The sequence below is a fragment of the Streptomyces justiciae genome, from assembly GCF_015163075.1.
In the GTDB taxonomy this organism is placed as follows: Bacteria; Actinomycetota; Actinomycetes; order Streptomycetales; family Streptomycetaceae; genus Streptomyces; species Streptomyces justiciae.
On the sequence record NZ_JADDXU010000004.1, the window covers coordinates 112,872 to 568,471 of the forward strand.

Sequence of the window (455,600 nt, forward strand, 5' to 3'; positions counted from 1 at the left end):
ATCATGACCAAGGGCGGTCCCGCCGACTCGTCCACCACCTTCGCCACCTGGTCGTACCAGCTCGGCTTCGGCAACCTGGTGCCCGCCTTCGGCCCGGGCGCGGCCGTCGGCAACCTGCTCGTGGTCGCCGCGCTGGTCTTCGGCCTGATCTACGTCCGGGTGCAGAGAAAGCAGGCGCTGTCATGAGGACACGATGGAAGACGGCCGTCGGGGTGCTGCTGACCGGGATCATGCTCTTCCCGGTCTACTGGATGGTCAACGTGTCCTTCACCCGCGACCAGGACATGCGCAAGAGCCCACCCGACCTGTTCCCCGTCCACGGCACCCTGGCCGGCTACCGCACCGTCCTCGACGAGCAGTTGCCCTACCTCGGCACCAGCCTCGTCGTCGGCCTCGGTACAGTCCTGTTGACCGTGGCCCTGGCCGCACCCGCCGGCTACGCCCTGGCCAAGCTGCGCCCCCGCGGCGGCGGTGTCCTCAGCTTCCTGCTGCTGGCCGCCCAGATGATCCCCGGGATCATCATGGCGATGGGCTTCTACGCCATCTACCTCCAGCTCGACCTGCTCCAGTCCGTCCCCGGCCTGATCGTCGCCGACTCCACGCTGGCCGTGCCCTTCGCGGTGCTCATCTTCACCGCGTTCATGTCCGGCATCCCCGGCGAACTCCTCCAGGCCGCCCGGACCGACGGCGCCGGACCGCTGCGCACCTTCTGGTCCGTGGTGCTGCCGATGAGCCGCAACGCCGTCGTCACGGTGTCGCTGTTCGCGTTCCTGTGGTCCTGGTCCGACTTCGTCCTCGCCAGCACCCTCGTCAACGGCGGCGCCCACGAGCCGATCACGCTCGGCATCTACCACTACATCGGCAACAACAACCAGGAGTGGAACGCCATCATGGCCACCGCCGTCGTGGCCTCGCTGCCCGCCGCGGTCATCCTCGTCCTCGCCCAGCGCTATGTCGCCGCCGGCGTCACCGCCGGTGCCGTCAAGGACTGAAGCGCTCTCCGCAGACCCTTGCCGATGACACCCTTGCTGAAGAAACGAGTAGCCCCTTCATGACCGTCGCCCGAACCGGCCCGGCCTTCTCCCTCTCCGACATCCCGTTCAGCACCTACGGATCGTGGTTCGACGTCTCGCCCGTGGTGGCGGAGAAGACGTACGCCGACGACCTCCATCTCGTCTCGCACCAGAACGGCATGCACGCCGTCCTGCGCCTCGTCCCCTTCTCCGAGGGCGAGCGGGCGGAGACCGACCGGCAGGCGACACCGGGACTGCTCACCTGGACCGGGGAGGCCGGCCGCGTCGATCTCGCCTACGAGTCGCCGGACACCGTACGGCTGCGGGGAAGCGGCCTGGACATCGGGGTGTTCGCCGCGGCGCAGGCCCTGACACCCTTCAGCGGCACGTACTTCTTCCACGACCCGGCGGCGGACGCGCACGTGTTCACGTCGTACGAGACCGGACGCCGCTACCGCGTCACCCTGCTGTCCGGCACGATCGCCGCCACGCCCGGGGACCAGACCCTGGGCAGTGCCGACCGAGGCCTCACGGTGACCGCGGAGACGAGTGGTGGCTGGGAGATCGCGATCGAGGAACTCGACACCGCCCGCCCGCCGTACGCTTCCTCGGCCGCCTTCGACGAGGTCGTGGAGTCCGCGCGAGGTGCCTTCGCCGACTTCGTCGACGCCGTGGCTCCCTGGCGCTCGGCCGACACCCCGGCCGCCGAACTCGCCGCGTACGTCGTCTGGTCGGCCACCGTCCGCCCGGCAGGGCTGGTCACCCGGCCCGGTGTGCTGATGTCCAAGCACTGGATGGACAAGGTCTGGAGCTGGGACCACTGCTTCAACGCCCTCGCCCTGGCGCCGGGCTGCCCCGAGCTGGGCCTCGACCAGTTCCAGCTGCCCTTCGACCACCAGGACGCCAGTGGCGCCCTGCCCGACTCGGTCACCCACTCCGAGGTGCTCCACAACTTCGTCAAGCCGCCCATCCACGGCTGGGCCTTCGGCCATCTGCGCCGCCGGTTGCCGACGCCGCCGAGCCGGGCGGAACTGGCCGAGGTGTACGGGCGGTTGGAGCGCTGGACCCACTTCTGGCTCACCGCCCGCCGCGCCCCCGGCGCCGAACTGCCCTACTACCAGCACGGCAACGACAGCGGCTGGGACAACGCCACCACCTTCGACCCCGAGCGGGTGGTCGTCACCGCGGACCTGGCCGCCTTCATGATCCTCCAGATGCACGAACTGGCGTCACTGGCAGGAGAGTTGGACAAGCAGGACGACGCACGCCGGTGGACCCGGGCGGCCGAGGAGATGCAGGCCACGCTCCTCGACCAGCTCTGGAACGGCGACCGCTTCGTCGCCCGGGGCGTCGCCACAGGGGACACCTGGAGCACCTCCAGCCTTCTCGACCTGATGCCCATCGTGCTGGGCGAGCATCTGCCCGCCGAGGTCGGCAGCACGCTGGCCGACCACCTCAAGGCCCACCTCACGCCGTACGGCCTGGCCACCGAACTGACCACCTCCCCGCACTACCTCGCCGACGGCTACTGGCGCGGCCCCATCTGGGCTCCGGCCACCGTCCTCATCGAGGACGGCCTGCGCCGGGGCGGCCACCAGCGGCTCGCCGACGACATCAGCGCCCGCTTCCGGACCCTCTGCGAGACGCACGGCTTCGCCGAGAACTTCGACGCCGTCACCGGAACGGGCCTCCGCGACCGCGCCTACACCTGGACCGCCGCCAGTTATCTCCTGCTGGCCGAGGCGCACGCACACCGAGAAGGCCGCTGACGGGGGGGGGAGCGGGCGGCGCCCGGTCGGTCCCTGAGGGTGATCGGCCCTCGGGGACGCCCGGAAAAGAAGGTGTCCACCGCCGGGTGCCGTTGCTACGCTCATCGTCATGATCACGCCTTCGACTCAGTACCGGATGATGCCCCCGCACTGGGGCTGCTGAGCACGGACGCGTACCGAATCCGAGGCCCCGGGAAGGGGCCTCGACGTGTGTGCGGACCAGGTCCCGGTACCGGCGGGAGGACCGATGACCACACCACGCCACTACATCACCACGACCATCCCGTACGTCAACGCCCGCCCGCACCTGGGCTTCGCCCTGGAACTGGTCCAGGCGGACACCCTCGCCAGGCATCGCCGTCAACGCGGCGACGAGGTCCGCCTGTTGAGCGGCACGGACGACAACTCGCTGAAGAACGTGCTGGCCGCGGAGGCGGAGGGCGTGGACGTGCAGACCCTGGTGGACCGCAACGCCGACGCGTTCGCCGCCCTGCGCGACCCGCTCGCCCTGTCCCTGGACGACTTCATCCGCACCAGCAGCGACCCTCGGCATCGTGCGGGGGTGGAACGCCTGTGGCGCCGGTGCGCGGAGGCCGGTGACCTCTACCGGAAGGCGTACGAGGGGCTGTACTGCGTCGGCTGCGAGCAGTTCTACACCCCGGACGAACTGCTCGACGGCCGATGCGCCGAACACGGCACCGCACCGCAGCGGGTCGCCGAGGAGAACTGGTTCTTCAGACTCTCCCGCCACACCGACCGGCTCCGCGAACTGATCACCAGCGGCGCGCTCCGCATCGAGCCCGCCGCCCGCCGCAACGAGGTCCTCGCCCTCATCGACGGCGGACTGCACGACTTCTCCGTCTCCCGCTCCCACACCCGCGCCCGCGGCTGGGGCATCCCCGTGCCCGACGACCCCGACCAGGTCGTCTACGTGTGGTGGGACGCCCTCGGCAACTACGTCACCAGCCTCGGCTACGGCACCGACGACCCCGCCTACGAGCGGTGGTGGGCCGCCGGCGACCGCCGCGTCCATCTCGTCGGCAAAGGCGTCGTACGCTTCCACGCCGTGTACTGGCCGGCCATGCTGCTGTCGGCGGGCCTGCCGCTGCCGACCGACATCCTCGTCCACGACTACCTGACCGTCGGCGGGCAGAAGATCAGCAAGTCCGGGAACGGGACCACCGTGGACCCCGTCGCCCTGACCGCCGCGTACGGCACGGACGCGGTGCGGTGGTGGCTGCTGCGGGACGTCCCCCGGGTCGGGGACGCCGACTTCACCGTCGAGCGGCTGCTCGCCCGCGCCGACGCCGACTTCGCCGGGGGACTGGGCAACCTGGTCCACCGGATCGTGACGATGGTCCACCGGTACCGCGCGGGGACCGTACCGGCGCTCGGCGCCGACCGGTTCGCGGTGACGCCGCTGCTCGACGTGTGCCGGGCGGCGCCCGGGCGGATCGACGTGGCACTCGGCGACTTCGACTTCCGGCGGGCCGTCGACGCCGCCTGGGACATCGTGGAAGAGGCCAACCGCTGCATCGACGCCACCCGCCCCTGGGAACTGGCCCGGGCCGAGCGCCAAGGCAACGCCGACGCGGCCGAACGCCTCGACGCGGTCCTCGCCGCGCTGGTCACGGCATGCCGGGTGCTGGGCGAGGAACTACGGCCCTTCGTCCCGGGCGCGGCGGAGCCCATCGTCCGTCAGGTGACCCCGGTCGGCCGCGCTCTCCCGGAGGCGGCACCGCTCTTCGGCCGCCTCCAGGAACAGCACTGACGTCACCAGCGGGGCAGCTTCAACTCGTACGTCGGGTCGAAGCGCCGCATGTATCCGGTGTCGTCGCGGGTGCGGACACCGGAGTCGAGGTACAGGCGGTGCAGCCGGTCCAGGGCGTCGAGGTCCAGCTCGACGCCCAGTCCGGGCCCCGTGGGCACCTTCACCTCGCCGTCCCGCAGTTCAAGGATGCCGGGGCGGACGACGTCGTCGGCGGAGTTCCACGGGTAGTGCGTGTCGCAGGAGTGGTCCAAGTTGGGGATGGCCGCGGCGACATGGGTCATCGCGGCCAGGCTGATGCCCAGATGGGAGTTGGAGTGCATGGACAGGGCGATGCCGAACGCCTCGCAGACGGCCGCCAGTTCGCGGGTGCGGCGCAGGCCGCCCCAGTAGTGGTGGTCGGTGAGCAGGACCTGGATCGCGTTCTGCTCGATCGCCGGCTTCAGATGCTCCCAGGCGATCACGCACATGTTGGTCGCCAGCGGGAGCGGGGAGTCCGCCGCCACCGCGGCCATGCCCTCGATGCCCTTGGCCGGGTCCTCCAAGTACTCCAGCACGCCGTCCAGTTCACGGGCGACGTACTTCGAGGTCTCGACCGTCCAGGCCGTGTTGGGGTCCAGGCGTAGGGGGTGGCCGGGGAACGCCTTAGCCAGGGCCTTGATGGCGGCGATCTCCTCGTCGGGCGGGAAGACACCGCCCTTGAGCTTGAACGAGCGGAAGCCGTACCGCTGTTGCATCAGCCGGGCCTGCTGGACGATCCCGGCCGGGTCCAGAGCCTCGCCCCAGTCGTCGCCGATCGCGACCCGGCCGTCGAGGGCCGGGTGCTCGGCCCACTTGTAGAAGAGGTACGCCGCGAACGGCACCGCGTCCCGGACGGCTCCGCCCAGCAGGTCGCTGACCGGGCGGCCGAGCAGCTTGCCCTGTGCGTCCAGGCAGGCCACCTCCACCGCCGAGGTGGTCCAGCCCCGCTCGTGGGAGCTCGGCACGGTGGGGAGCAGGTCCGCGTCGATCGCCGCCGCGACGGCCGTCGTGTCGAAGACGTCCATGCCCGGGACGACCTTCGCGGCGGCCTGAAGTCGTTCCAGGCGGGCGGTGCCGCCCGGGGACTCGCCGAGGCCCACCGTGCCGTCTTCCAGGACGAGTTGGAGGATGATCCGCAGCGCGAGGGGCTCGTGGACACCGTTGGAGTTGAGCAGCGGCGGGTCGCGGAAGGCGATCGGGGTGACGATCAGTTCCCTGATCCGGGTGGGGTTCATGAGCGGACCAACTCCAGGCCGTGGTCGATGAGTTTCGAGAGACGGGCGACGTGCTCGGGGGTGGGGTCGACGAGCGGGGCCCGTACGCCGCCGACGTCCAGGCCGCGCAGCGTGACACCGGCCTTGACCAGCGCCACGGCGTATCCGGGTACCTCGTCGCGGAGTTCGACGAGCGGGGCGTAGAACTCGTCGAGGAGGGTGGTGACCAGGGTGTCGTCCCCGTCGGCGAGCGCGCCGTGGAATGCCAGGGCGATCTCGGGGGCGAACGCGAACACCGCCGACGAGTACAGGTCGACGCCGATGCCCTGGTAGGCGGGCGCGGTCATCTCCGCCGTGGGCAGGCCGTTGAAGAACCGGAAGTCCGCGCCGTCCGGCAGGGCACGGACCGCCCGGACGATGCGGTGCATCCGCTCGATGTCACCGAGGCCGTCCTTGAGGCCGACGACCTTCGGGAGGGACGCGATCTCGGCGGCCGTCTCCTCCGTCAGACGGGCGGTGCCGCGCTGGTAGAAGATCACCGGCAGTTCGGTGGCGGCGGTGACCTCCTCGACGTACCGCACCAGGCCCTGCTGAGGTGCTGTGACCAGGTAGGGCGGCAGCAGCAGGATGCCGTCGGCGCCCGCGCGGGCCACGCGTTCGGCCTGGTCGCGGGCGACCGGCGGCGGGCCGCCCGCCGCGGCCAGGACGGGCACCCGGCCCGCGGTCACCTCGACCGCGACTCTTGTCGCCCGCTCCAGCTCGTCGGACGTCAGCGCGTGGAACTCGCCGGTGCCGCAGGCGACGAACACGCCGCCCGCGCCCGCCGAGACACCCGCCTCGATGTGCCGGCCGAGCCGTTCCTCGTCCAGTGAACCGTCCGCGGCGAACGGGGTCACCGGGAAGAACAGCACTCCTTGGAACTTCATGTCTCCCTCGTAACTACGGTGTGCTCAGCCCTTGGTGGCCCCGGCGGCGATGCCGGTGACCAGCGAGCGCTGGAGGAGCAGATAGACGATCAGGCTGGGGATCAGGGCGATGACCGCACCGGCCAGCACCACCCCGGAGCCGACCTCGGGGTCGGTGCGCAGGATGGACAGGGCGACGGTGACCGTGTAGTCGGTGGGGTCCTTGGCGGCGATCAGCGGCAGCAGGTACTGGTCCCAGATCATGATGAAGCCGAGCACGCCGGCCACGCCGAGCGCGGGCTTGCACAGGGGCAGGACGACCTGCCACAGCATGCGCAGCTCGCCCACGCCGTCGAGACGGGCCGCCTCTTCGATCTCGGTGGGGATGTCCCGCATGAACTCGGTCAGCATCATCACCGAGAAACCCCAGGCGCCCAGCGGCAGGATGACGCCCCACACCGTGCCCTTGAGATCCAGGTGGACGACCGGGACGTCACCGAGGACCAGGGACAGCGGGATGGCGATGACCTCCTCGGGGAGCATCAGCGTCATCATGAACAGCATCATGATCAGCGCCCGGCCGCGGAACCGGTGCCGGGCCAGCGCGTACGCGGCCAGCGTGCAGACCACGAGCTGGAGCAGCAGACCGCCGCCGGCTATGACGAGCGAGTTGCCGAGGTAGTCCCAGATGCCGCGCTCGCCCGCCACCTTGAAGTTCGTGAGCGTGCTGTCGTGCGGCAGGAACGACAGCGAGGAGCCGCTGGGGTTCGCGGTGAAGGCGCCCGAGAAGATCGTCAGGAAGGGCGCGGCGAAGATGCCGAGGGCGAGCAGACAGAGCAGGACGCGCAGGGCCCAGGCGAACCCGGGCCGGTCGCTCCAGCCAAGGGCGGTGTCGAAGCGGGCCGGGGTGGTCCGCTGTCGTCCGGTGCTCCGTCCGGCCGGGGTGTCAGGGGCCGCCGGCCGGGCGGAGTCGATGACGGGGGCGCTCATCGCGCTTCTCCCCTCTTGCGGAGGTGGTTGATGGTGACGGTGAGCAGCAGCGTCACGCAGAGCAGCACGACGGAGGCCGCGGAGGCGCCGCCGATGTCGTTGCGGGTGAAGCCCAGGGTGTAGGCGCGGGTCATCCAGACGTCCGTCGACCCGGCGGGGCCGCCGCCGGTGAGGACGTAGACCTCGGTGAAGACGCGCAGCCCGCGGATCGTGGCAAGGGTCAGGACGATCATCAGTGCCGGGCGGATCGCCGGCAGCGTGACGTACCGCAGGCGCTGCCACAGCGAGACGCCGTCCATCGCGGCGGCCTCGTACAGCGAGCGGTCCACGCCCGCGAGTCCGGCGAGGATGATCACCATGTTGTACGGGGCCCAGATCCAGATGCCCATGGCCATCGTCGACCAGAGTGCGAGATTCGGGTTGTCGAGGAACTGGACCGGGCCGAGTCCGAGCAGGTGCAGGCCGCTGTTGAGGAGGCCGTCGGAGGTCGGGTAGTACATCAGCCGCCACAGCTCGCCGACCACCGCGGTCGCGGTGACGGCCGGCAGGAAGACCGCGGTGCGGAGGAGCTTCAGGGAGCGGGCCTGGCCCTCCAGCAGCAGGGCGAGCACGAAGCCGAGCAGGATCGCGCCGACCGACTGGCCGATGCCCAGGACCAGGGTGTGGCCGATGGCGTCCTGGAAGCGGTGGTCGGTCAGGACCCGGGTGTAGTTGTCCAGGCCGATCCACTTGTCGCCGAGGAAGGGCCGTACGTCGAAGAAGCTGAGCCAGACGCCCTTGGCCATCGGCCAGAACTTGAAGACGAGGGCGAGCAGCAGTCCGGGGGCCAGGAACAGCCACGGGACCACGGCCCGCCTGGTCAAGGCCCTGCGTGCCGCGGGCGGGGTCACGGTAGCGGTCATTTCAGCAGGTCCTGGTCCTTGAGGTCACCGGCGAGGGTCTCGTTGAGCTCCTTGAGCTGGGAGCGGACGTCACCGCCGCAGTAGGTGAAGATCGAGTTGAGGGCGTCGGCGGTGTCCTGCTTGATCGGCGCGAAGTCGGGGGCGTTCGGGAACTGCTGCGAGGCGTCCTCGTAGGCCTTCTGCACGACGCTCCAGCGGGCGTCGTCGCGGACCTTCGCCGCGTCCAGCGTGGAGTTCACCGGGATGCGCACGACGGGCTGGTTCTTGCCCGTCATCGCGAGTTTCTGGCCCTCCGGCGAGATCAGGAACGCGGCGAGGGCCCGCTCCTGCTTCGTCTTGCCGGTCCTGGCGCCGAAGTAGATGTTCTCGCCGTCGGCCAGCACGTCACCGCTCGCGGGTCCGGCCGGGGCCGGGATCACCTCGTACTTGTCCTTGCCGAGGGTCTGGTCGAAGGTGGCGATGTTGTACGGGCCGGTCAGGTACATCCCGGCGTTGCCGTCCTGGAAGTTGGTGGCCGTCGAGGTGACGGCGGTCAGGGCGCCGGGCTGTGTGACAGCGTTGTCACCGCAGAAGAGGTTGTTCTTCATCCAGGTCACGGTGGTGACCGCGGCAGACGAGTCCATCGTCGGCTTGTAGGTGCCCTTGCCGTCCGGCTCGACGATCCGCGCGCCGCCCTGCCAGAGGAAGCTGGCGCCCCACCAGGCGGCGTAGCCGTTCTGGGCGCTGCCGGGGACGACCATGCCGTAGGTGTCGGCCTTGCCGTCGCCGTCCGGGTCGCGGGTGGCGAAGGCCTTGGCGACGCTCAGCATCTCCTGCCAGGTGGTGGGTGTCTTGAGGCCCAGCTTCTTGAGCCAGTCCGTGCGGATCATCAGGGTCTGGGCTTGGCGGGAGTACGGGATGCCGTAGTGCTTGCCGTCGACGCCGACGGTGGAGGACCAGGTCTTGGCGGTGAGCTGGTCGCCGCCCGTGATGGTGGCCGGGTCGATCGGCTTGAGCAGCCCCTGGCTCTGGTAACTGCCCATCAGCGCCGTGTCGTTGATCATCACGTCCGGCAGGTCCTTGGTGGACGCGCGGCTCTGGAGCTGCTGGTCGAAGTTGATGACCGGCTGGTAGTCGATCTTGATGCCGGTCTTCTTGGTGAAGGCGGCGAAGACACGCTCGTAGGTGGCGGCGGGGTCCGGGTTGCTCCGGGTCCACACCTCCAGCGTGTTCGGATCGCCGCTGCCTGCGCTGTCGGACCCCGCTCCGCAGGCGGCGGTTCCGAACCCGAGCGCCGTGACGGCGAGCACGGCGGCCAGGCGGCGACTTCGTCGGCGATCGCCCATGAACTGTCTCCGTTCATATCCGTGAACTGGCTTCACGAATCTAAATGATCGCCCAAGCTACGAATCGTTTCGTTCGCATGTCAAGACATGGGCCGGAGATTTCACCGGGGTCACAATTTCGCCGTGGGGCCCCGGCGCGGGCTACCGTTTCCGCACCCCCTCACCCGGCAGTTCGGACGGTTCGGCAGTGCAGGCAGATCTCTCCCCGGTCATCGCGGCGACCGCCCAGTGGCTGCTGCGCGCCTATCCCGCCTCCGGCGGTGCGCTGGCCGCCGCGCTGTGCGAGGTCCAGGCGCGACAGGCCGTGACCGTGGCGGCATGGCTGCGCTACCCGACGGCGATGGACGCCGGGCTGGTCGAGATGGCCGGGCCGGGCGGTTCGGCGCGGCTCGACGGGCTCGCCGGCGGGGGCTCCGACGAGGACGGGGACGCCTGGCGCACCTGGGTGGACGAGGTCGTCGCGAGCTGGGCCGCGTGTCTGCTCACCGACCCGGAGCTGGCCCGCCTCGCCGCGGCCGCGGTGGGGGAGGGCGAGCATCTGACCGGGACGCCGGTGGAGTTCCGGCGGCTGCTCGCACCGGACGAACGCGACCAGGGGGCGGCGGCACTTCTCCGCCATCCCGACCTGGTCGCGCCCGTGGCCGAACTGCATCGCGCACGGCTCCTGGACGCCCTCGACCGACGAGAGCCACGGGAGCCGCTGGTCGCCTGAGGGCGGTTCGCGCGGCCCTTGGACCGCCCCGCACCGCCCGGCCGCGCGTGGCTTGGGGTCGGTTCGCGCGGCGCCTGGACCGCGCCTCACGTCGCCCGGGCCGCGCGTCGCGTCCGGACGGCTCGCGCGGGCCCTGGGCCGGCTCGCACCGCCGCGGTCACGCGTCGCGTCACGACTGCTTGCGCGGGCCTTGGGCCGCGTCACGCCGCCCGGCCGCGTGTGGCGTCCGGACGGCTCGCGCGGCCCGTGGACGGCCTCGCACCGCCGCGGTCACGCGTCGCGTCACGACTGCTTGCGCGGGCCCTGGGCCGGCTCGCACCGCCGCGGTCACGCGTCGCGTCACGACTGCTTGCGCGGGCTTTGGTCGCCTCGCGCCGCCCGGCCGCGCGTGGCTTGGGGTCGGTTCGCGCGGCGCCGGGACCGCCTCACGTCGTCCGGGCCGCGCGTCGCGTCCGGACGGCTCGCGCGGCCCCTGGGCGGCCTCGCCCCGCCCGGCCGCGCTTCGCGTCACGATGGCTTGCGCGGGCCCTGGGCCGCCTCGCGCGGTGCTTGGACCGCCTCACGTCGCCCGGGCCGCGCGTCGCGTCACGACGGCTTGCCCGGCCCCTGGGCCGCCTCGCACCGCCCCGGCCGCGCGTCGCCTGAGGACGGTCCCGGTCAGTGCGTCGCCTGAAGCCGGTCCCGGTCCAGTCAGTCCTCCTTGCCTCGGCCCGTCAGTGCGTCGCGCATCCGGTCCACCAGGCCCATGCCCGGTGCGAGCAGCTTGTTCGCCGGCGGCTCGCTCGGCGCGGACGGGTGCGGACGGGTCGGCGCCACCTTCTTGGCCATGCGGATCTTCTCGCCCAGCTCGTCCAGCCGCTCCGGCGGACAGACCGCGCGGAGCTGGGGGAACAGGTTCTCCTCCTCGTCGGCGATGTGCGCGCGCACCTCGGCCATCAGCTCGCCGACGATCCGGTCGAACTCCGGGTCCCCGGCCTCACAGGACTCCAGGTCCTTCATGAGCTGCTCGGCCTTCGCGTGGTCCTCGATCTCCCGGTCGGCGAGGGTGTTCCCGTTCGCCAGGTGCTCCCGCACGGCGGGATACAGGTAGGCCTCCTCGGCGACCGAGTGCCGGACCAGCTCGATGGTGGCCTGGTCGGCATGGACCTTGCGGTCCTTGTCGCCGGAGGGCAGCGCCTCGATGCGACCGAAGAACTCCTCGACCTCACGGTGATCGGCGACCAGCTCGTCGATCACGTTTCCGCCGTGCCCCATGCTCTCCACCTCCGACCGGATCAGGCGACTCCGGGAGGGAAGCCGCCGCGGGCCCCGAGTGCCCCGGCCGCCCGAGGGGTAACGCGGCCGGGCGGCCCGGTCACGATCAGGCCCGGCCGCTCATCGCCGCAGGCTCCGCAGGCCGACGACGAGATCGCGGGGCAGACCGTGGGTGTCGTGGAGGTAGCGGTAGTCCTCCTCGGTCAACCGTCCTTGGTACTGCGGGCGGGAGAGGACGCGGTGGCCCCGGTCGAGGAGCCTGCCGAAGCGGCCCTCTTCCTCCAGGAGGACGCCGAGGACCGGGTCGGTGCCGCCGGGCAGCCGGAAGTGGTCCAGGGTGTGCTCGACCAGTTCGCGCGGCAGGTCGGACAGGGTGCGGCCGCGGTCCTGCTGCCACAGGGTGGTGAGGAGGCGGCGGACCAGGCGGCGCAGGACGTAGCCGCGCCCGCTGGTGGAGGGCCGTACGCCGTCACCGATGACCACGACACCCGAGCGCAGATGGTCACAGACCAGGCGGAACGACGGCTCGTCCAGGTCCCACAGACGCGGGAGCAGCCGCCTCCAGGGTTCGAACAGATCGGTGTCGTAGACCGAGTCGCGGCCTTGGAGGACGGTCAGCAGGCGCTCCAGACCCATGCCCGTGTCGATGTTCTGCTGCGACAGCGGGGAGAGGCTGCCGTCCTCGTGGCGGCGGTAGCGCATGCCGACGTGGTTCCAGACCTCCACCCAGCGCGGATCGGTGGTCGGGGTGCCCTCGGGCGGGGTGTCGTCGCCGCCCGTCCAGACGAAGATCTCCGAGTCGGGGCCGCACGGGCCGACGGGACCGTTGGACCACCAGTTGTCCTCCACCGTCGACTCCACCGGTACCCCCAACTCCTCCCAGGTGCACAGCGATTCGGTGTCCGGTCCGACCTGGTCGTCGCCACCGAAGACGGTGACGTACAGATGGCGCTGCGGGATGCCGAAGCCGTCGCGGAGCAGTTCGTGGCCCCAGCGCAGGCTCCGCGAGTGGTCGTAGTCGCCGAGCGACCACGAGCCGAGCATCTCGAACACCGTCAGATGGGTGGGGTCGCCGACCTCCTCCAGGTCGGTGGTGCGCAGACAGCGCTGCACGTTCACCAGCCGCCGTCCCTGGGGATGCGGGCGGCCCTCCAGATACGGGGTGAGCGGATGCATGCCGGACGTGGTGAACAGCACCGGGTCCGAGGGCGGCGGGAGCAGGGTGCCGCCGGTGATCAGGTGGTGGCCGCGCTCGACGTAGAAGTCGGTGAAGGTGCGCAGGGTGCGGTCGGTGTCCATGACGGTCTTCCTTCGGGGCCAGGGCACCGGAAAGGACCGTGAGAACAGCGAGGGGTGTACGCGCACTGCACCGGCGGTCCGTTTCCGGCCGCCGGGGGAGAGGTGACGTGAGGTCAGGCGGTGGCAGCCGGGGAGCTGGTCGCTCGCGCGGCTGCGCCGTGGGTGTGCTGGGTGACCTCCATGGCTCAACGGTAGCGATCAGTGCCCGGAACGTCTTCTGGATTTCCGGGGGTGATCAGCCCCGACTCGTAGGCGAGGACGACCGCCTGGACACGGTCGCGCAGCTCCAGCTTCGACAGGATGCGGCCGATGTGCGTCTTCACCGTGGTGGGGCTGAGGAAGAGGCGTTCCGCGAGCTCGGCGTTGCTCAGTCCCGTCGCGAGCAGCCGGAGCACCTCCACTTCGCGCGGGGTCAGCGCGGAGAGGTCGCGGTGCGGGGAGGCGGTCGGGCGGGGCTCCTCGCGCTGGGCGAAGCGCTCGATCAGCCGGCGGGTGATCGCCGGGGCGAGCAGCGCGTCGCCGGACTGCACGAGGCGCACGGCGGCGACCAGGTGCTCGGGGGTGACGTCCTTGAGCAGGAAGCCGGAGGCGCCCGCGGTGAGCGCCGCGTACACATAGTGGTCGAGGTCGTACGTGGTCAGGATGATGACGCGGGTGCCCTCGGCCGAGTCGTCGGCGAGGATGCGCCGGGTGGCCTCGATGCCGTCCATGCCGGGCATCCGGATGTCCATCAGCACGACGTCGGGGCGGGTGCGCCGGACCGCGGCGACCGCCTCGGCACCGTCGGCGGCCTCCGCCGTCACCTCGATGCCGTCCGCGGCGAGGATCATCCCGAAGCCGGTGCGTACGAGGGCCTGGTCGTCGGCGATGACGGCGCGCAGCGCGGGCCCGCTCATACGGTCCGCCACGGCACGAGGGCTCTGACGCGGTAGCCGCCGGCGAGCGTCGGACCGGCGGTCAACTCACCGCCGTAGACGGCGAGTCGCTCGCGCAGCCCGATCAGGCCGCGCCCGTTGCCGTCCGCCGGCGCGGCGTCGCGGACGGCGCCGGTGTCGACCACCTCGATCTCCAGCCGGTCGTCGCGGTAGCCGATCGTGACGGACGCCTCGGCGCCCGGCGCGTGCTTGATCGTGTTGGTCAGCGCCTCCTGCACCACGCGGTACGCCGTCAAGTCGACGCCGGGCGGCAGCGGTTCGGGCGGCAGCGACACCGCGACGCCGACCGGCGTACCGGCGGCCCGCACCCGGACGATCAGCGCGTCCAGCTGCGCGAGCCCCGGCTGCGGCTCCAGCGCCTCGGGCTGCTCCGGGTCCGGAGCCGCCAACAGCCCCATGACATGCCGTAGTTCGGCCATCGCCGCCCTGCCGCCCGCCTCCACCGCCAGCAACGCCTCCTTCGACCGCTCCGGTGCCGCGTCCATCACCTTGCGGGCCGCCCCCGCCTGGATGACCATCACGCTCACATTGTGGGTCACGACGTCGTGCAACTCGGCGGCTATCCGGGCCCGTTCCTCCTCGACCGCCCGGCGCATCGCCTCCTCCTGCTCGCGCTCCAGGCGGGCGAACCGCTCCCGGCCCGCCGCCACCTGCCGTTGCCACACCCGGGCGAGCCCCGCCAGCACCCCGGCGATCAGCAGGACCACCGCGGGACTCGACCACCCCGGCAGGACCGGTTCGGTGTTCCGGAACGCCAGCCCGGAGAGCACGGCCGCGACGAACAGCCCGGCCAGCGCCCCCACCCGGTGCCTGCTGTACATGGCGGCGCTGTACGCGCCGACGACACAGGTCAGCACGTTGATCCAGGAGGCGTCGTCCCCGATGGCCAGGGCCGCGCCCATCACCACGGCGAACACCACGAACGGATACCGCCGCCGGACCGCCAGCGGCAGCGCGGACAGCACGACCAGGGCGAAGGGCGGGGCGGCGGGCTCCTCCACCACCATCCACCGGCCCGGTTCCGGCGGCCGGGGCGGGATCGGCGCGCCGGGGTCGACCGGCGCCACGTTCATCGGCCCGTCGCCCGGGTAGCGTGCCGCGACGAACAGCGCGACGGCGGTCAGCAGCACGGCCAGCACCGCGTCCGCCCACACGGCACGCCGCGACAACGGCTCACGCCTGGGCTCCGGCCGCAGCGTGTCCCGCAGCTGCCGCCGCCACCCGCGCCGGTCGTCCGTACGCCGTGGGCGCAGGTCCTCCGTCTCCATCCGCACATTGTGCGGCCCGCCCCCGCGCACCCGCGTCCGTCTCGGAGGCCGGCGAACCGTCCCCGAGGCGTACTCCGCAGGGATGACCCCGGGCCCGGATCGTCCGCGCGAAGGGCCGCAAGTCGGTGCCCCGGCCGACGCGCCGCGCCGGCGCCCGCCCCTACCTTCGCTGGGCCGGTGCACAGCAAGAGCCCACTCCACTCACAAGGACGGACGACTCCCATGACTCAAGTGATCGAACTGTCGGGCGTGGCCAAGCGCTACGACAGTTCCGGCGCACCCGCGCTCGGACCGATCGACCTCGGTGTCGCCCAGGGCGAGGCCCTCGCCGTCACCGGCCCCTCCGGCAGCGGCAAGTCCACGCTGCTGAACCTCGTCGCGGGCCTGGACAAGCCGACCGGCGGTACGGTGACCGTCGCCGGTGAGCGCGTCGACAGCCTGAGCGAGCACGCGTCGGCACGGTTCCGCCGCGAACGGATCGGCATGGTCTTCCAGTTCTTCAACCTGCTCGACGACCTCACCGTCGCCGACAACATCCAGCTGCCCGCCCAACTGACCGGCACCGCACGCCGCAAGGCCGCCGCCCGGGCCGGCGAGCTCATGGAGCTGCTGGGCATCCAGAAGCACGCCCGCGCCTACCCGGGCCGGTTGTCCGGCGGTGAGCGGCAACGGGTCGCGGTGGCAAGGGCGTTGGTGAACCGGCCCGCCCTCCTCCTCGCCGACGAACCGACCGGCGCCCTCGACAGCGCCTCGGGCCACGACGTACGGGAACTGCTGGTGGACCTGCACCGGGGCGGCCAGACCATCGTGCTGGTCACCCACGACCCGGCCCTCGCCGAGGCGGTCGCGAGCCGCACGATCCACCTGGTCGACGGCCACCTCGCCCTCGACACCCAGGCGGAGGCGGTCCGATGAGCGCGCCGATCCTCGCCCCCGGCACCCTGCCAGAGGCGCCGATGTGCGCCCTGCGCCTCGCCTCCGACACCCGGACGGAGGCCGTGCGATGAGCGCGCTCAGCCGTGTCGTGCGGTCCGGGGTGGGGCGGCGTCGGGTGCAGACCGTCGTCATCGCCCTCGCCACCATGATGGCCGTGGCCTCGGCCGTCGTCGCCGGATCGCTGATGGTCGCCTCCAACGCGCCCTTCGACCACGCCTTCGCCGCGCAGAACGGGGCGCACCTCGTCGCGCAGTTCGACCCGGCCAAGGCGAGCACGGCCCAACTCAAGGCCACCGGACGGCTCGACGGGGTCACCGGCAGCGCGGGACCGTACCCCGTGACGACGATCCGGCCGGTGGACGAGGGCGGCGGCCACCTGCCGCCGGTGACCCTGGTGGGACGGTCCGAACCGAACACCGACGTCGACCGGCTGAACCTGAAGTCGGGGCGATGGCCCACGAAGGCCGGCGAAGTCGTGCTCTCCAGCGAGTTCGAGGGCCCCGCTCTCCGCCTCGGCGCCACGCTCAACACCTCGGACGCCGCGGACAGCACGGCCCTCACGGTCGTGGGCTTCGCTCACTCGGTCGGCGAGACCGCCGACGCCTGGACGACCCCCGCACAGGTCACCGCGCTCGCCTCCGACACCACCCGCGTCACCAGCCAGATGCTCTACCGCTTCGACTCGGCGGACACCAAGGGACAGATCGCCGCCGACCGCCTCAAGCTCACCGCCGCCCTGCCCTCCGGCGCGCTGATGGGCACCGAGTCCTGGCTGGACACCAAGCGGGCCGCCGACCAGAGCGCGGCGCCGACCATCCCCTTCCTCATGGCGTTCGGCGTCCTCGGCATCGTCATGTCGGTCATCATCGTCGGCAGCGTCATCAGCGGCGCCGTCGGCACCAGCCTGCGCAGGATCGGCATCCTCAAGGCCCTTGGCTTCACCCCGCGTGAGGTCGTCCGCGCGTACGTCGCCCAGGCGCTGGTCCCCGCCGGAGCCGGGATCGCGCTGGGCGTCGTACTGGGAAATCTGATGGCCATGCCGCTCCTGGAGGACACCGAGACGGTCTACGGCACCGCGTCGCTGTCGGTGGCCTGGTGGGTGGACGTCCTGGTGGCCGGGGCCGCGCTGTTCGTCGTCGCGGTCGCCGCGCTGGTGCCCGCGCTGCGGGCCGGGCGGCTGTCGACCGTGGAGGCCATCGCGGTCGGCCGGGCGCCGCGCACCGGGCGCGGGCAGTGGGCCCATCGGGCGGCGGGACGGCTGCCGTTGCCGCGCGCGGTGACGTACGGCCTCGCCGGTCCGTTCGCGCATCCGGTGCGTACCCTCGCGATGCTGCTGGCGGTCGCCTTCGGCACGGTCGCGGCGACCTTCGCGCTCGGGCTGACCGCGTCCCTCAACGCGGTCGGGTCGGCCCAGGACCCGGAGGACCGCGCCCCGGTCACGGTCTTCACCGGCCAGGCCCGCTCCGGACCAGGCGGGGGCGAGACCGCCACGGCCGATCCCACGCAGGTGGCCGCGGCCATCGCGCAGCAGTCCGGCACCGACACCTACTACGGCAGGACCCAGACGGACGGCACCGCGGTCGGCGTCTCGGGAGCCGTGCAGGCCGTGCTCTACGACGGTGATCTGCGCTCCGCCGCCTACGAGATGATCTCCGGGCACTGGATCACCGGACCCGGTCAGGTCGTGGTCTCCACCCACTTCCTGAACACCACCGAGACCGAGGTCGGCGACACGCTGCGGGTGACGGTCGGCAAACGGACGCGGACCCTGACGATCGTCGGCGAGGCCTTCGACACCTCCGACGACGGGCTCCGCTTCCACGCGAGCCTCGCCGACTTCCCCGAGGTCGAGCCGCAGATGTTCCTCGTGGAGCTCAAGTCGGGCGTCCAGGCCACCCAGTACGCCACGAAGCTCGACGTGACGGTGAACGCCCTCGGCGGTGAGGCCATGGCCAACTCCGCGTCGCGGCAGGACAACCTGATCCTCGTCCTCGACGCGATGGCGGCGCTGCTCACCCTGATGCTGGTCTCCGTCGCCGGCCTCGGCGTGCTCAACTCCGTCGTCCTCGACACCCGGGAGCGCGTCCACGACCTGGGCGTGTGCAAGGCGCTCGGCATGTCGCCGCGGCAGACGGTGAGCCTCGTGCTCGCCTCGGTGGCCGGGATCGGTGTGGTCGGCGGGCTGATCGGGGTGCCCGTCGGGTTCGCCCTGCACGGCTATGTCCTGCCGAAGATGGCGGAGACCGCCGACACCGGACTGCCGAAGGTCGTCCTCGACGTGTACGACACCCCGGAACTGCTCCTGCTCGGCTGCGCCGGCATCCTCATCGCCGCGCTCGGCGCGCTGCTCCCGGCGAGCTGGGCGGCGAAGGCCCGCACCGCGACGGCACTGCGCACGGAGTAGCCGAACAGACGCCTCATCAGCACATTTTCATTACGGCACCTCCACAAGGACGGTTCGACAGGTGATGATTGATCACGCAACAGAACCATCCCTGGGGGGACCATGAGTTACGACAGCACGCCGCCGCCCATGCCTGGCTACACGCCGCCGCCCGGGCCCGGCTACTACCCGCCGCAGCCGCCTCAGGCGCCGAAGAAGACCACCACGGTCCTCATCGCCGCCGGCGCGGCGGTGGTCGCCGCCGTCCTCGCCGCCGTCGTCACCGCGAGCGTGACCGGCGACGGCGAGGCCGAGGCGGCGCCGACCGTCACCGTCACCAAGACGGCACCGGCCGAGGGCGGCGACACCGCCGCCGACGACTCCGCCACCGACGCGGCGGACTCCGACGCACCGGCCGAGGACTCCGGCGACGACTCCTACGGGTTCGACGACACCATCGCCTACGACAACGACGTCGAGATCAGCCTCACCAAGATCACTCGGGCGGTCTCCAGCGAGTACGCGTCCCCGGAGAAGACCCCGTACGCCAAGTTCAGCATCAAGATCGTCAACAAGTCGGACAAGAAGATCGACGCCTCGATGATGACGGTGAACTGCGCCTACGGCGACGAGGGCAAGGAAGGGGAGTCCATCTACGACGACGGGCTCGACGGTCTGCCCGACACCAGCATCCTGGCCGGCCGCTCCCTCTCCGTGCCGTGGGGCTGCGAACTGCCCAAGGGCGAGTCCTTCCTCCAGATCGAGGTGGCGCCCGACTACGAGTCGGAGACGGCGATCTTCACCGGCAAGGTGAAGTAGCCCGCGCGGCAGCCGTCGCGTTTGCGCCGGGTGCCCGGCCGACGGCAGGGTGCGGGGTGTGCCTACCTTGCTGATCGTGCATCACACCCCCTCGCCCAACTGCCAGGCGCTGCTGGAAGCCGTCGTCTCCGGGGCCACGGACCCGGAGATCGAGAACGTCCAGGTCGTGCGGCGGGCCGCGCTCGCGGCCACCGCCTCGGACGTGCTCGCCGCCGACGGCTTCCTGCTGGGCACACCGGCGAACCTCGGCTACATGTCCGGGGCCCTCAAGCACTTCTTCGACCAGGTCTACTACCCGTGCCTGGACGAGACACGGGGGCGGCCGTTCGGCTACTACGTCCACGGCGGCAGTGACGTGACTGGCGCGGTACGCGGCATCGAATCCATCACCACGGGCCTCGGCTGGCGCCGGGCGGCGGACGCCGTGACGGTGACCGGAACGCCGGAGAAGCCCGACGTGCAGGCCTGCTGGGAGCTGGGCGCGACACTCGCGGCCGGACTGATGGAGTGACGCTCTGTCGGGCGTGGCGCTGACGCGCCCGCCCTGGCCTGTCGTCCCTCCGGAGGACGAATCGGGCCGTGCCTACTGCGGGCTCAGTAGGCCGTACAGCCTGCAGCGGGACGACGACGCGGCGCGTCCTGCCCGGTGAGCCTGAGGCGGTGTGCATCACCGCCCGCGCCGCGTCGGCGCCGTACCGGAAGGCATGACCTCCGATGAGAACTCGTCTTGGCATCGGGCTGGCGACGGCCCTCTCGTGCGCCGCCCTCGTCACCGTGGTCGGGGTCGCCCGGGACGGCGACGGAAGCGCGGCCGCCTCCCTGAGCGGCCCGCCGCGCGGCCCGTACGTCGCCCTGGGCGACTCGTACACGGCCGGACCGGACATACCCGGCCGGCGCGCGAAACCCGCGGGCTGTGACCGCTCCGACCGGAACTACCCGGCGCTCGTCGCCGCCGAACTCGGCCTGGAGCGCGCCGAGTTCCGCGACATGAGCTGTAGTGGGGCCACGACCGGCGACCTGTTCAAGGCCCAGGACACGGACAGCGGGACCAACCCGGCCCAGCTGTCGGCCGTGTCCGCCGGGACCCGTCTGGTCACCGTCGGCATCGGCGGCAACGACATCGGCTTCGGCGAGCTCATCACCGGCTGCGTCAAGGCCGGCGTCCGCTACCGACTGGAGAGCCGCATCGGGGACCTGGCACCCGACCGGGCGCCGTGCCGCGCACAGCACACCTCCGGTGACACCGACGAGATCGGGACGAGGATCGCGGCGACGGGCGGACGCGTGGCCGACGTGCTGGCCGACATCCGGCGCCGGGCGCCCGAGGCCCGCATCTACCTGGTCGGCTATCCGACGATCCTGCCCGCCCGAGGCGCCGACTGCGGACGGGCGATGGGGCTCGCCCCCGGCGACGTCACCTTCCTGCGGCAGAAGGAACAGCAGCTCAACGCGATGCTGCGCAGCACCGCGGCTGACGCCGGGGCCGGGTACGTCGACACCTACGCGCCCTCCGACGGCCGCGACGCCTGCGCGGAGGCCGACGTGCGCTGGGTCGAGCCGCTGATCCCGGCCGCCCCCGCGGCCCCGGTGCACCCCAACGAGCGCGGTGAGCGCGGGATGGCCCAGGCCGTGCTGAGGGCGTTCCGCGCGGGTGGCTGACCCGCGGGTCGTGCTACCGGGGCAGGAGATCGCGGCCCGGTCACGTACTGCGGTTTCAGTAGCCGGTCCTGCGAAAGCAGCAGGCGGCATTGCCCGCAGCGGCACGACGACTCGGGGACCCCTGCCGGGACAGGCTGGGGCACCTGATCGAGAACGGATGTGGAGTTCCCCGACGTGGCTGCTTTTCTCTATCGACTGGGCCGACTGGCCTTCCGGCGGCGCGGATACGTCGCCCTGATGTGGGTGGCCGTCTTGGCCGCCGTCGGACTCGGCGCCCTCCGGGCTCCGGGAACCTCCGACGAGGAGTTCTCGATGCCGGGCATCGAGTCCCAGAAGGCGTACGACCTGATGCAGGAGCGCTTCCCCGGCGCGGCCGCCGACGGCGCCACCGCCCGCGTGGTCTTCGTCGCCCCGGACGGACAGAAGGTCACCGCCACCGAGAACAAGAAGGCCGTCGAGGAGACCGTGGCCGCCCTCGGCACCGGCTCCCAGGTGGCCGGTGTCGCCGACCCGTACAGGACCAAGGCCGTGAGCAAGGACGGGTCCACGGCCTACGCCACCGTCACGTACAAGGTGAAGTCCGCCGACGTCACCGACGCGAGCCGTACGGCGGTGCAGAAGGCGGCGAAGCAGGCGCGCGACGCCGGGCTGACCGTCGAGACCGGCGGTTCGGCCATGGACAGCGGCGGGGGCGCCGGCGGTATGGCCGAGGTCATCGGCATCGCCGTCGCGGCCGTCGTCCTGCTGGTCACCTTCGGCTCACTGGCCGCCGCCGGACTGCCGCTGCTCACCGCGCTCATCGGCGTCGCCTTCACCATGCTCGCCATCACGCTGATGGGCAGCGCCCTCGGCCTGTCCACCAGCACCGGCACGCTGGCGATGATGCTGGGCCTGGCCGTCGGCATCGACTACGCCCTCTTCGTCGTCTCCCGCTACCGCGAGGAGCGCGCCCAGGGCCACACGCCGGAGGAGGCGACCGGATTGGCCGTCGGCACCGCCGGTTCGGCCGTCGTCTTCGCCGGTCTCACCGTGGTCATCGCCCTCGCCGGACTGACCGTCGTCGGCATCCCCATGCTCACCAAGATGGGCCTCACCGCGGCCGGCGCGGTCGTCGTCGCCGTCGTCGTGGCGCTGACCGCGGTCCCCGCGCTGCTGGGGTTCTGGCCGAACACGGTGCTGGCACGGCGGCTCCGCAAGCGGGGCGTCGACAAGAGCACCGGCGACAACGGCGGCACCCGCTGGGCCAGGTTCGTCCTGCGCCGGCCCCTGCCGGTGCTGCTCCTGGGCGTGGTGGGGCTCGGCGCGCTGGCCCTGCCCATGACCGGCCTCCAGCTGGGCATGCCCGGCGACGAGGCCAAGTCCACCTCCACCACCGAACGCCGTGCCTACGACGACCTCGCCGAGGGCTTCGGCCCCGGGTTCAACGGCCCGCTCACCGTCGTTGTGGACGCCAACGGTGCCGTGGACCCGAAGGCGGACGTGGCGGCGATCAACCAGAAGATCGCCCGCACCGACGGCATCGTCTCCGTCACCCAGCCCCGCTTCAACGAGGCGGGCGACACGGCGGTGTTCACCGCCACGCCGTCCACCAGCCCCACCGACGAGCGGACCAAGGACCTCGTCAAGACCATCCGTGCCGAGCGCACCGAGAACTTCGAGGTCACGGGCACCACGGCCCTGAACATCGACATCTCCGACAAGGTGCAGGCCGCGCTCGTCCCGTACCTCATCACCATCGTGGGGCTGGCCGTCATCCTGCTCCTCGTGGTCTTCCGGTCCGTGCTCGTCCCCCTCAAGGCCGCCCTCGGCTTCCTGCTCTCGGTGCTCGCCGCGCTCGGCGCCGTCGTCGTGGTCTTCCAGGAGGGGCACGGCGCGAGCGTCTTCGGGGTGGAGCAGACCGGGCCGATCATGAGCCTGATGCCGATCTTCCTCGTGGGCATCGTCTTCGGCCTGGCCATGGACTACGAGGTGTTCCTCGTCTCCCGGATGCGGGAGGCGTACGTCCACGGCGAGGCCGCCCGGCAGTCGGTCGTCTCCGGGTTCCGGCACAGTGCCCGGGTGGTCGTGGCCGCCGCGCTGATCATGATCGCGGTGTTCGCCGGGTTCATCGGGGAGAGCGACTCCATGATCAAGATGATCGGGTTCGGACTCGCCTCGGCCGTCCTCCTCGACGCCTTCGTGGTGCGGATGGCGATCGTGCCCGCGGTCCTCGCCCTGCTGGGCGACCGTGCCTGGTGGCTGCCGAAGTGGCTGGACCGGCTGCTGCCCCGGGTCGACATCGAGGGCGAGGCCCTCACCCGCCGGCCGGCCGGGGCCGCGGAGCCCGACCCGACGCCGGACGAGCCCGCCCAGGTACGTGTCTGACCGGCGCCGCCCCGGTCGCCGGGCCGCCCGCGGTGAGATTCCGTGGGCGGCCCGGCGTGCGGTTCCGCGGGGCGCCCGTTGCGCACCGCTGCCCACGGGTCGGCCACCATGGACCCAGGCCCTTGATCCGGAGACACCGATGACCACCCGCTCGGAGCGCCGCAGGGCGCGCCCCCACGTCATGGACGTCCTCACCGTCCTGGCGCTGCTCGGCTGCGCGACCTTCGGCGCCTCGCTGAGCATCCCCGGCACGAGCCGGCCGAGCAGCGACACGCCCGCGGTCGTCCTCGCGGCCGTCTCCTGCCTCGCCCTGCTCACCGCACGCGACCACCCGCGCTCGGTCGTCCTGGTCGTCGCGGCCTGCACGATCGCCACCCTCACCCAGGGCTATCTGCCCACGCCCCTGACGCTGGCCCCGCTGATGATGGCCCTGTACTGGGTGGCCGCCCGCACCGACGCGACGAGCAGACGCGTGCTCGGCGTGGGGACCATGGTCCTGGTCGTGGCCACCGCCCTGATCGACCGGCCCACGACCGACATGCTGCTGCTGCGCAGCGTGGGTCCCGTCCTCTGGCTGCTGCTGCCGATGGTGGGCGGCCGCAACGCCCGACTGCGCAGCGCCTACCTGGAGTCCGTGCAGGCACGGGCCGTGCACGCCGAGCGCACCCGGGAGGAGGAGGCCCGGCTGCGGGTCGCCGAGGAACGGATGCGGATCGCCCGCGAGCTCCACGACGTCGTCGCCCATCACATGGCCGTCGCCAACGCCCAGGCCGGCACCGCCCGCCACCTCGCCCCCACCCAGCCCGAACAGGCGCAGAAGATCCTCGACGAGCTGACGGCGACCACCTCCTCCGCGCTCCTCGAACTCCGCGCGACGGTGGGCGTGCTGCGCCAGGCCGACGACGCCGACTCCCTCGACCCCGCCCCCGGCCTGCACCGGCTCCCCGAGCTGATCGCCGTCTGCGAGTCCGCGGGCCTCACCGTGACGGTGACCACCGAGGGCGAGCCCCGGCCGCTGTCACCGGGCGTCGACCTGACGGCGTACCGGATCATCCAGGAGGCCCTGACCAACGCCACCAAACACGCCTCCGACCACGAGGCCCGTGTCCGGCTCGCCTACTCCGACTCGCGCCTGCTGATCACGGTCGCCAACGAGGGCGCCGCCACCGCCCCCGCGCTCCCGGGCGGCGGCTTCGGACTGATGGGCATGCGCGAGCGCGCCCACTCGGTCGGCGGCCACCTGCGGGCCGGACCGCGCCCCGAGGGCGGTTTCGAGGTCACCACCGCCCTGCCCCTGCACTCCCAAGTCACCGACGAACACGAGGCGACCCCGTGAGCATCCGCGTCCTGCTCGCCGACGACCAGGCCCTGCTGCGGGGCACGTTCCGGCTGCTGATCGACTCCTGCGAGGACATGGAGGTGGTCGGCGAGGCCGCCGACGGCAAGGAGGCGCTGGAACTCGCCCGCGCCCACCGCCCCGACCTGGTCCTCATGGACATCCGCATGCCCGGCACGGACGGCCTCGCGGCCACCGCCGCCATCTGCGAGGACCCCGACCTGGCCGGCACCCGCGTCCTCGTGCTGACCATGTTCGAGACCGAGGAGTACGTCGCCCAGGCCCTGCGCGTGGGGGCCAGCGGGTTCCTCGGCAAGTACGTCACCACCGACGTCCTCCTCGCGGGCATCCGCACCGTCTCCTCTGGAGAGGCGCTGCTCTCACCCGGAGCCACCCGCGCCCTCATCACCCGTTTCCTCAGCGCACCGGCCCCGGGCACCCTGCTGACCCCGCCGGAGCGCCTGAGCGACCTCACCCCGCGCGAACGGGAGATCACCGTCCTCGCCGCCGAGGGCCGGTCCAACGAGGAGATCGCGGCCCACCTCGTCCTCAGCGTGCTCACCGTCCGCACCCACGTCCAGCGCGCCATGACCAAGCTCGGCGCCCGCGACCGAGCCCAACTCGTCGTCATCGCCTACCAGACCGGGCTGGTACGCCCCACCTCCGGTCCTCGCTGAGGCCGGGGCCCTTCGGAGTGCGTCTCCTGCTGGCATGCTGACCGCATGGCTGATCACCCACGGCACGACTCCGTACGGCACAGCTACGACACCGTGGCCGAGGAGTACACGACCCGGCTCCACGCCGAGCTCGAAGGCAAGCCCCTGGACCGGGCGTTGCTCACCGCACTCCTCGAACAGACCGAACCGGGGGCGGTGATCGGTGACTTGGGCTGCGGTCCCGGGCATGTGGCGGCCTGGCTGGCGGAGAAGGGCGCGCGCACGGTCGGGATCGATCTGTCCGCGGGCATGGTCGAGGCGGGCCGCAGCCGCTTCCCGGAGGTCGAGTTCCGCCAGGGCGATCTGCTGGAACTCCCGGCGAAGGACGGCGAGTTCGGCTCACTGGTCGCCCTCTACACCGTCATCCATCTCGAACCCGGCGAACTGCGCCGCGCCTTCGAGGAGATGGAACGGGTCCTGCGCCCCCAGGGCCTGCTCCTCCTCTCCTTCCACGTCGGCGAGGAGGTCCGGCACCTGGACGAATGGTGGGGTCACTCCGTCGACGTCGACTTCCGTTTCCTCGACCCCGCGCACCTCACCGACCTGCTCGAATCGGTCGGCTTCACGGTGGAGATGAAGCTGGAGCGCACCCACTACGCCCACGAGGCGGAGACCCGCCGCGCCTACGCGCTGGCCCGCCGCACCTGACATGTCACGACCGGCTGGTAGAACCCCGTCGCCTCCGGGGCGTGCCACACGACGTCGGCGTAGCCCGCCTCGGCGAGCAGTCGGGTCAGCTGTGGCCGGGACAGCGCCCAGGAGGTGGCGACGCGCCGCCGGGTCGTCCAGCCGTCCGCGGCGGGGATCAGCTGGAAGTGCTCCAGGTCGTAGCGCTCGCCGTCCTCGTGCCAGTGCCAGAGCTGAAAGGTGATCACCCGGCCGTCCGGTGTCTCCCTGACCTGCGGCGGTGTCGAGGTGGGCCGCGTCCGGCGGAGTTCGTCGTAGTCCCGGATCGTGAGCACCAGCAGCCCGCCGTCCCGCAGTACACGCCGCATGTCGCTCAGCGCCGCCGCGACGTCCTGCGCGGAGAGCAGGTGCGCGAGCGAGTTGTCGGCGCAGACGACGACGTCGAAGACGGACGGAGCGAACGGCAGCCGGCGCATGTCCGCGGCGGCCGTCGGGAGGCCGATGCCCCGGGCCGCCGCCTCGGCCGTGGCGCGCGCTGCCGCGCGGGGACTGAGGTCGCTGCCGACGACGTCGTAGCCGGCCCCGGCCAGCCCGATCGCCTGGGTGCCGATCCCGCAGGCGCAGTCCAGGACGCGGTGCGGGCCCGCGCCCAGACGGCGCCGGACGAGGGTGTCGAGGACGGCGGCCTGGCGGGCCGTGCTCGCGTCCCAGTCCGCGAACATCAGGTGGTAGTCGGAGGCCAGGTCGTCGTAGAAGTCCCGGGTCGAGGACATGCGCACACCTTTCGACGCCGTGCTCAGGTCAGCACCGCCTCCCAAGTATCGACGGCGAAGTGGAGTTTCATCCCGTTACGTCCGTACAGCTCGGGCGCGCCCGTCGCGTTGGCCGTGTCCACCCCCAGCCCCACGGTGTTCCGCCCCCGCGCGGCGAACGCGGCGAAGGCCTGCCGCAGCAGCAGCCCGCCCAGCCCCTGCCCCCGGGCCTCCCTGAGCACCCCCACGCTCCGGATCCACCCCATGGCCGCGCGGTCGTCCCGCGCGATGAGGAACCCGACGTCGCCCAGCTCCTCGGTGTCGAGGAGCCATACCAGCGACCAGTCCAGGCGCTCGGCGTCGATGTCGTGCAGCCACTGCTCGTAGGCGCGTGGCTGGAAGTCGAAGTGCTCCGCGAAGGTGGACTGGTAGAGCTGATGGGCGCGTTGACGGTCCGCCTCGGTGACGCAGGGACGGATGCGCACGCCTTCGGGCGGCTCCGGGGCGCGGTCCAGGTCCCGGTCGAGCGGGCGTTCCAGCACGTGGTAGCGGCGTACGACGTACCAGCCCCGTGCCTCGATCAGTGAAGTGTCCAGCGTCGGCCGGGTGTTGAGATGCAGATGGACGACGGCCTTCGCGGCGCCGTTCGCCCGGGCCCGCTCGACGGCCCTGCGGTGGAGGGCGTCCAGGATCTGTTCGCCGGCCGCCTGATGGTCGGGGAGGACGTAGTGGTCGACGTCGATCCGCTCGTTCCCGGAGTCGTCCCACAGCAGCCCGTACGCCACCAGCCGCTCCCCGTCGAAGACCAGCCAGGAGTCACGCTCCAGGTCGACCTCCGGACGCCTGAGGTCGGCCTCGACCTCGGGGAGGTCGGTCTCGCGCCGGCCGATCTCGATCTCGTCGACGGCGTTGAGCAGCTCGGTGATCGCGGGCGCGTCGGCGAGCCGCGCGGGGCGCAGGAGGTAAGGCATGAGGGCCAGGGTCCAGGGAGGCGGAGGGCGGCTGCAACGGGTTTTCGGCGGACGGTTTGCCCGTGAGGAGGCCATCGTGCGAGCCTCGTACGTCATCTCTCCGGAAGGACCCCCTCGTGACACTCGGCATGGTTCTGGGCGACGTCTCCTCGCGCGCTTCGACGCGGGAGCCGTAACCCTTCCTGCCCCGATCTCCGAACCCGTGCCGCAGCACGGGCCGTCGGTGCTGCTCCTCGTCGAAGTGCTCTTCGTGCCCCTGCACGTTCGATCACGAGGAGTACCTCCGTGTCCACGATCCACTGGACCGAAGACCGCACCGCCCGATCCGCCCGCTGGCACTCCGAGAGCGCCGCGCCCCCGCCGCGCCGGGTCGTCGTCGTCGCCGACGACCGCATGAACGCGGCCACCGCCCACCGACTCGCCCGCGAGGGAACGGCGTTGCTGTGGCGGGGCGACTTCCCCAACGCACGCCAACTGCTGAACGCGCTGCGCCGCCGCGCCGACCGGCGACCGCCCCGCCCGGGGAACACTCCGGCGGAGTCCTTCCACCTCCACCGGCAGGCCCGCGGCCTCCGGGCCCGTCTGCTGGGCAGGCTGGTCGTGTTGCTGGAGGACGACCAGACCCTGGACCTGCGCCGCGCTCCCGACGTGCGTCAGGCGTGCTTCGAGGCGTACGGGCGGCCGAACGGCCGCACCGCGGTCGCCCTGACGGAACTGCTGGGCGTCCTCGGCGCGCGGCAGTGGCGGGAGCGGGGCGTCGAGGTACCGGCCCTCGGCGCCCGTATCCACCCGCACTACGGCGTCTTCTCCCCGGTCAGGGGCGAGTACGTCGACCTCGTGGCGCGAGCACCCCTGCCCGTGTCCCCGGCCTGTCGTACCGCGTTCGACCTCGGCACCGGCACGGGCGTGCTCGCCGCCGTCCTCGCCCAGCGCGGTGTCGGCCAGGTCGTGGCCACCGACATCGCTCCGCGCGCCCTGGCCTGCGCCCGCGACACCGTGCGGCGGCTGGGGCTCGGCGGACGGGTGGAGGTCGTGGGGCCGGCCCTGTTCCCCGAAGGCCGCGCCGACCTCGTCGTGTGCAACCCGCCCTGGCTCCCGGCCCGGCCGACGTCCGCCGTCGAGCAGGGCGTGTACGACCCGGACGGCGAGATGCTCCGCGGCTTTCTGCACGGCCTGGCGGACCATCTCGTCCCGGGCGGTGAGGGATGGCTGATCCTCTCCGACCTCGCCGAGCACCTCGGACTGCGCAGCCGTAGTGAGTTGCTGACCGGCATCGAGGCGGCGGGGCTGCGCGTGGTGGACAGGCTCGACATCCGGCCACGGCATCCACGGGCGAGGGACACCACGGACCCGCTCCATGCCGCCCGAGCCGCGGAGGTCACCTCGCTGTGGCGCCTGGCCCCGCGATGAGCGTCAACCCACCCGGCCGCCCACGCCGGAGCGCCCTTCGGGCACGGCCGTCAGACTGACCGCCACCTCTTCGCGCACCGGCTCACCGAGTACGTCGACCACGGCGTCCGTGATCGCGGCGATCAACCGGGCCGGCGCGTCCGGCACGTCCGGGTGCCGGTAGGCCGCCTCGCGCAGGCTCAGCCTGACGTCCGGGGCGGCCCGCTCGGTCGGCACACCACCGACGCCCCGCCGGTGGGGCGGGATGCCGATGAGGTCCACGGCGACCATGTGGCGGAACGGCTCGCCGTAGACCGTTCCGACCGCGTCCGCGAGCCCTCGGATCAGGCCCTCCTCGGTCTTGCCGTCGAGGGCGCTCTCGCTGATGTGCACGGTGAAGTGAGGCATGGTGGAATCTCCGTTCGGGCCCGTGGTGGCGGGCGGTTCGGTGTTTGGCTGAGATGCCTTTGAAAGCAAAGCAGCTTTGATGTCAAAGGTAAATGGCGAGGAGTGTGTGATGGCCGGATCCGTGCGGCGCGAGGCCGAGACGGATGGTGTGGACACCGCGGTGCGTGAGCTGCTGCTGCTCATGCCGCGCATGGTCGGCCGGGTGAAGCGCATCCCCGTGCCCGAGGCGCTGGAGTCGCTGTCGCTGGCGCCCCGTCATCTCTCCTTGCTGGCCTGCCTGTTGTTCGACGGTCCGCTGACCGTGAACGACCTCGCCGCCCGTCTGGAGGTGGCGCCCACCACGGTCAGCCTGATGGTCGGCGACCTGAGCGGCAAGGGCGTCCTCGACCGCCGCGAGGACCCCGCCGACCGGCGGCGCCGCATCGTGGCCATCGCCCCCAACCAGCACGAGGCCATCGCCGCCTGGCTCGCCCCCGGCGCCCAGGCCTGGCGCCGCGTGCTCACCCCGCTGGAACCGGAACAGCGCCGCCTGTTCGTCGACACCCTGCTCGCCTACGAGGCGGCGGTCGCCGAGGAGCGCGAGCGCTGAGTCGCCTGCGCCACGGCGGCGGTTGTCGGCGTGTCGGGCGCAAATCACCCTGTAACGTCGCGAATCCAGGCCTGCTCGCGCTCGGGGGAATCCCATGGACTACTACGACCTCGGCACCCACAGCCGCACCGTGACCACCTCGTCGCCCGAGGCTCAACTGTGGTTCGACCGCGGGCTGGTGTGGACGTACGCCTTCCATCACGAGGAGGCCGTCGCGTGCTTCCGCGCCGCCGCCGAGGCCGATCCCGACTGCGCCATGGCCTACTGGGGCATCGCGTACGCACTCGGACCCAACTACAACAAGCCGTGGGAGTTCTTCGACGGCGACGACCTCGCCCGTACCGTCGAGCGCACCCACGCCGCGGTCGAACGGGCCCACGAGAAGGCCCGGGCCGCCGCCACCCCCGTCGAACGGGCCCTGATCGAGGCGCTGCGCGCCCGCTATCCGCAGGCGAAGCCCGTGCCGGACTGCTCGGTGTGGAACGAGCCGTACGCCGACAGCATGCGCGCCGTCCATGAACTCGCCCCCGACGACGCCGACATCGCCACGCTGTACGCCGACGCCCTGATGAACCTCACCCCTTGGCAGCTGTGGAACCTCAGGACCGGCGAACCGGCGGAGGGCGCCCGTACCTTGGAGGCCAAGGCGGTCCTCGACCGGGTGCTCGCCTCGGACGCCGGTGGGCGGCATCCCGGCGTGCTGCACCTGTACATCCACCTCATGGAGATGTCCCCGACGCCCGAGACGGCCCTGCCCGTCGCCGACCGGCTGCACGGCCTGGTCCCCGACGCCGGACACCTCCAGCACATGCCGTCCCACCTGGACGTGCTGTGCGGCGACTACCGCCGGGTCGTCTCGGACAACAGCGCCGCCATCCGCGCCGACGAGAAGTACCACGCCCGGGCCGGCGCGATGAACTTCTACACCCTCTACCGCTCGCACAACTACCACTTCAAGATCTACGGCGCGATGTTCCTCGGCCAGTCCCGCATCGCCCTGGAGACCGCCGCCGAGCTGGAGGCGTCGATCCCGGAGGACCTGCTGCGCGTGCAGAGCCCGCCCATGGCCGACTGGCTGGAGGCCTTCCTCGCCATGCGGGTCCACGCGCTGATCCGCTTCGGCCGCTGGGCCGACATCCTCCAACTGTCGCTGCCCGCCGACCCGGAGCTGTACAGCGTGACGACCGCCATGCTCCACTACGCCCGCGGAGTCGCCCTGTCCGCCCTCGGTCGCGTCCCCGAGGCCGAGGATGAACGCGCCCTGTTCCACGAGGCGGTGGCCCGGGTCCAGGAGACCCGCATGCTGTTCAACAACACCTGCGCCGACATCCTCGCCATCGCCTCCGCGATGCTCGACGGCGAACTCGCCTACCGCAAGGGCGACTTCGACGCCGCCTTCGCCGCGCTGGAGCGGTCGATCGCGCTCGACGACAACCTGCCCTACGACGAGCCGTGGGGCTGGATGCAGCCCACCCGGCACGCCTACGGCGCCCTGCTCCTGGAACAGGGCCGGGTCGCGGAGGCGGAGGCGGTCTACCGCGCCGACCTCGGTCTCGACGACACCCTGCCGCGCGCGGTCCAGCATCCCGGCAACGTCTGGGCGCTGCACGGCTTCCACGAGTGCCTGGTCCGGCTCGGCAAGGTCGGGGAGGCGCGGATCGTCGCCCAGCAACTGAAGATCGCGGTCGCGCTGGCGGACGTACCGATCGAGGCGTCGTGCTTCTGCCGGCTCGACGCGGTGTCGGGAGGCGGGGGAGGGGGCGGGTGCTGCGGGTGAGTCGACGCGGTCCCTGCATCAACCTGCCCGCGGCAGTGGGTCTTTGTTCATTCCCTTGACGTGTACCTGGCGCCATCGCTTTTATGGGAGCGCTCCCATATCGCTCTCCTCCCATGCCTGAGTTTCTTGGCGCTCACTCCCAGGAGTCGCAGTGAGAAGAACAAGAAGCACGACAAGAAAGAGCACGACGAAAGAGAGCCTCTTCACCCGGCTGGCGGCAGCCCTCCTCGGGCTCGTCCTGCTCGGCGCCCTCTGGCCGGCCGCCGCGTACGCCCAGGCCGAGCCGCCGGGCACCCAGGCCACCGGGCTGCACATCAGCAACGGCCGGCTGCTCGAGGGCAACGGCAACGATTTCGTGATGCGCGGCGTCAACCACGCCCACACCTGGTACCCGAACGAGACGCAGTCGCTGTCCGACATCAAGGCCCTCGGCGCCAACGCCGTCCGTGTCGTTCTGGCGGACGGTCACCGCTGGACGGCCAACAGTGCGGCGGACGTTGCCAACGTTGTCAGTCAGTGCAAGGCCAACCGGCTGATCTGCGTCCTGGAGGTGCACGACACCACGGGATACGGCGAGGACGCCGCGGCCGGCACCCTCGACCAGGCCGCCGACTACTGGATCGGCCTCAAGGACGTCCTGGCGGGCCAGGAGAACTACATCATCATCAACATCGGCAACGAGCCCTGGGGCAACACCAACCCCGAGGGCTGGACCGACCCGACCATCGCCGCGATCAAGAAGCTGCGCAACGCCGGCTTCGAGCACACGATCATGGTGGACGCGCCCAACTGGGGCCAGGACTGGCAGCAGGTCATGCGCACCAACGCCCAGAGCGTCTACAACGCCGACACCACCGGCAACCTGATCTTCTCGATCCACATGTACAGCGTCTTCGACACCGCGGCGGAGATCACCGACTACCTCAACGCCTTCGTCAACGCCAAACTCCCCATCCTCATCGGTGAGTTCGGTGGCCCCGCCGACCAGTGGGGCGATCCGGACGAGGACACCATGATGGCCACCGCCGAGCAGCTCGACCTCGGGTACCTGGCCTGGTCGTGGAGCGGCAACACCGACCCGATCCTCGACCTCGCGATCGACTTCGACCCCAACCAGCTCAGTTCCTGGGGCCAGCGCATCTTCAACGGCACCAACGGCATCGCCCAGACCGCCAAGGAAGCCACCATTTACGGCGGTGGCGGGTCCGGCGACACCCAGGCGCCCACGACCCCCGGCACCCCGAGCGCCTCCGCCGTGACGGCCACCTCCGCGGCCCTCACCTGGACCGCGTCCACCGACAACGTCGGCGTCGCCGGCTACGACGTCGTCCGGATCAGCGGCGGCACCGAGACCAAGGTCGCCGCCTCCACCACCAACTCCGTGACGGTGACCGGGCTTTCGGCCGAGACGGCGTACACCTTCGCCGTCTACGCCCGAGACGCGGCGGGCAACCGCTCGGCCCGCTCGGCGACGGTGAACGTCACGACCGGCAAGGCCCCGGTGCTCAACTGCTCGGTCGGCTACCGGATCGTGGGGGAGTGGCCGGGCGGATTCCAGGGCGAGATCACCATCCGCAACACCGGGACCACCGCCATCAACGGCTGGACGCTCGGCTTCTCCTTCGCCAACGGCCAGACGATCTCCAACATGTGGGGCGGCACCCCGACCCAGAGCGGTGCCGACGTGAGCGTCGCCCCGGCGTCCTACACGTCGAGCATCGCCGCCGCCGGTTCGGTGACCGTCGGCTTCATCGGCGCCAAGGGCACGACCAACGCGGCACCGACCGCGTTCACACTGAACGGCAGCACGTGCGCGACCAGTTGAGACCCGCGCCCTGCTGAGGGCCGGGTCCCGTGGCCGACCGGCGGTGTCTTCACGCCGGTCGGCCACGGCCTGACTCATAGCGGCACCTGCCTCAGTGGGCGGTGAAGCCGCCGTCGAGGGGGAGTCCCCAGGCGGCCGATGGGCTGCTCCTTGGTGATCCCGGCCATGGCCTCGGCCTGGTTCTGGACCATGTCGGCGACCATCGGGGTTTCGATGACGCCGGGGCACACGGCGTTGATGCGGATGCTGCGGGGCGCGTACTCGACGGCGGTGCTGCGGGTCAGGCCGATGACGCCGTGCTCGGGCGGCCCGACGATCCCGCCCAGGGACGAGCAGTTGACGATGGCGCCGCTGCCCTGCTTCCGCACGGCGTTGACCCGGTCGAAGCCCTCGGCCGTCTCGTCGGACGGATCTAACTGGATGCCCGCGTTGTTGAAGGCCATGCCCAGACGGCCGTACTCCGCCACCGCGCTCTGCACCGCCGCCTCCACGCCGCCCGCGGAGATGCGACCGTCGTGGGTGTCGCTGCGGCCTGGCGCGACTCGAAGCTCGTCGGCCGTGGCGATGCGGTCCAGTTCGTCGATGTTCCAGGTGCTCATGGCGGGGGGGGGCTTTGACCGTGCTGGGTACCGCGGAGCGTCAATATCGAGGAAACAGCAGGTCACGAGCGTGTGCCAGGTACTGTCGTGTCAGGTGCTGACAGGCCCCCCGGGCGCGGCGTGGTGCCCTTGGACCGACCGGCCACGCCGCCCTGGCCATCGACGAAAGGGCTCCGAGCGGACATGCGTCGATACGTGCTCACCGGCACTCCGGGTGCCGGGAAGACCTCCATCCTGCGTGGCCTGGCCGAGCTCGGTCACCCGGTCGTGGAGGAGGCGGCGACCGCCGTCATCGCCCAGGCCCAGGCCCGGGGCGAGGACGAGCCGTGGACGCGGGCGTCCTTCCTCGACGACATCGTCGAGATGCAGCGCCGGCGGCAGTTGGCGGCCCCCGTCAGCGGCCCGGTCCAGGTGTACGACCGGTCACCGATCTGCACCCACGCCCTCGCCCGCCATCTGGGCCGGCCGATCCCACCGGCGCTCACCGCGGAGATCGAGCGGATCACGAGCGAGCGCGTCTACGAGCCGGAGGTGTTCTTCGTCCGCAACCTGGGCTTCTGCGAACCCACCAGCGCCCGCCGCATCAGCTTCGAGGAGTCGCTGGAGTTCGAGAAGGTCCACGAGGAGAGCTACCGCGCCTTCGGCTATCGGCTCGTCGGCATCCCCGCCGCCGACCTCGCGGACCGTGTCGCCGCGGTCGGTGCGGTGATCTCCGGGCTCGGAGCTGCGGAGGGTGCACCCGGTGTCCGTACGATGGACCGCCCGTGACGTGCGTGGCGGCGGAGCGGAAAGGGAGACAGGGAGTGACGGATCATCGGCGTCCCCGGCGGCGGGGGCAGGGCGAGCTGGAGGTGCAGGTCCTGTCGGCCCTGCGGGCGGCGGACGGACCGGCGACCGCGGGCTGGGTGCAGGAGCGTCTCGGCGGGGACCTGGCCTATACGACGGTGATCACGATCCTGACCAGGCTGCTGGCCAAGGGGGCGGTGACCCGGGAGCGCGCGGGCCGCTCCTTCGTCTGGACGCCAGTGTCGGACGAGGCGGGCCTCGCCGCACACCGGATGCGCAGGCTCCTCGACGGCGAGACCGACCGTGAGGCGGTGCTGGCCAGCTTCGTCACCTCCCTCGAACCCGACGACGAGCGACTGCTGAGGGAACTGCTGGGACAGGCGGAGAGCGAAGGGGAAGACTGAGACCTCATGGGGGTGTTCGTCTTTCTGCCGCTGGTCCTGCCCTTGTCGGCATGGCCGATCGCACGGCTCGCCGAGCAGCATCTGCACCCGCGCCTCGCCACCCGGCTGCTGACGGCCGTGGCCGGCGTGATGGCGCTGTGCAGCACGGTGTGTCTCGGGCTGCTCATGGTGGTCGGCACCGCCCAACTGCCGGGCAACCCGCTGCCGGACGGCTGGTCCGACCCGGAGGTCCGCGCGGCCGTGCCTTACGACGAGGTGGCCGGGCGCGCCGCGATCCCCGTGCTGCTGGCGGTCGCCGTGGTGTGCGGTCGCACCCTGTGGCGGCACGGGCGGGTGCGGCGGCGCGCACACCGGGCGCTGACCGGGCTGCCGGGCAAGGAGGTCGTCGTACTGCCGGACGAGGAGCCGTACGCGTACGCCCTGCCCGGCCGGACCCGGGACCGGATCGTGGTGACGACGGCACTGCTCGCCGGGCTCCGGCCCGCCGAGCGGCGGGCGCTGTTCACGCACGAGCGGGCCCATCTGGCCGCCCGCCACCACCGGTTCCTGCTCGTCTCCCAACTCGCGGCGCGCGCCAACCCGTTCCTGGGCCCGCTGCGCACGGCCGTGTCCTACACGACCGAGCGGTGGGCGGACGAGGAGGCGGCCCGGGCCGTGGGCGACCGGCGCGTCGTCGCGCGTGCGATCGGCAAGGCGGCCCTGGTGTCCCGGGGCACGCCGGTGCCCACGCTCGCGGGGTTCGCGCTGCCCGGGCCGGTGCCGCGCCGGGTGGCCGCCCTGCTGCGGCCCGCTCCCGTGCCGCGCAGCTGGCCGTCGATGTTCACCGCCGTGGGCCTGGCCGCCTGGGCGGCCGCCGCCGGGACCGCCGCGTCGGCGATGTCCTCCGCCAACTCCGCGGTGACGATGGTCCTCATCCTGCGCGCGGCGACGCCCCTGTAGCGAGGCGCCGCCGGGCAGCGGACCTCAGAGGTCGAACTCGTGCGGCGGCAGGTCCAGGGCGAAGCACGCCTCGCGGACGACGGCCTGCTCGGTCTTGTCGAAGTCGCCGTCGGCGCCGCCGATGACGATGCCGATCTGGATCACGGCACGTGCCTCGGCGGGCTTCTTCTTCGACTTCGCGATCTCCTGGAGCACGCTGACCTTGCCGAAGGCGAAGTCGGCGGTCAGCTTGTTCAGGTTCTCGTCGAAACGCCGCTGGAGGTCCATGGCGTCGAAGTTCTGAAGGACCTCGTTGCCGGCGATCAGCTGGGCCACGCGCTGGCGTTCGGAGGGATCCACCGTGCCGTCGGCGGCGGCCACCAGCGCGCACATCGCCATGCTGGCATCACGGAACGCGCCGCTCTTGAGGTCGTTCTTCTTCGCCACGAGCTGGGTCTGCATCGTCGACGCGGATTCCTTGATGCGGTCCCACAGAGCCATCGGTACTCCCAAAAGTGTGTCGGGGCCCGGCCCGTCCCGCTGACGGACCGGCACCCCCTAATATCTACAGCAACGTAGAAACTAGCGGCTGGGCCGATAAGTTCCGGCGAACCAGAAGCGACCGATGAAGGAGCATCTCTTGCCCGCCCGACCCACGGACTCCCCGGGGCCCGGATGAGTACCGCCAACGCCCTGCTCGGCCTGCTGGCCGTGTTCGTCCTCACCGCCGGTACCGGCTACTTCGTCGCCCAGGAGTTCGCGTACGTCTCCGCGGACCGGCTGGCCCTCGCCCGGGAGGCCGAGGCCGGTGACCGGAAGGCGGCCCGGGCGCTGACGGTCCTTGAGCGGCTGTCGTTCATGCTGTCCGGCGCCCAGCTCGGCATCACCGTCACCGGCCTGGTCGTCGGCTTCATCGCCGAACCCTCCGTCTCCGCCCTGCTCGAACCGACGCTGACCGGCGTCGGCGTGCCCGAGGGCGCGGTCGGCGGCATCTCGGTCGTCCTCGCCTTCGGCCTCGCCACCGTCGTCCAGATGGTCCTCGGCGAACTGGCCCCGAAGAACCTCGCCATCGCCGTGCCGGAACGCCTCGCGAAGTCGCTGGCGGGCTCGACCCTCGCCTATCTCAAGGTCGTCGGCCCGGTCGTGCACCTCTTCGACGGCGCCGCCAACCGCCTGCTGCGCAAGGCCGGCATCGAACCCGTCGAGGAACTGCACCACGGCGCCACCCTGGAGGAGCTCGGCCACCTCATCGGCGAGTCCCACGAACAGGGCGAGTTGCCCAAGGAGACCGCCGAACTCATCGACCACGCCCTGGAGTTCTCCGAGCGCACCCTCGACGAGGTCATGGTCCCGCGTGTCGACGCCGTGTTCGTCCGCAAGGACGCCACCGCCGCCGAGGCCGTCGACCTGATCGCCCGGCACGGCCACTCCACCTACCCCGTGCTCGGCGACCACCCGGACGACGTCCCGGGCGTCATCGGCGTACGCGAGCTGATGCGGCTGCCCGCCGACCGCCTCGCCGCCACCGGCGCGGGCAGCCTCGCCCGCACCCCGCTGCTGCTGCCCGACACCCTGCCGCTGCCGGACGCGGTGGAGCGGATGCGGGAGCGGGGCGACGAGTTCGCGGTCGTCCTCGACGAGCACGGCGGCGTGGCCGGCATCGTCACCTACGAGGACATCGCCGAGGAACTGGTCGGTGACATCGCCGACGAGACCGACAAGGTCATCGAGGTCGCCGTCGCTGACGGCGAGGGCTGGCTGGTCGACGCCGGGCGGCGTCTCGACGAGATCGCCGACGCCACCGGCATCGAGCTGCCCGAGGAGGAGGACTACGACACCGCCGCGGGCCTCGTCGTGGACCGGCTCGGCCGCTTCCCGGCCATCGGTGACCGGCTCACCGTCGAACTCGCCGACGGGGGACGCGTGGTGATCGACGTACGCACCCTGGACCGGCATGTGCCGGAGCGCGTCCGTATGGAGAAGGTGGAGGAGCAGTCGTGAGTTTCCCCATGGCGGTCTTCGTCACCGTACTGCTGCTGATCGGCAGCGGCTTCTTCGTGGCCGCGGAGTTCGCGCTCGTCGCCGCCAAACGGCACCGCATGGAGAAGGCGGCGGCCCAGGGGCAGCGCGGCGCCAAAGCCGCGCTCGCCGGCATGCGGGAGCTGTCGCTGATGCTGGCCGGTGCCCAACTCGGCATCACCGTCTGCACCCTGGGCCTGGGGTCGGTCTCCAAGCCCGCCATCTCCCACGAACTCGACCCGGTGCTGCACAAGGTGGGTCTGCCCAGCGCCGTCAGCTACGGCATCGCCTTCGCCGTGGCCATGATCGTGGTCGTGTTCCTGCACATGGTGGTCGGCGAGATGGCCCCCAAGTCCTGGGCCATCGCCCACCCCGAGCGCTCCGCGATGCTGCTCGCGCCGCCGTTCCGGGCCGTGGTGAAGGTCGTACGACCGCTGATCGGCGTCCTCAACCGGATCAGCAACGCGCTCGTACGACTGTGCCGGGTGACGCCGCGCGACGAGCTGGCCTCGGTCCACAACCGCGAGCAACTCACGCATCTCGTCGAGGAGTCCGAGCGGCTCGGGCTGATCAGCGAGACCGATTCCGAGCTGCTGACCCGCTCGCTCGTCGAGCCGGAGACCCCCGTCGTCGACCTCCTGATCCCGGCCGCCCGGATCACCTCGGTCGCCGGGGACGCCGGCATCGACGACATCCTCCGCCTCGCCACCGACCACGACCGCACCCGGCTGCTCGTCCGCGAGGCGGACGGTGAGGTGCTCGGTTCCGTCCACGCCCGTGACGCACTCGTCGCCCGGGCCAGGGCACGCAGCGTCACGGCCCGCGCCCTGGCCCGCCCGGTACCGGAGCTGGCCGAGGACACCACTGTCGCCGACGCCATCGAACTGCTGCGCCGCAACCGCGCCTCCCTGGCCGTGGTCCGGGACGACACGGGCCGGCTAACGGGGATGGTGACGCTGGACGACCTGCTCGCCCGCTATCTGCAACCGCAGTCGGCGTGAGGTCAGGCGCTCGCGTAGGGGCGGGCGGCGGCGAGTGCCTGTTCGGCGTAGGAGCGGCCGAACAGGACGGCGTGGACCAGGAGCGGGAACAGTTGGTGCAGGCCGACGCGCTGCCGCCAGCCGGGGGCGAGGGGCGCCGCCTCCTCGTAGCCCTCCAGCACCCGGGCGAGCTGCGGGCAGCCGAACAGCTGGAGCATGGCCAGGTCGGTCTCGCGGTGTCCGCCGTGCGCCGCTGGGTCGATGAGCCAGACGTGGCCGTCGGTGCCCCACAGCACATTGCCGCTCCACAGGTCGCCGTGCAGCCGGGCGGGCGGTTCGGCGGGCCCCGCCAGCCGGTCGACGCGCTCACAGACCCGCTCGATCACGGCGGCCTCGGCGGACAGGAGGGTGCCCTCGTCGACCGCGCGGCGCAGATAGGGCAGGACCCGGTGACGGACGTACCAGTCGGGCCAGTTGTCCCCCGGCACGTTGCGCATCGGGGCGGCGCCGATGTACGCGTCCGTCGGGCCGCCCGGCGGCGGGGCACCGAAGGCGTCGGCACCGGTGGCGTGCAGTGCGGCCAGCTCACGGCCGAACCGCAGCGCCGCCGAGGCCTCCGGCCGCCCCTGCGGGACACACCCGGTCACCAGCCACCGCCCCTCACACCCGTGCACCACCGGCACCCGTACGGCACCGGCTTCGCCCAGCCAGTCCAGCCCCACGGCCTCGGCACGCGCCGCGCCCACGCTGCCGGCGTCCTTGACGACCACCGGCCCACCGTCGAGGGCGACTTCGGTGACCGCCCCGGCGAGCCGCCGCCCCGCCACCACGGCCCGCCCGGTGAGCCGGGCCGCCACGGCTTCGGGGCCTTCACCGCTCATACGTCGGACTCCGCGTCCAGCAGCATGCCGACCTCCCTCGCATCCGACCCATGAGTCTAGGAACCGGCGCTCTCCAGGGAGGGGGTCGACACCCTGCCCGCCGGGGTGCGCAGGGTGCGGACCTGCGGTGACAGCAGGGCAGCCGCCGTGGCCAGCACCACCAGGGCCGAACAACCGGCCAGCGCCGGGCCGACGCCCACGGCGGCGGCGATCGGGCCGGCGACCAGGAGTCCGAGCGGCGCGAGACTCAGGGAGCCGAACCAGTCGTAGGAACTGACCCGGGACAGCACGTGCTCCGGGACCTCCCGCTGGACGGTCGTGGACCACAGCACACCGAAGACGTCACTGGCGACACCGGCGGCGAACATGGCCACGGCGATCGACCACACCGGCGCCCGCGCGCCGAGCAGGCCGATGGGGACGGCGGCCGGGAACATGCACACCACGGCGACCAGGAGCGGGCGGCGCACCCGCACCCGGGCGGCCAGCCCCGCCCCGGCGATCGTCCCCACGGCCTGCGCGGCCACCACGACCGACCACGCGCGTGCCCCGCCCAGGTGCCGGTCGGCCATCAGCGGCCCCAGGACGCCGAGGTTGGCGTTGAGCGCGGCGACCACGACCGCGCTCTGCGCCACCACCACCCACAACCACTGCCGGGACGCGAACTCCCGCCATCCCTCGCGCAGTTCGGTCCAGCCGGAGGACTTGGCGCGCGGTCGTGCCGCTACCGGGAGCCGGGCCGTGAGGGCGGCACTCAGGGCGAAGGAGGCCGCGTTGACCGCGAGGGCCCAACCGGCACCGACCAGGGCCACGGTCACCCCGGACAGCGAAAGGCCCAGCAACAGAGCGGAGTTGGTGCCCATCCGCAGCAGCCCGTTCGCCCGTTGCAGACGGTCGGCCGGCACCAGCAGCGGCACCAGGCCGTCCATCGCGGGCGCGAACAGCGCGGTGGCCGTGCCGGCGGCGACGGCCAGCAGACACATGCCCGCCAGCGGGGCGTGACCGCTCAACACCATGGCCGCCAGACCGGCGTAGGCCGCCGTACCCAGCACGTCCGCCAGGACCATCAGCCTCGACCGCGACATCCGGTCCGCGATGACCCCGCCCACCAGCACGAACACCAGCTGCGGCAACGCCTGACAGGCCAGCACAAGTGACAGGCGGCCAGCATCGGCTCCCGGCAGGGCGAGTACCGCGAACGCGAGCGCCGCACGTGCGAAGCCGTTACCCAGGACGGAGACGACCCGTGCGCACAGCAGCAGCACGAACCGCTGGTCACGCCACAACGGCGAAGGATCCGAAGAGCGTGTCATGACCACGGACCCTAGAAGATCGAAACCGGGAGAGGATGTGAACCGGCCATCGCGTACGGACGACCTTCTGGGGGAGCGACATGGAGTACTTCATCTACTGCCGGGACCGGGCGGATTCCCTCGACCTGCGCATGCGACTGAACGAGGACCACTGGACGTTCATGGACGGCTACGCCGAGGAGATGATCGCGCGTGGGCCCACGTTCCCGGCCGAGGGCGACGGCGTGAGCGGCAGCATGCACATCGTCGACCTGCCCGACGCGGCCGCCGCACAGCGGTTCGCGTTCGAGGAGCCCAACTACAAGGCCGGTGTCTACCGTGACGTCCTCATCCGCCGCTGGCGGAACACGCTGGGGCGCACGATGTGGGAGTACGCGGGAACGACGGCCGGATTCGGTCGCTTCCTGATCATCGCTCACGGCGGGCCCGAAGCGGTCGCCGACCTGGAGGCGGAGCAGCGGCGCTATCTCGAGGACGGCTTCCGCGACCGGCTGATCGCCTACGGGCCGCTGCTCGCCGAGGACGGTGTCACCTGGCTGGGCACCGCGGTGCTGGCCGAGCTGCCGGACCGCGCGGCCGCCGAGGCCATGGTGGCGGGCGAGCCGTACGCGCGGGCGGGGCGGTACGAGAGCGTCGAGATCCACGACTGGCAGTGCGGCGGACGCCCGGCGGACTGACCTGAGGGTTCACAGAGGGGCGTCGCGGGGGAGCGGCTGCTCACAGAGGGGCGTCGCCGGGGAGCGGCTGCTCGAACCAGACCACCTTGCCCGTGCTCAGCCGCGTCGCCCCCCAGCGCCGCGACAACTGGTCGACCAGGAACAGCCCCCGGCCGCCCTCGTCGCTCAACCGGGCGTGCCGCATCCTCGGCACCACCGGGGAGTCGTCCCCGACCTCGCAGCGGAGCACGTCCGTGCAGAGCAGGCGCAGGGTGATCGGGCGGGAGGCGAAGCGCACGGCGTTGGCGACCACCTCGCTGACCATGAGCTCGGTGGTCTCGATGAGGGAGTCGAGCCCCCAGCGGCGCAGCGTCCTGCGGGTCAGTCGGCGTGCCTGCCCGGCGGTCTGCGGGCGCGGGGCCAGGTACCAGTACGCGACGGTCTCCGGCAGGATGCCCTCGAAGCGGGCCGCGAGCAGCGCGACGTCGTCGTCCCGGACGCCCCGGCCCAGCGTGCCGAGCGCCACGTCGCACAGGGTCTCCAATGCCGGGGGCATGGTGTGCGCGGTGGCCGTCTGGAGCCGGGCCCGCAGGTTCTCGACGCCGGTCAGCACGTCGGAGTCGCGGGACTCCACCAGGCCGTCGGTGTAGAGCACCAGCGTCGCCCCGCCCGGCGCGTGGACCTCGGTGGTCTCGAAACCGCCGCCGCCCACACCGATCGGCGGCCCGGGCGGCACCGACAGGATCTCCCCGTGCCCTTCGGGATGCAGCAGCACCGGCGGCAGATGGCCGGCGTTGGAGACCAGCAGCCGCTGGAGGACCGGGTCGTACAAGGCGTACAGACAGGTCGCGGTGTGCTCGGTGCCCAGCCGTCCCGCCTGTTCGTCGAGGTGGTGCAGCACCTCGTCCGGAGGCAGGTCGAGCAGGGCCAGGGTCTGCACGGTGGTCCGCAGCTGCCCCATGATCGCGGCCGACGTCATGGAGTGGCCCATCACGTCGCCGATGACCAGCGCGACCCGGTTGCCGGGCAGCGGGATCGTGTCGTACCAGTCGCCGCCCACCTGCGCGGTCCGCGAGGCCGGCAGATAGCGGCTGGCCAGCCGGACGCCGGGCGGCTCGGGCAGCGACGGCGGGAGCATGGTGCGCTGGAGCGCGTCGGCGACGGACGCCTCGCGGGCGTACAGCATCGCCTTGTCGATGCCGAGCGCGGTGTGGGTGGCGAGCTGGGAGGCGACCAGCAGATCGTCGTCGGTGAAGCCGGGGCGGGCGGCGCCGCGCAGGAGGGTGACGCTGCCGAGGACGTGGCTGCGGCCGTGCAGCGGGGCGAGGATCAGGCGCCGGCCGGGCGGCACCGCCCCGGGTGCGTGCGTCGCGCCCAGCAGTTCGGCCACCGTGGCGGCCGCGTTCGGGCGTCGCCGAAGATCGGTCGGCCGTCCCGCAGCCGTGTCGCCAGCGGGCCGCCCACGGCGGGATGTACGGCCTCGGCCGCGGAAGCCAGGGCTTGCGAGGGTGTCGGCTGGGTGGTGTGCAGCCGCAGGACGCCGGGGACGGGGCCGGTCTCGTCGCCGACCGGCAGCGGGTCGTACAGATGAACGAGTGCCGTGTCGGCGAAGGCCGGGACGGCTGCCCGGCACAGCTCGGACAGCGTCTCGTCGAGGTCCATGCCGCGGGCGATGCTGCGGGTCGCCGCGTCCAGATACCGCAGCCGGTCCGTCTGCGCCTCGGTCCGGCCCTCGTCCGCACGGTCACCGGCGACGGGCGCCGGGGCGGAGCGCGCCGGCCGCCGGGAGGCAGCGGCACGCCCGCGCGCCCCGGCCGCCTTGCCGCCGGTGCGTTTGCCGCTCCCGAGGCGCTTCGTCATGCGTGTCCTTCCCGCCGGGCGGCCCGCGTCGGGGCGGCCGGATCAGGAGTCGTCAGGCGCGCCGTCGTCGGCAGCGCAGGAAGATCTGCACCTCGGGCTGGACGTCCGCGGAGGCCGGGGCGTAGGTGAACGACGACTCGTCGACGATCTCGAAGCCCGCCGCCTCGACGATCTCGCGCAGCTCCTCCCTGAGGTAGCCGGAGACCCGGATGCTCTCCCCGATGAACGGGATGGAGAAGTCGTCGACATCGGCCTCCACCATCGACAGCGCGAACAGACCGCCCGGCACCAGCAGGTGATGGACGGTCCGCAGCGCCAGCGGGATCTCCGCGCGCGGCAGCATGAGCAGCGAGAAGAAGGCCGCCACCGCCTCGAAGCGACCGAGGTCCAGCGGGCCGCCGGGCCGCAGATCGGCGATGTCCGCCTGATGGAACCGCCCGCCGGGCACATGCTTGCGCGCCAGCGCCACCATCCCGTCCGACAGATCGACACCGACGACGTCGAAGCCGGCCTCCGCCAGCTGGAGCGCGGTCGGAATGCCCGTGCCGCACCCCAGATCAAGGGCGCGGGAGCCGGTGGGCAGCGACCTGATGAGCCATTCGGCGGCCGCGACCTGCCCCTCCTTGTGCGGGAAGGCCTCGTCGTAACGGTCGCCGAGGGCGTCGAAGGCCGCGGCCTGACCCGTGCGGTCGAGCTGGATGTTCCCGTAGCCGGACTCGTCGGCGGGGCTGCTCACAGGAGTTCTCCTTCGGTGCCGCTATAGGCGATTTTTTCATAGTTGCACCGATGGGGAGGTGGCCGTACCGGGGAGGACGCGGGGCGAACCGCCGTGACGGATGGGCAGCGGGGTCGGTCGCCCGGAGGGGTCAGCCCGTCCTGTGGCCCCACTCCGGCCCGACCATGTCCCATTCCGTGCCCCACCCCGCGACCCGGCGTCGGTCGAGCCGCCACCGTACGGTCGCTCCCGCGCCGATCACGAGGCCGCTCAGGGCGAGGGCGGCACCCGCGCCGAGGAACCCCGCCTCGACGGCCGCGTCGCTCGGGCCCGGTGGCCGGGTGGTGAGGTCGTCCTGCCGGTTCGTCCAGACGGTGACCGACGACCCGGCCTTGCTGCCGGCATCCACCAGGGTGCTGCCGGTACGGAGGGAGCCGTCGGCGGCCGTCCAGCGGACCTTCGCCGCGGCGCGGTCGCTGTACATGCTGCCCTTCGCCCCGGTCGTCCGGGGGACGTCGGCCAGCAGCACGGCCCGGACAGGGGTCCGCTCGGCGCGCTGCCGGGCGAATGTCTCGTCGGCGGCGTGGGCGGCCCCCACACCCGCGAGCGTCCCGCCCACGGCGACGAGGGCCCAGACGATCAGCACGAGCCACGCCTCCAGAACGTCGTCACGTCGACGCAGCGGGTTGCTCCGCCACCGCCACCACCACTGCTTCGTACGCCTGCCGCCGCGCATCGGTCGCACCTCCTTCTGCCTGCCACTGCCAGGAAGGTGACATCGCTGGGCACACCACGGCAGGGGCCGACCAGACGACGGCGCCGGGCTGTTCGGGCCCAAGTGCCAGTGGTGGAGGGGCCGTTCAGCCCCATGTGCGGGATGCAGTGAGCCGGGGCGGCCCGGTGGGGCGCCCGCCCGGCCGAACGGCCGCCGAAGAGGGACCAACGGCCCCGTCCCCTCGCCCGGCCGCGGGGCCCACGCTCGGAGGACCGCGTTCGAAGGACCGCGTTCGTGCGGAATTTCGTGCCGTAGCCCGTGCTGACGTTCGTGCGGGAGTTCGTGCGCGAGTTCGTGCGAAAGGAGGACACCATGCGATCGACGCCTCTCGACGCCGCGACCTTGGAAGCCTGCGTCGCCGCAGCCGTGGCCGCGCCCTCGATCCACAACACCCAGCCGTGGCGGTTCCGTCTGGACCCCGAGATCCCGGCGTTCGAGGTGCGCGCCGCGGCGGAGCGGGGCCTGCGCCACACCGACCCCGTCGGCCGTGCCCTGCATCTGTCCGTGGGGGCGTCGGTCTTCAACCTCCGTGTAGCGGCCGCCCACTTCGGCTGGTCACCGTTCGTAAGACTGCTGCCGCGCCCGGAGGACCCGGGCCTGCTCGCCACCGTCCGCATGGACGGCTGCCGCAGCGGGCACGCCACCGGCCACCGCGACGACCTCTACCCGGCCATCTGGCGGAGGCACAGCAGTCGCTTCCCCTTCTCCGCGCGGCCCCTGCCCCGCCACGCGCCTGCCGAACTCGCCGAAGCCGCCCAGATGGAGGGCGCCTCGCTCGGCTTCCCCGCAGCCGGTGAGATCGCCCGTCTGCTCCGGGTAGCGGGGCAAGCCGAACTCCGCAACCGCGCGGACGGCGCGCGCGGCGCCGAGAGCCGCCGGTGGGTGCACCAGGACCCGGACTCCCCGGCGGAGACCGGGCTGCCGTGGTCCGCGCTCGGCCCTCAAGACGCCCGGGAACGCCTCCCCATGCGCGACTTCACCGCGCAGCGCCACTCCGAGCGGCTCCCCGCCCAGGACTTCGAGACGGAACCGGTCGTCGGGCTGCTCACGACGGTCCACGACCGCCGCGCGGACTGGCTGCGCGCCGGGCAGGCACTCGAACACGCCCTGCTCGTCGCCACCGTCCACGGCCTGCGCGCGTCGCTGTTGCACCAGCCGATGGAGTGGCCCGACCTGCGACGCGCCCTGAGCCCGGATCCCGAGCACAGCGGGCACGCGCAGATGCTGATCCGCTTCGGCTACGGCCCGGCGGGCCCGCTCACGCCCCGCAACGACCCGCACGTCGCGCTCGGCACGCAGGCGCCGCTCATCTAGCCCACGGTGACGTCAGCCGACGCTGACGGGCACGGAGCCCGGGTGGGGCGCGCTGCCCGGGTGGGGCGCGAAGACCGCACCGTCGGGCAGGCGGGACAGCACCTCGAAAGCCCCGCCGAGACCCACGCACCGCAGAATTCCCAGCAACCGGGCGCTCTCGGTGACCAGGCGGAGCCGTCCACCGCGGGCGAGGACCCGGTTGCGCGCCCGGCACAGGGCGCGCAGTCCGCTGCAGTCGACGAAGGACACCGGACGCAGATCCAGCACCAGGTCGGGGAACGGGCCGGCGGTCAGGGCGTCGAGGCGGGCCGACAGGGGCGGCCCTGTGCACAGGTCGATCTCACCACGCAGTTCCACCACGGTCGTGCCGCCGACGAGACGTTCCGTGTGGCAGGGCGTGGACTCCTCGTGGTCCTTGAACATGGTCCGAGACAATCCCGTGCGCCCGGGCGGACGGAAGGGCCGGTCGGTCCCTTTCAGGAGGCTGATCGGTGCCCTGACATGTGGCGCCCCGCGGCGAGTGGCGAACCGGGCAAAGGGGGCCGACCGGCCCAAGCGTGGGCCGACCACCGGGGGCGATGCTGAACCACGGGGGCGCGTGGGGGACCGGCGGCAAGGGCCTGGTCCGCCCCGGGCCGTTCCGGTGGCCCGGTACCAGCAGGAGGTGAGGGGTCGTGGCCGACACGACATCATCCGGTACGACGGCTCACACCGAACACCCCGGAGGCGATCTGGGCCGACGCCTCGTCCGGCGTCGCACGGAACTCGGGCTGACCCGGGCCGACACGGCCGACCGGGCGGGCATGTCCTGCTCCTACCTCCGCTATCTGGAGGAGTCCTCCGCCGCGATCCCGGGCAGAAGCGCCCTGCTGCGGCTCGCGGGCGCGCTGGAGACCGGCATGACCGCTCTGACCGGCGGCGAGGCCGAGGTCCCGCCGGGCCGTGAACAGGCCGCCCGCCGCGTCCAGTTGGTGGCGTTGAACGACACGGAGTGCCGTCGCCGGCTCGGCACTCATGGGGTGGGCCGCATCGCGGTGACCACGGCCGACGGGCCGACGGTCCTGCCCGTCAACTACACCGTCGTCGACGGCACGATCGCCTTCCGGACGGCGCCCGCCACCGCTCCCGCCGAGGCCCTGGGCCGCCGGATCGCCTTCGAGGTCGACCACATCGACGAGGTCATGAGCCGGGGTTGGAGCGTGCTCGTCCGTGGTCAAGCCAGGCAGGCGCAGGACCCCGCCATGGTCCGTCGGCTGACGGAACGTGCTTACAGCGCACCCTGGGCGGGTGGCTCGCGCGAGTTGTGGGTGTGCGTGGACGCCGACGAGATCACCGGCCGGGAGATCCGCGAGATCCCCGCCGACCCTGACGAGGACCCTGTCCTGAGGGCCTGAACGGGCCCTGCGGACAAGGCCGTTCGGCCCTCCGACCCGGGCCGCGCAGCCCCTCCGGTTCCGGCCGGCGCAGCGGGACATTGAGGGTGCGACGACCGTCGTCGAGTGCCCGAGCATCACCCCTGGAAGGGATGAGCACCATGGCCGTTCACGATCACCCGCACCGTCACCCGGGATTCCGCTTCCCGTCCCTGCGCAGGAGCGGGACGGCGAGCTCCTCGACCGAGGCGAGCGCTGCCGCGACGGCGACGGCGACCAGCCCGTACGTCCTGGCCGTGCTCCGCATCCTGACCGGGTTCGTCTTCCTCTGGGCGTTCCTCGACAAGACCTTCGGCTTCGGCTACGCCACCCCGTCCGGCAAGGGCTGGATCGACGGCGGCTCGCCCACCAAGGGCTTCCTCAGCGGGGTCGCCGCGGGCCCCATGGAGTCCACGTTCCACGACTGGGCCGGGGCCGGCTGGGCGGACTGGCTGTTCATGCTCGGCCTTCTTGGCATCGGCCTCGCGCTGATCGCAGGCATTGGACTGCGCCTCGCCGCCGTGGCCGGGACGGCGATGATGGCGCTGATGTGGATCGCGGAGTGGCCGCCGGCCAAGCACCTGTCCGACGGGTCGGTGAGCATGTCGACCAACCCGTTCGCCGACTACCACCTCGTCTACGCCATCGTCCTGATCGCCCTCGCCGCGGCGGGCGCCGGCGCCACCTGGGGGCTGGGGAGGGCCTGGGCGCGGCTGCCGATCGTCAGCCGGAACCGCTGGCTGATGTGAGCCGGCCCGCCCGCACGCACAGGGGCCACGCCGCACGGACGCGGCGTGGCCCCTGTGTGTCCGTTCAGGCGTCCGCGGCGGTGAGCAGGACCCCGGTCACCAGATCGGGGCGGATACGGACCGCGTAGTCCATCGTCTGCTCCACCCAGGGCCGCAGCATCGCCCGGTAGCGGGCCAGCTCCCGCGGGTCCGTCACCAGATGGGCATAGCCGGTGACGACGACGCTCCAGCCGAGATGGGTGTCGGGGTCGATGAGGTCGGCCTCGTACGCGACCACCACGCCCGGGCCGTCGGCCTGGCCGGTGTGCGAGGTCAGGGCCGCGCCCTCGTGGGTGCGGATGACGATGTCGCCGCCGTCCACCACATGGTTGACCGGGCGGATCTGCGGCAGCGCGTGACGGGTGAAGACGACCCGGCCCAGGGACACCCCGCCGAGCAGTCTCAGGGCTTCTGAACTGTCCAGTTCCCTCTTGATGGTCATGAAGGTCTTCCGTGAGCTGCGGCGCCGACTGTGCGTTCTGCCGAAAGGTGGGGGACAGATCGATGGAACGCCAGGTGGCGGGGGAGGGCTAGGGCCGTTCGGCCCTGCCCGTCGTCCGTCCGGCCCCTCGGCGGCACGGCCGGGGCGAAAGAGGGCCGACCGGCCCTGGTCTTTCGGCCCGGGAACGAGAAGGATCTCCAGGAGAGGCCGACGACCGACGAGCGGTCACCGGTACGGCACACGCGACGAGGAGCGTTCGATGGCGGACGGCGCGGGACAGCCCGGCCCCGACAACCCGATCAGGGTCTTCCTGCTGGACGACCACGAGGTGGTACGACGCGGGGTGCGCGACCTGCTCGACGACGAACCGGACATCACGGTCGTCGGCGAGGCCGGCACCGTCGAGCAGGCCCTGGTCCGGGTCCCCGCCCTGCGCCCGCAGGTCGCCGTCCTCGACGTGCGCCTGCCGGACGGCGACGGCGTGACCGTCTGCCGGGAACTGCGCTCCCGCATGCCCGAGCTGACCTGTCTGATGCTGACCTCCTTCGACGACGAGGAGGCCCTGCTGGACTCGATCATGGCCGGGGCGTCCGGCTACGTCCTCAAGCAGATCCAGGGCTCCGACCTGGTGTCGGCCGTGCGCACGGTGGCCGCGGGCCAGTCCCTGCTCGACCCCAGCGCCACCACCAAGCTGATGGCCCGGCTCCGCCAGGGACAGCAGCAGGAGGAGGAGCCGGAGGCGCTGCCGGGCCTGACCGAGCGGGAGCGGGAGATCCTCGCCCTGATCGGTGAGGGGCTCACCAACCGGCAGATCGGGCAGCGGCTGTATCTCGCCGAGAAGACCGTGAAGAACCACATCTCCCGGCTGCTGGCCAAGCTCGGCGTAGAGCGGCGCATCCAGGCCGCCGTCATCGCCACCCAGGCCCAGGACCGGCTCCGGCAGGAAGGCCGCTGAACCCGGCCGCAGCACGGGCCCTCGGGGGTTCCGTACCGTTCGCTCCGGCGGGCCGATACCGTGGCAGGAAACCGGCACGGTCGGCCGCCGCAGGGCGTACGGGACCTGGAGGATCGCAGGTGGGAAGCTCCGAGGAGTTCGAGCGGGCCCGGGTGCGGCTGCCGCAGCTGAGGCTGGACGAGCTGCTGGAGGAGTTGCAGGCCCGGCTGGACGCGGCCCGCGGCACCCGTGACCGGGTGCACAGCCTCCTGGAGGCGGTGCTCTCGGTGGGGCGCGAGCTCGACCTGGAGCAGGCGCTGCGCAGCATCGTGGAGGCCGCGGCGGTGCTGGTGGATGCGCAGTACGCGGCGCTCGGTGTGATCGGCTCGGACGGCAAGCGGCTGTCGGCGTTCCACACCGTCGGTGTGGACGAGGAGCAGATCGCCCGGATCGGCCCGTATCCCGAGGGCCACGGCATCCTCGGCGAACTGATCACCAACCCGGAGCCGTTGCGGCTGGCGAAGCTCTCCGAGCACCCCTCCTCCTACGGGTTCCCGGCCCATCACCCGCCGATGAACACCTTCCTCGGCGTCCCGATCCGGGTGCGCGACCAGGTGTTCGGCAACCTGTACCTGACGGAGAAGCGGGGCGGCGCCCAGTTCGACGAGGAGGACGAGTCGGTCCTGTCGACCCTCGCCGTCGCCGCGGGTGTCGCCATCGACAACGCCCGGCTCTACGAGGAGTCCCGGCTCAGGGAACGCTGGCTGCGGGCGAGCGCGGAGATCACGCACAGTGTGATGTCCGGCAGCGAGCGCGGCGAGGTCCTGCGCGTGATCGCCGAACGGGCCCGGCAGATCACCACCGCCGTGCTCGCGCTGGTCGCCGTCCCGGTGGAGGGCACCGGCTCGCTGACGATGGAACTGGCCATCGGCGAGGGCGCCGAGGCCTACCGGGGGCTGCTGACGCCCGTGGACGACGGGCTGATCGGCCGGGCCTTCTCCAGCGGCGTCCCCGCCACCATCGCCGACGTCTCCCGGGACGCGTGGATCGCGGCCGTCCCGTCGGGCGTCACCGGCCTGGGCCCCGCGGTGGCCGTGCCCATCGGGACGGGGGAGGGCGTACGGGGTGTCGTCCTGCTGGGGCGGGAGGCCGGACACCCCGTGTACTCGGGGCAGGAGATCGAGCCGCTCCAGGCGTTCGCCGCGCAGGCCGCGGTCGCCATGGAGCTCGCGGACCGCCGGCGTGACGCCGCCCAGATCGCCGTCCTCCAGGACCGCGACCGGATCGCCCGGGACCTGCACGACCTCGCCATTCAGCGGCTGTTCGCCACCGGCATGACGCTGCAGAGCGCGGGACGCTTCATCGACCACCCCGAGGCGTCCAAGCGCGTGCTGCGGGCGGTCGACGACCTCGACGAGACCATCAAGATCATCAGGTCGACCATCTTCGGCCTGCGCGCCCGCGAGGACACCCCCGGCTCCGGGCTGCGGGCCCGCGTGGTGCGCGTCGTCGGGGAGGCGGCACCGGTGCTGGGGTTCGCGCCGAGCGTGCGGATGGAAGGCCTGCTGGACACCCATGTGTCGAAGGACGTCGCCGAGCACGCGGTGGCCGTCCTCTCGGAGGCGCTGACCAACGTCGCCCGGCACGCCCACGCCACCCGCGCCGACGTGGTGCTGGCGACGGACGGCCGCGACCTCAGACTGACCGTCTCCGACGACGGTGTCGGCATCCCGGCAGAGGGGCGCCGCAGCGGGCTGCGCAACATGGCCGAACGCGCCGAACAGCTGGGCGGGGAACTGGAGTCGGCCGCACCGCCCGGCGGCGGGACAAAGCTCGTGTGGCGGGTGCCCGTCCAGGAGGCGTAGCAGCCGTGTCGGGGGTGCGCCTCACAGCTTCAGCGTGAACCAGGTGGTCTTGCCCTCGTCGGTGGGACGTACTCCCCAGCCGTCGGCCAGGGCGCGCACGAGCAGGAGACCGCGGCCGGACTCCTCGTCCTCCGCCGCGATCCGCGGCTGGGGCAGATGCGGACTGCGGTCGCTCACCTCGACCGTGAGGTCCGTGGCCGTCCGGCACAGATGCAGCGTGATCGGGCCCTCGGCGTGCTGGACCGCGTTGGTGAGGATCTCGGAGAGCAGCAGCCGGGCCTCTTCCGCCGGCTCGGCGCACTCCCAGGCGATGAGCGCCTTGTTGAGGAACGTGCGGCCCTCCGGGACCGAGGACGGCAGGGCGGGCAGATCGGTGGTGAGTGCCGCCAGCGGCGCGGCCGGCAGCTGCGCCAGCAACAGGGTCACGTCGTCGTCATGGCTGTCGGCGTCGGGCAGCAGGCTCGTCAGGACGTGGTCCGCGGCCGTCTCCAGGCAGGGGGCTTCGACGAAGAACCCGTCCAGGACGGAGGTGAGTTGACCGAGGCGCTCCTCGATGTCGCTGCCGGGCGTCTCGATCAGCCCGTCGGTGTAGAGGACGAGGGTGGCGCCGGGCGGTATGGCGGCGCAGGACTGCTCGTAGAGGATGTCGCCGACGCCGAGCGGTGCGTTCACCGGGGTCGTCAGCCCGTGGACCCCGCAGCCCGGGGGAGCGACCAGCACGGGCAGATGACCGGCCGAGCAGACGGTGACCGTTCCGCTGTCCGGGGCGACGACCAGATAGCAGCAGGTGACGAGTTGGTCGGGGACGTCCAGGTCGGCGACACAGGTGTCCAGGGCCTGCATCAGCTGGCGGGGCTGCATGCCGGTCTTGGCCAGGGCATGCGCGGCGGAGCGCAACTGGCCCATCACGGCGGCGGCTTCGAGCCCGCGACCCATCACGTCACCGATGAGGACCCCGACCCGGCCGGCCCCCAGCGGGATCAGGTCGAACCAGTCGCCGCCCACGCCCGCGCCCTGGGTGGCGGGCCGGTACCGGCTGGCCGTGGCGAGGCCGGGGACCGCGGACGGGGTGCCCATCAGGCTGCGTTGCAGGGTGAGCGCGATGTGCCGCTGCTGTTCGTAGAGGACGGTGAGTTCGGCCTCGGCGCGCTTGCGGTCGCTGATGTCCCGGACGATGGCGCAGGCGCCGACGACCGTGCCCGCGGTGTCGCGGGTGGGCCACAGGGTGACGTCGACGTCCAGCAGTTCGCCGGAGCGGGTCAGCCGCAGGGTCTCGAAGTGCTCGACCTTCTCTCCGTGGCACAGCCGCTTGAGGAGGGCGGTGACCTCGCCGCGCTTCTCCCGCGGGGCCAGCACGGACACGTGCCGGCCGATGGCCTCCTGAGCGGTGTAGCCGTACAGGCTCTGCGCGGCGGCGTTCCAGTAGGTGATGTAGCCGTCGAGGGTCTTGGCGAGGATCGCGTCCTGGGACGACTCCACGAGCGCGGCGAGCTCGTTGATCCGGGCCTCGGCCGCTCTGCGGTCGCTGACGTCGCGGACCGCCGCGGAGACCAGGAGCCCGTCCGCGGTCTCCAGCGGGGAGAGGCTGATCTCGACGGGGAACTCGGTGCCGTCCTTGCGCAGCCCGTGCAGGTCGAGTCCGGCGCCCATGGGCCGGACCTGGCGGTTGGCGGCGTAGCCGCCGCGGTGCCGGGTGTGGTGCGGGCGGAAGCGGTGCGGGATCAGCAACTCCACCGGATGGCCGAGGAGCTCCTCGCGGCGGTAGCCGAACAGGGCCTCGGTCTGGGCGTTGACGAGTTTGATGATGCCGCCGTCGTCGACGATGACCATGGCGTCCGGGGCGGCTTCCAGAAGCCCGCGAAACCGGTCCTCGTCGGCTCCCGGCCCGCTCGGACGGGCTGCTCCACCGCAGGCGCACGGCGTCCGCTCGGGCCCGTCCGCCACGTCCGGTACTGGAATCGGACCCATGTCTCTCCCCACCCGCTGCCGGCGACGGTCCGGGCCATCTCACCGCACCCGTACGGGAGTCGAGACGCAATGTCACTTACTGTCCGCACCCCGGCGGAACCTGTCCGCCGCATATGCGTCTCGTGGCCGTCTCACGGCGGTACGACGGTCACGGCCCCGGCCTCGGAGCCTTTGCCATGTCCCCGGCCGGGCGCGCGACGCCTGGCACGCAGCGCCCACTCCCTCAAGCGCGTGGGGACCCGAGCCGCGTTGCCGAAACGTCCGTGTGACTCCGCCACGCGGGCACTCCGGCGCCTCGCGATCGGGCGCTCCCCGACGCTCGAACCCGGGCTCGGGCGGGCGACCCCATCGCCGCCGCGCGCTGATCCGACCGCGGACATGAGGCACATACGACGGGTCCCGCCGCGGCTGCCGCCGGCACGTCCGAGCCGGCGGCAGCCGCCGGGCGAGGCGGTACGGCCCCCACCGCACGGCCTCGCCTGGATCGTCCCCGCGGCACGGCGCGCGAGCGGGCGTGGCGCCGGAGCGGGGCGCGGGGACGAGGCTGATCCGGGGCGATCGGTGACGCGGCAGATGCCCTTTCACCATCTTCCGGAGCACGTGGATGTACGGAACCGGGCCATCGGGCCCCGGCACAGGGCCGAACGGCCCTCGGGCGGGGTCAGCCCAGTTACCTCGTCACCGGGGTCCGGGGCGCCACTGCGCGGCGCACCCCCGTGCCGGTGAAGACCAGCGCACCGGCCGCCACCGCCGCCAGCAGCATCAGCCCCACCCCGTACGAGCCGTAGCTGCCGTACAGCGAGCCCATCACCAGTGGCGGCACGAACCCGCCGAGGCCGCCCGCGGCCCCCACGACGCCGGTCACCGAGCCGGTCCGGTGCGGCGGGGACAGCAGGGCCACGAAGGCGAAAGTCGCCCCGCTCCCGGCGCCCAGGGCGGCCGCCATGGCGAGGAAGGCGAGCGTGCCGAGCGGCGCGAGCGGCGGAGTGAAGGACTGCGCGAGCGCACCGCCGACGACCACCGTCAGCGCCGCGGCCAGCACCCGCACCGGGCCCATCCGGTCGGACAGCCAGCCGCCGATCGGCCGCATCGCCACCGCGAGCAGCACGAACCCGGCCATCCGGTTCGCGGCGTCGGCCTGCGCCAGCGCGTACCCGTTCTTCAGATACGTCGGCAGATAGACGGAGAACGCCACATAGCCGCCGAAGGCCACCGCGTACAGCGCGGACGCCTGCCAGGTGACGGCCAGCCGGAGCGTCGAGGCGAGCCGCCCGGCCGTCGGATCGGTGGGCACCGGGCGGTTCGGGGCGTCCCGCAGGACCACGGCCGAGACGACCGCGAACAGTGTCAGCACGCCCGCGGTCAGCAGGAAGGGGTTCGCGGTGCCGTGCGCGTCCACCAGCCTGACCGTGGTCAGCGCGCTGATCGCCGTACCGCCCATGCCCATCCCGAAGACGCCGATCGCCAGGCCCCGCCGCTCGGGCGGGAACCAGGCGTTGACGAAGGGCACGCCCACCGCGAACGCGGTTCCGCCGATGCCCAAGAAGAACCCGCCGACGAGTAGCGCGGTCAGGGAGTCGTGCCCGGCCAGACCGAGATACAGCACCGGTACGACCGTCGCGGCCGAAACCAGCGGGAACATCACCCGCCCGCCGTACCGGTCGGTGAGCGCGCCGACCGGTACGCGGCCCAGCGAGCCGACCACCACCGGCACGGCGACCAGCAGCGACTGCTGGAAGGAGGTCAGCCCCAGCGTGTCCTTGAAGCGCGGGGCGAGCGGGCTGAGCAGCGCCCACGCCCAGAAGTTGACCGCGAAGCCGATCGTGGCCAGGGACAGCATGAGCCAGGCCCGGCCGGACACGGGGGCTTCTCGCGACGGCTGAAGCATGGTCGTCGTCCTTGTCTGTAGGACTGCCGGTCTGCGGGCGAGTGCTGCTGTGTCAGGACGCGTCCGGCAGCCACAGGTCGGGGCCGAACACCTCGTAGCGGATGTGCCGCGGCGGGACACCGCGGTCGAGCAGTTGGGTGCGGACGGCGCGCATGAACGGCAGCGGGCCGCACAGGTAGACGGTGGCGTCCGCCGGCACGTCGACCCCGTCGAGGTCCATCAGGCCGCTGCGGGCGTCGGGTTCGGCGACGCCGAAACGCTCGTACCAGAACACGGCCTTGGCGTCCGGCAGTTGAGCGGTGAGTGCGCGGGTCTCGGTGCGCAGGGCGTGGGTGCCGGGGGAGACGTCCGCGTGCAGGGTCAGGACCCTGCGGGTGGAGCCGCTGGCGGCGAGCCGGGCGAGCATGCCGACCATAGGGGTGCAGCCGATGCCGGCGGAGACCAGGACGAGCGGCGTGTCCGTCTCGTCGAGGACGACGTCACCGAAGGGCGCGGACAGGGTGAGCTCGTCCCCGGCCCGAACGGTGCTGTGCAGCAGGGTGGACACCTCCCCGCCGCCGACCCGCTTGACGGTGATCCGGCGCAGCTCGCCACCCGGGTCGCCGGACAGGCTGTATTGGCGCAACTGGTGCACTCCGTCCGGCATCAGGGCCCGGACACTGACGTACTGCCCGGCCTTCGCCGCGGGGGCCGGGCCACCATCGGCCGGACGCAGGACGAAGGAGACGACGTCGGCGGTCTCCTCGTGCCGCTCGACGACCGTCCACGGCCGCCACACCTCACCCGGCACGACTCCAGCCTCGAGGTAGATGCGGGCCTCCTGGGCGATGAGCGCGCCGGCCATCAGCCAGTACACCTCGTCCCAGGCGGCGGCCACCTCCGGGGTGACCGCGTCGCCGAGCACCTCGGCGATCGCGGCGAACAGGTACTTGTGGACGACCGTGTACTGGTCCTCGGTGACGCCGACCGCGGTGTGCTTGTGGGCGATCCGTGCCAGCAGCGCGTCGGGACGGGTGTCGGGGTCGGCGAGGAGCGCGCTCGCGAAGCCCGCTATCGATCCGGCCAGCGCCCGGCGCTGGGCCCCGCTGGCCTGGTTGCCCCGGTTGAACATCCCGTCCAGCAGTTCGGGGCGGTCGCGGAACATCGCGCCGTAGAAGCGCGTGGTGATCTCGTCGAGGGCTCCGGCCACGGCGGGCAGCGTGGCCCGGACGACGGCGGCGGACTCTGCGGACAGCATGAAGCCTCCGGGAAAAGAGGTGGAACAGGGAGTGCGGGGCACGGGCCCCGCGACACACCACCCTCGCCGCCGGCCCCTCGCGTGCTCCAGGGCCCCATGGGGACGGCACACAGGGCCGATCGGCCCAACGGCGGCAGGGCCTCCCGGTACGCGCGGGCGACCTCGGGCGGGCCTCCCGGTACGCCGGATTGGCCTTGGGCGCGGTGGCCCGGGGGTCAACTTCGCGGCCCGTCACGGCAGTTCCGGTCCATCGAACGGTCCGGTCGCGCCCTTGTTCGGTCGTTGTCCGGCGCGCACGGGTCAGTCCCAGAGAGTCGGTCCGCGCGGCCCGGCCGCATGCGTACGGTCCGGGGGCATCGAGGCGGTCCGGCGGCGCCGGTCCGTCGCAGTCAACGAGCGCAAGGGAGGCACTGTGGCGAGTGTGGAAGTGTCGCTGAAGGAGATGATGGCCGGGGTCGAGGGGGCCTTGGGAGCCGCGGTCGTCGACTACACCAGCGGAATGGCGCTGGGCACCCTGGGCGGGAACAAGGACCTGGACCTGACGGTCGCCGCGGCCGGCAACACGGACGTCGTCCGGGCCAAGGTGCGCACCATGGAGCAGGTCGGGCTCAAGGGCCGTATCGAGGACATGCTGATCACGCTGGACAGCCAGTACCACCTGATCCGGCCGGTCACCGGCCGCAGCGGCAACGGCCTGTTCCTCTACCTCGTCCTCGACAAGGCCCGCTCGAACCTGGCCATGGCCCGGCACCAGCTCAAACGCGTCGAGGAGGCGATCGAGATCTGACCCGGGCGACGCGGCCGGGACCACCGCTGCCCATCATGTGAAGACTTCTTCAAGTCACCACATCAGCATGGTCCCAATCCGTGGTCGCGCCCGGCCCGGGGCGTGAAGGATCGGCATCCGAGGGCGGCCTGTGATGCGGCGGTGCCCCCTCAGGTGCCGTCGCACCGCGGTCCCACCCAGCCGACAAGGAGCGAGCAGCCATGCAGGCCCCCCTCTACCAGGTCAAGGCGGAGTTCTTCCGCATGCTCGGCCACCCCGTGCGGATCAGGGTGCTGGAACTCCTCCAGCACGGGCCCGTGTCCGTACGGGACCTGCTCGCCGACATCGAGATCGAGCCGTCCAGCCTGTCCCAGCAGCTGGCCGTGCTGCGCCGCTCCGGGATCGTGGTGTCGATGCGCGAGGGCTCGACCGTCCGCTACGCGCTCGCCGGCGGCGACGTCGCCGAACTCCTGCGCGCCGCCCGCCGGATCCTCACCGAGCTGCTCATCGGCCAGAACGAACTGCTCGCCGCACTCCGGCAGGCGGACGACACCCCCGCCGAACCTCTGCGCACCGGCCGGTGACGACGGGGCGTCAGAGGCTTGCCGCGTGGTCCGGGACGTACGTCTGGAGATCGCGCGGTGTCCGCACATAGCCCGTGGACTCCGGGCGCTCCGGCAGCTTCAGCACCGGCGGCGGCACCTCCTGGTAGGGCACCGAGTCCAGCAGATGGGCGATCATGTTCAGCCGGGCCCGCTTCTTGTCGTCGCTCTCGACGACGAACCACGGGGCCTCGGCGACGTCGGTGTGCACCATCATCTCGTCCTTGGCCCGGGAGTACGCCTCCCAGCGGGTGAGCGACTCCAGGTCCATCGGCGACAGCTTCCAGCGGCGCAGCGGGTCCTCCAGCCGGCGCCGGAAACGGTCCTGCTGCTCGGTGTCGCTCACCGAGAACCAGTACTTGCGCAGCAGGATGCCGTCCTCCACCAGCATCCGCTCGAAGATCGGGCACTGACGCAGGAACAGCTGGTACTCCTCCTTGGTGCAGAAGCCCATCACATGCTCCACGCCGGCCCGGTTGTACCAGGACCGGTCGAACAGCACGATCTCCCCGGCGGCCGGGAGATGCTCGACGTACCGCTGGAAGTACCACTGGGTCCGCTCGCGCTCGGTCGGCTTCGGCAGGGCCGCGATCCGGGCGACGCGCGGGTTGAGATGCTCGGAGACCCGCTTGATGGTGCCGCCCTTGCCGGCCGCGTCCCGCCCCTCGAACACGACGACCAGCCGCGCGCCCTCGGCCCGCACCCACTCCTGAAGCTTCACCAACTCGGTCTGCAGACGCAGCAGTTCACCCTCATAGACCTTCCGCGGCAACTTCCCCTTCGCCTTGCCTGCCATACGTCCACCTCTTCGCATACGTGGTCGAGTCCCCGTTGTCGGCACAGTACTGTCCGATCAGCGCGAGGTCCGGCAGGCCGGGGCGGTCGGAACGATCGGGGGAGACCTGTGGAGGAGCCGGGATTCAAGTCCCTGCCGTGCGAGATCACCGGCCTGACCGGGTTCGAGGCGGCCTCGGACGCCGTGGAACGACTCCGGGACGTCGGTGCCGACGCTCTGCTCAGCTGTGACTGGTGCGAGCGAGCGATCAGACACGGGGACATCCCGGTCGCACCGCAAGCATGCGCCTCCGCCTACTGGCGGACGACGGACTGCCGGGCGAGTCACCCGGAACCCTGAGATTCAGGAGGCGGCCCAGCGGATCGGGTGTCCTGAGGGGGCCGTCGTGAGCCAGGTGCCGTCTCCGAGGGGGTGGAGGTCGTAGGGGTTTTCCGCGTGTGACTCGAAGAGCGTGGGGGTGCGGTCGGCGCGTGTGTCGACGCGGTAGTGGCGGAACCACTCCTCCTCGTCCTCCGTTTCGCCGCCGAGGGTGACGATGACGGTGTCCTGGTCCAGGTAGCCGCCGCTCCATTCCACGAAGGTCTCGTCCGGGTCGTGTCCGAAGGCGTCGACGGAGAGGGTGAGCGTCGACTCGCCGTCCGGGTAGGTGTGGAGGGTGATGTCGCCCTGCTCGTGGTCGACGGTCATGAAGTGGTGCCCGTCCGGCGACAGGGCGATGAGGCACCGGTCGCTCCAGGGGTAGCGGACGAGATCCATTCCGGCGTCGGACAGGGACGCGCGGTGGATGACCGAGCCGTCCTGCCCCTCTCCGATGTCCAGGAGGACCACGTCGCCTCCAGGGTGGAGGAGGTGCTCGCCGCCGTGCCCCACCGTCTCCAGCTCCGCCTGGGCGACGACCGCTCCGGTCCCGGCGTCCAGGGCCACCCACTGGTCGGGGCCACGGTCGGCCATCGCGTCCGGCCGGTAGACCCACAGCGTCCGGCCGTCCGTCGACAGCGCGCAGCTCGGCCGGTGCCCGTACCGCTGGTCCGAGCGCGGCTCGAACGCCGACCGCCAGACCTCGGCCCCCTCCGGTGTCACACAGACCACCGCGTTGAGGGTCGTGTAGTAGGCCCTCCGCAGGTCCGCGCCGGCGGTGTGCCCCACGACATCGTCCCCGGCTGACGGCTGCCAGGTCATGACGGGCGGCAGTACGCCCGTGGCGTCGACGGCCAGGTCATACGCGCAGACACGTCCGTCGACGAGCCGCGTGACGATCCGTGGAGAGGGAGCTGTTGGTGCCATGTCCGGGAGAGTAACGCCCCAGTCGGTCTTCCGGCCGGGTAAGAGATCGACGTGAACCCCCGGCAGGCTCTGCCGCCCCTGTGGATCTTGTGTGTACCGTCCAGCCGTGTGTCGAGCGGAGGTTCTCCCAACTCCCGCTCTACGCGCGAAGATCCGGCACCCGCATCGCCTCCCGTCCCCCCACTCATGGAGGTTCACCGCATGTTCGGCCTGGGCAGATCCCCCCGCAGATTCACCACCGTCGTCACCGTGTTCGGCCTGCTGGCCACGGGAGCCGCCGTCCAGGCGGCCACTGTGACCCCGGCCGCCGCGGCCACTCCGCACCGCATCCTGTTCGACAACGCCCACGCGGAGACGGCCGGCAACGCCGACTGGATCATCTCCACCAGCCAGCCCGACCCGCTGGGCGAGGACTCCTCACCGTCGTCGGAGACCGACTGGACCGGCGCCATCTCCTCCTGGGGCGTGGCCCTGCAGCAGACCGGCGACTACTCCCTGGACACCCTGCCGTCGGGCTCCAGCCTCACTTACGGAGGCTCCTCGGCCACCGATCTGTCCAACTTCGACACGCTCGTCCTGCCGGAGCCGAACACGCTGTTCACGACCGCCGAGAAGACGGCGATCATGAACTTCGTGAAGAACGGCGGCGGTCTGTTCATGATCTCCGACCATACCGGCGCCGACCGCAACAACGACGGCGAGGACGCGGTCGAGATCCTCAACGACCTGATGACCAACAACAGCGTCGACTCCACCGACCCGTTCGGCTTCTCCATCGACTCGCTCAGCATCAGCTCCGACTACCCGAGCGCGATCAGCGACAGCACCAACCCCGTGCTGCACGGCTCGTTCGGCACCGTCACCAAGAGCCTGATCGCGAGCGGTACGACGGCCACCCTCAAGCCCGCCGACAACTCCTCCGTCAAGGGCCTTCTCTACCGCACCGGTTACTCCGGCAACACCGGCGCCTTCTTCGCCACCAGCACCTTCGGCAGCGGGAAGATCGCCTTCTGGGGCGACAGTTCCCCGATCGATGACGGCACGGGCCAGTCCGGCAACACGCTCTACGACGGCTGGAACGACTCCGGCGCCACCAACGCCGCCCTCGCCCTCAACGCCGCGGAATGGCTCTCCTCGTGAGGTGAGACGAGCGGCAACCGCGATGTGGTGGGCGGCCCCGGGACACCAGCCCGGGGCCGCCCTCGTGCGTCAGCCGGCGAGGCGATGCACGCGCCAACTGCTCAACTCGTAGCGTGCGCCCACGACGGCCAGCTCTCCGCCCGCGACCTTTGCCGCGAGGTCGGGCTCCGCCGCCAGACGCGCGCGTACCGCCCGTACGTTGGCGTCGATGGTCGCGTCGATCCGGGCGTCGCCTTCCTTGGTGTGATCTATGTTCGGTCGTATCTGGTCGGCCAAGTACTGGATGTGCGCGGGCAGTTGCGCACCGGACTCCTCGGCCTCGACCGCCGCCCGCACCGCGCCGCACGACTGATGGCCGAGGACGAGGACGAGCGGTATCCCGAGTTCCAGCACCCCGTACGCGATGCTGCCGAGCACCGCCTCGTCCAGGACCTCTCCGGCGCTGCGCACGGTCATCAGGTCCCCGAGTCCCTGGTCGAAGACCAGCTCCGGAGGCACCCGGGAGTCGATGCAGCCGAGGACGACCGCGAAGGGGTGCTGTCCCGAGACCAGCGCCTGGCGGGTGGCCGGTGTCTCGTCGGGGTGCTGTTCACGGAAGGTGCGCCAGCGGCGATTGCCCGCCGCCAGTTCCCGGAGTGCCTCGTCGGGGGTGTCGGGGCGAGGGCGTGTCGTGGGGGAGGCCGCGGCGGCGGGGGAGGTACCGAGGGCGAGGCCGGTGCCGAGGGCCGCGGCGCCGGTCAGCCCGGCCCGCAGGAACGTGCGGCGGACGGGTCTGTCGGGGGTGGCTTGAGAGTTCACGGAGAGGAACGTATGTCCGAGTCCGGCTCCGATCCGCCGCGTTACCAACAGCAGGGCAAAACGGGGGAGAAGCATGACCTTCCGTGGTGCCTGTGCACTGCATTTGAGACAACCTGGCCGGAGGGAAAGGTGCAGACCTGTTCCGCGGGGTGCCCATTGCGCAGGCTGCGTCACTTCGAGTTCGGGCACGCGGGTGTGTGAATGAGTCAGGGGCGAATTTCCCCTCGTACGGCCCGTTGATAGTTCAACGGACGCGCTGCGAGAATCCCCGTCCCCCCTCTCGAATCCGCGAATTCGACAATTCACGAACCCCCCACGAAGCCCGCGAAGAAGGTGCACCGTGTCACGGCACTCCCTGGGATTCGGCGGCCCGCCGCCCCATCCCGAGGCCACGCCCCCGCAGGCCGAGCGACCGACAGTGGCGCACGATCCCGCATATCTGTCGCTCCGGCACGCCCATCGACGATTCGGAGTGAAAGCGACCGCGACGGCCGTCGGTGGATTTCTCCTCTACGTTCTGTTGTCCAGCTTCACGCCCGGCCTGATGAACCGCTCCCTGAGCGGCCACCTGACGCTCGGACTGGCCCTGGGACTCGGGCAGTTCGTGCTCATGGCCGTGATCGTGTGGCGCTATCTCGTCCACCTGCGCACGCGGGTCACGCCCGTGGTCCGCGGCCTGCGCGGCCTCGCCCGGCACCATGAGGCCACCGGTGGCGGCCGCGGGCCGGCGCACCCCGAGCCGCCCGCCGCCCCGTACGACCGGGGGTACCGCTCGTGGTGACGACCGGTGCCGCGGTCGTGGACCGCTTCAGCCTCCAACTGACCCTCATACTCTTCCTGTCCGTGGTCGTCGTGACCCTGTTCACCGCGCTGCTGACGGCGCCCCAGCGTGACGAGATCGGCGAGTTCTACCTCGGCAACCGCACCATGTCCCCGCTGCGCAACGGGCTGGCGATGTGCGGGGACTACCTGTCGGCCGCGACGCTCCTCGGCAGCACCGGCCTGGTCGCCCTGACCGGCTACGACGGGCTCCTCTACCTCTGCGGCACCGCCGTCGCCTGGATGATGGTCCTGCTGCTCATCGCCGAACCCCTGCGCAACGCGGGCCGGTTCACCCTCGGCGACACCATCGCGCTGCGCCTGCCGCGCGGGCAGCGGCCGGTACGGCTCGCCCTCGCCGTCTGCACGCTGGCCATCGCCACCCTCTACCTGGTCGCCCAACTCGTCGGCAGTGTCGCCCTGTTGACCCAGTTCACCGGCGAACCCAGCGCCACCACCCGTACCTTGTGCGTGGTCGTCATCGGCACGATCGTCATCGTGTACGCCGCCATCGGAGGCATGCCCGGCGCCACGTTCATCCAGGTCGTCAAGGCCGTGATGCTGATCTCGGGGGTCACCGTGACCGCCGTGATGGTGCTGCACCGCTTCGACTGGAACCCCGACGCCCTGCTCGCCGCCGCCGCGGACCACAGCGGCGAGGGCACCCGGTTCCTCGAACCGGGACTCCGCTACGGTGCCAGCGCCACCAGCAAACTGGACTTCTTCAGCCTCCAGTTGGCGATCGTGCTCGGTCTCGCCGCTCTCCCGCACGTGATGATGCGCCTGCTCGCCCCGAAGCAGGTCGCCGTCCTGCGGACCTCGGTCGTGTGGGCCATGGGGCTGGTCAGCCTCGTCTGTCTCGCCGCGGGCGTCCTGGGCCTCGGGGCGACCGCGATCGTCGGCAGGGACGCCATCGCACAGACCGACCGGAAAGGCGACGCCGCCGTCCTGCTCCTGGCGCAGGACCTCGGCGGCGGCCTGCTCACCGCGCTTCTGTCCTGCCTGGCCTTCGTCACGCTCCTCGCGGTCGCAGCCGGCCTCACCCTGGCCGCGGCCTCCTCCCTCGCCCACGACCTCTACGGCGAGGTGATCCGAAAAGGCCAGGCGAAGGAGACGGAGGAACTGGCCGTGGCGCGGCTCTCGGCGGCCGTCATCGGCGTCCTCGGCATGCTGCTCGCCCTGATCGCCTGGGGCGCCAACACCGCCACGCTCGCCTTCCTGGCCTTCGCGATCGCCGCCTCCGCCCTCCCGCCGACCCTCGTCTACACCCTGTTCTGGCGGCACTTCACAGCGCAGGGCGCCCTGCTGAGCCTGTGCGGGGGACTCCTCAGCTCCGTCCTGCTGGTGGTGTTCTCGCCCGTCGTCTCCTCGACCCCTTCCTCGCTGTATCCGTCGGCGGATTTCGCCTGGTTCCCGCTCCAGAACCCCGGCCTCGTCTCCATCCCGGCGGGATTTCTGCTCGGTTGGCTGGGGTCCGTACTGACCCGCCCCGAAATGCCGGAAAACTATGCCGACTTCGAGGTCCGTACGCTCGTGGGAATCGACGAGACGTAGTCAGTTGTCCTCGCCGTGGGGGAGTTGGATGGGGGACCTGTGGATATTTCGTTGACCATCCATGCGGACTTGCCTCGCCAACTCCCGTGCAGTAATTAGGTGAATCATGAATTTGTTCAGCCGTGGTACTCCGTTCCGCCGCACGGAGCCCACACTCACCCCCCAACCCCCCACCGGCCGGCCGGGCGCCCCCACCGCGCTCCTCCCGGACCCCGCCCTGGCCGCCCTGACCGGTGAATGGGTCATCGACCCGGCGCACAGCAGGATCGGCTTCTCCGTACGGCACGCCATGGTGACCACGGTCCGCGGAGCCTTCGCCGAATACCAGAGCCGCCTCTACTTCGACGGCCGGGACCCCTCCCGTTCGCAGGCCGAGATCACGGTGTCCACGGCCAGCGTCGACACCGGAGTGGAACAACGCGACGCCCACCTCGTGGGCCGCGACTTCTTCGACTCGGCGAACCATCCGCGCATGCGCTTCACCAGCACCGCGGTGGAACCGCTTGGCAACGATGTCTACCGCATGACCGGCGACCTCACCATCAAGGCGACCACCCGCCCCGTGGTCCTCGAACTCACCTACATAGGCCAGGTCACCGACCCCTTCGGCTACCAACGGGCGGGTTTCGACGGCACCACGACGATCGACCGCACGGAGTGGGGCCTGAACTACAGCTCCAGGCTGGCCGAGGGCGGCGCCATGGTGAGCGAGAAGGTGCGCCTGCAGTTCGACATCGCGGCCATCCGCACGGCTCCCGTCGGGTGAGGCGGCGCCCGGCCCTGGCGATAACATCATGATCATGGCGGACTGGGAACTGCGGGCGGCGTCGATGGCGGATCTCGAGGAGATCGTCGAGATCCGTGCCGTCGTGATGAGGGCGGACCTGGAGCGGCTCGGGCGGTACGACGAGCACCGGGTGCGGCAGCGGCTGCGCGACGCCTACCAGCCGGAGCACACCTCGGCGATCGAGGTGGCCGGTGCCCTGGTCGGCTGCGTGGCGCTGCGCCCGGCCGCCGACGCCTACTGGCTGGAACACTTCCTCCTCGTCCCGGAGCTCCAGGGCAAGGGCATCGGCTCGGCCGTCCTGCGCAGCCTGCTGGAACGCCCCGACCGGGAGGGCGCCCTGACCAGGCTGAACGTCCTCCAGGGCAGCGCGGCCCGCAGGCTGTACGAGCGGCACGGGTTCGTCCTGGAGTCCGAGGACGAGGTCGACGTGTACATGGTCCGCACCCCGGCGAATCGCACGCCCTGACCCGCGCCCCGGCGAACTGCACGTCCTGACCCGCCCCGGCGAATCGCACGCCCTGAACCGCGCCCGGCGGTCCGCACGCCCTGACCCGCGCCCCGGCGAATCGGGCCTCCTGACCCGCGTCAGCGACGCTGCCGCAGCAGATGACCGAAGCCGGCCGTCTCCAACCGCTTGGCGAGCGCGGCGTCGTCGATGCCGAACTCGGTGGCCGTGTCCGCGAGATGCCAGTCGTGCGCGGCGAGACGGCTGAGCAGGAAGCCGCGGCGGACCTGGTTCTCGGAGAGCCGGAAGGTCTTGAGGTAGACCGTTCGGCCGCGCTCGTCGAGGATCGCCTCCCCGATGTGGTTGTCCTGCTTGGGACGGAACTCGGGCAGGAAGCGCGAGAGGGTGAAGCGACCCATCCGCCGGACCCGCTGCCAGTTGCTCTCCTGCTCCACGAGCCCGGCCGCCATGGTCGTGTCGTGGAACTCCTCCCACCGGTCCGTCTGTTCGGCCGCGGCCGCCCGCAGCTCCCCCAGCGAGCGGATGCCGGTGTCGGCGATGCGCGCCCGGAAGTCCGGCACCGGCGGCATCAGCGTCGCGTAGTGGTGCACCAGATCGCCGTACAGGTCCTGGACGAGCGTCGGATGCAGCGTCCGGTAGTCCTCGGGATGCGGCACCACGAACGCGGCGGCCAGCGCGTCGGCCAGGTAGACGAGGACACCGCACTGGCCGGGGTGGATCTCGAAGACGCTCAGCGCATCGGCGAGCCCCGGCACCTGGAGCCCCAGGTAGGCGGCCTCGACGCGGGGCGACAGCCCCTGGCTCAGAGCCTGCCGAGACCACTCCTCCCACGCGATGGTGGGACCGCCGAAGTGCAGCGCGAGATAGCCCTCCAGCGCGAGATGCAGCGGCAGGAACCGCAGCCGCCGGCGGCCCTCCTGACGGGCCATCCGGCGATGGAAGTGCAGCCGTACCGCCGCCACCGATCCCTGCTCCGCCGGGCCCTCGGCCAGCTGTGTGCCGTAGGCGGCGGCCGGGGTACCGTCCCCGGTCCACTCGGCGACGAAGCTGTGCGGGATGTAGGAGCAGTAACTGCCTTTCCGCCCCAGGTCGACCACGCCGGGCCCGGGGTGGATGCGCGGATGCAGTCGCAGATCCTCCACGGGCTCGGCCCGCACCAGCGGCACCAGCCGCACCGCACCCCACACCTGCGAGGGCCGCGTCCGCAGCCCGTCGAACAGGCCGGAGGGGGCATGGGTCTCGCTGTACGACGTCATCGCGCACCTCCGGCCGCGGTCCGCTGCCCCGGCGCGGCGAGCAGCCGCTCCGCGCGGGCGTCCAGATACGCCGTCAGCTCGGCGAGCCCGGTCCGCCCCTCGGCGAACTGCGCGATCTCGACGAGCGCCGGCAGATCCTCCGCGTCCCGCACGCCCGCCGTCGGCACGCTCGGGGCGAGCCGTCGTACGTCGAAGTCGTCGGCGTCGTAGACCGGGTTGAGGTGGACCACGCTGGTGCGGCGCTCCGGGTCGATACGGGTGCGCCAGACGCGGAGCACCTCGGCGGCGAGCCCGGGCGGGGCGTTGTCCCAGCCGTCGGAGACGATCACCAGCCGGTCCGGGGCCGTCTCCAGCGCGTCGAGAATCCGCTCGCCCAGCGGCGTCGGACCCACGGGATGCGCGAGCAGCGCCTCACGGCGGCCGGACGTCCACAGCCCGGCATACCGGTCGGCGAGCGCCTCCAGCAGGTAGTGGCAGGCGACGGCGACCGCCAGCGGCCGGCGCCGCTTCACGCCCGAGCCGTAGGAGGAGAAGCTGTCGTCCAGTACGGCGGTGACCCGGCCCCACGTCCCGCGGTGCACGCCCGCCACGCGCGCGGCGGCCGCACGCAGCGCGCCGGTGAGTTCCTCGCGCCGCTCGACCCGCTCCGCGACCGGCAGGGACAGCACATAGCCGGCCAGCCGGGTGAGCGGCATCCGGGCAAGGTCGACCGCGACCGCCTCCGCGACCCCGCGCCGCTCGGCCGTCTCCTGGAGCCGCAGCGCCTCCAGGCGGGTCATCCGGGGCGCGATCCGCTCCAGGAAGACGGCACGCGGAATGCCGTGCTTGGCCGCGAAACCCTCGGCGACGGTGTACGGCAGCTCGTACACCGCCGCCTGCTCGTAGTGCGCCCGGCGCCAGGTCTCCAGGATCGGGGTGTCGTAGTGGGCGCGGCTCAGCGGGGCGAACAGGAACGTACCCAACTCACCGTCCCCCGGGGCGAGATGCGCGTGCCGCAGGGCCTGCTTGAGGCCGCTGCGGTACTTGACCGCGTCGAAGGCCAGATCGGGGCGGGCGGCCAGCCAGTCGCGCAGCAGCGCGCGGGTACGGCGGTTGTTCACCCCGGCGCGGCGTAGCGCGCGGAAGAGCCCGTAGACCCGCTGGGGCGGCAGCAGTGCCAGCCGCCCCGCGATCAGCCGGCCCTCGCTGCGGCGCTGCTCCACGGTGGCCTCGGCGGACGTCTCCAGCAGCCGGCGCACGATCAGCGCGGCATTGTGGTCATTGATGTCCAGCGCCAGCACACCCGCGTACAGATCGCGGTAATTGCCGAGCATGTACGCGTGCAGGAAGTCGAGCGAGAGCCGCTGCGTGCCCGCGTCGGCGTGGAACTCGCGCTGCCCGGTCGCGGTGATCGCCGCGTTGACGAAGAGCAGCACGTCGTCGGCCGCGACGAGATCCCCGTACGACTCCATGCCTCTTCCCTGCCCCCCTTGTCGCTGGATGCCGGCCGGGGAATGGGGGCACGAGCTGCGAATCATCGCTGTACAGGCGGGTTCCGGAAGTCGCACCGAAGTCCCGCGGCCGGCGTGGGGACGCTAACACGCCCCCGAGCTGCGGCTCCACGGCATTTCCCCAGCTGTCCGGCTCCGGTCAGAAGCGTGCCCGCCACAGGTCCCGCAGCAGCGCGATCTCGGCCATGTGGTGGATGAACTCGAGGTTGGCCCCCGACAGCACGCCGATGTACGGCTCGTCCGCGTCGGAGCCGTACGGGTACTGGGAGAATCCGACCGTGTCGAGCTGCTCCTCGGTCATCCGGCCCACGCTGTCGCGCCAGCGGTCGATCACCGGCCAGAACCGCTCCAGGGTCACGGCGGCCGAGGGCGAGAAGTCGACCATCTGCTTCGGATCCTGCCGCCGCTCGCCGAAGGCCCACTCCCACGCGCCCGCGAACTCGAAATGCAGATGCCCGAGCCGCCACGCGATGGTGGTGACCGGCGTCTTGTCGGGCTCCAGCGGCCCGGTGTGGTCGAGGATCTCCTGGACCCGCGCCACGCTGACGCTCCAGTCCTCGGCGATCTTCTCGACGGACATGCCGGAGGCGACCTGCCGGCCGACCTCCTCGTACTCGTTCGCGGGGATGTCCGGCGCGCCCAGATCGAGCACCCAGTCACCGGGCCCGAACGCCCTGGGCGTCACCGCCTCGCCGCGGCGCCGCAGCGACCAGCAGTCGGGTACGGGCTCCCACAGGTACTCCTCGTCGCTGAGACCGATGAGCCGCACCTCGGCCATCTCCCGGGCGCGGTCGAACTGGTCGAGCAGCAGGCCGAAGCGGTCGGTGGGTGAGCCGGGCGTTTCCATGGGGTTCCCCTCGCGGTCGTGTGTCGCGTCCCAGGTGCGCGGGCGGAGCCTATTGGCTCGGCTTCCGGCCGGGCGAGTGAATTACCGGCTGCGGAAATGAAGTTGTGCGGGCGGGCGCGGCTTAGGCTTTGGCGCGATCGGCCCGACTTTGAGGAGCACAGACGTGTCCCGACCCGCACCGGAGTACCCGTACGGCGAAGCCCACGGGCCGGACGACGTACCCGCACCGCACGCCCTGCTCAAGCCCGTGCTCGGCCTGCTGGGCACCTGGCGCGGCCGGGGCCGCGGGGGATACCCGACCCTGGACGCGGACTTCGCCTACGCGCAGGAGGTCACGTTCAGCCACGACGGCCGCCCCTTCCTCCGCTACGAGGCCCGGGCGTGGCTGATCGACGCGGACGACACGCCGCTGCGCCCGGCGGCCCGTGAGAGCGGCTGGTGGCGGCTCCAGCCGGACGGCAGGGTGGAGGCGCTGATCACCCAGCCCACCGGCATCGCGGAGATCGCCGTAGGGCGTGCCGAGGAGGGCAGCGTCGACCTGTCCACCCATGAGGTGGCCCTGACGCCGACGGCCAAGGAGGTCGAGGCCACCCGGCGCCGCTACACGCTGACCGGCGGCGACACGCTCACGTTCGTGCACGATCTCGCGGCGGTCGGACAGCCGTTGCAGCACCATCTCTCGGCGGAACTGCGCCGCGGGAGTCAGGGCTGACCGCTGGCGCACAGGGTTCACCGTGCAAGGCAACCGGGATAAAGTCCCCCTCCCGAAATCCGGGGCAGCAAGGTCCAACAGGGGGAGATGCGCCATGGCCAGTACTGAAGACGGCGCCTACGAGGGGTTCACGGCCGAGGAGCGGGCCGCGATGAAGGACCACGCGCGGGAGATGAAGACCGCCGCGCGGCGCCGCTCGAACGCGGACAAGGCGGCGGAGGCCGAGCGCGACGTGCTCGCGAAGATCGCCGAGATGCGGGACTCGGACCGGGTGATGGCCGAACGTGTCCACGCCGCCGTCACGGCCGCCGCCCCCGTCCTCGCGCCCAAGCTCTGGTACGGCATGCCGGCCTACGCCCTGGACGGCAAGGTCGTCTGCTTCTTCCAGAGCGCGGAGAAGTTCAAGGCGCGGTACGCGACCCTCGGGTTCAGTGACCTCGCGAAGCTGGACGACGGTCCGATGTGGGCGGCCGGGTTCGCCCTGACCGAGGTGACGGCCGAGGTGGAGGAACGGATCGGTGCGCTGGTGAAGCGCGCGGTGGGCTGAGTGTCCAGGGCGCGGGCTCTGCGGGGCCCGCGCCAACGCGCCTCGGCGCTCCCGCCGTTGAGCACCCTCGGAGCTGCCTGTTCGACCAGTCGGACATTGTTCGAAACCTCTTGACGCTGCCCCACAACCCGTTTGACACTCTCGCAACACGACGTCACCCAGCCGAAACGTCAGGGCGCCCTTGGCCGAGGCGCCCGTTCCCGGCTGACTCCTGCTTGCCCTCCCCTCCTCCGTCAGCCATGCCTCAGCAGGGAAACCCCACATGACGCACCTCGCACGTCCGCGCCCCCGCGCGAGACGCTGGGCGGGCCGCCTCGCGGGCCTGACCGCCGTGTCACTGTTCCTCGGCCTCGCCGCTCCGGTGACCTCCGCGACCGCCGCTGAAACCGCTGACATCACCGACGGACTCGCCCTCTGGTACAAGCTCGACAGCGCCTCCGGCAGCACCGTCACCGATGCCTCCGGCAACGGCCGCGACGGCACGGTCAGCGGCACCGCCGACTGGTCGGGCACCGGCCAGGGTCTCGCCTTCAACGGCTCCGACACCTACGTCAAGGTGCCGAACGACGTCCTGAAGGGCATGAGTTCGATCACCGTCTCGACGGACGTGCTGATCGACTCGACGCAGTCCACGCCGTACTTCATCTACGGCTTCGGCAACTCCAGCGGCAGCAGCGGCAACGGCTACCTCTTCACCACCGGCAACTCCCTGCGCACCTCGATCGCGACCGGCAACTGGTCGACGGAGCAGACCACCAAGCCCGCCGACTCGCACAACCTGACCCGTGCGGTGTGGAAGCACCTCACCTACACCCAGACCGGCTCGACCGGTGTGCTGTACGAGGACGGCGTCGAGGTCGGCCGCAACACCGCGGTCACCATCACCCCGGGCGCCATCGGCTCCGGCACCACCACCGCCAACTACATAGGCAAGTCCGTCTACTCGGGCGACAAGCTCTTCAAGGGCCGCATCCGCGACTTCCGGGTCTACGACCGTGCCCTGGACGCCTCCGAGGTCGAGCAGCTCTCGCTCCCCGTGGCCACCCAGGGCGTCGCCGACGACAAGGCGGCCCTCGACCTCGGCGACACCAGCGCCGTCACCGCCGACCTGGACCTGCCGAAGACCGGTACGGCGGGCGGCTCCACGATCAGCTGGGCCAGCGACAACACCGCCGCCGTCTCCGACACCGGCAAGGTGACCCGCCCCGCCGCCGGTGAACCCAACGCCCACGCGACGCTCACCGCGACCCTGAAGAAGGGCACGGTGACCGACACCCGGACCTTCGACGTCACGGTCCTGCCCGCCTTCGACGACAAGACCGCCACCGAGCAGGCCGCGCAGGCGCTGACCGTCCACAACCTCGACGACGTCCGCGGCAGCCTCACGCTCCCCGCGGACGGCGACTACGGCACCAAGGTGGCCTGGGCCTCGGCGAGTTCGGACGTCATCACCGACGACGGAGTCGTCCACCGTCCCGCGCACGGCGACGGCGCCACCACCGTCGAACTGATCGCCACCGTCACCAAGGGCGACGCGGCCACGACCCGCACCTTCACCGCGAAGGTCCCCGAACTCCCCAAGCAGGAAGCCCTCAAGGGCTACATGTTCAGCTACTTCACCGGCGAGGGCACCTCGGACGGCGAACAGCTCTACGCGGCCCTCAGCAAGGGCAACAACCCGCTGAAGTGGCGGGAGTTGAATGACGGCAAGCCGGTCCTGACCTCCACGCTCGGCGAGAAGGGCCTGCGCGACCCGTTCATCATCCGCTCCCCGGAGGGCGACAAGTTCTACCAGATCGCCACCGACCTGCGGATCTACGGCAACGGCGACTGGGACGCCGCCCAGCGCAGCGGCAGCAAGTCCATCATGGTCTGGGAGTCCACCGACCTCGTCCACTGGACCAACCAGCGCCTGGTGAAGGTCTCCCCGGACAGCGCCGGCAACACCTGGGCGCCGGAGGCCTTCTACGACGCCGAGCGCGGCGAGTACGTGGTCTTCTGGGCGTCGAAGCTGTACGACAACGACGCGCACTCCGGCGACACGTACAACCGCATGATGTACGCGACCACCCGCGACTTCTACACCTTCAGCGAGCCCAAGGTCTGGATCGACCGCGGCTACTCGGTCATCGACTCCACGATGATCCAGCGCAACGGCACCTACTACCGCCTGTCGAAGGACGAGCGGAACAACACCTCCTCCACCCCCAACAGCAAGTTCATCTTCGAGGAGAAGAGCGACTCGATCCTCGGTTCGTGGACCCCGGTCGCCGAGGGCATCGGCAAGGGCGCGATGAGCGCCGCCGAGGGGCCGCTGGTGTTCAAGTCGAACACCGAGGAGAAGTGGTACGCGTTCCTCGACGAGTTCGGCGGCCGCGGCTACATCCCCTTCGAGACCACCGACCTCGACTCCGGCGTCTGGACCCCGGCCACCGACTACGACCTGCCGGCCAAGCCACGCCACGGCACGGTCCTGCCGGTCACCCAGGCCGAGTACGACCGGCTGCTGCGCGCCTACCAGCCCGACCAGCTGGTGGAGAGCGTCGAGGACATCCAGGTCAAGACCCGGACCGGTGAGGCCCCGGTCCTGCCGGCCACCGTCATCGCCACCTACGCCGACGGCGTCAAGCGCCCCGTCGCCGTCGACTGGGAGGACGTCCCCGAGTCGAAGTACGCGCAGCCCGGCACCTTCACGGTCACCGGCAGCCTGCCCGACGGCGCCGCACTACCGGTCCAGGCCGAGGTCACCGTCTCGGCGGAGGGTCCGGACGTCCCGGCGGACCTGCTCCTGGAGTACGACTTCGACGAGACCGGCGGCAACATCGCCCGCGACGCCAGCGGCCACGGCTACCACGGCACCTACGCCCGAACTCCCGCCTTCGGCACCGGAGTGGACGGCGGCTCGTTCAAGATGTCCGGCGACTCGGCCACGTCCCCGTACGTGAAGATCCCCAACGGGGTGCTGAAGAACGCCGACAGCGTGACCGTCTCGACGTACGCCAAGTGGCAGGGCGGCGCGAGCTTCCAGTGGCTCTTCGGGCTCGGCCCCGACAGCAACAAGTACCTGTTCGCCACGCCGTCCAACGGCGGCTCCAGCCTCTACTCGGCCATCACCAAGGCGAGTTGGTCCGCCGAGTCGAAGCTGACGGCCGGCTCGCAGCTCACACCCGGTGAGTGGCGGCATGTCACGGTGACGTTGGACGGCTCGACCGGGATCATGGTCCTCTACGTCGACGGCATCGAGGCAGCCCGCACCACGACCGGCATCAAGCCGTCCGAACTGTACGACGCCAACAAGGACTACAGCGGCTACATCGGCCGCTCCCTCTACTCGGCCGACCCCTACTTCGGCGGCGAGGTCGACGACTTCCGCATCTACGACCGGGCCCTGACGGCCGCGGAGGTCATGGAGCTCAGCGGCAACACCGCAGGCATCGCCAAGGCCACGCAGACCGACCTGAAGGTCGACGCGATCATCGACAACGCTGACAGCAAGATCACGCTCCCGCTGAAGGAAGGCGCCGATCTCACCTCGCTGGCACCGGAGTTCACCCTCGCCCACGGCGCCGCGATCAGCCCCGCCTCCGGCAGCGTCCAGGACTTCACCAAGCCGGTGACGTACGAAGTGACCGGCTCCGACGGCAAGAAGCGCACCTGGACGGTCTCGGCGCTCATCATGAAGAGCCCGGTCCTGCCCGGTCTCAACGCCGACCCGAACATCGTCCGCTTCGGCGACACCTTCTACCTCTACCCGACCACCGACGGCTTCGACGGCTGGAGCGGCACGCAGTTCAAGGCCTACTCCTCCACCGACCTGGTCCACTGGAAGGACCACGGCGTCATCCTCGACCTCGGTCCCGACGTCTCCTGGGCGGACAGCCGCGCCTGGGCGCCGACCATCGCCGAGAAGGACGGCAAGTACTACTTCTACTTCTGCGCCGACGCCAACATCGGTGTCGCGGTGTCCGACTCGCCGACCGGCCCGTTCAAGGACGCCCTCGGTCAACCTCTGCTGAAGGCGGGCCAGTTCAGCGGCCAGATGATCGACCCGGCCGTGTTCACGGACGACGACGGCACGTCGTACCTCTACTGGGGCAACGGCCATGCCTACGTCGCGCCACTGAACGCCGACATGGTCTCGATCGACACCGCGAAGATGAAGGACATCACCCCCAGCGGGTACAACGAGGGCTCCTTCGTCATCAAGCGCAAGGGCACCTACTACTTCATGTGGTCGGAGAACGACACCCGGGACGAGAACTACCGGGTCGCCTACGCCACCGGCTCCTCGCCCACCGGCCCGTGGACCAAGCGCGGAGTGATCCTGGAGAAGGACCTCTCGCTCGGCATCAAGGGTCCTGGCCACCACTCCGTCGTCCATGTCCCCAACACGGACGACTGGTACATCGCCTACCACCGGTTCGCCATCCCCGGCGGAGACGGCACGCACCGTGAAACCACCGTGGACAAGCTGGAGTTCGACGCGGACGGCCTGATAAAGAAGGTCGTGCCGACGCTCACCAGCATCGACCCGGTCACCATCGTGCACGCCGGTCCGAACGCCGAGGGCATCGAAGGCGAAGCGCTCGCGCTGAACGGCACCCTGTCGGGGGCGGGCAGCCCGAAGTGGACGGTCGAGGACGGGGCACCCTGCACCTTCGCCGACCCCGAGGCGGCGCACACCACCGTCACCTGCACCGACGACGGCACCTACACCGTCACCCTGACCGGCGGCCGCAGCAGCGACACGGCCACCGTGAAGGTCGCCAACGCGGCACCGGCCATCACCTCCGCCACCGGACCCAAGTCCGCGCTGTCGGTGGGCAGGACCGCCGTCGTCACGGCCGCCTTCACCGACCCCGGCACCTCCGACACCCACACCTGCAAGGTCGACTGGAAGGACGGCACCGCACCGCAGGCCGGCAAGGTCACCGCGACAGGCTGCCGGGCCGAGCACACCTACACCAAGGCCGGCATCCGCCGCCCGGTCATCACGGTCACCGACGACGACGGCGCCTCGGACGGCACGACCCTCCCCGAGCTGATCGTCTACGACCGCTTGGCCGGACCCGCCTTCGGCACCGGTGTCTTCACGTCCCCGGCCGGCGCCTACCCCGCCCGCCCGGACCTGACCGGCAAGGCCGCCTTCTCCTTCGTGGCCCTGTACGAGAAGGGAGCCACCGTCCCCACGGGATGGGCGTCGCTCGACTTCGGCCCGGCCAAGCTGAAGTTCCGCTCGACCGGCTCCGACTGGCTTGTGGTCACCGGCGACCAGGCGGTCTACCAGGGGTCGGGCACGGTCAACGGCGGCAGCGGCTACGGATTCCGGGTCACGGCCACCGCGGACACGTTCCGGATCAAGATCTGGAAGAAGGCGGGCGGCGAGGTCGTTTACGACAACGCCACCAGCCCGAAGCTGGCCGGCATCATCACCATCGGCGTCGCCCGACGGTGAGCCGGACACCGGGCGGCGCGGGCACTCACCGGTGCCTGCGCCGCCCGTCACCGTGACCCCTCCGGGAGGCCCCGCCCATGGCAGAGCTGGAGATCGACGCCGTCGTGTTCGACGTGCTCGGCACCCTCGTCGACGAACCGGCGGGACTCCGCGCCGGCATCCGCGCACTCGATGCCTCACTCGACGACACCAGGGTCGAGGAACTCCTCACGCTGTGGCAGCGGCACGTCGAGCACGAGCAGCGCCGCGTGGTCGACGGGGCGAGGCCTTATGCCACCAGCGAGGTCATCGACCGGGAAGCGGCGCTGCTGGTCGCCGACGCCGCCGGGGCCGCCGCCGGGCTCGCCGAGTCGGCTCGTCGGCTCCCGCCGTGGCCCGACACCGTGGCGGGCCTCGCCCGGCTCGCCGAGCGGTTCCCGCTGATCGGCCTGTCCAACGCGAGCCGTACGGCCTTGCTGGAACTCAACGCCCACGCCGGACTGCGCTGGCACCAGGCCTTGTCCGCCGAGGAGGCCAGGACCTTCAAGCCGGACCCCGCGGTCTACCGACTGGCCGTCACCGTCTCCGGCCGGCCACCGGAGCGGCTGCTGATGGTCGCCGCCCACGCCTGGGACCTGCGCGGGGCCCAGCGCCTCGGCCTGCGCACCGCCTACGTCGCCCGCCCGGTCGGCGACCCGCCCACCCCCGAGGACCGCTTCGACCTGTACGCCGACGGCCTGTCCGATCTGGCGGACCAGCTCGAGAAGGCGTAGCCGAACCGGCGGGAATCGTGCTCGCGTAGGGTGCCGATCATGAGCGCACCCGACCCCCGTCTCTCCGCCTCCGCTCCTCGGGCCCGGGACATCGGCCTCGGCGTCGGTGACCTGCCCACGGGGCCGCACAACGCGCTCACCGATGTCCCAGGCGTCCGGGTCGGCCACACCACGCTGATCGACCCGCCGCGGGTGCACAGCGGCGTCACCGCGATCGTGCCGGACGGGATCAGCCCGCAACGCCCGCTGCCCGCAGGGGTGTTCGTGGGCAACGGGTACTGCAAGCTGCTGGGCAGCACGCAGCTGGCCGAACTCGGCGCGCTGGAGACGCCGGTGCTGCTCACCTCGACCCTCTCCGCGTTCCGCGTCGCCGACGCCCTGGTCGGCTGGATGCTGGAACGGCCGGGCAACGAGGGCGTGCGGAGCCTGAACCCGGTCGTGGGGGAGTGCAACGACGGGCTGCTGTCCGACATCCGTTCCCGCCCGGTGCGCGAGGAGCACGTCCGGTCCGCGTTGGAGGGCGCGTCCGACGGGCCGATGGCCGAAGGGTGCGTGGGGGCGGGTACCGGGACGACCGCGCTCGGGTTCAAGGCCGGTGTCGGCACCTCGTCGCGACGGCTCGTGCTGAGCGGCCGGGAGGCGACGGTGGGGGTGCTGGTGCAGGCTAACTTCGGTGGCACGCTCAGGATTTCGGGCCGTACGATCACCCCCGTCGACGTCGGTCTGCCCGACCCGGACATCGGCCCCGACCGCGGCTCGTGCATGGTCGTGGCCGCCACCGACGCGCCGCTCGACGCCCGCCAGCTGACCCGGGTGGCCCGACGCGCGGTCTACGCGCTGGCCCGCGTCGGCGCCGGGTACGGGCACGGCAGCGGCGACTACGGCCTCGCCTTCGGCACCCGTCCCCTCGGCGAGCCCGCCGGTCCGACCGTGCTGCCCGACGACCGGCTCGACCCTGTCTTCGTCGCCGTGCTCGACGCCGTGGAGGAGGCCGTCCTCAACTCCTTGCTGACGGCCACCACGACCACGGGCCCGGAGGGGCACACCCGCCATGGACTGCCGGTGGGGCCCCTGCTCACCCTGCTGGGGCGCGCCCGGTCAGTGTGAGCGGGCCGCGGCGATGAAGGCGGCCATCTTCTCCCGGCTCTTGACGCCCGGCGCGGTCTCGACGCTGCTGGAGACGTCCACCCCGTAGGGGGCGAACGCCTCGATCACGCCCGCCACGTTGTGCTCGTCGAGGCCCCCGGCGATCACGACCCGGCCGGGAACGTCCTTGACCCACTCGGGGATGTCCGCGAAGACACCGCTGCCCGTGCTGGCGTCGTAGAAGAAGTACTCCAGGGCCTCCGGGTGCTCGGGCGGCGTACCGGAGGCGAGGGCGAGATGGGGGATGTCGACCATCTCGTAGACCTGGATCGTGTCGAAGTGCTCGGCGACGGCCTGCGTCTCCTCATGGGTCAGCGCCACCGCGAACGTGGGAATCCGTCCCCGGGCGTGGTCGGCGAGCGCCACGGCCCGCTCGGGCGGGCAGTACCGCTTGCTCTTGGGGGTCACCACGACCCCGATGGCGTCGTAGCCCAGCTCGATGGCCCAGTCGATCTGCTGCTCCTGGGTGAGCCCGCACACCTTCACGAACCCGCCGGACCCCGTCGGCCGCCGCCCGCTCATCCTGTCTCCTTCTCGCGCACATCACGAAGCTGTGCTCACCGTATGCGCACGCGGACCTGGTGTTTCCCACACCCCGGTGGACCGCTTTGTTGAGACGTCCTGACAAACCTATTGACATCACCCTTGGGGCGTTTCATAGTACGAGCCACTAGCGCGCACTAGTAACGCGCTCTAGTAGCTCGTAGCTCCACCGAGGCGCACACCCATGGCTGCCACGGACAGCGTCCTTTTTCCGCCGCACCCGGCGTTCCAACACCGCTCACCCGCTCCCGCGGGTCGGCCCCTGCTTTTTCGAGCCGAAGCCCCCATTCCCACCCTGACCAGCACAGTGAGGTGCAAGGGACATGCACAGACACCACCGAGCCGCCGCTCTGACCGCCACGGTTCTCGTCGGCGCCCTGTTCGCCACGGGCTGCTCCAGCAGCTCCGGCGGCAAGAAGTCCGAGGAAGGCGACGCGGCGGCCTCCGCGGGCAAGGCCACCACCCCGCGCATGACGGTGGCCATGATCACCCACGCCTCCCCGGGCGACACCTTCTGGGACCTGATCCGCAAGGGTGCCGAGGCCGCCGCCGCCAAGGACAACATCAAGCTGGTCTACTCGTCCGACCCGAGCGCGGGCGCCCAGGCCAACCTCGTCCAGAACGCCATCGACCAGAAGGTCGACGGCATCGCCCTGACCGCCGCCAAGCCCGACGCCATGAAGGACGTCGTCGCCAAGGCCAAGGCGGCCGGCATCCCGGTCGTCGGCTTCAACTCCGGCGTCAGCGACTGGAAGAGGCTCGGCATGCTCGAGTACTTCGGCCAGGACGAGAACATCGCCGGCCAGGCCTTCGGCGAGCGGCTGAACCAACTGGGCGCCAAACACGCCCTCTGCGTCGTCCAGGAGCAGGGCCAGGTCGCCCTGGAGGCCCGCTGCGCCGGTCTGAAGAAGGGCTTCAGCGGCGACACCGACATCCTCTACGTCAACGGCACCGACATGCCGTCGGTGAAGTCGACCATCACCGCCAAGCTCAAGCAGGACTCCTCCATCGACGAGGTCGTCACCCTCGGCGCGCCCATCGCCCTCACCGCGGTGCAGTCGGTGTCCGACGCGAGCAGCAAGGCGAAGATCGCGACCTTCGACCTCAACAAGGAGCTGGTGAAGGCGGTCCAGAGCGGGACCGTCCAGTTCGCCGTCGACCAGCAGCCGTACCTCCAGGGCTACTTGGCGGTCGACTCGCTGTGGCTCTACAAGAACAACGGCAACTTCAGCGGCGGCGGCACCGCGCCCGTGCTGACCGGCCCGGCCTTCATCACCAAGGACAACGCGGACGACGTCGCCAAGTTCGCCGCGAAGGGCACCCGGTGATGAGTGTGACCCAGCATGCCGAGCCGGCGGTGACCGCACCGCCGGCCCCCGGCCCGAAGGAGACCGACGGCCGGACCGCGCAACGCCCGCTGGCGCTGCGGCTGTTGGCCCGCCCCGAGGTCGGTGTCTTCCTCGGTGCCGTCGCCGTCTACGTGTTCTTCCTGGTCTCCGCGCCGCCGGTGCGCGACGGCAGCTCGATGGCGAACGTCCTCTACCAGTCGTCGACCATCGGGATCATGGCCCTGCCGGTCGCGCTGCTGATGGTCGGCGGCGAGTTCGACCTCTCGTCGGGTGTCGCGGTGATCACCTCCGCGCTGACCGCGAGCATGCTGGCCTACCAGCTGTCCATGAACGTGTGGATGGGCGTGCTGCTCGCACTCCTCGTCTCGCTGGCGATCGGGTTCCTCAACGGCTGGCTGGTCGTCAAGACCGGGCTGCCGAGCTTCCTCATCACCCTGGGCAGCTTCCTGATCCTCCAGGGCGTGAACCTGGCGGTGACGAAGCTCGTGACCGGCAACGTGGCCACCGATGACATCAGTGACATGGACGGCTTCGACCAGGCGAAGAAGGTCTTCGCGTCGTCGTTCGAGGTCGGCGGCGTGCAGGTCAAGATCACGATCGTGTACTGGCTGGTGTTCGCGGCGCTGGCGACGTGGGTGTTGCTGCGCACGAAGTACGGCAACTGGATCTTCGCGGTGGGCGGCAACAAGGAGTCGGCGCGGGCCGTCGGTGTGCCGGTGACCTTCACGAAGATCTCGCTGTTCATGCTGGTCGGGTTCGGCGCCTGGTTCGTCGGGATGCACAACCTGTTCTCCTTCAACACCGTGCAGTCGGGTGAAGGCGTCGGGCAGGAGCTGATCTACATCTCCGCGGCCGTCATCGGCGGCTGTCTGCTCACCGGTGGTGCCGGCTCCGCGATCGGTCCGGTGTTCGGGGCGTTCATGTTCGGCATGGTGCAGCAGGGCATCGTGTACGCCGGGTGGAACCCGGACTGGTTCAAGGCCTTCCTGGGCGTGATGCTGCTCGGCGCCGTCCTGATCAATCTGTGGGTCAGCCGTACGGCGACCCGGAGGTGACGTGATGACATCCAACGAAACAGGCGCGCCCGTCGTCGAGTTGAAGGCCGCGGGCAAGTCCTACGGCAACATCCGCGCCCTGCACGGCGTCAACCTGACCGTGCACGCCGGCAAGGTCACCTGTGTGCTGGGCGACAACGGCGCGGGCAAGTCCACGCTGATCAAAATCATCTCGGGTCTGCATCAGCACACCGAGGGCGAGTTCCTGGTGGACGGCGGGGCGGTCCGTTTCTCGACGCCGCGCGAGGCGCTGGACAAGGGCATCGCCACCGTCTACCAGGACCTCGCCGTGGTCCCGTTGATGCCGGTGTGGCGGAACTTCTTCCTCGGCTCCGAGACGACGAAGGGGCCATGGCCGCTGCGGCGGCTGGACATCGAGGGGATGAAGAAGACCGCCGATCGCGAACTGCGGGAGATGGGCATCGTCCTGGACGATCTGGAGCAGCCGATCGGCACGCTGTCCGGTGGCCAGCGCCAGTGCGTGGCGATCGCCCGCGCCGTCTACTTCGGCGCCCGCGTGCTCATCCTGGACGAGCCGACCGCCGCGCTCGGTGTGAAGCAGTCCGGTGTGGTGCTGAAGTACATCGCTGCCGCCCGCGACCGCGGCCTCGGCGTCATCTTCATCACCCACAACCCGCACCACGCCTACATGGTCGGCGACCACTTCAGCGTGCTGCGTCTGGGCACCATGGAACTCAACGCCTCGCGTGACGAGGTCAGTCTGGAAGAGCTGACCAACCATATGGCGGGCGGCTCCGAACTCGCCGCGCTCAAGCACGAGTTGTCCCAGGTGCGAGGCGTGGACGTCGAGGAGCTCCCCGAGGCGGGGGACCTCGTCGCACCCGTCGCCTCCGGCGAGTAGAGCGGTGAACGGGCGTCCAAGGTTCGGTCGGCCGTATGCGGCGGAACCGAGGACGTCCGTGGGTCCGTGATGATGTGCCGCCCTGGCAGGCGGGTCAGTCGTCGGACAGGAGCCAGCCGATGTGCAGTTCCTCCGCGGCCGGGCGGAACGTACGGATGAGTTCGGCGCGTTCTGGGTCGTCCTCGGGGAGGTTGAGGGCGAGGAGGGCCTGTGCGGCGACGGTCTGCGGCCGGGCGCCGAGCGCGGCCCGCAGGTGAAGTGAGCGACGCAGCATCGCGATCCGCTCGGCGGGCTCCTTGCGTGGAGCGATGTGGCGGATGATGTACGACTCGAGGAACTCGTCGCCGGACGCCGTGGCGATGCGGAGTGCCGTCTCGTAGTGCGGGTCGGCGGCCGCCGGGTCCTCGTCGATGTTGTCCAGCAGGACCGCCCAGTGGAACTCGGCCCAGCCGCGCAGGTTCTCGTCGCCGCGATCGACCGCCGCGCGGTAGTCGGCCTCGGCCACGGCGCGGTCGTCGGGACGCGGGTCGCGACGGAACAGCAGCCGGCTGTAAGCCAGGCGCGCCGTGAGCAGGTGCGCGGTCGGCGACGAGGGATCGAGCGCCGCGACCGCCTTCTCGGCCTCCTCATGACCCTCGATCCGGAAGAACCAGCGCTCTACGGCGATCTCCGCGCGCAGCTCGGGTTCGGCGTCCGGGCCCAGGACGGCGAGCGCGGCGTCCCATTCCCCGAGCAGATGCAGCCGACGAGCAATGTAGGTGTCATCAGATAGCATGGCGCCTACATTAGGAAGCGGCGATGTAGGTGGTCAAGTGCAGTACGGTGACTACGTCGGGAATGTGACGCGGCTGGCCGTGGAGCTGGCCAACACGAGGACGCTCGACCAACACGGCGAACTGGTCGGCACGTTCTTCGAGGAGCACGGGATCACTCCGCCGCCGGGCGGCGACTACGGCGAGCTGCCGGACCTCGTGCGCGAGGCCTTGGCGCAGGTGGTCGACGGCACCGCACCCGAGGCCGTGCACCGGCTGTTGCGTGACTATCCGCCGGAGATGCACCTGTCCGACCATGACGGACTCGGCGGCTGGCACCTCCACTTCAGCCGCAACGGCACTCCGGCCGAGCGCTGGGCCGGCCAACTGATCGCCGCCCAGCTCGCGCTGGTGGTGGCCGGGGAGCCGGCGGTGACGCTGGGGCGGTGCGCCGCGGCCGGCTGCGACAACTACTTCGTGGACCAGTCACGGAACCGGACACGCCGGTTCTGCTCCAACGCGTGCGCGAGCCGGACGACGGTCGCGGCGTACCGGGCCCGGACGGCGAAGAAGTCCTAGCGCGGTCCCCCGTCTGCGGGCGCGACTGAGCTGTCAGTGGCCGTCCGTAGGGTGGTGGCACATCCAGCGGGAGGTAGCGATGCGCAGGCCGGTCGAGGGCGAAGTGTTCGTTCACTACGGACAGATCTATGTCGAGAGCGACCCGGAGAGCTACGGCCCGGATCTCGGCGAGGCGTTCGCCGGACAGAGCGCGGGACTGTGCGGTGCCGCCATCCCGGGCGCCCTGTGGCTGACGACCGGGCTGCACACGGGGGACGTCGGTTTCACCGTCGAGGTCCACGAGGAGCCTCCTGCCCTGGACCCGCAGTGGGAGGACGTGGTGGAGGTGTCCTTCCGCCCCGTCTCGTCGGACAGCCAACTGGTGCAGTGGGCCGGCGAAGCGGTCTGGGAGCTGGACCTGGAGGAGACCGACTACCGCGTGCGCTACTGCGGGAAGGGCATGGACGAGGCGAACAGGAAGGACACCCGCCTGGACGACGAGCCGCAACTGGACTGCTACCTCCTGCAGTTCTGGCCCGCTCCGCCGGAGACCGACCGCGTACTCAGGCAGGCGTCGAAGATCGCCGCCTACTGGCACACCTTCGCCGGCGAGCAACCGCCGCCTCCCACCCCGGAAGAGCGTGCCGAGGCCGAGCGTCGCGAGCGACTCGAACAGGAGCGGGCCGAGCGGGAGCACAGGCTCGCCCTGGAGCGCTGGGAGTGGGGTGGGCAGCTGCCCAGCCAGGCCCTGCGTGAGGTCCTGGGAAACGTCCGTGGTCTGGTGCGCTTCGACCCGCCCCTGGTCCATGCGATCGACGCCGCGGGTCCTGAAGTCCAGCGTGCCGTCGCCCTGTTGGCGGCTCGGCGGGCCTGCGAGCAGTCCGGCCTCACCGCCCTCGACTGGGTCGACGACGGGCTCACCGCGCTGGCGGAAAGACGCCCGCTGCCGCCGCCCTTCGACGACTGGAACCGCATGTGGCAGACCCTGGCCGACGACCCGCACGCCCCGGACCGGACCGTCGGCGAGGCCGTCCCGCCCGAGCGGTCCCCGTTCCAGCCACCCGCGCCACGGCCGGGGGTGACGGCCTGGGAGGCGCCGCAGGTGGTGGGTCCCGCGGCCGCCGCCGTGGAGTGGTCGAAGCCGCAGCGGGTGCCCGGGCGGCGGTCCCGGACCGGAGTGTTCACCATGGGAGTCACCATCGGCGCCCCGGACCCGTCCCAGCGGATGTCCCAGCCGCACATGGCGCTTCCCGCGGTGACCGGAGCGGCGGAGGCGGACCCGCTGCGGGCCGCACTCGACGCGGTGTACGCGGGCGTGGTCACGTACGGGGAGCATTACGAGACGCTGCTCCAAGAGGTCTGGGCGGCGCTGCCGCCGGTGAGGGAGACGCCGTAGGGCTCGCCCCGCCTGGCCCGGAGGCGGGGCGAGTCAGCCGTCGTTCCTTACGGGCGCGCTAACGCGTCCGTCGTCTCCTGGGCCACTCGGTTCCTGTCAGACCGCCGATGACGCCTGGCCGGCCCGTCGACGGTCCGTGCTCTCCAGGAGCGACCGGGTGAACGGATGGCGGGGCGCGGTGAGGACCTGGCCCGCGGATCCCTGTTCGACGAGTTCGCCGGCGTCCAGGACGGCGATGTGGTGGGCGAGTGCGGCGGTGTCCAGGTCGTGGGTGATCAGGACCAGGGACAGGTCGTCGTCGCGGTCGTGGAGCAGGGTGGTGAGGAGGTCGAGGATGCCGCGCCGGGTGACGGTGTCCAGGCCGGACGTGATCTCGTCGCAGACGAGGACGCGGGGGCGGGCCAGCAGGGCGCGGGCGAGGGCGGCTCGCTGGAGTTCACCGCCGGAGAGCCGCCCCGGGCGTCGGCGGGCGAGATCCTCGTCCAGGCCGAGGCCGGACAACGTGGCCAGGGCTTCCCGCGTCGCGGCTGCGGGGTCGGTGCCGCGCAGCCGTACCGCGGTGCGGGCCACCTGATGCAGCACCGGCCGGTGTTCGTCGAAGGCGGCGCGCGCGTCCTGGAAGACGTACTGCACGGCCGCCAGTTGCGCACGGCTGCGACCGCGCAGGCTGCGCGGCAGCGGGACGCCGTCGAGGAGGACTTCGCCGTCGTGGTCGCGGTGCAGCCCGGCCAGGCAGCGGGCGAGGGTGGTTTTGCCGCTGCCGGAACGGCCGACCACGGCCAGGCATTCGCCGCTGTGCAGGTCGAGTCGGGGTGTGCGCAATACCTCGGTGCTGCCGCGTGCGCTGGGGTCGCGGTGGCGGGCGACCAGGTCCCGGACCTGGAGGACGGGCTGCCCGGCAGAACCCTCCTGCGCTGTGAACTGTGGCTGTTCGGCGAGGAGTTCGCGTGTCCAGGGATGCCGTGGTGCCGACCAGAGGCGCTGCGCCGGACCCGACTCCACGACCCGGCCCGCCCGCATGACGATCACCTCGTCGGCGAGCGCCCGTACGACGTCCAGGTCGTGGCTGAGCAGGACGACGGCGATGCCCCGCGCCGCGACGGCCGCCAACTGCTCGACGACACGGCTCTTGGTGAGGGCGTCCTGACCGGTGGTGGGCTCGTCCGCGACGATGATCCGGGCACCCAGCAGCAGGGCCTGCGCGAGGACGACGCGCTGCTGCTGGCCACCGGAGAGCTGGTGCGGGTGACGGCGCAAGAGGGCTTCGGCGTCCGGGAGTTGTGCCTCGGCGAGGGCGCGCAGGACCCGTTCGCGGGCCGCCGCCCGTCGCTGTGCGCGCGGCAGATGACCCACCTGGGCGCGGGCGATGTCGGTGAGGAGGGCGGAGATCCGGCGAGCGGGGTTGAGCACGGCCGCGGGATGCTGCGGGACGTAGCCCACGAGGCCGTCGGCGGCCCGGCGCACCTCACCGGTGACGCGGGCGCCCGGCGGGAACTCGCCGAGCAGGGCCAGCCCGGTGGTGGTCTTGCCGCTGCCGGAGGCGCCGACCAGGGCGGTGATCTTGCCGGGCACCACCCTGAGCGTCACTCCGTCGACGATCGCCCGGCCGTCGATCTCGACCCGCAGCTCACGCAGCTCGACCAAGGGCTCCTCGGTGACGGGCGTCTGCGACTGAGGCTCCTCGGCGGGAGCCTCAGCCAGGGGTTCCGCACTGTCGTCCATCTGGTTCACGAGCGTGCTTCACTTCCTGCCCGGCGGCGGGGCCCGGCTGCGTTTCGACCCCGGTCGCCCCCGAGGGCCGCGTCGAAGAGGAGATTGGTGCCCATCGTCAGCGCGACGATGAGCAGGGCGGGGACGACGACGGCCCACGGCTGGACGAACAGACCCGTACGGTTGCGGTCGACCATGACCGCCCAGTCGGCGGCGTCCGGAGCCACCCCGACACCGAGGAACGCCGCCGTCGCGACCAGATACAGCACACCGGTCAGCCGCGTCCCGGCGTCCGCGGCCAGGGTGCGCAGGATGGACCGGCCGACGTAGCAGACGGCCATCCGCCACCACGTCTCGCCCTGCATGCGCAGCGCCTCGACCGCGGGCCGGGCGGCGGCCTCCGCGGCGGCGGCCCGGACGATGCGGGCGGCGTCGGGCACGTTGACCAGCGCGACCAGCAGCGCGAGCCCCACGGCCCCCGGCGAGAACACGGTCGCCGCCAGCAGGATCAGCAGCAGCGACGGCACCGCCAGCAGGACGTCCAGGGGCCGCATCAGCAGCTCCTCCAGCCAGCGGCGATGCGTGAGCGCCCCGGCCAGCCCGACCGGGAGCGCGACGAGATACGACAGCGCGGTGGCGGCCAGCGCGGTCAGCACGACCGGCCGGCCCCCGTGCAGCACCTGCTGCCACACGTCCCGGCCCACGAAGTCGGTACCGAGCCAGTGACCGCCGCCCAGCGTGAACGACGCTGCCCGCGGCCCCGGTTGACCCGCGAACACCGGCCCCAGCAGGGCGATGAGCAGCGGTACGGCGATGACCGCGACGCCGAGCGCGAAGCGCCCCGTAGGCATCTTGCTCACGCGGCCACCCCCGCCCGGGGCGCCAGCCGGTGGGCCACGAGGTCCGCGCCGAGATTGATGACGACGGTCAGGACGCCGAACACCACCGCGAGCCCCTGCACCACCGGCACGTCGCGTTCGGCGACGGCGTTGAGGAGCACGGTGCCGAGACCGGGGATCACGTACAACGCCTCCACGACGATGACGCCGCACAGCAACCAGTCGACGGTACGGGCGAGTTGCTGCACCGCGGGGGCGAGGGCGTTGGGCAGGGCGTGGGTGTAGCGGACGCGAGGGCCCGAGATCCCGTACCGGCGGGCCTGCGCCACGTACGGCGAGGCCAGTGCGTCGATCATGCCCGCCCGCACCAGCCGGGACAGCGAGCACACCGGGCGTGCCAGCAGGACGAGCACCGGCAGGACGAGCGCGGCCGGGTGGCCGAGCAGGTCCGTGCCGTAGCCGACAGCGGTCGGCGGCAGCCAGGCCAGTTGCAGCGCCAGGACGGTCACGAGCAGCACGCCGAGGGCGAACTCGGGCACCGCGTACACCGCGAGCGTCACCGAGCTGATCAGCCGGTCGGCGAGCCGCCCCTCGTGGCGGGCGGCGAGCACGCCGAGGCCGAAGCCGAGGGGAACGAGCAGCGCCAGGGTGAGCGTGGCCAGCAGGAGCGTGGGGCCGAAGCCGTCGGCGATGTAGCGGCCGACCGGGCGGCCGGAGACCAGCGAGGTGCCGAGGTCGCCGTGGAGCAGTCCCGTCGCCCAGTCGGCGAGCCGCTCGTAGGCGGGTTTGTCGAGGTGCATGGTCTCGCGGATCGCCGCGATCCTGGCCGGGTCGGGCTGGTCGCCGGCCAGGGCCACGGCGGCGTCGCCCGGCAGCGCCTCGGTGAGCGCGAAGACCAGCAGCACCACGGCCACGGTCTGCGCGGCACCGAGGAGCAGCCGCCGGGCGACGAAGGAACGCAGTCCGCTCACGCCAGCCAGACCTTGTCGAAGCGCGCCCAGTCGAGCGTGTTGGCGGGCGCCTTGGTCTCAACACCGCGCACAGTGCGGGCCGTTCCGAGGATCCAGTCGGCGAACCCCCAGATCAGGAACCCGCCCTCGGTGTACAGGCGGCGCTGCATCCGGTTGTAGACGGCGGCCCGCGCGGACTCGTCGCGGGTGGACTGGGCCTGCTCGTAGAGCGCGTCGAAGTCCTTGTGCTGCCACTTGGTGGCATTGGTGGTGGAGTCGGTGAGCAGCCGCTGGGAGATGTGGGCCTCGATCGGCATGGCGCCGGAGCGGTAGCAGCACAGGGTGCCGTTGTTGAGGATGTCGGCCCAGTAGGAGTCCTTGCTGCCCATCTTCACGTCGATCGTGACACCGGCCTTGGCGGCCTGGTCGCGGAAGATGCTCGCGGCCTCGGTGAAGCCGGCGGCGACGGCCGAGGTGTCCAGGGTGACCTTGAGGTTCTCGGCTCCGGCCTGCTTGAGCAGGGCGCGGGCCTTGTCGAGATCCTGCTCGCGCTGCGGCAGGGAGTCGTCGTAGTACTCGTACCCCTTGCCGAACAGGTCGTTGCCGACCACCCCCGCCCCGGACAGGGCCCCGTCGACGAGCTCCTTGCGGTCGGCGATGAGGAAGAACGCCTGGCGCACGCGCGGGTCGTCGAAGGGCGGCCGATCCGTCTTCATGCAGAAGGCCTGCATGGCGCTGTTGCGGAGCCGCACGATCTCGATCTGGCCCTTGCCCTCATGGGCGCGGGCGGTGGTCGGGTTGAGTTCGTGCGCGTACTCGACCTGTCCGCCGAGGAGCGCGTTGACGCGGGCCGACTCCTCGTTGGCGACCACGAATTCCAGCTCGTCCAGGTGCGGGGCGCCCTCCCAGTAGTCGTCGTAGCGGCGGAAGACGGCGGAGCGGCCGGGGGCGAAGGAGACGAACCGGAACGGGCCGGAGCCGATGGGCTTCTTGTCGAAGTCCGTGGCCTTGGCGGGGACGATGTACGCCCCGAACGCGGCGAGCACGTTGGGGAATTCGGCCGTGGGGCGCTTGAGCACGAACTCGATCGACCGCTGCCCGGTGGCGCGGCTGGCCTCGAGGTCGATGGGCTCCAGGGACGCCTTGGCGCGGAACGCCTTGTCCGGGTCGGCGATACGGCGGTAGCTGTAGAGGACGTCCTCGGCGGTGACCGGCCTGCCGTCGTGGAAGGTGGCCTCGCGCAGGGTGACCTGCCAGCGGTCGAGGCTCTTGTTGGACTCCCATTTGGTCGCCAGCCGCGGCTGCGCGGAGAGGTCGGCACCGTAGTCCGCGAGCTTGTCGTACAGGGCCTTGGCGCGGGCGACGTCGGCGAAGAGGTTGGCCAGGTGGGGGTCGAGGGTCTCGCTCGCGCCGCCGCCCGCGAAGGCGGCCCGCAGCCGCCCACCGCTCTTCGGAGCGCCGTCGCTCTTGGCGTCGCTGTCGCTGTCGCCGGTGCCGCAGCCGGTGAGGGCGAGTGCGCCCAGGGAGGTGGCGGCGAGGAAACCGCGGCGGTGCAGGCCGGGATGACGTTCGTCGTACATGGATGTCCCTTGAAGTGAGATGTCAGAGGGTGGAATTGAGGCGCGCGACAACGTGCAGCCGGTCCGCGTCCGCCGTGTCGCCGGGCAAGTCGCCGTCCTGCCACGGGGGTTCGGTGCGTGGGCCGGGGCCGTCGTGGAGTTCGAGCACCTCGAAGCCGTGCGCGGCCAGCAGGTGCCGTAGCTCCTGGGGGAACAGCAGCCGCCACGCCGAGTGCTGCACGACCGGCTCGGAGCCGTCGTCCGTGGTCCATACGCGGGTGCGGCGCAGGAGTTGGGCCGTGCGGTCCACGGTGAGCGTGGTCGTGGAACGGTGGACGGTGCCCTGCCAGGTGAAGGAGTTGGCGGTGGGCATGTCCAGCAGGTCGGTGCGGCCGAGGAAGTACGCGCCGTTGCGCATCTCCGCGACCAGCAGCCCACCGGGCGACAGGGCCCGCCGGCAGGACGTGAGGAACGCGTCGAGCTGGGCGTTGGTGTGGCAGTACAGCAGCGCGCTGTCCAGGCACACCACCGCGTCGAACCGGCCCATGTCGAACCCGTGCAGGTCGGCGTTGACGTACTCGGGCCCGGGATGGTGAACGCGGGCGTGGGCGAGCATCGCCTCCGACAGGTCGGCGCCGGTGACGGTGCGGCCGACGCCGTGCAGATGGGCGGCGTCGCGGCCGGTGCCGCAGCCCATGTCGAGGACGCGCGGTCCGGCCCCGTGCCGGCGCAGACAGTCCTCCGTCCAGCGCCCGGCCAGCCGGTCGGGGTCGGGGAAGCGGGCCTCGTACAGCTCGGGGTTGTCGGTGAGGAGGTTGCGCGGAACAGTCATCACGGGTCCCACCTCAGACCGTCGCCGGTACGGCGGGTCGCTGCTGCGTCGGCAGTGAGCCCGCCCGGTGCAGCCAGGCCACTCCCAGCGCCGACGCGAGCCCGAACAGGGCGCAGCACGCCCACGGCAGCCAGTCGGCGCCGCCGCGCTCCCCGGCGTCCATGGCCCAGCCGACGACGGTGTTGCCGACGGCGGCGGCGATGCCGGACACCACGTAGAAGATGCCGAAGTAGGTGCCGGTCAGCTCGCTGCGGCCGAAGCCGGGGATGAGTTCCATCACGAACGGCTGGGCGACCATCACCCCGAGGTAGAGCAGCAGCGCGCCGGCCAGGACGGGCAGGGTGCGCAGCACGGGATGGCCGGAGGAGCCCACGACCAGGGCGGGCGGCAGGAACGCCACCGCCATCAGCCCCAGCCCCGTGGCGATCCAACGCGCCCTGGTCCCCCGCTCCTTGAGGGCCCGGGTGATGCGCAGTTGCAGCGCCAGGTTGGTGAGGGTGCCGACCAGGAAGACGAGCCCTGCGGCACCGTCCCAGCCGGTGGCCTGCCGGGCGCCGTCGGGCAGCAGCAGGTACAGCTGGTTCTCCAGGGTGAACATGCCGACCATGGCGAGCGCGAAGGCGAGGAAGGCCCGGTTGCCGAGCACCTCGCGCCAGTCGGCGAGCACGGTGCCCTTGCTCGGCTCGACCTCCCGGGCGGGCAACACGAGGGCCTGCGCGACGGTGAGCACCGCGAAGATGCCGGCCGCGGTGAGCGCGGACGTACGGAAGTCGACGAGCAGCAGCGCGCTGCCCAGCAGCGGACCGACCAGCGCGCCGGTCGCCGCGAACACGTTGAACAGCGCGAACGCCTCCGCCTTGCGCTCCTCCGCCTCCTGCGCGATGTAGGTGCGCACGGCCGGGTTGAACAGCGCCCCGGCCAGCCCGCTCAGCACGGACGCGGCGAGCAGCACGGCCAGGTCGTCGCCGAGCGCGAACAGCGCGAACCCGACGGTCCGCAGCGCACACCCGGCGATGATGACGCCCCGCGCGCCGAGCCGGTCGGAGGCGGAGCCGCCGATGATGAACAGGCCCTGCTGGCTGAGGTTGCGCACCCCGAGGACGATCCCGACGACGGCCGCCGACATGCCCAGGTTGTCGGTGAGATGGGTGGCGAGATAGGGGATGAGCAGGTAGAAGCCGGTGTTGACACCGAGCTGGTTGACCAGCAGCAGCTGGACGGCGAGCGGAAAGCCGCGCATCTCACGCCACGTCTTCATACGCCCCCACCTCCACAACTCCGAGACCGGGACGGCCATTTGCGCGTACGACGCCGTCCTCGCCGCCGATGCCGGCCCACGGGTCGTGAGCGAGCAGCAGATGACCGTCGAGGTCGGTCCAGCGGGCCCGGTCGGCCAGGTGCACGGCGGGCGCGAGACCGAGGGTGCTGGCGGTGAGACAGCCGAGCATGAGGTCGGTGCCGCTGCCGTCGATCGCCGAGGCGATCCGCAGGGCGGCGCGCACCCCGCCGCACTTGGCGAGCTTGACGTTGACGCCCTGGACGCGTCCGGCCAGTCGGCGTACGTCCGCCAGGTCCACGGCGTCCTCGTCGGCGATGACCGGCAGCGGTGAGCGCTCGGCCAGCGCGCCCAGCGCCTCCGGGGTGCCGGGCGGGATCGGCTGCTCGACGGCCTCGACACCGATCTCGGCGAACCGGGGGAGCAGCGCCTCGGCCTGCGTCGGCGTCCAGGCGCCGTTGGGGTCGAGGAGCAGCCGGGCCCGGGGAGCGGCGTCGCGGATGACGCGGACCCGCTCCACGTCGTCCTCCGGGTCGGCGGTGCCCGCCTTGACCTTGATGACCTCGAAGCCGCTCGCCGCGAGCCGGCGGGCCTGCGCGGCCGCGTCGGCCGACGCGGTGATCCCGATGGTGCGGGCGGTGGCGGCGACCGGGGGCACGTTGGTGCCGAGGAGCCGGTGGACAGGGTGGCCGGCCCGCTTGCCGACGAGGTCGAACAAGGCCGACTCAACGGCGGCGGTGACGGCCGGGGGAAGGTCTGAGCGCGTCAACTCGCTTTCGTACAGGGCGCTTTCAGGGTCCGGGAAGCGGGTCAGGGCCGTCCCGGCCGCAGTGAGGAGTCGTTTCAGTGTGTCGGTATCGAGTCCGTAATAGACGCTGGTGACGGCCTCGCCGTGACCGGTGACGCCGTCGTGTTCGACGGTGAGCCACACGGCGTCGCGGGCGGACATGGTGGAGCGGGAGATGCGCAGCGGCTCGGCGAGTGCGAGGTGTACGGTGCGCAGGCTGGCCTTCACGGGGTCCTTTCCAGGAGCAGGGGGTCGGCGACTCGGGTGCAGCGGACCCAGCCGGTGGCCTCCGCCGCACGGGGGTGCGGGATCTCGACGGGGCGAGTGGCGGCTGTGGTGAGGTCGAGGCCGTGGGCGGCGGCGAAGTCGTCGTCGTAGACGGTGCCGAGGTAGCGGTGCGGGCCGTCGGGGAAGACCGTGGCGACGACCGCGCCGGGGTGGACGCGGGCGGCCCAGGCGGCGACGCGGGCGGCGGCGCCGGTGCTCCAGCCGCCGCTGACGAAACTGCCGCGGGCGAGGCGCCGACAGCTGTCGATGGCCTCGGCGGGGCCGACCCAGTGGACCTCGTCGAAGGCGTCGTAGGCCACGTTGCGCGGATGGATGCTGCTGCCCAGCCCGCGCATCAGCCGCGGCCGGGCGGGCTGGCCGAAGATGGTGGAGCCGGTGGAGTCGACGCCGATCAGCCGCAGCGCGGGCCAGCGGCGTCGCAGCGGGCCGATGATGCCGGCACTGTGGCCGCCGGTGCCGACGCTGCACACCAGGACGTCCAGATGGTCGAGCCGGTCCACGAGTTCGGCGGCCAGCGAGGCGTAACCGGCGCTGTTGTCGGGGTTGTTGTACTGGTCCGGCCAGTACGCGCCCGGCAGAACCGCCAGCAGTTCCCGCAGCCTGGTCAGCCGTGCCGCCTGCCAGCCGCCCCGGGCTGCGGGACGGTCCACGATCTCCAGCCGGACGCCGTGGGAGCGCAGCAACTGCCGCATGGACGGCTCCAGTTCACTGTCGCCGACCAACACGACGGGGTGGCCGAGGGCCTGGCCCGCGAAGGCGAGCCCGATGCCGAGCGTTCCCGAGGTCGACTCCACCACCGGTGCCCCGGGCCGCAGTTCACCCCGCTGCCGGGCGCCCAGCAGCATCGACACGGCGGCCCGCGCCTTCATGCCGCCCGCCGCCAGCCCTTCGAGCTTGGCCCAGAAACCGGGGTGGGGGCCGGGCAGTTCGGCGGTGACGCGGACCAGGGGAGTGCGGCCGAGGAGGGTGAGCAGTTCCGGGCGGGCGACGGGGAGGACGGCCGTGGTGGTCATCGCCCGCCCTCCGGGCCGCCTGTGTAGCGATGGACGACACCGGCACCGCCGTCGAGCCAGAAGAACGGGTAGGGCTCGGCACACACCGCGCTCACCCCGTGACCGAGGAGGCGCGGCAGTACGGCACTGCCGGTCTGCGCGAACGCGACCAGCTGCTTGCCGTGCGTCCGCGCGTGCTCCCGCAGCGGATCGAAGGTGCCGTTGCCGAGCGTCATCCCCGACACCAGCAGCGCGTCGCAGCGGCCGACCTCGGCGAGCGCGTCCGTGGCGACGGCCTCGCCCCACTCGGTCAGCCCGCCCTTGAGGTCGCACGGCACATAGCGCAGCCCGCGTGAACGCAGCGCCTCCAGCAGGGAGTTGACGACGCCGACCACCAGCACGCTCGCGCCCGCGGGCAGGTCCAGCAGGCCGATCACGGCCTGCGCCCGCGCGCGGGACTTCTCCAACGACGTCCCGGCGGGTAGTGCGGTGGTCGTGGCCCCGTGTTCCGGGGTGTGCGGGGTGACGTGCATCAGATAGGCGTCCAGCGCAGCCACCCGCACCGGCAGCAGCGGATGATCGAGCAGTGTGGCCACGTCGGCGCCCACACACTCCTCCACCGCCCCGTCCGGCAGGGCGCCGGGCTCGACCGCGCAGGAGCCGACGGCCGCGCCCAGCCGCAGACTGAGCACCTCGTTGCGATAGCCGGTGCCACGGCCCTCGTGCCGTACCGCCTGCCGCGTGGTGAAGGCCACGGCGATGCGCTGTCCCGCCGGGTCGGGGCCCAGCTCACCGGCGCGGGCGCGCGCGAGGAGGCCGTCGAAAGTCAGGGTGTCGGCGGCGGTGGTCATCGGATCACCAGCCCGGAGCGCAGCTCGCCGAGCAGGGCCTCGACCCGGTCGCGGGCGCCGAGGCCCGTGGCATCGGCCGCCATGACGTGTCCCAGGTACTCGTTGTTGCTGCCCGCCGCCTTCACCTGCCGGCCGGGCTCGGCGAGCTGGAGCTCCAACACCCCGGGCGCGTCCCGGAGTTCGGCGCCGTCCAGTGCTTCGAGGGTGCCCGAGGTCTCCGGCACCAGGAAGCCGATGGCCGCGCTGCGCAGCCCGGTGGCGCCGCCGCGCAGATCGGGTTCGTGACCGAGGGAGACGTCCACGAAGGCGGCGGCCAGGTCGATGCCGGTCACATGACGGACCAGCTCGGTGATGCGGTTCCCGGCGGGCCGCGGATTGACCTCGACGACGCGGGGACCGGCGGAGGTCAGCTTGATCTCGGTGTGCGCCACGACCCCGTCGGTGAGACCGAGGGCCTTGAGCGCGGCGAGCGCGGTGTGTTCGGCGGCCTCGGTGTCGGCGGCGGACAGGGCGGCCGGGAACATGTGCCCGGTCTCGATGAACGCCGGCGCCCCGCCGATGCTCTTGTCGGTCACGCCCACCACGTGCACCGTCCCGGCGTACGACACGGTCTCGACGCTCACCTCGGGGCCGTCCAGCAACTCCTCCAGCTGCACCGCCGGATCGCGCCGCTGGCCGCGGGCGTTGACCGGGAACTCCGCCAACGCACGTACGGCGTCCGCCAGTTGCTCCTCGTCGTCCACGCGCCGCACATACATGCCCGCGCACAGGTCGACGGGCTTGACCACCAGCGGATAGCCGATCTCCCGCGCCGCCCGCGCGAGATCGGCCCACTCCTCGTGCACGGCGTACCGCGGTCCGGGCACGCCCGCCTCGGCGAGGACCCGACGGGTGGCGTCCTTGCGGCAGGCGTTCTCGACCGCCTCAGGGCCTGGGCCGGGCAGGCCCAGTCGCCCGGCGATCCGTGCCACCGCTGGCAGGTAGTAGTCGCAGGAGGTGAGGACACCGTCGAAGCGCAGCACCGTGTGCAGCCGCTCGATCTCGGGCAGCAGGGCGTCGGTGTCGTTGGTGTCGGTGGTGATGACGTTGCGCGCGCCGAGCAGCGGGTGGGCGGCGCCTTCGGGCGCCGAGCGGAGGTAGTGGTGCAGATCGCGGGTGAGGAACGTGAACTCGTGCCCGCCCTCCCGGACGGCCCTCGGCAGCAGTCTGCTCATCGACCCGACCCAGCTCTCGACCATCAGCAGATGAGCCACAACTCCCCTTTTCGTGCAGTGAGTTCAGGATTCAGGGCAGCCCGGAGAAGCCCTCGGGAGGGAGGGGCCGGGCATTGCGCTCAGACAAGCTATCGATAATCATTTTCATTTACCAGTCCCTTACCGGACCGATCCATGACCCATGGCCCTGCCGACCCCTGCCCGGAGAACTCCTTGTCCCGTCGCACCACCCTGCTGGTCACGCTCACGGCCGCAGCCGCTCTGCTGCCCGCGGCCCCCGCCCAGTCCGCACCCCCGCCCCTGAAGCCCCTCCACTTCGGCGCCTGCCCGGACTCCGTCCCGCAGCCCACGGCCCCCGACCGCGTCGAGTGCGCCCGTCTCAGCGTCCCGCTGGACTGGGCGCACCCCGACGGCCGACGCATCGAGGTGGCCGTCTCCCGCGTCCCCGCCTCCGGCACTCCGGCCGAGCGCCGCGGCGTCCTGCTGGTCAACCCCGGCGGCCCGGGCGGCTCCGGCCTGCCCTACGCGGTCACCAAGCGCGCCAAACTCCCCGAGAGCGTGCGGCGTTCGTACGACGTCATCGGCTTCGACCCACGCGGCACCGGCCGGAGCGCACCCGCCGACTGCGGCCCCATGGGCGGCCTCTTCGACAGCCCGGGCGCCGACCCCGTCCCCGTCGGACCGACAGCGGAACGGGCCTACCTCACCGCCCTGCGCGACATGGCCGACGACTGCGCGGCGAGCGAACGCGACGTGCTGCCGTACTTCTCGACGGAACAGATCGCCCAGGACATGGACGCGATACGCGCCGCGCTCGGCGAACCGGCGACGAACTTCCTCGGCGTCTCCTACGGCAGCTACCTCGGCGCCGCCTACACCGCCCGCTTCCCGCAGCGCACCGGCCGCATGGTCCTCGACAGCGTCGTCGGCCCCTGGGACTGGTACGACTTCGACGTCATTCAGAGCCGGGCGCTGCTGCGCCAGCGCGACACGTTCTTCGCCTGGGCCGCCGCCCACCCGCACCGCTTCGCCCTCGGCGACGACGCGGCGGCCGTCCGCCGGGCCTACCTGCGCGTCCGTGCCGGGCTCACCGCCCACCCGGTCGCCGGCTTCGGCCCGGCGGAGTTCGACCGTGCCGTGTACCGGGCCCTCGGCCGCACGGAACGCTGGACGGGCCTGGCCGACGGCCTGCGCGCCTACCTGCGGGACGGCACCGTCGACGCCCTCCGCCCCACGACCGCCTTCGAGAGCCCCGACTCACGCACCTACGAGGCCGCCAATCGCATCACCAAGTGCGCGGACGGCCCCGGACCCGCCCCGCGGCGCATCCTGGCCGACATCCGCGACACCCGGCGTCTCGACCCCCAGCCCGTCCTGACCGGCATGGAGGCGTCCGCCTGCGCCTACTGGCACCACCGCCCCACCCAGCGCACCCCGCTCGGCAGCCCCGACGCCCCGCCCCTCCTCCTGGTGGCCTCCGCCCACGACCCCGTCACTCCCATCGAGGGAGCGCACCAACTGCGCCGCCTCCTGCCCGGCTCCCGTCTGATCACCCTCTACGACGACTACTCGCACGGCGTCTTCGCCAGCCGTGGCAACACCTGCGTGGACCAGACGGCGGGCGCCTACCTGGTCGACGGGACGGTGCCGGCGACGGACGTCCGCTGCACGGGCCCCGGGCTGCCGGGAGTGTCATGACGGCGAGGCGGCGGCCCTGGGCCGCCGCCTCATTCCGAACCTCCGGTCAGTGCGCCAACTGGCCCACCACACGCCCCAGTTCGATCCGGTCGATGTTCGGCGCCCAACCGGTCGCGTTGCCGAACGTCATCGTGTTGGACCCCTTCTTCAGATCGACCGGGACGCCCCGCGTCCAGTAGTCGTCCCAGCTCCAGGTGTTCTTGAAGGTCGCCCGCGTCGGCACACCCGAGTCGACGGTGATGTCCGCCGTACGGGACATGATGTCCGTGTTGTAGGCGTGCCCGTTGTCGCGCCGCTCGTTGTGCGCGTACTGGACGACCAGGAGGTAGCGGCCCGACTTGGGCGCGTTCACCGTGAACTCGGCTGCGCTGGACGGGCTGTTGCCAAGGGAGCCGATGTAGGAGCCGCCGGAGGCGTGCGCGGAGTCGACGAGTTCGGCGCCGCCGGACAGGGTGGCCGAAGCTGCCTCGTACGCGAGCGTGCCGGTGGTCGAGCCGTTGCCCGAGACGTCGAGGGAGCGGACGGACGCGTGCCCCGCGGTCATGGCGACGCGGTTGTTCCCGGCCACCAGATACAGCCGCAGAGGCTGTCCCGGAGCTGCCGTCACCGTCTCCCCGTGCAGCCGCAGCTTCACCGGTGCCGAGGCGCGCGAGACGACCGTGAAGTAGCCGTCGCGCGGCGCGTAGACGTCGAAGACCGCCTTGTCACCGGTGCGCAGGACGAGCGAGCCGGTACCCACGCCGTTCGACGACGAGTAGTCGTACGACGGCCTGCCGCTGATGTCCGCGAGCGTGGCCTCGTACGAGGCGGACGGCGCGCCGGTGCGCGCGGTCAGGTCGATCCGGTCGAGGGTCACCTCGGCGTCGCCCTTGGCCAACGTCACCACGTGCGAGCCTGCCGTGAGCCGGATGCCGACGTCCTTCTTGGCGCGGTAGGTCCAGTTCTCCGTGGACGGGTACGACACCGATACGGGGTCACCGCCGTCGACCGAGAGCTTCTGGGTGGCCGGGCCGCCGGACTGGTTGCCGTAGAGGATGGCCAGGTCATACGTGCCGTCCTTCGGGACCGACACCGTGAAGTCCACCTTGCTTGCGGCCTGGTTGAGCGAGCCGATGTCCTTGGTGCCGGAGGCCGCGTAGCCGTTGGCGTTGCTCACGGTGCCTTGTGTGTAGACCTGCCCTGCGGTGATCGAGGCGTCCTCGGCCTCGTACGACGCCGACCAGGGGACGGTGGCGGGGGAGGGGGTGCCCGAGCCGCCCGGTGTGAGGACGATCCGGTACGCCGACATCTTGCTCATGCCGCGCAGCGGGACGGTCACCGTGCCGTCGTCCGCCACCTTGAGCTTGGTGCGGGTGAGCACCTGCGGTGCGGCGTGCTGCCCTTCGTACCCGGACCAGGCCGCCTCGGCGACGGTCGCGGTGACCGTACGGCCGAACACGGACCGCGGGACGTTCCGCACCACGACGTCCGAGTCACCGGCCGAGCCGCCCAGCAGCACCTGCGCCTGACGGCGGGAGGGATCGAGGGAGGCGAGGCCCTGGAGGGTGTCGATGGTGTTCGGCTGGGGCGGGGTGACCTTCACCGTGTCGCCGGTCATCCCGGCGTACCAACGGAAGAACCACCAGCCGCCGTTGGGGATGTTGGAGCGCACCACCTGACCGCTGAGATTGCCGGCGGCGTCCCAGTACGCCATGTTGGCGTACACCTTGTTCCTCTCGAACATCGAGACCCACTGCACGAGCTGTCCCGGCACGGACAGGTCGCGGCGGTTGGCGTACTCGTCGATGTTGATCTTGAGTGGGTCGATGCCCAACTCGCGCTCAAGGGCACGGTAGTTGTCGTAGTGGCCCTGGAAGTCGCGGAGCGAGCCGGAGCTCAGTTCGTGCCAGGTCATGATCTGCGGCAGGACGTTCTCGCGTTGGGCGAAGGTGAGGAAGTCCCGCAGGAAGCGCGGGTAGTAGCCGGTCTCGTTGGGGCCCGCGATCACCGCGTCCGGGTCGATGGCGCGGATGCGGTGGTAGACCGTCTTCCAGTGCGCGAAGAAGCGGTCGCGCTCGACCTCGTACGCGGCCTGGTCGGTGAGGTTGAGCTTGTACCAGATGAAGTCCGGTTCGTTGAACGGGATGTAGACGAAACGGTCGCTGTTCGGGTCGGCCGCGATCTCCTTGGTGATCTTGTCGACCTTGGGGAGATAGTCGTCGATGCCGAGGTCCTCGTACGGCCACTTGGCGTAGATGTCCTGCATCATCACGTTGATCTCGCCGCCGCCGTTGCGGAAGAACGCCTTCGACACGGACAGCGCGTCGCCGTTGGGGTGCTGGGCGCCGCCCTCCGGTTTCTGCGAGATGCTGGTGATCTTCAGGGGTTCCAGGGCGGCGTCGCTGGGAACGCCGTCGTCGCCGAGGCCGTACAGGGCACCGTTGGCGCCGAGCGTCACCGGGCCCTCGGATGTGGCGAGGTCGACGGTGAGGCGTTGCGGGTCGGCGGCCGACGCGGAGCCCATGGTGGGGAGCATGGCGGCGAGGGCAAGTGCGGCTGTCAGCAAGGCGGTTCGGGATCTCGTGCGGGTGGGGGAGAGCACGCTGTCGGACCTCCGGTTATTTGACGGCTCCACTGGTGATTCCGGACACGATCTTTCGCTGGCCGACGAGGAACACGGCGACCATGGGCAGGCTCATCACCACGACGTACGCGAAGACGAGATGCCAGTTGTTGAGGTAGAGCTGGGCGCTGGCGACCTGGTAGAGGTTGAGCGGCAGGGTCGCCCGGTCTCCGCCGCCGAGGACGAAGAACGCGTAGAAGATGTCGCTCCAGGCGTAGAGCATCACCATGATCGTCGCGGTGGCGATCACCGGCCTGAGGAGCGGAAGGACGATCCGCGCGAAGATCCGCCAGGGCGCCGCCCCGTCGATGCGGGCCGCCTCCTCCAGCTCCATCGGGATCGCGCGGATGAAACCGGTCATGAAGAAGATCGACGTCGACAGATACATGCCGGTGTAGACGGCGATCATGCCCGGGCGGGTGTTCGACAGACCCAGCTGGCGCAGCTCCATCACGATGGTGATGACCGCCGGGGGCAGCAGCAGTCCGCTGATGCACAGCGCGTACGCCGCCGAGACCAGCTTGGACTTCCGGCGCGCGAACACCCAGGCCGCGCCCGCCCCGAGCAGCAGCACGAGAATCACCGAAGGCACCACGACCAGCAGGGAGTTGAGGAACCCGCGGAGCATCTCGCCCTGGCTGACGGCGTCCGCGTAATTGCTGCCCGGCTGCCAGCGCCCCGGCAGATCCAGGTTGGGCTTGATGGCCTCCGCCTGCGGCTTGGCCGAGGTGACGGCGACCAGCCACAGGGGCACGCCGACGGCGAGGCCGGCCAGCAGGAGGACGAGGACGGGGCGGCCGTAACGCCACACCGGGGTCACAGCAGCTGCTCCCTTCGCCGGAGCCCGACGACCAACGGGATCGCCACGGCCACCACGACCAGGAACAGGACCAGACTCATCGCGGAGGCCTGGGCGTACAGGCCCTGCCCGAAGACGCGGAACATGTAGATGTTGAAGACCTCGGTGGAGGCCGCGGGCCCGCCGCCGGTCGTCGCCTGCACGATGTCGAAGGTGTTCATCGAACCGATCAGCGCTGTCGTCACGTTGAAGGTGACGGCCGGGGCGAGCATCGGCCAGCGCACCGACCAGAAGGTCCGCCAGGGCCCGGCGCCGTCCATCCGCGCGGCCTCCAGCATGTCCCCGGGGATGCCCTTGAGCCCGGCCAGATAGATCAGCATCGACAGGCCCATCCACTTCCAGCCGTGGATGAGCGTGACCACGACCAGCGTCCACGACGTCGACCCCAGCCACGGAAAGTCCGTCCCCAGCACGGAGTTGACGGCGCCGTCCTGGTCCAGCAGCGCCTGGAAGACGTAACCGGTCGCGAGAGCCGAGATGAGCACCGGCAGGAAGAAGACGGCACGGAAGAAGCGGTTGAAGCGGGTGTCGTCCTCCAGCAGCAGGGCGAGTACGAGACCGAAGCCGTTCTGGAAGAAGGCCGCGAGCAGCGCGTACAGCAGGGTCGTGCGGATCGCCCGCAGCAGTGAGCCGTCGTCGGCGATCGTCCTGAAGTTGTCCAGGCCGGTGAAGGCGATGTCCGGGTGGTAGGAGGACCAGTTGGTGAACGGGTAGTAGAAGTTGAGCAGGTTGGGCACCAGGAAGAAGCCCGCGAAGACGACGATCGCCGGGAGCGCGAACCACCACGGGTGGTGCACGGCGGCGCGCGGCAGCCGCCCCGGCTTCTTCGGCGGGCCCGTCACCCGGGCGGCCTTGTGGGCGCGTACGACGGTGTGAGTCATCGTCAGAACCCGGGCGCGGCCTGTGCCTTGGCCACCTGTGCGAACTGGTCCTGGATGGCCTGGGCGACCTGCTGGGGGTTCTTCTTGCCGTAGATCATGTCGGCGAGGTACAGATGCGTGTCCGGGGCGACGATCGCCTTGGCCTGGAAGACGCCGATGGCGGTGGGCAGGGCCTCGACCTGGTCCTTCGAGGTCTGCGGCAGGCCGTCGGGGGTCGGGACGGAGGGCTGCACGGACGGGATCTTCATCGTCTTGATGTAGTCGGCGTAGTCGGGGCCGAGCCAGAAGGCGAGGAACTGCCGGGCCGCGTTCTGCCGCTTCTCGTCACCGGTCTTGAACGCGACCACGCCGTTGGTCTGGTCGGGCGAATACAGGCCGGTGGCCGAGGAGTTGGCGACGGGGAACCAGCCGATCTTCTGGTCGATCTCGGCGGTGGAGTACTTGGCCTGCAACTGGCTCTGGAAGGAGGTGACGTTGAGGACCATCCCGGCCTCGCCCTTCCACAGGGCGTCGGCCTGACCGGTGAAGGTGCCGGTGCGGTAGTTCTTCTGGGCCAGTCCGGCGTCGAGGAGCTTGTCCTTGTACTTCTTGATCGCGCCGACCACGACGGGGTCGGTCCACTTCTCCTTGTTCTGGTTCAGCCCTTCCCACCACGACTGGTCGAGATCGGTGAGCTGGACCTGCATCTGCCACTGCAGCGGCCACTTGTCGCCGCCGGCCTCGTAGAAGGCCGCCGCGTCCGTCTTGTCGACGACCTTGTGGCCGAGGGCCAGCAGCTCGTCGTACGACTTCGGGAAGTCCTTCTCGCTGAGCCCGGCCTTCGCGAAGACGTCCTTGTTGTAGTAGACGCCGAGCATGGCGGGGCTGGTGACGATCGCCGCGTACCGCTTGCCGTCGATCATGCCGAGGGACTTCTCGGTGTCGCCGAGCTTGGACTCCCACGGTTCCCCGTCGAGGGGGAGGAGGTTCTGCTTGGGCTGGATGAACGGCAGGGTGGAGATGGAGGGTTGCCAGAACATCAGGTCGGGACGGTCGCCGGAGGCCAGCTTCGTCGGCACGTTCTGCTCGTAGAGGTCCGGGATCGCCTGGGTCTCGACCTTGGCGCCGGTGGCCTTCTCGAAGGCGTCGATGACCTGCTTCGGCGCGTTGACCGTGTTCTGCGCGGTCCACATCGTGAGCTTCACACCGTCGAGGCGGGCCGTCGGATTCACCGCCGTCTGCTTGGCGTCGGAGTCCGAGTCGGCAGCGGTGGGGTCGCTGCACGCGGTGGCGGCCAGGGCGAGGGCGGATATCAGTGCCAGTGCGGGGAGTGCTCTTCTCTTCATCACGTGCCTTTCGGAGCAGGTGGTTCAGGAAGCGGGACTCACAACTGCCGTGCACGTACGCGGTGTTCAGGAGGGCGGCGGCCCCGAGCTCTCCCGCACCACCAACTCCGGAACGGAGACCGGATGCGGGGCGACCTGCGCCGACTCCTCCAGCACCCCGTGCAGCAGCGCGAACGCGGACCGCCCCAGACCCGTGAAGTCCAGGCGTACGGTCGTGAGGGACGGCGTGAGATAGGCCGAGTGCGGGGCGTCGTCGAACCCGGCCACGCTGACCTCGCCCGGCACTGGGCGGCCCGCCTCGTGCAGGGCACGCAGGACGCCGAGGGCCAGGTCGTCGTTGCCGCACAGGACCGCGGTGACGGCCGGGTCCTTCGCGAGCTTCCGCCCGGCCGCGTGGCCGCCCGCGGGACCCCAACTGCCCTGCACCGGACGGGGTTGCGGGGCGCCAGCCTCCTTCAGGGCCTGCCGCCAGCCGCCGGTGCGGGCGCTCGTGCGGCGGGTGCTGGACGGGATGGCGACGTAGTGCACGGTCTCGTGCCCGAGCGAGAGCAGATGACGGGTCGCCTCGTAGGCGGCCTCGCGGTCGTCGGTCCACACCCAGGGGCGGTTCTCGCCGGGCGGGCTCGCCGGGGTCTCCACCACGCCGACGACCGGCACTTCGGCCGGTACGGCGTCCAGGGCGCGGACACCGGCCGGATCGTAGGCGATCACGATCAGGCCCCCGCCCGCGTCGGCGGCGCGTTGCACCTCCGCGGCGACCGCGGCCTCGTCGGCCGACTCCAGGACGCTGATCCCGACCGCGTAGGAGGCGGCGCGGGCGGCCTCCTCCACACCCTGGAGGATCGAGGCGTAGCCGTAGTGCGTGGTGTTGGCGGTGAGCACGGTCACGGCCCGGGTGCGCCCGCTGGCCAGGGCGAGCGCGGTCGCGCTGCGCCGGAAGCCGAGCTCGTCGATGGCGGCGAGCACCCGTTCCCGGGTGGACGGCTTGACACTGGGGTGGCCGTTGATCACCCGGGAGACGGTCTGGTACGAGACGCCGGCGGCCGCCGCGACGTCTCTGATGCTTGCCGGGCTCCTTGTGTGACCGGTCACATTCATGCGAGGATTGTGACCGGTCACACAGGGGGCGTCAAGAGAACGTAACAAGGGGTTCACGCGACCGAGGGGGAGTGCCTTGACCGGTACGGCCGATGCGGGGGAGCTCGAGCAGCAGGACTCGAACTCGGATCAGGGCGCGTTCAGTTGGGGGCATGGCCGACTGGAGGCCGAGTTCGCCACCGCCTCCGACGGGACCCTGCGGCTGACCCGGCTCGACAGCACCGGCTCCGGTGATCCGGAGACCGCGCTCCCGCTCGTCGAGCTCACCGCCCTGGGTCACGGCAGCGGCTGGTCCGGCCCGCGCTTCACCGGAACCGCCTTCGGGTCGAGGCTCGCGTACCGGCGACACCACGCGGACCGGCACGGCGGCTGGGAGCGGCTCACAGTCGAACTCCACGACCCCGCAACGGGATTGACGGTTTTCGTCGAGCTGTCCTCCCCGGCCGGGATTCCCGTCCTGCGTTCCCGGGCGCGCCTGCGCAACGACGGCGACGAGCCGCTCGTCGTCCAGTCCGTCAGCAGCCTCCTGCTCGCCGGACTGCCGGGCCCGGACTCGCTCGACGTCCACCGGGCCCGCAACGACTGGCTCGCCGAATGCCGTTGGTACGCCGAGCCGCTGCGCGGGACCGTCGCCGACATCAACGTCCACGCCCACCAGCACGACAGCCGGGCCGCGCTCACCCTCACCGGACGCGGCAGCTGGCCCACCGACGGTCACCTGGCCATGGGCGCCCTGACCCGACGCGGGGACGGCCGGGCCTGGCTGTGGCAGATCGAGTCCCCGGCGGGGTGGCGCTGGGACCTCGGCGAACACGCCGGCGGCACGTATCTGGCGCTGAACGGTCCCACCGATGCCGAGCACCAGTGGCGGGTCCGGCTCGCGCCGGGCGAGGAGTTCACCACGGTGCCGGCCGTGCTCGCGCTGGGCGCCGGGTTCGACGCGGCGCTGGGCGCCCTCACCTCGTACCGCAGGCTCGTCCGCCGCCCGCACCCGGACCACGACCGTCTGCCGGTCGTCTTCAACGACTACATGAACACCCTGATGGGCGACCCCACGACGGCCAAGCTCCTGCCCCTGATCGACGCCGCCGCCGATGCGGGCGCGGAGTACTTCTGCATCGACTCCGGCTGGTACGACGACACGGCGGACGGCGGCTGGTGGAACAGCGTCGGCGCCTGGGAACCCTCCGTCCGGCGCTTTCCCGGCGGCGGCATCCGGGCCGTGCTGGACCGCATCCGCGAACGCGGCATGGTGCCCGGGCTGTGGCTGGAGCCCGAGGTCATCGGCGTCGACAGTCCCCTCGCGGCGACGCTGCCGCCGGAGGCGTTCTTCATGCGTGACGGCGTACGCCTCACCGAACAGGGCCGCCACCAGCTCGACTTGCGGTACCCCGCCGCCCGCGCCCACCTCGACCGGACGGTGGACCGGATCGTGGGGGAGTGGGGCGTGGGCTACCTCAAGCTCGACTACAACATCGTCGTCGACCCGGGAACCTGCGGCCCCGACGACCTCGCCCCCGGCGCCGGACTGCTCGGCCACGCCCACGCCTACCTCGACTGGCTCTCCGGCCTGCTGGACCGCTACCCGCACCTGGTCATCGAGAACTGCGCCTCAGGCGGCATGCGCATGGACGGCGCCACCCTCGCCGTCACCCAGCTCCAGTCCACCAGCGACCAGCAGGACCCACTGCGCTACCCGCCCATCTCCGCCGCCGCGCCAACGGCCGTCCCGCCGGAGCAGGGGGCCGTCTGGGCCTATCCGCAGCCCGAGTTCGACGACGACCTGATCCGATTCACCCTGGGCGGCGCGTTGTTGGGCCGCATCCATCTGTCAGGGCATCTGAACCGCATGTCGCAGGTCCAACTCCGCCTCGTGCGTGACGCGGTGGACGTGTACAAGGCGATCCGGACCGACCTCGCCGAGGCCCTGCCGTTCTGGCCCATCGGGCTGCCCGGTTGGACGGACGAGTGGCTCGCCCTGGGCATGCGGGTGCCTGACGGCCGTACGACGTATCTGTCGGTGTGGCGGCGGGGTGGGGAGGCTGAACTGACCCTTCCGGTAGGGCACTTGGCCGGGCGGGCGGTGCGCGCGGAGATACTGCATCCGGCGGACGACTCCGTCGGCACGGCCGTGTGGGACGAGGACGCGGTGCAGGTGTCGGTGCCGCGGGCGCCCGGTGTCGTGTTGGTGCGGTTGACCGTCGAGTCGTAGGCGAGGATTCTTCTGCGGGGCTGCGGTGCCTCGCCTCCGAACCTCCGTGAGCCAATCCCCCGGGAGCCGACGTGACCGGAATCAGGCAGGGCGGCACCACCGCGCACACCGTCCTCGTGACGGGGGCCGCCAGCGGCATCGGCAGACACGCCGCCCTCACCTACGCCCGGCGCGGCCATCCGGTGGCGGCCGTGGACATCGATGCCGGGCGCCTCGCCCAACTACCTCAGCAGGCAGGCCTGCACACCTTCGTCTGCGATGTCGCCGACTCCGCCGCACTGGACAGGACGCTGGAGGACGTCGAGGCCGCTCTCGGAACACCGACGCGTGTCGTTCATAGCGCCGGCATCGCCCGCGTGGGACGGCTCCTCGGCCAACCCCTCGCCGACATCGAGCAGTTGGTGCGCGTCAACTATCTCGGCAGCGTCCAGGTGGCCCGAGCCGTCGTGCCGCGTATGGCCGCCGGGCAGGGCGGTGATCTGATCCTCGTGGCGTCCATCGCCGGATGGGTGCCGATGACGTCGGTGGGGGCCTACTCCGCGTCGAAGGCGGCCGTCGTCGCGATGGCCGAGGTGCTCGCCCGGGAGTGCGCCGACAGTGGCGTCCGGGTGGTGTGTGTCTGCCCGCCCGCCGTGGAGACACCGATGCTCACCGAGATGCAGCGCAGCCATCCCGACGTCATCAGTGACGCCCCGGGCATCCACCCCGACGTCGTGCTGCGCGCCGCCGAGCGGGCCCTGGCCAGGCGGCGCGTCCTGGCGTTCCCCGGCCGCGGCACGACCACCCTGTGGCGGGCCCGGCGACTGGCGCCGCTGCGGGTCACCAGGCTGTTGGAGGCGGTCCTGCTGAAGCAGCTGAGCAAGCACCGCCCCGCGCAGTCTCCGGCGAGAGAGGCAGATGAGGAGGCGTAGGCCGGTCGAACCAGGACCCGCCGGACAGGCGCGCTCACCGGCTGTCACCGGACACCGAGCGGCGGAGTGACAGGGCCGTTGTCCGGAACATCCGGGACTGACGGCCCTTCGCGCCCGGCATCCGTTGGCCAACCATGGATGGACGACGTGCGGCGCACGCCTGCCGCTTCCGGCGAAAGACGGTCTGGCCATGTATCCCAACGACGGATTCCGCGAACTCGAACGGCAGGAATGCCTGCGGCTGCTGGCCGAGGTGCCCGTGGGCCGGATCGTCCACACCCGCCAGGCCCTGCCCGCTGTCCTGCCGGTCAACTTCTGTCTGGACGGCGACGGCGCGGTGCTGCTGCGCACCGCGGCCGCGTCGGAGCTGGTGCGCGCCATCGACGGCGCGGTCGTCGCCTTCGAGGCCGACCAGGTCGACGCCGTCACGCACTCCGGCTGGAGCGTCGTGGTCACCGGCGCCGCCTCGGTCGTCAGGGACCCGGCCGAGCACGACCGCCTGACCCGCACGGGTCCGCGTTCCTGGGTGCCCTCGCCCGAGGAGGTCTTCGTCCGCATCGAGCCCGACCTGGTCACCGGCCGCGCACTCGTCGGCGGGCGCTCGCTCTACGGCGTCCGCCTCTCGGACTGACACCGGTCCGAACGGCCCTGCGAAAGGGGCCGTACGGCGCTTCACCGGGTGCGCCTGGCCCCTGCCCGGGCTGTCGCGGGCGGACGAGTATCGGGACCACAGAGCAGAGGAGGAGAGGACATGACTCTCCAGCAAGTGGTCGTGGGAACGGACGGTTCACTGGTCGCCGTACGGGCGCTGGACTGGGCCTCGGACGAGGCGGTGCGGCGCGGTGCTCAGCTGCGGATCGTCTATGCCGTGCCCGACCCTGACGAGGCCGGACCCGTCCTCGCCTCGGCCGTCGAGCGCGTACACGAACGTCACCCGGACCTGGCGGTGACGTCCCGCGCCGTCGCGGGCAGCCCCGTACGGGCGCTCGCCCAGGAAAGCGAGGGCGCGGCCCTCACGGTCGTCGGCACGCGGGGCTTCAACGGGGTCGCCGGCCTGATGGCCGGTTCCGTGAGCCTGCGGCTGGCCGCACGGGTACGGGGCCCACTGCTCGTCGTACGCGGGGACCATCCGTGCGACGGCAAGGAGGAAGTGCTGCTGGGCCTGGAGGACGACGGCGACGCCGAGGCCGCCGCGTACGCCTTCGACGAGGCGGAGCGGCGGGATGTCCGGCTGCGCGTCCTGCACTCCCGCACCCACCGGCACATCACCCCCGAACTGCCCTCGCCGATCCCCGCCACCAGCCCCGGGCAACGGCGGCTGGACCGAGAGGACCGGGCCGAGGAGGCCGTACCGCGCTTCAGCCTGGGCCGGCTGGAGGAGCAGCACCCCGGCGTCGGCGTCGAGTCCCGCACGGTGCGCACCGGCCCCGCGCACGCCCTGTTGGCGGCCACGGGCGACTCGGCCGTCGTCGTCATCGGCGCCCGCCGGCGCACCAGCCGCCTCGGACCCCAGCTCGGCCCGGTGGCGCACACGCTGCTGCACCGCTCGCACTGCCCGGTGGTGCTGGTGCCGACGACGGGATGACCGTGCACGCGAAGCGAAAAGAAGGGGGGTGAGGCCGGGCGGCCTCACCCCCTTTCGCCCTGCTCAGCCGTCGCTCCGCGCGGCAGGCCCTCCGCGCCACGGCGGCGGGGTCGCGGACTTGCGCGCCTCGTCCCCGCGATGGGTCGCGCGGTCGGTGCGTCCCCGCAGCCGGTCCTGCAGCCGATCGGCGAGCTCGTGCGCGCTCGCCTCGCGCGCGTGCACGACGACGAGGTCGTCGCCCACCCGGATCTCGGCCGCCGCCGACCACGGCTGCCCGACATGCTGGGCCACCGCCCGGACGACGCGCACCTCCCCGCTGACCTCCGGGAGCCCCGGCCGGTCGAGCGCCGCCGCGACCTTGGCCCGGAGGTACGTGAGTTCCTCGTCGTCGACGTTGTCCGTCGCCCGTACCTGGATGTCGCTGAAAGCCATGTGTCCCACTTCCTCTGATCCGCTGCCGGCGATCCCACCCTCCCGCCGGCCCGCACCCGTTCCCAGGGCCGGGTGGCCCGGACGTGGACCCCGTACGGCCCCTGCTCCGGCGGGGCCCCGGGGCGGAGGCTGGCAGCGCACCGCAACCACCGGACACCGACCAGGAGGACGACGGACATGAGCGTGCGCGTGGGCATCAACGGATTCGGCCGCATCGGCCGCAACTACCTGCGTCTCGTGCTGGAGCGCGCGGAGCGGGCGGCCGGTACGCCGGTGGAGGTCGTGGCGGTCAACGACATCACCTCGCCGGCGGCGCTGGCGCACCTGCTGGCGTACGACTCGACGTACGGCCGCATCGGCCGCACGGTCGAGCACGACGATGACTCCCTCACGGTGGACGGCCGGCGGATCGCGGTGACCGCCGAGCGTGACCCGGCCGCACTGGCCTGGGGCGACCTGGGCGTCGACATCGTCATCGAGTCCACCGGACGCTTCCGCACCCGGGAGGACGCCGGTCTGCACCTGAAGTCGGGCGCCCGCAAGGTGCTGCTCTCCGTGCCGGGCAAGGGCGTCGACGCCACCGTCGTGATGGGGGTCAACGAGGGCACCTACGACCCCGAGAGCGACCACGTCGTCTCCAACGCCTCCTGCACAACAAACTGCGTGGCCCCGATGGTGAAGGTGCTGGACGAGTCGTTCGGCATCGACAAGGGCCTCATGACGACCATCCACGGCTACACCAACGACCAGGTCGTCCTCGACGGCCCGCACAAGGACCTGCGCCGCGGCCGCAGCGCCGCCGTCAACATCATCCCGACCAGCACCGGGGCCGCCCGTGCCGTGGGTCTGGTGCTGTCGGAGCTGGCGGGCACCCTGGACGGCATCGCCGTACGCGTGCCGGTGGAGGACGGCTCGCTGACCGACCTGACCGTGGTGCTGGAGCGGCCGGTGACCGCGGACGAGGTCAACGCGGCGTTCCGGGAGGCCGCGGACGGTGCGCTGAAGGGCGTGCTCCGGGTCTCCGACGCGCCGATCGTGTCCCGCGACATCGTCGGTGACCCCGCCTCCTGCGTTCTGGACGCCCCGCTCACCCAGGCCCACGGTGAGCTGGTCAAGGTGTTCGGCTGGTACGACAACGAGTGGGGTTACACCAACCGGCTGCTCGACCTCACCGAGTACGTCGCCGCACGACTGGGGCGCGGCTGACTGCGACTCCCCGATCGCTTCCGCCTGGTCGGATGCCGTATCGCTTCTCGGCCCGGACCATTACCGTGGCACTTGACCGAAAGGTCCGCCCGGGATGTGACCAGGAGACGCGGAGGAGCACGGTGGGAGGCCACGAGCAGGCCGGGGAGGCTCGGGTACGGCTGCCGCAGCTCAAGCTCGACGAGTTGCTGGAGGAGCTGCAGGCCCGGCTGGACGCGGCCCGCGGCACGCGCGACCGGGTGCACAGCCTTCTGGAGGCGGTGCTCTCGGTCGGCCGGGAACTCGACCTCGAACAGGCGCTGCACAGCATCGTGGAGGCCGCTGCGGTGCTGGTCGACGCGCAGTATGCGGCGCTCGGTGTGATCGGCTCGGACGGCAAGCGGCTGTCGGCGTTCCACACCGTCGGTGTGGACGAGGAGCAGATCGCCCGGATCGGCCCCTATCCCGAGGGCCACGGCATCCTCGGTGAGCTCATCACCAACCCGGAGCCGTTGCGGCTGGTGAAGATTTCCCAGCATCCCGCGTCCTACGGGTTCCCGGCCCACCATCCGCCGATGAACACCTTCCTCGGCGTCCCGATCCGGGTGCGCGACCAGGTGTTCGGCAATCTGTATCTGACGGAGAAGCGAGGCGGGGTGCAGTTCGACGAGGAGGACGAGTCGGTCCTGTCGACCCTCGCCGTCGCCGCCGGAGTGGCCATCGACAATGCCCGCCTGTACGAGGAGTCCCGGCTCAGGGAGCGCTGGCTGCGGGCCACCGCGGACATCACCCAGAGCCTGATGTCAGGCAGCGAACGGGGCGCGGCCCTCGCACGGATCGCCGAGAGCGCCCGGGAGATCACCGGTGCGGCGCTCGCCGTGATCGCCATGCCGCTGGAGGGCACCGACTCGCTGCGGGTGGAGCTGGCCGTCGGCACGGGCGCCGAGGCGCACCACGGCCTCGTCCTGTCCGCGGACGACAGCCTGATCGGGCGCGCCTTCGCCGCGGGCGCCCCGGTGACCAGCCCGGACGTCTGCCGCGATGAGCGGGTGCCGAACGCCGAGCCGCGCTTCACCGGGCTCGGCGCGGCCGTCGCCGTGCCCATCGGTACCGGGGAAGGCCTGCGCGGTGTGCTGCTGCTGGTGCGGGAGACGGGTCGCCCGGTGTTCTCCGGGAAGGAGACCGAGCCGTTGCACGGCTTCGCCGCACAGGCCGCGATCGCGCTGGAGCTGGCCGAGCGCCGCCGGGACGCCGAACAGATCGCCCTGCTCAAGGACCGTGACCGGATCGCCCGCGACCTGCACGACCTCGCCATCCAGCGGCTGTTCGCCACCGGCATGACTCTTCAGAGCGCGGGACGCTTCATCGACCACCAGGAGGCGTCCGAGCGGGTGGTGCGGGCGGTCGACGACCTCGACGAGACGATCAAGATCATCCGGTCGACCATCTTCGGGCTGCGCGCCCGCGACGGCGCCACGGGCACCGGTCTGCGCGCCCGTGTCGTCCGGGCGGCCGGCGAGGCCGCCACCGTGCTGGGCTTCCCGCCCAGCGTCCGCATGGTCGGCCTCGTCGACACGGACGTACCGCGCGAGATCGCCGACCATGTCGCCGCCGTCCTGTCCGAGGCCCTGACCAACGTCGCCCGGCACGCCCACGCCGACCGTGCCGAGGTCGCCCTGGAGACCGACGGACGGGAGGTGCGGCTGACGGTGACCGACAACGGGGTGGGCGTGCCGGCCGACGGGCGGCGCAGCGGGCTGGCCAACATGGCCGAACGGGCCCGGCAGCTGGGCGGCGCCTTCGAGGTCCGCACTCCGGAGGGCGGGGGGACCAGGCTGGAGTGGCGGGTGCCGGTGCCCCGCGACGAGGGGTAGGACCGCTACGAGGCGCAGCGTCCTCACCCCTCACTCCTCCGGAATCATGTCCATGGCCCCGGAGGGGCACTCGGCCACACACAGCCCGCACCCCTTGCAGTAGTCCAGGTCGATCGCGAACCCCTTCCCGGGCCCCAGTTTCGTGATCGCGTTGTCCGGGCAGACGCCGTAGCAGTTGTCGCACTCGAAGCAGTTCCCGCACGACATGCAGCGGCGCGCCTCGAACAGCGCGGTGGACTCGTCGAGTCCCTGGACGACCTCGTCGAACGTCGAGACGCGGCGGGCGAGTTCGAGCCGGGGGCGCACGGAGGCGGGGGCGTCGGCGTAGTACCAGGTGTTGAGCCGGTCGAAGGCGGCCGGGTCGTGCTTGGGGCCGGGGCGGTACGAGGTCCCGCGCAGATAGGCGTCGATGTGCCGTGCCGCCTTCTTGCCGTGCCCCACGGCCACGGTCGCCGTGCGTTCGGCGGGGACCATGTCGCCGCCGGCGAAGACGCCAGGGTGGCCCGTCATCAGCCCGTCGGCGACCTGGACCGTGCCGTGGTCCACGGCGAGGTCCGGGACATCTTCCACCAGGGACAGGTCGGAGTCCTGGCCGAGGGCGAGCACCACCGTGTCGGCGTCCAGTTCCTCGAACTCGCCGGTGGGCTGCGGGAATCCGGTCTCGTCGAGTTCCATCCGCTCGATGGTGATCCGGCCGCCGTCGGCGTGCTTGATGGTCGACAGCCACTTCATCCGCACGCCCTCCTCCAGGGCTTCCGTCACCTCCTCGTCGTGCGCCGGCATCCGGTCCCGGGTGCGCCGGTAGACCACTACCGCGTCGGTGGCGCCGAGCCTGCGGGCGGTACGGGCGGCGTCCATCGCCGTGTTGCCGCCGCCGTAGACGGCGACCTTGCGGCCCAGCAGCGGCGGGCCCTCGCCCTCCATGCCACCCAGCAGCGTCACCGCGTCGAGGATGCGGGCGCTGTCGCCCGCCGGGATGTAGGCGCGGCGGCCGATGCCCGCGCCCACGGCCAGGAACACGGCGTCGAAACCGCCGTCCCGCTGTGCCGCGAGCACGTCGTCCACGCGTGCGCCGAGCTCCAGGGCGATGCCGAGCGCCAGGACGCGGTCGATCTCCGCTTCCAGCACCTCGCGCGGGAGGCGGTAGCGCGGGATGCCGTAGCGCATCATGCCGCCCGGCCGGTCCTGTGCCTCACGGATCGTCACCTCGTGGCCCAGCAGCCGCAGATGGTACGCGGCGGACAGGCCGGCGGGCCCTGAACCGATGACGAGGACACGCTTGCCGGAGGTGGCCTGCGGGGCTTCGAGCGTCCAGCCGTGCCGGATCGCCTCGTCGCCCAGGAAGCATTCGACGGCGTTGATGCCGACCGCGTCGTCCACCTGGACACGGTTGCAGGCGGCCTCGCACGGGTGGTAGCAGATCCGGCCCATCACGGCCGGCAGCGGGTTGTCCCGCATCAGCTCCCGCCACGCGGACTCGTAGTCACCGCTCTCGGCGTGGAACAGCCACTGCTGGATGTTCTCGCCGGCCGGGCAGGCCCCGTTGCACGGCGGCAACCGGTGGACGTACTCGGGGCGTTCGGTGCGCCAGGCGCCGGTCCGGTTGGCCAGACTGGAACCCACGTCCAGGGTGATCGCGAACGGCTTCTCCTTCACGGCAGGACCTCCTCGGCCAGCTCGAAGCGCGCGATGTTGCGGTCGGCCGCCCGCTGGAGGCGGGCGATGACGTCCGTGCGGACCTCCGGGGTGAAGAGGTGGGCGTACCGCTTCTGCGGGCGCAGGTACTCCTCGACCGGCACCCGCCGACGGATCTTCGTCACCGCGGTGACCTCGCCGTCCAGCGCCTCGAACACCGGGAACAGACCGCTCTGTTCGGCCAGCCGCGCGATGCGCACCGTGTCGTGGGACGGTGTGCCCCAGCCGAGCGGACAGGGGACCAGGACATGCAGATAGCGGGCGCCGCGCATCCCCATTGCCCGGTGCACCTTGGCCTCCAGGTCACGCAGCCCCGCGACGGTGGCGGTGGCGACGTACGGGATCTCGTGCGCCATCGCGATCAGAGGCAGGCTCTTGCCCTGGCCGAACGGAGCGCCGGGTGCGTCGCCGACCGCCTGGGTGGTCGCCGTGCGCGCGGTCGGAGGCGTGGCCCCGGACCGCTGGACGCCCGTGTTCATGTACGCCTCGTTGTCGTAACAGACGTACAGCACGTCGTCGTTGCGTTCGAACATGCCGGACAGGCAGCCCAGGCCGATGTCGACGGTGCCGCCGTCCCCGCCCTGCCCGACCACGCGGACATCGGTGCGGCCCTTGGCGCGCAGCGCCGCCGCGACACCCGAAGCAACGGCGGGGGCGTTGCCGAACAGCGAGTGCAGCCAGGGCAGTTGCCAGGACGTCTCCGGGTACGGCGTGGAGAACACCTCCAGGCAGCCGGTCGCGTTGACCGCGATCACGTTGCCACCGCTCGCCCGCTGCGCCGCGTCCAGGACGTAGCGTGCGCCGAGTGCCTCACCGCAGCCCTGGCAGGCGCGGTGGCCGCAGGTGAGCGCGTTGGAACGGTCCGGATCGGACTGGTCGGACCGCAACTCGGGGGCCAGCAGCCGGTTTCCGGCGGCGAGACTGCCCACCTGGTAGAACTTCACCTGCTGAGCGGCGTTCATCGGTTGCTCCCCACATCGCGCAGGATGTTCTCCGCCGACGGCCCCGACCTGCGGGTCTGTGCCATGCGTGCCAACTCCCGCTCCACCAGGGCGGTGTCGAGGTCCAGGAACTCCAGATGGCCGAGCCGTCCGGCGACCGCGTCGGCGAACAGCCGGTGCAGCGACGCCTTGGTGATCGGGCGTCCGCCGAGCCCGGCGACCACGGTGTGCCCGTCGAGCCGGATGCCGGACAGGGCGGTGCGCACGTTCTGTGAGACGATCCCGCCGACCCCGACGGCCAGAGCGCGCTCCAGGACCACCACCCGGCGGGCGTGGCCGAGCACGGTCCGCACTGCCTCCAGTGGGAACGGCCGGAAAGAGGTGATCCCCAGCGCCCCGATCCGTACCCCGTCCGCACGCATCTCGTCGACCACGTCGCAGACCGTGCCCAGTACCGAGCCGAGGGCCACGACGATGGTGTCCGCGAACTCGCATGCGTAGGGATGGATCAGGCCGCCGGAGTCCCGCCCGAACGCCTGCCGGAACTCCCGCGCGATGTCCGGGATCGCCTCCAGCGCCTGCATCTGCTTGGCGTGCGCGAGGTAGCGCACCTCGGTGAAGGCCTCCGGGCCGACCATGGCGCCGATCGACACCGGCTCGTCGGGATCGAGGACCTGGCGGGGCTCGTACGGTGCCAGGAACGCGTCGACCTGGGCCTGCTCCGGCATCTCGATCCGCTCCCAGGCGTGCGTCAGCACGAAGCCGTCCATGCACACCATCACCGGCAGCGACAGCTCCTCCGCCAGCCGGAAGGCCTGCGGATGCAGATCGGCGGCCTCCTGGTTGTCGCGGGCGTACAGCTGGATCCAGCCGGAGTCGCGCTGGGACATGCTGTCGCTGTGGTCGTTCCAGATGTTGATGGGCGCGCCGATCGCCCGGTTGGCGACCGTCATCACGATCGGCAGACCGAGGCCGGAGGCGTTGTAGAGGGCCTCCACCATGTACAGCAGGCCCTGGCTCGCCGTCGCCGTGTAGGTGCGGGCCCCGGCCGCCGAGGCGCCGATGCACAGGGACATCGCCGCGAACTCCGACTCGACGTTGACGTACTCGCACGGCTTCAGCGCACCCGACTTCACCAGGCGGCTGAGCTCCTCGACGATGTGGGTCTGTGGAGAGATCGGGTAGGCGGCGATCACTTCCGGGCGGCAGTACGCGACGGTCTCGGCGACCGCGCGCGAGCCCTCAGTCTGCTTCAGCATGAGCGCGCTCCTTGCACAGCACCTCGACGTGGTCGTAGGCCTCGCGGGCGGCCGCGGCGTTGTTGGTGCCCAGCACGCCCGGGAACCGGTCCCGGATGGCCGCTTCGAGCGAGTCGATCGTCACGCAGCCCGTCAGCGCGGCCAGCCCGCCGAGCAGGACGGCGCTCGGCACCGGGCGGCCGACGTGGCGCAGGGCGAGCGCGGTGGCGGGGACGGTGAGGACCGGGCCGTCGAGGGTCTCCAGGCCCAGGTCGTCGGCCCCGCGCGGGGAATTGACCAGCACCGGGCCGCCGGGGCGCAGTCCGTCGAAGACGTTCACCTGGTGCAGCAGCGTCGCGTCCTGGATCACCAGGGCGTCGGGACGGGTGACCGGCTCACGGACCCGGATCGGCCGGTCGTCGATCCGGCAGAACGCCATGACCGGCGCCCCCGTCCGCTCCGAACCGAAACTCGGGAACGCCTGCGCGTGGCGGCCCTCGACGAACGCCGCCACCGACAGCAACTCCGCCGCGGTGACGGCTCCCTGACCGCCTCGGCCGTGGATACGTACCTGGAACACGGCACCCTCCTCACGTACGGGCTTCGTATCCGTCGTAACCCTCGCGAGGACGGTTTCCCGAGGGGCCGAACGTCCCGCGGACGAGGCCGAGGGGCTCCGGGCTCGCTTCCTTCCGTGCGAACTCCCGCCGTTCCGGGCACGGCCCTTCCCGGTCCGGCCTCCTGCCGTCCGGACCGGGAAGGACGATCTCCGCCCCCGAGCGGCTCACTCGTGGGGCACGACGGCGACCGGGCAGCGGACGTGGTGCATCACCGCGTGCGCGACCGGTCCGGTGTGCGTACCGATACGGGCCGGCCGGATCCTGCGGCCGACGGCCAGCAGGGCGGCGTCCTGCGCGGCGTGCGTCAGCTGGACCGCGGCACGGCCCTCCGGCGCCAGCTCCTGGACTTCCACGGTGGGGAACTTCTCCCGCCACGGCTCAAGGACGGTCCGCAGAGCGTGCGCCGCGGCTGCGCCCATCGCCTTGCGGGCCTTGGCCTCGGCGGCGCCGGGCATGTACGGCAGCCGCCAGGTGTACACCGCCCGCAGCGGGGCGGCCCGCATCATCGCGCTCTCGAAGGCGAACGCGAGCAACTCCTCACACCGGTGCGCGGGGTCGACGCCGACCACCACGTCGCGGTACGGCGTGGCGACCGAGGGCCGGCCGTCCACGTCCGGCAGGTGCTCGGACTCCAGGCTCTGATGGGCCCGTACGAGCACCACCGGCCGCGTCACCCGAGCCACTGTCGCCAGCGCCACCGATCCGGCCATGAAGCCGCCGAAGCCGGTGAACGCGCGGCTGCCCAGCACCAGCAGCTCCGCCTCGTCGCCCACGGTGACCAGGGCGTCGGGCGCGGAGTGCGGCACCTGGTCGGCACTCAGCCGCACCTGCGGGTAGCTCTCGCCGAGACGGTCCAGGCCGCCCTGGAGAATGCGCTCCGACCAGTACCGGGGCGCCGCCAGTTCGGGCAGCCCCGGCTCGCCGGCCGAGGTCCCGCCCTCCCACGCGTGCACCAGACGCAGCGGCAGACCGCGCCGCAGCGCTTCCCGGGCCGCCCAGTCGGCGGCGGCGAGACTCTCCCGCGAACCGTCCAGTCCTACGACAACGGGGCGAGGCACGGACCTCACCTCCCCGGATCAGTGTCCGCGCGCCGGTGCGCGGATCCCTTCGTCACCAGCGTCCCGGTGCCGGGGCGTGCGCGGGCAGGGGCTGACCCGGCCCGGCAGGGGGGCCGAACGGCCCTGCGGGCAGCGCGGAAGCGGCGGCGTCAGGGAGATTGCCCTGTCGGGGCCCTTGACGAGGGCCGGTCGGCCCAAGCCCGGAACGGTCCGCCCGCCCCAGGCTGGAGACAGACGTCGTCCCCACGACGACCGCCGAGCACCGCCGGAGGCCCTCATGCACAGCACCCCCCGCCTCGTGGGCGACGTGATGACGCACACCGTCGTCGCCCTCGGGAGCACCGCCACGTTCAAGGACATCGTGAAGGCCATGCGGCGCTGGCAGGTCAGCGCGCTGCCCGTGGTGGACGACGGGCACCGGGTCGTGGGTGTCGTCTCCGAGGCCGACCTGCTGCCCAAGGAGGAGTTCCGTGCGCACGACCCCGACGCGGACGTCCGACTGCACCGTCCCGAGGCCCTTGCGCGGATCCAGGCACGCACCGCGGGCGAGCTCATGACGGCACCCGCCGTCACCGTCGACGCGGACGCGAGCCTCGCCCGGGCCGCCCGGATCATGGCCCGGCACCAGGTGAAACGCCTGCCGGTCGTCGACGGCTCAGGCGTCCTGACGGGCATCGTCAGCCGCACCGACCTGCTGAAGGTCTTTCTGCGCACGGACGCGGACATCGCCGAGGAAGTGCGCCGAGAGGTCGTCGAGCCGCTCTTCCCCGACCCGCTGGAACCGGTCCGCGTGGACGTGCGGGACGGGGTCGTCACCCTGGCCGGGCGCGTCTGGGACACCGGGCTCGTCCCCATCGCCGTACGACTGGCACGGGCCGTCGAGGGCGTGGTGGACGTGGACAGCGCGCTGACGGGCCCGCCGCGGCGGCCGGTCCTCGACCCGGATCTCGTGGACGACACCTGAGCGCGAGGCAGTGGAGACGACACCTGAGCGCGAGGCAGTGGACGAGACCTGAGCACGGCAGAGCGGAAAGGACCCACCCGCTTCTCGCGGATCCTGATTGCGCGGTGCGCGGCTGCGGGCCGCTTCCCCGCGTCTCCGTCGGGTCCTTTCCGTATCTCCAGCAGACCACACCGACCGCAGAGACAACAGGGCCGACCGGCCCCAGTCCCGAAGGAGAGCGACCTCATGATCACAGTGGTGGCGGGACCGGAGGAGAGTGCCGCGACGCGTTCACGGCCGGCGCTGCTGACCTTCCTCGGCGGAGTGGGAACGGTCACCGGCAGCAAGTTCCTCGTCGAGAGCGACCACGCCCGGGTCCTCGTCGACTGCGGGCTCTTCCAGGGCCTGGCCGACCTGCGCCGGCGCAACTGGCGCGAACTGCCCTGCGACGGCGCCGACATCGAGACGGTCGTCGTCACCCACGCCCACCTGGACCACTGCGGGTATCTGCCGCGGCTGGCCCGGCACGGCTTCCGGGGCCGGATCGTGACGACGGAGTTCACGGCACGCCTGATGGAGATCGTGCTGCGCGACAGCGCCAAGCTCCAGCTGGAGGCCGCGCACCACGCCAACGAACACGGCTGGTCCAAGCACCGGCCCGCCCAGCCCCTGTACGACGACTCGGACGTGGACCGCACCCTGAAGCTGCTGGACCCCGTCCCCCTGCACACGCCGGTCGACATCGCCACCGGCACCCGGCTCACGCTGCACCCCGCCGGGCACATCCTCGGCTCGGCCTGGGCCCACCTCACCCTGGAGGACGGCCACACCATCGCGGTCAGCGGCGACCTCGGCCGTCCCGGCCATCCGCTGCTGCTGCCGCCGGAGCCGTTCTCCGGGGCGGACGTCCTGCTGATGGAGTCCACCTACGGCAACCGCCGGCACGAGGAGGAGCAGGGCCGGGCGCGCTTCGCCGAGGTGCTGGGCCGCACCCTCGCCCGCGGCGGAACCGTCGTCATCCCGGCGTTCGCCCTGGACCGCACCGAGGTGGTCCTGCACGAGCTCGCCGAACTGCGCCGCGCCGGGGCGCTCCCGGCCGCCGTGCCGGTGTACGTCGACAGCCCGATGGCCCTGGCTGCACTGGACGTCTACCGGGACGCCGTCCTCGCCAAGGCCGCCGAGCTCCGCCCCGAGGTGATCCTGGCCGGCCCGGCCGCGCTCGGCCCCGAGCCGTTCCACCCGGTCCGCTCCGTCCAGGAGTCCGACGAGCTGGGCCGCACGCACGGACCGGCCGTCATCGTCTCCGCGTCCGGCATGGCCACCGGCGGACGGGTCCTGCACCATCTGCGGCGGCTGCTGCCCGACCCGCGCAACGCGGTCGTCGTGGTGGGTTTCGCCGCGCAGGGCACGCGGGCACGGGACCTCGTCGAGGGCGCCCAGGTGCTGAAGATGTTCGGTGAGTACGTGCCGGTGCGGGCCCAGGTCGCCGACCTGCCGCACTTCTCGGCACACGCCGATGCCGGTCAGATCGTCGACTGGCTGCGGGACGCGCCCGCTCCGCACGCCACCTACCTGGTCCACGGGGAGCCGGACGCGGCCGATGCCCTGCGGGACCGGATCGACCGGATGCTGGGGTGGACGGCGGTCGTACCGCGCTCGGGGGAGCGGGTGCTGGTCCGCTGACCGCGGACGGGACCGCTCAGCGGGGCGTTCAGTAGGGCATGGGGCGCCCGGAGGGCGTGCGCAGATCCTGCGGCTCCGGCCGACGCGGAGTCCGAGGGCGTCTGGCCTCTTGTATCCGCTTCATGATCGTCGCCTCCTGGAACGCCGTCCGCGATGTTCCGGCTGCGCCGGTACCGCGCGTACCAGGAATCCTCGTCGGCCCCCGGCGTGCGGACCATGAGGCCATCGACCCCCGATCGCGGGCCGGGCGGTACCGGACGCAAGGGGCCGTTCGGCCCCGGAGCGCGCACGGTCCGGCGGCAAGGGACGCGCGGGCCCCGGGTCCGGGCCGGTCGGCTCATGTGCCCGGTGGCCTGCCGGAGTTTGCTGGAGGTGTGAGGGAAACGACGCCGACCGAGGAGGGGGCGAGGACCGTGGGCACGAGTCTGACACCGGAGTTCTGGGAGAGGTTCGCCCTGTTGCTGTTCGCGGCGATGGGCCTGACGTTCGCGCTCGCCGCGCTCTTCGACGAGCTGGCGCTGCGCCGGATCAACCGCCGCAGGCACCGCCCGCCGACGGGACCGCGGCAGACGCCGCCACGCACCGGTAGCAGCGACCACCGCACTTCTGTTTCCTGCTGAGTCACCGGGGCGCGCACCCGCCTCGGCCCTCACGGCTCGGCTCAGCGCCACCGCTCGGGGATGTTCGCCAGCTGGCCCAGCAGGTCCCAGCCCCGGCTCTTGTGCCGGCGTTCCGCACCGGGACTGTGCCACGGGGCGCCCTGCCCCACCCAGTGACCGCGGTAGTCGCGCAGAGCCATGACGCTGTCGTCCGCGACGTCGGACTCGTTGCCGCAGCAGGAGCAGATCTCCGCTGTCGGCCAGCCGTCCGCCCAGAACACGTCCGCGTCGTCGTACCCGCACACCCTGCAGACGGTTTCCCAGCTCTCGCTGTGGTCCATGCCGGTGAGTCTAAGGATCGCCTCAGGTGGGGACGACGTCCTTCACGCGGCCCCGACGGCCCGCAGCGCCGGGTGTCCGTCGCTGGCGGGCACGGCCACCACGGGGACGGTGGCGCCCCGCAGGCACGCACGTCCGATCGGTCCCAGAGCGGGCCGCCCGTCCGAGCCGTCGGTCCGGTGGCCGAGAGCGAGCAGGAGCGCTCCGTGTGCCTGCTCCAGCAGGACGCGCGCGGGCTGCCCCTCCACGACCACGGCACGTACCTGATCGCCGATCCGGGGGCCGAACACCTCGCGCACCGTCGATGCCACCAGCCGCGCGGCCTCCACGCACTGCTCCGCGGGCGTCGGGCGGGCTGTCACGGGAGCGTAGGGCGCGAGTCCGGGGCCGACCGGCTCCTAGGCGTGGACGGCGACGACCACAGCGTGCAGCGCCCGGGCCTGCTCCGCGGCCCAGCGCAGTGCGGCCCGCGAGGCCTCGGACCCGTCGACGCCCACGACGATGCTGTTCTCGGCCGGGCGTTCCGTCATGGCTGCCTCCCTCGGTCTCCGTGTGTCCAGCGCGCCGGGAATCAGGCACGGCGACGTGAGCCGAGAGGGACGGCATGAGTGCCGAAGGGGCCCTTGCCGGGCCGCCGTTCAGTACAGGGAGGCCGGCCAGGTCGGCAGCACGGCGGCGATGACCCCGGCGTCGAGCAGCACGCCGAGCGACAGCCACGGGTTGAACCACAGGGTTCTCAGCAGCAGCCCGACGGCCGCAGCCGTCACCGCCGCGAGCGCCCAGGAGTACCGGGGGTCGCGAACAGGAAGACGGAGACCAGGACGGTGGTCACGGCAGGCACTCCGGTTCGGCGCTGCCCAGATCGAGCCGGAACGGCGGATAGACGTCGGTGAGCAGGGCAGCGTACGCGGCCACCCGCAACGCCCAGCGGTTGAGACCGATCACCAGGTCGAAGATCCCGCGCGGATAACGGCCGGTGAACAGCAGAGCGACGCCCGCGAAGAACACCAGGAGCCCGACCAGCCCGCTCGACGCCCACAGCATCCGGCCGCCGCCGACGATGACGGCGAGCACCAGGTACTGCGGGAGTGCGAGCAGCCACCACTTCACGAGGACCAGTCCCCGGGACAGCCGCTCGGGGTACTCCAGGTCCCAATGGGCCGGGTAGTCGGGGACGTCGGCGAGCCGGAACGGCGGGTAGCGGTCCGTGCCCAGGGCGCCGTACGAGTAGTACGCCACCCGCCAGTTCCAGCGCAGCACCCCCGTATTGAAGTCGAACAGGGCGCGCGGATAGCGGCCGGTGAGGAGCACGGCGAAGAACGCCACCACGCTCACCCCGAGGAACGCCACCCACAGCACCGCGAGCACGACGACATGGGGGATGACGAGCAGCCACTTCACCAGCCACAGCCACCGCGACAGCGGGGAGTCCAGCGTCGCGGTGAGCCGGGCGGGGTGGGCCGGATGCAGTGCTTCTGTCGCTGCCATGGGTGGATCCCTTCGCAGCCGGAGGCGGTCATGCGCGGAAGTCGCGGTGGTCGTCGTGATTGCCCATGAAGCGCCGTTCGACGACCGTTTCCCTGTCACCCGGACGCCGGACCGTGCCCGGTGTGGACATGAAGACGGTGAGGCCGATGAGACAGGCGAGCATCAGGACCAGACCGACGACGACGGAGCTGTAGCCGAAGACCATGCCCGCGCCCAGTACGACTCCGCCGATCAGGATGACTGGAATCATGACCGTCCCCCTCGATTGCCCGGACGAGCCTTCTCCCCGACGGAGAGGTTTCTCTCCGGTTCCCACTTGCAGCATCTCGGGGCGGAGCAGTCCGGCCCAGGGGCCGATCGGCCCCGGCCAGGGCCGATCCACCCCTCCTGTCGTGCGCCCGCGCATGGGACGGTGAGAGTGGAGCTCCGCGCTGCACGACGTTGCAGCCCGACACAAGGCGGTGGAAGCCATGGAGCTGCCCGTGGTCGTGGGCGTCGACGGATCGGAATCGAGTCTGCGGGCGGTCGACTGGGCCGTGGACGAGGCGGCCCGGCACGGCCTGCCGCTGCGCCTGGTGTACGCGTCCCTGTGGGAGCGCTACGAGGGCGCCCTGCCGTGGACCGATTCGGGCCGGCCGTCCGAGCAGGTGATGGCCGACGACATCGTCGGGATCGCGGCGGAGCGCGCCCGTCGGCGCAACCCCGAGGTCAAGGTGTCCACCGAAGTGATCGCGGACGAGGCGGTCGAAGCACTGCTGCGCGAGGGCCATGGAGCCGCCGCTCTGGTGACGGGCAACCGTGGCCGCGGTGAGCTCCAGGGACTGCTCCTCGGCTCGGTCGGCCTGACGGTGGCCGCCCGTGCCCACTGCCCGGTGATCGTCGTGCGCGGCGACCGCGCGGGCCGGGAGGGCACCCACGAGCGGATCCTCCTCGGCGCCGGTGAGCCGGCCACGTCCGGAGAGGCCGTACGGTTCGCCTTCCGCGAGGCCGAGGCACGCGGGTGCACCCTGGACGCGGTCCGTGCCTGGCGCTGCCCCGAGCACGAGACGGCCGACCATCCGCTGCTCGCCGGGCACGCCGCCCACGAGCACTCCGAGCAGGCCTCCGCCCTGCTCGACGCGGTGCTCCACGACGCCGCGGCCGACCATCCGGGAGTCGTCGTGCGCCGTGCCACCGTGGAGGGGCCGGCCCGCAAGGTGCTGCTGAACCGGTCGGCCGCCGCGGACCTCGTGATCATCGGGGCGCGCCGTAGGACCGGCCAATTCGGCCTCCAGCTGGGCCGCGTGGGACACACGCTGCTGCATCACGCGGCCTGCCCGGTCGCCATCGTCCCGCAGCGGGTGTGACCGTGCGCCGCCCCGACAGCCCCGCGGAAGCCGGCGAGGAACTCGCCCCCGCCCTGCGCGACATCCGGGCCGTCGTCTTCGACACCGACGGAGTGATCACCGACTCGGCCCGGGTGCACGCCGCGGCGTGGAAGACGGCCTTCGACGCCTTCCTGCGCGCCCACCCGCCGGAAGACCCGGCTCTGCGGCGGCCCTTCGACGTCCGCGACGACTATCTGCGCCACGTGGACGGCAAGTCCCGGCTCGACGGCGCCGCCGCCTTCCTCGCCTCGCGCGGTCTCGACACCTCGGCGGAGACGGTGCGGGCCGTCGCCGCCGACAAGGAGCGACTGTTCGTGGAACGGCTGCACGCGCACGGCGTGGACGCCTATCCGGGCACGGTCCGTCTCGTGCGCGCCCTGCGCCGGGCGGGGACGCCCGTCGCGGCCGCCTCCGCCTCCCGCCACGCCGGTGAGCTGCTCGACCGTGCGGCGGTGTTGGAGTTGTTCGACGTACTCGTGGACGGCGGCGAGGCCGCCCGCCTGGAGCTGCCCGGCAAGCCGCGGCCCGACCTGTTCCTGGAGGCGGTACGACGGCTCGGCGTCCCCGCCGCTCGTGCCGCCGTCGTGGAGGACGCCCTGGCGGGCGTGTCGGCGGGCCGAAACGGCGGATTCGCGCTCGTGGTCGGTGTGGACCGCGCCGCCACGGGGGACTCGGGGGACCGGCTGCTGCACAACGGTGCCGACATCGTCGTACGGGATCTCGCGGAACTGGTCGTGGCAGGGGAGACGAAGTGACGGGCTGGACCTGGCAGTACGAGGGCTACGCGCCCGCCGACGAACGGCTCCGCGAGTCGCTCTGCACGCTGGGCAACGGCTACTTCGCCACCCGTGGCGCGCTGCCGGAGTGCGCGGCGGACGACGTCCACTACCCCGGTACCTACGTCGCCGGCTGCTACAACCGGCTCACCTCCGAGGTGGTCGGCCGCAGCGTCGAGAACGAGGACATGGTCAACGTCCCCAACTGGCTGCCGCTGCGCTTCCGTCTCCCCGGCGGGCCGTGGCTCACCCCGGACGGCACTCCAGTGCTCGCCCACCGGCTGACCCTGCACCTCGCCTCCGGGATGCTGGAGCGGTTCACCCGCTACGACCTCGGTGAGGGACGTGTGCTGACGGTGCGTCAGCAGCGTCTCGTGCACATGGCCGACGCTCATCTGGCCGTCCTGCGCACCGAGTTCACCGCCGAGGGCTTCGACGGGGAGCTGGACGTCGAGGCCGCCCTCGACGGGGGCGTCGTCAACGCCGGTGTGCCGAGGTACCGGGACCTGGACGGCCGTCATCTCACCCACGTGCACACCGGCACCGCGGCACCTGACACCGTGTGGCTGCGCTGCCGCACCCGCACCTCCGACATCCGCATCGGCATGGCGGCCCGGCTGACCGCCGACGCTCCCGTCACCGACCGGCACGAACCCCCGAACGCCGTCCAGCAGGTGAGCCTGAACCTGACCCCCGGCCGCACGGTCGCCGTCGACAAGACCGTCGCCCTGCACACCTCCCGCGACCCGGCGATCAGCGACCCGCTGTACGCCGCCGTCGACCGGGTCGTCCGCGCCCCCGGCTTCGACGAGCTGCTGGAGTCGCACCTCACCGCCTGGGACCAGCTGTGGCGCCGAGCCGCCCTCGACGTGGCCGGGGAGTCGGGCCGCATCCTGCGCCTGCACCTCTTCCACGTCCTGCAGACCCTCTCCCCGCACACCGCCGACCTCGACGTCGGCGTACCGGCGCGGGGGCTGCACGGCGAGGCCTACCGCGGCCATGTCTTCTGGGACGAGCTGTTCGTCCTGCCCTACCTCAACCTGCACTTCCCCGGGGTCTCCCGCGCCCTGCTGCGCTACCGCCACCGCCGCCTTGAACAGGCCTGCACGGCCGCGCGGCAGGCGGGCCGCAAGGGGGCGATGTATCCGTGGCAGAGCGGCAGCGACGGACGGGAGGAGACCCAGCAGCTCCACCTCAACCCGCGCTCCGGGCGCTGGCTGCCCGACCACTCCCGGCTCCAGCACCACGTCGGCTCGGCCGTCGCCTACAACGTCTGGCAGTACTGCGAGGCCAGCGGCGACATGGAGTTCCTGCACACCAAGGGCGCCGAGATGCTGCTCCAGATCGCCCGGTTCTGGGCCGACTCGGCCGTCTACGACGACCGTCTCGGCCGCCACCGCATCAAGGGCGTGGTCGGCCCCGACGAGTACCACGAGGCATACCCCGACGCGAGCACACCCGGCCTCGACGACAACGCCTACACCAACGTCACCGCCGCCTGGGTCCTGACCCGCGCTCTGGAGCTGCTGCGCACGCTGCCCGAACCCCGCCGCCGTGAACTCGTCGAGCGCACCGGCTTGGACGGCGGCGAGCTGGAGCTGTGGGAGGACGTCTCGCGGACCCTGCACGTGCCCTTCCACGCCGGTGTCATCAGCCAGTTCGAGGGGTACGGCGACCTGGCCGAGCTCGACTGGGACGACTACCGCAGGCGCTACGGCGACATCCGGCGCCTGGACCGGATCCTGGAGGCGGAGGGCGACAGCGTCAACCGCTACCAGGCGTCCAAGCAGGCCGACGTGCTGATGCTCGGCTACCTCTTCTCACCGTCCGAACTGCACGGCTTGTTCGCCCGGTTGGGGCTGCGGCTCGACGACGAGACATGGCGCCGCACCGTCGACCACTACCTGCACCGTACGAGTCACGGCTCCACCCTCAGCGGACTGGTGCACGGCTGGGTGCTGGCCCGGGCGCGGCGGGCGGAGGCCTGGAAGTACTGCCAGGAGGCCCTCCAGGGCGACATCGCCGACGTCCAGGGCGGCACCACAGGAGAGGGCATCCACCTCGGCGCCATGGCCGGCACCCTCGACCTGGTCCAGCGCGGACTGACCGGCCTGGAGACGCGCGGCGGCGCCCTGTGGCTCGACCCGGTACCGCTGCCGGAGCTCTCCTCGTACGGCTTCGAGCTCCGCTACCAGGGCCACTGGGGCGTACGGCTCCATCTGGAGCGCGGTCGGCTGGAGATCACGGTGCCGTCGTCCGACGCCACCCCCATCGACGTGAGGCTGCCGGACCGCGCGGTGAGTCTGGCGCCGGGGGAGACGGGACGTCTGGTCCTGCCGGACTGACCGGACCGCTCCAGGGCCGAGCGTCCCTCAGGGGCTGTCATGTGGCGATCCGGATACCGGAGATGAGCTGCGTCTCCAGGTCGGACCGGACCAGCAACCGGATGTGATGCACCCGGTTCCCGGAGTCCTCCCAGGTGAGCGTCACCCTGGTCCAGCAGTGGCCCATCCCGCTGTCGTTGTAGACGACCTTCCAGGCGGCCGGAACGCCCTTGCCGCGCAGGACGCCGTCCTTGTGGTGCGCCTTCTCCCAGCGGGCCAGGTCCTCGCGCAGCCGCGCCGTGAGGTAGTGCTCGCGCAGCGCCTCGGCCAGCTTGTCGCGGCCGGAGTCGGACAGCACGTCGAGGTAGGCGCCGTAGAAGTCGGCGACCCGGCCGACCGTCGACCTCGGACTCCCGCTGCGGGCGGGCTCGTCGACGGTCGAGACCTTGGCCGCGGGACGCGTGCGGACGCCGGTCGCGGTCGTCGGCAGCGCGGCCCCTACGGCAACCAGCGCGCCGACGAGCGCGACGCGCCGCAGTATGCGTGACGGTGTCATGCCATGACTCCTCTCCTGGGGAGGAACCGCGTGTTCCTCAACTCCAGTACATCGCCAGGTGGTTGACGGCGACGGGGGCCGGTCGGCCCGAGCTGCCGGGCCGGTCGGCGGTCAACTGCCCGGGCTCGTCACGAGCCGGTGGCGCAGGGCCAGCGAGGCCAGCGTGACGAGCGCGACGGCGAAGCCGGCCAGGACGGTGAGGTCGCCCAGGATGGCGGACAGGTCACCATCGCGGGACAGCAGCGTCGTCCACGCGTCCACGGCCCACGCCTGCGGTACCGCGTGACCGGCGGTGCGCAGCCAGTCCGGCACCAGCGCCAGCGGCCACATGCAGCCGCCCAGCATGCCCAGCCCGATGCCGAGGGCGGGGCCGACCGCGTGCACCTGCTCCGGCGTACGGAACAGGGCCCCGGCCAGCACCCCCGCGCCCGTGCCCACCAGCGCCCACACGGTGATCAGCACACCGGCGGCCAGCGGGTCGCCCCACGTGACGTCGAAGGCCAGGGCCCCGATGGCGACGATCAGCAGGGACTGCAGGACGGCCAGCAGCAGGTAGGCGACCGTCTCGCCGAACACGAGGGCGCGGGCGGGGACGGGCGCCGCCAGGGCCCGCGCGTACACGCCGGTCCGACGGGTCGCCACGATGGCCGCGCCGCCCGCCAGGGCGTTGATGAACACGAACAGCACCAGCATGGTCGGGGTGCTGTAGCTGTAGCCGAGCGGCAGGTAGTCGCTCTCGCCGTTGACGGTCTGCGCCTGCACGACGAGGGGCGCGGACGCCTGTTCGGCGCCGCGGGCGAGCGCGAGGTTCCCGTCGAAGGTGCCGCCCGTCTGTTCACCGGCGAAGGCGGCGGCCTGGAGCCGCGCCGCGTGCCCCGCCACCACGGCCGACACCGAGGACACGGCACCGTGCCCGGCGCTTCCCGTGGGCTCCACCAGCACCCGCACGGCAACGGTGCGCCCGGCCCGCACCTCCGCGTCGAGACCCGCCGGCACCACCACGACCGCGTCCAGTTCCGCCCGGCGCAGCGCGGTCCGGGCGTCCGCCGCGGAGTCGTACGTCCGGGTCCGCAGGCCGGGGGCGCTCCGCAGCTCCGAGGCCAGCTCCTGGGCCACCGGGCCGGTGCGGCCGACGGGGACCAGACCGATCCGGAACTGGTCGAAGCCGCTGACGGTCACCCCGATGACGACGATGATGGCGACCGGCAGCAGCACCATGAAGAACAGGGCCGTCCGGTCGCGCAGGACGCGGGTCAGCGTCGCCCGGGTCACGGCGAGTGCGGTCATGGCGTCCTCCTGAGCCGAAGGAGCAGAGCGGTCACCAGGGCCACGGCCGCCGAGAACGCGGCGATGCCCAGCAGCGGGGCGCCCACCGCGGCCCAGCCGCGCACGCCGGTGCCCAGGTCGGTGAAGCCGCGCAGGGCCCAGCCGTTGGGCGTGAACAGGGCGAGGCGGCGGATCAGGGGAGTGGTGCCGGAGGCGAAGACGAAGTTGCCGCCGAGCAGCACGAGCGCGAAAACGAGGATCGAGGCGAGCCCCTGCGCCTGCTGCTCCGTCCGCACCAACGCGATGACCAGCGCGGTCAGGCACACCACGCACACCGCCATGGCCACACTGAGGGCCGCGACACCGAGCGGATCCGCCCAGCTCGCGCCGAAGGCCAGCCACGAGACCAGCGTGACGGTGGCGAGCCCGGCCAGGCTGTACACGAACGTCGACACCGACTTGCCGAGCAACAGCGCACCCCGCCCGACGGGAGCGGCCGCGATCCGGTCGAGGGTGCCCTGCTGCTGCTCGATGAAGTAGCCGCGCGCCCCGAAGCCGACCGTGAACAGCACGAAGAACATGCCCATGCTCGGTCCGAAGTAGCTGATCACCTTCAGCGCGTCGTCGGGCAGCCCCTCCGCCCGCACCTCTTCGGGCAGCCGCAACAGGGCCGCCTTCGCGGCGAGTTCGGGAACGTCCCGTTGCGGGGCGCCCGCGGCGACGGCCGTGGCGACGGACAGCCGGTCGGCGTTGACCTGGGCGACGTAGGACTCGGTGACCGCCCGGGCGAGCTGGGCCTGCAACCCGAAGTCGACGCTGTCCAGGACCTTCACGGGCGCGGTGGTGCCGCCGTGCAGGGCCTGGGTGAATCCCTCCGGGACGACGATCGCGGCGTGCACGCGGCCCGCGTCCACCGCGCGCCGCGCGGCGCTCTCGTCGCCGTAGGACCGCACATGGACCGTGTCTTCGAGCTCCGGGCTGTTGAGCACCTGGGTGAGTCCGGTGGCGGCCGGGCCGTGGTCCAGGTCGACGACGCCTATGTTCGCGCGGAACTCGGAGTTGTTGTTGAACGCCAGGGCCATCAGCGCCGAGATGAGGACCGGTGCCAGGAACACGATCACCCAGGCCGACCGGTCCCGCAGCCGCTGCCTCAGGTCCTTGGCGGCGATGGCGAGGACGACACGCACGGCTCCTCACTCCCTCAGCGCGGTGCCGGTCAGATGGAGGAAGACCGCCTCCAGGTCGGGTTCGTCGATCTCCACGCTGCGGATGTCGACCTGCTGGTCGTGGGCGAGGTCGAGGAGATCCGGCAGCAGGCTGCGCGCGTCCTTGACGACCAGTTCCACCACCTCGCCGTGGTCGCCGGTGCGGGCCGTGCCCTCGACGCGGGCCATGCCGCGGCAGGCATCCGCGTACGAGGCGAGATCGCCGACGGCGGACAGGCGGACGCGGTCGCGTTCGGCCACCAGCGCGACCAGTTCGCGCGGGCTGCCCTCGGCGACGAGACGGCCGCGGTCGATGATCCCGATGCGGTCGCAGAGCCGTTCGGCCTCCTCCATGTAATGCGTGGTGTAGAGGACGGCCATGCCTTCCTCGCCGAACCGGGTGACGCTCTCCAGGATCGCGTGCCGGCTCTGCGGATCGACCCCGACCGTCGGCTCGTCCAGCACCAGCAGGGTCGGTGAATGCACCAGCCCGGCACCGATGTTGAGCCGCCTGCGCATGCCGCCGGACAGCGCGTCCACCCGGTCGCCGGCGCGGTCGCGCAGCTCGATGAGGTCGAGCACCTCGTCGACGCGGCGCTCCAGGGCGCGGCGGGAGAGGCGGTACAGGCGTCCGAAGAAGCGGAGGTTCTCCCGGACGCTGAGGTCCGGGTAGAGGGCCACGTCCTGCGGCACGAAACCGATGAGCTTCTTGGCGGGCCCGGCGGCCGTGGTCACCGCCAGGCCCGCGACACGCACCGTCCCGGTGTCGGGGCGCAGCAGCCCGCAGGCCATCCTGATCGTCGTCGTCTTTCCCGCGCCGTTGGGCCCGAGCAGGCCGTACGTCTCGCCCGGAGCGATGCGCAGACTCACGTCGTCGACGGCGGTGCGGTCGCCGAACCGCCGGACCAGGTGCGCGCAGTCGAGCACGGCGGCGGGGTTCCCCGCAGGGGCGTTCATGGCATCACCTCAGGGAGGGAGAGCGGAAAGGGTCAGGGAGCGAGGGAGAAGTAGTTCTCCTCCTCCTGTGTGAAGTGCAGGCGCAGGACGGTGTGCAGCCCGTACAGGCAGGCCCGCAGGTCGTCCAGTTGTTCCGGAGTGGGGGCGCCGTCGGGACCCGCCAGGGCCAGATGGGTGGCGATGCGGCGGGCGAGGCGGTCGATCTCGGCGTGGGCACGGCTCATCGGGGCCGTGGCCTCGGGGCCACCGAGCGTCGGCGCGAGAGCGGGATAGAGCTGGTGCTCCTCGGCGTACTCGTGCGGCAGCAGCCGCTGCGTCAACAGCCGGTGCACCTCGGCGACCGGGGCCAGGGACTCCGGGCCCGGGGCGTCGGAGAGACGGTCGGCGGCGGCGCGCACGGCCTCCAACACGTCCTGAAGATCGTCGTGTTCGGCGGCGAAGCGGTGGATGAGCGACTCCGCGGAAGGGGTGAGCGCCGGACTGGCCGGCCTGTCGTCGCGCAGGGCGCGCAGGGCGTTGAGGATGACCGCGGCGTCGATGCCCTCCTGGAGCAGTGCGCCGACGGCCGGGGCCAGCAGTCCGGCCGCCGCGGCGGCCATCGCGGCGAGCGACAGCAGCATGCCGCCGAGCGCGCTCTGCACGGCGATGCGCCGCGACCGTACGGCGATGGCGACCGCGTCGGCCAGCCGGTCCACGCGGTCGGTGGTCAGCACGATGTCCGCGGCCTCGGAGGACGCCGTGGAGCCGTACGCCGCCATGGCCACGCCGATGTCCGCGGCGGCCAGGGCGGGGGCGTCGTTGGCGCCGTCGCCGACCATGACGGTGACCGCGCGGCGGCGTTCGGCCCGGACCGCGTCGACCTTGTCGGCCGGGGAGAGCCCGGCTCGCACACCGTCGAGGCCGAGGACGGCACCGACCTCGCGGGCGGGCTCGGCACGGTCACCGGTGAGCATCACCAGCCGGCCGATGCCCGCGGCCCGCAGCCGGCGCAGGGTGCGCGGCGCGTCGTGGCGGAGGGGGTCGCGCAGCAGGACGGCACCGACCGGGCGGGAGTCGACGGTGAGCCAGACGACGGTCGCCCCGTCGAGGAGCGCCCGGTTGTCGGCCGCGTGGGCCCAGCCGGGCTTGTCGCCGGTCCCGTCCAGGCGGCCCACGGCCATCCGGCGGCCTGCCACCGTGCCGACGGCACCGCGGCCCGGTTCCTCCGACATGTCCGCCGGCACCGTGAGGCGCAGCCCCCGTTCGCGGGCGGCGGCGACGACCGCGCGGGCGAGGACGTGCGGCGAGTACTGGTCGAGCGAGGCCGCGAGGCGCAGCACCTGGGACGCCTGCCAGCCGGGCGCCGCCACCACGTCGAGCACGCGTGGACGGCCCACGGTGACGGTGCCGGTCTTGTCGAGGAGCAGCGTGCGGGCGCGACCGAGGTTCTCCAGCGCACCGCCGTCCCGGACCACCACGCCGAGCCGTGAGGCCCGCGACAACCCGGAGACCACAGCCACCGGAGCGGCCAGCAGCAGCGGACACGGCGTGGCGACCACCAGCACCGCCACCGCCCGCACCGCGGACCCGCTCACCAGCCAGGCCAGTCCGGCCGCCGCCACCGACAGCGGCAGGAACCAGGCCGCGTAGCGGTCGGCCAGCCGCACCACCGGCGCCGACTCCGCCCCGGCGCGCCGGGCCAGCCGGACGATCTCGGCGTAGGTGCTGTCCTGGGCGGTCGCCGTGGCCCGCAGCTCGAAGGCGCCGCCCGCGTTGACGACCCCGCTGCGCACCGACTCGCCCGGCGGCCGGCGCACCGTCAGCGGCTCGCCGGTGAGCATCGACTCGTCGAGCTCGGCCGCGGTGCCGACCACCCGTCCGTCCACGGGGACGACCTCGCCGGGACCGACGACCAGCAGATCACCGACGACCACTTCGTCGAGATCCACCCTCCGCACGTCGGTACCGGTGCGGCGCCGGGCGGTGCGGGGCACGTGCTCCAGCAGGGCGCGAAGATCGCGCGAGGCGCGCCGCCGTGCCGCCGCCTCCAGGGTGCGGCCCGTGGCCAGCATCAGGGCGATCAGGGCACCGGCCAGGTACTCGCCCACCGCCAGCGTGCCGCCCAGGGCCAGCACCGCGATCAGGTCCACGCCCGCCCGGCCGCGCCGCAGCGCCTCCAGGACCCAGCCCACCGCCGGCACGACGGCGACCACCGTGCCCAGCGCCCAGCACAGGTCGGCGAGTCGGGCGGCCCCCGCGAGCCGGAAGATCCCGCCGGCCGTCAGCGCCACGGCCGTGTCGGTGAGCAGCATCGCCTCGACGGTCGGCATGCGGGACAGGGCCGCCCGTAGCCGGAGCAGCCGCTCGTGCCAAGGGGTGTGGTCCATGACGGCCCTCCCCGGATCCATCGGAGCTCAGTCGTGCGGCACCACGGCGACCGGGCACGGCATGTGGTGCAGGGCCGAGTGGGCGACGGGCCCGAGCTTCCACGTCAGGCGGGACGGGTGCCGACGGCGGCCCACCACGGTCAGTCGGCTGTACGCGGAGGCGGACAGCAGCACCTGGGCCGGGACGCCCCGGACGACCCGCTGCACGAGTTCCACGTCCGGGAACTTCTCCCGCCACGGCGCGAGTTCGGCGGCGAGCCGACCGTGCTCCTCCGCCTGCCAGGCCTCGTCCCCCGGTTCGGTCAGCGTCTGCGGATGCGTCACCAGGGTCGACACCGGCAGCGCCCGTACCGCGAGCACCCGTGCCCCGTGCAGCTGCGCGGTGGTGAAGGCGAACTCCAGCAGCGGGGTGATGGTCGGCCCGTTGTGCTGCACGCCGACGACGATGTCGCCCCGGGCCTCCGCCGGCGGCTGCCACCCCTCGGGGACGGCGGGATCACCGGCGCGGACGATCACGGTGGGGCACCGGGCCAGCCCCAGCACGTGCAGGCTGATCGAGCCGAGCAGGAAACTCGCCACCGAGCCGTGTCCACGGGAGCCCAGCACCAGCAGGGACGCCGTCTCTCCGAGGTCGAGAAGGGCTTGGGCGGCCGGCTCGGACACCAGCTCCGTGGTGACCGTGAGGCCGACGTGACGGTGCAGCAGCTCCGCCTCCATGCGCTGGAGCACCTGACCGCCGTAGCGCTGCTTGCTGAGCGCCTCCTGGGGCACGGGCACGTTCAGCGGCTGGGTGGTCCAGGAGTGGAGCAGCAGCAGCGGCAGGCGCCGGTCCACGGCTTCGCGGGCGGCCCACCACGCGGCGGTCACGCTCGCGGGCGATCCGTCCAGCCCTACGACGACGGGTCCGGTCATGACGCACCTCCGGTGTCGGCGCGGGGCCCTCGGTCGACCCTGCCGCGCGCGTGCTCCCCTGCTTTCAGCGTCGGAGCGCGGCGTCCGCCGGGCGAGGGCCGGATGGGGCGCTCCGGGGGCCCGGACGGCCCTGTGCCCGCCCGTGGCGTGGGACCAGCCTGGAAGCCGGACACGAGGCGAGGACCGCCCGGCGGCACGCATCCCGGGCGCCCGGCCGTGCGGCGATGCCCTCGTCGCTGAGCACGAAGACCCGGACAGCACCGAGGAGGGGAGAACGATGAACGGTCCTGTCGTGGTGGGCGTGGACGGTTCACCGTCCGGCCTGACGGCTGTGGCGGTCGCGGCACACGAGGCCGCGCTGCGCGGCGTGGGCCTCCGGCTGGTGCACGCCTTCGGATGGCCCGCGGCCCACGTACCCCCGATCGTGCCGCCCTGGGACCTGGCCGACGCCGGTGTGCGCGAACTGGTCGGCGGCACGCTCAGCGAGGCCGAGCAGTGTGCCCGCAGGACCGTGCCCGGTATCGACGTGCGGCGTGAAGTCGTCGTCGGTGAACCGGTGATGGTCCTGGAGAGCGAGTCCCGGACGGCGTCGCTGGCCGTGGTCGGCAGTCGGGGCCTGAGCCGTTTCGGCAGTCTCCTTCTCGGCTCCACCGCGGGTCATCTCGCCGCGCACGCCGCCTGCCCCGTGCTGGTGGTGCGCGGCCGGCCCCACCCGGTCGGCCCGGTCCTCCTCGCCGTCGACGGTTCCCCCGCGTCCCGCGGCGCCGTCGAGTTCGCCTTCGCGCAGGCCTCCCTGCACGGCGTCGACCTGATCGCGCTGCACGTCTGGAACACCCACACCGAGCGCGCCTACGACGGGCCCGCAGACCCGCCCTTCGTGACGTACGACGAGGACCGGCTGCGCGACGAGGAACAGCGAGTGCTCACCGAGGCGCTGGGCGGACTGCGGGAGAAGTACCCCGACGTCGCCGTCCACCGCAGGCTGGTACGTGGCCGTGTCCGGCACAGTCTCGTCGAGACGAGCGCGGAGGCCGGGCTCCTCGTGGTCGGTGCGCGGGGGCACGGCGGATTCGCCGGGCTGCTCCTCGGTTCGGTCAGCCAGGCCGTGCTCCACCACGCCGACTGCCCGGTCGTCGTCGTCCGGACGGGGGAGGAGCGGCCGTGAGCGCCCCTTCGACCGTCCCGGCCCTCCCCGAGGTCCACCAACTGGACGTCGGGGAAGCCGCCGCCCGCCTGGACGTGGATCCGGCGACCGGACTGAGCACGCGCGAGGTCACCGAGCGCGCCGCCGCCTTCGGTCCGAACCGGCTGGCCGAAGCCGCCCGGCGGCCCGAGTGGCTGAAGTTCCTCGACCAGTTCCGCAACTGGCTCATCGGCATCCTGCTGATCGCGGCCGTCGTCGCCGGAGCCATCGGGGACATCAAGGACGCCCTGGTCATCACCGTCGTCCTCCAGATCAACGCCGTCCTCGGCTACCTCCAGGAACGCCGCGCCGAGCGGAGCCTGGAGGCGCTGCGCCGGATGCTCGTGCCCACCGCCCGGGTCCGCCGCGACGGCGAGGAACGCCTCGTCGAGGCAGAGGCCCTCGTCCCCGGTGACGTGGTCCTGCTGGAGGCGGGCGACCGGGTGCCGGCGGACGGACGGCTGATCGTCGCCGAGTCGGTCGAGGTCGCCGAGGCGGCCCTGACCGGCGAGTCCCAGCCGGTCGCCAAGAGCACCGCCGCGACCGGCCCGGTGCCCCTCGCGGAGCGCACTGGCATGCTGTTCATGAACACGGCCGTCACCCGGGGCCGCGCCGAGATGCTGGTCACAGCCACCGGAATGCGCACCCAACTCGGCGCGATCGCCGAGGCGTTGCGCACCGGCCCCGAACCGGCCAGTCCCCTCCAGGTCCAACTGGACAGCTTGGGGCGCCGACTGGCGCTGGTCAGCGGCATCGCGGTCGCCGTCTACGCGCTCGTCGCCCTGGCCGAGGGAGAGTCCCTCGCCGACATCGCGCTGCGCGCCGTGGCCCTGGCGGTCGCCGCGATCCCCGAGGGCCTGCCCGCCGTCCTGGCCCTCACCCTCGCCCTCGGCGTCCACCGGATGGCCCGCCGCGGGGCCATCGTCAAACGGCTCGCCTCCGTGGAGTCGCTGGGGTCGGCGACGGTCGTGTGCAGTGACAAGACCGGCACGCTGACGCTCAACGAGATGACCGTGCGGGCCCTGTGGACGGCCGGCCGACTGCACGAGGTCACGGGCGAGGGGTACGGCACCGAGGGCGTCGTCCGTGGCGCCGAAGGCCCGGCCGGCCGGCTTCTCGACGCGGTCCTGCCGTTCGCCCTCTGCAACGACGCCCGCCTCACCGACGACGGCTACGTCGGCGACCCCACGGAGGCCGCCCTCGTCGCCCTCGCCGCCAAGGCAGGCATGGACGCCGACGGGCTGCGGGCCGAGCTGCCCCGCACCGCCGAACTGCCCTTCGACGCGGCCACGAAGTTCATGGCCACCTTCCACACCGACCCCGACGGCCGCACCCGCGTCCACGTCAAGGGCGCGGTGGACGTCCTGCTGGAGCGCTGCGCCGCGATCCGCACCGAGGACGGCGTGCGCCCGCTGGACGCCGCACAGCGGGCGAAGGTGCTGGCCGTCACCGCCGAGCTCGGCGGGTCGGGCCTGCGGGTGCTCGGCGCGGCCACGGCGGTCACCGAAGGCCCGCCGGACGCCACGGCACTGCCCCCGCTGACCCTCGTGTCCGTCGCCGGGATCGCCGACCCGCCACGCCCCCGGGCCGGGGACGCGATGGCCCTATGCCGCTCGGCGGGGGTCGCCGTGAAGATGGTCACCGGCGACCACGCCGACACCGCCGCGGCCATCGCCCGCGAACTGGACATCGCCGGGGAGGTCGTGACCGGGGCCGAACTGGACCGGATGACGGAGGCCGACCTCGCCGCGCGCGTCGACGGCATCGGTGTCTTCGCCCGGGTCGCCCCGGAGCACAAGGTGCTGATCGTGCGGGCCCTGACCAGCCGCGGCCACATCGTCGCCATGACCGGCGACGGGGTCAACGACGCGGCGGCGCTGCGGGCCGCGCACATCGGCGTCGCGATGGGGCGCACGGGCACGGACGTGGCCAAGGAGGCCGCCGACGTGGTCCTCACCGACGACGACTTCTCGACGATCGTGCGGGCCATCCGCGAGGGGCGGGCCATCTACGACAACATCGTCAAGTTCGTCCGCTTCCAGCTCGCCACCAACATCGGCGCCATCCTCACGCTGCTCGGCGCCTCGCTGGCGGGTCTGCCCGCCCCGTTGACCGCGGCCCAGCTGCTCTGGATCAACATCATCATGGACGGGCCGCCCGCGATGGCCCTGGCCGTCGACCCGGCCCGCGACGACGTGATGCGGCAGCCGCCGCGCGACCCGGCGGAACGCATCCTGGACGCCCGGCGCCTCACCGCCATCACCCGGGCCGGCGCCGTCATGGCCCTCGGCACGGTGGGGCTGCTCGCCGTGGCCCGCGACCGGGTCGGTACGGACACCGCGCTGACCATGGCCTTCACCACGTTCGTGCTGTTCCAGCTCTTCAACTCGCTGTGCGCCCGCGCGGACGACGGCCCCCTGCTGGACCGCCACCAGTTGCGCAACCGCACCCTGTGGCTGTGCCTGGCCGGCATGCTCGCCGTCCAGGTCCTCGCCGTCCATGTGGCATGGGCCCGCACCGTGTTCGGCACGGTTCCGCTGGACGCGGGGCAGTGGGCCCTGTGCCTGGGGACAGCGGCGACGGTGCTGCCGGTGGAGCTGGCGGCACGGGCGGGACGGCGGCTGGTGGGGCGCGGCTGACAGAGCGGCCGGTCAGCGGGTCGGGTGGTCCTCCGCCGCCTCCGGATGCTCCAGATGGGTGGCGAGCACCGCCGCCTGCACCCGCCGCTGCACGCCCAGCTTGGCCAGCAGCCGGGAGATGTGGTTCTTGACGGTCTTCTCCGACAGATACAACCGCTTGCCGATCTCCCGGTTGGTCAGCCCGTCGCCGATCAGCGCGAGGATCTCCCGCTCGCGCGGGGACAGGCCCGCCAGCTCCGGCGCCTCCGCCGGGGCCTCGACGGGCTCGGTGCGCAGCGAGCGCATCAGGCGGGCCGTGGTCGCGGGGTCCAGCATCGACTGCCCGGTGGCGACGGTCCGCACGGCGGACACCAGGTCGGAGCCCTTGATCTGCTTGAGGACATAGCCGGACGCGCCGGCCATGATCGCGTCGAGCAGCGCCTCCTCGTCGTCGAACGACGTCAGCATCAGCACCGCCAGCTCCGGCATCCGGCTGCGCAGCTCACGGCAGACGGTGATGCCGTCGCCGTCCGGCAGGCGTACGTCGAGAACGGCCACGTGCGGCCGTCCGGCCGGGGCGCGGACCAGGGCGTGCTCGGCGTTCGCGGCGTCACCGACGACGGAGATGTCCGGCTCGGCGTCCAGCATGTCCGCCACGCCGCGCCGGACCACCTCGTGGTCGTCGAGCAGGAAGACACGGATCGGGTCCTGTGCCGAAAAGGTGCGTGCCTCGGTCATGTCGACCCCCAGCTCCCGGGAGAGTGACGGGCTGCGGGGTGCCCGTGACATCGATCGTCACCCGTCGGGGCTGACTGCACCAGGGCCGACCGGCCCCAGTCATGCGCAGGATCAGTGAACGTCCGGCTCCGCGCCGTTGTCGAGCCGGAACTCGATGTCCACGACCCCCTCCACCGCACGCACCAGCCGGGCCGCCACCGGGACCAGGGACTTGTCCCGCACCCGGCCGCCCAGCCGCACGACGCCGTCGTGGACCTCCACGCGCACCGCGTTCGCGTGGGTCGGGAACAGGTAGGCGACGACCTCGCGCCGTACCTCCTCCGCGATGTCCTCGTCGTCGCGCAGGAAGACCTTGAGCAGGTCTGCCCTGCTGACGATCCCGACCGGCCGCCCCTCGGCGTCGACGACCGGCAGCCGCTTGACCCGGGCCCGCGCCATCGTCCGCGCGGCCTGTGCGAGCGTCACGTCGGGCGCGGTGGTCAGGGCGGGGGCCGTCATCAGCTCGCCGGCCGTCAGTGAACCGGCCTTCGCCAGGTCGGACAGCCGGCGCAGCTGGGTGTAGCGGTCGGGGTCGCTGTCGCGGAACTCCTCCTTGGGCAGCAGATCCGCCTCGGAGACCACCCCGACCACCCGGCCGCCGCCGTCCACCACGGGCAGCGCGCTGACCTTGCGGTCCTGCATGGCCCGCACGATGTCCTTGAAGGCGGCGTCGCGGCCGACGCAGGCCACGTCCCGGGTCATGACGTCACTGACGATGTGCGGGGTGCCGGACACGGTGACTCCTTGGTACGAGGTGGGTACGAGGGTGCGGTCAGCGCAATCCGCCGCTGCCGTAGGGGCCGTACAGGTCGAGCAGCCGGGTGCGGGCCGCCTGCAGACGGTGGGCGACGACCTCGCCGACCCACCGGGCGATCGTCCGGCCGAACTCGGGGTCGTCCTGGCACAGCTGACGCACGGCGGTCGCGTCGAACTCGTAGGCCCGCAGCGGCGACGCCGTGGTGGCACCCAGGTGCCAGACGTGCGGCGGGAAGAGCCAGGACCAGCCGACGAGTTCGTTGTGCCCGAGGGACTCGATGACCGCGGCCCGTCGGCCGGGCACCCGGATGTCCAGGTCGACCGTGCCGGTCCGGACGATCCAGAACCGGTCGGCGCGGGCGCCCTCCTCGAAGAGCCGGACGCCCTCGGGGAAGGCGACCTCGCGGGCGATCTCCATCAGGCGGTCCCGGTGCGCGGCAGGCAGCGCCCGCGGCATGCTCGTGGTGGCGGGTGCGTTCATGGCGTGCCTCCAGACGGTCGTGTGCCGCACGGACCCGAGGACAGGACGTACGGGCCTCGCGGCGGCATACGGAGCTACCACCACCAGCGTGGACGTCCGGGCACGCGCCCGACCATGGGCCACCCGGCCCCGTCCCAGGGCCCACCGGCAGTCCGTTGATGCCCTTCAGCACCCTGCGGACGAGGCACGGGACGGCGTTCGCTGGGGACGAGCTCACCGGCCCCAGCGCAAGGAGTCCAGCCATGCGTATCGTCGTCGCCCTCGGCGGCAACGCCCTGCTGCGCCGCGGCGACCGCCCCGACGCGGACGTCCAGCGGGCGAACGTCGTCCGTGTGGCCACCGCGGTCGCGGCCCTCGCCCATGAGCACGACCTGATCGTCACCCACGGCAACACCCCCCAGCTCGGCCTGCTGGCCACCGAGAGCGTGGCGGACCGGTCGCTCGTCGAGCCCTACCCGGTGGATCTGCTGGGCGCCCAGACCCAGGGTCTGATCGGCACCCTGCTGGTGCGCGGTCTGAAGGACGCGCTACCCGGGCGAAGGGTCGTCTCCCTGCTCACCCACACCCAGGTGCGGGGCGACGACCCGGCCTTCGAACGCCCCACGGAACCCGTCGGGCCGACCTACCCGGACAAGGTCGCCGACTTCCTGACGGCCAAGCACGGCTGGACGATGACCAGGACCCGGGGCGGGCTGCGACGGGTGCTCCCCGCACCGCAGCCCGAACGGATACTGGAGTGCGACACGGTCCGGGTGCTGCTGGAGACCGGGACCGTGGTGGTGTGCGCGGGAGGCGGCGGCGTGCCCGTCGTCTCCGACTGGGCCACCGGGGCGCTGCGCGGGGTGGAGGCGGTCGTGGACAAGGACCTCGCCGCCGCCCGGCTCGCCGAGGACGTGAAGGCCGACTTCCTGCTGATCCTGACCGACGTGCCCAACGTGTACGACGCCTACGGCACCCCGGACCGGCGGCCGGTGCTCGACGTCACGCCCGCCGAACTGCGCGCCGCGCGATATGCCCCGGACTCGATGGGACCCAAGGCGGAGGCGGCCGCCCGGTTCGTGGAGGGCACCGGACAACTGGCCGCGATCGGGGCGCTGGACGCGGCGTACGAGATCGTGCACGGCCGTTCGGGGACGCTGGTGAGGCCGGATCTCCCCGGCTCCTGACGGAAGTTCAACGCACAGCCGACCAGGCCCGGTAGGCCCTCACGGCCGTCGGCAGGGTCGGGAAGATCAGCTCCCGGCCCACCGACTCGACGAGGCCGTACGCCTCCAGGTCATCCAGCAGATCCTGTTTCACCCGGGCGAGCGCGAACACGATCCCGCGGGCCGTGAGTTCGCGCCGCAGGTCGTCGACCGCGTCCAGGGCGGTGATGTCGACCTCGACGTTCGCCTCCGTGTTGAGGACGAACCACCGTACGGGAGTGGTCTGTCCGTCGACCGCGTCCAGGGCGCGGCGGTGGAAGTCCTGCGCGTTGGCGAAGAACAGCGGGGAGTCGTAGCGGTACACCAGCAGCCCGGGGATCGTGCGGGCCGAGGGGTAGTCGTCCACGTCGTGCATGCCCGCCACGCCAGGCACCAGCCCCTCCACGGCGTCGTGCGGCCGGGCCACCCGGCTGAGCAGCTCGGCGACGGACAGGCCGACGGCGACCAGCACGCCGTACAGCAGATCCAGCGTGAGCACACCGGCCAGACAGCCGAGCGCCAGCAGCAGTTCGCGGCGCCGGAAGGAGGCGAGCCGCGCGAAGCCGGCCAGGTCCATCATGCGGACCGCCGCGTACGCGACGAGCGCGCCGAGGACCGCCGACGGGGTGCGGGTCAGCAGTGGGCTGAGGAACAGCAGCACGCAGAGCACGGCCGCCCCCGCCACCAGCGAGTACGCCGGGCTGCGGGCGCCCGCCGAGGAGGCGAGCGCGGTACGGCTGGCGCTGCTGCTGACCGGGAAGCCCTGCAGAAAGCCGGAACCGAGGTTGACCGCGCCCAGCGCCAGGAACTCCTGGTCGGCGTCCAGCCCCCGGCCGCCCTCGTCGCGGGGGTCGAAGGCGCGGGCCGTGAGGATGAAGTCCGTGTAGGCGACCAGCAGGACACCGAGGGCGGGCAGCACCAGGTGCGGCAGCTCGGTGAGGTCGGGGGCCGCGACCGTGGGCAGACCCGAGGGGACCTCGCCGATCACCTTCAGGCCGTAGGTGTCGTCGAGGTCGAAGACGGCCACGGTCGCGGTGCCGAGGACCACGGCGAGCAGCGGACCGGGCACCGTGCGGAACAGTCGCGCCACTGTGAACAGGAACGCGAGCGCGACGGCGGAGAAGATCGCGGTTGCCGGTTCGAGCTGCTTCAAGTGGCCCAGGAACGACCATAGTTGGGGGAAGAAGCCCTCTCCCGAGGTGTGGACGCCCGTGAGCTTCGGCAGCTGGTCCACGATCATGATCAGGGCCACGCCGGTCAGATAGCCGATGAGGACCGGGCGGGACAGCAGATCGGCGACGAAACCGAGGCGCAGCAGCCGGGCCGCCAGGCACAGCAGGCCGACCGTCACCGCGAGCGTCGCGGCCAGCGTGGCGTAACGGTCGGGATCGGCTCCCGCCAGGGGCGCCACCACGGTCGCCGTCATCAGCGCCGTCGTCGACTCCGGGCCCACCGACAGCAGCCGCGAGGAACCCAGCACCGCGTACAGACCGAGCGCCGGCAGGATCGCCCACAGCCCGGCGACCGGCGCCAGCCCGGCCACGCCGGCGTACGCCATCACCTGCGGGACGAGATACGCCGCCACCGTGACTCCGGCCAGCAGGTCACCGCGCAGCCAGTCCCGGCGGTAACCGGACAGCGAGGCGAGGCCGGGCGCGACTCGGCGCCACCCCGGGATGCGTCTGCCCGAGCCGTGTGACATGCGGTTCCCTTCGCCGGCTGCCATCAGGTTCAGCGACGGTACGCCCTGCGGGAAAGGGCCGTTCAGTCCCTCGGCCACACCGCCCCCGGGTGGGCCTGTCGGCCCCTGGCGAGGACCTGCGGCCCCTGCTGCGCCCCCGTCACCCTGGACGACGCTGAAGACAGACACCTACAGGAGGCAGAACCATGGTGCGCACCGTTGTCGCAGGTCTCGACGGCTCCCCGGAGAGCCGGGCCGCTGCCGAATGGGCGGCTCGCGAGGCGAGGCTGCGCGGCCTGCCGTTGAAGATCGTCCACGTGTGGGAGCCGGTCCCGGACCCCATGGCCCAGGCCCCGCTGCTCGGTGCGGAGACGCACGCGCACTGGAGCGAGCGGATTCCCCGCGAGGCCGCCGAGGGCCTGCGACTGCGGCACCCCGGCGTCGAGGTGGGCGTGGAGCAGCTGACCGGCGGCGCGGCCGAGGCCCTCACCAAGGCGGCCGACGACGCCGAACTGCTCGTCCTCGGCTCGCGTGGACTGAGCGGGCTCGGCGGATTCGTCGTCGGCTCCGTCGGCCTCTCCGTCATCGCCCACACCGAACGGCCCGTCGTCCTGGTCCGCGCCGGTGAGCAGGCCGCCGACGAGCACGAGGCTGACCCGGTCGGCATCCCGTCGGCCGCCACGCCGTTCAAGCCCGTCGTCCTCGGCCTCGACCCGCACGGCTCCGACGACACCGTGCTCGGCTTCGCCTTCGAGACGGCCGCCCGCCGGGGCGCTGGCCTGCGGGCCGTGTACGGCTGGAACCTGCCCCCGTACTACGTCTACGGCCTCTCCGCCGACCCGTACCTGCACGACGAGATCGCCCGGCAGCAGGCCGCGGCCCTCACCGAGGCCCTCAAGCCCTGGCGGCAGAAGTACCCGGACGTCGAGGTCACCGAGCAATCGGTGTCCGGCAGCGCCGGCAACCGGCTCGTGGACGCTGCCCGCGACGCCTGCCTGGTCGTCGTCGGCCGCCGCATCCGGCGCAGCCCGCTCGGCGCCCACATCGGCCCCGTCGCGCACGCCGTGCTGCACCACGCCGCCGCGCCCGTCGCGGTCGTCGCCCACAACTGACTGCACCAACAGAGGAGTTGACCCCATGAAGGCAGCCGTCGTACGAGCCTTCGGCGAGCCCCTGGTCATCGAGGAGCGCCCCGACCCCGCACCCGGCCCCGGCCAGGTCCGCATCCGGGTCGAGGCCTCCGGGCTGTGCCACACCGACATCCACGCCGCGCACGGCGACTGGCCCGTCAAGCCCAACCCCCCGTTCGTGCCCGGCCACGAGGGCGTCGGCATCGTCGAGGAACTCGGCGCCGGCGTCACGCACCTGAGCCTCGGGCAGCGGGTCGCGGTGCCGTGGCTCGGCAAGGCCTGCGGGCGGTGCGAGCACTGCCTGTCCGGCTGGGAGACACTGTGCGAGCAGCAGATCAACACCGGGTACGGCTGCGACGGCGGGTACGCCGAGAAGATGCTCGCCTGGGCCGACTTCGCCCAGCCGGTGCCCGCCGGCGTCAGCGCCGTCGACGCCGCCCCGCTGACCTGCGCGGGCGTGACGACGTACAAGGCGCTCAAGGTCGCGGGAGTCCGCCCGAGCCAGCTCGTCGCGATCTCCGGCGTCGGCGGACTCGGTCATCTCGCCGTGCAGTACGCGAAGATCGCCGGCGCCACCGTTGCCGCGATCGACGTCACCGACGACAAGCTGGAACTCGCCGCGGAGCTCGGAGCCGACCTCGTCATCGACGCCCGCAAGCAGGACGTCGCCCAGGTGCTCAAGGAGCACGGCGGAGCCCACGCGGCGATCGCCCTCGCCGTGAACGAGGCCGCGTTCACGGCCGTCAACTCCGGGCTGCGACGCGGCGGCAAGCTCGTCATGGTCGCCCTGCCCGCGCACGGCACCATCCAGGTCCCGATCTTCGACACCGTCCTGAACGGGACGAGCGTGATCGGCTCCATCGTCGGCACCCGGCAGGACCTCGCCGAGGTGTTCGACCTGCACGCGGCCGGCCGCACCAAGGTCATCAGCGAGACCCGGCCGCTGACGTCCGTCAACGAGTCGATCGAGGACGTGCTGCGCGGCCAGGTCAAGGCCCGCATCGTCTTCGACCTCGGCCTCGGGAGGTGAACGTGATGGACCTGCATGTCGTCGTCGGCGTCGACGGCTCCGAGCCGAGCCTGCGCGCCGCGGACTGGGCGGCCGACGAGGCCGTACTGCGGGGTGTGCCGCTGCGGGTGGTGTACGCGTGCCGGTGGGACCGCTACGAGGGCGCCGCCCTCGCCCGCGACCTCGGCAAGCCGTCCGCGGAGGTACTGCCCCAGGACGTCGTCGCCGGCGCCACCCGGCGCGTCCAGGCACGGCACCCCGACCTGAAGGTGACCGGCGACGTCGTCTTCGAGGAGCCCGAGTACACGCTGGTGCGCGAGGGCCGCAACGCCTCCGTGCTGGTGGTGGGCACCCGCGGCCGGAGCGGCGTCGCCGAGGCGCTGCTGGGATCGGTCAGCTTGACGGTGGCGGCACACGCCGACTGTCCGGTCATCGTCCTGCGCGGCAACCACGACACCAAGGCCGCCCACGGCACCCACGGCCGAGTCGTCATGGGCGTCGGCGAGGACCCCGAAGAGGCGGCGGCCGTACGGCGGTTCGCCTACGAGGAGGCCCGGCGACGCGCGGTGCCGCTGGATGCCGTACGCGCCTGGCGGTGCCCGGCGCACGAGACCACCGATCACCCGCTGCTGGCCGACGCCCCCGCCCGGCTGCACGAGGAGGAGGCCGCCAAGGCCCTGACCGAGGCCCTTGGTGACGCCCCACCGGACGTCGAGGCACGGCCCCGCACGGTCGAGGGACCCGCCCGCCGCGTCCTGGTGGACGCCTCCGAAGGCGCCGACCTGCTGGTCGTCGGAGCGAAGCGGCGCACCGGCCACCTGGGCCTGCAACTCGGCCGGGTCGCCCATGCCGCCCTGCACCACTCCGCGTGCCCGGTGGCGGTCGTACCGCATCCGGTGTGACGCGAGGCCCGCCGTGTGGTCCCGGACCTCGGTTCGGGGCCACACAGCGGGCGTTCGCATCAGGGAGTGAGTTCGGCCCGCCACGGGCGCGGCCATTCTCCTGCCGGCGGAGGGGCACCGGCGACGCCCAGGTCACGCCGCGCGCACTCGTAGAAGGCGTCCCGTGCGGAGCTCGCCCGCCGATGAGCGAGGGTCCAGTCCTGAGGGGTCTCGCAGCCCTCCCGCACCAGCAACTCGATCGTCCACACCATCTCGTGCCGGCGCCGCGCGGCGGCGATGGTCGCGGCGTCCCCGATCAGCAGTACCGACTCCCTCCCCCACTGCCCAAAAGGCGTGGGAGGTGCCCCCACGCGGCCCGCCGTGACTCGGCCTCCGCAAGCAGCGGCAGACCCTCAGCCGGCGGCAACGGGTCGGCGACATCCGGATATCCCAGGGCCGCCCCGATCCGCTGAGCGATGCGGAGTTGAGCCTTCAGGGCGTTTCCGTACGTGCCGTAGATCTCGAAGCGCTTCTCGTCCCACCGTTCCTCGCGCTGCCGCTTCCACTTCCTGCGCTCGGTCAGACTCTGCGCCGCGTACGACCCCACGGAACCGACCACTACACCCAGCAACGCCGGCAGCTGCTCCGCGAGCGACATCGTCCCCCCTCTCATCCACCCCGGCCGTGCCTGCCCTCGTGCCCCTACCCACCCGGCGAGCCGGTCCATCCCACGAGGGCCGACCGGCCCAGCGGGGCCGCCCGGGCGGCCCATGGGACCGCATCCGCATCTGCTGGACGCTCTAAGTGACGAGAAGACCTGTGAGGAGATCCGTCATGACGGACGACGCACTCAGCCGGCCCCCGGTCCACGCGCTGCTCGCGGACGGCAGCACGGTCCGCATCCGCCCGGTGCGGCGGGACGACCACGACCAACTCCAGGGGCTGTACGAGGAGATGTCCCCGGAGAACCTGCGGCTGCGGTTCTTCGCCGCCAGCCGTCGTTCCGCCGAGAGGGCCGCCGACCGCGCCTGCGCCCCGCACCCCGGGTACCGGGCCCTGCTGGCCGAGCGGGAGGGCCGGGTCCTGGGGCTGGCCGAGTACGACACCGGCGGCGCCGACGCGGACACGACCACGGCCGAGATCTCCATCGCGGTGGCCGATGGACTGCATCACCGGGGCGTCGGCACCCTCCTCATCGAGCATCTCGTCTCGGCCGCGCGGGCCGAGGGCATCACGACCTTCACGGCCGACGCGCTCTGCGAGAACCGCGAGGTGCTGCGGCTCTTCGCCGACCTCGGCCTGCACACCGCCCGCCGCTTCGAGGGCCCCGAGGTGCGCTGCACCATCGGCCTCGACGACAGCGACAGCTACCTCGACGCGGTCGAGGAACGCGGCCGGGCCGCGGACGTCGCCAGCCTGGAACCCCTGCTGCGACCGCGCACGGTCGCCGTCGTCGGTGCCGGACGCAAGCCAGGCTCGGTCGGCCGGGCCGTGCTGCACCAGCTGCGCACCGGCGGATACACGGGGCAGCTGTTCGCCGTGAACCCCGCCGCGCACGCCATCCTCGGTGTGCCCTGCCACCCGTCGGTCACCGCCCTGCCCAGGACACCGGACCTCGCGGTGCTGGCCGTACCGGCCGCCGCCGTCCCGGAGACCGCCGAGGAGTGCGGCAAGGCGGGCGTACGGGCCCTGCTCGTCGTCACCGCGGGACTGGACGCCGATCAGGCGAAGGCCCTGCTGGCGGCCTGCCGGGAGCACGGCATGCGGCTCGTCGGCCCCAACTGCCTCGGCATCTCCCACACCGATCCCGCATTCCGCCTCGACGCCACCTTCGCCGCCGGTCATCCGCGCCCCGGCAGCGCGGGCGTCGCCGTCCAGTCCGGCGGTGTGGGCATCGCCCTGCTCGACGGGATGTCCCGGCTCGGCATCGGCGTCTCCTCCTTCGTCTCCCTCGGAGACAAGTACGACGTCAGCGGCAACGACATGCTCCAGTGGTGGGAGAGCGACGGCCGCACCGACCTCGCCCTGCTGCACCTGGAGTCCTTCGGCAGCCCCCGTGCCTTCTCCCGCACCGCCCGCCGCGTCACCCGTCGGATGCCGGTCCTCACGGTCGACGCCGGCCGGACCGAGGCGGGCCGCCGCGCCGCCGCCTCGCACACCGCGGCTGCCGCCACCCGCACCATGACCCGCGGCGCCCTGTTCACCCAGGCCGGCATCACCGCCACCCGCTCCGTGGGCGAACTCCTCGAAGCCGCGGCCCTGTTGCACTCCCAGCCGCTGCCCGCGGGACCCCGTGTCCTGATCGTCACCAACGCGGGCGGCGCGGGCGTCCTCGCGGCCGACGCCTGCGCCGAGGCCGGGCTCACCCTGCCGACGCCCGCCCCCGAACTCGTCGACGACCTGCTCGCCGTACTCCCCGAGGGCGCCGCCGTCGGCAACCCCGTCGACGCCACGGCCGCCGTCTCGGAGGGGCAGCTCATGGACTGTGTGGACCGGATCATGCGGTACGGCGGCATCGACGCCGTCCTCGTGGCCCTGGTCCCCACGGCGGTCGCCGTGGCGACCGGCGACGACCTCGTCCGGGCTCTTACCGGCGCCCCCGGCCGCAGGTCGAAGCCGGTCGCCGCGGTGCGACTGGAACAAGCCCTGCCGGTCGAACTGTTGCCGGCCGGCGCGGGTGGCACCGTCCCGTCGTACGCCGAACCCCAGGCGGCCGCACGGGCGTTGGCCCACGCGGCCCGCCGCGCGGCTTGGCTGGCCCGGCCCGCCGGGACGGTCCCCGACCTCGACGGCGTGGAGACGGAACGCGCCCACGCCGTCGTGGAGACCTGGCTCGAAGCCCATCCGGACGGCGGCTGGCTCGACCCGCGCGCCTGCGCCGAACTCCTCGACTGCTACGGCATCCCCCAGCTGCCCTGGGCATGGGCCGACACCGAGGACGGTGCCGTGCTCGCCGCCCAGCGGCTGCGCGGCGCCGACGGCCGGGTAGTGATGAAGGGCCACTGGCCGGGCCTGCTGCACAAGAGCGCCCAGCACGCGGTCCATCTCGATCTGCGCGGGGACTCCCAGGTACGAGCCGCCTACCGCGACCTGGAGACCCGGTTCGCCGGGCTGCTGACCGGAGTCGTCGTGCAGCCTCTCGCCGACCGCGGCACCGAGCTGTTCGCGGGGGTCGTGCAGGATCAGGTCTTCGGCCCGCTCGTCCTGTTCGGCCTCGGCGGCACCGCGACCGAGATCCTCGGCGACCACGCCGCCCGGCTCGCCCCGCTCACCGACCACGACGTGCACGACCTGATCACGGCGCCGCGCTGCGCCCCGCTCCTTTTCGGAGCCGACGGCGCCGGGCCCGTCGACGTCGGAGGCCTCGAACAACTGCTGCTGCGGCTGTCCCGCATGGCGAGCGACCTGCCGCAGCTCGCCGAGACCGACTTCAACCCCGTTCTCGCGACACCGGGCGGAGTCAGTGTGCTCGATGCGCGCGTACGCCTGCTGCCCCGCAGGCCCCAGGACCCGTATCTGCGCCGTCTCCGCTGAGGAGGGACAACGATGAAGCACAACAAGGTCGGCTCCGTCATGACCACGGACGTCGTCCGCGCCCGGTACGGCACGCCCTTCAAGGAAGTGGCCCGGCTACTGGGCGAGCACCGCATCAGCGGACTGCCGGTGGTCGACGAGGACGAGAAGGTCGTCGGCGTCATCTCCGAGACCGATCTCATGGTCCGCCAGGCCGACGCCCCGGACCCCTACGAACCGAAGAAGCACTTCCGGTTCACCGCGCTCACCCGGCGGGGCCGCGAGCGGGCGGTGAAGGCCAGGGCCCGTACGGCAGGCCAGTTGATGACCTCGCCGCCCGTCACGGTCTTCGCCGACGACACCATCGTCGAGGCCGCCCGCACCATGGCCGAGCACCACATCGAACGGCTGCCCGTCCTCGACGAGGAACAGCGCCTGGTCGGCATCGTCACCCGCCGCGACCTGCTCCAGGTCTTCCTGCGGCCCGACGCCGGTATCCGTGCCGAGGTCATCGACGAGGTCCTGGTCCGCGCCCTGTGGCTGCCGCCGCGCAGTGTCGAGGTGGCCGTGGTGGAGGGCGTCGTCACGCTCTCCGGACACATGGAGCGCAAGAGCGAGACGGAGATCGCCGTCTCGATGACCCGTCAGATCGACGGCGTGGTCGATGTCGTCAGCAAGCTCAGCTACCGCCTGGACGACTCCCACGTGGAGCCCGCGGCACAGGCACTGCACGGCGTCGGCGACGACTGGCTCCGCAAGCTCTGAACACAGCGACCCCAGAGACCGAGAGGAGGTGGACCGTCATGACTGGTGGCGTACTGGTCGCCTACGGGACGACGAACGGATCCACCGCACAGATCGCCGAGACCGTCGCCGAGGTGCTGAACAAGGCGGGCCTGCAGGCGTGGGCCCGGCCGGCCGCCTCCGTCGGGAGCGTGGCCGCCTACGACGCGGTGGTCGTCGGGGGCGGGTTGTACGCGGGGCGCTGGCACCGGCACGCGCGCCGCTTCGTCCGCCGCCATCACCGCGCACTCGCCGCGAAGCCGCTGTGGCTGTTCAGCAGCGGACCGCTGGACGCCTCGGCGTCTGAGAAGGACATCCCGCCGGTGCCAGGCGTCCGGCGCGCCATGACCCGGCTCGACGCCCGCGGCCATGTCACCTTCGGCGGCCGCCTGGTGGAGGGCGCCGCGGGACGCATCGCCAAGATGATCGTCCGCAACGGGAAGGGCGGCGACTTCCGGGACTTCGCCCTGATCGAGGAGTGGGCCGAGGGCATCGCCGACGAGCTGACCAAGGAATGAGGAGACAGCGATGATCGAGCTGCTGCACGGCCGGCCGACCCTGCCCGACCTGTTCGCATGGGTCGAGACGGGGCACCCCGGGACGCACGGTGTTCCCGGACTGCACGCGATCCGCATCGAGGAGCACCTCACGGACGAGGCCTACGTGCTGCGGGCGGAGCTGCCGGGGATCGACCCCGCCCGGGACGTCGAGGTCACCGTCGAGGACGGGCTGCTGACGCTGCGCGCCGAGCGCGGCGCGGAACTCACCGAGAAGCACCGCACCGAGTTCCGGTACGGCACCTTCGCCCGCTGCGTCCGGCTCCCCGCCGGGGCGAAGGGCGGAGAGGCGACCGCCGCCTACAAGGACGGCGTGCTGACGATCACGGTCCCGGTGCCCAGGGCGAAGTCGGGCACCACGACCATCCCGGTGCGGCACGGCTGATCGGGGCTCGTGCCGCCCCGTCCGCGCACCCGGGCAGGGGAGGCCCGGGTGCGCGGACGGCTGTCCGGTGAGAGGGAACCCTCCGGCGGGCCTGCGAGGACCGACCGGCCCATGCAGGGGTGCGTCCGGAAGGGCAGGCTGGAGCTGCGGGGGGAGAAAGGCAGGCATCGCCATGAAGGGCTTCGTCTTCCACCGTCCCGGACAGTCCTCCTGGGAGGACGTCCCGGATCCCGCTGTCAAGGAACCCACCGACGCGATCGTCCGCGTCGACACCGTCACCATCTGCGGAACGGACCTGCACATCCTCAAGGGCGATGTGCCCGAGGTCCGCCCCGGGACCGTCCTCGGGCACGAGGCGGTCGGCGAGATCGTCGAGGTCGGCGGTGACGTCCGCACGGTACGTCCGGGGGACCGCGTGCTCGTCTCCTGCATCACCGCCTGCGGACGCTGCCGCTACTGCCGGGAGGGCGGCTACGGCCAGTGCCGGGGCGGCGGAGGCTGGATCCTCGGTCATCTGATCGACGGCACCCAGGCCGAGTACGTGCGGGTCCCGTACGCCGACCTGTCCGTCCACCCGCTGCCCAGCACCCTGGACAGCCCGGACGCCGTGCTGCTGGCCGACATCTTCCCGACCGCCTACGAGGTGGGCGTGCTCAACGGGCGGGTACGGCCCGGGGACACCGTCGCCGTCGTCGGCGCCGGCCCGATCGGGCTGGCCGCCGTCGCCACTGCCCGGCTGTTCGCCCCCGAGCGGATCGTCGTCGTGGACCTCGCCCCGTCCCGGCTGGACGCCGCCCGGTCGTTCGGCGCCGACGCGGTGGCCCTCGCCGGGGAGTCCCCCGAGCAGCTGATCGCCGACCTCACGGACGGTCTGGGCGCTGACGTGGCGATCGAGGCCGTCGGCGTGCCGGAGACCTTCGAGCTGTGCACCCGCGTGGTGCGGCCCGGCGGGCACGTGGCCAACGTCGGCGTGCACGGCAGGCCGGCCACCTTGCACCTCGAAGACCTGTGGATCAAGAACCTGACCATCACCACCGGTCTCGTCGACACCCACTCCACGCCCACCCTGCTGCGGATGGCGGCCGCCGGGCGGCTGCCCACCTCGTCCCTGGTCACGCACACCTTCCCGCTGGACGCCATGGCGGAGGCGTACGACGTCTTCGCCCGTGCCGCCGACACCGGAGCGCTCAAGGTCGTGCTCGGCGGGCCGCGGCACGACGTCGTCGCGGTCCCGGCGGCCTGACGGCCCGAGGGACCCTGCCGCAGGGACCGTTCGGCCTCTGCGGCGCGCCCCGGCGCGCGGGTGAGGATGACGGGGCCGACCAGGAAGCAGGCACGTGGGAGGTGCCCATGGACGCGTCCACCCGGCCCCCGCCGGCCGCGCTGCGCGCCGCGCACGAACGGTACGTGACCGTACCCGGGGAACCGCCTCGGGTACGGCTGCTGGTGGCGGACTCGTGGCGGCGCTGCGCGGCGGGCGTCGTACGCCCCGACGGGAGCCGTCTGCCGCCCGTGCGGCGCACGGCCGGGGACCTGGCCGCGTACCGCCGCACGCATCCGCTGGCCGCCGTCCTGCCCCTGTTCCGGGAGCTGCTCGGCTCCGGCGCCGCGGACGACGGGCACGTGTTCGCCATCGGGGACGGCGACGGGACGCTGCTGTGGGTCGAGGGGGACACGGCCACCCTCGGACGGGCCGAACACATGCACTTCGCCGAAGGGGCCCTGTGGTCAGAGGCGCAGGCGGGGACCAACGCCCCCGGCACCGCCCTGGCGGTGGGCCGCCCGGTGCAGATCGTGGCGGGCGAGCACTACAGCTCCGCCGCGCACGCCTGGTCCTGCGCGGCGGCTCCCGTGCGCGATCCCGGCACCGGCCGGGTCCTGGGCGTAGTCGACCTCACCGGCGGTGGCACGATCGCCACGCCCCCCGCCTTCGCCGCGGTGCGCGCGGCCGCCCTGGCCGCCGAGGCGGAACTGGCCCGCGCCTTCTCCGCCCCGCCCGTCCTGCTCGGCCCGGACGGACGGAAGCCGAGCCGCCCGGAGACCGGCGTACGACTGGCGGCCCTGGGCCGGGACAGCGCCCTGCTGGAGCATGCGGGGCGAGTTCACCGGCTCAGCGCGCGGCACAGCGAGATCGTCGTGGCGCTCGCCCTCCAGGCCCGCGGCATGACCGGCGACCGGCTCGCGGTGGACCTCTCGGAGCGTGAGGTGCCGCCTTCGACCCTGCGCGCCGAGCTGACCCGGTTGCGTGCGGTGCTCGGCCCCGACCTGCTCGGCTCCCGCCCCTACGCCCTGCTGAGCCCGGTGCGCGCCGACTTCGCCGCGGTGGCCGAACTCCTCGCCGAGGGGCGGGTGGACCGGGCGCTGGCCCGCTACCAGGGCGCGCTGCTGCCGCGCTCCGAGGCGCCCGTCGTCGTAGAGCACCGCAGGGCCCTGGAACAGCAGTTGCGGGGCGCCGTCCTCGGCAGCGGCGACGTGCGCTTGCTGCGCCGCTGGGTCGACGCGGACTGGGGCGCCGACGACGTTTCCGCCTGGCGGCATCTGGCCCGGAACCTGCCCGGCGGATCACCGCAACGCGCGGCCGCGGCGGCCCGAGCGCACGCGCTGGACGCCGCTGTGGCCGTCCCGCCGCAGGCCGGCCGGTATGCAGCGTGGTTGCAGCGTTCCGGCTCCTAGCGTGCGGAGCATCGCCACGATCGTCGTGACGTGATCGGAAAGGGGACGGTCATGAAGTACGAACCTCCAGGCAGGCCGGGCAGCGTCGTCGACGTAGCTCCCCGGTACGAGAACTTCATCGGCGGCAAGTGGGAGGCACCCACCACAGGCCAGTACTCCACCAACCTGTGCCCTGCCACCGCCAAGCCGATCTGCGAGGTCCCCAAGTCCGGGCCCGAGGACATCGAACTCGCCCTGGACGCCGCGCACGCGGCGAAGGACGCGTGGGGCGAGGCCTCCACCGCCCAGCGCGCCGCGGTGCTGAACAAGGTCGCCGACGCCATCGACGCCCACCGCGAGGAACTCGCCGTCGCCGAGAGCTGGGAGAACGGCAAGCCGGTCCGCGAGACCCTGGCCGCCGACATCCCGCTCGCCGCCGACCACTTCCGCTACTTCGCGGCCGCCATCCGCGCCGAGGAGAGCGAGATCACCGAGATCGACAAGGAGACCATCGCCTACCACTTCCACGAGCCGCTCGGCGTGGTCGGCCAGATCATCCCGTTCAACTTCCCGCTGCTGATGGCCGCGTGGAAGCTCGCCCCCGCACTCGCCGCGGGCAACGCCACCGTCATCAAGCCCGCGTCGCCCACGCCGTGGTCGATCCTCAAGCTCATGGAGGTCATCGGCGACATCCTCCCGCCGGGCGTCCTCAATGTCGTCAACGGCCCGGGCGCCGAGATCGGCAAGGCGCTCGCCACCAACAAGCGCATCGCCAAGGTCGCCTTCACCGGCGAGACCACCACCGGCCGGCTGATCATGCAGTACGCGGCGCAGAACATCATCCCGGTCACGCTGGAGTTGGGCGGCAAGTCGCCGAACATCTTCTTCGACGACGTGGCCGCCAAGGACGACGACTTCCTGAACAAGGCCGTCGAGGGACTCGTGCTCTACGCGTTCAACAAGGGCGAGGTCTGCACCTGCCCCTCCCGCGCGCTCGTCCAGGAGGACATCTACGAGGAGTTCATGGGCCGCTGCCTGGAGCGTATCCGCGCGATCAAGCAGGGCGACCCGCTCGACACCGAGACCATGATCGGTCCGCAGGTGTCCAGGCAGCAGATCGAGAAGATCGCCTCCTACGTCGACATCGGCGTCAAGGAAGGCGCCGAACTGCTCGCCGGTGGCCACCGGCCCACCCTCGAAGGGGAGTTCGCGGACGGGTACTTCTACGAGCCGACCGTCCTCAAGGGCCACAACGGGATGCGGGTCTTCCAGGAGGAGATCTTCGGACCCGTCCTCGCCGTCACCACCTTCAAGGACGAGGCCGAGGCCCTCGCCCTCGCCAACGACACGCTGTACGGCCTCGGGGCGGGCGTGTGGAGCCGCGACGGCGCCCGCGCTTTCCGGGTGGGCCGTGGGATCAAGGCGGGCCGCGTCTGGACGAACTGCTACCACCTGTACCCGGCAGGTGCCGCGTTCGGTGGCTACAAGGTCTCCGGCATCGGCCGCGAGACCCACAAGATGATGCTCGACCACTACAGCCAGACCAAGAACCTCCTGGTCAGCTACAGCGACAAGGCGCTCGGGCTGTTCTAGGGGGACAGGAGGCAGGGCTACGGCAGGAGGTGCACCGACATGCCCGAGCGGCTGCTGCGACGGAAGCGACCCGATGTGCTTCCCGGTGAATTCGCCGTGGGGGAGGGCGACATGCTCGTCGGCGTGGTGGCCGGCTGCACCTTCCACATGAACGCCGACCAGTACGAGTCCCTCGGCCGCCCGTTCTACGTCCTGGACGTCGAAGCGGGCACGCCGGGCGGCTTCTCCCTCGCGGCCGGGGACGGGCTGCGTTTCGTCACACGCGTCAAGGCGCCACGATGCCACACCAGTTGAGGAGCGGAACATGAAGGCAGCAGTCGTCACCGACTTCGGCAAGCCGCTGGAGATCCAGGACCGGCCCGTGCCCGAGCCCGGCCCCGGCCAGGTGCTCGTCCGCATGGAGGCCTCCGGGGTCTGCCACACCGACATCCACGCCGCGCACGGCGACTGGCCGGTCAAGCCGCAGCCGCCCTTCGTCCCCGGCCACGAGGGCATCGGCCCAGTCGCGGCCGTCGGCGCGGGCGTGCCCGAGGCACTCGTCGGCAAGCGGGTCGCCGTCCCGTGGCTCGGCTCGTCGTGCGGCACCTGCCGCTACTGCGTCTCCGGCTGGGAGACCCTGTGCGAGTCCCAGGTCAACTCCGGCTACTCCGTGGACGGTTGCTACGCCGAGTACGCCGTCGCGGACGCGGGCGCGGTAGTGGTCGTCCCCGACGGGGTGACCTCCTTCGACGCGGCCCCCCTGACCTGCGCGGGTGTCACCACGTACAAGGCGATCAAGGTCGCCCGCGTGACCCCGGCCGAACGCGTCGCCGTCTTCGGCATCGGTGGACTCGGCCACCTCGCGCTCCAGTACGCGCGGCTCGTCGGCGGCTTCGTCACCGCGGTCGACCTCGAACCCGACAAGCTCGGCCTCGCCCACCGGCTCGGCGCCGACCAGATCGTCAACGCGCGCACCCACGACCCCGTCGAGGAGATCCGGAAGGCCGGCGGCGCGGACGTCGCCGTCGTGCTCGCCGCCGCGCCCAGGGCGTTCGAGCAGGCCTACCGGTCCCTCAACCGCGGCGGACGCCTGGTCATGGTCGCCCTGCCCGCCGACGACGCCTCCATCGACGTACCGATCTTCGAGACCGTGCTCGGCGGGATCTCCGTCATCGGCTCCATCGTCGGCACCCGCCAGGACCTCGCCGAGGTCTTCGCCCTGCACGCCGCCGGACGCACCCAGGTCATCGCCGAACCACGGCGCCTGGACCAGGTCAACGAATCCTTCGACGAGGTGCTCGGCGGCCGGGCCGAGGCACGGCTCGTCTTCCAGTTCTGACCAGTTCCGTGGGCCCGGCGACCCCGGGCCCGCGGGGAGAGGCAGCAGATCATGGCCACCGTCACCGTGGGAGCCGTACGGGAGAGGGCACCCGGCGAACGCCGCGTCGCCCTCGTCCCCGAGACCGTCACCCTGTTGCGCCGGGCCGGTCTCGACGTCCTCGTCGAGACCGGAGCGGGGTCCGGCGCCTGGTTCACCGACGCCGACTACACCGCCACCGGCGCCGAGGTCGTGGAGGCCGACGACCTGTACGCACGGGCCGACGTGGTCCTGTGCGTGGGGCCGCCGGACCCGGCGACCGCCGGGGCCCTGCGCTCCGGGCAGACCCTGGTCGGCCTGCTGGAGCCACTGCGCCACCCCGAGCCGGTGGCGGACCTGCACCGCCGCGGCGTGCGCACGGTGAGCCTGGACCTGCTGCCCCGCACCCTCAGCCGCGCCCAGTCCATGGACGTGCTGACCTCGCAGGCCAGTGTCGCCGGATACAAGGCGGCGCTGCTGGCCGCCGAGTCCTACGACCGGTTCTTCCCGATGCTGACCACCGCGGCGGGCACCATGCGCCCCGCCCAGGTGCTGGTCCTCGGCGCCGGCGTGGCCGGGCTCCAGGCGATCGCCACCGCCCGCCGCCTCGGCGCCGTCGTCACGGCGTACGACGTACGCCCCGAGTCACGAGGGGAGGTGGAATCGCTGGGCGCCCGGTTCCTCGATGTCCAGAGCCCTCCGCAGACGGAGCCGGGCGCCGGAGTGGGGGGTTACGCACGGGAGTTGACCGCGCAGGAACAGCACGATCAGCGCGAGGCGACGGACGCGCACATCGCGCGCTCCGACGTCGTGATCACGACCGCCCAGGTCCCGGGCCGCCGGCCCCCGCTCCTGGTGAGCGCGGCGGCCCTGGAGCGGATGAAGCCCGGCTCGGTCGTCGTCGACCTGGCGGCCGGCGAACTCGGCGGCAACGTCGAGGGCTCCGAGCCCGACAAGACGGACGTCCTCGACAACGGGGTGACCGTGATCGGGGCCGGCCGGCTGCCGTCCGCGATGGCCACCGCCGCGTCCACGGCGTACGCCCGCAACCTCGTCGCGCTCCTGCGCCACCTGGTGCGCGACGGCGAGCTGGTTCTCGACCCGGCCGACGAGATCACGGGAGCCCTGATGGGAGGCGGACCGTCATGAACGACCTCGACCTGCTCACCGCGATCACCGTGTTCGTGCTGAGCGTGCTGGTCGGCATCGAAGTCATCAGCAAGGTCCCGGCGACCCTGCACACCCCGCTGATGTCCGGCTCCAACGCCGTGCACGGCATCGTCGTGGTCGGCGCCATGCTGATCGCCGCCGAGTCGCACACCTGGGTCGGCTACACGCCGGCCTTCGTGGCGATGGTGTTCGGCGCCATGAACGTCGTCGGCGGTTACGTGGTCACGGACCGGATGCTGCGCATGTTCAAGGCCAAGCCGCCGGCCCACGAGAAGACGGAGGCGTGACCGCCGTGAACACCGTCTCCGACACCGTCCACTACGTCTTCCTGGCCGCGGCCGCCTGCTTCGTGCTCGGCCTGCACCTGATGAACCACCCGCGCACGGCACGCCGCGGCAACACCCTGTCCGGCGCGGCCATGAGCGTAGCCGTCGCCGCCACGGTGTGGCTGGTGGCCGACGAGGGCGCGATCAGCCGTACCGGCTGGCTCGTGCTGGTCAGCGGCGGCCTCCTCGGCGCGGCGCTCGGCTTGTGGGCCGCGCGTGCGGTGCGGATGACCGCCATGCCCCAACTCGTCAGTCTCTTCAACGCGGTCGGTGGCGGGGCCGCCGCGCTGATCGCGGTCAACGACCTGCTCCAGGCCGACGCCCCGGCCACGATCGGGGCCCGGGTGTCGCTCCCCGCGGGCCTGGACATCGTCATCGGCGCGGTCACCTTCTCCGGCTCACTGATCGCCGCAGGCAAGCTCCAGGGCGTCGTCCCCGGCGCGCCGGTGGTCTTCCCCGGGGCGCGGCTGCTGAACGTCCTGCTGCCCGCCTCGTTCGTCGCGGGCACGGCCTGGCTGGTGCTGATGCCCGAGTCCCGCACCGCTCTGTACGGACTCACGGCGGTGGCGCTGCTGTTCGGCGTGACGATGGTGCTGCCGATCGGCGGCGCCGACATGCCCGTCGTCATCGCCCTGCTGAACGCCTTCACCGGCTCCGCGGTCGCGATGGCGGGCTTCGTGCTCGACGAGACCGCGCTGATCATCGCGGGCATGCTGGTCAGCTCCTCCGGCGGCATCCTGACCAAGCTGATGGCCGACGCCATGAACCGGTCCGTCGCGAACATCGTGGTGGGCGGCTTCGGCACCGGCGACAGCGCACCCACGGCGGCCGGATCGGGCGCCCCGGCCCAGGTCCGCTCGGTCTCCGCCGACGACGTGGCGATCCAGCTGGCCTACGCGAGCAAGGTCGTCCTCGTCCCCGGCTACGGCCTCGCCGCCGCCCAGGCCCAGCACGAACTCGGCGACCTGGCCAAGCTGCTGACCGACCACGGCATCGACGTCAGCTACGCCGTCCACCCGGTCGCCGGCCGGATGCCGGGCCACATGAACGTGCTGCTGGCCGAGGCGAACGTGCCCTACACCCAGCTCAAGGAGATGGACGACATCAACCCCGAGTTCCCGCAGGCGGACGTCGCCCTGGTGATCGGCGCGAACGACGTGACCAACCCGATCGCCCGGCGCCCCGGCAACGCGATCTCCGGGATGCCGATCCTCGACGTGGACAAGGCGAAGAGCGTCGTCGTCATCAAGCGCTCCATGGGGCACGGCTACGCGGGCGTCGACAACGAGCTCTACACCGACCCGCGGACCGGCATGTTCTTCACCGACGCGAAGCAGGGGCTGGCCGAACTCAAGGCGGCGGTTGCGGAGTTCGTCACCTGAGCGGGCGCCAGGGCCGAGTGGCTCCCCGACGGGACCGCTCGGCCCACGCGGGGCGGGGCCCGCGGCGCGACGCTGGAAGTGACGAGGAGGCAAGGAAGAAGGGAAGAAGGAGGGAGACATGAGCGGCATGATCGAGCGGCTGCCCCTCTGGCCCACGCTGCCCGACCTGTTCGGCTGGGTCGAGGGCGGGCTGCCCGGGGCGCACATGGCCGTCGGCACGCACGGCATCCGCATAGAGGAGCACCTCGCGGACGAGACATACGTGCTGCGGGCGGAGCTGCCGGGGATCGACCCCGCCCAGGACGTCGAGATCACCGTCACAGAAGGCGTCCTGACCCTGCGGGCCGAGCGCGGTGAGGAGACCAAGGAGAAGCAGCGCACGGAGTTCCGCTACGGGACCTTCACCCGTTCCGTCCGGCTGCCCGCCGGAGCCAAGGGCGAAGAGGCGACCGCGGAGTACAAGGACGGCGTCCTGACCATCACGGTCCCGGTGCCCGAGGCGAAGGCGGACACCCGGACCATCCCGGTGCGGCGCGGCTGAGCGCGGGTTTTCCCCCGGGCCGCACCTTGTGCGCAGCCGGCGCGTGGGCCCGGCTGCGCACACGTCTTCCCCGTCCGGCGAGACGCACAGCGACGAAGGGACCACCATGCCCGCCACGACGCACGACACGATCCCCCGGCCCCTCACCCCGGGACCCGAGATGGCCGAACTCGCCCGCTTCTGCCGGGACATGACCTGGACCGGCCTCGTCGAGGCGGGCGGCATGGGACCGGGGACACCGGCGATGACCGCCCGCGGCCGGGGCACCCATGAGTCCATCCAGGACGGCCGCTGGATCGTCGGCACCTACGAGCAGGACCAGTACCTGCTCGACGGCACCCACGTCCTGACCTGGCAGCTCCACTGGGTGGTCGGCTGGGCGCCGCAGACCGGCGACTACCGGGCCACCCTCGCGGACAACTACGGCCGCTCAGGCGTCCTGCGGGGCCGCATCGACGGCGACCGGCTGATCTTCGAACAAGTCGGCGAGGAGCCCGTCCGGCTGCGCCTGGTGTGGGACGCGAACGATCCGCAGGACCCGGTGTGGAGCAACGAGACGTCGGCCGACGGCGGGCCCTGGACGCTGGTCGAGGCCTACCACTGCACGCCGGTGCGGCCCCGACCGCGGGAGGCACGGGATGCGCGTGACCGGAACCGGGAACACCCGGGTGCCGACACCCACCGCTGACGGCACGAGCACGGCGGCCCCCGCACGAACCCGCGGCATCGAGACCGGGCCCTTCCCGGCGAGCCGGCGCCCGGTGGTCGCCGCCGAACGGGCCGGCCGGCGCCGGGCCGCCATGCACAGCCTTGTCGAACTCGACGTCACCACGGCACGCGAGCTGATCGCCGCGGCGGACCGGCCGGTGTCGTTCACGGCGTTCGTCGCGGCGTCCGTCGCCCGGACCGCGGCCGCCCATCCGCAGACCCACGCCCACCGCGACTGGCGCGGCCGCCTCGTCCGCCACCGGCACGTCGACGTGACCACGATGGTGGAGGTCGCGACCGGACAGGGACTCTTCGCGCTCCCGCACGTCCTGAGGGACGCCGACGTACGGGACGTCCACGACCTGACGTCCGAGCTGCGGGAGGCGAAGGCCGATCCGGCGGCCACCGCAACGGGCGGACTGCTCGAACGCTTCGGCGCCTCGGCGACCCGGGTGCCCGGTCTGCTGCCCCTGATGTACACGCTGTTGTCCCGCTCCCCGCGGGTGCGGCAGCTGACCGGGACCGTCGCCGTGACGGCCGTCGGCATGTTCGGCGCCGACGGCGGCTTCGGCATCGCCCCGCCCACCGTCATGCCGCTTCAGGTGGTGGTCGGCGGCCCGGCCGAGCGGCCGCGCGTGACGGACGGCCGGATCGGACCGCGTACGGTGCTGGACCTGACCGTGACCTTCGACCACAACGTGATCGACGGCGCTCCCGCCGCCCGCTTCATGGCCGACCTGCGGCGGTGCGTCGAGTCGGCCGAGGTGCTCTGCGCGGCCGGATGACCGTGGGTGCGGTCCCTCAGGCCCGGCTCGTGCGCGTCAGCTGCTCGGCGATCTCCGACGCCCACGCGTCGATCGCGGTCCAGTCGCGGTGGTCGCCGAACCGGCCGCCCATCAGCCGGAACAGCACCCGCCCGGAGCGCGGCAGTTGGTTCCGTGCGATGACGCCGGTGAACAACTCGTGTCCCAGGTAGGGCAGTTGCCCCGGCAGCGTCCGGAGGACGACCGGGATCTCCTGGGCCGCCAGCCGCTTCCACGGCCCGCGCAGCGCGCCCGGCATGCCGACGCTGAACAGCCACACCGGCCGGGAACCCAGCACGTCGAGGTTCTCGCGCACGAAGGTCCGCGCCGGTTCCAGCCACGCCTGGTCGTGCACGGCGCTGCCGAGCACGAACGCGCGGTAGGCGTCGGCGTCGTCCACCGTTTCGAGGGCCCTCGCCTCCGCCTTGAGACCAGCCCGGCAGATCGTCGTGGCCAGTCGCTCGGCGATCCCGCGCGTGGAACCGTGCGCGGACGCGTATCCCACCAGGACGTCCATGACCTCACCTCGACCTTCCTCGGTGGCCTCGTGAGCCCCGCGGAGCGTGTCGTCCCACGATCCACCGGGCGGGGGTGGCGGGCCATGGGCCGACAGGTACTGCCGCGCACCCGAACGACCCCCCGTGGCAGGGCGCTCGGCGCCGGGATCCCACGGTGCGTCAAGGGCGGCCGAGTGGCCCTCCGGCCGGTGCCGGACGGCCCATCCGTTCGGACCCGTACGGCACTTGGGGCGACTCGACGGACGGAGTTCGCTGGAAGTGTCGTAGGAGGCTGCCATGAGTGTCGACAACGCGACCATGCATCACGGGCCGTACCGACTGCGCCGCACGCTGGTCCTCGCCACGGCCGTCGTGCTGGCGTCGTCGCTGGCCACCGCATGTGGACAGGACGACGGCAGTGGGGGGACGTCCGCCGGCGCCGACCGGACGGGAACCCCGAGCGCCCCGGACACGGACGGCACCACGGGAGGGACGGGCGGGAGCGGCGACACCACTCCCGGCCAGGGCGGCACCCACGCTCCCACCATGCCCGGCATGCCGAACGGCACGACCATGCCGTCGATGCCGTCGATGCCGACCGCTCCAGGCCAGGGACACCATCAGATCCGTACCTCGGTGTACTTCCTGCACGGGGAGCAGGTCTCGCCCGCTCCGCGGACCGTGACGGCACCGACCACCGCGGCCGCGGCGCTACGGGCCCTGCTGGCCGGGCCCAGCCGGTACGAGAGCCGGAACGGCCGCACCACCGCCATTCCCTCAGGGACGACGCTGCGTTCGATCGTGGTCCGCCGTCATGCGGCGACGATCGACCTGTCCGGGCGCTACGACGACGGCGGCGGGAGCCTGTCGATGCAGGCCCGGCTCGCGCAGGTCGTCTTCACCGCGACTCGGTTCCCGTCGATCGAGAAGGTCCGGTTCGAGCTGGACGGCAAGCCGGTGACGTCCTTCGGCGGCGAGGGCATCGTCCTCAACCACCCCGTGGGCCGCGCCGACTTCGAGGACCTTGCCCCGCAGATCCTCGTCGAGTCGCCGCTGATCGGCGACACCGTCCGCAGCCCGGTCAGGGTGTGGGGGAGCGCCAACACCTTCGAGGCGACGTTCCGGTTGAAGATCACCGACGCGGCCGGGCGTACCGCGGCCGACGTCCATGTCACCGCGACCTCCGGCACCGGGACCCGCGGCACGTTCGACGTGACGATCCCCTACCGGGCCATCCGGTCCGGCGCCGGGACGCTCACCGCGTACTGGAACTCGCTGGAGGACGGTCACCCGGTGATCGAGGACACGGTGCCACTGACGGTCCAGCGGTGACGGGACGACGGCAGGAGTGGTCGCGGACAGCTCGGAGGTGAAGGGCGTCAAAGAGCGGGGCACGGTGGGAACACCGTGCCCCGCTGTGCGGTTCCGGCCCGCCCGTCAGGCCTGGAACCACGCCTGGACCGGCCCGGCCAACTCCACGATGTCGTCGGCGGCGACGTCGTGCAGCCTGATGGCGAGGTCCTCCAGCGCGCGGCTCGCGGCGAGCTCGTCACCGATCTCCGGGACGGGCCGGTCGATCGGGTTGCGGCGGGCCAGCCCACGGCCGGTGAGCGTGGAGGTGTCCCGCGTGGCCAGGACGGCGCGCGCGTGCGTCTCGTCGCCTTCCTCACTGATGTAGAGGTGAACGGTCCACTGCTTCGCTTCCATCGTGATCACTTCCGTCCCACTGCTCGTCCTCCGCTTTCCAGCCTGCGCCCGCCGAGACGGCGGGTCCAGGAGCCGAAAGGCCCTCACCACCAGGGTGATCAGGGCTCCAGTTCGACGCTGACCTCGGGCGGCTCGTGCAAGGTGTTGTGGATGGTGCAGTGCGAGGCGACGGCCAGCAGGGCGGCGCGGCGCTGCTCGGACAGCGCGGGCGGCAGCGCGATGACGACCCGGATGGAACCGACGCGCGCCGGCCGGTCGGTGGCCATGGTGAACTCGGCGCGGACCCGCAGCCCCGAATGGTGCAGGCCGTGCCGCGTCAGGTACCGGCCCGCGTAGAAGGCGACGCAGGTGGCCAGGGAGGCGGCGAACAGCTCGGTCGGTGTGGGCGCGGTGTCCGTGCCGCCCGCCTCCGTGGGTTGGTCGACCAGCAGCCGGTGACCACGGACGTCCACCGCGTACGCGTCTCCATGGACGTGGGTGACGTCCAGGGTGTGCACCTCGGTCTCCGGCGGCCGGGCCGTGGAGAGAGTCTGTTGTGCCGTACCGGTCATGACCGGGCCTCCCTGCTCCTTGCGCTGTGTCGGCACTTCCAGTGCAGCGCACCCGGGACGGCCCGGCGAGGGGCCGACAGGGCGAAGGCATACCCGGCCGGGTACCCGTACCAGGGACCTGCGGCCCATGCCCCGGTTCTGCCACCGGTACGACAGTGAAGGCATGAGCACACACATCGTGATTCTCGGCGGGGGCACCGCCGGTACGCTCACCGCCAACCGCCTGCGCCGGATGTACGACGCGGGCGAGTGCCGGATCACGGTCGTCGACCAGGACGACGACCACGTCTACCAGCCGGGCCTGCTGTTCCTGCCGTTCGGCCTGGCCCAGCCGCGCCACCTCGTCCGCTCCCGGCCGCATCAGCTGCACGCCGGCATCGACTACCAGCGGTCCCGCATCGACCGCGTCGACCTCGACGCGCGCAGGGTCCACTTCGCGGTAGGCGGCTGGGTGGCGTACGACGTCCTCGTGGTCGCCACCGGTGCCCGGCTGCTGCCGGAGGAGACCGAGGGGCTGACCGGTCCGGGCTGGGGTGAGAACGTCTTCACCTTCTACGACCTGCCGGGCGCGATGAGCCTGCGGCACGCCGTGCAGCGCTTCCGGGGCGGGCGCGTCGTGGTGAACGTGTCCGATCTGCCGCTCAAGTGCCCGGTGGCGCCCTTGGAGTTCGCCTTCCTCGCCGATTGGTACTTCCGGCGCTGCGGCATCCGCGACCGGGTGCAGCTGACGTACGCCACCCCGCTGGACGCCGCGTTCACCAAACCGGTCGCCGCGAAGGCCCTCGGCGGGCTCCTGGCGGACAAGGGCATCGAGCTGGTCACGGAGTTCACGCTCGGCGAGGTCGACGGCGCGGGTGGACGGCTGGTGTCGTACGACGAACGCGAGGTTCCCTTCGACCTGGCGGTCGTTGTACCGCTGCACGGCGGCGCGGCCTACGTGGACCGCTCCCCGGGCTTGGGTGACGAACTCGGCTTCGTCCCCGTCGACCCGCACACCCTCCAGCACCCCGACCGTGCCGAGGTCTTCGCCATCGGCGACGCGGCCGGACTGTCCGCCTCCAAGGCCGGCTCCGTGGCCCACTTCGAGGGCGAGACGCTCACCGGCAACATCGCCCGCTTCCTCGCCGGGCGGCCCGTGGAGCCGTCCTACGACGGCCACACCAACTGCTTCGTCGAGACCGGCTTCCACAAGGCACTGCTCATCGACTTCAACTACGACACCGAGCCGCTGCCCGGCCACTTCCCGGCCGCGGTCGGCCTGCCGCTGCTGAAGGAGTCGTACGCCAACCACCTCGGCAAGCTGGCCTTCGAGTGGCTGTACTGGCACACCCTGCTGCCCGGCCGGGAACTGCCCGGCATCGGGGCGGAGATGCCCGAGCAGGGCAAGACCCGCAGCCCCGCCTGAACCCCGCCGACCGCCAGGAAAGGACCCGATCATGCCCACCGCCACCTACGCCGACACGGCCGTCCCGGTCGACGACGAGGGCTTCTTCACCGACCCCGGCCGCTGGAGCGAGCCGATGGCCGAGCAGATCGCCGAGGAGTCCGGCATCGAGCAGTTGACCGACCGGCACTGGACGGTCATCCGCTTCATGCGTCAGCAGTACGCGGCCAAGGGCACAGGCCCCACGGTGCGCGTCCTCGGCAAGACCTCCGGGGTGAGTGTCAAGGAGCTGTACCAGCTCTTCCCCAAGGGCCCGGCGAAGACCGCCGCGAAGATCGCCGGAATCCCCAAGCCGCGCGGCTGCATCTGAGCCGCCAAGTCGAAGGAGTGCGAGCCGTCATGGCCGACACCGCCACCATCGAGAAGGTCTCGATCATCGTCTCCAAGGGGTCCCTGGAGGGGATCTACCCGGCGCTGATCATGGCTAACGGCGCCCGCGCCGAGGGCATCGAGGCCGACCTGTTCTTCACCTTCTTCGGCCTCGACGCGATCACGAAGAAGCGCTGGGAGCACATCAAGCTCGCCACCGTCGGCAACCCCGGACTGCACCTGCCGACCCTGCTGGGCGGTCTGCCGGGCGTCCCGGACCTGGTCACCCGCTCCATGGAACGCAAGATGGAGACGCTCGACATTCCGCCCATCCCCGAGTTCATCGAGATGATCTCGGACACCGGCGCGGGGATCTACGCCTGCAAGGCGTCCGTCGACCTCTTCGAGCTGGACAAGGACGACCTCGTGGACCAGGTGCAGGGCATCATCACCGTCGGCGAGTTCTACCAACACGCGGCCGGCGGGCAGATCATCTACACCTGAGAGCCGGGCTCGGCGCCGCGCTCGGTGACCGCGGCCTGCGCCAGCAGGAGGTGGGCCAGGTCACGTGCCTCGTCCGCGGTGAGGGCGGCCCACACGCCCGGTTCGCCACCCTGGTCGCGGCCCACGTCCAGGGCGATCCGCCGGATGGGGCGCCCCGTGGGAGGCAGCCGCAGGCTGCGCACGGCGATCCTGCGCCCGCAGGCCGTCACCAGCGAGTCGCTCTCGCCGACCGGGGGCCGGTCGTGTCCTGCCGTCGCCATGATGCTCACGCTCCTCCGTCCGGTCGGTGGGACCCGGCGGGTCACGCCTACCGTGCCGGGTACCAGGAACAGCGCCGGTCAAGGCCGGATTGTTCCCACTTCGCGTCGTGCGTCAGGCCTCTGCCCGGGCGGGCAGGCCGAGCCAGGCACCGTATCCGCCGAGCAGGTCGGAGACGTCGGCGTGGCCCCGGTGGCGCAGCAGGGCCGCGGCGAGCGAGGAGCGGTGGCCGCCCGCGCAGTGCACCACCACCGGCCGGTCGGCCGGGATCTCGTCGACACGGCGGGCCAGTTCGGCCAGCGGGATGTGCGACGAGCCCTCGATGCGGCCCTCTTCGCGTTCGGCGGTGTTGCGCACGTCCAGCACCAGCGGGGGTGCGTCGCCGTCGAGCAGGCGGCGCAGTTCGGCGGCGGTCAGGCGGCCGGCCTGTGCCATCTCGTCGGCCAGGGCCGGGAAGGCGCCTTCCGGCTCGCGCAGGTAGCCGCCGACCTTGTCGAAGCCGATCCGGGCGAGCCGGGTGACGACCTCCTCCTCGCGGTCCTGCGGTGCGATGACGACGACGTCCTGTTCGGGGGCGACGACCATGCCGGCTTGCTCGGCGAAGCGGCCGTCGGCGGGGACGTTGAGCGAGCCGCGCAGATGGCCGGGCGCGAAGTCCTGCGGTGAGCGGGCGTCGAGGACGACCGCGCCGGCCGCGCGCCGCTCCATGAACTCCGCCACGGACAGCGGGCGGGGCGCGTCGGCCGCGTCGAGCAGGCCGTGCTCCTTGCGGTTGAGGATGGCGTCGTAGACGAAGTAGGCGGGCGCGGACGGCTGGCCCTCCGTGACCAGCGACACGAACTGCTCCTCGCTCATCGGGCGGCAGGCGTAGTTCGTCGCGCGCTGCTTGCCGATGGTGGACTGCCGCCGGGTGGAGAGGTTCTTGCCGCAGGCGGACCCGGCGCCGTGCGCGGGGAAGACCCGCACGGCGTCCGGGAGGGCCATCAGCTTGTGCTGGACGGTGTCGTAGAGCATGCGGCCGAGTTCGTCGGCGGCGACGCCGATCGAGGCCAGCAGGTCGGGTTGGCCGACGTCGCCGATGAACAGCGCGTCGCCGGTCAGCACCCCGTAGGGGACGGTGTCGGCGGCGTGCTCGTACACCAGGACGCTGATCGACTCCGGTGTGTGGCCCGGGGTTTCGAGGATCTGGAGCGTGACGTCGCCGAGGCTGATCCGCTCGCCATCGGTCAGCTTGCGGATGGGGTACTCGGCCTCGGCGCGCTGTCCGTAGCCGATCCAGGCTCCGGTGCGGTCGGCGAGTTCCAGGTGGCCGGCGAGGAAGTCGGCGTGGAAGTGGGTGTTGATGACCGCCTCGATGGTGAAACCGTGTTCGGCGGCGTCGGCCAGGTATTCGGTGACGTCGCGGCGCGGGTCGACGACGACGGCTTTGCCGGTGGTCTCGTCGGCGATCAGATACGAGGCCTGGGAGAGGCAGTCGAGGTAGTACTGGGTGAAGAACATGGTCGGGATGACCTCCGTAAGAGGCGAGGTGGGGTCAGAGACGGCCGGTGAGCATGCCGGTCCAGTAGAGGGGTGGCAGGCCGTACCGCTTGAACGCCCACATCGTGCGCCGCTCCTTGAACGGGTCGAGCAGCGGGAAGCTGGGCGTGGGGGTGAGGTCGTAGTCGAACTCGGCGAGCAGCATCCGGTCGCGGGCCGTCACCAGTGGGCAGGACGTGTAGCCGTCGTAACGGTGCGACGGCGTACGGCCGTTCATGACGTCGAGCAGGTTGCCGGCCACCACCGGGGCCTGCTTGCGCACCGCGGCACCGGTTTTGGAGGTGGGCAGGTTCGCCACGTCCCCGAGTGCGAAGACCTCGGCGTGGACGGGGTGTTGGAGGGTGTGTTTGCCGGCGGTCACGAACCCCTGGGGGCTCGCGGGGTCGGCGAGCGGACTTGCCTTGCCCCAGTCCGGAGCGCTCTGCGGCGGCACGGCGTGCAGGAGGTCGTAGCGGATGATCTCCTTGGTGCCGTTCGCGTGGTCGGTGATCGTGACCTCGCGGGCGTCGCCGTCGACGGCGGTCATCTCGGAGCGCAGCCGCACCTCGATGCCGTACCGGGCGGCCACTCTCTCCAGGACCTGGGACCAGGCGGGCACCTTGAACATCGCCGGATCGGGGATGACGAGGACGATCCGGATGTCGTCCAGCACCTTCCGCTTCCGCCAGTGGTCAGCGGCCAGGTAGGCGATCTTCTGCGGGGCGCCGCCGCACTTCAGCGGGGTCGCCGGGTGCGTGAAGACGGCCGTGCCCGAGCGCATCCGCCTGATCAGTTCCCAGGTGCGCGGGGCGTACTCGGGGGAGTAGTTGCTGCTCACCCGGTCGTGACCGACGGCCTCGGCGAGGCCGGGCACGCCGCTCCAGTCGAGCTGGATGCCGGGGGCCATGACCAGGTGCTCGTAGGTGAGTTTCGGCGTCTCCGGAGAGGGTGCGGGTGCCGGGGTCGACGGCCAGCGCGCGGCGGCGGATCCAGCGGACGCCGTCCGGGATGACCGACCCTTCCGGGCGCCGGGTGATGCGCAGGGGCGCCTGGCCGCCGCCCACCAGGGTCCACAAGGGCTGGTACCAGTGGGTGTCGGACGGTTCGATCAGGGTGATGTCGCTGACGCCGGCGCGGCGCAGGCGCGCGGCGACACTGATGCCGGCGCTGCCGCTGCCAACGACGGCGACGCGGTGGCGGCCGGAGACGGGCGCGTCGGTGGGGGATGAGGTGGCGGCCAAGGCGGTGCTCCTTTCCCACTGGCCGGTGTGCCGGGGTGCGGTGCCGGGCGGAGGTCAGGCGGCGTGCTCGTGCGAGCCGGCCGCGACGGGACGTCCGGCGCGGGCCCAGGCGCCGGTGCCGCCGGTTACCGAGCAGGCGTCGATGCCCTGGGAGTTCATCCAGTCGGCGGCCGTCCTGCTGTCAGCCGTGCACCGGGACATGCCCGGCCGCGTACTCGGCACGCTCCCGCACGTCGACCACGAGCGCGTCGTCGGCCCAGGCCGCCGCGAGCGCTTCCTGTGTCACTTCACGAGCCACGTCGTTGCCTCCTCAATTACCCCCGGGGGTATCTTGCGGCCGAGGCTACGACTCTCCAACTTGGGGCGTCAAAGACCCCCTGGGGTATTTGCCCCAGAGGTGAAGAGCGGCTCGGGTGTGCGGGTGGCCGTGCGGGTCCGCTCCGAAGGTGCTGACGAGTTCGTCGAGGCGCTGGTGGCCGGCGTGTTTCTCGGCGACCTGATGTGGCGGCTGCCCGTGCGGCTGGGTGAAGGGCCGTGCGGCGAAACGCCCGACACGGTTGTGGCACGGCCGGTTCGGGAGGTGAGCGGGACTAGAGAGGGGGCCATGTGTGGAAGTGCCCGCACGGGTCGGTCCACCGAGCGGGCACGCGCCCGCTCGCTCCCGCGCACCGCGGACGCACCCCGGTGTGCCCATCCACCGGAGTGTTCCCGGCGCGGGGGCGTTGGGGGGACAGCCTCCGCGCCGATTTCATTGTCCGTCGCGCATATGCTCCAGGGATGTGCCGAAGGGGCCTCCGGCCAAGGCCGGTCGGCCTCTTCCGCTTCCGGACGCCTCTCCCGAATCTGCCCCGACGTCGTTCAGCCCGCCGCGAGGACCGCGCCGACCGGGCGGCGCGGTACCGGCCGCCCACGGGTGGTGTGACCGAGCCGGAGAATCATCTGAGGGAAGTCGCCGAGGGCGAGTGCCGTACGCAACTGGGCACGCAGCCGGGGTATTTCCAGGGGCTGGGTGTGGAAGGCGGCCGCGGTCCAGCGGGTGGTGGCGTGCAGCAGTACGCGCTGGAGTGCCTGTCCGGCACGCAGCCAGTCCTCCGGGGTGTCGTCCCGGGTGGTGAGCAGCACGACGAGTCCCGTGCCGGGCGGCCAGATCTCCGTGGGCGCGGCGGGCGGGGCGGACACCAGCCGGAGGAAGTCGCGTCCGGCCAGACCGGTGCCGTCGGGGTGGCGGGTGCAGGCGTCCAGCGGGACGCCGTCCGAGCAGCCGTCGTGCTCGGCCCGTGTCCAGTGCAGCAGCTCGGCGACGCGGCCGGGGTCGTCGCGATCGATGGCCTCGGCCGTGCGGACCAGCTCCGCGAGGTGGAGCCGCGCATGGGTGGACTCCATCGTCCGCAGTTCGGCGCCCTCGGCCCGGGCATGCCCGCGCAGCTCCCCGACCAACTGCCGTGAGAGCGGGAACGGCTGGAACGGGCCCCGGTGCGTACGCCGTTGCCGCATCGAGCGGTACATCAGGCTCGTCTCGGTGCCCGGCCTGGCGTACGGCCCCCAGCCGATGTGGGCGAGATGCGCCGGGTCGCCCGGGTCGGGAAACGGCTGCACGACAGGCCTGAAGCCCAGATGACGCATGGCCAGGCGCACATTGAACAGCGCCGCGCCACAGCTGATGATCTGCTCCCGCCCGTCCGGATCGGTGAGCCGGAGCAGACGGGACGGGTCCGCGTACAGATCGAGCTCCCCCGCGCGACGGGTGAACAGCCAGGGCTGGGTGTTGTGCAGCGAGGGCGCGGTGACGGCCGCGCGGACCAGATGGTTGGCCGCGTGGTCGACCTCGAAGTCCCCGGGAGCGGCAGGCGCTCCGGTGGCGGCGGCCGGTTTGCCGGCGGAGCCTTCGACTCCGGCGACGCCCGATCGTGACATGGTGGAACACCTCCGTGGTTTGCCGCGCACCGGTGTATCGGTCTCTCACAGCCCTGCCGCCATCGTCGCGCCGGGGCGGGCACGGCAGGAGGAGCCGCCCGTCCCCTCCTGTGGCCCGTACGGCCCCTGCACCGAACCTCACGCGGTCCGGTCGTGCCGGCCATCCGGGCCACCGACAGTGTCCGGTCCGGTCACCTGCCACGCCAGTGATCTTCCGAATGCCCCTAGGGGGCTGCTTGTCCTGCGGCAGGGGCCGTACGGCCCCTGCCTGGGACGAGGCTCACGGCGAGACGGTGGAGGTGGAGGAACCGGCCCTCGCACACTCCGGAGGCTGCCATGGACAACCGAGAGACACGGGAACGCAGCGCCGCGCCGGCCGAGGGGCGGCGACATGTGCCTGCCCACGCCCCCAGGCCGGCTCAAGGAGGTGGCCCCGACCTGATGGTGCGCTACCTCCAGGCCATGGCGTCCCACTCGTCACGGGCCGCCGCCACCCGGGACACGCCGCCGGCGCCACGACCGGCCACGACGGCGAGCCGCGTCGGGCACGGCCGTGTGCCGGTGACGGAGCTGCGGGTGCGCGACATCATGAAGCGGCCGGTCACCGGCATCGGTGCCGACACACCGTTCCTCGACGTCGCGCGGATGCTGGGCCGCCGGCAGAGCGGAGCGGCGCCCGTGGTCGACGACGAGCGGCACGTGATCGGTGTGATCGCCGAGTCCGACCTGCTCGCGAAGGCGGCCTCCCTCGCCGCACCCGAGCGCCCCGGCGCGCTGTCCGGCCTGCGACGTCGCCGGGCGCACGAGGGCGAGGGCGCCACGGCGGCCACGCTGATGTCCGCGCCGGCGCTCACCGTCCAGCCCGGCACCCTGGTGGTGGACGCGGCTCGCGCCGCCGCCCGCTCCCGGATCAGGCAGGTGTTCGTCACGGACTACCAGGACCGGCTGGTGGGTGTCGTCAGCCGCAGTGAGCTGCTGCAGGCGCTCGTCAGGGACGACGCGGAGATCCGGGCCGAGGTCGTCGGCCGGGTGGTCGAGGGCGAGTTCGGCCTCGCCGCCGCCGACGTCGACGTCCGGGTCGAGAACGGAACGGTGACCCTGACCGGTTCGCTGACCGCGGCACTGATCCCGCGGCTGACCGAGGCGGTCGCCGGGATCGCGGACGTGGTGGAGGTGGAGGACCATCTCGTCGCGACCGCATGAGGACGTCGGGAGCGGTGACGTGGTGTCGCGCCTGTCCGGCGGGGAGTAAACGCAGGCCCGTGCGGTGATCGCCCCCGGGCCGAGGAGGCGATGAGCATGCCGGAGCTGGACCTGAAGACGCTGACCGCGCTGGTCGCCGACGCGACGGCCGCTCCCTCGATGCACAACGCCCAGCCCTGGAGGTTCCGGTTCGTGACCGGCGAGCGCCTCCTGCTGCTGCGCGCCGACCTCTCCCGGGCCATGCGCCGCACGGACCCCGGGAACAGGGCATTGCACATCGGCTGCGGTGCGGCGCTGTTCAACCTGCGGGTCGCCGCCGCGCACGCCGGCCTGTCCCCGCGGATCCGACTGCTGCCGGACGCGGACGATCCCGTCTCGCTGGCCGCCGTGCAGCTGGCCGACGCCGACGGGTCCGGACCGGGGGAGGACGACCTGGTACGGCTGTATCCCGAGATCCGGCGACGCCACACCAGTCGTCACCCCTTCGACGGCAGGGACGTCCCCGAGGACGTGCGGGACACCCTGCGGACGGCGGCCGCCCGGGAGGGCGCCGAGCTGCTGTTCCCCGGGATCTGGCACGTCGAGACCGTTCTGGACCTGGTCCGTGACGCCGAGAGCCGTGACGCCCTGGACGCCGGCAGCCGGGAGGACCTCGACCGGTGGACCCGGCTCGGACCGGAGGCCGACATCGCCACCGACGGAGTCCCCGAATACGCCTTCGGGCCGCGCCGCCGGGACGGCCGCGCACCGCTGCGCGACTTCGCGGGCCGTCGGCCGGTGGCGGACCGCGGCACCACCACCTTCGAGAGCAGCCCGCACCTGGCGCTGCTGTCCACCCGTGAGGACACGCCGGTCGACTGGCTGCGCGGCGGGCAGGCACTGGAGCGTGTCCTGCTGGAGGTCACGGCCGCCGGGCTGGCCGGCGCGCTGACCTCCCACCCGCTCGAAAGCGGTGACCTGCGCGCACTGGCCCGCGATCCGGTGGCGGGGCACGGGCACGTGCAGATGGTGCTGCGTCTCGGCTACGGGCCACAGGGCCCGGCCACGCCGCGCCGCCCCGTGCGGGACGTGCTGGATGTCGTCTGAGCCGCGCAGGGCCGATTCTCCACAGGAGGTGCGCAGAATGCCGGGCAAGGTGACCGCGCAGGTGGACGGATCCCCCGAGAGCCTCGCCGCCGCTCACTGGGCGGCCAGGGAAGCTCTGCGCCGGGGCGCCGAGTTGGGGCTGGTGCAAGTGCTGGGGAGGGACCCGCGGCAGACCGCCGGCCCCGCTGCCGGCGCCGGGCGTCACAACGGGGACGAGCAGCCCCTGGAACGGGTGATCGCGAGCGTGCACGCCGCGCACCCCGGGCTCCCGGTCACCGGCCGGCTGCTGACCGGCTCCGTGGTCGGCACGCTGCTCCCGGCGAGCGACCAGACGCAACTGCTGGTGCTCGGACTGCGCGGGCGCGGGGGCGCCAGGGGGTTCGCCGACGCCGCGATCCCTGAACACCTCGTGGCGCGGTGCGCGTCACCCGTCGTGCTGGTCCGCGCGGGGGAGAGCTCCGCCGACGAACACTTCCCGGCCCCCGACGGCATCTCGCCGGAGGAGATACCCGAGATCCCCTACCGGGACGTCATGCTGGGCCTCGACACCGCCCGCCCCTGTGACGAGCTGATCGAGTTCGCCTTCGCGTCCGCCCGCCGCCGCGCGGCCGTGCTCCAGGTGGTCCACGCGCGCCCGCTTCCGGCGGAAAGCGCCGCCCACGACACGTCGGCGGCGGCGCCGGAACCGGCCGGCGACCAGGAACGTGCCGTCGCCGCGGCACTGCGGCCGTGGAGCGAGAAGTACCCGACGGTCCCCGTGGTCGAGAGCGTGGTCGCAGGACCGGCCGGCACGGCGCTGCTGCGGGCCGCTGCCGGAGCCGCCCTGATGGTCGTGGGCCGCCAGGACCATGACGAACGACGAGACCCGCACATCGGTCCGTTGACCCGCGTGGTGCTGCACCGCGCCCGTTGCCCCGTCGCCGTCGTCCCGTGCCGCTGAACCCCGTCGCCGAGCGGGTGGGGCCGGTCGGTCCCGGCGGAGGACCTGCGGCCCCTGCACCCCGTACCCCCGGCGGCGGACGCTGAAGTCACCAGACCTACTGGGGAGGTGGAGACCATGTCCCGCACCCTGACCGTGGGCTTCGACGGTTCGCCGGAGAGCCGGGCCGCCGCCGAGTGGGCGGCACGGGAGGCGAACCTGCGTGGGCTGCCGCTGCGGTTGGTCCACGTCTGGGAGGGGGTGCCCGGGCCCCTGGCGGAGGCCTCGCCGCTGGGCGGGAAGACCCTCCAGCACTGGAGCGAACGGATTCCCCGTGAGGCCGCCGCGGGACTGCGGTCACGTCACCCCGGCATCGACATCACCACCGAGCAGATCGTCGGCAGCGCCTTCGAGATCCTCCCCGACCTGGTGAAGGACTCCGAGCTCCTGGTCCTGGGCTCCCGGGGGCTGAGCGGCATCGGCGGGTTCATGGTCGGTTCCGTGAGTCTGGCCGTCGTCGCCCATGCGGAGCGCCCCGTCGTCCTGGTCAGGGCCGGTGAACAGGCCGCCGACGAGCACACCACGGACCCGACGGGCCTGCCGTCGGCGACGACGCCGTACCGGCCCGTCGTGCTGGGCCTCGACACCGAGAGCCCCGACGAGACGGTGATCGACTTCGCCTTCGACGCCGCGGCCCGACGCCGTACCTCGGTGCGGGTCGTCCACGGCTGGAACCCGCCGCCCTACTACGCCTACCGGCTGCCCGCAGACCTGGAGTACCACGGCGAGCTGACCACCCGGCAGGCCGAGGACCTGGCCGAGGCCGTCCTCCCGTGGCGACGGAAGTACCCCGCCGTCGAGGTCGTCGAGGAGTCCCGCTGGGGCCGGGCCGCCAACTTCCTGATGGACGCCTCCCGCGAAGCGTCCCTGGTGGTCGTGGGACGGCGCGTACGCCGCTCCCCGCTCGGCGCGCACATCGGACCGGTCACGCACGCCGTCCTGCACCACTGCACCGCTCCCGTGGCCGTCGTCCCCCACGAGTGACCCGACCGGAGACGGCCGGCGGTGGCCGGACGCCGGAGTCGGACGGTACAGAAAGGGTGGCCCACCATGTCCGTGACCCACGCAGCTCCCGCCTCCCCCGACCTCGCGCCCCGTGGCCGCGCGGCCTTCCATCTCGCCCGCGCCGCCGGCTGCGCGCCCTCGCTGCACAACACCCAGCCCTGGCTCTTCGTGGACGAGGGCCGGGACCACGGCTTCGAGGTGCACGCCGACGGCGGTCGTCGGCTGCCCCTGACCGACCCGGGCGGCCGGGAGATGGTGATCAGCTGCGGGGCCGCGCTGTTCAACGTACGGCTGGCGATGCGGCACCTGGGCTTCCGGCCCGTCGTGACCCCGCTGCCGGTCCCCGCCGACCAGGCCTTCCTGGCCCACGTGGGCTGGGGCGCGCACGCCGCGGTGACCGGCCCGGTGCGGGAGATGGAGCGCGCGCTGGCGCGACGGCACACCCAGCGCGGTCTGTTCGGGCCCACTCCCGTGCCGTGGTCCTTGACGGCGGAACTGGGTGACCAGGCCAGGGCCGAGGGGGCTTTGCTGCACACGGTCGACAACCCGGAAAAGCTGCGGATGCTGGCCGAGTGGGTGCGAGCCGCGGAGTCCGTGCACCGTGCCGATCCCGGTCACGCCGCCGAGATCAGCGGATGGTCGGGCCACGCCCGGCGGCCCTGGTGGGAGCGCGTGTCCCGGGACGCGTGCCGCCTCCCGGCGGACGGCTCCCTCCTTGCCGGACCCGACTACACGGGCCTGGTCGTGGACTGCGACGGCCGGCCCCGGCGCTGGACGCCCCGCACGGGCACCGTCGTCGTGCTCAGCACCCCGCACGACACCCGGTCGGACTGGCTGCGGGCGGGCCAGGCGCTCCAGCGGGTCCTGTTGTACGCGGCGGCCCACGGCGTCATGGCGGCCTTCCACACGCAGCCGCTCGAAGTGCCGGACCTGCGCGCCGAGTTGCAGGCGCGTCTCACCGGCGACCGGGCACCGCAGATGATTCTGCGCCTGGGCCACCCCACCCGCGTGTCGGCCTCGCCGCGCCGGTCTCCGGCCGCGGTGCTGTACGGCGGCCGGTCCGGCGCGGTCGTGAGCCCGCCCGGACGGCCGTACTGACCCGGTGGGCCGATCGGGTGCCGAACGCACCCGGAGGTCCCTGGCGGGCGCCCGGTCGGCCCCTGCCGCTGCCGGGGGCCGGTCTGGGAGATTGCCGGTAGGAGCGGAACGGGCTGTGGCCTCGCCCGCGAGGAGGTGTCGGACCATGACGCGGACGGTTCGCGGGAGGGCACGGAGGGTGTGGCTGTGGCGCTGGCGGCCCAGCCCGCTGAGGCGGCGCAGTGACGTCGTGGAGGCCTGGCTGCTGCTGGCGCTGTGGTGCCTGGCCGTCGCCGCGGGAGCCGTCGCCGGCATGGTGACCGCCCACGCCGTGGAGCAGAGTCTCGACGACCGGCGCGCCCAGCGCCACCCGGTGCCGGCCGTCCTGATCCAGGACGCCTCCGACACGGCCACCGCGACCACTTCGTCGGGCGACTACGCCTGGGCGAAGGTCCGCTGGACGGCCGCGGACGGCTCGCCCCGTGCCGGACTGGCCCGGGTCGAGCCCGGCATCAAGGCCGGCTCGACGACCAAGGTGTGGCTGGACCAGCACGGCGCTCTCGCCTCCCCGCCCGTGAGCGGCGAGGAAGCCGAGCTCCAGGGCGTCGTGCTGGGTGCCGCGACCGCGGTGTGCGTCTTCGTGGCCGTCCTGCCCCTCGGCTGGGTTCTCCACGGGCGGGTGGACCGGCGGCGCATGGCGCAATGGGATGCGGAGTGGGCCAGGGTCGGCCCGCAATGGGGTCACAAGACCGGCTGACCCCCGATCGACCTCCCCCCAGTTCCTCGGCAGACCGCCGGGCCGCTCGGTAAACGAGCAAGCCGCTCAGCAGATCCGTGGCAACTGCTCGCCCAACGGCATCTCCACGATCCGCCGCGCCCCCACCAGCGTCCGCAGCGTCACCCGCCCGTCCGCGTCCGACGCGGCCACGTCGCCGATCTGCACCGCCCGCGCCCCCTCCGGCAACGACCGCATCGCGGCGAGGACGTCGTCGGCCGCGTCCGCGGCGACGAAGGCGACCAGGCACCCCTCGTTGGCGACGATCAGCGGATCGAGGCCCAGCAGGTCGCAGGCGGCGGCGACGGCCTGAGGCACCGGGACCGCGCTCTCCTCGATCTCGACGGCGACGCCGGAGTCGCGGGCGATCTCGTTGAGGGCCGCGGCCAGGCCGCCCCGCGTCGGGTCGCGCAGGACGTGGACGTCCGGACCGTACGGGGTCAGCGCCCTGACCAGGCGGTGCAGGGGCCGGCTGTCCGAGGCGATGTCGCCCTCGAAGCCGAGGCCCTCCCGGGTGCTCAGCACGGTCGTGCCGTGCAGCCCGATCGGCCCGGACAGCAGCACCGCGTCGCCGGGCCGGGCGAGGGCCGCGGAGGGATGCAGCGAGCCGTGCCGCTGCCCGACGCCGGTGGTGTTGACGAACAGCCGGTCGGCCGCACCCCGCCCGACCACTTTGGTGTCACCGGTGACGACCGGCACCCCGGCCTCCTGCGCCGCCTTACCCAACGACTCCATGACGGCCCGCAGTTCGGCCAGCGGCAGCCCCTCCTCGGCGATGAGGGAGACGGAGAGCGCGATCGGCCACGCGCCCCGCATCGCGAGGTCGTTGACGGTGCCGTGCACGGCGAGGGAGCCGATGTCCCCGCCGGGGAAGAACAGCGGACTGACGACGAAGCTGTCCGTGCTGATGACCAGTTCGCGGTAGCCGGGCAGCAGCGCCGCGTCCTCCAGGGGACCCGGCTCGGTGTCCACGGACGGCAGGATCAGCCGTTCCAGCAGCTCCGCGGTGAGCCGTCCCCCGGCGCCGTGGCCGAGCAGCACGACCTCGTCCTCGTGGCGGGGAGCGGGGCACTCGATGGTCATGACGTACTCCTGACACGTCCGGCCGCGTGGAAGGCGGCACAGGTGCCCTCGGACGACACCATGGGCGCGCCCAGGGGATGGCGGGGGGTGCAGCGGGTGCCGTAAGCGGCGCAGTCCGTGGGCAGCCGGGCGCCGGTGAGGATCGAGCCCGCGATGCAGTCGGGGTCCTCGACCGGGCTGAGCCCGCCCACGTCGAAGCGGCGGGCCGCGTCGAACCGCGCGTACTCCTCGGTGAGTTCGAGCCCGCTGCCGGGCAGCTTCCCGATGCCGCGCCAGGCCCGGTCGGTCACCCGGAACACCTCGCGCACGGCGTCCTGCGCCTCGGTGTTCCCGGCCCGCCGCACGGCCCGCGCGTACTGGTTCTCCACCTCGAACCGGCCGGACTCCAGCTGCCGCACGGCCATCAGGATGCCCTCCAGCAGGTCCAGCGGCTCGAACCCGGTCACCACGATCGGCACCCGGTACCGGGCGGCGATCGGCTCGTACTCCCGCCAGCCCATCACCGCGCACACATGCCCGGCCGCGAGGAACGCCTGCACCTCGCACTCGGGGTCGTCGAGCAGGGCGGTCATGGCGGGCGGTACGAGCACGTGGCTGACCAGCATCGAGAAGTTGGTGAGGCCGAGCCGGGCCGCGTGCAGCACGGCCGTCGCGTTGGCGGGGGCCGTGGTCTCGAAGCCCACGGCCAGGAACACCACCTCGCGCTCCGGATGCTCCGCGGCCAGCCGTACGGCGTCCATCGGGGCGTACACGACCCGTACGTCCGCTCCGCGCGCCCGCAGCGACAGCAGGTCGGTGTCGGTGCCGGGCACGCGCAGCATGTCGCCGAAGCTGGTGAGGATCACACCGGGCCGGGCGGCGACGGCCATGGCCCGGTCCAGGGTCTCCAGCGGGGTGACGCAGACCGGGCAGCCGGGTCCGTGGATCATCCGCATCCCGGCCGGCAGCAGCTCGTCGATGCCCTGGCGGACGAGCGTGTGGGTCTGACCGCCGCACACCTCCATGATCCGCCAGGGGCGGGTGGCCGTACGCCGCAGCTCGTCCAGCAGCCGCCGGGCGAGGACCGGGTCGCGGTACTCGTCGAGGTACTTCATCGGTGGGTGAGCTCCAGCCGGACGTCGACGACTCCTTCGACGGCCCGTACGGCCCGGGCCACGATCGGCATGTAGGTGCGCTCGGCCGCGGAGCCCTCCAGGGTGGCGACGCCGTCGGAGACGGTGACCGTCAGGGGAGTGGTGACCGGCAGCTTCGTCAGCACGGAGCTGACGATCTCGCCGGCGATCTCCTCGTCGGGCCGCAGGAACACCTTCAGCAGGTCGCTGCGGCTCACCACGCCTTGGAGCATGCCGATCGCGTCCACCACCGGCAGCCGCTTCACCCGCCGCCGGGCCATGATCCGCGCCGCCTCGGCGACCGAGGCGTCCGCGTGCACGGTCACCGCGGGGGTGCTCATCAGCTCCCCGGCGGTCAGCGCCTCGGCCTTGGCCCGCTCGGCGAGGTCGAGGGCCTCCTCGTTGCCGCCCTTGACGCCCTCCTTGGCCAGCAGGTCGGCCTCGGAGACCACGCCGACGACGCGTCCCTCGCCTTCCAGGACCGGCAGGGCGCTGACCTTCCATTGGTCGATCAGGCCGACGATCTCCTTGAAGGACGCGTCGCGTCCGACGGCGACGACCGTGTGGGTCATCACATCGCTCACGGTGTAGGGGGATTCAGACATCGCAGCCTCCCGCTGTGTCTCCGGCGGTCCTGACGACCGTCAGGTCGAGGAAATGGGTGGAGCACGAGATGCACGGGTCGTGGTTGCGGATCGCCCGCTCGCACAAGTGCGTCAACGCGGCGTCGTCCGCGTCCTGTTCGGTGATGGCGTGCTGGGCGATCCGGCGCAGGTCGGCCTCGATCGCGCCCTGGTTCTGCGCGGTCGGCGGCACCAGCAGCGCGTCGGCGATCAGGCCGTCGGCGTCGAGCTCGTAGCGGTGGTAGAGCAGCCCGCGAGGCGCCTCGGTGGCGCCGTGCCCGACGCCCGCGACCGGCGGCACCTCCGTGTACGGGCGGGCGGGCGGCTCGTACGAGCCGATGATCCGCAGGGCTTCGTCGACGGCGTAGAGCGTCTCCACGGCCCGCACCAGGATCGACCGGAACGGATTGAGGCACACCGCGCCCTCGCGCGGATCACCCAGCCCGGCTGCCACGGACGCCTCCAGCGCCGTCGGCGACAGCCGCGTCCCGCTGATCGCGAACCGGGCCAGGGAGCCGGTGAGATGGAGCCGCCCGTCCAGCCGGGAGTGCAGTGCGGTGGAGTGCGGGAGGTGGGTCTCGGTGACGTGCGCGGTGAAGTCCCGTACGGGAAAGGCGGTTTCGACGCCGTCCGTGCGCAGCACGGTCGGCGTGCCGCTCTCGATGGCGTACGTGTCCGGCTCGGCCAGCGCCAGCAGGTCGGTCTCGACGCGGGCGTCCGGGAACTCGAAGCCGGCCACCCAGCGCACGGTGTCCCAGGCGTCGTCGAGGGCCCGCTTCATCTCTTCCTGGAGCGGCCGGAGTTCCTGCCGGGTCGGCACCCGGTGGAAGCCGCCCAGGCGGACGTTCACGGGGTGCACCGCGCGCCCGCCGAGCAGCTCCATCAGCGAGTTGCCCGCCTTCTTCAGCCGCAGCCCCCGCTCGACATCCGCCCGGTGCGTACGGGCCAGGTCGATCGCGCTCGCCCGGCCCAGGAAGTCCGGGGCGTGCAGCAGATAGATGTGCAGGGCCTGGCTCTCGATCCACTCGCCGCAGTACAGCAGCCGGCGCAGCTCGCGGATCACCGGGTCGACGGTCACCCCGCAGGCGTCCTCAATCGCCGCGCAGGCGCTCATCTGGTACGCCACCGGGCAGATCCCGCACACCCGGGCGGTGATGTCGGGCGGTTCGGTGTACGCGCGGCCGCGCAGGAACGCCTCGAAGAACCGCGGCGGTTCGTAGATCTCCAGCCGTGCCTCGGTGACCGTCCCGTCGTGCACCCGCAGGCGCAGCGCGCCCTCGCCCTCGACCCGGGACAGCGAGCCGACGTGCAGTACACGGGATCCTCGGTGCGTCACGGCGCCCACTCCTCCTCGAACGCGGCGGTGTTGAAGGTGTGCAGGAACCGGCCCACGGCGTCCTCGTCGAGGCCGTCGCGGCGCAGGACCGGGATCAGCGCGGGCAGGTTCACCGAACCGGAGGGCCCGAAGCAGCCGAAGCAGCCCCGCTGGTACGCGGGACACAGCGCACCGCACCCGGCGTGCGTGACCGGTCCCAGGCAGGGGGTGCCGTGGGCGACGGTGACGCAGACCGTGCCGCGCCGCTTGCACTCGAAACAGACGCTGTGGTTCGGCACGTCCGGCTTGCGCCCGGCGAGGAAGGCGGTGATGACCTCGATGAGCTGCCGTTTGTCGATCGGGCAGCCGCGCAGCTCGAAATCGACGTCGACATGGGCCGACACGGGGGTGGAGGTGGCGAGCGTGTCGATGTACTCGGGATGCGCGTACACCACGCGCCGGTAGGCGTCGACGTCCGCGAAGTTCCTGAGGGCCTGGATGCCGCCGGCCGTCGCGCACGCCCCGATGGTCACCAGATGCCGCGACGCCGCCCGGATCGCGCGCACGCGCTCGGCGTCCGCGGCCGTGGTCACCGAGCCCTCGACGAGCGTCAGGTCGTACGGTCCGCCCGTCACCGAGCTGGACGCCTCCAGGAAGTGCGAGATCTCCACCTCGCCCGCCAGCGCCAGGAGTTCGTCCTCGCAGTCGAGCAGCGTGAGCTGACAGCCGTCGCAGGAGGCCAGCTTGAACACGGCGAGGGTCGGTGTCATCACAACTCCCTTACCGAGAGCGGGTGTTCGGCGTCGGCCCAGTCCACGACCGGCCCCGCCTGGCACAGCAGCAGCGGCCCGAGCTGACAGTGGCCGCAATGCCCGGTCGCACACCGCATGTTGCGCTCCAGGGAGACCCGGATCCGCTCGCGGGGCACGCCCCGGGAGGCGAGGTCGCGGGCCGTGGCCCGGATCATGGGCTCGGGCCCGCAGACGAAGGCGACGGTGTTCGTGGGCGTGAACTCCGCACGGTCCAGCAGCGTCGTGACCAGCCCGACGTCCCCGCGCCACTCCTGGTCGGGCCGGTCCACGGTGACGCCGGTGTACGCGGCCGGCCAGCGTTCGATCTCCTTGCGGGACATGAGGTCGGCCGGAGTCCGCGCCCCGATCAGCACGTTGACCCGCCCGTACGTCACCGGTTCGGCGAGCACCCTCAGGATCAACGGCCTCAGCGGGGCCAGCCCGATGCCGCCCGCGACCACGACGACGTCCCGCCCACGAGCGCGCTCCGGCTCCCAGCCGACGCCGTACGGTCCCCGGACACCCAGCACGTCCCCGGCCTGCGTCTCGCAGAGCCCCGCCGAGACGGCCCCCACCGCGCGGATCGTGTGCGCGAGCCCGCCGGTGGCCTGCACGGAGCTGACGGAGACGGGAATCTCGCCGCGCCCGAAGCAGTGCACCATCGCGAACTGCCCCGGCGCGAAGTCCTCCAGCGCTGCTCCGACCGGTTCCAGGCGCAGGGTGACCGTGTCCGCGGTCTCCGGCCTGCGGGCGACCACACGGTACGGCACCGGTACGCCGGTCATCGAACACCGCCGCTGCCGTAGGGACCGTACAGGTCCAACAGCCGGGTCCGGGCCGCCTGGAGCCGGTGGGCGAGCACCCGGCCCACCCAGTGCTCCACGGCCCGGCCGAACTCCGGGTCGTTCAGACACATCAGCCGCACGGCGACGGCGTCGAACTCGAAGGCCCGCACCGGGGTCTCCGTCCGGGCGCCCAGCTGCCACACGTACGGCTCGTACAACCACGACCAGCCGACCAGGTCGCCGACGCCGAGCGTCTCGACGACCGGCGCGCGGCGGCCGGGCACATGCAGGTCGAGGGCGGCGGTGCCGTCCCGCAGGATCCAGAAGCGGTCCGCGTGGCCGCCCTCCTCGAACAGGCGGGTGTCCTGCGGGAAGTGGGCCTCGCGGGCGACGCGCAGCAGCCGGTCGCGGTGCTCGGCGGGCAGCGCGTGGTTCATGCGCAAGGCGATCGAGGGAGGCATCAGTCCGTCTCCGTTCCCCGGGCCGTCCGCTCGGCGTCGAGCGCGGCGACCTCCTCCGTGATGTCGATGCCGGCCGGGCACCAGGCGATGCACCGCCCGCAGCCGACGCACCCGGACGTGCCGAACTGGTCGTGCCAGGTGCCGAGCTTGTGGGTCAGCCACTGCCGGTAACGGCTGTATGGCGAGGAGCGCACCGGGCCGCCGTGGAGGTACGAGAAGTCCAGGTCGAAGCAGGAGTCCCAGCGCTGCCACCGCTCGGTGTGATCCCCGGTGAGGTCGGTGACCTCCTCCGTGGTGGTGCAGAAGCAGGTGGGGCACACCATCGTGCAGTTGCCGCAGGTCAGACAGCGGGCGGCGACGTCGTCCCAGCGCTCGGCGGCAAGGCTCGCGCCCATCAGCGTCCGCAGGTCGACCGGTGGCAGCGCACGGCCCATGCGCTCGCGGGCCGCGTCGACGGCGTCACGGGCGGTCTCCTCGGCGTCCGGGCCGGCGTCCCGGTGCGGGACCCGGTCCAGCAGCGCGGCGCCCTCGTCGCTGCCCACCCGCACCAGGAACCGGCCGTCGGTCTCGGTCAGCGCCAGGTCGTACCCCGGGTCGGCGGCGGGACCGCCGCCGGTGGAGACGCAGAAGCAGGTCGCGCCCGGCTCGGTGCACTCCACCGCGATGAGCAGCGCCCGCTCACGGCGTCCGGCGTAACCGCTGTCGGTGTGACGTCCGCCGGTCAGCACCCGGTCCTGGATCGCGATGGCCCGCAGGTCGCAGGGCCGGACGCCGAGGAAGGCGTACGACGGGACGGCGGGCTCCGCGGCGGTGAAGGAGACGTCCCCCTCCGGCGTCCGCTCGGCGCTCCACAGCCGCTCGCGCGCCGGGTGCAGGAAGTTCTTCCAGGACTGCGGCCCCGCGCTGTGCGCGAAGGCGGCTCCGTCGTCGCGGCGTGCCAGCCGGTAGCGCCCGGCGTCCAGTTCGACGCCCCAGCCGAAGGGCAGCGCCTCCGCCGAGTCCAGCTCCGCGAGCACGATCGCACCGTCCCGCACGGTCGGCCCGATCACGGTCCGTCCCTGCGCCACCAGTGCCGCGACCAGCGCGTCCAGACCGGCTCGGTCGATCATGGCAGGGGCTGCGGTGACGCTCATGCGATCCTCCGGGTGAGAGGGGCCCGACGTGCTCGTCCACTGTCAGGTTCAGACCTGCAGACCCCCGGCGACAGGGGCTGACCGGCCCCCCTGACGGGCCGACCGGGTCCCGCCCCTCTCACGGCAGCGGCTCGCCCAGCTCCCCCTCCACCGCTCCGGCCATCGCCCGCAGTACGTCGAGCGTCCGCCGGGCCTCCGTCTCGTCGACGAGGGTGATCGCGAAACCGACGTGCACGATCACGTACGAGCCGACCTCCGCCTCGGGCGTGCAGCTCAGGCAGACCTCGCGCCGTATCCCCCCGAAGTCGACCGTCCCCATGCGCAGCCCGGCGTCGTCATGGATCTCCACCACCCGGCCCGGAATGCCGAGGCACATGAGCGCTCACCTCTCCCCGGCCAGCCGCGCGGCCGCGACCGCCGCCTGGCCGTAGCTGATGCCACCGTCCCCGACCGGGACCTGACCGCCGACCAGCACCCGCAGCCCCTGCGCGCGCAACCGGCGTTTGACCTCGGTGAGCAGCCGCCGGTTGACGAAGCAGCCGCCGCCCAGACAGACCGTGCGCGGCGCGCCTTCGGCCACGGCCCGTGCCACCAGCTTCCCGGTGACCGCGGCGAGTGTCGTGTGGAAGGCCGCGGCCAGCCCGCTCACCGGCTCCCCGTCGAGCTGCCTGCGCAGCAGGTCGGCCAGGGTCGGCGCGGGGTCGTACACCCACAGGCCGCGCTCCCGCACGACGCGGTGGCCCAGCGGCACGGCGCGGGTGCCGCCCGCCGCCGCTTCGAGCAGGACGGCGGCCTCGCCCTCGTAACTCACGCGGTCGCACAGCCCCAGCAGCGAGGCCACCGTGTCGAAGAGCCGGCCCGCGCTGGAGGCCCGCGGGCAGTTGACGTCCCGTGCCACCATCGCGCTCACGGCGGCGACCTCGACCGGGTCGAGCCGGTCCGTGAACGGCCGGGTGAGCCACGGGTAGGGGTGCGGGAAGCCCAGCGTCTCGCCGCCCAGCAGATGGCCGAGCGCGGTGCGGGAGGGATGGCGTACCGCCGCGTCGCCGCCGGGCAGGGGCGCGGTCGCGAACCTGCCCACACGGCGGTAGCCGCTCAGATCGGCGACGAGGATCTCGCCGCCCCACAGGGTGCCGTCGTCGCCGAGCCCGAGGCCGTCGTAGGCGACGCCGAGGAACGGCCCCCGCACCCCGTGCTCGGCCGCGCACGCGGCCACGTGCGCGTGGTGGTGCTGTACGGGAATCCGGCGCAGCGACTGCGCCGCGGCCCACTGCGTGGAGAGGTAGCCGGGGTGCGGATCGTGGGCCAGGACGCGCGGCTCGATGCCGGTGAGCCGCTTGAGTTGGTCGTACGTCGCCATGAACGCGTCGTACGTCGCCAGGTCGGCCAGATCCCCGGTGTGCGGCCCGAGATGGGCGCGGCCGTCGGCGGCCAGGGTGACCGTGTGCTTCAGCTGGGCGCCCACGCCGGCCACCGGCTCCCGCACGGCGAGTCGCAGCGGGGCGGGGGCCAGCCCGCGTGCCCGGCGGACCGTGATCCGGGTCCGGCCGGTGAACTGCACCACGGAGTCGTCGTAGCGGGAGCGGATCGGCCGGTCGTGGGTGAGGAACCCGTCCGCGACCGAGGCCAGTGTCCGTGCCGCCTCGGCGTCGTCGACGGCGATCGGCTCGTCGGTGAGGTTGCCGCTGGTGACGACCAGCGGGCGGGCGAGGTCGTCGAGGAGGAGGTGATGCAGACCGGTCGTCGGCAGGAAGAGGCCCACTTGGCGCAGCCCGGGATGGACCTCGTGGGCGAGCGGCGGCACCGCCGCGCCGTGGCGGCGCCGGGCCAGCAGCACCACGGGCCGCTCCGGGGAGGTCAGGGCCGCCCGCTCACCCGCCCCGCACCGGGCCAGCCGTACCACCGCATCGATGTCGCCGACCATCACGGCGAACGGTTTCGCCGGACGGCGCTTGCGCCGCCGCAGCTCCGCCACCGCCGCCGCATCGCCCGCGTCGCACACCAGCTGATACCCGCCGAGCCCCTTGACCGCGACGATCCCGCCCTCGTCGACCGTCTTCACGGCCGCCCGCAGCGCCTGCTCGCCCCGCAGATCGTTCCAGGCCGGCCGGGGACCGCAGGCGGGGCAGGCGACGGGCTCGGCGTGGAAGCGCCGGTCACCGGGGTCGGCGTACTCGGCAGCGCACGCCGGGCACAGGGGGAAACGGCGCATGGTCGTGCGGACCCGGTCGTAGGGCAGGTCCTCGATGATCGTGGCGCGCGGGCCGCAGTCCGTGCAGTTGATGAACGGGTAGCGGTGGCGCCGGTCGTGCGGGTCGCGCAGCTCGGCCAGACAGGCGTCGCAGATCGCCGCGTCGGGCGGGATCTCGCGCGGGGTGGTGTCGGTGGGACCGGGCGCGCTGTGCCGTACCCGGAAACCGTCCCGGTACGACGGCCGGCCGGGACCGTCGGTCAGCCGGACGCGCCGCACCCGGGCGAGGGCCGGGGCGTCGGTGCGCAGCCGGGCGGCGAACTCCTCGACGGCATGGGCCGGTCCGGCGACCTCGCCCTCCACATGACCGTTGACGTTGGCCACCCAGCCGTCCAGGCCCAGTGCGGCCGCCGTGCGGTAGACGAACGGGCGGAAGCCGACGCCCTGCACGATCCCTTCCACCTGGAAGCGGCGCACGGTCATGCCGGCCACCTCGCCGCCGTGATCTCGCCCTCGACCGCCTCGACAAGGGGGGCGACGGCTGCCGCGACGGCGGGGGAGAGGCCGGTGCCGAGGGTGCTGTCGGCGCCCTCGACGGCGTAGACGACCAGATGCCGGGGCAGCAGGCCCAGGACGCGGGCGAGTTCGACCGCCTCGCCCAGGCCCAGCCCGTGCGAGCTCGTCGTGGCCGGCCGGTCGAGGAGACCGGCGTCGAGTTCCAGGCGGTGGACGCGGCCCGGGGTGCCGGGGTGGGCGTGGGCGGCGTCGACGACGACGGCGAGCCGGGCGCCCTCCCACAGGCCGATCAGCCGACCGGGGTCGCCGTCGCAGGTGGCGAGGTCCGTCTCCGGTGGCAACGGCCGCTCGCGCAGCCGTGCGAGCACGGCCCAGCCCACGCCGTCGTCGCGCCGGAACTCGTTCCCGACGCCGATGACGGCGATGCGACCACGACTCTGCATGTCTCTCACGGTGCGATGCGGCCGGCTCGGCTCACAGGGGCCGAAGGGCCCAAGGGCGAGGGCCGACCGGGACGGCGCACGAGGGCACGACGGCGACCGGGCAGCGGGCGTGCTCCAGCAGGGCGAGCGCCGTGCCGCCCGAGCGACGCCCGGTCACCACCAGGCCCGAGTTGCGGGCCGTGTGGGCGAGCGCCTCGGCCGGGGTGAACAGCACCACGTCCTCCAGGACGTCGACGTGCGGATACTTGCCGCGCCAGGGCCGCAGGGCGTCGGAGAGCATCTGGACCTCCTGGTCCTCCCAGGTCGCCCGGTCCTCCTCCAGCACCGGGAACGGCGAGCATGTCGCCTGCGGCGGAAACGTCCAGGCGTGCACGGCGTGCAGCCGCTCGCCCCGTAGCCGGGCCGCCTCGAAGGCCAGGTCGACCACAGCGGCCACCGGGTCGCGGGCGTCGATCCCGAGGGTCACCCCGTCGGCCCGGCCCGGCGGCTCCGCGCCGGCGAGGGCGCCGGGCACCAGAACGAGCGGCCCGGGACAGGCCACGGCCAGCGCCGCAGCGGTCGAACCGACGGCAACGCCGGCCCGGCCGCCCTCGCCGCGCAGTCCGAGCACCAGCAGCTCGGCGTCCTCCGCGAGACCCCGCAGCACGGGCGCGGCCGTGCCACTGAGGGTGTCGGCGCGGCCCGTCAACTCCGGGTGCCGCCGGCCGAGTTCGGCGAGCACCCGGTCCGCCACCGTCTCGGGTCGGTAGGGCCGCTCGTCCGCGGCCGGGTCGTCCGGCGCGCTCACATGGACCACGTGCAGGGGCAGGCCGCGCAGCAGCGCCTCGCGCGCGGCCCAGTCGGCCGCGGCCCGGCTGCGGGCGGACCGGTCGACGCCCGTGATGATCATTCGGCCCATGGTGTGCCGCCTTTCGGAGCCGTGGCCTCCACCCTGGCCGCACGACCAGGTCCCGCGCAGGGGCCGAACGGACCCGTAACGGGCCCCTGGGGCCCATACCTGCGGGTAGCCCGCGGGACGACGCTGGAGGGGAGCAGCGGACGACCCCACGGAGGTGCGCGTCATGCTTCTGCCCGTCATAGCCGCCGTCGACGGATCCGCCGAGAGCCTCGCCGCGGCCGAATGGGCCGCCCGGGAGGCGGCACGGCGAGACCGGCCGCTGACACTGCTGCACGCCATGAGCTGGCACCCCCGTCAGAACGGCGAACCCGCCACCGCCGCCCAGCGGCACCTCGCCCGGCGCTGTCTGCGCCAGGCCGAGGAACGCCTCCAGAGCACCTGTCCCGGCGTCCGTGTCGAGGAGGAACAGGTCGAGGGGCCGGCGACCGCCGCACTGCTGCGCGCGGCCGACCGGGCCGACCTGCTGGTCCTGGGCTCGCGCGGCCTGAGCGGCTTCACCGGGTTCGTGGTCGGCTCCGTCGCGCTCGGCGTGGTGGCCAGGGCCGCCCGGCCCGTCGTCCTCGTCCGCGCGGAGGAGACGGCGACGGACGAGCACGTCCCGGCCGCCGACGGCCATGACTCCACACGCACTCCCTACCGGGACGTGGTCCTCGCCCTCGACCTCAACGACCCGTGCGACGAGGTGATCGAGTTCGCCTTCGAGGCCGCCCGGCTGCGCCACGCCCGGCTGCGTGTCGTGCACGCCTGGCAGCAGCCCTCCGCGATCGCGCTCGGCCCCGGGGACATCGGCCTGGTGCAGGAACCGCGGCGCGCGGACGAATGGCTCGGCTTCATGACCGCCGTGCTGCAGGTGTGGCGGGAGAAACACCCCGAGGTCGAGGTCGTCGAGACCGTCACCGAGGGCCGCGCCCAGTCCGTGCTGGTCCGCGCCGCGTCCGGGGCGAGCCTGCTCGTCGTGGGCCGCCGCGACACCGACCGCCCGGCGGGCCCGCGCACCGGTCCCGTCGCCCATGCCGCCATCCATCACGTCGGCTGCCCCGTGGCCGTCGTACCGCACGACTGAGAGGCCATGATGAACGCGCCGGTCAAGTACGTCTACGCATTCGCCGAGGGCAGTCGCGACCTGGCCGACCTGCTCGGCGGCAAAGGAGCCGGGCTCGCCGAGATGACGCGGCTCGGGCTGCCCGTGCCGCCCGGGTTCACCGTGACCACCGAGGCCTGCAAGGTCTACCTGGCCACCGGTGAGGAGCCGCCCGAGCTCGCGGTCGAGGCCGCCACCGCCCTCGCCGCCCTGGAACGCGCCATGGGCCGCACCCTCGGCGCCCCCGACGACCCCCTGCTGGTGTCCGTGCGTTCGGGCGCCCGCTTCTCCATGCCCGGCATGATGGAGACCATCCTCGACATCGGCCTCAACGACCGGTCCGTCATCGGACTCGCCAAGGCGTCGGGGCAGGAGAGGTTCGCCTGGGACTCCTACCGCAGGCTCATCCAGATGTTCGGCCGCACCGTGATGGGCGTGGACGGCGGCCTGTTCGAGGAGGCCATCGCCGCCCACAAGGCCCGGCGCGGCACCACGGACGACCACGATCTCGACACCGGTGAACTCGTCGCGCTCACCGAGGAGTTCAAGGACGTCATCCGCCGCGAGACGGGCGAGGACTTCCCGCAGGAACCCGCCGACCAGCTCGCCCGCGCCATCCGCGCGGTCTTCGACTCCTGGAACGGCGAACGCGCCCGCGTCTACCGCCGCCGCGAGCACATCCCCGAGAACCTCGGCACCGCCGTCAACGTCCAGGCGATGGTCTTCGGCAACCTCGGCCCCGACTCCGGCACCGGCGTCACCTTCACCCGCGACCCCGCCACCGGCCGGCGCGGCATGTACGGCGACTACCTGCCCGACGCCCAGGGCGAGGACGTCGTCGCGGGCGTCCGCGACGCCCTGCCGCTCAGCTCGCTGAAGTCGATCGACCCGCGCTCCTACGTCGAACTCCGCGACCACCTGCACACGCTGGAGGACCACTACCGCGACCTGTGCGACGTGGAGTTCACCGTCGAACGCGGCAAGCTGTGGATCCTTCAGACCCGCGTCGGCAAGCGCACCGCCGAGGCCGCCTTCCGCATCGCCCACGACCTGCGCGCTGACGGCACCATCAGCGCCGACGAGGCCCTGGTCCGCGTCGACGGCACCGCACTGACCCGGCTGATGTTCCCCCGCTTCGCCACCACCGACGCCGACGTGCCCATCGCCCACGGCGTGCCCGCCTCACCGGGGGCGGCGGTCGGCGCCGTGGTCTTCGACTCCGCCGAGGCCGTACGACGGGCCGCCACCGGAGAAAAGACGGTCCTGGTCCGCCGCGAGACCACCCCCGACGACCTGCCCGGCATGATCGCCGCGGAGGCGGTCCTGACCAGCCGGGGCGGCAAGACCAGCCACGCGGCCGTGGTGGCCCGCGGCATGGGCAAGGTCTGCGTGTGCGGCGCGGACGGCCTCGCCGTCGATCCGGTCGCCCGCCGGTTCACCACCGCCGACGGAGTCGTCGTCCGCGAGGGCGACATCGTCTCCGTCGATGGCACCGCCGGCACCGTCCACCAGGGCGCGCTGCGGCTCACCGCGTCCGAGGTCGGCCGCGCTCTGGAGAACGGCACCGTCACCGGGTCCCTGACCCGGGCCGTGCTGGGCGCCCTCGCCCACGCCGACTCCGTACGCCGCCTCGAAGTACGGGCCAACGCCGACACCCCGCAGGACGCCGCCCGCGCCCGCGCCCTCGGCGCCCAGGGCATCGGCCTGTGCCGCACCGAGCACATGTTCCTCGGCGAACGCCGCAGCCTGGTCGAGGCGATGATCCTGGCCCGCGACGACACGGCACGGGAGAAGGCCCTGGCCGCCCTGCTGCCGCTGCAGCGCGAGGACTTCACCGGCATCCTCAAGGCCATGGACGGCCTGCCGGTGACGATCCGGCTGCTCGACCCGCCGCTGCACGAGTTCCTGCCCGACCGCACCGAACTCGCCGTCCGCATCGCCTCCCGCGCGAACCCGGACCCGCACGAGCGGGCCCTGCTGCACGCCGTCGAGCGCATGCACGAGCAGAACCCCATGCTGGGCCTGCGCGGTGTCCGCCTCGGTCTCGCCGTGCCCGGCCTGATGGCCATGCAGGTGCGGGCCGTGGCGGAGGCCGTGATCCGGCGCCTGCGCGACGGCGGCGACCCGCGCGCCGAGATCATGATCCCGCTCGTCGCCACGGTCGAGGAACTGCGCCTGGCCAGGGCGGAGACGGAACGCGTCCTCGCCGAGGTCGCGGCGGAGACCGGCACCCCGCTCGACCTGCCCATCGGCACGATGATCGAGCTGCCACGCGCCGCCCTCACCGCCGGACGCATCGCCGAGGCCGCCGACTTCTTCTCCTTCGGCACCAACGACCTCACCCAGACGACCTGGGGCCTGTCCCGCGACGACGCCGAGGCCTCGTTCTTCCCGCTCTACCTGAACAAGGGCGTGTTCGCGACGTCGCCGTTCGAGACGATCGACCAGGAGGGCGTCGGCCGCCTGGTGGAGCTGGCCGCGCAGGCCGGCCGTACCGTTAACCCTCGCCTGGAGACAGGCGTGTGCGGCGAGCACGGCGGCGACCCGGACTCGATCCACTTCTTCCACCGGACGGGCCTGGACTACGTCTCCTGCTCGCCGTTCCGCATCCCCGCGGCCCGGCTGGAGGCGGGCCGGGCGGCCTTGGCGGACCGAGCCGGGAACAGCGACAGCAGGTGATGTCCCCCCGGGGAGAACATCACGGCGTACGGAACCCGCGGAACGTCACCGGCTTCCGGCTCTCGAAGCCGAGCCGCTCGTACAGCGCGAGCGCCCCGGTGTTGCTCTCGGCCACGTGCAGGAAGGGGCGCTCGCCGCGGGCGGTGATACGGGCGGTGAGCGCCCCGATCAGACGCCGGGCGTGGCCGCGCCCGCGTGCCTCGGGCGCGGTGCAGACCGCGCTGATCTCGGTCCAGCCCGGCGGCCGGAGCCGTTCGCCCGCCATGGCCACCAGCCGGCCGCCGTCGCGGATGCCGAGATACGTGCCGAGTTCATGGGTGCGCGGCCAGAACGGCCCCGGTTCGGCCCGCGTGACGAGGTCGAGCATCTCGGGCACATCGGCCACGCCCAGCTCCAGCACTTCGGTGCCGCCCGCGACGTCGGCTTCCTCGACCGAGCCATGGTCGGGCCAGGTCAACTGCCGGCCCTCCAGGACGAAGACGGGCTCCCAGTCGGCCGGCGGGGTGGCGGTGCAGCTGAACAGGTCGGCGAACTGGCCGCCCCCCAACAGCTGCGCCAGATCCGCCCAGTCCGCAGCCTCCGCGTCGCCGGGCACCGCCGAGAAGGTCGCGACCCCCGGGACATAGGTCGCGGCCCGGCCGAGTCGCCGGCCGAGATGAGCGTGGTGACCGCGCAGCGACGAGCCCACCGGGTCGTCGAGTGCGGTGACATCGCTGGTCGTCATCGTGCGGGGCCTTTCGTCACGTACGGGCGGGTGGCCGGAACGGCCCCCGAATGGTACGTCCCGGTCCGCGGGAAACCGCCCCAAAGCCGCGCCACGCAGGCGCTTGCCGTCACGCCGTCGCCTGGGCCTCCACCAGCCAACAGGCGGCCGTGAAACGCACTTCAGGACCGTGCACGAACGGCTCGAAGGCGGCGCGGACCGTCTCGACGACACGCTGCCGGGTGTCCTCGTCCACGTCGGGCAGGACCAACCCCAGCGGCCCGAGCTTGGTGAAGTAGCCCTCCAACTCGCTCGTCGGCAGCGTGCACGGCAGCTCCACCGGCCGGAGGCCGATCTCGCCCCACCCGCTCTTCGCCAGGATGCCGCGCACCGTGTCCGGGTCCGCGAAGGCGAACTGGCCCGGCCCGTCAGGCCGTCGGGGCGGAAGCTGCGGCAGCAGCGGCCCGGCGGCCTGTTCGGCGGTCGTCATGAACGGGTTCTCGGCGGCGCCCCGCCAGGCGACGAACCGCAGCGGTGCCCCGTCCTTCGCCGCGCGCCGCAGCCGGGTGAAGGCGTGGACCGGGTCGTCGAAGAACATCACACCGAGGCGCGAGACGACGGCGTCGAAGCTCGCGGGCTCGAACGGATGGTCCGCCGCGTCGGCCACCACGAACGACGCCGCCACGCCCGTCCGTTCCGCGCGGTCCCGGGCGGCGGCGATCATCGGCTCGGAGATGTCGACGCCGACGCAGTGCCCTTCCGGACCGAGCCGCCGGGCGATCGCCACCGCCGTGCTCCCGGTGCCGCAGCCGACGTCGAGCACCCGGCCCCCGGACCCGGCGGGCAGCTCCTCGACGAGCACCTCCTCCAGGGGCCTGAGCAGCCCGTCCAGCAACTCCTGCTTCTCGACCCAGACATGGCCGGCGCGACCCCAGCGGGCCGCCTGGTCGTCCTCGGCCGGGTGCTTGAACTCCATGAGCGTCTCCTGTGCTTGCGTGCCATCGACGGGTTCTTGCCATCGGCGGGTTCGAATGACAGCGTGCTACTTCAAGTCGACTTGAGGTCAAGAAGATGACAGTCCTGGACATCGGCGAGGTGGCCCGACGCGCGGGCGTCCCCGCCTCCACCCTGCGGTACTACGAGGAGAAGGGCCTGATCACCTCCTCCGGCCGGCGCGGTCTGCGCCGGCAGTACGACCCCGGCGTGCTCGAACGCCTCGCGCTGATCGCGCTGGGGCGCACCGCGGGGTTCTCGCTCGACGAGATCGCGAGGATGTTCGCGCCGGACGGGCGGCCCGACATCGACCGGCGGATGCTCGCGGCCAAGGCGGAGGAGCTGGAGGCGCGGATGCGGGAACTGGCCGTCCTGCGCGACTCCTTGAGGCATGCCGCCGCCTGCCCCGCGCCGAGCCACATGGAGTGCGCCACCTTCCGCGGACTTCTGAGGGCCGCGGCGACGGGCGTCGTACCGGCACCGCCGAAGCGGACCCCGGGGCCGCGCTGACCCGGCTCGGCTGGCGGTCGGCATCAGGGACAACGGGTGCGGTGCGGGCCGTCCCAGCCGGTGGCGGCGAGGATGGCGGCCGCCGCGCCGGTGCCCAGGACGGCGCCCGCGATGACGTCGCCCGGGTAGTGGACGCCGGTGTGGACGCGGGAGTAGCCCACCGCGCAGGCGAGCAGCCCGAGCGGAAGGGTGGCGACGGGGAGGGCGGGGCCCACGGCGGCCGCGAAGGCGACGGCCGACGCGGTGTGACCGGACGGGAACGACGCCGACTCCGGCATCGGCACATGCCGTCCGGGAAAGGGCGAGTCCTCGGCGCGGTGCGGACGGGGGCGGCGCACCAGTCGCTTGCCCAGCAGGTTCGCGGTCGTCGAGGCGACACCGATGGCCGCGACGCCCAGGGCCGCGGCGCGGCGGGGCCGTCCGGGGCACAGGGCGAGCAGGCCGGCGACCGCGAACGAGATCTTGGAGTGGTCCGCCGCCGCGGACAGCCGGCGCAGGGCGTGGTCCAGGGTCGGCGTGTGAGTGATCGTCACGGCCTCGTAGAGCGCCTGGTCGAGGGCGGCGAGATCGCGCAACAGCGCTCGGGAGGCGCCGTGGTCACGCTGCGGGCGGTCAGGCATCGCTGTGCTCCTGCGGTGTGCTGGTGGTAGGGGAGGGACGGGGACGGTCGAGGGCGAGGCGGACGATGTGCCGCCAGTCCACGGACGGAGCCGTGTAGGGCGCGCCGGGCCGCTGCCGGGGCACCCGGACCCGCAGCGCGCCGGGCCGCACCGTGCACACCACCGGCGGCGGCAGGGTGAGCGCCTCGCCGTCCACGGCCACCGCGATCAGCTCCGCGTCGGCCTCGACGGTCACCTGACGTGCGGTCAGCGAGGTGATGCCACTGGCCCGTTCACCCCGGAACGCCAGCTCGGCGGCCTGGGCGGCACCCTCGATCCGGACGGCGAGCACCCCCAGCCGGCCGGTGTCGAGCCGGGCCCGGCGCCCCGCGCCCAGCGGGTCGGCGAGGACGTAGGGGTTGTTGCTCACCAGGAGCGCCTGCGGCACCGGCAGCCGGTCGCCGTCGGCCTGGGCCTGCAGCTTCGTGGCCGCGTCGCCGACGAGCAGGTCCGGCAGCTGGTCGAGCGCGGTGACGGCCTTGGCGTCGCGGTAGTCGGGGGACTGCACGATCTCGGCGTACGCCCCGAAGGAGACCGTGTTCACGAACGGCAACCCTGCCACGTCGCCCAGGTCGACGCGGAGTTCCACGCCGTCCGTGAGGGCGTCCAGGCCGGTCGCGGGGTCGGTGCGGTCCAGGCCCAGGTCCATGGCGAAGTGGTTGCGGGTCCCGGCCGCCAGGACCATGAACGGTACGTCGTGCGCGGCAGCCACCTGTGCGACGAGGGCCTGGGTGCCGTCGCCGCCGGCCACGCCGAGCATATCCGCGCCCTCGGCGACGGCCTGCCGGGCGATCGCCGCCGGATCGGGCCGGGCGTCGAGGTCGAGCAGGATCACCCGGGCGCCGAGCGCCTCGGCCCGCTCCACCAGCGAATGCCGGCCGACCTTCCCGCCTCCCGACCGCGGATTCATGATCAGGACGGGCCGTTCGGGCGGCCGTACGGACCGCGAGCGCATGCCGTGCGGTCTGCGTCGCCGGCGCAGCGCGCTCCGGGCGCAGGCCAGCGCCGCGGCCCAGGCGCCCAGCGCCGCCACCGCGAACAGCCACAGGCCGGATACGGCGTACAGCACGAGGACGCCCACCGGCGCGGCCACGGCCAACAGCGCGCCGCACAGTCGCGCCAGCCCCCGATGCGCCAGCGCCCACCAGAGGCCCGCACCCGCCAGCCCCAGCCCGCCCAGACCCGCCAGCAGGATCAGCAACTGGCTCGCACCGGCCGCCACGGCCGCGACGGCACCCGCGAGACACACCAGAGCGAGGCGGGCCAGCGCCCGCGCCCGTCTGTCGAAGCCGCTCGGCTCCGTTCGGTTCGTCGATGAGGCCGTGTTCATGACGCTCCGGGCGAGTCGCGAGGTCCCAGGGGTGGGGTGGTCGCTGCCATTGTCCCCGCAAAGATCGGCCGACCGCAGTCCTTTGCTCCGCCGGGTGCCGTCGGGGCGGTCCGCACGGCACGATGGGGAGGCGCGGGAGCGCGGACCGGCCCCGGTAGGCCGGTCCTGGGCCTGCCGTACGGGGGAGTGGCGGGGCATGGGCGAAGACGGGCGGGGGAGCGGCGCGAACGGCTCTGGGGGCGACGACTCTCGGAACGGGGACGACGCCGCAGCGGAGGCGACGACTCCCGGAGCAGAGGCGACGGCACTCGCAACGCGGGCGGCGACGGCTGGCGCACCAGTCTGACGGCGCTGGCGATGGCGTCCGTACTGGCGTTCGTCACCGTGTTCTTCGGCTGGCTGCCCAACCCGTTCGTGTCCGGCGAGGAAGGACCGGCGGGCGGCACCGCGCAGTCGACCCCCTCGAGCCCGGCGGCGCCGTCGAAGTCGGCCAGGGTCGAGGTCGTCGCCCGAGGGTTCCCGGCCCCACGGAAGGTCCCGGCGAAGTTCCTTGACGACACACGATGGCTCGACGGCGCCGTCCTCGCGACGAGGCTCACCCTCACCCTGCGCAACCCGGGCGAACTGAAGGCGGCGATCGGCGAGTTCCGGTTCACCCTGCGCGAGGTGCGGAACCTGGAGCCCCCGGAGGCCTCATCGCGCTGTCTGCCCAATACCGGCGGCATCACGAAGATCACCGCCGACTACGACGTCGACCTGTCCCCGGCGGCGGATCAGGACCTCCCCGTGACCGTATCGGTCGACGGCGACTACGACCTGGCGGCCGGCGAGGTGGAACGCGTCCTGTTCACCCTCGGCGACGCCCCCACCCTCGACCCACGCCTCTACCTCGTGGACATCACCCTGATGGAGGGGCCCGCGAGGACGCCCGTCCCGGCGGGTTCGGTCGCCTTCGTCGGCCCGCTCGCGTACGACGCTCCGGCCGGGCTCGCCGCCGAACTGGACACCGCGGACGGCTACTTGCGCCGACTCCACGCCGCGGCCCGCTCGGACCGCGGCATCTGCGACAACGGCCTGATCGCGGAGGCGGACCGCATCCTCTCGGCGGCCGACGACCTCAGCCCCGAGGCGGAACGCCTCAAATCCGAGATCGACGTGCTGCGGCAGCGCCGGGACTCAGCCCACTGAGTAACTGAGGTCCAGCGCGCGCAGGGAACGGGGTGTCAGGCGCAGCCACACGGTCCCTCGGCGGGCGGGATCGTCGTACAGATAACGCACGAAGCGGTCGTCCCAGCGCGTCTCGTCCGCGCCGAGGTAGCGGGTCAGCTTGCGGCGGCCCCGCGGTACGTCGAACGGCACGAGTTCGGCCGTACCCCGGGCGACCACTTGCCGGACCCGGCCCGACGCCAGATCGCACTCGTCGACCACGAGCGAGACATTCGGGTCGTCCTTGACGCGGTCGAACAGCCGTGTCCACGGGCCTGTCAGAACCCAGAAGGCACTGTCCTCCCACAGGAACCACAGGGGGCGCACGGTGGGCCCGTTCGTGGCCAGCCGCGCGGTCAGCGGCTGTGCGAGGAACGCGTCGACATCGAAGGCATCAGAGGTCACGACGCCCATGGTGCGAGGCCGAACGCCGTTTGCCCACCGTCCCCGGTCCTAGGTCCGCGGACCGACTGCGACACAGCCGCCTCTCGCCGCACCACCGTGTGCGGGCCGGACGTACGTCAGGCCAGGGACGAAGAAGCCGGCAGCTTCTGTTCGACGGCCCATGAGGCCAGGATGCGCAGGCGTTCGTGCGTCGGTGAGCCGGGTGCGGCGGTCCAGACCGTCAGGTGCTGGTCGGGATCGGTGTGGGCGGTCAACATGTCCCACTCCAGGACCAGTTCACCCACCACCGGGTGATCGAGGATCTTCGTGCCCACCGTCCGGGCGGCGACCCGGTGATCGGCCCACCACTTCGCGAATTGCGCGTCCCTCGTGGACAGTTCACCGACCAGCTTGGCCAGCCGCGGGTCCTCGGGACACCTCGCCGCCTCCATTCGCAGCTGCGCCACGCAGCTCTGGGCCGCGGCCTCCCAGTCCGCGTACAGGGTGCGCATCGCCGGTTCGGTGAATCTGGACCTTCTGCCGGCCGCGGCGCCGGGTGCGGGTCACGGGCTTGCCCGCGAGCTGGAACAGCCGGCCGCGCTCGTCGTCACCCAGAAGGAGCACTCGGGCCGGCGTGTCGAGCGCTACCTCCCCGACCTCATCCAGCGCGTCCTCGACGGCCGTATCAACCCCGGCAAGGTCTTCGACCTGACCCTGCCGCTCGACCAGGTCGCCGAGGGCTACCGGGCGATGGACGAACGCCGCGCCATCAAGGCCCTGCTCAAGCCCTGATCCAGCCCAGCCTCCAAGGAGGGGCCACACCTGTGGCAGCTGCGGCCGGTCACCAGCCGGCGTGCTCCCCGGTGGGCCGCAGCACCATGAGGGACTCCTCCCGTCGAGCGACCATCGCGAAGGAGAACCGGTCGACCTCCAGGCAGAGTTCGACGTCGTCCGGATGAACTCCCCGGTATCCGAGCCGCACTCCGTCGGTGAGATCGGCAGCGGCCCGGGAAACCCGCGCCCGGCGGACGTATGGGGCTGCCTCGGCATCGTCCTCGTCGATCCGCCGGGCGATGTACTCGGCGCAGGCCCGATCCTCGTCGGCCCGGCCGTCCTCACCGGTGACGACGAAGGTCACCGGACCAAGCCCCTCGGCCCGCAGCTGCCGCGCCGTCGCACCGGCCACCACGAAGCTCGCGCACAGCACCAGCGGAGCGTCGGCGACGGCCAGCGCGCCCACGGTGCCGGCGGTCGTCTTCTGCACCACGGTACGACCGGAAAGTTCGGCCGACTTGATCAGCCCCGGGGAGTTCACCGCGTCGAAGCCCGCCGCCGGAGGGCCGTCCTTGAGCGCCAGCCAACCCGGCCGGCTCTCCTTCAGCGCCAGCGCCTCCTCCTCCGACGACGCCAGGACGATCCGCTCCGCACCGCGCGCGAAGGCCCAGGCGGCCACGGTGAAGGCCCGCATCACATCGACCACGACCGCGACGCACGGAACCTCGGTCAACTCCCCGATGCCCACGAAACGTTGATCCACCGGCTCAGTTCTCCGCCTTGATCTTCTTCATGGTCAGGTGGGACTCCAGACGCAGGACCGCGGGCAGACCGCTGAGCCGGTCGGAGAGGAAGGCCTCGTACGCGGCGTGATCGGCGACGGCCACGCGGATGAAATAGTCCGGACGCCCGTACATGCGGCGGAACTCGATGACCTCCTCGTAGGACGCGACCGTCTCCTCGAACTCGGCGACGGTCTTGCGGTCGTTGGCATAGATCTCGACGTCCACGAGGACCTCGAGCCCGCGTCCCAGCGCCTCGGGGTCGATGACGACCCGGTACCCGGCGATGATCCCGGCCGCTTCCAGCCGCTTGACCCGGCGCAGGCACGGGGGTGGGGTCAGACCGACCCGACGGGCCAGTTCCACGTTGGTGAGCTGCCCGTCCTGCCGCAGGTGAAACAGAATGTCGCGATCAACGGCATCCAGGCTCATTTCATTGCCCATGAGCCGAGTTTACAGCCATGAATGGAAACCAAATGAGGTTGCAGCTTTTCTAAAATGTCCCCATGCGAATAGATTCCGTCGCTGTCGGCGACTCGTCCCCGCCTGCCCCCGACCGGTCGCCCTCGACGGGGCATGCGCGGGCGGCCCTCGCGGACTCCGCCTCCGTGGGGCTGGGCTTCCTGCCGCTGGGGCTCGCCTTCGGGGCGCTCGCCGCCCGGTCCGGCCTCGACTGGTGGTGGGCGGGACTGTCCGCCGCCCTCGTCTACGGCGGCTCGTTCGAGTTCCTGCTCATCGGCATGGTCACGGCCGCCGCCCCGCCGGCGTCGATCGCGGTGACCGCCTTCCTGGTCAACGTCCGGCACGTGTTCTACGCGCTCTCCTTCCCCCTGCACCGGGTGCGCGGCCGCCTCGGCAAGGCGTACGGCACCTACGCCCTGAGCGACGAGGCGTACGCCCTGACCGCCGGCGAGCGGTCCCGCTCCTGGCCGGGCCCGCGCATCCTGTGGCTCCAGCTCTTCATGCACCTGTACTGGGCCGGAAGCGCGACGGCCGGAGCGCTGCTCGGAACCCTCATCCCGGACGGCGTCACCGGCCTGGACTTCGCGTTGACCGCCCTCTTCACCGTCCTGGCCCTCGACGCGCTCAGAGGCCTGCGCGGCGATCTGCCGACCCCGCTGCTGGCGCTGCTGAGCGCCCTGATCGCCCGGGTTCTCGTCCCCGGCCAGCTGCTGCCGGTGGCCTTCGCCCTGTTCACCGCCGGGCTCCTGGTCCGTGCGGCGGCGACCCGCAACCGACCGATGACCGGCGAGGAGCCGTACCGTGCCTGAACCCGGTTACGCCGTCGCCGCGGTCCTCGTGAGCGCCGCGGTCACCTGGGCGCTGCGCGCCCTGCCCTTCGCGGTCCTCGCCCCGCTGCGCGCCAGCGCCACGGTCCGCCACCTCAGCACCCGCATGCCCGCGGGCGTCATGGTGATCCTCGTCGTCTACTGCCTGCGCGACCTGTCCGTGTCTTCAGTGGGCGCCCTGGCCCCGCTGTCCGCCCTCGCCGCCACGATCGGGCTGCACCTGTGGCGCCGCAACGCGCTGCTGAGCATCCTCGGCGGCACCGCCGTCCACGTCGTCCTGGTCAGCGCGGTCCTCCCGCGCTGAACCCGGCCCCCGATCGAAACAGTGTTCCAATCAAGCGAAGCGTGGGTTATGGTCACATTCCGTAAGGATCTTGTACGGAGGTGCCCCGGATGGAGAACACAGCACCCGCCCGCCGGGGCCGTCCCCCAGGCGCGAGGGTGGCCGAAGGCGAGCTGACGAACCGCCAGGCGGCCATCGTCCGCTACATCACGGAGACGGTCGCGCGGCAGGGCTACCCGCCGTCGATGCGGGAGATCGGCCAGGCCGTCGAACTCGCCAGCACCTCCTCGGTCGCCCACCAGCTGATGGTGTTGGAACGCAAGGGCGTCCTCTACCGCGACCCCCACACACCCCGCGCCTACCAGGTCCGGCCCTCCTGGGCGCCCGACCTGGGCCACCGCGGCGCCACGCCCGTAGAGGTGCCGCTCGTCGGCCGGATCGCCGCCGGTGCGCCGCTGCTCGCCGACGAGATGGTCGAGGACGTCTACTCCCTGCCCCGGCAGGTCGTCGGTGAGGGAGACCTGTTCGCGCTGACGGTGTCCGGCGACTCGATGATCGAGGCGGCGATCTGCGACGGCGACATCGTGACCGTCCGCCGCCAGGACAGCGCCGACCACGGAGACATCGTCGCCGCGCTCCTGGAGGACGAGGCCACCGTCAAGGTGCTGCGCCGCCAGGACGGACAGGTGTGGCTGATGCCCCGCAACCCCGCCTACGAGCCGATCCCCGGCGACCAGGCCCAGATCCTGGGCAAGGTCGTCGGAGTCCTGCGCGTGCTCTGACCGCCCCGCTCGGTCGGAGCACGGGCAGGGGCGTCGCCGAAGTAGCTGAGACAGAGGGCCGGACCGCTGATGCGGTCCGGCCCTCTGAGTCGGCGAAGGGTTCGTGATGCGAACCCGTCGGGGTTGAGCCGTCGAAAACTCGCTAGGCAGCCTTGGGCCGCGCTGTACGCGTACCCGGGGCAGGTACCTGTGCGTGCTCTGACCAGAAGACCTCGTCGTCTCCGAAGTTCGGGGCTTGGAAGGGGGTGGTCGTCGGAGGCGGCGACACAGCCGTGGAACGGCAGGGTTGCCCTTCCGGGGCGGAGAACAGCGATGTCGAGTCGATGAGAGGTCTGCCTTTCGTCACAGGCCCCGTACGAGGCCTGGCGTGCCGCGACGGGGCACGGCCGTCCTACAGCTTGGTCATCTTGGCGTACGGGCTCAAGATCCGCATCTGCGTCGAGCCGAAGTCCACGAGCGCCGCGATCCCGTCCTCCATGCCGATCACCCGGCCGAGGCCGTACATGTCGTGCGTGACCTGGTCGCCCTCGGCGAAGTGCTTGGGAGCCGGTGTGACCGGGGCTTTGAAGGGGCTGGTGGGCAAATGGCGCGATCGTGCCGCAGGCTTTGTCATGGCTCAGTATGCGCCCATGCGCAGCCGGCGTGCTGTGGCCGTCGGCACACATCCGCACGGCAATAGGCACATCTCGTCGTAAAGCTGGCGTTTCGAGACGTGCTGAGCCGCCTGCATTCGGCTGGGACCGGCGCTAGCGCTCGGGGGCGAAGTCCTCCTCGAAGTAGCTGTCGTGCCGGACGCGGAACTCCTTGAGTTCCTCCCGGCTGCGCCGTGTCATCTCCGCGACCTGCTCGAAGTACTCCTCGCGGGGAGCGCCGGGGGAGAACAGCATCAGCATGGACATCGGCTCGTCGGTCACGTTCTTGAAGGCGTGCAGGCCGCCGACGGGTACGTAAAGGAAATCTCCCTCACGGCCGGTGACCCACTTCTCGCCGTCGTAGAGCTCGAGTTCGCCGGAGAGGATGTAGAAGGACTCCGACATCGCCTTGTGGAAGTGCGTCTTGGCGCCGGCCGCCCGCGCTCCCAACTCGACTTTGTAGAGCCCGAATTCACCGCCGGTCGAGGCGTGCGTGGCGAGGTAGTGGGTGGCGGCGCCGGGCGAGGAGATGTCCGGTGGGGTGTCGGCCGGGCGGAAGGCCGCGTTCACCTCGCCCTCGTCTCCGTGGTAGCGGGGTTCCGGGTAGGCGATGTACGACATGCTGCGCTCCTTCGACGGGCTGTCACCGCAAGGGTGGCTCCCGTGTCGGGAGGGCCGTATCGGGCGCGCGGACGATCTTTCGGCGGAGGGGGAATGGGGCCGCGGACCTAATACCGCGGCACCAGGCGTGCTCCGGAGGACCGCGGCGTCAGGACGCGTCGCGGCGGCAGTGCAGGAAGAGGTGGGGTTCGGGGGCGGCGTCCGGGTGGTCCGGGGTGAAGGTGGCGTGCTGCCGCGCCAGTACCGTCAGGCCCGCCTCCTCCACCATGGCGACGACGCCCTCCTCGGCGAAGCTCGTCGCGCGGACCGGTCGGCCCATGAAGACGACCTCGACGTCCTCCACGTCCGCGGCCACGGTGGCCAGCACCAGATGCCCGCCCGGCCTCAGAGCCCCGGCCAGCCGCCGCAGCAGAGCCGACTGCTCGGCCCGGCTCATCTGAAGCAGCGAGAAGAACACGCACACCCCGTCGAACGACCCTGCCTCCAGCGGGAGTTCACGGATGTCGGCGTGGCGGAACTCGGCCTCGGGCACCTGGCGGCCGGCCAGCTCGACCATGACGGGGGAGACGTCCACGCCCAGCACCGAGTGCCCCGCCGCGACGAGCGCGGCCGCGGTGGGCCGCCCCGTACCGCTGCCCACGTCCAGGACGCGCGCGGCGGGCGGCAGCCGCTCGGCCAGCCACTCGAGCGCGGCCAGATGCGCGGGCGCGTGCGCGAACGCCTTCTCGTAGTCGGCGCCCAGCGCGTCGAACAGCACTGCGGCAGGCGGCCGTTGGTCCTCGTGCGGCACGTCGATGCTCCCCTTCGCTCGCCGACCTGCATCGTCGCATCCGCCGCACACGGGCCACAACGGCCGCCCGGTGCGCGTCCCCCCGGCCCGGGCAGGGGAGAATGAGGGCCGTACGCACTGGTCGACTTGCGGAGGAGCGGGGAAATGCAGGACGCGCGAGCGGGACAGGTCGCCGGACCCGAGGACCTCATCGACGTGGCCCGGCTGGTCACGGCGTACTACGCGCTCCACCCCGACCCGGCCGAGCCCGGGCAGCGCGTGGCGTTCGGCACCTCGGGACACCGCGGCTCGTCCCTCGCGGCGGCCTTCAACGAGGACCACATCGCCGCCACCAGCCAGGCCATCTGCGAATACCGCGCCGCCCAGGGCACCGACGGCCCCCTCTTCCTCGGCGCCGACACCCACGCCCTGTCCGAGCCCGCCCGGATCACGGCCCTTGAGGTGTTCGCCGCCAACGACGTCACCGTCCTCATCGACCAGGCCGACGGCTACACGCCCACCCCCGCGGTCTCGCTCGCGATCCTCACCCACAACCGGGGCCGCGCCTCCGGCCTCGCCGACGGCGTGGTCGTCACCCCCTCGCACAACCCGCCCGCCGACGGCGGCTTCAAGTACAACCCGCCGAGCGGCGGCCCGGCCGGCTCCGAGGCGACCTCCTGGATCCAGGACCGCGCCAACGAGATCATCATGGGCGGCCTGAAGGACGTACGACGCATCCCGTACGCCCGCGCGCTGGCCGCCCCCGGCACCGGACGCCACGACTTCCTCGGCGCCTACGTCGCCGACCTGCCGCACGTGCTCGACCTGGACGCGATCCGGTCCGCCGGTGTGCGCATCGGCGCCGACCCGCTCGGCGGCGCCTCGGTCGCCTACTGGGGCCGGATCGCCGAACAGCACGGCCTCGACCTCACGGTGGTGAACCCGCTCACCGACCCCACCTGGCGGTTCATGACCCTGGACTGGGACGGCAAGATCCGCATGGACTGCTCCTCCCCGTACGCCATGGCCTCCCTCATCGAGCGGCGCGACCGCTTCGACATCGCGACCGGCAACGACGCCGACGCCGACCGGCACGGCATCGTCACGCCGGACGGCGGCCTGATGAACCCCAACCACTATCTGGCCGTGGCGATCTCCTACCTCTTCTCGCACCGGCAGGAGTGGCCCGCGGGCGCCGGGATCGGCAAGACCCTCGTGTCGTCGAGCATGATCGACCGGGTCGCGGCCGACGTCGGCCGCCCGCTGGTCGAGGTCCCGGTCGGCTTCAAGTGGTTCGTGGACGGACTCTCCGACGGCACGCTCGGCTTCGGCGGCGAGGAGTCGGCCGGCGCCTCCTTCCTGCGCCGCGACGGCTCGGTGTGGACCACCGACAAGGACGGCATCCTGCTGGCCCTGCTCGCTTCCGAGATCACGGCCGTCACCGGCAAGACCCCCTCACAGCACTACGCCGAGCTCACCGACCGCTTCGGCGCCCCCGCCTACGCGCGCGTCGACGCCCCGGCCTCCCGCGAGGAGAAGGCCCTGCTCGCCAAGCTCTCCCCGCGCCAGGTCACCGCCGACACCCTCGCCGGAGAGCCGGTCACCACGGTCCTCACCGAGGCCCCCGGCAACGGCGCCGCTCTCGGCGGCATCAAGGTCGGCACCGCCAACGCCTGGTTCGCGGCCCGCCCTTCGGGCACCGAGGACGTCTACAAGATCTACGGGGAGTCCTTCCTGGGCGCCGACCACCTGCGTCAGGTCCAGGAGGAGGCCAGGGCCGTGGTGCTGAACGCGCTCGGCAGCTGACGCCTCAGCCGCCGACGGGCGAGGGGTTCACCTGCGCGTCAGCGTCAGATGCGTGACCCCGCTCGGCGAGGAGACGGCCTCGACGGCGTACGCCGTCTCCAGCTCCTCCAGCCCGTCCCACAGGCGCACGCCCCGGCCGAGCAGGATCGGTACGACCACCACGTGCAGATGGTCGATGAGTCCGGCGGCGAGGAAGTCACGGATGACGGTGGCGCCCCCGCCGATGCGGACGTCCAGACCGCCCGCGGCCTCGCGGGCGGTCTCCAGCGCCTTTGCGGGCGAGGTGTCGAGGAAGTGGAAGGTCGTGCCGCCCTCCATCTCGATCGACGGACGCGTGTGGTGGGTGAGGACGAACGTCGGTGTGTGGAAGGGCGGGTTGGGTCCCCACCAGCCCTTCCAGTCCGCGTCCTCGTGCCACCCGGGGTAGCCGAACTTCCCGGCGCCCATGATCTCGGCGCCGATCCCGGGGTCGAACCGCCGTACGAAGACGTCGTCCAGGCCGCTGCTCCCGCCGGGGCCGCCGGTCGTCTCCTGCCACCACCGGGTGGCGAACATCCACTCGTGCAGCCGTTCACCCGCATGGCCGAACGGTGCCTCGAGGCTCAGCCCCTCGCCGGTGCCGAAGCCGTCGAGCGAGACGGAGAAGTTGTGGACGCGGGCGAGTGACATGACGGGCGCCTCCTCGTGTTCTTCCGGGGTTTTCCGGTTGGGCCGGCGAGGAGCCCGTGACGCTGCTGCCTGCCGGCGCCCCGTCAGTCCACCAGATCCTGGACGTAGGGCACCAGACGAACGGGCCCGGAGAGGCCGTACGCCTGTCGGGCGCCCGCCCCGAACACGGCCGGCTGACTGACCCGGAGCCGGTTGATGAGCGGCGTTGCCACCTCCACCTCGATCACGTTGGTGCCGGGTCGCAGGCGTCCGCCGAGATCGACGACCGGGTGGAGCCGGTCGGCAGGGGCCAGCTGGACGCCGTTGACCGTGACCCGGAAGGTGTCGCTGACCACGCCCAGTTCGAGCAGGGCGCCGTGGGACGCGGACCAGTCGGCGGGCAGGGACACGGTGGTGCGGTAGCGGCCGATGCCGGCGGAGTCGGCGAGTTCCGGGATCTGCGACCAGGGCAGCAGCGCGTCGAGGGTGAGCGTGCGCCGGACGATGTCGGTGTCGGTCGGTGTGGAGCCGGGGTACCAGTCCTCGACGTCGAGCCGCCAACTGTCCAGCGTCACGGGCGCCGGTACCGCGGGGAGTGTGCTGGTGACCGTACGACCCTGGGAGAGCCGGGTCGTGTAGGTGCCGGCGGCCGAGGCGCGGACGGCCAGGCCGCGGTCGGTGAACAGCACGCTGTCGGCGTCGCTGTCCACGGCGTGCCGCCGGGCGCCGTTGCGGTCCCCGAACAGGCCCGGGCGGCCCAGGGCGATGACCGTGGCCTGTCCGGGGTCGAGGGTGACGCGCAGGGTGATGCCGTCGTCGTCCTCGGTGTAGCGGCCGATACGGGTCACCTCGCCCGTCCACGGGTCGAGCCGGTACGGGACGGTCGTGCCGCGCCTGGTCGGGCGCAGGGTGATGGCGTGGTCGATGGCGGCGACGGGCGGCTTGACCGTCTCGGCGTGCTTGCCGTTGCAGAGGTAGTACAGGTCGGTGTCGCCGATGACGCGGTGGAAGTTGAGGAGCGTGGAGGCGGTGGCGTACCGGGCGTCGGGGGTGACACCGAGGGCCGTGAGGGCGTCGCCGACGGCGGTCTTGTCGGTGACGGCCTTGACGTGGGGCAGGGCGAGGAGGCTCGCGAGGACCTCGCGCAGCCGGGCCGTCTCGTCCTGGTCGGGCACGCCGGGCGTGAGCGCCTGGTCGAAGGCGCCGAGCAGGACCATGGGCAGCCCGGCCCGGGCCAGGCGCAGCAGCTTGCGGGCATCGGCGAGGGCCAGCGTCGGGGTGGAGGAGTAGAAGAAGTCGCCCTCCACGAACAGGGCCTTGTAGGCGGGCCCGTCGGGGGCCAGTCGGCCGTCCTCGACGCGGGCGCTCGGCAGGTCGAGCAGGGGGCCGCTGAGGAACTGGTGGGTCCAGCCGAGCGGGACACCCGTCGAGGTGAACCAGGACGCGCCGATGCCGGTGGCGGTGTAGCCGGTCTGCCGGAAGACGGCGACGTCGACCTGCGGGGCGCCGGTCCGCAGAACCCGGTGCACTCGGCCGAGATAGCCCGCGATGTCCTCGGCGTGCCGCCAGGTGGGCTGTCTCGGACCCCACGACTCGCCGTAGCCGGCGGCGCCGTTGTACGGGCTGAACGCGGCGAAGCCCGGCCAGCTCACGCCCGGGGCGGTGGCGTACGAGAAGCCGTGCACGACCGTCTGGTTGACACCGGCCGCGTAGGCGCCGCCCGTGGTCCGCAGGAACCGGTCCCAGGTCGTGCTGTACGCCGAGCCGTTGTAGGCGCCCGACTCGCAGGACAGGACGGTGTGCCCGGCCATGTCCCGGCCGCCCGCGAGGCAGCGGTAGTCGTCGAGGTTCTTGAAGCCGAGCGACTCGCCCTCGGGGATGTCGAGGAGCGCGGCCGAGGCGATGGCGTCGGTCTGGAGGCCGTAGGGCTGCGACCGCAGTTCCATGCCGAGGGAATGGGCCCAGTCCCGCAGCGCGGTGACGTGGTGGGTGTTGAACAGGTGGGAGACGGTCTCCCAGAAGTCGTGGCGGATCTGCCGGGTGAGCTGGGCCTCGAAGGCGAAGACCTGGTTGCTCTTGTCGAGGACCAGGGCGGGCAGGTACGGCAGCAGCGGGCGGCCGGTGCGCTCCTCGAAGGCCTGGGGCAGCGCCGACGTCCACACCAGGGAGTCTGTCTCCAGCTCGATGGAGTCCTCGAAGAACGCGCCGCCCGCCGCCTTGAGGAGCCGGCGCACCGTGCCGGTCAGCACGGAACCCTCCCAGAAGCCGGTGACGGCGGCGGTGCCGGCGGGGCTGAAGTGGTCGACGACATAGGCGGCCGGGGCGGAGTGCGGGCCGGACTCGGGCTGTTGGGCGGTGCTGCGCTGCCAGTAGGAGATCAGCACCCAGTCGCTCCCGGCCGGGGCGGTCCAGGTCAGGGTTCCGTTCTCGACGGTGGAGGTGAGGTCCTGGAGGCCGGCGAGGTCGAGGCCGGTCTCCTTGCGGGTCGAGTTGGCGGGCGCGACGGGGGCCGCCTGGACGGCGAGCAGAGTGCGCGAGGTGACCCCGCTCGCGGCGGCGCGAACGGGCTCGGGCACGGGGCCCTGGTAGGTGGTGCCGGCGGCCACGGAGACGCGGCCGTAGGCGAGTTCCTGGGCGGCCGCCTCGTCGTCGGGGGTGACACCGGGGACGGCGACGGGCCAGCTGGGGCCGAGGGTGAGGTCGACGGTCAGGCCCCGGCGCGCGGCCTGCCGCAGGGCGGCCTCGACGCCTTCGCGCCAGGCAGGGCTGCCCCAGCCATGGTGCGCGGTGTCGAGGACGGACTTGTCCTTGATGCTGTGGTGGACGGCGGAGATCTCGGCCCCGCCGAAGCCGGCGTCGGCGATCTGGTCGATCTCACGGGCGATCTCCGCCGGGTCGACCAGCCCGTCCGGCCACCACCAGCGGAACTTGGGGCGCACGGCGCGCGGGGCGGTGGCGAACCAGTCGGCGGACAGCTGCTGAGGGCCGGTCAGGGGAGCGGCGCCGGCGCTCGTCGTGCCCGTCGCGGTGAGCGCCGTGGCCGCACCCGCGGCCAGCGAAGCGGCCAGCACGGTGCGCCGGGATATCCCGCCACGCTGCGGAATGGGCTTGTGCATTTTTCGCCCCAGAGTGATTGAGACCAGTGATGGAACCAGTGGTGGAAACGAGCAGTTGAAACGAGGGATTGAAACGATTCAATAGCTCGTAAACGCTGGGACGCTAATCTCGCCGTCCGCCCGGCGTCAAGATCCGTGCACGGTGCAGCCGACTCGGAAAACCAGTGGATCGGCGTCACGGCCCGGCCTTACGGTGCTGCCGGACCGAGTCGCCTGGCAAAGGACGTGCCGTTGTACACCGTGTGAGACCCCCCGAGAGCTGAACTGTCGCGCGTCGCACCTGTGCGCCGCGCTGCTTCTTGCTGCGGACTTCTCACTGAAACCGGTGTATCCCTGTGCTCAACACCTGGGTCGTCATGCCCACTTGCCTGCCGACCGTCCTGCGCCGCTGCCACGCGTGCGCGTCCCCGCGCTTCCGGGCGAACGGCAAATTCCGTGTGAACGCCAACCACAAACGCCTCGACGCCTGGCTCCTCGTGCTCTGCGCCGGGTGCGGCGACACGGCGAAACTCACCGTCTGGGAGCGGATGAACGTCCGTTCCGTCCGGCCCGACCTGCTGGACCGGATGCACACCAACGACCCTGGCTTGGCAGCCGAGTTGCTCCAGGACCCGGTCGTGCGGCGCCGTAACCGCATCGCCCTCGACTGGGACGACGCCTGGCGTCTCGACACCGGCGGATCGGATCACCTGGAGTGCGAGGTGATCGACGTGTCGGTCCGCTTCGCGGCGCGGATTCCGGTCCGGCCGGTGCGACTGATCGCCGAAGCCTGCGGTCTCTCACGGGCCGAGGTCGAGCGCCTGATCGCGGACGGAAAGCTGGTCTCGGCGGTCCGGCTGAGCGGCAAGGTCTCGGGCGACTTCACGTTCACGCTGAAGCGTTGCAGCGTTGCAGCGTTGAAGCGTTGACCACCTGTCACCTCTGAGACGGCGCGGCCGGACATCGCGATGATGTCCGGCCGCTCGGGGCTTGTCAGCTCGTCGCGCGCACCGCCTCACGGATGAGGTCGGCGACCTCCTTGGGACGGGAGACCGCCACCGCGTGCGAGGCGCCGTCCAGTTCGACGATCGTGGCCCCGGCCCGCTTGGCGCCGAAGCGCTCGACCTCAGGGTTGATCGCCTCGTCCGCGCCGGCCACGAGCGCCCAGGACGGCTTGGTCTTCCACGCGGCCACGGGCGCGGTCTCCTCGAACGCCGAGGCGGCCAGCGGGCGTTGGGCCGCGGCGAGCACCTTGGTGACGTCCGCGGGCACGTCGGCGGCGAACACCGACGGGAAGGCACCCTCGGCGATGGTCACCTCGACACCCGGGTCGGCGCCCGGGACCGGGTAGGTCCACTCCTTGAGGTTGCTGACGAGCGGCGAGAGCGGGAAGCGCCCCTGCAACTCGCCCAGGCTCTCGCCCTCTTCGAGGACGTAGGCGGCCACGTAGACCAGACCGACGACGTTCTCCGTGACACCGGCGACGGTGATGAGCGCACCGCCGTAGGAGTGGCCGACGAGGACGACCGGGCCGTCGATCTGGGAGGCGACCGAGGCGATGTAGGCGGAGTCCGAGGCGAGGCCGCGCAGTGGGTTGGGCGGCGCGATCACGGGGATGCCGTGACCCTGGAGCTCCTCGATCACCCCGGACCAGCTGCCGGCGTCCGCGAAGGCGCCGTGCACGAGGACGACGGTGGGAGTGGTGGACATGAGCGGTTCTCCTTCTCGGGTCAGCCGTGCAGCGCGGTGCGCAGGGTGGTGACGGCCTGGTTGATGGCGGCTTCGGCGGCGTGGGTCTCGCGCAGGGCGTTGAGCATGACGAAGTCGTGGATGATGCCCTGGTAGCGCACGGCGGTGACGGGGACGCCGGCCTGGCGGAGCTTGCCCGCGTAGGCCTCGCCCTCGTCACGCAGGACGTCGGCCTCGCCGGTGATGACCAGCGCCGGGGGCAGACCGGTCAGCTGCTCGGTGCCGGCGCGCAGCGGGGAGGCGGTGATCTGGGCGCGCTCGGCCTCGTCGGTCGTGTACTGGTCCCAGAACCACTGCATGGCGTCCCGGCGCAGGAAGTAGCCCTCTGCGAACTGGTGGTAGGAGGGGGTGTCGAAGCTGGCGTCGGTGACCGGGTAGAACAGCACCTGCTGCACCAGGGGGAGGTCCCCGCGCTGCTTGGCCATCAGGGTCAGCGCGGCAGCCATGTTGCCGCCGACGGAGTCCCCGGCCACCGCGATCCGGGAGGCGTCCAAGCCCTTGCCGGCGCCCTGCTCCACGACCCACTTGGCGACGGCGTAGTTCTGCTCGATGGCGACGGGGTAGCGGGCCTCGGGCGAGAGGTCGTACTCGGGGAAGACGACCGCGGCGTTGGCGCCGACGGCGAGTTCGCGCACCAGGCGGTCGTGGGTGTGGGCGTTGCCGAACACCCAGCCGGCGCCATGGATGTACACCACGACCGGAAGGCTTCCGGTGGCGCCTTCGGGCTTGACGATGCGGGCGCGGACGCTGCCGGTGGGGCCGCCGGAGACGGTGATCCACTCCTCGTCGACGGCGGGCTTGGCGATGTCCCCGGACTGCACCTCGTCGACCGTCTTACGGCCCTCCACGGGGCCGAGATCGAAGAGGTACGGCGGGTTGGCGGTCGCCTCGGCGAAGGCCTGGGCGGCGGGCTCCAGCACCGGCTGGACCGGCTCGACGGCGTCGGACATGGGGTTCTCCTCGGTCTTGGAATGCGCTGTGCGGGCGCCTCGGTGAGGACGCTAGAACGGCGAGGCCGGGACCGGTTGCTCACCAGTGCACCGGTGCCGGTCCGGCAGCGCACAGCAGGCGTCGGCCCCTGTGGTGGGCGGCGAACTGGATCAGCCACTGGGCCGCTGCTCCCGGAACTGCGCAGGCGACACCCCGTACGCCTTGCGGAAGGCGTGGCTGAAGTGGGTGGGGCTGGCGAACCCCCAGCGGGCCGCCACTGCGGCGATCGTGCGGTCGGCTCCCGAGGGGCGGGCGAGTTCGGCTCGGCACGCCTCCAGCCGACGTCGGCGGATCCACCCGCCGACCGTGGTGCCCTGCTCCTGGAAGAGCTTGTGCAGATAGCGCAGCGAGATGCCGTGCTCCGCCGCGAGCACGCCGGGGGAGAGCTCGGGTTCCGCCAGGCGCGCGTCGATGGTGGCCTTGATGCGGTCCAGCATCGCGGCCTGCCCGGTCGCGGCCGACGGCCCCGCGCCGGCCGCCTCCGTGCCGGTGGACCGGTCGGCGGCCAAGGCCGCGAGGAGGTCCGCGACGGCCCGCGCGAGCCCCTCGCGGGCGGCCGGGGCGACCGCGTCGATCTCGCGGACCAGCCCGTCCAGCAGCGGCAGCAGCAGCGCGGCCGGCCTGTCGGGTGTGTCGTCGACGACCTTCGCGGTGATCCGGCGGAGCTCCGCCTCGCCCAGCCTCAGCAGCGGGCGGGGGACCATCAGGACCCGCGCCCGCTGTGCCTCCGGCAGCACCACGCTGAACGGCCGGCCGGCGTCGTAGAAGACCAGGCTCCCCGGGCGCAGGCGTGCGCGGCGGCCGTCCTGGAACACCAGGGCGGTGCCCTCCAGTTGGAGGCGGGCGAACAGGTGCATGCGGCCGTCCGCGGCGGTGTCCCGCATGGTCCGTACGACCTCCACGGCGTCCGTCTCCTCGCTCGCGACCTGGAGCACGCCCAGGTGCAGCAGCCTCAGGGAGCCCCGCCAGGACGCCGGGTCGCTACGGGTGACCAGTTCGACGTCGCCGTACGCGCGCGAGAAGGACCGCTGCCCGCACGCAGGCGCTCTCAAGACGCCTCCAGGCAGCGGCGGTCGCGTTCGGCGAGCAGCCAGTCGGTGGGCGAGGTGCCGTACTCGCGGCGGAACGCCCGGGCGAAGTGCGCGGTGCCGCTGAATCCCCAGCGCCGGGCGACCCCGCCCAGCCCGGCGGCGTCGGTCAGTTCCCTGCGGCACTCCTGGAGCCGCAGCCCGCGGATCCAGCGGCCGACCGTCGTGCCCTCCTGCTCGAACAGCCGGTGCAGATAGCGCACCGAGATGCCGTGGGCCCGGGCGATGACCGCGGGTGTGAGGGCGGGGTCCGCCAGGTTCCAGCGGACGTACCGCTGGACGCGCAGCAGCAGCACCCGCTCGGCGCCGGGCAGTTCGGCCGGTTCCTCGCCCAGCTGCTCGGCGGCGGTCGCGGCCAGCAGGCCGACGGCGCTCTCGGCGATCCGGTCGGCCACCGGCCCGGAATAGGACTCCGAGGTGTCCGCGAGGCGTGACATGAACGGCGACAGCAGCGCGGCGAGCCCGCCTCGCGGGCGGACGGCCTGTGCCGTGATCCGTCCGAGAGCCTCCTCCGGCTGGCCGAGGAGACGGCGGGGCACGGCGAAGATCTTCAGCTGGAACCGCTGCGGGAAACGCGTGCGGTACGGGCGTACGGTCTCGAAGAACGCGATGTCACCGGGCCGCAGTTCGGTGTAGCGGCCGTCCTGCTCGACCTGGGCCGTGCCGCTGGCCTGGACCGCGACGAACACCTCGGTGCCGTCCCCGCGGGCGACGCGGCGCGCGTCCCGGTGCACCTCGCCCGGATCGCAGTCGACGGTCGTGATCCGCAGGTCGCCCAGGCGGTCCGTGCGCATCGTGGCGTCGTACGTCCCGCCCTCCGTACGGATGTCCATCCCCACCAGCGTGGCGAACACCGCGTCGTGCCAGAACTCCAGGCTCTCGCGGGGCGGCACCGAACGGGTGCAGAACACCTGGCCGCGCCCCCGCGCCGCGCAGTCGTCTTCCGTGAAGGAATCGTAGAAGGCTGACATACCCGTCAGCCTGCCTGGAGCCGGGCACCCCAGGCATCAGTCGGTCGACTGGTTCGCGCCGCCGAGCCGGGCGCGCAGGAAGGCGGCGCCCTGCCGCACGGCCGCCCGGGTCGAGGGGCTGTCGCGCAGAGCGGTGAGGGAGACGAAGTCGTGGACCGTGCCCAGATAGCGGACAGCGGTCACCTCGACGCCCGCCCCGCGCAGCCGTCGCGCGTACTGCTCCGCCTCGTCGCGCGTCACGTCCGCCTCCGCCGTGATCACCAACGCCGGTGGCAGCCCCGCCAGTTGGGCGGAACTCGCCCGCGCCGGGGACGCGGTCGGCTCGGCCAGGTGCCGGGGATCGTCGCTGTAGTGGCGCCAATAGGCGCGCAGGGCCTGCCGGGTGAGCAAGTACCCCTCGGCGAACTGCCGTTGGGAGGCGCTGGCGCAACGGGCGTCGGTGATCGGGTAAAAGAGCAGCTGGGCGCTGAGGCGCGGGCCGCCGCGTGACTTCGCCAGCAAGGTGAGCGCGATGGCCAGCGTGGCGCCGGCGCAGTCCCCGGCCACCGCCAACCGGCCCGCGTCCAGCCCCAGTTCGGCGGCGTGACGGGCCATCCAGGACAGCAGGGCGTAGCACTCCTCGACGGCCACCGGGTAGCGCGCCTCCGGGGTGCGGCTGTACTCGGGGACGACGGCGGCCACCCCCGCACCGACCACGAGGTCGCTGATCAGCCGCGCGTGCGTGTGCGCGTCGCCCAGCATCCACCGGCCGCCGTGGGTGTAGAGCAGGGCGGGCAACGGCCCCCGGGTGCCGGCGGGCCGGAACAGCCAGAACCCCACCAGCCCGGACGGCCCCACGGGCGCCACCTGGAACACGGCGTCCACCGCGAAGTCCTCGATCCGCCGGGCCTGGGACTCCCGCAGGGCCTGACGGCCGGCGGTCGGGGACAGCTCGTGGAGGTACGGCGGCGCCGAGGACGCGTCGAGCAGGCGCTGCGCCAGGGGCTCCAGAACCAGCGGGGACGGGTGCTGCCCGTCCGGCTCCATGCGATGTCCGCCTCTCGCCCGGTCACTTCTCGCACACGAGGAGATCACGCAGCTGATGGCGGCTGCTGACGCCCAGTTTGGGATAGACGTTGTAGAGGTGCGAGCCCACCGTACGCGGCGACAGGAAGAGCTGTTCGCCGATCTCCCGGTTCGACAGCCCCTTCGCGGCCAATCGGACGATCTGCCGTTGCTGGGCGGTGAGTTCGGCCAGCGGATGCTCCGCCGCGGGCGTCTCGGCCACCCCGCTCGCGCGCAGCTCGGCGCGCGCCGACTCGGCCAGTTGCCGGGCACCGAGCCGGACGGCTGTCTCCAGTACGACGGTCAGCTGGGCGCGCGCCTCCAGTGGCCGCCTGCGTCGGCGCAGCCAGCGGGCGAGGTCCAGCCGGGCCAGGGCCCGTTCCAGCGGCCAGGTGGCCGCCTCGGGATTGACCACCGCCAGCTGGAAGTGGTGCTCGGGGTCCGCGTCCTCGTCGACCAGGGCCGCCGCGTGATGCATGAGCAGCGTCATCCGGGTCGTCGGGCGGTCGCCCTGACGGTGCCGGACCCGGGCCAGGACATGGGCCGCCTCCCGGTGCCGGCCCGTGCGGTGCGCGGCGACGGCGAGTTCGGCGACGCACCGGGGCGAGAGGAAGGGGTCCAGGGGATCGCCGTCGTCCGCGAACAGCGTCCGCAGCTGCCGGAAGGCGCCCTCCGCGTCCCCGAGGGCGAGAGCGGTCAGACCGCAGGCCCGCAGCATCCGGGCATGGGTGGCCCGGTTCTCGTACAGGCTGACGGAGCGCCAGGCAGGGCCGGTGAAGGCGGTGCCCGGGACGCTCTCGCCGCGCAGTGCGTGCAAAGTGGTGCGCAGGGCCTGGAGGTCCAGTTCGACACGGGTCCAGCGGTGGACGGCGGCGTGGTCGAGACCCTCCTCGATCAGGGACTCGGCCTCCGCCCACCGCCCGAGACCCAGCAGGGCGTCCACCTGGTCCGGCAGGGCCCAGGCCAGCGGACCCAAAGCGCCCTGGGCGCGCAGCAGTTCGCCCGCCTGGCGGTACTGCTCCGCGCACAGGTCGGACTCGTCGGTGTGGTGGGCGAGCGAGGCCGCCGCGAGGAGCTGGGCCGGTCGGCTCGACTCCGGTGTGCTCAGGGACGCGAGGACGTCGTCGGCCTTCACGCCGCGCAGCCGCTCCACCTCCCGCCAGTGCTCCGGTAGCCCGGACTGACGGGCGATGGCGGTCGCGAGGACCAAGAGCATCGGGGCGTCGTCCGTCAGCCCTACGGCCCCCATCAACAGGTCGAACGCCTCACGCTGGTACGACTGCAACGACAGCGCCCCGCTGAGGGCGCAGACCGCGGCGCCCGACCCCGGTTGTGCCAGTGCCGCGTACAGTTCGCGCACCCATGCGGGGTCGCCGAGGTCGCTCGCGGCGGTGAGGGCGGCGGCGAGGCGGCGGGCGCGGTCGGAGGCGTGGGGGCTCAGTTGCGCGGCCCGCTCCAGGGCACGGGCCGCGGTGAAGCGGTCGGCCCGGGCGGCGGCCTCTTCCAGCGCCGCCGCCACCGTTTCGTCAGGGCCGATGGCCGCCGAGGCCAGATACCCGGCGCGGTGGACGGACCGGGCGGCCAGGCCCCGGCAGGCCTGCTGGCGCAGTTTCGCCGGCTGCCGGTGCAGGGCCGCGAGGCGCGTCAGCGCGTTGCGGAAGACGACGCGGTCATCGGCCAGCCTGACCAGTCCGGCCGTCTCGGCCGGCGCCCACACCCGCAGGTCGTCGGTGCCCAACGCGGCCATCAGGGTGGCGAGTTCCTCCTGCGGTTCGGCGAGGGCCGCGTACAGCAGGGCGCGCCGGGTGTCCTCCGGCAGTGCGTCGAGAGGCTCGGCGACCGCGCGCGGGATGCGCCCGGGTCGATCCGCTGCACGGCTGAGCTCGATGATCGCCAGTGGATTCCCGGCCGCCTGCCGAAGCAGCTCCAGCCTGGCCCGCCCAGTCGGCGCACCGGGCTGCGCGTCCAGCAGCCGGGCCGCCGCCTTCGGGGTCAGGGGACGCAGTGACCGTACGGCGATGTCAGCGGGGAGGCCGGGAGGCGGCGTGTCTCCGCACGCCGTGAACAGCGCGGTCACCGCTTGGCCGGTGAGGCGCCGGGCCACGAAGGACAGCACGGCCGCGGAGTCGCGGTCGCAGTCCTGGAGATCGTCGACCGCCAGCAGCACCGGACCCGCCTTCGCGAGACGGGTCAGCAGCGCCAGGACCGCGGAGGACAGGTTCCGTTGCCGCGGCAGGCCGTCGTATGGCGTGAACAGGGCCTGCACCACCCGGCGTTCGCCCTCCGCCAGCGCCTCGCACTCGTCCCGGACCGGCAGCAGGAGCTGGTGCAGGCAGGCGTACGGCTCCCGCGCCTCCGACGGACAGGCACGCGCCGTGAGCACACGTGCCCCCTGTGCCGCGGCCCTCCGCAAGGCGATCCGCAGCGTCCGGGTCTTGCCGCTGCCGGGTTCCCCCAGCACCAGCAGGGACCGCGGTACGTCGGCACGCGTCAGGAGCCGGTCGACGTCCGCTTCCCAGCCCACCGCCGCTCCCGTCTCTGTGTCCTGCCCGGTGATCGCAGGCTGTCAGCGAGGTGGCGGGCCGCGCTTCTGTCATGTGACCGGTCGTACGCGGGCGGCCTGGCAGGATGGGGCGTGAGCGGTGGCGGGCGGGAACGGGACTTCATGGACTTCGGTGGGATCAGCGGCTTCGACGACTTCGGAGCCGGGCAGGAGGACGGACCCGCACTGCTCGGCCGGGAGCGCGAACTGTCACGGATCGCCCGCCTGATCGACGCGGCGGACGGTGACGGCCCCCGTGTGCTGGTGCTGACCGGTGAGCCGGGAGCGGGCAAGAGCGCCCTGATCGACCGGGCCGCGGCGCAGGCCAGGGAGCGTGGTCGGCGGGTCCTGCGGGTACGGGGCTGCGAAGGCGAGCAGGACCTCGGCTTCGCCGGGGTGCACCAGCTGCTGCGCCCCGTCCTCGGCGGCGTCGACCGGCTGCCCGCGCACCAGCGCGACGCCCTGCGCCACGCGCTCGGCATGGACCCGGCCGGCGGAGCGGCGGCGCCGGACCCGTTGACCATCAGGGCCGCGATGCTGGCGCTCCTGCTGGACGCGGCGGCGCGGCAGCCGCTGCTGATCGCCGTCGACGACGCCCAGTGGCTGGACGTCGGCTCCCTGGACGTCCTCGCCTTCGCCGCCCGGCGCCTCGACGGGGAACCCGCGGTCCTGCTGCTCGCCGCCCGCGAGGCGGCGGTACCGGCACGCTTCGACCGCGACTTCCCGCATCTGACCGCCGGCCCGCTGGACCGGGCCGCGGCCGGCCGGCTGCTGGACGCTCAGCCGCAGCCCCCGACGGGCCGGATGCGCTCCCGCATCCTCGCGGAGGCGGCCGGGAATCCCCTCGCCCTCATCGAGCTCACCCGCGCCTTCGCCCGCGACCCGGGCGGCGCCCCGCCCGTGACCGACCGCGCCCTCGGTGCCGCCGACACCCTGCCGCTGACCGCCCGTCTGGAGAACCTGTTCGCCGCAGACCTGCCCGCCCTGCCGACTGCCACGCGACGAGCCCTGCTCCTGGCGGCGGCCGCGGGCACCGCCCAACTCTCGGACGTGCCCGACGCAGGTGACCCAGAAGTCTGGGCACCGGCCGAGCAGGCGGGACTGGTCCGGGTCGAGGGCGGCCAGGTGCGGTTGCGGCACCCGCTGGTCCGCTCCGCCGTCCACCAGGCGGCCACCTTCACCGAACGCCGTGCGGCCCACCTCACCCTCGCCGCCGCGCTCGCCCACGAACCCGACCGCCGCGCCTGGCATCTCGCCGCGGCCGCCCTCGGCCCCGACGAGGAGATCGCAAACGCCCTCGCCGAGAGCGCCCGCCGCTTCCGCCACCGGGGCGGACACGCCGCCGCGGCGACCGCCATGGAACGCGCCGCCGAACTCACCCCCGACCCGGGCGAACGCGCCCGCCGTCTGCTCGCCGCGGCCGAGTCCGCCATGTACGCGGGGCACCCGCAATGGGTCGGAGAGATCGCGGGCCGCGTCACCACGCTGACCGACGACCCCCAACTCCTCGCCGAGGCTTCCCTGCGGGCGGGCTGGTCCCTCGCCGTCACCCTGCGCCACGACGACGCCCTGGCCTTCCTGATCCCCGTCGCGGAGTCCATGGCCACGCCCGCACCGGCCCTCGCCCTGAGCGCCCTGGGCACGGCGGCGACGCCCGCGTACAACTCCGGCGACCCCCGCCACCGGCACGACATCCAGCGCATCGACGGCCTCGTCGCACCGCAGCCGGACGGTACCGATCGCGTCTGGACCCGGGCGGCGACCCAGCCGTTCACCGACCGGCCGCAGCAGCTGAAGCACCTCACCGCTGCCGTCGACACCCTGCCCGACGACTCGGAGCGCACCCTGCCCGGACTCGTCACCCTCGGCGGCGCGGCCTGGATCCTGGACGAGACCGAGGAGGCCGTACGTCTCCTCGGCCGCGCCCGCGACCACCTGCGCAGCGCCGCCACCGCCGGCGCCAACTGCACCGTCGCCCAGGCCCTGGCCCTGGCGCACTTCGAGAGCGGCTCCTGGGACGCGGCGCAGGCCGCCGCCGAAGAGGCCTTCTGGATGGCGACGGAGGCGGGCGCGGACAACGTCGCCGTCGGCTCACCGATCCTCCGGGCCACCCTGCGCGCCGCCCGCGGCGACCACGTCGGCGCGCGGGCCCAGGTGGCGGACGCGATCCGCGGCCGGGACCTGCGTACCTCCCGCAGCCTGTACGTGCGTCACCGCCACGCGCTCGCCCTCGCGGCGACGGCGGAGGGCGACCACGAGACGGCGTACGGCCAGCTCCGCGCCACCTTCACCGACGAGGCCCGCCCCGCCCCCGTCCACTACCACGCCTCCCTCTACCACCTCGCCGATCTCGCCGCCGCAGCCGTCCGCGCAGGTCGGGCGGACGACGCCCGGGCCGTGCTCGACGCCGTGCGGCGCACCCTCGAACAGCCGCGCTCCGCCCGGCTGGCCGCGATCGTGCACCGCGCCTCGGCCCTGCTGAGCGAACCCGAGGACGCCGAACCCCACTTCCGCGCGGCGACCGAGGACCCGGCGGCAGCCCGCTGGCCCTTCGAACTAGCCCTAGCGCGCCTGGATTTCGCGGAGTGGCTGCGCCGCCGCCGACGCACCGCGGAGGCCCGTCTTCATCTGACCGCCGCCCACGACACCTTCGTACGACTGGACGCGCGCCCCTGGACCGAGCGGGCCGCCGCCGAACTCCGCGCGGCGGGCGTGACCTTGACGCCCGCCGACGCCGACGCCGTGGCCGACCTGACCCCGCAGGAGTTGCAGATCGCCCGGCTGGCGGCGGAGGGCCTGACCAACCGTGACATCGGCGCCCGGCTCTATCTCTCCCCGCGCACGGTCGGCTACCACCTGCACAAGATCTTCCCCAAGCTCGGCGTCACCGCCCGCGCTCAACTGCGGGACGCCCTCGGCCGGTTGCCCGACTCGGACTGACAATTCCTCAGCGCCTCACAGCTGGACGAGCTTCTCGAAGAAGAACTCGTGCTTGAGGAAAGAGGTTTCGTGCTCCGCGCCCGGATAGGGCGGGATGAGCTGGGCGGCCTGGAAGAGCCGCCAGCCGTCCTCCAGGGCGGCGACGCCGGTGGCGTACGGCGGTTCGTCGCTGTCGCCGGTGGTGGGACGGGTGGTGCCGGTGCCGTCGTAGCGGGCCCAGCCGACCACCTGTGAGTCGAGGGCGGACGTGGACAGGTACAGGACGAGGACCTGCTGGCGGGTGACGCCCGCGGGAGTCCGGGTCGTCTCGTGCTCCGCGATGGTCATGACTGGCTCCTCAGGGCGGGCCGGTTGGCGATACGGGTGGCCCAGTGGTCGATGTCGAAGCCGGAGTCTCCGCTCAGAGCGCGCCACAGCTGGATCCGGTTGTGGATCTCCAGTCGGCCGGTCGCGGGCTCGTACCAGGGGAAGGTGCGCCCCAACTCCTCCGACACGGCGGGGGAGTTCAGATCCGTCACGTCCCACAACCGCACCTGCGGCACGGTCGGGTTGAAGCGGATCTTGTACATGTGGCGGACGGTGTCACTGTCGTTGCGCCGCCCACCGTGCCAGATGCCGTGGTGCAGCAGCATGACCGTGCCGGCGGAGCAGGTCAGCCGGGTCTGGCCGAGCAGGTTCTGGTAGCGGCCGGTGTCGGACTCGTTGATCCGGCGGAGATGGCTGCCCGGCACGACGAGGGTCCCGCCCATGTCCGCGGTGACGTCCTGCGGGTAGTACATGAGCTGCACGTCGAAGGCGTCAGGGCGTACGTCGATGAGGGCGTCGGCGTGCAGCGGCTGTGCGCTGCCCTCGTGCGGCTCACGCGTGTGCACGAAGTGGTGGTCGACGGTCGGGCCAGGCCCGACCAGGCTCTGCAACGCCCCGGCGACGGCGGGCAGTTCGACGAGCCTGCGGGCGAACGCCCCCTCGGGGAACGCCTTCGGCACAGGTGTGCCGTACGGAACTGCGGGCAGATCGGCGGCGAAGACGTCCAGCGCCTCCGCGTTCATCTCCGCCGGCACGACGCCGTCGAGACGCAGGAAACCGTGCGCCACGAACCGCGCCACCTGAACGCTGCTCAGCAGCTGAGGTGTGGTTGACATACGGCGAGCCTAGGATCGGTCATCGCTCCTGCAATGGGTCGTAATCGACGACCGCTGGTAATTTTCCACCATGCGGCAACACGTGGAGCTGGCCCTTGATCTCCCGCCCCAGGTGGCGAACGCGGGCGTGGGCGTGCACGGGGCGGCCGGGCCCCACGAGGTGTTCCGGCTGCCCAGGCTGTGGCAGCTCCACCTCTACAGCTACTCCGGCACCTTGGAGTTCGGCGGCGTCTCCCACCCGATCCGACCCGGTCATCTGAGCCTGGTGCCGCCCGACACCGAGGTGCACTTCCACTACGACACCCCGCGCTGCGAGCACCTCTACGCCCACTTTCGGCTGCCGGGCGAGGGGGAGCGGCGCCGGCTTCCGGCGATGCAGGACACCGGGGCCGACGCGACCGCGCTGAGCGGGCTGCTGCGTCAGACGGTCGCGGCGATCACGCAGTCCCCGCTGCGCGCCTCGGCGGAACTGTGGACCGTGCTGTGGCGCACGACCACCCTGACCGGCTCCGCGGAGAACAGCCCGAGCCCCCGGCACCCCGCGCTGCGGACCGCCATGGCACACATCGAGGAACACCTGGCCGGACCCCTGACCATCCCGGCCGTCGCCCGCGCCGCGGGTGTCTCGCACACCCACCTCACCCGGCTGTTCCGCGAGGACACCGGACACACGGTCGTCGGCTACATCAGACACCGCCGCATGGAGCGCGCCCGGCACCTCCTCAACTCCTCCACCCTGGCCATCCCGGCGATCGCGGCCGCCGTCGGCATCTCCGACCTCCAGGCCTTCAACAAGACCTGCCGCAAGGAACTGGGCGCCTCACCACGAGCGGTGCGACAGGCGGCGAGCGGGTGACCGCCCGGCACATCTAGTCAGCCCGCGTGAAGGTGCCCAGCCCCTCGGCGTCCAGGTACTCGACGGTGAAGGACTTCTTGCCCGGATCGAAGGTGACCCCGGTCCGGCCGACCGCGTTCTCACCGGCCGTCTCGAAGCTGAACGTGTCACCTTCGTAATGCGTGAGCCGGTACGACTGGGGCTCCGGGCCCAGCTGGAGGGTCAGACGGCCCTTGGCGTCGGCGACGACCCGCGCCCGCCCGTAGTAGTCGCTCGCGTATGTGCCGGTGTAGGTGTCGGCCGCCTTCGCGGGCGCGGCACCGGAGGGCGGATGCGCGTAGTCGGTCTTCGAGCGCCCCTCGTCCTCCTGCTGCTGGTACAGCGCGTCCACGAGCGGGATCCAGTCGCGGCTGACCTTCCCCGTCTGCGCGATGTCGAAGAAGTCCAGGGCCACGGCGTCGGCGACCCCGGCCGGTGAGCTGTTGGTGAGGACGACGATGCCGAGTTCCTCGCCGGGCAGCATCGTGACGTTGGTGTGCGCGCCGAGCGCGAACGCCCCGGTGTGCGAGAGCCTGAGGCGGCCCTCGTCGTCGTAACTCACGTTCCAGCCCAGGCCGTAGAAGCCGGTCCGGCCAGCCGCCGCGTGGGGCGGACTGGCGACCGCCTCGGGCCAGTGGGTGCGTTCCAGGGCCTCGGCGTCGATGACCTGCTTGCCGTCCAGCTGCCCCTCGCCGAGCTGGAGCCGCAGCCACCTCGCCATGTCCCGGGCGCTGGAACTGACGCCGCCGGCTGGGGACTGGGCGTCGGGATCGCGAACGGACTCTGCCTTCCAGTCGCCGTCGGCGTCCTTGACGTGGCCCCAGGCGCGGTTCGCGGCCGTCGCGTAGTCCTCGAAGCGGGAACTGGTGGAGTCCATGCCGGCCGGCTTGTAGAGGGTGTCGGCGGCGAGCTTCTCCCAGGAGACGCCCTTCTCGTCGGCGACGGCCTGGGCGGCGGCCGTCAGACCGAAGTTGGTGTAGGCGTAGCTCGCGCGGAACGGGGCCAGTGGCTCGTAGCGCAGGTGGGACAGGATGTAGTCGCGGTCGTAGCCGAGGTCCTCCAGCAGATCCCCGGCGTGGTCGGGCAGACCGCTGCGGTGCGAGAAGAGGTCGGCGACCGTCACATGGGAGGTGACCCACGGGTCCTTCAGCCGGAAGTCCGGCAGGTTCGGGGCGACGGGCTCGGTCCAGCCGTCCACACCGACCGCGCCGGCGACGACGGTGGAGGCGATCGGCTTCGAGACGGAGGCCAGCTGGAAGACGGTGTCGGCGTCGACGGCGGCCTTCTCGCCGGCCTTGCGGACCCCGTAGCCCTTGAGATGGATCACCTTGCCGTCGTGCACCACGGCGACGGCCACTCCCGGCGTCCCGGTGCGTTTCATGGCCGCCTCGACCACACCGTCCAGCTGGTCGACGGCCCGCTGCACCTCCGCGTCGTCGAGCTGGGGCGGGGGCTGCGGAGGGGGCGGCGAGGGTCCTGGTGCGGCGGCGCCCAGCAGCGCCGACAACCCGGCCGCGGCGATCCACCCAAGAGTGCTCACCCCTCCATTGAAAGACCCCCGCCGCGGTCTGTCGCGCGCTGCCGGACGACCCCCGCCGGGGGCCTGCTAGGTCCTGGGAATCGGCCGGGCGTAGACGTTCTCCGGGGTCACGATCTCGGTGATCGCCCGGGCGAGCAGGGAGGAAGGCTCCTGGCCCGCCGAGAGGATGTCGGTGTTGATCATCAGCACCAGGGTGGCCCTCTTCGAGGGCAGGTAGACGGTGACCGTCTCGTACCCCGGGATGGACCCGTTGTGCCCGATCCAGCCGCCGCTCTCGAAGATGCCCAGGCCGTACTTGGTGCCGGGGAAGCCGGTGGGGAGCATCTTCAGCCGCTGCGCCTGGGTCTCGGGCCGCAGCAGGGTGCCGGTGGCGACGATCTTCGCCCAGCGCCGCAGGTCGTGCAGATCGGAGATCATCGCCCCGGCCGCCCAGGCCCAGCTGGGGTTCCAGTCCGTGCTGTCGGCGACCTCACCGGTCAGCGTCTGGTTGGTGTACCCACGCGGGTGCGGCCGGGGGAACTCGAAGCCCCGGGGGAGCAGGGTGTGGGACAGCCGGGCGGGGCGCAGCACCCGCTCCTCCAGGAAGTCCGTCAGTGGCCGCCCACTGACCTTCTCGACCACCAGCCCGAGGAGCACGAGATTGGTGTTGGAGTACTCGAACTTCTCGCCCGGCGCGAAGGTGTTCTTGTGCTTGAAGCCGTACGACAGAACCTCGCGCGGGGTGAAGAACCGCGTCGGGTCGCTCAGCAGATCGTGCTGGAAACCCGCGTCGGCGGTGTAGGGGTAGAGACCGCTGCGCATCTCGGCGAGGTGGCGGAGCGTGATCCGATGCCCCCGGGGCACGCCGTGGACGTAGCGGGAGATCGGGTCGTCGAGCCCGATCAGGCCGTCGTCGACGAGTTCGAGCACCGCGGTGACCGTGAACGTCTTGGTCTCGCTGCCGATCCGCACGAACACGTCCGACTTCATCGGCCGACCCGTGGCCGTGTCGGCGACGCCGGTGGCGCGGACGTAGCTGCCCTTGCCCGGCATCCACAGCCCCGCGACGACACCGGGGATGCCGGCCTGCCTGCGGACCTTCTCGATGGCCGCGTCCAGCCGCGAGACCAGCTTCGGATCGAGTGCGTGCGGGGGACAGTCGTCACTCACGCTGCTCCGGGGCGCCTCGGCGGCGGTGGCGGGGGCCGCGGCCATCGGGGTCAGCAAGGACGCCACGAGCAGCGCTGCGGCGAGGACACGGCGGGCGGGGATACGTCGTCTCACGTCTCGGTGCCTCTTCCAGGTCTGGGGCGAGGCAGTCACGTCACCATCCGCGCCGTGAGCGCGCGTTCTCCGGACGGGCGCCCACCGTACGAGTCCACCCGTTCGCGCCGCACGCGTCGCTCTGACGTACGTATCGCCTCGGGCGCACTGGTCGGCAGGCGACGGGGTGCGTCATCGTGTGAGCTGCCGAGCGTCTGGTGAGGGGGAGAGGCGAGTGAGGATCGTCGTGACGGGCGCGTCCGGGTTCGTGGGGCGCCTGCTGGTGAGGGAACTTCTGCGCGCACGGTCCTTCACCGGCGTACCGATCACCCGGCTGGTGCTGGTCGATCGCGCCGCTCCGCCCGACGACGGACCGACCGCGGACTCGCTCGCACAGGTGGTGACCGGCGATCTGGTCGAGCGCCTCGCCGAGGTGTTCGCCGAGCCGGTGGACGTGGTGTTCCATCTCGCCGCGGCGGTGTCCGCCGAGTGCGAGGCCGACTTCGACCTCGGGATGCGCGTCAACGTCGACGCGACACGCTCGCTGCTGGAGGTGGCGCGGGCGCAGTCGGCGGCCGGCGGGCCGACGGTACGGGTGGTGTTCACGAGCAGCATCGCCGTCTACGGCCGGCCGGCGGCGGGGGACCCCGTTCCGACGGTCAGCGAGACGACCTTGCCGGCCCCGCGATCGAGCTACGGCACGCAGAAGTTGATGTGCGAGCACCTCATCGCGGACATGAGCCGCCGCGGCTACGTCGATGGGCGCGTGGCCCGGCTGATGACCGTGGCGGTACGACCGGGACGGCCCAACGCGGCCGCGTCCGGTTTCGTCTCCGCGATCATCCGCGAGCCGCTGGCCGGACGGCCGACCGTCTGCCCGGTCGCCCCGGAGCTGAAGCTGGCCCTGGCCTCCCCGCGGACGACGGTCCAGGCCCTGCTGCGCATCGCGGAAGCAGAACGCGGCGACGAGCCGGGCCGGATCCAGGGGCCGACCCCCGTCAACGTCCCCGCGCTCACCGTCTCGGTCGCCGACATGCTCGACACGCTGCGACGGCTGACCGGCCCGGAGACCGCCGACCTCGTGACGTTCACACCCGATCCGTCCGTGGAGGCCGTCGTGGCCTCCTGGCCCGCCGACTTCGACAACACCCGCGCCGCGCATCTGCGCCTGCGACCCGACGCGAGCTTCGAAGCGGTCGTACGGGACTATTGCGCCGACCATCCCGAGGCGCTCGTACGACAACTCGGCTGAAGGGCAGCTCTGGGGCTGTGTGTCATCCGGACTCGTCGCCGCTGTGCAGCGCCGCGAAGAGGGTGTCCAGGCCTCCGCGGATTCTGGCCGCGGTGAGGTGGTCGAAATAGTCGCGGGAACTCACGATCCGCCCGTCGCGCACCCGCAGGACGAAGATGCCGGGGAGGGCGAACTCCTCGCCGGTCTCGGCGACGGTGCCCTGGTACTCGAACTCCGCGACGACGACCTCGGGATCGGCGGTCTCGTGGACGGTGATGTTCGCTGGGCGGCGGATCAGGGTCGGGCCGGTGCCCGTGGGGGCGAAGTGCGCGCGCAGTTCCTCGCGGGTGCGCAGCGCCGCGGCGCGTAGGGGGTGGAAGGGGTGGACGACGTCGGTGTGTTCGGCGTAGAGCTCGGGGAGTTCCTCCCAGCGGCCCTCCGCGACACCGTTCACCAGGGCGAGGAAGACGTCACGCGGGCTGCGGTGCTCGGGGTCCTCGGACATGGGCTCCTCTGGCATGGGTCCGCTACTATCCGGAGTGGTGACTCCGAATATATGGAGTCGTCACTCCGGTAGTCAACGCTCTTACGAGGAAACGGGGTTGGATGGCACGGCGAGCTGACGCGCAGGCCAATCGCGAGCGCGTCCTCGATGTCGCCGAGGACGTTTTCGGGCACGGCGGGAAGTCGGCTTCCACCGAGGAGGTGGCGCGCCTCGCCGGCGTCGGTATCGCGACGGTCTTCCGGAACTTCCCCACCAAGGCCGCCCTGTTGGAGGCCGTGCTCGTCAGGCACTTCCACCGGCTCACGGCGGAGGCCGAGACGCGGCTCGATGCCCAGGAGCCGGGCGAGGCGTTCTTCGGCTTCTTCCGCCATCTCGTCGCCGACGCGGCGAAGAAGATCGCCCTCGGGGAGGCCCTGCTGGAGGCGGGCGGCGCCGCCGACAACGACGCCACCGAAGCCTCACGGGCCCTGAGCCGAGCGGTGGGTGAACTCCTCGACCGCGCCCAACAGGCCGGCGCGGTACGTGACGACGTCGAACTGCCCGAGGTGTACGCCCTGTTGGTGGGCGCGTCCCGGGCCGTGGCCCACGCGTCGCTGGACGACGAGGTGCAATCCCGCATGCTCGGCATCGTGTTCGCGGGGCTCGCGCCGGCCGCGGGGCGCGCGTGAGTGGCGTTCAGGACCCGCCGCCGGTCAGACGGATGCCAGCCAGGCCGCGGTGTCCTCAGGACGGCTGAAGCGGAGGGTGTTCAGCGGGGCGAAGCGGGGATCGTGGACCCGGCGTTCGATCTCGCGGCGGCGGGGCCCGTGTTGGGACCAGGCCCACCAGGCCGGGTGCTCCCGGCTCAGCCAGCCCCGCCACGTCTCCCGGTTGCCGCCGAAGAGGGGCTCACGGGTGACGGTGCGCCGCACGGAGCGGCGGAGAACGCGAGGCATGACGACCCGCTTGGGATAGTCCAGCCAGACCACGCTGTCGGCCCGCTCCCACAGCAGGTCACGAACCTCCGGATAACCGAGGGAGTCGACGACCCAGCCGGGTTCGGCGGTCAGCCGTGACACGTCCTCGGCCAGGTCGCCGTTGACCGCCCACCCGGGGCCGTCGAAGTACAGCGCGTCCATCTCGTGGTACCGCAGGCCCAGTCGAGCGCTCAGGGCTCGCGCGAGCGTCGACTTGCCCGCACCGGTGACACCCACCACCAAGATCTGGTCCAAGAGTGCACTCCTTGCTCGCGACTGCCGCTGGAACTCTGTCTTCCGTCTGACTTCAGCACTATGGCGTAGTGACCCATACCCCATCGATCCGTACGCTCCCCGGTGGTACCGATCCCTGACCGAGCGGTTCGCTCGAAGTGGAGGCTCGCCGTGCACCCTGGTCGTGTCCGTCTGTTGATCTGGACCGCCCTGGTCGCCTTGATCATGGCCATCCTGCCGGGGACCGCGACCGCGACCGCGACCGCGGCCGCGGCGGCCGGTGGCGAGGGAGGTGGCGGAACCGGCGGCGCCAAGGTCGTCGCGGCGGAGAAGGTGGGGAACCGCCTCGTCGACCTGACCGTCTCCTCGCCCGCGCTGGGCCGGACCGCCAAGGTGCGGCTGCTCACCCCGGACGGCTGGGACGAGCGCGGCAAGAAGCAGCGCTGGCCGGTGCTGTTGCTGCTGCACGGCTGCTGCGACACGTACGACAGCTGGACCCGCCAGACCGACGTCGCGACGCTGCCCCAGCTGCGCGACACCCTGGTCGTCATGCCCGAGGGCGGGGAGTACGGCTGGTACAGCGACTGGTGGAACCACGGCAAGGGCGGCTCACCGGCCTGGGAGACCTTCCATCTGCGTGAGGTGCTCCCGCTGCTGGAGCACGGCTACGGCGCCGGACACCGCCGCGTGATCGCCGGGCTCTCCATGGGCGGCCTCGGCACCCTGCTCTACGCCGCCCACCACCCCGGCATGTTCAGGGCGGCCGCGAGCTACAGCGGCGTGGTGCATCCCCTGTACGGCGACTTCCCGTACGGCCTGATGGACCTGTTGCGGGACTACGGTCAGGACCCGCTCGCGATGTGGGGCGACCCGGTGGCCCAGCGCGCCATCTGGGAGGAGCACGACCCGTACTACCTCGCGAAGCGGCTGCGCTCGACCTCCGTCTTCCTGTCGAGCGGCGACGGCACCGCCGGCCCCTTCGACCCGCCCGGCGCCCACGACGACCTCGAGGCGGTGCTGAATGAGATGAACCACGCGGTCGCCGACCGGCTGAAGGCGGCCGGAGTACGGCTCACCACCGACTTCTACGGTCCCGGCACCCACGACTGGCCCTACTGGGAGCGCGAACTCCACCGCTCCCTGCCCCTGTTGCTGGGAGCCCTGCGGTAGGCGTAGCCGCAGGCACCAGGATGCGTCGAGCGTCCAGAGGGGCCCGTGATGGCCGAAATGCCGTCTGTTCACGGGTGGGTGAACGCCAATACCGTGTGCGGCCTTCGCAGCCTGGGAGGTCTCGTGAACGGTCTCCGCGCGATCATCATCTGCCTTGTCGTCACGTGTGCCGCGGTCGTGTCACCGGCCGCGGTCGCACAACCGGCCGTGCCCCTCACACCGAGCTGGTCCGTGCTGCCGGTGCCGGCGGCCGCACCGCCGGTGACCGTGTCCGATCTCGCCGCCCGCGGGCCGGACGAAGCGTGGGCGACAGGGTACGAGCACGCCGCCGACGGACTGCGGCCGATGCTGTACCGGTGGGACGGCACCGCGTGGAGCCGGGACACCACCTTCCCCGGCGCCGCCGAGCTGGGCTGGCTCGGCAAGGTGCAGTTCGTCGGCGAGGACGTGTGGATCTTCCACAACCACGAGGGGACGGGGGAGATCCTGCGCCGGTCCGCGGACGGCTGGAATGCCGTGCCGTTGCCGCAGACGCTGTGGACCTACCAGGACTTCGCCGCGGTGCCGGGCGCCGCATGGGTGGTCGGTGAGGACGACACCGGGCTGAAGGTGCTTCATTACGACGGTTCCGGGTGGACGTCCCAGGCCGCCCCGGACGGGGTGCTGTTCCTGATGGGGCTCACCGCGCGCTCCGCCGACGACGCCTGGGCCTGGGCGGACACCAGCACCGGGACGACCGTGCTGCGCTGGGACGGCACGGCGTGGCGGGACGCGAACGTGCCGCTGCCGCCGGACAGCAATGTGCACACGATGCTGCTCGAACCGTCCGGCCGGATCACGATCGGCGGCAGCCAGTACACCGACGGCGTGTCCCGCACCTACCTGATGACCTTCAACGGGCATGCCTGGCGCACCGGTTACCCGCCGCTGGGTGACACCTACACCGGTGGCATGGTGCGCGGCCCGGACGGCGCGTTGTGGCTCCCGATGCGCAGCGATCGCGCGTTCCAGTCGAAGTACGCACGCGTGGACGGCTCACGCACGAGCTTCTCCCACGGCCCGGAGCGCACGAACGCGATCGACGTCAAGCCGAGTGTCCTGGCGAGGGCCGGGTCCGCGCTGCTGTCCTTCGGGACCGTCGAGATCTACGGCTCGAAACCGAACCTGATGAGCGAGCGGCTGGGAGGCTGACCATGGCACGCCGACTTCTCGTCGCCGCTCTCGCCGTCGCCATGACCTTCATGACGCTCATGACCTCGGCCGCGGCGGAGACCACGTCCTGGCAGCACGTTCCGGTCCCGGCACAGGTACGCCCGCAGGCCGCGCTGAACGAGGCCGTGGCCTTCGGTCCTGACCGGGCGTGGGCGGTGGGCGCCGACGCCGTGGGGCGCGAGGCGCCGGGCTTCCCGCTGGTGCTGCGCTGGGACGGCACCGCCTGGCAGCGGCACAGTCTGTCCGGGATCGGCTGGCAGGGAGAGCTGCTGTCCGTCGCCGCGAGCTCGCCGACCGCCGTCTGGGCGGTCGGCCGCGACGCGGCGGGCGGCACCCGTCTGCTGCACTGCGACGGCACCACCTGGTACGAGACCCGGGCGCCACGCGGAGTCGTCCTGACGAAGGCCGTCGCCGGCGGCGGTGAGACCTGGCTGATCGGCTCACGGGACAGCGCGCAGGTGCTGCTGCGCCGGGACGGGCGCGGTTGGCAGGACGTACCGGTGCCGCCCGGGACGGTCTACGGCCTGCACATCCTGGCCGCCGACGACGTGTGGGCCGCGGGGGAGACCAACTCGGGTGCGGCGGTGTCGCATTGGGACGGGCAGGCGTGGCAGCAGACCGTCGTGGACGGGTTCCCGCGCTCGGCCGTGGGCAGCGTGCTGGCCGTCTCGCCGACGGAGGTCTGGGCGGGCGGCACGGCCGGGTTCGTCGGCGGCCCGCCGGGGCGGCCGATCCCCCCGCTGCTGGTCCGCTTCGACGGGCAGACGTGGAACAAGGTGACCGTGCCCACCGACTTCGGCGGGATCACCTCACTGACACCCACCACATCCGGCGCGCTGGGCTGGGTCTCGGTGGCCCGCTCGCAGAAGTGGGGCCCGCCGGGCAGCACACCACCGCTGGTCCCCGGACCGGACTTCCTCGCCTGGGACGGGCAGTCGTTCGCCGGGTACGACGAACCGGCGGTGGCCGGCGAGGGGGACTCCCGGACGCTGCGGCTGGCGCCGGTGCCGGGTACGGCGTCCGTGTGGTCGGTCGGCCGCGCGGATGGACCTGAAGGCACGTTCGCTCCGCGCATCCTGCGGTTCGGCTGACAACGCCCAACGAGCCGCGCACGGCGGCTCGTTGAACGTGACAGGAGTGACGCCGCAGCCTACTCGTCGATCACCGAGCCGAAGTGGGCGCCGTGGGCGGTGCCGCCCAGAGCGGAGGCCCCGTAGGAGAGGGAGCCCTCGGCGAGCAGGCCGCTGCCGCTCGCGGGCAGCAGCCACACCGCGCCGTCGTCGGCGTTCTCGTCCGGCGCGGCGGCCACGAGCTCGGCGCGGCCGTCACCGTTGGTGTCCACGAGCCGCACCTGGGCGCCCCACGCGTCGCTGGCCTCGGCCGTACCCGGGATGTTCGCGGTGTTCTGGTCGAAGGACTGCGAGCCGGTGCCGGTCAGTCCCGTCCGCGAGCCGCGCAGCAGCCACACCGCGCCCGCGTCGGCGACCGTGCCCACGTCCTCGCCGGGCGCGCCGACCGCAACGTCGGCGCGGCCGTCACCGTCGACATCCGCCACGGAGAGGTCGTTGCCCCAGGCGTCGCCGCGCTCGGCCGTGCCGGGCACGCCGGGGGAGTTCTGCGACCACCACTGCGCGGCGGTACCCGGGCCCTGGGTTCCGGCGGGGCCGTCCTCGCCGCCGTAGTACACGCCGACGAGGCCACCGGGGGCGTCCGCGTCGCCCGTGGTGTCGTCGACGCCGCTGAGCTGGCCGACGACGAGGTCGTCGTACCCGTCGCCGTTGATGTCGCCGGAGGCCGAGCCCAGACCGCCGTGCAGGTCCCGCTGGTAGGCCAGACCCTCGGGGCCGCCGGCGTAGAGGGCCGACCAGCCCTTGGCGTAGTCGTCGTCGGGGCTGTAGCCGGAGACGACGAGGTCGGCGAAGCCGTTGTGGTCGTAGTCGCCCGTCGTCAGATAGGCGCCGTTGAGGGCGTGGCCGGTGGAGTGCGGGGTGCCGACCTGGCGCAGGACGCCCGCGTGGTACGTGAAGACGTTCAGGCCCGTCTGGTCGAGGACGGTGAGCTGGTCGGCGTCGACGTCCCCGGTGAACCGGGCGGCGGAGAGCGCCAGGCCGAAGCGGGCGTCGGCGGTGGACCGGGCGGCGGTGACGCTCGACGTGCGCTCGGTGTCGAGGCCCTGGGCGGAGCCGTACAGGACGGTCACCCGGCCCGCGTCCTCGACGCTGCCCTCGTCCTCGCCGGGCGTGCCGACGACCAGGTCGTCGTAGCCGTCGCCGTCGAGGTCGCCGGTGGCGATCGCCTGCCCGAAGCGGTCGCCGAACTCGGAGGTTCCGGGCACGCCGGCGGTGGACTGGCTGAGGAGCTGGACGTGGCCCCTCGGCACGGTGGTGTTGGTGCCGATCCCGTTGGGTGCGCCGTACTGCACGGTGACGTACCCGGCGCCTTCCTTGCCGTCGACGGTGCCGTCCGGGGCGCCGGTGACGACGTCGTCGTAACCGTCCCCGTTGAAGTCGCTGTTGCGGTCGGCGGCGGCGGTGCCGCCGGGAACGCCCGCGAACGCGGTGGGCGCGGCCAGGATGCCGGCCCCCGCCAGCACCAGGAAGGAGGCCGCGGCGACGGCGGCGGAGCTTGCGGTGCGGCGGGTGGTGCGCAGGGTGAAGCCCATGTCTGTTTCCCCCGTGGAAGGTTGATGGTCAGTCAGTGATTCCGTCAGTCGGCTGGTCTGGTCCGACGCGGAGTTCGACATGGGTGCCACGCCACTGGTTGTGGAGCCCGGGCGGGCTGTGACACGCCGGTGACATCTGTTGCGAGGCGCCGATGTACGTGGTGAGCGGTGGCGCCTACTCGTAGCAAGGCGCGCCGCACTGCACGGTGACCGTCCCGCTGGTCTCCCAGGGCATCGGCACGGCCAGGGCGGGAGCCGTCACAGTGGTCAGGCCGGTGATGGTCAGGAGGGCCACGGCCAACAGGCGCTTGCGGAGGTTCATCTGGTTCCCCTGTTCCTCTCGGTGGTCAGAGGGACAGTGGCATCGAAACAGTGGGCGCTGCCATGGTTTCGACTCTCATCGAATCGTCGCCCCGGTGCCGGACAGCAGGCTGTGGGCCAGTGGTGTGGCGGAGTGTTCCACGTGTTTGCCGTCGCGGTGGCTCACGATCAGGCCCGCCTCGCGCAGGACGCCGATCTGGTAGCTCGCGCTGGCCGGCGCCAGTCGCAGGCACCGCGCCACCTCGCTCGTCGTACGGGTGCGATGGCCCGCCACGTCGACGAGGACGGCGCTGCGGGTCCGGCCCAGCAGCCGGTCCAGCCGTTCCCCACCGGTGCGCAGGATCTCGATCGGCTGCTTGGTGACGGGGTACACGAGCACCGGATCGAGGCCGGGGTCCGCCAGTGCGGTGGGCCGGCGCCAGCAGAAGTACGAGGGCACGAGCACCAGCCCGCGGCCCTCCAGCCGTAACTCCCGCTCGACGGGATAGTCGACGTCGAGGTACGGCGGGTTCCAGCGGGCGAACGGGCGCAAGCCGTTGAGGAGGGCGGCGGTTCCGCCGTCCAGCAGGGCCCGGGTCCGCAGGGAGACGTCGTCGCTCACCGCGGACCGCACATGCCCCCAGTACGGTTCGAGCAGAGTGCGGAACGAGTGCCGCATGACGTCCGCGACCAGCATGAGCGAGCTGAGCGTCGGCTCGTACAGCCCTCGCGCCCGTCGCGGCAAGGGCGTCGACACGGCGAGCCGGGTCAGTTCGGCCCGCAACCGGCCACGGGGGGTCGCCCGGACGGACTCCAGCCCCGCCTCCAGTCCTTCGCCCGTGAGCGGGGGTGTGAGGAAGTCGGGGATGTAGCCGGAGGCCGGGACGAAGGTCCGCAGGGTGCGCAGGGCGCGAGCGGCCCGGACGTCGTGCGACAGCCGCTGCGTGGTCTCCCTGCGCCAGTGTCCGAAGGACAGGGGTCCCTGGCGGGTCTGCCAACGGCAGATCGCGCACATCAACTCCCACAGCGGGTCGGGCTGTTGAGCGATCCGCACATTCTGCAGGTCGCTCCAGTCGAAGTGGATGCGAAGCAATGGTGGTCCTCGACGGCGATGAGATCCGGATCGGCGCGGGCCGCCGGCGACCGGTGCAACGGCGGGGTCCTTGCCGTCCCCTCCCCGCGGCAAGGACCCCGTCATCGCCTGCGGGTCCGCCCGGCAGCTGTGTCGATCCTGTCCAGACCGCCCCGCACCGGAAAGATCAGAAGGCGGAGAGGATCGGCTCCATCTCGATAGACTTCCCTGTATGAGTCCTGGTCGTGGGCCCGGCGGCACACGTGAGCCGAGCATCCACCAACTCCGGCTGCTGCTCGTCCTCGCGGAGGAACTCCACTTCGGGAGAGCCGCGGCCCGCGTGTACGTCACCCAGCCCGCGTTCAGCCAGCAGATCAGGTCCCTGGAACAGCGGTTGGGCGTCGAACTGGTCGAACGCGGCGGCCGGGCCGTACGGCTCACGCCCGCCGGTCAGGGACTCGTCCATGAGGCGAGGGCGGTGGTCGACGCCATGGCCCGGCTGCTCCAGGCCGCCGACGTCCATGCCGGCACCACCCGCGGACGCCTGCGGATCGGCAGCCTCGGCGCGGAGGCCGCGATGCCGTACGCGCAGGCCATCCTCGCCCGACTCCGCGGCAGCCACCCGGACTTGGAGATCGAGGTCCGCAACCTCACGTTCGTCGACATGTTCAGCAGGCTGGGCACCGGCGAGGTCGACGCCGCCTTCCTGCGCGGCCCGCTGCCGGCCGGCATGCAGTCCCTGCACCTGGCCACGGAGACCCGGGTGGCCTGCTTACCCGCCGACGACCCGCTCGCCGACCGGGATGTGCTCACCCTCGCCCAGCTCGCCGACCGTGTCGTCGTCGACATGCCCCCGGAAGTACCGCGCTCGTGGTGGGACCACCTCACGGTCAACCCGCGCCCCGACGGGACGCGGGTCCGCTTCGGGCCGGTGGTCCGGGACACCGAGACCATGGTCCTCGCCGTCACCCAGCAACAGGCCATCACCTTCCTGCCCTCCGCCGCCCGCCGCCTGTATCCGCGCGCCGGCCTCACCTACGTCGACGTCCCGGAACTGGGCGTCTCCACCGCCGAACTGGCCTGGCTGCCCGAGAACCGGGACAAGCCCGCCGTGGCCGCGTTGCGCGAAGTGGCCCGCCAGGTCCTCCAACAGGCGCGGAACACAGAACCGGGGGTACGGGCGTCCTAGCTCCGCCCGGGCTCAGTGATCAGACGTGAGCCCCGTACCGGTCCAGCGGCGGTACGCCTCCATGTCCACGTTGCTGCCGCACACGATCGTCACCACATGCCGGCCCGCGAAGCGGTCGCGGTCCTCCAGGATCGCCGCGACGCCGAGCGCGGCCGATGGCTCGACGACGAGCCCGGCGTGGTGAAGGAGCAGCCGCATGCCGGCGACGATCGACGACTCCTCGACCAGGACGGCGTCGTCGGCGACCAGCAGGAGGTCGTCCAGGACGGCGGGAATGGGGTGCCGACCGGCGACACCGTCTGCGATGGTGTCCGCCGACTCGGTGGTGACGACGCGCCGGGCACGCCAGGAGAGGGTCAGCGCCGGAGCACCCTGCGGCTGGACGCAGATCACCTCGACGCCGGGCGCCAACGCTTTGAGCACATGCCCCACTCCCGTCGCCAGCGCCCCGCCACCGAGAGCGATCAGGACGGCGTCGTACGCCGGGACAGCGGCCGCCTGTGCCACGAGTTCCAGGCCGATGGTCGCCGCGCCCTCGCAGGTCTCGATGTCGAGGCTGTCCTCCAGGAGCCTGATGCCGTCGTGCCGTGCGATGGCCGCCGCACGCTCGCGGGCCGCCTCGTGGTCACCGTCCACCAACTCCAGCCGGGCGCCCAGCGCGCGGATCCGGTCGAGCTTGGCCGGGGTCGCGAAGCGCGAGGCAACGACGGTGACATCGAGGCCGCGGTCGCGGGCGGACCAGGCGAGGGCCTGACCGAGGTTGCCCGCGCTGGCGCACACCACGGCTCCGGGTCCGTGCTTGGCGAGCCGGCTCGCGACCAGTTCGGTGCCGCGGCCCTTGAAGCTGCGGACCGGGTTCGCCGTCTCCAGCTTGACGCTCACCGCGCAGCCGAGCTCGGGTTCGAGCGCGTCGCAGCGGTACAGCGGGGTGTCGAGGAACGCCGGGTCGATCACCTGGCGTGCCGCCCGGATGCGAGCGGTGTCGAGGCGTGTGGGCCGCATGGCGCCCGAGCGTAGCGACCGCCCGTCGGGCGGTCAGTCGCCGAAGTAGGCCTGGGCGACGGCGTAGGTGTCCTCGTAGAGGTGGTAGCGGGTGATCCGCCCGTCCCGGACCGTGGTGTGCAGGGCGAAGGCGGTGTCGATGTCCCGGCCCGTCTTCCTCACCTCGGAGACCATGCGCCCGACGAGCACCACGTCGTCGCCGTCGCTGATGACTTGGCGGAGGTCGAACTCCTTGGCCTGGACATGGGTCTGGAGCAGATCGAAGAAGGTCCGCATGCCGTCCGCCGAGTCGACCTCCGGCACCCACGGAATGCCCGGCGGGTGCGGGATCGAGAAGTCCACCGAGTCGGCGAACAGGGCGGCCGCCCCGGCGCTGTCGCCCTCGGCGAGCAGCGGGAACAGGCGTTGCACGGTCTGTGCCGGTGATTCTGCTGCCATGTGTGTCGTCCTCGCTCGTCGTCGCTCGTCCGGTGCGATTCCATCAGGCTCCGGTCCCGGACGGGTGGCAATGCATTCGATCCTGCTCGAAGCGTTGCGTGCGAAAGGGGCCGGCCTCGTGGAGGCCGGCCCCTTCGTCAGGGCGGGGTCAGCAGGAGGAGACCCAGCGGTGGGAGCGGATTCTGACGTTGAAGTCGTTGTCGAAGCCGCCGTTCTGCGACAGGCAGCCGAGGTAGCCGGTGTAGTTCGCGCCCGAGTAGAAGGCGACGCCGGCGTACGAGGAGGACGTGCCGCGGTTGTAGGCCGAGCGGGCGTTCTGCGTGTCGGACCACGAACACTGGATGGAGCCGCTCCACCAGTCCGGGTCGGCGTTGGTCCAGGCGCACCGGCTGCCGGTGCCGTTGGTGGCGTTCCAGACGCACACGTCACCGCTGCTGCACTCCCACGCCTGTGCGGCGGCGTTGGCCGTGCTGGGCACGACCAGGCTCAGGGCGGCCAGGGCGCCGGTGAGGACGGCGACCGCGAGGGGTCGGCGGAACCGGCGCGCTCCGGGCGTGCTCTCGTGCTCGTGCGAGGACATACGGATCCCCTTCTGGTGGTCGGTGCCGTGATCCGCCGTGGGCGCCGAGTCGACCGCGGTCCTGCGACGGCGGTGCCGGGCGCCCCGTAGCCCCGTTTCGCTCGACGGACCCGGCTGGCGTGAACTCATGTTCCGCGCACCCCCCGTCACTGTCATGCTCATGCGAGCGGGGTGAAACATCGCAGGTGACAGCCGGGGAGAGACGGGGGAATGGGATGCTCCGCTTTCATTTCACGCCTGAGGACCTGACCCGCCTCAGAGTGGCGGCCGGGCCTCACCCGCTGTGGGAGGTCGCGGCCAGCCTGCACCGTTTCCAGACCCGCGACGGCCGCTGGGCGCACGCGCTCTGGTACCGCACCGCCCGCTCGACGCTCCACCGGACCGGCCTGGACCGCACCGTCATGCCGCTGCTCCTGCCGCTCTTCCCACGGGCCAGCTACTTCCCGGACTTCCTCACCCCGACCGAGGGCGTCGACGGCCTGGACGCCGGTCTGGAGAGCATCCTCGCGACCCCGCGCCACCGAGTGACCGACGAGGTGACGCGGCTCTGCGGGACGGTGGGCGGCCCGGCCTGGGCGCACCGGGTGGCCGAGGGGGAGACCCGGGGAGAGCTCGTGCACGCCCTGCGCGCCTACCACCGTGCCGTGATCGCCCCGCACGAGGAGGACATCCACGAGCGCCTGTACGCCGAGCGGGCCCGGCACACCCGGACGCTGCTGCGCGCCGGGAGCGAGGCCGTGCTCGCCGGCCTGTCGCCCGCGATCCGCTGGCGCCACCCGGTCCTGGAGATCCCGGGCTACCCGCGGCGCCGCGACGTCCACCTCGACGGGCGCGGACTGCTGCTGATCCCCTCCTACTTCTGCTGGAACGCCCCCGTCGCCCTGGCCGACCCCGGCCTCCCGCCCGTCCTGCTCTACCCCGTCCAGCACATCCCGCCGACCGTCCCCCGTACCGCCCCTGAACGGCCTGCTCGGCCCCACCCGGGCCGCCGTTCTGCGCGCGGCCGCGACCGGTGCCACCACCACCGAGGCCGCCCGGCACGCCGGCGTCACCCCCACCACGGCCAGCCACCACACCACGCTGCTCCGCGACGCCGGCCTCATCACCAGCCACCGGTACGCCAACACGGTCGTGCACACCCTGACCCCGCTCGGCGCGGCCCTGCTCAGACGCAACGACTGCGGCGAAGAAGGCCTGCGGCGCCTGCGGCAGACGGACCCAGTCGAGTCCGGCGGCGCCCCGCTTCCCTGACGCGCCGTCATCCGTCGGTTTACGGATCGAACGCCGGCAGTTCCACCGTGATCCGAATTCCGCCGGCGGTGCGCGGCGTCAGCGTGAGTGTTCCGCCGTGGGCGTGCGTGATGGTCTTGATGATGGCCAGGCCCAGGCCGACGCCGGCGTGGTCGGCGTGGATGCGTTCGGTGCCGCGCTGGAACGGTTCGGTGAGGGTCGCGGCCAGCTCCGGGGTGAGTTGCTCGCCGGTGTTCTCGACGGTGAGCACCACCGTGTCGCCGCGGACTCCGGTGCTGACCCGCACGGTGCCCTGTTCCGGCAGGTTGTGGACGATCGCGTTGTGCACCAGGTTCGTGGTCAGCTGGAGCAGCAGCGCGGGGGACCCGCTCGTCACGGCGAGGTCGGCGTCGGTCTCGATGCTCACCCCGTGCTTCTCCGCGAGGGGCAGCAGCGTTTCGGTGGCCTCCTCCGCGAGGAGGGAGAGATCGACCGGTTCCGGGACGAAGGACCGCTGGTTGGCGCGGCTGAGCAGGAGCAGCGCCTCGGTGAGGTCGATCGCCCGGGCGTTGACGGCGTGCAGGCGTTCGACGAGCTCGCCGGTGTCGGCGTGCGGGTCGCCGCGCGCCACGTCCAGCAGCGTCTTCGAGATCGCCAGCGGCGTGCGCAGCTCGTGCGAGGCGTTCGCCGCGAACCTCTGCTGCTCGGCGACATGGGCCTCCAGCCGGGCGAGCATCGCGTCGAAGGCGTCGGCGAGTTCACGGAACTCGTCCCTGCGGCCCGGCAGCCGGATGCGGTGGGACAGTGAGCCGTGGGTGGCCAGGCGGGTGGCGTCCGTGATGCGGGTCAGTGGGGCGAGCATCCGGCCGGCCAGCAGCCACCCGCCCACGAGCCCGAACAGCAGCAGGAACCCCAGTACCGCGGCCGCCCGCGGAGCGAAGACGCGCTGGAGGGCGCCCCGGACGGGAAAGATGCCGTTCAGCTTGTCGTCGGGGTTGTAGAGCATCGCCCGCTCGGGGACGTACCGCAGCAGGAACAGCCAGACCGCCGCGAGCAGCAGGACCCCGGCGACCATGAGGAACCCGGCATAGCTGAGCGTGAGCTTGAGGCGGACACTCACGCCGGGCTGCCTATCCACGGTCCCCTCCCTTGCCCCCGGCCCCCGGTTGCGTGTCGATGCGATAGCCGACGCCGGGCACGGTGGCGATGATCCACGGTTCGCCGAGCCGCTTGCGCAGGGCCGACACGGTGATGCGCACGGCGTTCGTGAACGGGTCCGCGTTCTCGTCCCACGCCCGCTCCAGAAGCTCCTCGGCGCTCACGACCCCGCCCTCGGCGGCGACGAGGACCTCCAGCACGGCGAACTGCTTCCTGGTCAGCGCGACGAACCGGCCGTCCCGGTAGACCTCTCTGCGGAACGGGTCGAGGCGCAGCCCCGCGATCTCCCGCACCGGTGGCCTGCTGTGCGCCCGTCTGCGGTCCAGCGCCCTGAGCCGGAGCGCGAGTTCACGCAGTTCGAAGGGTTTCGTGAGGTAGTCGTCCGCGCCGAGTTCGAATCCGGAGGCCTTGTCGTCGAGGCGGTCGGCCGCGGTGAGCATGAGGATCGGCATCCCGCTGCCGGAGGCGACGATGCGCTTGGCGACCTCGTCACCGGACGGCCCGGGGATGTCACGGTCGAGGACGGCGATGTCGTACGAGTTGACGCTCAGCAGTTCCAGCGCGGTGTCGCCGTCCCCCGCGATGTCGGCCGCGATCGCCTCGAGGCGCAGTCCGTCGCGGACGGCTTCTGCCAGATACGGTTCGTCCTCGACGATCAGCACACGCATGGACCCAAGGCTACGAGGCCCCACATATCGTCGGCATATCGAAAACCGCATACGGCCCGGCAACATCGCGCCGCCTTGACTGGCGGCATGACGCGACCCCCGCCACCGGCACGGACATCGAGCCGACGGGTGCGACGGCTCCTCGCCGTCGGCCTGACAGTCGTCCGCACGCCCCTCGGCCCTGCCGACCCCATCCAGGACCCGAGGACGCAGCGGTGACCAGCGACGAGAAGGGACAAGGACGGACGATGGTGCAGGTCGACGCCCCGCAGCGGACCGAGGAGGAGGACGCCGTACGGCGGGACCCCGGCCCCTCCACCTGGCGTGAGGGCATTCGCCGGGCGATCCGCGGCGGTCTGCGGCCGGGACCCTGGAAGCGCGGGCCGGTCCTCGCGGCGCTGGGGCTGCTGCTGGGCCTGGTCATGCTGCTGCACGCGTCGATCACGGACCGCGGGGGCCTCGGCAGCCTGGTGGAGACCTTCCTGCCGTGGCTCGGGCTGTTCGTCCCGCTACTGCTCGCTGGGGCACTGTGGCGCCGCTCCGCCGCGGCCGCCGTGGCGCTGTTGCTGCCGACGACGGTGTGGCTGAGCCTCTTCGGCGGGCTGCTCACCGACAAGTCCCACGGCGGCGGTGATCTCACCCTCGTCAGTCACAACGTCGGCGCCGCCAATGCCGACCCGGCGGGCACCGCCCGCGACCTCGCCGCGTCCGGGGCGGACGTGCTGGCGCTGGAGGAGCTGGCCGAGCAGGCCAAGGGGACGTACGAGAAGGAACTGGCGAAGACCTACCCCTACCACGCGGTGCTGGGCACGGTCGGACTGTGGAGCAGGCTGCCGCTGTCGGACACCCGGCCGGTCGACATCAAGCAGGACGCCGGGCCGCTGGGCGACACCAAGCCGGTGGACGAGAAGATGGGCTACCAACGGGCACTTCGCACCACCGTCACGACCGACCACGGCCCGCTGACGGTGTACGTCGCCCACCTCGGTTCCGTACGCGTGATGCCCAGGGGCGGCTTCTGGACCGAGTCGCGGGACCGAGGCGCGCAGGCGCTCGGCGAAGCCCTCGCCGCCGACCGCAGCGAGCGGGTCGTCCTCCTCGGCGACCTGAACGGCACCACGGACGACCGCGCCCTCGACTCCATCACCTCGCGGCTCCGCTCGGTCCAGGAGACGGCCGGGGACGGCTTCGGCTTCACCTGGCCGGCGTCGTTCCCGGTGGCCCGGATCGACCAGATCATGGTCAGGGGAGTGGCGGCCGAGAGCTCGTGGGTGCTGCCGGCCACGGGCAGTGACCATCTGCCGGTGGCGGCCGGAATCAGCTGGTGAACACCTCGTTCGTAGGCGCATCCGGTACGGCGTAGGGATCTTCGTGGGTTCTGCCAGTGCGAGGGTCCGCCGCGGGGCGGGGAGACTGCGGCGGACCGGCACCCGAGACAGCGAAGGACCGCCATGCTCGACGGCTGTACGCCCTGGCCCGAAGTGTTCGCCGACCGCTACCGAGCGGCCGGGCACTGGCGTGGCCACACGCTGGACGACCTGTTGCGTGGTTGTGCCTTGCTGTACGGGTCCCGGACCGCGCTGGTGCAGGGCGACACCCGCCTCACCTACGCGCAGCTGAACCGGCGCGTCGAGCGCATGGCCGCCGGCTTCCGGCTGCGTGGCCTGCGGCCAGGACAACGGGTCGTCGTGCAATTGCCGAACGTGCCTGAGCTCGTCATCACGGCGTTCGCACTGGTGCGCGCGGGCACGATCCCCGTGTTCTGCCCCGTCACGCACCGCGAGCCCCAGGTGTCCCACGCCGCCCGGGTCACGGAGGCCGCCGGCTATGTGGGTCCCTCGGTGCACGACGGCTTCGACCACCGGGGCATGGCCGCGGACATCGCCGCCCGATGGCCCTTCCTGCGGCGGGTGTTCACCTACGAGCCGCCGCACACCGCCTCCCCGTACGGCGGCCTGGCGACCGATCCGTCCGGCTGCCACTACTTCCCGCTGGGCTCCATCGACGCCCCGCCCGACCGTCCCCTCGTGCGGAGCGCCGACGAGGTGGCGTTCTTCCTGGTCTCCGCCGACAGCGCCGGGACGCCCCGGCTCGTCCCCCGCACCCACGACGACTACGCCTACCAGGTGCGGGCGGCCGCCGAGTCGGCAGCGCTCGCCGAGGGCGACGTGTATCTGGCCGCGCCCTCCGCCGAGTTCACCCTCACGCTCGGCTGTCCGGGCATCATCGGCACCCTCATGGCCGGCGGCATCGTCGTCCAGGCCGAGACCGGGACACCGGCCGAATGCCTCGCGCTTGTCGAACGTGAGCGGGTCACCCATACGTCGCTCGCGCCCGGCGTCGTTCGGCACTGGCTCCGCGAACTCCCTGCGAGCGGTGCTGACTTGGGGAGCCTGCGGCTCGTCCAGCTGGACGGCGCGTCCGCGGAAGAGCTGGGCACCGCGCTGGCCTGCCACGTGCAGCGCGTTCACGCCATGCCGGAGGGGCTGCTCATCCTCGCCCCGGCGTCCGAGCCGCACGGCCGCCCGCTCTCGCCCGATGACGAGATCCGGATCGCCGACACCGAGGGCAAGGACGTACCCGAGGGCGAGCCCGGCGAACTCCTGGTGCGCGGCCCGTACACGGTGCGCGGCTACTACCGGGCATCCGACCTCAACGCGCGGTCCTTCACCGACGACGGTTACTTCCGTACGGGAGCCGTCGCACGCTTTACCTCGCCTGCTGGGACCGGTACCTCGGTGAAAACCCGGTGCCTCCGCCTGGACATCGCGCCGCGAAGGGACGAAGGTCACAGAAGCGTATCGGGCATTTAACCCTTCAACCTTCACGAAAGAATCACAAGTTGGCTAGGTTGGGCGCTGCCCGCACGACTTCCTCCGCCAGGCAGGACGTCTCGTGCGTTCTCGTACGGAAGGAGCCCGTCCCATGTCGCCGGAACCCCTGCTCTCGCAGTCCTCAGGTGGCGCGTCGACAGACGGGGGCGAGGCGCCGAGCCGTGACGAGGTCCGCCGACGGATCAACAACCTTTACGACAGGGCCGAGAGCGACACGGGCACCTTCAACGCGACCCGGGCGGCGGCGATTCCGCGGCAACGGGGTGCGGCCGGCCGGGGGCGCTCCCAGGAGGCCGCGGAACCCGCGCTCCGGGATCTGACCCGCCAGTGGTTCGACGTCGCCCGGGCCAAGTTGGGGCCGACCGTTCCGGCGACCCAGCCGGCGGGGCGTGGGCCGGACCGCCCCGAGCGCCCGAGCCGTCCGGGCCGCGCGCCGCAGCCCGCCCGCTCCGTGGAACGCGCTGCCGAGCCTCTCGCCCTGGAGGCGCCCAAGGCTGCCGACCGAGCGGCTTCGGCGCCGACCGGCATGTCGTCGCCCGCGCAACTCGCCGGGCCGATAGCGGAGTTGACCGCCCGACCTGCGGCGGAGTGGACGACCGGACCTGCCCGGGAGCTGACTGCAGGGGCCGACCCGGTGTTGGCCGCAGGGTCCGTCGCGGAGTTGGCTGCTGGGCCCGTCCCAGAGTTGGCCGCGGAGTTGGCTGCTGGGCCCGTTCCGCCGTGGAACGCCGGGCCTGTTCCCGCGTGGAACGTCGAGGGCTCGCCGGAGTCGGCCGCTGGGGTCGGCACGGAGTGGAATGCCGGTCCTGCTCCCGAGTGGAACGCCGGGGGTGCCCCGCAATCGGCCGCCGGGCCCGCCACGGAGTGGAACGTCGGGCCGGTTCCCGAGTTGTCCGCCGGGTCCGCCGCGCCCTTCCCGCCGGTCGAGGCCGTCGAGGCCTTCGGGACCCGGTCGGAGGAGGAGATCTGGCGCACGGGCCCGCTGCCGGTCCTCGGCGACAACGGGGCACAGTGGCCGCTGCCGCCCGAACCCACCGCTTTCCCTGCCGCGACGACATGGCCCACTGCTGAGGACCCTCTCGCCGGCTCTTACGACGCGGGTCCTGCCGTGAACGTGGCCACGCCCTACGGCGCCGCACCGGCGACAGGCCCGATCGCCCCGTATCTCACCGGTGTGCCCACCGATCCGGCCACCTCCTACGCCACCGACTGGCCGACCGACACGACCACGGCGACCTATGGCGCCGGACTGCCGTCGGTCGCCGCGCTGCCGGTCATCGAACCGCCGGTCGCTGAAGTGCCTCTCGCCCAACCGCCGGCCCCTCAACCTCCGGTCACCGCACCGGCATTCACCGGCGCGACCGGTGTGAGCCACACCCCCAAGGCCGACCGCGTGATCGCCTTCGCCCGGGCGCAGATCGGCCGGCCGTGCGTGTGGGGAGCGGCCGGGCCGGGGTCCTTCGACGCGCCCGGTCTCTCCCAGGCCGCCTGGAAGGTCGCCGGGGTGACACTCCCGCGAACCGCTCAGGAACAGGCCGGGGTCGGCACACCGGTCGCCCTCGCCGAAGTGGAGGTGGGTGACCTGGTCTTCTTCCACGACGACCTCAGCCACGTCGGCATCTGGACCGGCAACGGCATGATGATCCACGCCCCGGGTCCGGGAGCGGCCGTCCGCGAGGAGTCGGTGTTCTTCGCCGGTCAGTCGGCGATCAAGGGCGCGATCCGTCCGGCCTGACACACCTCGCCCCGACATGCGACCTGACTTCCCAAACCTCTCATGAACCACAGTTGAACATTTCGTGATCTCTGGGTGCACAACCATGCGAGGCCCACCCGGGTCGAACTGGCGACCAACGGTGTTACAGCCGTGCACAGTTCCGTGGGGGGAACCTTGTCAAACATGGTGCGTCAGTTGTGTGGTGCTCTGCGGGTACGCGGGACGACTGACCTTTTTCTGGTTCTGTTGCTGGCGGCGGGTTTCGTGGCGCTGCCGGTGTTCGCTCTGCTGCCGTGGCTCGGGGGCTTCGCGGTGGCGTCCGCGGTGAGTTACATAGCCGACGAGGCGCTGCATGTCCGCTCGCCGGGGTTCGTGCGCCGGCTGGCGACGCTTCAGCTGGACCGCACGCTGCGGTTCGCCGTCCGGACGGTGATGCTGCTGGCCCTGGCCGAGCGGATGGACGCGTCGGATGCGATGCTGGTCGCCGCGCTCGCCGTGTTCAGCGTCCACTTCGCGCTGGTGATGCTGTACACCGCGCTGCACCACGCGGTACGGCGCCGCCGGGTGCTGCCGCTGGTGGTGCGCAACCTGGACATGAGCGCGCTGCCTCTCCCTCAGCAGCCGCCGGCGCTGCTGTTCCGGCGCTTTCTGCGCAAGCTGCTGCACCTTGACCTCCTGGCCCACGTGGGCTTGCTGGTGGCGCTTGGTACCGGAACCCAGGAGTGGGCGCACGGCGGCTTCGCGCTGACCGTCGGCATCACCGCGGTGGCGGTGCTCGCACTGGCCGTGCAGTACCTGAGGGCACGTCACATGCCTGTGCGGGAGGACGTGTTCGCCGAGGTCAACCGTCAACTCGCCGCATATGGGCCCGAGGTGGCGCTCTACTTCAGCTTCGCCGCGGTGTCGCGGGACTTCATGTACCAGGTGAACATGTGGATCGAGACGCTGGAGCGGCTCGACCGGCGTCCGCTCATCATCCTTCGCGAGCGCGCCTCGTTCCGCCACCTCAGCCGCACCCGGCTGCCCGTCCTGTGCGTGCCCAAGGCCGACGACCTGGCGGAGCTGGACCTGTCCGGCGTACGGGTCGTCCTCTACCCGGGCAACGCCGGCAAGAACGTGCACATGCTGCGCATCGCGGAGGCCAAGCACGTCTTCATCGGCCACGGCGACAGCGACAAGCTGGCCAGCAGCAACCGGGTCAGCAAGGTCTACGACGAGATCTGGGTGGCCGGGCGGGCCGGGCGCGACCGGTACCAGCGGGTGCGGCACGCCATCAGCGACGCGGCCATCGTCGAGGTGGGCCGGCCGCAACTGGCGCCGATCCGGCTCCACGCCGACCGCCTCCCGGGCCCGTTTCCGGTCGTCATGTACGCCCCCACCTGGGAGGGGTGGAGCGACGACGACTGCCACACGTCGCTCATCCCGATGGGCACGCGGCTGATCGAGAAGCTCCTGGCCGAGGACGTACGGATCATCTACAAGCCGCACCCGCTCACCGGCAAGCGCTCGGCCGAGGCGGCCGCCGCCGACCAGGCCATCCGTGACCTGCTGCACGCCGACAACGAACGCCGGCAAGCCGTCCGGGCGCAGTCCGACCTCGCCGCCGTCCGCCCCCGGCTGACGGAGATCCGATCCCGGCTCGACGAATTGGCCGGACGGCAGAAGGGCGACGACGCCCAGCAGACCCGCGAGGCGCGGCTGCCCGAGCACGACGACGCGGGCGAGTGGCACACCCTGCACGCCGAGTGGCACCGCCTGTTCTGGGAGAGCCACGGCACGAGCCGGCACCACGTCATCCTGGAGCAACTGCCCACGCTGTACGAGTGCTTCAACCAGGCGGACATCCTCGTCAGCGACGTCTCCTCGGTGGTCGCCGACTTCGTCGCCAGCCTCAAGCCGTACGTCCTGACCAACGCCCACGACCTGCCCGACGAGGAGTTCCGCGCCGCCTACACCACGGCCGGGGGCGCCTATCTCCTCGACCGTGACTGCACCCGCCTGCCGGAGATCCTCGGCTCGGTGCGCACGCCCGCGAACGACCCGATGGCGCCGTACCGCCGCACCCTGAAGGAGTACGTCCTGGGCCCGGACCACCCCACCTCGATGGAACGCTTCAACGCGGCCGTCAATGCCCTCGCCGACAAGGGGGCGGCCGAACTGGCCGAGGACCGCCTGCTCCTGGAGCAGACCGACCTCGTCGGATGACCGCCGGCGGCCCGCCCTCCCGAGCAGGCGAGGGCGGGCCGTGAAGGCAGTCGGAGCGCCGGCAGCAGGCGTCGCCGACAGGTTGCCGACAGGAGCGTCGCATAGCCTCGGGTACGGAGTGGTCGGAGCTCGTTCGGGGAGGCGTCGGTGTTCGGAAGGGGCGCGCGGCTGTGTGCGGGCGCGATGATCGTGGTCTGCGTGCTGCTTCTCGGCCCCAGCGCGCCGGGTGACGCCCTCGTCGGCAGGCCGCTGCCGGCCGGTGCCGCCGGCGAAGTGGTGCCGAACCGGGTCATGACGTGGAACCTCTGCAATCCGTGCGAGAAGAGCAACGTCGACCGGGCGGCGGAGATCGCCACCTACGCGCCCCAGGTGATCGGGTTGCAGGAGGCGTGCACCGGTGACGTGAAGCGGATCCGGGATCTCCTGGAGAGCCTTTACGGGCTGGTGTACCACGTCGAGTACGGGGCGGTGCTGCAGAACTGGGGCCGCTGCGGAGGGGTGCCGTGGAGTCCGGGAGGCTTCGGTCAGGCGCTGCTCTCGGCGGCGCCGATGACCGACCGGGTCCTGGTGGAGTATCCCGACGGCGGCTCCGAGGACCGCGGGTACCTGGCGGTGACCACCACGGTGGACGGCCGGAAGGTCCGGGTCTTCAACACCCATCTCGCCCAGCGGCAGCAGGAATCGGTTCGCGTCGGTCAGGTTCGTGTGCTCGCGGCGGCGGTCGCCAAGTACGACCGCGCGATCGTGATCGGCGACTTCAACGCCACGCCGGAGACACCCGAACTCGCCCCGATGTGGACTCTGGCCGCGGACACCGACCCTCAGTGCCACCCCTCGGCGTCCGGCAGCTGCGACACGACCACCGACTGGTACAGCAAGTTCGACTACGTCTTCCTGCGGGGCATCGCCTCACTCCGGCACCAGGTGCATCCCACCGCGTACTCGGACCACGACCTGTTGCAGGCCGACGTGGACCTGACCTAGGGCGCGCCCGGGGAGCCCGCCCCGATGGCTCGGGGCGGGCTCGGACTCACTTCAGGTGCCGGGCGAAGAACTGGCCCGCGGCGTCCGCCGCGTACTGCGGGACGCCGGTGTGGCCGCCCATGTTGGCGTTGAGGGACTTCTCCTTGGAGGCGAAGGCGTCGAACAGGTCCAGGGACGCCTGCCGGTCGTTTCCTTCGTCGTCCCATTGCAGCAGGACGTGCAGCGGAATGGTGACCTGGCGGGCCTCCTCGAGAATGGCCCGGGGTACGAAGCTCCCGGCGAAGAGACCGGCGGCCACGATGCGCGGCTCGACGACCGCGAGGCGGACGCCGATGGAGATGATCCCGCCCGAGTACCCGACCGGGCCGCCGATCTCGGGCAGCGCCAGGAGGGCGTCCAGGGCGGCCTGCCATTCGGGGACCGCTTTGTCGACGAGGGGAAGGACGAGGGGATCGATGATCTCCTCGCCGACCGGCTCGCCGGCCTGCATGGCCCGGCGCAGGTCGGCGCGGGCCTGTTCGAGGGCGGGCCAGACGGGCCGGTCACCGCTCCCGGGGAGCTCGATGGTGGCCGCGGCGAAGCCGTCTGCGGCGGCGTGCCGGGCCCGCGCCACGAGCCGGGGGTACATCTTGTGCAGTCCGATCGGCGGGTGGCCGAGCAGGATGAGCGGCGTCGGCGCGGCCGCGGAGGAGGGCGTCCAGAGGAAGCCGGGAATCTCGCCGAGGGTGAATCCGCGTTCGAGGACGCCGTCGTCGAGACGCTGTTCGGAAGTGAAGCGAAGGGCCATGGTCGTGCCTTTCGGGAGTGCGCTGGAACGGCGCTCCCGGACGACCTATCGCCCGACCGTGACCCCGGAGGAGAGCACCCACGTCGATACGTTCACGGGTACCACCTCCTCGTTCTCTCGCACGGCCTCCGGAAAGGTAGCAGCGGCCGCGGAACTCCGCCAACGGGTTTTCCGCGAGGGCCCCGTGGCCGGCCGCCACGGAGCCGCTCGCCGGAACAGCCCTGCGTGCCTTCAGACCTTGCCCGCGGCGAAGGCGGCCGCCGCGTCGGCGTTCGCGGTGTAGCCGAGATGCGCGCCCACGTCGGTCCCGCCGCTCTCGCAGACGGGGTCGCCGGCAGCGCAGAAGTCGATCGTGCGGCTCTGGTAGACCCCGGTGACGCTCTTGCCGAGGGCCCGGATCGGATTGCCGAACAGCAGCACCGCGGCGACCCGCGGTTCGACCGCGGCCGGCAGGGTGGCGACGATGGGGCTGCCGACCACCGCACCCTCGCTGCTGATGCCGATGGAGTTGTCGACGACGTTCGCCCCCTGCGAATAGCCGACGAGGACGAAACGCTGGTTCGGGCAGGCGGCGGCCTGCTGATTGACGTGATTCACCAGATCCGCGTTGCCCTGCGCGGCCGACGTCAGGGAGAGGTCGGCCGGGTAGTTCACCTTGTAGCTTGAGAGGGTCTTTCCGCTGATTTTCCGTTGCAGCGCGGAATACACGGGGTCGCCGACGATGAAGCCGAGCGTGCCCGGTTCGAACGTGCCGCGGGCCGCGACGACGTCGATGTCCGTGCAGGCCGCGGCGGACGCCGTGGGCGTGGCGAGGGTGGCGACACCGGCTCCGCCGACGAGCGAGAGCGCGGCCAGGCATAAACGAATACGCATGGAATCCTCCGCGATGGGGGGCGCCGTAAGCGCCTGCGAAAGGGGACTTCGTCAACGTATTCGCGATGCCTGAAAGGGTGTTATGAACGCGATTATGGAAGTGCCACGCTTTTTCGTTCTGTGGTGAGTGCCGGAAATCAGTCCTGTTGCGGCTGCGCGGATTCCGCGCGCAGCGCCAGGATCATCGCCAGGCGGGCGTCCGGATCGTGCAGGGCGTCGCCGAACAGCTTCTCCAGCTGCCGCAGCCGGTAGCGGACCGTCTGCGGATGGATGTGCAGCCGGGCGGCGACGTCCGGCACGTTGCTGCCGTTGAGCAGCCAGACCAGCAGCGTCTCCGTGAGCCGGGCGCGCTGCCCCGCCGACACCGCGTCGAGCGGGGCGAGGGCGCGGGCCTGTAACCGGCCGAGCAGCGGCTCGTCCGCGTACAGCAGCAGCGTCGACAGATGATCCGCGCAGCGCACCACATCCTGCCGGGGCAGGACACCGCGCCCCATCAGCCCCAGGGCCCGGGTGGCCCACCGCAAGGACTGCGCCGCCTCGGCGAGCGGCACCGTCGGCCCGATCGCGGCCGGGCGGCCCCGCAACGCGAGCGTGAAACTGCGCCCGGCCCACCGCCCGGAGCCGTCGGGATCGGGGACCAGCATGCGGGACGGCCGGGACTCCATGTCCACCAGCGCCCCCGAAGAGGCCAGCGGCCTGTCTTCCTCACCCCGGTCGGGGCCCCCCGCGAGTGCCACGACGGCGACCTGCCGCGGCACCGTCCACCGTGCGCCGTGCGCCAGCTTCCGCACCGCCTCCAGGGCCGGCGGGCCCTCACCCAGCAGCAGGTCGAGCAGTCGGCGACGGCGCCGCTCCAACTCGTCGGTGCTGCGCAGCTGCCCCTCCGCGTACCCGGCGGCAGCGGCCTCGGCGACCTCGTGCACCGTCTGGAACGCCAGTTCACCCAGCGCGGCCACGACCGTCGAGTCCAACCCCAGCGTCTCCGCGGTGCGGCCCATGCACCGCCAGGCGTGCATGCCGCCCACCCGCAGCGCGGACTGGAGCACGTCCAGGCTGCGGCCCTCCTGCGCAACGCCGCGCCCGAGGGCGTAGTACGTCGCGGCGATCGACTCCCCGTCGTCGCGCGGGTCGGCGATGTGGTCCACGAACAGGGTCAGCGCCTGCACCACACCGGCCCTGAGGTTCCTGCCGTACGGGCCGTCGGGCGGCAGGGCGTACTCGGGCACCTGGCGGCGGACCTCCTCCTCCACCTCATCGGCGACGGCGGCGAGTTGGGCGCGCAGCAGCTCGGCCAGTTCAGCCGGGACGGGTGTGGTCCCGGGACCGCCCGTCAGGTCGCGCGGAGTGGGGAACGCCATCGCGGACACTCCTTTCGCCCGGAGTCGGCTCGCCCGCGCGGAGTTGACCGTGGGGCGGGTGGGACGTCCCTGGTTGGACGGGCGTCCCCTCCGCTCCGTTCCGTGCCCCCACGGCACCGACATCACTCCGGTACCCCCAGGGCACGGGCGAGCATCGGCCACGACCGGGCGAACTCACCTTTCCAGTAAGCCCAGTTGTGCCCTCCTCCCGCGTAGAAGTGGCTGTCCACGGAGATGCCGAGACGCGCCAGCGCGTCGGTGAACCCGTGCGCGGAGGGCCACAGCGCGCTCTCCAGCACCCCGGGCAGCGGATCGCCGCCGTCCCCGAGCAGACCGCTGCCCTGGGAGACGTACAACGGTGTGCCGCGCAGCCCCTCGGCCCGGGCACGGGGATTGAAGTCCCGCCAGGTGAGGAGGTTCAGGACCGGATGGCCCCACAGCGAGGCGGCGGGCAGGTTCTCCCGGGCCACGATCGCGTCCACGATGGCGGGCACGCCGGGCGCGGTCGTGTCCAGGACGCCGCTGTAGGAGGCCGCGGCGGCGAACACGCCCGGATGCCGGGCCGCGTGCGCCATCGCCCCGTACCCGCCGGTCGACACCCCGGCGACGGCCATGACGCCGGAAGCCCGGTAGTCACGGGCCAGCAGCGCGGGGACCTCCGTCACCTGGAACGTCTCGTAGTCGACGCCGTCGCGCCAGACGCTGGGAATACCGGTCGGCCCCGCGTCCGGCATCGCCACGATCAGGTCGCGGCCCTCGGTGAAGGCCTCGATGTCCGTCTCCCGCGTCCATGACGTGTAGTCGTCGTGGGCGCCGTGCAGCAGACACAGCACCGGATACGTCCGTGCCGGCGCCGCGTCGAAGCCCGCGGGCAGGATCAGTCGCACCGGCGCGCTGCGGCGCAGGGCGGCCGAGGCCACGGACACGTCGAACGTGCGCGGCCCCACCTGCGTCGCCGCCCGCGCACGGCCGATGCCGGTGGCGGTGCCGAACAGCGCGGTCAGACCGGCGGCGGTCGCCGCCTTCGCGACAGTGCGCCGGGACATTCTGCTGATGCGGTCGGGCATGGCGGCTCCTCGCGTTCGGGGTCGGTTCAGGGGGCGGGGACGCGCTCGGCGAGCGCTCGGCCGAGACGGGCGGAGATCTCGTCGACGTACGGCGGGTCGAGCAGCGCCAGATGATGGCCGGGCACCCGGACGACCTCCAGACGCGGGCACACCTCGTCCCAGCCCAGCGCCTCGTCGTCGCGTTCGTAGGCTGGATCGCGGACCGTGTGCGGCGCGGGCTCGGTGGCGCGACAGAGCAGCACGCGGCCGTCGTACGGGGCGGGTTGGTGTGCCTCGCCGATCCGCAGGTCCAGGTAGGAGGCCCGCTGGTGCTCCAACGCGGCCCGCGGCACGTCGGCGGCTTCTCGTACGGCGGCCAGCACGGCGTCGATACGGTCCCTGTCGTCGTCCATCGCCACCAGCTCGTCGTACGGCAACTTCAGCCGCACCCCGTACGTTTCGGCGACGTACCTCGCGAAGCCCTCGAAGTGGGCCCGTATGCGGTCGCCCGGCGTCTGGCCGGGCAGGGCAAGAGGCCGTACGGAGTCGATGAGCACCAGGAGCGGTATGTCCCGTCCGGCGGCGGCCAGTTGTCGTGCCGTCTCCTGGGCGACGAAGCCGCCGAAGGACCAACCCCCCAGGAGCAGGGGGCCGTTGGGGTGAGCGGAACGGATCGCGTCGGCGTAGCGGCGTGCCTTGTCCGTGACCGTGCCGGAGTCGTCGAGCCGGTCAAGGCCGAACACCGGCTGCTCGGCACCCAGTCGTTCGGCGAGTGGCTGATACACGGTGCTCTGACCGCCGGCCGCGTGCACGAGGAACAGCGGTGGTCGGGAGCCGGTGGCGCGCAAGGGACGCGGGGTCGCGCCACCGGCCGGCTGGGGGAGTGCCCGCTCGATACGGGCGGCCGCGTCGGCGACGGTGGCGGCACCGAGCAGGTCGCGCAGGGGCAGTTCGACGCCGAACTCCCGCTCGACGGCCGTACGGACACGGACCGCCATGAGGGAGTCCAGGCCGAGATCGGCGAGCGCGGCCGTGGGGGCGACGCGGGTCGGGGAGTGGCCGGACACGCTGGCGATGTGGTGGCTCAGGCGGGCCAGTACAGGGGAGTGCTCGGCAGCGAACTGCGCCTGACTGCGGCCATGTTCGACCGGACTCACGTCAGCATCGGAGTGGCGTCGGGTCGGGGCCCCTGCCCTTCCGTCCGTCCACCAGTGCCGCACATGCCGCCACCGCGGCCTCGGCAGGTCGATGACCCGGCCGGACGGCATCGGCAGTCGTTGGCCCGCCGCGTACAGGGCGCCCAACTGCCCCATGAACGCGGCCGATCCGTCTGCGTCCCGACGCAGCGTGGCCAGCGCGAGGGCGTCGGGCACGGTGTCGGCGACGGCGCCCGTGAGTACCGGATGGGGTGAGATCTCGACGAACGCGGTGTGTCCGTCGGCGGCCGCTGCGGCGACGGCCCGGTCGAGGCGTACCGGTCTGCGCAGGTTGGCCGCCCAGTGGGCGGCGTCGAACGCGCCGGCGCCGCGCGGGTCGTCGAGGACGGTGGAGTACACGGGCACCCGTGCCCGCCGCCCCCGTACTCCGGCCAGCGCCTCGGTCAGCCCCGGCAGAAGCGTGTCGACCTGCGGAGAGTGTCCGGCGCCCACGACCCGCATCGCCCGCGCGGCCCGGCCCTCCATCCGTAGCCGGTCGACCAGGCGCCCCACCGCCGCTTCCGTCCCGGTGACGACTTTCTGCCGCGGCGAGGAGTGAACGGCCACCTGCACCTCCGGGAAGTCCCGTTGCAGATCGCCGAGTTCGCGGTCCCCCAGGTCCACGACGGCCATCGCGCCGCCCCGCAGTCCGCTCAGCAGCCGAGCCCGGACGGCGATGACCCGCGCCCCGTCCGCCACGTCCAGGGCACCGGCGCACACGCTTGCCGCCACCTCGCCCATGGAGTGGCCGATCACGGCGGCGGGTTCGACGCCGTACGTGCGCCACAGTTCGGCGAGCGCCAACTGCACGCCGAACAGCAGGGGTTGGGCGGTTTCGAGTCCGTCTAGGCCGGTGCCGGCCGCGAGGTGGTCGTACAGGGACAGGCCGTCGCACTCGGCGGCGAGTTGCGGGTCGAGCTTCTCCACGGCTGCGGCGAACGCCGGTTCCTCGGCGAGCAGTCGGCGTGCCATGCCGGGCCACTGGGTGCCGTATCCGGAGAAGACCCACACGGTGCCGGGACCCACGAGGTCCCGGTCGCCGATCGTGACCCGCCCGTGCGGACGCCCGGCCGCCAACTCGTCGAGGGCGGTGGCGAGTTCCTCGCTGTCGCGGGCCACGATCGCGGCACGCACCGGGCCGCGGCCGGTGCGTCCGGCGAGTGTCCTGGCCACGTCGGCAAGGTGCGCTGCGCTTCCGGCGGGCGTTCGCAGCCAGGTGGCGAGGCGGCCCGCGGTGTCGCGGAGACGTTCGGGGTCGGTGTCGGAGAGGAGGTGCAGACGGGTGGCGGGATCGTCGTGCGGTGCGGGGAGCGGGGTTCGCCATTCCTCCAGCACCGCATGGGCGTTGGTGCCGCCGAAGCCGAATCCGGAGACTCCGGCGGCGGCCGTGCCGCTGTAGCGGGGCCACGGCTCGGGTTCACTCACGACCCGCAGCCGGGTGCCGGGCAGGGCGCTGCCGTCCGCGCAGTGCAGGGAGGGAGGGATCAGGTCGTGGTGCAGGGCGAGCACGGTCTTCACCAGGCCGGCCACGCCCGCGGCGGCTTCCAGATGGCCGAGGTTACCCTTCACCGAGCCCAGCAGCAGGGGCTGATCGGGGTCGCGGTCGTGCCCGAGGACCGCGTCGAGCGCGCCCGCCTCGATCGGGTCGCCGAGCGGGGTGCCGGTGCCGTGCGCCTCGACCAGGTCGACGTGTCCGGGGGCGATGCCTGCTCGTGCGTAGGCCGTCTCCAACAGGGCACGCTGGGCTGCCGGGTTGGGGGCCATGAGGCCGTTGGAACGTCCGTCGGAGTTGACGGCCGTCGTACGGATCACCGCCAGCACCCGGTCGCCGTCCCGCTCGGCCTGTGACAGCCGCTTGAGGACCACGGCCGCGCACCCCTCGGCGCGCCCGATGCCGTCGGCCGCCGCCGAGAACGGTTTGCACCGCCCGTCCGGCGCGAGGGCGCCCGCCCGCCGGAAGGCGACGGTGACGGCGGGCGACAGCAGCAGGTTGACCCCGGCGGCGATCGCCGTGTCACTCTCGCCCGCCCGCAGACTGACACACGCGTGGTGCACCGCGACCAGCGAGGACGAACACGCGGTGTCCACCGCCAGACACGGCCCGCGCGTGTCCAGGACGTACGCCAGCCGGCCCGCGGTGACGCTCAGAGCCGCACCGGCCGGCGCCCACGGATCGATGGCGTCGGGGTCCGCGCCGGTCAACTGCCCGTACTCCGGGGCGGAGACGCCGACGAAGACACCCGTGGCGGTCCCCGCCAAGGAGGAGACCGGGACGGCGGCGTGGTCGAGCGCCTCGTGGACGACCTCCAGCAGCATCCGCTGCTGCGGGTCCATCACGGCGGCCTCACGCGGAGTGATGCGGAAGAAGACCGCGTCGAACCCGGCGATGTCATCGAGATAACCACCGTAGGGGTGGGCGTCGGCGGGCGGGAACGCGGTGAAGTCCCGCCAGCGGTCCTCGGGCACCCGCCGGATCGCGTCCCCGCCCTCGCAGAGCAGCCGCCAGTAGTCCTCCGGCCCGTGTACCCCGCCGGGCAGCCGGCAGCCGACGCCGATGACCGCGACGGGCTCGCCGGGTGCGCCCGGCGCCCTCACCAGCGATGCCGGGCCCGGGGCTGTGCCGCACAGCCGCGCCACCAGCGCCTGCCCGGTCGGGGCCTCCCACAGCAGGGTCGGGGGCAGTTCGCAGCCCGTGACGCGGGACAACTCCGCGGTCAGGGCGATCGCGTCCCGCGACGACATGCCGAGCTCCGCGAGCTGCCGGTCCATCGGTACGTCCTCCGGGGCCGTGCCGGTCCAGGAAGCCACCCGCTCGGCGATCAGCCGCCGCAGCACCGCCGCGTCGACCCCCCTCATCCGGCGGCCCTCGACGTGCTGTCGGCCGAGGAACCGGGCATGTCACCGGGAGCGCCGCGGCGCGTATCGCCGGGCGTGCCACCGGGAGCGCCGCCAGGCGTATCGCCGGGTGTGTCACCGGGAGCGCCGCCAGGCGTATCGCCGGGTGTGTCACCGGGAGTGCCGCCAGCCGTGCAGCCCGGCGCGGCGCCACCCCCCGACCCGCTCCCCACCTCCGCGCCACCCTCCCGCGCGTACGCCCCCTCCAGATACCGCGCCCGAGTGAGCGCCCGTGACACCTTGCCGCTGGACGTGCGGGCGACGGCCCCCGGCGGCACCAGCACCACATCGGCGAGCCGCAGCCCGTGCCGCATGGAGACGGCGCCGCGCACCGCCCGCACCACGGCCGGCACGTCGAGCGAGGCGAGAGAGGCGGCCCGTACGTGCTCGGCCACCAGCACCACCCGCTCACCCGACCCGCCCGGCACGGCGAACACGGCGAGCCGGTCGCGCCGTACCGCCGGATGCGCGTCCTGGGCGGTGGCCTCCACGTCCTGCGGATAGTGGTTGCGCCCGTCGACGATGACGAGGTCCTTCAGCCGCCCCGTGACGATCAACTGCCCGTCCAGCACCGCCCCCAGGTCGCCGGTGCGCAGCCACCGCCCCTCCGGTGCGTCGGCCTCACCGGCGAAGGCGGCGCCGAAGACCCGCTCGCTCTCCTCCCGCCGATTCCAGTAGCCACGGCCGACGTTGGGCCCCTGCACCCAGACCTCCCCGACCTCCCCCTCGGGCAGGACGGCACGGCTGACGGGATCGGCGATCCGCACCCGCTGACCCGCCGGGGTGCCGCAGCCGGCCAGCAGGACGGCCCTCGGATCGTCGGGCCGCGCGGGCAGGGCCTTCCCGGCGGCGAGAGCGTCCCGGTCGAGCGCGAACCGGCCGAGCGGCTGCCCGGGCCGGGCGGCACCGACGAAGACCGTGGCCTCGGCGAGCCCGTACGAAGGACAGTGCGCGGTGGCCGGGAGGCCCCGGTCGGCGAAGGCCGCCTGGAAGCGGTCGACGCTCCCCGGGCGGACCGGTTCACTCCCGTTGATCAGCGCGGTCACACCGTCGAGGCGCAGGTCCGCCTTCTGGGCGTCCGTGACGGTGCCGGCGCAGTAGTCGTACGCGAAGTTCGGCGCGGCGCCGATGGCCCGCGGATGGGCGCCGAGCAGCCGCAGCCACCGTACGGGCTCGTTCAGGAAGGCGGCCGGGTCCATCAGCACCGACAGCGCCCCGCGCACCACGGGCGCGGCGACACTGAGCACCAGCCCCATGTCGTGGTAGAGCGGCAACCAGCCCACACACGTCACCGGATGGGTGTCGGCACCGTACGCCGCGAGGGCCTGCCGGGCGTTGGCGACGACGTTCCCGTGCGTGATCTCCACACCCGCCGGGGCACGGGTCGAGCCGGACGTGTACTGGAGGTAGGCGAGCGCTTCGGCGTCCACGTCGACCGGCGGCCGGTCACCGGCCTCGTTGTCCGGCACCTCGTCGGCGCAGATGATCCCCATCCCGCTCCCGTCCACCAGCTCCCGCACCTCCTTCGCCACCCGGCTCGTGGTCACGACGGCCGTGGGACGGGCGTCGGCCAGGACTCCCGAGAGCCGGTCGCCGTGCCCGGGCAGGCCGGGCGGATACAGCGGTACGGCGACCAGTCCCGCGCTGAGCGCGGCCAGGAACCCGATGACGTACTCGGCGCTCTGCGGGCACAACAACGCGACGCGCGCACCGGGTTCGGCCTGCGCGGCGAGGCGGGCAGCGAGGGCGCGCACCCGCAGGTCCAGGCGCCGCCAGGTCAGCGTCCGGTGGACGCCGCGGGAACCCGGCGCCGGGAAGTCGACGAAGGTGAGGGCGCGCCGGTCGGGGATGGTGTCGGCCCAGTGCCGCACGTGCTGGGGCAGGGTCCGGCACGCGGGGGAGAGCGGGGGGTGGCGGCGGTCCATGGGGTGTGGCTCCTGACGTCGCGGGGGAGGGATGCGCCTCGGTGCGGATCGCTGGGAGGGGCCTGAAGGACTCAGAGCGGGATGTTGCCGTGCCTGCGCTGCGGCAGCGGCGCGCGTTTGCCGCGCAGGGCGGCCAGGGCCCGGCGGATGTGGTCGCGGGTGTCGCGAGGGGCGATGACGGCGTCGACGTAGCCGCGTTCGGCGGCGGGATAGGGCGTGCCGTGGGTGCGCTCGTACGCGGCGACCAGGCGGGCGCGCAGCGCCTCGGGATCGTCGGCGGCGGCCAGTTCACGCCGGTGCAGGACACCCACCGCCCCCTCGGCGCCCATCACGGCGATACGGGCGCTGGGCCAGGCGAGGTTGATGTCGGCGCCGAGGTGCTTGGACCCCATCACCGCGTACCCGCCGCCGTACGCCTTGCGGACCACGACCGTGACCTTGGGGACGGTGGCCTCGGCATAGGCGTACAGCAGCTTCGCGCCGCGGCGGATGATGCCGCCCCGCTCCTGCCGTACGCCGGACAGATAGCCGGGGACGTCGGCGAACGTCAGCAGCGGAATGCCGAACGCGTCGCAGAACCGTACGAACCGCGCGGCCTTTTCGGACGCGTCGATGTCGAGGACCCCGGCGGCGTGCAGCGGCTGGTTGGCGACGACCCCGACCGACCGGCCCTCGACCCGCGCCAGCGCGCAGAGGATGTTCGGCGCGAACAGCTCCTGGACGTACAGCAGTTCACCGTCGTCGACGACTGCCCGCAGGATCTCCCGCATGTCGTAGGCCTGCCCGAGCCGGTCCGGCACGACAGCGTCGAGAAAGTCCCCGGCCGGGGCGTCGCCGGGCGCGTACTCCGGTGGCGGTTCCAGGTTGTTGGCCGGCAGATACGACAGCAGCTCGCGTACGACGTTCAGGGCGTCCTCCTCGTCGGCGGCGAGGAAGTGTGCGTTGCCGTTGACGGCGTTGCTGGTGCGGGCGCCGCCCAACTCCTCGGCGGTGGCCCGCTCGCCGGTGACGGCCTCGATGACGTCGGGGCCGGTGACGAACATGTGCGACGCGCCGTCCACCATCACCGTGAAGTCGGTGATCGCGGGCGAGTAGGCGGCCCCGCCGGCGCAGGGGCCCAGCACGACGGAGATCTGCGGAATGACCCCGGACGCCTGGACGTTGCGGCGTACCAGTTCGGCGTAGAGGGCGAGGGAGGCGACGCCCTCCTGGATGCGGGCTCCACCGGAGTCGTTGAGGCCGACGACCGGGCAGCCGGTCTTGAGGGCGAGGTCCATCAGCGCGACGGTCTTCTCGCCGAACGCCTCGCCCATGCTGCCGCCGAAGACCGTGGAGTCCTGGGCGAACACGCACACCCGGCGCCCGTCGACCGTACCGAAGCCGGTGACGACCCCGTCGCCGTGAGGACGCCGGCCGCCGCTCCCGTCGGGCCGGGCCCGCACGAACAGCCCGGTCTCGGTGAAGGACCCCTTGTCCACCAGCCGCTCGACGCGCTCCCGAGCCCCGAACTCCCCACGTCTGCGCACCCCGCCCGCCGCCAAGGCCTGCTCACGGCGCCGGTGCAGGTCGCCGACACGTTCCGCGGTGCTGCGCTGGGGCAGGTGCGCACCCGCCTGCGGCGGGCCGGATGTCGTCGCCTCTTGAGTCACAACCACCTCCGAAGTGGTTGTCGAATATGGCAGTCCGGCGACGAATATTTGAGCGAATCACCTTCGGCTGTGGGGGAGTTGAGTCCTCCGGATCCCGATTTCATCCCCACATGACAAGCGGGGGGCGGGCAGCCGGTCGGTCAGGCGGCGAAGCCGGCCGGGGCGGACACGGGTGGCCCCGTACCGCCCCGGCGACCGGTCAGCCGGCCGCGAGCAGCGTGAGGGTGTCGATCACGCGGTTGGAGAAGCCCCACTCGTTGTCGTACCAGGCGACCACCTTCACATGGCGGCCGTCGACGCGGGTGAGAGCCGAGTCGAAGATCGATGAGGCGGGGTTGCCCACGATGTCGGACGAGACCAGCGCGTCCTCCGAGTACTCCAGGACGCCGGCGAGCGGCCCCTCCGCCGCGGCGCGGTACGCCTCCAGCACCTCGTCGCGGGTCACGTCACGGGCGACGGTCGTGTTCAGCTCGACGATCGAACCCACCGGCACCGGTACCCGGATCGAGTCGCCGGACAGCTTCCCGTCGAGGTTCGGCAGCACCAGGCCGATCGCCTTCGCGGCACCGGTCGTGGTCGGCACGATGTTGACGCCGGCGGCCCGGGCGCGGCGGGGGTCGCGGTGCGGACCGTCCTGAAGGTTCTGCTCCTGCGTGTAGGCGTGCACCGTCGTCATGAACCCGTGCTCGATACCGGCGAGTTCGTCCAGGACCGCGGCCAGTGGCGCGAGCGCGTTGGTGGTGCAGGAGGCGTTCGAGACGATCGTGTGCACGGCAGGGTCGTAGGCGTCGGTGTTGACCCCGTACGCGAGCGTGACGTCGGCACCGTCGGACGGCGCGCTGACGAGCACCTTCTTCGCGCCCGCGTCGAGATGGGCGCCGGCCGCCTTGGCCGAGGTGAAGCGGCCGGTGGCCTCCAGGACGATGTCGACGCCGAGTTCGGCCCAGGGCAGCTGCGCCGGCTCACGCTCGGCCGTCACCTTGATCCGCCGGCCGTCCACGACCAGGGTGTCCCCGTCGACGGTGACCGGGCGTCCGAGCCGGCCGGCCGTGCTGTCGTAGGCGAGGAGGCGGGCGAGCGTGGCGGGCTCGGTGAGGTCGTTGACGGCGACGACCTCGAGGTCGCTGTCGCGCTCCAGCAGTGCGCGCAGCACGTTGCGTCCGATGCGGCCGAATCCGTTGATGGCGATGCGAGTCATGTGTGGGGTCCCTTCCCTTTGCCACCAGGCTCGCGCGCGGCGCGTCGCGCGGACAGTGGCGCGATCGCCATGGTTCAAAAGGATCCCGCCAGGCCCTTGAGCGCCGGGTCACTCGCCCTTGGTGAAGGTGCGCCGGTACTCGCTCGGTGTCGTCCCGAGGATGCGCTGGAAGTGCAGACGCAGATTCGCACCCGTGCCGAGCCCCACGTCGGCGGCGATCTGCTCGACGCTGCGCTCGGAGCGTTCCAGCAGCTCGCGGGCCAGGTCGATGCGGGCGCGCATCACCCACTGCATCGGCGTGTACCCGGTCTCCTCGACGAAGCGCCGGGAGAACGTACGCGCCGAGACCCCGGCCTGCCTGGCCAGCGTGTCGAGGGTGAGGGGCTCGCCCAGCCGGTGCAGCGCCCACTCGCGGGTGTCGGCGAACCGCTCACCGAGCGGCTCGGGCACGCTGCGCGGCACGTACTGCGCCTGGCCACCGCTGCGGTACGGGGCGGCGACCAGCCGCCGGGCCGCGTGGTTGGACGCGGCCACGCCGAGGTCGCCGCGCAGGATGTGCAGGCACAGGTCGATCCCGGAGGCGGCACCGGCCGAGGTGAGCACGCTGCCCTCGTCGACGAACAGCACGTTCTCGTCGACCTGGACGAGCGGATGCCTGGCAGCGAGGGCGCGCGTGTAGTGCCAGTGCGTCGTGGCGCGCCGGCCGTCGAGCAGACCCGTCGCGGCGAGCGCGAAGGCACCGGTCGAGATGGCGGCGAGCCGCGCGCCCCGGTCGTGGGCGGCGATCAGCGCGTCGACGACGGCCGGCGGCGGGTCGTCGCGGTCCGGGTGCCGATAGCCGGGGACGAAGACGACGTCCGCCCACGCGAGGGCGTCGAGGCCGTGTTCGACGTAGTACGCGAGGCCGTCGCCACCGGTCACCAGCCCCGGCGTCGCCCCGCACACCCGCACCTCGTACGGCATGCTCGCGCGGGTCGTGAAGACCTGCGCCGGGATTCCGACGTCGAGCGGCTTCGCTCCTTCGAGCACGAGGACGGCGACGCGATGCAGACGGGAGGCGGGCACAGGGAGAGGTTACGTGGGGTCCGACCTCGGCACCTGCGCCGGTCGAAGCCGTAAATCGCTGGGCGCCGCGCGGGGCCGGGGGAGACGCTGGGGCGATGGACCAGGTGCGGGAGATCGTGGCGCTGGTGGATCGTGTGCTGGGCCGGGACGCCCTCGGCGGCTACCTCCACGGCTCGGCCGTGCTGGGCGGCCTCAGACCGGCCAGCGACGTGGACATCCTGGTCGTCACCCGGCGGCGCATGGAGGAAGGACAGCGTCGGTCACTCCTCGACGGCCTGCTGCGGATCTCCGGGACCGGACCCCGCCCCGTCGAGCTCACCGCCGTCGTCCAGTCCGAGGTACGGCCCTGGCGGTACCCGCCGACCGGCGACTTCCTCTACGGCGAGTGGCTGCGCGGCGCGTACGAGGCCGGGGAGGTCCCCCGGCCGGAACCGATGCCCGACCTGAGCCTGCTGATCACCATGACGCTGACCGCCGACCACCCGCTGACCGGCCCGCGCCCGGCACAGCTCCTCGACCCGGTGCCGCCGCAGGATCTGGCCCGGGCGAGCCTGGCGGGCATCCCCGCCCTGCTCGCCGACCTGGACAGCGACACCCGCAACGTCCTGCTGACCCTCGCCCGCATCTGGAGCACACTCGCCACCGGCCGGATCAGGTCCAAGGACACGGCCGCCGACTGGGCCCTGCCCCGACTCCCGCCCGAGCACCGCCCCGTCCTGGAACACGCCAGGCACCTGTATCTCCATTGCCCCTATTCCGAGGAGAGTTGGAGCGACGCGTTGCGAGCACAGGTACGTCCGCACGTGGACCGCGTGCTCTGCGAGATCTACCGGCTGTGCCGGCGGGTGCGGGACGCGTCGGCCTGAGCCGACGCACGCAACAACGTGCGCAGTGGAGCGGTGTCGGGCGTGTCCGCGACGGCCGCGTCGATGGCCTCGTCCATGCCCTTCTCCCACGCCTCGGGCAGGATCAGCCCCGGCTGCCCCGACCAGGCGATGTCCGGTGCGGCGTGACCGGACTCGGCGAGACGCAGGTGGATCAGGCCCGCGATGCCGGCGAAGACCCTGGGCCGGATGAAGTTACGGGCCGACTGCCCGGTCAGCCGGGCCGCCTGATACGGCTTGGGCATACGGTCGGCGATCTCCATCCACAGCAGACCGCGGTCGAAGGCGTCGAGTATCTCCTCCAGACCGGGAAGCCCGTCGTCGGCTCCCTCCTCGCGTGTGCCCGGCCCCGAGGAGCGAAGCGTTCTGGCCACGGCGAGCCGCAACGGCCCGGACCACTCCTCGGCGTCGGCGACCGCGCGCGCCATGGCGAGGTCGTCCCAGCTCATGCGCCGCAGCAGCGCAGCCTCCGGCGCCGACGTGCGTGCCTCCAGCTCGGCGAACACCCGGTCCGCGTCGCGCACCAGGGTCAGGGCAGCCGGCTCATCGGCCAGGTCGGCGGTCGACTGCTCGGGCCGGTCATCGGCGGGCAACTGCTCGATCAGTGCGATCCGTTCCGCCGTCGGCGGGTGCGAGTCGTACGGGTGCGGCCGCGGCGGCCGCTGACCGGCGCGGAGCGCGGCGAGCTGCTCCCCGCTCCGGGCCGCGAGCATCCGGCGGAAACCGCCGTGCACCTCGCCCACCGGCGGCAGTGCTTCCAGCGCGCTGCCCATCGCGGCGTACGTCTCCATGTAGTGGGCGTGCGCGCCGTCGAGCACCGGCACCATGCGCAGCGCGGCGGCCGTCACGTCACGGCCCGCGTACCGGGCGGCCATCCGGTCCGCGGCGAGTTCCTGGTGCCGGGCCGCGGACTGGGTGATGCGCAGGAACATCCTGGCGTAGCCGACGTACAGGACGCCGATGACGTAGTGCAGCCGCGTGCCGCCCTCCTGGAAGGCCTCCACCGTGTGGATCAGCGCCTGCCGGCCGCGCGTCGTGATACCGCCGAGCCGGGTGTCGCGGTTGCCGTAGTGCCCGAACTCGTGGACGAGGACGGACCGCAGCTGCGGGACCGTCAGCCCGGCGAGCAGCGGCAGGCCCAGGAACATCCGGCGACGGCCTTGCAGCAGTCCCAGCAGCCGGCTCTGCTCGGCCACACCTGCGTTGACCTCGGCGTCCAGATACAGCTCGTCCGGCGGCCGCTGCCCCGTCACGTCGGCAGCGGCGCGCACCTGTTCCCACAGCTCGGGCTGGTTCTGAGGGGTGACCGCCACCGCGTCGGTCACCGGCCGCAGCCGGCCGGCCCGCAGAAAGGCGAACATGCCCCGCAGTATCGCCACCGCCAGCAGGAAGGTGACGGTCACCGCCGTGCCCTCCATCAAGGCCGCCCTCTCGGTGACCAGCCGTGTGATCACCAGCCAGTCGAACACCACCATGGCCGACAGCAGGACTCCGCCCATGAGGAAGAAGCCGACCAACAGCACGAACGCACGGACGGCACGCAGCCGGAACGACATCGAGAAACCCCCACCCACGTGCCGCGACTGCACGAGAAGTTCACAAAGTGTTCGCGGATCTTACCCACAGGCGCGTGGCGGATCCGCAGCCCCCTCGATGAAGAAGGCGACGAGGAAGGCGACGAGGAACGCATCGTTCCCGCGCGTCGCGATGAGTTCGGCGGCGTCCGGCGGTCGTACTGTCGAAGCCGCCACCGAGGAGGACTGCTGATGCGCAAGGTGACGTACTCGATGAACGTCTCACTGGACGGCTATATCGCCGGGCCGGACGGTGACTTCGCGTGGTCGGAGCCGGACGACGAGGTCTTCCGGTTCTGGATCGACGACATCCGCGGGGTCGACGTCCATGTGCTCGGACGCCGGCTGTACGAGACGATGCTGTACTGGGAGACCGTCGACCAGGACGACCCGACGCTCGACGAGGCGACGCGCGAGTGGGTCGCGCTGTGGAATCCGCTCCCGAAGGTGGTCTTCTCGCGGACCCTGACGTCGGTGCAGGGGAAGAACGCCCGTCTGGTCTCCGGGAATCTGGTGGAGGAGATCGAGCGGTTGCGGGCCGAACCGGGGGACGGCGAGATCGCGATCGGCGGCGCGACGCTCGCCGCCCAGGCGTCCGCGGCGGGACTGATCGACGAGTACCGGAGCATCATCTACCCGGTGCTGGTCGGCGGCGGCAACCCGTTCTTTCCCCGGCACGAGCGCCGCGAGGATCTCGAACTGGTCGAGACCCGCACCTTCAAGTCGAAGTTCGTCTACCTCCGCCACCGCGTGGTGCGCGGCGCCACGACGTAGCCCGAAGGGTCCGCCGAGAGGCCTTCGGGCTCGGTCACGCGGGGAGGAAGCCCGGCCACCAGGGCGGCACGTTTCCCGGGCACAGCGGGTCGGGATAGGAGTCCGGCATGCCGAGCCACGTCACCAGGAACCACGCCAACCACAGCGTGAGGACGAGCCCCGCGGCCCAGGCGGTCTTGCGGTGCCGTCTTCCGAGCGTGCTCCGTACGGCGATCCACGGGACGGCGGCGGCGATCCATATGAGAGGCGTGAGGAACAGCAAGGTCATGCCGTTGGCCGCCGCACCGTTGCCGGTGTCGCACGCGGCCCAGGCCCTCCCGATCGCGGTGACGGACACCGCCGCGGTCAGCCCGCCGAGGAGGACCCCGCCGCCGACTCCCGTGAGCCGAGGGCTGGACGGACCCGCCGACCCTGCTTCCACGCCTGTCTCCCCCGTCGATGTGGCTGGTTCGTCGTGTAGGTCGTCTCGTCCTAGTCCTCTGGTTCCCAGGCGCGCAGCAGGTCGAGAAGGCCCCGGTCTCCGTCGATGCGCATGGAGGGGGCGGGGATGCGGTCGTAGAAGTACAGGACCAGCTCGCTGGCCGTGCCGTGGACGGAGGCGTCGGCAGCGATGACCGGTTCCGTGCCGGGTGCGGGGAGACGTTCGTAGCGTGCGCCGGCGCCGTCGAGGGTGAGGCGCCAGGAACGGCCCTCTGCGGCGTGGAAGTCGAAGGCCGTGGGCTGGTGCGGCCACGCGCTCGTCGTCGCGATGCAGGTGGACAGGAAGTCCTCGACACCGTCGAGCGCCACCTCGGTCGGCAGCGGTTGCGGGGCACCCACGGCGAGTTGAGCGTCGTAGGTGTGCACCGCGATCTCCTGGAGCTGGTGCCGGGCGACCGCACCGCAGGTGCGCGGCGACTGCGAAGCGCCCCACCACGTCCAGCAACCGCGGTCCGGCCCGGCTTCCCGCAGGGCGTCCAGCAGTTGCCGCGTTCCCGCGGCCAGCCATCCCGACACGAGCTCGCGGTCCTGGGGTGCCGTCGGGTCGCTCCGCGGCGCGCACTTGGCTGTGGCATCGGGACCCGCAGTGACCGTGGCGGCCCAGGCGCGGCGTCCCGCGCCCAGGTGCTGCACCAGATCCGACAGCGTCCACTCGGGGCAGGTCGGCACCGTTGTGTCGAGGTCGGGCGCGGCGGCGATCGCGGACCGGAACGCGGCGGACCGCTCGTCGATCAGCCGCAGCAGGTCAGGGAACTCAAGGGTCTCGTGCACCACGGATGTCTATCACCATGATCCGGTGGGCGAACAGCGAGATTCCGTCATGACCGCCTCCGCGCTCTCGGGCTTCTGCCGGGCCGCCGCCGACAGAGCCTCGGCCGTCGCCGGGTCCGCCGGCAGGAACGCCTCCAACTTCAACTCGGCCAGCGTCACATCGACGGCGGTGGCGAACGTCGTCACGGTCGTCATCAGGCGCAGCTCACCGTACGAGGACCGCAACCGCAGCGGAACCGCGAACCCCAACACCCCAGCGGACGGAGGGAGTTCGGGCACGTACCCGGTCAACTCGGCCCGCAGTTCCTCCAGGTGGCCGAGGCGGGCCAGGACGTGGCGGGCCCATTCGGCGAGGTTGAGGATGCGGGGAGCCAGCCCGTCGGGATGCAGCGCCAGTCGGTAGACGTTCGTGCCCGGCCCCACCAGTTCGGCCGCCGCGCCCTCGGTGATCAGGTCGAACGCGGAGTTCGCGGCGATGAGATCACCGCCCCGGTCCACCACCAGTGCCGGATACGGCAGATGCCCGCGCAGGATGTGGTCGATCGCCGTGCGGACGGGGGCCAGCACCGGATCGTCGAGCCGGCTCTCCGGGTAGGCGGGAGCGTACCCGGCGGCCAGCAGCAACTCGTTGCGCTCCCGCAGCGACAACTCCAGCGACTCGGCCAGGCGTACGACCATGTTCCGGCCCGGCACCGACCTGCCGGACTCGATGAAGCTGAGATGCCGCTGGGTGGTGCCCGCCCGCAGCGCCAGGTCGAGCTGGCTGAGATGACGGCGGGTACGGCAATCGCGAAGCGTACGAGGGAAGTCCACGCACCTGTTGTAACGGCGCCGGAGGGGCCCGGGCCATTCCTCGCAGGGAATTGCCGCCACTCCCGCCGGACTTGAGCATGGCCGCCATGGACATCGGTGTACTTCTTCCGACCGGCACCGCCCAGTGGGGCGCCGGCGACGACCCTCGCGAGCTGGTGGGCTTCGGCCGCCACGCCGAACGCTCGGGTTACTCCTCGCTCTTCGTCAACGACTCCCTGATCAGCCCGCGCATCGAGGCGCTCACGATGCTGGCCGCGCTCGCCCCGGCGACCGAGACGGTGACGCTGGGCACGGCTGCCCTGCTGCCGTTCCTGCGGCGGCCGATCCAGGCCGCGCAGTCCCTCGCGTCGATCGACCTGCTGTCGGGTGGCCGCCTCGCGGTCACGGTCGGCGCCGGTTTCCCCGGCCGTTTCGGGCGGCCCCTCTATGAGCTGTCCGAGCTGCCGTGGGAGCGGCGCTTCGCCCGCCTGGACGAGACCGTCGCCCTGTGGCGGGCCCTGTGGAACGGCGCCGACGCCTTCCACGGCGACATCCTCCGCTTCTCCGCCATCCCGCCCACGACCAGGCCGTTCCGATCCGGCGGCCCGCCTGTGTGGCTCGGCGGCGCGACCCCCGCGGCGCTCGCCCGCACCGGCCGCCTCTACGACGGATGGCTGCCGTACCCGCCCGACCCCGCCGACTACGCGACCGGCCTCCACGACCTCCGCGAGGCGGCGGCCGACGCCGGACGCGGGGCCGAGGACATCACCCCCGCGCTGTTCGTCTCCGTACGGATCGACGACGACGCCGAGAGCGCCCGCCGGACCACGGACGCCTACGCGCGGGCCACGTACGGCATGCCGCTGGAGGAGCTGGAGAAGATCCAGGCGGTGGTCACGGGCTCCGCCGACCAAGTGCTGGAAGGCCTGGGACGGTACGTCGACGCCGGCGCCCGCCACCTCGTCGTACGCCTCGCCGCCCTGGACCTGGACTCCCAGCGGGCCCAGCTCGAACGGTGCGCAGAGCTGCTCCCCGCTCTGCGCACGCGCGAGCCCGTCAGCGGTGCAGGCGGGTGTTGAGGCGGGCCGCCTGGCGGGTGAGGTGGTCGCGTTCGGCGAGGTTCGGGGCCTGGTGGGCGGCCTCGGCGTACAGGCGGGCCGCCGTCTTCAGGTCGCCGTCGCGCTCGTGGAGGTAGGCCGCCACCGCCGTGTGCCGGGGCAGTGCGGAGTCCAGCTCGGCGAGGGCGGCCAGGCCGGCGCGCGGTCCGTCGGCCTCGGCCACGGCGACGGCGCGGTTGAGCCGGACCACGGGGCTGTCGGTCAGGCGCACCAGCTCGTCGTACCACTCCACGATCTGCACCCAGTCGGTCTCCTCGGCGCGGGGCGCGTCGGCGTGCAGGGCGGCGATGGCGGCCTGGGCCTGGTACTCGCCCAGCCGGTCACGGGCGAGGGCCGCCTGGAGGATCTCCACGCCCTCGGCGATCAGGCGGGTGTCCCACCGGCCGCGGTCCTGCTCGGCGAGCGGCACCAGGCTGCCGTCCGGCGCGGTCCGGGCGGCGCGGCGGGCGTGGTGGAGCAGCATGAGGGCGAGCAGCCCGGCCGCCTCGGGATGGTCGACGGCGGCCGTGAGCTGCCGGGTGAGGCGGATGGCCTCGGCGGCGAGGTCGACGTCGCCCGAGTAGCCCTCGTTGAAGACGAGATAGAGGACGCGCAGGACGGTGGCGACATCGCCGGCCTGGTCGAAGCGGACGCCGGAGACGGTGCGCTTGGCGCGGCTGATGCGCTGCGCCATGGTCGCCTCGGGCACCAGATAGGCCCGGGCGATCTGCCGGGTGGTCAGGCCGCCGACGGCGCGCAGGGTGAGCGCGACGGCGGACGACGGGGTCAGGGAGGGGTGGGCGCACAGGAAGTACAGCTGGAGGGTGTCGTCGACCGTGGACGTGGGACCGGGCGCCGGTTCCTCCTCGAACCGGTCCTCGCGGCGGCGGCGCGCGGTCTCGGCGCGGGTCGCGTCGAGGAACTTGCGCCAGGCCACGGTGACCAGCCAGCCCTTGGCGTCCCGCGGCGGGTCGGCCGGCCACACCCGCAGCGCCTCGACGAGCGCGTCCTGCACGGCGTCCTCGGCCGCCGCGAAGTCCGCTCCGCGGCGGACCAGGACGGTGAGCACGCTCGGGGTGAGGCTGCGCAGCAGGGCCTCGTCCATCGGTGGGGTCACTCCGTGACCGTGCAGTGCGCGCTCATGACCGGCCGGACCTCCAGCCACTCCTGGATCGGCCTGCCTCCCGCCCCCGGCGCGGCGGACAGCTCCGCGGCCAGCTCCAGTGCCCGCTCGTGACTGTCGACGTCGATGATCGTCCAGCCGGCGATGAGGTCCTTGGTCTCGGCGAAGGGGCCGTCGGTGACCGGCGGGCGCCCCTCACCGCCGTAGCGGACCCACGACCCCTCCGGGGCGAGCGCCTGACCGTCGACGTACTCGCCGGACTTCTCCAGCCGTGCCGCGAAGTCGTTCATGTACTGCACATGCGCAGAGATCTCCTCCGGCGTCCACTGGTCCATCGGCACGTCGTTCACCGCCGCAGGGGCGCCGCGGTAGTGCTTGAGCAGCAGATACTTGGCCATGATCGCTCTCCTCGGTGCTGGTGCGGCCCATTGTGGCCGGGTCCACCCCGGGGACGGAGCCGGACGCGGGATCTCGACATCGTCGGCGGGCGGTTTTTCCCGGCCCCGGCACGCGATACTTCCCCGGTGCTGCTGACATGGATCGCCGAAGTGGCGGACGAGCCCTTGGTGCTGGAACCCGCCGACCGGAAGCTGGAGTGCGACACCAACACCTGGTGGCTGGGCGCGGGGGACGAGGACAGGAGGTCGCTGGCCGTGTCCGACGTGGTGGCGGCTTTCGAGCGGGCGGCTTCAGCCATCCGGGTCCGGGTCCGTGAGCTGGGGTTCTCCGGTGCGGTGACGTTCTATGTGTGGCACGACGCGCAGGCCGGGCAGCTCAGGTGCTCGACGGGGTCCGTGACCGCGGACGCGCTGCCGTTCCGCGGCGACCACCTTCCTTCCGACGACCTCGCGCCGATCGTCGAGGAGTTCCTGGCGGACGGGGAGCCGGAGCCGGGGCCGCTGCGTGTCTGGGTGAGCAGCGTCGGAACAGCCGAACGCCCGGCCGGGGAGTCCCGGCCGGGCGTTCAGCCCGAAGCGTTCAGAGGCTGATCAGCTCACCTCGGTGATCCGCCAGCGCTGGTTGGAACCGGAGTTGGCCTGCCACGTCGTGACGGCCGCGCCCTCGTTCGTCGCCTGGCCGCCGACCTCGAGGAGTCGCCCGGTCGCCTGGTTCACCAGCGTCCAGGTGCCGTCGCCTGTGGTCGAGAGGATCCACTCGGTCGCCGGGTCCCGGTCGCCGGTGTCGGGCTCGATCACCGGCACGTTGTCCCGTACGGCGAGCCGCTTGCCCTCGGCCGGGTTGGCGAAGACGTAGCGGGCCCGGTTGCTGCCCTTCTGGCCGTACTTCGCCTCAAGGCGCCACTCCTGCGCCACCGTGCCGTTCGCCGAGTTGATGACCAGGTTCGTGCCGTTGGCGCCGACGGTCACTGCCTTGCCGCTCTGCACCCCGGTCAGCGTGTAGGACGCGCCCTTGCTGAACAGGCTCGCGTCCTTCGCGACACCGGAGACGCCCTTGACGGCGAAGGAGGTCACGGACTGCGCGGGGACGGTGTACGTCGCCTTGCCGTCGACGACCTCGACCGGCGCCTGCTGCACCAGCTTGCCGGCCGCGTCGGTCACGGTCGGGGTGACCGTCGCGTTGTCCTTGATCTTCCCGAACTTCGACAGGTCGATCGTCACCGCACGGGGCGCGGTCGTGGAGTTGACGTGGACCAGCGAGGCGCCCTTGCCGTCCTTCGTGACCGCGGCGGCGCTGGAGGTGTCGTTCACCTTGATCAGGCTGTCGCCGGGCTTGATGAAGTGCGTGAAGTTACGGGCCGTGTCGAACTTGGTGTTCGTGTAGATCGGGCAGGACTGGAGGGTGTCCGTCGACGTGCAGCTGAACGGGAGCTGGACGGAACCCCAGTTGCCGCCCTTGGCGGACTCGCCGCCCGGCTTCATGTTGTCGTAGTCCTCGACCGGCTGCCAGAACACCCAGGCCTTGGGCTCCAGTTCGCGCAGGTCGTTGACCATCTGCTGGGCGAGGCCCAGGCCGGGGCGCATGTCGGTGAAGCTCTGCCCGTCGCCCCAGTCACCCTCGACCTCGCTCATCCACAGCGGCTTGTCGGCCGCCTTGGCCAGGTCGCGGACGGTGGTGCGCTGACCGGTGCCGTACGTGTGGACGTTCATCTGGCCGACGAGGTCCTTGGACGCCTGGGAGTAGGAGTTCCAGTTGGTCGCGAACAGACCGGGGTTGGTCTCGTCCATCGCCGATATGTCGGCCTTGACCTTGGCCTTCTTCAGTGCGGGCGCCAGCGCGGCGAGTACCTTCTCCTGCATCGCGGGCCCGATGTGCGCACCCTCCTGACGGCCGCCCACCGGCTCGCCGTTCGCGTCCAGACGGGTGCCCCAGTAGCCGGTGTTGGGCTCGTTGAACGGGTCGACGGTGTCGACCCTGATGCCCTCGGACTTCTCCAGCCGCTTCGTCGCCCCGGCGAGGTAGGCGGCGAAGTCACCGACCGAACTCTCCTTCAGCTGCTCGGCGTTGGCGTTGAACCCGCCCGAGACGTAGCCGCTCTCGGTCATGAACCACGGCGGGGAGTTGGAGAACGTCTCCCAGTGGTCGATGTCGTTCTTGATCCGCTCGACCCACCAGCGCTGGGTGGCGTCCGCGTCCGGGTTCCAGTCGGCGGCGTCGTCGGCGTTCCACCAGTCGGTGTCGGTACGGGTCGTGCCCGCCGGCGCCTTCCACCAGCCCTCGACCGCGCCACCGGCGCGCAGGTAGTCCTTCACGTCGGGGGCGTTGCCGCCGCCGATGTTGTAGCGCGCGATGTTCAGCGCCAGACCGTCGTCACCGAAGAGCAGATCGGCGAGCTTCTCGCGGATCTCCTTCGGGTAGTCGCCGGTGGCGTTGGCGAACCAGACCAGGCTGGTGCCCCAGCCCTCGAACCGGTCCTGCTTGTACGACGGATCGGGCTGCACGGTGACCGACGCGGTGGCCGTGTCGGCCTGCGCGAGCGGCGCGGGCACCGAGAGCAGTGCCGCTCCGGTCGCCAGCGCGGTCATCGACGCGGCCCCGAGGAACCGTCTGCTGCGGGTGAGTCCTGCCATCGTGTGCTCCCAGCTTCATAGGTGGAAACGCTGCGGTGGTCCCTCCCGCCGGACGTACGGGGAGGGGAGTGCCCCGGGCGGGCCATGTGCCGCCCGGGGAGACAACTGCGGTCAGACCAGGGGCCGGCGGACCACGCCGACCTCGCGCGGCCCGAGGACGAGCCCGCCGTCGCCAGCCGTGCCGTACAGCACGTCACCGGCGAACCCGGGCAGCGGCACCGTGTCGTCGGTGCGGTTGACCAGGAACAGGAACTGCTCCTCGGTGTTCTTCCGGACGACCAGCTCGACCCGTCCGCGCGCCTCGGCTGGGAGTTCGCTGTGCACGCCCGCCGGTTCGAGCAGACGCGGCAGCAGCGCGGTGAGCCCCGCGACGCCGAGACGCGTGGAGACGTACGACGCCGAACCGGCCGCCGCCGTACGGCGGGTGACCGCGGGCCGCCCGGCCTGGTTGCCGGAGTCGTAGCGGGCGAGGACCTCGGTCCGGTCGTCGGCCAGGGTGATGCGGTCGGTCCACAGGGTGCCGGTCGAGCCGTCGTCCAGGGCCACCGACTCGTCGGCGAGCAGCGGCCCGAACTCCTCGACGCGGATGCCGAGCAGCTCGCGCAGGGCGCCGGGGTAGCCGCCGAGCCAGATGTGGTCGTTCTGGTCGACGACGCCGGAGAAGTAGGTCGTCACCAGGTGGCCGCCCTGCTCGGCGTAGCGGGTCAGCTCCTTGGCGAGCTCGGCCGGCATCACGTGCAGGACCGGCGCGATCAGCACGTCGTAGCGGGCGAAGTCGCTCTTGGTGGTGATCAGGTCGGCGCGCACGCCGAGCGCGAGGAGCGCGGAGTACCAGTCCAGGCCCTCCTGGCGGTAGTTGAGGAGCGAGGTGGGGTGGGAGTCCTGCTCGCTCGCCCACCAGGAGTCCCAGTCGAAGACGATGCCGACCTTGGCGCTCTCCCGGCTCGAACCGGCCACCGGGGCCAGCGTCCTGAGGGTGGCGCCGAGTTCGGCGACCGCGCGGAACAGCTCGCTGTCGGCGCCGGCGTGCGGGACCATCGCCGAGTGGTACTTCTCGGCACCGGCCGCCGACTGCCGCCACTGGAAGTAGCAGACGGCGTCCGCGCCGTGCGCCACGTGCAGCAGCGCGTCACGGGCCATCTCGCCGGGCCGCTTGGCCACGTTCACCGGCTGCCAGTTGACCGCGCTGGTGGAGTGCTCCATCAGGAACCACGGCCGGCCGCCCGCGATGCCGCTGGTGAGGTTCGCGGAGAAGGACAGCTCGTCGCGGGACTGCGGGCCCGGGTGGACGTAGTGGTCGTTGGAGACGAAGTCGATCTCCTCGGCCCAGTCCGCGTAGTTCATGCCCTTCGTCTCGCCCATCACCATGAAGTTGGTGGTGACCGGGACGTCCGGGGTGATCTCCTTGAGCAGGTCCCGCTCGGCGCGCAGATAGTCCTTCAGGACGTCGGAGGAGAACCGCTTGAAGTCCAGCTGCTGCGTCGGGTTCGGGTGCGAGGCCGCGAGGCGCGGGGGCAAGATCTGCTCCCAGGCGCTGTAGCGCTGCGACCAGAACGCCGTGCCCCAGGCGTGGTTGAGGGCCTCCAGCGTGCCGTAGCGGGCGCGCAGCCAGTCGCGGAAGGCGCGGGCCGCGTCGTCGGAGTAGTCGTAGACGTTGTGGCAGCCCAGCTCGTTGGAGACGTGCCAGGCGACCAGCGCGGGGTGGTCGGCGTAGCGGGTGGCCATCTCGCGGACCAGGCGCAGGGCGTGCTCGCGGAAGACGGGGGAGGTGGGCCGCCAGTGCTGGCGGGCGCCCGGCCACAGGGTCTCGCCGGTCGCGGTGACCGGCAGGATCTCCGGGTGGGCCGTGGTCAGCCACGGCGGCGGGGAGGCGGTGGCGGTCGCCAGGTCGACGCCTATCCCACCCGCGTGCAGCAGGTCCATGACCTCGTCGAGCCAGCCGAAGTCCCAGGTGTCGGCGGTCGGTTGCAGGCGCGCCCAGGAGAAGATCGCCACGGAGACGACGTTGACACCGGCCTCCTGCATCAGCCGGACGTCCTCCTCCCACACCTCCCGGGGCCACTGCTCGGGGTTGTAGTCGGCGCCGAAGGCGAGACGCGGGGTGAGGTCACCGTCCGCCCCGCGGCGGCGGGAGTGGAGGGTGGAGATCATGGCGGTCCTTCCGAAGGGGTGGTGCACGGGGGCGGCGCGGCCCGGGAGCCGCGCCGCCCGGCGTTCATTGCTTCCGCGAGAAGTGCTTCTCGGCTTCCGCGAGAACTACTTCTCGATGGTGAAGCCCTGCTCCTCGCCGTACTTGATCGAGGCGTCCTGCCAGGCCTTCAGGCCGTCCGCCAGCGAGGTGTTGGAGACGTACGCCTTGCCGACCGTGTCGTTGAAGATCGAGTTCGCGTACTGCTGGAACGGCAGGTAGGACCAGTCGCTCGCCACGTTCGCCGCGGACTCGGCGAAGATCTTGTTCGCCTCCTGGCCGTCGAAGTAGTCGAACTTCTTGCTCTGGAACGCGGGGTCCTCCAGCTGCGCCTTGGTGGCGGGGAAGGCGCCCTCGGAGACGCGGGTGGCGACACCGGCACCGGAGTTGGCGTACTCGGTGAAGGCGTAGGCGAGTTCCTTGTTCTTGGCCAGCGCCGGGACGGTCAGCGAGGAGCCGCCGTTCTCCGCGCTCGCCTTGTCACCCTTGGTCCAGGCGGGCATCGCCGCCGCACGCCACTGGCCCTTGGCGCCGGGGACGCCGGTCTCGAAGTTGGCGGGCATCCAGGCGCCGGTGGTCAGGGTGGCGATGGTGCCGTCGCCGAGGCCCTTGTACCAGTCGTCGGTCCAGCCGTTGATCGGGGCGAGCAGCTTCTCGTCGATCAGCTTCTGCCAGACGGTCTCGAACTTCTTCGCGCCGGCGTCGTCGAAGTTGATGCCGACCTTGGTGCCGTCGACCTTGTACGGGCGCGAACCGGCCTGCCACAGCATGGAGGTGGTGAAGCCCGCGTCACCGGCGTCGTTGGCGATGTACGCCTTCGGGTCGGCCTTGTGGATCTTGCGGGCCGCGTCCAGGTACTCGTCCCACGTGGTCGGGACGGCGACCTTGTACTTGTCGAAGACGGTCTTGTTGTAGAACATCGCCATCGGGCCCGAGTCCATCGGCAGGCCGTAGACCTTGTCGCCGTCGCTGACCGCGTTCCACGGACCGGCCGTGTACTTCGAGGCGAGCTTGTCGGCGCCGTACGGGGCCAGGTCGGTCAGGCCCTTGGTGAGGGAGTACTGGCCGAGCGCGAAGTACTCGACCTGGGCGACGTCCGGGACGCCCTTGCCGGCCGAGATCGCGTTGGACAGCGCGGTGTAGTGCTTGTCGCCGGAGCGCTCGCTGACCAGGTTGACCTTGACCTTCGGGTACTTCTTCTGGAAGTCGGCGGCCACGGTCTTCAGGGTGGGCTCCCAGGCCCAGACCGTGATGGAGCCGCCCTTGTCCAGGGCCGCCTTGATGTCGGCGGCGGAGACGGCCTTGGTGTCGGAGTCGTCGTCCGAGCCGCCACAGGCGGTCACGCCGAGGGCGAGGGTGGAGACGAGGGCGATGCCGCGCAGGATGCGGCTCGTTGTTCTGCGCATGGAGGTGCTTCCACTTCTTCGTGGGTGGGACAGGTGAGGGTGGTGGTGCTTCAACGGGTGTTTCAGGGGTGCTGCATTGGGGGGTTCGGGGGCGTCACTCCTTGACGCTTCCGGCGGCCAGACCGGACTGCCAGTACTTCTGGAGGAACAGGAAGGCGGCGATCAGGGGGATGATCGTGATGAGGGAGCCGGTGATGACCAGGTTGAAGATCACGTCACCGCCGATGGTCTCCGCCTGCGAGTTCCAGGCGCTCAGGCCCAGGGTCAGCGGGTACCAGTCCGGGTCCTTGAGCATGATCAGCGGCAGGAAGTAGTTGTTCCAGGTGGCGACCGTGGTGAACAGCAGCACGGTCACGATGCCCGGGGCCAGCAGCGGCAGCGCGACCTGGAAGAAGGTCCGCACCTCGTTCGCCCCGTCCATCCGGGCCGCTTCCAGCAGCTCGGTCGGGATCGCCTCGGCGGCGAACACCCACATCAGATAGAGGCCGAACGGCGAGACCAGCGACGGGATGATCACGGCCCACGGGGTGTCGGTGAGCCCCATCTTGCTGAACATCAGGAACGTCGGCACCGCGAGGGCCGTACCCGGCACGGCCACGGCGCCGATGACGACGGCGAAGATCCCGCGCTTGCCGGGGAAGTCGAACTTCGCCAGCGCGTACCCGCCGAGCACCGCCAGCAGCGTCGCGCCACCGGCGCCGAGCACGACGTACAGCAGGGTGTTGAGCAGCCAGCGGACGAAGATGCCGTCGTGGTAGGTGAAGGTGGTGCGGATGTTGTCCCACAGGGCGAAGTCGTGGGCGAACCACAGTCCGTTGGAGGAGCCCAGACCCGCCTGCGTCTTGGTGGAGTTGATGACCAGCCAGATCAGCGGCGCCACGGTGTAGAGGACCATCAGGGCCATCAGCCCCGTGAGCAGCAGGCTGCGTTTCGGCTTGCCCGGGGTGTGCTTCTTGCGCGGGGTGCGCAGCGGGGACGCGCTCTTGGCGGGGGGAGCGGCGACAGAGGTGCTCATCGGGTCACGCTCCCTTGCGCATGCCGCGCAGCTGGACGGCGTAGGCGACGATCATCGTGAGGACGCCCATGATGATGGCCACCGTCGCGGAGTAGTTGTGCTGCTGGCCGTTGAAGGACAGCGAGTACGTGTAGAAGTTCGGCGTGTAGTCGGTGGTGATGGCGTTGCGCGCCAGCGGGCGCAGGATGCTCGGCTCGTTGAAGAGCTGGAAGCTGCCGATGATCGAGAAGATCGTCGCGATGACGATCGCGCCCCGGATCGCGGGCAGCTTGATCGAGCTGATGATCCGCCACTGACCGGCGCCGTCGATCTCCGCGGCCTCGTACAGCGAGGTCGGGATCACCCGCAGCGCGGAGTAGAAGATCAGCATGTTGTAGCCGACGAACTCCCAGGTCACGATGTTGCCGATGGAGGCGAGCACCCAGTCGGGGGAGAGCAGGTCGGGCAGCGAGGTGCCGAACGCCTCGTTGATGTCGCCCACCAGGCCGTACTTGGTGCCGTACATGAAGCCCCACATCAGGGTGGCGACCACGGCGGGCACGGCGTACGGCAGGAAGATCGTGATCCGGAAGAAGCTCTTGCCGTAGAGCCGGCCGCTGTCCAGCGCCAGCGCCACCAGCAGGGCGATGCCCAGCATGATCGGCACCTGGATCGCCAGGAAGAGCGCCACCCGGCCGACGGCCTGCCAGAACTGGTCGTCCTTGAGGGCCTGGGTGTAGTTGTCCAGGCCGACGAAGTGGTTGCCGCCGATGAGCTGGTTGCGGTAGAGGCTCAGATAGATCGAGTACGCGATGGGCGCGAGGAAGACCAGCGCGAAGACCGCCACGAACGGGCCGATGAACCCCCACCCCGTCCACGAGCGTCGGTCCCGTTTCGCCGGAGGCGGTGCCGGGCGCGGCTCGGCGGCTGCCGGCGGTTGCAACGTTGTCATGATCGTTCCTCGCTCGTTCACTCATGGAACCCCCGCCCGGCACTGGTTTCCCGTGCAGGGCGGCCGCGATGTTTGCGTAAACATCGATCAGCAGAAAAAGTGACTTGAGCTGTTATGTTTACGTAAACATCCGATGGCGGCATGTCTACACTCCTCCGATGACACAGGTCAAGGGCCTCCCCGGAGGATCGTGATCAAAGCGATGCAAGGAGAGGCAGGGGGTAGCAAATGGACGCGACACACGACTCGCCGCCGCAGGCGCCGCGCCGAGGCCGCCGCGTGGGCCGTCCCTCGGTCTCGATGGCCGACGTGGCGCGGCTGGCCGGGGTGTCCTCCCAGACCGTCTCCCGCGTGTCGAACGGCTACGCAGGCGTCAACGAGGAGACCCGCCGCCAGGTCCTCGACGCCATGCGGGAGCTGGGCTACCGCCCCAACAGCGCCGCCCGCGCCCTCAAACGCGGCGAGTTCCGCACCCTGGGCGTCATCACCTTCTCCCTCTCCACGACCGGCAACGTCCGCACCCTGGAGGCGATCGCGACCGCGGCGGCCGCCGAGGGCTACGCCGTGACCCTGCTGCCCCTGGCCGTCCCCACCCAGGACGAGGTGCGCGGCGCCTTCTCCCGGCTGCAGGAACTCGCCGTCGACGCGGTGATCGTCATCATGGAGGTGCACCTCCTGGACGCGGCCACCATCAACATGCCGCCCCGCGTCCAGGTGGTCGTCGCCGACTCCGACGCGGGGGACCGGTATACGGTCGTCGACACCGACCAGGCCGGCGGCACCCGCACCGCCGTCGAACACCTCCTCGGGCTCGGCCACCACACCGTCTGGCACCTCGCCGGCCCGGAGGACTCCTACGCCGCCCAGCGCCGCACCGACGCCTGGCAGGCCACGCTCACCGAGGCGGGCCGTCCGGTGCCGCCGCTGGTGCGCGGCGACTGGTCGGCGGGGTCCGGCTACCGGGCGGGCCTGGAGCTGGCCGCGCAGCAGGACTGCACGGCGGTCTTCACGGCCAACGACCAGATGGCCCTGGGCCTGCTGCGCGCCCTGCACGAACGCGGCCGGCGTGTCCCGGAGGACGTCAGTGTCATCGGCTTCGACGACATCGCCGAGGCGTCGTCCTTCCTGCCGCCCCTGACCACCGTCCACCAGGACTTCGCCGAGGTCGGCCGCCTCTGCGTCCAGGCGGTCCTGCGCAAACTGCGCCACGACGACACGCCCCACGGCACGACGCTGGTGCCGACGCGCCTGATCATCCGGGAGAGCGCGGCGCCGCCGAGCGGAGACTGAGCGGCGGGTGCGGTGGTCGGCTACGGCTACGGTGACGGCTGCGTGTCCGGGGCGGGCCTGGTGTGCCGCTTGTCCAGGGGGGTGTGGGGCCGGTGTTCGGTTGAGGCTTATCGTCTGGAGCGGTCCGGGTCCGGTGTTGGGCTGCGGCTTATGGTCCCGAGAGGTCCGGGCCGGGTGTTGGGCTGCGCCTCATCGTCCGGGGCCCCGACCCGGCGTTCGGTCACGGCTGCTCGTCCGGGGTGGGTCGGACCAGGCCCGTCCGGTAGGCGATGACGACGAGTTGGGCCCGGTCGCGGGCCTCCAGCTTCGTCATGGCGCGCTGCACATGGGCGCGGACGGTGAAGGGGCTGAGGAACAACCGCTCGGCGATCTCCTGGTTGGACAGGCCGGTCGCGACGAGGGCCACCATCTCGCGTTCGCGCGGCGTGAGCCGGTCGAGCCGTTCGGGGTTCTGCGGCGGGACGGTGTCCGGTATGGCGAGGAAACGGGCGACCAGGGAGCGCGTCGCGGCGGGGGACAGGAGCGTGTCGCCGTCGGCGATCGTCCGCACGGCGTTCAGCAGGTCGTCGGCCCCGATGCCCTTGCCGATGAACCCGCCGGCTCCCGCGCGCAGCGCCTGGGCGACGTATTCGTCGGTCTCGTAGGTGGTGAGGACGAGGATGCGGCTCGCGCGCAGTTCCGGGTCCGCGCAGATCTCCGTCGTGGCGGCGAGCCCGTCCACCTCGGGCATACGGATGTCCATGAGCACCACGTCCGGGCGCAGCTCCCGGGTGAGCCGCACCGCCTCTCGGCCGTCGCCGGCCTCGCCGACCACGGTGATGTCGTCGGCGGAGTCGAGCAGCAGGCGGAAGGCCTGGCGCAGCAGCGCCTGGTCGTCGGCGAGCAGCACGCGGAGCGTCATGACGCCTCCCCGTCGCGCCGGTCGCCGCTGTGTCCGTCGGGTGCCGTGTCCTTGGCGGCTGGCAGGGGCAGGTGGGCGGAGACGAGGAAGCCGCCCTCGGGTTGCCTGCCCGCGGACAGGTGTCCGCCGACCGCGGTGGCCCGCTCGCGCATCCCGATCAGACCGTAGCCGGGCGGACGGTCAGGCAGCGTGGAGGCACTCGCAACGGCGGAAGACATCGGGGGAGTGTCTCGTCCGTCGTCGGCGACGGTGATGGTCAAGCGGTCGCGCTCCCAGGCGAGTTGCACCCGGGCGTCGGAGGTGCCGGCGTGCTTGGTCACGTTGGTCAGGGCCTCCTGGATGATGCGGTAGGCGGTGAGGTCCACCCCTGGTGGCAGCGGCCGGACGGTGCCCTTCTGATGCGCCGTCACCTGAAGCCCCGCGCGGCCGAAGGACTCCAGGAGTGCGGGAAGGCGGGCCAGCCCGGGTGTCGGTTCCGCGGGTGCCGCCGCGTCCCCGGACTGGCGCAACAGTCCTACGGTGGCGCGCAGTTCGTCGAGCGCGTGGCCGGTGGTCTCGACGAGTTCCTTGAGGCTCTGACGGGTCTGCTCCGGGCGGGCGTCGAAGAGGTGGGCGGCGACCGTGGCCTGCGCGTTGGCGAGGGTGATCTGATGGGCCACGAGGTCGTGCAACTCCCGGGCGATGCGCACCCGTTCCTCGGCCACTCGCCGGCGCGCCTCGCCCTCCCGGCTCTCCTCGGCGCGCTTGGCCCGCTCCTCCATGGCCGCCAGATAGGCCCGCCGGTTGTGGGCCGAGTGGCCCAGTACGCCGGCCACCAGGGGGAACGCCGCCACCGCCCCGATCCTGCTCGCGTCCTTCCAGGACAGGGCTCCGAGCAAGGGAGTGGAGGCGACCACCAGGGCCACGGAGGTGAGCGACACCGCGCTCACCGCGTGCCGTTCGGTGCGCGCGGTGAGCGAGTAGGCGGTGATCACGGCGGGGGCCACGATGAGCGGGCTCAACAGCAGGTCCAGGGACGGCGCGAGCGCCCCGGCGGCTGTCGTGACCGCCATGGCGGCCAGGGGTGCCCGGTGCCGCAGCGGCAGCACGGCACAGGACACCACGGCGATGACGTAGGCGGCGACGGAGGGCGCTCCCAGTGTGCGGCCGTCGTCCTGGAGGACGCCGCCGAGCAGACAGAGCGTGAACGCCGTCCCCGTGATCGCTGCCTCCCGCCACCACGTGCCGCGTGGTCGCAGTCCCTCAACACCCCTGTCAGTCATGGCGGGTTCAGTCCCGGCCGACCGGGAACCGCCGTACCGCGGCGTCCGACTCGGTTGCGTGGGCCGGGACTTGGCGGTTCAGTTTCTCCCCCTCGATGTCCACATTCGGCAGCACACGGTCGAGGATACGGGGCAGCCACCAGGCCCGGTGGCCGAGCAGCGCCAGGACCGCGGGCGCGATCGCCATCCGCACCACGAAGGCGTCGAAGGCTACGGCGGCGGCCAGTCCGACGCCCATCGTCTGGATCGTCGGGCTGCTCATCCCGATGAACCCGGCGAACACGCTGATCATGATGATCGCGGCGGCGGCCACCACCCGACCGCTGTGCCGGAAGCCGTTGACGACCGCGTCACCGGGCGAGGCGCCATGGACGTACGCCTCCCGCATCCGGGTCAGGAGGAAGACCTCGTAGTCCATGGCCAGACCGAAGACGATGCCGATGATCAGAATCGGCATCAACGACATGACCGGCCCGGTCTGTTCGATGCCGATCAGGTCCGCCGCCCATCCCCATTGGAAGACGGCGACGAGGACGCCGAAGGCGGCACCCACCGACAGCAGGAACCCGAGCGCGGCCTTGACCGGGACCAGGACCGAGCGGAAGACCACCGTCAACAGCAGCACGGCCAGGCCGATGACCACGGTCAGGTAGGGGAGCAGGGCGTCGGACATGGCCTGGGAGATGTCGATGTTCATCGCGGTGGTGCCGGTGACCAGGACGTCGGCGCCCGTGTCGGCCTCGACGTCGGAGATCGCGCTGCGGATCGTGTGCACGAGGTCCTTGGTCGCGCCCGTGTTGGGCGCGGTGTCCGGGACGGCGGTGAGGACGGCCGTGTCCTCGGCCCGGCTGAGCACCGGATCGCCGACCGACGCGACGCCGTCGACGTCCCGTACGGTCCTGACGACCAGGTCTGTGGTGGCCCGCACGTCCCCGGACCCGGAGGTGTCGACGACCACGGTCAAAGGGCCGTTGAAGCCGGGGCCGAAGCCTTCCGACATCAGGTCGTAGGCGCGGCGCTGGGTGGTCTCCACCGACTTCGACTCGTCTCCGGGCAGACCAAGTTCGAGGCCCAGGGCGGGAAGGGCCACGGCCCCGAGGCCCAACCCGGCGATCATCAGGACGGGCACCGGACGGCGCAGCACGAACCGCGCCCAGCGGGCGCCGAGTCCGGGCCGGCCGGTGTCAGGCACCGGACGCGGGGATGCGTCGCCCGACCGGATCGCCTTGCGGACGGCGCGGGGCAGCATCCGCCGGCCGAAGAACCCGAACAGCGCCGGGACCAGGGTGAGGGCGACGAGGACGGCGAGGGCCACGGCGCCCGCGCCGCCCAGGCCCATCTTGGTGAGTTCGGGGATGCCGACCACGCCCAGGCCGACCAGGGCGATGAAGACGGTCGCACCGGCGAAGACGACGGCGGACCCGGCCGTGCCCACCGCCCGCCCCGCGGCCTCCTCGGGCGCCCTGCCCTGGGCGCACTCGTGTCGGAAGCGGGAGGTGATGAAGAGCGCGTAGTCGATGCCGACCGCCAGCCCCAGCATCAGGGCCAGGATGGCGACGGTGGAGGTCAGCCCCAGCGGCACGGCCAGCGCCGCGACCAGACCGAAGGCGATGGCCACGCCCACGAAGGCGGTCAGCAGCGACAGTCCGGCCGCGATCAGCGACCCGAGGGCGAGCACCAGCACCACGGCCGCGACCGCCACGCCCACGATCTCCGTCGTACCGCCCGGCTCTTCCTCCGCGTCCAGGGCGGAGCCACCGATCTCCACGGTCAGCCCCGTGTCCCGGGCCTGTCGCGCGGCGTTCGCGAGGTCGTCCTTCGACGCCTCGGTCAGGTCCACGGCGTCCGCGGTGTAGGTGATCGTGGAGTATGCGATGGTGCCGTCCTCGCTGACGGCGCCGCTCTCATAGGGGTCGGTGGCCGACGCGACCTGAGCGCCGTCGTCCAGCGAGCCGAGCGCGTCCTCGACCGCCGCCCGGTTCTCCTTGGCCGTCACCCGTTGGCCGTCCGGCGCCCGGAACACCAGACGGGCCTCCGCCCCCTGGGAGTTGCTCTGCGGGAACCGCTCGTCCAGCAGGTCGAACGCCTTCTGCGACTCGGTGCCGGGCATGGAGAGGTCCTCCTCCTCTCCGGCCGGCGCCAGCGCGGCGGCGGCGACGGCCAGCACCAGGACACCGAGCCACACACCGCCCACGAGCCGACGCCGCCGGAAGGCCCACCGTCCGATCCGGTACAGCAACACAGCCACTTCTGATCACTCCAGACACCGCTAGGCAAGGGGAATTGCGCGGATCTCACGCGCCTCCAACCCTTCCTTCCGGTGCCTCGCCGGACATCGTTCCCCGCTGCCGTCTGTCCCTGGTGCACCTGGACCAGCGACCGGCGCCGCCTAGTGCCGACGCACTACAGGGGGAAGGCCCCAGCCGCCCGCTGAGGCTGCCCCCACCCGCGATCCGGAGGTCACCCCGAGTGACCCCGCCCCGGTGCCTGCCTAGCGTTGTGGCGCATGGCATCCCCGCGCACCACCTCGACGCTGGGCAGACGCGCAGGCGTGGCGGCTCTGTTGGCGGCCATGGTCGTACCGGCAGCGCCCGCCGCCGCGCGACAACTGCCCACTGCACACGACGCCGTGTGCCGAGCCCACAGCGAACTGCGCCAAGCACTGCGCACGCTCACCGGGCGCGACCGGATCACCGGCGCCGCGGTCCTTGTGACCGACCCCAACGCGGATGCGACCTGCGGGAGTTGGACCGCGACCGCGGGGACGGCGGACCTTCGCACGGGCCGCGCCATGAACGCCGCCGACCGGCTGCGCGTCGGCAGCGTCACCAAGACGTTCACCGCCACGGTCGTGCTCCAACTCGCCGCCGAGCACCGGATCGCGCTCGACGCGCCCGTCGACCACTACCTGCCCGGCCTGATCCGGCAGGGCGGCTACGACGGCCGCCGCATCACCGTACGCCAACTGCTGCGCCACACCAGCGGGTTGCCCGACTACCTCGACGCCCCCGAGTGGGAACACCCCGAACGCCTCCGCAACCGCCACTTCGAGCCCCACGAACTCATCGCCCGCGCCCTCGACCTGCCACGACCGACGAACACATGGCACTACGCGACCACCAACTACCTCCTCGCGGGCCTGATCATCGGCAAGGTCACCGGCCGCTCCCCGGAGGAGGAGATCACCCGCCGCGTGATCCGGCCCCTCGGGCTGCACGACACGTACTGGCCCGGCGACGACACTCGCATCCAGGGACCGCACTCGCGCAGCTACTTCACCACCGAGGACGGCCTCCTCACCGACGGCACCGCCTGGAACACGACCTTCGGGGGCGTCGGCGGTGCCCTGGTCTCCACCCCCGCCGACCTGACCCGGTTCGTCACCGCACTGCTCGGCGGACGGCTGCTGCCCGCGGCCCAACTCGCCGACATGCGGCGGACGGTGGCCGCCGACCCCGACCGGCTGTGGCCCGGCGCCCGCTACGGGCTCGGCCTGATCGCCTCCCCGCTGCGCTGCGGCGGCCTGTGGTGGGGCCACGCGGGGACCGTGCCAGGAGGCCACCGGGCGCTGACCGCCGTCGGCCCCGGCGGGCGGAGCGTGGCCGTCGCGCTCAACAAGGTGCCCGACACCCTGCAGGCCGAACAGGACTTCCTCGCCACCGTGCAGACCGCCTTCTGCGAAGAACGGCCTGCCGAAGGCACAGCACCGACAGAAGGGACCCACCGGTGATCCACTTAGTCCGCTCGCCACAAGGCGTTTCGCGTACGACGAGAAAGGCCGCCCTCTGCCTGGCCGCCACCGCTCTCGCCCTCACCGCGCTGCCCGCAACCGCCCTCCCGGCCCAGGCCGCCTCCGACCCCCTCGCCCGCTATCACCACCAGCATCTCGACTGGAAGAGCTGTGTGCGCGGCCAGGACGACACGACCGGCAAGGAGTTGGAGCAGGCGGGCGCCCAATGCACCGACGTGACCGTGCCGTTGGACTACGGCGACCCCGGCGGCCGGACGATCACCGTCGCGATCTCCCGCATCCGCGCCACCGACACCGCCCACCGCGTCGGCCCGCTGCTCCTCAACGGCGGCGGCCCCGGCGGGCAGACCCTCGGCGACCCGCCGTGGGTGCGCCAGGCGATGAAGGACGTCGGCGCACGCTACGACGTGGTCGGCGTGGACCCCCGCTTCGTCGGCCGCAGCACCCCGTTGGACTGCCACTGGCCGACCGGCTCCGCGTTCCGGAGCGCCGGCTTCGACCGTGCCGGCTTCGACCGAATGACGGCGTTCTCCGAAGACCTCGCCGAGCGCTGCCGGCAGCACGCGGGGGACGTGCTGTCGTACGCCACCACCCGCAACACCGCCCGCGACATGGACGTCATCCGCGCGGCGCTCGGTGAACGGCGGATCTCCTACCTGGGCTACTCCTACGGCAGTTACCTCGGCGAGGTGTACACGACGATGTTCCCCGCCCGCGTCGAGCGGGTCGTCCTGGACGGTGTCATCGACCCGGACCGGTACGGCCCCCGGCTGCTGCAGGGCACCGAGAAGGCCAACCGGCACGCGCTGGAGGGCTGGGCCTCCTGGGCCGCCGCCCGTGACGCGACGTACGGCCTGGGCCGGACGCGTGGGGCGGTGCTGGCGGCCGTGGACCGCGTCCAGGCGGCCGCGGCCCGCACCCCCCTGCGGATCGGGGAGCACCGCGTGGACGAGCACGTCGTTCCCCTCATCGTCTTCAACGGCCTCTCGCAGGACAACGACTCCGCCTACGGGGACTTCGCCCAGGCGATGCGCGACCTGCTGCGCGCGGCGGACGGGCACCGGGTCACCGCGTCCCCGTGGCTGGCCGACGCCCTCGCGTTCCTGCTCACCGGGACCGACTCCTCCTACGGCAGCGTCCAGACGGCGATCCTGTGCGGGGACATCGCCGCACCACGGGACCCGGAGGTCTACTGGCGCGACATCCAGCGGGCCCGCGCGCAGGACCCGCTGCTGGCCCCCGTCACGAACAACGTGAACCCCTGCGCGTTCTGGTCCCCGCCCCGCGAGCGCCCGACCGTCATCAGGGACGACCTCCCCGCCCTCCTCGTCAACGCCACCGGCGACCCGCGCACCACCTACGAGGGCGCCACCGCGGTACGCCGGGCCTGGCCCTCCTCCCGCCTGGTCACCCTGCGCGGCGCCGACCAGCACGCGGTCTACGGCGTCTACGGCACCCCGTGCGTCGACGACACGGTCAATGCGTACCTCGCCACCGGCCGCGTTCCGGCCAGGGACGTCACCTGCGCCGCACGGGTGCCGTGACGGATCACTCACGTCGCTCGCCGGAAACGGCTGGACCTGCCCCCGCACCAGGGCCGATCGTGGGAGACGTGAACGATCACCCACCGGCACCCGACAGCCCGCGAACCGCCAGTGACGCGTCCTGGGAAGCAGAAGCCGGTGAGATCCGCCGCTTCTGGGAGGGGCTCGGTCTTCCGGGACTGGTCGACGTCCACACGCACTTCATGCCCGAGCGCGTCCTGGACAAGGTCTGGGAGTACTTCGACGCACAGGGAACCCTGACCGGCGGGCTGGAGTGGCCGATCACCTATCGGCGGGAGGAGGCGGAACGGGCGGATGTGCTGCGCCGGTTCGGTGTGCGGGCGTTCACGTCGATGCTCTACCCGCACAAGCCCGGCATGGCCCGGTGGCTGAACGGCTGGGCGGCCGACTTCGCCCACCGGACCCCGGAGTGCCTGCACACCGCCACCCTGTATCCCGAGCCGGACGTCGAGACGTACGTCCGCGAGGCGGTCGAAGCCGGAGCGCGCGTGTTCAAGGCGCATGTGCAGGTGGGGGCGTACGACCCGGCCGACGAGCTGCTCCTGCCGGCGTGGGGCGTGCTGGCCGAGGCCCGGATTCCCGTGGTGATCCACTGCGGCTCCGGGCCCGCGCCGGGCAAGCACACCGGCCCCGAGCCGATCGCCCGGGTGCTGGCGCGCCACCCGAGGCTGCGGCTGATCGTGGCGCACATGGGGATGCCCGAGTACGAGGACTTCCTGAGCCTCGCCGAGCGGTACACGGAGGTGAGGCTGGACACCACCATGGCGTTTACCGACTTCACCGAGGGGTTCCTGCCGTTCCCGCGCCGCGCCCTGCCCCGGTTCGCCGGGCTCGGCGACCGCATCCTGCTGGGCTCAGACTTCCCCAACATCCCGTACCCGTACCTGCACCAGCTGCACGCCCTGGAGCGGCTGGGCCTCGGACCGGAGTGGCTGCGAGCCGTGTGCCACGACAACGCGGCGGCGTTGTTCGGAGTCTGAGCAACCCCTTCCGCGCCCGCCGCCGGACCCCGGCCTCAGCGGGCCCTGCGTGCTCGCCGCCAACCTCGGGCTTCAGCGGCCCTTGCGTACCCGGGCCGCCGCGCGGGCCTCCGCGATCTTGCGGGCCTCGGCCGTCTTGCGGGACTCCTTCGCGGGGCGGCCGGTCCGGGAGCCGAGGCCGCGGAAGGGGGCGTTGCCGCCGGAGGTCTTCGTCCCGGCCGGCGGGCGCCGCGAGGTGACCGTCGGGCGGATACCGGCCTCGGACATCATCCGGTTCACGTCGCGCCGCTGGTTCGGCGTGACCAGCGTGACCACGGTCCCGGACTCCCCGGCGCGTGCCGTACGCCCGCCACGGTGCACATAGTCCTTGGCGTCGGCCGGCGGGTCGACGTTGACGACGAGGTCGAGCGTGTCGATATGAATGCCCCGGGCGGCGACATTGGTGGCCACCAGCACGGTGATCTCACCGTCCTTGAACTGGCCCAGGGTGTGCGTGCGCTGCGGTTGCGACTTCCCGCTGTGCAGGGCACCGGCCCGGATGCCACTGGCCCGCAGATGGCGGGTGAACTGGTCCACGCCGGCCTTGGTGTCGAGGAACATCAGGACCCGCCCGTCGCGAGCGGCGATCTCGGTCGCGGTCGCGTACTTGTCGGCGGCGTGGATGTTCAGCACATGGTGTTCCATCGTGGTGACCGAGCCCGCCGCCGGGTCGACCGACGCGAGCACCGGGTCGTGCAGATAGCCGCGCACCAGTTGCTCGACGTCCTTGTCCAGCGTGGCCGAGAACAGCAGCCGCTGACCGTCGGGGCGCACCTGGTCCAGGGTCTGCGTGACCTGCGGCAGGAAACCCAGGTCGCACATCTGGTCCGCCTCGTCCAGCACCGTGATCCGCACCTGGTCGAGGTGGCAGTCCCGGCGCTCCACGAGGTCGGTCAGCCGGCCCGGCGTCGCGATGAGCACGTCGACGCCGGCCCGCAGCGCCGCCTGCTGCCGGTTGATCGACAGCCCGCCGACCACCGTCGCCAGCCGCACCTTCAGCGTCTGCGCGTACGGGGTCAGCGCGTCGCTCACCTGCTGCGCGAGTTCCCGGGTCGGCACCAGCACCAGCGCGAGCGGCCGCTTGGCGTCCGCCCGCAGCCCCGCGGTCCGGACGAGGAGCGCCAGCCCGAAGGCCAGCGTCTTGCCGGAGCCGGTCCGCGCCCGGCCCAGGACATCGCGGCCGGCCAGCGCGCCCGGCAGGGTGGCGGCCTGGATCGGGAACGGCTCGGTCACCCCGAGGGCCGTCATCGCCGCCACCAGCTCCGACGGCAGCCCGAGCGCGTCGAAGGACACGGCCGGCGGCTGACCCGGGGACACCGGCTGCGACGCACCGGCAGAGGAGCGTCCGGTGTTCGACGGCTTCGCGTTCATGGGGGAACCTTCCTGATCAGGCGCCCCGGAATGGCCCGGGGCCCGTACCCCTCGGTACGGGCCCCGGCGAAGTCGAAGCGTGTGGCCATTTTATCAGCGGACCCGCGCACGCCCCGCTGCTCGCAGTCGGATGATCAGGAGGTGGCCGCCAACGCGATCAGAACCGTCTGGAGGTCGTAGTTGCTGCCGGTCGGAGCCTGCAGATAGGCGCCGCCGTACGGGGTGACCGCGATCGGCGACCTCGCCTTGCCGTCGTACAGCGACAGGTCCGAGCCGTACGCGGTCGCCGGGTCGGCGCCCTGCCGGGACCCTCCTCCGGCCGAAGGCTTCGCGGACGCGGCCGGTACGTCCGTGCCGGTCGCCGCGTCCATCAGCACCGGCTGGGCCTCGGTCTGGGCGTAGACGACACCGTGGAAGGCCGCGGTGATCGCCGGGACGACCCGGTCCGCCGACTTGTCGGTGTACCCCCAGGCCTTCTTGCCGGTGGTGTCGTCGAAGCCGATGATCTCCCGGCCGCCGGACGCGCCGGACGTGCAGACGACGGACTTGGCCTGGTCGCCCCAGCAGGTGTAGCCGCTCAGCTGGTCGTCCGTGATCTGCGACTTCGTCTGCACGACGGCGCCACTGGCGAAGTCGACCGCGTACAGGGCGTTGGCGTAGGTGTCGTCTCCCGTGTACGAGTTGGAGGCGAGGTAGGCGTGCCGGGAGCCGCTGCCCGCCGGGTTGAGGTAGTCCTGCTTGGTCGGGGTCTGCTTGGTGATCTTCCCGGTCGTACCGTCGGCGAGCACGATCGTGCCGTCGGCCGCGCCCTCCCGGTGGCCGCCCTTGGCGCCGGCGACGACACCGTTCAGCACACCCGCCGGGGTGACGAACGGGATCACGGTTGACTTGCCGGTCTTGGGGTCGGCGTAGACGGTGAACACGTCGCCCCCCTTCTCGGCGGCTTCCGTGCCCGCGGCTCCGACCCCGACGACGATCTGCCCGGTGGCCGGGTCGTATGCCTGGCTCGCCACGTTGTCGCCGCCTTGGCCGGCGCCGAGGACCGGGGTGAGGTCCGCAGTGACCTCGGCGACCTTCTTGCCGTCGATCGAGTCGAGCCACTGGAACACCACCTGGCCCTTGGCCTTCTGGGTGCCCTGGCCCTTGTCGTTCTGGACATAGGCGACGGCCACGACGTCCTTGCCGTCCAGCCGGACCGGCATGGGCGCGGTCACGTCCTCCGTCTCGGTGGTGGTGGCCGCGGCGGCGGGCGCGGTCCACGGCTTCGCCTGCCCGGCGATGTTGTGGCCGGTGACACCCGTGAGGCCCGCGATCAGCGAGGTCTGGCCGACCATGCCGGCCTTGAGCGTGTACTCGTTGTCCTTGGCCGTGCGGTCGATCCCGTACGCCGACATCGTGACGAAGGACTTCGGCGGGTCGAAGGAGGCGACCTTCGGTGCCGACGGTGCGGTGGCGGAGGTGCCGCTGCTCTCGGGCTTCGACTCGGACGTGTCGTCGCTGCCGCTGCATCCCGTCAGCAGCACGACGGCGATGGCGACGCCGACAAGACTCATCGGACGCTGCATGTTGTTGCTCCCCGTTCGACCGGTAATGATCCGCTGGAACCTAGCAGTTGCCGTCTCCGGTTCGACGACATCTCCTCCTGATCACCCGCACGCCTGCTCAACTCCTCCATCTCGTCGTCGGGCGGCTGGGTAAGGTGCCCGTGCCCCTGGCCCACCGCACACATCGGGACGGTCGACTGACGTGTCACAACGCCCTGCGGGACTGTTCGTCGGCCTGTGCACGTTCGACGTCGTCCAGCTCGTGGACCAACTGCCGGGCCCGAACGAGAAGGTGACGGCCCGTCGGCAGACGGTGGCCGCGGGCGGTCCGGCGGCCAACGCCGCCGCCGCCTTCGCGCACCTCGGTGGCGCGGCCACGCTGCTCACGTCGATCGGCTCTCATCCGCTGGGCGTCGCGGCCGTGGCGGACCTGGAAGGGCTCGGCGTGACGGTGCGGGACCTGTCGGCCGACTCGACCGCGCCACCCGCCGTCTCCTCGATCCTGGTGACCGCGTCCAGCGGCGACCGGTCCGTGGCGTCGACCAACGCGACGGGACGCCGCATCGAGCCGCCCGACGACTTGACGGCTCTGATCACGGGCCACGACGTGGTCGAGTTCGACGGCCATCACATGGACCTCGCGCTGGCCGTCGCACGCGCCGCCCGCGCCGCCGGATGCCTCACGGTCCTCGACGGCGGCAGCTGGAAGGCGGGAACGGAACAGCTGTTGCCCTTCATCGACGTGGCCGTCTGCGCGGACTCCTTCCGCCCACCCGGCACCACCATTCCCGAGGAGGTCCTGCGGTTCCTGCGCGACCATCACGTCCCATGGAGGGCGGTGAGCCGAGGCGGGCAGCCCCTCGTGTGGGAGGGGCCGCACGGCGGTGGCACGGTGACTGTCCCGGCCGTAAGGGTGGTGGACACACTCGGCGCGGGCGACGTACTGCACGGCACACTCGCTCACCAGCTGTCCCTACAGGCCGAGTTGACCGAGCCGGGCTTCGCCGAGGCGCTGCGTGCCGCGACGGAGTGGGCGTCACGGGCGTGCACCTCGTTCGGCACGCGGGAGTGGATGGCGTAGCGGAAATCGGCGGAGGCGACCCCACGGTGTGAGCACGCCGCCGTGATCAAGGCGTGCGCTCCGGCTCCGGGAGGTAGGGGCTGAAGTGGTCGGCGACCTCCTCGGCGGTCGCGGCGGCATCGCGGGAGCCGTCGACGATGATGACGCGGATGCCGAGTCGACGGGCGGCGCGGACGGCGTCCTCGGCGACGAGTCGGTCACGGGCCAGTCGGTTGGCCTGTGCTCGGGCCGGATCGCTGACGCGGTGACTGACCGAGGCGGCTCGGGGCAGTTCACGCACCTGTCGCTGCTGGAACTCGGGTGTGGGCACGATCACGACCATCCGGCGCGGTGAGTCGATGACCGGCGCGACGAGTTCCGGCCGGAGTCCCCAGCCTTCGGCGATGATCGGGCGGCCGGACTCGAGGGCGCGCAGATCGTCGAGCGCCCATTGGAACCGGTCCGGGAAGCCGGCCAGGGTCTGTGCGGCCATCTCCTCGGGGGTGGTGTGCACCCACATGGTGTCCTTGTCGGGCCCGGTGACGGGCTCACCGAGGGTCACGCGGCGGGCGATCCGGCGATCGTTGTGACCGCGGGCGTCGTGGTAGTCGTAGTGATACGTGGTGACGCCGTACTGAACGGCCAGCAGCCCGGCGACGGTCGACTTACCGGCCCACTGACCGCCGCCGATCCACAGCACGCGGCGCAACGTCCCGAACGGGTCCCAAACTTGGCTGTCGTCTAGGCTGGTCATCCGGTGTCCTCCCGTGAGCGTCCGCACATGGTTGTCAGAAGAGGTCGGCCGATCTGCCGTACGTGAGGTTCTGGAGGATCGCTCGCATCCATGGGCTGCGCACGGCGGGCAGTCGGACCAGGGTGTGCTGGAACGTTCCCCGGTCGGCCCGGAACAGGCGGTTGGGGCGGGGCGGGAGTGGGTGGTCGCGGAGGACGTCCTTCGGCATACCGCCCGACGCGGGGACCGGCAGGTACGTCTGGGGAGAGACCAGCCACAGCCACACGCCCAGAGGCAGGGGCACCAGGTATGCGGATGCAGCCGGGCCCGTGGGTGTCCAGATCTGACCCGTCTGGGGATGGATCGGTACGAGGAGGATGTCGACGCCGGTGCCTGGGGCGGGTTGTCCGGGGCCGGCGAGGCCGGCGTGCCGTCTTGGCGGGCCTGCGGGCAGCAGGGTGTCGAGCGCGCGTTGGAACACGTCCGCGGTCAGACCCCCGGGAACCTCGACCGGCTGTCCCTGTGAAGCCACCAGCAGGTGGGCGAGCGCATGGCCGGCCGCCGCCTCCCAGCGCGGACTCCACGACCAGTAGTGCCCCGATCCGGACGGCCCACCCCAGGTGGCCACCGGCTCGAACGGAGACGTCCCCTCCTCGCTCTCCACCAACTCCGCCCAGGACAACGGCTCCCCATCGACACCGCCGACGAGCACTCTGCGTACGGCGTCCGAGCTGAGCCGCGCCGCCTGCCAGAGGGAGCAGTCGTCGACCCTGGTCGCCACGGGCTGATCGCAGGCCGCGCAGACCATGTTGGGCCCGTCGGCCCCGTCGAGACCACAGCAGGAACCGCCGCGCTTCTCGGGGATGAGCCGGGTTCCGCGGATGTCGCCCGGCGCGATGACGATCGCCCCGGGCGTGCCGTCGGACAGCGTGGGGACCGGCGCGTAGATGCCACGCGCTTCCGCCTCACCCGGATCGACCTCGTCCCATCCCCGCCACGGGCCTCCCCAGGGCTCCGGGTCCACGGCAAACGTCCCCGCCTCCATCAGCACCGGAAGCTGGGCACCGTTCCCGTAGTTCTGCCGGGCGTGCACCGGAAGAGCGACCTGCGACAAGGGAACGGTCAGCTCGGCATCACACCGCGCACAGACGAAAACGAACAAGGGCGACCTCCAGAGGAACAGTTCATCGTGTGCGCGCGGCTGCGTCGAGGAGCGGGGCCAGTTCGCGGGCCGCGGTCGTCAGGGCCCGTACGTCCTGCTCGGCCCGGGCGATCAAGAGCGCTCCTTCCAAGGTGCTGATCATGAGTGTGGCCAGGTCAGCGGTCCGTTCCTCCGGCACGCCCATGTCGGCCAGGGCCCGCGCCACCGGGCCGGTCCAGGCGGCGAACGCCGCCGCGGCCGCCTCACGTGTGGACGCGGTGGACTCCGCGCAGTCCACCGTGGCCGCGGCCACCGGGCAGCCACCTCCGAAGCCGACGCGTTCGTACTCGTCGGTCCACTGGCGCACCATCTCGGCGAAGAGCCCACCAGGCGTCGGCTCCGGAAGCGCGGCGAGGAAGCGCGCGACGCGATTGCCCGCGTACCTGCCCGCCCAGCCCACCGCCTCGTTGACCAACTGCTCCTTGCCGCCGGGGAAGTAGTGCTGAAGCGAACCGCGCGGCGCCTCGGCGTGGGCGGCGACCTCGCGCATCCCGGTGGAAGCGACTCCGTCGCGCCGGATGAGCTGGGCCGCGCTGAAGACCATCCGCTCACGCGGTCCTCGTTCGGACATCCCGGCCTCCCTGAGCCGTCGAGCCTCCAGCCGCCCGCCATCCTATGACGGCGGTCATAGAAGTCGGCTACTATGACCGCTGTCATAGCGAATGATCCGTGGTCCTGGGCAGTCCCTCGCCGACCGTAAGTGGTGGTGCCTTGTGTACGTCGGTTTCCTCGGCCTCGGCGTCATGGGGCAGCCCATGGCGCTCAACCTCGCCCGCGCCGGCACCCCCCTCGTCGTCTGGAACCGCACACCGGACCGCTGCGATCCCGTCCGTGCCGCCGGAGCGGAGGTCGCGGCGAGCCCGGACGAGGTCTTCGCCCGGGCGCGGACCGTGATCCTCATGCTGGCCGACGAGAACGCCATGGACGAGGTCCTCGGACGCGGCACCGCCGCCTTCGCCGCCCGTGTCGCCGACCGCACCCTCGTCCACATGGGCACGACCTCACCCGAGTACTCGGCCGGCCTGGAGGACGCCGTCCGGAGCGCGGACGGACGATACGTCGAGGCCCCCGTCTCCGGCTCCCGAGTGCCCGCGGAACAGGGGGAGTTGGTCGGAATGCTGGCCGGGGACGAGGCGGCGGTGGAGGCCGTACGTCCGCTGCTCGCGCCCATGTGCCGGGAGACGTTCGGCTGTGGTCCCGTACCGGGCGCGCTGCTGATGAAGTTCTCGGTGAACCTCTTCCTGATCACCCTGGTCACCGGCCTCGCCGAGGCGTTCCACTTCGCCGACCGGCACGGCCTCGACCAGCGGCTGCTGCGGGACGTCCTGGACGCCGGCCCGATGGCCAGTGCCGTCTCCCGGGTGAAGGCGGCCAAGCTCGTGGCCGGCGACTTCGCCGTGCAGGCGGGCGCCGCGGACGTCCTCAAGAACAACCGGCTCATCGCGCAGGCCGCCCGCAAGGCCGATCTGGCCTCCCCGCTCCTCGACGTCTGCCACGCCCTCTACGACGAGACCGTGGCGCACGGTCATGGCGGCGAGGACATGGTGGCCGTACTGCGCGCGCTGCAAGCCCGGACCGACGCCTGAGAGGCGTGTGCGCTACCGGGCCGTGATGTGCTCTACCGGGCCATGATGTGATGACGCTGTGAGCCGAGCCGCCGAGGAGACCAACCGCCGCATGCTCAGGGCGCGGGACGCGATGGACGGCGCCTACGCTCAGCCGCTGGACGTCCCGGCCCTGGCTCGCATCGCCCACGTGTCACCGGCCCATTTCACCCGCACCTTCCGCGCCACGTTCGGCGAGACCCCGCACCGCTACCTGCAACGTCGCCGTGTCGAGCGCGCGATGTTCCTCCTGCGCGAGACCGACCGCAGGATCACGGACATCTGCTTCGAGGTCGGCTTCGCCAGCCCCGGGACCTTCAGCCGTACGTTCCGGGACATCGTCGGCCGGTCACCGAGGCAGTACCGCAAGCAGGCCGTCGCCGCGGACGTGCCCACGTGTTTCACGAAGGCGTGGATGCGGCCGGGCTCATGAGCACCCGCACTGAGCGGTTTTGGATAAGTATCCGCGCGGCTCGCCTCGTAACGTGATGCACATGTTCAACGCCATCACACACTCCCAGATCTACGTACTCGACCAGGACGAGGCCCTCGCCTTCTACGTGGGCAAGCTCGGCCTGGAAGTCCACACCGACGCCGACCTCGGCTTCATGCGCTGGCTGACCGTCAACGTCCCCGGTCACCCCGAGCGGCAGATCCTGCTGGAGAAGCCCGGCCCGCCGAGCCTGTCCGAGGAGATCGCGGAACAGGTCCGTGACCTGCTCACCAAGGGCGCGGCCGGCGGCAACCTCATCTTCAGCACCGACGACTGCCGCAAGACGTACCAGAGCCTGCGGGACCAGGGCGTCGAGTTCACCGAGGAGCCCACCGAGCGCCCCTACGGAATCGACTGCGGCCTCCGCGACCCCTTCGGCAACAGCATCCGCTTCACCCAGCCCAAGGCGTGAGAGAGGGACGGGAAACGTTGGAAGCGGCCGAGGTCCCGCCGTCCCTCGTGGCGTCGTACGACAGCGCCTTCGGTGCGGAAGGCCGGGCCTGGATCGCCGGACTGCCCGCTCTCGCCGCGGAGCTCCTGGAGCGCTGGGAGCTGCGGCGGGACGGCGCGGTCGGAGCCGGAGAGGCCTCCCTGGTGCTGCCGGTGCTGCGCGAGGACGGCACGCGCGCGGTGCTCAAACTCCAGCTGCCCAGGGAGGAGACCGCCGCCGCGCTCATCGGGCTGCGCACCTGGAACGGGGTGGGGACGGTGCGGCTCCTCGACCACGATCCCGACAGCAGTGGCATGCTCCTGGAGCGGCTCGACGCGGCCCGCACGCTCACCTCGGTCGAGGACGACGACGTGGCGATGGGCATCCTCGCCGAGTTGCAGGCCCGGCTGGTGAGCGTCCCCGCCCCACCCGGACTGCGCAGCCTCGGCGACATCGCCACCGAGATGCTGGAGCGGGTTCCCCAGGCGGTCACGGCTCTGGCCGACCCGGCGGAACGGCAGCTGCTGCGCGGCTGGGCGGCGGCCGTGGCCGAACTCGTCGGAGAGCCCGGGGACCGGATGCTGCACTGGGATCTGCACTACGACAACGTGCTGGCCGCACACCGTGAACCCTGGCTCGCCATCGACCCCGAGCCGCTCGCCGGGGACCCCGGCTTCGACCTCTGGCCCGCTCTGGACAGCAGATGGGACGACGTCGTGACGAAGGGAGATGCCCCGCGCGTGGTGCAGCGCCGCTTCGACCTGCTCACCGAGGCCCTCGGTCTGGACCGTGCACGCGCGACCGGCTGGACGCTCGGACGGCTGCTGCAGAACGCACTCTGGGACATCGACGACGGCAGGACGGCCCTCGCCCCGTCCTCCGTCACGATGGCGCAGTCGCTGCCCGACTCCTGATCGCCGGTGCTTGTAAGCGTCAAGTACGGCATGCCGACGGCGCCGTACGTGGCGGCATGACAGCATCGGGTGCAATGACAGCGTCGGTGGCGGTCCGGAGTGTGCGTGCGGCGGTGTTCGCCGTGCTGTGCGTGCTGCTCGCCACCGGAGGACACGCGCTGGCCACGGGTGAGGCACCGCCGGTGTGGGTCCAGATCGCCGCGGCCGTTCCGGTCTTCGCGGTCGGCTGTCTGCTCGCCGGCCGGGAACGATCGCTGACCGGTATCGGCACCGTGACACTCGCCGCCCAGGGCGCCCTGCACGTCGCCTTCCACTCCGTCCGGCAGCAGCACACCGCGATGGCCGTGCACGGCATGCGGATGACCATGCCCGCCCACTCCCACGCCCTGACCCCGCACGCCACCGCCGTCCACGTCGGAGCGGCACTCACCCTCACCTGGTGGCTGCGGCGGGGCGAGGCCGCGCTGTGGTCGCTGCTGCGCTGGGCGATCGCGTTCGTGCCGGGGCTCGTCGCGTGGTGGCGGGCGGACGGGGGAGTGCCGGACAGGTCACTGCCCGGACCGCGGACCCGCATGGCGTCCCGGTCGCTGAGGAGCGTGCGGCTGCGGTACGCCGTGCGCCGGCGCGGGCCGCCGACCGGGATGTCGTACGCCGTCTGAACCCCGACATCCCTTCCGCAGTACGGAGATCCACTCAGCCATGTCCACCACCCTGCGCCGCGTCGGCACCGTCACCACGCTCGCCGCCGCCGGCGTCCTCGCCGCCGCGGGCATCGCCTCCGCGCACGTCACCGTCCACCCCGAGAGTTACGCCAAGGGCGCCACGGACGGCGTCCTGACCTTCCGCGTCCCCAACGAGGAGGACACCGCCTCAACCACGAAGGTGCAGGTCTTCCTGCCCACCGACCACCCCGTCCTCGGCGTCCTCACCGACCCGCACGACGGCTGGACCGCCAAGGTCACCACCACCAAGCTCAAGAAGCCGGTGAAGACCGACGACGGCAGCATCACCGACGCCGTCTCCGAGATCACCTGGACGGGAGGGAGGATCACGGCCGGGCAGTACGAGGACTTCGACGTGGCCTTCGGTCAACTGCCCGACGACACCGGCCAGTTGACCTTCAAGACCTTGCAGACGTACTCCGACGGCAAGACCGTCCGCTGGATCGAGGAGGCCAAGCAGGGCGACGAGGAACCGGAGAACCCGGCACCGGTCGTCAAGCTCACCGGCGAAGCCGCCGACACGGCCGCAAGCGCCAAGAGCCCCACGAGCACGGACACGACCGCACGCGGTCTCGGCATCGCCGGGCTCGTCGTGGGCGTGCTCGGACTGGTGGCAGCGATGTTCGCCGTAAGGCGCGGTCCACAGCGGCACAAGTGACGGTGGGCCGCCCAGGAAGCCGCTCCCGCGCGGTCACAGGGGCGGGGGAGTCAGTGCCGTGAGGTTCGGGAGGCGGTGCGGGTGGTGGGCGGCCAGGCCCGCGCCGGCGAGCCACCAGCCGCGGTACACCAGGGCGCGGCACAGGGGCTCAGGCAACGGGTCGAAGACGGTCGGTACGAGGGACAGGTCGCGGCCGTCGTAGGTGCGGTGCTCGGGGAAGGCGGCCCGCCACTTGTCCAGCTGCCCGGCGCCGTGCTCGGCGAAGTCGGTGGCCAGGGCCACCAGAACGCCTCTGCGGGTGCCGGGAGGCAGAGGGCCGTCGGGGCCAGCGGCGTGGCCGCGCCGGAAACGCTCGACGATCAACCGGGTGCGCAGGGCCGTGCTCTGGCGGTACAGGAGGGAGTTGGCGCGCGCCAGGTCGCGGACGACGGGTATGCCGCCGTACGGGCCGGGGCGCAGCAGGCCGCCGGAGTTGAGGACGAGCAGGAAGACATCGCGGTAGCGCTCGCCGTCGACGGACTCGGTGCCCGTGTTGTCGTAGACGCCGCCGTCCAGCAGGGTGGGCGCGTCGGTGCCGCAGGGGAAGCTCGCGCCGTCGAGGACCAGGGGCGGGAAGGCGCCCGGCACCGCGGCGGAGGCGGCGACCGCGACGCACAGCTTCAGGCCCGTGCCGAACGTGGGCGCGAGACCGATGGCGTAGTCGCCGTACACGTCCCGTTCGAAGGTGAACCGGGTGCCGGTCGTCAGGTTGGCGGCGTTGAGGATCCAGCGGACCTGCGGGTCCAGGTCGGCGAGCCCCGTGCCGTGGAAGAACCACTCGTCCAGGCGCCGCGCGAGGACGTCGGTGCGGGTCGAGGGGCCCAGGGTGCGCCACAGGCCCCGCAGGAGCGCCTTCTTGAGCGAGTGCGAGGTGATCTTCCTGAGGGTGGGTTCTACGAGGAGTTCGTCAACGGCCGTGGTGGTGAAGCCCTCTTGCCGCAGCGCGGGCCAGTTCGCGGCGAGCAGGCCGTTGGCGATCGAGCCGCCGGACACCGAGGAGGCGTATCTGAGCTCTCGCATCATCCCGGCGTCGGCGAGGAGCCGGATGACGCCCAGTGCGGAGAGCGTTGCGCGGAAGCCGCCGCCGGACAGGGCGAGGGCCACCGGATCGGCGGCGGGCGGCGGTGCCGCGGGGCGCAGGGTGTCGCCGCAGGGCCGGGCCTGGAGGCCGGTGCCGAGGGCGGGTGAGTCCACGGCCCAGCGGTGGTCCTTGTGGTGGTGGGACGGGGTCATGGCTCATCACCGATCTCTATGACCAGGGCGAGGTCCTCCGGCGACCGTTCGTCGATCGTGAAGCTCCGGTGGTCGTGCAGTTCCGCGAGGGTGTCTTCGGCGAAGCCGATCCGGTTCGTCAGATGGATGGTGTACGGGTCGTCGCGGCCGCGGGAGTCGACCAGCATGCGCAGGGTGTCCTCGCTGGGGTGATGGTGTTTCAACCCGTCGGCCGAGATCACATAGTGATCGGCGTGGATCTGCTCGAAGAAGTCGCTCTCCACGTTGCGGTCGCTGCCGTGGTGGGGGAGTTTCAGCAGGTCCACATGGAGCGGGCCCGTGTCGTCCAGGAGCCCGGTGGCGCGCAGCCCGGCGAGGATGCGGTCGCCGCGGGCGTCCCCGGTGAGCAGGGCGGTCCGGCCGTGGTGTGTCAGCAGCAGGACGATGCTGGAGAGGTTCGGTACGGAGCCGTCGGAGTAGGCGGAGGTGATGACGGCCGGGTCCTGGAGTTGGCGTGCCTTGCGCCAGCGTTCCGCCAGCTCCTCCAGGGCGGTCGCGTCCGGGGCGACCACGGTGACGTGCAGTTGGTCGAGGGTCGTCTCCTCGCCCGTGATCAGGGGGCCGTCGATGGGCCGATTGCCCGACAGCCCCAGCTTGGCCGCCGCGTCACGCAGGGCCCGGCCCTGGTTGTAGCTGGCCCGCACGGCACTGCTCTCGGTGCTCGCGCGGTCGACGAGTTCCTGGGCGGAGGCGCTCAGCCCCGGCGCGTCCCGGTCGACCAGTTCCTCCACGGAGTTGAACCAGACCCTCTTCACGACGAACGGATCGGCTTCCTGGTCTTCCCTGGCGTGCTGGATCTGGCCGAGCAGCTTGAGCAGGCCGACCGTGTGGTCGTCGTCGATGTGGGAGAGGCAGACGACGTCGATGCGCGGGGCGCCCGCGCCGTCCGGCGGCAGTTGGGCGAGACGGTCGCGCAGCGACGTCTCGTAGACCTGGCTCGGCCCGCCGTCGACGAGCATGACCCGCTCGTTCGTCCCCCACCGGACCAGGAAGGAGTCGCCGTGCCGGGCGTTGAGGAAGTCGAAGGTGAACATGGCGTCCTCCCTTGGGCGTTCGGCCGTCTCAGACGGACTGCATGGCACGCAGGACGTCGACCAGGCCGGAGCCCTGGTAGTGCCGTTCCCGGCCCAGGTCCGTCGCCGTCCGGCACAAGATCTGCTTGACCTGCTCCGGGCGCCCGATCAGCTCCCGGTTGCGGGCCAGCACCATCGCGGCCGCCCCGCTCACATGCGCCGCCGCCTGACTGGTGCCGTGCAGCGCGGCGATGCCCTGGTCGGGCACGGGTCCGTCGATGTCCTCGCCCGGCGCCAGCAGGTCGGGCTTCGGGCGGCCGTCGCCGGTGGGGCCGCGGCTGGAGAAGTAACTGACGCCGTGGCGGTGCGGATTGCTGCGGTGCGTGGAGCCGACCGTGATGACGGACTCGGCGTTCCCGGGATCGGAGATGCTCGCACCGCGGTAGTCCTTGCCCAGGGTGTGCACGGCTCCCGCGTATCCGGAGTTGCCGGCCGCGGCGACGACCACGACACCGGAGCGGACCAGGCGGTCGCACTCGATGCACACCGGCGTCCAGCCGGTGGAGTGGCTCGCCACGTCGTGCGGCACCGACAGGCTGAGGTTGACGCCCGCGATGACGAACCGTCCGGCCTGCTCGTTGATGTACCGGATGGCCTGAAGAGCCGTCACGATGGAGAACTCGTCCCCCGACCCCGCGTCGCCCAGGACCCGGAAGTCGTACAGCTGGATCCGCGGGCAGATGCCGCGGAACTCCTCCTCGGGACGCGGCCACCAGCCACCGATGATCCCGGCGATGTGGGTGCCGTGCGGATCGACCGGGGTCGTGTACTGCTGGTAGCGCGGGACCACCGAAGGCTGCGCCGTGGCGGTGACCTGGGCGAGGTCGATCTCGGCGTACGGCAGGGCCTCGGGCCAGTCGATCCGTCCGTCGTTCAACGCGTCGAGGGACAGGGTCCTGCGTACGCCGACGAAGTTGAAGGCACGGGGGATGCGTGAGCGCAGGGGCATCGGCTCCGGCTTGGTCGTGGTGTCCCAGTCGTAGAAGGCGGGGTGCCTGGCGTCGATGCCGCTGTCGACGACGGCCCAGCCGATCGCACTGCAGTCCACGGAGAAGACCTGCTCGGCGGCGTCGGCCTTGATGGTGGCCCGGGACCGCACGACCGCCGAGGACGCCTGCCGGTTGGCCGTCACGGAGAGGATGGGGTACCGCTGCCGGCGGTCGAGGACACCCTGGGCCCCCGGATCCACGGCGGGTTCGGTGTCCGCCTCCTCCAGACGGACGCCGGTCAGCATCCCGGCCACTTCGGCGCAGACTGCCTTGTCCGACGGCCGTTTGCCGACCAGCGCCGGATTCGACTCCGCGACGATGGCGGCCAGCAGCCTGAGGAACCACCGCTGGTGCCGGGTGCGCTCCTGGCGTCTCGCGGAGTTGTCGTGCACGTCGCTGGCCCGCTGCCGGACCGCGCCGGGCCCTGCCGTGCCCGGGTCGTCCTCCCGCAGCGCGTCCGCGACGCCGGCGCCGCCCAGCTTCCGCGCCAGCTTGTTCACGTCGCGCAGGACACGGTTGAGGTTGGTCTTCGGCAGCACGGTCTGGACGACCTCGCGCAGGGTCAGCTTCGCCGCGATGAAGCTGCCGGACGCGATCGGCTGGGTGTCGCCCATCATGTGCAGGTCCCGGAAGCTCTGCAGGATCTGCTGGACACCGTGTTCCTCGTTGATGGCGAGGATCAGGTCCTCGCGCGGCTCCGTCGCGTCCTCGGGCGGGTGCGCGAGGGCCAGCAGGGCGTCGAACCGTACGGGACAGTCCGTCGCCCAGGGAACGGGCCGGGGACCCTTGCCGTAGAAGAGCTCTTCGAGCTTCTTTCGGTCCATCGGGGGCCTCACCAGGGTCAGGTGCCGGTGCGGATGCTGATCTCCCAGCTGCGCAGCATCCCCGGGTGCTCGACCTCAGTGTGGAGCGCGGGGGAGGAGCCCCACAGGGCAGAAGCGCCCACATCCCGCAGGGGTAGCGTTACCCCTGCCAGGAGGCCGCGGGGATGATGTCGTGCGTCAGGGCGAAGCGGGTCAGGTCGGCCCGGCGCCGGGAGCCGACCTTGTCGCGCAGCCGGTCCAGATGGGAATGCACGGTGTGCTCGCTGATGCCCAGCCGGGCGGCGATGGCGTGATCCGTCTCCCCGTGCGCGATCAGCTCCAGGATCTGCCGCTCCCGATGCGTGACATGGCACGACGGCTCGGTGTCCGGACGGACCGCGAGATCCGCGGAGACGTACGAGCAGCCGTCGGCCACGAGCCGGACGGCGGCCAGCAGTTCGGCCTCGTCGGCCTGTCGGCTGAGGCAGCCGCGGGCGCCCGCGCGCATCGCGGGCACGGCGTGGTTCTCCCGCGCGGAGCAGAACACGACGACCGCCACACCGCCGGCGGCGAGCCGCCCCACCACCTGTGCCAGGCACACGGGCGTCAGCTGGAGGTCCACCAGCGCGACGTCACCCGCCGCGAGGGCACGTGCCGCCTCGTCGGCAGACCGGGTGGCGAGGACGAGCGTGAGCCCGTCGGCGCCTTCGATCGCCTGGGCCACGCCGCTGCGGAGGAGCGGACAGTCGCCTACGACGGCGACCTTCCTCGCTTCCGCCCGCATCGCCACCTCACTCCGCCCGGGCCGCCGCCCCCGGCGGCGGGCATGGCCTCAGAGCTCCAGTGTTGTGCCTCCGGGGCGGACCGGCATGCGGAGGGCGGTACGACCGTCGTGGGGAGTCCGGGTCAGCGGAGGCTCGCGCGGCGGCCCGACAAGGCGATGAGGGCGAGCACGGCGAGGAGGATGCCGGCGAACCAGGTCATGACCGTGACCGAGGAGAAGCCGAGGGTGGCCACCCCGATGCCGATCGCCGGGAGCGTCAGTCCGAGGTAGGCGATGAGGAACAGACCGGCCAGCGCCTCGCCGCGGTGCTCGGGCACGGCCAGGGCGGCGACGGTGCCGAGGGAGGCCTTGAACAGCACGCCCGCCCCGATGCCGGCGACCACACCGCCCGCGAGGAAGGCGGCCAGGCCGGCGGTGTGCATACCGGCGACGAGCGTCACCACGCCGACCGCCTGTGCGGCCTGCCCGAGCCGGCTCTTCGCCGCGGTGGACAGGCGTGAGGTCAGGCTCTGTGCGGTGGCGGCGCCGCCGAAGACCATGAAGACGATCGCTCCGGCCAGGGCGCGGGAGGGGTGGTGCAGGGTGCCGGCCACGAAACCGGGGGCGACGGAGGTGAACAGGCCGAAGACCGCGAAGGAGGCGAAGGCGCCCGCGGCGGCGACGAGGTAGCCGGCCCGGTCGCCGTGGTCGAGGCTGATGCGCTGCGGGCGGTAGGAGGGCCGGACGAACTGCTCCTCGACCGTCTCCGGCGACAGTGCGACGGCGACCAGCGCGAGCACCAGCAGGGCAGCGAAGACGAGGTACGGGGTGTGCAGGGGGACGGCGACGAACTGGGCGAGGAGTCCGGCGATGAGGGCGCCGACCCCGAGGCCGCCGATGTTCGCGCCGGTCGACACCAGCTCGAAGCGCTGGGTCGATGCCTGCGGACGGTGGGCGGCGTGCAGTTCCTGGAGGTGGGCGGTGGCCGTGGCGGTGATCATCCCGACCCCGAGACCGGTGATGAACCGGGCGGCCAGCAGCACCGGTAGCGCGGAGCTGCTGAGGAAGAGGACCGCGGCGAGCAGTTCCAGCGCGAGCGCCGGCAGCAGGATCTTCTTGCGGCCGACCCAGTCGGAGACGTGCCCGGCCAGCAGCAGGCTGACGACGACGCCGACCGCGTAGACGGCGAACACGACGGTGACCATGAAGGTGGAGAAGCCGTCGCGTGCCATGTACAGCGGATACAGCGGCGTGGGAACGGTGGAGAACGCCATCGCGGTGAGGAAGGCGAAGGCGACGAGGCCGAAGCCGATGCCGTGGCGCCGGGCGCCGGCCTGGGGCCGCATCGCCGTGCGGCGGCTTGGGGTGACGGGCCGCTGCTGGGTGGACGCCGTGTGGCTCATGGGAGCCTCCAACCGAAGAAGGTGGGTGAACGCTCAACAGTGTTGCGCCGCCCGATCATCGCGTCCAACGCAAGTAGAAGACAGTGACCATCTCTCTGAGAGATAGTTGGGCGCATGGAACTGCGCCAGCTCGAGTACTTCGTCGCCGTCGCCGAGGAGAAGAACTTCACCCGCGCCGCCGCCCGGCTGCACATCGTGCAGTCCGCGGTCTCCGCCACGATCAAGGCCCTGGAGCGCGAACTGGGCGCCCCGCTGCTGGACCGCAACTCCAAGCGGGTACTGCTCACCGACGCCGGCGCCGCCCTGCTGCCGCGGGCCCACGCCACACTCGACGCCGCGCGCGAGGCCGCCGATGCCGTCGCCGAGGTCCACGGCGGACTACGGGGCACGCTGCGCCTGGGCACGCTGACCTCGGTCCGCCTCATCGACCTCCCGGGACTGCTCGGCGAGTTCCACCGACGTCACCCCGGTGTGCTGCTCCAGACCTCCGCGGCGCCCTCCGGCTCCCAGGGCCTGGTCGACGCCCTGCTGGACCGGCGTCTGGACCTCGCCTTCGTCTCCCTGCCCGGCCCGCCGCCGGCCGGCCTCACCCTGATCGACCTGACCTCCTCGGTGCTCGACCTGGTCGTCCCGGTGGGCCATCCGCTGGCGGAGCGCCACAGCGTGCCGCTCGCCGAACTGGCGGGCCTGGACTTCGTCGACTCCCCGGTGGGCTACGGCAACCGGTCGGTGGTCGACCGCGCCTTCGCCGCCGCCTCGCTGGCCCGCCGTGTCGCCGTCGAGATCACCGACATCAGCACCGGCGTGGACTTCGTTCGCAACGGCCTGGGCGTCGCCCTGCTGCCCCGGTTCATCCTGGGCGACGCCCCCGGGGTGGTCACCCTGACCGTCGACGACGCGGACCTGGAGTGGCCGCTGTCCCTCGCCGCCGCGGCCGACCGCCGACCCGGGGCGGCGGCGCGAGCGATGGTCGCGCTGGCCCGCGAACGCGTCGCCTGACCGGCGTCGACGCCGAGAGGCCGGTGGATATTGACCGCCCAGCTCCTGCGGTCCGGTCAGTTCCGTGCCGCCAGCCGGTCGAGCAGCAGGCCGCTCATGGCGCGCACGCCGTGACCGATCGCCCGCTCGTCGGCGGCGAAGTCGGGAGTGTGCGGTGCGCCGTTCATCCCCGCCTCGGCGTCCGCGACGCCCAGGTAGAACTGCGCGCCCGGCGCCTGGTCGAGGAACAGCGCGAAATCCTCGCAGTTGAAAGGCCACGACGCCCGGCCCCACAGCACGGATTCCGGCCCCAGCGCCGCGCTCAGGTACCGGCCCGCCGCCGTGCTCAGCTCCGCCGAGTTCACCATCGCGGGGAACGGATCGCCCGGGAACTCGACGTGTCCGCCCGCCGCCTCCGCGAGCCGGCTGATCCGCGCGCGCAGTCCGGGAAGCCGCTCATGCGGCCAGACCCGCAGATGCACGTGGGCGACGGACGTCCCGTCGGGCGTCTGCTCGGTCCACTGGGCCAGGGACACGGATTCCTGGATCGACGCCGCGGCCTCGGGCTCCACCAGTGCGTGGAAGCGCGCGTGGTAGTCGGCAAGGCTCTGCGGGAATCCGACGGTTCCCAGCTCCCCGACCTCGGCCGCGACGGCGGCGAGGGCCGCGTCGTCGTCGCCGCCCGGCAGCACGATCCGGGCGTGGTCGAGCCCGGGCAGTCCGTAACCGGGGGACACCCCGATGGTGCCGGAGGGGTACGGGCTGCAGTGCAGGGCGTAGAACTCGCGGGGCGCGAGCCTTTGCACCAGGCCGGTCTCCAGCATCGCGGCCGCACCGTGCAGTGGCTCCTCGGCCGGCTGGAAGACGAACACCAGCCGACCGCGCACCGGTTCGGAGCCCTGCGCCAGCGTCCGGGCGACGCCGACGCCGATCGCGGTGTGCAGGTCGTGCCCGCACAGGTGCGCGACGCCGGGGACGCGGGAGGCGAATCCCTCGTCGAAGACCCTGTCCGAACGCGGGATGGGCAACACGTTCCGCTCCGCGTCCACGGCGTCCATGTCCGCCCGGTACGCCACGGTCGGGCCATCCGCCGAACCGTCGAGCACCGCGAGGACTCCGTGCCCACCGACACCGGTCGTCACCTCGAGCCCCGCCGCACGCAGCTGCTCCGCCACCAGCCCGGCCGTCTCCCGCTCCTCACCGGCGAGTTCGGGGCGACGGTGGATCTCCCGGCGCAGCTCGATCAGTTCTTCGTCAAGATTCGTCACGGGTGCATGGTGCGCGAAGCCTTCGGTCCCGCGCACCGGCATTTCGGCCCGCGTGCCCGGCGCCGCCGGCTCTGGTCGCACCGTGTCGGCCGTGGGACGCTGATCTCCGCCCATGACGAGGAGGCTGTCGGATGGTCTACGCGGCGCCCATGGCGAGAAGCACTGTGCAGCCGGCCGTCCATGAGCTGATGGCACAGTGCTCCTCTGCCCGTGAGCTCGACACCACGGTGACCTTGGGCGGGGACGGCTTCACGCTGTGCGCCCACGTCCGCGTACGACAGCTGACGCGCGATCAGATGCAAGTCGCGCTGGCCTGCTGGGTCGTCAACACGGACGCGGCTCGCACCTTGGGCGGCCACCCGCCGGCGAAGGACGAATACCGGCTCCCGCCGGACGGCACGGCCGTACCGGACGAGGACTTCACCGGTCGGGTGATGGACCACCTGGCCGTCTGCCTGCACGCCCTCGATGTCCCGCACTCCGACCCGGACGGCCACCTCGCCATCACCGTCCCTCGCACCGCTTCTTGAGGGGCGTGCGGCCTCAGGGTGTCGCCACGAGCTTGTAGTCGTTGGTGTACGCCTGGAGTTGGGACTGCGCCGCGCTGTAGAGGAGCTTCGTGTCGGTGGAGGACGGGTCGAGGACCACCTTGATGTCGAGGTTGGCCTTGATGTGGTTGGTGGCCAGGTAATTGCGGGCGCCGCCGGCGACGAGGACGATCGTCGGGGCGGCCCCGGCGGGGGTGATGGCGGTGGCCGGGACGGAGAAGGAGAAGTGGTTCGCGGTGACGGCGTTGTCGTCGCCGTTGATGTGGACCAGGCCGTAGAGGTCGTCGTAGCGGGTGCTGGTGCCGTCGCCGTACACGCGGCGGAAGTGGTTGCCCGAGATCAGGTTCTCCGAGCTGCCCTCGGTCAGGGCGATCATGCTGGGGAAGTTGCTCAGCAACTTGTTCGCGGAGATGGTGCAGCGGTTGGCGTTGCGGAGGGTGATGTTGCAGGCCCACAGGATGGTGTTGCCGGAGATGAGGACGCCTTCGGCGTTCTCCGCGAAGACCGAGTAGCCCGCCCAGGCGCTGATCAGGTAGTTGTTGGTGATCTTCGCGACCTGTGAGGCCCCGGTGAGCGAGATCGAAGTGCCGCACTCGGCCACGAAGTTGTTGGTGAAGCTGCACGCGTCCGCGCCCTGCACCACCATGGCCTGGGTGAGGTAGACGAAGCCCATTCCCTCGAAGCGCAGCGAGTCGTTGTCGGACTGCACCGAGATGCCGATCTTGTGGTTGCCCTCCACGTACGGCTTGGTGGACGCCACGCCGTCGATGCAGAAGTCCTGGAAGACGATGGCGTTGAGCCGGCCGACCGTACCGGGCGCCCCGGAACGCTTGACCAGGAACGCCTCGTTGGTGCCGTCGGTGTGCTGGACCCGGATGTGGCTGGAGCCGGGCTGCACCTCATACCAGCTGCTGGTGTCGGCGGTGTCGTCGTGGATGGCCCGGGACAGGAAGCCGTGCCCGGAGCCCTTGATCGTCAGGAAGCTGATGTCGATGACGACCCGGGTTAGCAGGTCGTAGTGGCCCGGCGGGATGTAGATGACGGCGCCGGGTCTGGTGTTCTGGGTGGTCTGGTTCGCCTTGATGTCGGCGATGATCTCGTTGATCACCTTCCCGATGTCGGTGTGCGGGGAGACGCTGCCGTTGAAGGTGGTGACGTCGTAGACGGTGTTCGCCACGGGGGTCCTTCCGGTGAGTGGGCGGGTCAGGTCAGAGCAGGCCGATGATCGAGGCGTGCGGATGGGCCTTGGCCTTGTGAGGGTGGGGCTCGGGCTTGTCCGGGGCCGCCGCGGCGGCCGGTTGAGGCGGGGCGGTGGACAGGAACGCCACCGCGGTCAGTGCCGTCACCGCGGCGCCTCGGAGGAGGGTGCGGCGGGACGGGGCGGGTGGTGGGGCAGGGTGCATGACGGCTCCTCACGGAGAAGAGGGGTGGGGCCAGGAAGGCGGGTTTCAGCGGACGGCGCCCGCGGTCATGCCCGCGATGACCTGCTTCTGGAAGGCCGCGTAGATCGCCAGCTGCGGCAGCAGGACGAGGGTGGCGGACGCCATCATGGCGCCGTAGTTGACGCTGTAGACGCCTTGGAACTGGGAGACGCCGAGGGACACGGTGGTCATGTTCGGGTCGTTGATGAGGGTGACCGCGAAGGGGAACTCGTTCCAGACGTAGATGACGTTGAGGATCGCGAGGGTGGCGACGACCGGCCGCATCAGCGGGAACACGACCTTCCACGCCATCCGCCACAGCCCGACCCCGTCCATCACCGCGGCCTGCTCGATCTCCTCGGGGAAGTCCCGCAGGAACCCGGTCAGCAGCAGGATGTTGAAGGGGATCGTGACGGCGATGTACGGCAGGATCAGCGCGAGGTAGGTCCCGAAGAGGCCGAAGCTGATGTCGAGGCGGTACACCGGGAACAGCAGGATGTAGACCGGGACGGCGAGGCCGGCCAGGAAGTAGAAGCGCAGGGTGTTCTGCGTACGGCGCCTGCCGCCGCGGAAGACCATGCGGGTGAGCGCGAACGCGGCCAGGTAGGAGATGACCAGCCCGATCGTGACCGAGACGACGGCCAGGATCAGGGTGTTCTTGTACATCACCAGCAGGTTGAGGGTGTCCAGGGCCTGTCGGTAGTTGTCCAGGGTCAACTGGCTGAGCGAGAACGGGTGGTTGAGGATGTTGTCGTTGGTCTGGAACGACAGCAGCATGATCCACAGCAGCGGGAAGAGGATCACGAAGGTGATCAGGTAGGCGGCCGCCGAGACGATGATCCGGCCACGGCCGCGGCGCCGGGGGCTGTGCGGGACGTCCTTGTCGGCGGACGGGGGCGTCGTCTTCGGACGGACGTCGACGTGGGTGCTCAACGGACTTCTCCCTTACGGCGGTTGCCGAGGAACGTGGCCGCGGACGCGAGCGCGCCGACCACGAACACCACCACGGCCAGGGCCATCCCGTAGCCGTACTGCTGGGTGGTGAAGGTGATGTGGTACATGTAGCTGACCATGACCTCGGAGAGATGGACGGGGCCGCCGCCGGTGAGGGCGTAGACGAGCTCGAAGACCTTGAAGACGCCGGTGACGACGAGCGCGGTGACGATGCCGAACGTCTCGCGCATCATGGGGATCTGGATGTACCGCAGCTGCTGCCAGCGGCCGGCGCCGTCGAGGCTGCTGGCCTCCATCACGTCCCGCGGGAGCATGCGCAGGCCGGCATAGAAGATGGTCAGGACGAAGCCGATCTGCTGCCAGAGGTAGACCAGGCCGATCGAGTACGGGCTGAGCGTGGGACCGCCGATCCACTGCGGTTGCGCGGGTACGCCGATCGCCAGCAGGAACGCGTTCACCAGGCCGATCTTCGGGTCCAGGATGAAGATCCAGATCAGACCGACGAGGATCGGCGCGATGATCGCCGGCGCGAAGACCAGGGCCCGCAGCGCGCCGCTGCCCTTCACCCGGCCGCTGAGCAGGATCGCGAGGAGGAAACCGAGGGGGACGAGCAGGAAGAGGGCGATGCCGAGGACGACCCCTGTATTGCGCATCGACGTCCAGAACGCGTCGTCGTGGGCCATCTGCCGGTAGTTGTCGAGCCCGGCGAAGCCGCCCGCGGAAACGCCGTCGAAGCGGGTGAAGCTGTAGTAGAGCGAGTACAGGATCGGATAGATCATGTACAGGCTGTAGACGATCAGCGCCGGGGCGACCATCAGGGCGAAGCTCCGGCGGGTGGTGAGCCAGTTCATCGCGCGCCTACTCGGCCGACTCGATGGTCTTCTGGACGTTCTTCACGGCCTGTTCGGGGCTGAGGCTGCCGCCCATCACGCCGTAGAAGCTGTCGTACATGGCGCTCGCGGTGGCCGCGGAGACCACCAGGTCGGGCTGTGCCTTGGGGCTCTTCCAGCCGGACTTGGAGGCTTCGGCGAGGACGGCGGCGAACACCGAGTTCTTCGCCGTGTCCACCTGCGGCTGGTACGTGGTGACCGGCGGCTGGGCGTTGTCGACGAGGATCTTCTGGCCCGCGTCGCTGTAGTAGAACTGGATGAACGCCTTCACCGCGGCGTACTTCTTCTTGTCCTCCTTGACCTTGGCGCTGACGACGAACGGCGCCGACGGCACGTTCATCACGAGCTTCTGCTCGCCGACACCGTCGGAGAAGGTCGGCCCGGCCCAGAAGCCGGTGTCCTTGCCGACGGCGCTCTTCTGGATCTTCGCCGCCTCCCAGACGCCCGCGTCGAGGAAGGCCGCCTTGCCGTCCGTGTAGGAGGCGACCGCCTGCGCGTAGGTCTGGGTGTTCATGTTGGAGGGGAAGGCGCCGGCCTCGGCCAGTTCCTCGACGTGCCGGTACAGGCGCAGGAAGTCGGCGTTGTCGTAACGCGCCTTGCCGGACAGGATGTCGGGGTACTTCGCCTCGTAGCCGAAGCGGTCGAGCATGGTGAGGAAGGCCCAGACGCTGAACGCGGAGTTGTTCGCGCCCTGCGCGATCGGCGCCACGCCGGCCGCCTTGAGCTTCTTCACCGCGGCGAGCAGGTCCTCGAAGGTCTCCGGGACGGCGATGCCGTGTTCGTCGAGGAGCGCCTTGTTGTAGTAGAAGCCCGTGACCAGCGCCTGGTACGGCAGGCCGTACTGGACGCCGTCCTGTCGGAAGCCGGCGAGCATGCTCGGGGCGAACTTCGACTTGAGGCCGTTCTCGGCGAGGATCGGCGACAGGTCCAGCAGGTCGTCGCTCTTGACCATGGTTTTGGCGAGCGAGTCGTAGACCCAGAAGATCTCCGGCAGGGTGCCGGACTGCGCGGCGATGGTCATCCGCTGCTCGTGCTGGTCGACCGGCTGGCCCTCCAGCCTGATCTTCATGTCGGGGTGCTGCTTGTTGAACTCCTGCACCATCTGCCAGGTGGCCGGGTCCTGGGTCCGGCTGTCCGGGTTGTGCATGGACAGCGTGATCAGACCGTCCGCCGACGAACCGTCCGCCGTGTTCACGGCGGAACCGCAGGCCGTGGCGGTGACGAACAGGGCGCTCGCCGTGGCGGTGAGCAGGAGTCGGCGCGAGATGCCGGACGTCCTTCTCGATGTCCGGTGCGCGGGCTGAGGAGTGGTCGCCATCGTGCTTGCTGCCTTCCGGGAACGGGGTGGGAGGCGGAACCGGCGTGGGGGTGACAGGGCTCCGGGAGGGATTCGGTGTCGGTGCGGGCCGTCGTTCCGGCAGGGATGTCGGCGACGGCCTCGTCGGCCGAGGGCGCTCGCGTGTCCGCCGTAGGGGCGGCACTGCGCTTGTGACGCAAACGTTTCGATGAAAGGTGCCTCGCCAGTTCCGGTGTGTCAATACCGTGTGACGGAGGAGTTTCCTTGATCGGTCTTTCCGTACTGGTCGCAGCTATTGACGGTCCGCGCGACGGCGTGCGAAGGTCTGCGCAATCGTTTCGATGAGCCGGACGGTGAAGGAAACGACTGCACGGCGAACCGGCCGGCTACGTGGACCGGCGGGACCGCAGGACGTTATGCAGGTACGGGCCGGATCACCGATCGGGCCCGACGACACGAGGAGGCGGCGAACCGCAGTGGCCACGATCTCCGACGTCGCACGGATGGCCGGCGTCTCGACGTCCACCGTGTCGCACGTCATCAACGGCACCCGGCCGGTCCGCGAGGAGACCCGCACCCGGGTCGAGGAGGCGGTCCAGGCCACCGGCTACCGGCGCGACAGCCTGGCCCGGGCGCTGCGCCGCTCCCGTACCGACTCCGTCGGGCTGATCCTCACCGACGTGTCCGAGCCGGCCTTCGCGGCGATGGCCCGCGGGGTCGAACGGGAGGCCATGGGCGCCGGTCTGACCGTGCTGCTGGCCAACTCGGGCGAGGACCCGGAGCTGGAGGCACGGGCCCTGGAGGTCCTCGCCGAGCGCCGGGTCGACGGCCTGATCGTCGCGCCGGTCGCCCGCTCCCACCGGGACGCGATCACCGCCGTGATCGACCAGGGCACGCCGGTCGTCCTGATCGACCGGCTGGGCGGGGCCAAGGCCGACCAGGTGGGCGTGGAGAACACCGCGCCCATGCGGGAGTTGGTGCTGCACCTGGTGGAACGGCACGGGCACCGGCGGATCGCGCTGGCGGCCGGGGACACCGCGGTGCCCACCATCGCGGAGCGGCGGCGCGGCTACCTCGAAGCGCTCGACGAGGCCGGGATCGACGTCGACGACACCCTGATCGTCACCGGCAGCGGCCGGGCGGACGACACCCGCGAGCGCATGACGGACGTACTGCGGGAGCGGGCTCCGTCGGCCGTGGTCGCGGCCAGCACCGAGACCGCGGTGGGCGTGCTGGCGGCGGCCAAGAGCCTCGGCGTGATGCCGCCCGAGGACTTCGCCTTCGCCACCTTCGACGGCTTCCCGCACACCGATCTGTTCCGCCCCGGCATCACCGAGGTCGTCCAGCCGGCCCACGAGGTCGGGGCCACAGCGATGGAGCTGCTGCTCAGCCGCATCGACGGCAGCCTCACCACCCGGCCGCGCACCATCCGCCTGGAGCCCGAGATCACCTACCGGGAGTCCTGCGGCTGCCCGGCAGCCTGAGCACATCCACCACAGCAAGGGGGCGGCAGGAGAGGTCCAGTCTCCTGCCGCCCGAGTTCAGCGAACCATCACTGAAGGGGTCAGTTTCCCATGCCCTCGCACGCCCTCGAACACCTCACCCGCCCCACCCGGGCCCGTACCGCCCGCGTCTCCAGCTGGGACCAGCGGGGCCGCAACCAGGACTACTGGACGACCCCCGCCCACTCCAGCCGGGTCCTCGCCGACCTCGAAGGGCCGGGGCGGATCACGCACATCTGGATGACCCAGTTCTGCCGCCGCACCCTCGGCCCCGGCCTGATCGACCCCCTGGAGGCCGACACCGTCGCCCCCGTGATGGAGATCCACAACGCGCTCGGCGTCAACTGGGAGGAGCCGGACCCGGATTACTACCGCAAGGTCCTCCTCCGCATCACCTGGGACGACGAAGAAGAGCCCGGCGTCCTCGTCCCGCTCGGCGACTTCTTCGGCATCGGCCACTGCATGCCCAACAGCTACCAGTCGGCCCTGTTCACCGTCTCCGCCAAGCCCGAGGAGTCCCTGATCTTCGGCGGCAGCGCGGCCCTGAACTGCTGGGCGCCGATGCCGTTCAACCAGCGCGCCCGCATCGAGCTGGTCAACGAGAACGACCTGCCGATCCAGCAGTACTTCTACATCGACTACGAGCTCTTCCCTGACGAACTCCCCGAGGACACCCTCTACTTCCACGCCCGCTGGAACCGCAGCAACCCCTGCAACGGCTGGGCGCCCGACATCCAGACCAACAGCCCCGAGGTCAACATCGTCGACGTCACCGGCGAGGACAACTACGTCATCCTCGACACCGAGGGCAAGGGCCACTACGTCGGCTGCAACCTCTCCGTCCACCACCGGCAAGGGAGTTGGTGGGGCGAGGGCAACGACATGATCTGGATCGACGACGACTTCCTGCCCGACGGCTCCACCAGCTGGCCGCCCTCCCTGCACGGCACCGGCACCGAGGACTACTTCAACCACGCCTGGGGGATGCAGAAGAACGCCTACCTCTACCACGGCGCGATCCTCCACGAGGCCGACGTCCCCGGCTACTCCGTCAACTACCGCTTCCACGTGGCCGATCCGGTCCGCTTCGAGGAACGCATCAGAGTCTCCATCGAGCACGGCCACGGCAACCACCTCGCCGACGACTGGGCCTCGACGGCCTACTGGTACCAGACCCTGCCGTCCCCGAAGACGACGATCCCGCCGCTGGAGCAACGCCTTCCGGTGCGGCCGGCCGGGCAGCCGATGCCGGCCCCCGCCGCGCGGTCCGGCGCGGTCGCCGAGGAGATAGCCGTGATGCGCCAGCGGTACCAGGCCCGCTTCGAGCGGCACATGGAGCACCTGGCCGAGCGCACCCGGCAGCGCGGCGAGCGCTCGTTGCAGGAGTCCGAGGCCAACATCAAGCAGGCCGCGGCCGTACGCCGCCGCTACGACGAGCGCGCCGATGACTGAGACCGAGGCACCCCCGGCGCTCGACACGCACTTCCCGGCGGTCCATCTGCGCCCGCCGGCGCACTGGATCAACGACCCCAACGGCTTGGTCTTCCACGACGGCCACTACCACGTCTACTTCCAGTACAACCCGCACAGCGCCCGCCACGCGGACATGCACTGGGGCCACTACCGCAGCCGCGACCTCCTCCACTGGGAGCTGCTGCCGGTGGCCCTGGCCCCCACCCCGGGCGGCGACGACGAGGGCGGGGTCTGGTCGGGCAACGCGGTCTCCCACGACGGCCGCCTCACCGCCTTCTACTCCGCCAAACGCGACGACCGTTGGCACCAGCCGGTGACCTCGGCGGTGTCGTACGACGGCGGTACGACCTTCACCAAGCGCGGAAGCCTGCTGATCCCGGAACCGCCCGCCGGGACGACCATGTTCCGCGACCCGTACGTGTGGAGGGACGGCGACCGCTGGCGCATGCTGGTCGGCGCGGCCCTGGCCGACGGACGTGGCGCAGCTCTCCAGTACGCCTCCGACGACCTCGACGACTGGTCGTACGAGGGCGTCTTCCTGGCCCGCCCACCACACCCCCTGCGCGACGGCCGCTCCACGGAGGAAGGCTGGGAGTGCGCCCAGTACGCCGCCTTCACCGACGGCACCGGCGCGGTCCTCGCCAGCGCCTGGGACCCTCGGGACGGGGCGAGTTGCGCGATCTACTGGCCGGGGCGTGAGGAGGAAGGCGAGTTCCAGGCCGCCGCCACACCCCATCTCCTCGACCACGGCCCCGACTTCTACGCCCCCGCCCTGCTGCACGCGCCCGACGGACGGTGGTTGATGTGGGCCTGGATCTGGGAGGCCCGCGACGAGGAACACGTCGGCGCTTCTAGCGCATGGACGGACGAGGCGGGTTGGGCGGGCATGCTCTCCCTGCCCCGAGAACTGACACCGGGCCCGAACGGAGCACTCGTCCAACGGCCGGCCCGTGAACTGCTGGCCCTGCGTGGCGAACGCAGGATCGCCGCCCAGGGCAAGGCGAGCGCCGAGCAGCCGGTGGAGCTGGGTGAGGTGTCCAGGGCCACGGACCTGACGGTGACGCTGGAACGCGGCGGCCGTCTGCGACTGCGCACGTCACGGGACGGGACCGAGTACCTGGACATCGTCCACGACCCGGTGAGCGGTGAGTTGGTCGTCGACCGTGACCATGCCTCCCTCGACTCCCGCGCGAAGGGCGGCAGTTGGGGCCTGCAGTCCGAGGGCCCGAGCATGGACGTGCGTATCGTGCTGGATCACTCGGTGGCGGAGATCTTCACCGCGGGAGGCCGGGCGTTGACGCTGCGGTTCTACCCCGTAGGTGAGGGGCCCTGGCGCGTGGAGATGGGCGCTGTGGGCGTAGGCTCAGCCGCATACGCGGTCGGGGCATGGGACTTGGCACGTCCCGAACGGGAAGTCGGCGGAGGGATCGGCAGCTGACACCGATGCGGATGCCCCGCCGATCCCCAGCGGCTCCTGGCGGGGCAGTCTCGACATCGCCTACGGCGTCGCCGTGCCGTCCGTGGTGTCGAAGGGCTCGACGCCGGCGTCGCGTGCCAAGGCGAGGAAGCGCCGGATGGTCTCGGCCGGCATGTCGAGGCCCTCGCACGCGGACTGCTCGTCGCCGAAGACGCGGACCGCCTCGGCGACGGCGACGGCCAGTTCGGACTCCGCCTTGCGGACCTTGCCCTCGGCCTTGTCCACGACGTCGACCGCCAGCAGCTGGCGGCGCTGCCGTTCCTGAAGCCGCTGCTTGCGGGAGAGGGCCTTTTCGGGGTTGTGCACTGTCATGACCAAGATCATAGTGGCACGCGGTGAGGGCATCTTCTTGCGTAACTCGCAGCCGTTGCAGCGGCGTTGAAGCCTACGGTTTTCGTGCGAGCCCACCGTGCTCGGCCACGATCTCCGGAGCGGGGGCACCGGGCTCCGGTCGCCACTGCGTGACCGAGACGACGCCGGGCTCGATCAGTTCCAGGCCGTCGAAGAACGCGGTGATCTCGTCGACGGTGCGCAGGTTGTACGGCACCGCGCCGCTGCTGTTGTAGGCGTCCTGGGCCTGCTCGAAGACCGGGTCGATGCCGCGCGAGCCGTCGTTGATGGAGAGGTAACTGCCCGAGGGCAAGGCGTCCATGAGCCGGGTGACGATGGAGCGGGCCTGATCGCGGTCGGCGACATGGCCCAGGATGTTGCTGAGGATCAGCGCGGTGGGCCGGCTGAAGTCCAGCGTCTTCGCGGCGCCGGCGAGGATGCGGTCCGGGTCCGTGACGTCGGCGTCGATGTAGGCGGTCGCGCCCTCGTGGGTGGAGTAGAGCAGGGCGCGGGCGTGTCCCAGGACCATCGGGTCGTTGTCGACGTAGACGATCCGCGCCTCGGGGGCGATCTGCTGGGCCACCTCGTGGGTGTTCTGCGCGGTCGGAAGGCCGGTGCCGACGTCGAGGAACTGCCGGATGCCCGCCTCGGAGACCAGGTAGGTGATGTTGCGGCGCAGGAAGGCGCGGCTGCTGCGGGCGATGGTGACGATGCCGGGGAAGACGGCGGTGTAGGCGTCGCCGGCCTCTTCGTCGACGGGGTAGTTGTCCTTGCCGCCGAGCCAGTAGTTCCAGATCCGGGCGGAGTGCGGCACCGACGTGTCGATCTTGTGGTGCTCTGCCGGTTCGGGCGTCGTCACTGGGTCAGTCATGAGTCACGTCAGTCTTTCAGCCGAGGTATGGACCTTCCAGGGCACAACCTACGTCTGAACGCCCGTCGCCCGCTTGGTTGTTCGGGGTTCCAATTTGATCGGACCCGGGCGGCGCGGTGAGAATCCCTCGGGTTCCAGCATCCTGTGGTGGGCCGGGCTCCTTACCAATGACCGCCAGCGCACAGACCCGAGGAGAGCAGTGACCCGTTGGTCCGCCGCCCTGACCCAGGCCGGCATCACCGACCCGCAGCTGCGGCGTTCCTACGACGCCCAGCGCAGGCTCGTGCGGCGCAACCGCCGTGAGGAGTATCTGGCGGTGAGGCTCCTGCTCCCGGCCCGGATCCACCCGGGTGTCATCGCGGCGGTCGCCTTCATGGACGAGACCGACAGACGCATCGACTCCGGCGACATCCGCACGCGACAGGACGCGCTCCGCACCTGGGACCGACAGGCGACGGAAGCCCTGGTCGGCGAACCCACCGAGAACGAAACCCTCCGGGCCTTGGCGGACACGACACGACGCCACCCGGTCCTGGGCACGCAGGTACGGCACTTCCTGGACGGTGCACCGGTAGAAGCCAGCTGGTCCGGCTTCGCGACCGACGCGGACTTCCAGGACTACGTCGACCGCTACTCCCTGCCGGCCTTGATGCTGACGGCCTCACTCATCGGCCCGGAACCGGGCACCGAGCACTACGAAAGGTTCCTCCACGGATGCCGTCGCCTCATCGAGGCGATGCAACGGACCGACTTCCTGGCCGACCTCGCCGAGGACGTCGACCAAGGCCGCGTCGGCATCCCCAAGGACGAACTGGACCGACATGGGCTGGACTTCGACAGCCTCCGCGACAGACCAGGGGCCTGCGCACCGGCACTGGCCCGCCTCGTGGACGAACAGGCGGCGAGCGCGGACGCCGTGCTCTCGGACTGCCGACACCTGCCCGAACTGGTCGTCCCGCCGTACCGGCCGTTCCTGAGCACCCTGATCTCGGTCCAGACATTGCGCCTTGACGCCGTGAAACGCAACCACACCACCATCCTCCGAACCGGGGCAAGCCCAGCGACGTCGGCGGCACTGCGCGTTCTGTGGCGGGGGTATCGCGAGACACGGACCCGACAACACCGGCCGACAGGATGAGGTGGCTCATTCCTCGCGTTGCATGACGAGAGAGCTGAGACCGTCGCCCTGCTGGATCAGCACCTGCCGTGCCAGCGGGAACCGTGGAGCCTGGACGGCAGCTCTACATAGAGAGGGACGACGAAGAATCCGGGGAGGGAACGCCACCGCGGAGTGTGCCATCGCCGGCCTGAGGAATGATCTCGCTCAGAGGAAGCCGCACTCTGTGGCGTCAGTGGTGCCAAGCCCGTCCGCCCGTGTTGTGGATGAAGCGTTGCAGCACCTTCAGGGTGGTGAGGTATTCCTCGTCGGAGATGTCTGCGTGCCGTTCTGTCCAGAGTTCGTCCTGGAGGGCGGCGGCCTTGTCGTAGAACGCCCTGCCCTGAATCGTGAGGGTCAGGTGTCCCTCCGTGTCCTCGGTGATCCAGCCCTGGGTGATGGTCGTGTCGATCTCCGACTCCATGGTTTCCGGGCCGGTTTCCAGGTAGTTCTGGAGGAGGCGGGACACTTCCTCACGGGTCTTGGCGGTGTCGGCTCGTGCGACCTGGGCGAGGACCCACCACTGCGGTTGGGTGGTGCCGATTTCGGCGAGGGCGGACCGGGTGCGGGTGATGACGGCCTTGTAGGCAGCCCAACTCCAGTATCCGATGGGCTGCTTGATCAGTTCGGTGTCGCTGTGTGAGTACTGCATGGCAGGGACCTCTGCGTTGTCTGGGTTGGTTCGACGGGATCGACCGTAGAAGCTCGACTTGACTTGAGGTCAAGGGTCGTCAGTCGACGCGCCCGCTCGCGGACTCGGCGTGTCCTAGGTCCATGTGCCGAGGCCGAATGCGGCTTCGGGCGGGTTTCCGCGCGTGGTCGGGTCGCTAGCGTCGGCGTGGAGTCACGATCATGCACTCGAGGAGTTCGATGCCCGCCAGCGGTTACACGTATCTCTGCAAGTTCGACGTACTGGAGCGGGACACTCCCCGGCGTTTCGAGGTGGAGGGTGTTCCCGTCAGCCTCGTTCTGGTCGAGGACGAGGTGTTCGCGATCCACGACGTGTGCTCGCACAGTGCCGTCTCGCTCTCCGAAGGAGAGGTGGACGGATGCACGGTCGAGTGCTGGCTGCACGGCTCCCGTTTCGACCTGCGCAGCGGAAAGCCCCTCGACCCGCCGGCCTCCCGGCCCGTGCCGGTGTATCCGGTGCGGATCGAGGACGGTTGCGTGTACGTCGATGTCGCGCGGCGCGGTGAGGGATAGGCGAGGCTCGGGTCGAGGGCCTTGGCGTTGTTTTAGAAGACGCGTACTGCGCTTGCCCCGCCCATGGCCTCCGCCTCGGCCGTGTGCTCTGCGGTGCGATGAACGACTACGTTGCCGAGATCCCGTGACAGGTGGGTGACGAGCGCGGCGAGGTGATCGGGCCAGTCGGCCGGGGCGGACAGCGGCGGGACGACGATCAGTTCCAGTAGATCCGCGGGATGTGTCGCCGTTCCCTCGGCAACGGCGCCTTGGAGAGCGAGGTAGGCGGGTGCCGGGTGGAGACGCGCCTGTGCCTCCTCGCGGACCATGTCGGCGACGGCGTCGCGCAGGTCTGCCAGCCGGCGCAGGGCATCCCAGGCGACATGGCCGGGGACGAGTTGTACGGCGTCCCCCTTGCGCCTGGGCTCGGTGAGGCCGAGCAGACCGAGGCGGAAGAGCGCCGCCTCCAGCTGCGTCGACGTCACCGCCGCTCTCCTGGACAGCTCGTCGAGCGGCAGCGGCTCGGCCGCGTCGGCGCTGTGATGGTCCACGAGTGCGGTGAGGAGCCGGCCCGAGGTGCCGGGGAACAGGGCGGAGAGCGGCGTTTCGAAGTTCATGGTGCGTCCTGGACGGGGTTCTCGCCGGCTTCGCAGGCGGGTGGCATCGACGACGAAGCCGACGAGAGTCTTGGGGGCGGCAGTGCCGCCTTGTGGCAAGGCGGTCAGGCTTCGGAGGGCCATTCCTCCATGAGCGCGATGTCCGCCTCGTGGAACTCCGCGAGTACGTCGAGGAACCCGCTCCTGCCCCACAGCGCCAGGCCGAGAACGGCGACGCCCACGGCCGTGATGTGCACGGCTCCGACGAGGTCCTCACACGACGCCGCGCGCATCGCCGACTGGTCCCCGCGGGCCCACGCCCGCGTCGCCTCGGCGATGGCGAACTCGTAGTGCGGCGGGGCGACCGTCGCGATGGTGTCGGCCTGCCGAACGAGGTCGTCCAGCCTGAACGCCTTACCGGTCAGCTCCATGATGCTGATGGTGGAGCGCACCAGGCCGTTCAGGACGGCGTACACCTCCAGGGACATACCCGTGTCCAGGTCGTCGAGCGCCGCTTGGACCGCGGTGCTGTCGTGGTCCACATAGCCCCGGACCACGTCCATCGCGCGGTCGCGGGAGGTCTTGTGCGCTGCGTCGCTCATGTCGATCACCCTAGGGACACGGGGCGAGGAGCGGATCGGTCTCTCGGCGCAGAGCGTCTAGGAAGAAAGCACTAAGACCGCCCACCAGGGGTGCAACGCCGCCTGAGCCCTTTCGCGACCATGAAAATGTTTCGCCATCCGAGTCGAGCGGATGGCAGGGTGCGCCGCATGGCACCCCAGTTCCAGATCCGCGCGGATTACGACGCTGACACGATCGTGGTCTATCAGGCGTACGCACCCGCCATCGCCGACGCCGCACTGCGCGCCGGGCGCTTCGTCGCGCCGTACTCGTTCCACCGTATGACCTGGATCAAGCCCTCGTTCTCGTGGCTGATGCACCGCAGCAACTGGGCCCGCAAACCTGGCCAGGAGCGTGTCCTCGCCGTACGGATCACCCGGCAGGGCTGGGAGGAGGCACTGTCCCGGGCCGTGCTCACGACCGCGGACCCGGCAGCCGTGGCCCAGGCGGCCGTACATGTCCAGTGGGACCCGGAACGCTCGTTGCGCGGAGCGGCACTGAACCACTACAGCATCCAGGTCGGCATCAGCCGCGAGCTGATCCGCACCTTCACCGACGAGTGGATCGTCAGTCTCACCGATCTCACCCCCCAGGTCCGCAAGGCCGCGGCGCTGACACAGACGGGGCACGCCGCCAAAGCCCAGCGGCTGCTCCCTGGCGAGCGTCCGTACCCGCTGCCACGGACACTGGAGAGTCGCCTTTCCCCGGGCCGGGTCAGCCCTTGACCGCTCCGGTCAGCACACCCGTCCTGAAGTGCTTCTGCATGAACGGGTAGACGACAAGCAGCGGCACCAGCGTCAGCACGACCACCGCCATCTGGAGCGACAGCGGCGCGGTCTCCGCGTGTGCGTTGCCGAAGCCGCTGTTGACCGAGCCCGGCAGGCCGTTGCCGCGGTTGACGTAGGTGAGCAGGACGTACTGCAGGGGCCACTTCTGGCTCTCGGTCGGCATGTAGAGCATGACGTTGAAGAAGGCGTTCCAGTAGCCGACGGCGTAGAAGAGGGTGATGACCGCGGTGACGGCGCGGGAGGTGGGCAGGACCACCGACCACGGGATGCGCCAGTCGCCAAGCCGGTGTCCGTGGGAGCGGGCGCGCGAGAGGCCGTAGGCGCACAGCACCGACACCACCATGGAGATTGCGGTGCCCACGGCGGTGATGCCCAGGCTGACCAGCACCGAGGTGCGGACGGTCGGGTCGCTCAGCATCTCCCGGTAGGCGGAGAGCGTGAGACCGTCCGGCCAGATCACCAGGCCGCCGGCGCGGTTGACGGCGGCCTGGTGGAGGGGCTGGTGACGACGATGATCTACAGGGGGACCAGGACGGCCGCGACGACCAGGACCAGCGCGGCGGTCTTGCCCGTGGTTCCGGCCGCCGACGGCTGGTCGTCCCAGACGGGACGTCCGCGACCTGGTGCACTGGACCCAGATCGGCAACGCCCTGGACCGCCCGAGCCAACTGCGCCTGCCGCTCGACTCGCGGTCCTCCGGCGGCATTTACGCACCCACCCTGCGTCACCACGCCGGCCGCTTCTGGCTGGTCGTGACGAACGTCAGCGCGGACGGCAATCTGCTGCTCACGGCCACCGACCCCGCGGGCCCCTGGTCCGACCCGGTCAAGCTGCCCGGGGTCCCCGGCATCGACCCGGACCTCGCCTGGGACGAGGACGGCACCTGCTGGTGCACCGTCGCCGGCGTCGCCCAGGTCCGCCTCGACCCCCACACCGGGGAGACGTCCGGCCCTGTCCGCAAGGTGTGGTCGGGGTCGCCGGGCGCCAAGGCCCCGGAAGCACCGCATCTGTACCGGGTCGGCGACTACTGGTACCTCCTGATCGCCGAGGGCGGCACCGAGCGCTGCCACAGCGTGTCGATCGCCCGCGGCCGTACTCCCGACGGCCCGTTCGAGCCGTGCCCGGCCAACCCGATCCTGACCCACCGCGGCACCGAGCACCCCGTCCAGAACACCGGCCACGCGGACCTGGTCCAAGGCCCCGACGGCTCATGGTGGATGGTGCTGCTCGGCGTACGACCGGGCGGCGGCACCCCCGGCTGGCACGTCCTCGGCCGGGAGACCTTCCTCGTTCCAGTGGACTGGGTGGACGGCTGGCCGGTCGTCGGTGAACTGTCGCTGGAGGCGCCCGCACCCCCGTGGCCGCTCCAGCCCGGCCCGGCCACACCGGTCCGGGACGACTTCGACCTCACCGAACTGGCCCCGCTGTGGATCTCACTGCGTCACCGCCCGGCCGAGGATGTCACCACCAAGGAACGCCCCGGCTGGCTCACCCTCCGCGGCCGCGGGGCGTCGCCGGACGACACCGACGTGACCTTCGTCGGCCGCCGACAGCAGCATCTGTCGTGCCGGGTACGGGCGTTGACCGACGCGGGGGAGGGGCGCGGCGGTCTGACCGTCCGGCTCGACGAGCAACATCACTACGCCGTCGAGACCGCCGCCGGTGAGGTGCGCGTGATCGCCCGGATCGGCCCGCTGAGCACGGTCGTCGCGTCCGGGCCGGTACCGCCAGGACCCGTGGTCCTCAGGATCGAAGTGGCCGCCGTCGAGACCCTGCGCGACGCCCGCACCGGACCCGACACCGTCTCGATCGGCTTCGAGGAGACGGACGGCACCTTCGCCGAACTCGCGTCGCTCGACGGCAAATACCTCTCCACGGAGGTCGCGGGCGGCTTCACGGGCCGGGTCCTCGGGATGTTCGCGGCATCCGGCTCGGTCCACTTCGACTGGTTCGACTACGAGCCGCTCGACGGGTGAGAGGTGCCGTGGCGGGTGTGGGTGCGCGGCGGCCGGCCCGCACCCGCTAACGGCGGGCAGCCGCGAGGCTGTCGGCGAGGCGGAGCAGATCCGGGCCCAGGGCGGAGTCGGAACTCCACACCGCTTCGAAGGAGATCTGCACCTCGCGGCCCTCGTCCATCAGCGGCCGGTGCGGCACGTCAGGAGAGGTGAGCTTGGAGCGCGGCACCATCGCCGAGCCCAGGCCCAGCTTCGTCCAGTCCTCCAGGACCTGGTAGCTGGCGGCCTCTCCCGCATAGGTGGACAGCGGCATCTCGTGGGCCTGGAAGAGCTGTGTGGTGAAGGTCGTCAGACCGCAGGTGTCCGGCACGAGGATGAACTGCTCCTTGCCGGCCTCCCCGAGCTCGAGCGGAGCAGCGTCCGACAGGTCGGGGCTGAGGACGACGATCGGCTCGACGTCGATGACCCGGTGCTCGAAACGGGGCATGGCGGCGACGGCCGGGATCAGGATGATGTCGAGTTGCCCGGCGAGCAGGGACTCCCGCAGGTCCTGCATGTTCGCCTCGCGCAGCACGAGGTCGCGGGGCACCGGGAGATCCTGCACCTTCCCGAACGCCCGGGCGATCAGGTGGGAGCCGATGAGGGGCGAGACGCCCATCCGGATCTTCTGCTCGCCGGGCTCGGTCAGCCGCCTGGCCTCCGCGGCCACGGCGTCGAGCGCCTCCACCGCGCGCTCGATCAGCGGCAGCATCCGCGTCCCGAACGCCGTCTGCGTCACACCGCGCGGCGACCGGTCGAAGAGCCTGCCGCCGAGACGCTCCTCCAGCTTGGCGATGCCGTTGGACAGCGCGGGCTGGGTGACACCGTAGGCACGCGCGGCGGCACTGAACGACTTGGTCTCGGCGACGGCCTGCGCGTACCGAAGCCCTTCCGGATTGAGCCGGTCGACCATAGCCATGCCCTATCGCTCCCTCTGCAGACGTCCCCCTACCGGTGAGGTACTGCTGATTCAGCATAACCACCCTCTATGGACCGGTCGTCCTGGCGAGGGGAGCGGGGGGGGCGTGCTCGAAGGTCAGTTGCGGCCGGCCATGACGCCGCCGTCGATGTCCCACACGGCGCCGGTGACCCAGTCGGTGTGGTCGGACAGGAGGAAGGCGACGGTGGCGGCGATGTCGTCCGGCGTGCCGGTGAGGCCGAGGGGGTGGAAGTCGTTGAAGCCGTCGAGGGCGGAGTCGACGTCGGACTTCGGGATGAACTCCTCGTAGATCGGGGTGCGTACGACCGCCGGGGCGACCGCGTTGACGCGGATGCCGTGGGCGGCGAGCTCCATCGCGAGGTGCTGGGTCAGGGAGTGCAGGCCGGCCTTGGCCATCGAGTACGCCGACGAGGGCGTGGCGGCGATGGCCTGGTGCGCCCACATGGAGCCGATGTTGACGACTGCCCCCTTGGCGCCGCGGTCGATCATGTTGCTGACGACGGTCTGGGTGATGAAGAAGAAGGCGCGGTTGATGGCCTGGTAGCGGTCGTAGTCCGCGCCCGTGTGCTCCAGGAAGGACTTGGGGGCGAACACACCCGCCGCGTTGACCAGGAGCGTCGCGTCGGAGTGGTCTCGGGTGAGCGTCTCGCGCAGGAGGTCGAGGGCCGCGGGATCGGTCAGGTCGGCCGCCAGGCCCACCGTCTTGCCGTGGGCGGCCAGGGCGGCGGCCGCCTCGTCGGCGCCTGCCTGCGAGCGGCCGGTCACCACGGCCGTACCCCCGGCGTCGAGGACGTGGCGGGCGACGGCATGACCGATGCCGCTGGTGCCGCCGATGACGATGACCTTCCGGCCGGTGAAGTCGAGGGTGGTGCTGGACATGCGGGGCTCCTGTGGTGTGCCACGGTTATGCCTTGCTCGATCGGCAGGCACGGGCTGCGCGGGTGGGTTCCGCGACGTGCCTGCCAAGTTAGGCACCGCCACAGCGCGCCGGTAGAGGATCACGCTGAATCAGACTATAAGCGCCGTGTATGGCCTCTCAGGAATACCCCGTTCGTCTGCCGCCCCCTCACCCGCTCACCCGAGCGGTCGTCCGCCGGGCGACCAGCGTCGGTGAGAGTTTGATCTGCACGGACGTCTTCTGCCGCTCGGCGATCCGCTCCAGGAGCAGGCGTACGGCGTTGGAGCCGATCTCCCGCCCCGCCTGGTCGACGCTCGTCAGCGAGATGGGGCCGAAGGAGGCGAAGGTCGTGTTGTCGTAGCCGGCGACCGAGATGTCGTCGGGAACGGACAGCCCGGCCTCGGCGAGGGCATCGAGCACTCCCATGGCGACGATGTCCGCGCCGGCGAAGATCGCCGTGGGCCGTTGCGGCCGGGCGAGGAGTTGCCGGGCGCCTTCGTGGCCGCCCTGCTGGGTGTAGACGGTGGAGACGATGTCGATCTCGTCCGCGAGACCATGGGCCTGCATGGCGCGCCGGTAGCCGTCCGCGCGCTGGGCGTTGGGCATCTCCACGATGCGGGTCGGGTCGGTCTCGTGGTGCTCGATGTGGGCGATGCGGCGGTGGCCGAGGCCGACGAGGTGATCGACGACCAGGGCCGCGCCGGTGACGTCGTCGTCGGTGACGGTGTCGTACACGGGGGAGTGCCCGTGGCGGCCGACGACGACGGTCGGCACGGTGGCGGCGATGTGCTCCAGACGGGAGCGCGCGGACACCGGAGCGATCAGGATGATGCCGTCCATCCCGCGGTCGATCATGGCCTCCGTGATGCGCGCCTCCGTCTGCTCGTCGTTGCAGCCGCCCGGGCCCAGGAACACCTGGTAGTCGGTGTCGGCGAGGCGGCCGGTGATGCCGTCGACGATCTCGGGGAAGAACGGGTTGCGGATGTCCGGGAGCATCACGCCGATCGTGTACGTCTGCCCGCGCAGCCCCCGTGCGGCGGCCAGTGGCCGGTAGCCCAGCTCGTCGATGGCGCGCCGCACCTTGGCCCGCATCTCGGGGCTCGCCCCGTAGGCGTTGCGCAGCACTTTGGACACCGCGGTGGTGGACACCCGGGCATGGCGGGCCACGTCGACGATGGTCACGCGACGTGGCGGGGTGGGCGGCTCCATGCGGCTTCCTCCGGTGCCGTGGGCAACGTTGGCGGAAAGTGTACGGAGAAAGTCCTCTCCAGGTAAGAGCGATCACCGGGGCCGGACAGGCGGGTGCGACCGGCGTCGTAACAATTTCGCAGCTTGCGCGGCATCTTGACGTCATGCGGTGGGCTCTCTAGGGTCTGGCACCACCCGATGGGAAACGTTACCCGTCAGCGGCGATCGGGACGCGTGATCCGCTGGCTTCCGCAGCCGACAGGCTTCGTCCGCGGCCACAACACAAGATCCCGGCAGACGCTCTCGCTCCGCCGAACCGCCACAGCCCGCAACGGGCACGCTTTGAATCGTTTCAAGGAAGCAGGTGCGCCCGTGACCCTCGCCCCGAACGCCCAGCTCCCGGATCGTGACCACTCTCCGGACCCGGCCCCGGGCACCCCGCCGCGGTGTGCACGCACGACGCCGCCCTGGTGGTTCATGGCACCGGCTCTGCTGCTGTTCGCCTTCGTCGTCCTGATCCCCAGCGGCCGCGGGCTGTACTACGCGTTCACCGACTGGGACGGTCTGGACCCCGACTTCTCCTTCATCGGCCTGGACAACTTCGCCGAGATGACCCGTGACACCGACGCGGTCCAGGCCATCTGGCACACCCTGCTCATCGCCGTGTCGATCACCGTCGTGCAGAACGCGGTCGGCCTGCTGCTGGCCCTCGGCGTCAACTCGGCGATCAAGTCCCGCAACCTGCTCAGGGTCCTGCTGTTCGCCCCCGCGGTGGTCACCCCGATCGTGACCGCCTACCTGTGGCGCAACCTGCTCGGCCCGGACGGCGCGGTCAACAGCCTGTTCGGCGCCGTGGGACTCGACGGCTGGCGGCAGGACTGGCTGGGCAGCCCGGACCTGGCCCTGTGGACGATCGTCGGAGTGATCGTCTGGCAGTACGCCGGCTATTCGATGGTCATCTTCCTGGCGGGACTGCAGTCGGTGCCCCAGGAGGTCCACGAGGCCGCGTCCCTCGACGGCGCCGGGCCCGTGCGGCGCTTCTGGTCGGTGACCCGGCCGCTGCTGGCCCCCGCCTTCACCGTCAACCTGATGCTGTCGATCATCGGCGGCCTCAAACTCTTCGACCAGGTCTACGCGCTGACCGGCGGCGGCCCCGGACACGCCACCGACACCATCTCGACGCTCATCTACAAGGACGCCTTCACGCTCGGCGAGTTCGGCTACAGCATCGCCCTCGCCGTGGTCCTGACGATCATCGTCGCCGTCGCCTCCACCGGCCAGTACGCCCTGCTGGCCCGCAGCGAGAGGGCCGCCTCGTGAGCCGCTACCGTCCCCGCACCCTCGCCCTCGAACTGTCCATGATCGCCGTCGCCCTGCTCGTCGGCTTCCCGGTCTACGTCCTGGTCAACCTCGCCGTACGGCCCGCCTCGGACAACTCGTCCCCCATCAGCCCGACCAGCTCACCCACCCTCGACAACTTCAGCCAGGCCTGGCAACAGGGCGCCCTCGGCGGGGCGTTGGCCAACAGCCTGCTGGTGACGGCGTCCAGCGTCGTGATCGTCCTGGCCGTCTCCTCCCTGGCCGCCTACCCGTTGGCCCGCATCACGGCCCGCTGGTCACGCGGCACCTACCTGCTGGTCCTCCTCGGCCTGGTGCTGCCCTTCCAGCTCGCCTCGCTCCCGCTGTACCAGACCATGCGCGACCTCGGCCTGCTCGGCACCCCCTGGGCCCTGGTCCTGTTCTACTCCGGCCTCCAAGTGCCGTTCACGGTCTTCCTGTACGTCGGCTTCCTGCGCGCCATGCCGCGTGACTTCGAGGACGCCGCCCTGATCGACGGCTGCACCCCGCTCCAGGGCTACCGGTACGTCGTCCTGCCCATGCTCAAGCCCATCACCGTGACGGCGCTGGTGCTCAACACGGTCGCCGTCTGGAACGACTTCTTCACCCCGCTGCTGTACCTCAGCGGCAGCGCGCAGCAGACCATGCCGGTCGCGATCGCCGGGTTCGTCGGTCAGTACGTCACCGACTGGAACCTCATCTTCGCCGCCCTGGTGATCAGCATCCTGCCCGTCCTGCTCATCTACTTCCTCCTGCAACGCAGCATCATCAACGGCTTTGCCGGAGGCCTGCGGGGCTGACGCCCCGCCTTCTGCTCCTCGAGGGAGACACCATGAAGACACGCATGTTCACGGCCCTCGTCGCCACCACGACGGCTGCCGCTCTCCTGGCCGCGTGCAGCGGCGGGACCAAGTCCGCCTCCGAGGGCGGCGGGGGTTCCAAGACCCTGACGCTGGCCTCGGTCGACCAGGGCTCCGTCGAGGACGTCGTCAAGGCGTTCGAGAAGGCCAACCCGGGCGTCAAGGTCCGCTACACCACCAGCGGCGCCGACCAGTACCAGCAGCAGATCCGCACCCAGCTCGCCTCCGGCACCGCGCCGGACGTGATGTCCGTGTGGCCCGGCAACGGCAACCCCGCCGCCACCCATGTCCTCGCCAAGCCCGGCTATCTGCGCGACCTCTCCGACCAGCCGTGGGCCGCCAAGATGCCCCCGGCGATCAAGTCCGTCGCCCAGTACGAGGGCAAGACGTACAACGCGATCTTCGGCCAGAACGGCATCGGCGCGGTCTACAACGACGAGGCCATGAAGAAGGCCGGCCTCACCCCGCCGGACACCTGGACGAAGCTGCTCGCCTTCTGCCGCGACGCCAAGGCCAAGGGGACCCCCGCCTTCGCGCTGGGCAACCAGGACAACTGGGTGACCCAGCTGGTGCTGTACGCCATGGTCGCGACGACCGTGTACGGCCCGGACCGCGACTTCGACCAGAAGCTGCAGGCGGGCCAGGCCACCTTCGCGAAGTCCGAGTGGGCCACCGCCCTGGACAAGTACCTGACGATGGAGAAGACCGGCTGCTTCCAGAAGAACCCGCTGGGCACCAACTACGAGGCCAGTCAGCAGCTCGCCGCCACCGGCAAGACCCTCGGCATCATCCAGGGCAACTGGGTCATCGCCCTGCTCAAGGGCAAGAACCCGCAGGCCTCGTTCACGCTCAAGGCGGTGCCGGCGACCGACACCCCGTCCCAGACCCTCATCCCGGCCGCGGCAGGCGCCGGCTACGGCGTCAACGCCAAGGCGAAGAACCCCGAACTGGCCCTGAAGTTCGTGAACTTCGTGATGTCGCCCCAGGGCATGCCCCTGTTCACCAAGAAGCAGGGCAGCCTGCCCTCCCTGCCCGACACCGGCTTCAAGGTCGACCCCTCGCTCACCGAGCTGTCGACGTTCATCACCTCCAACCGCACCGTGCCGTTCATGGACCAGCTGTGGCCCAACGCCAAGGTGCAGCAGACCATGCTCAGCGGCCTCCAGGAGATCTTCAGCGGCCAGAGCACCCCGCAGGGCGTCCTGAAGGACATGGACAACGACTACAAGGCCGGCTCCTGACCCGGCAGACCGGCGTCCGAAGGGACCCACGGAGTTGACCGATGCAGCACCTGAGAACCGAAGGAGTGGCGATGCCGAAGGACCGACGGGACCCCGCCGTCGCACCGTGCTCGCGGCCAGTGCCGGCGCGGTGCCGGTGATGGCCGGCGTGCCGGGCGGAACGCCCGCCGGGGCGGCGCCGCAGCGCCCCGTGGAGGAGGGCGAAGTGTACGGACTGACCGTGGAACACCGCACCGACCCGCTCGGGGTGGACGCCGCGCACCCCCGCTTCGGGTGGCGGATGCGGTCCGCCGGACGCGGGCGGAACCAGGGGGCGTACGAGATCCTCGTGGCGAGCTCGCCGGGGAAGCTGGCCGGTGACCGCGCCGACGTCTGGAGCAGCGGCCGCGTCCCGACCGCCGACTCGGTGGCCGTCCGCTACCGGGGCAAGCCGCTGAAGGCCGCGACCCGCTACCACTGGACCGTCAACGTCTGGGACACGAAGGGCCGTTGGATCGGCAGCGGGCCCGTGGCCTGGTTCGAGACGGGCCTGATGAGCACCGACGGCGTCACCGGCTGGGACGACGCCGAGTGGATCGGAATGCGGGGCAAGACGCCCCGCTCGCCCGGCGCGCCGATGCTGCGCACCGAGACCCGGCTCAAGGGCCGGGTCCGCGAGGCCCGGCTGTACGTCTCCGCGCTCGGCGTCTACGACGCCTACGTCAGCGGCCACCGGGTGACCGTCCCGCAGGACGGCGGCACCACCCTCGAACTGCTGCCGTCCGGCTGGACGAACTACGACGTCCGCGCCAACTACCTCACCTACGACGTCACGCACCTCGTCGCCCGGGAACCGGTCGTCACCCTGGCGGCCGTCCTCGGCAACGGCTGGTACAACGGCCGGATATCCGAGGGGAGTACGTACTACTCCGAGGACGGCAACGCCCTCGCCCTGAAGGCCAAGTTGCTGATCCGCTACGCCGACGGCACGACCGAGTCCGTCGTCACCCGCCCGGACGGCACCTGGAAGGCCACCGACACCGGCCCCTACCGGGCCGACGACATCTACGACGGCCAGACCTACGACGCCCGCGAGGAACTGGCGGGCTGGACGTCCGCCGGCTACGACGACTCCGCCTGGTCCGACACCGAACGCGTCCCCTACACGACCAAGTACCCGGACGCCCAGCTCCTCGCCTACCCGGCGGAGAGCGCCCGCCTGATGACCCGTTGGGACTGCCGACCGCAGTCGATCACCGTGTACACGGGGGTGACCGGCGAGGGCCGGGGACGGATCGTCGTCGACCCCGACCGCACCGTCACCGACCCGCACCAGGCGGCCTCCGCCCACGTCACCCTCGGCGCCGGCGACACCGCCGTCTTCGACCTGGGCCAGAACATGGTGGGCGTACCCCGCTACAGCGTGCGCGGCCCCGCCGGGGCCCAGGTCTCCTTCCGGTTCGGGGAGATGCTCAATGACGACAGCGCCGGCGCGGACGGCCCCGAGGGCTCCGTCTACCGGGCTAACCTCCGCAGCGCCGAGGCCACCAGCACCTACATCCTCAAGGGTGACCGCAACGGCGAGACCCACCAGGACTCCCTGACCTTCTACGGCTTCCGCTACGCGTCCGTCACCGCCACCGAGACGGTCACGATCACCCGCCTGACCGGCAAGGTCGCCACCTCCGCCGTCCAGGAGACCGGCACCGTCACCACCGACGACCCCGACACCAACCAGCTGATCAGCAACATCCGTTGGGGCCAGCGCGGCAACTACCTGTGGGTGCCCACCGACTGCCCGCAACGCGACGAACGCCTCGGCTGGACCGGCGACACCCAGGTCTTCGCCACCACCGGCCTGTACAACGCGGACGCCGCCCCCTTCCTCACCCACTTCCAGGACACGGTCGTCGACTCCGCCGCCCTCTACGGCATGGACAAAGCCCAGTTCACCGGAGTCGCCCCCGGCGGACGCTACAACTTCCCCGGCGGCGGCAGCGGTTGGGCCGACTGCGGGGTCGTCCTGCCCTGGACGCTGTGGCAGATGACCGGCGACCCGACCGTCATCGAGCACAACTGGCCCGCGATGACCCGCTACCTCGACTGGATCCGGCAGCAGACCGGCGACACCTACGCTGGCCAGGGCTCCCTCACCGGCGACTGGCTCGCCCCGCAGCAGACCAGCGCCCAGCTCATGAGCGACGTCTACTACGGCTATTCCACCCGCCTGATGGCCCAGATGGCCCACGCCGTCGACCGCCCGACCGAGGCCGCGGCCTACGAGCAGCTGTTCGCCGACATCAAGAAGGCGTTCATCAGCAAGTACCTCAGCACCGAGGGCGGCACCACCACCGTCAGGTCCAGCCTCGGCGAGGCCTCCCCGATCGAACCCGGCGCGGACCCCGACCAGAAGACGGAGGACAACACCCAGTCCGCCCTGCTGTGGGTGCTCAAACTCGGCTTCTACGACACCGAGGCCCAACGCCGAGCCCTGGTCGGCCACTTGGCGGACAACATCGGCAACGACGCGGCCTACAAGGCGGCCCACCCGACCAGCAGCCGGGTCAAGTACGCCGAGAACACGCTGTCCGTCGGCTTCCTCGGCGTCAACGTCCTTGCCCCCGTCCTCAGCGACGAGGGCCGCACCGACCTGGCGTACGCACTGCTCCACCAGGACGCGCTGCCGTCCTGGCTGTACTCGGTGAAGAACGGCGCCACCACGGTGTGGGAGCGCTGGAACTCCTACTCCAAGGACGACGGCTTCGGCCCGGTCAGCATGAACTCCTTCAACCACTACGCCTACGGCGCCGTCATGGAGTGGATGTACGCCTACATGGCCGGCATCGCCCGCGACCCCGACAGCCCCGGCTTCAAGCACTTCGTCCTCCAGCCGCACCTCGATCCCACGGGACGGATCACCGAGGTCGCGGCGGCGTACGAGTCGCCGTACGGCCGGATCAAGAGCGAGTGGAAGGTCGCGGACGCGGGCGGCACCTTCTCGTACGACGTCCAGGTGCCCGCCAACAGCGAGGCCACCCTGCGGCTTCCGGCCCTCTCCGCCGACACCGTCCGCGAGGGGCGGACCCCGCTGGCCGGCGTCGACGGGGTGCGTTTCCTCGGGCACGCCGACGGCGTGGCCTCGTACCGGCTGCCGTCGGGCTCGTACCGGCTCACCAGCAGGCTGCGCTGAGAGCTCTGCGGGCCTGTGTGTGAATCGTTTCAAAAACTTCGTACTCCCTAGGAGAACTCGTATGTCGGAGACAACGCACGGCACCCCGAGTCGCAGACAGGTGGTCGGCACCATGGCCGCGTCCGCAGCGGGACTCGCCCTGCCCCTGACCCCCGGGCTTGCCGCGCAGAACGCCTACGCCCAGCCGCGGGACGGCAGCGGCGGCGGGACCCAGGTCGTGGGCCTCGCGATCGACGGCCGGGAGGACCACCCGCTCGGCGTCGACGACCCCGCGCCGCGGCTGAGCTGGCGGGTCGTCCACGCGGACGACGGCTGGCTGCAGAGCGCCTATCAGATCCGGGCGGCGCGCACGGAACGCGACCTCGACGGTGGGCGCCTGCTGTGGGACAGCGGCAAGGTCCGCTCGGCCGCCCAGACCGACATCGCGTGGCGGGGACCCGCCCTCGGCTCGCGGGAGCGTGTCGTCTGGCGGGTGCGGGTGTGGGGCGAGAAGGGCGGTCCGACGCCGTGGAGTCGCCCGGCCTCGTGGGAGATGGGCCTGCTGCGGCGGGCCGACTGGGGTGACGCGCGCTGGATCGAGTACGCCGGACGCACCGTCGACCAGCCGCTGCCCGTGTTCGCCCGCGCCTTCCGTGTGGGCAGCCGCGGAGGAGAGGTCACCAAGGCCAGGCTGTACATCTCCGGTGTGGGACTGCAGGTGGCCCGGCTCAACGGCCGACCGGTCACCGACGAGGTGCTCGCCCCGGGCAACTCCAACTACCAGCTGTCCGTGGAGTACCGCGCCTACGACGTCACCGACCTCGTCAGGAACGGCGACAACACCCTCGGCGTCGAACTCGGCCACGGCACCGCGCTGGTGACGCGATCCGTGACCAACGCCGCGACCGGGCGCAGCGCCCCGTACAGCTGGTGGCAGAGCCAGTTCAAGGGCACCGGGACCCTGGTCGAGGCCGCCGCCCGGGGCGCGAGCAGCATCAAGGTGAGCAGCGTCGCCAACTACCACGTCGGCGGCACCGTCAACATCGACACCGGTGACGGCGGGGAGCGGCTGGAGTCACGGACGATCACGGCGCTGGACACCGCGGCCACCACCATCGCCTTCCAGCCCGCCCTGTCCGCCGACCACGCCGCCGGCGCGGCCGTCTCCGCCTCGGGCAACTCGCTCGCGAGCACCGACCCCAGCGCGGGCGCTGCGGTCACCCCGCGGCTCATCGCCCGCCTGGAACTGACGAAGGCGGACGGAAGCGTCCAGACCGTCGTAAGCGACCGCTCCTGGAAGGCGGCCCTCGGCGCGACGACCACCGCCAACTGGTACTCCGGCTCCGACTACGACGCCCGGCGGGAGCAGCCCGGCTGGACCGCCCCGGGCGCGGACCTGAGCGCGGCGGCCGAGCGCCGCGACGGCACGGCCATGGGATGGGTCGCGGCCGGTGTCGCCCCGCCCCCCAACCTGACCACCGAGCTGGTGTGGCGGACGGCCGAACCCCTGAAGGTCGTCGACAAGCTGCGGCCGGTGAGCGTCACCCAGCCCCAACCGGGCGTCTGGGTCTTCGACTTCGGGCAGAACTTCGCCGGCTGGCCCCAGCTGAACCTGGACGGCCGGGTTCCGGCCGGAACCACCGTGAAGCTCCAGCCTGCCGAGTCCCTGAACGCGGACGGCACCGTCAACCAGGCCTCCATCCGCGGCGGTGGCGCGTCCCGGGGCACCGACGTCTTCGCCGCCTACACCGCGCACGGCGAAACCCCCGACGAGACGTGGCACCCGCAGTTCCACTACTTCGGCATGCAGTGGCTCCAGGTCACCGGCCTGCCCGAGGGCTACACACCCACCGCGGACACCGTCACCGGCCTCCAGCTCCACGCCGACGTGCCCGCCGCCGGAGACGTCCGCACCTCCGACGAGCGGATCAACCGCATCCACCGCATGTCCCGTTACTCGGTCATGAGCAACGTCATGTCGACCTTCACGGACTGCCCCGGCCGCGAGAAGCTCGCCTACCCGGCCGACTACCTCCAGCCGTTCGCCTCCCTGCACCGCATCTTCGGCTACGACGCCTATCTGCGCACCATGGAACGGCACTTGGCGGAGGGCCAGTCCAAGGCGGGCGACAACATCGGCAACGTGGCGCTCAAGGCGCCGGTGTACGACTGGGGTTACACGGGCCGCTTCGGCGACGAGATCAACTGGGGCGACGGCATCGTCCTGACGCCGTGGTTCCTGTACGAGACGTACGGCGACACCCAGACGATGGCCCGCTACTACGCGCAGATGCAGGCCTTCCTCACCTACATCCGCACCAAGAAGGCCGGCACCGGCCAGGACGCCTACATCGTGGACGCGGCGCTGGCCGACTGGATCTCCAGTGAGCAGACCTCCGGTCGTATCACCGGCACCTGGGGCTACCACCAGGTCGCCGACCGGATGGCCCGCATGGCCGAACTCCTCGGCCGTACGGCCGACGCCGCCGAGTACCGCAGCCTCGCCACCCACATCAAGGAGGCCTTCAACGACGCCTTCTACAACAGCTCCCTCGGCCGCTACACCGCGCAGGGCGAGCAGGGCGGCACCGGGGCGACCCAGGCCGCCCAGGCTCTGGCGCTGGACGAGGGGCTGGTCCCGGAGAGCGAGCGGGAGAAGGTCCTGGACGCGCTGGTGGAACTGGTCCGCGCCCATCAACCCTTCGGCGGGGGCCCGCACTTCAGCGGCGGCACCATCGGGCTGGCGCCCATCGTCAGGGCGCTCCACGAAGGCGGCCGCGACGACGTCCTGTGGGACGTGCTCCAGGAGGACACCCGCCCGAGCTACGGCTACTTCATGCAGCCCACGACGGCCAACCCGGGCGGACTGACGACCCATCCCGAACAGTGGGACATGGGCAACTCCAAGAACCACATGATCCTCCTCCAGATCGAGGAGTGGTTCCACAGTGGCCTCGCCGGAATCCGCCAGCCGCGCGGCGGCGCCGGCTACCGCGAACTCGTCATCGACCCGCGGCCGGTGGGCGACCTGACCCGCGTGGAGGGCAGCTACCGCACTCCCTACGGTGAGGTGTCGTCGGAATGGACGCGCAAGGGCGGCGTCTTCCGGCTGCGGGTCGAGGTCCCGCCCAACACCACGGCGGAGATCCGGGTCCCGACCGGCGGCGCCAAGCTGGAAGACGCCCCCGACGGGGCGAAGTTCGAGCGCGTCGACGGGGACCGGGCGGTGTACGGCGTCGGTTCGGGCACGTACGTGTTCACCGCGCGCGAGAGGCGGTAGCCGGTCGGCGGGCGGGAGGGCCGCCCCCCCCCGCCCGCCGCTCCGATCCCGGCCGCAGAGCGGTCCATGACCTCGCTCTCAGCGCTCCTCGCGCACCACCGCGACACCCCCGGCCGGGACGGTGACCGATCCGTGGACCGGCTTGCCGGTGAGGAGTTCCAGGCCGTGGGCCGGGACCTCGGTGCCGTTTCCGGAGTGGTCGATGAGGAACAGGTAGTCCGCGTCGGGCCCCCTGCGGCGGACCGCCTCGACGCCGTCCGGCCGGGTGGCGAGGACGGGACGGACACCGGCTTCGTCGCGGACACGGTCCAACAGGGCCGCCAGCGTGGCCGGGTCGGGGTGGGTGGACAGGTACCAGGCCGTGCCGGTGCCATGGGCGTTCCGGGTGACGGCCGGTACGCCGGCCAGGGGCCCGTCGGCATAGGAGGCGATGGCCACGGCGTCGGTGAGCCGGACGCGTTCGGACCACAGCGTGGCGTCGGCGCCCTCGGGGACCTGGCCCGTCAGAGGTCGCGTCTCGCCGGGCAGCAGCGGGAACAACTCGTCCGTGCGCACGCCGAGCGCGTCCCGGAAGGCGCCGGGGTAACCGCCCAGCCGGACGTGGCAGTTCTCGTCGACCGCGCCGCTGTGGAACCCGACCGCCAGGGTGCCCCCCTGTTCGGCGAACGAGGTGAGGTTCGCGGCACCGGTGTCGTCGATCAGGTAGAGGCTGGGGGCGAGGACCAGCCGGTAGGACGACAGGTCCGCGTCCGGGAGTACGAAGTCGACGGCCACGCCCGCGCGCCACAGCGGCTCGTACCAGGAACGGACCAGGTCCACGAAGCGGAGTGCGGAACTTGGCTGGGAGGGGAGTTCCAGGGCCCAGCGGGCGTTCCAGTCCCAGACGATCGCCACGTCCGCCGCCACGGTGCTGCCGCGGACCTCCGCCAACGCCCGGAGATCGGCGCCGAGTCGGACGACGTCCTGCCAGATCTGGCTGTCGGTGCCCGCGTGCGGCAGCATCGCCGAGTGCCACTGTTCTGAGCCCGCCTTGGCGGCCCGCCACTGGAAGTACGCGATGCCGTCGGCGCCGTGGGCCACGTGGGCCAGGGCGTTGCGGCGCATCTCGCCGGGGTCCTTGGCCCGGTTCACGGACTGCCAGTTGACGGCCCCGGTGGAATGCTCCATGAGCAGCCAGGGGCCGCCCGCCATCGAGCGCACCAGGTCACCGCAGAGCGCGACGTCGACCTCCGAGGCGGGGTCGTCGGCGCGCAGGTAGTGGTCGTTGGAGACGATGTCCAGCTCGGGGGCCCAGCGCCAGTAGTCCAGCGCCTCGATGCTGAAGTTGACCATGAAGTTGGTGGTGGCCGGGACGGCCGGCGCGGCCCGCCGCAGCACGTCCCGTTCCGCGACGTACAGCGACAGCAGTTCGTCGTTGCAGAAGCGGCGCCAGTCCAGTTGGTGGGTCGGGTTGGAGTCGGCGCCGGTGACGCGGGGCGGCAGGATCTCGTCCCAGTCGTAGTACCACTGGCTCCAGAAGGTGGTGCCCCAGGCCTGGTTGAGCGCGTCAAGGCTGTCGGCGTACTTGGCGCGCAGCCAGCTCCGGAAGGCGGCCGCGCTGGTGTCGCAGTAGCAGGCGGCGTTGTGGCAGCCGTACTCGTTGTGCACGTGCCACATGACGACCGCCGGGTGGTCGGCGTAGCGCTCGGCGAGCGCGCCGGCCATGCGCAGCGCCGCGGTGCGGTAGGCGGGGCTGGACGGGCAGAACGTCTGGCGGCTGCCGTACGACAGACGGCGGCCGTCCCGGTCGACCGGCAGAGCCTCTGGGTACGCCTTGAAGAACCAGGCGGGCGGGGCGGCGGTGGGCGTGGCCAGGTCGGCGGCGATGCCGTTGTCGTGCAGCAGGCCGAGGATCTTGTCCATGCGGGAGAAATCGTACGCACCCTCCTTCGGCTCCAGCAGGGCCCAGGAGAAGATGCCGACGCTGACCATGGTCACCCCGGCCTCGCGCATCAGGCGCATGTCCTCGGCCCAGACCTCCTCGGGCCACTGCTCGGGGTTGTAGTCGCCGCCGTAAGCGAGGCCGGGCAGGCGAAGGCGGCGTTCAGTGCTCACTGGTGGTGCTCCGATAGGTAGCAGGAACTGGGGACTTGAGGGGGCGTCAGCCCTTGTTGGCGCCGAGGGTGAGTCCGCTGACGAACTGCCGCTGGAGCACGAAGTAGACGATCAGTGTGGGGATCGCGGTCAGCAGCGCGCCGGCGGCGATCAGGTTGGGGTCGGTGAAGTACTGGCCGGAGAGGTTGTTGAGGGCCGAGGTGATCGGCATGTTCTCGCCGGTGGAGATGAGGACGATGGCCCAGAAGAAGTCGTTGTAGATCCAGATGGACAGCAATGTCGCCAGCGCCGCCATCGCGGGCCTGCACAGCGGCAGCACGATCTGCCAGTACATCCGCCACACCGACGCCCCGTCCACGAGCGCGGCCTCGGTCAGCTCGTGCGGCAGCATCCGCATGTAGTTGGCCAGCACGAAGGCGCAGAAGCCGGACTGGAAGGCGACGTGGATGAGGACCAGGCCGAGGGCGGAGTCGTAGAGCTTGCCGGAGGCGGTGACTCCGGGCAGGTCGATCAGCAGGTAGAGCCGGTAGAGCGGGGTGATGATGACCTGCTGCGGAAGGAGGTTTCCGGCCGTGAAGACCAGCAGCAGGGCGAGGTTGAGGCGGAAGTCGAAGCGGCTGACGTAGAAGGCCACCATTGAGGAGAGGAACAACGTCAGCAGCACGGCCGGGACCGCGATGAGCAGCGTGTTCCCGAAGTAGTGGAGCATGTCCGACTGCTGGAAGGCGTTGGTGAAGTTGTCGAGGCCCAGCTTGTCCGGCCAGGACACATAGCCCTTGGCGCTGGTCTCGCTGTAGGGGCGCAGCGCCGCGTAGAACACCCACAGCAGCGGCGCCAGCCAGGCCAGCGCGGTGCCGGCGAGGAAGAGGTGCAGCAGGACCCGGGCGGGACGAATCGGCCTGTCCCGAAGAGCCAGTGTGCTCATGCTCGCCGCTCCTTGCGGAAGGTGCTCACCAGGTACGGGATGATCACGACGAGCGAGATCAGCAGCAGGACCACCGCGATCGCCGATCCGTATCCGATGCGGCTGGACTCGCCGATGATGTTGTTGGTGACCAGGATCGACAGCAACTCGGTGCCCTGGGCGCCCTTGTTGAAGACGAAGACCAGGTCGAAGGCGCGCAAGGCCTCGATGATGGTGACGACCAGCACGATGGTGTTGGTGGGGCGCAGGGTCGGGAAGATCACGTTCTTGAACGTCTGCCATTCGTTCGCCCCGTCGAGCGAGGAGGCTTCGCGCAGGGACGGATCGACGCCCTTCAGGCCGGCGAGGTAGAGGATCATCATGTAGCCGGCGTGGCGCCAGGAAGCGGCGACCAGCACCGCCCACAGGTTCAGGTCCGGGTCGCCGATCCAGTCGATGTAGTGGCCCGGTTCGTTGGCGCCGATGAGGCTGTTGATCAGGCCGGTGTCCGGGTTGTAGATGAGCTGCCAGACGAAGCCGATGACGGCCATCGACATGACGACCGGCAGGAAGAACGCGGTCTGGTAGACGCGGCTGAACCGGATCTTCTTGTCCAACTGCACGGCCAGGAACAGGCCGAAGGGCGTGGGCAGCAGGATCAGCACGACGAACCAGATCACGTTGTGCTGGACGGCGGGCCAGAACTGCGGGTTGTTGGTGAGCAGTTCGCGGAAGTTGTCCACGCCGACCCATTTGATGGAGTCGAAGCCGATGCCGTCCCAAGTGGTGAAGGCCAGCGCGATCGAGGCGAGCGCGGTGAGCCAGACCAGGGCGACATGGAGGATCGTGGGCACGCCCGCCATCAGACCGAGGGTGATCCGGTCCCGGCGGGTGAGCAGACGGCGGTGCCCCTGGGGCACCTTGCGCGGGGCAGCGCCCGAAGGCGACGCGAGGGGCGCCGCCTTGCGGGTTTCGGGGTTCTTCGTCTCGGTGCTCATGCGGATGCGAAGATCGTCTTCTTCTGGCGCTCGATCGACGACAGGATGCTGTCGACGTTCTTGGGGTTGCGGAGGAAGTTCTGCAGCGCGGGCTGCATCACCGTGGAGGTGAAGTCGGGGCGGCTGTCGCGGTCCATGAACTGGGTGAGGTTCTTCGCGCCGGAGATCATCTCGAACGCCTTCTTCTGCAACGGTGTGTAGGAGGAGGTGTCGGCCTTGTTCGAGGAAGCGACCAGGCTGGAGTCGGACTTGACGTAGATCCCCTCGGCGGCCGGGGTGCCCAGGTACTCCAGCAGCTGCGTGGCGCCCGCCTTGTTCTTCGGGGCCTTGGAGAGCATGAAGCCGTCGGTCGGCGCCTCGACGGTGTCCTGCCCGAACTCGGGGCTGAGCTCCGGGAAGGCGAAGAAGTCCAGGTCGTCCAGGTCGGCCTTGGCGGTGAACTGCTGGGCCACGAAAGAGCCGAAGACGTACATGCCGGCCTTCTTCGACACCAGGGTCTGCGCGGCGTCCTGCCAGGTGCGGCCCATGAACCCCTCCTGGTGGTAGGGCAGGATCTCCGACCAGTGGTCGAAGACCGCCTTGACCTTGGAGTCGGTCCAGGAGGCCTTGCCCGCCATGAGCTCGACGTGGAAGTCGTAGCCGTTGAGACGGAAGTTGATCTGGTCGAAGGTGCCCATCGCCGGCCAGGCGTCCTTGTCGCCGAAGGCGATCGGGACCAGCTTGTCCTTCCGCATCTGCTTGCACAGGGCGATGAACTGGTCCCAGGTGGTGGGGACTTCGTAGCCGTACTGCTTGAAGACGCTCCGGCGGTAGAAGACTGCCCACAGGGACGTGGTCAGCGGCACGAAGTAGTACTTGCCGTCCGCGCCCTTGCTCAGCTTCTGCATCGCCACCGGGAAGTTCCCGCCGATCTTCTCCCAGACGTCGTCGATCGGGGAGGCCAGACCCTTCTGGGCGAAGAACTGCATGCGGTACCCGGCGAACCAGTTGAACACGTCGTCCGGCGTGCCCTGCAGATACGAGTTGATCTGCTCCTGGAACGTGTTGTGGTCCTTGGTGTTGACGTCGACCGTGATCCCGGACTGCTTGGTGAACGCCGTGTAGATCTCCCCGTACGCCTTCTTCGGCACGGCGTCGGACTGGTTGGAGCCGAGCGTGACGGTCTTGGGGTCCGAGGAGGCTCCGCTGCCGCCGCAGGCGCTGAGCAGGGGGATGCCGGCGCCGAGGACGGCGGCGCCGCCCAGACCGCGCAGCAGGGATCTGCGGCTGGTGCCGGGCAGGGGAGAACCAGAGGGTGAAGCTTGCATTTCGGCTCCTGAAGGGCGACGGCATGCGGACATGGCACGTCGGCCGGGGATGGCGAGGGTAGAGGGCCGGTCGATGAAGCGACCAAAAATCAACTCGATCGAACAAAGCCGATCGGTGAGATGCCAGGAAGAGTGAACGTTGTGCGGGGTCAGTGTCAAGCCCTTGAGGGCTGATGCGGTCTGTGCGCGCCACGTCCGGTGTCCTAGTCATGGGTCTGTCCCGAACGCCTTTTCATAGGGGCGGAGGAGTCTTTGAGCTGCGGGAACGGGTCTCGACCTCACCTCTCGACCCCGACCGTGAAGGCCTGTGCGGCGCGGCTGTCGGCCGAAAAGGCGGTGCGCGACATCTTGACGCGCGACCGGGCCCGCTGCGTAGATATGACCGCGCGGTCAGACCGCGCGGTCATATGGTGGCGTCGTTCGATGCGGAACGAGGCTGTAAGGAGACTTCATGGCACCAGAAGCGGAGCGCGCCGGGACTTCCACCGCGCCGCGCAGTGCGGACGTCGCCCGGGTCGCGGGAGTGTCACGCAAGACGGTGTCCCGGGTCCTCAACGGCGAACCGTACGTCTCGGACGATGCCCGCAGCCGTGTCCTCGCGGCCGCCGAGGAACTCGGCTACCGGCTCAACCAGGCCGCCAGGGCCCTGGCGTCGGGACGCACCCGCTCCATCGGTGTCGTCGCGCTGGGCACCGCCGGGTTCGGCACGGCCTCGCTTCTCGTGCACATCGAGCAGGCGGTACGGGACTCCGGATACACGCTCCGGGTGGTCAACACACCGGACGGTGCCCCGGAGGACATCGCCGGTGCCGTCGAGTCACTCCTCGAACAGGGCGTGGACGGCGTCGTCGTCTCCGAACCCATCGTGAAAGGCGAGGTCGCGCTCCGCGTCGACGTGCCGGTGCTCTTCGTCGGCGCGCCACCCGCGCCCGGTTTCACCGCCACCCGGACGCTGACCGTGGGCGTGGGCGCGCACGACCTGGCGCGCGCGGCCACCGAACACCTGCTGGACCTCGGGCACAAGACGGTCCATCACCTGGCCGGCCCGCGCCAGTGGTACGCCACCAAGGACCGCATCGAAGGATGGCGGGCGGCACTGTCGGCGCGGGGCGCGCATGAACCGCCGCTGCTGAACGGCGACTGGTCGGCCGCCTCCGGGTACGCCGCGGGTCGCGCGCTGGCCTCCGACCCGTCCGTGACCGCGGTGTTCGCCGCGGGCGACGAGATGGCCATCGGTCTGATCCACGCCCTGCGGGAAGCGGGGTGCCGGGTGCCTGAGGACATCAGCGTGGTCGGTTTCGACGGCAACCCCGTCTTCGCCTACGTGTCCCCGCCCCTGACCACGGTCCGTCAGCCGTTCGAGGCCGCGGCGCGGGAGGGGATCGGGCTTCTGGTGCACGCCATCGAGAAGCCCGGCACCGAGCCGCCGCCGGCGGGGGAGCCCCCCGTAGAACTCGTGGTCCGCGGCTCGACCGCGCCCCCGGCCGCCGGGCGAGGCCGGACCGCCCTGCGCACCGCCGACTGATCAAGCCCCTCGGGTCCCACATCTGTCCCGCACCGCCCATGTGACCGCGCATGGCGTCGGCATGCCCTCGCATGTCCGCCGACGCCCACCCATTGGACTCCGCCGACCTCCGACCCGTCAGGTCCCGGGATCGGCGGGCACCGAAACGCACCACCTCCCCCTCATCGGAGCCGCACATGTCCCCCGCACAGCCAGGCGCCAGACCAGGCGCCGGTCCACTTTCCCGCACATGGTTGACCCTGTTGGTGTCCCTGCTCGTGGCCGTGGCCACCTTGACCCTGCCCGCCGCGGGCCGCGCGGCAGCGGAGTCCCGCCCCTCGCAGACGCTGTACACCCCGCCGGCGGACGCGCCCTCGCCCGGCACGTTCTATCCGCGCGCGATGCGCCTCCAGCACAACGGCGCCGCCAACGGCACCATCCTCGCCACCTTCGAGCAGTACACCAACGGCATCCCCGTCTTCCCGATCTACCGCAGCACCGACAACGGCACCTCCTGGACGAAGATCTCCGAGGTCGCCGACACCCAGAACGGCTGGGGCATGCGCTGGGAGCCCGAGCTGTTCGAACTGCCCCGCGCCATGGGCGGGTTCCCCGCCGGCACCATCCTGGCCGCCGGTGACTCCGTGCCCGCCGACCGGGGCGGCACGAAGATCGACCTGTACGCCAGCACCGACCGTGGACAGAGCTGGACCTTCGTCACCAACATCGCCACGGGCGGCGAGGCGATATCCAGCAACGGCCACACCCCGGTGTGGGAGCCCTACTTCCTGCTCTCCGGCGACCGGTTGATCGTCTACTACTCCGACCAGCGCGACACCGCCCACGGCCAGGAGATCGTGCACCAAGTCTCCACCGACCTCCGCAACTGGGGCCCGGTGGTCGACGACGTGTCGATGCCGACGTACGCGGACCGGCCGGGCATGCCGGTGGTCACCCGGCTGCCGAACGGCAACTACGTGATGAGCTACGAGTACTGCAACGCCCCCGAGGGCGGCTGCTCCGTCTACTACAAGATCTCCGCCGACCCCGAGGGCTTCGGCTCCGTCACCGGCAGGGTGCTGCGGTCCACCGACGGCGTCATCCCCAGCGGCGCCCCCTTCATCACCTGGCTGCCCACCGGCGGCCCCAACGGCACCCTCGTGCTGAGCGGCGAAAGCCAGAACGACCTGTTCGTCAACACCGAGAACGGCGCCGCGAACGCATGGAACCGCATGCGCTCCAACGTCGCCGGGGGCTACAGCCGCGGCATGCTCCCGCTGCCCGACGGCCACAGCCTGATGGTGTTCAGCGCCGGACGCGCCCGCAGCACCGGTGTCAACCCGGTCACGTACAGCGTCGTCGACCTGGGCGGCGGCATCTCCAACGGCGCCACCTACACAGCCGCCAACGCCAACAGCGGCCTGAGGCTCACCATCGCAGGCGGTTCCACCACCAACGGCACCACCGCCACGCAGCAGGCCACCACCAACGCCACCGACCAGCAGTGGCGCTTCGTGCAGCAGTCCTCCGGCTACTTCAAGATCTTCAACGTCGCCAGCGGCAAGGTCCTCGGCGTGGAGAACCAGTCCACCGCCGACGGCGCCCGGGTCCTGCAGTGGGACGACAACGGCACCCTGGATCACGAATGGGCCGTCGCCCCGCATCCTGAGGGCGGCTACACGATCACCAACCGCGTCACCGGCAAGTACCTGGAGATCCCCAACGCCTCCACCACCGCCGGCGCCGGCGCCGCCCAGTGGAGCGGCACCGGCTGCGCCTGCCAGCGCTGGAACCTCGCCCAGACCGCCCTGCCACCCCTGGGCACGGGGCAGTACGTCCTCGTCAACAAGAACAGCGGCAAGTACCTCGACATCCCGCAGGCCTCCACCGCCACCAACACGGCCGTCAACCAGTGGCGCAACTCCGGCTGCTTCTGCCAGCTGTTCACCTTCCAGTCCGCCGGCAATGGAGCCTGGACCCTCAAGAACGTCAACAGCGGCCTCAACCTCGACATCCGCGATGCGTCGAGCGCAGCGGGCGCCGTCGTCGTCCAGAACACCGCCTCCACCGCCGACTCCCAGAAGTGGACGCTGGTCGACGCGGGCGGCTACTACAAGCTGCGCAACGTGAACAGCGCTCTCGTCGTCGGCATCGCGCAGTCCTCCACCGCCGACGGTGCGGCCGTCATCCAGTGGAACAGCGTCGACGTGGACGACCAGCTCTGGAAGATCGTCCGTATCAACTGACCCACCCGACCGGGCTCGTCGGCCGAACCGGCGAGCCCGGCCCTTGGACTGAATCGATTCACCCCTCTTGGTTCACCCCCCGGTTCCCCCCTCGGAAGGTGCCCAATGCAGCGCATCCCCCGCCGATCCGTCCTGCGTTCCGCCGCAGCCGTCGCCCTCGCCCCCACCCTGGGCTCCCTGACCCTGCCGCACCTCGCCCCCGAGGCGTCCGCCGCGGTCTCGTGGACGGCGAAGTGGATCTGGGCGCCGACCAGTTCGGCCAACCAGTGGGTGGCCTTCCGCAGATCGTTCACCCTGGGCTCCGCGCCGTCGAAGGCGGTGACCCGGATCGCGGTGGACTCCAAGTACTGGCTGTGGGTCAACGGCACGCTCGTGGTCTTCGACGGCGGCCTCAAGCGCGGCCCGAACCGCACGGACACCTACTTCGACGAGATCGACCTCGCCCCGCACCTCACCGCAGGCACCAACGCCGTGGCGCTGCTGGTCTGGTACTTCGGCAAGCAGGGCTTCTCGCACAACAGCAGCGGCAAGGGCGGACTGCTGTTCCAGTCCGACATCCAGACCGGCTCCACGACCACCCGGCTGATCAGCGACACCAGCTGGAAGCACACCGTCCACCCCGGCTACGCGAACAACACCAGCGGCACACAGGTCAACTTCCGGCTGCCCGAGTCCAACATCTTCTACGACGCCCGAGCCGCCGCTGTCGTGTCGGGCTGGCGTACCGCCGGCTTCGACGACAGCGGCTGGACCGCGCCGACCGACCACGGCGCCGCGGGCGCCGCACCGTGGAACGCCCTCGTCCAGCGGCCCGTCCCGCAGTTCCGCTATTCCGGTCTGAAGTCCTACGTCAACGCCGCGTCGCTGCCGACCACGGGCCAGGGCGCCGCGGCGATCTCGGCCGGCCTGCCGTCCAACATCCAGGTGACCCCGTTCCTGAAGGTGGACGCCCCGGCCGGTGCGGTGATCGGCATCCAGACCGACCACTACGACGACGGCGCGGGCCTGACCGGAATCGAGCCCGGCACGCAGTACAACGTACGCGCCACCTACGTCTGCACCGGCGGGGTGCAGGAGTTCGAGCCGCTGGCGTGGATGAGCGGCACGGCGGTGAAGTACACGATCCCGGCCGGGGTGACGATCCTGGACCTGAAGTACCGGGAGTCCGGCTACGACACCGACTTCGCCGGCTCGTTCAGCAGCAGCGACGCCTTCCTGGACACGCTGTGGACCAAGGCCGCCCGCACGATGTACGTCAACATGCGGGACAACTACATGGACTGCCCCACCCGCGAACGCGCCCAGTGGTGGGGTGATGTGGTCAACCAGCTCAAGGAGGGCTTCTACACCTTCGACACCCGCTCCCACGCGCTCGGCGCGAAGGCCATCGCCCAGCTCGCCGCCTGGCAGAAGGACAGCGGGGCCCTGTACTCGCCGGTGCCGACGACCATCTGGACCGCCGAACTGCCCGTCCAGATGCTCGCGTCGGTGTGGTCGTTCTGGACGTACTACCTCTACACCGGCAACGCCGAGGCCGTCACCGGCGCCTACCCGGCGGTGAAGAAGTACCTGAACCTGTGGAGTCTGGACGCCGACGGCCTGGTCAACCACCGTGCGGGGGACTGGGACTGGGAGGACTGGGGCAGCAACATCGACGCCCGCCTCCTGGACAGCTGCTGGTACTACCTCGCTCTGGACACCGCCGCCAAGCTCGCCGACCTCAGCGGCAACTCCGGCGACGTGGCCGGCTGGCAGAGCCGACGCGACAGCATCAAGGCCAACTTCGACCGCGTGCTGTGGAACACGTCCAGGAACGAGTACCGCTCACCCGGCTACAACGGCGACACCGACGACCGCGGCAACGCCCTCGCCGTCGTCGCCGGACTGGCCCCCGCCGCCCGCCACCGGGCGATCACCGAGGTACTGCGCACCCACCTCAACGCCAGCCCCTACATGGAGTTCTACGTCCTGGAGGCCCTGTACCTGATGGGCGCGGCCGGTGTCGCCGAGGAGCGCATGCGCAACCGCTTCGCCGCCCAGGTCGCCGACCCCGCCTGCCACACCCTGTGGGAGGTGTGGGAGAAGGCCGCGGGCACCGACAACCACGCCTGGAACGGCGGCCCGCTGTACGCGCTGTCCGCGTACGCCGCCGGGGTGCGGCCCACCGAGCCGGGCTGGACGACGTACGAGATCGTCCCGCAGACGGGCACCCTCACGAAGATCGACACCGTAGTGCCCACCGTCAAGGGCGACGTCCGTTTCGCCCTCACACGCGACGGCGGCCAGGCGACCCTGACCCTCACCTCCCCGAGCGGAACCGCCGCGCGAGTGGGCGTTCCGACGTACCGAGGCTCCTCGCCGGTCATCAAGGCGATCGGCACCACCGTCTTCACCGGCGGCTCGCCCACCGGCGGTGTCTCCGGTCTCGCCTACGAGAGCAAGGACGCCGGCCACGTCTACTTCACCGTGCAACCCGGCACCTGGACCTTCACCGTCACCGGCGCCGGACGCCTCGACAACCTGGCCCTGGACCGTCCGGTCAGCAGCAACAACAGCCTGGAGAACACCGACTGGGGCAGGAACCGCCTCACCGACGGCAAGCTCACCGGCGTGGCCGGCGCCAAGGGCTACACCAGCAACGAGTTCTCCGCCGCCGACGTGTCCGCGAACCCCGTCTGGGTCGAGATCGACCTCGGCGCCGACACCGACCTCGACGCCGTGCGGCTCTTCCCGCGCACCGACACGGCGGCGGCCGGTGGCGGCACGGCTGGTTTCCCGGTCGACTTCACGATCCAGACCCGTGCCGACGGCGCCACCTCCTACACCACCGTCCGCACCGTCACCGGCCAGGCGAACCCGGGCGGGCGTGTCCAGACGTACGGCTTCAAGACCGCCACCGCCCGCTACCTGCGCCTCCAGGCCACCAGGCTCGGCTCCCCGGCCTCCGACGAGACCACCAAGTACCGGCTCCAGCTCGCGGAACTCACCGTGCCGACCGCCGCGACCACCGTCACCAGCAACTACACGCTGGAGAACGGCGACTGGGGCAAGACACGACTGCTGGACGGCACCCTCACCAGTGTGAGCGGCGCCCGGGGATTCACCAGCATCGACTTCCCCTCCGCCGACGTCAGTGACACACCCGTGTGGATCGAGGTCGACCTCGGCGCCGACCGGCCCATCGGCTCCGTCACCTTGCACCCCCGCACCGACACCGCCGCGGCCGGTGGCGGCACCGCGGGCTTCCCCGTCGACTTCACGATCCAGACCCGCGGCGACGGTGGCACCTCGTACACCACCGTCCGCACGGTCACCGGCCAGTCCAACCCCGCCGGAGTCGCCCAGAGTTACACCCTCACCTCCGCCACCGGCCGGTTCCTGCGTCTGAAGGCCACGAGGCTCGGTTCCCCGGCCTCGGACGAGACGGCCAAGTACCGGCTCCAGCTCGCCGAGATACATGTCGCGTAAGACCACCTTCACCACTCCTGAGAGGAGTTCTGACATGACAGGGTCTCCCACGCGCCGACAGGTGCTGCGCGGGACAGCCGGAGGAGTGCTGGCTTCGTCAGCGGTCATTTCCCAGAGCCATGCCGCGTCCGCGGCCGCGACCTACACGGCGCCGAACCCGCGGGTGCGCATCGACCTCAACGCGGGATGGCGCTTCACCAGAACTGACGTCGCCGGTGCGGAACAGCCCGGATTCGACGACTCGGGATGGACGTCGGTCAACACACCGCACACCTGGAACGCCGTCGACGGTGCCGACGGCGGCAACAACTACTACCGCGGAGTGGGCTGGTACCGCCGCCACTACACCGTGCCGTCCGAACTGGCCGGGAAGAGGCTGTACTTGCAGTTCGCCGGGGTGAACCAGGTCGCCGACGTCTGGGGCAACGGCACCTATCTCGGGCAGCACAAGGGCGGCTACTCCCGGTTCAGGTTCAGCGTCACCGGCGTGCTCGTCACTGGCGGGGACAACGTGATCGCGGTCAAGGTGACCAACGCCCGCGACACGGGCATCGCGCCGGTGAGCGCGGACTACACCTTCGAGGGCGGCATCTACCGCAATGTGAGCCTGTTGGCCGTCGACAACCTCCATGTGCGGATGGAGGACTACGCGGGTCCCGGCGTCTACCTGCGGCAGAGCGACGTGACGGCGACATCGGCCACGGTGACCGTGACGACGAAGCTGTGGAACGACGCCAACAGCACCCGATCGGTGGTGGTCCGCAGCGTCATCGCCGACAAGAGCGGGAACATCGTCGCGGAGGCCGCCACCACTGCTCAGACGCTGGCCGCGGCCACCGGCGCGCAGATCGGACAGACCGTCGGCATCGACCGCCCCCGCCTGTGGAACGGCCTGGCAGATCCGTACCTCTACACCGCGAGCGTGGAGATCCACGACGTCACCGGCGGCACGGACAGGATCGCCGACATCGTGACCGAACGCCTGGGCCTGCGCTCCTTCGCCGTGCACCCCGACACCGGTTTCCACCTCAACGGCGGCCACCTCCACCTGCACGGCGTCAACCTGCACCACGAGCGGGCCGGCAAGGGCTGGGCGATGTCCGACGCCGACCACGTCCAGGACTTCGACCTCCTCCGGGAGCTCGGCGCCAACGCCGTCCGGATGGCGCACTACCAGCACGACCAGAAGGACTACGAACTCGCCGACGAACGCGGGCTGATCCTGTGGGCGGAGATCCCGCTCGTCAACTCGGTCACCGACTCGACCGCCTTCACGGCGAGCACCCAGAACCAGCTGCGTGAGCTGATCCGGCAGAACTACAACCATCCGTCGATCGTCTTCTGGGGCATCGGCAACGAACTCACCGACTACAACGGCACCGCCACGAACACCCTTCTCGCGTCACTGGCGGACATCATCGAATCCGAGGACCCGGACCGGCTCTCCACCTACGCCGTGCGCAGCGAGGACCCCGACAACGCACAGGCGGGGCTGCACACGCGGGTCACCGGGTTCAACAAGTACCTCGGCTGGTACTACGGCTCCAAGGACGGCGAACTCGGTGCCTGGGCCGACGCCCTGCACTCGAACTCACCGTCCCGCAGGATCGGCATCTCGGAGTACGGAGCCGGCGCCAACACCGCACAACACGCCCTCAACCCGCCGAAGCCCGAACCGGGCGGATCCTGGCACCCCGAGGAGTACCAGTCGCTCTACCACGAGGCGTACTGGAAGCAGCTTGCCGCCCGCCCGTACATCTGGGGCACCTTCTTCTGGGCCATGTTCGACTTCGCGTCGGACGGCCGCAACGAAGGGGGCCGGGCCGGAATCAACGACAAGGGCCTGGTGACCCATGACCGCCAGATCCGCAAGGACGCCTTCTACTGGTACAAGGCCAACTGGGCGACCACTCCGACCCTCTACATCACCAGCCGTCGCTGGACCCAGCGAACCGACGCCGTGACCGAACTGAAGGTCTACTCCAACGCGGACACGGTCACCGCCACCCTCAACGGCCCCCCACTGGGGAGCCGAAGCAGCGGTGACCGCATCTTCCGGTGGGCCGACATCACCCTCCGACCCGGGCAGAACACAGTGACCGTCACCGCGACCATCGACGGCGCCACATACACCGACAGAGTCGTGTGGACTCTGGCCTGAACCGAAGGCTTCAGACGCTGTTCCAGAACAGCCTTTCGGACCTGTCCGGATCATTGACGATCCTGCACTCGGCGTCGAGCCACATCGTGGCGCGCTTCTGCGGGGTGTAGGCCGGCCAGGTCGGCACGTCCTTCGCGGTGGGACGGCTCGTGTGGGCGAAACCCGCCCACAGCCCGCTCATGTGCCGTGCGGTCGCGAGCCGTTGTGGTGACTGGTCCTTGTTGAGGATGTAGTCCAGGTTCTTGTCCGTGTTGGCGAACTTGAGGTTGATGTCCGACGCGTGCGGCGAGCCGATCGGAAAGTCCGTGCCGGGCATCAGGGTCGGGCTCGGATAGGCGAGCTGGTACATGTACACCGGCGCCGCACGCTGCGCCGCCTTCGCCTCCGCGATCTTGATGGCGTCGCGCCAGATCGGTGAGGTGGTGATGGCGAAGTAGAGCTGCGCCGGTGTCGCGTCGGGCCGCGACCTGCGGAAGACGTCGATGACGCGGTCGAGTTCGGCGCCCTGGTACGTCCGGCCCAGCTCCCTGCGCAGGCCGGCCTCGTCGATGCGGAAGATGTCGGGCGGCCCGAAGAGGCTGAAGAACACCGTCTCGTCGCGGCAGGTGCCGCACATCAGGGGCTTGCCGGCCGAGAAGGGGGCGGCGCCGTCGGCGAAGGGATGCCGGGGTATGACCGTGCCGTCGACGAAGGCGCCGAAGCCCGGGAGCGGGCCGGGGTCGCCCCAGGGCGGAGCGCCGTTCGCGGCCTCGGACTGCTGGATCGCGAGCAGCCTCTCGGCCGGCAGGTCGTGCAGCTGGGGGATGTCCGCCTTGGTCAGTCCGAGGAGCTCCAGCGTGCGTTCGGCCCGGGCGGTGGCGCCTTCGCGGGTGGGGAAGCGCAGCGGCGCGGCGCTCTCGATCGACGCCTTGTGGAAGAGCCGCACGGCGTCGGGCATGGTGTAGATCGCTGCGGTCTTTGCGCCGCCACCGCTCTCGCCCCACACCATGATGTTGTCGGGGTCGCCCCCGAAGTTCTCGATGTTCTCACCGGTCCAGCGCAGTGCCGCGAGGATGTCCAGCATTCCCTGGTTGGCGGCGTAGTTGCCGCCGGTGAGGTCGCCCAGGTACAAGTAGCCCAGCAGACCGAGCCGGTGGTTGGACTCGACCACCACCACGTCGTAGAGCTGCGCGAGATGTGTGCCGTCCTGGCCTGTGGCGGAGCCGGAGCCGATCATGTAGCCGCCGCCGTGGTTGTAGAACATGACCGGCCGCCGCTTGCGGTCCGCGGCGGGGGTCCAGATGTTGAGGTAGAGGCAGTCCTCGGAGGGCGCGGGCATCCGGCCGTTGCCGTTCGGGCCCATCTCGTTGCCCGGCACCTGGTAGGCCGGGTTGGGAAAGTCCACCGTGTCGCGCACGCCGTGCCAACTTCTGGGCGGCTGAGGGGCCTTGAAGCGCAGCGCACCGAGCGGCGGGGTGGCGTAGGGCACGCCGAGGAACTTCACGATGCCGTCCTCGCAGCGTCCGCGCACCCTGCCGTAGCGGGTTCTCGCCTCGTCCGTGTGCCGCGCGCCCCGCGCGAGAGCCGGCGACGACATCGCCGTACCGGCTACGACGGACAGCGCCCCGCCGATCATCGTCCTGCGGGTCATCTTCGAGCCTGGCATCGGACATCCTCCTGGGGAGAGCGCGCGGCGAACTCTTTGGTGGAACGTTTCAATGCGGGACGGCAGTGAACCCCGTGCGGGCTGTGCGGTGAAAGATCGCGGCCGTGCGGTGACGCGTGTCGGCGCTCGATGGCGGCTGGCGTACGCCGACTGGGAAACGTTATCCACGAGGTGTGGCCGACACAAGGAGTTCGCCCGAGGCGGCGCCCGGGCTGCGGGCCCTCAGAGAAACGCCACTCCGACCACGGCCGTCGCCGCCAGCACCACGATCGTCAGGACGTTGAACGTCACGTCCTGATTCCGTGAGCGCTGTTCGGCGGAGCGGTTCAGCGTGAAGTGAGCCGGGTCGGCGGGCGCGTAGTGGACGGTGACGTCACGGCCGCGCGCCTCGGCGGCATTCGGGAGCTTCTCCGTGCAGTGCGCCGTGACGACCGTGCCCTCGCGGGTGGTGAACGACACCACCGGGGTGATCGTGGTCCAGGTGTGGCCGTCGTCCTGATCGACGCTGACGTCCTTGAGGACCGCGACGACGCTTCCCTCGACTGTCTCCATCGCGGCCAGCCGGGCGACGTGGTCGTTCCTGGCGCGGATCGTCGCGGGCAGGTGTACGGCGGCGTAGACCGCCCATGGCCCGCCGAAGCCGATCAGCGCCCACGGCCATCCCCGGTCGACCGCGGCGAGGACCACCAGCCCGACGTACACCAGGAAGACGGCGAACGTCGGCCAACCGAGCCCGCGGCCGGGCTGCTCGGGGACGTTGGAGAACCGGTAGGCGTGGGGGCGGCCCCGCGGGTGGCTGACGCCGATCTCGCGGCCCTCCCACGCCACGGTGATCATCTCGCCGCGCTCACCGTCGTTCGTCACGGTGACCTGCTCGCCGGTGACCGGGTCACGGTAGGAGACGACCACCGATATCCCGCCCGTGCGCGACCCGCCGTGCCGAGGCTCTCGTACCCGCTCGATCCGTCCCGCCAGCCGGACCGTGCGCTGCGCCTTGGTCACCCCGGCCAGCGACATCCCGTAGCCGACCAGGGCCGCCACACCCCACGCAGCGCACCACAGCAGCAGAAACCCGTCCCACCCCACGCGTCTTCCTCCCCGCCCCGCCGATCCCGTCAACTGCCGCTGCGGGACAGCACCTTGCCGTGCTCGTCCGCTTCCAGCGTTCTCGTGCCTCTGTCGCCGGTCACCACGATCCTGAGCGTGACTGAGCCGGTAACGTTTTCCGCGGTCAGCTGCCAACTGCGTCGGGAGCCCGCGCCGTTGCCGGCCTCTTCGACCAGCGCGGGCAGGCGATCGTAGGGCAGCGACCGCGGGTCGAATCCGCTCAGGCCCTCGGGGGCGAAGACGACTGTCAGCAGGCGCTCCTGCGCGACCAGGGTGAACGCCCCGTGCCGGTCCGCGCCCTGGGTCAACGACTCGACGGCCGCGCGCAGTTCGCCCTCGTCCAGCATCGACCGGCCTGGATCGAGGGTGACCGTACCGGTCTCCGACGTCATGCTGGTCGCGAACGTCGAGGAGGAGACGGTCGGTTCGGGCGCGGCGCCGCCCTTGCCCTCGTCACGATCGAACAGGTCGGCGCGGAACAGGAGGAGCACCGCGGCCACGCCGAGCAGCAGCCCGAGCAGGGTGAGGAAACAGCCGGCGCAGCCCGCGGGGGATTCACTCCGCATGGCCGGACCGGGCACCGAGTCCACCCGGGCACCGGCCGCCCGTTCCTCCCACTCCGGCGTCGGCCGCCGCACGATCCGCAGCTTCCAGGGCCGGTCCGGCGGATACTCCACCACCACGATGCCGCGCGGCCGGTAGTCGGTGAGCTCGACCCGGTTGACGCTCTGCCGGACCTCGACACGGAACGCGGGGCCGTCGTCCGGTGCGACGGACAGCTCGAACCGCGTCGGAACGTCGCTGGCCACGCCCTCGACAGCCTCCAGGCTCTCGATCACCGCGAGCGCCGTACGCGGTACGGCGGCGGCCTCCCTGGCACGGCGGGGCTGCGTGACGAGGAGGAACAGAAGCCCGGTGACCGCGGGCAGCACCAGCCCCCCGACGATCAGCGACGCCTTCCCGACGACGCACCCGCTGACGAAGGCCGTGAGCGAAGCCCCGATCACGCCACCCGTCACGAACCCCAAGGCGTGGTCGGCGCGCGGGCCTTGGGCGGGCGGCGCGCCCGCGGTGATCGTCATGCGCTGATTGTGCACGTGGTGGGCCACGGCCGACAGGCCTGTGGATGACCTTGCGATCACGGCGGGACCGTCGCTGGGGGCGGGTTCAAGCTATGAGTGGGCGGAGGCCGAGATGGGCCGCTTCGAGGTCGACGAGGCGCTCCGCGGCGGCCACGCACAACGCCGAGCCGGCAGGCGGCTGGGCCCGCATGACCGCCGAGGGCTCCACCGCGGTCACGTCGCGATGGGCGGGCTCGTGGGCTCCACGAGGCCCGCCTCTTTTGCCCGGCCCCACAGCGATGAGTTCTGCCGTGGCGTCCCGTCTGAATCTGCGTACCCGCTCCACCGCACCCAGGAGAGCACCATGACCGTCACCTACGCCTTCGACGTCTTTTCCACCCTCGACGGCTACGGCACCACCAGCGGTGGCGAGGTACTGGGCCGGAGGAGTCTGGACCGGGTCCAGGTCACGCTCTTCCCCGTGATCACCGGCCGGACCGGCGGTCTTCCGGTCTTCCGAGGCGCGGCCGACTTCGACCTCGAAATCCTCGACAGCCGCACGCTCGACGGCAACATCCAGGAACTGATCTACCGGCCCACCCTGCACGCCTGAAGCGGCCGCGGCAGCCGAGCGGCCCCGCCGGGAACACCCGCTCCTGTCGGCGCGGTTGCACCGACCGAGGGACCGGCGCCGCCCGGACGGGGAACACGGGGACCACGAGGTCGTCCGCCCCACCAGGAGCCGGACCCCAGAACGGCGGCGAATCCGCCGCACTGCTTGGATGATCCACACATATTTCTCCAGGAGGACACCTTCATGACCGACCGGCCCTTGACGCTCATGGCAGTGCACGCCCACCCCGACGACGAGGCCACCGGGACCGGGGGAGTCCTGGCGCGGTATGCGGCGGAAGGAATCCGCACGGTGCTCGTCACCTGTACCGACGGCAGTTGCGGTGACGGACCGGGGGGCGTGAAGCCGGGCGATCCCGGGCACGATCCGGCGGCGGTCGCCGAGATGCGCCGCCAGGAACTCGCGGCGAGCTGCGAGGTCCTGAAGGTCAGCGACCTGGAGCTGCTGGACTACGCCGACTCCGGAATGATGGGCTGGCCGAGCAACGACGCCCCGGGATCGTTCTGGCAGACCCCGGTCGAGGAAGGCGCAGCCCGGCTCGCGGAACTCATGCGGCATTACCAGCCCGACGTGGTCGTCACCTATGACGAGAACGGTTTCTACGGCCACCCCGACCACATCCAGGCCCACCGCATCACCATGGCGGCGCTGGAGATGACCGAGCTGACACCGAAGGTGTACTGGACGACGGCGCCGCACTCGATGATGCAGCGGTTCGGCGAGATCATGCGCGAGTTCGGTGCGGACATGCCGGAGCCGGACCCCGAGGAGGCCGCCGCGCTCGCCGAGATCGGTCTGCCCGACGACGAGATCACCACGTGGGTGGACACGACCGGGTTCAGCGACCAGAAGTTCGACGCCCTGGCCGCGCACGCCAGCCAGGGCGAGAACATCTTCTTCCTCAGGTTGGGCAAGGAGAGGTTCGGCGAGTTGATGGGCATGGAGACCTTCGTCCGGGTCCGGGACACCACCGGGGCGGCCGTACCGGAGAACGATCTTTTCGCCGGGCTGCGCTGATCCGCCCGCCCTCCCTTCGAGAAGCGCTGCCGCCGCGCCGGTCCGGTCCGTTGTGGTGGGAGGTAGCTTGGTGGAGAAGGCCTTCGAGGGAGGGCGATGGGATGCCATGGTTCGTATGGCTGCTCCTTGCCGCGGCGCTGGGCGTCGCGGAGTTCTTCACCCTGACACTGGTCCTGGGGCTGTTCGCGGGCGCGGCACTCGTCGCCGCCGTCGTCGCCGGTGTGGGCGTCGGCACCCTCGGACAGCTCGTGGCGCTCGGCGCGACGGCGGCGGCGGGTCTGCTCCTCGCCCGCCCCGCCGCCCTGCGGTACATGGCACAGCCGCCGGTGATGCGTGACGGCACCGACGCGCTGATCGGCAGACGCGCCGAGGTCGTGCAGGAGGTCACCGCGACCCGTGGCCTGGTCAAACTCGGCGGCGAGGAATGGACCGCGCGGGCCTTCGACGAGAGTCATGTGATCCCGGTGGGGGCCCTGGTCGACGTCATGGAGATCCAGGGCGCCACCGCTGTCGTCTACCCTCGCGAGCTTCTTCCCTGAGCGGCTGAACGCAGAGCTATGGAGGCACTGTGGAACCAGTTGTCATCAGCATCGTCGTGGCGGCCATCGTCATCGTCTTCCTCGTCGCCTCCACGGTGCGGATCGTCCCGCAGGCGCGCCGCTACAACATCGAGCGGTTCGGCCGGTACCGGCGCACCCTCCAACCGGGGCTGAACCTGGTGCTGCCGATGGCGGACCGCATCAACACCAAACTCGACGTGCGGGAGCAGGTCTATTCGTCCGACCCGCGGCCGGTCATCACCGAGGACAACCTCGTGGTGAACATCGACACCGTGCTCTACTACCAGATCACCGATCCGCGGGCGGCGGCCTACGAGGTCGCCGACTATCTGCAGGCGATCGACCAGCTCACCGTGACCACGCTGCGGAACGTCATCGGCAGCATGGACCTGGAGGAGACGCTCACCTCGCGCGAGGAGATCAACTCCCGGCTGCGGGCCGTCCTCGACGACGCCACCGGCAAGTGGGGCATCCGGGTCAACCGCGTGGAGATCAAGGCCATCGACCCTCCGCACACCATCAAGGAGGCGATGGAGAAGCAGATGCGGGCCGAGCGGGACAAGCGCGCGGCCATCCTGCACGCCGAAGGGGAGCGGCAGGCCAAGATCCTGACCGCGGAGGGCACGAAACAGAAGGACATCCTGGAGGCGCAGGGCGCCCAGCAGGCCATGATCCTGCGGGCGGACGGCGAGGCGAAGGCGGTGGAGCTCGTCTTCCAGGCCGTGCACCGCAACAACGCCGACCCGAAGGTCCTCGCCTACAAGTACCTGGAGACGTTGCCGCATCTGGCGAGCAGCGACAACAACACGTTCTGGGTGATCCCGGGGGAGCTGACCGAGGCGGTACGGACCGTCACCCGTGCCTTCGGAGACGGGGCCCCGACGGCTCCCGCTCCCTCCGCGGAAGCACCGGACGAGGCTCGCAGCCCCGAGCTCGAGGCGGGCTCGTCGGTGCTGCGCGACGCCGCCGCGGCCGCCGACGAGGCCGAGAAACAGGCCGCCGCGGCGGTGAGCGACGCCAAGGCGGAGGCCGAGGCCGCGCAGTCGCCGCAGGTGCCGCGCCGGGCGTAGCGGTACGGCGGCCGAGCGCGGCCGGCCCGGGAATGTACTGCCGGGGAGGTGCGTTACAGACACTGCATGACATGACCGGGTCAATCGACTCGGTGATGGTGGAAGGAGAACCTCATGGCACGCAGCACCGCGCGGCCCGTGGTCAAGCTCAGGTCGACAGCCGGTACCGGAGTGACCTACGTGACCCGCAAGAGCCGTCTGAACGACCCCGACCGGCTCGTCCTGCGCAAGTACGACTCGGTGGCCGGCCGGCACCTGCTGTTCCGCGAAGAACGATGACCACCGCCTCGGCCGCCGACCGAGGCACACGAAGGAGGCACCACCCATGAGGCCCGGCATCCACCCCGTCTCCCGCCCCGTCGTCTTCCGCGACCGCGCGGCAGGCTTCCGACTGCTCACCCGCTCCACCCTCGACGCACGGGACACCGTCGAGTGGGAGGACGGCATCACGTACCCGGTCGTCGACGTGGACATCTCGTCCGCGAGCCACCCGTTCTACACCGGCACCTCGCGGGTCGTGGACACCGCGGGCCGGGTGGAGCGCTTCGAGCGGCGCTACGGCCGTACGGCCGCCGCCCGTCACTGACGCCGCCCAAGCCCCCCACCCACTGGAAGGAGACCACTGTGAAGGTGCGCAATTCCCTTCGCTCACTGAAGGCCAAGCCCGGAGCCCAGGTGGTCCGCCGGCGCGGGGTGACCTTCGTGATTAACAAGAAGGACCCCCGCTTCAAGGCCCGCCAGGGCTGACGTCCCAGCAGGCCGCATCACAGCAGCCCGGCACCGCAACGGTGGTGCCGGGCTGCGCTGTTGCCGGGGAGAGACGCCCGCTTCAGACGCCCTTCAGGACCCGATCAAGTGCCGCCCGGCCCACAGGTCCCCAGTGCGGCTTGCCGCCGGGAAGACCCCGATCTCCGTTCTGTCCCATGAGCATCAGGAAGAGGCACTTCATCGCGGCCAGGCCGCGGGCGCGCCGGATCGCCGCGTCGTCGGCACGCGCGTACGCGTCGAAGAACCGTGCAGCCGCACCCGCGGGCAGCAGCACCCATGCGGCGGCGAGGTCCCACGCCGGATCGCCGGCGAACATGTCACCGAAGTCGACGATGCCCGAGAGCGTTCCCTCCGAGACGACGACGTTCGCGGGATGGAGGTCGCCGTGCACCCACACGGCCGGGCCCTCCCACGCCGGAGCCGCGACGGCGTCGTCCCAGACGGCCCGCACTTCGGCAGCGAGGTCGTCCTCAAGGGCCACGGCCTGGAGGAAGTTCTCGAAGCCGTCCGTGCAGTTCCTGGGATGGGCGCCGCGGTCCCTGGCGATCGGCGCATCGGCGGGCGCCTCCACATGCAGCGCCCGAAGGAAGCCCGCCAAGGTGTCGGCCGCGTGGGCGCCGCGGCTGATCGAGCCGTGGTCCAGCGGCTCGCCGGGAACCCACGTCATCACGGTCCAGTGCTTCGGGAACCGCGCGGACGGCTCGCCGAACCGCACCGGAGTCGGCACCGGCAGCGGCAGCCGCGGGGCCAGCACGGGCAGCCACCGCCGCTCCTTGAGCTGGAGCTCCGGGGTGGGGTCCATGCGCTGCATCCGTACGGCCAACTCGTCCCCGAGGCGCCACATCTGGTTCCCCCAGCCGCCCGCCACCTCGCGGACGGCCAGCCCCGCGAGGTCCGGATGCTGCTCCCGCAGCAGGTCGCGGACCAGGTCCGCGGTGATCTCGATCTCCGTGTCGGTCATGCGAACCGACAGTACCGAGACGGCACGCGGAGCGGCGCCCGCTCTCCGGAACGGCCGACCGCACGTGACTATGGTCGGCGAAAAGACCGGCTGCGGATGTCGAGAACGTGTCACCGGCTCCGTCCCAGGGACATCAGCGGCCACCACCGGCCGCACGACGAAGGAGGAGGAACCGTCATGGCGATTCAGCGGATGGACAACGTCGGCATCGTCGTCGAGGACATGGACGCCGCCATCGCGTTCTTCGTGGAACTCGGCATGGAGCTGGAGGGCCGGGCGGAGGTCGAGGGCCTCTTCGCCGACCAGTGCACCGGACTCGACGGCGTCCGCTGCGACATCGCGATGGTGCGAACCCCGGACGGTCACGGCCGACTCGAGCTGGCGAAGTACCGCAACCCGGCAGTGATCAGCGACGGGCCGCGCAACCGGCCGCACAACGTTCTGGGCACGCATCGCGTGATGTTCGCCGTCGACGACATCGAGGACACCGTCGCCCGCCTGCGCCCGCACGGCGCCGAACTCCTCGGTGAGATCGCCCGGTACGAGGACAGCTACCTGCTCTGCTACGTCCGCGGCCCCGAGGGGATCATCGTGGGCCTGGCCCAGCAACTGGGCTGAACCCTCCGGCGCCGCTGCTCAGGCTTCGTCGGGCCGCCACAGCCAGCGCAGGGCGTCGGGGAGCAGCACGCCGCCGTGGTTGGGGCTGTGGCCGCCGTCGCCCAGGACGAGCCGGAAGTCGTATCCGGCCTCGGCGAGCGCGGCCGCGACGCGCAGGTTGTGGGCCAGCCAGTTCGCCTCCGGTTCGTTCCAGCGCAGGTCGCGATGGCCGGCTTGGAGGAAGACGCGCAGCGGCTTGCGGGGAGTGCGGGGGATCAGCTCGGGGTAGGGGTTGCCGCCGGGCATCTGCGCGAAGCTGGACAGGTAGCCGATGACGCGGCGGAACCTGTCCGGGTGCAGCCATGCCGCGGTGAAGGCGCAGTTGCCGCCGCTGCTGCCCCCGCAGATGCCCCACCGGTCGGGATCCGCGGCGATCGCGAACCGCCGCGTGACCTCGGGGACGATCTCGTCCAGGAGGAAACGGGCGTAGCGGTCGTCGAAGGCGTCGTACTCGGTGTTGCGGTTCTTCGGGTTCTCACGGTCGGGGAAGACACCGGGGTCGACGAACACGCCGATGGTGACCGGGAGTTCGCCGCGATGCACGAGATTGTCCAGGACGATCCCGCCGCGGACCTCTCCGTCGGGGTCCAGGTACCACCAGCCGTCCTGGAACACCATCAGCGACGCCGGTTGCGCGGGGTCGTAAGCGGCGGGCACATGGACCCAGAACTTCCGGGACGTGCCCGGGTAGATCGCGCTGTCGTTCCAGTCGAACTCGAGTGTCTCGCCGGCCGGCACGCCGGGCGGGACGGCCGAGTCGGGGCCGTGGGCGTAGCGGACGTCCGACTGGTCGACCGGAAGCGGCTGGTAGGGCACCTCGATGGTCACGCGGGCCAACCTAGGAGAGATCACGAGCCCTCTCAAACGGGTTTGGCGATGTCGAAGAATGCGGAGTGGCTCCGACGTCTCCTGCGGAAGGGTTCCCGGGAGGATGCGGGGGCCGTAGACGCGCGAGACCCCGAAGGGGGCAGCTATGCAGACCCTGACCGTGGATGTGTTTCTCTCGGTCGACGGGTGGGCCGGCGGGGCGGAATCGCCGGGTTACTTCGGTTACTTCGGCCCCGAGCTCGAAGAGTGGATCACCGAGGAGTTGGCGGTGCCGCAACTGGTGGTCCTGGGGCGACGCACGTACGAGGCGCTCGCCGGTCTGCCCGAGGAGGCGCGCGACGACTCCTGGCACCGGATGACCAAGCTGGACAAGGTCGTGTTCTCGTCGACGCTGGAGACGGCCTCATGGCCGAACACACACGTGTGTCATGACGACCTCGTCACCGAGGTCACTCGACTCAAAATCGACAGCGATGTGCCGCTGCGCACCATCGGGAGTCTCTTGGTCGCCCGGCAGCTCTGTGCCGCGGGCGTCGTGGACCGGCTGAGGCTGATGACGTTCCCGCTGCTCGTGGGTACGTCAGGCCGCGAGCCGTTCTTCGCGGATGTGGCCTCGGCCGATCTGGAGCTGGTCGGCCACCGGGTGCTGGACCGCCGGGTGCTGCTGGTCGAGTACCGGCCCACCGGCCGCGACATTCCGCGGGTCTGAGAAGCAGATCCGCGGTGCGCGGCTGTGCGTGACGTCAGCGTGCGAACTTCTCGACGGCCACCGGCGTGACGGGCGTGAAGAAGTTGACGAGGTTGCCGTCGGGGTCGCGGAACAGCAGTGACCGGTTGCCCCAGGGCATCGTGGTGGGCCCGGCGACGAAGTCGGTCACGAAGTCGGTCAGGTTCCGGTGGACGCGGTCCACGTCGTCGACCAGGAACTCGGTGATCACGCTGCGGTTGTCCGCGGGGCGGGCAGAGCCCGGGGCGAACAGCGGGACGGTGCGGGTGCCGGCGATCGCGAGGGTGGCGCCCGCGGTCCTGAGCTCGGCGAAGTCCTCGGTGGCCCAGGCCGCCCGCGTCTCCGTGGCGCGCTCGTAGAAGTCGACGAGGCGCGCGACGTCGCCGGTGATGATGCGGATCGAGACGAAGTCCATGAGAGATCTCCTTGGCTGTGCTGGAGGCGTACGCGTCGCAGGCTAGGAGAAATACCGGACAGAACCGGTCCTGTATCGGGGCTAGGCTGCTCACATGCCTCGACCCACCGGCCGCGTGCTGACCCTGCTGGAGCTGCTCCAGTCGGGCGGCACCCGGACCGTGGCCGAGCTCGCCGACCGGCTCGGCGTGGAGGGGCGCACCGTGCGGCGGTACGTGCAGCAGCTGATCGACCTGGACGTGCCGGTGGAGTCGGTGCGTGGCCGCTACGGCGGGTATCGGCTGGCGCCCGGGTACCGCCTGCCGCCGCTCATGCTCAGCGACGACGAGGCGCTGGCCGTGCTGCTCGGCCTGGTCGCGGGTCGCAGGGCCGGGCTGACGACGACGCAGCGCACGGCGAACGAGACGGCGTCGGCGAAGATCCGGCGGGTGTTGCCCCAGCACATTGCCCGCAGACTCGACGCCCTCCTGGACGCCCTCGACTTCACGGACCAGCCCGGCGAGTTCGACGCCCCGGACGCCGGAGTCCTGCTCACCCTCGCCGATGCCGTGCGCCACCGCCGCCCCGTCTCGATCCGCTACACCGACCGCGACGGACGACGCAGCGAACGCACCCTGCACGCCTACGGGATCGTCGCCCATGCGGGCCGCTGGTATGTGACGGGGAAGGACCCCCAGGTCGGCGAGGACCGGACCTTCCGGCTCGACCGCATCGCCGACGCGCGGACCCTGCCCGGCTCGTTCGAAGTGCCCGTCGGCTCCGGCCCGGCAGAGCGCGTGGTGTCGGGATTCGCTACGGCCGACTACCGGCACGAGGTGATCTTGCGCATCCACGGGACCGTCGAGCAGATCCGTGCCCATCTCCCCGCCGGCGTTGCGAAACTGGAGGAAGAGGAGCACGCGGCTGAGAGCTGGCTCCGCGTCGAGCTGCGGGCCGAGCGGCTCGACTGGCTGCCTCCGGTACTCGCCGCACTCGACCGGCCGTTCGTCATCGAGCGCCCCGCCGAACTCCGCGACCTCCTCCTCGCATTCGCCGATCGCCTCAAGTCCCGCGCCCGCCAAGCCTGATGGTGAGGAACAGCGGTATATCTAGGCGCGCGAGGGCCGTTGTACGTGTGAGTCGCGCTCTTCGTCGCAGTCGTAGGCGAGTTGTGCCGGGACCGCCTCGTCCAGGGCGCGGATCAGTCGTCGTCCACCGCGGTACCAGGCCGGATCGATGCCGATTTCGCAGCCGCAGCGGCCGATCAGGACGCGCTCGGAGCCGTGCCGTACGACGGCGATGACCTCGTCGAAGCGGAGCGTGTGGAAAGGGCCGGCGGTGCAGAACACCACCGAATCGCGGGTCAGGATCGTCCAGTGCCGCTCCTGGGATCGTCGGACAGCCCGTCTGCGCAGTGGTTCGTGGAACTTCTCGCCCCAGGGGGGAAGTTCGTCCCAGGTCCAGCAGGAGGTGCACCACAGTCGGCGGCCGTCGGGGCCGGCCAGGTCGAGGAGCTGGCCTGAGGGCACGACCAGTTGGGCCTGGCTCATGGCCAGCCGCCAGGCGTCGCGTACGTCGTCCGGGGTGACGGCGTCCAAGGCGCGTCGCCGGCCGTCCTCGTCGGGGTCGGGAGTGCCGAACAGTTCGGCGTGGGCGGCGATGTCGAGGAGCGGCGTCGCGTCGCGTCGGTGCCGGTCCACCTCGGTCTGTTCGGGTGCGATCCTGGCCAGGCGCAGCGCGTGCGACCACAGGGTGGCGGCCACTTCTTCGACGGCGTCGGCGGGCGCCGGGGTGAACAGGAGCCGGACGACTGTCTTGGAGTCGTGCGGCACCACCGTCGTCTCCACCGGGCCCACGGGAGTGGGTCGTTCGGCCAGCGCGGCGGTCACGCGGTCGTGGAGGACGCGGTGGGCGACGTCCGAGGCCGCGGAGTCGACGGGAGTCTCGACGGAGACGGCGATGCCGTCGATGCTCCGGTGGGTCCAGGAGGCGCGCGGGTAGCGGGCCCGGGGCGCCGAGCGCTGGGGACGATTGCCCTCCGGCAGGGGGAGCCGTAGACCGACCGGCTCCGGACCGGTCAGGGTGAGGACGGCGTTGGCTTTGGTGAACCAGGTCGCGGCGTGCGCCTGCACCATTTCCGTGGTCGGCGGCCAGGGGCAGGTGCGCTCCTGCCCGTCCAGGCCGGAGGCTTGTGCTCCGTAGCGGGCGTTGAGCGCGGCGGCGGCCGGCCAGGGCAGGCAGGACGCCGCGCCCACCCCAGCGGCCACCCCGTCCACCGGCAGCTCGCCCAGGGCCGCACACAACGCCGCCAGCTGCTCGACGACGTCCTCAGTCCGGCCGGAGACACTGAACGCGGTCTCCCCTATGCCGGTGGCGGCACGCACGGACAGCGCCGTTTCCGAGGTCCGACGCCCTGTCTCCCGTACGGCGAGAGCGGCCACCAGGGCGCTGACCCCGCGGGTGCGATACGCCTCGTCACGGACACCCGCGCCGAAGCGCAGCGTGGCACGGAGCTCCCCGGCCTCGGCACACCGGAAGACGGGCACGCCGTCGACATGGCTGTGATGCATGGACGCACCCTAACCAGCACATATGCCAAGCTCCCAAGCCTCAGGCCGGTGCCGGTACGGCGGTGGGTTCCAGCCGGACGATGACGCTCTTCGACGTCGGGGTGTTGCTGATGTCGGCGACGCTGTCGAGCGGCACCAGGACGTTGGTCTCCGGGTAGTAGGCGGCGGCCGAACCCGGGGGAGTGGAGTAGCCGACGACGCGGAACGCTTCCGCACGGCGTTCGACGCCGTCGGACCAGACGCTGACCAGGTCGACGAGGCTGCCGTCCGTGAGGCCGAGATCGGCGAGGTCGGCCGGGTTGACGAGGACCACGCGCCGTCCGCCCTTGATGCCCCGGTAGCGGTCGTCCATGGCGTAGGGGATGGTGTTCCACTGGTCGTGGGAGCGCAGGGTCTGCAGGACGAGGTGGCCCTTGGGCGCTTGCAGCAGGGTGAAAGCGTTGACGCTGAAGACGGCCTTGCCGCTGGGCGTGCGGAACTCACGGGAGTTCACCGGGTTGGGCAGGCGGAATCCGCCGGGGCGGCGCACCCGTTCGTTGAAGTCCTCGAAGCCGTCGACGACCCGGGCGATGCGGTCGCGGACGAGGTCGTAGTCGGTCTCGAAGTCCGCCCAGGGGACGTCCGGAGACGAGCCCAGCACCTTGCGGGCGAGGCGGGTGATGATGGACACCTCGCTCAGCAGGTGCGGGGACGCGGGCGCGAGACGGCCGCGGGTGGCGTGGACCTCGCTCATGGAGTCCTCGACCGTCATGAACTGCTCGCCGCCCGCCTGGAGGTCGCGGTCGCTGCGGCCCAGCGTGGGCAGGATCAGCGCGGTGCGTCCGCACACCGCGTGCGAGCGGTTGAGCTTGGTCGAGATGTGCGCGGTCAACCGGCAGTTGCGCAGGGCCTGTTCGGTGACGTCGCTGTCCGGTGTGGCCCGCACGAAATTGCCCGCCACGCCGAGGAAGACCTTCGCGCGTCCGTCGCGCATGGCGCGGATCGAGTCCACGGAGTCCAGGCCGTGGCGGGTGGGCGGAGCGAAGCCGAACTCGCGTTCCAGGGAGTCCAGGAAGGCCTGCGGCATCCGCTCCCAGATACCCATCGTGCGGTCACCCTGGACGTTGCTGTGCCCGCGCACCGGGCACACGCCCGCGCCCGGGCGGCCGATGTTGCCGCGCAGCAGAAGGAAGTTGACGACCTCACGGATGGTGGGCACACCGTGCTTGTGCTGGGTCAGGCCCATCGCCCAGCAGACGATGACACTGCGGCTGGCCAGCACCCGCTCGTGGACCTGCTCGATCTCGTCCCGGCTCAGCCCGGTGGCCTCCAGCACGGCATCCCAGGACGTCTCCCGGATGTGCTCGGCGAAGGCGTCGTAGCCCGTGGTGTGGGCCTCGATGAACGCGCGGTCCAGGACGGTGCCCGGCTCCTTGTCCTCCGCCTCCACCAGCATCAGGTTCAGCGCCTGGAACAGGGCGAGGTCGCCTCCGGGTCGTATCTGGAGGAACTGGTCGGCGATGTCGGTGCCGCGGCCGATGATCCCGCGGGCCTTCTGGGGGTGCTTGAAGCGCAGCAGTCCGGCCTCGGGCAGCGGGTTGACGGCGACGACATGGCCGCCGCGGCGCTTGGTCTCCTCCAGGGCGGACAGCATGCGCGGGTGGTTGGTGCCCGGGTTCTGGCCCACGACGAACACGAGGTCCGAGTCGTAGAGGTCGTCGAGGCTGACGCTGCCCTTGCCGATGCCCAGGGTCTCGCCCAGGGCCGAACCGCTGGACTCATGGCACATGTTGGAGCAGTCGGGGAGGTTGTTGGTGCCGAAGGCCCGTGCGAACAGCTGGAGCAGGAAGGCGGGTTCGTTGGCGAGACGGCCGGAGGTGTAGAACAGCGCCTCGTCCGGGTGGTCCAGGGCGCGCAGTTCGGCGGCGAGGAGGTCCAGTGCCTCGTCCCAGCCGATCGGCTCGTAGTGCGTCGCGCCCTCGCGCAGCACCATCGGTTCGGTGAGGCGGCCCTGCTGGTTGAGCCAGTAGTCGGACTTCCGGCTGAGCTCGTCGACGGAGTGCTGCCGGAAGAAGTCGGCCGTGACCCGGCGGGAGGTGGCCTCGTCGGCGATGTGCTTGGCGCCGTTCTCGCAGTACTCGTTGAGGTGGCGCTTCCCCGGGGCGGGCTCGGGCCAGGCACAGCCCGGGCAGTCGAAGCCCTTGGCCTGGTTGATGTTGAGCAGGGTCAGCGCGGTCCGCTTCGGCGAGGTCTGGCCCAGCGCGTACTGCAGCGCGTGCACGACGGCGGGAGCACCGGTGGCCCAGGTCTTCGGGGCCGACACCGACAGCCCGTCCTCACTCGGTTCGTCCACGTCGAAGTCCCGCATCACGCCACGCCCTTTCCGCCCTGTCCTCCGGCCCACTCTTCGCCCGCACGTCGGCCCAGGTCAAAGCGGTAGTTCCGATCACGTGAGAGGCGTTGCCGATCAACCCGGTGAAACGGCGGGCCCCGATGCCGTCGCGCCGCGGGCCATGGATCATTGGCAGGGTGCTGCTGCGCCAACTCGAATACCTCGTCGCCCTCGCCCGCGCCCGCCACTTCGCCAAGGCGGCGCAGGCCTGCTACGTCTCCCAGCCGACCCTGTCCGAGGGCATCCGGAAACTGGAGGACGAACTCGGCGTGCCCCTCGTCCAGCGCGGACGCAGATTCGAGGGGTTCACACCGGAGGGCGAGCGGGTCGTCATGTGGGCCCGGCGCATCCTCGCCGACCGGGACGCGATGCGGGGCGAGCTCCAGTCCCTGCGGGCCGGGCTCAGCGGGAGGCTGCGCATCGGCACCGTGCCCACCGCGGCCACGGCGGTCGCCCTGCTGACCCAGCCGTTCTGCGCCGCCAACCCCCTCGCCACCGTCCAGGTCTTCGCCGATCTGCAGTCCGAGGACATCATCAACCGGCTCAGGACGTACGAACTCGACGCCGCCGTCACCTATCACAGCACCGTCGCCGCGCACGATTTCAAGTTCGTCCCGCTCTACCAGGAGCGGTACGTCCTCCTGACCCAGCGCACCGTCCCCGAGTCGGGCCCCGCGGAGATTCCCTGGGAGGAGGCCGCGCACTACCCGCTCTGCCTGCTGCACCCCGGGATGCAGGGGCGTCAGGTCATCGACGCGGCATTCGACTCGGTCGGTGTCCGGGTGACGCCGAGAGTGGAGACCGACTCGATCGCCTCCATGTTCGCCCAGGTCAGGGCCGGACATTGGGCAAGCGTCGTACCGCACGCCTGGCTGCACGTCTTCGGCGTCCCGCCCGGCATGCACGCCGTCCCGCTGGTGGACCCGGTACGCACCGAGCGGATGGGCCTGGTGCTGCCCGCCCGCGAGCCGGTCGCCCCGATCGGCCAGGCACTGATCGACGTGGTGGACCGCGCCGTGATCGCCGCGACGCTGGAAGGACTACCGGACTGACGGCGCCGCTCCTGCGAGCCCGGGAGCGGCGCCGTCCAGGTCACGCCTGGCCGGTGAAGGCCCAGGTGCCGTGCCCGACACGGAACACGGCGAACTCGGGATCGCTGCGCAGGAACTCCGCCCCCTTCGGCGCGGTCGCCTGGGCAGGTGTCCGGGCGGGCACATGCACCTCCGCCGTGGCTCCGACCGGCACCCGCACCGACAGCCGCAGCTCCCGGTCGAGACGCGACCAGGACACGGCGGCCTCGCCCCGCACGGTACGGATCGACGTGCGGGCCCAGTCGACTCCCGTACGGGCGTCGGGGCGGACGGAGAAGGTGCGGTAGCCGGCGTCCCCGGGGCGCAGTCCCGCCACGTTCTCGTACACCCACTGCGCGACCGTGCCCTGGAAGTAGTGGTCGCGGGAGCGGGAGTCCAGCGGCCACATTTCCCACATGGTGTCGGCGCCGTTGTCCTGCCAGTACCCCCAGCCCGGATAGGTGCGCTGGGTCGCGACGGCGTGGGCCACGTCCGGGCGGCCGTGGGCGCACAGCACCTTCAGCAGCACACTCGTGCCCAGACAGCCGGTGTTCAGATGGTTGCCGCGCGCCTCGATGTCCGCGACCAGGCTGTCCAGTACGGAGGCCCGAGCACCGGCCGGGACCAGGTCGAAGGCCAGCGGGATCGCGTTCGAGGTCTGCCGGTAGTCGGGGTCCTGCGCGGTGCGGTAGTGCCCCTCCGGGCTCAGGAACGCCTCGTTGAAAGCGGTCTTGAGCCGCTCGGCGGCCTCCCGGTAGCGGCTCACCACCTCGTCCTCGCCCAGCAGTTCACCCAGCTCGGCGGTGTGCAGCAGCGCCCGGCGCAGATACGCGGTGGCGGTCAGCCGGGTGTCCTCCGGAGGATTGCCGCCGTAGCCGGGCGGCAGATAGTCGCCCAGCGCCGTGACCGCCAGCCCGTCCCGCAGCCTTGCCAACTCCCAGTCCAGGTAACGGATCAGGGTCGCCCAGTGCTCGCGGGCGACGCGCTCGTCCCCGTACGCCCGGTACATCTCGCGTACGACGAACGGGTAGACGGTCGTCCACTCGGGGGAGGGGCCCAACTCCCCGTACCCCCAGCCGCCGCTGGGCACGATCACCGGCAACTGTCCCTCGCCGGTCTGGCTGTCGGCGAGATCGCCCAGCCACTTGGACAGGAAGCGGTGCGCCCCGAAGGCGTACGCCATGACCGGAGTGCCGAGCTGGGCGTCGCCGGTCCAGCCGTTCTTCTCGTACATGGGGGTGTCGGTCGGGATGCCGTGCAGATTGTTGAGGACCGTGCGGCGCATGGCACCGTCCAGCCACTCGTAGAACGGCTCGGAGCAGGTGAAGGAGCTGACCTCATCGACCCGGGTGTGCACCAGGCGCCCCAGCACCTGCTCCGGGCTCGGCCGCGCGGGCAGGCCGTGGACCTCCACGTAACGGAAGCCCTTGTACGAGAACTTCGGCTCCCAGGTCTCCTCCGCGCCGCCGCCCGCGCACACGTATTCGTCGGTCTGGAAACGTCCCGGGACGTGTCCGGTCTCGGCGTGCACACTCCCGTCGTCCTTGAGCTTCTCGCCGTGCACCAGACGCACGAGTGTGCCCGCCTCGGCGTCGCGGACCGTGAGGCGGGTCCAGCCCGCCATGGTGCGGCCCATGTCCACCACGTAGACACCGGGGCGGAGTTCGGAGATCGCGGTCGGCCGTACGGTCTCGATGACCTCGATCGGATCGTGCGGCTGTGCCTTGAGCGTGCCCCGGGGAGCCTGCTGTTCGCCCGCTGCCCGCCAGGCGCTGTCGTCGAAGCCGGGGCGAGTCCAGCCGTGCGGGGCCCGGCGGGCGTCGTAAGTCTCGCCCGCGTAGAGGGAGTTGGACAGGGTCGGCCCGTCGGTGATCCGCCACTCGCCGTCCGAGGCGACGGTCGTACGGGAGCCGTCGGGGTGGTCGATCTCCAGCTGGGCCAGCAGCCGGGGTTCGCCGTGCCACGGCGGGCGGTGCCAGTTCCAGACGTTGGGGGTGGTCATGCCGAAGAAGCCGCGGCCGAGGGTGACGCCGATGGCGTTCTCACCGCGCCGCAGCAACTCCGTCACGTCATGGACGGCGTACAGCACGGTCTCGTCGTAGTCCGTGAAGCCGGGGTCGAGGACCTGCCGGCCGACCCTGCGGCCGTTGATCTCGGCCTCGTAGTAGGCGAGTCCGCTGATGTGGAGGCGGGCCCGGGAGATCCGTTTGCGCACGGTGAAGGCGCGGCGCAGGAGCGGCGCGGGCTGCTCCGGCACGGCGACGCTCACTCCGCTGCCCCAGGGGCCCTGCCCGTACGGGGCGAGCACGGCGGCCTCGGCCCAGGGCGTGTCGTCGAACTCCGGTCGCTGCCAGCCCTCTTGGGGCTCGGTCACGGTGACGCGCCAGCCGGGGCCGGTGACCAGTTCGTGCGTACCGCCGTCCTCCGTGTCGACCGTCAGGCGGACCAGCAGGCCGCCGGGGTTCACGGAGGCGCCGGGACGGTTGGTGGCGCGGGCGGCGAGCACCAGCGGGCGGCCCGCGGCACGGGCCGTCTCCGCGGCCCCGGTGACGTCGGCCAGGTGCCCGGTGCGCCAGCCGTCCTGCTGCTCCGGGGCCTCCAGCACCTGCCCGCCGTCGAGATGGAGCGTGAAGTCGTCGTCGGCGGTGGCGACCACGGTGGCCCGTCGCACCCGTGCGCCCCCGGACAGGGGCAGCGCCGCCCGGAACCAGCACGGTCCCTCGGGGGCGTCGGAGGACGTGGCGCCCGGCGACCAGATCCAGGAGGCGGAGGAGAGGGAGGGAGGCTGTGGGGCCGGGTCGGCGCCGATCCAGCGGGCCCGCCAGTCGGCACCCGACAACGTTGTCTCCCACCAGCGGACCGGGCTCCACGAGGACGGCCGCCCGGCGTCGTCCCAGACCCGGACCCGCCAGTGGTAGCGAGTACGCGCGTCCAGCGCGGGTCCGCCGTAGGGGACACCCACGCTCTGGTCGGACGTCACCCTTCCCGAGTCCCAGACGGGTCCGGTCGCGAACTTGTGGGGTTCGAGGGCCACCTGGACCTGGTACGCGCTCTGCCGGGCGCCGCTCCCCGGCGCGGACAACTCCCAGCTGAGGCGGGGGCGTTCGACGTCGGTGCCGAGGAGTTGTTCGGCGTACTCGACGGTCGTGCGCTCGATGCGGAGGCCTCCGGTGGGGGTGCTCTCGGGGCTCCGCGCCGGTGGCTCGGCTGCCGCCGCCGGCCCGGCCGAGAGCGCGGCGGATCCGACGCCCACGCCGGCTGTCGTGCTCTTGAGGAAGAGTCTTCGGTCCAAGCTCTGGCTCATACGCGTTCCTCGCTCGATGTGTCGCCCCGGACAGCGGACCGTGCTTGGTGTGCGGTGGTGCCCAACAGATGCTCGAAGCGGCGTTGGCAACCGACGTTTGAATCGATTCAAACCGCGTCTTGCCGGAGCATGCTATGCAGGCCCATCCGCCCCAACAAGGGGTGAGACACGAGTGATTCGGGAGGCGACCCGTGGAGACCTCGGCGGTGCACAGGTCGCCAACTCCCTAGCGCCGGCGGCTCACAGAGCGTCGATCAGCGCCTTGGTGACGTCCTCCGTGGAGGCCGTGCCGCCCACGTCGCGGGTGAGGATGCCGGCGGCCGTCGTGGCCTCGATGGCCTTGTGGAGGCGGGCCGCCTGGTCCGGGAGGCCGAAGTGCTCCAGCATCAGCGCGGCGCTGCCGATCGCGCCGATCGGGTTGGCCAGGCCCTGCCCCGCGATGTCCGGGGCGGAGCCGTGGACGGGCTCGAACATGCTCGGGAAGCGGCGCTCGGGGTTGAGGTTGGCGCTGGCGGCGAGCCCCAGGCTGCCGGCGAGGGCGCTGCCGAGGTCGGAGAGGATGTCGGCGTTGAGGTTGGAGGCGACGACGACGGAGAGGTCCTCCGGCTTCAGCACGAACTTCGCGGACATCGCGTCGACGAGGACGCTCTCGGTCTCGACGTCCGGGTAGTCGGCGGCGACGCGCTTGAAGACGTCGTCCCACAGGACCATGCCGTACTGCTGGGCGTTGCTCTTGGTCACGGAGGAGACCTTCTTGTGCGCCCTGGTGCGGGCCAGGTCGAACGCGAACCGCATGATGCGTTCGCAGCCCACCTCGGTGAACAGGGCGGACTGGACGGCGACTTCACCGCCGGGGCCACGGCCGCCGAGGTTGCGGCCGCCGAGGCCCGCGTACTCGCCCTCGCTGTTCTCGCGGACGACCACCCAGTCGAGGTCGGTGTCGTCGGCCTTGCGCAGCGGGCTGGTGACGCCGGGCAGGAAGTGCACGGGGCGGACGTTGGCCCACTGGTCGAAGTTCTGGCAGATCCTCAGGCGCAGGCCCCACAGGCTGATGTGGTCGGGGACGGTGGGCCAGCCGACGGCGCCGAAGTAGATGGCGTCGAAGTCCTTGAGCTGGTCGAGTCCGTCCTCGTCCATCATCGTGCCGGTGCGCTCGTAGTACTCGCAGCCCCAGGGGAACTCCTGCCAGTCGAAGGCGAAGGCCCCGCCGGAGTTCTCGGCCAGGGCGTCGAGGACGGCGCGCCCTGCGGCGACGACCTCCTTGCCGACGCCGTCGGCGGGGATGGCGGCGATGCGGAACGTGCGGGGTGCGGTGGTCATGAAGTGCCTCCGGCTGACTGTGTTTCGGGGTTGCTCCGAGTCAACACAGCGCCCTGGTGGCACGTCCAAGACGTGGATTCGATACGACGTATAGGCGGCGCCGATCGGTTGTGCGTCAGCTGCCGCGGACCCGCCGTTGCGCCAGCGACCTGGTGAGGGTCAGGAACGCCCGCGCGGCCGGCGTCAGATGCGCGGGCAGGCTGACCATCGCCACATGCAGGTGTGCGCTCGGTTCGATGGGCGCCACCACGGCTCCGCACCTGCGTGCCAGACGGGTCCAGGAGGAGGGCAGCACGGCGACGCCCACGCCCGTGAGGACGAGCGGCAGGATCGAGGTGCGGTGGTCGACGATGGTCACGATCTCCGTGCCGGTGCCGCCCGCCGTGATGTCGTCGACGATGGTGCGCATCAGGCTGCCCGTGCGCGAGGCGATGAGTTTCTGCCCGGCCAGGTCCTCGGGCCGGATCGGTACGTCGTCCTCGATGGCCCCGCCGGGCGCGGCGACGACCACGAAAGGCTGGTCCTCGACGTGCAGGACGTCGATCCCGGTCGGGTTGACGGGGCTCGCGGAGCCCAGCAGACCCAGCTCGCAGGCCCCGCTGCGGACCAGTGAGACGACCTCGTCGGGGGTGAACGCGGCCTGCGTGCTGACCGTCACGGACGGGTGCAGCTCGGCGAAGCGGTGGACGAGGGTGGTGAGCGGTTCGATGCCGGGCGAGGGCATGGTGGCGACCTCCACCGTGCCGCCGTGCAGTCCGGCGAGCGCGGCGGCGGTGTCGCGGACGGCGGCCAGGTCGCGCAGGACGCGGCGGCTGGGTTCCAGCAGTTCGGTGCCGGCCTCGCTGAGGACGACGCCTCGGCCCACCCGGTGGAAGAGGGCGACGCCGAGGTCGGCCTCCAGGTTCGCCATGGCCTGCGACAGCGACGGCTGGGCCACGTGGAGCGCGGCGGCGGCCTTACTGAAGCCGCCGTGCTCCACGATGGCCAGGAAGTACTCCAGCTGGCGCGCGTCCACGGTGCCTCCGCCGCTCGAATCGTCCTAGGTCAGGGTCAACCTAGCCGCCGGAGCGGCCTCCTCCCCGCACCCGTCGATCCAGCGCTCGGCGAGCGCGCGGCCGTACCGCGTGAGCAATCGCGCGGACAGCGCGCTGTCGGTGGCGCAGTCCTGGTCGGTGAGGTCGGTGAGGGCCTGGACGGAGCGGAAGTTGGCGGCGGTCTGCTCGGGGGTCAGGGTGCACCGGCCCGCGACGGCGTGCACGGGAACGCCCTGGCGCCGGGCACGCCTCGCCAGCGCGACCGGCAGCTTGCCCGACAGGGACTGCTCGTCGAGGCTGCCTTCCCCGGTGACCACGAGGTCGGCGTCCGCGAGCAGCTCGTCGGCGCCGAGGAGGGTCAGGAAGTAGTCGGCTCCGGAGCGGAGGCGGCCGCCCAGCAGCATCCCGGCGTATCCGAGCCCGCCGGCCGCCCCGGCTCCGGCGGTACGGGCGAGGGCGGCGGCGTCCGGGACGCCGGCCGCCTCCAGCCGTCGTACGAACCCTGTCAGCGCCGCGTCCAACGCGCGTACGTCGTCGGGGGTCGCCCCCTTCTGAGGGCCGTAGACGGCGGCGGTGCCGTGCGCTCCGAGGAGGGGGTTGTCCACGTCGGTGGCGAGGACCAGGTCGACGCCCGCGAGCGCGGCGCGGGCCTCGGTGAGGTCGACGGTGTGGAGGTCGGCCAGTCCGTGGCCGCCGGGGCCGATGGGGGTGCCGTCCGCGCGGGCGAGGACGGCACCCAGGGACTGCAACAGGCCTGCGCCGCCGTCGGTGGTGGCGACACCGCCGAGTGCGAGGACGATGGTGTCGGCCCCGCCGGCCAGCGCGTGATGCAGCGCTTGCCCGATGCCGCGGCTGGTGGCCGTCAGCGGTGCCGGACGCCCGCCCGGCAGTACGCCGAGGCCGCAGACGGCGGCGGCTTCGACGAGGACGGTACGGCCGTCGACCGCGACCGTGGCCGTGACCGGCTCCCCGGTCGGGCCGGTCACGACGACCTCTTCGGCGCGGAAACGGCCCGTGCAGGCGGCGGCCACGCTGCCCTCCCCGCCGTCGGCGAGGGCGAGCGTGGTCACGCGGGTGTGCGGGGCGGCGGCGAGCAGTCCGTCCGCCACGGCGCGGGCCACGGCGTCGGCGGTGAGCGAGCCCTTGAACTTGTCCGGAGCGATCAGGACGGAGGGCATCAGGAGGTCACCTCGGCGGGATGCACGGCGGCCGGGCGCTGCTTGTCGAGTACGACCTCGGGCTGGGGCTCGACGGCCGGCGGCGCTTCCCCCGCCTTGCCGGCCAGCACCGCCCGGGCCCGCTCCAGGTCCAGACCGTTCTCCCACTTGGCGACGAACAGCGTGGCGACGGCGTTGCCGAAGAAGTTCACCAGCGCCCGGCACTCCGACATGAACTTGTCGATGCCGAAGATGAGCATGATGCCCGCCGCGGGCACGGAACCGACCGTCGACAGCGTGGCGGTGAGCGCGATGAACCCGCCGCCCGCGACGCCTGCCGCGCCCTTGGAGGTCAGCAACATGACGGCCAGGAGGCCGAGTTGCTGGCCGAGGGAGAGGGAGGTGTCGGTGGCCTGGGCGATGTAGAGGGTGGCCAGCGACAGATAGATCGCCGCGCCGTCGAGGTTGAAGCTGTAGCCGGTCGGCACGACGAGTCCCACCGTGGGCCGCTCGGCGCCCATGAACTGGAGCTTGCGCATCAGCCCGGGCAGTGCGGGCTCGGCGGTCGAGGTGCCGAGGATCAGCCAGAACTCCTCCTTGAAGTAGCGGAAGAGCTGGAAGATGTTCAGCCGCACGTACAGGGCGAGCACACCGCCGAGCACGACGACGACGAACAGGGCCGAGGTGACGTAGAAGAGGAGGATCAGCGAGCCGAGGCTGGTGAGCGTGGACAGGCCGAACTTGCCGATGGCGTACGACATCGCGCCGAAGGCGCCCAGCGGTGCCGCCTTCATCACGAAGGACAGGACTTTGAAGACGACCTCGGTCAGGCGTCCCACGGCCGCGATGATCGGCTCGCCCGTCCTGCCCACCAGCTTGATCGCGATGCCGAAGACGACGGCCAGGAAGATCACTTGGAGGATCTTCCCCTCGACGAACGGGCCGAAGAAACTGTCCGGCACGATGCTGGTGAGGAACTCCCACCAGTGCTGGTGTTCGCCCTGTTCGACGTACTGGCTCGCGTCGCCCGTGGTCCGTAGCGTCGACGGATCGGCGTGCACGCCGTCGCCGAGCCGGAAGACGTTGATCGCCACCAGGCCGGTCAGGAGGGCCACGATCGTGCCGACCTGGAAGTAGGTCAGCGCCTTGATCCCGGTGCGGCCGACCTTCTTCAGGTCCGCGACGCCGGCGATGCCGCCGATGATCGTCAGGAAGACGATCGGTCCGATCAGCATCTTCATCGCGGTGATGAACGTCGTGCCGATCGGCTCCATGTCGGTGGCCAGATCCGGCCACTGCCAGCCCAGAACGATGCCGATCACGATCGCCACCAGCACCTGGACGTACAACTGCCGGTACCACGGCTTCGCCGCGATACGCGCGGCCTGTTCGGCTCGTCCGTTGCCCGGGGTTTGCGTCATTGCAGCCTCCCTGATCGCGCGCCACCGAGCCCGATCGGTCCGCGCCAGCTTTGGGCCACAGTGAACCCGGGCCCGGCGCGGGGGTCCACGACCAAAAATCGATGCCCCGTATAGGCGTGGCCTATCGATCTGCGCCCCCGTCGCGGGACCGGGCCGACCTCCTAGGCGACAGGGAAATCGAAATAGGTGTCCGGGTAGGGTTCGTCGTCGAGCGTGTAGTGCCACCATTCGCGCTCGTACGCCTTGAAACCGCAGCTCTCCATAAGGGAACGCAGGTGCCCGCGGTTCCGCGCTTCGACGGGCTTGATCCCTTCTGCGCCGTGGTGCGAAATGGGGTCCATCAGATCGTGGTCGCCGCCCATGGGAACGAGTTCACCCGAGGCCAGGTCGTAGAGCGTGAGGTCGACGGTGCTGCCCCGGCTGTGGCCCGACCTGGTGGCCACATAGCCCTTCTCGAACATCTCGGCCCTGCCGATACGCGGATAGTGCCGATGCTTCGTCCGGCCGTCCTCCGGCTGCCGCGACCAGCGCAGAAAGCAGTCGACCGCGTGCTGCGGGCGATAGCCGTCCCAGAGCAGCAGACCGAATCCCAGCGATGCGGCCTTCTCCTGCGCCTTCTTCAGGGCCGCGCAGAGAGCCGTAGTGCCGACGACTCGATTGACGAGGTAGCCGTCCACCGGTTTCCCGGTGAAGTTGTCCCAGGTGGCGTACTTGGCGTCCCAGCGTATTCCGGAGGTCACGTCGTCCACGAAGACGAAGTCGTCCCTCATCGACTCGATCGGCTTCATCGGATCTTCCCCGTCAGGGCGAGGGAGATCGTGCGGTCGATCACCTCGGACAGGGGCAGACCGGCGGCCGCCATCATCCTCGGATAGCGGCTGTAGGAGGTCATCCCGGGGAAGGTGTTGACCTCGTTGAGGACAATTTCTCCGTCCTCCTTGAGGAACATGTCCACCCGTGCCAGACCACCGCATCCCAGGGCGCGGTACACGGCCTTGGCCGCTTCCTGGACGCGCAGCCGCGACTCCTCCGGAATGTCGGCGGGCACGATCGCCGTGGAGTTGTCGGAACCGGTCTCCGGGGTCTCTTCCTGATGGATCCTGAAGAATCCGTGCGAGAGCGCGATCCGGTCCACCTCGCCCGCCATGAGCTCCGACCCGGTGCCGAGGATGGCGCAGCCGATCTCGCTGCCGACGACGGCCTCTTCGATCAGTACCTTCGCGTCGTACTGCCGTGCCGATTCCACCGCGCTGGGAAGTTCCTCCGCCCGGGACACCTTGGTGACGCCGAAGGACGATCCCGATCGGGCCGGCTTCACGAAGACCGGATAGGTGAGTTCGGCGGGGTCGATGGTGTCGTCGGCCGTGACGGTCCAGAAGTTGGGTGTGGCGATTCCCGCGCTTCTGGCGACGAGATAGGCAAGGGATTTGTCCATGCACAGGGCGGAACTCTGGACGTCGCAGCCGATGTAGGGGATGCCGGAGAGTTCCAGCAGGCCCTGCATCGCACCGTCCTCGCCGAGCGTGCCGTGCAGCACGGGCAGTACGACGTCCAGCCGGATCGTTCCGTAACGCCCCTGCTCCAGCGTGAGCAGTCCGTGCACGTCGCTGTCCGGAGACAGCACGACGGGGCGGCAGTCGGCGTTCTCCCATTCCGCGTCGGGCCCGTCGCAGAGCCTCCAGGCGCCGCTCTTCGTGATCCCGACATAGAAGGGTTCGTATTTCTCGGGATCGAGGTGGCGGGCCACCTCGCGAGCGGACTTGACGGAGATGGGGTGTTCCTCGGAACGGCCCCCGAATACGACGCCGACGTTCAGCCTAGCCATGCTGGATCCTGCTTTCGAATGTCAGACAGTTGGTGAGGGAGTTCTCCACGGCGTCACGCAGGGCGCGGTCCGTGTAATAGGCGGTGTGCGGACTGATGACGGCGTTCGGCAGCTCCTGCAGCCGCAACAGCGCTTTGCTTTCCAGGGGTTTGTCCCGACAGTCGGAGTAGAAGACGCCTTCCTCGCCCTCGACGACATCCAGCGCCACGCCGCCCAGCCTGCCGATCTCCAGCTCCTGAACGAGGGCTTCCGTGTCGATGAGCGCACCACGTCCGGTGTTGACGATCAGCGCGTCGTCCTTCATCTGCGCCAGGCGCTGCCGATTCAGCAGATGATGTGTGGCCGTGGTGAGCGGGGCATGCAGCGTGACCACGTCGCTTCGCCGCAGCAATTGGTCGAGCGGAACGTATTCGACGCCGGAACCGGGGCGGTTCACGGGACGGTTGTCATGGGCCAGAATGCGGCAGCCGAAACCCCGCAACCGGTCCATGACGGCGGCGCCGATACGGCCCGTCCCGATCACTCCGACCGTCAGATCGCGCAACTCCCTGCCGCGCACATCGCTCAGTCGGTAGTCGTGCACGTCTGTGCGGCGGACGATGGATTTCGCGTCCCGCAGCGCCATCAGCAGGAGCATCAGCGTGTAGTCGGCCACGCTGTCCGGTGAGTAGGAGACGTTCTCGACGAGGATGCCGAGGCCGGCCGCGTATTCCACGTCGATGTGGTTGCAGCCGACGCTCCGCGTGGATATGTACCGCACGCCGGCTCGATCGAGCGCACGCAATGCGGCATGCGTGACGGGCGTTTTGTGGCCGACACTGATGCACCGGCTGCCGGAGGCCAGTTCGGTATTTGCCTCGGACACCGGCTCGGTGGTGAGGGCCGGCTGCACACCGAGACCGGGCGCCAACTCGCGGAACAGAACAGCTTCGTCCGGGCCGCACCCGTACATGGTGATGCGGGTCGTTTCGCTGTGGGTCATGCCGTCAGTCAAGACAGGCTGCTGTTGCCGGAACGTATGGGGATTTCGATATGCCCGCGATACGTCCAACTCCTTTGACTGGAGGCATGACTTGCAAAACACCACGCCTGATGTCCGGGGAGTCGGAGTGATCCCGTTCACCCTCGGCGACATCGCCGAAATCGTCGGAGGAAAGGCCGAGGGTGACGGCTCCGTGACCGTGACCGCGCCTGCCGTGCTCGACAGCCGGCAGGCCGAGCCGGGCGGCCTCTTCGTCGCCTTCGCCGGCGAGCGTGCCGACGGCCACGACTTCGCCGAACAGGCCGGGCGGGCCGGTGCGGTGGCCGTGCTCGGCTCGCGGCCCACGCCGCTGCCCACCGTCGTCGTCGGCGACGTCCGGAGCGCGCTGCAACTGCTCGCCGCCGAGGTCGTGGCCCGGCTGCGCGACCGGCTGACCGTCGTCGCGGTGACGGGCTCGCAGGGCAAGACCGGCACGAAGGACCTGCTGGCGGCCGTGTTCTCGGCAGCGGGGCCGACGGTCGCCACGGTCGGCTCGCTCAACAACGAACTCGGTGTGCCGCTCACCATGCTGCGCGCCGGCCCAGCCACCCGGTTCCTCGTCCTGGAGATGGGAGCGCGCCATGTCGGTGACATCGCCGAGCTCACCGGCCTGGTCGCGCCCGACGTCGCCGTGGTCCTCAACGTCGGAGTGGCCCACATCGGCGAGTTCGGGTCGCGCGCCGCCATCGCCAGGACCAAGGGCGAACTGGTGCAGGGGCTCGCGCCCGGCGGGACCGCCGTCCTCAACGCCGACGACCCTCGGGTGGTCGCGATGCGTGCGCTCACCGACGCTCCGGTGCTGACCTTCGGCCGGGCGGCCCACGCCGACGTACGAGCACTCGACCTGGCCCTCGACCGGCTCGGCCGGCCGTCGTTCACGCTGCGCACCGGTGGTGCCTCGGCCCACGTGACGCTGCCGGTCGTAGGCGCCCACCAGGCACTCAACGCGTCGGCTGCCGCGGCGGCGGCACTGGCCGCCGGAGTTCCCCTCGACCTGGCCACGGCGGCCCTGGCCACCGCCTCGCTGTCACCCTGGCGGCTGGAACCGCGCGACCTCGCCTGCGGGGCGTTGCTGCTCAACGACTCCTACAACGCCAACCCCGACTCGACCCGCGCCGCCCTGGACGCGTTGGCGGCGGTCGAGGGCGGGCGCCGTATCGCCGTGCTCGGCGCCATGCTCGAACTCGGCGACGACAGCGAGGCCGAGCACCGCGCCGTCGGGGCGTACGCCGCCGCGCGGGCCGACGTGGTGGCCGTCGTGGGCGAGGCTGCCCGGCCGATCGCCGTCGGCGCGGGGGAGCGGGCGGTGGTCCTCGCCGGCAAGGACGCGGCCGTCGCCTGGCTGCGCGGGCTCCTCACCGCGGGCGATGTGGTCCTGGTCAAGGCGTCGCGCGGGGCCCGCCTCGACGAAGTCGCGGCCGCGTTGGCCTAGTTGTACTCCCCAGCCAGGTTGGTCGAGTTCAGCGCCCGCGGCGCCTGCCTTGAAGAAGTCGCAGCCGCACTCTGGTTCAGCGCCCGCGGCGCCTCATGTAGAGGTCGAAGGCCCGGTAGACCATCGGCCGCAGCGGCAGGTCCCACTCGCCGACGTACCGCACTGCCTGGCCACCGGTGCCGACCTTGAACCGGACCAGGCCGACGTGCGGGTCGTCGGCGTCGAGGGTCGGGGTGATGCCGCGCAGGTCGTAGACCTCGCAGCCGGCCGCGAGCGCGTCGCGGATCATCGCCCACTGGCAGGCGTTGGAGCCACGCACCTCGCGCTTGTCGGTGGCGGACGCGCCGTACGCGTACACCGCGTGCGTTCCGACGCGGACCAGGACGGTGGCGGCGACCAAGTCGCCCTGGTGGTGGGCGAGGTAGAGCGTAATGCGCTCGGGGGCCTCGGCGCTCAGCGCCGCGAACATGGTCTCGAAGTAGCGCAGCGGCCGGGGTGTGAAGTGGTCGCGCTCGGCAGTGTGGACGTAGAGGTCGTGAAAGGCCTTGAGGTCTGCCGCGCCCCCGGTGCCGACCGTGACCTCGACGCCCTCCCTGGCCGCCTTCTTGATGTTGCGGCGCCACTGCTGGCTCATGCCCCTGAGCAGCTCGTCCTCGGTCTTTCCCGCGAGCGGGACCTGGTACTTGAACTGCGGATGCCCGACCCCGAACCCGTCCTCCGGGTTCTGCGGCAGCCACCCCGCGTCCTTGAGTCTGCCGCCCACGCGCGCGCCGACCGGGTCGCCCCACTGTCCTGGCAGGTCGGTCAGCCGCCGGATGCCCGGGTCGGCGATGCCCTCCTTGACCTGGGCGGCGCTCCAGGCGTCGGTGACCACCGGCGGGCCGAGCCGGATCGCGAACGCGCCGCGCTCCTTGAGATACGCCGCCAGCGGATCGAGCCACGCACCGATGTCGCCGCTCCAGTCGATGACCGGGCCCTCGGGCAGATACGCCAGCGTGAACCGGTCGAGCCGTGGCACGGGTCGGTGCAGTACGAGCCCGGCACCGACCAGGCGGCGGCCTTCGAACCAGCCGAGGGACTCGCTGCGCCACTCGGTCTTGACGCGGCCCCATGCCGGGGTCTGCAGAAAGCTGACCGACCGCTGGGCCCGTACGAACGCCAGGTGATCGGCGGCGCTGATCGGCCTGACGACCGGGTTTCCTGCTTCTGCTGCTCGTACTGGTGCGCTGGAGGACATGCGACCAGCCAAGGCGGCGGGGTGTTGCTCGCGCGTATGCAGTTCTCGATACGCGGACGATATGCGTCGCCTCATAGCCTCGACGTATGTGTGTCTCCATGCTCGCCGCCACCGCTCCGGGCGCCGGCAGGCGTCACCAGACAGGGGGGTGGTGAGCGTGGGCAGGCCGCCCGGGTTGAGCGTCCGCCTCAAGCTCACCCTCAGCTATGCCGGGTTCCTCCTGCTCGCGGGTGCCCTGCTGCTTGTCGCCGTGGGGGTGTTCCTGCTGCGACAGGGGTGGTTGCAGACCAATGAGGCGGGGGCCGTGAGGGTGACTCCCGGGACCATGTTCGTGCGCGGGTTCGCCCCGACGGCGGGCGCGGTCGTGGTCTTCCTGTTGGTGTTCGGCCTCCTGGGAGGATGGGTTCTCGCCGGACGCATGCTGGCGCCCCTGGACCGGATCACCCACGCCACCCGTACGGCCGCGGCCGGATCGCTGTCCCACCGGATCCGGATGCCCGGCCGCAGGGACGAGTTCCGTGAACTCGCCGACGCCTTCGACATGATGCTCGCGCAGCTCGAGGCACACGTCGCGGAACAGCGGAGATTCGCCGCCAACGCCTCGCACGAACTGCGCACCCCGCTGGCGATCTCGAAGACACTCATCGACGTCGCCCGCGCCGACCCGAACCACGACACCGGCGAACTCGTCGACCGCCTGCACACCGTCAACACCCGGGCCATCGACCTCACCGAGGCCCTACTGTTGCTCAGCCGCGCCAACCAACGGTCCTTCGCCCGAGAACGGGTCGACCTGTCCCTCGTCGCGGAGGAAGCAACCGAAACACTCCACCCGTTCGCGGAGAAGCACGGCGTCACCCTCGAGACCAGCGGCGACATCGCCCTGACGAGCGGTTCCCCCGCGCTCCTGCTGCAACTCGCCACGAACCTCGTGCACAACGCGATCGTCCACAACCTCCCGGAACGGGGCACCGTCCGGGTCCACACCGCCGTCCGCCCCCACACCGCGGTCCTCACCGTCGAGAACACCGGCGAGCAGCTCACCCCTGACCTGGTCGCGACGTTCACCGAGCCCTTCCAACGCGGCACCGAGCGCATCCACACCGACCAGGCAGGCGTCGGCCTGGGTCTGGCCATCGTCAAGACCATCACCGAGGCACACGCCGGAACCCTCACGCTCACGCCACGGCCGGGCGGCGGGCTGCGCATCACGGTGGAACTGCCGGCGGCGCCGGGAGGATGAATTCTGATCCGCACCGGTGTCGGCGATGGAAGTGCCGGAGTCACCGTGGACCGGCCTGGACGACGGCATGTACCGCGGTGCCTTTCGGGACATCAGGCAAAGACCGGCCCGTCGCATCCAGATCCTCGCTTTCGAGATCTTCGGCGCGCCGCCGAACGCTCGGTCGTTCAGCCCAGCCGCACCGGAAGTGCGGCCAACCCGCGCACCAGGGTGCTCGTGCGCCAAGTGAGTTCCGCCGGATCGGTCGCGAGGGCGAGTGCGGGGTGGTGGCGCAGGAGCAGGCGTACGGCGACAGAAGCCTCCAGCCGGGCCAGCGGGGCGCCGAGGCAGTGGTGCAGGCCGTGGCCGAAGCCGAGATGGCCCTGGGGGCGGCGGGTGATGTCGAAGCGGTCGGGATCGGGGAAGTGCAGGGGGTCGCGGGAGGCCGCGGCGAGCGAGACCAGGACGGCGTCGCCTGCGGCGATCGGGGTTCCGGCGAGATCCAGAGGCTCGGCGGCGAACCGGAACGCGGTGGTGTGCACCGGTGCGGTGTGGCGCAGCGTCTCCTCGACGGCGGCGTCGGTCAAGTCGGGTGCGCTGCGCAGGAGTTGGAGCTGCCCGGGATGGGTGAGCAGGTTGTGGACGACGGCCGAGATCAGGTTGACCGTTGTCTCGTGCCCGGCGACGAGGAGCAGGAAGGCCATGCCGAGGAGTTCCTCGCTGTCGGGCGCATCGGGCCCGTGGGCGAGATGGCCGAGCAGGGTGTCCTCGCGGCCGGTCAGCTCGGTCAGGCAGGCGGTCAATGCGGTCGCTGCCTCGGTCGCGGTTTCCTGCGAGGTGGGCATCACAAGCTCGTTAGACCAGGCGTGGAAGGCGGTGCGCTCCTCGGCCGGGACCGCCAGCAGGTCACAGATGACGGTGACCGGCAACGGCAGCGCGTAGCGGGCGACCAGGTCCGCCGTGCCCCGTCGCGGGAGTACGGCGATCAGCTCCTCGGCGATCTCCTCGATCCGCGGCCGCAGTCCGGCGACGCGCTGCGGGGTGAAGTGCCCGGCGACCAGGCGGCGGAGCCGGGTGTGCTGGGGCGGGTCGCTCTGCAGCATGTTCCGCCCGAGGGCGTGGCCGCCGTCGCTCCGCCAGGACGCGGAGTGCCGGATGTCGTTGCGCAGCCGCGGATCGGTGAGCGCGGCACGGGCGGCGTCCCGGCTCACGACCAGCCACGCCTCACCACTGCCAGGTACGCGGACGCGGTGCACCGGGCCTTTGTCGCGCAGGGCCGAGTAGACGGGGTACGGATCGGCCGCGAAGTCATGGCCGGTGGGGGAGAGGTCCTCAAGCGTCGGGACGGACACGGACACCTTCCGTTCGGCGTGGTAGCACAGGGCTGTGGCTGGCGGTGAGCGTGAGTTGCTGCTGCCGGCCTTTCAGCCCTGCCATGCCGCCCCCACCGTCTCCGCGGCCTTGGTCGCCTGCGCGTGGCCCGCGAGCGCCGCGGCCACCCGGTGGGCGTCGGCAGTCAGATCGCGGCCCATGGCCCGGCGGGATGCGGCGTCCGGGGTCAACAGGCTGACGGTGGCGCCCTCGGCGGTGAGGCCCATGGCCTGTCGCGAGGCGCTGGGGTGTGGTCCCACGGCCTTGTCGACCGGGGCGACGGACAGCACGCGCTCGTAGCCGCGGGCCAGTTGGAGGTTGGCGGTGGAGCGGGTGCCGCCGTCCATCCAGTGCTGTCCGGCGGCGGCGACGGGTGCGAGGACCAGGGGGACCGCGCAGCTGGCGGCGACCGCTTCGACCATCGTGAGGCCGGAGTCGGAACCATGGGCGGCCACCACCCCTGTACGGGCGTTGACCGCAGCCAGGCGCAGATCACGGGCGGGCCAGTCCTCCGCACCGCGCAGCACCTGTCGTACGAGAGTGAGCGCGTCGGCACCGGAGCGTGGTCCCAACGCGGCGCGCCCCAGCCGCCGTATCGACCGCTCGGGGTCACGGGAGCCCAGCGCGGCCCACAGGAAGCGCAGCGTCTGTGCCGTCGTGACGTCCAGCAACAGCCGGTCGGCGCCGGTGAGTTGACGTTCGTACAGCTCGCGAGGCGGCTCACCGTGCGCGAGCCGGGTGCCGAAGACGGCCCCGGCGGAGGTGCCGATGACGAGGTCGGCACGGGCGAGGTTGACGCCGGCGTCGGCGAGACCGGCCAGCACCCCCGTGAGCCACGCACCGCCGACCGGACCTCCGCCGCCGAGCACCAGTGCCGCCCCGCCCATGCCATGCCCCCTTATCGGAAGTGGGGAGTGGTCCCCATTTCTCGATCCGACGATAGCATGCGGACCGGGGAGCACTCCCCGCTCGGGGCTGGAGGACGACGATGAGCGCACTGCGACGCGACGCGCGGCGCAACCGGGAGCGGCTGATGGAAGCAGCCCACGAAGTCTTCGCCGAGCAGGGCCTCCAGGCGCCGCTGGACGTCATCGCCCGCCGGGCAGGGGTGGGCAACGCGACCCTCTACCGGCACTTCCCCACCCGCGCCGCCCTCATCGACGCCGTCTTCCACGACCAGCTGACCGACACGATGACCGCCGGCGCACAGGCCCGGACCGCACCTGACGCCTGGACAGGCCTGACCGCGTACTTGGAGGCGGTCTTCACGACCTTGGCCGCCGACCGCGGCACCAACGACCTCATGACCATCCGGCTCGACGGCGTCGACACCCTCCAGGAGGTGCACGCCCACAACCACGAGACGGTGGAGCTCCTGCTGCGGCGAGGCCAGGAGGAGGGCACGGTCCGCGACGACATCACCGTCGAGGACGTGCTGTTCACGCTGGCCGCCCTGGGGCGTGCGGTCCCGTCCCTGACCAGCGCGGCCACCCCCGACGCCTGGCGCCGGCCCCTGTGTCTGTTCCTCTCCGGCCTGCACACCGCGCGGACGGTGCGGCCTCTGCCCGGACAAGCGCTGACCGCGGCTGAACTGGACGACGTACTCCAGGACTTGGGGCCGCATCGCATGGCGTGAAGAGGGGAGGGGGAGAGTCCTCGCGATCGGGCCACGCCGCTTGCCTATTCTGGTCCCTGTGGCTGCCCTGGGGGACGGTGTCGATGCGCTGGCACGCGAGAGCGGGTTCAGCGGGGTCGTGTCGGTGGACCGGGGCGGCGTGCCGGTTTTCGCCAACGCGTACGGTCTCGCCGACCGGCGCCACCACGTCGCCAACACGCTGGAGACCAGATTCGGGATCGCCAGCGGAACCAAGGGGCTTACCGCACTGACGGCGATCAGCCTCATCGAGCACGGTGCGTTGAGTCTGTCCACGACCGCACGTTCCGTGCTCGGCCGGGACCTGCCGCTGATTGACGAGCGGGTCACCGTGGAGCATCTGCTGGCCCACCGCTCGGGCATCGGCGACTACTTCGACGAGGATGCCGGGGGTGAGATCACGGACTACCAACTGACGCTTCCCGCCCACGAGTTGTCGACCACCGAGGCGTATCTGCCCGTGCTGGACGGTTATCCGGCCAAGTTCCCGCCCGGCGAGCGGTTCTCGTACTGCAACTCCGGATACGTGGTGCTCGCGCTGATCGCCGAGCGCGTGGCGGGCCAGCCGTTTCACCAACTGGTGCGTGACCGGGTCTGCACACCCGCGGACATGTGTGACACCGAGTTCCTGCGCTCCGACGAACTGCCGCCGGGCACGGCAACCGGGTATCTCCCCATCGAGGGGGTGTACCGGACCAACGTGTTCCATCTGCCGGTGCGCGGCAGCGGTGACGGCGGGATCTACTCCACCGCCGGCGACATCAGCGCACTGTGGCGTGCCCTGTTCGCAGGGAGGATCGTGTCGCGCGACTGGGTCGCCACGATGACGCGACCGCACAGTGACGTTCCCTCGAAAGGCAGACGGTACGGCCTGGGCTTCTGGCTGCACGCCTCGAACGACACGGTGATGCTGACGGGATACGACGCCGGAGTCTCGTTCCGCAGCGTGCACGATCCCCAGGCCTGCCTGACCCACACGGTGCTCTCCAACACCTCAGACGGTGCTTGGAAGATCAGCCGATACCTGGACCAGAATCCTGTCCCCGAATCCGAGTAGCCCAGCAGTCGCGGGGGCGGTCTATCGGCGGACCGCCGAGATCAGCCCTCCGGGTCGCTCCTCGCGCTGCGGAGGAGTATTGATCGGGCGGCCGTAGGCGGCAGCGCGCTCGCGCAGGGTGTAACCGGCGGCGTCCCAGCCGTGTCCGGCCAACCAGCCCACCGGGTCGTCGGGCATCTCCGAGACCCACATGGACGCCGCCGACCCTGGCGCCGCGTCCGCAGCGAAACGCTCGATCACACCGGGCGAGCCCAACGTCAGCCCCATCCAACTACCCACGACGGAAAGGGCGCTGATCCGGGCGAGCAGCAACTCCACCGCGTCCTCGGGCAGATAGACGAGTAGCCCTTCGGCGATCCACACGGTCGGCGCCGCCGGATCATGGCCTGCGGCGGCCAGCGCGCCGGGCCAGTCCTCCCGCAGATCGACCGGGACGGTGATCCGCTCGCAGCGAGCGACGGCCCTCCCCTGGCGCAGCACGGAAGCCTTGAAGTCCAGCGGTGCGGAGGTGTCGACCTCGAACAGCCGAGTGCCCTCGGGCCAGTCCATCCGAAAGGCCCGACTGTCCATGCCGGCCCCGAGCAGCACCACTTGCCGCACCCCGGACACCGACGCCTGCTGCAACAGGTCGTCCAGGAACTTCGTCCTGATGACGATGGAGAACGACACGGCTAGCCGGCGCCGCCGCGCGCCCTCGTCATCGGGCGGCGGCGAGGAGGGCCACAGTCCGCCCGCGGCGGCGAAGGCCTGCGCCAGCGGGTCACGGAACAAAGCGTCCTCCCGCTCGCTCTCCAAGGCCCGCACCCGGGCCACTCCCACCGCCGTGGCCCATACTCCCGAAGGCTGGACCCGCTCCCGTTCATCAGCCATCGCGCCAGCCTAGATGGTCGATTCGAAGCCCGGCATTCAGGCCTGGCAGCCTCACGCGGTGCTGGGTTCCCAGACAGAGCAGTCGTGTGCGAAGAGCACTCTGCGCGGGTCGAATTCGAGGAGCCGTTCCAGCCAGGGCTGGTAGGTGGGAAGCGGCGGTTCGAGGCCGTCCAGGGCGGCTCGGCGAGCGAGGTGGTCCGCGGCCAAGTGGGTTGCGAAGTCGTGTGCCTGGCCGGCCAGGATGACGGTGCCGTCATTCTGTTGGATCACCAGGGACTGGTGCCCTTCGGTGTGACCGGGGGTGGGGACGATCCGGACTCCGGGCCAGAGTTCCGCTTCGCCTGTGATCTCAAGGTAGTTGGCGCCGGGGAAGTCGACGAGCGCGTCGATGGTGTGGCCGCCTCGGCGGGCGGCGGACAACTCCGTCGACTGGACCACGATGGGCTTGTCGCGAAGCAGGGGGTTGCCGCCACAGTGGTCGAAATGCAGATGACAGTTCACCACGAGGGAGACGTCGGCACGGCTGAATCCCGCGGCTGAGAGGGCAGCCTCCAGAGGCCTGCGGCGCGGGCGGTAGTGGGCTTCCGTTTCGGCGTCGGCGGCTCCGATACCGGTGTCGAAGAGGACCAGCCCTTCCTCGCACTGAGCCAGATAGGCGAGCACAGGCTCCACGCGTGGCTGCAAGCCGGGGACCTCTGATGCCGGTCGGACGAAGTAGCCCAGATCGAGTCGACGCACCGCCGTCTTCTTCTCCATCGGGTCATGCTGGCAGGCCGCCGGGGTCCTCTCATGAGAGTTCTGCCGACAGCCGATCGAGTCGAGCTCACGTGATCGCTTGAGGGACTGCACCTTGTCGGTAGGTGGCTGCAAAGATCGCGCCCGTTGTGGGAGCTGCTACGGGCCTTGCCGCCCCTGCGTAAACCGTCGGCACTCTCCTGATGCCGCCCCGGCGTCCCAAGAGCAGGTCTGGCTGGAACGACGGGGTCTCCGCCACGCAAGTCCTGTGTTGAACTGTGCAACACAGTCCGTACGCGACGACGGGTGAACGTGATGCCGCTTGAGGGCGAGTACGAGCCGAGTCCGGCGCAGTGGGTGCGTGATCAGGTTGAGCTGTACGAGAGTTCGGGCGGCACACAGGGCACGACGCTGTGGGACACGGGCCTGCCCGTCGTCATCGTCACGATGCGCGGCGCGAAGAGCGGCAAGATCCGCAAGATCCCGCTGATGCGCGTGGAGCACGAGGGTCGGTATGCGGCGGTGGCCTCGAAGGGCGGCTTCCCGCGTCATCCGGTCTGGTACTTCAACCTCACGTCGGACCCGCATGTGGAGCTCCAGGACGGGGCCGTACGCCAGCACATGACGGCCCGTGAGGTCAGCGGCGACGAGAAGGCCGAGTGGTGGGATCGCGCGGTCGCCGCGTATCCGCCTTACGCCGAATACCAGCAGAAGACCGACCGAGTGATCCCCGTCTTCGTGTTGGAACCCGTATCCGCGGCGTAGACAACAGAGACCCCGCCGCGGATACACACCCATCCATGCATCATCCGGCCCCTGTGTCTTCACTCATGTCGAGGCCGTTCCCATGGCCGTCCTTGCTGGGGCGGCTCGGCCGGAATGTGCGGAAGGTGGCGCCGGTTCGCATGCCCGCCGTAAATTGCCATGCCGCTGCCCAGGACGTACAGCAACGGGATGGTGGTGCCCGTAAGTGTCAGCACCAGGGCGGCAGTTACCACCAGAAAGCCCGCTCCCATGATGACCACCGCTGCCCGACTCGGAAGTCCTCCACTCATGGCCTCAGTGTCCTGGCGGGCCTTCGGAAGAGGGACCTGCTCCACACCACGGCACCCGTACGAGCTACCGAGGGCCGGGCTCGTTTACATGAGGCTGGTCTCCTGGTCGGCGAGACGCTCGGTGAGGAAGGCCCGCTCGGCCTCGTTGTCGGTCAGCAGCACCGCCCGCCGGTACGCGGCCGCCGCTTCGTCCGTACGGCCGAGCCGTCGCAGCAGGTCCGCCTTGATCGCCGGCAGGTACTGGTAGCGGGCGAGTCGGTCGTCCTGCTCCAGCGCCTCGACCTGCGCCAGCGCGATGGCCGGCCCAAGGGCCATCGACAAGGGCACGGTCCGGTTCAGCGCCACGACCGGTGAGGGCCACAGCGACAGCAGCCTCTCGTAGAGGGTCACGATCTGCGGCCAGTCCGTCTCCTCGTACGTCGGCGCCTCGGCGTACAACGAGGCGATCGCCGCCTGCAACAGATACCGTCCCGCGCGGCCACCCCGCAGCCCGGCCACGATCAGCGCGTGCGCCTCGGCCAGCGCGGCGCGGTCCCACAGCGAGCGGTCCTGCTCCTCAAGCCGCAGCAGTCGACCGTCCGCACCGGTTCGGGTGGCGCGCCGGGCGGCGGTCACCAGCAGCAGCGCCAGCAGCCCACGTACCTCCGGCTCGTCGGGCATGAGATCGCGCAGCGTGCGGGCCAGGTCCAGCGCGCGGTCGGTCAGGTCCGTGCGCATGAGCGTGGGACCCGAGGGAGCCGTGTGCCCGGCCGTGAACAGCAGATGGAGTACGCCGAGCACGGCCGCCAGCCGGTCCGGCAGCTCCGCCGGGCGCGGCACGCGGTAGGGGATGCGCGCGGTGGAGATCTTCTTCTTGGCCCGGGTGATCCGGGCGGCCATCGTCTGTTCCGACACCAGCAGTGCACGGGCCACGTCCGGGGTAGGCAGTCCGCACACCAGCCGCAGTGTGAGCGCGAGTTGTGCCTCCCGGGCAAGTGCGGGGTGGCAGCAGGTGAAGATGAGCCGCAGTCGTTCGTCGGGTACGACGTCTTCCGGGTCCACGGCCTTCTCCTGATCCGCCGAACCGTCCAAGTCGAGGTCGTCGACGGCCTCTTCGGGCTCCATCAGCAGCGGCAGCTTCGAGCGGAACGTCCGCTCGCGGCGTATCGCGTCCATCGCCCGGCGCTTGGCCGCGGTGGTGAGCCATGCCGCGGGGTTGCCCGGGACGCCGTCGCGTTCCCAGGTCGTCATGGCCGCGACGTACGCCTCCTGTACGCACTCCTCGGCCAGGTCCAGGTCGCGGGCGACGTGCACCGTCGCGGCGAGCACGAAGGCCCACTCGCGCCGGTGCGCGTCGGCGACCGCCCGGCTCGCGTCCGCCGCAGCCGTCATCGGACGATGGGCGCGATGCCGCCCGCGACGGGCCGCACCTCGACACCGCCACGACCCCACTGCACGGCAGGGTTACGACGCGCCAACTCCAGGGCGGCGTCCAGGTCGGGGGCCTCGATGACGCAGACGCCGGCGATGACTTCCTTGGAGTCGATGAAGGGCCCGTCGGTGACCACGTCGCCGCGCAGCGAGGTGGCGGTGTCGGCGGAGTGCAGCGCATACGCCGCGATCATGGCGCCGGAGTCGATCAGATCGTCGGCGTGCCGCTTGCTCGCCGCCTGCTGATCGGGGGTGTAGTCGCCGGCCGCGGGGGTGTCGTAGATGAGGATCGCGTACTGGGCCATGAGGGCTCTCCTTGGCTGTGTGTCCGGTCGGTGCATCGCTACGTCTCCACGTCGGACGGACGACGCGAAATCGACAGACCGTGCGCGAACTTTCTCAGACGGGGTGCGGAGGCTTTGAAGCGGCGGTGGGGATCAGAGTCGTGAGGGCCGTACTGCCGCCGGCACCTGTCGAGCCGAGAAACTCGGTTGATCTGAACCCTGGCCCATGAAGACTGGCTGGCGTGCCAGTTGATCTGGTGCGCGTGCGGCGTTCGGGCCCAGCCCAGGGGGAGGACTTGCGGGGATGACCATGCACGATGACCAAGTGGACGTGACCACCGACATCGTTGCGACCTTGATCGAGGACCAGTTCCCGCAGTGGAGCGGCAAGGCGATCCGACTCCTGGCGTCGACCGGGACGGTCAACGCCATTTTCCGCATCGGGGACGACCTCTGCGCGCGTTTCCCACTGCGTCTGACCGATGCTGCCGAGGCGCTCGCGGTTCTAGAGCAGGAGGCTCAGGCGAGCGCGGAGTTGGCACAGGTGTCCCCGTTCCCCGTCCCGGAACCCCTCGCCTTGGGCAAGCCGGGGGCGGGTTACCCCATGCCGTGGTCGGTCCAGACATGGCTGCTGGGAACGGTCGCCTCCGATTCCGACCCGAGTGGATCGGATGCCTTCGCCGCGGACCTCGCGGACTTCATCTCAGCCCTGCGGAAGGCCGAGACGAGGGGACGGCGCTTCAACGGCGAAGGCCGCGGCGGCGTTCTCGCTCACCACGACGCTTGGATGGCGAAGTGCTTCGCGGAGAGCGAGGCGCTGCTCGACGTGCCCCGCCTGCGCCGGCTGTGGAGCCGCTTCCGGGAGTTGCCCCGCACGAGCGCCGACGTGATGAGCCATGGCGACCTGATTCCCGGCAACGTACTGGTCGCCGCAGACCGGCTCACCGGCGTACTGGACACCGGCGGCTTCGGCCCGGCCGACCCCGCGCTGGACCTAGTCAGCGCCTGGCACCTGTTGCAGCCGGGCCCGCGGGACGTACTCCGACGGACACTGGCCTGCGACGACGTGGAGTGGGAGCGCGGAAAGGCATGGGCGTTCCAACAGGCGATGGGCCTTGTCTGGTACTACGCCGAGACCAATCCGCCGATGAGCAGCCTGGGGCGCCGGACACTCGACCGCATCCTGGAGGCGTGACGGCGATCGCGGTCCAAATCGGTGGGCGGCCCACAGCCCAGTGAACGCCGGCGGAGCAGCGCCGTGGGTGCGCCAGTTGCCGACTTGGCGCGCCAGTCGGCCGTCATGGGTGTCACAGTGGGGCAACGGGGTCGATGCTCGGCCCCTGGACTGCGGCAGCCTGGACACACTGACGAACTGGGGGCAGCGATGATCGCGCGCGTGGCTGTATGGGAACCGATGCCGACCGACGATCGTGACTGGGTACTGGAGGCCGCCGCGTCCGTGCCCGGCGTGCACGGCAGCTATCACCTCATCGATCCCGTCACCGGGAACGGGCTGAGCATCGCCTTCTTCGAGGACGAGGCCGCCGCCCAAGCCGCACGAAAGGCGATCGAGCAGCGCGCGGAAGAGATCGGCTGGAACAACGTTCCGCATCCGGCGCCCGCTTCCGCGACCATGTACGACGTCATCCGTCACGCCTAGCGGGGCGGTACCGGGAAACCTGCCTCAGGGATAGAGGCCGGCCCGGAAGGTGAACGACACGAGCTGTGCTCGATCGCGTGCGCCGACCTTCGTCATGGCCCGTACCGCATGCGTCTTCACGGTGAACGGCGACACGGACATCTGGGCCGCGATCTCGTCGTTGCCGAGACCGCTCGCGACGAGCACGACCACGTCCCGCTCCCGCGGTGTGAGCGCGTCGAAGCGGCGCAGCAGTTCCTTGTCGATCACCGGGGGCGGGTTGTCGGTCATGTGGCCGATGAGCGCGGCCGTCGCGGCGGCCGACAGCGCACCGCCACCGCCGACGACCTCGGTGATTCCGGCGACGAGTTCGGCGGGGCTCACGGTCTTGCTCAGGAAACCGTTCGCGCCCGCGCGAAGCGCGGCAAGGACGATGTCGTCCTGGTCGAAAGTGGTCAGCACGATCACCCGCAGCTCTTCGGGTGGATGCTCCTCGCGGATCCGGCGAGTGGCTTCGACACCGTCGATGCCAGGCATCCGGATGTCCATCAGGACCAGGTCGACAGGATGGTCCCGGAGGAAGGGCGGGACCTGGAGTCCGTCGGAGAGGTCACCCACGACCACGAGGCCGGGGTCGAGCCGGAGCATCGCCCGGATCCCGGCCCTGATCTCGTCCTGGTCGTCGACGATCAGAATCCGCGTCGTCATACGGCGACTCCCAGAGGGCTGAACTCCGCATGGACCCGGAATCGCCCGTCGTCACGGTCGATCGTCAGCCGCCCGCTGGAGGACTCGACGCGTTCGCGCATCCCCACGAGCCCGAGCCCGCCGCCTGAACCGGCACCGTGCGGCGCAGGACCGACGCGGTTCTCGACGGTGACGCAGATCCTGCCTTCGCGCTCGCGTACCTCCACCGTGGCCGGCCCCTCACCGTGCCGGTAGGCATTCGTGAGCGCTTCCTGAACGACCCGGTAGACCGTCACACCGACGCTGGGCTCCACGAAACCGGCGGGGATGTCGAGGAAGGACCGGACATCGAGGCCGATGCTCCTGAAAGAGGCGACAAGGCCTTCCAGGCCGCTCAGCGCCGGCGTCGGCCGCAGCGCCTCGTCCGGCGAGACGTCGTCTCCGAGGCGGAGGAGCGCGAGAATCCGTTGCGTCTCCACGACCACGGTGCGGGCGCTGGACCGGGCCGATACGAGGGCCTGCCGGGTGGGCTCGGCGCCTTCCGGCAGCCCGATCTCCGCGGCACCGAGATGCATGCTCAGCATCGCGACCTGGTGGCCGATGACGTCGTGGAGGTCCCGGGCGATGCGCAGCCGTTCCTCGGTCACCCGCCGGGTGGCTTCGATCTCGCGAGTGGCGATGGCGCTCTCGGCCCGCTCCTCCAAGGTCCGCCAGTGCTCCCGATGGATGCGCAGCGCGGTCCCTGTCGCACCTCCGGCCACGGCCGAGAAGAGAGCGGCGGCTCCCACGATCGCGCCGCCCCGGAATCCTCCCACCGTCATGAACGCCCCCAGGAAGAACGCCGCCACGACGGCGATTCCGGCCAGCGGCTGCTTTCCCCTGAGCGTGATCGAGAACAGGACGAGCACGGCCATCATCCACACCGACAGCGGGTCGTGGCCCACGGCCGTGACGGCGAAGGACGCCGCGCTCGCCACAACCAGTCCTGCCCATGGCCGCCACCAGGACAGGGCGACACCGCCACCGGCGAGGAGCACGGAAAGGGCCGTCGGCCAGTCCGAACCTCGGAGGACCACCGCCACGATCTGGCCGGTGAACACCAGCGCGGCCACCGCATAGGCCACGAGGTGCAGCGCCTCGGGCCGTCGCACCCACAGGGGTGCCACGGGACCGTCGTGATTGTTCTGCGCCTTGCCCATGGACTGATTCTCGTGCACGTGCGCTGCGGCGATGTACTTCGTTCGAAGTACGCGGCCGGTCCCGAGGCCGCTGAGACTCCTCATCGAGACGACCGTCTCACACCGTCACGATCACAAACGGGACACCCGATGACTCAGACCACCGTGCCTTCGCGTACGACGACAACCACGACGACGTCCTCCGGGCTCCGATCGCTCCACCTGATCCGAGTCGCCTTCTCCCTGATCTGGGTGGCACTCGTCGTCACGACCTCCGCCTCCCTCGTGTCCACGGACAGGCCCACAGCGATCGCGGCCGTACTGCTCGTCGTCTACCCCCTGTGGGACGTCATCGCCACGCTCCTTGAGCGCCGCATGGCCGGCACCGCCTCCGAGGAGCGTGCAGGCACCGCGAACATGGCTCTCGGCCTGGCCGCCACCGCCGGAATGATCATCGCCGTCTTCTCCACCATCGGGACGACACTGCTCGTGTTCGGCCTCTGGGCCCTGCTCTCCGGAGCGATCCAGCTCATCGTGGCGATCCGACGCCGACGCACGATCGGCGCCCAGTGGCCCATGGTCATCAGCGGCGGACTGTCCGTCCTCGCAGGCATCTCCTTCGCCGCGATGTCCACCTCGGCGACGAGCGACCTGTCTTCCATCGCCGGTTACTCGGCCTTCGGCGCCTTCTGGTTCCTCGTCTCCGCCGTCGCCCTGACCATCCGCGGCCGACGCGAGAAGCAGTGACCCCCAGGGGTCCTGCGCACCGCCCGTCGGGAGGCACAGCGCAGGTGCGACGATGCCGGCATGCGTGAGTTGAGCCAGCTGATCGACGTCGAGGAACCGGCCTGGCCGGAAATCAGGGAGACACTCAAGGCAAGTCCGGTGTCCGTCGAGGTGCTCCCAGCCGACAGGGATCTGGGGAGGGCGTCGCTCCTCCAACTCCAGGTCACGGCAAGGTCGTACCTCGGGGCGCTGGTACTGCATTGCGGTGGTCTGCTGGTGGACGACGGATGGCTACGGGTCTTCGGCAGCCCTGTCGGTGGGGCTGCGCCAGAGATACCGACCCTGGCCGGCGCGAATCAGTTCCCCGCAACGTTCGACCCGGCGTGGCGACCGGAGGCCGGTCTGGTCGTGGCGCACGACGTGCTGGGCGGTGTCTTCGCGCTCAACAGCGGGACTCCTGCCGGCGCCGGCCGTCCCGGTGCCCCGGGCGAGGTGGTCTACTTCGCCCCGGATTCCCTTCGCTGGGAGGCTCTGGGCGTCGGTCACTCGACGTGGCTGGCTTGGCTGGTGTCCGGGGCGCTCGATGAGTTCTACGCCGATCTGCGCTGGCCCGGCTGGAAGGAGGAGGTCCGGGCGCTGAACGGCAATCAGGGTCTGTCACTGTTCCCGCCGTTGTGGTCTGCCGAGGCACGCCGGGACATCTCCGCGACCAGCCGTCGCGCCGTGCCCATGAAGGAGCTGCTCGGCGTAGCCCGGGACTCGTGCCGACAGTTCGACGGGGTTGATCCGGGCTTTCTCGGCGCCACGTGAACCGGCTGCCCCGCCCAGTCGGCGAAGGCCACGAAGTGCTCGGCCTTGTCCCACCGTAAAGCGCCGGAGATCATGACCGCGTGCAGCGCCGAGAGAATCTCCACGAACTACTGACACGCGCCGGCCTCACGGTCGTCGAGGAAACCCGCCCGGGCACCCTCTTCCCACCGGAGGCCGGCTGGCGGATCGCGCGAGGTGTCGCGTCGCCGGACGGGACGGCCCGCGAGGCGCTCGATGCCGCGTGGTGGCGTCGGCTACGCGGTGCCGACGGCGAGTTCCTGGTGGCTGTCCTCGGACACCGGATCGGCGGCAACGACGCCTGGTGGACCCGGGTTCGGCACACCGGCAGCGGCGTACCGGAGTTGCCCGGCGACCCCGGGTTCGTGGCACTGTCCCTCGACGGGCAGGTACTGCTGGCGGAACTGCCCGGCGCGGACGGCACCCGGGTGACCGCCCTCGACCGACTGCCCGAGCGGCTGGAGGAGGCTGCCGAGGCCGCCGCGTCCGAGACGGAGGCCGAGCGCGCCGAAGTGTGGGCGGCGGTCCCTGGCCAGCCCGCGTGGCCTCTGCACTGGGCGGAGGGCATCGGGTCCAATCCCGCAGCGACGGACGAACTGTTGATCCGGCTGCTCGATGTGGAAACGGGCTTCCTGCATGGATGCGACCGGCCCGCCGTCCTCGACGCCGCCGTCGCACACCCGGACCCGCAGGTGCGGTCGCGGCCCGCCGACACGTTCCGGCCCAAGCTCACGTCCGAGCAGTGGGTACGCCTGGTACGCGCCGAGCCGTCCCCGGATGGACGCGTGTTCTGGGCGGAGCGCGCCCGCGTCTGGGGCGCCGAACTCCCCGACGACCTGTACGACGAAATCCTCGCCGGCCCGTCCCGCGCGCAGGCCGCCGAACTCCCGGACCTCCCCGCCCGGCACCTCCCTGACCTCGCCACCGACACCGACGCCCGGGTACGGAGGGCGGCGTGTGCCCGGTGGCAGGAACTCGCCGCGCCGCTGCGGGAGCGGCTGCTGACTGACACCGACCACGCCGTGCGAACCGCTGCACTGCTGGCCCACCACACCGACGTACCGCTGTCCCGCGAGGTTCTCGCCGCCCTCCCCGACCCGCGGCAGGCGCTCGAAAGGTGCCGCCTCGAGCCCGAGTTGGAGGCGGAGCTGGTCAGGAACGGGGACACGGAGGTACGTCAGGCGCTGGCCGCCAACCCCGCCCTGAGCGCGCTCGGCGTCGCCGCGCTGGCGCAGGATTCGCAGGACGACATCCGTTCCACGGTGGCGGTGCGCCCCGACCTCACCGAGGAGCAGCGTGCCGCGGTGCGCCACGACTTCGACCCGACGTCGATGTCGTACACCCTTGCCTGGGTCGAGGACCTGCACGGCGACGCCGAGGCGATGCGCCGTCTCGCCGCGTCGTCCCATCCGCTAGTCCGCCGCAGTGTGGCCCGGGCCCGCCGCCTCCCGCCGGATGTCGTGGCGCGTCTGGCGCGGGACGAGGACCGGGTGGTCCGCCTGTTCCTCGCCGAGTCGTGCGAGGACGCGCCGGGCGACATGCTGCTGGACGTCTGGCGCTGGTGGGACGGCAGCTTCAGCCACCCCGACCGGCCCCGCAGCCATCCCAACTTCCCGCGTGTGGGCCTACTGCGCTTCATGACCGACCCCAGCGGTCGGATGCGCCGCCTGGCCTTGGACGACCCGGAGTCCACACCGGCTGACGTCGCACACCTGGCGCGGGACCCCGAAGCCGAGGTGCGTCGCCGCGCGGCCGAGGACCCCCGGCTGTCACCGGCCGACGCGGTACGGCTGCTCAACGACCCGGCGGTGCACGTCCGCGACACCGTGACGCGCAATCCGCGACTGCCGGCCCGCGTCCTGGCAGGCCTGCTGCACGACCGCGACACGGCACACACAGCGGTCACCAACCCGGCGATCCCCGCCCCCGTACTGGACCGCATCCTGGCCGCGGCACCGACAGCCGTGGCGGCCCGGCGCTGACCCCTACCGCTCCCGCGGGGAAGCCGTCCCTGCTCCGCGTCGGAGTTCCGCCGCGCTGCGGCTGGACGCACACGCCCCGCCGGGTACGCGCGCGGGCCGAGTCCGAGCTAGGACTGTGCCCCGGACACGTTGGCCGGTTCGGCAGGGCCCTCGGGCACCGGGGCCGGAGCATCGGCGGCCCGGCGACGCGGGAGGAAGGAGGCGAGGGAGAACGAGAGGAGGGCCGCCCCGGCGCCGATGGCCATGACCGTCTTGAAGCCGTTCTCGGAGGGCAGGGGAAAGCCGCCGAAGTCCGTGGTCATCTGGGCCAGGATGACGCCCGCGAGGGCGCCGGCGAACGACGTGCCCATGGAGCGCATCAGCGTGTTGAGGCTGTTGGCGGCGGCCGTCTCGGAGGCGGGCACGGCGCTCATGATCAGGGCGGGCATGGCACCGTAGGCGAAGCCGATGCCGCCCCCGATGGCGCAGGCGACCAGCGTGATCTGCCAGGCCTCAGACATCAGCACGATGCTGAGGCTGTAGCCGGCGGCCACGACGAGCGCGCCGGTCATCAAGGTGACCTTGGGACCTTTCGCCTTGGTGATGCGCGCGGACACCGCGGACATCGTCATCATCACCAGGCCTTGCGGGGCCAGGATCAGGCCGACGGCGAGCAGAGACTTGCCCAGGCCGTAGCCGGTCTGCTCCGGCAGCTGGAGGACCTGCGGCAGGACGAGCGACATGGCGAACATCGAGAAGCCGAGCGCGACCGAGGCGAGATTGGTGAACAGCACCTGACGGCGTGCGGTGGTGCGCAGGTCCACCAGCGGCTGGGCGGTGCGCAGTTCGTACCGGCCCCACAGCAGGAAGACCAGGAGGGAGGTGGCGAACAGGGCGAGGGTGATGCCGCTGGTCCACCCCCAGTCGGCGCCCTTGGAGACGGCGAGCAGCAGGGACACCAGCGCAGTGGACAGTCCGAGGGCGCCGAGCAGGTCGAAGCTGCCGCCGGTGCGGACCTTCGACTCGGGCACGATCAACGCGACAAGAGCGAGAGCCACGACCCCGAGGGTGGCGGAGGTCAGGAACAGCACGTGCCAGTCGTAGTGGTCGGCGATGAAGGCCGCCGAGGGGAGCCCGAGAGCGCCGCCGACGCCGAGGGAAGCGCTCATGAGAGCGGTGGAGCCGGCGAGCCGCTCGGCGGGCAGGATGTCGCGCATGATGCTGATGCCCAGCGGGACGACGGCGGCCGCCAGGCCCTGCACCGCACGGCCGATGATCATCGGGAGGAGCGAGTCGCTCAGGGCGCAGATGACCGAGCCCGCCACCAGCAGCACGATGCTGGCCAGCAGCATGCGGCGCTTGCCGAACATGTCACCGAGGCGCCCGACGACCGGGGTGGCAACGGCCGCCGCCAGCAGGGTGGCGGTGACGGCCCAGGCGGTGTTCGACGCCGACGCGTGCAGGTATTTCGGCAGGTCGGGGACGATCGGGATGATCAGGGTCTGCATCAGCGAGACCGTGATCCCCGCGAAGGCCAGCACCGCCACCACGGCGTGGGGCCTCGGCGGGACGGACCCGGCCGCGGCGCGGGGAGCAGGGCTGTCGGACATGGAAGAGGGCCTCCACAGGAGGGGACGGGTTGCTTGACTTACGCAACCATATTCTCGTTGTTTGAGTAAGGCAAGCTGTTGCCTCAGCGGCCCGCGGCTGCCGCTTCCGTGATCCGGGTCACGTCCGGCTTTTGTCCGTCATCCGACCGGTGCAGGTCAGCCTGCCTCGCTTGCATGGCCTCGTCCCGCCCCCGTTCGGGGCTCCCGGAGTGCGAGGAGGAAACGTATGAAGGACCGGGTCGAGGCCGAGGAACTGCTCATCACGTCGGATCTGCAGATCCAGAGCGCGGCGACCGCCTGGAAGCACGTCCATGCCGAGTACGTCGACGTCGTCGACGACATCCTGGCGACACTCGCGCCGAGCGGTCCCTATGCCTCCGTCGTGCCCCAGCTGAAGGAGGGGCGCGAGATCCCGACCCAGCGCATCGTCAGCACCTACGAGGCGATCGAGCACAGCTACCGCAGCATGCACCGGTTCGCCGCCGTGGTGGCGATCCGACCCGTGGCGGAGATCAACACCTCCTGGTACACCTTCGTCAGCGGTATCGGCCGCGGCCGCGAGAAGCAGTCCGGCGCGGAGAGCGAGCGCCCGGTCGTCGTGCTCTTTCCGACCATGGGTTCCGAAGGCATCACCGGCGAGCTGTTCTGGGGCCGCACGCAGCGGGACAGCATGCCGGGGGACCCGGCCAATGGGGCGCTGGCCAGCCGCTTCGCGGTGGCGGGGCTGCATGAGGCGCTGCTCGACGCGTACCGCAAGGGGGACATCGACACGATCGTGGAGAAGAGCCACCCCGAGATCCAGACCGGCGTCCGTGACTATGTGGCGCAGACCGGCACCCTCGTCGAACTGCACACCAAGGACGAGCGAAGGGCCCATCTCCAGGACTTCTACGCCCGCTACGCCGTGCGCGGCATCGAGGTCGTCACCCAGCACTTCGACGACTGGTTCTTCTTTCACGAGCTGCGCTGGACGGTCGAGGCCAAGAAGGGCCCGGACGCCGGGGGAGTCCTCCGGTATCACACCGCCGAGTACGCCGAGGTGTCGGCAGCCGGCCTTGTCGTCGCCCACATCGGCCACGGCACGGATCAACTCAGGATCGGCTGAGGCGGGTTGAGGCCTCCTCCGTTGCTTCCTTCCGGTGGGCGCCCCGCCGCGATGGAGGCGGCGGGGGAGGCCCTTCTCGTCTGGGCGGCGCCCCGCCATGCTCCATTTGCTTAACTTAGGCAAGTAGCTCTACGGTGGTCGAGTGCCGTCCGTGTGGCGGCGATGCCGCCCGCCGCATCCTCCGACCGAAGACCGAGGAGAACCCCCACATGAGCACCGTGCACGGATCGTCCCTCGACATCCCCACCGCGGACGGGATCTGCGACGCCTACCTGGCTCGCCCGGACGACAACGCCCCGCACCCCGGCGTCCTGCTCTACATGGACGCCTTCGGGCTGCGGCCCCATCTGAGGGGGATGGCGGACCGACTGGCCTCGGCCGGCTACACGGTGCTGGTGCCCAACGTCGTGTACCGCGCCGGGCGAGCGCCCGTGGTGGAGCTGCCCGAGTTCATCAACCCGGCAGAGCGCCCCGAGATCATCCAGAGCCTACGTCCGGCCATGCAGTCACTGACCCCTGAGGCCGCCATGCGTGACGCGTCCGCCTACCTCGACTGGCTGGCCGCCACCCCGCTGACGACCGACGGGCCGGTCGGCGTGACCGGATACTGCATGGGCGCCGCACTGGCCCTGCGCACCGTCGGCACCTACCCGGACCGCGTCGCGGCGGCGGCCGGCTTCCACGGCGCGTACCTCGCGACCGACGCCCCGGACAGCCCCCACCTGCTGGCCGACCGCATCACCGCCGAGCTGTACTTCGGCCACGCCGACCAGGACGCGACCAACCCCACCGAGCAGATCGAGCGTCTGGACAAGGCCCTCACCGACGCGGGCGTCCGCCACCGCGCCGACGTCTACGCCGACGCCCACCACGGTTTCACACAGGCCGACACGGCGATGTACGACGCCGAGGCGACGGAGCGCCACTGGACGGCCTTGCTGGACCTGTTCGCCCGCGCCCTGTGAGCGCCTGAACCCTGCTCGTCGACGGCGCGGAAGATCCAGCCCATCTCGGAAGGGGGCAGGCCTTGGTGAATGGCATGGCGACTCCGTCGGTACTTCGTCGCAGCGGCCGTGACGTCCTGATCGTCGCGGGCGACCCGGGGGAGACCGACCTGCTGACCACGGCCCTCCAGCTGGCCGGTTACACCGTCGCGGGGACGGCCGTCACGGGGGTCGAAGGCGTCGCCCGGATCACGCGGCGCCGGTTCGACCTGGTCGTCTGGGACGCCATGCTGCCGGACCTCAGGGACCTGTCCAACGGCCCCCGCGTCGCCTCGGCCGACATACCGCCCCTGCTCTATCTGATCAGCTGCGACTACCTCCACACCCTGCTTCCCAACTTCGGCCGCCGGAAGGAGGATTACGTCACCAAGCCGGTCCGGGCCACCGAGGTGCTCGCCCGGGCCGAGGTCCTGCTCCGCGACGGCCGTACCGGCCCCGTCGCGGTGACATCCGGCTACGCCGAACTGACCCTCGACGACGCCACCTGTCAGGCCCGGCGCGGGTCCCGGGCGCTCGGGCTCACCCCCGCCGAGTACCGACTCCTGCGCTACCTCCTGGCCAACGCGGAGTGCGTGGTGTCCAAGGAACAGATCAGCCAGCACGTGTGGGGTGACTTCCGTGCGAGCGAGGCCATCGACAAGCTCGTCTCCCGGCTGCGGCAGAAGGTCAACCAGGAGGAGCCCGCGCTGATCCACACCAGCAGGGGATTCGGCTACTGGCTCGGCCGCCTGCGCGGCTGAGCGCCGTCGCCCCCTCCCTCAGAGACTCCGGCCGTGACGCCCATCACGTCCGGGAATTGTCCGGAAGCCGTCCGGGACTCGTCCGACCGCCTCGCTTTCCTGTGCCACACGCACTGACCAGCGGTTCCCGGTGGCCCCGCCGTCCGGAGCCCATGAGCGAGGAGACAGCATGGCCGGCATCCTCAGGCCCTCGGACCAGTTCCATGTGGGCATCGTCGCGGAGGACTTCGAGGCGACGAAGGAGCAGCTGTCGAAGCTGTTCGGGTTCGAGTGGTACGACGACATGGGCGGGCCCACCGAGGTCTCCCTGCCCACCGGCGACATCGTCATCGACTTCCGGTGCGCCTACGCCCGTACGTCGGGCACCGCCCCCCGGCTCGAGATCGTCCGAAGCGTCCCGGGAACCCTGTGGGAGCCGCCGCCCGGTTCCGGCATCCACCACTTCGGCTACTGGTCGGACGACGTGGCGGCCGACGCCGCCGAACTCGAACGCCACGGCTACGTGACCGAGGCGACCCGCACGGGACCCGACGGCGGGCTGTTCTTCGCCTACCTGCGCAGTGAGCGGCAGACCGGTTTCCGGGTCGAGCTGGTCAGCAGGGCCGCCCAGCGGTCGCTGGAACAGCTCTGGAACCAGTAGCCCAGTAGCCCATGGCCCCGCCGGGCCACTCCGACCGCACCCCCAAGTACACAGTCTTCACCGAGGAGTTGTTCATGACGACCGTAGGAATAGTCACCGGAGCCGGACGCGGAATGGGAGAGGCGTGCGCGCGGCGGCTCGCCGACATGGTGGACGTACTCCTGCTCGTCGACCGGGACGCGGAGGGCGCGGCGGCCGTCGCCAAGGACCTGGGCGACGCCGGTCACCGGGCCACGGCCGAGCCGTTCGCCCTCGACGTCACCGACCGTGCGGGCCTGGCCCGGCTCGCCGACCGGGTCGCGGAACTCGGCACACTGCGCGCCGTCGCCCACGCGGCCGGTATCTCGCCCAGCATGGCCGACTGGCGCCGCATCTTCGAGGTCGACCTCATCGGTACCGCCCTGCTGGCCGAGACGCTGCGTCCGCTCGCCACCGAGGGCACCGCGCACGTCTACTTCTCCTCCATGTCGCCCCTGATCGCGCGCGTGGAGCCCGATCCGGCCGTCGGCGCGATCCTGGACGATCCGCTGGCGGAGGATTTCCTCGACCGGATCCGCGAGGCCGTCGGCCCGGACATCGAGCAGTCCACGATGGCCTACCCGTGGGCCAAGCACGGCGTGGCCCGCTTCGCGCGCAAGGAAGCGGTACGGCTCGGTCCGGTCGGCGCCCGCGTCTGCTCGCTCGCGCCCGGCATCATCGACACCCCGCAGGGGCGGCAGGAGGCGGCCAAGCAGACGTCGATGCAGCGGCTCGTCGACGCGACGCCGCTGGGCCGCACCGGCCGCCCGGAGGAGGTCGCGGCCGTGGTCGCGTTCATGCTCTCGGACGAGGCGAGTTTCCTGAACGGCATCGACATCCTCGTCGACGGCGGCGTCATCGCCGCGGTCCGCGACAGGTGACGGCACGCCCACACTCCACAGGCGGCGAGCCGTAAGGCCCCTCCTCGCCTGGCCCACCCCGTTCCCGAAGGAGCGAACGATGACAGAGCAGACGGCGGCAGACATCTTCGGCCCCGTGACCGCCCGGCCCCCGCTGGACCCGGAACTCGCGCCGGCCGAGGAAGTCATGCGCGGCTTCCTGCCGGTCCTCTCGGACGAGACGCTCCCGGAAGCCCGGCGGCGGGTGGCCGAGGGAATGGCCGGGCGCGAGCCGGACCTGACGGCGGGCGGCAGAGTGCGGGTGGAGGAACGTCAGGTGCCCGGACCGGACGGCGCGCCGGAGCTCACCGTGCTGATCCTCAGCCCGGTCGAGGACCGGGGCGCCAAGGGCGGCATCCTCCACATCCACGGCGGCGGGATGATCCTCGGGGACCGGCGGACGGGCGTGAGCGCGATGCTGCCGTTCGTCGCCGAGGGCAGTGCGGTCGTGGTGTCGGTCGAGTACCGTCTCGCCCCCGAGCACCCCGACCCCGCTCCGGTCGAGGACTGCTATGCCGGACTGGTGTGGCTGGCGAAGAACGCCGAGGAACTCGGTGTCGACCCCGGACGCCTCCTCGTTGTGGGGACCAGTGCCGGTGGCGGTCTCGCCGCGGGGACCGCGCTGCTCGCCCGGGACCGCGCCTTTCCCCGGCTCAGCCACCAGGTGCTCATCTGCCCCATGCTGGACGACCGCTTCCGGACGCACAGCAGCCGCATGCTGGACGGCGAGGGAACCTGGGACCGCAACAGCAACCTGTACGGCTGGACAGCCCTGTTGGGCGAGCGGCGCGGCGGACCGGACGTGTCGCCGTACGCCGCGCCGGCCCGCGCCGAGGACCTCGGCGGTCTTCCACGGACCTATATCGACACCGGCTCGGTGGAAGTGTTCCGCGACGAGATCCTCACGTACGCCCGCCGTCTGTCCGAGGCCGGCGTGAGCGTCGACCTCCACATGTGGGGCGGCGGCTTTCACGGTTTCGACGGCATCGCGGCCCAGGCAGCGGTGTCGCGGGCATCCGTGGCGACCCGCGAGGAGTTCATCCGGCGCGCCCTCGAGGCGTGAGCGCAGCCTCTGGTCGATCGACATACCGGGCTGGTTCAGACACGTACGGGAACGGGTGCCGCCTTCACCCGGGCGACGGTGACGGCGTACAGGAGCAGGCCCGCGGTGGTGAGAACGAAGCCCGCCCAGACCGTGGACAGGGTCCCCCAGCCGGCGTCGAGAACGACGGCGCCGCCGATCGCGCCGAGGGAGTTGGCGAGATTGAGGGCCGCCAGGTTGAGCGTGCCCATCAGGGTCGGGGCGTCCGGTGCGAAGTCGGTCAGCCGGACCTGGATGGTGGGAATCGCGAACATCATGGTGGCGCCGACGCCGAAGAGGCAGGGCAGCAGCACCACCAGGTTGCTGCCGGCCAAGCCGATCATTACCAGGAGCGCCAGCACACCTCCGTAACCCCAGATCAGACCGCGATTCCGGTACTGGTCGGCGACCCGTCCGCCCAGGTGGTTGCCGACCGCCATGCCGAGGCCGAAGACGGCGAGCGCGGTCGGGATCAGCGAGGCGTCCCGCAGTGCCGCGTCGGTGATGAACGGGCCGATGAACGTGTAGACGGCGAAGATGCTGGAGATGCCGAGCGCCGCGACGGTGACCATGAGCCAGACCTCTCGCCGTCGCAGGGCGCCCAGTTCGCTCGTGACGGAACTGCCGCGCAGGTCGTCGGTGCGCGGCAGCCAGGCGATCAGGGCGGCCGCGGCGAGCAGTCCGACGCCGACCACGGCCCAGTACATGACGCGCCAGCCGGCGTTCTGGCCGATGAAGGTCCCCAGCGGAGACCCGGCGATGGTGGCGACGGTGAGCCCGCCCATCACGGTGGCGAACGCCTTGCCGCCCTTGCCCGGGCCGTACGTGTACGCGGCGACGACGGCCCCGGCGCCGAAGAACGCCCCTTGCACGCTGCCGGTGACGAACCGGAAGGCGACGAGCTGTGCGATGTTCGGTGCCAGGGCGGAGAGGGCGTTGCCGACGAGGAACAGTGCGATCAGGCCGAGCAGCAGAGTGCGCCGGTTGGCCCGGGCGGCGAGCAGGGTGATGGCCGGGGAGCCCAGCATCACCCCGAAGGCGTAGGCGGTGATGGCGTAGGTCGCGACCGGAACGGACACGTCCAGGTCGGATGCGATCAGCTGGATGATGCCGTTGCTGCCGAACTCGCCGGTGCCGATCGCGAAGGTGCCCAGAGCCAGTGCGAACAAGGTGAGCTTCGGATTGCGGATGGGTGTGGTCGCGAGGGTGTGCCGGGTCTCCTCGGCGACGCACTGGCTGTCGTACACATGCTGATGCATCGGCTCGTCCTTTCCAGGGAAATCAGCTGTCAGGCGTGCGGGCCGCCTCCTCGGCCGGATCAGCCCGCGGCGCGTTTGATGAGGGCGACCGTCGCCGCGGGCTTCGCGATCATCGCTACATGCGAGGTGTCAGCCTCGAAGGTGTGTGCGCCGGCCCGGCGCGCCATGAACCGCTGGGCCGCCGGGGGAAGCACCTGGTCGTCGCTGCCCACGAGGTACCAGGACGGAATGGTTTTCCAGGCTGGGGCACCGGACGGTTCCCCGAGAGTGCGCACGTCCGCGGGCCGCTGGCCGGCCCACATCAGGTCGGTGGTGGCCTTCGGCAGGTCACCGGCGAAGACGTCGTGGAAGAGCTCCTTCTTGATGTAGCCGTCGACGAGGCCCTCGCCATAGGGGCGGAAGTCCAGCGCCGCCTCGCTGAGCCTGCTTCCCGGGTACTTCGTCTGCAGGCCCAGCAGCGTCTCGCCCTGGTCGGGTACGAACGCGGCCACGTAGACCAGTGCCTTCACGTTCGGGTTGCCGGTCGCGGCGTTGGTGACGACGATCCCGCCGTAGGAGTGCGCGACGAGGACGAGTGGGCCGCTGAGCGTGGCGAGGATGCCGGCGAGGTAGGCGGAGTCGGAGGCCACGCTGCGCAGTGGGTTGGGCGGTGCGATGACCGGATAGCCGTCGCAGATGAGCCGAGAGGCGACCCCGTTCCAGCCGGAGGCGTCGGCGAACGCGCCGTGCACGAGTACCACGGTGGGCTTCTTGCCGCTGCTGTTTCTGGTCTGGGCCTGCGCGGCGGGCGCGTTGAGTGCGGCGCCCACTGCGACCGCGGCGGATCCGGCCAGTAGTCCCCGGCGAGTTGTCGTCATCGCTGTATCCCCTTCGATGTCCGCTGTTCTCAGTGGCGATCGCGGGTCAGCGTAAAACTGGCTACTTGACGAATACTGAACAGAAATCCGGGAGCCAATTCCGTCGTTGTCAAGAGCGCCTTCGCGTAAAACCATGAATACGTGGCGGTGAAATAACCGTCGGGGAAAGCGAGTTGCCCTGTAGGCCCGTCAGCCCGCTGTTTTTTCCTCGGCTACGGCACTCGGCGGCATGGTGTGGGCGCCCTTGTCCAGGGCGTACCGGCGTTGCAGCACGATGGCGATCGTCATGAGCGTGGCCGGCACCAAGGTGAAGCCGTAGCGCACGGCTGCCAGCGCACCGGAGGATTGCGTGGCATGCTCGCCCGCCGTACTGGCCACGAATCCGCCCAGGGCCAGGCAGGCCGAGTACACGTACGGCCCCAGCGCCCCGCCGGTCGCCTCGGCCGCGGTCCACACTCCGGTGTAACTGCCCGCACTGGCGGCCCCGGCCGGCCCGGCTTCGGCGATGACGTCGGGCACCATCGACAGTGGCATCAGCTGCATCGCGGCGAACGCGACGCCGAGCACGGCGACGGCGGCGATCACCAGGGGCAGGCCGGCCGCGGCGCCCAGGGCCAGCACCAGCGAACCGGCCATGAACGCGGCCTGGGCCACGAGCAGGCTGCGTTGTTTGCCGAGACGCCGGGCCACCAGGACCCACAGCGGGGTGGTCAGGACCGCCGGCGCCATGAACGCCGCGATGAGCACGGTCGTGAGCGAGGAGCGGCCCAACTCGTACTCGGCGAAGTACGGCATGCCGGCCAGTACCAGGTTCATCGTGATCGCGACGGTCAGATAGGACGCGGTCAGCGCACGGAAGTGCCGGTCGCGCAGTGCCACCAGCAGCCCGCCCCGGTGCCCCGGGTCGGCCGAGGTGCCCGGTGCCGTCCGGTTGAGGCGGGCGACGCCGGTGATGCCGACCAGCATCGCCGCGAGCATGACGGCGCCGAGCAGCATGGCCATTCTCGTGTAGTCGCCGACGCCCGGGTCGTCACCGGCGACGACCGGCGCGGCTACGCCGGCGAGCAGGACGCTCACGGTGATCACGACATTGCGGTAGCCCATGAGGCGGGTCCGCTCGTGGTAGCCGATGGCGAGGTCGGCCGGTGTGGCGAGGTAGGAGACCTGGTAGAGCGAGTAGAGCAGGTTACCGGCGACCAGTGCCACCGCGATCCAGATCGCGGCCGTCGTCCCGTGCAGGTCGGGCGGCACGGCGAACACGGCCACGAAGGCGAGCACCACCACGCAGCCGGCCAGCATCAGTCGACGGCGGTGGCCGGTGCCCGCCAGTCCGGCATCGGAGATCCGGCCCACCCACGGGTGCGTCACGATGTCGGCGACGTTCGGCAGCAGCAGCGCGAGACCGGCCGTGGACGGCGGCACGGCCAGGACGTCGGTGAGGAAGTACAGCAGGAAGATGCCCGGCACGGTGACCCAGATCCCCATGCCGACCGAACCGGCGGCGAACGGCAGGAGTGCGCGCAGGGGAAGCCGAACGTCGGTCATGAGCTGCCTCCAGGGAGTTCACCACAGGTCGTTGCTCGCGTGCGTCCTCAGAAGGCCATTGCCAACCGGCGTACGGCCTCGCGCAGTTCCTCCGGAGGGCGGTCGCTGTACGACAACCGCAGGTGCCGGGCCGAGGATCGCTCCCCTGGGTCCGCCATGAAGAACTCGCCCTGCTGGTAGAGCACGCCGCGGGCGGCCGCCCGCCGGAACAGCGCTGCGGGGTCCACGGCGTCGTCGGTGAGCCGCGGCCAGAGGAACAGCCCGCCTTCGGGGGGTACGACGTCGAGGGCGTCCGGGAGTTGTTCCCGCAGGGCGTCGATCAGCACGCCGGAGCGTTCCCGGTACAGCGCGGTGGCGCCGCGCACGATCGCGTCGAACCATTCGCTGTCGTCGGTGAGCAGCCGTTCGATGATCGCCTGCGTCACCGAGGAGGTGTGGACGTCGAGGCGGTTGCGCAGTCGGATCACCGGGTCCACGAGATGGTCCGGCAGTACCAGCCAGCCCACCCGCCAGCCGGGCCCGAGGGTCTTGGTGAAGGTGTTGACGTGGATCGCCCGGTCCGACTCGTTGAAGGCCGCGACACCCTGGTCGCGGCCGTGGAAGCGCAGTTCGCGGTACGGGTTGTCGACGATCACGTAGAAGCCGTACCGCTCGGCGAGCTCGATCAGTGCTTGGCGCTTCGGCGCCGAGAGGCTGACCTGGGCGGGGTTGTGGAAGTCGGGCACGGTGTAGGCGGCGGCGATCCGGGCGCCGGTGGCGAGCTGCCGGGCGAGGTGTTCGACGTCGAAGCCGTCGGCCAGTACCGGTACGGGCAGGATCCGGGTCGTCGACACCTCCAGGGCCCACAGGAAACCCGGGAACACCGGATCGTCCACCGCGACAGTGGCATCGCGCTCGACCACGGTCAGCACCGCCAGGGCGAGGCCGTGCATGCCACCGTTCGTCACCACGATCCGGCTGGGGTCGACGCCCTCCCGTCTCGCGATCCAGTCGCACAGCGCGTCGGATCCGCGCGCGGGGGAGTACTGCAGGCTCGCGACGGCGGCGTCCGGGTCCTGCCACAGCTGCGCCGATGCCTGGCTGGTCGCCTCGACCGGCAGAGCGGCGGGCGCGGGGATGCCGCCCAGCAGGCGAATCGTGCCGGAGGCGGGGGCGGCCATGCTGGCGTCGACGAAGCCTTTCGGCGCGGAGAGCCCACGGGCCAGGGCGGTCAGCCCGTTCCGTTCCTCAGGGCCTGCGGTCATGTCGTGCCTCCGGGTCCTGAGAGCAATCGTTCGGCTCGACGGGCGAACAGGTGCGCCTCGCATGCGGTGGCTTGCGTGTAGGCGTGTTCGGCGGCGGCCCGGACAGTGGTGAGCGGTGCGCCGCGGGCCTCCAGCAGATGCGCCTTGAGTAGCAGGAGCAGTCCCTCGGCATAGCGCTGGCCGTAGTCCCACATGGCCTGGTCGGCCCGGTCGAGAGCGGTTTCGGCCCGGTCGGGCGATCCCGCTGCCAGCCACATCTCGGCGATCAGCCCGTAGTGGTAGGCGATGCCCCATTGCGGCGGGTCGAGCAGGTGGGCGGCCAGGAGTTCCTCGGCCTCGGCCGCGGCGCCGGCCGGGTCCTCGCCGGTGAGGGCGCGAGCCCAGCACCAGCTCTGCCGGATGTAGTGGTCGATCTGGGCGCCGAGGCGGGCCAGGCCCGCGGCGACCCACCGCTCGCCCGCTCGCCGTGCCGTTTCGGCGTCGCCGGCCATGGAAGCGATCATGGTCGTGTAGTAGACCCAGACCGAGGCCGCGTACGGGTCACCCGGGGTGTCCCAGGTGTCGACGAAGGCCAGCGCCGTGTCGACATCACCGTGCAGCGCGGTCATGACCGCACGCCAGCCGGGTCCTTCCCCGGGAATGCTGCCGTCCCGCCGCAGCGGCGTCTCTTCGTCCGGAGCGAGGGTGCCGTGGGCAGGCGCGACATCCTCCTTGCTGAAGGCCCGGTACGCCTCACCGATGTTGCCGATGTCCCACTGATGCAGGCCCCAGGCCTGCCGGCCGTAGCGTCGCACTGCGGTAGCGGAGGACGCCTGACCGAGTTCGTGCATGCGGCGCGCCAGCTGCCCGCGGCCCTTCTCGATGGAGGTGTAGGCGCCCATCAGACGGATGAAGAGGAAGTCGGCGGCCTCCGCCTCCCGGCCGAGAGTGCGGGCCAGGTATTCGGCCCGCTCCAGCAGATCGAAGGTCGAGGCGTCGTACCCCGACTGTCGTCTGACGACGATGGCGAGCAGGGTGAGGGCGGAGAACTCCAGCTCCATCAGTCCGGATGCCCGGGTGACCTGTACGGCGGAGCGCAGCTGTCGGTTGGCGGACTCGAAGGCGAGTTTCGCTGCCGCGCGGCGTCCGGCGCGGATCAGTGCCTCTGCGGTGCGGGCGGGTTCGGCGAGAGGGCCGGCGGCCCACAGGTGGTAGGCGAGGCGCTCGGCGACGTCCTCGTCGTCGGCATGGATCTGTTCGAGCGCGTCCGCGACGCGCAGATGCAGCTGGATGACCTGCTGTTTCGACGCGGTCTCCGAGACCGCTTCGCGCACCAGGTCGTGCGCGAAGCGGAGCGAGGACGGATCCTGCGGTCCGGGTTCGAGCAGCCCGAGCGTGTGCAGCGGTTCCAGGCGTTGGAGACAGTCCGCGACGCCCACACCCGTGGCGCGGGACAGCAGCCTGAGGTCGACTTCGCGGCCGATGAGCGCGGCCACCCGCAGCAGGTCGTGGGCGCGGTCGTCGAGCCCGGCCATCCGGTCGCGGACGACGTCGTGGACGGTGGAGGGCACCCCGGCCGCCGCGGCCGCGTCGTCGTGGCCGTCGGCGTCGCGGATCGAGCCGACCCCGCTGAGGAGTCGGGACAGCTCGCGAACGAAGAACGGGTTGCCCGAGGTCCGGGCGTGGATGGCGTGCGCGACGGCATCGCCGGGCTCCTGGCCGACCTCGTTGCGGATGAGTTCGGCCACGTCGGCCGGACCGAGCGGGCCGAGCCGGAACCTGCGGTGACCGGTCCGCCGGCTGGCAGCAGCCAGTACCCGCGAGAGGTCCGGGCTGAGTGCGGGCGCGCGATCTCGCAGCGCGCCGATGAGCGCGGTGCCCTGGGGCAGCCGTCCCGCCAGGTGCTGCAACAACTGCAGGGAGGTGGCGTCGGCCCATTGGAGGTCGTCGAGGATCAGGAGGGTCGGCCGTCGCGCCGATGCCTGTCGGACGAGGGCGACGACCTGTTCGAACAGCCGGAACTGGGCATTGCCGTCGGGGAGTTCCCGGGGCGCGTCGTCCCGCGCCGCGAGGAGACTGCCCAGCCCGCCGGTGAGCCACCGTTCGCTCGCCGGCGCGGGCAGACTGTCCACGAGCTGACCGAGTGCCTGCTCCCAGGGCCACATCGCCGGTGTTCCGTCGCCCTCCAGGCAGGAGCCCCAGACGGAGAACGCACCCAGTCGCCCCGCCTCGGCGGCGGCCTCCTCCAGCAGTCGGGTCTTGCCCGCGCCCGGTTCGCCCTCGACCAAGCCGATCGCGGTGTCCCCGGCGAGCGCGCGCTCCACCATGCGCCGCAGTGTGGCGAGTTCTTCGGTCCGGCCGATCAAGGTGGCCGCCGTGGTCGGCGCGATCTCCCGCTGCGTCGCCTGCACGAGCGGCGCCGCCGCAGGCTGCGTGAGAATCCGGTGCTGCGCGTCCACCAGCGCCGGGCCCGGGTCGATACCCAGTTCCTCGGCGAGCCGGTCGCGGGCCTGCCGAAACACCGACAGTGCCTCGGCTTGGCGGCCTGCCGCGCCGAGAACGCCGACGAGGGCGGCCAGTACGGGCTCGTTGAACGGCGCCATCGATGCGGCCAGTTGGAGAGCCGCCAGTACCCGCTCGGGTCGGCCCGTCGACACGGCCAGTTCCGCCGCCGCGGTGCACACGTCGTAGAACTCGTTGTCGAGTGCGGCGAAGACCGTCGTGGCGAGTGTCCCGTCGGCGATGCCGTCGCCCGCCGAGCCGCGCCAGAGCCCGAGCGCTCCGACGTAGTGTTCCAGGGCTCTCTCGTGATCCTGCTGATCCAGCGCGGCCCTGGCGGCATCGACCAGTTCACGGAAGGCGACAAGATCCAGCGTGGTGGACGGGGCGACGAAGAGATAGGAATTGCCGCGACGGTGGAGGAACGACCCGGCTTCACGGACGGGCAGCAGGGGTTCAAGCAGTCGTCGCAACGCGCCGACGTACTTCTGGAGAATGTTCACCGCCGACGCCGGGACGTCCTCGGCCCAGATCAGGTCGACCAACTCGCTCGTACTGATCGGGCGGCCCACTCGGGCGAGCAGGATCGCGAGCAGATACGACTGCTGCCGAGGGCCGGGGTCCAGTTCGACGCCGTCTCGCCAGATCCGCATCGGACCGAGAACCTGCAGACGCAGAGACGCGTCGGAGGGAGTCATTCCTGTTCCATTCCCAGTCCTGGTCGGCCTTCGCCGCCAACGGCTCTCCATGGTGACTCAAGTCCCGTGACAGGGAAAGCGATTACCCTCAATTGCTGACAGGAAATGCAAAGCAAATAACCAGAAACGACCAGTGATGGCGGCCGCAATCACGGCAGATTCCCTCAGGCAGCGCCTCTCAGCGGTTCCGGCCTACCGACCGATCACCAGATTGCCGGTGGGCAGTGCCTGGCAAGCCGGCCGCCAGCCCTCCTCCAGCTCCTCGGCGGAGAACATCCCTCGGTCATCGGTCTCGTACGCCCCCGAGAGCACCCGCACCCGACAAGTCCGTGCCGATCACGAACTCGGCGACACCAGCCTCCGCAACGGCGACGTGTGGATGGCGGCGCGCGGCACCGCGAGTGGCCCGGAAGAGTCCGTCGATGGCGTCGGCCTCGGCAGGGAACCGTTCCTTCAGAAGGCTCACGCATTCGCGCATGCAGTGCTGTTCGAGGACGAGAACACGCCTCCCGCCGAACCGCGCGATCGCGCGCGCCGCAAAGAGACCGCCCATACCCGAGCCGGTCACTACGACATCGGCTTCCTCGTCCGACACCACCGGCACCTCCCAGTCATCTGTCCTCCGAGGCGCTCAGATTGGCCGAACGGGCTTGACGTCGACTGAATGATCTGTGAAGGCCACCGGGAACCAGACCCCCGGTCTCGTTCAATTCGCGTCCAGTGCGACGTCATAGCGTTGCGCCGAGCCAGAGCGCGTGGAGCCGTGTCGTCCTTCGCGGAGTGCATCCGCAGGACCATCGAGTCGGCGGACGTTTACCACCACCGCGGTTCGAAGAAATGGCCGTCAGCCGGACGGTGCGGGAGAACCTGTCACCCGCTCCGCTCCCTGCCGGTCCTCGTCCGAAGGAGAGGTTGGTCCATGGTGAGCGAAAATCCCACGATCGTGCTGGTACACGGCGCCTTTGCCGACAGCAGCGGCTTCAACGCCGTCGTCAAGCGGCTCGTCGCCGACGGCTATCCAGTGATCGCCGCGCCGAATCCACTTCGGGGGCTCGCCTTCGACGCCGCCAACGTCAAGGCGCTGCTGGGCAGCATCGAGGGACCGATCGTGCTGGTCGGGCACTCCTATGGCGGTGCGGTCATCTCCGCTGCCGCCGAGGGAAACGAGAACGTGAAGGCACTGGTCTACCTGGCGGCGTTCGTGCCGGAGACCGGCGAGAGCGCGCAAGCACTGGTCGAGCGGTTCCCGGGCAGCACCGTGGGCGAGTCCCTCAAGCCGGTGCCGCTGCCGGACGGGCAGGTGGACCTCTACATCGACTCCAAGGTCTTTCATCCCCACTTCGCGGCCGATGTGTCGGAAGAGGAAGCCACTCTCTACTCGATCACGCAACGCCCGGCCACCGGCGCCGCCCTGGGCGAACCCGCCACGGGTCCGCAGGCATGGCACACGATCCCGAACTACAACCTGATCAGCGGCGCCGACCGGATCATCCCACCGGCGGCACAGCAGTTCATGGCCCAACGCGCCGGCGCGAAGACCCAGGTGGTCGACGGTGCCTCGCACATGGTGTTCGTCTCCCGGCCGGGCGCGACGGTGGCTCTCATCGAGTCAGCCGCGCAGGAGCAGACGCTCCCGCGATAGCACCGCTGGTCACCGTGAACGCAATTCGAGCCGTAGGTCCTTGGGAGGGAAATTGCACAAGAGCGAAAAGGCCATGAGGTGGGGCTTGCGGATCCACTTCTTCTGGTACGTCGTCGCCAATGCGGCCCAGGTCGTGCTGTGGGCGATTCTCACACCCGACCGGTTCTTCTGGCCCTTGTGGTCGATTCTGGGCTGGGGAATCGGGCTCGTGGTCCACGCCTGGGCGATTCGTTCCAAGATCCAATCGTCGGTCCGGCCATGATCCGGACCAACACAACCGGGACCAGAGGAGAGACATGCCTGAGAAGGTAGTACCGGGTCGCAACACCGCCGCCGCCGAAGGCGATGTCGTCGTCTTCCACATCGGGCTACGCATCAACCGACTCCTGGCATTCTCCAGCTGGTTGCCGGCCTTCATGTCGATGCCACGCATGCTGCGCGAGCTGTCACAGGAGAAGAGCAGCGGGCTGCTCGGCTACAAGGTGCTCTACGGCGGCCTCCGGGAGTTCTACGTCGTCCAGTACTGGACCGACAAGGAACGGCTCCTCGCCTACGCCCACCAGCAGGACAAGGGACACCGGCCCGCATGGACGGCGTTCAACCGACGAGCACGTGCCGGGAAGGGGCACGTGGGTATCTGGCACGAGACGCTCATCGTCCCGGCAGGCTCGTACGAATCGGTGTACGACGACATGCCCGCGTACGGCCTCGCTGCGGCAACGGGTGTCGTGCCGGTCGGCCGCCGCGGCGACACGGCGGCCCAGCGGCTGAGTGCGGCGAAGGAGTAGGCGTCCGTCCCGTGAGGAACTGAACCGCCTTGAGTGGCAGGGAAGTCGCGAGGGTTGGCCAGGCGCGGATCGACCAGCAACAACGGCGAAAACAGCCGGCGTCGGGACGAACCATCCCGGCGCCCATGCCTGCTACCACTCCAGCAGCATGGTGGTGAGTTCCAGACGTAGGGGGGGGAGGGGGCCCGCCCGAGCGGCCTTCGCCAGAGCCGTTCGGCCCCAATCTCGGTCCGTGAGGCCCATCGAAGCCCCCGACGAGACCGGCAGATCATGCGGAGGGTGATGTGGGCGGACCGCACGCCCCTGCGAGCCGCCCGCGTCACACGCCCAACCAGGGCATCCAGGTCGGTGAGTACTGCGCAGGCCCAACTCAAACTCCTGCCCGAGCCTGTCAGTTGCCTGGTCTAGGGTCGCCCGCATGGCTGAGCCCTCCTTTCTGACCGCCGTGCGCGAGTCGTACGACACGATCGCCGTCGACTACGTTGACCGCGTCCCGCCTCCCGCCGAGATGGACCCGCTGTCCCGCGCGATGCTGGCGGGCTTCGCCGAACTCGTGCGTACAGCTGGCCTGGGGCCGGTCGCGGACCTGGGGTGCGGCCCCGGCCGCGTGACGGCGTATCTCGCCGGACTGGGGGTGCCCGCGTTCGGCGTCGATCTGTCGCCGAAGATGGTCGGGCTCGCCCGGCAGGCGTACCCGGATGTCCGGTTCATCGAGGGCTCGATGACTGAGCTGGGGGCGAAGGACGGCGAACTCGGCGGCATCCTGGCCTGGTACTCCACCCATCACACGCCGCCGAAGCGGCTGCCAGAGGTGTTCGCCGAGTTCCACCGCACGCTCGCGCCCGGCGGACACCTGCTCTGGGGAGACTACGTCGGCGATGAACGCCTGCGGCCGACCCAGGCTTATGGCCGTCCGGTGTCCTACGAGTCGTATCTCCTGCCTCTGGACCGCATGGTCGGCCTCCTGGAACAGGCCGGGCTCGTCGTCATCGCGAGGCTCGAGCAGGAGCCCGGCGGACGGGTGAAGAGACCGCATGCCTGCCTGGTGGCCCTCAAGCCCTGACGGGGCTTGTTCCTGCCCGGAGGCTACCTGTGCCAGTGTCCGATCGCGGCCTTGGGAGGAGGTATGGGGCCGCTCGCGGGCTTGCCGCCTGCACGGGTACGGCGTGCCAGGCCGCTTACGGGGCGAAGCGCTCGGGACGGAAGTCGGCGAGCAACTCGTCCGTTCCCCCTCTGAGGATTTCCGAGGCGAGGAGGCGGCCGATGACGGGGCCGAGGGTGATGCCGCTGTGGGAGACGGCTTCGTAGTAGCCCGGGACAGAGGGCACGGCTCCGACCGAGGGGAATCCATCGGCGGGGATGGGCCGGTTGGCCACCCGTGTCTCTGCGACGGGGCAGCCGCCGAGCTCGGGTACGGCGTGCCGCGCCAACTCATGGAGCCGTCGCCCGAGTTCCGCTGGATCTTCGACGGCGTCGATGAGGGCGTCGATCTCGCGACTGTGGAGGACGACCGAACCGTCTCCGTCAGGACGTATCTCGATGTGTGGCGCGTGCATGGCCCGGTGCAGCGGGACCTGAGCACAGGAGATCCGGGCGACGACGCCGGGTTCGGGGCGCATCGGCAGCCGCCGGGTGACGAGGCCGGCGACGTGGGAGGCGCTGGGACCCGCCGCGTTGACGACGACGTCGACGTCGAGAGAGCCGCCGTTGGACAGAGCGACGGTCTGGACGCTGCCGTCGGCAGCGGTACCGATGGCACGGACCGCGGTACCGGAACGGAGCTCGGCGCCGGATGCGACTGCCTGTTCGACCAGGCGGCGAACGAGGTGGCGTCCGTGTACCCAGGCTTCGTCGGGATAGAACACGACCGGCACCTCGTCGGGGATGGCGAGGCCCGGTTCGAGACGGCGGCGCACTTCGGCGCCCGTGCTCAGCTCGACCCGGTATCCCCAGTCGGCCAGCAACTCGGTTGTCTCGAGGAGCCTCGTCTGCGCCGCCGGATCGCCTGCCCAGCGCAGGTGACCGCTGGGGTGCCACCACGGGTCCGGTCCGATGATCCCGGCAAGCTCACGGTGGGCTGCCATGCCCGCGACATTCAGGTCGAAGTAAGTCTTGCGCGTGGCCTTGTTGCTGGCGTTGACCCAGGAGAACGACCAGTTGGTGACACCTTCGCCCGGCCGGCCGGTGTCGATGAAGACGACCTCGGCACCGAGCCGGGACAGGTTCCAGCCGACGCACGCTCCCAGGATGCCCACGCCGATGACAGCGACACGTTCAGGCCGTTCCAAGGACCTGACCCTCACGAACGTCCCCTTTCGCTTTCCCGTTCACTGGGTCTTGAAGACTGGGCCCGGTGCTGGACAGGGAACGCACGCTCAAAGCCTGGCGAGGCGCCGCCACCCGGCGCGGCTCAGTCCTTGCGCCCCGTCGCGGCGACGGTGACACCGAGCCCGATCATGGTGAGCCCGCCGACCCCACCGACCAGCGAAAGCCGCTGCGGTGAGCGTGCGAACCAGTCCCGGGCCGTGGCCGCGACCAGCCCCCACACCATGTCGGACGCGACAGCGATGATGTTGAAGACCAGGCCCAGCAGCAGCATCTGCGCCGCGACATGGCCCTGTCCACGGTCGACGAACTGCGGAAGCACGGCGGCGAAGAACACGATGGTCTTGGGATTGGTCACCCCGACGGCGAACCCTTCCCAAAACGTCCGCCGACCACCCTGTACGGCCCCCACCCCGGCGACGGCTGCTTGCAGCGACCCCCGCTCACGCCATGCCTTGACACCGAGGAACACCAAGTAGGCGGCACCCACCAGCTTGAGCACCGTGAAGACGAGAACCGAGCGCTCCACCACCGCCCCGACCCCGAACGCGACGGCCACGATCAGCACATAGGCGCCCACGGTGTTGCCCACAACCGTGGTCAGCGCGGCACGGCGCCCCTGCGCGAGCGCCCGCCCGATCACGAACAGCACGCTGGGGCCGGGAATGACGATCAGCAAGAACGACATGGCAGCGAAGGCGAGCAAACGGTCAGCAGACACCATGAAGGTCATGCAAGCACGATGCGGGCCCGCCCTTCCAACCATATTTCCCGTGTGAGCCCGAGGCGTGGCGGGCTGGGGTCGGGCCGGACCCCATTCCCGAGCCGTTTTTCGTGCTGGGCGCCAACGAGCAGCGCGGGCGTTGTCAGCGGGCGCGGGCACACTGACGGCATGAGCACCTCTTCCTCTACCTCGGCCGATGCGTCCCACACCTCCCCTGCCTGGGTGGAGTCGATGGGCGGACCTTTGATCGTCATCCCTGTTTCCGCGTTGGCTGCATGGCGCGGGTGTACGGAGAGCGGGGTCATAGCGGGAGACGCGACCGCTCCAGACGACTACGACCGGGCGTGCGCGGTGGACGATCTGGCTGGTGTGATCACTGTTGGGGAGAACGGTGCGCAGGCACTGGTGCTGGCGGACGAGCCGGCCACCAGCTGCTATCTGCCCGAGCACCGAGCCTTCCTGCGGTGGCTGGCCGCTGATTCCGAGGCCGGGCTGAAGGCAGCGGCAGCGGCCGTTCTCGCGGACCCTGCCACCGAGTGGGAGGAGTGCGGCACGTGGGTGTCGGACGGCCCGGCCATACTCATGGACTCCGCCGAAGCAGGCTCCGATCTCGGCATCGAGTATCCCGACGGCGGGATGCCCGCCCAGGCACCGGTCCCGCTGCCGGCCGGCCACTGGAGGGTCCGGGCCACCCACACCAAGGCAGACGAGGAAAACAGGGTCGGCCTGGTCCAGCTCCTGCCCACCGAGTCTTGAACGGGCATCTGCTCCGATGCGGGCGGGGGACACGCGCGGTGCGCAAGGTTGTGCGCGTGGTGGACGGCCTCACCCTCAGTCGGCACTCGCGGAACCTTCCACGTCTTCATCCGCGCCGCGAATTCCAGCCTGAAGCACGCCGGTGCGGAATGAGCAGCCCGGTGCCGGGGTAGCCGTTGGCAGCGATGGTCGTGCCCGAACCGACTGGCCTTTGCGCCTGATTCTTCGTCGTTCACGATTCGAAGTCCTTCTGACCGTAAACCGCTGCTGGTGCCTGTGTGGCCAAGGCCCAGTACCGGTCTCCGTAGGACCAGTGCCACCACTCCGTTGGGTAGTTGACCAGACCGGCCGAAGCCAGCGCGGAACACAGAATGCTCCGATGGAAGCGGGCCGCCTCGTCGATGTTACCGGCCTGCGTAAAGCAGGCACCTGCGCTGTCTTCCGGGCTCGCGTTAATACGCGTCCCCAGGTCGAGTTCACGGCCGTCGGCGTCAGCGAGTGTCACATCGACGGCGGCACCAGCGCTGTGCGGTGCGATCTCAGGCGGCGAGACATAGCGGCTCGCCGCCGACCGGACTTGGTCGGCTGACCATTGCGGGTGCTCGGCCTGAAGGAAGGCTGCATACTCCTGAAAATAGGAAAGTTGCAGACCCGGGGGTCGGTAGCCCTCGACGAAGAGGAACCTGAACCCGTCAGGCAGGCTTGCCTGGGCCTCCAGAAGCCGGTCGAGCACGCCCCTCCGCAACAGAGCGAAGGCTCCTGCGCTGTCGTGTTTCCGGTGATCAACCAGCAAGTCGCTCTGCGAACCCACATCCACGAGCTCTTCATCGCATTCTTGGACGGGTACGGCGACGACTCTCGGATCGGACATCAGAATGACCTCGCTCATACAGTGATCATCCCGTGGCGCCTCCGGCACGTTCAAACCAGAGCGAGGGTGTGGCCGGTTTGGGACGCCCCGTTCAGAGGTCCGTTGCCCCCGGATAGTGCTGGCGAAGTGAGCTGAGTACGCGCTCGTCGACGGCCCTGACGTCCCACAAGGAACTGTCGAATTCGGTGAGTACGACCACCAGTTTGTCCTCGGCGAACCCACATGCTTCAGCGTCGATCAACTGGAGGAACGGGGTCGTCAGCGACAACAGTGTCAACGTGTCCATGCCGGTGTCGGCGGACCTTCTCTCCATCTCGACACAACGAGGATCGACGATCTCGTCGCATTCGACGCGCCACGTCAGATCCAGCCCGAAGCTGCCGAGGCGGACCAGTAGTTCAGCCAGGGTCACGTAGTGCTTTCCGCGCCAGGCGGGAAACGTGATCCCGTTCATCCCCGCCTCTGCTTCTGCCGTATCGCGTGACAAAGCCACCCCCTCAGTCGTGGTGTCCACGCACCTAGCATGTCGATCCCGGCGATGACGGTGCGCGAGTGCATGCTGCCTCCTGTGCGGCCATGACGTCATCGCCGTACTCGAAGGCCCAGGCGCCGAAGGCGTCGATGGGTGCCAGCAAGGTCCGGCCCAGAGCGGTGAGTTGGTACTCGACCCGTGATGGCGCGTCAGGGGCAGCCTGCCGGTCGACCAGGCCGTTGAACTGCAGTCGGCGCAGAGTCTCCGTGAGGACCTTGGAGCTGATGCCCCCGATCCGCTCCCGTAGTTCGACCGGGCGGCTTGGGCCGTCGCGCAGTGCCCAGAGCACCACGGCGTTCCAGGTGTTGGAGAGCAGGTCGAAGGCGAGGCGGGCCCGGCAGTCAGCGAGGAAGGCGTCGGTGGTCACGTACCAAATGGTGCCCGAACGGCCTTCTAGCTTCGGTGTGAACGGTCGAAGCAGGCATGGAGAGGGACCGCGTGATGAGAATCGGCGTACTGGGCACGGGCAACATGGCCGACGCGCTCGCCACCCACTGGGTGCGGGCCGGACACGAGGTGGTCATCGGGGGACGGGACGCACACAAGGCGCAGCGGCTCGCGACACGTATCGGAGGTGGTGCGAAGGCTGCCGGCCTGCGCGCGGCGGCCGACTCGGCGGAAGTGGTGCTGGCTGCGCTGCCCTTCGGGGCGGGAGCGGAGGTGGTACGGGGCTTGCACACCGCCCTGGAGGGCAAGGCGCTGCTGGACTGCTCCAACCCGGTGGGGCCGGGGTTCCGGCTGCTTACGGAAGGCGGTCCTTCCGCTGCGCAGCAACTTGCCGCGGCGGCACCGGGAGCCCACGTGGTCAAGGCTTTCAACCTCTGCCACGAGGACGTGTGGCGCATGCGGCCACCCGTCTTCGACGGCCGACCACTGGCCGTTCCGGTCTGCGGAGACGACGAGACGGCCCTCGCGCACGTGCGTGAGTTGGTACGGGACGTGGGTTGTGAAGCCGTGAGCGGCGGCGGCCTCGAACGTGCGGGACTCCTGGAAGCGACCGCCGCGCTGTTCATCGCGCTGTGGGTCGCAGAGGGAGCGGATGCCCAGGCCATCGCCCCTCCGCTGGCATACGCGGCCGGACCGGGGCATATGAAAGCGAAGGGGCACCTGTAGGCCGTCCGTTCTTCCCGCGCGTCGGCGCATGCACCAAGGCGGGCGGTGCCTTCGCCATGAGGGCCGTACGGGGATCGGATATTCGGTGTTCCGCCTTCCCCGTTAGGACGCAGGATGGGCCGCATGACTCTGGCCACCCCCGTACTGCACACCGCTCGCCTGCGACTGCGCCCCTTCACGGACGCCGACGCGGACGCTCTCTTCGCGCTGCACAGCAGTGCCTACGTGCTGCGCTATTGGGATTCCCCGCCGTGGACCGAACGAGCCCGCGCCGAACGCTTCATCGCGATGTGCCGGACGATGGCGGACGAAGGCAGCGGGGCCCGGGTGGCCATCGACCGAGCTTCCGACGGGGCCTTCGTCGGCTGGTGCGGTCTGACCGGATGGAACCCGGACTACCGCAGCGCGTCGTTGGGCTACGTCCTCGGCGATGAGATGTGGGGCCATGGCTACGCGACCGAGGCCGCACACGCCTTGCTGCAGTGGGCGTTCGACACATTGGACCTGAACCGCGTGCAGGCCGAGACCGATACGCGCAACGTGGCATCGGCCCGGGTCCTCGAGAAGATCGGCTTCGTGCGGGAAGGGACGCTGCGCGAGGACTGCGTCGTGAACGGCGAGGTTTCCGACTCCTGGGTGTTCGGGCTGCTCAGGCGCGAGTGGCGGCCGTCGGCGGTGCCGAGTTCCGTCGGCTGACGGACGTCAAGGAGTTGAGGGGGCGCGTATGCGGCCAGGCAGTCTCCTCACTTCTCGTCGAAGAGCAGGTCGTCGACCGGGTGCGTCATGCGCAGGGTGTTGCCGTTGGTGACCTCGACGAGGGTGTGCATGTCGGTGAAGCGCTCACCTGTGGACAGGACCGTGACGAGGTCCTCCATGCCGGCGAGATACGCGGGGAAGCAGGTGAGGGCCATGTTGAGCTTCAGGTAGTCCACCAGCCGCCGGAACAGCTTGGGCAGGATCACCGCGTCGTCGGTGATCGAGGACAGGCCGGTGATCTTCACGCCGGACGTGGTCTCGTCCTCCGGCCACAGTCCCTTGCCTGCCGCCTGGGCCTGCTGGGCCACCTGGGTCAGTTCGTCGCGCAGGTCCTTGAACAGGCTCCGGTAGAAGGTGGGGTACACCAGCCCCGCCGAAGCCAGGTGATGATTGGCGGTCTTCTTCAGCTCGGGCACGCCGACGCTGATGTCCGTCCCGCTCGTTCCGGGAGGGGTGCCCCGGCCGACGAGGGCGATGACACGGCCGTGCAGGTCGGCGCCTCGGGTGAGGATGTAGCCGGGTGTGCTGACGGGCGTCGAGGCGGTGACGGTTTCGTTCGCGTCGCGCTGCACGTTGGTGAAGCCGAGCCACTTGAGCAGTTCCTTCGCGGCGGCATGGCCGTGCTTCAGTGGCTGGTGAGCCCCGTGGTAGTGGGTCTCCAGGGCGTCGATGCCCTCCAGCCGCAGCTTCGCGTGGTCTGCGCCGGTGAGCTGCACGGGGTTGTTGCCGCCGACGAGTGACCAGTCGTCCACGTTGTCCGCGAGGAAGTGGACGGTGTCTCCGTCGGGCTGGGTGTCCTTGAGATGGAACGAGCCTTGGATCAGGAGCATGGGCATGGCGACTCCAGCGGGGGAGGTGGATGGGGTAAGCCCGGTAAGCCCTGTCCCTGGGACGTTCGGCGCCAGGTGAACAGGCGGTCGGTTACCCCGTGCCGGACGCTAGTGGACGCCACTGGCATATGCCTTTTTTGCGGGCGAACGGGTTACGCGCGCGCCGGACGCTCCAGCGCATTTTGAGGAGCATGAACAGGGCGACGAGGACGATGGAGGGCGCGGTGGGGCGTACGGTCGTCAGGTCGGGGAGTTGGACCTGCGGCGGTCCCCATGCCCTGTCATCGGCCGTGCGGACGAGGGCGTGCAGCGCGCAATACCGTGCCAGGTTGGTCAGGTGTCTTCGCCCTGGCTGTCGCGGCCCTGCTCGTCGACGTCTACTTGTGCTGAACGGCCACTCGGGAAGCCCGCCCATGCGTCCTCGTCTCAGTCCCCGCGCCCTGCTGGCTCTGGCCGCCGGCTTGGTCGTCGCCGCCGTGGTGGCCGGCATCATGCTGATCCCTGGCGACAGCCAGTAACCCCGGGCGGCCCTTCCACTCCGTGCCGTGGCTCAGGTCGGCCTGCCGGGTGACAACTCCCGCTTCGACTACGAGAGCCTCGATCCCGACCGCGACCTGCTGTTCATCGCCCACCTCGGCGCCGAGGAAGTCATCGAGGTGGACGTCCGCGCCAACCGCGTCATGCGCACCATCGACGGCCTGCCCGGCGTCCACGGAGTCCTCGTCGTTCCCGCCCGGCAGCGCGTGTACGCCACCGCCACCGACGCCGACGAGATGGTGACCATCGACGAGACCACCGGCAAGGTCCTGCACCGTAGCCGCACCGGCGACTACCCCGACGGCCTGGCCTACGACCCGGTGCACGGCACCGTATGGACCACCAACGAGTCCGGCGGCTCGGAGACGGTCATCGATGCCGACACCGGGAAGGTCCGCGGCGCGGTCGAGGTCGGCGGCGAGGCCGGCAACGTCGCCTACGACCCTGCCGCCCGTCGGATGCTGGTCGCCGTCCAGACGCGCAACGACCTCGCTGTCATCGACCCGGCCACCCTCAACGTCACCCGTCGTGTCCCGCTCCCCGGCTGCGAGCACGACCACGGCCTTGCCCTCGCTCCCGCCGACCGGCTGGCCTTCGTCGCCTGCGACGGCAACGCCCGCCTGCTCACTGTCGACCTGACCGCCTTCCGTGTCACCGGTAGCGAGAAGGTCGGCCAGGACCCCGACGTCCTCGCCTACGACCCCAACGCCCGACGCCTGTACGTCGCTTCGGAATCAGGCTGGGTCACCGTCGCCGACGTCCGCGACCGGCACCTGATCGACACCAGCAGTGCCCACCTCGCCGAAGACGCTCACGTCGTTGCCGTCGACCCCATCACCCACCGCAGCTACTTCCCGATCCCGCACGGCTCCGATGACCACGCGGCTGTCCTCGTCTACCGCAACGCGCCGTCGAGATGAACGCAGTTGGAGCGAGCGGATCTGCGCCGCGCCCTCGGGCAGCGCGGTGGGGCCATCTCGTCACGCTGACCCGAAATGACCTTGGAGGTGATCACGACCGGCGCACGGAAAGAGGCCGGCGTTTCGCGCGGTCAGGAACTCAGATGCTCGTGCAGCATCCTCCAGCTGCCCGCCCGCCGCACGATGACATTGGTGCCTCGCCCCTGGCCTGAGCGCGGTTCGCCGTCGACGACGCCGGTCCAGGCAAACCGATAACGGCACACCGCGACGTCCGGGGTGAGCACGGGCCACTCCAGATCCCGGACCTCGTACACCTCGTCGAGGATCTTCCTGAACGTCTTCTCGATCGCGGAGCGGATCTCCTCGATGCCCTGATACGAGCCGTCCGAGAACCAGTACGTTGCGTCCTCGGCGATGAACGGCACGACCCGCTCGATGTCATGACTGTTGTTGGCCCGCTCGTACTCGCCCATGAACAAGGCGAGTTCGGACTCCATGGATACCTGATTCGTCACGCCGTCATCATGTCGGTACCGTTCGTCTTCATCGAGGAGGAGCCGTGGGGCTGATGCTGTTTCCGGGAGACGACGAGGTCGCTGCTCACCCCCCGACGACGAGGGCCCCGATCTCACGCCCGTCCAGTGCGCCGCGATGCTGCCCCGCCTGAACGAGATCGCTGACCAACCCCGAGAGGGAACCGTCGACCCCCTCGTCCAACGGCACGTCGACGACGCCCGGCAGTTGACGAATGTCCTGCAGTTCTGCATCGACAAAGACGTCGAGCTGCTCTTCGGCTGACGCCGACCAACGCTAAACGGTTCACCTTGCCGGAGGTCCCCTCTCGTGCCTGTGAAGTTTCGAGACAACGATGTATTCCTTATCCCCGTAGTGGACGGGGTGCCAGCCGTAGGGCATGTCGTCCTCAAAATTAGGGGAGGGAATATGCTGGTCACTCTATATTCGGGTCGATCGGAACTCGGCGATAATGGCGATCTGCAATGGCTTTCGTCATCTCGGCCGGATTTCATTGTCGAGACTGTGGATCTGTTTATCAAGAACGGAACGTGGCCCGTGCTGGGGAGTTGGCGGTCTCCCGTCGAGTCGCCCATGCCGGTCTATAAGACCCAGTTCGAATACGATGGTCCCTTCTTTGAACAGCATGTCGACGGGAGTATCGGTCGACGGCTGACCGATGATGAGGCAAGTCGTCTGAGGAGGCCGAAATCCTACTCGCCGGCTCTGCTGGAAAAGGCTGTGCGGGCGCTTCAAGGACTTGAACCATGGCTCCCTGTCTTTGACGAGATGCGATTTGATGACGCAGCGTGAAGGAAAACGGGATGCCGGAACTTGGTGTGTGGCCTTACTCTCGGTCCCGTGCGTCATGAATCCTCCCTGCTGAACGTCATCGATGTGGAAGCCACCTGTTGGGACGGGCAACCCCCACCCGGCTCGGTGAGCGAGATCATCGAGATTGGGCTGACCGTCGTGGACGTGTCGGCACGGCGCCGTGTGTCCCGGCACCGGGTCCTGGTCCGGCCAGTCCGCTCTTCCGTAAGTGACTTCTGCACGGAACTGACCGGCCTGACACAGGCCGAGGTGGCTCGAGGCGTCACCTTCGCCGAGGCGTGCCGGATCCTCGCAGAGGAACACGGGGCCGGGCAGCGTTGCTGGGCGAGTTGGGGTGAGTACGACCGTCGGCAATTCGCTCGCCAGAGTCAGGCCGACGGGGTGGCCTACCCGTTCGGCTATCCGACGGAACGCACCCACACCAACGCCAAGGCCGTATTCACCACGGCGTACGGGCTGCGCAAGAAACCCGCCATGAGCCAAGCCTTGCAGATCGCCGGACTGCCGCTGGAGGGACGCCACCACCGCGGCGAGGACGACGCGTGGAACATCGCGGCGCTCGTTCTTGATCTGCTGGACCGCGGGGCATGGCCCGTCACGGCCACGGCCGTTTAGAGAGTGTTCCGCCGGGCCGGGCCGGTCAGCGGCCGATGTCGTCCAATGCGGTCAAGTCCTCGTCCGACAAGGGGAGTCCCGCGCCGGCGATGTTCTCGCGCAGGTGCGCGGTCGACGACGTGCCGGGGATGAGCAGGATGTTCGGTGATCGCTGGAGCAGCCAGGCCAGTGCGACGGACATCGGTGTCGCCTTCGATCGGGCGGCTACCGCCGAGAGCGCCGAGGACTGCAGCGGGGTGAATCCGCCGAGGGGGAAGTACGGCACGTAGGCGATGCCGTCGGTGGCGAGCCGGTCGATGAGTTTGTCGTCGTGGCGGTGGGCGAGGTTGTACATGTTCTGCACGCACACGATCGGCGCGATGCTCTGCGCCTCCCTCACTTGTTCCTCGGTGGCGTTGCTGACGCCCAGATGGCGGATCAGGCCCTGCTGCTGGAGTTCGACGAGTGTCTCGAACGGCTCGGCGAGGGAGCCGGGTTGGGGGCCTTCGGCGTCGCCGAGTCGCAGGTTGACCACGTCGAGGACGTCGAGGCCGAGTGAGGTGAGGTTGTCGTGGATCTGGCGGCGCAGGTCTTCGGGGCGCCGGGCGATGGGCCAGCCGCCCTGCGCGTCGCGGGTCGCGCCCACCTTGGTCACGATGTGCAGTGACTCGGAATAGGGGTGCAGTGCCTCGCGGATCAACTCGTTGGTGATGCGCGGCCCGTAGGCGTCACTGGTGTCGATGTGCGTGACGCCGAGGTCGGCCGCTTCCCGCAGCACGGCCAGGGCACCCTCGCGATCGACCGGCGGTCCCATCACCCACGGGCCGGCCAGTTGCATGGCACCGTAACCGAACCGCGTGACGGTCAGGTCACCCAGATTCCAGGTGCCGCCGGGAAGAGAAAGGGAGGGGGTGCTCATCGAGTTGCCTTTCGTCGTGCGCTTGCGGGGGTGGCGTCTGCTGCCCGCCTGCATCAGCATTGGGGAGTAACTTCCCGTCGGGAAGTAGGCACTTGAGAGTGCGTAACCCGCCCATCGGTGAGAGGTGCGATCAGTTGACGACGATGAAGGCGGCCGAGAAGAGGGCTCAGGCCAAGATGGAGTTCAACGCGTTCCTCGCGGAGTGCCCCAGTCGGCAGCTGCTCGACCGGATCTCGGACAAGTGGGTGGTCCTGATCCTGTGCGCGCTGGGCGGCGACGACAAACCGGGACCCGCGGGTGCCGCGCACGCAGATGCTCCAAGGGCGCTGCGTTACTCCGAGCTCTCTCGTCTTCTCGCCGGGGTCAGCCAGAAGATGCTGACCCAGACGCTACGGTCGCTGGAGCACGACGGTCTGCTCACCCGCACCGTGACGCCGACCGTCCCGGTCACCGTCACCTACGAGCTGACCGACCTCGGCCTGTCGCTCCACCACATGACGCGCGGGCTCAGGGACTGGGCGCAGACACACATGGCCGAGGTCCTCGCACACCGCGAGAGCGGCGACGCGCGCACGTCCTGATCGGCCTGTACGCCAGCTATTAGGCTCACGTCCATGGATGCGTTCATGCCGTACCTGATCTTGATCGGTGGCCTTGCCGCAGTCCTGGGGTTCTTCACCTGGCTGGCGTCACGTATCCGCCGCCGGGGGCTTGCGGGCGGCGCCATGAGCGCGGCCCTGGCTTCCTATGAGGAGGCATTCCGCATCACTGCCCATGAATCGCACGTCGAGATCGCAGCTCAGGCAGAACGCAGGGCGCCGCTCCTGTCGCCGGACGATCACTGGGGGAGGAGCCCCGGTGGGGCAGGAGAGGAAGACACCGAAGGTCGTTCTCGCATGCGACCGCGTCCACGCCGGTCGCGACGGAGTCTTGGCCGCTGGGTCGATCGTGTGAGGGGCGGTCGCTGAGGGATGACGCCTGACGGCATCCCGCCGGAGCGACGGCCCCGGCGGGATGCGGCCTTGCGTGAGTCGGGGTCAGAGGACCGTACAGGCAGCTCCGTTGAGGGTGTACGTGGTCGGCGCCGCCGTATTACCGGTGTGGACGGCCTGGAAACCGATGGTGGTGGACGCGCCCGGCGCGAGGGTCGCGTTGTGGGAGAGGTTCTTGGCGGTCACCTCGCCGGAAGTCGGCGAGTAGGTGGCGTTCCAGCCGGAGGTGATGGCCTGGCCGCCCGGCAGGGTGAAGGTCAGTGACCATCCGTCGACCGTGGTGGTGCCGGTGTTGGTGATGGTGATGTTCGAGGTCAGACCGTTGTTCCAGGCGCTGACGGCGTCGGTGACGCGGCAGGAGGAGGTACCCGGTGACGGGTCGGAGGTCTGGAACTGAGCGAAGAACTTCCACACCTCTCCCGGCACCCAGCTTCTGCCGCTGTCACCGGGGGCTCCGTCCTGCGGGGCGGCGATGTGTCCTTCGTCGAACGCGGCCCAGGCGACCGGGTGTCCGGCCGAGCATCCCGCGTAGGTGGTGACCCGGTGGGTCAGGCTGCCCTGCGCGGGCTCGGGCGGGTTCTGGGGAGTGCAGCCGTTGTTCTGGACGAACTTGTCCCGCATCGCCCGTCCCCCGGAGATGCCGAGGACGTTGTCCCTGAGTCCGTGCACGCCGAGGTAGGCGATGGGCTGGGTGCCGCCGCTGCAACCGCTGAGCACTCCGCCGCTCTGGACCGCGACGGCCCGGAAGACGGTGGCGCGGGAGCACGCGAGGGAGTACGACATGGCGGCGCCGTAGCTGAAGCCGAGGGCGAAGCGCTGGGTGGTGTCGACGCAGAGGTCCGCCTCGATGCGGCGGATCATGTCGTCGACGAAGGTGACGTCCTCCCCGCCGGAGTTGGCCCAGCCGTTGTTGAGGCCCTGCGGTGCGACGAAGATGGCGCTGTTGTTCGCAAGTCGCTGGAGTCCGTAGTAGGCCCAAGTGCCCGTCTCCACGGTGCGGCCCGTGGACACGTCCGTGGAGGTGCCGCCCAGCCAGTGGAACCCGAAGATCAGCCGGTAGCCGTGGTCGCGGTCGTAGCCGTCCGGGACGCGCAGGATGAAGCTGCGGTTCTTGCCGCCGCTCTGGATCGTGTAGGTGCCGCTCGTCAGGGTGGGAGTCTTGCCGCAGCCGGGGCTCGCGGCGGCGGTGCCGGCGTTCGCGGCGGCCGTACCGGAGGGCGTGACCGGCGCGGCGGCGCGGTGGTCACCGGCCAGTGCCGTGCCTCCCATGGTCAGGACGAGCAGCACTGCGGCCACGGGGGTCCATAAACGGAACCTGGACGTTTTCAACATGCAGCTCCTCTTCTGGTCGGACTTCGCTGTCACGGTGCGGTCAGGGTTGCGCCGGGGTGAACTGCCACCAGTTCATGTTCAGCAGATAGCCGCTGCCGCCGGTGAACCGCAGAGCGAGGTCGTGGGTTCCCGTCGCGCCGCCGATGGGGCAGTTCACCGTCGTCCAGGTCTGCCAGCCTCCGGTGTTCGGCACAGCGCAGCGGCCCACGACAGTCCCGTTCGGACCGTCCAGGCGCACCTCGATGGTGCCGCCGCCGGTGGCCGAGGCCACGCGGGCGGTGAAGGAGGACGCGCCCGACCCGAAGGCCACGCCCTTGACCTTGGTGTAGTCGCCGTTCTCGATCCAGCCGATGTTCGTTCCGCCGTCGCCGGACGGTTCGGTCTCGATCCCGGATCCCCAGGCGATCGTCTCCGCCTCCTGGCGGACGTACGGATTGAGCGTGCCGACCTGGGGGGCACCCGTGCTCGTCATGTTGATCGTCGGGATCGTGCCGTCGGCGTTGTAGGAGAACCTCTCCACCGCGACCGAGCGGGTGTAGCCGCCACCGCCCGGGAGCGCGCCATTGTGGTAGAAGAAGTATGAATTGCCCTTGAAGTCCACGATCCCGGGGTGGTTGGTGAAGCTGCTGCCCTGCGTGGGCATGACCGTGCCGCGATAGGTCCAGGGCCCGGTCGGGCCGGGTGCGGTGGAGTAGGCGATGAATTCCGAGCAGCACTTGGCCGCGAACACCATGTAGTACAGGCCGTTCCGCTTGTAGACCCAGGGCCCCTCTTCGTACAGCGTGGGACGGTTGGGGTCCCCGGTGCGGGTGCCGAACCCGGCGGTGGTGAGCGGGATCCTCGTGGGACTGCCCGAGTAGGAGATCATGTCGGCGTTCAGCCTGACGTACGTCAGATTCGGGTTGCCCCAGTAGAGATAGGCCTGGCCGTCGTCGTCGATGAAGACGGTCGGGTCGATCTCGCCGTTCTCCACCAGCGGTCGGCCGAGGGCGTCGCGGAACGGGCCGGTGGGGCTGTCCGCCACCGCCACGCCGATGGCCATCCGGCCGGTCGCCCGATTCTTCACGGGTACGTACCAGTAGAACCGGCCGCCTCGCTCCACGGCCTGTCCCGCCCACGCGTCGGAGGACGCCCAGCTGAAGGTGGTCAGGCTGAGCGGTGAACCGTGGTCGGTCCAGTTGACCATGTCGGCGGAGGACCACACCCGCCAGTCCTTCATGGTGAAGTAGGTGGAGCCGTCCTCGTCGTGCCCGGTGTAGAGGTAGACCCGTCCGTTGTGGACCAGCGGGGCCGGGTCGGCGGTGTAGATGTGCTGAACGATGGGGTTGTCGGCCCGGGCCGCGGTGGGATGCACCGCGGCGGGTACGACGGCGAAGGCCAGCAGGAGGCCCAGGGTCCAGGCGACTGCCCGGACGAGTCCGGTACTGGTGGTGGGTGACGGCCGAGCCGGGATCACCATGGCCTCCGGGGGACGCTGACGGACGGGGGAGCCGTTGACGGGTGGGCTGAGTCCCTCATGTGCGGGACCACTTCTGGTTGGCCTGGCCGTTGCAGGTCCACAGGACCAGCGGGGTCCCGTTGGCGGTGGCGGCTCCGTTGGCGTCGAGGCACAGTCCGGACTGGGCGTTGCGGATCGTTCCGTCGGAGCCGATGGTCCATTTCTGGTTGTTCTGGCCGTTGCAGGGCCAGGTGATGACGCGGGTTCCGTTGGTGGTGCCCTGGTTGTAGGCGTCGAGGCACTTGTCGCCGTAGACGCGGATCTCGCCGCCGGCCCAGGTGGTCCACAGCTGGTTGGCGGCGGTGTGGCAGTCCCAGAGGAGCGCCGTGGCGCCGGCGGCGGTGGAGGCGTTGTCGACGTCCACGCAGCGGCCGGAGGCGGTGCCTCGCAGGCGTGAGGTGGTGGCGGTCAGCGGGGTGCTGCCGGTCACCCGGTACACGGCGACACCGTGCGCGGGGACGCTTGCCGAGATCTGGCCGGAGGTGCTGGACGTGCCTCCGGTCCACAGGTCGGTGAGGGTGAACGGACCGCCGGACAGGCCGACTTGGGCGGGCGTCGTGCTGATGGTCGCGGTGCTGTCGCCGCGGTTGAACAGGCCCACGGCGACCGAGCCGTCGGCGAGGGGCTTGGCGAAGACCTCGGTGGCGCCGTCGTCGCGCACCCGGCGTCCGCCCGCGCCGAGCGTGTCCTGGTTCACCGCCAGCAGGCGCGGGTTGCGCAGGATGGCGCTGACGTCGGCGGACATGGTGCGGATGTCGTTGCCCGCCATGAGCGGGGCGCTCATGAGGGCCCACAGGGCGAAGTGGGAGCGGGACTCGGTCAGCGACAGGCCGGGGCGGCCGACGACGAGCATGTCGGGGTCGTTCCAGTGGCCCGGGCCGGACTGCGCGGCCAGCGGTGCGGTGACGTCGAGGACGTTGCCGACGCCCATCGGGTAGCTGTTGGTGTTGCCGTTCTGCCAGATGTCGAGCAGGTCCTCGGTCGTCCGCCACAGGTCGGCGACCTCGCCCCAGTTGTACTTGTCCCCGGTGATGGCGTGGAAGCTGTTGGGGTTGATGCTGTAGACGATCGGGCGTCCGGTGGCGCGCAGGGCGTCGCGCATGATCGTGAAGCGTGCGACCTGCTCGTCACGGGTGCCGCTGGAGGAACACCAGTCGTACTTCAGGTAGTCGACGCCCCACGAGGCGAACGTGGCAGCGTCCTGGGTCTCGTGGCCCTTGCTGCCCGTCGACCCGGGATAGGCGCCGGTGCCCTGCGCGCAGGTGCGCTCGCCGGGCACCTGGTAGATGCCGAACTTCAGGCCCTTGCTGTGGATGTAGTCCCCGAGGGCCTTCATGCCGCTGGGGAACTTGGTCGGGTTGGCCCGCAGGTTGCCTGCCGCGTCGCGCTGCGGGTCGAACCAGCAGTCGTCGACCACCACGTAGCGGTAGCCGGCGTCCCGCATGCCCGAGGACACCATCGCGTCGGCGGCCTGGCGGACCTGGGTCTCGGTGATGCCGCACCCGAAGCTGTTCCAGCTGTTCCATCCGAGGGGCGGCGTGAGGGCGGGGCTGCCCGGCGCGGCCGAGGCGGGGGAGTGGGCGGAGGCCGTCACGGACGCGGTGATGGTCAGGGCGGCGGCTGCGAGGAGGCGGAGCAGTCGTCCGCGTGAGCGTCTGGGCACCAGGGGCTCCTTGGGAGGAGGTTCGAAATTTCGAGCCTCGTTCGGAAACTCACGGTGTCAGGGATGTTAGAGAGGTACGCGAACATGTCAACACCTCTGGCACATCTGATGGTTGACCTGCGAGAAGTGCAGCTCGAAGTGTGCGAATGTTTCGACAAGACTTGCGATCGTGCGTGAAGTCTTGACGTCTATCACCGGCCTTCTATCATCCAGGTTGCTCGACTCGCCGATCTGTGTTCGACATTCCGAATGGCGTGAGCCGCTCCCTCTGAACGAAGTGCGAGGAGAACACCCCCACATGGAGATGTCATGGACGCATCAAGAGCTTTCCCGCCGTCGCGCGCTGGCGGCCGCCACCGGCCTCGCCGCGGGCGCCCTCCTCCCCACGGCCCAGGCCTTCGCCCAGGCGGCGACTTTCACCAACCCGGTGATCTGGCAGGACTTCGCCGACATCGACGTCATCCGCGTCGGCGACACCTACTACGCCTCCGCCTCGACGATGCACTACTCACCGGGCGCACCCGTCCTGCGCTCGTACGACCTGGTGAACTGGGAGATCGCCGGTCACTCGGTACCCACGCTCGACTTCGGCGCCAAGTACGACCTGAACGGGGCGCGCGGCTACGTCCGCGGCATCTGGGCGTCGTCACTGGCCTACCGGCCGAGCAACAGGACCTTCTACTGGCTGGGTCAGATCGACTTCGCCCGGACGTACGTCTACACCGCCACCGCCGCCGAAGGGCCATGGAGCAGGCTGACGACGATCAGCACGCCCTACTACGACGCGGGGCTGCTCGTCGACACTGACGACACCCTCTACGTGGCCTACGGCAACACGACCATCAGCGTGGCCCAGCTCTCGCCCGACGGCCGCACCCAGGTCCGTACCCAGCAGGTCTTCACGACACCGTCGAGCGTCGGCACCCTGGAAGGCTCCCGCTTCTACAAGATCAACGGGCAGTACTACATCTTCCTGACCCGCCCCGCCAACGGCCAGTACATCCTCAAGTCCTCGGCCGGCCCCTTCGGCCCGTACACCATGCGGCAGGTCCTGCTGAACCTGCCCGGGCCGATCCCCGGCGGCGGGGTCCCGCACCAGGGCGGACTGGTACAGACGCAGAGCGGGGCCTGGTACTACCTGGCCTTCGTCGACGCCTACCCCGGCGGACGGGTGCCCGCCCTGGCGCCCGTCACCTGGACCTCGGACGGCTGGCCCATCGTCCAACTCGTGAGCGGCGCATGGGGCACCTCGTACCCGAGCCCGGCCGTCCCCACGCCGCCTCGCCAAGTCACCCCCATGACCGGCGTGGACATCTTCGACGGCACGACCCTCAAACCGAGATGGGAGTGGAACCACAACCCGGACAACACCAAGTGGGCGGTCGACAACGGCCTGACCCTGCGCACCGCGACCGTCACCAACGACCTCTACTGGGCCCGCAACACCCTCACCCACCGCATCCAGGGCCCCACCTCCACCGCCACGGTCCTCCTCGACCACTCCGCGATGCGGGACGGCGACCGCGCCGGACTCGCGCTGCTGCGTGACTCCTCCGCCTGGATCGGCCTCAAGCGCGACGGCGGCACCACGCGCCTGGTGATGGTCAACGGGCTGACCATGGACGGCAACTGGAACACCACCGGCACCGGAACCGAGGCCGCCAGTGCGCCCGTCCAGGGCAACCGCGTGTGGCTGCGCGCGAATGCGGACATCCGCCCCGGCTCGGCACGCCCCGGCACCTTCTCCTACAGCACCGACGGCACCACCTTCACCCGCCTCGGCCCCGCCTTCTCGATGGGCAACGACTGGCGGTTCTTCATGGGCTACCGATTCGCCCTCTTCAACCACGCCACGCAGGCACTGGGCGGCGCCGTCCGCGTCACCCGGTTCGACCTGTCCACGCCGTCAACTACCCGGGGCTGAAGTCCCGGGCTTGCGGCTCGGGTTCACCGATGGTTTCGGTGTCCCGGCTGCGTCCAGCTCTCGCTCTCGTCGTCTGCTGTCAGGCGATGAGGGTGAGGGCAGGGGCTTGTGACTCAGCCCCGCGGACCCATGTCCACCAGCCGCGGTGGCTGATGTTGTGGGACGCGTTGTGGTCGGCGTGCTCAGCGAAGCCGCACGACCGGCAGGTGAAAGTGGCCTGGGAGGGCCGGTTGGCTGTCTCCATGTGGTGGCAGCGAGAGCATTCCCGGCTGCGGATGCCGCCCAGGTCTTCCAGGGTGATGCCACGAGCGGTGCGTTGAGCCTCCGCCACGATGCATTTGCTAATTTTGTGGTTGATGTCCCGGGCGCGGCGGGCCTCCTTGCCCGCGTGTTTCTTCGCCCTCCGCTTGGCGGACTTGGTGTTTTTCTTCTGCAGCTTGGCACGGAGTTTCCGGTCCTGTTCCCGGGTCCGATTGATACGGCGTCCGCTGTGCCGCGTGCCAGTGGAGGTGGTGGCGATGTTCACGATCCCCAGGTCCACCCCGACGAAGCCCACCGGATGCACATTCGGCTCCGCCTCCGCGATCTCGCAGGTGACCAGCAGGTACCACTGCCCGCCCTGGCACAGCAGATCTGACTCGCCCTGCCGGTGCTCGGCCACGGTCGCCAGTTGCTCCGCCTCGCCGGTGAAGGCGACATGTTTCATCCGCCCGCTGGTCGTTCAGATCGACACCGTGCGCTGCTCGTGCTGCCAGGACAGCATCCGGTCGTCATACGGCTGGGCGGCATCCGGGCGGAAGGCAACCGGCTTGCCCGCCGCCTTCTCGTACCGTGTGAAGCCGGGCTTTCCGTAGTTGCCGTTACGGAGGTTGGCGCGCAGCGTGGTGTAGGCGTCGCAGGTCTTCTTGATCGCGTGCTGGGCGGCCTGCGCCCCCAGCTGCCACCGGGTCTTGATCTGCTGGTAGGTGTGCTTGCGCAGGTCCAGAGGCTTCATGGCCTTCGCCTCGAAGGCGACGTCGGCGACCCAGGTGGCCGCCTCGTTGCAAGCGTGCAGGGTTGCCTCAAGTGCCGCCGCCTGCTCGGGCGTCGGCAGCAGTTTGACCCGCACCACCAGTTTCATGAACGTGAACGTACACACCCGTACGACCAGCCACCACACGTTCCCCATGCCTCACCCGAACGAGGGACCTCGCCTCGTTCCTGCCCCGGCCCGAATCCGCAGTGCTCCGTACCGCCATCTTCAGATGCGATTCCTCCCGGCGTGAACGCCCGGGGTTCCTCACAAGAACACGCTGAACTTCTCCGACTGGTCGCAGGCGGGTTCGGCCACGCACCGCTACCTGGACCGCACCGCCATGGGCTCCGGTTACCGGGCGGCCCCGCAGGTCTTCTACTACGCGCCCCAACGCCTGTGGTACCTCGTCTACCAGACCGGCTACGCCTCGTACTCCACCAACCCCGACATCAGCAACCCGAACGGGTGGAGCGCACCGCGCAACGTCTACGCGTCGATGCCGGACATCATCCGGCAGAACATCGGCGGTGGCTACTGGGTCGACATGTGGGTGATCTGCGACAGCGCCAACTGCTACCTGTTCTCCTCCGACGACAACGGCCACCTGTACCGCTCGCAGACGACCGTCGGCCAGTTCCCGAAGGGCTTTACCAACACGGTCATCGCGGCCCAGGACGCCAACAAGTACGCCCTGTTCGAAGCGAGCCGACGCCGGCGGTGACTACAACCTCCTGCCGTGGCGGCTCGGCCTGCTGACCCAGACCAACTCGACCTGCTGACGCCCCGCACAGGGGTCAGGCGCTGGAGCGGACCACCAGGTGGGTCGGCAGGATCAGCGGCGTGGGTTCCTGGCCGTTGACGAGCGAGACCAGCATGCGCGCCATCTCCCGCCCCAGCGCCTGGATGGGCTGGTGGACGGTGGTGAGCGGCGGGTCGGCGATCTGCGCGACGGCCAGGTCGTCGAAGCCGACCACGGCGACGTCGTCGGGAACCAGCCGCCCCGCCTTCCGCAGCGTGCGCAGCGCCCCCGCCGCCATGTTGTCGTTGGCGGCGAACACACCGTCCACGTCAGGGTGGTTCGCCAGCAGCGCGGCCATGGCGGCGGCTCCGCTGGGCTCGGTGAAGTCGCCCTCCTGCGGCGGGAACGGATCGAGGCCGGCCGCGAGCAGGGCGTCCCGGTAGCCGCGGTACCGGGCGCGACCGGCCTCGGTGTCCAGCCGCCCGCACAGCGCGGCCACCCGGGTCCGGCCGCGTGCGACCAGGTGCTCGGTCGCCTCGCGTGCCCCGCCGACGTTGTCGACATCGACGTACCACCGCGGAGTCGCGCCGACCGGGCGCCCGCCGAACACGACGGGCATCCGCGTCTCCTCGGCCAGGGGGAGCAGCGGATCGTCCTCGCGCAGTGCCATCAGCATGACGCCGTCGGCGCCCCTGGACCGCAGCAGTTCGGCCACCCGCTTGCGCCCCCGGTCGGAAGCGGCCAGGCACAGCATCAGATGCAGGTCCGCGTCTTCCAGGGCGGCCGTGGCCCCGACGATGACCTGGGCGAAGAAGGGGTCGGCGAAGATCGAGGGATCCTCTCCCGAGACGACCAGGGCGGCCGCTCCCGTCTGCCGCGTGGCCAGGGCGCGGGCGGTCGGGTTGGGGACGTAACCGAGCTGCCGGACGGCCCGCTGGACGGCCTCGCGTTTGGCGCGGCTGACGTGCGGGGCGTTGTTGAGGGCGCGGGAGGCCACGGAGCGGGAGACGCCGGCGTGTTCGGCCACCTCGTCGAGCGTCGGCTGTCTGCGCGGCGGATCTTCTGCCATGGAGCGGGAGTCTGTCACAGGCGGGGAGCGCGCAGCCCCGGGGTACTGGTAGCGCTTCCAGTATCTGCCGCCGCAGGGCTCTGGGTGGTCTAACTCTGCATCAGCCATTGACAGTTGAACCAGCTGACTCCACGATTGGGACCGCTTCCAGTGGGAGCGCTCCCAACCTCCGACATTCCCTGCCAGGAAACCGAGGTCCTGTGATGAGCCGCAGACTCCGCACCCTGGCGGCAGCGCTCTGCGCCCTGCCGCTGGCGCTCGCCGCCGCACCGTCCGCTCAGGCGGCCGACCCCACCACCATGACGAGCGGGTTCTACGTGGACCCCAATTCCACGGCGAAGCGATGGGTGGCCGCCAACCTCGGCGACGGCCGGGCCCCCGCGATCAACTCCGCCATCGCCAACACCCCGATGGCCCGCTGGTTCGGCTCCTGGAGCGGCACCATCGGAACCGCCACCGGGGCCTACGTCGGAGCCGCGGACCAGGCCGACAAGCTGCCCATCCTCGTCGCCTACAACGTCTACAACCGCGACTACTGCGGCGGCCACTCCGCCGGCGGCGCCTCCTCACCGTCCGCCTACGCGAGCTGGATCGCCCAGTTCGCCGGCGGCATCGGGAGCCGCCCGGCCGTCGTCATCCTGGAACCGGACTCCCTCGGGGACTACGGCTGCATGAACCAGGCCCAGATCGACGAACGCGAGGCCATGCTCACCGGCGCCCTCGGCGAGTTCAGCCGCCAGGCCCCCAACACCTGGGTCTACATGGACGCCGGCAACCCCGCCTGGACGAACGCGGCGACGATGGCCCGCCGCCTCCACGAGGCCGGCGTCCGCCAGGCCCACGGCTTCTCGCTCAACGTCTCCAACTACTTCACGACCGCCGAGAACACCGCCTTCGGCGACGCCGTCAACCGTGAACTCAGCGCACGCTACGGCTACACCAAGCCCTTCGTCGTGGACACCAGCCGCAACGGCAACGGCTCCAACGGCCAGTGGTGCAACCCCTCCGGCCGCCGCATCGGCACGCCCACCCGGATGGGCGGAGGGGCCGAGATGCTGCTGTGGATCAAGACGCCGGGGGAGTCGGACGGCAACTGCGGGATCGGTGCCGGCTCCAGGGCCGGAGACTTCCTCCCCGAGGCGGCCTACAAGATGATCTACGGCTACTGATCCCCAGGGAGCCGGGGCCGCGCCACGCACGTCGTTCGCTGCGCCGGCTCCCAAGGGTTCAGTCCGTGAGCCAACCGGGGCTGACCATGCGGTACTCGTAGGCCATGACGACGACCTGGGACCGGTCCCGGGCGCCGAGTTTGGCCATGATGCGGCTGACGTGGGTCTTCGCCGTCAAGGGGGAGACCACGAGGCGCGTCGCGATCTCGTCGTTGGTGCAGCCGGCGGCGATCAGCCGCATGACTTCGCGTTCGCGGGTGGTGAGGGCGTCGAGGCGGCGGTCGGGCTCGCGGGTGTGGTCCGGGCGGTCGGCGAACTCGGCGATCAGCCGCCGGGTGACGGAGGGGCTGATGAGCGCGTCGCCGCGCGCCGCGACGCGCACCGCGTGCAGGAGTTCGGCGGGTTCGGTGTCCTTGACGAGGAAGCCCGAGGCTCCGGTGCGCAGAGCCCCGTACACGTACTCGTCGAGGTCGAACGTCGTCAGCATGACCACCTTGACCGCCGCCAGTCGCTCGTCGCCGGCGATGCGGCGGGCGGCTTCGAGGCCGTCCATGCCGGGCATGCGGATGTCCATCAGCACCACGTCGGGCCGGAGTTCCCGGCACGCGGCGAGGGCGGCGTGCCCGTCGGCGGCCTCGGCGACCACGTGCAGGTCGTCCTCGTCGTCGAGGATGCCGCGGATTCCCGCGCGCACCAGGCGCTGGTCATCCGCCAGCAGAATCCGGATCATCAGCTGCTCCGCCGATCGGCTCGTGGTGGTCGGTGAACGGTAGCCGGGCCCGGACGACGAATCCGCCCGCGCTGCCGGGCTCGGCGCTCAGCGTTCCCCCCAGCGCACGCGCCCGTTCCGCCATGCCCGCGATCCCGCTGCCGCCGCTGTGCCCGGACCGCGCCGCACCGTGGCCGTCGTCCTGGACGCTGAGCGTCAGTTCCCGCCGGCCGCGGCGGATCCGGACGACGACCTGCCGGGCACCGCTGTGCCTGACGGCGTTGGTCAGTGACTCCTGGACGATGCGGTAGGCGGCGAGGTCCACCGCCGCCGGCAGCGGTGCGCCGTTTCCGCTCGGCTCGACGCGTACGTCGAGACCCGCACGGGCCGCCGAGGCGACCAGCTCGTCGATCCTGGACAGCCCGGGCGGGGGAGCGGTGGGGGCCTCCTCGGCTGCCTCGTCGACCTGGCGCAGCACGCCGAGGGTGGCGCGCAGTTCCCGCAGGCCCTCCTTGCTGCCCTGCTTGATCGCGGCCAGCGCGTCCTCCGCCTGGGCGGGGTCCTTCTTCAGCCGGTGCAGGGCGGCGGACGCCTGCACATGGATCATCGACATGTTGTGGCCGATCACGTCGTGGAGTTCGCGGGCGATGCGCAGCCGCTCCTGCGCGGCGCGCAGTCTGGCCTCCTCCTCCGCGTAGGCGACCCGGCCGTGGCGCATCGCGCCCAGGGCCACCACCGCGACCAGCCAGCCGGTCAGCATGAACACGGCCGTGCCGGTGACGTCGCCGGTGCCGACCAGGGCGCCCGCGCCCACGCCGAGGACCATCACCGTCGCCATGGCGATGGACTCCTGGATGCGTCCCTGGGCCGCCAGCGCGTGCAGGACGACGATCGGGACCACGACCAGCGGCGCGTCGACCGTGCTCAGCAGGTAGTAGGTGCCCGTGCCGAGCACCGTGAACCAGCCCACCGGTACGGGGTGGCGGCGGCGCAGCAACAGCGTCCCGCACACCGCCATCACGAGCAGCCAGGAGACGACCACGGATGGCGTGGCGCGCCAGTCGGGGCCCAGGCGCTGCCCCTCGGCCACTCCTCCCAGGACGAGGACGACCCCGGCGAGCGCCATGTCGACCCGCGGCCCTCCGGGCAGGCGGAAACGGGTGACGTCGAGACGCGGCATTGCCTCATTCTGCCTGGGGCTCGGCGGCACCCAGGACCTTATGTGCGTGTTTGTTCCGAGGGTGCGTGCTGGAGATGTACGTGGCGGCGCGGGCGTACATCCGCTGGTGTACGGCGCCGGGCTCGCCTCCTGCCGCCGGTGCACGCCGGGTGTCAGCCGTGGGCCGACGTCCGCGGCCGGGGTGCGCGGGCAGGCTCGGGGACTCCAGGCAACGCTCACTCGAATCCGAGGTAGGCATCGTGTCCTCCCCCCGCGGCTCCGCCGCATCCCTCGCCCTGCCCCCGCCGCAGGACGGCTCGCCCGCGCCCGACGGACGGTTCGGTGCGCTGGCCGGCTGGGCGCAGCGTCATCGCTGGGCCGCCCTTGCGCTCTGGGTGGCGGTGGTGGCCGCCATCACGCTGGGCGCCTCCGCGGCCGGCACCGCGTACCGGAACGACTTCTCGTTGCCGGGCACCGATTCCCAGGCGGCCACCGACCTGTTCAAGCAGCACGGCAGTGACCAGGCGGGCGACAGCGTCGAGATCGTCTTCAAGGACACCGCCGGTGTGAGGAGCGCCGCGGACACGGTCGAGCCGATGCTGGCCGAGGTGAGGCACATGGCCGGGGTCGCCGACGTGCGCAGCCCCTTCGACGATGCCTCGGCGGTGTCCGAGGACGGCACGATCGCCTACGCGTCCGTCACGCTGGACGGCAAGACGGAAGACGTCCCCAAAGAGGACGTCGCCAGGATCATCGACACGGCACGGAGCATCGCCACCGAGCAGCTCCAGGTCGAGGTGGGCGGCGAGGCCGCACGCAATGCCGAGGACAAGGAGGGGCCGACCGCCGAACTCGCCGGGATCGTGGCCGCGTTGGTCATCCTGGTGCTGCTGTTCGGTTCGCTGCTGGCGGCCTCCTTGCCGCTGATCACGGCACTGTTCGCCGTGGGCGGCGCCATAGGCCTGATCGCCCTGGCCTCGCACGTCTTCACGGTCGCCGACTTCACCCCACCCATCCTGATGCTCGTCGGCCTCGGGGTCGGCGTCGACTACGCCCTGTTGATCTTCTACCGCTACCGTCATGAACTCCTGGCCGGGGCGCGGCCCGCGGAGGCCGGCCGCAAGGCCCTCGACTCCGCCGGACGCACGGTCTTCTTCGCCGGCTGCACGGTCATCGTCGCCCTCCTGGGCCTGGTCGCCCTCGGGCTGGGCTCGCTGCAAGGCATCGCGCTCGCGGTGGCCATCACCGTTCTGATCACCATGGCCGCCTCCCTGGTGCTGCTGCCCGCGCTGCTGGCCCTGTTCGGCGGGCGCATCCAGCGCCATGTGCGCAAGCAGCAGGCCAAGGCGACGAAGAAGGGCACGTCGGAGGGCGACGGCTGGCGTGCCATGGCCCGTGCCGTGCAGCGACGTCCCCTGCCGACCCTGCTGGTCGGCGTGTTCGCGCTGCTGGCCCTGTCGGCACCGGCGCTGGGCATGCGCCTGGGCTTCGCCGACTCCGGCAACGATCCCGCCGAGACGACGTCCCGCCACGCGTACGACCTGCTCGCCGAGGGCTTCGGCCCCGGCTTCAACGGGCCACTCATCGTGCTGGTGAAGGGCGACGAGGAAGCCGGCAAGACGGTCCAGGAACGGCTCGCAACCACCGACGGCGTCGCCGCGGCCGGCCCGGCGATGCCCTCCGAGGACGGTGCCCTGTCCACCGTCTTCGTCTACCCGGCGACCTCGCCCCAGGACGAGGGGACCGTGGACCTCGTCCACCACCTGCGCGACGACGTGACGCCGTCCCTGGAACAGGCCACCGGCGCCGAGGTATTGGTGGGCGGTGCGACGGCCGCCTCCCAGGACGTCTCCGAGACACTCGCCGCCCGGCTGCCGTTGTTCGTCGCCGTCGTCGTCGGCGTGTCCTCGCTGCTGCTCCTGCTGGTCTTCCGGTCGGTCTGGATCCCGGTCAAGGCAGCCGTCCTGAACCTGCTGTCCATCTCCGCCGCGCTGGGCGTGATCACCCTGGTCTTCCAGCACGGCTGGTTCGGCGCACAGCCCGGCCCCGTCGAAGCCTTCATCCCGGCGCTGATCTTCGCGATCGTCTTCGGGCTCTCCATGGACTACGAGGTCTTTCTCATCTCCCGCATCCACGAGGAATGGTCACGCACCCAGGACCACTCGCAGTCCGTGCGCGAGGGGCTGGCGTCCACCGGCAAGGTCATCACCGCCGCCGCGGCCATCATGATGTTCGTCTTCGGGGCGTTCGTCCTCAGCTCCGACCGCATGCTCCAGCAGTTCGGGCTCGGCCTGGCGGTCGCCATCCTGCTCGACGCCGTCGTCATCCGGTGCCTCATCGTCCCCGCCGTCATGCAGATGCTCGGCAAGTGGGCCTGGTGGCTGCCCGCACCGCTGGCCCGCAGGCTGCCCAAGGTGTCCATCGAACGCCCTGAGCACAGCTGACCGATGGTCCGGGCGGAGGGCGCCGTGCGGTCCGGCACGGCGCCCTTCGGGCTACGACCAGGGCAGGACCAGCGCACCCCAGGCGATGACGGGGCCGAGGGCGACGATGCCGCTCGTGTACCCGATGACCTGGCGGTAGAAGCGACGGGCGTCCACCCCGCGGGCGTTGCTGAGGACCAGCGCTCCGTTGGTCGAGAAGGGAGAGGTGTCGACGATCGTCGTGGAGACGGCGAGCGCGGCGATCAGTCCCGCGGCACTGAGATGACTGGACAGCAGCAGGGGTACGGCGAGCGGGATGATCGCGGTGAGGATCGCCGTGGAGGAGGCGAAGGCGGAGGTGATGGCCACCGTGAAGCACAACAGCAGGGCGACGACGACCGGGGCGCCCAAGTCGGCGGCGTGCTCGGAGATCTCCTCGATGATGCCGGCCTTCTCCAGCATCGCGATGTAGGTCATCATGCCCGCGACCAGCAGCAGGGTGGACCAGGTGACGCCGTCCACGGCCTTCTCCTGCCGCTTCATGTCCACCAGCGCCAGCAGAGCGCCCGCCGCCAGCGCGAGGAAGCCGATCTCCAGGTGGAAGCCGAGCGCGCCGACGACTAGGGCCAGCAGAGAGGCGAGGGTGAGCCACTGCCGCCAGTCGGGCCGGCCGGAGACGGCGAGGTCCTCGTCGTCGGCTGTCTGCGCGGTGCCCTCGGCCAGCGGAGCGGGACGCTTGGCGAGCAGGACATAGGTGAGGACCGCGAGCACCAGGTTGATCACGAAGCTGGCGCTGAACAGCGCCACCGCCGAGACGTGCACATCGGTCTTGTCGACGAGGCCGAGCACCAGCGCACCGGAGACGGCCAACGGGGAGAACGCCCCCGCGTGCCCGCCGCTGATCACCATCATGCCGACGACCAACGGGTTGAGCTTGTAGCGGTAGGCGAAGTTCATGCCGATCGGCGCCAGGATCGCGACCGCGGCCGGGGTGAACGTACCGAACGCCGTCAGCAGGGCGGCCACCAGGAACAGCACCCAGGGGATGAGCTCGACCTTGCCGCGCACCAGCCTGACCCCGGCGGCGACGAGCCAGTCGATGGTGCCGTTGCGGCGGGCGACGGAGAACAGATAGGTGACGCCGACGATGGTGACGAAGAGCTTCGCCGGGAACCCCTCGAAGATCTCGTCCTCGGTGAGGCCGAGCGAGGCGGTCCCGACCGCGAAGGTGGCGACGAAGGCGAGGATGCCCAGGTTGATCGGCAGCACGGTGCCGACCACGAACATCACCAACAGGGCGCCTATGGAGATCACTTCAACAGACATCTTTGTCCTTGGTGCGGTGGGGACGGGAGGGCGCGCCCCGAGGGCGCGAGGGTAGCGCGGTGCGGACGTGGTGAGGTTTTGTCGCGGTTCAGGCGGCTTGCGGGCGGTCTCCCTGCGGTACGTAGATGCGGGCGTCGGCGAGCAGCCGGGCCGCGCGCTGCACGGTCACCCGGTGTGGCAGGCCGTCCCTCACGTCGGTGCAGCGGACCGCGACGACACCGGCGGGCGTGCCGAGGCGCAACCACTCGTCCTTCGGGCCGCCCGTGACGCGGGAGACCACGGAGCCCTCCAGCAGCCCGGCCGCCGCGACGGCGACGGCCGAGGTCAGGCCGATGGCAGGGTGCGGGGCGTTCATGGAGAGCATGCGCACCGACACGTCGTAGTCCTCGGCCGCCACCGGTTCACCAAGGGTGGTGGTGTACGGCACCGGCGGGCCGACCAGGCCCACCTTGGGCACCGCGTCGCCCGGTTCCTCGCCCGGCCGGAGCAGCCCCATCAGGGGTGCGGCGGCATGGCGGACGGTGCGCAGCCAGGGAACGTCGGCGCGCATCCGTTCTTCGGACTCGGCGCCGGTGCGCCCGGCGCTGACGGCGTCGACGAGGACGACCGGGGCGCCCGCGGCCACCATGCTCACGCGGAGCGGCTCGGCGGCGCCGACCCGCAGGTCCTGCGCGGCCCGGCCGGTGGGGAGCAGCAAGCGGCCGGTGTCTCCGGCGGGGTCGCGGAAGGTGAGGCCGACCGCGACTCCGCCGGCCCGGGTGCCGGGTACCGTCTGGCGGCCGAAGTGGCGCACCATGCCTCCCCGGGTGTCGACGATCCCCTCCAGGACAGCGCCGGTATTGGTGTTGCGCATGACCACGCGCGTTTGGTCGCCGGTGACCGGGACCAGTCCCTTGGTCACCGCGTAGAGGGCGACGCCGGTGGCGCAGTTACCGCAGTTGCTCGTCCACTCCACCGAGCCTGTGCCGATGCCGACTTGGGCGAAGAGGTAGTCGACGTCGATGCCGGGTCGGGGCGAGGCGCTGACCACGGCCGCCTTGGAGGTGGTGGGGGTCGCCCCGCCCACCCCGTCCAGTTCTACGGGATCGGTGGCGCCGTATGCGGCGACCAGCAGCCTTTCGAGGTGGCCGCGGTCGGCGGGGACATCGACCTGGTTGAACAGCCAGCACTTGCTTGTGCCGCCACGTACCAGGGTCGCGGGAATGTGCACGTCTGAGGCTCTTCCTGGATCAACGGAGGTAGGGAGAAAGGGCCGAGGCGGTGGCTACGGGCGCAATGGCGGGCCGGCGCACCGCTCGGCGACTGCGCAGACCTTCGCAGAGGTGTGACTTCGGAACAATCGCAGTTCGCTTCACCTGGGTTTAGCTCAGCTAAAGTCAGCCGCATGCTCAACGTGCGCCGCCTGCTGCTGCTCACCGAGGCCACCGAACGCGGTTCGCTCACGGCCGCGGCGGAGGCCCTCGGCATGACGACCTCCGCCGCCTCCCAGCAGATGTCCCTGCTGGAGCAGGAGGCGGGCCAGCCCCTCATCGAGCGGCTGCCCCGCGGTATCCGCCCCACCCCGGCGGGCGCCGCGCTGGCCGAACGCGGCCAGGCCATCCGCCGTGAACTGCGTGCCGCCCAGGCCGACCTGGACTCCTTCACCGCCCTCGACCAGGGCAGCCTGCGCCTCGGCTCCTTCCCCACGGCGAGCGCGTCCCTGCTGCCGCTGGCGCTCACACGTTTCCGACGGCGCCACGCCGGCATCCGCATCGAGGTGCGCGCCGGAGTCCTCGCGGAGCTCAGGGAGATGCTGCACACCGGTGAGGTGGACCAAGGGCTGCTCTGGGACTACGAATGGAACCGCCTCGACGATCCGGCGCTCGCCCTCACCCACCTGCTGGACGACCCCACGGTGCTGGTCGTCCCCGCCGACTCACCCCTGCGCACCCGTCCCTCCGTGCGGCTCGGCGACCTCGCCGACCAGGAGTGGATCATCCGCGCCGACAACCACCCCGTCGCCGACGTCCTGCGCCGCAGCTGCCGCCAAGCGGGGTTCGAGCCGCGCATCGCCTACTCCTCCCACGACTACCAGGAAGCACAGGCCATGGTCGCCGCCGGTCTCGGCATCGCGCTCGCACCCCGCCTGGCCCTCACGAGCCGACGCAGCGACGTACGCCTCCTGCCGTTCGCCTCCGACGTCCCGGCCCCCACCCGCCGCATCCTCCTGGCCCGAGCCGCGGCCCGCCCCGCCACCCCGCCGGCCCAGGCGATGGCCCGGGTCCTGCGTACGGTGGCCCAGCGCTTCGCTGCCCCGGACCTGCATCGGGCTCAACTGGGGGCGGTCCGGCGGGGCTGACGATCTCCTCGAAGCGGTCATCGAGGCTCGGCTCCGGAGCGCTCGTAAGGGTTTCGTCATCTCTCCCGTGCTGCGACGAGGGCTGGTCGCTCAGTTGAATGAGGCAGCGGCAGACAACTCTCGGGAGGGGAAGCGGACATGGGGCGGGTGCGGAAGGCGCTGCGCGGGCGGCTGGTCGCCGGTGGTCTGGTGACGGCCGTCGCCGTGGTGGGGTTCGGGCTGTACTGGTTCCAGCCGTGGAAGCTGTGGCAGGACACAACGGTGGACGAGGCGCTGCCCGGTGCCGTGGCGAGTTCCGGGCCGCCCACGGTGGCGCCTTCCGCCACCGTTGCCGGTAGCGGCGCACCGGCCGACGGGCCAAGCACACTGGCGAGCGGCGCACTCGTCAGTCACGAGCACGCCACGTCGGGCACGGTGAAGCTGCTGCGGCTCGCCGACGGCAGCCACGTCGTCCGGCTGGAGAACCTCGACACCAGCAACGGCCCGGATCTGCGGGTGTGGCTGACCGACGCGCCCGTGAAGGAGGGGCGGGACGGCTGGCATGTCTTCGACGACGGGGAGTACGTCAGTCTCGGCAAGCTCAAGGGGAACAAGGGCAGCCAGAACTACACCCTGCCGGACGACGTGGACCCGTCGCGCTACACCAGCGTCAGCATCTGGTGCGACCGCTTCGACGTCTCCTTCGGGGCTGCTGAACTGGCCCGTGCCTGAAGGGCGTTCGTTGATCTCAGGACTTTGGGCGGGCTCGGTCTTTCGCCGAGCCCGCCCAGTCCTTGTCATGCCGTCAGCGCTGCAGTGTCAGCAGCCCCGGACGGTAGGGGAGGAGGCCGTAGTCGCCGCCCGAGCTGGGGCTGCGGCCCTGGTAGAGGAGTTGCAGGTTGCAGGGGTCGACCGTCATGGTCTGGTCGGCCGTGGTGCGGATCAGTTCGCCGTGGCTGATGTCGTTGGTCCAGGTGGCGCCGCTGTTGGCCTTGCCGGCGAAGGGGTTGCTCTCGGTGGCGGCCTGCGGCGTCCACGTGCCGTTGAGGCTCGTGGCCGTGAAGGAACGGAAGTAGCGGCCCTGCGAGCCGATCGCCTCGACGATCATGAGGTAGCGGTTCTGGCCTTGCAGCTTGTACACCTGCGGGGCCTCGAACAGGTTGTTCGTCGTGTCGCTCATGACCACCGTGGAGGTCGTGCCGAAGCTGCCCGGGAAGTTCCCGATCGGCATGCTGGCGCGGTAGATCTTGCCGTTGTCACCGGCGAAGAACAGGTACATGTTCGTACCGTCACCGATGAGCGTCTGGTCGATGGGGCCCGTCCCGGAACCGGAGATGCTTCCGGAGAACAGCACCTGCGGGGAGGACCAGCCGTTCGGGTTGGTGGGGTCGCTCGATGTCCGGTAGGAGAACGCGGTCCCGCCCCACTGGTAGGCGAGCACCCAGATGTTCTTCGGCGCGAAGTAGAACAGCGTGGGCGCGACGGTGGAGGACGACATCGTGTTCTGGCTTGCCGAGGCCATGTCCGACCAGTTGGTGAACGGGCTGAAGTTCATCGAACCCCAACTCGTCCCCGTGTCGTGCGTCGTGGCGTAGACGAGTTGCTTCCCGTTGTACGGGGCGACCGTGAAGTCCTTGAGCGAGACCCACCCGGACTTGGGCTGTGCCAGCGCGCCCGTTGAACTCCAGCGGTACGACGACGGAAGGTCACAGGCTCCGGGAGTGTCGGCGCCCACCTTCACGAGCTGCCACTGCTGATTGGTGCCGCCCCAGTCGTCGTACTGGACGATGTTCGCGTTGTCGGCGGTGGAGGCGCCCTGCACCTCGAGGGCCTTGTTGCTGTGGCGCGAGATGAGCCGCACGTAGCCGTCCGAGCTGTCGGCCAGCCGCCACTGCTGGTTGGTGGCGTTCAGGTCGGTCCACTGGACGATCGAACCGCCGTTCGCGGTGGACCAGTTGTAGAGGTCCAGCACCTTGCCCGAGAGGCGGGACTTGATGCGGTAGTAGCCGTCCCCGGAGGCGACGAACTGCCACTGCTGCTGGCTCTGGTCGTTCCTGGTCCACTGGGTGATGCGGGCGCCGTCGTTGGTCGCCAGGTTGTAGACGTCCAGGGCCTTGCCGCTGTTGCGGTTGACCAGCACATACGTGGCGTTGGGATCGACGGTCGCCGCGCTGGCGGGCTGCGCGCCGAGGAAGGTGGCCACCAGCAGGAGCGGCGAGAGGACGGCGAGTAAACGTCTGAGCGGGACCGTGGACGGGTGGCGCAACCACATCTGGGGGCCTCCTTCGGGGGCGGGCGAAGTGGTGTCGGCGAACCGCGGAGCGGTCGGGCCGAAGAAGATGAACTCCCCGAAACTTTCGAGGAGTTACCGGATCTTTCGACGCCACAACATAGAAATGCGGGGTCCCTCGGTCAAGGTCTCGCGCTGTTCTGTCTTCAAACGGTTCCGGCTCTCAGGGGTGGTGCGAGGCGTGGCGCCGACCGGGAGCGCTCGGGAAGGGCGTGGCGCGGAGCTTCAGTTCAAGGGCGTTGACCAGGCACGTGGTGGCGAAACGGTAGCTTCGGGTGCTGGTGTTGGCCGCGGCTTGAGCCTTGCGGAATCGGCCCACACTCGGGCGCTGAGGTTCGCTATCCGGCCTGATGGGCTCTCGAATGTTTCGTAGAGACCAAGGAAACTTTCTCGGTGCAATGTATTGACGATCCACCGTCAATGACTCAATCATCCGTCACCGAGGGTCGACCACAGTTCGGAATGTCGAACCGCATGAGCCGTGCGGAACCTTGGAGTAACCCCGCGCCCGTGCCGAAACGGCGCGCGATGTCCGGTCTTCCCCCTGCGCTTCAGCCATTCCGTGATGTCTATCTTGGAGGCACAGCCATGGGCTTGAACGCCCTTCCCAGAGCCGGTGACCGCCGGAGGACCCGCAGCGCGCCGCTGGCGCTGCTCGCCGTCGGTCTCAGTGCGGTCGTCGCCCTGGTGACGCCGCCGTCCGCGCACGCCGCCGAAAGCACACTCGGCGCCGCGGCGGCGCAGAGCGGCCGCTACTTCGGTACCGCCATCGCCTCGGGCAGACTGGGCGACTCGGCGTACACGACGATCGCGGGCCGTGAGTTCAACATGGTCACGCCCGAGAACGAGATGAAGATCGACGCCACCGAGCCGCAGCGGGGCCAGTTCAACTTCACCGCCGGCGACCGCGTCTACAACTGGGCGGTGCAGAACGGCAAGAAGGTCCGCGGGCACACCCTGGCCTGGCACTCCCAGCAGCCCGGCTGGATGCAGAGCCTCAGCGGCAGCACCCTGCGCCAGGCGATGATCGACCACATCAACGGCGTGATGAGCCACTACAAGGGCAAGATCGCCCAGTGGGACGTCGTGAACGAGGCCTTCGCCGACGGCAACTCGGGCGCCCGGCGCGACTCCAACCTCCAGCGCACCGGCAACGACTGGATCGAGGTCGCCTTCCGCACCGCGCGCGCCGCCGACCCCGCCGCCAAGCTCTGCTACAACGACTACAACACCGACAACTGGACCTGGGCCAAGACCCAGGCCGTGTACAACATGGTCAAGGACTTCAAGCAGCGCGGCGTACCGATCGACTGCGTCGGCTTCCAGTCGCACTTCAACAACGACAGCCCGTACAACAGCAACTACCGCACC

The 455,600-nt window shown here is 71.3% G+C and carries 412 protein-coding genes and 11 pseudogenes (2 of these 423 cut by a window edge); 195 read left to right on the top strand and 228 right to left on the bottom strand.

Annotation, left to right across the window (positions count from 1 at the left end):
• The 4 genes from IQ210_RS12925 to metG all read left to right on the top strand — a co-directional run.
• A protein-coding gene (locus IQ210_RS12925) for a carbohydrate ABC transporter permease (protein ID WP_194079094.1) crosses the window boundary here: on the top strand, positions 1-186 show its final stretch. The gene continues 771 nt to the left of window position 1, outside the view; only the last 186 of its 957 coding nucleotides appear in the window; the start codon falls outside the window, past its left edge; the stop codon is at positions 184-186.
• A complete protein-coding gene (locus IQ210_RS12930; protein WP_194079095.1) occupies positions 183-992 on the top strand; it encodes a carbohydrate ABC transporter permease in 810 nt (269 codons plus the stop codon). Before IQ210_RS12925 ends, IQ210_RS12930 begins: the two co-directional genes overlap by 4 nt.
• A gap of 59 nt (positions 993-1,051) precedes the next feature.
• Positions 1,052-2,782 carry an amylo-alpha-1,6-glucosidase gene (locus IQ210_RS12935; protein ID WP_194079096.1) on the top strand — a complete coding sequence of 577 codons (1,731 nt, stop codon included), beginning with the start codon at positions 1,052-1,054 and terminating at the stop codon, positions 2,780-2,782.
• 247 nt (positions 2,783-3,029) lie between these two features.
• Positions 3,030-4,553: a methionine--tRNA ligase gene (metG, locus tag IQ210_RS12940; RefSeq protein ID WP_194079097.1), complete on the top strand. Its 1,524-nt coding sequence runs from the start codon at positions 3,030-3,032 to the stop codon at positions 4,551-4,553.
• Positions 4,554-4,555: 2 nt separating this feature from the next.
• Here metG and IQ210_RS12945 read toward each other — a convergent pair whose 3' ends face one another.
• The 5 genes from IQ210_RS12945 to IQ210_RS12965 are packed head-to-tail and all read right to left on the bottom strand — an operon-like array spanning position 4,556 to position 9,907.
• Positions 4,556-5,806 carry a glucarate dehydratase family protein gene (locus tag IQ210_RS12945; RefSeq protein ID WP_194079098.1) on the bottom strand — a complete coding sequence of 417 codons (1,251 nt, stop codon included), beginning with the start codon at positions 5,804-5,806 and terminating at the stop codon, positions 4,556-4,558.
• The gene (locus tag IQ210_RS12950; protein WP_194079099.1) at positions 5,803-6,711 is read right to left on the bottom strand and encodes a 5-dehydro-4-deoxyglucarate dehydratase; all 909 of its coding nucleotides are present in this window, start codon (positions 6,709-6,711) and stop codon (positions 5,803-5,805) included. Before IQ210_RS12950 ends, IQ210_RS12945 begins: the two co-directional genes overlap by 4 nt.
• Positions 6,712-6,735: 24 nt before the next feature.
• On the bottom strand, positions 6,736-7,680 hold the full coding sequence (locus IQ210_RS12955) for a carbohydrate ABC transporter permease (RefSeq protein ID WP_194079100.1): 945 nt from the start codon (positions 7,678-7,680) through the stop codon (positions 6,736-6,738).
• Positions 7,677-8,582 carry a carbohydrate ABC transporter permease gene (locus tag IQ210_RS12960; protein WP_194079101.1) on the bottom strand — a complete coding sequence of 302 codons (906 nt, stop codon included), beginning with the start codon at positions 8,580-8,582 and terminating at the stop codon, positions 7,677-7,679. Before IQ210_RS12960 ends, IQ210_RS12955 begins: the two co-directional genes overlap by 4 nt.
• Positions 8,579-9,907 carry a sugar ABC transporter substrate-binding protein gene (locus tag IQ210_RS12965; protein ID WP_194079102.1) on the bottom strand — a complete coding sequence of 443 codons (1,329 nt, stop codon included), beginning with the start codon at positions 9,905-9,907 and terminating at the stop codon, positions 8,579-8,581. Before IQ210_RS12965 ends, IQ210_RS12960 begins: the two co-directional genes overlap by 4 nt.
• Positions 9,908-10,094: 187 nt before the next feature.
• On the opposite strand from IQ210_RS12965, the gene IQ210_RS12970 reads away from it, so the two are divergent.
• Positions 10,095-10,619 (top strand): hypothetical protein, encoded by a 525-nt coding sequence (locus IQ210_RS12970; RefSeq protein ID WP_194079103.1) that lies wholly within the window; start codon positions 10,095-10,097, stop codon positions 10,617-10,619.
• Between the two features lie 690 nt (positions 10,620-11,309).
• Here IQ210_RS12970 and IQ210_RS12975 read toward each other — a convergent pair.
• The 4 genes from IQ210_RS12975 to IQ210_RS12990 form a co-directional block, all read right to left on the bottom strand.
• Positions 11,310-11,873, bottom strand: a complete 564-nt coding sequence (locus tag IQ210_RS12975; protein ID WP_194079104.1) for a hemerythrin domain-containing protein — start codon at positions 11,871-11,873, stop codon at positions 11,310-11,312.
• A 120-nt stretch (positions 11,874-11,993) separates the two neighbouring features.
• Complete coding sequence (locus IQ210_RS12980) at positions 11,994-13,172, bottom strand: alanine--tRNA ligase-related protein (RefSeq protein WP_194079105.1); 1,179 nt, start codon at positions 13,170-13,172, stop codon at positions 11,994-11,996.
• Between the two features lie 185 nt (positions 13,173-13,357).
• Positions 13,358-14,068, bottom strand: a complete 711-nt coding sequence (locus IQ210_RS12985) for a response regulator (protein WP_194079106.1) — start codon at positions 14,066-14,068, stop codon at positions 13,358-13,360.
• On the bottom strand, positions 14,065-15,375 hold the full coding sequence (locus tag IQ210_RS12990; protein ID WP_194079107.1) for a sensor histidine kinase: 1,311 nt from the start codon (positions 15,373-15,375) through the stop codon (positions 14,065-14,067). The genes IQ210_RS12985 and IQ210_RS12990 overlap by 4 nt, the downstream gene beginning before the upstream one ends.
• A gap of 222 nt (positions 15,376-15,597) precedes the next feature.
• Between IQ210_RS12990 and IQ210_RS12995 the strand changes: the two genes are divergently transcribed.
• From IQ210_RS12995 to IQ210_RS13035, 9 genes are all read left to right on the top strand, one after another.
• Positions 15,598-16,290, top strand: a complete 693-nt coding sequence (locus IQ210_RS12995) for an ABC transporter ATP-binding protein (protein ID WP_194079108.1) — start codon at positions 15,598-15,600, stop codon at positions 16,288-16,290.
• Between the two features lie 88 nt (positions 16,291-16,378).
• On the top strand, positions 16,379-18,715 hold the full coding sequence (locus IQ210_RS13000) for an ABC transporter permease (RefSeq protein WP_194079109.1): 2,337 nt from the start codon (positions 16,379-16,381) through the stop codon (positions 18,713-18,715).
• 102 nt (positions 18,716-18,817) lie between these two features.
• On the top strand, positions 18,818-19,513 hold the full coding sequence (locus IQ210_RS13005; protein WP_194079110.1) for a hypothetical protein: 696 nt from the start codon (positions 18,818-18,820) through the stop codon (positions 19,511-19,513).
• A gap of 58 nt (positions 19,514-19,571) precedes the next feature.
• Positions 19,572-20,024 (top strand): flavodoxin family protein, encoded by a 453-nt coding sequence (locus IQ210_RS13010; RefSeq protein WP_194079111.1) that lies wholly within the window; start codon positions 19,572-19,574, stop codon positions 20,022-20,024.
• A gap of 203 nt (positions 20,025-20,227) precedes the next feature.
• Positions 20,228-21,172 carry an SGNH/GDSL hydrolase family protein gene (locus IQ210_RS13015; RefSeq protein WP_194079112.1) on the top strand — a complete coding sequence of 315 codons (945 nt, stop codon included), beginning with the start codon at positions 20,228-20,230 and terminating at the stop codon, positions 21,170-21,172.
• 174 nt (positions 21,173-21,346) lie between these two features.
• Positions 21,347-23,536 carry an MMPL family transporter gene (locus tag IQ210_RS13020; RefSeq protein WP_194079113.1) on the top strand — a complete coding sequence of 730 codons (2,190 nt, stop codon included), beginning with the start codon at positions 21,347-21,349 and terminating at the stop codon, positions 23,534-23,536.
• Positions 23,537-23,675: 139 nt separating this feature from the next.
• A complete protein-coding gene (locus tag IQ210_RS13025) occupies positions 23,676-24,872 on the top strand; it encodes a sensor histidine kinase (RefSeq protein WP_194079114.1) in 1,197 nt (398 codons plus the stop codon).
• On the top strand, positions 24,869-25,549 hold the full coding sequence (locus IQ210_RS13030; RefSeq protein WP_194079115.1) for a response regulator transcription factor: 681 nt from the start codon (positions 24,869-24,871) through the stop codon (positions 25,547-25,549). Before IQ210_RS13025 ends, IQ210_RS13030 begins: the two co-directional genes overlap by 4 nt.
• 45 nt (positions 25,550-25,594) lie before the next feature.
• Complete coding sequence (locus IQ210_RS13035; protein WP_194079116.1) at positions 25,595-26,236, top strand: class I SAM-dependent methyltransferase; 642 nt, start codon at positions 25,595-25,597, stop codon at positions 26,234-26,236.
• On the opposite strand, the gene IQ210_RS13040 is transcribed toward IQ210_RS13035, so the two are convergent.
• Complete coding sequence (locus IQ210_RS13040) at positions 26,212-26,988, bottom strand: class I SAM-dependent methyltransferase (protein ID WP_194079117.1); 777 nt, start codon at positions 26,986-26,988, stop codon at positions 26,212-26,214. The genes IQ210_RS13035 and IQ210_RS13040 overlap by 25 nt on opposite strands.
• A gap of 23 nt (positions 26,989-27,011) precedes the next feature.
• Positions 27,012-27,938: a GNAT family N-acetyltransferase gene (locus tag IQ210_RS13045; protein ID WP_194079118.1), complete on the bottom strand. Its 927-nt coding sequence runs from the start codon at positions 27,936-27,938 to the stop codon at positions 27,012-27,014.
• 285 nt (positions 27,939-28,223) lie between these two features.
• On the opposite strand from IQ210_RS13045, the gene IQ210_RS13050 reads away from it, so the two are divergent.
• Positions 28,224-29,348, top strand: a complete 1,125-nt coding sequence (locus tag IQ210_RS13050; protein WP_194079119.1) for a methyltransferase — start codon at positions 28,224-28,226, stop codon at positions 29,346-29,348.
• Positions 29,349-29,351: 3 nt separating this feature from the next.
• Here IQ210_RS13050 and IQ210_RS13055 read toward each other — a convergent pair whose 3' ends face one another.
• Complete coding sequence (locus IQ210_RS13055) at positions 29,352-29,735, bottom strand: tautomerase family protein (protein WP_194079120.1); 384 nt, start codon at positions 29,733-29,735, stop codon at positions 29,352-29,354.
• A gap of 109 nt (positions 29,736-29,844) precedes the next feature.
• Between IQ210_RS13055 and IQ210_RS13060 the strand changes: the two genes are divergently transcribed.
• The 3 genes from IQ210_RS13060 (at position 29,845) to IQ210_RS13070 (ending at position 33,926) form a co-directional block, all read left to right on the top strand.
• Complete coding sequence (locus IQ210_RS13060) at positions 29,845-30,324, top strand: MarR family winged helix-turn-helix transcriptional regulator (RefSeq protein WP_194079121.1); 480 nt, start codon at positions 29,845-29,847, stop codon at positions 30,322-30,324.
• Positions 30,325-30,418: 94 nt separating this feature from the next.
• Positions 30,419-32,101: a tetratricopeptide repeat protein gene (locus tag IQ210_RS13065; RefSeq protein ID WP_194079122.1), complete on the top strand. Its 1,683-nt coding sequence runs from the start codon at positions 30,419-30,421 to the stop codon at positions 32,099-32,101.
• A 151-nt stretch (positions 32,102-32,252) separates the two neighbouring features.
• Positions 32,253-33,926: a cellulase family glycosylhydrolase gene (locus tag IQ210_RS13070; RefSeq protein WP_194079123.1), complete on the top strand. Its 1,674-nt coding sequence runs from the start codon at positions 32,253-32,255 to the stop codon at positions 33,924-33,926.
• A 122-nt stretch (positions 33,927-34,048) separates the two neighbouring features.
• Here IQ210_RS13070 and IQ210_RS13075 read toward each other — a convergent pair.
• Positions 34,049-34,525 (bottom strand): annotated as a pseudogene (locus IQ210_RS13075) (SDR family oxidoreductase); the annotation flags it as partial.
• A gap of 183 nt (positions 34,526-34,708) precedes the next feature.
• Between IQ210_RS13075 and IQ210_RS13080 the strand changes: the two are divergent.
• From IQ210_RS13080 to IQ210_RS13090, 3 genes are read left to right on the top strand one after another with little or no spacing between them, the layout of a single operon-like run.
• The gene (locus tag IQ210_RS13080) at positions 34,709-35,293 is read left to right on the top strand and encodes an ATP/GTP-binding protein (protein ID WP_194079124.1); all 585 of its coding nucleotides are present in this window, start codon (positions 34,709-34,711) and stop codon (positions 35,291-35,293) included.
• Between the two features lie 35 nt (positions 35,294-35,328).
• Positions 35,329-35,715 (top strand): BlaI/MecI/CopY family transcriptional regulator, encoded by a 387-nt coding sequence (locus IQ210_RS13085; protein WP_194079125.1) that lies wholly within the window; start codon positions 35,329-35,331, stop codon positions 35,713-35,715.
• A 6-nt stretch (positions 35,716-35,721) separates the two neighbouring features.
• Positions 35,722-36,654, top strand: coding sequence for a M56 family metallopeptidase (locus IQ210_RS13090; RefSeq protein WP_194079126.1), 933 nt, complete (start codon positions 35,722-35,724; stop codon positions 36,652-36,654).
• 24 nt (positions 36,655-36,678) lie between these two features.
• Here the strand turns inward: IQ210_RS13090 and IQ210_RS13095 are convergent, their stop codons facing one another.
• Positions 36,679-37,134, bottom strand: a complete 456-nt coding sequence (locus IQ210_RS13095; protein ID WP_194079127.1) for a tellurite resistance TerB family protein — start codon at positions 37,132-37,134, stop codon at positions 36,679-36,681.
• 174 nt (positions 37,135-37,308) lie between these two features.
• On the opposite strand from IQ210_RS13095, the gene IQ210_RS13100 reads away from it, so the two are divergent.
• Complete coding sequence (locus IQ210_RS13100; protein ID WP_194079128.1) at positions 37,309-38,634, top strand: hemolysin family protein; 1,326 nt, start codon at positions 37,309-37,311, stop codon at positions 38,632-38,634.
• Positions 38,631-39,653 (top strand): hemolysin family protein, encoded by a 1,023-nt coding sequence (locus IQ210_RS13105; RefSeq protein ID WP_194079129.1) that lies wholly within the window; start codon positions 38,631-38,633, stop codon positions 39,651-39,653. Before IQ210_RS13100 ends, IQ210_RS13105 begins: the two co-directional genes overlap by 4 nt.
• Before the next feature lie 2 nt (positions 39,654-39,655).
• Here the strand turns inward: IQ210_RS13105 and IQ210_RS13110 are convergent, their stop codons facing one another.
• Positions 39,656-40,513 carry a fructosamine kinase family protein gene (locus IQ210_RS13110; protein WP_194079130.1) on the bottom strand — a complete coding sequence of 286 codons (858 nt, stop codon included), beginning with the start codon at positions 40,511-40,513 and terminating at the stop codon, positions 39,656-39,658.
• Between the two features lie 56 nt (positions 40,514-40,569).
• A complete protein-coding gene (locus tag IQ210_RS13115) occupies positions 40,570-41,826 on the bottom strand; it encodes an MFS transporter (protein WP_194079131.1) in 1,257 nt (418 codons plus the stop codon).
• An 80-nt stretch (positions 41,827-41,906) separates the two neighbouring features.
• Here IQ210_RS13115 and IQ210_RS13120 point away from each other — a divergent pair, with 80 nt between their 5' ends.
• Positions 41,907-42,503 (top strand): YciI family protein, encoded by a 597-nt coding sequence (locus IQ210_RS13120; protein WP_194079132.1) that lies wholly within the window; start codon positions 41,907-41,909, stop codon positions 42,501-42,503.
• Positions 42,504-42,543: 40 nt separating this feature from the next.
• Here the strand turns inward: IQ210_RS13120 and IQ210_RS13125 are convergent.
• From IQ210_RS13125 to IQ210_RS13135, 3 genes and pseudogenes are all read right to left on the bottom strand, one after another.
• A pseudogene (locus IQ210_RS13125) lies at positions 42,544-44,342 on the bottom strand (SpoIIE family protein phosphatase).
• A 52-nt stretch (positions 44,343-44,394) separates the two neighbouring features.
• A complete protein-coding gene (locus IQ210_RS13130) occupies positions 44,395-45,078 on the bottom strand; it encodes a class I SAM-dependent DNA methyltransferase (RefSeq protein WP_194079133.1) in 684 nt (227 codons plus the stop codon).
• Between the two features lie 130 nt (positions 45,079-45,208).
• Complete coding sequence (locus IQ210_RS13135) at positions 45,209-45,793, bottom strand: Rv1733c family protein (RefSeq protein WP_194079134.1); 585 nt, start codon at positions 45,791-45,793, stop codon at positions 45,209-45,211.
• Between the two features lie 351 nt (positions 45,794-46,144).
• Between IQ210_RS13135 and IQ210_RS13140 the strand changes: the two genes are divergently transcribed.
• A complete protein-coding gene (locus IQ210_RS13140) occupies positions 46,145-47,146 on the top strand; it encodes an Acg family FMN-binding oxidoreductase (protein WP_194079135.1) in 1,002 nt (333 codons plus the stop codon).
• 12 nt (positions 47,147-47,158) lie between these two features.
• On the opposite strand, the gene IQ210_RS13145 is transcribed toward IQ210_RS13140, so the two are convergent.
• The gene (locus IQ210_RS13145) at positions 47,159-47,569 is read right to left on the bottom strand and encodes an STAS domain-containing protein (protein ID WP_194079136.1); all 411 of its coding nucleotides are present in this window, start codon (positions 47,567-47,569) and stop codon (positions 47,159-47,161) included.
• A gap of 251 nt (positions 47,570-47,820) precedes the next feature.
• On the opposite strand from IQ210_RS13145, the gene IQ210_RS13150 reads away from it, so the two are divergent.
• Both IQ210_RS13150 and IQ210_RS13155 read left to right on the top strand, forming a co-directional pair.
• The gene (locus IQ210_RS13150) at positions 47,821-48,540 is read left to right on the top strand and encodes a helix-turn-helix domain-containing protein (protein ID WP_322656356.1); all 720 of its coding nucleotides are present in this window, start codon (positions 47,821-47,823) and stop codon (positions 48,538-48,540) included.
• Between the two features lie 140 nt (positions 48,541-48,680).
• Positions 48,681-49,307 (top strand): DoxX family membrane protein, encoded by a 627-nt coding sequence (locus tag IQ210_RS13155; RefSeq protein WP_194079137.1) that lies wholly within the window; start codon positions 48,681-48,683, stop codon positions 49,305-49,307.
• A 64-nt stretch (positions 49,308-49,371) separates the two neighbouring features.
• Here IQ210_RS13155 and IQ210_RS13160 read toward each other — a convergent pair whose 3' ends face one another.
• On the bottom strand, positions 49,372-49,788 hold the full coding sequence (locus IQ210_RS13160; protein WP_097259792.1) for a pyridoxamine 5'-phosphate oxidase family protein: 417 nt from the start codon (positions 49,786-49,788) through the stop codon (positions 49,372-49,374).
• 259 nt (positions 49,789-50,047) lie between these two features.
• On the opposite strand from IQ210_RS13160, the gene IQ210_RS13165 reads away from it, so the two are divergent.
• Positions 50,048-50,743 (top strand): response regulator, encoded by a 696-nt coding sequence (locus tag IQ210_RS13165; RefSeq protein ID WP_059193774.1) that lies wholly within the window; start codon positions 50,048-50,050, stop codon positions 50,741-50,743.
• Between the two features lie 119 nt (positions 50,744-50,862).
• On the top strand, positions 50,863-52,587 hold the full coding sequence (locus tag IQ210_RS13170) for a sensor histidine kinase (protein WP_194079138.1): 1,725 nt from the start codon (positions 50,863-50,865) through the stop codon (positions 52,585-52,587).
• 21 nt (positions 52,588-52,608) lie between these two features.
• Here IQ210_RS13170 and IQ210_RS13175 read toward each other — a convergent pair whose 3' ends face one another.
• From IQ210_RS13175 to IQ210_RS13185, 3 genes are all read right to left on the bottom strand, one after another.
• Complete coding sequence (locus tag IQ210_RS13175) at positions 52,609-54,555, bottom strand: PAS domain S-box protein (RefSeq protein ID WP_194079139.1); 1,947 nt, start codon at positions 54,553-54,555, stop codon at positions 52,609-52,611.
• Positions 54,556-55,225: 670 nt separating this feature from the next.
• Entirely contained in the window at positions 55,226-56,443 is a 1,218-nt protein-coding gene (locus IQ210_RS13180; RefSeq protein ID WP_194079140.1) for an MFS transporter, read from the bottom strand.
• A gap of 52 nt (positions 56,444-56,495) precedes the next feature.
• Positions 56,496-57,680, bottom strand: a complete 1,185-nt coding sequence (locus tag IQ210_RS13185; RefSeq protein WP_194079141.1) for a globin domain-containing protein — start codon at positions 57,678-57,680, stop codon at positions 56,496-56,498.
• A gap of 412 nt (positions 57,681-58,092) precedes the next feature.
• Here IQ210_RS13185 and IQ210_RS13190 point away from each other — a divergent pair, with 412 nt between their 5' ends.
• Positions 58,093-58,467, top strand: coding sequence for a roadblock/LC7 domain-containing protein (locus IQ210_RS13190; RefSeq protein WP_126269891.1), 375 nt, complete (start codon positions 58,093-58,095; stop codon positions 58,465-58,467).
• A 200-nt stretch (positions 58,468-58,667) separates the two neighbouring features.
• A complete protein-coding gene (locus IQ210_RS13195) occupies positions 58,668-59,030 on the top strand; it encodes an ArsR/SmtB family transcription factor (protein ID WP_194079142.1) in 363 nt (120 codons plus the stop codon).
• A 10-nt stretch (positions 59,031-59,040) separates the two neighbouring features.
• Here IQ210_RS13195 and ppk2 read toward each other — a convergent pair whose 3' ends face one another.
• Complete coding sequence (gene ppk2 / locus IQ210_RS13200; protein ID WP_194079143.1) at positions 59,041-59,844, bottom strand: polyphosphate kinase 2; 804 nt, start codon at positions 59,842-59,844, stop codon at positions 59,041-59,043.
• Positions 59,845-59,952: 108 nt separating this feature from the next.
• Between ppk2 and IQ210_RS13205 the strand changes: the two genes are divergently transcribed.
• Entirely contained in the window at positions 59,953-60,183 is a 231-nt protein-coding gene (locus tag IQ210_RS13205; RefSeq protein ID WP_194079144.1) for a hypothetical protein, read from the top strand.
• A 3-nt stretch (positions 60,184-60,186) separates the two neighbouring features.
• Here IQ210_RS13205 and IQ210_RS13210 read toward each other — a convergent pair whose 3' ends face one another.
• Positions 60,187-61,128 carry a hypothetical protein gene (locus IQ210_RS13210; RefSeq protein ID WP_194079145.1) on the bottom strand — a complete coding sequence of 314 codons (942 nt, stop codon included), beginning with the start codon at positions 61,126-61,128 and terminating at the stop codon, positions 60,187-60,189.
• A 201-nt stretch (positions 61,129-61,329) separates the two neighbouring features.
• On the opposite strand from IQ210_RS13210, the gene IQ210_RS13215 reads away from it, so the two are divergent.
• Positions 61,330-62,268 carry a hydrolase gene (locus IQ210_RS13215; RefSeq protein ID WP_194079146.1) on the top strand — a complete coding sequence of 313 codons (939 nt, stop codon included), beginning with the start codon at positions 61,330-61,332 and terminating at the stop codon, positions 62,266-62,268.
• Positions 62,269-62,337: 69 nt separating this feature from the next.
• Here IQ210_RS13215 and IQ210_RS13220 read toward each other — a convergent pair whose 3' ends face one another.
• Entirely contained in the window at positions 62,338-63,066 is a 729-nt protein-coding gene (locus IQ210_RS13220; protein WP_322656357.1) for a carbonic anhydrase, read from the bottom strand.
• Positions 63,067-63,484: 418 nt separating this feature from the next.
• On the opposite strand from IQ210_RS13220, the gene IQ210_RS13225 reads away from it, so the two are divergent.
• From IQ210_RS13225 to IQ210_RS13240, 4 genes are all read left to right on the top strand, one after another.
• A complete protein-coding gene (locus tag IQ210_RS13225) occupies positions 63,485-63,847 on the top strand; it encodes a DUF485 domain-containing protein (protein WP_256783488.1) in 363 nt (120 codons plus the stop codon).
• Positions 63,841-65,439: a sodium/solute symporter gene (locus tag IQ210_RS13230; protein ID WP_194079148.1), complete on the top strand. Its 1,599-nt coding sequence runs from the start codon at positions 63,841-63,843 to the stop codon at positions 65,437-65,439. Before IQ210_RS13225 ends, IQ210_RS13230 begins: the two co-directional genes overlap by 7 nt.
• Positions 65,440-65,545: 106 nt before the next feature.
• Positions 65,546-66,205 carry a YceI family protein gene (locus IQ210_RS13235; RefSeq protein ID WP_194079149.1) on the top strand — a complete coding sequence of 220 codons (660 nt, stop codon included), beginning with the start codon at positions 65,546-65,548 and terminating at the stop codon, positions 66,203-66,205.
• Between the two features lie 34 nt (positions 66,206-66,239).
• Positions 66,240-66,692 (top strand): GNAT family N-acetyltransferase, encoded by a 453-nt coding sequence (locus IQ210_RS13240; RefSeq protein WP_194079150.1) that lies wholly within the window; start codon positions 66,240-66,242, stop codon positions 66,690-66,692.
• Positions 66,693-66,811: 119 nt separating this feature from the next.
• Here IQ210_RS13240 and IQ210_RS13245 read toward each other — a convergent pair whose 3' ends face one another.
• The 3 genes from IQ210_RS13245 to IQ210_RS13255 form a co-directional block, all read right to left on the bottom strand.
• Positions 66,812-67,948, bottom strand: coding sequence for an ARPP-2 domain-containing protein (locus tag IQ210_RS13245; protein WP_194079151.1), 1,137 nt, complete (start codon positions 67,946-67,948; stop codon positions 66,812-66,814).
• Positions 67,945-69,399, bottom strand: coding sequence for a hypothetical protein (locus tag IQ210_RS13250; protein WP_194079152.1), 1,455 nt, complete (start codon positions 69,397-69,399; stop codon positions 67,945-67,947). The genes IQ210_RS13245 and IQ210_RS13250 overlap by 4 nt, the downstream gene beginning before the upstream one ends.
• Positions 69,400-69,577: 178 nt before the next feature.
• Positions 69,578-70,285, bottom strand: a complete 708-nt coding sequence (locus IQ210_RS13255) for a DinB family protein (protein ID WP_194079153.1) — start codon at positions 70,283-70,285, stop codon at positions 69,578-69,580.
• 163 nt (positions 70,286-70,448) lie between these two features.
• Here IQ210_RS13255 and IQ210_RS13260 point away from each other — a divergent pair, with 163 nt between their 5' ends.
• From IQ210_RS13260 to IQ210_RS13280, 5 genes are all read left to right on the top strand, one after another.
• Positions 70,449-70,997, top strand: coding sequence for an FABP family protein (locus IQ210_RS13260; RefSeq protein ID WP_194079154.1), 549 nt, complete (start codon positions 70,449-70,451; stop codon positions 70,995-70,997).
• A 94-nt stretch (positions 70,998-71,091) separates the two neighbouring features.
• Positions 71,092-71,544, top strand: coding sequence for an iron chaperone (locus tag IQ210_RS13265; RefSeq protein WP_194079155.1), 453 nt, complete (start codon positions 71,092-71,094; stop codon positions 71,542-71,544).
• Positions 71,545-71,806: 262 nt separating this feature from the next.
• Entirely contained in the window at positions 71,807-76,999 is a 5,193-nt protein-coding gene (locus tag IQ210_RS13270) for a family 43 glycosylhydrolase (protein ID WP_194079156.1), read from the top strand.
• Between the two features lie 77 nt (positions 77,000-77,076).
• Positions 77,077-77,751, top strand: a complete 675-nt coding sequence (locus IQ210_RS13275) for a haloacid dehalogenase type II (RefSeq protein ID WP_194079157.1) — start codon at positions 77,077-77,079, stop codon at positions 77,749-77,751.
• A 39-nt stretch (positions 77,752-77,790) separates the two neighbouring features.
• Positions 77,791-78,858: a P1 family peptidase gene (locus tag IQ210_RS13280; RefSeq protein ID WP_194079158.1), complete on the top strand. Its 1,068-nt coding sequence runs from the start codon at positions 77,791-77,793 to the stop codon at positions 78,856-78,858.
• Here IQ210_RS13280 and IQ210_RS13285 read toward each other — a convergent pair.
• Positions 78,850-79,419 (bottom strand): phosphoribosylanthranilate isomerase, encoded by a 570-nt coding sequence (locus tag IQ210_RS13285; protein WP_194079159.1) that lies wholly within the window; start codon positions 79,417-79,419, stop codon positions 78,850-78,852. The two genes, IQ210_RS13280 and IQ210_RS13285, sit on opposite strands and share 9 nt — an antisense overlap.
• 344 nt (positions 79,420-79,763) lie before the next feature.
• Here IQ210_RS13285 and IQ210_RS13290 point away from each other — a divergent pair, with 344 nt between their 5' ends.
• Genes IQ210_RS13290 through IQ210_RS13300 form a run of 3 tightly spaced genes read left to right on the top strand, consistent with a single transcriptional unit; the run spans position 79,764 to position 82,706 of the window.
• Positions 79,764-80,768: a sugar ABC transporter substrate-binding protein gene (locus tag IQ210_RS13290; RefSeq protein ID WP_194079160.1), complete on the top strand. Its 1,005-nt coding sequence runs from the start codon at positions 79,764-79,766 to the stop codon at positions 80,766-80,768.
• Entirely contained in the window at positions 80,768-81,844 is a 1,077-nt protein-coding gene (locus IQ210_RS13295) for an ABC transporter permease (protein WP_194079161.1), read from the top strand. The genes IQ210_RS13290 and IQ210_RS13295 overlap by 1 nt, the downstream gene beginning before the upstream one ends.
• 4 nt (positions 81,845-81,848) lie before the next feature.
• The gene (locus IQ210_RS13300) at positions 81,849-82,706 is read left to right on the top strand and encodes an ATP-binding cassette domain-containing protein (protein WP_194079162.1); all 858 of its coding nucleotides are present in this window, start codon (positions 81,849-81,851) and stop codon (positions 82,704-82,706) included.
• Positions 82,707-82,800: 94 nt separating this feature from the next.
• Here IQ210_RS13300 and IQ210_RS13305 read toward each other — a convergent pair whose 3' ends face one another.
• Positions 82,801-83,481 (bottom strand): hypothetical protein, encoded by a 681-nt coding sequence (locus IQ210_RS13305; RefSeq protein WP_194079163.1) that lies wholly within the window; start codon positions 83,479-83,481, stop codon positions 82,801-82,803.
• Between the two features lie 37 nt (positions 83,482-83,518).
• Between IQ210_RS13305 and IQ210_RS13310 the strand changes: the two genes are divergently transcribed.
• The gene (locus IQ210_RS13310; RefSeq protein WP_194079164.1) at positions 83,519-84,037 is read left to right on the top strand and encodes a CGNR zinc finger domain-containing protein; all 519 of its coding nucleotides are present in this window, start codon (positions 83,519-83,521) and stop codon (positions 84,035-84,037) included.
• A gap of 79 nt (positions 84,038-84,116) precedes the next feature.
• Positions 84,117-85,412, top strand: coding sequence for a hypothetical protein (locus IQ210_RS13315; protein WP_194079165.1), 1,296 nt, complete (start codon positions 84,117-84,119; stop codon positions 85,410-85,412).
• Positions 85,413-85,508: 96 nt separating this feature from the next.
• Here IQ210_RS13315 and IQ210_RS13320 read toward each other — a convergent pair whose 3' ends face one another.
• From IQ210_RS13320 to IQ210_RS13365, 10 genes are read right to left on the bottom strand one after another with little or no spacing between them, the layout of a single operon-like run.
• Entirely contained in the window at positions 85,509-87,134 is a 1,626-nt protein-coding gene (locus tag IQ210_RS13320; protein WP_194079533.1) for an ABC transporter ATP-binding protein, read from the bottom strand.
• 5 nt (positions 87,135-87,139) lie between these two features.
• A complete protein-coding gene (locus tag IQ210_RS13325; RefSeq protein ID WP_194079534.1) occupies positions 87,140-87,973 on the bottom strand; it encodes an ABC transporter permease in 834 nt (277 codons plus the stop codon).
• Positions 87,974-87,978: 5 nt separating this feature from the next.
• A complete protein-coding gene (locus IQ210_RS13330; RefSeq protein WP_194079166.1) occupies positions 87,979-88,932 on the bottom strand; it encodes an ABC transporter permease in 954 nt (317 codons plus the stop codon).
• Entirely contained in the window at positions 88,929-90,491 is a 1,563-nt protein-coding gene (locus tag IQ210_RS13335; protein WP_194079167.1) for an ABC transporter substrate-binding protein, read from the bottom strand. Before IQ210_RS13335 ends, IQ210_RS13330 begins: the two co-directional genes overlap by 4 nt.
• Before the next feature lie 22 nt (positions 90,492-90,513).
• Complete coding sequence (locus tag IQ210_RS13340; protein WP_194079168.1) at positions 90,514-91,302, bottom strand: class I SAM-dependent DNA methyltransferase; 789 nt, start codon at positions 91,300-91,302, stop codon at positions 90,514-90,516.
• Between the two features lie 13 nt (positions 91,303-91,315).
• Positions 91,316-92,560: an MFS transporter gene (locus IQ210_RS13345; protein WP_194079169.1), complete on the bottom strand. Its 1,245-nt coding sequence runs from the start codon at positions 92,558-92,560 to the stop codon at positions 91,316-91,318.
• Positions 92,544-93,593, bottom strand: coding sequence for a dipeptide epimerase (locus IQ210_RS13350; protein WP_194079170.1), 1,050 nt, complete (start codon positions 93,591-93,593; stop codon positions 92,544-92,546). Before IQ210_RS13350 ends, IQ210_RS13345 begins: the two co-directional genes overlap by 17 nt.
• A complete protein-coding gene (locus tag IQ210_RS13355) occupies positions 93,590-94,666 on the bottom strand; it encodes a PLP-dependent cysteine synthase family protein (RefSeq protein ID WP_194079171.1) in 1,077 nt (358 codons plus the stop codon). The genes IQ210_RS13350 and IQ210_RS13355 overlap by 4 nt, the downstream gene beginning before the upstream one ends.
• Positions 94,663-95,496, bottom strand: a complete 834-nt coding sequence (locus IQ210_RS13360; protein ID WP_194079172.1) for a Rossmann-like domain-containing protein — start codon at positions 95,494-95,496, stop codon at positions 94,663-94,665. The genes IQ210_RS13355 and IQ210_RS13360 overlap by 4 nt, the downstream gene beginning before the upstream one ends.
• Positions 95,493-96,749: an ATP-grasp domain-containing protein gene (locus IQ210_RS13365; RefSeq protein ID WP_194079173.1), complete on the bottom strand. Its 1,257-nt coding sequence runs from the start codon at positions 96,747-96,749 to the stop codon at positions 95,493-95,495. Before IQ210_RS13365 ends, IQ210_RS13360 begins: the two co-directional genes overlap by 4 nt.
• A gap of 174 nt (positions 96,750-96,923) precedes the next feature.
• On the opposite strand from IQ210_RS13365, the gene IQ210_RS13370 reads away from it, so the two are divergent.
• Positions 96,924-98,408 carry an alpha/beta hydrolase gene (locus tag IQ210_RS13370; protein ID WP_228047717.1) on the top strand — a complete coding sequence of 495 codons (1,485 nt, stop codon included), beginning with the start codon at positions 96,924-96,926 and terminating at the stop codon, positions 98,406-98,408.
• A 46-nt stretch (positions 98,409-98,454) separates the two neighbouring features.
• Here the strand turns inward: IQ210_RS13370 and IQ210_RS13375 are convergent, their stop codons facing one another.
• The 5 genes from IQ210_RS13375 to IQ210_RS13395 form a co-directional block, all read right to left on the bottom strand.
• The gene (locus IQ210_RS13375; RefSeq protein ID WP_194079175.1) at positions 98,455-100,923 is read right to left on the bottom strand and encodes a carbohydrate-binding protein; all 2,469 of its coding nucleotides are present in this window, start codon (positions 100,921-100,923) and stop codon (positions 98,455-98,457) included.
• Between the two features lie 82 nt (positions 100,924-101,005).
• A complete protein-coding gene (locus IQ210_RS13380) occupies positions 101,006-101,830 on the bottom strand; it encodes a carbohydrate ABC transporter permease (RefSeq protein WP_194079176.1) in 825 nt (274 codons plus the stop codon).
• Entirely contained in the window at positions 101,827-102,750 is a 924-nt protein-coding gene (locus tag IQ210_RS13385) for a carbohydrate ABC transporter permease (RefSeq protein WP_194079177.1), read from the bottom strand. The genes IQ210_RS13380 and IQ210_RS13385 overlap by 4 nt, the downstream gene beginning before the upstream one ends.
• A gap of 2 nt (positions 102,751-102,752) precedes the next feature.
• On the bottom strand, positions 102,753-104,075 hold the full coding sequence (locus IQ210_RS13390) for an ABC transporter substrate-binding protein (RefSeq protein WP_194079178.1): 1,323 nt from the start codon (positions 104,073-104,075) through the stop codon (positions 102,753-102,755).
• 66 nt (positions 104,076-104,141) lie between these two features.
• Entirely contained in the window at positions 104,142-105,173 is a 1,032-nt protein-coding gene (locus tag IQ210_RS13395) for a LacI family DNA-binding transcriptional regulator (protein ID WP_194079179.1), read from the bottom strand.
• Between the two features lie 76 nt (positions 105,174-105,249).
• Between IQ210_RS13395 and IQ210_RS13400 the strand changes: the two genes are divergently transcribed.
• The 4 genes from IQ210_RS13400 to IQ210_RS13415 all read left to right on the top strand — a co-directional run bounded on the left by IQ210_RS13400 (position 105,250) and on the right by IQ210_RS13415 (position 109,881).
• Positions 105,250-107,385: a glycoside hydrolase family 36 protein gene (locus tag IQ210_RS13400; RefSeq protein WP_194079180.1), complete on the top strand. Its 2,136-nt coding sequence runs from the start codon at positions 105,250-105,252 to the stop codon at positions 107,383-107,385.
• A gap of 71 nt (positions 107,386-107,456) precedes the next feature.
• The gene (locus tag IQ210_RS13405; RefSeq protein WP_322656358.1) at positions 107,457-108,296 is read left to right on the top strand and encodes an SDR family NAD(P)-dependent oxidoreductase; all 840 of its coding nucleotides are present in this window, start codon (positions 107,457-107,459) and stop codon (positions 108,294-108,296) included.
• A gap of 190 nt (positions 108,297-108,486) precedes the next feature.
• Entirely contained in the window at positions 108,487-108,927 is a 441-nt protein-coding gene (locus IQ210_RS13410) for a pyridoxamine 5'-phosphate oxidase family protein (protein WP_194079181.1), read from the top strand.
• A gap of 120 nt (positions 108,928-109,047) precedes the next feature.
• Positions 109,048-109,881 carry a universal stress protein gene (locus IQ210_RS13415; protein ID WP_194079182.1) on the top strand — a complete coding sequence of 278 codons (834 nt, stop codon included), beginning with the start codon at positions 109,048-109,050 and terminating at the stop codon, positions 109,879-109,881.
• Between the two features lie 63 nt (positions 109,882-109,944).
• On the opposite strand, the gene IQ210_RS13420 is transcribed toward IQ210_RS13415, so the two are convergent.
• Complete coding sequence (locus tag IQ210_RS13420) at positions 109,945-110,313, bottom strand: hypothetical protein (protein ID WP_194079183.1); 369 nt, start codon at positions 110,311-110,313, stop codon at positions 109,945-109,947.
• A 177-nt stretch (positions 110,314-110,490) separates the two neighbouring features.
• Between IQ210_RS13420 and gap (IQ210_RS13425) the strand changes: the two genes are divergently transcribed.
• Positions 110,491-111,519 carry a type I glyceraldehyde-3-phosphate dehydrogenase gene (gap, locus tag IQ210_RS13425; RefSeq protein ID WP_194079184.1) on the top strand — a complete coding sequence of 343 codons (1,029 nt, stop codon included), beginning with the start codon at positions 110,491-110,493 and terminating at the stop codon, positions 111,517-111,519.
• A gap of 122 nt (positions 111,520-111,641) precedes the next feature.
• On the top strand, positions 111,642-113,372 hold the full coding sequence (locus IQ210_RS13430; RefSeq protein ID WP_322656359.1) for a sensor histidine kinase: 1,731 nt from the start codon (positions 111,642-111,644) through the stop codon (positions 113,370-113,372).
• Positions 113,373-113,402: 30 nt separating this feature from the next.
• On the opposite strand, the gene IQ210_RS13435 is transcribed toward IQ210_RS13430, so the two are convergent.
• From IQ210_RS13435 to IQ210_RS13455, 5 genes are all read right to left on the bottom strand, one after another.
• On the bottom strand, positions 113,403-115,028 hold the full coding sequence (locus IQ210_RS13435) for an NAD(P)-binding protein (RefSeq protein ID WP_194079186.1): 1,626 nt from the start codon (positions 115,026-115,028) through the stop codon (positions 113,403-113,405).
• Positions 115,025-116,029: a thiamine pyrophosphate-dependent enzyme gene (locus IQ210_RS13440; RefSeq protein ID WP_194079187.1), complete on the bottom strand. Its 1,005-nt coding sequence runs from the start codon at positions 116,027-116,029 to the stop codon at positions 115,025-115,027. The genes IQ210_RS13435 and IQ210_RS13440 overlap by 4 nt, the downstream gene beginning before the upstream one ends.
• Entirely contained in the window at positions 116,026-117,267 is a 1,242-nt protein-coding gene (gene porA, locus IQ210_RS13445; protein ID WP_194079188.1) for a pyruvate ferredoxin oxidoreductase, read from the bottom strand. Before porA ends, IQ210_RS13440 begins: the two co-directional genes overlap by 4 nt.
• Positions 117,251-117,826 (bottom strand): 2-oxoacid:acceptor oxidoreductase family protein, encoded by a 576-nt coding sequence (locus IQ210_RS13450; protein ID WP_194079189.1) that lies wholly within the window; start codon positions 117,824-117,826, stop codon positions 117,251-117,253. Before IQ210_RS13450 ends, porA begins: the two co-directional genes overlap by 17 nt.
• 204 nt (positions 117,827-118,030) lie before the next feature.
• Complete coding sequence (locus IQ210_RS13455; protein ID WP_194079190.1) at positions 118,031-118,924, bottom strand: universal stress protein; 894 nt, start codon at positions 118,922-118,924, stop codon at positions 118,031-118,033.
• 277 nt (positions 118,925-119,201) lie between these two features.
• On the opposite strand from IQ210_RS13455, the gene IQ210_RS13460 reads away from it, so the two are divergent.
• The 3 genes from IQ210_RS13460 (at position 119,202) to IQ210_RS13470 (ending at position 122,170) form a co-directional block, all read left to right on the top strand.
• The gene (locus tag IQ210_RS13460; protein ID WP_194079191.1) at positions 119,202-119,888 is read left to right on the top strand and encodes a CBS domain-containing protein; all 687 of its coding nucleotides are present in this window, start codon (positions 119,202-119,204) and stop codon (positions 119,886-119,888) included.
• Between the two features lie 225 nt (positions 119,889-120,113).
• On the top strand, positions 120,114-121,550 hold the full coding sequence (locus IQ210_RS13465; RefSeq protein WP_194079192.1) for an MBL fold metallo-hydrolase RNA specificity domain-containing protein: 1,437 nt from the start codon (positions 120,114-120,116) through the stop codon (positions 121,548-121,550).
• 413 nt (positions 121,551-121,963) lie between these two features.
• On the top strand, positions 121,964-122,170 hold the full coding sequence (locus IQ210_RS13470; RefSeq protein WP_194079569.1) for a hypothetical protein: 207 nt from the start codon (positions 121,964-121,966) through the stop codon (positions 122,168-122,170).
• 41 nt (positions 122,171-122,211) lie between these two features.
• Here IQ210_RS13470 and IQ210_RS13475 read toward each other — a convergent pair whose 3' ends face one another.
• The 5 genes and pseudogenes from IQ210_RS13475 to IQ210_RS13495 form a co-directional block, all read right to left on the bottom strand.
• Positions 122,212-122,490 (bottom strand): hypothetical protein, encoded by a 279-nt coding sequence (locus tag IQ210_RS13475; protein WP_194079193.1) that lies wholly within the window; start codon positions 122,488-122,490, stop codon positions 122,212-122,214.
• Positions 122,491-122,532: 42 nt separating this feature from the next.
• A pseudogene (locus IQ210_RS13480) lies at positions 122,533-123,018 on the bottom strand (universal stress protein).
• Between the two features lie 108 nt (positions 123,019-123,126).
• Positions 123,127-123,255 (bottom strand): hypothetical protein, encoded by a 129-nt coding sequence (locus tag IQ210_RS47895; protein WP_256783271.1) that lies wholly within the window; start codon positions 123,253-123,255, stop codon positions 123,127-123,129.
• A gap of 61 nt (positions 123,256-123,316) precedes the next feature.
• A complete protein-coding gene (locus IQ210_RS13490) occupies positions 123,317-123,976 on the bottom strand; it encodes a DUF4389 domain-containing protein (RefSeq protein ID WP_194079196.1) in 660 nt (219 codons plus the stop codon).
• 28 nt (positions 123,977-124,004) lie between these two features.
• Complete coding sequence (locus tag IQ210_RS13495) at positions 124,005-124,226, bottom strand: hypothetical protein (protein ID WP_194079197.1); 222 nt, start codon at positions 124,224-124,226, stop codon at positions 124,005-124,007.
• Positions 124,227-124,446: 220 nt separating this feature from the next.
• Here IQ210_RS13495 and IQ210_RS13500 point away from each other — a divergent pair, with 220 nt between their 5' ends.
• The 3 genes from IQ210_RS13500 to IQ210_RS13510 are packed head-to-tail and all read left to right on the top strand — an operon-like array spanning position 124,447 to position 128,464.
• Positions 124,447-125,322, top strand: coding sequence for a universal stress protein (locus IQ210_RS13500; protein ID WP_194079198.1), 876 nt, complete (start codon positions 124,447-124,449; stop codon positions 125,320-125,322).
• Positions 125,323-125,324: 2 nt separating this feature from the next.
• Positions 125,325-126,098 (top strand): HAD family hydrolase, encoded by a 774-nt coding sequence (locus tag IQ210_RS13505; RefSeq protein WP_194079199.1) that lies wholly within the window; start codon positions 125,325-125,327, stop codon positions 126,096-126,098.
• Positions 126,095-128,464 (top strand): glycoside hydrolase family 65 protein, encoded by a 2,370-nt coding sequence (locus IQ210_RS13510; protein ID WP_194079200.1) that lies wholly within the window; start codon positions 126,095-126,097, stop codon positions 128,462-128,464. The genes IQ210_RS13505 and IQ210_RS13510 overlap by 4 nt, the downstream gene beginning before the upstream one ends.
• 37 nt (positions 128,465-128,501) lie before the next feature.
• Here the strand turns inward: IQ210_RS13510 and IQ210_RS13515 are convergent, their stop codons facing one another.
• From IQ210_RS13515 to IQ210_RS13540, 6 genes are all read right to left on the bottom strand, one after another.
• The gene (locus IQ210_RS13515) at positions 128,502-128,999 is read right to left on the bottom strand and encodes a hypothetical protein (RefSeq protein ID WP_194079201.1); all 498 of its coding nucleotides are present in this window, start codon (positions 128,997-128,999) and stop codon (positions 128,502-128,504) included.
• A gap of 111 nt (positions 129,000-129,110) precedes the next feature.
• The gene (locus tag IQ210_RS13520; RefSeq protein WP_194079202.1) at positions 129,111-130,286 is read right to left on the bottom strand and encodes an ABC transporter permease; all 1,176 of its coding nucleotides are present in this window, start codon (positions 130,284-130,286) and stop codon (positions 129,111-129,113) included.
• Positions 130,283-131,452, bottom strand: coding sequence for an ABC transporter permease (locus IQ210_RS13525; protein ID WP_194079203.1), 1,170 nt, complete (start codon positions 131,450-131,452; stop codon positions 130,283-130,285). The genes IQ210_RS13520 and IQ210_RS13525 overlap by 4 nt, the downstream gene beginning before the upstream one ends.
• Positions 131,453-131,458: 6 nt before the next feature.
• Complete coding sequence (locus IQ210_RS13530) at positions 131,459-132,427, bottom strand: ABC transporter ATP-binding protein (RefSeq protein ID WP_194079204.1); 969 nt, start codon at positions 132,425-132,427, stop codon at positions 131,459-131,461.
• Positions 132,428-132,459: 32 nt separating this feature from the next.
• Positions 132,460-134,793 (bottom strand): heavy metal translocating P-type ATPase, encoded by a 2,334-nt coding sequence (locus IQ210_RS13535; protein ID WP_194079205.1) that lies wholly within the window; start codon positions 134,791-134,793, stop codon positions 132,460-132,462.
• Positions 134,794-134,820: 27 nt separating this feature from the next.
• Positions 134,821-135,705, bottom strand: a complete 885-nt coding sequence (locus IQ210_RS13540; RefSeq protein ID WP_194079206.1) for a universal stress protein — start codon at positions 135,703-135,705, stop codon at positions 134,821-134,823.
• A 277-nt stretch (positions 135,706-135,982) separates the two neighbouring features.
• Here IQ210_RS13540 and IQ210_RS13545 point away from each other — a divergent pair, with 277 nt between their 5' ends.
• Entirely contained in the window at positions 135,983-136,870 is an 888-nt protein-coding gene (locus IQ210_RS13545) for a universal stress protein (protein WP_194079207.1), read from the top strand.
• Entirely contained in the window at positions 136,867-139,527 is a 2,661-nt protein-coding gene (locus IQ210_RS13550; protein WP_194079208.1) for a cation-translocating P-type ATPase, read from the top strand. The genes IQ210_RS13545 and IQ210_RS13550 overlap by 4 nt, the downstream gene beginning before the upstream one ends.
• A 12-nt stretch (positions 139,528-139,539) precedes the next feature.
• On the opposite strand, the gene IQ210_RS13555 is transcribed toward IQ210_RS13550, so the two are convergent.
• The 3 genes from IQ210_RS13555 to IQ210_RS13565 all read right to left on the bottom strand — a co-directional run bounded on the left by IQ210_RS13555 (position 139,540) and on the right by IQ210_RS13565 (position 141,520).
• Positions 139,540-140,244 carry a response regulator gene (locus tag IQ210_RS13555; protein ID WP_194079209.1) on the bottom strand — a complete coding sequence of 235 codons (705 nt, stop codon included), beginning with the start codon at positions 140,242-140,244 and terminating at the stop codon, positions 139,540-139,542.
• 111 nt (positions 140,245-140,355) lie between these two features.
• Positions 140,356-141,018 (bottom strand): CBS domain-containing protein, encoded by a 663-nt coding sequence (locus IQ210_RS13560; RefSeq protein ID WP_194079210.1) that lies wholly within the window; start codon positions 141,016-141,018, stop codon positions 140,356-140,358.
• Between the two features lie 37 nt (positions 141,019-141,055).
• Positions 141,056-141,520: a cyclic nucleotide-binding domain-containing protein gene (locus tag IQ210_RS13565; protein ID WP_194079211.1), complete on the bottom strand. Its 465-nt coding sequence runs from the start codon at positions 141,518-141,520 to the stop codon at positions 141,056-141,058.
• 242 nt (positions 141,521-141,762) lie between these two features.
• Between IQ210_RS13565 and IQ210_RS13570 the strand changes: the two genes are divergently transcribed.
• A complete protein-coding gene (locus tag IQ210_RS13570) occupies positions 141,763-142,686 on the top strand; it encodes a carbamate kinase (RefSeq protein ID WP_194079212.1) in 924 nt (307 codons plus the stop codon).
• 7 nt (positions 142,687-142,693) lie between these two features.
• Here IQ210_RS13570 and IQ210_RS13575 read toward each other — a convergent pair whose 3' ends face one another.
• Entirely contained in the window at positions 142,694-144,406 is a 1,713-nt protein-coding gene (locus tag IQ210_RS13575; RefSeq protein WP_194079213.1) for a SulP family inorganic anion transporter, read from the bottom strand.
• A 185-nt stretch (positions 144,407-144,591) separates the two neighbouring features.
• On the opposite strand from IQ210_RS13575, the gene IQ210_RS13580 reads away from it, so the two are divergent.
• From IQ210_RS13580 to IQ210_RS13590, 3 genes are read left to right on the top strand one after another with little or no spacing between them, the layout of a single operon-like run.
• Complete coding sequence (locus IQ210_RS13580) at positions 144,592-145,497, top strand: universal stress protein (protein WP_194079214.1); 906 nt, start codon at positions 144,592-144,594, stop codon at positions 145,495-145,497.
• 25 nt (positions 145,498-145,522) lie between these two features.
• Positions 145,523-146,545 carry a zinc-dependent alcohol dehydrogenase gene (locus IQ210_RS13585; RefSeq protein ID WP_194079215.1) on the top strand — a complete coding sequence of 341 codons (1,023 nt, stop codon included), beginning with the start codon at positions 145,523-145,525 and terminating at the stop codon, positions 146,543-146,545.
• 5 nt (positions 146,546-146,550) lie between these two features.
• A complete protein-coding gene (locus IQ210_RS13590) occupies positions 146,551-147,426 on the top strand; it encodes a universal stress protein (protein ID WP_194079216.1) in 876 nt (291 codons plus the stop codon).
• Positions 147,427-147,721: 295 nt separating this feature from the next.
• On the opposite strand, the gene IQ210_RS47195 is transcribed toward IQ210_RS13590, so the two are convergent.
• Positions 147,722-148,063 (bottom strand): hypothetical protein, encoded by a 342-nt coding sequence (locus IQ210_RS47195; protein WP_228047719.1) that lies wholly within the window; start codon positions 148,061-148,063, stop codon positions 147,722-147,724.
• 176 nt (positions 148,064-148,239) lie between these two features.
• Here IQ210_RS47195 and IQ210_RS13600 point away from each other — a divergent pair, with 176 nt between their 5' ends.
• From IQ210_RS13600 to IQ210_RS13670, 15 genes are all read left to right on the top strand, one after another.
• Entirely contained in the window at positions 148,240-150,939 is a 2,700-nt protein-coding gene (locus tag IQ210_RS13600; RefSeq protein WP_194079217.1) for a bifunctional acetate--CoA ligase family protein/GNAT family N-acetyltransferase, read from the top strand.
• A gap of 12 nt (positions 150,940-150,951) precedes the next feature.
• The gene (locus tag IQ210_RS13605; RefSeq protein ID WP_194079218.1) at positions 150,952-151,683 is read left to right on the top strand and encodes a CBS domain-containing protein; all 732 of its coding nucleotides are present in this window, start codon (positions 150,952-150,954) and stop codon (positions 151,681-151,683) included.
• 38 nt (positions 151,684-151,721) lie between these two features.
• Positions 151,722-152,219: a flavodoxin domain-containing protein gene (locus tag IQ210_RS13610; protein ID WP_194079219.1), complete on the top strand. Its 498-nt coding sequence runs from the start codon at positions 151,722-151,724 to the stop codon at positions 152,217-152,219.
• A 10-nt stretch (positions 152,220-152,229) separates the two neighbouring features.
• Complete coding sequence (locus IQ210_RS13615; protein WP_194079220.1) at positions 152,230-152,643, top strand: Hsp20/alpha crystallin family protein; 414 nt, start codon at positions 152,230-152,232, stop codon at positions 152,641-152,643.
• Between the two features lie 172 nt (positions 152,644-152,815).
• Positions 152,816-153,886 carry a zinc-dependent alcohol dehydrogenase family protein gene (locus IQ210_RS13620; protein WP_194079221.1) on the top strand — a complete coding sequence of 357 codons (1,071 nt, stop codon included), beginning with the start codon at positions 152,816-152,818 and terminating at the stop codon, positions 153,884-153,886.
• Between the two features lie 107 nt (positions 153,887-153,993).
• Positions 153,994-155,316, top strand: coding sequence for a sigma-54-dependent transcriptional regulator family protein (locus tag IQ210_RS13625; protein WP_194079222.1), 1,323 nt, complete (start codon positions 153,994-153,996; stop codon positions 155,314-155,316).
• A 51-nt stretch (positions 155,317-155,367) separates the two neighbouring features.
• Positions 155,368-156,888, top strand: a complete 1,521-nt coding sequence (locus tag IQ210_RS13630; protein WP_194079223.1) for an aldehyde dehydrogenase family protein — start codon at positions 155,368-155,370, stop codon at positions 156,886-156,888.
• 39 nt (positions 156,889-156,927) lie between these two features.
• Positions 156,928-157,182 (top strand): DUF779 domain-containing protein, encoded by a 255-nt coding sequence (locus IQ210_RS13635; RefSeq protein WP_228047720.1) that lies wholly within the window; start codon positions 156,928-156,930, stop codon positions 157,180-157,182.
• A gap of 10 nt (positions 157,183-157,192) precedes the next feature.
• A complete protein-coding gene (locus IQ210_RS13640; RefSeq protein WP_194079224.1) occupies positions 157,193-158,206 on the top strand; it encodes a zinc-dependent alcohol dehydrogenase in 1,014 nt (337 codons plus the stop codon).
• Between the two features lie 51 nt (positions 158,207-158,257).
• On the top strand, positions 158,258-159,373 hold the full coding sequence (locus IQ210_RS13645; RefSeq protein ID WP_194079225.1) for an NAD(P) transhydrogenase subunit alpha: 1,116 nt from the start codon (positions 158,258-158,260) through the stop codon (positions 159,371-159,373).
• Entirely contained in the window at positions 159,370-159,681 is a 312-nt protein-coding gene (locus tag IQ210_RS13650; RefSeq protein WP_194079226.1) for an NAD(P) transhydrogenase subunit alpha, read from the top strand. The genes IQ210_RS13645 and IQ210_RS13650 overlap by 4 nt, the downstream gene beginning before the upstream one ends.
• Entirely contained in the window at positions 159,678-161,102 is a 1,425-nt protein-coding gene (locus IQ210_RS13655; RefSeq protein WP_194079227.1) for an NAD(P)(+) transhydrogenase (Re/Si-specific) subunit beta, read from the top strand. The genes IQ210_RS13650 and IQ210_RS13655 overlap by 4 nt, the downstream gene beginning before the upstream one ends.
• A gap of 118 nt (positions 161,103-161,220) precedes the next feature.
• Positions 161,221-161,643 carry an Hsp20/alpha crystallin family protein gene (locus IQ210_RS13660; protein ID WP_194079228.1) on the top strand — a complete coding sequence of 141 codons (423 nt, stop codon included), beginning with the start codon at positions 161,221-161,223 and terminating at the stop codon, positions 161,641-161,643.
• A gap of 106 nt (positions 161,644-161,749) precedes the next feature.
• Positions 161,750-162,331, top strand: a complete 582-nt coding sequence (locus IQ210_RS13665; RefSeq protein WP_194079229.1) for a DUF1579 family protein — start codon at positions 161,750-161,752, stop codon at positions 162,329-162,331.
• The gene (locus tag IQ210_RS13670) at positions 162,282-163,136 is read left to right on the top strand and encodes a 2-oxo acid dehydrogenase subunit E2 (protein ID WP_194079230.1); all 855 of its coding nucleotides are present in this window, start codon (positions 162,282-162,284) and stop codon (positions 163,134-163,136) included. Before IQ210_RS13665 ends, IQ210_RS13670 begins: the two co-directional genes overlap by 50 nt.
• A gap of 16 nt (positions 163,137-163,152) precedes the next feature.
• Here IQ210_RS13670 and IQ210_RS13675 read toward each other — a convergent pair whose 3' ends face one another.
• Positions 163,153-163,671 (bottom strand): flavodoxin domain-containing protein, encoded by a 519-nt coding sequence (locus tag IQ210_RS13675; protein WP_194079231.1) that lies wholly within the window; start codon positions 163,669-163,671, stop codon positions 163,153-163,155.
• Between the two features lie 277 nt (positions 163,672-163,948).
• On the opposite strand from IQ210_RS13675, the gene IQ210_RS13680 reads away from it, so the two are divergent.
• Positions 163,949-164,983 (top strand): Gmad2 immunoglobulin-like domain-containing protein, encoded by a 1,035-nt coding sequence (locus IQ210_RS13680; protein ID WP_228047721.1) that lies wholly within the window; start codon positions 163,949-163,951, stop codon positions 164,981-164,983.
• Positions 164,984-165,088: 105 nt separating this feature from the next.
• On the opposite strand, the gene IQ210_RS13685 is transcribed toward IQ210_RS13680, so the two are convergent.
• Positions 165,089-165,358, bottom strand: a complete 270-nt coding sequence (locus IQ210_RS13685; RefSeq protein WP_194079232.1) for a DUF1876 domain-containing protein — start codon at positions 165,356-165,358, stop codon at positions 165,089-165,091.
• 98 nt (positions 165,359-165,456) lie between these two features.
• Positions 165,457-165,909: an OsmC family protein gene (locus tag IQ210_RS13690; protein ID WP_194079233.1), complete on the bottom strand. Its 453-nt coding sequence runs from the start codon at positions 165,907-165,909 to the stop codon at positions 165,457-165,459.
• Between the two features lie 163 nt (positions 165,910-166,072).
• Here IQ210_RS13690 and sqr point away from each other — a divergent pair, with 163 nt between their 5' ends.
• From sqr to IQ210_RS13705, 3 genes are read left to right on the top strand one after another with little or no spacing between them, the layout of a single operon-like run.
• Positions 166,073-167,314, top strand: a complete 1,242-nt coding sequence (gene sqr, locus IQ210_RS13695) for a type III sulfide quinone reductase, selenoprotein subtype (RefSeq protein WP_194079234.1) — start codon at positions 166,073-166,075, stop codon at positions 167,312-167,314.
• Between the two features lie 31 nt (positions 167,315-167,345).
• The gene (locus IQ210_RS13700; protein ID WP_194079235.1) at positions 167,346-167,663 is read left to right on the top strand and encodes a TusE/DsrC/DsvC family sulfur relay protein; all 318 of its coding nucleotides are present in this window, start codon (positions 167,346-167,348) and stop codon (positions 167,661-167,663) included.
• Positions 167,664-167,692: 29 nt separating this feature from the next.
• Positions 167,693-168,166: a DsrE/DsrF/DrsH-like family protein gene (locus IQ210_RS13705; RefSeq protein WP_194079236.1), complete on the top strand. Its 474-nt coding sequence runs from the start codon at positions 167,693-167,695 to the stop codon at positions 168,164-168,166.
• Here IQ210_RS13705 and IQ210_RS13710 read toward each other — a convergent pair.
• From IQ210_RS13710 to IQ210_RS13730, 5 genes and pseudogenes are all read right to left on the bottom strand, one after another.
• Complete coding sequence (locus tag IQ210_RS13710; protein ID WP_228047722.1) at positions 168,157-168,426, bottom strand: hypothetical protein; 270 nt, start codon at positions 168,424-168,426, stop codon at positions 168,157-168,159. The genes IQ210_RS13705 and IQ210_RS13710 overlap by 10 nt on opposite strands.
• A gap of 112 nt (positions 168,427-168,538) precedes the next feature.
• Complete coding sequence (locus IQ210_RS13715) at positions 168,539-169,924, bottom strand: MBL fold metallo-hydrolase (protein WP_194079237.1); 1,386 nt, start codon at positions 169,922-169,924, stop codon at positions 168,539-168,541.
• A 34-nt stretch (positions 169,925-169,958) separates the two neighbouring features.
• Positions 169,959-171,183, bottom strand: a pseudogene (locus IQ210_RS13720) (FAD-dependent oxidoreductase).
• A 54-nt stretch (positions 171,184-171,237) separates the two neighbouring features.
• A complete protein-coding gene (locus tag IQ210_RS47200) occupies positions 171,238-171,384 on the bottom strand; it encodes a hypothetical protein (protein ID WP_228047723.1) in 147 nt (48 codons plus the stop codon).
• Between the two features lie 657 nt (positions 171,385-172,041).
• A complete protein-coding gene (locus IQ210_RS13730) occupies positions 172,042-173,097 on the bottom strand; it encodes an Acg family FMN-binding oxidoreductase (protein ID WP_194079238.1) in 1,056 nt (351 codons plus the stop codon).
• A gap of 441 nt (positions 173,098-173,538) precedes the next feature.
• On the opposite strand from IQ210_RS13730, the gene IQ210_RS13735 reads away from it, so the two are divergent.
• From IQ210_RS13735 to IQ210_RS13760, 6 genes are all read left to right on the top strand, one after another.
• Positions 173,539-174,300 carry a CBS domain-containing protein gene (locus IQ210_RS13735; protein WP_194079239.1) on the top strand — a complete coding sequence of 254 codons (762 nt, stop codon included), beginning with the start codon at positions 173,539-173,541 and terminating at the stop codon, positions 174,298-174,300.
• A gap of 90 nt (positions 174,301-174,390) precedes the next feature.
• Complete coding sequence (locus tag IQ210_RS13740; RefSeq protein ID WP_194079240.1) at positions 174,391-175,386, top strand: Acg family FMN-binding oxidoreductase; 996 nt, start codon at positions 174,391-174,393, stop codon at positions 175,384-175,386.
• 37 nt (positions 175,387-175,423) lie between these two features.
• Entirely contained in the window at positions 175,424-176,326 is a 903-nt protein-coding gene (locus IQ210_RS13745; protein ID WP_194079241.1) for a universal stress protein, read from the top strand.
• A gap of 117 nt (positions 176,327-176,443) precedes the next feature.
• Entirely contained in the window at positions 176,444-177,349 is a 906-nt protein-coding gene (locus IQ210_RS13750; protein ID WP_194079242.1) for a universal stress protein, read from the top strand.
• Between the two features lie 66 nt (positions 177,350-177,415).
• The gene (locus IQ210_RS13755) at positions 177,416-178,468 is read left to right on the top strand and encodes an Acg family FMN-binding oxidoreductase (protein WP_194079243.1); all 1,053 of its coding nucleotides are present in this window, start codon (positions 177,416-177,418) and stop codon (positions 178,466-178,468) included.
• 145 nt (positions 178,469-178,613) lie between these two features.
• On the top strand, positions 178,614-179,204 hold the full coding sequence (locus IQ210_RS13760; protein WP_194079244.1) for an Rv1733c family protein: 591 nt from the start codon (positions 178,614-178,616) through the stop codon (positions 179,202-179,204).
• A 66-nt stretch (positions 179,205-179,270) separates the two neighbouring features.
• Here IQ210_RS13760 and hypE read toward each other — a convergent pair whose 3' ends face one another.
• The 12 genes from hypE to IQ210_RS13820 all read right to left on the bottom strand — a co-directional run bounded on the left by hypE (position 179,271) and on the right by IQ210_RS13820 (position 190,573).
• A complete protein-coding gene (gene hypE / locus IQ210_RS13765) occupies positions 179,271-180,305 on the bottom strand; it encodes a hydrogenase expression/formation protein HypE (protein WP_194079245.1) in 1,035 nt (344 codons plus the stop codon).
• Complete coding sequence (gene hypD, locus IQ210_RS13770; RefSeq protein ID WP_194079246.1) at positions 180,302-181,399, bottom strand: hydrogenase formation protein HypD; 1,098 nt, start codon at positions 181,397-181,399, stop codon at positions 180,302-180,304. The genes hypE and hypD overlap by 4 nt, the downstream gene beginning before the upstream one ends.
• The gene (locus IQ210_RS13775) at positions 181,396-182,022 is read right to left on the bottom strand and encodes a CBS domain-containing protein (RefSeq protein ID WP_194079250.1); all 627 of its coding nucleotides are present in this window, start codon (positions 182,020-182,022) and stop codon (positions 181,396-181,398) included. Before IQ210_RS13775 ends, hypD begins: the two co-directional genes overlap by 4 nt.
• Complete coding sequence (locus tag IQ210_RS13780; RefSeq protein WP_194079252.1) at positions 182,015-183,376, bottom strand: Ni/Fe hydrogenase subunit alpha; 1,362 nt, start codon at positions 183,374-183,376, stop codon at positions 182,015-182,017. The genes IQ210_RS13775 and IQ210_RS13780 overlap by 8 nt, the downstream gene beginning before the upstream one ends.
• Complete coding sequence (locus tag IQ210_RS13785) at positions 183,373-184,125, bottom strand: NADH-quinone oxidoreductase subunit B family protein (RefSeq protein WP_194079253.1); 753 nt, start codon at positions 184,123-184,125, stop codon at positions 183,373-183,375. Before IQ210_RS13785 ends, IQ210_RS13780 begins: the two co-directional genes overlap by 4 nt.
• Entirely contained in the window at positions 184,125-184,931 is an 807-nt protein-coding gene (locus tag IQ210_RS13790) for an FAD/NAD(P)-binding protein (protein WP_194079255.1), read from the bottom strand. Before IQ210_RS13790 ends, IQ210_RS13785 begins: the two co-directional genes overlap by 1 nt.
• Positions 184,928-185,392, bottom strand: a complete 465-nt coding sequence (locus tag IQ210_RS13795; protein WP_194079256.1) for a cyclic nucleotide-binding domain-containing protein — start codon at positions 185,390-185,392, stop codon at positions 184,928-184,930. Before IQ210_RS13795 ends, IQ210_RS13790 begins: the two co-directional genes overlap by 4 nt.
• Positions 185,392-186,525, bottom strand: a complete 1,134-nt coding sequence (locus IQ210_RS13800) for a 4Fe-4S dicluster domain-containing protein (protein WP_194079258.1) — start codon at positions 186,523-186,525, stop codon at positions 185,392-185,394. The genes IQ210_RS13795 and IQ210_RS13800 overlap by 1 nt, the downstream gene beginning before the upstream one ends.
• Positions 186,526-186,643: 118 nt before the next feature.
• On the bottom strand, positions 186,644-186,901 hold the full coding sequence (locus IQ210_RS13805) for a HypC/HybG/HupF family hydrogenase formation chaperone (protein WP_194079260.1): 258 nt from the start codon (positions 186,899-186,901) through the stop codon (positions 186,644-186,646).
• 6 nt (positions 186,902-186,907) lie between these two features.
• Positions 186,908-189,199, bottom strand: a complete 2,292-nt coding sequence (gene hypF, locus IQ210_RS13810) for a carbamoyltransferase HypF (protein WP_194079262.1) — start codon at positions 189,197-189,199, stop codon at positions 186,908-186,910.
• Positions 189,196-189,675 (bottom strand): hydrogenase maturation protease, encoded by a 480-nt coding sequence (locus IQ210_RS13815; RefSeq protein WP_194079263.1) that lies wholly within the window; start codon positions 189,673-189,675, stop codon positions 189,196-189,198. Before IQ210_RS13815 ends, hypF begins: the two co-directional genes overlap by 4 nt.
• Positions 189,676-189,706: 31 nt before the next feature.
• Positions 189,707-190,573, bottom strand: coding sequence for a universal stress protein (locus IQ210_RS13820; RefSeq protein WP_194079265.1), 867 nt, complete (start codon positions 190,571-190,573; stop codon positions 189,707-189,709).
• Between the two features lie 163 nt (positions 190,574-190,736).
• Here IQ210_RS13820 and IQ210_RS13825 point away from each other — a divergent pair, with 163 nt between their 5' ends.
• Complete coding sequence (locus IQ210_RS13825; RefSeq protein WP_194079267.1) at positions 190,737-191,636, top strand: universal stress protein; 900 nt, start codon at positions 190,737-190,739, stop codon at positions 191,634-191,636.
• Between the two features lie 9 nt (positions 191,637-191,645).
• On the top strand, positions 191,646-194,333 hold the full coding sequence (ppdK, locus tag IQ210_RS13830) for a pyruvate, phosphate dikinase (RefSeq protein WP_194079538.1): 2,688 nt from the start codon (positions 191,646-191,648) through the stop codon (positions 194,331-194,333).
• A gap of 19 nt (positions 194,334-194,352) precedes the next feature.
• On the opposite strand, the gene IQ210_RS13835 is transcribed toward ppdK, so the two are convergent.
• A complete protein-coding gene (locus IQ210_RS13835; protein WP_194079268.1) occupies positions 194,353-195,057 on the bottom strand; it encodes a GNAT family N-acetyltransferase in 705 nt (234 codons plus the stop codon).
• Positions 195,058-195,166: 109 nt separating this feature from the next.
• Positions 195,167-196,012 carry a class I SAM-dependent methyltransferase gene (locus IQ210_RS13840; protein ID WP_194079270.1) on the bottom strand — a complete coding sequence of 282 codons (846 nt, stop codon included), beginning with the start codon at positions 196,010-196,012 and terminating at the stop codon, positions 195,167-195,169.
• Positions 196,013-196,107: 95 nt separating this feature from the next.
• On the opposite strand from IQ210_RS13840, the gene IQ210_RS13845 reads away from it, so the two are divergent.
• Complete coding sequence (locus IQ210_RS13845; protein WP_194079271.1) at positions 196,108-196,539, top strand: helix-turn-helix domain-containing protein; 432 nt, start codon at positions 196,108-196,110, stop codon at positions 196,537-196,539.
• A gap of 23 nt (positions 196,540-196,562) precedes the next feature.
• On the opposite strand, the gene IQ210_RS13850 is transcribed toward IQ210_RS13845, so the two are convergent.
• Positions 196,563-197,159 (bottom strand): phosphatase PAP2 family protein, encoded by a 597-nt coding sequence (locus IQ210_RS13850; protein ID WP_194079274.1) that lies wholly within the window; start codon positions 197,157-197,159, stop codon positions 196,563-196,565.
• Entirely contained in the window at positions 197,152-198,528 is a 1,377-nt protein-coding gene (locus tag IQ210_RS13855; RefSeq protein ID WP_194079276.1) for a diacylglycerol/lipid kinase family protein, read from the bottom strand. Before IQ210_RS13855 ends, IQ210_RS13850 begins: the two co-directional genes overlap by 8 nt.
• Positions 198,529-198,885: 357 nt before the next feature.
• Between IQ210_RS13855 and IQ210_RS13860 the strand changes: the two genes are divergently transcribed.
• Entirely contained in the window at positions 198,886-199,716 is an 831-nt protein-coding gene (locus IQ210_RS13860) for a hypothetical protein (RefSeq protein ID WP_194079277.1), read from the top strand.
• Here the strand turns inward: IQ210_RS13860 and IQ210_RS13865 are convergent.
• Positions 199,705-200,148, bottom strand: a complete 444-nt coding sequence (locus tag IQ210_RS13865) for a pyridoxamine 5'-phosphate oxidase family protein (protein ID WP_194079279.1) — start codon at positions 200,146-200,148, stop codon at positions 199,705-199,707. The genes IQ210_RS13860 and IQ210_RS13865 overlap by 12 nt on opposite strands.
• Before the next feature lie 107 nt (positions 200,149-200,255).
• Positions 200,256-200,630 (bottom strand): MmyB family transcriptional regulator, encoded by a 375-nt coding sequence (locus tag IQ210_RS13870; protein ID WP_407699696.1) that lies wholly within the window; start codon positions 200,628-200,630, stop codon positions 200,256-200,258.
• Positions 200,631-200,754: 124 nt separating this feature from the next.
• On the opposite strand from IQ210_RS13870, the pseudogene IQ210_RS13875 reads away from it, so the two are divergent.
• Positions 200,755-200,910: pseudogene (locus tag IQ210_RS13875) on the top strand (IMP dehydrogenase); the annotation flags it as partial.
• A gap of 49 nt (positions 200,911-200,959) precedes the next feature.
• On the opposite strand, the gene IQ210_RS13880 reads toward IQ210_RS13875, so the two are convergent.
• Entirely contained in the window at positions 200,960-201,655 is a 696-nt protein-coding gene (locus IQ210_RS13880; protein ID WP_194079281.1) for a 2-phosphosulfolactate phosphatase, read from the bottom strand.
• Between the two features lie 4 nt (positions 201,656-201,659).
• The gene (locus IQ210_RS13885) at positions 201,660-202,118 is read right to left on the bottom strand and encodes an Lrp/AsnC family transcriptional regulator (protein WP_194079283.1); all 459 of its coding nucleotides are present in this window, start codon (positions 202,116-202,118) and stop codon (positions 201,660-201,662) included.
• Between the two features lie 164 nt (positions 202,119-202,282).
• Here IQ210_RS13885 and IQ210_RS13890 point away from each other — a divergent pair, with 164 nt between their 5' ends.
• From IQ210_RS13890 to lexA, 3 genes are all read left to right on the top strand, one after another.
• Positions 202,283-202,945, top strand: a complete 663-nt coding sequence (locus tag IQ210_RS13890; RefSeq protein WP_256780887.1) for an AzlC family ABC transporter permease — start codon at positions 202,283-202,285, stop codon at positions 202,943-202,945.
• A complete protein-coding gene (locus IQ210_RS13895; RefSeq protein WP_194079290.1) occupies positions 202,938-203,267 on the top strand; it encodes a branched-chain amino acid transporter permease in 330 nt (109 codons plus the stop codon). Before IQ210_RS13890 ends, IQ210_RS13895 begins: the two co-directional genes overlap by 8 nt.
• Before the next feature lie 89 nt (positions 203,268-203,356).
• Positions 203,357-204,028: a transcriptional repressor LexA gene (lexA, locus tag IQ210_RS13900; protein WP_194079291.1), complete on the top strand. Its 672-nt coding sequence runs from the start codon at positions 203,357-203,359 to the stop codon at positions 204,026-204,028.
• Between the two features lie 391 nt (positions 204,029-204,419).
• Here lexA and IQ210_RS13905 read toward each other — a convergent pair whose 3' ends face one another.
• The 3 genes from IQ210_RS13905 to IQ210_RS13915 form a co-directional block, all read right to left on the bottom strand.
• A complete protein-coding gene (locus IQ210_RS13905; RefSeq protein ID WP_194079292.1) occupies positions 204,420-204,641 on the bottom strand; it encodes a hypothetical protein in 222 nt (73 codons plus the stop codon).
• Between the two features lie 133 nt (positions 204,642-204,774).
• A complete protein-coding gene (locus IQ210_RS13910; RefSeq protein WP_194079293.1) occupies positions 204,775-205,281 on the bottom strand; it encodes a cupin domain-containing protein in 507 nt (168 codons plus the stop codon).
• A gap of 148 nt (positions 205,282-205,429) precedes the next feature.
• Positions 205,430-206,071 (bottom strand): class I SAM-dependent methyltransferase, encoded by a 642-nt coding sequence (locus IQ210_RS13915; protein WP_194079294.1) that lies wholly within the window; start codon positions 206,069-206,071, stop codon positions 205,430-205,432.
• A gap of 144 nt (positions 206,072-206,215) precedes the next feature.
• On the opposite strand from IQ210_RS13915, the gene pgm reads away from it, so the two are divergent.
• Positions 206,216-207,856 (top strand): phosphoglucomutase (alpha-D-glucose-1,6-bisphosphate-dependent), encoded by a 1,641-nt coding sequence (gene pgm, locus IQ210_RS13920; protein WP_194079295.1) that lies wholly within the window; start codon positions 206,216-206,218, stop codon positions 207,854-207,856.
• A 27-nt stretch (positions 207,857-207,883) separates the two neighbouring features.
• Here pgm and IQ210_RS13925 read toward each other — a convergent pair whose 3' ends face one another.
• Positions 207,884-208,525 carry a dihydrofolate reductase family protein gene (locus tag IQ210_RS13925; protein ID WP_194079296.1) on the bottom strand — a complete coding sequence of 214 codons (642 nt, stop codon included), beginning with the start codon at positions 208,523-208,525 and terminating at the stop codon, positions 207,884-207,886.
• Between the two features lie 83 nt (positions 208,526-208,608).
• Positions 208,609-211,620 carry a glycosyl hydrolase gene (locus tag IQ210_RS13930; RefSeq protein WP_194079297.1) on the bottom strand — a complete coding sequence of 1,004 codons (3,012 nt, stop codon included), beginning with the start codon at positions 211,618-211,620 and terminating at the stop codon, positions 208,609-208,611.
• Between the two features lie 335 nt (positions 211,621-211,955).
• Between IQ210_RS13930 and IQ210_RS13935 the strand changes: the two genes are divergently transcribed.
• The gene (locus IQ210_RS13935; RefSeq protein WP_322656360.1) at positions 211,956-212,528 is read left to right on the top strand and encodes a DUF1062 domain-containing protein; all 573 of its coding nucleotides are present in this window, start codon (positions 211,956-211,958) and stop codon (positions 212,526-212,528) included.
• A 64-nt stretch (positions 212,529-212,592) separates the two neighbouring features.
• Here the strand turns inward: IQ210_RS13935 and IQ210_RS13940 are convergent, their stop codons facing one another.
• The 6 genes from IQ210_RS13940 to IQ210_RS13965 form a co-directional block, all read right to left on the bottom strand.
• Complete coding sequence (locus IQ210_RS13940; RefSeq protein WP_194079298.1) at positions 212,593-213,309, bottom strand: alpha/beta fold hydrolase; 717 nt, start codon at positions 213,307-213,309, stop codon at positions 212,593-212,595.
• A gap of 20 nt (positions 213,310-213,329) precedes the next feature.
• On the bottom strand, positions 213,330-214,298 hold the full coding sequence (locus tag IQ210_RS13945; RefSeq protein ID WP_194079299.1) for an alpha/beta hydrolase: 969 nt from the start codon (positions 214,296-214,298) through the stop codon (positions 213,330-213,332).
• Positions 214,299-214,448: 150 nt separating this feature from the next.
• Positions 214,449-215,390 carry a helix-turn-helix domain-containing protein gene (locus IQ210_RS13950; RefSeq protein ID WP_228047724.1) on the bottom strand — a complete coding sequence of 314 codons (942 nt, stop codon included), beginning with the start codon at positions 215,388-215,390 and terminating at the stop codon, positions 214,449-214,451.
• A complete protein-coding gene (locus tag IQ210_RS13955; RefSeq protein ID WP_194079300.1) occupies positions 215,387-216,397 on the bottom strand; it encodes an AraC-like ligand-binding domain-containing protein in 1,011 nt (336 codons plus the stop codon). Before IQ210_RS13955 ends, IQ210_RS13950 begins: the two co-directional genes overlap by 4 nt.
• Before the next feature lie 36 nt (positions 216,398-216,433).
• A complete protein-coding gene (locus IQ210_RS13960) occupies positions 216,434-217,423 on the bottom strand; it encodes an alpha/beta hydrolase (RefSeq protein ID WP_194079301.1) in 990 nt (329 codons plus the stop codon).
• Positions 217,424-217,445: 22 nt separating this feature from the next.
• A complete protein-coding gene (locus IQ210_RS13965; RefSeq protein WP_194079302.1) occupies positions 217,446-219,965 on the bottom strand; it encodes a helix-turn-helix transcriptional regulator in 2,520 nt (839 codons plus the stop codon).
• Positions 219,966-220,076: 111 nt separating this feature from the next.
• Here IQ210_RS13965 and IQ210_RS13970 point away from each other — a divergent pair, with 111 nt between their 5' ends.
• Positions 220,077-222,923, top strand: coding sequence for a LuxR family transcriptional regulator (locus tag IQ210_RS13970; protein ID WP_322656361.1), 2,847 nt, complete (start codon positions 220,077-220,079; stop codon positions 222,921-222,923).
• A gap of 15 nt (positions 222,924-222,938) precedes the next feature.
• On the opposite strand, the gene IQ210_RS13975 is transcribed toward IQ210_RS13970, so the two are convergent.
• Together IQ210_RS13975 and IQ210_RS13980 are read right to left on the bottom strand one after the other, a co-directional pair.
• Positions 222,939-223,250 carry a hypothetical protein gene (locus IQ210_RS13975; RefSeq protein WP_194079303.1) on the bottom strand — a complete coding sequence of 104 codons (312 nt, stop codon included), beginning with the start codon at positions 223,248-223,250 and terminating at the stop codon, positions 222,939-222,941.
• Positions 223,247-224,065, bottom strand: coding sequence for a phytanoyl-CoA dioxygenase family protein (locus tag IQ210_RS13980; RefSeq protein ID WP_194079304.1), 819 nt, complete (start codon positions 224,063-224,065; stop codon positions 223,247-223,249). Before IQ210_RS13980 ends, IQ210_RS13975 begins: the two co-directional genes overlap by 4 nt.
• Before the next feature lie 70 nt (positions 224,066-224,135).
• Between IQ210_RS13980 and IQ210_RS13985 the strand changes: the two genes are divergently transcribed.
• Positions 224,136-224,921, top strand: a complete 786-nt coding sequence (locus IQ210_RS13985; protein WP_194079305.1) for an AraC family transcriptional regulator — start codon at positions 224,136-224,138, stop codon at positions 224,919-224,921.
• Positions 224,922-224,934: 13 nt separating this feature from the next.
• Here IQ210_RS13985 and IQ210_RS13990 read toward each other — a convergent pair whose 3' ends face one another.
• On the bottom strand, positions 224,935-226,479 hold the full coding sequence (locus IQ210_RS13990; protein WP_194079306.1) for a serine hydrolase: 1,545 nt from the start codon (positions 226,477-226,479) through the stop codon (positions 224,935-224,937).
• A gap of 66 nt (positions 226,480-226,545) precedes the next feature.
• Positions 226,546-227,673 (bottom strand): serine hydrolase domain-containing protein, encoded by a 1,128-nt coding sequence (locus IQ210_RS13995; RefSeq protein WP_194079542.1) that lies wholly within the window; start codon positions 227,671-227,673, stop codon positions 226,546-226,548.
• Positions 227,674-227,956: 283 nt separating this feature from the next.
• On the opposite strand from IQ210_RS13995, the gene denD reads away from it, so the two are divergent.
• Positions 227,957-228,973, top strand: coding sequence for a D-erythronate dehydrogenase (denD, locus tag IQ210_RS14000; protein WP_194079307.1), 1,017 nt, complete (start codon positions 227,957-227,959; stop codon positions 228,971-228,973).
• 22 nt (positions 228,974-228,995) lie between these two features.
• On the opposite strand, the gene IQ210_RS14005 is transcribed toward denD, so the two are convergent.
• Positions 228,996-229,457, bottom strand: coding sequence for a nuclear transport factor 2 family protein (locus IQ210_RS14005; protein WP_194079308.1), 462 nt, complete (start codon positions 229,455-229,457; stop codon positions 228,996-228,998).
• A 101-nt stretch (positions 229,458-229,558) separates the two neighbouring features.
• Between IQ210_RS14005 and IQ210_RS14010 the strand changes: the two genes are divergently transcribed.
• Positions 229,559-230,125: a TetR/AcrR family transcriptional regulator gene (locus tag IQ210_RS14010; protein WP_194079309.1), complete on the top strand. Its 567-nt coding sequence runs from the start codon at positions 229,559-229,561 to the stop codon at positions 230,123-230,125.
• A 24-nt stretch (positions 230,126-230,149) separates the two neighbouring features.
• Here the strand turns inward: IQ210_RS14010 and IQ210_RS14015 are convergent, their stop codons facing one another.
• Entirely contained in the window at positions 230,150-230,668 is a 519-nt protein-coding gene (locus tag IQ210_RS14015; protein WP_194079310.1) for a P-loop NTPase family protein, read from the bottom strand.
• A gap of 204 nt (positions 230,669-230,872) precedes the next feature.
• Here IQ210_RS14015 and IQ210_RS14020 point away from each other — a divergent pair, with 204 nt between their 5' ends.
• The 3 genes from IQ210_RS14020 (at position 230,873) to IQ210_RS14030 (ending at position 234,120) form a co-directional block, all read left to right on the top strand.
• Entirely contained in the window at positions 230,873-231,817 is a 945-nt protein-coding gene (locus IQ210_RS14020; RefSeq protein ID WP_194079543.1) for an alpha/beta hydrolase, read from the top strand.
• Between the two features lie 123 nt (positions 231,818-231,940).
• Positions 231,941-233,008 carry a hypothetical protein gene (locus IQ210_RS14025; protein ID WP_194079311.1) on the top strand — a complete coding sequence of 356 codons (1,068 nt, stop codon included), beginning with the start codon at positions 231,941-231,943 and terminating at the stop codon, positions 233,006-233,008.
• A 2-nt stretch (positions 233,009-233,010) separates the two neighbouring features.
• The gene (locus tag IQ210_RS14030; RefSeq protein WP_194079312.1) at positions 233,011-234,120 is read left to right on the top strand and encodes a beta propeller repeat protein; all 1,110 of its coding nucleotides are present in this window, start codon (positions 233,011-233,013) and stop codon (positions 234,118-234,120) included.
• A gap of 59 nt (positions 234,121-234,179) precedes the next feature.
• Here IQ210_RS14030 and IQ210_RS14035 read toward each other — a convergent pair whose 3' ends face one another.
• The 3 genes from IQ210_RS14035 to IQ210_RS14045 all read right to left on the bottom strand — a co-directional run bounded on the left by IQ210_RS14035 (position 234,180) and on the right by IQ210_RS14045 (position 237,084).
• Positions 234,180-235,691, bottom strand: coding sequence for an FG-GAP repeat protein (locus IQ210_RS14035; protein WP_194079313.1), 1,512 nt, complete (start codon positions 235,689-235,691; stop codon positions 234,180-234,182).
• Between the two features lie 175 nt (positions 235,692-235,866).
• Positions 235,867-236,013 (bottom strand): hypothetical protein, encoded by a 147-nt coding sequence (locus IQ210_RS14040; RefSeq protein WP_194079314.1) that lies wholly within the window; start codon positions 236,011-236,013, stop codon positions 235,867-235,869.
• A gap of 75 nt (positions 236,014-236,088) precedes the next feature.
• Positions 236,089-237,084, bottom strand: a complete 996-nt coding sequence (locus tag IQ210_RS14045) for a winged helix-turn-helix domain-containing protein (RefSeq protein ID WP_228047725.1) — start codon at positions 237,082-237,084, stop codon at positions 236,089-236,091.
• Positions 237,085-237,295: 211 nt separating this feature from the next.
• On the opposite strand from IQ210_RS14045, the gene IQ210_RS14050 reads away from it, so the two are divergent.
• Complete coding sequence (locus IQ210_RS14050; RefSeq protein WP_194079315.1) at positions 237,296-238,252, top strand: LysR family transcriptional regulator; 957 nt, start codon at positions 237,296-237,298, stop codon at positions 238,250-238,252.
• A gap of 12 nt (positions 238,253-238,264) precedes the next feature.
• Here IQ210_RS14050 and IQ210_RS14055 read toward each other — a convergent pair whose 3' ends face one another.
• From IQ210_RS14055 to IQ210_RS14065, 3 genes are all read right to left on the bottom strand, one after another.
• The gene (locus IQ210_RS14055; RefSeq protein WP_194079316.1) at positions 238,265-239,254 is read right to left on the bottom strand and encodes a threonine ammonia-lyase; all 990 of its coding nucleotides are present in this window, start codon (positions 239,252-239,254) and stop codon (positions 238,265-238,267) included.
• Between the two features lie 33 nt (positions 239,255-239,287).
• On the bottom strand, positions 239,288-239,692 hold the full coding sequence (locus IQ210_RS14060; protein ID WP_194079317.1) for a nuclear transport factor 2 family protein: 405 nt from the start codon (positions 239,690-239,692) through the stop codon (positions 239,288-239,290).
• 148 nt (positions 239,693-239,840) lie between these two features.
• The gene (locus tag IQ210_RS14065; protein ID WP_194079318.1) at positions 239,841-240,272 is read right to left on the bottom strand and encodes a peptidase inhibitor family I36 protein; all 432 of its coding nucleotides are present in this window, start codon (positions 240,270-240,272) and stop codon (positions 239,841-239,843) included.
• A 401-nt stretch (positions 240,273-240,673) separates the two neighbouring features.
• On the opposite strand from IQ210_RS14065, the pseudogene IQ210_RS48220 reads away from it, so the two are divergent.
• Together IQ210_RS48220 and IQ210_RS48225 are read left to right on the top strand one after the other, a co-directional pair.
• Positions 240,674-241,141: pseudogene (locus IQ210_RS48220) on the top strand (ArsR family transcriptional regulator); the annotation flags it as partial.
• Between the two features lie 124 nt (positions 241,142-241,265).
• Positions 241,266-241,523 carry a helix-turn-helix domain-containing protein gene (locus IQ210_RS48225; protein ID WP_322656373.1) on the top strand — a complete coding sequence of 86 codons (258 nt, stop codon included), beginning with the start codon at positions 241,266-241,268 and terminating at the stop codon, positions 241,521-241,523.
• Between the two features lie 19 nt (positions 241,524-241,542).
• Here IQ210_RS48225 and IQ210_RS14075 read toward each other — a convergent pair whose 3' ends face one another.
• On the bottom strand, positions 241,543-242,622 hold the full coding sequence (locus IQ210_RS14075; protein WP_322656362.1) for a sensor histidine kinase: 1,080 nt from the start codon (positions 242,620-242,622) through the stop codon (positions 241,543-241,545).
• Between the two features lie 10 nt (positions 242,623-242,632).
• Positions 242,633-243,328: a response regulator transcription factor gene (locus IQ210_RS14080; RefSeq protein ID WP_194079320.1), complete on the bottom strand. Its 696-nt coding sequence runs from the start codon at positions 243,326-243,328 to the stop codon at positions 242,633-242,635.
• A 248-nt stretch (positions 243,329-243,576) separates the two neighbouring features.
• Here IQ210_RS14080 and IQ210_RS14085 point away from each other — a divergent pair, with 248 nt between their 5' ends.
• The 5 genes from IQ210_RS14085 (at position 243,577) to IQ210_RS14105 (ending at position 251,068) form a co-directional block, all read left to right on the top strand.
• A complete protein-coding gene (locus IQ210_RS14085; RefSeq protein WP_194079545.1) occupies positions 243,577-244,656 on the top strand; it encodes an endonuclease/exonuclease/phosphatase family protein in 1,080 nt (359 codons plus the stop codon).
• Between the two features lie 123 nt (positions 244,657-244,779).
• The gene (locus IQ210_RS14090; protein WP_194079321.1) at positions 244,780-246,141 is read left to right on the top strand and encodes an AMP-binding protein; all 1,362 of its coding nucleotides are present in this window, start codon (positions 244,780-244,782) and stop codon (positions 246,139-246,141) included.
• A 112-nt stretch (positions 246,142-246,253) separates the two neighbouring features.
• The gene (locus IQ210_RS47205) at positions 246,254-247,897 is read left to right on the top strand and encodes an NlpC/P60 family protein (protein ID WP_228047726.1); all 1,644 of its coding nucleotides are present in this window, start codon (positions 246,254-246,256) and stop codon (positions 247,895-247,897) included.
• Between the two features lie 228 nt (positions 247,898-248,125).
• Positions 248,126-250,084 (top strand): hypothetical protein, encoded by a 1,959-nt coding sequence (locus IQ210_RS14100; RefSeq protein ID WP_228047727.1) that lies wholly within the window; start codon positions 248,126-248,128, stop codon positions 250,082-250,084.
• 183 nt (positions 250,085-250,267) lie between these two features.
• Entirely contained in the window at positions 250,268-251,068 is an 801-nt protein-coding gene (locus IQ210_RS14105; protein ID WP_194079547.1) for an endonuclease/exonuclease/phosphatase family protein, read from the top strand.
• A gap of 46 nt (positions 251,069-251,114) precedes the next feature.
• Here IQ210_RS14105 and IQ210_RS14110 read toward each other — a convergent pair whose 3' ends face one another.
• From IQ210_RS14110 to IQ210_RS14150, 9 genes are all read right to left on the bottom strand, one after another.
• Positions 251,115-251,855: an alpha/beta hydrolase gene (locus IQ210_RS14110; RefSeq protein WP_194079323.1), complete on the bottom strand. Its 741-nt coding sequence runs from the start codon at positions 251,853-251,855 to the stop codon at positions 251,115-251,117.
• A gap of 231 nt (positions 251,856-252,086) precedes the next feature.
• The gene (locus IQ210_RS14115) at positions 252,087-252,728 is read right to left on the bottom strand and encodes a cutinase family protein (RefSeq protein ID WP_194079324.1); all 642 of its coding nucleotides are present in this window, start codon (positions 252,726-252,728) and stop codon (positions 252,087-252,089) included.
• Between the two features lie 137 nt (positions 252,729-252,865).
• A complete protein-coding gene (locus tag IQ210_RS14120) occupies positions 252,866-254,086 on the bottom strand; it encodes a PucR family transcriptional regulator (protein WP_194079325.1) in 1,221 nt (406 codons plus the stop codon).
• A gap of 122 nt (positions 254,087-254,208) precedes the next feature.
• Positions 254,209-255,153: an alpha/beta hydrolase gene (locus IQ210_RS14125; protein ID WP_194079326.1), complete on the bottom strand. Its 945-nt coding sequence runs from the start codon at positions 255,151-255,153 to the stop codon at positions 254,209-254,211.
• Between the two features lie 26 nt (positions 255,154-255,179).
• Complete coding sequence (locus IQ210_RS14130) at positions 255,180-259,184, bottom strand: type I polyketide synthase (protein WP_194079327.1); 4,005 nt, start codon at positions 259,182-259,184, stop codon at positions 255,180-255,182.
• On the bottom strand, positions 259,181-261,148 hold the full coding sequence (locus IQ210_RS14135) for a fatty acyl-AMP ligase (RefSeq protein WP_228047728.1): 1,968 nt from the start codon (positions 261,146-261,148) through the stop codon (positions 259,181-259,183). Before IQ210_RS14135 ends, IQ210_RS14130 begins: the two co-directional genes overlap by 4 nt.
• A 71-nt stretch (positions 261,149-261,219) precedes the next feature.
• Complete coding sequence (locus IQ210_RS14140) at positions 261,220-262,797, bottom strand: acyl-CoA carboxylase subunit beta (RefSeq protein WP_407699697.1); 1,578 nt, start codon at positions 262,795-262,797, stop codon at positions 261,220-261,222.
• A gap of 199 nt (positions 262,798-262,996) precedes the next feature.
• The gene (gene gap, locus IQ210_RS14145) at positions 262,997-263,995 is read right to left on the bottom strand and encodes a type I glyceraldehyde-3-phosphate dehydrogenase (protein ID WP_194079329.1); all 999 of its coding nucleotides are present in this window, start codon (positions 263,993-263,995) and stop codon (positions 262,997-262,999) included.
• 108 nt (positions 263,996-264,103) lie between these two features.
• The gene (locus IQ210_RS14150) at positions 264,104-265,060 is read right to left on the bottom strand and encodes a GlxA family transcriptional regulator (RefSeq protein ID WP_194079330.1); all 957 of its coding nucleotides are present in this window, start codon (positions 265,058-265,060) and stop codon (positions 264,104-264,106) included.
• Between the two features lie 95 nt (positions 265,061-265,155).
• Between IQ210_RS14150 and IQ210_RS14155 the strand changes: the two genes are divergently transcribed.
• Positions 265,156-265,926 carry an aminoglycoside adenylyltransferase family protein gene (locus IQ210_RS14155; protein ID WP_194079331.1) on the top strand — a complete coding sequence of 257 codons (771 nt, stop codon included), beginning with the start codon at positions 265,156-265,158 and terminating at the stop codon, positions 265,924-265,926.
• Here IQ210_RS14155 and IQ210_RS14160 read toward each other — a convergent pair.
• Positions 265,887-267,500: a M48 family metallopeptidase gene (locus IQ210_RS14160; protein WP_194079332.1), complete on the bottom strand. Its 1,614-nt coding sequence runs from the start codon at positions 267,498-267,500 to the stop codon at positions 265,887-265,889. The two genes, IQ210_RS14155 and IQ210_RS14160, sit on opposite strands and share 40 nt — an antisense overlap.
• Positions 267,501-267,710: 210 nt before the next feature.
• Here IQ210_RS14160 and IQ210_RS14165 point away from each other — a divergent pair, with 210 nt between their 5' ends.
• Complete coding sequence (locus IQ210_RS14165; RefSeq protein ID WP_194079333.1) at positions 267,711-268,292, top strand: dihydrofolate reductase family protein; 582 nt, start codon at positions 267,711-267,713, stop codon at positions 268,290-268,292.
• Between the two features lie 34 nt (positions 268,293-268,326).
• Here the strand turns inward: IQ210_RS14165 and IQ210_RS47210 are convergent, their stop codons facing one another.
• The 3 genes from IQ210_RS47210 to IQ210_RS14180 are packed head-to-tail and all read right to left on the bottom strand — an operon-like array spanning position 268,327 to position 270,356.
• A complete protein-coding gene (locus tag IQ210_RS47210; protein ID WP_256780746.1) occupies positions 268,327-268,713 on the bottom strand; it encodes a hypothetical protein in 387 nt (128 codons plus the stop codon).
• Positions 268,714-268,763: 50 nt separating this feature from the next.
• The gene (locus IQ210_RS14175) at positions 268,764-269,543 is read right to left on the bottom strand and encodes a maleylpyruvate isomerase family mycothiol-dependent enzyme (RefSeq protein WP_194079334.1); all 780 of its coding nucleotides are present in this window, start codon (positions 269,541-269,543) and stop codon (positions 268,764-268,766) included.
• Positions 269,544-269,555: 12 nt separating this feature from the next.
• The gene (locus tag IQ210_RS14180) at positions 269,556-270,356 is read right to left on the bottom strand and encodes a helix-turn-helix domain-containing protein (RefSeq protein ID WP_322656364.1); all 801 of its coding nucleotides are present in this window, start codon (positions 270,354-270,356) and stop codon (positions 269,556-269,558) included.
• A gap of 86 nt (positions 270,357-270,442) precedes the next feature.
• Here IQ210_RS14180 and IQ210_RS14185 point away from each other — a divergent pair, with 86 nt between their 5' ends.
• Complete coding sequence (locus tag IQ210_RS14185) at positions 270,443-271,414, top strand: LLM class flavin-dependent oxidoreductase (RefSeq protein ID WP_194079335.1); 972 nt, start codon at positions 270,443-270,445, stop codon at positions 271,412-271,414.
• Here the strand turns inward: IQ210_RS14185 and IQ210_RS14190 are convergent.
• Both IQ210_RS14190 and IQ210_RS14195 read right to left on the bottom strand, forming a co-directional pair.
• The gene (locus IQ210_RS14190; RefSeq protein ID WP_194079549.1) at positions 271,392-272,537 is read right to left on the bottom strand and encodes an RNA polymerase sigma factor; all 1,146 of its coding nucleotides are present in this window, start codon (positions 272,535-272,537) and stop codon (positions 271,392-271,394) included. The two genes, IQ210_RS14185 and IQ210_RS14190, sit on opposite strands and share 23 nt — an antisense overlap.
• 8 nt (positions 272,538-272,545) lie before the next feature.
• The gene (locus tag IQ210_RS14195; protein ID WP_194079336.1) at positions 272,546-272,953 is read right to left on the bottom strand and encodes a YciI family protein; all 408 of its coding nucleotides are present in this window, start codon (positions 272,951-272,953) and stop codon (positions 272,546-272,548) included.
• 126 nt (positions 272,954-273,079) lie between these two features.
• On the opposite strand from IQ210_RS14195, the gene IQ210_RS14200 reads away from it, so the two are divergent.
• Entirely contained in the window at positions 273,080-273,544 is a 465-nt protein-coding gene (locus IQ210_RS14200; RefSeq protein ID WP_194079337.1) for a hypothetical protein, read from the top strand.
• Here the strand turns inward: IQ210_RS14200 and IQ210_RS14205 are convergent, their stop codons facing one another.
• The 5 genes from IQ210_RS14205 to IQ210_RS14225 all read right to left on the bottom strand — a co-directional run bounded on the left by IQ210_RS14205 (position 273,545) and on the right by IQ210_RS14225 (position 281,124).
• Entirely contained in the window at positions 273,545-275,584 is a 2,040-nt protein-coding gene (locus IQ210_RS14205; RefSeq protein WP_194079338.1) for a glycoside hydrolase, read from the bottom strand.
• Positions 275,585-275,695: 111 nt separating this feature from the next.
• Positions 275,696-277,735 (bottom strand): beta-galactosidase, encoded by a 2,040-nt coding sequence (locus IQ210_RS14210; RefSeq protein ID WP_194079339.1) that lies wholly within the window; start codon positions 277,733-277,735, stop codon positions 275,696-275,698.
• Between the two features lie 105 nt (positions 277,736-277,840).
• Positions 277,841-279,178, bottom strand: coding sequence for an ABC transporter substrate-binding protein (locus IQ210_RS14215; RefSeq protein WP_194079340.1), 1,338 nt, complete (start codon positions 279,176-279,178; stop codon positions 277,841-277,843).
• Between the two features lie 94 nt (positions 279,179-279,272).
• Positions 279,273-280,193, bottom strand: a complete 921-nt coding sequence (locus IQ210_RS14220; RefSeq protein ID WP_194079341.1) for a carbohydrate ABC transporter permease — start codon at positions 280,191-280,193, stop codon at positions 279,273-279,275.
• A gap of 4 nt (positions 280,194-280,197) precedes the next feature.
• Positions 280,198-281,124, bottom strand: coding sequence for a carbohydrate ABC transporter permease (locus IQ210_RS14225; RefSeq protein ID WP_194079342.1), 927 nt, complete (start codon positions 281,122-281,124; stop codon positions 280,198-280,200).
• A 300-nt stretch (positions 281,125-281,424) separates the two neighbouring features.
• Here IQ210_RS14225 and IQ210_RS14230 point away from each other — a divergent pair, with 300 nt between their 5' ends.
• Positions 281,425-282,414 carry a LacI family DNA-binding transcriptional regulator gene (locus tag IQ210_RS14230; protein WP_194079550.1) on the top strand — a complete coding sequence of 330 codons (990 nt, stop codon included), beginning with the start codon at positions 281,425-281,427 and terminating at the stop codon, positions 282,412-282,414.
• Positions 282,415-282,634: 220 nt separating this feature from the next.
• Here IQ210_RS14230 and IQ210_RS14235 read toward each other — a convergent pair whose 3' ends face one another.
• Genes IQ210_RS14235 through IQ210_RS14245 form a run of 3 tightly spaced genes read right to left on the bottom strand, consistent with a single transcriptional unit; the run spans position 282,635 to position 286,825 of the window.
• Complete coding sequence (locus IQ210_RS14235) at positions 282,635-283,315, bottom strand: response regulator transcription factor (protein ID WP_194079343.1); 681 nt, start codon at positions 283,313-283,315, stop codon at positions 282,635-282,637.
• Positions 283,312-284,577: a sensor histidine kinase gene (locus IQ210_RS14240; RefSeq protein ID WP_194079344.1), complete on the bottom strand. Its 1,266-nt coding sequence runs from the start codon at positions 284,575-284,577 to the stop codon at positions 283,312-283,314. The genes IQ210_RS14235 and IQ210_RS14240 overlap by 4 nt, the downstream gene beginning before the upstream one ends.
• A 7-nt stretch (positions 284,578-284,584) precedes the next feature.
• Entirely contained in the window at positions 284,585-286,825 is a 2,241-nt protein-coding gene (locus tag IQ210_RS14245; protein WP_194079345.1) for an MMPL family transporter, read from the bottom strand.
• Positions 286,826-287,083: 258 nt separating this feature from the next.
• Between IQ210_RS14245 and IQ210_RS14250 the strand changes: the two genes are divergently transcribed.
• From IQ210_RS14250 to IQ210_RS14260, 3 genes are all read left to right on the top strand, one after another.
• Positions 287,084-288,307 (top strand): serine hydrolase domain-containing protein, encoded by a 1,224-nt coding sequence (locus IQ210_RS14250; RefSeq protein ID WP_194079346.1) that lies wholly within the window; start codon positions 287,084-287,086, stop codon positions 288,305-288,307.
• The gene (locus tag IQ210_RS14255) at positions 288,304-289,872 is read left to right on the top strand and encodes an alpha/beta hydrolase (protein WP_194079347.1); all 1,569 of its coding nucleotides are present in this window, start codon (positions 288,304-288,306) and stop codon (positions 289,870-289,872) included. The genes IQ210_RS14250 and IQ210_RS14255 overlap by 4 nt, the downstream gene beginning before the upstream one ends.
• Before the next feature lie 68 nt (positions 289,873-289,940).
• Positions 289,941-290,873 (top strand): amidohydrolase family protein, encoded by a 933-nt coding sequence (locus tag IQ210_RS14260; protein WP_194079348.1) that lies wholly within the window; start codon positions 289,941-289,943, stop codon positions 290,871-290,873.
• 72 nt (positions 290,874-290,945) lie between these two features.
• Here the strand turns inward: IQ210_RS14260 and IQ210_RS14265 are convergent, their stop codons facing one another.
• Positions 290,946-292,283 carry a DEAD/DEAH box helicase gene (locus IQ210_RS14265; RefSeq protein WP_194079349.1) on the bottom strand — a complete coding sequence of 446 codons (1,338 nt, stop codon included), beginning with the start codon at positions 292,281-292,283 and terminating at the stop codon, positions 290,946-290,948.
• 134 nt (positions 292,284-292,417) lie between these two features.
• Positions 292,418-293,848 (bottom strand): PQQ-like beta-propeller repeat protein, encoded by a 1,431-nt coding sequence (locus tag IQ210_RS14270; protein ID WP_194079350.1) that lies wholly within the window; start codon positions 293,846-293,848, stop codon positions 292,418-292,420.
• Positions 293,849-294,029: 181 nt separating this feature from the next.
• Between IQ210_RS14270 and IQ210_RS14275 the strand changes: the two genes are divergently transcribed.
• On the top strand, positions 294,030-294,908 hold the full coding sequence (locus IQ210_RS14275) for a PfkB family carbohydrate kinase (RefSeq protein ID WP_194079351.1): 879 nt from the start codon (positions 294,030-294,032) through the stop codon (positions 294,906-294,908).
• A gap of 46 nt (positions 294,909-294,954) precedes the next feature.
• Here IQ210_RS14275 and IQ210_RS14280 read toward each other — a convergent pair whose 3' ends face one another.
• Genes IQ210_RS14280 through IQ210_RS14290 form a run of 3 tightly spaced genes read right to left on the bottom strand, consistent with a single transcriptional unit; the run spans position 294,955 to position 297,392 of the window.
• Positions 294,955-295,641: a hypothetical protein gene (locus IQ210_RS14280; protein WP_194079352.1), complete on the bottom strand. Its 687-nt coding sequence runs from the start codon at positions 295,639-295,641 to the stop codon at positions 294,955-294,957.
• A 34-nt stretch (positions 295,642-295,675) separates the two neighbouring features.
• Positions 295,676-296,782, bottom strand: a complete 1,107-nt coding sequence (locus IQ210_RS14285; protein WP_194079353.1) for a hypothetical protein — start codon at positions 296,780-296,782, stop codon at positions 295,676-295,678.
• Positions 296,783-296,804: 22 nt separating this feature from the next.
• Positions 296,805-297,392, bottom strand: a complete 588-nt coding sequence (locus IQ210_RS14290) for a TetR/AcrR family transcriptional regulator (protein WP_194079354.1) — start codon at positions 297,390-297,392, stop codon at positions 296,805-296,807.
• 142 nt (positions 297,393-297,534) lie between these two features.
• Here IQ210_RS14290 and IQ210_RS14295 point away from each other — a divergent pair, with 142 nt between their 5' ends.
• The 6 genes from IQ210_RS14295 to IQ210_RS14320 all read left to right on the top strand — a co-directional run bounded on the left by IQ210_RS14295 (position 297,535) and on the right by IQ210_RS14320 (position 301,642).
• On the top strand, positions 297,535-298,407 hold the full coding sequence (locus tag IQ210_RS14295; protein ID WP_194079355.1) for an NAD(P)-dependent oxidoreductase: 873 nt from the start codon (positions 297,535-297,537) through the stop codon (positions 298,405-298,407).
• A gap of 58 nt (positions 298,408-298,465) precedes the next feature.
• Positions 298,466-298,858 (top strand): helix-turn-helix domain-containing protein, encoded by a 393-nt coding sequence (locus IQ210_RS14300; RefSeq protein WP_256780765.1) that lies wholly within the window; start codon positions 298,466-298,468, stop codon positions 298,856-298,858.
• 61 nt (positions 298,859-298,919) lie between these two features.
• On the top strand, positions 298,920-299,330 hold the full coding sequence (locus tag IQ210_RS14305; RefSeq protein ID WP_194079356.1) for a VOC family protein: 411 nt from the start codon (positions 298,920-298,922) through the stop codon (positions 299,328-299,330).
• Positions 299,331-299,347: 17 nt separating this feature from the next.
• Positions 299,348-300,262, top strand: coding sequence for an aminoglycoside phosphotransferase family protein (locus tag IQ210_RS14310; RefSeq protein WP_194079357.1), 915 nt, complete (start codon positions 299,348-299,350; stop codon positions 300,260-300,262).
• 74 nt (positions 300,263-300,336) lie between these two features.
• A complete protein-coding gene (locus tag IQ210_RS14315; RefSeq protein ID WP_194079358.1) occupies positions 300,337-300,921 on the top strand; it encodes a hypothetical protein in 585 nt (194 codons plus the stop codon).
• 40 nt (positions 300,922-300,961) lie between these two features.
• Positions 300,962-301,642: a YcnI family protein gene (locus IQ210_RS14320; protein ID WP_194079359.1), complete on the top strand. Its 681-nt coding sequence runs from the start codon at positions 300,962-300,964 to the stop codon at positions 301,640-301,642.
• 33 nt (positions 301,643-301,675) lie between these two features.
• On the opposite strand, the gene IQ210_RS14325 is transcribed toward IQ210_RS14320, so the two are convergent.
• From IQ210_RS14325 to IQ210_RS14345, 5 genes are all read right to left on the bottom strand, one after another.
• The gene (locus IQ210_RS14325; RefSeq protein ID WP_194079360.1) at positions 301,676-302,914 is read right to left on the bottom strand and encodes a patatin-like phospholipase family protein; all 1,239 of its coding nucleotides are present in this window, start codon (positions 302,912-302,914) and stop codon (positions 301,676-301,678) included.
• Positions 302,911-303,987, bottom strand: coding sequence for a ComEC/Rec2 family competence protein (locus IQ210_RS14330; protein ID WP_194079361.1), 1,077 nt, complete (start codon positions 303,985-303,987; stop codon positions 302,911-302,913). The genes IQ210_RS14325 and IQ210_RS14330 overlap by 4 nt, the downstream gene beginning before the upstream one ends.
• A 28-nt stretch (positions 303,988-304,015) precedes the next feature.
• Positions 304,016-305,839, bottom strand: coding sequence for a S8 family serine peptidase (locus IQ210_RS14335; RefSeq protein ID WP_194079362.1), 1,824 nt, complete (start codon positions 305,837-305,839; stop codon positions 304,016-304,018).
• Between the two features lie 139 nt (positions 305,840-305,978).
• Positions 305,979-306,602 (bottom strand): LuxR C-terminal-related transcriptional regulator, encoded by a 624-nt coding sequence (locus tag IQ210_RS14340; protein ID WP_194079363.1) that lies wholly within the window; start codon positions 306,600-306,602, stop codon positions 305,979-305,981.
• A 122-nt stretch (positions 306,603-306,724) separates the two neighbouring features.
• Positions 306,725-307,984 carry an MFS transporter gene (locus IQ210_RS14345; protein ID WP_194079364.1) on the bottom strand — a complete coding sequence of 420 codons (1,260 nt, stop codon included), beginning with the start codon at positions 307,982-307,984 and terminating at the stop codon, positions 306,725-306,727.
• A gap of 114 nt (positions 307,985-308,098) precedes the next feature.
• Between IQ210_RS14345 and IQ210_RS14350 the strand changes: the two genes are divergently transcribed.
• A complete protein-coding gene (locus IQ210_RS14350; RefSeq protein WP_194079365.1) occupies positions 308,099-308,983 on the top strand; it encodes a LysR family transcriptional regulator in 885 nt (294 codons plus the stop codon).
• A gap of 56 nt (positions 308,984-309,039) precedes the next feature.
• Here IQ210_RS14350 and IQ210_RS14355 read toward each other — a convergent pair whose 3' ends face one another.
• Positions 309,040-310,230: a M20 metallopeptidase family protein gene (locus IQ210_RS14355; protein WP_256780771.1), complete on the bottom strand. Its 1,191-nt coding sequence runs from the start codon at positions 310,228-310,230 to the stop codon at positions 309,040-309,042.
• Positions 310,231-310,379: 149 nt separating this feature from the next.
• Between IQ210_RS14355 and IQ210_RS14360 the strand changes: the two genes are divergently transcribed.
• Complete coding sequence (locus IQ210_RS14360; protein WP_228047730.1) at positions 310,380-310,760, top strand: hypothetical protein; 381 nt, start codon at positions 310,380-310,382, stop codon at positions 310,758-310,760.
• A gap of 13 nt (positions 310,761-310,773) precedes the next feature.
• On the opposite strand, the gene IQ210_RS14365 is transcribed toward IQ210_RS14360, so the two are convergent.
• Genes IQ210_RS14365 through IQ210_RS14385 form a run of 5 tightly spaced genes read right to left on the bottom strand, consistent with a single transcriptional unit; the run spans position 310,774 to position 315,361 of the window.
• On the bottom strand, positions 310,774-311,955 hold the full coding sequence (locus IQ210_RS14365) for a NosD domain-containing protein (protein WP_194079367.1): 1,182 nt from the start codon (positions 311,953-311,955) through the stop codon (positions 310,774-310,776).
• Between the two features lie 31 nt (positions 311,956-311,986).
• Positions 311,987-312,181, bottom strand: coding sequence for a hypothetical protein (locus IQ210_RS14370; protein WP_194079368.1), 195 nt, complete (start codon positions 312,179-312,181; stop codon positions 311,987-311,989).
• A gap of 45 nt (positions 312,182-312,226) precedes the next feature.
• Positions 312,227-313,132 carry a carbohydrate ABC transporter permease gene (locus tag IQ210_RS14375; RefSeq protein WP_194079369.1) on the bottom strand — a complete coding sequence of 302 codons (906 nt, stop codon included), beginning with the start codon at positions 313,130-313,132 and terminating at the stop codon, positions 312,227-312,229.
• Entirely contained in the window at positions 313,129-314,004 is an 876-nt protein-coding gene (locus IQ210_RS14380; RefSeq protein WP_194079370.1) for a carbohydrate ABC transporter permease, read from the bottom strand. The genes IQ210_RS14375 and IQ210_RS14380 overlap by 4 nt, the downstream gene beginning before the upstream one ends.
• Positions 314,005-314,011: 7 nt before the next feature.
• Positions 314,012-315,361: an ABC transporter substrate-binding protein gene (locus IQ210_RS14385; RefSeq protein WP_194079371.1), complete on the bottom strand. Its 1,350-nt coding sequence runs from the start codon at positions 315,359-315,361 to the stop codon at positions 314,012-314,014.
• A 455-nt stretch (positions 315,362-315,816) separates the two neighbouring features.
• Here IQ210_RS14385 and IQ210_RS14390 point away from each other — a divergent pair, with 455 nt between their 5' ends.
• The 3 genes from IQ210_RS14390 (at position 315,817) to IQ210_RS14400 (ending at position 319,753) form a co-directional block, all read left to right on the top strand.
• Positions 315,817-316,824, top strand: coding sequence for a LacI family DNA-binding transcriptional regulator (locus tag IQ210_RS14390; protein ID WP_194079372.1), 1,008 nt, complete (start codon positions 315,817-315,819; stop codon positions 316,822-316,824).
• Between the two features lie 90 nt (positions 316,825-316,914).
• Entirely contained in the window at positions 316,915-318,294 is a 1,380-nt protein-coding gene (locus IQ210_RS14395; RefSeq protein ID WP_194079373.1) for a glycoside hydrolase family 172 protein, read from the top strand.
• The gene (locus IQ210_RS14400) at positions 318,287-319,753 is read left to right on the top strand and encodes a glycoside hydrolase family 32 protein (protein ID WP_194079374.1); all 1,467 of its coding nucleotides are present in this window, start codon (positions 318,287-318,289) and stop codon (positions 319,751-319,753) included. Before IQ210_RS14395 ends, IQ210_RS14400 begins: the two co-directional genes overlap by 8 nt.
• A 60-nt stretch (positions 319,754-319,813) precedes the next feature.
• Here IQ210_RS14400 and IQ210_RS14405 read toward each other — a convergent pair whose 3' ends face one another.
• Both IQ210_RS14405 and IQ210_RS14410 read right to left on the bottom strand, forming a co-directional pair.
• Positions 319,814-320,104, bottom strand: coding sequence for a hypothetical protein (locus IQ210_RS14405; RefSeq protein WP_228047731.1), 291 nt, complete (start codon positions 320,102-320,104; stop codon positions 319,814-319,816).
• A 73-nt stretch (positions 320,105-320,177) separates the two neighbouring features.
• Entirely contained in the window at positions 320,178-320,993 is an 816-nt protein-coding gene (locus IQ210_RS14410; RefSeq protein ID WP_194079376.1) for an SAM-dependent methyltransferase, read from the bottom strand.
• A 199-nt stretch (positions 320,994-321,192) separates the two neighbouring features.
• Between IQ210_RS14410 and IQ210_RS14415 the strand changes: the two genes are divergently transcribed.
• The gene (locus IQ210_RS14415) at positions 321,193-322,131 is read left to right on the top strand and encodes a phytoene/squalene synthase family protein (protein WP_194079377.1); all 939 of its coding nucleotides are present in this window, start codon (positions 321,193-321,195) and stop codon (positions 322,129-322,131) included.
• Positions 322,132-322,342: 211 nt separating this feature from the next.
• Here the strand turns inward: IQ210_RS14415 and IQ210_RS14420 are convergent, their stop codons facing one another.
• Entirely contained in the window at positions 322,343-322,801 is a 459-nt protein-coding gene (locus tag IQ210_RS14420; RefSeq protein ID WP_194079378.1) for a MarR family winged helix-turn-helix transcriptional regulator, read from the bottom strand.
• 218 nt (positions 322,802-323,019) lie between these two features.
• Between IQ210_RS14420 and IQ210_RS14425 the strand changes: the two genes are divergently transcribed.
• Complete coding sequence (locus tag IQ210_RS14425; RefSeq protein ID WP_194079379.1) at positions 323,020-323,352, top strand: non-heme iron oxygenase ferredoxin subunit; 333 nt, start codon at positions 323,020-323,022, stop codon at positions 323,350-323,352.
• Positions 323,353-323,384: 32 nt separating this feature from the next.
• Here the strand turns inward: IQ210_RS14425 and IQ210_RS14430 are convergent, their stop codons facing one another.
• Together IQ210_RS14430 and IQ210_RS14435 are read right to left on the bottom strand one after the other, a co-directional pair.
• Entirely contained in the window at positions 323,385-323,948 is a 564-nt protein-coding gene (locus IQ210_RS14430) for a hypothetical protein (RefSeq protein ID WP_194079380.1), read from the bottom strand.
• A 104-nt stretch (positions 323,949-324,052) separates the two neighbouring features.
• Positions 324,053-324,529: a hypothetical protein gene (locus IQ210_RS14435; protein WP_194079381.1), complete on the bottom strand. Its 477-nt coding sequence runs from the start codon at positions 324,527-324,529 to the stop codon at positions 324,053-324,055.
• A gap of 168 nt (positions 324,530-324,697) precedes the next feature.
• On the opposite strand from IQ210_RS14435, the gene IQ210_RS14440 reads away from it, so the two are divergent.
• Complete coding sequence (locus tag IQ210_RS14440) at positions 324,698-325,273, top strand: DUF4291 domain-containing protein (protein ID WP_194079382.1); 576 nt, start codon at positions 324,698-324,700, stop codon at positions 325,271-325,273.
• Here the strand turns inward: IQ210_RS14440 and IQ210_RS14445 are convergent.
• Positions 325,263-325,796: an ABC transporter permease family protein gene (locus IQ210_RS14445; RefSeq protein WP_228047732.1), complete on the bottom strand. Its 534-nt coding sequence runs from the start codon at positions 325,794-325,796 to the stop codon at positions 325,263-325,265. The genes IQ210_RS14440 and IQ210_RS14445 overlap by 11 nt on opposite strands.
• 148 nt (positions 325,797-325,944) lie before the next feature.
• Between IQ210_RS14445 and IQ210_RS14450 the strand changes: the two are divergent.
• Positions 325,945-327,312, top strand: a pseudogene (locus tag IQ210_RS14450) (glycoside hydrolase family 43 protein); the annotation flags it as partial.
• A 46-nt stretch (positions 327,313-327,358) separates the two neighbouring features.
• Here the strand turns inward: IQ210_RS14450 and IQ210_RS14455 are convergent.
• The 3 genes from IQ210_RS14455 to IQ210_RS14465 form a co-directional block, all read right to left on the bottom strand.
• Positions 327,359-328,249 (bottom strand): LysR family transcriptional regulator, encoded by an 891-nt coding sequence (locus tag IQ210_RS14455; protein WP_228047733.1) that lies wholly within the window; start codon positions 328,247-328,249, stop codon positions 327,359-327,361.
• A gap of 117 nt (positions 328,250-328,366) precedes the next feature.
• Complete coding sequence (locus IQ210_RS14460; RefSeq protein WP_194079383.1) at positions 328,367-329,149, bottom strand: SDR family NAD(P)-dependent oxidoreductase; 783 nt, start codon at positions 329,147-329,149, stop codon at positions 328,367-328,369.
• A 187-nt stretch (positions 329,150-329,336) separates the two neighbouring features.
• On the bottom strand, positions 329,337-330,377 hold the full coding sequence (locus IQ210_RS14465; protein WP_194079384.1) for a LacI family DNA-binding transcriptional regulator: 1,041 nt from the start codon (positions 330,375-330,377) through the stop codon (positions 329,337-329,339).
• A gap of 351 nt (positions 330,378-330,728) precedes the next feature.
• Here IQ210_RS14465 and IQ210_RS14470 point away from each other — a divergent pair, with 351 nt between their 5' ends.
• From IQ210_RS14470 to IQ210_RS14490, 5 genes are all read left to right on the top strand, one after another.
• A complete protein-coding gene (locus IQ210_RS14470; RefSeq protein WP_322656366.1) occupies positions 330,729-331,676 on the top strand; it encodes a carbohydrate ABC transporter permease in 948 nt (315 codons plus the stop codon).
• Positions 331,673-332,494: a carbohydrate ABC transporter permease gene (locus tag IQ210_RS14475; RefSeq protein ID WP_194079385.1), complete on the top strand. Its 822-nt coding sequence runs from the start codon at positions 331,673-331,675 to the stop codon at positions 332,492-332,494. The genes IQ210_RS14470 and IQ210_RS14475 overlap by 4 nt, the downstream gene beginning before the upstream one ends.
• Before the next feature lie 32 nt (positions 332,495-332,526).
• Positions 332,527-333,795, top strand: a complete 1,269-nt coding sequence (locus IQ210_RS14480) for an ABC transporter substrate-binding protein (RefSeq protein WP_194079386.1) — start codon at positions 332,527-332,529, stop codon at positions 333,793-333,795.
• Between the two features lie 139 nt (positions 333,796-333,934).
• Positions 333,935-336,964: an alpha-L-rhamnosidase gene (locus IQ210_RS14485; RefSeq protein WP_194079556.1), complete on the top strand. Its 3,030-nt coding sequence runs from the start codon at positions 333,935-333,937 to the stop codon at positions 336,962-336,964.
• Positions 336,965-337,025: 61 nt separating this feature from the next.
• Positions 337,026-340,223: a family 78 glycoside hydrolase catalytic domain gene (locus tag IQ210_RS14490; RefSeq protein WP_194079387.1), complete on the top strand. Its 3,198-nt coding sequence runs from the start codon at positions 337,026-337,028 to the stop codon at positions 340,221-340,223.
• A 78-nt stretch (positions 340,224-340,301) separates the two neighbouring features.
• Here the strand turns inward: IQ210_RS14490 and IQ210_RS14495 are convergent, their stop codons facing one another.
• The 4 genes from IQ210_RS14495 to IQ210_RS14510 are packed head-to-tail and all read right to left on the bottom strand — an operon-like array spanning position 340,302 to position 345,526.
• Positions 340,302-342,317 carry a beta-galactosidase gene (locus IQ210_RS14495; RefSeq protein ID WP_194079388.1) on the bottom strand — a complete coding sequence of 672 codons (2,016 nt, stop codon included), beginning with the start codon at positions 342,315-342,317 and terminating at the stop codon, positions 340,302-340,304.
• 46 nt (positions 342,318-342,363) lie between these two features.
• Complete coding sequence (locus IQ210_RS14500; RefSeq protein WP_194079389.1) at positions 342,364-343,242, bottom strand: carbohydrate ABC transporter permease; 879 nt, start codon at positions 343,240-343,242, stop codon at positions 342,364-342,366.
• The gene (locus IQ210_RS14505) at positions 343,239-344,219 is read right to left on the bottom strand and encodes a carbohydrate ABC transporter permease (RefSeq protein ID WP_194079390.1); all 981 of its coding nucleotides are present in this window, start codon (positions 344,217-344,219) and stop codon (positions 343,239-343,241) included. Before IQ210_RS14505 ends, IQ210_RS14500 begins: the two co-directional genes overlap by 4 nt.
• Positions 344,216-345,526: an ABC transporter substrate-binding protein gene (locus IQ210_RS14510; RefSeq protein ID WP_194079391.1), complete on the bottom strand. Its 1,311-nt coding sequence runs from the start codon at positions 345,524-345,526 to the stop codon at positions 344,216-344,218. Before IQ210_RS14510 ends, IQ210_RS14505 begins: the two co-directional genes overlap by 4 nt.
• Positions 345,527-345,977: 451 nt before the next feature.
• On the opposite strand from IQ210_RS14510, the gene IQ210_RS14515 reads away from it, so the two are divergent.
• From IQ210_RS14515 to IQ210_RS14530, 4 genes are all read left to right on the top strand, one after another.
• Entirely contained in the window at positions 345,978-347,051 is a 1,074-nt protein-coding gene (locus tag IQ210_RS14515; protein WP_194079392.1) for a LacI family DNA-binding transcriptional regulator, read from the top strand.
• A 176-nt stretch (positions 347,052-347,227) separates the two neighbouring features.
• Complete coding sequence (locus IQ210_RS14520) at positions 347,228-349,276, top strand: RICIN domain-containing protein (protein ID WP_194079393.1); 2,049 nt, start codon at positions 347,228-347,230, stop codon at positions 349,274-349,276.
• 105 nt (positions 349,277-349,381) lie between these two features.
• Entirely contained in the window at positions 349,382-352,744 is a 3,363-nt protein-coding gene (locus IQ210_RS14525) for an alpha-L-rhamnosidase-related protein (protein ID WP_194079394.1), read from the top strand.
• A gap of 34 nt (positions 352,745-352,778) precedes the next feature.
• On the top strand, positions 352,779-354,905 hold the full coding sequence (locus IQ210_RS14530; protein WP_194079395.1) for a glycoside hydrolase family 2 protein: 2,127 nt from the start codon (positions 352,779-352,781) through the stop codon (positions 354,903-354,905).
• Positions 354,906-354,915: 10 nt separating this feature from the next.
• Here the strand turns inward: IQ210_RS14530 and IQ210_RS14535 are convergent, their stop codons facing one another.
• The 4 genes and pseudogenes from IQ210_RS14535 to IQ210_RS14550 all read right to left on the bottom strand — a co-directional run.
• Positions 354,916-356,550, bottom strand: coding sequence for a carboxylesterase/lipase family protein (locus IQ210_RS14535; RefSeq protein WP_194079396.1), 1,635 nt, complete (start codon positions 356,548-356,550; stop codon positions 354,916-354,918).
• Between the two features lie 222 nt (positions 356,551-356,772).
• Positions 356,773-357,636: a DUF3592 domain-containing protein gene (locus IQ210_RS14540; protein ID WP_194079397.1), complete on the bottom strand. Its 864-nt coding sequence runs from the start codon at positions 357,634-357,636 to the stop codon at positions 356,773-356,775.
• A gap of 29 nt (positions 357,637-357,665) precedes the next feature.
• Positions 357,666-358,739 carry a hypothetical protein gene (locus tag IQ210_RS14545; RefSeq protein WP_194079398.1) on the bottom strand — a complete coding sequence of 358 codons (1,074 nt, stop codon included), beginning with the start codon at positions 358,737-358,739 and terminating at the stop codon, positions 357,666-357,668.
• Positions 358,740-358,872: 133 nt separating this feature from the next.
• Positions 358,873-358,983: pseudogene (locus IQ210_RS14550) on the bottom strand (MerR family transcriptional regulator); the annotation flags it as partial.
• Positions 358,984-359,169: 186 nt separating this feature from the next.
• Between IQ210_RS14550 and IQ210_RS14555 the strand changes: the two are divergent.
• From IQ210_RS14555 to ykgO, 7 genes and pseudogenes are all read left to right on the top strand, one after another.
• Positions 359,170-359,331: pseudogene (locus IQ210_RS14555) on the top strand (dihydrofolate reductase family protein); the annotation flags it as partial.
• Positions 359,332-359,535: 204 nt separating this feature from the next.
• On the top strand, positions 359,536-360,369 hold the full coding sequence (locus IQ210_RS14560) for a PIG-L family deacetylase (RefSeq protein WP_194079399.1): 834 nt from the start codon (positions 359,536-359,538) through the stop codon (positions 360,367-360,369).
• Positions 360,370-360,470: 101 nt separating this feature from the next.
• The gene (locus tag IQ210_RS14565) at positions 360,471-360,908 is read left to right on the top strand and encodes an NfeD family protein (protein ID WP_194079400.1); all 438 of its coding nucleotides are present in this window, start codon (positions 360,471-360,473) and stop codon (positions 360,906-360,908) included.
• 29 nt (positions 360,909-360,937) lie between these two features.
• Positions 360,938-361,999 carry an SPFH domain-containing protein gene (locus IQ210_RS14570; RefSeq protein WP_194079401.1) on the top strand — a complete coding sequence of 354 codons (1,062 nt, stop codon included), beginning with the start codon at positions 360,938-360,940 and terminating at the stop codon, positions 361,997-361,999.
• Positions 362,000-362,113: 114 nt separating this feature from the next.
• Positions 362,114-362,278: a 50S ribosomal protein L33 gene (gene rpmG, locus IQ210_RS14575; protein ID WP_194079402.1), complete on the top strand. Its 165-nt coding sequence runs from the start codon at positions 362,114-362,116 to the stop codon at positions 362,276-362,278.
• Positions 362,279-362,324: 46 nt separating this feature from the next.
• Positions 362,325-362,585, top strand: coding sequence for a type B 50S ribosomal protein L31 (locus IQ210_RS14580; protein ID WP_194079403.1), 261 nt, complete (start codon positions 362,325-362,327; stop codon positions 362,583-362,585).
• 38 nt (positions 362,586-362,623) lie between these two features.
• The gene (gene ykgO, locus IQ210_RS14585; protein ID WP_014669332.1) at positions 362,624-362,746 is read left to right on the top strand and encodes a type B 50S ribosomal protein L36; all 123 of its coding nucleotides are present in this window, start codon (positions 362,624-362,626) and stop codon (positions 362,744-362,746) included.
• An 82-nt stretch (positions 362,747-362,828) separates the two neighbouring features.
• On the opposite strand, the gene IQ210_RS14590 is transcribed toward ykgO, so the two are convergent.
• Entirely contained in the window at positions 362,829-363,728 is a 900-nt protein-coding gene (locus tag IQ210_RS14590; RefSeq protein WP_194079404.1) for an aminoglycoside phosphotransferase family protein, read from the bottom strand.
• Positions 363,729-363,905: 177 nt separating this feature from the next.
• Here IQ210_RS14590 and IQ210_RS14595 point away from each other — a divergent pair, with 177 nt between their 5' ends.
• Positions 363,906-364,346, top strand: a complete 441-nt coding sequence (locus tag IQ210_RS14595; protein WP_194079405.1) for a VOC family protein — start codon at positions 363,906-363,908, stop codon at positions 364,344-364,346.
• An 18-nt stretch (positions 364,347-364,364) separates the two neighbouring features.
• On the opposite strand, the gene IQ210_RS14600 is transcribed toward IQ210_RS14595, so the two are convergent.
• A complete protein-coding gene (locus tag IQ210_RS14600) occupies positions 364,365-365,213 on the bottom strand; it encodes an alpha/beta hydrolase (RefSeq protein ID WP_194079406.1) in 849 nt (282 codons plus the stop codon).
• A gap of 145 nt (positions 365,214-365,358) precedes the next feature.
• Between IQ210_RS14600 and IQ210_RS14605 the strand changes: the two genes are divergently transcribed.
• Positions 365,359-365,922 carry a dihydrofolate reductase family protein gene (locus IQ210_RS14605; RefSeq protein WP_194079407.1) on the top strand — a complete coding sequence of 188 codons (564 nt, stop codon included), beginning with the start codon at positions 365,359-365,361 and terminating at the stop codon, positions 365,920-365,922.
• Positions 365,923-365,956: 34 nt separating this feature from the next.
• On the opposite strand, the gene IQ210_RS14610 is transcribed toward IQ210_RS14605, so the two are convergent.
• Positions 365,957-366,355, bottom strand: a complete 399-nt coding sequence (locus IQ210_RS14610) for a VOC family protein (protein WP_194079408.1) — start codon at positions 366,353-366,355, stop codon at positions 365,957-365,959.
• A gap of 94 nt (positions 366,356-366,449) precedes the next feature.
• Here IQ210_RS14610 and IQ210_RS14615 point away from each other — a divergent pair, with 94 nt between their 5' ends.
• Positions 366,450-367,421 carry a helix-turn-helix transcriptional regulator gene (locus IQ210_RS14615; RefSeq protein WP_194079409.1) on the top strand — a complete coding sequence of 324 codons (972 nt, stop codon included), beginning with the start codon at positions 366,450-366,452 and terminating at the stop codon, positions 367,419-367,421.
• A gap of 21 nt (positions 367,422-367,442) precedes the next feature.
• On the opposite strand, the gene IQ210_RS14620 is transcribed toward IQ210_RS14615, so the two are convergent.
• Positions 367,443-368,903 carry a peptidase M16 family protein gene (locus IQ210_RS14620; RefSeq protein WP_194079410.1) on the bottom strand — a complete coding sequence of 487 codons (1,461 nt, stop codon included), beginning with the start codon at positions 368,901-368,903 and terminating at the stop codon, positions 367,443-367,445.
• Positions 368,904-368,943: 40 nt separating this feature from the next.
• Positions 368,944-371,250 carry an FdhF/YdeP family oxidoreductase gene (locus IQ210_RS14625; protein ID WP_194079411.1) on the bottom strand — a complete coding sequence of 769 codons (2,307 nt, stop codon included), beginning with the start codon at positions 371,248-371,250 and terminating at the stop codon, positions 368,944-368,946.
• A gap of 161 nt (positions 371,251-371,411) precedes the next feature.
• Here IQ210_RS14625 and IQ210_RS14630 point away from each other — a divergent pair, with 161 nt between their 5' ends.
• Positions 371,412-372,326, top strand: a complete 915-nt coding sequence (locus tag IQ210_RS14630) for a LysR family transcriptional regulator (RefSeq protein WP_194079412.1) — start codon at positions 371,412-371,414, stop codon at positions 372,324-372,326.
• Between the two features lie 40 nt (positions 372,327-372,366).
• On the opposite strand, the gene IQ210_RS14635 is transcribed toward IQ210_RS14630, so the two are convergent.
• From IQ210_RS14635 to IQ210_RS14670, 8 genes are all read right to left on the bottom strand, one after another.
• A complete protein-coding gene (locus IQ210_RS14635; protein WP_194079413.1) occupies positions 372,367-375,648 on the bottom strand; it encodes a family 78 glycoside hydrolase catalytic domain in 3,282 nt (1,093 codons plus the stop codon).
• Positions 375,649-375,888: 240 nt separating this feature from the next.
• Positions 375,889-376,968 (bottom strand): tartrate dehydrogenase, encoded by a 1,080-nt coding sequence (locus IQ210_RS14640; protein WP_194079414.1) that lies wholly within the window; start codon positions 376,966-376,968, stop codon positions 375,889-375,891.
• Positions 376,969-377,083: 115 nt separating this feature from the next.
• A complete protein-coding gene (locus tag IQ210_RS14645; protein ID WP_194079415.1) occupies positions 377,084-377,983 on the bottom strand; it encodes a LysR family transcriptional regulator in 900 nt (299 codons plus the stop codon).
• Between the two features lie 24 nt (positions 377,984-378,007).
• The gene (locus IQ210_RS14650; protein WP_194079416.1) at positions 378,008-379,180 is read right to left on the bottom strand and encodes a glycerate kinase; all 1,173 of its coding nucleotides are present in this window, start codon (positions 379,178-379,180) and stop codon (positions 378,008-378,010) included.
• A complete protein-coding gene (dctA, locus tag IQ210_RS14655; RefSeq protein WP_194079417.1) occupies positions 379,180-380,580 on the bottom strand; it encodes a C4-dicarboxylate transporter DctA in 1,401 nt (466 codons plus the stop codon). The genes IQ210_RS14650 and dctA overlap by 1 nt, the downstream gene beginning before the upstream one ends.
• Before the next feature lie 161 nt (positions 380,581-380,741).
• Positions 380,742-381,350: a D-Ala-D-Ala dipeptidase VanX gene (gene vanX, locus IQ210_RS14660; RefSeq protein ID WP_194079557.1), complete on the bottom strand. Its 609-nt coding sequence runs from the start codon at positions 381,348-381,350 to the stop codon at positions 380,742-380,744.
• A 14-nt stretch (positions 381,351-381,364) separates the two neighbouring features.
• Positions 381,365-382,405, bottom strand: a complete 1,041-nt coding sequence (gene vanA-Sc, locus IQ210_RS14665; protein ID WP_194079418.1) for a D-alanine--(R)-lactate ligase VanA-Sc — start codon at positions 382,403-382,405, stop codon at positions 381,365-381,367.
• Positions 382,398-383,387: a D-isomer specific 2-hydroxyacid dehydrogenase family protein gene (locus IQ210_RS14670; protein ID WP_194079419.1), complete on the bottom strand. Its 990-nt coding sequence runs from the start codon at positions 383,385-383,387 to the stop codon at positions 382,398-382,400. Before IQ210_RS14670 ends, vanA-Sc begins: the two co-directional genes overlap by 8 nt.
• Before the next feature lie 127 nt (positions 383,388-383,514).
• Here IQ210_RS14670 and IQ210_RS14675 point away from each other — a divergent pair, with 127 nt between their 5' ends.
• On the top strand, positions 383,515-384,858 hold the full coding sequence (locus IQ210_RS14675) for a UDP-N-acetylmuramoyl-tripeptide--D-alanyl-D-alanine ligase (RefSeq protein WP_194079420.1): 1,344 nt from the start codon (positions 383,515-383,517) through the stop codon (positions 384,856-384,858).
• A gap of 76 nt (positions 384,859-384,934) precedes the next feature.
• On the opposite strand, the gene IQ210_RS14680 is transcribed toward IQ210_RS14675, so the two are convergent.
• Complete coding sequence (locus IQ210_RS14680; RefSeq protein WP_194079421.1) at positions 384,935-386,095, bottom strand: lipid II:glycine glycyltransferase FemX; 1,161 nt, start codon at positions 386,093-386,095, stop codon at positions 384,935-384,937.
• Between the two features lie 157 nt (positions 386,096-386,252).
• On the opposite strand from IQ210_RS14680, the gene IQ210_RS14685 reads away from it, so the two are divergent.
• Positions 386,253-387,338, top strand: a complete 1,086-nt coding sequence (locus IQ210_RS14685) for a sensor histidine kinase (RefSeq protein ID WP_194079422.1) — start codon at positions 386,253-386,255, stop codon at positions 387,336-387,338.
• Between the two features lie 167 nt (positions 387,339-387,505).
• Here the strand turns inward: IQ210_RS14685 and IQ210_RS14690 are convergent, their stop codons facing one another.
• Positions 387,506-388,669: a cytochrome P450 family protein gene (locus IQ210_RS14690; protein WP_194079423.1), complete on the bottom strand. Its 1,164-nt coding sequence runs from the start codon at positions 388,667-388,669 to the stop codon at positions 387,506-387,508.
• Between the two features lie 72 nt (positions 388,670-388,741).
• The gene (locus IQ210_RS14695; RefSeq protein WP_194079424.1) at positions 388,742-389,575 is read right to left on the bottom strand and encodes a patatin-like phospholipase family protein; all 834 of its coding nucleotides are present in this window, start codon (positions 389,573-389,575) and stop codon (positions 388,742-388,744) included.
• A 101-nt stretch (positions 389,576-389,676) separates the two neighbouring features.
• On the opposite strand from IQ210_RS14695, the gene IQ210_RS14700 reads away from it, so the two are divergent.
• Both IQ210_RS14700 and IQ210_RS14705 read left to right on the top strand, forming a co-directional pair.
• Positions 389,677-390,324 carry a TetR/AcrR family transcriptional regulator gene (locus IQ210_RS14700; RefSeq protein ID WP_194079425.1) on the top strand — a complete coding sequence of 216 codons (648 nt, stop codon included), beginning with the start codon at positions 389,677-389,679 and terminating at the stop codon, positions 390,322-390,324.
• 58 nt (positions 390,325-390,382) lie between these two features.
• Entirely contained in the window at positions 390,383-391,399 is a 1,017-nt protein-coding gene (locus IQ210_RS14705) for a serine hydrolase domain-containing protein (protein ID WP_194079426.1), read from the top strand.
• Positions 391,400-391,420: 21 nt separating this feature from the next.
• On the opposite strand, the gene IQ210_RS14710 is transcribed toward IQ210_RS14705, so the two are convergent.
• Entirely contained in the window at positions 391,421-392,269 is an 849-nt protein-coding gene (locus tag IQ210_RS14710; RefSeq protein WP_194079427.1) for a class I SAM-dependent methyltransferase, read from the bottom strand.
• Between the two features lie 51 nt (positions 392,270-392,320).
• Positions 392,321-393,025 carry an N-acyl homoserine lactonase family protein gene (locus tag IQ210_RS14715; protein ID WP_194079428.1) on the bottom strand — a complete coding sequence of 235 codons (705 nt, stop codon included), beginning with the start codon at positions 393,023-393,025 and terminating at the stop codon, positions 392,321-392,323.
• A gap of 294 nt (positions 393,026-393,319) precedes the next feature.
• On the opposite strand from IQ210_RS14715, the gene IQ210_RS14720 reads away from it, so the two are divergent.
• Positions 393,320-393,769, top strand: coding sequence for a nitroreductase family deazaflavin-dependent oxidoreductase (locus IQ210_RS14720; protein WP_194079429.1), 450 nt, complete (start codon positions 393,320-393,322; stop codon positions 393,767-393,769).
• 374 nt (positions 393,770-394,143) lie between these two features.
• Here IQ210_RS14720 and IQ210_RS14725 read toward each other — a convergent pair whose 3' ends face one another.
• Together IQ210_RS14725 and IQ210_RS14730 are read right to left on the bottom strand one after the other, a co-directional pair.
• Positions 394,144-395,430 (bottom strand): RNA polymerase sigma factor, encoded by a 1,287-nt coding sequence (locus IQ210_RS14725; RefSeq protein WP_194079430.1) that lies wholly within the window; start codon positions 395,428-395,430, stop codon positions 394,144-394,146.
• A complete protein-coding gene (locus IQ210_RS14730) occupies positions 395,427-395,774 on the bottom strand; it encodes a YciI family protein (protein ID WP_194079431.1) in 348 nt (115 codons plus the stop codon). The genes IQ210_RS14725 and IQ210_RS14730 overlap by 4 nt, the downstream gene beginning before the upstream one ends.
• Positions 395,775-396,057: 283 nt before the next feature.
• Between IQ210_RS14730 and IQ210_RS14735 the strand changes: the two genes are divergently transcribed.
• Together IQ210_RS14735 and IQ210_RS14740 are read left to right on the top strand one after the other, a co-directional pair.
• On the top strand, positions 396,058-396,948 hold the full coding sequence (locus tag IQ210_RS14735; RefSeq protein WP_194079432.1) for an aminoglycoside phosphotransferase family protein: 891 nt from the start codon (positions 396,058-396,060) through the stop codon (positions 396,946-396,948).
• Positions 396,949-397,149: 201 nt separating this feature from the next.
• Positions 397,150-397,413: a hypothetical protein gene (locus IQ210_RS14740; protein WP_314197775.1), complete on the top strand. Its 264-nt coding sequence runs from the start codon at positions 397,150-397,152 to the stop codon at positions 397,411-397,413.
• Positions 397,414-397,437: 24 nt separating this feature from the next.
• On the opposite strand, the gene IQ210_RS14745 is transcribed toward IQ210_RS14740, so the two are convergent.
• Both IQ210_RS14745 and IQ210_RS14750 read right to left on the bottom strand, forming a co-directional pair.
• Positions 397,438-398,100, bottom strand: coding sequence for a response regulator transcription factor (locus IQ210_RS14745; protein ID WP_194079434.1), 663 nt, complete (start codon positions 398,098-398,100; stop codon positions 397,438-397,440).
• Positions 398,097-399,278, bottom strand: a complete 1,182-nt coding sequence (locus IQ210_RS14750; RefSeq protein ID WP_194079435.1) for a sensor histidine kinase — start codon at positions 399,276-399,278, stop codon at positions 398,097-398,099. Before IQ210_RS14750 ends, IQ210_RS14745 begins: the two co-directional genes overlap by 4 nt.
• A gap of 129 nt (positions 399,279-399,407) precedes the next feature.
• Here IQ210_RS14750 and IQ210_RS14755 point away from each other — a divergent pair, with 129 nt between their 5' ends.
• From IQ210_RS14755 to IQ210_RS14765, 3 genes are all read left to right on the top strand, one after another.
• Positions 399,408-400,004: a DUF308 domain-containing protein gene (locus tag IQ210_RS14755; protein ID WP_194079436.1), complete on the top strand. Its 597-nt coding sequence runs from the start codon at positions 399,408-399,410 to the stop codon at positions 400,002-400,004.
• Between the two features lie 60 nt (positions 400,005-400,064).
• Positions 400,065-400,793, top strand: coding sequence for a DUF2625 domain-containing protein (locus IQ210_RS14760; RefSeq protein ID WP_194079437.1), 729 nt, complete (start codon positions 400,065-400,067; stop codon positions 400,791-400,793).
• A gap of 80 nt (positions 400,794-400,873) precedes the next feature.
• The gene (locus IQ210_RS14765) at positions 400,874-402,793 is read left to right on the top strand and encodes a hypothetical protein (protein WP_194079438.1); all 1,920 of its coding nucleotides are present in this window, start codon (positions 400,874-400,876) and stop codon (positions 402,791-402,793) included.
• A gap of 107 nt (positions 402,794-402,900) precedes the next feature.
• Here the strand turns inward: IQ210_RS14765 and IQ210_RS14770 are convergent, their stop codons facing one another.
• Positions 402,901-404,382: an MFS transporter gene (locus IQ210_RS14770; protein ID WP_194079439.1), complete on the bottom strand. Its 1,482-nt coding sequence runs from the start codon at positions 404,380-404,382 to the stop codon at positions 402,901-402,903.
• A gap of 226 nt (positions 404,383-404,608) precedes the next feature.
• Between IQ210_RS14770 and IQ210_RS14775 the strand changes: the two genes are divergently transcribed.
• The 6 genes from IQ210_RS14775 (at position 404,609) to IQ210_RS14800 (ending at position 409,851) form a co-directional block, all read left to right on the top strand.
• A complete protein-coding gene (locus IQ210_RS14775; protein WP_194079440.1) occupies positions 404,609-405,487 on the top strand; it encodes a hypothetical protein in 879 nt (292 codons plus the stop codon).
• A gap of 209 nt (positions 405,488-405,696) precedes the next feature.
• Positions 405,697-406,452, top strand: a complete 756-nt coding sequence (locus IQ210_RS14780; RefSeq protein WP_194079441.1) for a dienelactone hydrolase family protein — start codon at positions 405,697-405,699, stop codon at positions 406,450-406,452.
• A gap of 74 nt (positions 406,453-406,526) precedes the next feature.
• Positions 406,527-407,231: a response regulator transcription factor gene (locus IQ210_RS14785; protein WP_194079442.1), complete on the top strand. Its 705-nt coding sequence runs from the start codon at positions 406,527-406,529 to the stop codon at positions 407,229-407,231.
• Between the two features lie 169 nt (positions 407,232-407,400).
• The gene (locus tag IQ210_RS14790; protein WP_194079443.1) at positions 407,401-407,871 is read left to right on the top strand and encodes a VOC family protein; all 471 of its coding nucleotides are present in this window, start codon (positions 407,401-407,403) and stop codon (positions 407,869-407,871) included.
• A gap of 74 nt (positions 407,872-407,945) precedes the next feature.
• Complete coding sequence (locus IQ210_RS14795; RefSeq protein ID WP_194079444.1) at positions 407,946-408,770, top strand: SDR family oxidoreductase; 825 nt, start codon at positions 407,946-407,948, stop codon at positions 408,768-408,770.
• Positions 408,771-408,849: 79 nt separating this feature from the next.
• Positions 408,850-409,851, top strand: a complete 1,002-nt coding sequence (locus IQ210_RS14800) for an alpha/beta hydrolase fold domain-containing protein (RefSeq protein ID WP_194079445.1) — start codon at positions 408,850-408,852, stop codon at positions 409,849-409,851.
• Positions 409,852-409,886: 35 nt separating this feature from the next.
• On the opposite strand, the gene IQ210_RS14805 is transcribed toward IQ210_RS14800, so the two are convergent.
• The 7 genes from IQ210_RS14805 to IQ210_RS14835 form a co-directional block, all read right to left on the bottom strand.
• Entirely contained in the window at positions 409,887-411,128 is a 1,242-nt protein-coding gene (locus tag IQ210_RS14805) for an MFS transporter (RefSeq protein WP_194079446.1), read from the bottom strand.
• A gap of 59 nt (positions 411,129-411,187) precedes the next feature.
• The gene (locus IQ210_RS14810) at positions 411,188-411,985 is read right to left on the bottom strand and encodes an alpha/beta fold hydrolase (RefSeq protein ID WP_194079447.1); all 798 of its coding nucleotides are present in this window, start codon (positions 411,983-411,985) and stop codon (positions 411,188-411,190) included.
• 189 nt (positions 411,986-412,174) lie between these two features.
• Entirely contained in the window at positions 412,175-413,530 is a 1,356-nt protein-coding gene (locus IQ210_RS14815) for an MFS transporter (protein WP_194079448.1), read from the bottom strand.
• Between the two features lie 47 nt (positions 413,531-413,577).
• Positions 413,578-414,774, bottom strand: coding sequence for an aminotransferase-like domain-containing protein (locus IQ210_RS14820; RefSeq protein ID WP_194079449.1), 1,197 nt, complete (start codon positions 414,772-414,774; stop codon positions 413,578-413,580).
• Positions 414,771-417,905: an ATP-binding protein gene (locus tag IQ210_RS14825; protein WP_228047735.1), complete on the bottom strand. Its 3,135-nt coding sequence runs from the start codon at positions 417,903-417,905 to the stop codon at positions 414,771-414,773. Before IQ210_RS14825 ends, IQ210_RS14820 begins: the two co-directional genes overlap by 4 nt.
• 237 nt (positions 417,906-418,142) lie before the next feature.
• Entirely contained in the window at positions 418,143-418,268 is a 126-nt protein-coding gene (locus tag IQ210_RS48470) for a 2Fe-2S iron-sulfur cluster-binding protein (protein ID WP_194079451.1), read from the bottom strand.
• Positions 418,234-418,545: an FAD-binding protein gene (locus tag IQ210_RS14835; protein WP_194079452.1), complete on the bottom strand. Its 312-nt coding sequence runs from the start codon at positions 418,543-418,545 to the stop codon at positions 418,234-418,236. The genes IQ210_RS48470 and IQ210_RS14835 overlap by 35 nt, the downstream gene beginning before the upstream one ends.
• Positions 418,546-418,869: 324 nt before the next feature.
• Here IQ210_RS14835 and IQ210_RS14840 point away from each other — a divergent pair, with 324 nt between their 5' ends.
• The 4 genes from IQ210_RS14840 (at position 418,870) to IQ210_RS14855 (ending at position 421,443) form a co-directional block, all read left to right on the top strand.
• Complete coding sequence (locus IQ210_RS14840) at positions 418,870-419,592, top strand: alpha/beta fold hydrolase (RefSeq protein WP_194079453.1); 723 nt, start codon at positions 418,870-418,872, stop codon at positions 419,590-419,592.
• A gap of 85 nt (positions 419,593-419,677) precedes the next feature.
• Positions 419,678-419,854 (top strand): 2TM domain-containing protein, encoded by a 177-nt coding sequence (locus IQ210_RS14845; protein WP_265584697.1) that lies wholly within the window; start codon positions 419,678-419,680, stop codon positions 419,852-419,854.
• Between the two features lie 34 nt (positions 419,855-419,888).
• Complete coding sequence (locus tag IQ210_RS14850; protein WP_194079454.1) at positions 419,889-420,380, top strand: DUF4188 domain-containing protein; 492 nt, start codon at positions 419,889-419,891, stop codon at positions 420,378-420,380.
• 418 nt (positions 420,381-420,798) lie between these two features.
• Positions 420,799-421,443: a class I SAM-dependent methyltransferase gene (locus tag IQ210_RS14855; RefSeq protein WP_194079455.1), complete on the top strand. Its 645-nt coding sequence runs from the start codon at positions 420,799-420,801 to the stop codon at positions 421,441-421,443.
• 115 nt (positions 421,444-421,558) lie between these two features.
• Here the strand turns inward: IQ210_RS14855 and IQ210_RS14860 are convergent, their stop codons facing one another.
• Together IQ210_RS14860 and IQ210_RS14865 are read right to left on the bottom strand one after the other, a co-directional pair.
• Positions 421,559-422,668 (bottom strand): NAD(P)/FAD-dependent oxidoreductase, encoded by a 1,110-nt coding sequence (locus IQ210_RS14860; protein WP_228047736.1) that lies wholly within the window; start codon positions 422,666-422,668, stop codon positions 421,559-421,561.
• 122 nt (positions 422,669-422,790) lie between these two features.
• Positions 422,791-423,429: a LysE family translocator gene (locus IQ210_RS14865; protein ID WP_194079559.1), complete on the bottom strand. Its 639-nt coding sequence runs from the start codon at positions 423,427-423,429 to the stop codon at positions 422,791-422,793.
• 168 nt (positions 423,430-423,597) lie between these two features.
• Between IQ210_RS14865 and IQ210_RS14870 the strand changes: the two genes are divergently transcribed.
• A complete protein-coding gene (locus IQ210_RS14870) occupies positions 423,598-424,185 on the top strand; it encodes an Imm21 family immunity protein (protein ID WP_194079457.1) in 588 nt (195 codons plus the stop codon).
• Positions 424,186-424,226: 41 nt separating this feature from the next.
• Here the strand turns inward: IQ210_RS14870 and IQ210_RS48475 are convergent.
• From IQ210_RS48475 to IQ210_RS14885, 4 genes and pseudogenes are all read right to left on the bottom strand, one after another.
• Positions 424,227-424,412: pseudogene (locus IQ210_RS48475) on the bottom strand (IS5/IS1182 family transposase); the annotation flags it as partial.
• Between the two features lie 5 nt (positions 424,413-424,417).
• On the bottom strand, positions 424,418-425,074 hold the full coding sequence (locus IQ210_RS14875) for a M15 family metallopeptidase (protein ID WP_194079458.1): 657 nt from the start codon (positions 425,072-425,074) through the stop codon (positions 424,418-424,420).
• 73 nt (positions 425,075-425,147) lie between these two features.
• A complete protein-coding gene (locus IQ210_RS14880; RefSeq protein ID WP_322656367.1) occupies positions 425,148-425,570 on the bottom strand; it encodes a hypothetical protein in 423 nt (140 codons plus the stop codon).
• Between the two features lie 4 nt (positions 425,571-425,574).
• Positions 425,575-425,955: a winged helix-turn-helix transcriptional regulator gene (locus tag IQ210_RS14885; protein ID WP_194079459.1), complete on the bottom strand. Its 381-nt coding sequence runs from the start codon at positions 425,953-425,955 to the stop codon at positions 425,575-425,577.
• A gap of 74 nt (positions 425,956-426,029) precedes the next feature.
• Here IQ210_RS14885 and IQ210_RS14890 point away from each other — a divergent pair, with 74 nt between their 5' ends.
• Both IQ210_RS14890 and IQ210_RS14895 read left to right on the top strand, forming a co-directional pair.
• Positions 426,030-426,701 (top strand): NADPH-dependent F420 reductase, encoded by a 672-nt coding sequence (locus IQ210_RS14890; RefSeq protein WP_194079460.1) that lies wholly within the window; start codon positions 426,030-426,032, stop codon positions 426,699-426,701.
• A gap of 123 nt (positions 426,702-426,824) precedes the next feature.
• Complete coding sequence (locus IQ210_RS14895) at positions 426,825-427,397, top strand: GNAT family N-acetyltransferase (protein WP_194079461.1); 573 nt, start codon at positions 426,825-426,827, stop codon at positions 427,395-427,397.
• A 47-nt stretch (positions 427,398-427,444) separates the two neighbouring features.
• Here IQ210_RS14895 and IQ210_RS14900 read toward each other — a convergent pair whose 3' ends face one another.
• Positions 427,445-428,293: a thermonuclease family protein gene (locus tag IQ210_RS14900; protein WP_194079462.1), complete on the bottom strand. Its 849-nt coding sequence runs from the start codon at positions 428,291-428,293 to the stop codon at positions 427,445-427,447.
• A 539-nt stretch (positions 428,294-428,832) separates the two neighbouring features.
• Here IQ210_RS14900 and IQ210_RS14905 point away from each other — a divergent pair.
• Positions 428,833-429,744 carry a YncE family protein gene (locus tag IQ210_RS14905; RefSeq protein ID WP_228047737.1) on the top strand — a complete coding sequence of 304 codons (912 nt, stop codon included), beginning with the start codon at positions 428,833-428,835 and terminating at the stop codon, positions 429,742-429,744.
• Positions 429,745-429,875: 131 nt separating this feature from the next.
• Here IQ210_RS14905 and IQ210_RS14910 read toward each other — a convergent pair whose 3' ends face one another.
• On the bottom strand, positions 429,876-430,259 hold the full coding sequence (locus IQ210_RS14910; protein ID WP_322656368.1) for a YybH family protein: 384 nt from the start codon (positions 430,257-430,259) through the stop codon (positions 429,876-429,878).
• Between the two features lie 136 nt (positions 430,260-430,395).
• Here IQ210_RS14910 and IQ210_RS14915 point away from each other — a divergent pair, with 136 nt between their 5' ends.
• The 3 genes from IQ210_RS14915 to IQ210_RS14925 all read left to right on the top strand — a co-directional run bounded on the left by IQ210_RS14915 (position 430,396) and on the right by IQ210_RS14925 (position 431,706).
• Positions 430,396-430,542: a hypothetical protein gene (locus IQ210_RS14915; protein ID WP_194079463.1), complete on the top strand. Its 147-nt coding sequence runs from the start codon at positions 430,396-430,398 to the stop codon at positions 430,540-430,542.
• 144 nt (positions 430,543-430,686) lie between these two features.
• Positions 430,687-431,070, top strand: a complete 384-nt coding sequence (locus tag IQ210_RS14920) for a hypothetical protein (RefSeq protein WP_194079464.1) — start codon at positions 430,687-430,689, stop codon at positions 431,068-431,070.
• Between the two features lie 48 nt (positions 431,071-431,118).
• The gene (locus IQ210_RS14925) at positions 431,119-431,706 is read left to right on the top strand and encodes an exonuclease domain-containing protein (RefSeq protein WP_194079465.1); all 588 of its coding nucleotides are present in this window, start codon (positions 431,119-431,121) and stop codon (positions 431,704-431,706) included.
• 25 nt (positions 431,707-431,731) lie between these two features.
• Here IQ210_RS14925 and IQ210_RS14930 read toward each other — a convergent pair whose 3' ends face one another.
• Positions 431,732-432,604 carry an aldo/keto reductase family oxidoreductase gene (locus IQ210_RS14930; protein WP_194079466.1) on the bottom strand — a complete coding sequence of 291 codons (873 nt, stop codon included), beginning with the start codon at positions 432,602-432,604 and terminating at the stop codon, positions 431,732-431,734.
• Between the two features lie 143 nt (positions 432,605-432,747).
• Here IQ210_RS14930 and IQ210_RS14935 point away from each other — a divergent pair, with 143 nt between their 5' ends.
• The gene (locus tag IQ210_RS14935) at positions 432,748-433,185 is read left to right on the top strand and encodes a winged helix-turn-helix transcriptional regulator (RefSeq protein ID WP_407699698.1); all 438 of its coding nucleotides are present in this window, start codon (positions 432,748-432,750) and stop codon (positions 433,183-433,185) included.
• Between the two features lie 456 nt (positions 433,186-433,641).
• Here IQ210_RS14935 and IQ210_RS14940 read toward each other — a convergent pair whose 3' ends face one another.
• From IQ210_RS14940 to IQ210_RS14950, 3 genes are all read right to left on the bottom strand, one after another.
• Positions 433,642-434,883, bottom strand: coding sequence for a cellulose binding domain-containing protein (locus IQ210_RS14940; protein ID WP_407699699.1), 1,242 nt, complete (start codon positions 434,881-434,883; stop codon positions 433,642-433,644).
• A gap of 85 nt (positions 434,884-434,968) precedes the next feature.
• Positions 434,969-436,387, bottom strand: coding sequence for a glycoside hydrolase family 43 protein (locus tag IQ210_RS14945; protein WP_228047740.1), 1,419 nt, complete (start codon positions 436,385-436,387; stop codon positions 434,969-434,971).
• 55 nt (positions 436,388-436,442) lie between these two features.
• Complete coding sequence (locus IQ210_RS14950; protein ID WP_194079468.1) at positions 436,443-438,089, bottom strand: glycoside hydrolase family 27 protein; 1,647 nt, start codon at positions 438,087-438,089, stop codon at positions 436,443-436,445.
• Positions 438,090-438,387: 298 nt separating this feature from the next.
• Between IQ210_RS14950 and IQ210_RS14955 the strand changes: the two genes are divergently transcribed.
• Positions 438,388-440,013 (top strand): glycoside hydrolase family 43 protein, encoded by a 1,626-nt coding sequence (locus tag IQ210_RS14955; RefSeq protein ID WP_194079469.1) that lies wholly within the window; start codon positions 438,388-438,390, stop codon positions 440,011-440,013.
• 79 nt (positions 440,014-440,092) lie between these two features.
• Here IQ210_RS14955 and IQ210_RS48230 read toward each other — a convergent pair whose 3' ends face one another.
• Positions 440,093-440,719, bottom strand: coding sequence for an RNA-guided endonuclease InsQ/TnpB family protein (locus tag IQ210_RS48230; protein ID WP_322656370.1), 627 nt, complete (start codon positions 440,717-440,719; stop codon positions 440,093-440,095).
• Between the two features lie 15 nt (positions 440,720-440,734).
• Positions 440,735-441,181 (bottom strand): hypothetical protein, encoded by a 447-nt coding sequence (locus tag IQ210_RS48235; protein WP_322656371.1) that lies wholly within the window; start codon positions 441,179-441,181, stop codon positions 440,735-440,737.
• 124 nt (positions 441,182-441,305) lie between these two features.
• On the opposite strand from IQ210_RS48235, the pseudogene IQ210_RS14965 reads away from it, so the two are divergent.
• Positions 441,306-441,734, top strand: a pseudogene (locus IQ210_RS14965) (non-reducing end alpha-L-arabinofuranosidase family hydrolase); the annotation flags it as partial.
• Positions 441,735-441,822: 88 nt separating this feature from the next.
• On the opposite strand, the gene IQ210_RS14970 reads toward IQ210_RS14965, so the two are convergent.
• Positions 441,823-442,836 (bottom strand): LacI family DNA-binding transcriptional regulator, encoded by a 1,014-nt coding sequence (locus IQ210_RS14970; protein ID WP_194079470.1) that lies wholly within the window; start codon positions 442,834-442,836, stop codon positions 441,823-441,825.
• 203 nt (positions 442,837-443,039) lie between these two features.
• Here IQ210_RS14970 and IQ210_RS14975 point away from each other — a divergent pair, with 203 nt between their 5' ends.
• Complete coding sequence (locus tag IQ210_RS14975) at positions 443,040-444,005, top strand: glycoside hydrolase family 6 protein (protein ID WP_194079471.1); 966 nt, start codon at positions 443,040-443,042, stop codon at positions 444,003-444,005.
• A gap of 58 nt (positions 444,006-444,063) precedes the next feature.
• Here the strand turns inward: IQ210_RS14975 and IQ210_RS14980 are convergent, their stop codons facing one another.
• Both IQ210_RS14980 and IQ210_RS14985 read right to left on the bottom strand, forming a co-directional pair.
• Positions 444,064-444,735, bottom strand: a complete 672-nt coding sequence (locus IQ210_RS14980; RefSeq protein WP_194079472.1) for a response regulator — start codon at positions 444,733-444,735, stop codon at positions 444,064-444,066.
• Entirely contained in the window at positions 444,710-445,894 is a 1,185-nt protein-coding gene (locus IQ210_RS14985; protein WP_194079473.1) for a sensor histidine kinase, read from the bottom strand. The genes IQ210_RS14980 and IQ210_RS14985 overlap by 26 nt, the downstream gene beginning before the upstream one ends.
• A gap of 239 nt (positions 445,895-446,133) precedes the next feature.
• Here IQ210_RS14985 and IQ210_RS14990 point away from each other — a divergent pair, with 239 nt between their 5' ends.
• A complete protein-coding gene (locus tag IQ210_RS14990) occupies positions 446,134-448,317 on the top strand; it encodes an MMPL family transporter (protein WP_194079474.1) in 2,184 nt (727 codons plus the stop codon).
• Between the two features lie 51 nt (positions 448,318-448,368).
• On the opposite strand, the gene IQ210_RS14995 is transcribed toward IQ210_RS14990, so the two are convergent.
• Positions 448,369-449,622: an SLC13 family permease gene (locus tag IQ210_RS14995; protein ID WP_228047741.1), complete on the bottom strand. Its 1,254-nt coding sequence runs from the start codon at positions 449,620-449,622 to the stop codon at positions 448,369-448,371.
• A gap of 88 nt (positions 449,623-449,710) precedes the next feature.
• Positions 449,711-450,832: a PrpF domain-containing protein gene (locus IQ210_RS15000; protein WP_194079475.1), complete on the bottom strand. Its 1,122-nt coding sequence runs from the start codon at positions 450,830-450,832 to the stop codon at positions 449,711-449,713.
• Positions 450,833-451,006: 174 nt separating this feature from the next.
• On the opposite strand from IQ210_RS15000, the gene IQ210_RS15005 reads away from it, so the two are divergent.
• The gene (locus tag IQ210_RS15005; protein WP_194079476.1) at positions 451,007-451,960 is read left to right on the top strand and encodes a LysR family transcriptional regulator; all 954 of its coding nucleotides are present in this window, start codon (positions 451,007-451,009) and stop codon (positions 451,958-451,960) included.
• A 138-nt stretch (positions 451,961-452,098) separates the two neighbouring features.
• Entirely contained in the window at positions 452,099-452,671 is a 573-nt protein-coding gene (locus IQ210_RS15010) for a DM13 domain-containing protein (RefSeq protein ID WP_194079477.1), read from the top strand.
• Between the two features lie 73 nt (positions 452,672-452,744).
• Here IQ210_RS15010 and IQ210_RS15015 read toward each other — a convergent pair whose 3' ends face one another.
• Positions 452,745-454,211, bottom strand: a complete 1,467-nt coding sequence (locus IQ210_RS15015) for a non-reducing end alpha-L-arabinofuranosidase family hydrolase (RefSeq protein WP_194079478.1) — start codon at positions 454,209-454,211, stop codon at positions 452,745-452,747.
• A gap of 606 nt (positions 454,212-454,817) precedes the next feature.
• Between IQ210_RS15015 and IQ210_RS15020 the strand changes: the two genes are divergently transcribed.
• Positions 454,818-455,600 carry the 5' portion of an endo-1,4-beta-xylanase gene (locus tag IQ210_RS15020; RefSeq protein ID WP_194079479.1) on the top strand. The gene runs 651 nt beyond the window's last position, so 783 of the gene's 1,434 nt are visible here — the first part of the coding sequence; its start codon is at positions 454,818-454,820; the stop codon falls past the right edge of the window.

Bases quoted from the DNA above. Each gene is read 5' to 3' on its own strand.
- IQ210_RS14330 (WP_194079361.1), bottom strand. From the start codon at position 303,987: ATGTTCACCTTCGACTTCCTCAACGCCCGGCACGGCGACTCCTTCCTG.
- IQ210_RS13700 (WP_194079235.1), top strand. From the start codon at position 167,346: ATGCCCACCGCCACCTACGCCGACACGGCCGTCCCGGTCGACGACGAG.
- IQ210_RS12995 (WP_194079108.1), top strand. From the start codon at position 15,598: ATGACTCAAGTGATCGAACTGTCGGGCGTGGCCAAGCGCTACGACAGT.
- IQ210_RS13290 (WP_194079160.1), top strand. From the start codon at position 79,764: ATGCACAGACACCACCGAGCCGCCGCTCTGACCGCCACGGTTCTCGTC.
- IQ210_RS14050 (WP_194079315.1), top strand. From the start codon at position 237,296: ATGAGTCCTGGTCGTGGGCCCGGCGGCACACGTGAGCCGAGCATCCAC.
- IQ210_RS13660 (WP_194079228.1), top strand. From the start codon at position 161,221: ATGAGCGGCATGATCGAGCGGCTGCCCCTCTGGCCCACGCTGCCCGAC.
- IQ210_RS14130 (WP_194079327.1), bottom strand. From the start codon at position 259,184: ATGAGGGGGGTCGACGCGGCGGTGCTGCGGCGGCTGATCGCCGAGCGG.
- IQ210_RS14055 (WP_194079316.1), bottom strand. From the start codon at position 239,254: ATGCGGCCCACACGCCTCGACACCGCTCGCATCCGGGCGGCACGCCAG.
- IQ210_RS14210 (WP_194079339.1), bottom strand. From the start codon at position 277,735: ATGATCTCCACCCTCCACTCCCGCCGCCGCGGGGCGGACGGTGACCTC.
- IQ210_RS13800 (WP_194079258.1), bottom strand. From the start codon at position 186,525: ATGAGCGTCACCGCAGCCCCTGCCATGATCGACCGAGCCGGTCTGGAC.
- IQ210_RS13035 (WP_194079116.1), top strand. From the start codon at position 25,595: ATGGCTGATCACCCACGGCACGACTCCGTACGGCACAGCTACGACACC.
- IQ210_RS13345 (WP_194079169.1), bottom strand. From the start codon at position 92,560: ATGAAGACGTGGCGTGAGATGCGCGGCTTTCCGCTCGCCGTCCAGCTG.
- IQ210_RS13930 (WP_194079297.1), bottom strand. From the start codon at position 211,620: ATGCACAAGCCCATTCCGCAGCGTGGCGGGATATCCCGGCGCACCGTG.
- IQ210_RS13090 (WP_194079126.1), top strand. From the start codon at position 35,722: ATGGGGGTGTTCGTCTTTCTGCCGCTGGTCCTGCCCTTGTCGGCATGG.
- IQ210_RS14215 (WP_194079340.1), bottom strand. From the start codon at position 279,178: ATGCGCAGAACAACGAGCCGCATCCTGCGCGGCATCGCCCTCGTCTCC.
- IQ210_RS13325 (WP_194079534.1), bottom strand. From the start codon at position 87,973: ATGCCTACGGGGCGCTTCGCGCTCGGCGTCGCGGTCATCGCCGTACCG.
- IQ210_RS13240 (WP_194079150.1), top strand. From the start codon at position 66,240: ATGGCGGACTGGGAACTGCGGGCGGCGTCGATGGCGGATCTCGAGGAG.
- IQ210_RS13605 (WP_194079218.1), top strand. From the start codon at position 150,952: ATGAAGCACAACAAGGTCGGCTCCGTCATGACCACGGACGTCGTCCGC.
- IQ210_RS13115 (WP_194079131.1), bottom strand. From the start codon at position 41,826: ATGACACGCTCTTCGGATCCTTCGCCGTTGTGGCGTGACCAGCGGTTC.
- IQ210_RS13555 (WP_194079209.1), bottom strand. From the start codon at position 140,244: ATGACCGAGGCACGCACCTTTTCGGCACAGGACCCGATCCGTGTCTTC.
- IQ210_RS14670 (WP_194079419.1), bottom strand. From the start codon at position 383,387: ATGACCCACAGCGAAACGACCCGCATCACCATGTACGGGTGCGGCCCG.
- IQ210_RS12930 (WP_194079095.1), top strand. From the start codon at position 183: ATGAGGACACGATGGAAGACGGCCGTCGGGGTGCTGCTGACCGGGATC.
- IQ210_RS13630 (WP_194079223.1), top strand. From the start codon at position 155,368: ATGAAGTACGAACCTCCAGGCAGGCCGGGCAGCGTCGTCGACGTAGCT.
- IQ210_RS13000 (WP_194079109.1), top strand. From the start codon at position 16,379: ATGAGCGCGCTCAGCCGTGTCGTGCGGTCCGGGGTGGGGCGGCGTCGG.
- IQ210_RS14695 (WP_194079424.1), bottom strand. From the start codon at position 389,575: ATGGGCGGGGCGGCACTGGTGCTCGGCGGCGGAGGTCCGGTCGGCGGT.
- IQ210_RS13795 (WP_194079256.1), bottom strand. From the start codon at position 185,392: ATGCCTCCCTCGATCGCCTTGCGCATGAACCACGCGCTGCCCGCCGAG.
- IQ210_RS14785 (WP_194079442.1), top strand. From the start codon at position 406,527: ATGGCGACTCCGTCGGTACTTCGTCGCAGCGGCCGTGACGTCCTGATC.
- IQ210_RS13375 (WP_194079175.1), bottom strand. From the start codon at position 100,923: ATGCTCCCCACCATGGGCTCCGCGTCGGCCGCCGACCCGCAACGCCTC.
- IQ210_RS13025 (WP_194079114.1), top strand. From the start codon at position 23,676: ATGACCACCCGCTCGGAGCGCCGCAGGGCGCGCCCCCACGTCATGGAC.
- IQ210_RS14435 (WP_194079381.1), bottom strand. From the start codon at position 324,529: ATGAGCGACGCAGCGCACAAGACCTCCCGCGACCGCGCGATGGACGTG.
- IQ210_RS14580 (WP_194079403.1), top strand. From the start codon at position 362,325: ATGAGGCCCGGCATCCACCCCGTCTCCCGCCCCGTCGTCTTCCGCGAC.
- IQ210_RS12985 (WP_194079106.1), bottom strand. From the start codon at position 14,068: ATGAGCGGGCCCGCGCTGCGCGCCGTCATCGCCGACGACCAGGCCCTC.
- IQ210_RS14635 (WP_194079413.1), bottom strand. From the start codon at position 375,648: ATGAGCCAGAGCTTGGACCGAAGACTCTTCCTCAAGAGCACGACAGCC.
- IQ210_RS13275 (WP_194079157.1), top strand. From the start codon at position 77,077: ATGGCAGAGCTGGAGATCGACGCCGTCGTGTTCGACGTGCTCGGCACC.
- IQ210_RS13575 (WP_194079213.1), bottom strand. From the start codon at position 144,406: ATGTCACACGGCTCGGGCAGACGCATCCCGGGGTGGCGCCGAGTCGCG.
- IQ210_RS13865 (WP_194079279.1), bottom strand. From the start codon at position 200,148: ATGGGCGTCGTGACCTCTGATGCCTTCGATGTCGACGCGTTCCTCGCA.
- IQ210_RS14110 (WP_194079323.1), bottom strand. From the start codon at position 251,855: ATGGCCCTTCGCTTCACTTCCGAACAGCGTCTCGACGACGGCGTCCTC.
- IQ210_RS13520 (WP_194079202.1), bottom strand. From the start codon at position 130,286: ATGACCGCACTCGCCGTGACCCGGGCGACGCTGACCCGCGTCCTGCGC.
- IQ210_RS14005 (WP_194079308.1), bottom strand. From the start codon at position 229,457: ATGTCCGAGGACCCCGAGCACCGCAGCCCGCGTGACGTCTTCCTCGCC.
- IQ210_RS13665 (WP_194079229.1), top strand. From the start codon at position 161,750: ATGCCCGCCACGACGCACGACACGATCCCCCGGCCCCTCACCCCGGGA.
- IQ210_RS12965 (WP_194079102.1), bottom strand. From the start codon at position 9,907: ATGGGCGATCGCCGACGAAGTCGCCGCCTGGCCGCCGTGCTCGCCGTC.
- IQ210_RS13740 (WP_194079240.1), top strand. From the start codon at position 174,391: ATGAGCATGCCGGAGCTGGACCTGAAGACGCTGACCGCGCTGGTCGCC.
- IQ210_RS14120 (WP_194079325.1), bottom strand. From the start codon at position 254,086: ATGGCGTTCCCCACTCCGCGCGACCTGACGGGCGGTCCCGGGACCACA.
- IQ210_RS13790 (WP_194079255.1), bottom strand. From the start codon at position 184,931: ATGACCGGCGTACCGGTGCCGTACCGTGTGGTCGCCCGCAGGCCGGAG.
- IQ210_RS13280 (WP_194079158.1), top strand. From the start codon at position 77,791: ATGAGCGCACCCGACCCCCGTCTCTCCGCCTCCGCTCCTCGGGCCCGG.
- pgm (WP_194079295.1), top strand. From the start codon at position 206,216: ATGCAGGACGCGCGAGCGGGACAGGTCGCCGGACCCGAGGACCTCATC.
- IQ210_RS14160 (WP_194079332.1), bottom strand. From the start codon at position 267,500: ATGTCGTTCCGGCTGCGTGCCGTCCGTGCGTTCGTGCTGTTGGTCGGC.
- IQ210_RS13885 (WP_194079283.1), bottom strand. From the start codon at position 202,118: ATGGGCAATGAAATGAGCCTGGATGCCGTTGATCGCGACATTCTGTTT.
- IQ210_RS14945 (WP_228047740.1), bottom strand. From the start codon at position 436,387: ATGGTGATCCCGGCTCGGCCGTCACCCACCACCAGTACCGGACTCGTC.
- lexA (WP_194079291.1), top strand. From the start codon at position 203,357: ATGGAGAACACAGCACCCGCCCGCCGGGGCCGTCCCCCAGGCGCGAGG.
- IQ210_RS13420 (WP_194079183.1), bottom strand. From the start codon at position 110,313: ATGGCTTTCAGCGACATCCAGGTACGGGCGACGGACAACGTCGACGAC.
- IQ210_RS14625 (WP_194079411.1), bottom strand. From the start codon at position 371,250: ATGCGGGACTTCGACGTGGACGAACCGAGTGAGGACGGGCTGTCGGTG.
- IQ210_RS13055 (WP_194079120.1), bottom strand. From the start codon at position 29,735: ATGCCTCACTTCACCGTGCACATCAGCGAGAGCGCCCTCGACGGCAAG.
- IQ210_RS14235 (WP_194079343.1), bottom strand. From the start codon at position 283,315: ATGACGCTCCGCGTGCTGCTCGCCGACGACCAGGCGCTGCTGCGCCAG.
- IQ210_RS14360 (WP_228047730.1), top strand. From the start codon at position 310,380: ATGGCGAGAAGCACTGTGCAGCCGGCCGTCCATGAGCTGATGGCACAG.
- IQ210_RS13690 (WP_194079233.1), bottom strand. From the start codon at position 165,909: ATGACCGGTACGGCACAACAGACTCTCTCCACGGCCCGGCCGCCGGAG.
- IQ210_RS14490 (WP_194079387.1), top strand. From the start codon at position 337,026: ATGTCGGAGACAACGCACGGCACCCCGAGTCGCAGACAGGTGGTCGGC.
- IQ210_RS14735 (WP_194079432.1), top strand. From the start codon at position 396,058: ATGACCATGCACGATGACCAAGTGGACGTGACCACCGACATCGTTGCG.
- IQ210_RS13235 (WP_194079149.1), top strand. From the start codon at position 65,546: ATGAATTTGTTCAGCCGTGGTACTCCGTTCCGCCGCACGGAGCCCACA.
- IQ210_RS14980 (WP_194079472.1), bottom strand. From the start codon at position 444,735: ATGATCCGGATTCTGCTGGCGGATGACCAGCGCCTGGTGCGCGCGGGA.
- IQ210_RS14480 (WP_194079386.1), top strand. From the start codon at position 332,527: ATGAAGACACGCATGTTCACGGCCCTCGTCGCCACCACGACGGCTGCC.
- IQ210_RS14750 (WP_194079435.1), bottom strand. From the start codon at position 399,278: ATGGGCAAGGCGCAGAACAATCACGACGGTCCCGTGGCACCCCTGTGG.
- IQ210_RS14525 (WP_194079394.1), top strand. From the start codon at position 349,382: ATGCAGCGCATCCCCCGCCGATCCGTCCTGCGTTCCGCCGCAGCCGTC.
- IQ210_RS14510 (WP_194079391.1), bottom strand. From the start codon at position 345,526: ATGCAAGCTTCACCCTCTGGTTCTCCCCTGCCCGGCACCAGCCGCAGA.
- IQ210_RS13530 (WP_194079204.1), bottom strand. From the start codon at position 132,427: ATGAACGCCCCTGCGGGGAACCCCGCCGCCGTGCTCGACTGCGCGCAC.
- IQ210_RS47205 (WP_228047726.1), top strand. From the start codon at position 246,254: ATGTCGCCGGAACCCCTGCTCTCGCAGTCCTCAGGTGGCGCGTCGACA.
- IQ210_RS14650 (WP_194079416.1), bottom strand. From the start codon at position 379,180: ATGCCCTCCGTCCTGATCGCTCCGGACAAGTTCAAGGGCTCGCTCACC.
- IQ210_RS14065 (WP_194079318.1), bottom strand. From the start codon at position 240,272: ATGTCCTCGCACGAGCACGAGAGCACGCCCGGAGCGCGCCGGTTCCGC.
- IQ210_RS13840 (WP_194079270.1), bottom strand. From the start codon at position 196,012: ATGGAGTTCAAGCACCCGGCCGAGGACGACCAGGCGGCCCGCTGGGGT.
- IQ210_RS14060 (WP_194079317.1), bottom strand. From the start codon at position 239,692: ATGGCAGCAGAATCACCGGCACAGACCGTGCAACGCCTGTTCCCGCTG.
- IQ210_RS14440 (WP_194079382.1), top strand. From the start codon at position 324,698: ATGGCACCCCAGTTCCAGATCCGCGCGGATTACGACGCTGACACGATC.
- IQ210_RS14560 (WP_194079399.1), top strand. From the start codon at position 359,536: ATGACCGACCGGCCCTTGACGCTCATGGCAGTGCACGCCCACCCCGAC.
- IQ210_RS14320 (WP_194079359.1), top strand. From the start codon at position 300,962: ATGTCCACCACCCTGCGCCGCGTCGGCACCGTCACCACGCTCGCCGCC.
- IQ210_RS13410 (WP_194079181.1), top strand. From the start codon at position 108,487: ATGTATCCCAACGACGGATTCCGCGAACTCGAACGGCAGGAATGCCTG.
- IQ210_RS14290 (WP_194079354.1), bottom strand. From the start codon at position 297,392: ATGTCCGAACGAGGACCGCGTGAGCGGATGGTCTTCAGCGCGGCCCAG.
- IQ210_RS13465 (WP_194079192.1), top strand. From the start codon at position 120,114: ATGATCACAGTGGTGGCGGGACCGGAGGAGAGTGCCGCGACGCGTTCA.
- IQ210_RS14220 (WP_194079341.1), bottom strand. From the start codon at position 280,193: ATGAGCACCTCTGTCGCCGCTCCCCCCGCCAAGAGCGCGTCCCCGCTG.
- IQ210_RS13775 (WP_194079250.1), bottom strand. From the start codon at position 182,022: ATGTCTGAATCCCCCTACACCGTGAGCGATGTGATGACCCACACGGTC.
- IQ210_RS14500 (WP_194079389.1), bottom strand. From the start codon at position 343,242: ATGAGCACACTGGCTCTTCGGGACAGGCCGATTCGTCCCGCCCGGGTC.
- IQ210_RS13985 (WP_194079305.1), top strand. From the start codon at position 224,136: ATGCGGCAACACGTGGAGCTGGCCCTTGATCTCCCGCCCCAGGTGGCG.
- IQ210_RS47195 (WP_228047719.1), bottom strand. From the start codon at position 148,063: ATGTCGCTCGCGGAGCAGCTGCCGGCGTTGCTGGGTGTAGTGGTCGGT.
- IQ210_RS13005 (WP_194079110.1), top strand. From the start codon at position 18,818: ATGAGTTACGACAGCACGCCGCCGCCCATGCCTGGCTACACGCCGCCG.
- IQ210_RS13955 (WP_194079300.1), bottom strand. From the start codon at position 216,397: ATGTCAGCCTTCTACGATTCCTTCACGGAAGACGACTGCGCGGCGCGG.
- gap (WP_194079329.1), bottom strand. From the start codon at position 263,995: ATGACTCGCATCGCCATCAACGGATTCGGCCGCATCGGACGCAACGTG.
- IQ210_RS14825 (WP_228047735.1), bottom strand. From the start codon at position 417,905: ATGCGGATCTGGCGAGACGGCGTCGAACTGGACCCCGGCCCTCGGCAG.
- IQ210_RS13590 (WP_194079216.1), top strand. From the start codon at position 146,551: ATGGACCTGCATGTCGTCGTCGGCGTCGACGGCTCCGAGCCGAGCCTG.
- IQ210_RS13270 (WP_194079156.1), top strand. From the start codon at position 71,807: ATGACGCACCTCGCACGTCCGCGCCCCCGCGCGAGACGCTGGGCGGGC.
- IQ210_RS13905 (WP_194079292.1), bottom strand. From the start codon at position 204,641: ATGACAAAGCCTGCGGCACGATCGCGCCATTTGCCCACCAGCCCCTTC.
- IQ210_RS14775 (WP_194079440.1), top strand. From the start codon at position 404,609: ATGAAGGACCGGGTCGAGGCCGAGGAACTGCTCATCACGTCGGATCTG.
- IQ210_RS14155 (WP_194079331.1), top strand. From the start codon at position 265,156: ATGGACCAGGTGCGGGAGATCGTGGCGCTGGTGGATCGTGTGCTGGGC.
- IQ210_RS13175 (WP_194079139.1), bottom strand. From the start codon at position 54,555: ATGGGTCCGATTCCAGTACCGGACGTGGCGGACGGGCCCGAGCGGACG.
- IQ210_RS14370 (WP_194079368.1), bottom strand. From the start codon at position 312,181: ATGCACCCTGCCCCACCACCCGCCCCGTCCCGCCGCACCCTCCTCCGA.
- IQ210_RS13460 (WP_194079191.1), top strand. From the start codon at position 119,202: ATGCACAGCACCCCCCGCCTCGTGGGCGACGTGATGACGCACACCGTC.
- IQ210_RS14185 (WP_194079335.1), top strand. From the start codon at position 270,443: ATGGACATCGGTGTACTTCTTCCGACCGGCACCGCCCAGTGGGGCGCC.
- IQ210_RS13825 (WP_194079267.1), top strand. From the start codon at position 190,737: ATGCTTCTGCCCGTCATAGCCGCCGTCGACGGATCCGCCGAGAGCCTC.
- IQ210_RS14380 (WP_194079370.1), bottom strand. From the start codon at position 314,004: ATGAACTGGCTCACCACCCGCCGGAGCTTCGCCCTGATGGTCGCCCCG.
- IQ210_RS14325 (WP_194079360.1), bottom strand. From the start codon at position 302,914: ATGACCCCGTCCCACCACCACAAGGACCACCGCTGGGCCGTGGACTCA.
- IQ210_RS14030 (WP_194079312.1), top strand. From the start codon at position 233,011: ATGGCACGCCGACTTCTCGTCGCCGCTCTCGCCGTCGCCATGACCTTC.
- IQ210_RS14530 (WP_194079395.1), top strand. From the start codon at position 352,779: ATGACAGGGTCTCCCACGCGCCGACAGGTGCTGCGCGGGACAGCCGGA.
- IQ210_RS13265 (WP_194079155.1), top strand. From the start codon at position 71,092: ATGGCCAGTACTGAAGACGGCGCCTACGAGGGGTTCACGGCCGAGGAG.
- IQ210_RS14865 (WP_194079559.1), bottom strand. From the start codon at position 423,429: ATGGTGTCTGCTGACCGTTTGCTCGCCTTCGCTGCCATGTCGTTCTTG.
- IQ210_RS13565 (WP_194079211.1), bottom strand. From the start codon at position 141,520: ATGAACGCACCCGCCACCACGAGCATGCCGCGGGCGCTGCCTGCCGCG.
- IQ210_RS12935 (WP_194079096.1), top strand. From the start codon at position 1,052: ATGACCGTCGCCCGAACCGGCCCGGCCTTCTCCCTCTCCGACATCCCG.
- IQ210_RS14810 (WP_194079447.1), bottom strand. From the start codon at position 411,985: ATGACGACAACTCGCCGGGGACTACTGGCCGGATCCGCCGCGGTCGCA.
- IQ210_RS13185 (WP_194079141.1), bottom strand. From the start codon at position 57,680: ATGCTGTCCGCAGAGTCCGCCGCCGTCGTCCGGGCCACGCTGCCCGCC.
- IQ210_RS14850 (WP_194079454.1), top strand. From the start codon at position 419,889: ATGCCTGAGAAGGTAGTACCGGGTCGCAACACCGCCGCCGCCGAAGGC.
- IQ210_RS13980 (WP_194079304.1), bottom strand. From the start codon at position 224,065: ATGTCAACCACACCTCAGCTGCTGAGCAGCGTTCAGGTGGCGCGGTTC.
- IQ210_RS13755 (WP_194079243.1), top strand. From the start codon at position 177,416: ATGTCCGTGACCCACGCAGCTCCCGCCTCCCCCGACCTCGCGCCCCGT.
- IQ210_RS13250 (WP_194079152.1), bottom strand. From the start codon at position 69,399: ATGGAGTCGTACGGGGATCTCGTCGCGGCCGACGACGTGCTGCTCTTC.
- IQ210_RS13065 (WP_194079122.1), top strand. From the start codon at position 30,419: ATGGACTACTACGACCTCGGCACCCACAGCCGCACCGTGACCACCTCG.
- IQ210_RS12960 (WP_194079101.1), bottom strand. From the start codon at position 8,582: ATGACCGCTACCGTGACCCCGCCCGCGGCACGCAGGGCCTTGACCAGG.
- IQ210_RS14930 (WP_194079466.1), bottom strand. From the start codon at position 432,604: ATGAGCACCCCCTCCCTTTCTCTTCCCGGCGGCACCTGGAATCTGGGT.
- IQ210_RS14610 (WP_194079408.1), bottom strand. From the start codon at position 366,355: ATGGACTTCGTCTCGATCCGCATCATCACCGGCGACGTCGCGCGCCTC.
- IQ210_RS14935 (WP_407699698.1), top strand. From the start codon at position 432,748: ATGAAGGCGGCCGAGAAGAGGGCTCAGGCCAAGATGGAGTTCAACGCG.
- IQ210_RS13135 (WP_194079134.1), bottom strand. From the start codon at position 45,793: ATGCGCGGCGGCAGGCGTACGAAGCAGTGGTGGTGGCGGTGGCGGAGC.
- IQ210_RS14280 (WP_194079352.1), bottom strand. From the start codon at position 295,641: ATGACCAGCCTAGACGACAGCCAAGTTTGGGACCCGTTCGGGACGTTG.
- IQ210_RS14840 (WP_194079453.1), top strand. From the start codon at position 418,870: ATGGTGAGCGAAAATCCCACGATCGTGCTGGTACACGGCGCCTTTGCC.
- IQ210_RS12975 (WP_194079104.1), bottom strand. From the start codon at position 11,873: ATGGGGCACGGCGGAAACGTGATCGACGAGCTGGTCGCCGATCACCGT.
- IQ210_RS13635 (WP_228047720.1), top strand. From the start codon at position 156,928: ATGCCCGAGCGGCTGCTGCGACGGAAGCGACCCGATGTGCTTCCCGGT.
- IQ210_RS13745 (WP_194079241.1), top strand. From the start codon at position 175,424: ATGCCGGGCAAGGTGACCGCGCAGGTGGACGGATCCCCCGAGAGCCTC.
- IQ210_RS13645 (WP_194079225.1), top strand. From the start codon at position 158,258: ATGGCCACCGTCACCGTGGGAGCCGTACGGGAGAGGGCACCCGGCGAA.
- IQ210_RS14730 (WP_194079431.1), bottom strand. From the start codon at position 395,774: ATGGCCCAGTACGCGATCCTCATCTACGACACCCCCGCGGCCGGCGAC.
- IQ210_RS14715 (WP_194079428.1), bottom strand. From the start codon at position 393,025: ATGGAGAAGAAGACGGCGGTGCGTCGACTCGATCTGGGCTACTTCGTC.
- IQ210_RS13355 (WP_194079171.1), bottom strand. From the start codon at position 94,666: ATGACCACCACGGCCGTCCTCCCCGTCGCCCGCCCGGAACTGCTCACC.
- IQ210_RS13255 (WP_194079153.1), bottom strand. From the start codon at position 70,285: ATGGAAACGCCCGGCTCACCCACCGACCGCTTCGGCCTGCTGCTCGAC.
- IQ210_RS14040 (WP_194079314.1), bottom strand. From the start codon at position 236,013: ATGAACCTCCGCAAGCGCCTGTTGGCCGTGGCCCTCCTGACCATCACC.
- IQ210_RS14345 (WP_194079364.1), bottom strand. From the start codon at position 307,984: ATGAGCCACACGGCGTCCACCCAGCAGCGGCCCGTCACCCCAAGCCGC.
- IQ210_RS14620 (WP_194079410.1), bottom strand. From the start codon at position 368,903: ATGCATCACAGCCATGTCGACGGCGTGCCCGTCTTCCGGTGTGCCGAG.
- IQ210_RS13730 (WP_194079238.1), bottom strand. From the start codon at position 173,097: ATGTCACGATCGGGCGTCGCCGGAGTCGAAGGCTCCGCCGGCAAACCG.
- IQ210_RS14080 (WP_194079320.1), bottom strand. From the start codon at position 243,328: ATGCGTGTGCTGATCGTCGAGGACGAACCGTATCTGGCAGAAGCCGTC.
- IQ210_RS15010 (WP_194079477.1), top strand. From the start codon at position 452,099: ATGGGGCGGGTGCGGAAGGCGCTGCGCGGGCGGCTGGTCGCCGGTGGT.
- IQ210_RS13045 (WP_194079118.1), bottom strand. From the start codon at position 27,938: ATGCCTTACCTCCTGCGCCCCGCGCGGCTCGCCGACGCGCCCGCGATC.
- IQ210_RS13495 (WP_194079197.1), bottom strand. From the start codon at position 124,226: ATGATTCCAGTCATCCTGATCGGCGGAGTCGTACTGGGCGCGGGCATG.
- IQ210_RS14545 (WP_194079398.1), bottom strand. From the start codon at position 358,739: ATGACGATCACCGCGGGCGCGCCGCCCGCCCAAGGCCCGCGCGCCGAC.
- IQ210_RS13300 (WP_194079162.1), top strand. From the start codon at position 81,849: ATGACATCCAACGAAACAGGCGCGCCCGTCGTCGAGTTGAAGGCCGCG.
- IQ210_RS13785 (WP_194079253.1), bottom strand. From the start codon at position 184,125: ATGACACCGACCCTCGCCGTGTTCAAGCTGGCCTCCTGCGACGGCTGT.
- IQ210_RS14725 (WP_194079430.1), bottom strand. From the start codon at position 395,430: ATGACGGCTGCGGCGGACGCGAGCCGGGCGGTCGCCGACGCGCACCGG.
- IQ210_RS14895 (WP_194079461.1), top strand. From the start codon at position 426,825: ATGACTCTGGCCACCCCCGTACTGCACACCGCTCGCCTGCGACTGCGC.
- IQ210_RS13500 (WP_194079198.1), top strand. From the start codon at position 124,447: ATGGAGCTGCCCGTGGTCGTGGGCGTCGACGGATCGGAATCGAGTCTG.
- IQ210_RS13120 (WP_194079132.1), top strand. From the start codon at position 41,907: ATGGAGTACTTCATCTACTGCCGGGACCGGGCGGATTCCCTCGACCTG.
- IQ210_RS14190 (WP_194079549.1), bottom strand. From the start codon at position 272,537: ATGGACGAGGCCCTGCTGCGCAGCCTCACCCCGAGCGTGCTCACCGTC.
- IQ210_RS14745 (WP_194079434.1), bottom strand. From the start codon at position 398,100: ATGACGACGCGGATTCTGATCGTCGACGACCAGGACGAGATCAGGGCC.
- IQ210_RS47200 (WP_228047723.1), bottom strand. From the start codon at position 171,384: ATGTCCCGGTGCACGGCTGACAGCAGGACGGCCGCCGACTGGATGAAC.
- IQ210_RS14230 (WP_194079550.1), top strand. From the start codon at position 281,425: ATGGCCGACGTGGCGCGGCTGGCCGGGGTGTCCTCCCAGACCGTCTCC.
- IQ210_RS14970 (WP_194079470.1), bottom strand. From the start codon at position 442,836: ATGGCAGAAGATCCGCCGCGCAGACAGCCGACGCTCGACGAGGTGGCC.
- IQ210_RS14460 (WP_194079383.1), bottom strand. From the start codon at position 329,149: ATGTCCAGCACCACCCTCGACTTCACCGGCCGGAAGGTCATCGTCATC.
- IQ210_RS14395 (WP_194079373.1), top strand. From the start codon at position 316,915: ATGCCCTCGCACGCCCTCGAACACCTCACCCGCCCCACCCGGGCCCGT.
- IQ210_RS13925 (WP_194079296.1), bottom strand. From the start codon at position 208,525: ATGTCACTCGCCCGCGTCCACAACTTCTCCGTCTCGCTCGACGGCTTC.
- IQ210_RS13620 (WP_194079221.1), top strand. From the start codon at position 152,816: ATGAAGGGCTTCGTCTTCCACCGTCCCGGACAGTCCTCCTGGGAGGAC.
- IQ210_RS13545 (WP_194079207.1), top strand. From the start codon at position 135,983: ATGAACGGTCCTGTCGTGGTGGGCGTGGACGGTTCACCGTCCGGCCTG.
- IQ210_RS14455 (WP_228047733.1), bottom strand. From the start codon at position 328,249: ATGGCTATGGTCGACCGGCTCAATCCGGAAGGGCTTCGGTACGCGCAG.
- IQ210_RS14605 (WP_194079407.1), top strand. From the start codon at position 365,359: ATGCAGACCCTGACCGTGGATGTGTTTCTCTCGGTCGACGGGTGGGCC.
- IQ210_RS13100 (WP_194079128.1), top strand. From the start codon at position 37,309: ATGAGTACCGCCAACGCCCTGCTCGGCCTGCTGGCCGTGTTCGTCCTC.
- IQ210_RS13140 (WP_194079135.1), top strand. From the start codon at position 46,145: ATGCGATCGACGCCTCTCGACGCCGCGACCTTGGAAGCCTGCGTCGCC.
- IQ210_RS12955 (WP_194079100.1), bottom strand. From the start codon at position 7,680: ATGAGCGCCCCCGTCATCGACTCCGCCCGGCCGGCGGCCCCTGACACC.
- IQ210_RS13680 (WP_228047721.1), top strand. From the start codon at position 163,949: ATGAGTGTCGACAACGCGACCATGCATCACGGGCCGTACCGACTGCGC.
- IQ210_RS13395 (WP_194079179.1), bottom strand. From the start codon at position 105,173: ATGAATGTGACCGGTCACACAAGGAGCCCGGCAAGCATCAGAGACGTC.
- IQ210_RS14385 (WP_194079371.1), bottom strand. From the start codon at position 315,361: ATGGCGACCACTCCTCAGCCCGCGCACCGGACATCGAGAAGGACGTCC.
- IQ210_RS14405 (WP_228047731.1), bottom strand. From the start codon at position 320,104: ATGACAGTGCACAACCCCGAAAAGGCCCTCTCCCGCAAGCAGCGGCTT.
- IQ210_RS14590 (WP_194079404.1), bottom strand. From the start codon at position 363,728: ATGACCGACACGGAGATCGAGATCACCGCGGACCTGGTCCGCGACCTG.
- IQ210_RS13960 (WP_194079301.1), bottom strand. From the start codon at position 217,423: ATGGAGCCGGACGGGCAGCACCCGTCCCCGCTGGTTCTGGAGCCCCTG.
- IQ210_RS13820 (WP_194079265.1), bottom strand. From the start codon at position 190,573: ATGGGCCGAATGATCATCACGGGCGTCGACCGGTCCGCCCGCAGCCGG.
- vanA-Sc (WP_194079418.1), bottom strand. From the start codon at position 382,405: ATGGCTAGGCTGAACGTCGGCGTCGTATTCGGGGGCCGTTCCGAGGAA.
- IQ210_RS14085 (WP_194079545.1), top strand. From the start codon at position 243,577: ATGGTGCAGGTCGACGCCCCGCAGCGGACCGAGGAGGAGGACGCCGTA.
- IQ210_RS14265 (WP_194079349.1), bottom strand. From the start codon at position 292,283: ATGAACGCGAAGCCGTCGAACACCGGACGCTCCTCTGCCGGTGCGTCG.
- metG (WP_194079097.1), top strand. From the start codon at position 3,030: ATGACCACACCACGCCACTACATCACCACGACCATCCCGTACGTCAAC.
- IQ210_RS14820 (WP_194079449.1), bottom strand. From the start codon at position 414,774: ATGACCGCAGGCCCTGAGGAACGGAACGGGCTGACCGCCCTGGCCCGT.
- IQ210_RS13165 (WP_059193774.1), top strand. From the start codon at position 50,048: ATGGCGGACGGCGCGGGACAGCCCGGCCCCGACAACCCGATCAGGGTC.
- IQ210_RS14780 (WP_194079441.1), top strand. From the start codon at position 405,697: ATGAGCACCGTGCACGGATCGTCCCTCGACATCCCCACCGCGGACGGG.
- IQ210_RS14900 (WP_194079462.1), bottom strand. From the start codon at position 428,293: ATGCCCATGCTCCTGATCCAAGGCTCGTTCCATCTCAAGGACACCCAG.
- IQ210_RS14420 (WP_194079378.1), bottom strand. From the start codon at position 322,801: ATGCAGTACTCACACAGCGACACCGAACTGATCAAGCAGCCCATCGGA.
- IQ210_RS14815 (WP_194079448.1), bottom strand. From the start codon at position 413,530: ATGACCGACGTTCGGCTTCCCCTGCGCGCACTCCTGCCGTTCGCCGCC.
- IQ210_RS15005 (WP_194079476.1), top strand. From the start codon at position 451,007: ATGCTCAACGTGCGCCGCCTGCTGCTGCTCACCGAGGCCACCGAACGC.
- IQ210_RS14225 (WP_194079342.1), bottom strand. From the start codon at position 281,124: ATGACAACGTTGCAACCGCCGGCAGCCGCCGAGCCGCGCCCGGCACCG.
- IQ210_RS13210 (WP_194079145.1), bottom strand. From the start codon at position 61,128: ATGGCACCAACAGCTCCCTCTCCACGGATCGTCACGCGGCTCGTCGAC.
- IQ210_RS14770 (WP_194079439.1), bottom strand. From the start codon at position 404,382: ATGTCCGACAGCCCTGCTCCCCGCGCCGCGGCCGGGTCCGTCCCGCCG.
- IQ210_RS14240 (WP_194079344.1), bottom strand. From the start codon at position 284,577: ATGACTGACAGGGGTGTTGAGGGACTGCGACCACGCGGCACGTGGTGG.
- IQ210_RS13835 (WP_194079268.1), bottom strand. From the start codon at position 195,057: ATGACGACCAGCGATGTCACCGCACTCGACGACCCGGTGGGCTCGTCG.
- IQ210_RS13305 (WP_194079163.1), bottom strand. From the start codon at position 83,481: ATGCTATCTGATGACACCTACATTGCTCGTCGGCTGCATCTGCTCGGG.
- IQ210_RS13360 (WP_194079172.1), bottom strand. From the start codon at position 95,496: ATGACCACCGCCGCCGACACCCTGACTTTCGACGGCCTCCTCGCGCGC.
- IQ210_RS14430 (WP_194079380.1), bottom strand. From the start codon at position 323,948: ATGAACTTCGAAACGCCGCTCTCCGCCCTGTTCCCCGGCACCTCGGGC.
- IQ210_RS14335 (WP_194079362.1), bottom strand. From the start codon at position 305,839: ATGGACCGAAAGAAGCTCGAAGAGCTCTTCTACGGCAAGGGTCCCCGG.
- IQ210_RS13515 (WP_194079201.1), bottom strand. From the start codon at position 128,999: ATGACACCGTCACGCATACTGCGGCGCGTCGCGCTCGTCGGCGCGCTG.
- IQ210_RS13585 (WP_194079215.1), top strand. From the start codon at position 145,523: ATGAAGGCAGCCGTCGTACGAGCCTTCGGCGAGCCCCTGGTCATCGAG.
- IQ210_RS14805 (WP_194079446.1), bottom strand. From the start codon at position 411,128: ATGCATCAGCATGTGTACGACAGCCAGTGCGTCGCCGAGGAGACCCGG.
- IQ210_RS13625 (WP_194079222.1), top strand. From the start codon at position 153,994: ATGGACGCGTCCACCCGGCCCCCGCCGGCCGCGCTGCGCGCCGCGCAC.
- sqr (WP_194079234.1), top strand. From the start codon at position 166,073: ATGAGCACACACATCGTGATTCTCGGCGGGGGCACCGCCGGTACGCTC.
- IQ210_RS14125 (WP_194079326.1), bottom strand. From the start codon at position 255,153: ATGCCCGACCGCATCAGCAGAATGTCCCGGCGCACTGTCGCGAAGGCG.
- IQ210_RS14985 (WP_194079473.1), bottom strand. From the start codon at position 445,894: ATGCCGCGTCTCGACGTCACCCGTTTCCGCCTGCCCGGAGGGCCGCGG.
- IQ210_RS14855 (WP_194079455.1), top strand. From the start codon at position 420,799: ATGGCTGAGCCCTCCTTTCTGACCGCCGTGCGCGAGTCGTACGACACG.
- IQ210_RS14755 (WP_194079436.1), top strand. From the start codon at position 399,408: ATGACTCAGACCACCGTGCCTTCGCGTACGACGACAACCACGACGACG.
- IQ210_RS13600 (WP_194079217.1), top strand. From the start codon at position 148,240: ATGACGGACGACGCACTCAGCCGGCCCCCGGTCCACGCGCTGCTCGCG.
- IQ210_RS14465 (WP_194079384.1), bottom strand. From the start codon at position 330,377: ATGGAGCCGCCCACCCCGCCACGTCGCGTGACCATCGTCGACGTGGCC.
- IQ210_RS14535 (WP_194079396.1), bottom strand. From the start codon at position 356,550: ATGCCAGGCTCGAAGATGACCCGCAGGACGATGATCGGCGGGGCGCTG.
- IQ210_RS13760 (WP_194079244.1), top strand. From the start codon at position 178,614: ATGACGCGGACGGTTCGCGGGAGGGCACGGAGGGTGTGGCTGTGGCGC.
- IQ210_RS13080 (WP_194079124.1), top strand. From the start codon at position 34,709: ATGCGTCGATACGTGCTCACCGGCACTCCGGGTGCCGGGAAGACCTCC.
- IQ210_RS13540 (WP_194079206.1), bottom strand. From the start codon at position 135,705: ATGACCGGACCCGTCGTCGTAGGGCTGGACGGATCGCCCGCGAGCGTG.
- IQ210_RS14800 (WP_194079445.1), top strand. From the start codon at position 408,850: ATGACAGAGCAGACGGCGGCAGACATCTTCGGCCCCGTGACCGCCCGG.
- IQ210_RS14350 (WP_194079365.1), top strand. From the start codon at position 308,099: ATGGAACTGCGCCAGCTCGAGTACTTCGTCGCCGTCGCCGAGGAGAAG.
- IQ210_RS14680 (WP_194079421.1), bottom strand. From the start codon at position 386,095: ATGTCCTCCAGCGCACCAGTACGAGCAGCAGAAGCAGGAAACCCGGTC.
- IQ210_RS13155 (WP_194079137.1), top strand. From the start codon at position 48,681: ATGGCCGTTCACGATCACCCGCACCGTCACCCGGGATTCCGCTTCCCG.
- ppk2 (WP_194079143.1), bottom strand. From the start codon at position 59,844: ATGGCAGGCAAGGCGAAGGGGAAGTTGCCGCGGAAGGTCTATGAGGGT.
- IQ210_RS14400 (WP_194079374.1), top strand. From the start codon at position 318,287: ATGACTGAGACCGAGGCACCCCCGGCGCTCGACACGCACTTCCCGGCG.
- IQ210_RS14205 (WP_194079338.1), bottom strand. From the start codon at position 275,584: ATGGCAGGACTCACCCGCAGCAGACGGTTCCTCGGGGCCGCGTCGATG.
- IQ210_RS14595 (WP_194079405.1), top strand. From the start codon at position 363,906: ATGGCGATTCAGCGGATGGACAACGTCGGCATCGTCGTCGAGGACATG.
- IQ210_RS12980 (WP_194079105.1), bottom strand. From the start codon at position 13,172: ATGGACACCGACCGCACCCTGCGCACCTTCACCGACTTCTACGTCGAG.
- IQ210_RS13975 (WP_194079303.1), bottom strand. From the start codon at position 223,250: ATGACCATCGCGGAGCACGAGACGACCCGGACTCCCGCGGGCGTCACC.
- IQ210_RS13945 (WP_194079299.1), bottom strand. From the start codon at position 214,298: ATGTCCGACGCCGTCGAGCCGGTCCAGCCGGTGCTGGAGCCCGCCGCC.
- IQ210_RS14315 (WP_194079358.1), top strand. From the start codon at position 300,337: ATGACAGCGTCGGTGGCGGTCCGGAGTGTGCGTGCGGCGGTGTTCGCC.
- IQ210_RS13145 (WP_194079136.1), bottom strand. From the start codon at position 47,569: ATGTTCAAGGACCACGAGGAGTCCACGCCCTGCCACACGGAACGTCTC.
- IQ210_RS14875 (WP_194079458.1), bottom strand. From the start codon at position 425,074: ATGAGCGAGGTCATTCTGATGTCCGATCCGAGAGTCGTCGCCGTACCC.
- IQ210_RS13670 (WP_194079230.1), top strand. From the start codon at position 162,282: ATGCGCGTGACCGGAACCGGGAACACCCGGGTGCCGACACCCACCGCT.
- IQ210_RS14890 (WP_194079460.1), top strand. From the start codon at position 426,030: ATGAGAATCGGCGTACTGGGCACGGGCAACATGGCCGACGCGCTCGCC.
- IQ210_RS14020 (WP_194079543.1), top strand. From the start codon at position 230,873: ATGGCCATCCTGCCGGGGACCGCGACCGCGACCGCGACCGCGGCCGCG.
- IQ210_RS14710 (WP_194079427.1), bottom strand. From the start codon at position 392,269: ATGGCTGATGAACGGGAGCGGGTCCAGCCTTCGGGAGTATGGGCCACG.
- IQ210_RS14035 (WP_194079313.1), bottom strand. From the start codon at position 235,691: ATGGGCTTCACCCTGCGCACCACCCGCCGCACCGCAAGCTCCGCCGCC.
- IQ210_RS14795 (WP_194079444.1), top strand. From the start codon at position 407,946: ATGACGACCGTAGGAATAGTCACCGGAGCCGGACGCGGAATGGGAGAG.
- IQ210_RS13805 (WP_194079260.1), bottom strand. From the start codon at position 186,901: ATGTGCCTCGGCATTCCGGGCCGGGTGGTGGAGATCCATGACGACGCC.
- IQ210_RS13610 (WP_194079219.1), top strand. From the start codon at position 151,722: ATGACTGGTGGCGTACTGGTCGCCTACGGGACGACGAACGGATCCACC.
- IQ210_RS12945 (WP_194079098.1), bottom strand. From the start codon at position 5,806: ATGAACCCCACCCGGATCAGGGAACTGATCGTCACCCCGATCGCCTTC.
- rpmG (WP_194079402.1), top strand. From the start codon at position 362,114: ATGGCACGCAGCACCGCGCGGCCCGTGGTCAAGCTCAGGTCGACAGCC.
- hypF (WP_194079262.1), bottom strand. From the start codon at position 189,199: ATGACCGTGCGCCGCTTCCAGGTGGAAGGGATCGTGCAGGGCGTCGGC.
- IQ210_RS13535 (WP_194079205.1), bottom strand. From the start codon at position 134,793: ATGGACCACACCCCTTGGCACGAGCGGCTGCTCCGGCTACGGGCGGCC.
- IQ210_RS13735 (WP_194079239.1), top strand. From the start codon at position 173,539: ATGGTGCGCTACCTCCAGGCCATGGCGTCCCACTCGTCACGGGCCGCC.
- IQ210_RS13110 (WP_194079130.1), bottom strand. From the start codon at position 40,513: ATGAGCGGTGAAGGCCCCGAAGCCGTGGCGGCCCGGCTCACCGGGCGG.
- IQ210_RS13180 (WP_194079140.1), bottom strand. From the start codon at position 56,443: ATGCTTCAGCCGTCGCGAGAAGCCCCCGTGTCCGGCCGGGCCTGGCTC.
- IQ210_RS13570 (WP_194079212.1), top strand. From the start codon at position 141,763: ATGCGTATCGTCGTCGCCCTCGGCGGCAACGCCCTGCTGCGCCGCGGC.
- IQ210_RS13385 (WP_194079177.1), bottom strand. From the start codon at position 102,750: ATGACTCACACCGTCGTACGCGCCCACAAGGCCGCCCGGGTGACGGGC.
- IQ210_RS13750 (WP_194079242.1), top strand. From the start codon at position 176,444: ATGTCCCGCACCCTGACCGTGGGCTTCGACGGTTCGCCGGAGAGCCGG.
- IQ210_RS13860 (WP_194079277.1), top strand. From the start codon at position 198,886: ATGGCGTCCGTACTGGCGTTCGTCACCGTGTTCTTCGGCTGGCTGCCC.
- IQ210_RS14790 (WP_194079443.1), top strand. From the start codon at position 407,401: ATGGCCGGCATCCTCAGGCCCTCGGACCAGTTCCATGTGGGCATCGTC.
- IQ210_RS15015 (WP_194079478.1), bottom strand. From the start codon at position 454,211: ATGTGGTTGCGCCACCCGTCCACGGTCCCGCTCAGACGTTTACTCGCC.
- IQ210_RS13705 (WP_194079236.1), top strand. From the start codon at position 167,693: ATGGCCGACACCGCCACCATCGAGAAGGTCTCGATCATCGTCTCCAAG.
- IQ210_RS13675 (WP_194079231.1), bottom strand. From the start codon at position 163,671: ATGGACGTCCTGGTGGGATACGCGTCCGCGCACGGTTCCACGCGCGGG.
- IQ210_RS13650 (WP_194079226.1), top strand. From the start codon at position 159,370: ATGAACGACCTCGACCTGCTCACCGCGATCACCGTGTTCGTGCTGAGC.
- IQ210_RS14115 (WP_194079324.1), bottom strand. From the start codon at position 252,728: ATGCGTATTCGTTTATGCCTGGCCGCGCTCTCGCTCGTCGGCGGAGCC.
- IQ210_RS14340 (WP_194079363.1), bottom strand. From the start codon at position 306,602: ATGCGGGCGGAAGCGAGGAAGGTCGCCGTCGTAGGCGACTGTCCGCTC.
- IQ210_RS13095 (WP_194079127.1), bottom strand. From the start codon at position 37,134: ATGGCTCTGTGGGACCGCATCAAGGAATCCGCGTCGACGATGCAGACC.
- IQ210_RS48235 (WP_322656371.1), bottom strand. From the start codon at position 441,181: ATGGGGAACGTGTGGTGGCTGGTCGTACGGGTGTGTACGTTCACGTTC.
- IQ210_RS13855 (WP_194079276.1), bottom strand. From the start codon at position 198,528: ATGAACACGGCCTCATCGACGAACCGAACGGAGCCGAGCGGCTTCGAC.
- IQ210_RS14305 (WP_194079356.1), top strand. From the start codon at position 298,920: ATGTTCAACGCCATCACACACTCCCAGATCTACGTACTCGACCAGGAC.
- IQ210_RS13285 (WP_194079159.1), bottom strand. From the start codon at position 79,419: ATGAGCGGGCGGCGGCCGACGGGGTCCGGCGGGTTCGTGAAGGTGTGC.
- IQ210_RS14920 (WP_194079464.1), top strand. From the start codon at position 430,687: ATGCTGGTCACTCTATATTCGGGTCGATCGGAACTCGGCGATAATGGC.
- IQ210_RS13850 (WP_194079274.1), bottom strand. From the start codon at position 197,159: ATGCCTGACCGCCCGCAGCGTGACCACGGCGCCTCCCGAGCGCTGTTG.
- IQ210_RS13910 (WP_194079293.1), bottom strand. From the start codon at position 205,281: ATGTCGTACATCGCCTACCCGGAACCCCGCTACCACGGAGACGAGGGC.
- IQ210_RS14640 (WP_194079414.1), bottom strand. From the start codon at position 376,968: ATGACCACCGCACCCCGCACGTTCCGCATCGCCGCCATCCCCGCCGAC.
- IQ210_RS14485 (WP_194079556.1), top strand. From the start codon at position 333,935: ATGGCCGGCGTGCCGGGCGGAACGCCCGCCGGGGCGGCGCCGCAGCGC.
- IQ210_RS13940 (WP_194079298.1), bottom strand. From the start codon at position 213,309: ATGTCCACCACTCCCACCGTCGTCCTCGTGCACGGCGCCTTCGCGGAC.
- vanX (WP_194079557.1), bottom strand. From the start codon at position 381,350: ATGAGGGACGACTTCGTCTTCGTGGACGACGTGACCTCCGGAATACGC.
- IQ210_RS14105 (WP_194079547.1), top strand. From the start codon at position 250,268: ATGATCGTGGTCTGCGTGCTGCTTCTCGGCCCCAGCGCGCCGGGTGAC.
- IQ210_RS13490 (WP_194079196.1), bottom strand. From the start codon at position 123,976: ATGGCAGCGACAGAAGCACTGCATCCGGCCCACCCCGCCCGGCTCACC.
- IQ210_RS13245 (WP_194079151.1), bottom strand. From the start codon at position 67,948: ATGACGTCGTACAGCGAGACCCATGCCCCCTCCGGCCTGTTCGACGGG.
- IQ210_RS14975 (WP_194079471.1), top strand. From the start codon at position 443,040: ATGAGCCGCAGACTCCGCACCCTGGCGGCAGCGCTCTGCGCCCTGCCG.
- IQ210_RS13040 (WP_194079117.1), bottom strand. From the start codon at position 26,988: ATGTCCTCGACCCGGGACTTCTACGACGACCTGGCCTCCGACTACCAC.
- IQ210_RS13315 (WP_194079165.1), top strand. From the start codon at position 84,117: ATGCGCAGGCCGGTCGAGGGCGAAGTGTTCGTTCACTACGGACAGATC.
- IQ210_RS13340 (WP_194079168.1), bottom strand. From the start codon at position 91,302: ATGACTGTTCCGCGCAACCTCCTCACCGACAACCCCGAGCTGTACGAG.
- IQ210_RS13710 (WP_228047722.1), bottom strand. From the start codon at position 168,426: ATGGCGACGGCAGGACACGACCGGCCCCCGGTCGGCGAGAGCGACTCG.
- IQ210_RS13580 (WP_194079214.1), top strand. From the start codon at position 144,592: ATGGTGCGCACCGTTGTCGCAGGTCTCGACGGCTCCCCGGAGAGCCGG.
- IQ210_RS13015 (WP_194079112.1), top strand. From the start codon at position 20,228: ATGAGAACTCGTCTTGGCATCGGGCTGGCGACGGCCCTCTCGTGCGCC.
- IQ210_RS13640 (WP_194079224.1), top strand. From the start codon at position 157,193: ATGAAGGCAGCAGTCGTCACCGACTTCGGCAAGCCGCTGGAGATCCAG.
- IQ210_RS14565 (WP_194079400.1), top strand. From the start codon at position 360,471: ATGCCATGGTTCGTATGGCTGCTCCTTGCCGCGGCGCTGGGCGTCGCG.
- IQ210_RS13060 (WP_194079121.1), top strand. From the start codon at position 29,845: ATGGCCGGATCCGTGCGGCGCGAGGCCGAGACGGATGGTGTGGACACC.
- IQ210_RS14700 (WP_194079425.1), top strand. From the start codon at position 389,677: ATGAGCGCACTGCGACGCGACGCGCGGCGCAACCGGGAGCGGCTGATG.
- IQ210_RS14135 (WP_228047728.1), bottom strand. From the start codon at position 261,148: ATGGACCGCCGCCACCCCCCGCTCTCCCCCGCGTGCCGGACCCTGCCC.
- IQ210_RS14195 (WP_194079336.1), bottom strand. From the start codon at position 272,953: ATGGCCAAGTATCTGCTGCTCAAGCACTACCGCGGCGCCCCTGCGGCG.
- IQ210_RS14995 (WP_228047741.1), bottom strand. From the start codon at position 449,622: ATGTCTGTTGAAGTGATCTCCATAGGCGCCCTGTTGGTGATGTTCGTG.
- IQ210_RS13160 (WP_097259792.1), bottom strand. From the start codon at position 49,788: ATGACCATCAAGAGGGAACTGGACAGTTCAGAAGCCCTGAGACTGCTC.
- dctA (WP_194079417.1), bottom strand. From the start codon at position 380,580: ATGACGCAAACCCCGGGCAACGGACGAGCCGAACAGGCCGCGCGTATC.
- IQ210_RS14915 (WP_194079463.1), top strand. From the start codon at position 430,396: ATGCTGCCCCGCCTGAACGAGATCGCTGACCAACCCCGAGAGGGAACC.
- IQ210_RS14505 (WP_194079390.1), bottom strand. From the start codon at position 344,219: ATGAGCACCGAGACGAAGAACCCCGAAACCCGCAAGGCGGCGCCCCTC.
- IQ210_RS48230 (WP_322656370.1), bottom strand. From the start codon at position 440,719: ATGAAACATGTCGCCTTCACCGGCGAGGCGGAGCAACTGGCGACCGTG.
- IQ210_RS14615 (WP_194079409.1), top strand. From the start codon at position 366,450: ATGCCTCGACCCACCGGCCGCGTGCTGACCCTGCTGGAGCTGCTCCAG.
- IQ210_RS14870 (WP_194079457.1), top strand. From the start codon at position 423,598: ATGAGCACCTCTTCCTCTACCTCGGCCGATGCGTCCCACACCTCCCCT.
- IQ210_RS12990 (WP_194079107.1), bottom strand. From the start codon at position 15,375: ATGGAGACGGAGGACCTGCGCCCACGGCGTACGGACGACCGGCGCGGG.
- gap (WP_194079184.1), top strand. From the start codon at position 110,491: ATGAGCGTGCGCGTGGGCATCAACGGATTCGGCCGCATCGGCCGCAAC.
- IQ210_RS13335 (WP_194079167.1), bottom strand. From the start codon at position 90,491: ATGTACGACGAACGTCATCCCGGCCTGCACCGCCGCGGTTTCCTCGCC.
- porA (WP_194079188.1), bottom strand. From the start codon at position 117,267: ATGCTGAAGCAGACTGAGGGCTCGCGCGCGGTCGCCGAGACCGTCGCG.
- IQ210_RS13215 (WP_194079146.1), top strand. From the start codon at position 61,330: ATGTTCGGCCTGGGCAGATCCCCCCGCAGATTCACCACCGTCGTCACC.
- ppdK (WP_194079538.1), top strand. From the start codon at position 191,646: ATGAACGCGCCGGTCAAGTACGTCTACGCATTCGCCGAGGGCAGTCGC.
- IQ210_RS13440 (WP_194079187.1), bottom strand. From the start codon at position 116,029: ATGAACGCCGCTCAGCAGGTGAAGTTCTACCAGGTGGGCAGTCTCGCC.
- IQ210_RS13320 (WP_194079533.1), bottom strand. From the start codon at position 87,134: ATGGACGACAGTGCGGAACCCCTGGCTGAGGCTCCCGCCGAGGAGCCT.
- IQ210_RS13870 (WP_407699696.1), bottom strand. From the start codon at position 200,630: ATGCGCACCCTGTACGCGGACTGGGAGGCCGCGGCCCAGAGCTGCGTG.
- IQ210_RS14090 (WP_194079321.1), top strand. From the start codon at position 244,780: ATGCTCGACGGCTGTACGCCCTGGCCCGAAGTGTTCGCCGACCGCTAC.
- IQ210_RS14410 (WP_194079376.1), bottom strand. From the start codon at position 320,993: ATGACTGACCCAGTGACGACGCCCGAACCGGCAGAGCACCACAAGATC.
- IQ210_RS13845 (WP_194079271.1), top strand. From the start codon at position 196,108: ATGACAGTCCTGGACATCGGCGAGGTGGCCCGACGCGCGGGCGTCCCC.
- IQ210_RS14250 (WP_194079346.1), top strand. From the start codon at position 287,084: ATGGCATCCCCGCGCACCACCTCGACGCTGGGCAGACGCGCAGGCGTG.
- IQ210_RS14720 (WP_194079429.1), top strand. From the start codon at position 393,320: ATGCCGCTTGAGGGCGAGTACGAGCCGAGTCCGGCGCAGTGGGTGCGT.
- IQ210_RS14515 (WP_194079392.1), top strand. From the start codon at position 345,978: ATGGCACCAGAAGCGGAGCGCGCCGGGACTTCCACCGCGCCGCGCAGT.
- IQ210_RS14165 (WP_194079333.1), top strand. From the start codon at position 267,711: ATGCGCAAGGTGACGTACTCGATGAACGTCTCACTGGACGGCTATATC.
- IQ210_RS13685 (WP_194079232.1), bottom strand. From the start codon at position 165,358: ATGGAAGCGAAGCAGTGGACCGTTCACCTCTACATCAGTGAGGAAGGC.
- IQ210_RS13295 (WP_194079161.1), top strand. From the start codon at position 80,768: ATGAGTGTGACCCAGCATGCCGAGCCGGCGGTGACCGCACCGCCGGCC.
- IQ210_RS14520 (WP_194079393.1), top strand. From the start codon at position 347,228: ATGTCCCCCGCACAGCCAGGCGCCAGACCAGGCGCCGGTCCACTTTCC.
- IQ210_RS14760 (WP_194079437.1), top strand. From the start codon at position 400,065: ATGCGTGAGTTGAGCCAGCTGATCGACGTCGAGGAACCGGCCTGGCCG.
- IQ210_RS13995 (WP_194079542.1), bottom strand. From the start codon at position 227,673: ATGGCCGCGGCCCCCGCCACCGCCGCCGAGGCGCCCCGGAGCAGCGTG.
- IQ210_RS13815 (WP_194079263.1), bottom strand. From the start codon at position 189,675: ATGCAGAGTCGTGGTCGCATCGCCGTCATCGGCGTCGGGAACGAGTTC.
- IQ210_RS13475 (WP_194079193.1), bottom strand. From the start codon at position 122,490: ATGGACCACAGCGAGAGCTGGGAAACCGTCTGCAGGGTGTGCGGGTAC.
- IQ210_RS13715 (WP_194079237.1), bottom strand. From the start codon at position 169,924: ATGTTCTTCACCCAGTACTACCTCGACTGCCTCTCCCAGGCCTCGTAT.
- IQ210_RS13390 (WP_194079178.1), bottom strand. From the start codon at position 104,075: ATGAAGAGAAGAGCACTCCCCGCACTGGCACTGATATCCGCCCTCGCC.
- IQ210_RS13615 (WP_194079220.1), top strand. From the start codon at position 152,230: ATGATCGAGCTGCTGCACGGCCGGCCGACCCTGCCCGACCTGTTCGCA.
- hypD (WP_194079246.1), bottom strand. From the start codon at position 181,399: ATGAAGTACCTCGACGAGTACCGCGACCCGGTCCTCGCCCGGCGGCTG.
- IQ210_RS13415 (WP_194079182.1), top strand. From the start codon at position 109,048: ATGACTCTCCAGCAAGTGGTCGTGGGAACGGACGGTTCACTGGTCGCC.
- IQ210_RS14270 (WP_194079350.1), bottom strand. From the start codon at position 293,848: ATGCAGCGTCCGATGAGTCTTGTCGGCGTCGCCATCGCCGTCGTGCTG.
- IQ210_RS13195 (WP_194079142.1), top strand. From the start codon at position 58,668: ATGCAGGCCCCCCTCTACCAGGTCAAGGCGGAGTTCTTCCGCATGCTC.
- IQ210_RS12950 (WP_194079099.1), bottom strand. From the start codon at position 6,711: ATGAAGTTCCAAGGAGTGCTGTTCTTCCCGGTGACCCCGTTCGCCGCG.
- IQ210_RS14010 (WP_194079309.1), top strand. From the start codon at position 229,559: ATGGCACGGCGAGCTGACGCGCAGGCCAATCGCGAGCGCGTCCTCGAT.
- IQ210_RS14425 (WP_194079379.1), top strand. From the start codon at position 323,020: ATGCCCGCCAGCGGTTACACGTATCTCTGCAAGTTCGACGTACTGGAG.
- IQ210_RS14955 (WP_194079469.1), top strand. From the start codon at position 438,388: ATGGAGATGTCATGGACGCATCAAGAGCTTTCCCGCCGTCGCGCGCTG.
- hypE (WP_194079245.1), bottom strand. From the start codon at position 180,305: ATGACCATCGAGTGCCCCGCTCCCCGCCACGAGGACGAGGTCGTGCTG.